This window comes from Providencia sp. wls1914, assembly GCF_009706645.1.
Lineage (GTDB): Bacteria > Pseudomonadota > Gammaproteobacteria > Enterobacterales > Enterobacteriaceae > Providencia > Providencia zhijiangensis.
In genome coordinates this window covers 403,700-865,072 of the sequence record NZ_WLUN01000016.1, presented here as the reverse complement: position 1 = coordinate 865,072, position 461,373 = coordinate 403,700, and the positions used below count along the sequence as shown (strand labels likewise).

The window sequence follows — 461,373 nt, the reverse complement described above, 5'->3', positions numbered from 1 at the left end:
CACCCGCTCCTAACGGTGCTATTTTTCAGAGTGCTCAACCTGCTTACTACGGCTACCAGCCGCTATTTGAAGACAGAAGACCTCGTAACGTTGGCGACATCTTAACGATCAACCTACAAGAAAACGTGAGTGCGAGTAAAAACTCGTCGGCAAATGCAAACCGTAGCGGAAAAACCGGATTCTTGGCAGCGATTCTGCCTGGGTTTATGCAAGGTTGGTTAGGCGGTAGCAACACAGAAATTGATGTGAAAGGAAACAGTGACTTTAACGGCAAAGGTGGCGCAAATGCCAACAATACCTTTAAAGGCACAATTACCGTGACCGTTGACCAGTTATTAGCAAATGGCAATTTGCATGTCGTGGGTGAAAAACGCATTGCGATTAATCAGGGAACGGAATCTATTCGCTTCTCAGGGGTAGTTAACCCGCGCACGATTGGCGCAGATAACAATGTAAGTTCCACGCAAGTGGCTGATGCTCGGATTGAATACGTTGGTGATGGCTATATCAACGAGTCCCAAACAATGGGGTGGTTACAGCGTTTCTTCTTAAATGTATCCCCTTACTAAGTGAATATCCGTCAGCTAATAGCCGAGAAAAATCAATGAAAAACAAATTATTCGTTCTCATTTCATTTGTTTGCCTTTTCGGGAGCCTATTTGTTGCTCCTGCCTACAGCGAACGAATTAAAGATCTCACCACGGTGCAAGGGGTGAGAGATAACCCATTAATTGGTTATGGTTTAGTGGTCGGATTGGATGGAACGGGTGACCAAACCATGCAAACGCCATTTACCACTCAAAGCTTAAATAACATGTTGTCCCAGATGGGTATCACCGTTCCACCGGGCACCAACATGCAGCTGAAAAACGTCGCAGCCGTTATGGTCACGGCGAAGATGCCGCCATTTGGTCGCTCTGGTCAATCGGTGGATGTGGTTGTTTCCTCGATGGGTAACGCAAAAAGTTTACGCGGTGGTACCTTGCTGATGACCCCATTAAAAGGGGTTGATGGGCAAATTTATGCGATGGCGCAAGGTAACGTTTTAGTGGGCGGTGCAGGGGCTAGTGCAGGCGGAAGCAGCGTCAAAGTCAACCAACTTAATGGTGGACGCATTACTGATGGCGCAACGATTGAGCGTGAACTGGCCAGTAGCTTTGGTCAAAGTGGTGCTATCAACCTGCAACTTAATGAAGACAGCTTCGCATTAGCGCAAGACATTTCAGATGCGATTAACCGTCTGGGTGGAATGGGTTCTGCGCGCGCATTAGATTCGCGAACTGTTCAATTACTCGTTCCTGCAAATAATACAGATCAAGTCCGCTTTTTATCACGAGTTCAAGAGCTGAACGTGCGCACACCGATGGCAGAAGCCAAAGTTATCCTAAATTCACGCACCGGCTCAGTAGTGATTAACCGTAGTGTCACCTTAGACAGTTGCGCGGTCGCACACGGTAGCTTAGCCGTGACGGTTGACCGTCAAACCCAAGTTAACCAACCGAATACGCCATTTGCTGGTGGGCAAACGGTGGTCACGCGTAATACCAATATTGGCGTGAAAGAGCAAGGTGGGGCGCTGCAAAAAGTGAATGCAAGCGTTCAACTTAACCAAGTTATCCAGGCGCTCAATACCTTAGGGGCAACGCCAACAGATTTGATGTCTATCTTGCAAGCGATGGAAAGTGCGGGCTGCCTACGTGCGAAACTGGAGATCATCTAATGAGCGATATGCAGTTATTACAAGGGGCTGCGTATGATGTCCAGTCGTTAACCAGTTTAAAAGGTGAGTTAAACAAATCGCCAGAACAAGGGCTGCGTCAAGTGACGCAGCAATTGGAAGCGACATTCGTGGAAATGATGCTCAAAAGCATGCGTTCTGCATTACCGCAGGATGGCATGTTTTCCAGCGACCAAACGCGCATGATGACCAGTATGTATGACCAACAAATTGCCCAAGATCTTGCCCAAAAAGGGCTTGGTTTTGGGGAAATGATGTATCAGCAACTGACCCGTGACCAATCGCCAAGCTCACCTGCACAAGGTGCATTTATGCCACTGAATGAGCAGGATCTGCAATCGTTGCCACCGTTCGCATTAGAGCAAATGGTTCGACGATTTGCTCCTGCCATGGGGGATGCACTGGCATCACCTTTCAAGCAAATCAAATCCTTATCACTCAATAGCAGCAATTTCATCAATCAATTGATTGAGCCTGCTAAAAATGCCAGTGAAAAAAGCGGTATTTCCCATTTCTTAATTTTGGCGCAAGCGGCATTAGAAAGTGGTTGGGGAAAACGAGAGATTCTGACAGCAGAAGGCAAAACCAGCCATAACTTATTTGGTATTAAAGCCGGTAAAAATTGGCAAGGACCGGTCACAAATATTATGACTACGGAAGTGATCAACGGCAAAACCATCAAAATGCGCGATGATTTCCGTGTGTATAGCTCCTATGAAGAGGCGATTTCCGATTATATCAGCCTGTTAACGGAAAATCCTCGCTATAAAGACGTTAAACACGCCGCAACCCCAGAAATTGCTGCACGTCGCCTTCATAAAGCGGGATATGCCACCGACCCAGGATATTCAGACAAATTGATCACGTTAATTAACCAGATTCGTGGTTCGGGCAGTGTGGCGAATACCTCGGCATCACGGGCGATTCAAGCTTATAACATCGACTTAAACGATATCTTTTAAAGCGTCGCAATAAATCAAAGTTTGCGCTAAACATTTGCGCCAATTTTCCGATAAATAAATAAGTGAAAAATTTTGAGTGGCTAGCGCTGAGATTGAGTCAGCCAATCAAAGCGCTCAGTCCCAAGAATAGGAAAAGCTTATGCTGAACAATGTAATGAATAATGCGCTCAGTGGTGTGAACGCTGCGCAAGGCGGGTTAAGTGTTATTTCTAACAACTTAGCGAACGCTGGCGTAGGTTACTATCACCGCCAAAGTGCTGTTTTCGGGGAGAATCCCGGTACGATGACACCTAATGGTTATTTTGGTAACGGCACCTATTTCAGCCATGTTCGCCGTGAGTTTGATGAATTTGTTAATGCGCAATACAGCCAATCCCGCGCGCGTAGCGGTGATTTCGAAGCGTATGTGAAAAACTGCAACAAAGTGGATGACCTACTGACAAACAATGTCGAAGACTTGTCTGGTAGCATCGGCAGCTTCTTTACTGCGCTGGATACAGCGAGCAGTGATGCAAGCGACAAAACGCTACTTGACGTTTTCTTAGGACAATCCAACGCGTTAGTTTCTCAATTCAAAGAAGCTGATAAACAACTGCAAGAGATGGAACGTGATATCAACCGCCAAATTGAAAATAAGGTGAAAGATATCAACGTCTACGCAGAAAAAATTGCGGGATTAAACCAACAAATCGCACGTGTGCGCTCCGTCAGTGGTTCAGAGCCTAATGACCTGCTGGATGTGCGTGACCGCTTAGTGAACGAAGTTAACTCGTTGATTGGCGTTAAAGTTATCGAACAAAACGGCAACTATAACGTGACCTTTGCCAACGGGTTACCGCTGGTTACTGGCGAAAAAGCTAACCGCTTAGAAGCGGTGCCATCCTCAAAAGATGATAGCCGTTTTAGCATTGGTTTTGTGGGGGCAAATGACCAAGTTCGTGAAATCCCTGACGAAGCGTTCAAAGGCGGCGAATTGAGCGGTATTTTACGTTCACGCCAAGAAGTGCTCGACCCTGCTTATCAAAAAATCAATAAATTAGCGTTAGTTTTCGCGACTAAATTTAATGAAATCCACCAAAAAGGCTTTGATTCTAATGGCGAAACTGGCAAAGACTTTTTCGCGATTGGTAAAGGCACTGTGGTCAGTAACACCTTCAATACTGGTAAAACTGACTTTGATTTGAGTTACAGCGATGTTTCTCAAGTTACGGGCAAAAACTATGAAATGCGTTTTGATGGTGGCAAATGGAATGTGACCCGTTTACCGGATGGCGTTGACGTTAAAGTAGATACTAGCACTTCAGGCTCACTGAAATTTGAAGGTATTGAACTCAAAATCACGACCAATACTCCTGCACAAGGGGATACTTTCGTCGTTAAACCGATGAATGGTGTGGTTAACGGGATGTCAACGCTGGTAACCGAGTCTTCGCAGTTTGCAAAAGCAGGCAGCAAAGACGGTGGCCCGGGTGACAACGAAAACATCAAAGAGTTAGTTAAGCTGCAAGATCAAAAACTGATTGATGGTGGCTCGACGTTCTCTGATTTCTACGCAACATTAGTCAATGATGTGGGAAGCCGTACTAAGCAAGCGCAAATTGATTCTGAAACCCAGAACAAAATGACCGAAAGTTTCTATCGCCAAGAGCAAGAAATTTCAGGGGTTAACATGAATGAAGAGAGCATTCAGATGCAAAAAATCCAGCAATTCTTTAATGCTAATGCTCAGGTATTAAAGACGGTTGATGATTTATTCAATGCATTAATGCGTGCGTTCTAATTGATGACGTTTTGAGTGATCAAAAACACTGGGTTTTAATCAGAATTTAATAAGGATTTAAGCGATGCGTTTAAGTACGAATATGATTTTCCACCAACGCTTACAGGACATGAATGGCGCTCAATCTCGTTGGATGGAGGCTGGTAGTCAATTAGCTTCAGGGCAGCGTGTAAACAAGCCTTCAGATGACCCGCAGGCGTCATCTCAAGCGGTGCGTATTAACCAGTCTGAAAACCGCAACCAACAATATGTGACCAGCCGCGGTTTTGCGAAAACCGGTATGACGTTGCAAATGAGCATCCTGACGCAAATGACGGATGTCACGACGCAAATCGATACCACCATCATTCAGGCCTCTAACCAAGGCGCTTTGAGTGATAAAGACCGCAATTCACTCGCTGAGCAACTGACTGGCCTGAAAGAGCAATTAGTTGCGCTGGGCAACACTACCGACGGTAATGGTCGCTATATTTTTGCGGGCTTTAAATCTGATAAGCCACCATTTGAAATTGATGCTGCCGGCGAAGTGCTGTACCACGGTGGCGATAAGCCAATCACTCAGAACGTCGCGAGTGAACGTGAAATGACTACCTATTTCACGGGTGCCCAAGTGTTTGAAACCGATGGTGCGGGTATGGTCAATGTATTTAAAGCATTGAACGAAGGCATCAAAGCGCTGGGCATTCCACAAGAAAATGCACCGCAAGCAGATTTGGACAGAGCGCAAGCGGGTATGGATACAGCTAACCGTGGCATCAAAGCGGCATTAGATCAAATCTCCAATATCGAAGCGAAACAAGGTTTACAGCTGCAAGAGATTGATAAACTTGATTTCTTAGCGGATACCCGTTCTATCCAGAATGCGGCGCGTAAGAGTGAGTTGTTAGAGACGAACTGGACAGCGACGACAACGGATTATTATAAAGAGAAGGCGATGTTCCAAGCTTCTCAAGATATTTTCAAAGATCTCAACAGCATGTCATTATTTGGCGGCCGTTAATTGATTTTTACCGCACCCTGTAGCAGTGGCATGTGTATCGGGTGCGGGTTTTCTTCTTAGTATTTTTCATACGTCTTTCCAATTTCCCTTTCTGATTTTTCTTGCACGATTTTTTTCATTCCAACCCCACATTTCGTTTTTCTCTTTTAAGGTCACTGGGTTTGACTTTTTAATAAATTAATTATTAAACAATAGATTAATAGAGTAGATGGCTTGGCCATTATTCATCGTAATACTTGAGGGACAGAACAAAACTTATGCAGAGTTGTATAGTGAATGAACAAAAGAACCAGAATATCGCAGTACTTATGAAATAGAAGAGCGAAGTAATATGTCGTTTGAGATGGTTAGATCAAACCCACAAATTAAACATTAACGACAGCTGCTCAAACGCTTGATGGATAAGGCGTTCTGTATAGCGCGGTAGGATAGAAATAATCAATCCCAACATGCTGATACCGATAGTTAATGTGAGAGGGAAACCCACCACAAACACGGATAACTGCGGCGTCATTCGGTTTAGAATACCCAGGGACAAGTTGAGAATTAAAAACAGCGTAATAAACGGTAGGGCGAGCATTAACCCATTGATAAAAATGGTATTAGCAAATTGTAAAAACACCCAAAAACCATCGCGGTGCAGGGGCGCGGTTTGAATAGGGATCAGCTCAAACGAGTTCGTCAGAATATAAATCAGCCACAAATGCCCATCGAACGACAAAAACAGCAGCAACGTGATTAAATTTAAAATTCGTCCAAGGATTGGCATATTAGGGCCGCCAGTCGGGTCAAAGAACGTCGCGAACGATAACCCCATCTGCAAACCAATCACTTCCCCCGCATGACGTACCGCGGCAAACGCCATCTGCATGGTCAATCCCATGGCAGCGCCAATCACAATTTGTTGCACACAGACCCATAATCCCATAGCTGAGAATAGAGGGATAGTTGCGATAGGTAATTGTGGGGAAATGACTAAAACAGTAAAAAAGGCGAGTGCGATACGTACCTTACTGATAGCCTGTTTTTCATTAAAAAACGGAGCGGTACCAAACAGGGCTAATAGGCGAACAAAAGGATAAAAACCTTGGCTTAACCATAGCGTGAGCGTTTCACTGGTAATGGTTAACATGATCAGCCAATGATAAACGGTAAGTTACTAAACAATGTGCGGATATAGTCCGTAAGCAGGTTCAGCATCCATGGCCCCGCGATGATTAATACTGAAATCACCGATAAAATCTTAGGAATAAACGACAACGTCATTTCGTTCACTTGGGTAGCCGCTTGCAGTAGGCTGATAATTAAACCCGCGGCCAGTGCAGCTAACAGCAAAGGCGCCGCCAGCATCAATGCGATTTTCATCGCTTCCGTTCCCATTGCCATTACAGATTCAGGTGTCATGTGTGCTCCTAATTAAAAAAGCTTTGGGAAAGGGAACCAAGTAGCAACTGCCAGCCATCGACTAACACAAATAGCATTAGCTTAAACGGTAATGAAACTGTCGCTGGTGGCACCATCATCATCCCCAGCGCCATCAATACGCTGACAACGACTAAGTCGATAATCAAAAATGGGATAAAGATAGTAAAACCAATCTGGAATGCCGTTTTTAGCTCACTGGTAATAAATGCCGGAATTAAAATACGCATCGGCACATCTTTGGCTTCTTGGATATCACCCACTTTGGCGATGCGGGCAAAGAGCGCTAAATCAGATTCACGGGTTTGCCCTAGCATAAAGGTACGCAGTGGCGCAGTGCCTTTTTCTAATGCAGTTTCTAGGCTAATTTTATCTTCGCTAAAAGGCTGATACGCCTCCCGATAAACCTGATCGGCAACCGGGGACATCACAAAGAATGTTAAAAATAAAGCTAAACCCAGTAACACTTGGTTTGGTGGCGCAGACGGCGTACCAAGGGCGTTACGGAGTAACCCTAATACGATGATAATACGGGTAAAACTGGTCATCATCAGCAACATTGCGGGGATAAAACCCAGCAAGGTTAAAAACAGTAACGTTTGAACGGGCAACGACCAAGATTGACCACCATCGGCTAATGTATGGCTGATCACGGCAGGCAATGCCGCAGAGGCAGATTGTGGCAGAACAAGTAACAGAGCGCTGATAATGGCAGCAGGTTTTAAAGGTGACATGGGCGCTTCCAGTTACTGTTTTTCAGGTGCCACAGCGTTAGCAGCATCCTGTTTTTTCTTGAAAATCGACTGAAACGTTAACGGTTCAGAGGCAAAGTTCACTACATCGTTTTCTAGTGGTGCAGGGTACTGGTGAAGCAAATTCACGGATTGTGATGTGACGCCCAGCACTAAATATTCGTTATTCACTTCCACCACGACAACACGCTCTTTGCCACCGAGAGTACAACGACCTTTCACATTAATCAGTTGCTGTTTCACAAGTGGATTACGTCCAAACCCAAATGTCTTAAACAGCCACGCACCCAGTAAGATCAGTAAAATGATCCCACCAAGTGCCCCTGAAATCTGCGCTAAGCTATCATTTTGGTTGATAGCTTGTGCGGAGTTACCTTCGCTGTTGACGGTGCTGGTCAAAAAAGGCTTTTGAGTGTGCGCCGAATCAACCTGTGAAGGTGGTGTCTGCAAGGACACCTCGGTTTGCAAAGATACCGCTGTTTCGTCAGGCATTTCTAGCGGCTCAAGCGACGCATACGTTCTGATGGCGTGATGATGTCAGTGATACGAATACCATAATTGTCAGACACCACGACCACTTCACCTTGGGCAATTAAATAACCGTTGATCAAAATATCCAGCGGTTCGCCTGCTAAACCATCTAAAGAAACCACAGAGCCTTGAGACAGGCTCAGTAATTTTTTAATTGTCATTTTGGTGCGACCCAGTTCCACCGATAGGCGAACAGGAATATCCATGATCATATCGACATCAGATAACTGATTTAATGGATTTTGTCCGTCGAAATTATCGAAATTTTGCATACCTGCGGAGGCGGATTCCGCTTGTTTTTGCTGTTCCAGCGCCTCAGCCCACAGATCCTCTTCATTGTGGTTGGTTGATGCATCAAGAGAATTCTTCGCCTCACTCATTGGTACTTTCCTCATCTAGAGTGTTTAAAACAGGATTAATCAAATGTTCCACACGCAGCGCATACTGGCCGTTTTGGGTACCGTATTGACTGGTTAATACTGGCACGCCATCAACATTGACGATAAGACGGTCAGGTTTCTCGATAGGGAGCACATCCCCTTTTTGCAGTTGCAGTAAGCGAGAAATACGCAGCGGGATCTCAACCAAATTGGCAATCAGTTCAAGTTCTGAACGTTTTACTTGCGTGACTAAGTTAGTTACCCACGCTTCATTTTCTTGATGCCCTTGCTCCATTGGTGGGTTAATTAACCGCTCACGCAATGGCTCAATCATGGCAATAGGGATACAGATACTGAATTCACCAACGGTATTACCAATTTCCACTAAGAACGGGGTGGTAACCACGATATCGTTCGGGGAAGTGGTGATGTTGGTGAATTTAACTTGGATTTCAGAACGCACATACTCGACTTCAACGTCCGCAATCGGCTTCCACGCATCACGATAAGCGCCTAAAGCCAGCTTCAGCATACGGTTGATAATGCGTTGTTCTGTATTGGTAAACTCTTTACCTTCCGAACGAACAGGGAATCGACCATCTCCCCCAAACAGGTTATCCACGGCGATGTACACTAACGCAGGTTCGAAAGTGAACAGTGCGGTACCACGAAGCGGTGGCATGTGGATCAAGTTCAGGTTGGTTGGAACTGGCAAGTTACGCGCAAATTCATGATAAGGTTCGATTTTAATGGCGCCAACCGTGATATCTGGGCTACGGCGCAACATGTTAAACAACCCCATACGGAACTGACGGGCAAAACGCTCATTAATAATTTCCAAGGACTGCATACGTTCACGAAATACCCGACGTTGGGTATTCGGGTCATAAGGGCGAACGTTGTCTTTGCCTTGGAGATCCGTTGATGGCTGGTTGCTTGATGGCGCATCATCATTGAGTAGCGCATCAATTTCAGCCTGAGATAAAATATTATCGCTCATGGGTCTTACCGCAGAATAAAAGTAGTAAATAACACGTCTGAAATATCCTGATCGGTATCGCCTGGGATCAGGGTAGGGGTAAGTGTCCCCTTAATATCTTTCATTAATTGCAACTTACCCTCGTTAGTACCCATGTTTTTAGATTGCTGTTCTGACAGCAATAACAGTAGGCGACTACGCACTTCTGGTAGGTATTCATGAAGTTGCTTACGCGACTTTTCATTCGCTAGACGTAAGGTGATGTGGATATAGAGCACGCGATCTGCCGCATTGTTTACCCCTGGCAGGTTAACGGTAAACGGTTCTAACTCCATAAAAATCGGTTGAGGCATATTTGGGCGTTTTTCTTCCCCATTCACAGTCTCCTGCGCCTCTTGTTTTGTCGTCCACCAGCTGTAACCACCGAAACCTGCACCGGCTAAGGCAATGAGGGCAAATAGCAAAATTAACCCTTTGTTCGAACGTTTAGATTGATTGCGTGAAGACGACATGTTGCAAAATTCCTGTTGTAAATGCCAAACCCATACGGAGTTTTATACTTTATGATCTCTAGCATTATCCCTAGATTGGGAAGAGTTAAAGGAGTGAAAAACGAAACAAAAAGGCGGTAACTCGACGCTTTAGACCTGAAATTACCGCCATTAGATTATTTCTTAGGCAAAGGTATTAATTCCACCTTGATGTGTTGGCAATTTAACCCCACTCACGCTGGCATGAGATTCACTGATACCAACCGCGCCCATTGATGAATGGGTCGGCTGAATTTGCCCATCATGTTGGCGAGATTGCTGATCAGCGTTTGATTGACCGCTAAAGTTATCTTGCCCCACTGAGCCTTGGGCCAAATGAATACCACTTTCCTGCAGCGCACTGCGCAGGACTGGCATCATGCTTTCCATCGCAGCACGAACATGGCTATGTGGAGAAACGAAGTGCATCACGGCTTGATTATCTTCGATACGCAAATGCACATTGAGAGAACCTAACTCTTCAGGATGTAAGCGAATTTGCGCTTGAGAAACCCCTTGGCGAGAGAAAAACAGCATTTGCTGGCTAAGTTGTTGCTGCCAAGCTTCAGTACCAAACGGCGTAGCAAAGTTCATGGTTGGCGTTGGCATCGCAGGTGTTGCTGTTGGCATTGGTGTGGCCGATGGTGTTGCCATAATGCCTGCAACATGGGTTACCGTCGGTGTTGCGGTATTGCTAAATGCGCCACTTTCAGCTTGAACACTAAAAGCCCCTTTAGCGCTGTTTTGCAGATTCTGGGTATTTTCAGCCGTCGCACTGGTGATTTGTGACAATGATTCTGTGCCCGGCGCTTTTTTACCGAGGGACATCGCATCTTGATTCAGATCTTTCGTTGGGATTGCGCGTGGATTGTCCAATGCAAATAACGCCTGATCGCGACGTTCACCGACTTCTTTTTTGCCCATTAAAGCGAGCGTCGGTTCTTCTGCTTCCCCGGCGAGCTGTAATTGTGCGCCAGCCAAGGTTTTATCATCAAATGGCGTTACGTTACGTGCCACATCCGTCAGTTGTTGCAGCGTTTGTGTGAACGGAGTTGCAGAGGGTTTCTCTGTGCTGGTTTGCGGGTTAGCAGCCGCTTGAATACGTTCATCCATGGCTTGTTTTAATTGGCTGATTAAGGCTTGTTCATCGCCTTGTTTACCTGTTAATAGCTCCGCTTGCAGTGGTGATTGTGCATTAATATCACGACGGAAATTCAGCTGCGCTAAGGTATTTTCAGCTTGTTGTTTTTGAGCTAACTGATTTTGAATGGATTCTTTTTCAGCTAACTGATTTTCTGTGGTTGCGATTTTGTCCGTTGCTAATGGTGCGTCAGTGGATTTTTCTGAATTGGCTGTGGCTGCATCAGATTGTTTTTGCTCACTGATCTGTTGGTTCAAAGGTGTTTCGTTAGCACTGCCATTGAGCGCAGGGGCGCTATCGCCGTTTTTTTCTGGTGATTGCTGGTTTTCAAGCATGGCCTGAAAAGGGACGGCAGGCGCTTGGTTTTCATCAATTTGCTTGTCTCGCGGCTGTTCCTTCGCGGTGTTAGCGGCAGGGGTGACCGGCAACAGGTTTGCATTGACGTCCATTTATTGGGTTCTCCGTAAAGTCGCGCGTTGAGCAAATTCATCCATCTGCTTTTGCTCTAAGCGATTTTGACGTTGGTTTTGAGTGTGTTCTGCACGCTGGATCAGGGTATCGAACGCATTGACGCGTTGCTGTTTTTCTTGCCAATGACGATTGGCGTCACTGACGCGCTGTTCCCAGAGCGTTAATTGCTGTTGTTGCTGCTCGATAGTCAGTTCCAAAGTCACAAGAAATTGCTGATAGTTCTGCCATTTGTCCGAGTCCATGCCCGTGTGCAATGTTTGGTTTAATTTCTGCCGATATTCTGACTGATAGTTTTCCAACATGTGCAACTGCTCCGCCATTTGCGTGTGCGTTTGGCGAACTTGAGCAAGGACTTTAGCCGCTTCCTCTGAGGCATCTTCTGCTAAGCTCAGTAAGGTCGCTAATGCATGACTATTGGACATCGCATTCCTCGTTATTCATTGGGAACAACATGAGCCAGTTGTTCACAAGCGGTTTGATAATCACAACGTTCATCAATATCTTGCTGTAAAAACTTCGACATTCTTGGGTAATACTGAATTGCGGTATCGAGCATTGGGTCGCTGCCCATGGCATAAGCGCCGACGTTAATCAGGTCACGGTTACGTTGATAGCTGGAGGTGAGCTGTTTAAAGCGCTGGATCTTACGATAATGTTCTTTGGCGATAAGCTCCGTCATGGCACGGCTAATGGAGGCTTCAATATCAATGGCAGGGTAGTGCCCAGATTCTGCCAATGAACGTGACAGAACAATGTGTCCATCTAAAATCGCGCGTGCGGAGTCTGCAATTGGGTCTTGTTGGTCATCCCCTTCAGTCAACACGGTATAAAAGGCGGTAATCGAGCCGCCGTTTTTCCCATTACCCGCACGCTCAACGAGGGCTGGTAATTTCGCAAAAACGGACGGTGGATAGCCTTTGGTTGCTGGGGGTTCACCAACGGCAAGCGCAATTTCACGCTGTGCCATACTGTAGCGTGTGAGTGAATCCATGATCAGCAATACGCTTTTGCCTTGGTCACGGAAATATTCCGCAATACGGGTAGCGTAAGATGCACCTTGCATCCGTAGTAACGGCGAAACATCTGCAGGCGCGGCGACGACAACGGCTCGGCGTAACCCTTCGGCACCTAAGATATTTTCAATAAAGTCTTTAACTTCGCGCCCACGCTCACCTATCAGCCCGACGACAATAATGTCTGCTTGAGTGAAACGCGCCATCATGCCGAGTAAGACGCTTTTACCGACGCCGGAACCTGCAAACAGTCCCATACGTTGGCCGCGACCGACAGTTAGCAGCGAGTTAATCGCTCGCACGCCCACATCTAAAATATCGTGGATTGGCGTACGCTCCAGCGGGTTGATGGACGGCGTGATCAACGGCGCACGTTGTTTGGTTTCAAGTGGTCCTTTGCCATCCAGAGGAGTCCCTTGGGCATCTAATACGCGCCCAAGTAGTTCATTACCAAGTGGCAGCAGGCGACTCGTTTGTCCGTCTTCTCCAGACGTTTGCGCATACACGCGCGCACCCGGCGAAATACCTTCGAGGTCGGAGAGCGGCATCAACAACATGCGAGGTCCGTTAAAGCCAACCACTTCGCAGACAACTTCGTCAGTGCCACCATTAATAATGCGTTCGATATAGCAGGTGGCGCCTAAAGGCATTTTAATGCCTTCGGCTTCCATCACGAGACCTGTAATTTTGGTCAAACGTCCATAGCGGCGTACCATCGGAATGCCTTTCATGCGTGACTCTAAGTCATCGAGAGACGCTATCCAACGGCCGAGTCTCGCAGTCATGACAAGCTCTCCGGTGCATATAGACGGCATAATTCTTGCCAGCGAGTGGCGACCGTCATATCAATTTCACCATCTTCAGCGACCACGCGACAGCCACCCATATGCAGGCTTGGGTCGGCGACTAAGCGCCAGCCATTCAAGTCTAACAATGAGCCTAAGTGTTGTTCGATAAGCGCCACATGATTCGGGTTCACATGCAGTTCAGGCTGGCTCGCAAATATTGGTTTTTGTTGCATTAAATGGCTAATTTCTTCTAATAGCGCGGTACCATCACACACGGTAGATTGCCCCAATACTTGCTTCGCGGCGGTTAGCGCGATTTGCAGCAATTTGGTAGTAACTACCGTGTCAAAGGTATCCAGCGAATAGTGAAATTCTGATAACAGTTTTTGCCACGTTTCAATCACCGGTTGCTGAAGGGCGAGGGCTTGCTCGCTCCCTTGCTGCTCACCAGAACGTAAACCTTCCGTAAAACCGGCCTGATAACCCTCTTTTTGACCTTTTTCAAAGCCTTGTTGGAAGCCCGTTTTCTGGGCATCCTCTTTGATGTTATCCAGCAGGTTGATCTGCTCGAGCACTTCTTTTGGCTCTAAGCAGGGGACTTTCGGCGTGTTCGGTTCAGGAACATCATTCAACGGCGGGATAGCCGATGAATTCAAATCCCATTGATTAAGTTCCCGTAACTGCCAAGGTTGCCATTGCTGATTATTTTTGGATGTATTAGACATACACGTCGTCTCCACCACCAATCGCGATTTCGCCTTTCTCCATTAAGCGGCGAACAATCATTAGAATAGCCTTCTGCTCGGTTTCCACTTGTGACATACGAACTGGCGCTCGAGATTCCAGATCGTCGCGAACAATCTCGGCTGCACGCGCTGCCATATTGTTGAGGAAATGGTCGCGCAGAGCTTGGTTGCTGCCTTTGAGGGCAATAACCAGCGAGTCGGTAGAAACGTCTTGCAGAATGCGCTGAATGCTGCGGTTGTCCACTTCGATAAGGTTTTCGAACAGGAACATTTCGTCGATAATGCGCTGAGCCAGCTCACCATCGTAATCACGCATGGCATCGATAACGCTTTCTTCTTGCTGATTTTTCATCAGGTTGATAATTTCTGCCGCGGTTCTTATGCCACCCATTTTGCTGCGCTTGAGGTTCTGACCGTCTAGCAGGTTATTTAGAACTTCGGTCAGTTCAGCTAATGCGGCTGGCTGAACGCCACCAAATGTTGCAATACGCAGCATAATGTCGTTACGTTGGCGCTCTTCGAACAGCTCTAAAACATCGGCCGCTAAGTTGCGTTTTAAGTGAACCAAAATTGTAGCGATGATCTGTGGATGTTCGTCGCGAATAATATCGGCAACCGTTTGTGGTTCCATATAGTTGAGGCTTTCGATACCAGAGGTAGTCTCTTGCTTCTCGAAAATATCTTCCAAAAGGCTGGCTGCACGTTCTTCCCCAAGCGCTTTGACCAATACCGAACGCAGGTAGTCGTTGGTGTTGATATTGAGGGCGGCAAACTGAATTGCCGACTCTTCAAACTCGGTGAGCACTTCCGCCAGTTCGTTGTTGGAGATTTGGCGCATGTTGGACACCGCCATACTCAACTGCTGAACTTCTTTGGGATTCAGGTGCTTAAACACTTCCGCTGCCTGATCTTCGCCGAGTGTCATCAACATTACGGCGCTTTTTTCTGTTCCAGTTAAATTCATTGGGATTTTCCTAACCACTGACGGATAACCATTGCCACGACTTGTGGGTCTTTCTCTGCCATTTCACGAATACGCTGGCTTTGAATTTCAGCGCTAACACGTTGACGAGTAAGACGGCGACGGGTTTTCTCGTCCATATCTTCACTAATTTCTTCTTCCACCACGAACGGCGCTTTGACTTGAGATGCATTAGCAATGGACATTTCAGCATCGATTTGCGCTTGTTGGGTTTTACGATATTTCACCCACTGAGGTTTGATACCGAAGCGCCACATAAACCAAGCAATCAACGCGATCAGCAAGATTTTGCCGTAATCTAACGCTTGGCCAATCACTTGCGGGTTATTCAACAACGAAGGCTCTTCAACCACTGGCGTATCGTCAGTAAATAAGGAGTTCGTAATGTTGATGGAGTCGCCACGCTGCGGGGAATAGCCCATCGCTTCACGGGTTAATGCATCAATTTGTTGCAACATTTCTGGCGGGAGCGGCTTCATTTCTGGGCCTTTCTCACCTTCTTGGGATTGGTAATTGACGATCACCGCAACAGACAGTCGATCAACGACACCAATTTGGCGCTGTGTGTGACTGATTTTGCGATCCACTTCGTAGTTTGTGGTTTCATCACGCTGGGTATTGAGGGTGCCATTACGGTTATTCCCGGCAGTTTTCCCATCGGTGCTTTCTTTATTAGCATCAATCGGTGCGCTCGGTGCGCTTACTGGTTGGTTCGATAATGCGCCCGGTACGCCACTTGGGCCACCGTTACTGTTTTGCAGACTTTCGCTGTTCTGGCGAGAACGAACCGCAGCCGCATCAGGGGTTTGGTTTGGCTTGTACTCTTCAGAAGTCTGCTCAACTTTTGAAAAATCCATCTGCGCAGTGACTTGCGCGTGAATATTGGCACGACCGACTAATGGCGACAGAATATCTTCAATGCGCTCTTTAAGATGGGCTTCCATCTCTTTGGTCATTTTGATTTGTGCGCTATTGGCAGATTGCTGGCTATTATCGTTGTTGGTGAGTAGGCGACCCGTTTGGTCGACAATGATCACGTTGGCGGCGGTTAAGCCTGTCACGCTGCTGGAAACCATGTGAACGATAGCGCTAATTTGCCCTTCATCCAACATTCTGCCCGGCAATAAACCGACAGTGACCGAGGCGGTCGGCAGTTTTTGTTCACGGACGAATAAGGTTGGTTTAGGGATAGCTAAATGGACTCGAGCGCTTTGAACTGGGCTGAGAGATTCGATGGTACGAGACAATTCCCCTTCAAGGGCGCGCTGGTAGTTGATTTGCTCGCTAAATTGGCTGATACCAAATTGTTCTTTATCAAGCAGTTCAAAACCGGTATTTCCGCCTTTCGGTAGACCTGATTGCGCCAGTTTCAAACGTAATTCATGGACTTTATCAGCAGGCACAAGAATAGCGCTGCCGTTATCCGCGATTTGATAAGGGACGTTCATCTGGGTCAATTGACCGACAATATCGCCACCATCTTTTGCGCTAAGGTTACTCAGCAGCACGCGATAGTCAGGGCTACGGAACCAGAGGAGCAGGGCGACAATAATAGATATCGCAGCAGCACCGGCAATAATTAACGGTATTTTCGGGTCGGCTTTGATGCTTTCGATCAGTGAGGCAAAACCTTTTTTGGCCTCCCCCGTATCTTTAGATGCGGTACTCATAAATATTCCCTGCTATGCAAACTAAACGGATGAATATACGTTTGGTGAAACAATCTTATTTCCCTCTTCGTAACCTCATTTTTTTACGCTGCTATTATTTATTGTCTTGATGCAATCTAATGACGGAATCAGCCTATAATTTTGGTGTTATTTATCGGCTTCAAGTAAAAAACGGTGTGGTAGGGTAGGCAAACTAAAATTCGTGACGGCAATTTTTTGCTCAATTTACCGTTCAACCGAGATTAACTGAAGAGAACAGAATGACGATTCAAGCGATTGAAGGGGTGGTTTCCCAACTAAATGTGATGGCGACTCAAGCGGCACATAACACCAAACCCGTTGTAGAGCCGGTGGGTTTTGCCGATCACTTAGTGGCATCCGTGAACAAAATCAATGAAACTCGCGTGCAATCTGCACAAAAAGTGCAGGATTTCACCCTCGGTAAGCCTGATGTTTCATTAAATGATGTGATGGTCGATATGCAAAAAGCCAGCTTGAGCCTACAAATGGGCATTCAGGTGCGTAATAAGCTGGTGGCAGCGTACCAAGAGATTATGTCAATGCCGGTGTGATTATCATTCTTTAATATTTATGTATTGATAAAAAACGCAGGCAATGTCTGCGTTTTTTATTTGTTTTTAAATTGCGAAGTAGGCATCAATAAATAAGTTAATCTATTATTATTCCCCTTTACCATTTTAAATCTAATAATTTCTTACTCATGTAGGGTGAATGGGTAATACACTAAATTAGTGTTTATTTTATGAACTCAATAATAGTGGGTATATTATGAATAATAATATTGATGAAAGTTATAGCCGAGATAATGTTATTAACAAAAGAGATTATGAAAGTGTTATTAAAAAAGGTACGTTCTTTATATTAAATAGTAGTGGTGAAACCATTAATTCTATTATCGTAAGTTATTATTCTGGGTTGAAAGAAAATAAAACGACACAACGAATTAGCAAGCTAGAGCATTTAGAAATGGCAGAGTCTGGATGTGAATTTACGTACACTGTAATGGCGTGGAGTCATACGGACTATTGGGATGTTGATTTTAAAATATCAACAGGAAAAATCATATCTTATAGAAAACAAGCCTGTAATATCCGGCATTGGGATAATGGTATTGTGATTATTAATATAGTTAAGAATTTTAAATTGCTTATAAAATTTTCGAATTCAGGTGGTTGTCATAGTTAATTTTTCAATAAAGATTGGAGAGAAATGGATAACGTAATAGAAAAAGCGATTTCAACTAACCATACTGGTTATTTTTATGTGATGAACTGCTCTTTACAGGAGCTACAATCTGTTAGTGTCACACATTCTACAGATTATCCTCATAGCATGCTTCATATTACTGCTGATTACAGTAACCTAAAAAATATGAACACAACTAAATTGGGATATTCATTTCCATATGAAACAGGCTTTTTATCCCACTTTGATTACTGGACTGTTGAGATAGAAACAGCATCTGGATACAAATATAAAACTAATGATTATTTTCTTTGTAACCTGAGTTACGACGATGATGGTTTTGTGTATATGGCTATTCTTCCTGATTTATCAGTTCATACTATTTTTTCTTATTCAACAGGATGTGTGAATCATTTGATAAATAATTTTTCTAAATAAGGTTTATGCAATGAATAAAAAAATAATTTTACTAAGTTGTATGTTGTTCTCAAGTTTTTCCATGGCGGAAAAAATTAATATTAATAGGGCATTTTCAGATAATTGTAATACCTACATCAATAAAGAAAAAAGAATTTCGACTATCACATTAGGTGAACAAGATGTATTTAACAAAAGAGCATTTTTCACAATAACTCTACGTGATGGTGATTCGGACACAAAAGAAATATCTATATTGGAATCGGTTGGGAACGAGTATGGTAGAGCAATGTTCCAGCTGATGAACACTGCATATTTATCAAATTCAAATATTAAAATAACGCGTTGTGAACTCAATAAAATTGCAGGTGCTTCAATAGCCTATAAATAAAAAGTCAGTTTTTTTGATAGCTAGAGGGTAATCAATACCCTCATTTTTATAATTCTCTTAGATCTTCCTGATATAAAAATATATTTATTTTATACATCAGGAAGTGCTATCCAGTTTTTTGACTAACCAGAGACCACTTTGTTTCATTGCGTAGCCAAATAAAACGCCGACAATAAGCGACGGGATAGTCAGTTGCCAATTACCTTGCGCTGCAAAGGTTGCACAGGCACCGATAAAGGTTCCAGGAATATAGGCCAACCACGATTTTTGGGCTTGAAAGCACATGATAAAAGCGATAATCGTGGTCACAAAGTAGCCTGCAAAATTAGGTAGGTCATGGGTGAGTTTATCGCTATGAATAATGACTAATCCCCAAACAACACCACTTAAAGCCGTCAGTGCAGTGACAAGCAATCCCTTTATCCCTTCTTTGGGATAAGCAAAATAAGCCGTGCAGCCTAAAAAGCCCGCCCAACTGATCAAGCCAAAGAGATCAGCAACCCATGCCCATAACCCAGAAAGAATTGCAGTCGTTAATGATAGAGAAAAAAGTAGTTTCACAATGCGTACTTCATGAATAAGTTAAGATAACAAATTTGAGAAAGCTGAGCATTGTATAGAGGGATTTTAATTGTTGCAATTAAATGATGGATAATTATTGTGGAGAAAAGACATAATGTATAAGTTAAAAGTGTTATGGATGATTTGAAATCAATTTTAGAAAATTGAATGGATATATTGATAATTAATCGTTAAATAAAAATTAGCATCAATTTACATTGATGCTAATAAATATGGCAAGAAGAATAAAGATAATTATTGGATGGAAATTACCAACCGTAAGCAATACCTGCACCAATAACTGCGCTATCAGAATTATTCCAAGAAATAGAGCTACGGACGTTTAAATTTTGTTTGATTTGATATTGAGCGCCCGCGGCAATGGCTTTACCATTCTTAAAGTTACCTGCGCCTAAACCCATACTAAAACGGTTGCCGGTAATATAGGGAATATTGCTCATTGCAGCAACAGAGGCAATACCTGCATTGGCATCACGAGCAGTTTGGTTGATTTTACTTTCCATTCTTTCAAATCTAGAATCAATTTGCTTAAAGTGTTGAGTATGTAATTTGTCTTGTTTATCGAGTTTATCAAAACGATCAATATTCAGCATTTGCTGATTACGTAAAATTAAATCAGCATGAGCTTTGCTATTTACTTCTGCCTCTTCAATATTCTGAAGGGTTGCTGTATTGCTCTCTTGGATTTCTTTATCAAGTTTCTTTATTTCTGCATTAAGTCGTTTGGTTTCTTCAAGGTTTTTTTCACTGACATCATTAATTAGAGAGTTAATAACCACTTCACTATTAAATAATTCTTTGTCAGTATATTTTTTGCTTTTTATTTCATTGTTTTTAATATTCCCCTCAAGTACAGAGACGGAATTTTCTAATTCCTTAATAGAATCAAGTGTTTTCATTTGATTTTCAAGGTTTATTTTTTCATTGATGCTACTAGTATTATTTAAATCAGAAATTGATATGTTTAACATATTAATGTCATCAGTGTTATTTCTAACTCTTTCATCGAGAGAATTTGAGTTGCTTTGTAAGAATATGGGTGGATTATTATCCGGCGATATTGGTGGATAGTATAATTGGCCAATTGGCGAGCCAGTGTGAGAGTAGGGAGGAGATGGAGGGGTAGAGCCGGGTAATGTTGAGGTTGGTGAACGACTTGGTGTTTGTGGTGCTGACTGTTGCATCATTGGCGATAAGCTTTCTGCAGCAAAGGTACTGATGTCAATGATAGGGGCCATTTCCTCAACGATATTGGCATATTTTTTTATTTTAGCTTTTTGAATATCGATGATATTTCGATTATCTTCATGCCGGTGTTCTGGATAATCATAAGGTGCATTAATCGCATCTTGATAACCAGTTAAAGCAAGGGATTGAGAAGATAAGGACGTGAGGATCACCATACTTAAAGTACTTAATAGTAATTTGTTTTTCATAACGAAATTTCCATATAACGAATAAAAATCATAAAGGAATAATTGAGGTAAATTCTTCTTAAGAAAAAACGTTGAAATAATAATTTGTATTTTTTAAAAAATAAAATCTGTTTTTATTTTTAATTAACTCGGAAAAATCGTGTTGGATTAGGATTAATACAATGGAATTGATGGCGGGAATAAAGTGTAATTGTGGAGAGTTTTAAATTAATTTAAAGATTAATTCTTACCATACTAATAATTTAGAGAAAGGGGAATATTAAATACATTCCCCAATCATGGTATAAACTATTTTTTCACTTTATGGACGATATCAAAATATTTGGTTTTATCATCCTGTGATGGGTAGATGCGGTAAGTATACTCTTCCGGTGTCACAGTCACGTTTTCAACCACACGAGTAAACAGCACTTCACCTTTGTCATCTTTGGCCGTTAATGAACGGGTTTTACCATCTTCGCTGAATGACCAATCACCTTGCATTTTAGGCGCCCCCTCAAGGGTTAGCATCTTAAACGTGCCATCAGGGAAATACTCTGCAAGCCCAAAGAAGTTCGCCACTTGTTTATCTGTTGCAGGCACCTCTTTTTTATCTTGATCGACAGCTTGAGTAGTTACCCAGACTTTATCAATCATAATTTCTTCATAGGCATTGGCTTTTTTCGCGCTAACGGCTTGCTTTGCAACAGGTGCCGTTGAGTTAGCTTGAGCCGTAAAAGCAGCAGTGGTGGACATCACAATCAAGGCGGCAATAATCGGTTTTAATTTCATAAGAACTCCATTTATTAAGATTAGAAATGTGAGTAACAAAATCGAACAGGTCTTCATCATTAATTAAACAGCGAACAAAGCAAAGGTAAGAATTATGATTAAGTATTAAAAACGTAAGCTTACGTTGGGTTATGTATTTAAAGAAAAGGGGGTATCAGCAAACAAAACTCGGCTTATCCCATGTAATTTTTCTGTTAAAAACAGTATTAAATAGAAAGTCGAAATAAAATTATAGCTAAGCTATCTAATCAGTGTTAATTCAGATTTATATTTTGGTCAGTTCATCATGAAAAATTTACAAATACTATTTTTTGCGGATTCTCCGATTTCGATAAAATGTGTTGGGTTTTGCCTGTAGACAGGGGTTATACGGAGAATTTTCTGGTGATTTCAGATGTATTTTGTCTTAGATCATGTTATTTTTCTGTGAAATTTTCATCTCCAAGCCACTTTGCCATTTTTTGCATCTTTTGTGGGTAAAAAAAGGACGATACTTTAATACATAAATTTGTATGAAAGAGCATGGGCTTGAGTAAAAGTAATTGAATCAACAGGATTTTAGCTATGGCAGTAAGAGAAATTATTGAAATTCCAGATGAAAGATTGCGTATTCAGTGCAGTCCCGTTACGGATTTCGCAGCAGTACAAACATTGGTCGATGACTTAATTGAAACCATGTACAGCACTGATAATGGTATCGGGCTGGCGGCAACGCAAATCGCCGAAACCAAAGCCATTATGGTGATTGATATTTCAGAAGAACGTAATGAGCCAATGGTATTTATCAACCCTGAAATTATTGAGAGCGAAGGGGAGACAAGCTATCAAGAGGGGTGTTTATCCGTACCGGATGTTTACGCGGATGTACCACGCTTTTTGCGTGTGAAGGTGAAGGCGTTTGACCGTGACGGCAAGGAGTTTGTTGTCGACAGTGACGAGTTTTTAGCGATTGTCATGCAACATGAAATTGACCATTTAAACGGTAAAGTGTTCATCGACCACTTATCCACGTTAAAGCGCAATATGTTGTTGAAAAAGCTTAAAAAGCAGCAAAGATTAAAACAGCAGTAAGTTCCCGTCTATTTTACGGCTTCCCGAGACCCAACAAGTGTGATTCGGGGAGCTGCTATTGTGTTCTTGGTGCCAATTGAGTTGTCCTATTAAGTTAAGCGTCAGGTGAACTGCCTGACACTTTACCGTTTACTCGAGAGGTTTAATAACCCTTGGAGCATCGGGTTGATCAAATTGGCCGTAGCTATTATTCAATACCTTTTGTTGGTCGAGCTGTTTGATTTCTTTACTTAAAAAATTCAAATGATTTTGTAAGTGTTCTTTTGTCACTCGTTCGTTTTCAATGATCTGGTGTAGTAACTGCACAAAGTCGTCAGTAATAGGTTGTTCCTGCTCATATTCTTGAGTCAGAGCCGTTAAATTCTCAACGGCAAGGACATATTCAGTTTCTCGGGAGATTAATGACTCCCATTCCCCTGATTGTGCGAGCGAAACTAAGTTTTCACTTAATATTAAGACATTACGATATATTTCAAGTAAATAGAGAGGATTTTTATTGTCCACCTGGTTATCTTTCATCCACATTTGCACCGATTTGTTGCCATGCAGAGGCGATATCGGAGAGTAATTGGTAAACTTCTTGGACATAAGTCACGTTGTTTTCTATGTTGGCGCGGAGCAATTGCCGCGTCATGTATTCATACAAACTCGCTAAATTTTCAGCAAGTTCGCCACCAGCCTCGTAATTTAGCGATTGTTTTAATCCCGTGTCAATGATGTCGATTGCTTTTGAGATTTCTTTACCCTTTTCAGCAATGTTTCCCTGCTCCATAAAAATCTCTCCCCGTTTAAGGGCACTTAAGGCCCCTTTAAACAGGATTTGGATCAGTTGATACGGGGTCGCATTGGCGATTTCACTCTCCAAACTGACCTGCTGATAGGCTTGATTAGCTTTACGTTGATACATACGGTTAACCTAAAAGTCTGCCTAATGAACTGCTTGTGCTGTTCAGTGAACTCATCATCTTATCGAGGTTTTGGAACTGACGACGATAGATATCCATGGTGTTTTCAATTTGTTTATTGGTTTGTTCGATACGTTTATCGATGCTTTTCTTTTTCTTCTCTACGCCATCAGTGGCGTTATGCAGCGTGCCTTCTTTGCTATCTAAGGTATCCTTTAAGAAATTAAAGTTTTCGGTCGCAAATCCAGTTTTTTCACCATCGCCGGCAAAGAAAACTTTTACGCTTGATGGGTTATCTTTTAGGGCAGCATCGAGTTTTTTATTGTCGATTTCTAACGTACCGTCCAGTTTTTGTTTAATCCCCATTTTATTCAGCAGGTTTAATTCGCCGCTATCTTGTGGACTACGCACTTGGGTACGTAAGGTGCTTTGAATTGCACGCAAAGTGGAATCACCAATTAATGGACCATTAGTTTTATCCGGTGCAGTACCTTTTTCAGTAGGGGTATATTTAGTGAGCTCTTTGGCTAAGGTTTGGAATTCATTATAGGCATCCACCCACGCTTTAATTTTGCCTTTAGCCGGTTCAATATCTTCAGAGATAATTAAATGTTCTGATTTACCATCTTCACTCTCTTTCTTTAAAGACAGGGTTAAACCAGGAAATAGGTCTTTCGCTTCATTAGTTTGTGACTCAAGGTCAAAACCATCGATAGTTAATAGTGCATTTTGCGGTGGAACTTTTTGCTCCATACCACTTGTCGCTTTGTCTTTAATGATGACGTTGCCTGTTGAATCAATTTCCGATTCAACATTTAAAATTTTAGCCAGTTCATCATCACCACTAACATTAATGCTCATGCGGTTGTCTGTACCCGCTTTTTTTGATGTTACAACGAGGTGGTATTGATTATTTTTATCTTTAATAACAGAGGCAGAAACACCTTTATCGGTTTTATTAATGGCGTCCGCAATCTCGATTAATGAAGTGTGTTCATTATCGAGTTTGATAACAATCTTATCTTTATCTTCTTTTTGTGAAGGTTGGGTAATGGTAATAGTGCGTTCTTTATTACCGTTACCTAATAATTTTTTATTGTCAGGTATGTCTTTGGTGGCAATAGTTTGCGCTTTTGCCAGCTGGTTGACTTTAACATCATGCACACCTGCTACTGCTTTACCATCGGTTTTTACATCAAAGGCTTTATATTCACCACTCACTTTAGTGGTGCTGATATCTTCGTATTTCTTAAGATCTTCCGCCGCTTTTTTTAGTTTTTCTAATGAAGATTGCATCTTACCAAATGCACTGATTTGCGCATCATAGCTGGCTTTTTGCTGCGTTAATGGGTCGAGACGACGTCTTTCCATTGCCTCTAATTGATCCATTTGCACATTTAAGTCTAAGTTAGCCCCGATACCAAGTGTGGATATGCCTGCCATAAATCTCTCCTGAATATAAACCCTGAAAATAAATTCGTATTTAGTCCTTTATCGGCGAATTGGGGAAAAATATTAGACTATTCTGAGAAATAATAATGGAAGGAGTTAAACCGTAAAAAGCAGGTAATTAGGCTTATTGAATAAAAATGATAAGGACATTAACCATAATTGAAGGGTTTAATAAAAAATTTAGTGTGAAAAAAGCTGATTCCAGTGCGCTTTTGACAATATGCGTGAAAAATTTTTATAAAAATGGCTAAAGGGGTTTTGGGTGCCGCCGATAATGTTATTGCTGACAACATTTACCGAGTTAAGCCAGCGTGCTTAATCGACTATTAAGATAAAAAGGACATACATTATGGCACAGGTTATTAATACCAACATTCTGTCTCTGACTACTCAGAACAACTTAAACCGTTCTCAAGGCGTACTGGGTACTGCGATTGAGCGTTTATCTTCTGGTTCACGTATCAACAGCGCAAAAGATGACGCTGCAGGTCAAGCAATCGCTAACCGTTTCACTGCAAACGTTAAGGGTTTAACTCAAGCAGCACGTAACGCAAACGACGGTATCTCTATCGCACAAACCGCTGAAGGCGCAGTTAACGAAATCAACGATAACTTACAACGTATCCGTGAACTGACTGTTCAAGCGAAAAACGGTTCTAACTCTGATTCAGACATCAAATCTATCCAAGACGAAGTTAAGCAACGTATGGATGAAATCAACCGTATTTCTGAACAAACTCAATTCAACGGTGTTAAAGTTTTAAGCCAAAACACTAAAATGACTGTTCAAGTCGGTGCTAATGATGGCGAGAAAATCGATATCGATTTACAAAAAATTGACCGTAACACTTTAGGTTTAGAAAAATTCGACCTGAGTGTGAGTGAATTTGGTAAATCTGCTAGCTCAGTAAAGGTTACTGCTGGCGCGGTGACAACTAACCAAAAACTGGATACTTCAGCTTTAGATAAAGATGTTAAAGATGGTAAATATGCATCTTATGAAGTGTTACAAGCAGTTGGTGCTGATGGTAAAGTTGATGACACTAAATTGGTAATTAAAACCACTGATAAAGATGGTACTGTTAAACACTTAAATGCAACAGTTGAGTCAGAGAAAGATGCTACTACTCCTGCTGATGCAAAGATTGATGGTACTGCAACAATTACATTAGCAGCGGGTGCTACCGCAGCAACAGGCCGTACTCTGGATGAAGCAAACAAAAACCCATTAGCTGCATTAGATAGCGCATTATCTAAAGTTGATGGTCTGCGTTCTTCACTGGGTGCTATCCAAAACCGTCTGCAATCTACTATCAACAACCTGAACAACTCTGTTAACAACCTGAGCGCAGCACGTAGCCGTATCCAAGATGCTGACTTCGCTACAGAAGTTTCTAACATGAGCCGTGGTCAGATTCTGCAACAAGCAGGTACTGCTGTGTTAGCGCAAGCTAACCAGGTTCCACAAGGTGTTCTGAGCCTGTTACGTTAATTCGTGATCGGTTTCTGAGATTAAAGGCCAGCAATGCTGGCCTTTTTCATGCCCGTCATTCTTCGCATTACAGCGTTGTTGGCTGCACTAAATTACCCTAGTCACATACTTCAGTATGCTCCTAGGGATAATCCAGCTTGCCGCCTAGCTGCAACACGAATTATTTAGGGCGCGCTTTGGCATTGTTAAGGTCAAAAAAAAGGTCAAAAACAAGGTCAAAGGCAAGGGCAAGGGCAAAAGAAAAAGCAAAAAATAGACTCAAAAAATATTGGGCTCCATCAAATTTATTTAGGATAAAAAGAATAACGGCTGATTTAGTGCCTTACTCTGCGGATTGAAATTACGCGTAACACAGATAATGGCTACCTTTAGTTAAAACTTGAAGGGTGATTCAGGTTGTGAGTGATTTATATACTGCCGAAGGTGTCATTAATAAAAATAGCCTATGGGAGCGTTATTACCCTCTAATACGCCATGAAGCCCTGAAACTGCAAGTCCGACTTCCTGCCAGCGTTGATATCGATGACCTAATCCAAGCGGGTGGCATCGGGTTACTCCACGCATTAGAACGTTTCGATGCCTCATTAGGTGCCTCTTTTGCCACTTACGCTGTGCAGCGGATCCGCGGATCCATGCTCGATGAACTGCGTAGCCGTGACTGGGTTCCTCGTAGCGTGCGTCGCCAAGCGCGAGAAATGACCAAAGCCATTGGTGAACTTGAGCAAAGCCTTGGGCGCAGTGCGACAGAGCCTGAAATTGCCAAAGCGCTGGATATCGATTTGGCGGAATATCGCCAAGCGCTGCTTGATACCAACAATAGCCAACTGTTCTCCTACGATGAATGGCACGAAGTGCATGGTGAAAGCTGCGAACCTTCGATGGATGAAGACGATGGCGGCAACCCACTGAGTTTACTGATGGAATCCAGCCTGAAAGACCAAATCGTGGCGGCAATAGAACAATTGCCAGAGCGTGAAAAAATGGTACTGACGCTGTATTACCAAGAAGAGCTGAATTTGAAGGAGATAGGTGCGGTGTTGGAGGTGGGGGAGTCAAGAGTTAGCCAGCTTCACAGTCAAGCCATTAAGCGTCTTCGTTCTAAGTTGAGATCGTAGCTCGTCATACTTCGAACCACAGCGTTGTTGGCTGCTCTCAGCTACCCGAATCACATACTCATGTATGCTCATCGGGATATCTTCGCTTGCCGCCTAGCTGTGAATTCGAATTATTTAGAGCTATGTTTGGATAAGGTCAAGGGTAAGGGCAAAATCAAAGGCAAGGGAAAAACCAGAATATTTTAGGATTTCATTTTGTCTAGAAAGCTTTTGGCGGAGATATGCCACGTGTTGGGGCAGGGATTGAAGCCGAGTTTGGGGTAGGTGTTTTGGGAGTAGGGGGTGGAGCGAAAAATTAAATGACACTCGGGGGGAAGCTCCTCGGCGGTTAGGCGCAGTAAATGCTTACCGACACCTTGATGAAGATACTGAGTATCTACCGCAATTTCAGAGATATAGCAGCAAAAACTAAAATCCGTGATCGCGCGAGCGAAACCCACCACCTGCTCATCCACCCAAGCACTGATCAACAAATCTGCATTATTTAACATCGAATCCAGCAACGCGACATCGTCAGTGGGCACAAACGTATCCAGTGGGGATTGCTTCAATAAATTCAAAAAATCATCCACCGAAATCGAATGGTTCACTTTATACGTGATGTGGCTATTCACTGGCTCCATGTCATTCCCTCATAAATAAAAACGCTAATATAGTTTTAGTTCGAAATCATGAAAATTGCCTGTTTTTGTTTGTATTTTTGCGTGATGACATTGCGCTATTTGATGGAGAGTAATGAAAGCAATAGATAAAAATGCAGAAATAATCACTATGGATGTTAGTAAGTATTCAATCAATTGATTTTATATCTAATTATTTATAACTGATTAATAAACAATAAATTTTAAAAATCAAAAATATATTTTCTACACCGATAGGTTGTAAGTGCATATAATGCCAAATTATGCATTTACAGTAGGTATCCATATGTTCAAAAAGGTTATTGTTGTCTTTTTTCTTGTTTTCTGTGCTCCTTTTGGCTTTGCCACCGACTTGTCATTTAAAGAAAAATCACCCGTTGATCGCTTATATCATGAAAACTACCAAGGAATGGACTCACTGCGGGAAGAGCAGAAGTTCAAATTTGACCCGAAATTAAAAATTGCTCAGCAAGATCGTAGCTATCAATCGCTACTCGAACAGCGAGATGAAGATGAAAAATCCTTGCTCAATCACATCCGCCCTTGTGATATCAACCCAACGGCGGCAGGCTGCCCGGGGCATTTATCGTGGATGAATAACCCGCGCGAGCTTCAATCCATGCTAGAGCAAAAATATCAGAATGAATAATTAGCATTTCTCGTATTGCAAACAAAAGGCGCTTATTGGGCGCCTTTTGCATTGTTTAAATAATCAGCTCCCTATCAATTTCCTTCGGGAAAGGTCAATGTCGCCCCCGGTGCTTCGCGGCTTAAATGAATAAAATTCAAATGTTTCTCATACTGGTCGAGGATATCGCTGATCACCTGTTCTTTGGTGTAATCCATTAAATCGTTAGCTTGGGTGCCTTCCCATAAATAGGTTTCAAGGCGGTAATAGTGGGATTTCCCTGAACGAGCGCGGTAGGTAAAGCTTGGCACCGTATAGCGACGCGGCCAGATTTGGTAGATAAAGCTTTGCTCTTCTTCTAAATCGACCACTAACTCTAAATGATTAAGTCGCTCTTCTTCGGCAAGAGAATGGATCGCAAATTCCACTTTAGCGCCACGCAACTCTAGCTCTTTCGCGACATCTTGCATTGCAGGAATACAGACTAAATCTAACATCCGTTGGGTATAGGTGGTGCCCGGGAAATTCATCACGCGTCCCAGACGCTGTTTCCACTTAATGGGCTCATTACCATACAGCGGCGCAGGGGCGTTGGTATTAATGGCACTGACGCGGCGATAATCTTCAAACCGCAATGACTTATACAGCCCCGCCATAATAAAGAAGATCACAAAACTAAACGGCAGCCCCATAATCACGGTGGTATTTTGCAGGGCGGGCACACCATCGGTCATTAACATCCCAAGGGTGAGTAAACCAATGGCTACTGACCAGAAAATTCGCAGCCAATTAGGGGAATCGTGATTAATGTCGCTCAGTTTTGAGGTGAAATTCCCCAGCACGAGTGAGCCTGAATCCGCAGACGTCACGTAAAACAGTAACCCTGTAATGGTGGCAACGGAGGCGGTTAATCCAAACCCGGGATATAACTCGAGTAGGGAATAAAATCCTTTTTCGGGAGCCTCTAATACCGTTTCGGCCAACGCTTTATTGCCATGAATAATTTCATATAGAGCGCTATTACCAAAGATAGAGAGCCAAAGTAGCGTGAAGACAAACGGGATGATCAGCGTGCCAATCACAAACTGGCGAATGGTGCGACCACGGGAAATTCGTGCCAAAAACAGCCCAACAAAAGGCGACCATGCTACCCACCATGCCCAGAAAAACAGCGTCCAGCTATTCATCCAGTCAGTCGGTCTATCAAACGCAAAACTGTTCAGGGTCATGCCCATAAAACGGTTCACATAATCTCCGACGTTGAGTACCAGCGCGTTGAGCAGAAATTCAGTATCCCCTACAAATAAGATAAACAGGATTAGCCCCAATGCCAGCAGCACGTTGAGTTCCGAGAGAATGCGGATCCCTTTATTGACTCCCGATGTGGCGGAAATCACCGCCATGACAACCGAAAGGAAAATCAGCCCACCTTGCACCGTTAGCCCTTGGGGAAGGTCAAACAGCACTTTTAGCCCGTAATTGAGCTGTACCACGCCAATACCGAGGGTAGTGGCGATGCCGAAAATCGTCCCAAGCACGGCGGCAATATCGACGGTATGACCAATCGGTCCGTTAATTCGATTACCAAAAATCGGATATAGGGCAGAACGGATGGTTAATGGCAAATTATAGCGATAACTAAAGTACCCGAGCGCGATGCCCATCAAGGCGTACATTGACCAGCCCGTGAGTCCATAGTGAAACAGTGTCCACACCATCGACTGACGAGCCGCTTCAAGGGTTTCGCCTTCACCCGTTGGCGGTAACATATATTGAGTGACGGGTTCAGCCACCGAGAAAAACATCAAATCAATGCCAATCCCCGCGGCAAACAGCATTGCCGACCAGCTGAGTAAACTAAATTCCGGTTTGGATTGTTCTGGTCCCAGTTTGATATTCCCAAAGCGCGAGGTCGCGATAAAAATCACAAAAACGATATATAACGTGGCGGCGAGTAAGTAATACCAGCCGAAGGTTTTTGACACCCAACCCAGTGTTGCAACAATCCATTGATTTGCGGTGTCAGTCATCAGAATGGTGAAAAAAGAAAACGCCAGTATTAAGGCGGCGGAGGTAAAAAAAACAACGTGATTAAGTTGGTCTTTCTGCCCATTTTTTGGACTTTTTGAATTTGTCATTGGCAGTTCCACAGTTTTATCTGGATGAAAATTTAAAATGAAATTATTTACTAACGCATTGAATTATTAGTAAATATTTAAAATTTCACGGGTATCTCCTCGAGTAATTTGTGAATGAATTGTTGTAAACCATAGTTAATATTGATTGAACATTCAATTAAAAAATCGTTTAATGAATGGGTTCAATGGTCTTATTAGGTCTTCATGCCATGCCGAAAATAGGCGTTCAATCGATACGTAAACAGCAGTTAATTCAGGCCACTTTAGCTGTCATCAACGAAGTGGGAATGCAAGAAGCCAGCTTTGTGCTGATCGCCCGTAAAGCGGGGGTATCTACTGGGATTATTAGCCACTATTTCCGTGATAAAAGCGGTTTATTGGAAGCCACCATGCGCCATATCCAGTATCAATTAGGGTTTGGTATTGCGATGCGACTCAGATTATTGAGTGGTGAAAATCCTAAAGCGCGAATTCAGGCGATTGTGGAAGGGAACTTTGACTCCACCCAAATCAGTGAAGCCGCGATGAAAACGTGGCTGGCATTTTGGGCGAGCAGTATGCATCAACCAAATCTGAACCGCTTACAGCGGGTGAATGACCGCCGCTTATATTCAAACCTCAGCTATGAATTTGGGCGAGTGCTAAATAAACCTGCTGCACGCCGTGCTGCTAAAGGTTTGGCTGCCTTGATTGATGGATTATGGCTACGTAGTGCGCTGAGCAATGAGTCTTTTCCTGTGACGGAAGCGCTCAGCATCACTAACGAGTATATCGATATGCAATTGGCACGTGCAGGAGACCATTCGACCTAACTATTTTTCAAAGGAGACGTTATGCAACATCCACCGATTCATAAGCTTTACATTCATGGCGGATATGTCGACAGTTCACAACCTGAATGCGGGCAGTTTGAAGCAATCAACCCAGCCAATGGCGACGTGATTGCACATTTGCAATCAGCTAGCATCGACGATATTCACTGGGCGGTGGAAAGTGCAAAACAGGGGCAAAAAATTTGGGCGGCAATGACCGCGATGGAGCGCTCACGTATTTTGCGCCGTGCCGTGGATATTTTACGTGAACGTAATGATGAACTCGCCTATTTAGAAACCCTCGATACGGGGAAGCCACTTTCTGAAACGCGCTTTGTGGATATTGTGACGGGCGCGGATGTTCTTGAATACTATGCGGGCTTGATCCCCGCTCTAGAAGGGCAGCAAATTCCGCTACGTGAAACCTCGTTTGTCTATACTCGCCGTGAACCCTTGGGGGTTGTTGCGGGGATTGGCGCATGGAACTACCCCATTCAAATTGCGTTATGGAAATCCGCACCAGCACTGGCGGCGGGTAACGCCATGGTATTTAAACCCAGCGAAGTCACCTCATTAACCGCATTAAAGCTGGCGGAAATCTACACGGAAGCGGGTTTACCTGCGGGGGTGTTTAACGTGGTAACAGGAATGGGTGGTGAAGTGGGGCAATGGCTAACAGAGCATCCTGATATTGCCAAAATCTCATTTACCGGCGGCGTCCCGACAGGGAAAAAAGTGATGTCCAATGCCTCTAGCTCAAGCCTTAAAGAGGTCACTATGGAGCTTGGCGGAAAGTCACCGCTGATTATCTTTGATGATGCTGATTTAGAGAAAGCCGCTGATATCGCCATGATGGCGAACTTTTATAGCTCTGGGCAAGTGTGCACCAACGGGACGCGAGTATTTATCCCAGAAAACCTGAAAGCCGATTTTGAAGCCAAAATCGCGGAGCGCGTTGCGCGCATTCGTATTGGCTCACCAATCGATGAAAATACCAATTTTGGGCCTTTGGTCAGCTTCAAGCATCTGGACAATGTGCTGCGCTATATCGAGATTGGCAAGGCGCAAGGGGCGACAGTGTTATGTGGCGGTGAGCGTCTGATGACTGAATCGCTGGCAACCGGTGCTTATGTGGCACCGACGGTGTTTACTGATTGCACAGATGAAATGCAAATCACCCAAGAAGAGATTTTTGGCCCTGTGATGAGCATTTTAAGCTATCGCACAGAAGATGAGGTGATTGAGCGAGCAAATCACTCGATTTATGGTTTAGCCGCTGGGATTGTCACGCAAGATCTCGCTCGTGCTCATCGCGTTATTCACCAATTGGAAGCGGGAATTTGCTGGATCAACACATGGGGAGAATCCCCTGCGCAAATGCCAGTGGGGGGTTATAAGCATTCCGGTGTCGGTCGTGAAAATGGCCTAATGACACTGCAAAATTACACTCAAATCAAATCCATTCAAGTTGAACTCGGAGAGTTTTCATCCATTTTTTAATCACTTAATTTGACTGAAACAGAGGAGATAACAATGGTCTATGACTACATTATTATCGGTGCTGGTTCAGCCGGTAACGTTCTTGCTACCCGCCTGACAGAAGATACTGATGTTACTGTGCTGCTCCTTGAAGCAGGAGGACCGGATCACCGGTTCGACTTTCGCACACAAATGCCAGCGGCATTAGCTTACCCACTTCAGGGACGCCGTTATAACTGGGCGTATGAAACAGAGCCTGAGCCTCATATGAACAACCGCCGCATGGAATGTGGGCGCGGTAAAGGGCTTGGCGGCTCTTCATTGATTAACGGCATGTGTTATATCCGTGGAAATGCCATGGATTTTGATGGCTGGGCGCAAGCGCCAGGGCTAGAAGATTGGGCATATGCCAACTGTTTACCGTATTTCCGTAAAGCAGAAACCCGCGATATTGGTGGAAATGATTACCACGGCGACCAAGGTCCCGTGAGTGTGACGACGCCAAAACCCAAAAATAATGTACTATTCCACGCGATGGTTGAAGCGGGTGTTCAAGCGGGTTATCCGAGAACGGATGATTTAAACGGTTACCAGCAAGAGGGGTTTGGTCCGATGGATCGCACCGTGACGCCAAAAGGGCGTCGTGCGAGTACCGCCAGAGGGTATCTAGACCAAGCTCGCGCCCGTAAAAACTTGACGATAGTTACCCATGCCACTACGGATACCATTGAGTTTGAAGGGAAAAAAGCGGTTTCTGTGAAGTATTATTTAGGAAAGCATCAGCAAGTGCAGGTGGCGAAGGCGCGCAAAGAAGTCTTATTATGCGCTGGGGCTATCGCCTCCCCGCAAATATTGCAGCGCTCCGGTGTCGGCCCTAAAGCGGTATTAGCGCAGTTTGAGATCCCTCCCGTTCATTATCTGGAAGGTGTGGGTGAAAATTTGCAAGACCATCTGGAAATGTACTTGCAATATGAATGTAAGCAACCCGTTTCCCTGTATCCCGCATTGAAATGGTTTAATCAGCCGATGATTGGTGCGCAGTGGTTATTTAAAGGTACCGGTATTGGTGCCAGTAATCAGTTTGAAGCGGGTGGGTTTATTCGAAGCAGTGAAAAATTTGCATGGCCAAATATTCAATTTCACTTTTTGCCAGTGGCGATTAACTACAATGGCAGCAATGCGGTGAATCAGCACGGTTTTCAGGCTCATGTGGGATCCATGCGTTCGCCAAGTCGCGGTCGAGTGCAGATAAAATCTCGTGACCCGCATCAACACCCTAGCATCTTGTTCAATTACATGTCTTGTGAGCAGGATTGGGAAGAATTTCGTGCAGCGATCCGCATCACAAGGGAAATTATGGCTCAGCCAGCGTTAGACCCGTATCGAGGCGAAGAGATCAGCCCCGGTAAGCACATTGTGACCGATGAACAACTTGATCAGTTTGTACGAGAACGCGCAGAAACGGCGTTTCATCCTTGTGGAACGTGTAAAATGGGCTCGGATGAAATGGCAGTCGTCGATGGAGAGGGGCGAGTTCATGGGATTGATAACCTGCGAGTGATTGATGCATCCATTATGCCGCTGATTATTACAGGCAATTTAAATGCCACAACCATTATGATTGCGGAAAAAATAGCGGACAAAATTCGCGGTCGAGAACCATTAGCACCCAGCCAGGCTCCCTATTTTAAAGCGGGTAGTCAGGCAGCTAGAGCAGGCTAAAACGTGGTTTATGGGTGACGTATTTTATGGGTGAGGGGACGTCCTCACCCTTTGTGTTATTTATCCACAATTAAGTTAGGGAAATGAGCCATGACGCTTGGAGTGAATAGGGCAAGGTAAGTATTCGAAATAAGATATAAAACAGATTTATACTTTTTATTTAATAAAGGGTAGAGTATTGAATTGAAAGGTTCATATTTGGATGTGTAATCTGAAATTTAACGCTATTGGTGTCAATCTGACAAAAAAATCCTCCAAACGAAGGAGGAAAATAAATATTAAGCGAGACTACTTATATAACACTAATTTTGTATTTACCAAAGCTGACCAGCTAATAAAAATGATCATAATTTGCTATATGAAAAAGGAATGTAAACCGAAAATAATATGGCAAGTATGAATATTAACGGACAGAATTAACCAGCCACTGTAAATAATTATCTTCAACTTGGTTCGGGTCTAACCGAATTAATTCAGGAATTTCATAGGGATGAATTTCCTTGATAGCATCAAATAACGCTTGTTGATTACCAATCGTACTTTTTATCAGTAATAGAATTTCATTATCTTCCGTCACATTTCCTTTCCACAAATAGACTGATTTCATTTCTGGTAATAATGAAACACAGGCAGCAAGGTGGTTATTCAACAGGTATTGTGCAATTTTTATCGCGCTTTCTTGGCTATTAGTTGTGCTTAAAACGATACAAGGTTGTTGTTGGCTCTTATAATGATTATCGTCAAATGTCATTTCAATCTCCTTTATTTAAAGGGCTTATTTAAATGAGTAGTCTGATTCATTCTAGCTTAGCTGCCCATGAGATAACAATATATTTACTCTAATAGCTTAAGGCTTGAGCTAAATAATTTCATTAATCAATTAGCCTGTTTGATTTTTATTCGCTCTAATAAACTAAAGTAAATCTATTTACAAGGTGCTTTATTGCTATTCTTGATTAATTATGAGTAATTCGATTCAGCATTAAGTTTTAGATAGGTAAATATCAATAATTATTGAATTTTTGTATATTAATTGAGTTTTGGGAAATATTTTAATATTTAATCGCTTTAATCCGATGGAAGAGTTAGTGACGTTTTTACGTATAAATGTTACTCGTTTTTATTTTGCAGCCACTTTTAACTCACTTTAAGGGAGTGTGACTGTTTGTGAATTTTAATTACATTTTGTTACATAATGGCTTGAAATTCATATGAAACTCAGTAACCAAATGATAACGATCAATATTTTCAGATGATTATTTGCTAACATCAACTGAGAATAAAAAAATATATATTGCACTTTCTCTGTCATTCCATCTCAAAAACTGTATGGATACCCTTATGAATAAACTGACTCCGTTAAAACCGATACCCACTTTAATCGCCGTCGCGATAACGTTAATTATCTGGTTTGCTATTCCTGTTCCTGAAGGTGTTAATCCGAATGCATGGCATTTATTAGCCCTGTTTGTCGGAACTATCGCCGCGATTATCGGTAAAGCATTACCAATTGGTGGTGTTTCTATTGTTGCTATTTCATTGGTGGCCGCGACAGGCGTCACTAATCCAGAATCGACGAAAGGCGCGATTGCAGATGCATTAAGTGGTTTTTCCAATGACCTGATTTGGCTGATTGGTATTTCCATCATGGTCTCCATGAGCTTGAATAAAACGGGGCTGGGAGCGCGTATTGGTTATTACGTTATTTCTCTGTTTGGTAAAAAAACCATTGGGATTGCATACTCATTGGCTATTGCAGAAACCATTCTTGCACCGGTGACACCAAGTAACACCGCGCGAGGCGGGGGGATTATTCACCCGATTATGCGTTCGATTTCAGACAGTTTTGGATCTAAGGCGGAAGACGGCACTGCAGGGAAAATAGGGCGCTACCTCTCTTTAGTGAACTACAATATCAACCCAATTACCTCTGCGATGTTTATTACGGCAACAGCACCGAACCCATTGATTGTGAGCTTAATTGTCAGTGAAGCGGGTAAAGGCAATGAGCTAACTTGGGGAATGTGGGCGATTGCGGCATTCGTACCGGCGATTGTCTCTTTGATTTTAATGCCACTGGTTATTTACTTCATGTATAAGCCAGAAATTACTTCTACACCGGATGCGCCTAATTTCGCCAAAGAGCGTTTACAACAATTAGGCCCGATTTCACTGCCAGAAATGATCACTTTAGGGGTTTTCATCCTGTTATTAATGATGTGGGCAGGGGTTCCTGAAATGCTGTTTGGCCCATCATTTAGCGTGAATGCGACGACGGCAGCCTTTATTGGTCTGAGCGTATTATTGGGCACTGGGGTGATTAACTGGGATGATGTCCTGAAAAATAAAGGGGCATGGGATACCGTTGTTTGGTTTGCCGCACTGGTAATGATGGCAAGCTTCTTAGGTAAATTAGGTCTGATTAAGTGGATGTCTGTCACAGTGGGAAGCTCCATTGATAGCATGGGAATTAGTTGGGTTTGGGGTACCTTAATTTTGGTGCTTATCTATGTTTACTCCCACTATTTCTTCGCCAGTACAACCGCACATATTACCGCAATGTTTGGTGCGTTCTTTGCGGCGGGTCTCGCATTAGGTGCACCGCCAATGCTGTTAGGTTTAACCTTAGCATTCTCCTCATCCTTAATGATGTCATTAACTCACTACGGCACGGGTACAGCACCGATTATCTTCGGTTCGGGCTATGCCACACTGGGCGAATGGTGGAAAGCAGGCTTTGTGATGAGTGTGGTTAACTTAATTATTTGGATCAGTTTAGGGAGTATTTGGTGGAAATTCCTGGGTTACTGGTAATGCCATTGAAGATTAACTAAAAATACTTATTCATCAAAAGCCGGAATTATCTTCCGGCTTTTTTATCCTCTATAGACTGTGAGTGAAATTATATTTTACTGGGCGAAAAATCATAAAATTTAAACCTTAAATTAGTGAATTCATTGAAATAAATAGGGCAATTAAATATTCAATGGAAACAAGCTTTTTTAATTTAAAGCAGCTATGATTAATACTAAGGCATGTTGTAGGGTTTTAATGTAATCCGATATAAACAAAGATAAATAGGTTAAAAATGAAAAAGACAGTATTAGTATTGGGTATGGCGGGTATGATGGCATTGTTGTCAGCGTGTTCAGACGAGAAAAAAGAGATTGCAGAGTATCGTTCTGAGTTCGTAAACAACTGTGTAAAAGCAGCAGGCGAATCTGATGCAGAAACCGCACAAGCTATTAGCGCAATCTGTGGCTGCGCTTACGATAAAACTGTTGAAAAATATGGTTTAAAAGAATTTAAACGTTTAGACAGCGAACTGCAAAAATCACCTGCTGCTGCGCCTGAATTCCAACAAACTATGATTTCATTTGTTCAAGAGTGTGCGACTAACGCGCGTTAATTGAATAGCTTTAGTCATTGTTAAATAAAGCCACGGTGATGAAAAATCCCGTGGCTTTGCTGTTTTTAGGACTGGTTTTTAAATCAACGCTTATTTAAAGCTACTTTATTTAAATAACTGCTTAAATTGATGCGGAGCACAGCGTAAATATTGTGGTGCTACATTAATTTGTTCATTGAGAACACTGGCGGCACGCCATGGCCAGCGCGGTTCGTATAAAATACCGCGACCAATCGCAATAAAGTCAGCTTGCCCAGTCGCAATAATCGCTTCTGCTTGATGAGGCTCGGTGATCAGTCCTACAGCAATCACTGGCATATCGGTATGTTCGTGAATCGCTTGTGCCAGTGGCACTTGGTAATTTGGACTAACAGGGATCTGCTGCTTGTCTGACAATCCACCGGAAGAAACGTGGATATAATCGCACCCTAATTCTTCTAGCACTTCAGTGAGTTCAATAGATTGTGTCAAATCCCAGCCCCCAGCGACCCAATCTGTCGCTGAAATACGGATACCGATAGCAATATTTGGACTGACTGTCGCACGCACTTTACGAAATACATCCACTAAAAATCGAGTACGGTTAGCAAAACTGCCACCATATTCATCTTGTCGCTGATTGGCGATAGGAGATAGGAATTCATGCAGTAAATAGCCATGAGCTGCATGAATTTCAATTAAATCAAAACCCGCTTGTTCAGCGCGTTTTGCGGAATCTACAAACTGTTGGGTGATTTCGTGGATCTCATTCACAGTGAGAGCCTTCGGTGGATAGCTGTCACCAAAAGGCAGGGCGGATGGCGCTACCGTTTGCCAACCATGCTGATCTTCTGGTGCTAAGTTTTGTCCACCTTCCCACGGTAGTGCGCAGGATGCTTTTCTGCCTGCATGGGCAATTTGAATTCCTAATTTTGCATTGGCAAAACTCTTGATGTTCGTTAATAGGGTTTTAAACGCCTGCGTTTGAGCATCATTCCATAAACCTAAATCTTGGTAAGTAATTCGCCCATCGGGGTTTACAGCACTCGCTTCGACAATCACAAGGGAAGCGCCGGATAAGGCAAGGTTCATATAATGAGCCTGATGCCAAGGACTGATGAGACCTTCATGTGCGGAGTATTGGCACATAGGTGGCACAATAATGCGGTTAGTTAGCTGAACTTGACCTAAGTTAGCCGGTGAAAATAGGTAACTCATTCCTTTTTCCTTATAACGAAACTTAAGATAATTCTGACAGTATACAAAAAAAGGAAGACCATTCTTGTGATAAAGCGGCAAATTTAGGTATTCAAAAAAAATTTTCGTTATAAGCAAGCTGAAAAAGCAATAACGCGAAGATAATTTTGAGGAAAAGAATAAAAAGTATAAATCTCTGCTTGCTATTTTTTATTATGAATAAAAATGCGAGGGATAGAATATAGATATATAGCAATGTGCCATTTCAAATCATGATAAATACTCGCTTAGTGTATCTCTCTTTGTTAACTCCATGATAAATCTAGAGAGATAAACTTAATTCGGTTTTATGGTTTTTATGGTGCTAATAGGTTTTCACTCTGAGTTTCTATTCTATTCAATGATTTTATTTACCTTGAAATCAATATTGCCGCCGCAAAAAAATAATTTTCATCTTGCAACCTATATAGGGGCTTTATATAAGCAATGATTAACCCTGATTAATATTAGTTTTATGTAAAAAGAGCCATGGAGATGAAAATAAAATTACAACTGTAAAAGTGTAGCTGCTTTATTTTCAACAACGTGTATTAGCCTGTGAAAATATAATTCTAAAAAGGAAGGTCAATGTGTTAACAATTATTGGTATTTTAATCATCGTGACAATCGTCACTTTACTGATGATGGGTAAAGCTAGCCCAATTATTGCAATGTCTTGTATTCCTTTTATTGGTGCACTGCTAGCGGGATATTCTATTGGTGAAATCTCGGTCTTCTTCGAAAGCGGCATTAATAAAGTAGCAAAAGTGGCAGCAATGTTTTTGTTTGCCATTTTGTTCTTCAGCATGATGAAGGACTTACATATTTTTGACCCACTGATCCGCATGATGGTCAAAATGACCCGTGGTAATGTGATTATCGTCTGTATTATGACCACGTTGATAGCGGGGGTGGTGCACTTAGATGGCTCCGGCGCTGCAACGTTTTTAATCATTATTCCGGCATTATTACCGCTATATCGACAATTAGGTATGAGCCCATACCTTATGTTGCTGCTGATGTGCGCAAGTATGGGGATCATGAATATGGTGCCGTGGGGCGGGCCACTAGGTCGTGCGTCAGCGGTAACAGGCATTGATGCCTCTACACTATGGCAAGGCTTAATTCCCGTACAATTGATTGGTATGGGTGGCGCTGTGGTATTTGCCATCATTATGGGAATGCGTGAAAAGCGCCGTATTGCTTCGGCTGCATTAAATGGCACCACACCGTATCAAATGGATTCACTGTTAGGTGAAAGTGAGCAAATCGCAGATGTGGTTGACATTGCTCATAAACCTAAAAAGCCATTAATTAATGGTGGATTGATTGTCGGGGCGATTATCTGTTTAGCATTTGGGCTACTTTCAGCACCATATGTGTTTATGATTGCACTTTCTTTAGCGCTATTAATTAACTATCCAAATCCAAGAGAGCAGATGAAGGTACTTTCCCTGCATGCCCCACAGGCGTTAGGTATGGTGGCAATTATTCTCGCCGCTGGGGCATTTTTAGGTATTTTATCTGATGGTGGAATGTTGAAATCCATTGCGATGGATCTGACATCAATTCTGCCAACGGAATGGGTATCAAAAATTCATATTTTTGTGGGTATCCTCGGCGTACCTATGGATATTTTCACCAGCACTGACGCTTACTATTTTGCATTGTTGCCGATTATTCAGCAGATTGCCGCGACGGCAGGGGTTGATCCTTCTGCGGTGGTGTACGCCATGGCGATTGGGAATAATGCCGGTACGTTTGTGAGCCCGTTCTCACCAGCAGCATGGTTGGCGATGGGGCTGGCGGGGATTGATATGGGGCGTCATTTGCGGTATTCGTTCGGGTGGATTTGGTTATTTAGCTTTTTCACGCTAGCCGTCGGGGCGGTTCTTGGATTGTATTAATCGCTCGTCGTCTTTTGCACCCTAACGTTGTTGGCTTCAAAAGAAAACCCTAGTCACATACTTATGTATTCTCCTAGGGATTTTCTTTTTTGCCGCCTAGTTACGGCGCAAAATCCATAGAGCCAATGTTTGGAAGTTGAACTGCTCGTCGTCTTTTGCACCCTAACGTTGTTGGCTTCAAAAGAAAACCCTAGTCACATACTTGTGTATGCTCCTAGGGTTTTTCTTTTTTGCCGCCTAGTTACGGCACAAAATCCATAGAGCCAATGTTTGGGGAAACTAAGGAAAAACCTAAAATCTGGAATCTGGAATCTGGAAAGATAGAAGATAGGGAAAATAAACAGAAAACGGTGGGAGAAAATAGTTGCTAAGTGGAACATTAATTATCGGACAGTGACTATATTGATGATGAGGGAATTATGTGAAGATACCTTTATTATCTGAAACCTATAAGGCTCGACATGCGCAGACCACTTTCTTCCTATCATCCTATTTTGTATTGGCTGCGCGTGAATCAAAAACGTCTACTTAGGCGCTGGCACTGGGCATTTTCAGGGCGCAAATATACCCGCAATTTAGCGGAGCAACCGCTAGAATACCGTTACCATAAACACACATCACGGCTGATCCGCAAGCTGGGTCAATCAGACCTTCGGTTGCAACATAACAAAGTGATAAACCTCGGAATTGCGATTGAAACGATGAACGGCGTTACCATTGCTCCGGGGGAATACTTCTCGTTTTGCCGTCTTGTGGGCAAACCCACAGCCAAACGTGGATTTGTGGAGGGTATGGAACTTTCTTACGGAGAAGCTCGAAGCGGGATTGGCGGAGGAATTTGCCAGCTCAGTAATTTAATCCACTGGATGATACTGCATTCTCCATTGCAAGTCGTGGAACGAGCCAATCACAGTTTTGACCCATTTCCTGATGAAGGGCGCGTTTTGCCATTTGGATCAGGTGCCGCTATTTTCTATAACTATATCGACCTTGTGCTGTATAACCCAACCCAAGCAACATTTCAGTTAGTGTTTAACATTGGCGAACACCAAATTGAAGGGGAGCTATTGTGCTCTGAGCCCCGCGAAAATAAATATCATATTTACCAACAGAACCATAAGTTTGTTCGAGAAGGCGGCGTGATTTATCGCCATAATGAAATTTGGCAGCAAATCACCACCAAAGGGCAAGAGCCGCTCACACTTAGCGACCGCTGTTTATACCGCAATAAAGTGGTTGTGAAATACCCATTGGATGAATCTCAATTGAGTGACGTGGGTTAATGCGTAATTGTGATAACCGTGTAAATTATTTTAAAAAGAGTGTTATTACTTTAAATAGAAAATAGATGCCAGTATTATTAAATACTCAAGTGTTATATTTATACGTTGATATCATGCGAAATAATATTCTGCATTAAGTGTGCTTTAATTAAGACGGTAAATATTCATTAGATGAAAAACCAAGTTAAATGATGTAATTATAAATCCATAGTGTTTTAATGGACTTGTTTTTATTCGGAAATAGTGATTATCATTCATTATGATAGTGACTATTGGTGTTGTTTCCAGTATTAAATTCCAAGATTGGTTTTATCTGCTGCTTTTTCTTTTTTGAGTAGTGATTTTAGTTATAAAATCTACAGTTATTTATATTTCTATTGATGGATTTTCTTTGCTGATTTAGTTTGTCTTATCTTAATTATCTATGTCGATTTAAATATGACCAATATTCGTAAAATTATTTTACTAACCTTTCTTTTTTTTATTAATAATGAGGAAGGGAGTGCGATATTACCTCTACCAATAAATACGGATAGCAATCAATTTGAGCAGAGGCAGCGGCTTGAATTTGAAGGAATACAGCGAGATTCTATTTTAAATGGAAATGAACTGCAGTTTCATGATAATAAACTTAGTGATGATTTAAATGCTAAATGTATTGATATAAAGGAAATTGAATTAATTAATGATTCAGTTATTTTCCCAAAAGAAATATTGGAGATAACGAACCATTATAAGGAACAATGTTTATCAATAGTTGCAATTAAAAATATCACGAAGGAAATTACTAACTACTACATAAAGCAAGGCTATATTACTTCTCAAGCATTTATTTCGGAGCAAGATTTATCAAATTATATATTACGGATACAGGTGATTGAAGGACGAATTGAATCTATCACTATCGAAGATTCTCCGTCCCGACTCGTCGCCATGACATTTCCGAACCTAACTGGCAGTATCTTGAATTTGCGGGATATTGAACAGGGGCTTGAGCAGCTTAATCGCTCGACTTCAGCGCGTTATACGATTGATATTCAGCCGGGTACTAAATCAGGTTATTCTCGCGTGGTTATTCAGAAACAGGCTAGTACTCTACCGTTAAATAGTCAGTTGAGTCTTGATAATTCAGGGAATAAATCGACAGGAAAACAATTGCTGACGGGAAATTTAACGGCAGATTCCCTTTTGGGATTGGGTGAGCAATGGTCATTCAATGCCAGTACCGATACTGACTTCAGCCGTTCTCATCACAGCCGTTACACTGTTGCTGCAATCAATGTCCCTTATGGTTACTGGTCTTACCGTTACCAATTTTACCGGAATAATACGCTACAGCCATTTCAGGCATCGGGCCAGCAATACAGTTATGAAGGCAAAAACACCAATCAACAGCTTGATATCAGTCGCTTAATTTATCGCGATGGAAAACAGCGTCTTACATTACAAGGTAGTTTGAGGCATAAAAATGCAAAGACACAGTTAGCAGAACAAACACTCGTAATAAGTAGCCCCACATTAACATCAATTATGTTCAGTCCACAGTATACAACTATGCTCGGACAAGGTTATTTCACACTTAACCCTGCAGCTGAATGGGGGATATCGGCTTTCGGTGCATCACAAGACTTTCTTACAAAAGATTCACCGCGTAGCCATTACCGAAAGTTCAGCTTAAGCAGTAGCTATCAATATTATTTTTCCAATGGACTAACCTATTTAACTTCATTTTATGGGCAGTATTCTCCCGATAATTTATACGGTGTTGAGCGAGTAAGTATAGGCGGGCAGTACTCTGTGCGTGGTTATCATGAACAGTCGCTAAGTGGTAATCGTGGAGGATATTGGCGCAATGAAATGAGTAAAGACATCATTGATACCTCTTTAGGGCAGTTGCGTGTCGTTGGAGCCTTAGATTACGGCTTTATTGCTTCAGATAAATACCATGTTGAGAATGGCACCCTAGCGGGTGGTGCCGTTGGTATCTCACTGATCAGTAATAACCGATTTTATTCTCAACTTCTATTCAGCAAACCTTTGCATTATCCATCACAGCTTAAACCAGACAATTGGTCGACCTATTGGTCGGTTTCGTTATCTTTGTAGTGCTATGTTTTTCAAGGATCTTCTATGTTAAATGAACAACTGCCTTCACGCCCTAAGCGGATATTGAGTTACACCATTGTTTTCTTAACCGCCGTTTATCCTTTGCACCCCGCATGGGGAGCGGCCATGACAACTGCGGATAAAAATACCCAAATTAGTCAGCAAAATAACGTTCCGATTATTAATATTGCCACTCCGAATGGGGCGGGGATATCGCACAATAAATTCCAAGACTTCAATGTGGATAAGCAAGGAGCGGTACTGAATAATGCTACTGCCAATGTGAATTCTCAAATTGCAGGGCAAGTTAAAGCCAATGCTAATTTAAATGGAAAATCAGCCAATCTGATTATCAACGAAGTCACTGGCAGTAGCCGCTCCGAATTACAAGGTAAGTTAGAAGTGGCAGGGAAAAGTGCGAGTGTCTTAATTGCCAACCCAAATGGGATTACCTGCAATGGTTGTAGCTTCGTGAATACCCCTGCGATTACCTTGACCACAGGGAAACCCATTTTTGATAGCAAGGGTGCCTTGTCAGCAGTTGAAGTGAAAAAAGGTAGCGTGGTTATCGGAGCAAATGGTCTAAATGCTGAAGCGCAAACCTATGCCGATATTATCAGCCGAGCCACCGAACTGAACGGACAAATCAAAGCTAAGAACCTGACTCTGATGCAAGGCTCCAATCGCGTTGACTTTCAAAAAGGCACGGTGACACCAATTGCGGGTGAAGGGGCAAAACCAAGCATCTCAGTCGATACTAAAGCGTTAGGTGGAATGTATGCCAACCAAGTTAAATTGGTCAGTACCGAGGCAGGGGTGGGAATTAACCTCAGCAATGTACAAGCCAATCAAAACGACCTCACATTGACCGTCGATGGCAAAATTACCCTTGTAGGCAATATTCAAGGGAAAAAAGATATTAATATCAGCACTAAAAATCTGCAAATTGACGCCAATGCTAATGTAAATGCTGCAAAAGACATCACATTGGCGACTAACACCCTCACCAATAATGGGCAAGTTACCGCAGGCAAGGATATGCGTGTCTTCGCCGAATCGGTCAGTAATGCGGGTAATGGTGCACTTATTCAGGCTGAAGACAATCTGTGGATACAAAAAAATGCCAAAGGGGATTTGAGTACACTGATTGAGAATAAATCAGGGACGATAAAGACCAATGGGGGGGATTTAGTTGTTAGGACAAAGAAACTGGCAAATACAGCAAATACATCTCCAGTGAAAATTTCCAATATCAATGCAACAACTAACGATAGTGAAGATTTTGTCTCGTCTCACTTTGGAAAAAGACAAGGTGTGGTGTCGATTATTTCACTCTATGCTCGATTAGATAGCTTCCCTTATAAAAAATGGTTTGGGAAAGTCGATTTAATCAACAGTGACAGCATTAATGTTGAGCGAAAACAATATCTAAACCAAGGGGATATTGGTGCTATAACATCAGGGAAGGATATCTATATAAATGCAAATGAGCTAGTGAATGATTTTGGAAAGATTTCCGCAAAAAACAATGCAATATTTACAGGGCAAAATGCGGCTATTTCTTCATTCAACCCAGGGGAATTAAATCTTTGGTATAAGTACGATACTTCTTATAAGGATTTAGGGAAGTTTGCAGATGAAAGTGAGGATAAAGGAACTTATGATATTTTTTATGTTAGTGAACCATTAGATTTTAAACTAATTGAAAAGTTTTATTCTTGGACGCCAAGCACTTTGGCTTTTCAGTCTATAACGGCTGGAAATAATATTGTTCTTGATTTTAAAAATGTAATTAATCTTGAAGGGAAACTTCCTGATACAGGAGGGAAAATATCTAAAATAATTCAAAAGGGAGATCCTTCATTTGCTCTTGTGGCAAAAAATATTATTTTAAACTCAAATGACATAAATATCTCTACCAATTTAAAATCTGAAAATGATCTTTCAATTATAGTGGGGCAAAATCTCAATGTTAATAATGCTCAATTGACATCAGGGCAGTCCCAAAGCCTGATTGCAAACAATGACCTTATTCTCAAACAAGTTAATTTAAGCGCGAAAGACAGCACATTAATTGCTAAGAATGGTAATTTTCAATATGGCTTAAATCCCATTGCTATCTTTAAGGATAATACATTATCGCCATCATCGATTAATACATCCGATTCGTTACATATCCAAGCTGGTAAAAGCGTCTCTTTTGATAATGCACAATTAGCAAAAACAAATAAATTCACCCTCAGTGCCAATGAAAATATCCTTATTCGTCGTGATGAATCCCAATTAATGAAACTCGCAGCTTCAGAGCCTGTCGCAAATATCAATTTGCTACTCACAAAAACAGGAAGCTGGGCTAGTTCGGGGGAGATAAACCTCACTGCAGGTAAAAATATTGAAGCGCGTGGTATTGCCTTCAATAGTGGAAAATCACTGGCTTTCAATGCAGGCCAAGATATTCTGTTAGGCTCGAAAGCCATTAAAGATGTCGACAATGTATTTAAAACTAATCGCTATCCAGAATTGCGCTCTCAGCTATTAGCGAATGGGAATATCACGCTAAACGCCGCCCGTGATATCGACCTGCAATCGGCAAATCTTCAATCGAAAGATAAAATTACCGTACTCTCAGGTCGTGATATTAAATTAACGGCTACCGCTTATTCAGGTATTCCCAACCCCAATGAAGATAACCAAGATGTACGATATGTGACTTCAGTACTTTCCGGTGACAATCGTGTCACACTGGCTTCAAATGGGGGATTAACGGCGCAAGGCAGTACAATCAAATCTCTCGGCGATATTACAATTTCCAGTGGCGGTAATGTTCGGTTAGAGTCCGCCAAAACGCATTACAGAAAACAGTCCGGTAAAAAACTAGAAGATATTTATCGTCAAATTGGTACGGAGATTAATAGTGGTAAAACACTGACGATATTATCGGAAGGTAGCATTCTTTTCCAAGCCTCTCGTCTAGGAGCCAAAGGAGCAATAGATATTGCTGCTAAAGGTGGGTATCTCTACGCGCAAGCCATGGAAGAAACCAGCCACTACGAAGAAACCAGCAAAAAGTGCAATAAATGGACACTTTGCATTACCAAAAATGAGGTCAAAAAAACTCGAAGCGAAACGAAAAATAAAGTCACTGAATTTACCGCAGATGGTGATATTAGCCTATATGCCAAGGATGATGTCACACTAGAAGCAACCAAAATTAACGCAGGTAAAAATGCAAAAATTACCAGCGAGAAAGGTAAAGTTAATTTTAAAGCAGTCAAAGATTCTACGTTTGAACAAGTGATTTCTAACTCGAAAGGGTTTTATATCACGCAGCGGAATAAAGGCTATAAAGAAGACGCATGGGTGCTACCGGCCCTTCATATTGGAGGCAAACTGACAGTGGATGCAGCGAAAGGCATTACTGCAGATATTAAAACCCAAAATAACCAAAGTTTACAAAATGCCTTAAATGCACTCGGGCAGACTGAAGGCACTAAGTGGCTAGCAGGCTTAAAAGATCGAAAAGATGTGCAATGGGGATTAGTTAAGGATGCGTATGACAGCTGGGATTATAAAAGCCAAAGTCTAAATCCCGTTGCTTCGGCATTAATTATGATCACCGTTGCTGCCATGACATCAGGTACAGCAACACAATTTGCTGCGTGGGCAGCTTCTGGAACAAGTGGAACGACCGCGGCAGTCATCTCTGGCGCCGCCTACTCAGGTATGACTGCACTCTCTGCTCAAGCGGCGGTCGCACTGGCTGAAAATCAAGGTAATTTATCCAAAACGCTCAATGCGTTGGGGAAAAGTGATACCGTCAAATCCATTATTGCTCAAATGGTAATTTCAGGGGCACTTAATGGCCTTGATGTCAAAATGGAATGGAATAAAGGTAATCCGGCAGATGCCAAATTACCGTTACTGGCTAACGGAGACTGGAATAAGGTTGCTCAGCGTGTCGCAGCACAGTCAGTTATTAGCTCAACGGTAAATACCACTATTCAAGGTGGTAGTTTCACTGATAACTTCAAGAATGCTTTACTCAGTAATATCGGAAACCAAATCAATGCAGAAGGTGCAAAGCTGATTGGGGATAATGGTGAGATCTTAGGGCATACAGGAAAGCTTTTAGGTCATTCTGTTGTGTCGGGTATTAGTGCTGAGATTGCAGGTGGAAATGCCAAAGGTGCAATTGTAGGTGCATTAGCGGCAGAATTGGCTGCAATAACATTAAATAGCAAATTGTTTGAGCCAACGTATATTAATGAGCAAGAAAGGCAACTCGCATTAATACAAGAGGCGATTAATGGTAATAACACGAAGACTCAATTTACTAAGGTATTAGGTGGTTTTGCAGGGGCATTAATTACTCATAAACCAGAAGGTGCTTTTTCTGCGGCTAATTCAGCTGAACTGGTTTATACCTATAATTACACAGACCATCAGTTAATGGACATTGCATTTGAGAATGCGCAGGATGTCATAGCTGCAGATAAAGGCGATAAAGCTGCTGCACAAAGAGTTAGAGCGAGGCAAGAGGCAGCGATCGTTGTTGGTTTTGTCGCTGCCGGAGGGTATGCAGCAGTAATTGGTGGCGAAGTTATTTTAGCGGCTACTCCAGAAATATTAGCGACAGCAAGATTAGCTCTGCAAGGATGCAAGGCAGGTTTGACTCTTTGTATGAACAAGCTTGCTATTAGCTCTGCTGAAATTATAGCGCCAGAGGCCGCTATTTCAGGGGGAGCCGCTTTAGGGGCTGGCTATAAATTACTAGCTAGCTCAGAGGAGGCTGCCAAAGCACTCGCAAATACCACAATGAACAGCTCAAAGCATATGCTAATAGCTGGAAAACAAGATGCGAGTAAACTAAAGTCTTTCCTAGAAGCTGAGAAACTACGCGTTGAGGCTAATAAAAAAGTTATTGAGGAAATTAATAAATTTTCGTCAAAAAATAAAGCACAAAATATCGCTACTATGGTTGCTGCTTATGATGAGAAAACAGGTAAAATCGTCGTAGGAAAAAGCGTCGGTGAAGAAATTAAACTAGAGATGTTAGATAAAAGAACCGTAGATTTTTTGAAGTTAAAATTAGGCAAAGATATTGAAATTGGTTCAAAAACAAAGCTATGTGATAATTTTGTTGGTGGGTGCGGGGAAGTTTTAGCTGCCGATCAATTAATTCGTGACGGTGTTAATCCATTAGATATTAAAATATCGCAAGCATACAGGCCTAGAAATGTTTATGGTAATGATATTTCTGAATTATCATCAGAAGCATTTATAGCAACTTGTCCTAATTGCGTAGAAGTATTCAAAAAGAACTAGAGGGGAATTAGCATGGATTTAGATTTAAATTGGAAACCAGGTTCAGCAAGAAATCATACTTGGGTTGCTATGGATAAAAATGGTCGTCTAGGTTTAATGTATAATAATGGATATGGATGGCTACCTACTAGTTTATTAAAAAAACCAAATATAAAAGAAAAACTATCTGATTTATGTGAATATATAGATGGTGATTCAAATAAGCATGCAAATAATATTGATAAACAAGGCGGTTATTCCATTGATTTATATTCAAGCTGGGTTTATAAAGACTATGAAAATAAGCGAAAAATAGTTGAAGAATTTGATAAACAGCTAGACCGGAATTTCAAATATAGCACTGCTCTTATTGGGTGCAAAATGGGTATGTTTCTTTTTGAAGGATTGGAGGGATATAGCAAAGGAGAAGATTACCCCATTGGTTATGATGGTGAAACAAAAATGGGAGACTATTATCGTTTTATTGTCCCAACAGTTTTTGCAACAATAGAGGATATTCCCCTTCCATTGAGACAATATATTGCTGTTTCAAATACGATTGATTTCACAAAAGATAGACTGCTGGATAACGATAGAATCAGTGAGTATTTTCCTCGAATGTATCAGAGTTAAGCTAAGCTGGCGGACATTTAGCCTCGTTATGTAGATGGCTGTCAGCACAAGGTTTAATATCCAATACGTTATCGTCAGCCTCCAAACCAGTTGGATTCTACTCTGATTAGTGTAGAATCCCCTCAACTAAGTTATTTCTTGCTGTTTTTCTGATAAAACACCCAAAATGAGGCCGTCTCGCGGACTAGATATGTAATACCGACACTTGATTTCTCAATTATCGCAGAGGCAAATCTTGCACAAGATTTGTTGTGTTTTGTTATTTCTGTAGAGAAAGCATAATGAATATGCAATCAAGGAAGTATGGTAGAACGTATCACTATCCGTTCTCACCTGGCACCACCAGCGACGATCGTATTAATAGCGATTGGTGGGCGCACATCCAAAATATTGAACAACTAGTTCATACTGAAAAACTCGATGGTGAAAATAATTGCCTGAATCGTCACGGTGTATTTGCTCGTTCCCATGGCGCTCCGACTCAGTCGGCATGGTCGCAGCAAATCCGTCAACGTTGGCAATTAATTAAAGACGATCTGGGTGATATCGAATTGTTTGGCGAAAATCTGTATGCCGTACACTCCATCGAATATCAACATATCGAAGATTATTTTTACGTGTTCGCCGTACGTCAAGGGAATTATTGGCTCAGTTGGGATGAAGTGAAGTTTTACGCCTCACTGTTTGATTTTCCGACCGTACCAGAGCTTCATTTGGCTATTGACAAAACCCTCACAGCCCAGCAATACAGCAGCGGATTAATCGCCGCGGCAGGGGAAGATAGCCAATTTATTGCACGAGATACCCACACCGGAAAACCGTGCAGCATGGAAGGCATTGTAACGCGCAATCGCCAAGGTTTTGCCGTGGATGATTTTATGCAGCACGTTTTTAAATATGTGCGCAAAAACCATGTCAAAACCGATATCCACTGGAAGCGAAATTGGCAGCGTGCGAAATTAGCGTTTGAGATGCAAGGAGGTGACCAATGAGTTGGCAACTGACAAAACAGCGTGAATGGTCGCAACTTGCTGATCAGTTTGAATTTGTGCGTGATATGCACGGCGTTCCCCAAGATGCGCTGCACCATGCGGAAGGGGATGTGGCCATTCATACCCAAATGGTATTAGCGGCGCTGGAGGCGTTACCGGAATATCAGCAATTGCCCGAAGCGCAGCAGCAGATTGTCTGGACAGCGGCGCTCTTGCATGATGTGGAAAAACGCAGCACCACTCGAGAAGAAGAGGGGCGTATTCGCTCACCGGGGCATGCAAAAAAAGGCGAGTTATCCGCTCGCAACATTCTGTTTCGTGAAGTGGAAACGCCATTTGCTATCCGCGAACAAATTGCCGCATTAGTGCGCTTTCACGGCTTACCGTTATGGTTGATGGATAAGCCTGACCCAGAGAGAGCCTTATACGCCGCCTCATTACGGGTCGAAATGTCCTTGTTGTGTATGTTAGCGAAAGCAGATGCTATCGGGCGTGAATGCGAAGACAAAGCGGACTTATTAGCGCGCATCGAGTTATTTGAACTGTTTTGCCGCGAACATGATTGCTGGGATCAGCCGAAAGCTTTCGCCTCATTGGCGGGGCGTTTTCACTATTTCCACACTCAACGCGGCACACCGGATTATCAACCGTTTGATGAAGACGGTAGCGAAGTGATTATGCTGTGTGGCTTGCCGGGAATGGGGAAAGACCATTTTATTCAACGGCATTATCCGCAAACGCCGATGGTATGTTTGGATGAAATTCGCCGAATGCATAAAATCAGCCCAGCGGATAAAAATGCCCAAGGTTGGGTCGCGCAGCAAGCGAAAGAGCAGGCGAAAGTCTATTTGCGTAGTAAACAAGATTTCATCTGGAATGCGACATCGCTAAGTGCCTCACTGCGTGAAAGCATGATCAGCCTATTTGCCCGCTACCAAGCCAAGGTGCATTTGATTTATCTGGAAGTGCCATATAAGCAGTGGCAGCAGCAAAATCGCCAGCGCAAATATGCGGTACCGGAAAATGTGATGGAAAGAATGGCGGGGAAACTGGAAATTCCAACCCCTGATGAAGCTCATCAAGTTTCCTATTTTATTAATGGTGAATTTTTGAGTGAGCAGGTGAAGTAAGTTTTATCATCCTGCCTCTGTCAAAGAGGCAGGGCAATCAGTTCGCCATCAAGGCACAAAAACCTTTCCTTCAAATAATTTTCTAGCAGTACGAATAATCGAAGCTTGAATCCCTTCCGGTTTATCCGTCGGGTTACTTAGTGCTACCTCAAATTTACCACTGAGATGTTCAATGGCAATCTTCCGCATATCCACATCTCCTTGCAGATAACGTTCTATAACGGTACCTGAAACCACGCAGCCGGTGGCAATGGCAATTGCGCCCGTTACCGCTAATGCACCATGGCATTTATGGGGCATAAAGTAGCGCACATTAATGGTGCCGCCGTGAATGGAGGGGGAGACCAAAATCGGTTTGGGGATCACTTTTTTGCTCACATCCCCTAACCCCATCATGGCACCAGCTTGTAGACGAATGTGCTCCAGTTTTTGCATAAACTCGCTATCGCCTTCAAGTTGCTCCGCCGTTTCATACCCCGTTTTATTCAGTTGGGGGGCATCGATAAGCACCACAGGCGTCGCCATATCGAGGCAAGAAACTTCAACACCATCAATGATATCGACCACATTTCCGGTAGGGAACAATTTCCCTGTTTTGGTTCCACTGGCATTAAGAAAAGTTAAACCAACAGGCGCGGCATGACCGGGAACACCCGCAATCGTTGCATTACCGTTATATTCCACTTGCCCATTAGGGGTTTGAATGGTGGCGTTGATAAAGGTATTGGTATTGACGTTACGCACCCTGACGGTGGTCATATCTCCGGTGATAGGTACTAACCCTTTTTCTAACGAGAATGACCCGACCGCACACAGAATATTGCCACAGTTAGGGGCTGTATCGACGATGCGCTCAGTAATAGCGACTTGTGCAAAAAGGTAATCAACATCCGCTTCTGGGTGTGTCGATGGGCTAATAATGGCCACTTTACTGGTTTGCGGGCTACCGCCACCAATACCATCGATTTGTAAAGGATGACCGGAGCCCATAATCGCTAAGATCAGTTCATCACGTTGTTGAATGTCGGTCGGGAGATCATTCGCGAGGAGAAAGACACCTTTTGATGTGCCTCCGCGCATTAATGTACAAGGAATTTGTTTCATCACGCGTCCTTTTTGAACGCCTTACCGTAAGAAAAATGGAGTGCGTTATATTGCACTCCATCTTTTTATGGGGTAAGGGCGATTAGATTAAACCCATATTGATAAGAATTTCCCACCAACCTAAACCAATAGTCATGTGAACTAATAAGCTGAGGAACGCGATAATCCCACCAATGATCCACCAAGAACGAATATCGTTATAGCCTGCACCGAAGACGATTGGGGCTGCCGCGCCTCCGTAATGGGTTAAGCTGCCGCCGTAAGCGTTAGAGAACAGTAGGCCCAGCGCTAACAGCATCGGCGGTGCACCTGCGACCATACCAACGGTGGCGAAAACAGGAACCATCGCCGCCACATAGGCACCACCAGAAGCGAACAGGTAGCGAATAGCGACACTGATAAACATGATGACAAAGAACGCTAACATCGCTTGGTCACCGAAGGAGAGGTGTTCGCTCATCACATCCGCTAACCATTTGAAGAAGCCTGCTTTGGTGAGCACACCGGACATACCGATAATACCACCGTACCAAATCAGAGTGTTCCAGCCACCTTTGTTCTTCAGCACATCATCCCAAGTGACGACACCGAGGATCAGTGTTAATGCCATGACTGCAATGGCGACACTTGAAGCACTGACACCGATTTTATCTGCAAATATCCAGCCGGATAACGCCAGTACAAAGATAATGCTGAGCAGTTTTTCACGCACGGTCATCGGGCCTAAATCCGCTAACCCTTTTGCAGCGATCTCTTTGTTATTCACCTTTTTCAATTCAGGTGGATACAGTTTGTAGATAATTAGCGGAGTCAGGATCAACATGATTAAGCCCGGCACGGCAGCGGCTAATGCCCAACCACCCCAACTTAAATGGATACCCATAATGTCGGTCATCATCGCTAATGCTAGCGCGTTTGGTGCCATTGCCGTTAAGAACATATAGCTGGTGGTTTTGGTCACCATATACACGTTTACCAGCAAATAGTGACCCGCTTTACGGGGGCTTTTTTCAGGATCAGATCCTAATGCAACCGCCACACTGTTGATGATAGGGAAGACAATCCCACCAGCACGCGCGGTATTAGACGGCGTTGCAGGGGCGATAATCAAGTCAAGGATAGCGGTAACATAACCCAGCCCAAGAGTGGTGCCACCTAATTTTCCAATAAGAATATAGGAGAGGCGCTTACCCAAACCGGTTATGACGAACGCGGCACTCAAGGTGAACGCGGCGAAAACTAACCACGTTGTACCGGATGAGTAACCACTTAGAACTTCGCCAACTTTGACGTCTTTAGTACCTGTTACACCGATGATCACCGCACTGGCAGCAATCGTGGCTAACAAGATCACAGGCTCGGAATAAGGTTTTAATACCAGTCCCACAATGGCGGCAAGGTACAAACCAAATAACAGCCATGCAATACTCGGTAGCCCTGCAGGCGTCGGTATTAAGGCTATGATTATTGGAATGGCTATTAAAACTAATAGCTTCCATATTTTATCTTTTTGCATAGGCTAATCCTTCAAGAATATAAACTTTAAATTTCTTAAATCACATAAAACGAATATCTAAAATGTGTGGAAACCTATTTCTGGATATAGCGGTATCTTGAATAGTGTTATTTTTTTAATAAAACTATTGGTTAACGCTTATTAACAGAAATGTTATTAATGATTGAAAAGCAAAATCAGTTTTTATTTAAAAATTATTTTCTCTGGTTTTAATTAATCAATTTTGTGATGTTTGTTCCTTTGTTAATGAATATTTAAATTGCTTTTATTTATGAAGCTAAATAAGCATTCGCAGGTAATCGCGCAAAAAACCACGTTAGAATTAATAAATCTGCGCTGCCTCCGGGGCTTAAATTCTTTTCAATACACTGCAAGTCAAATTGTTGGACTTTGCTTAAATCCTGTTCGTCTTGAATTCCTTGTTGCAACAAGCTGGTTGCTTGCTGTTTTACCCACTGAAGCCCTGCCATGCCACCGCGATTGGCGATGTTGGTATCGTCATTGAGGCTCATCAGCAAAATTAGCGTATCGAGTAAGGCGATATCGGCTTGTTTACCCTCTGCCAGCTGCTTCAAGTAGTGGGGCAGTGCATGGGCAATCGCCAATTGATAACCTTGTTCTGCTTCCCCTCTGGCGCCGGTGAATCCATACTCTTGGAATAAACGTTGTCCTGCTGTTGGGTGTTCTGCGGGCTGTTGCAGCTCAGCGGTTAATCCTTGGCACATGCCAGAAACGACTTGGCTAATTGCGCTGGGCGTAACTCGTTGCTGTAACCCGAATAAACGCCCCACCGCAGTGAGCACTAAACCTAATGAAAAAATTGAGCCTTTGTGAGTGTTTACGCCTTGGGTAGCGCGAAACATCGCTTTTTCACAATCGATACCGATACCGCGAATTTGGCGAAGTAGCTGGTTAATCGGTAATTGATAATGTTCATAACCTGCATGCAAAAACAGCGGAAAGAATTTTGCAATCGCATTGGCACTTAAATGAAAATCGGTCAGTGCCATATCTTTATGGGCGCCAGTGTTGCATTTATCCACTAAACCCGGTTTAGGGGTTAAATTCACTTCCGCAAGCATCGCTTGCCAAGCCAATTGGCTGTAGTGATTCACCACGTCATCATTTAACGTACGTTCTTGGCTAATTTTTTGCTGGAGCATAGGCTAACTCCTCGATACGGCGCAAAATCTCTTCAAGGGAATGGCTGCGTTGGCGCGCGCACACCTTGGCTTCATTGTCACAAATCAAGCAGCGTCTAGTTGGTAAATTGAATTGGCTGCGAGAATATAAAACGCCATTTGCATCAAAAACATCAAAGTCCCAAAGTCGGCCGACGGGGGATAATTCTTCCGCTTCCATTAAGGCTTTTTTGACCTCAAGGGCATCGGCATTGACGGCGACTAAGCATTCCGGCCCAGTAACTAAAGGGAATGATTGTTGTGATAAAAGTACCCACTGCCTGCATGAAGCAACTTGCTTAAGCGCATTTAAGCCTTGATTAAAAATGTCTCTGACCAGTTGATTGTCTTTAACCGGTCCCGGAAAAACGACAGTAAATGAAATCAAGGTTACCTGATGGAGACCAATCCACTCTTGCTGACGAGCCTGACGGGCATCACGGCTCGCCAGCAAGTCAGGTAAGGAAATGTCAAATTGCTCTTGGGTATCAGGCAGTGGGTAAAACATGTTCTACTCCTTCACTTGATGGACAACATCAATTACAGAACCGTCACGATAACGCACCACCGCCACCACTTTATCGGTAAATTCGATAGGATTTGGGGTACCTGTTAATAATTGGGCGCGTTCACGTAACCATTGAATAGAAACGGTTTTGATGCCTTGGCTTTCCAGCTGTTGCTTCAGCTCAGGGCGTGCTGGGTTAACAGCAATACCATGGTCAGTCACCAAAATATCGACGCTAGAACCCGGTGTAACGCAAGTCAGTACATCGTCCACCAACGTTGGGATACGACCGCGTACTAACGGCGCGACGATGATAGACAGTTTTGCCGCCACCGCCGTGTCACTATGCCCACCGGATGCGCCACGAATAACCCCATCGGAGCCGGTTAACACGTTGACATTAAAGCGAGTATCAATCTCTAAGGCACTGAGCACCACCACATCGAGCATATCCACCGAGGCGCCTTTAGAATCAAAGCAAGCATATTGGTTGGCACTGATTTCAATGTGATTTGGATTACGTGCGAGCGATTCTGCCGCTGCACGGTCAAAGCTTTGCACATCGAGTAACTTCTTAATTAAGCCTTTTTCATGAAGGTCTACGATGGTGGAGGTGATCCCACCTAACGCGAAGCCTGCATGAATATGATGACGGCGCATTTTATCCTCGAGGAAGCGAGTGACTGCCAGTGACGCCCCGCCAGTACCGGTTTGCAGTGAAAATCCTTCTTTGAAGAAGCCTGATTTTTCAATCACATCAGCGGCGGTACGTGCGATCAATAACTCACGCGGGTTGGAGGTCATGCGAGTGGCATCGGCACCAATTTTGTCGGCATCCCCCACACGTTTGACTTTGACAATGTAGTCCACTTCATCTTGCTTAATGCTCGATGGGTTATGTGGGTAAGGCAGAAATTCTTCGGTCAACATGACCACTTTTTTGGCATTTTCCGCGTCGATTTTGGCATAACCGAGTGAACCGCAGCTCGCGTTACCCGTGTATCCGTTCGCATTGCCGTATTCGTCGCAAGACGGAACGCCGATAAAGGCCACGTCGATTTTTAATTCGCCGCTATGAACAAGGTTGGCACGTCCACCATGGGAGTGAACTTGTACGGGTTCCGCTAATTCGCCGCGAGAAATCGCTTCGGCTAATGGACCACGTAAGCCAGAGGTGTAAATCTTAGTGACGACGCCATGGCGAATATGTTCAACCAGTGGCGAGTGGCAAGCGCTGAGTGAACTGGATGCCAAGGTGAGGTTGCGAAAGCCCATTTCGGCAATCACTTGCATCACCATATTGATGGTTAAGTCACCGCCACGGAAAGCGTGGTGGAAAGAGATGGTCATGCCATCTTTTAATCCTGAACGGCGGATAGCCACTTGCAGGTCATCACACAGTTTGCGGTTGCGTGGTTTTTGTACTTGCTGCTGAACTTTACCGATATCTTTGAATTCACGCAGTAATGCATCGTCTTTAGGTGCTAAGTAGGCTGATACGCGAGCCTGACGCAATGTATTGGTTGTCATAATATTCTGCCTCACTCTTCCCGAATGCCTGATAATGCCGCGCGTGATAACACTAAGCGGGCTCTTTCAATTACAGGGCTGTCTACCATTTTACCGTTGAGGGAAACGACGCCTTTGCCTTCTCGCTCTGCGGCATCAGCGGCATCTACCACACGCTGGGCATGGTCGACTTCTTTTTGGGTTGGGGCATACAAGTTATGCAGTAACTCAATTTGTCGTGGGTTAATTAATGATTTGCCATCAAAACCAAGCTGCTTAATGAGTGCGGCTTCTTTGAGGAAGCCTTCTTCATTGTTGGCGTCAGAGTAGACGGTATCAAAGGCTTGAATACCGGCAGAACGCGCAGCTTGTAAAATGGCGCACCGAGCATAGAGGAGTTCAATGCCTTCTGGAGACCGCTCGGTGCGCAAATTGCGGACATAGTCCTCGGCACCTAATGCGATGCCTATTAATCTTGGAGATGCGTGAGCAATATTTACGACTTGGGTGATCCCCATCGGGGATTCGATAGCCGCAAGTAACCCGGTGCTACCTTCTTCGCGCCCACAGCTTTTTTCAATGCGTAGAATTTCGTTTTCAATATCAATAATATCTTGTGCGGTATCGGTTTTCGGTAAGCGCACAATGTCGGCACCACCGCGAACGACGGCTTCAAGGTCAGCAACCCCATAAGCAGAATCGAGGGCGTTAACGCGCACGATGGTTTCAATATCTTGATATAACGGGTGTTGCAGTGTGTGATACACCAAACGACGCGCCGTGTCTTTTTCTCGAATGGTGACAGAGTCTTCGAGGTCAAACATCAGGGCATCAGCTTTATAAATAAAGGAGTTACTGAGCATCGCGGCGTTGGAGCCTGGGACGAACAGCATACTTCTGCGAGTGCGGCTTTTTCTTTCCGGTGTCATTATTTATCCTCCCATGGCAGAGCATCGAGATCACAGGCGCGAGCCAGTAAGGCTTCGAGGCGAGCGCGTAGAACGCACTCCAATGCACCTTTGTCATCCACCACAATTTCAGCGCCTTGAATATCGTATTTTTCAATCATTTCAAGCACGATGGCATTGATGGCATCACCAAATTGTTTTTCAACACTGCTGGTGATCTGCAATGAGACCTCGAGAGTGTCTTCAAGAGGCTCGATTCGTACCATGACATCACTGGATTCGAGTGTGCCGGCAACCGCTGCGTGTAGTATCTTCATATTTCACCTATAACTAATTCAAGCTTGTAGTGCGGGAGTAGGCGACGGAGTCTGCGCTGCTAGCATCTCTTGTAAATAGTGATACGTAGCAGGGGGCACAATCGGCTTGATCGCCGCAAGATCTTTTTTAGCGAGCAGTTTTCGAACTTGCGAGGCGGAAACCGCCGTGCCGTCGATCACTGTCCGCGGGAATTCGACCAGTTCAATGGGTGGGAATGGCATTTCATCGGTTTCCAGCCAGTAGCGCATGTCTTGGTTATATTGGTTAGTGACTTGGCAAAATGGCTCTGAGCCGACGAAACGATGGGTAATTCCCAGCGCCGGAGCAATATATTGGCGAAAAATCTTAATATCGATTTCTGTATAACAGTTGTTGGCTACAGTAATGTCTTTAATAAAATAACAAGGGAATGTAGCCCGTGAAATAATGTATTCCGAACCTTTATGAATAGTGAGGTTATTAATTCCTTTTGTGCCTTCTTCAATTAATTTCAGGCGAACTTTATACGGAAAACGGGAGGTATCTTCTTTGACGACAAATAAATGTAGCCAATCACAGTTTTTTGAAGCTTGCTCAATTAAGTAACGATGCCCTAATGTGAATGGGTTGGCATTCATCACGATAGCACCAATTTTTTTCCCCGCTTTATATTGAGCTTTTAAACTTTTAATATAGCGATTTAAATAGCAGCAGCTATTTTCCATTAAAACCATCACATTGGGTACAGTGGCGATAGTATGAAATCCGCACTGATGAAATAGCTCTTCATTTTGGTATTTGGTATAGATAAATAGGTGCGTGGTATTATTTTCATAAGCGAGGTTCACCAATTCAGTCGCTAATTTTAAGGCTAAACCTTCACCACGAACTTCATCGCTAATAGCAACGCATTTAATGACATTCTTCGCGAGACCACCACAGGCAATTAACTTTTCGTTACGTGTGATCGTAATAAAGACGTCAACGCTGGCATCAATGTCTAAATCATTCTCTTTTAAAAACTGAGTGATATCATTGAGTTTTCTGTTCTCATGACGTTTTACTTGGTTAAACGTTATGTTGTCGAACATAATGGTATCCTGCATCTCATTTAGAGATGTATTAAAAATGTTGCTAATGTTAAAGTTAATTAAATAAATATTTTTGGCTTGCCGTTAATTACCTAAGTTCTCAATTTTTATTTAATTATCCTTTTCAATATTCATATTAAATACACTGCATATAATATATTTGACCTATTTCATATTTCTAAAATGAGTTTGTATTTGTTTAATGGTTTTAATGTTTTTAATTACGAGTTATGAACTTTACTCAGTGGTTTTAATGTGTTTAATTAATATTATGTGCATTACTAAGCGGACTAAGTTATCTTTTATCTTCATTATTGGTATTTTTGCGTGTAACAATAATTTTACTTTTTAGCGAGTTATAGAGAGACGAGATGAAAACAGAGTTTTCACAGATCCCATTTAAAAAAGGGAATATTTTTTCATTCTCTGGAAGAGTCTTTCTTCTATTGTTACTGGCATCAGTGCTATTGACGTTTGGATTAGGCAAATATTTTACGGATACCACAGAAAACCGCATGATGGCGAACATTCGCGTACTTGCCATGAGCCAAGCCAAAATGATCGCTTCATTGGATGGCATCGTCAGTACTGTAAAAGATAAAGATATTCCTAAGCTAAAAATTATTGCCGATAAGCTCAATCAAGATTCCAGTTATGACTATGTCGTTATTGGCGATGAACATTCTGTTCGTTTATATCATCCGAATAGCGAAAAGATTGGCTACCCAATGCAATGGAATAAACCGGGGGCGCTAGAAAATGGTGAAAGCTATTTTATTAAAGGCGAAGGCTCCATGGGGAATGCAGTACGTGCAAAAACACCTATCTTTGATGAGAACGGCAAAGTTATTGGCGTTGTTTCCATCGGTTATCTCACCACTAAAATAGATACCTCATTAGCTGAGGTATTTGTGCAAACGTCAGCAACATTTTTAGGGGTGTTGGTGATTTTGCTATTTCTCTCTTGGGCATTCGCCCGATTAATTCAACGGCAAATGCTCGGCATGGAACCCGAAGAAATAACCCAATTAGTGTTGGTGCAAAAGGGGATTTTTGATGCGGTGTTTGAAGGCATTATTGCCGTTGACCGTTATGGGAAAATTATCAATATCAACCATAATGCCAGAAAAATGTTAGCGCTGAGTGAGTCGGCAAAACAGTTAATCGGTAAACCGATTTCTGATTATGTTTCTCCCGCAGGCTTTTTCACGAAAGAAATCGCGAAAAACCATCATGACATAGTTTGCGAATTCAATGGGTTGAATGTGATAGCTAGCCGAGTTGCTATTATGGATGGTGAGTTGCTGGCGGGCGCGGTGATCAGCTTCCGTAGCCAAAATGATATTGAATCCTTAAATGCTCAGCTTTCTCAAGTTCGCCAATATGTGGATAATTTGCGTACATTGCGCCACGAACATTTAAATTGGATCTCCACGTTAAGTGGTTTGCTGCAAATGAAAGAGTATGACCAAGCCTTAGCGTTAATTAAGGGGGAGTCGGAATCTCGGCAACAATTAATAGATTCCCTGCGCGAACAATTTGCAGATAAACAAGTGGCTGGGTTGTTATTTGGTAAATATCACCGTGCGCGAGAACTGGGGTTGCAGCTTATTTTTGTGCCGGGTTGCCAACTCCGTGAATTACCTAATTCATTAAATAGCACGGAACTCTGTGCTGTATTAGGAAATTTATTAGATAATGCCTTCGAGGCCAGCTTAAAAAACGCAGCGGGTAATAAACAGGTAGAATTGTATATCTCAGATGAAAATGATGAGATTGTGATTGAAGTTGCTGATCAAGGATGTGGTTTTCCTCTTGAGCTGCAAGATAAATGGTTTGAACGCGGAACAACAACAAAAACGGATGCTGTCGATGGGCATGGGATAGGACTATTTTTGGTGGCTTCCTATGTTAATCGATGTAATGGGGCGGTGATCATTGAAGATAATCAACCGTATGGTACTGTATTCTCTATTTTTATACCGAAAGTGAAGACGCAAAATGGCTAAGATAAAAATCCTCATTGTCGAAGATGAACTGCTCCTTGCGGAGATGCACGCGGAGTACATTAAAGCTTATCCTGCTTGTGACAAAGTCTGGCTTGCGGGCAATCTTGCAGAAGCAAGAAAAATGATTGAGTACATGAAGCCTGACTTGATTTTGTTGGATAACTATTTACCTGACGGGAAAGGGATTGATTTAGTTCATGAACTGCTTCAGGAACGCAATAGTGCAGATATTGTGTTCACCACCGCCGCCAGTGATATGGAGACAGTCTCTGAGGCGATTCGCCTCGGTGTGTTTGATTATTTGGTTAAGCCGATAGCCTATGAGCGTTTAGGGCAAACGTTAGATCGCTATATTCAGCGTAAAGCGGTTTTGCAGGGCGCCAATAAAACCAATCAAAGCCAGATTGATGACATGTTTAATACCTATGCCCGCGGTGAGAGTAAAGAAGAGTTACCGACGGGGATTGATGCGATTACGCTTGATAAAGTGCTCGCGTTATTTGCGGTACCCGATGCGGAATATACGGCAGAGACAATTGCAGAAACCATAAAATTAAGTCGCACCACCGCCCGCCGTTATTTAGAGTATTGTTTAGCCCAACGTAAAATTGAAGCGGAAATTGAGTACGGTAAAGTCGGGCGCCCACAAAGGATATATCGGGGTAGTCATTAGTTGCTGTAGGTAGACGATTGAAGTCTGCGTGAAGATGTTTGCGCCAATTTCCCCAAAAGGTTGTTATGAACGTACTGATCCTTGGCGCTCGAGCGCCGGCCTGTCTTGAATGGGCGCGAGCGTTTAATGAGGCAGGATGGACTGTCAGCGTCGGTGATTCGCTCAGTCAGCCGCTGAGCCGCTTTAGTTGCTCTGTGCAAAATTATGTCCGCTTACCTGAACCTCGACAGGATCCGACTGCTTGGATTGAAGCCCTTGCGACAGCGATTGAAAATCAACATATCGACCTGCTGCTACCCACTTGCGAAGAAGTGTTTTACTTGTCTTATGGCCTTGAACGGTTGCAGCCGTTGTGTCGGGTGTTAACCAGTGAATTTTCATTGTTGCATCGTCTGCATCATAAAGGGAATTTTGCAGCCATGACGAATGGCTGGCCTGTTGCTGCCCCTGAAACCCATCTACTGACCGATAGCCAAGCATTACTTGCATTTATGGATGATGCTGCAAGCTGGGTATTCAAACCCGCATATTCGCGATTTGCCTCACAAACCATGATCCGCCCGTCAGCCCAAAAGCTAAACAACGTGCACCCCACTCAGACCGAGCCTTGGGTAGCACAGCGATTTATCGAGGGGCAGGAGTTTTGCAGTTTTAGTGTCTTGGTTGATGGTGATCTACGTGCTCACAGCTGTTATCAGCCACGTTATCGAGTCGGTCGGGGATCAGGGATCTATTTCCAACCCAGTACACCGGAACCCGTACGCCAATTTCTTGAACATTTTGGGCGCGAGACGGGGTATAACGGGCAAGTAGGGTTCGATTTTATTCAAGACAAAAACGGTCAGTTCCATGTATTAGAGTGCAACCCGAGGGCGACCAGCGGTGTGCATCTGTTTGATAATCAGCGACAGTTATTAGTAAATAGCTTGAGTCATCCATCAGAACAGATTCTTGAACCGACATTAGAACCTCGAATGATCGCACTGGCGATGTTGTTATTTGCCGCACCACGACGCGCCTTGAGCCCGACGTTCTGGCGTGATTATGCTGCCGCCCGCGATGTTATCGTGCAAAAAGGTGACTGGTGGCCGTTGATCGCACAAGTCGGAAGCCTAACGGAAATCGTTGCTCGGGCGGTATCTCGACGTTGCGGGTTGTTAACGGCGTCCACGGCAGATATCGAATGGAACGGCCAGCCGCTAGACGAGCGTGCCCCATGAAATTATTGTGCGAAGATCAAATTGTTAGTGAGAGCTCCAGCCCGAATGACAGCTTGGCTCGGCGTTATGTGCGCGCTTGTGCCAGTGAGTCTTTGATAGGCAATGTGAGCACGAAAATGGCGTTGCTCGATACGGGAACGCAGCAATTTCCGGTCAGTATCACGGACGGCAACGAACCCGACGACAACTGCTATGTGGTGTCTCCTCAAACAGCCTACAGTGGTTACGCCCGTGAAGAAATCAAGCGCCTCGGTCGGCCCTATCTGACTTGGCCGTTGAAGTTACTGACTCAAGCCGTTGAGTGTCTACTGAATGCGGGAAAGATCAACAAATTGGTGCAGGTAAACAACTGGCTGCTATCGACCAATCTTTATCCTAATGATTGGGATGTCACTGAATTGCCAGCTATCACGACATTGCTGAAGCAAAACTTTCCTGAGCATGGAATTGGTTTTCGTTCGCTCAATGATTTCAGTAACCGAGAGTTGCGCCAATGCTTGCAAAGTCACGGATACCTGAGTATTCCTAGCCGGCAAGTCTATTTGTTTGATGGTCGAGCAGGGGAGCAAGCGCCGTTTCTCAAACACCACAATACTCGGCTGGATGCCACTTTATTACGGCGAAGCCCGTACACTGTCGTATCCGGTAGCGAATTAAATGATGAGGATTTCAAAAGAATAGAGCATCTTTATAACCTGCTTTATTTGGATAAATATTGCATGCTGAACCCCCATTATAGTGCGCAATGGTTGCAGCAGGGACAGCGTGAGAGTTGGCTAGAAATCCGCGCTTTGCGCACGGTGGATGGACGTATTGATGGCGCGTTAGGCTGGTTCACGTCTTCTACTATGATCAGTGCACCTATAGTTGGTTACGATACCGCATTGCCTCAACGGACTGGACTGTATCGGCAATTAACTCGCCTATGCTTGCAAGAAGCGGCTGAGCGTCGTCAGGTGCTGAATTTTAGCTCTGGCGCGGCTGAATTCAAACGCTTACGAGGCGGTAAACCGCAGATCGAATACAGCTTGGTCTACATCGCCCATTTATCTTGGGGACGACGCCTTGTCTGGAAGGTGCTGAGTTTTCTGTTACATGGTATTGGTGTGCCGATGATGAGGAAGCTAAAACTGTGAAGCCGTTTGAACATCAATGGTGGCCTGTGGCTATTAGTGACAAATTGCGAAACCAACCCGTGGCGTGCCAGTTGCATGATATTCCGCTGGTGCTGTTTCGCGACAGTGACGGGCAAGCTGCTGCGCTGCCAGACCGTTGTCCGCACCGTTTTGCGCCATTGAGCGCGGGAAAAGTGTGTGATGGGCAGATTGAATGTCCTTATCATGGCTGGCGGTTTTCCGCCGACGGGCGATGTACCCGAGTGCCCGGTACCGACCTTGCGGCGGGAAGTAAGCCGCTGCTCGATAGTTTTCCTTGTTGCGAAGCTCATGGGCTAGTTTGGGTTAACCTAAGCACAGAGCGCCCGTTGTTCCCCCCAGTTGCACCTTCTGAGAGCTCACAGATAGTCGATACATTTTGGATCACGGATGACGTGCAGTGCTCGCTGCAAGATGCGGCAGAGAATTTTCTTGATGGTTTTCACACCCATTTTGTTCACTCTGGCTGGATCCGTCATGACCGGCAACGGCAACAAATTAGCGCCCGAGTTCACTCACTGGCAGATGGCGTCGAAGCCGTGTATAGCGAAGAGGGCAAACAGTCAGGATTTATTTCACGATTGTTTGAGCGTGAGCGTGGAATCAGTATGGGGCGCTTTCGTCTGCCGTGTTTGGCGGAAATTGAGTACCGCGACCGCCGTGACGAGCTCAATCTGCTGGTTAGCGCTTGGCTAGTCCCTTGTGGAAATGAGCAGTTACGCCTGTTTGCACGGATTGCCACTCGACGCGGCAAGCTTCCGGCAGTCATCAAACGTTATGTATTAAGCAAGTTATTTCGCGTGATCCTCCGTCAAGACCGTCAAATATTGGAGAAAGTCAGTGCCAATAAATTGCGTTTTCAAGGAACCTTACCGACACCGTTGGATGGTGAGCAAGATTTACTAGGTCCTAGTATTCGCCAATTACTTGCAGATGGTGAGCCGCTGATGTTTGAGGAGAGGGAGTTCTGTTTTCGGCTTTGAGTGCGGGAGGGACATATTACGTGTTAAATGCATTGATGGTTTGTTTATGAGCAAGCTTCCAGTTAAATCATAATTGGTATGAGATGGTTTAAAATAGGTGATTAGTTGACTTTTTATTATGCCTTTATGCATAAAAAAATTACCAATTAACTAATTTATCCTTATATTGCAATTATTAGTTTATCGAATTATGTTGGGGGCAGGGAAATGTTATTAGAAGAAACAAAAGCTAGCTTATTAGCTGCAAATAAAACGACGGAAAGCCTGCTCGCTCAAATTCATGATTTGTACATCCAAGAAGAGTGTTCTGAAGATAGCGTTTTGATAAGAGCGCTATCTGAGCTACATAATTCAGGGAAGATAGATTTTGTCAAAATAGTAAAAGGAGTTGATAAAAATTCCTGTAAAAAGAATTTTTTTGGGATTTTGGATACTTTTGAACATGTACTGCCTTTACTAAATTCAAAAGTTGAAGATGTCTTACATTGTCTGGTTCATCTTGCGCAACAAACAGGAAGGGGAAGGGGCTGTGAAACCTTTCAGCAATTCTGTAGTGTGGAATCGCAACGTTCCAAAGATAGTGTTGAATTTATCCTGATGCAAAATGAACTTAACACATATGCCTCTTTTCTTTCCAGTTCAATCCTTGCATATGAATCAAAGTGTATGGATGAGGCTATTCAGATAACAAAAAGCTTGATTTCTAGCTGCAACCCGACGATCAGAAATCAAGGCTATTTTATTTTAGGGAGACTTAATGTCGGTGAAATTCAGGCATGTGACATCTTAGAGCAACTTTTTAGTAATGCCAGGACAGAGAACGACGTTGGTTGCCATACCTCGATACTGAAAGGAATGCTTCATTTTGGAAAAAGGTTTCCATCTTACTGGTCGCAAATAGAAGAGTTTCTAACTCCTTTTATTAGGGACTTGTCTCCGGATGTTCTCAGTGTACTATCGCATATTTTGGCATTTCAAAGTGATGATCTTCCAGAGAATATTTTACGTATTCTGGTAAATGAGTTAGTCAATATCTCCCCTGAAAATAAATCTACTATAGATGATATTGATCATTTACTAGTCAAGTTAATTAAAAGGGATTTATGTTTTCTTGCTATCGAATTATTGGAATCGATTTTAGCTGTAGGTGTGAAATTCAAATTATTAGACTACTTCTCTAATGAGCTGTTATCTAAGCATCAATATCAAGAATTACGTAGTTATATAATTACGAAGTGGTTCTTATCCGGAGAATCATCACTTTGCCAAGGGATCTCAGACCTACTTCATGATGTAACGGGTAAGGACATAGAATTACAGGCAGATATGGCATTGCTAGGTGATGATAAGAAACAAGTATTTGTTAGTCACAAGGCGATCGGTTGGTTATTTACTAGGCCAGTCGCGGCAGCAAGTTTCATATTGTCCATTTGCGAAAAAGCTTCAGTAACCACATTTAACAGCCTTGAACAAATTTTGTATGACCCTTTGCTGCTAAGTTATCCTGGAGAGCTTGGACAATTCCTCCAGTCATGCGTTGATAAAGATGTTCAAAGACAACTATGTGAGCACTTGCTTGAAAAGCTTCATGCCTATCACATTGATATTGAAAAAGTTTCGGAATTGAATGAGTTAATTGCTCCCAGCGAAAATATAAGAGCCTATTGGAAAAGCGTGGATAAAGACATGCAGAAAGCCCACGAGAAAGCATCAGAATCTTCTATCTTTCAGATAATTGCGACAAAACAGATATTATTGTATGGCAACAGCTCAATTTATTATGTACATCATGTAGATGGAACGTCCGTACGGCAGGAAACGCAAATGCACTCTTTTTCTCATTCGACTGAAATACCAAGATTGAACGTGTTAGATCCTGAGTCGCTAGACTACGATTTACGCATTTACCGCTATGAGAGAATGAAAAATGAAGCTAATTCTTAAACAATATTTAGCTTCATTAAAAGAACGAGCAGAATTAGATGCTGTGCTGCCAGACTTGTTGAGTAGCATGGGGCTAAATGTGTTTATTTTACCGACGCGTGGAGTTAAAGAGTATGGTGTTGATATAGCTGCTGTAGGACGAGTCAATGATAAGGAAGACAAAGTTTATTTATTTTCAGTGAAGTCTGGAAACCTTACTCGAGAAACTTGGAATGGAAATACAGATCAAGCTCTTAGACCTTCGTTAGATGAAATTCAAGATTCATTTATTTCTAGCCGCCTACCACCAGAACATAGAGATAAAAAAATCGTTATCTGTCTATGTTTTGGTGGCGATGTTAGCTCTGGAATTAGGCAGGATGTATCTGGCTACGAGCAAAAGAATACGCGAGGCAATATTTCTTTTGAAGAATGGAATGGCGATAAACTTTCAGAGTTTATTCAACAGTACCTGTTGAAAGAAGAGTTGCTGCCAAGTTCGAGTCAGTCCTTGTTAAGAAAATCGTTAGCTCTACTTGAAGAACCCGAGAGCTCAAGCAAACACTTTTATCTATTGATCGATAGAGTTCTGTCAAATGCCACAGATGCAGATTCTATTGCATCGTCTATAACTCGAATAAATATTTGCTTGTGGATCCTATTTTCATGGTGTCGTGATGGCAAGAATTTAGAGGCAGCGTATCTTTCATCAGAGCGCGCATTGCTATTAGCTTGGGATAAGGTTAAAGAAAATTACACTGGCAAAAACAAACTATCAAAATCATTTGACAATATTTTAGATACTTATCAACAAATTACGGATTTTTATGTAGATGGATGTTTAATTCCATATGTTGAATTCAAGTATGCGCTTTCTCATGCGGTTCGTTCCCCTTGTTCTATTGATGTAAACATTAAACTCTTTGATGTACTAGGGCGTTTATCAGTCAAAGGTCATTGGATTTTAGATTCACTGTCAAAGAATTATATTGAAAATTCACCAATAAATGGAGATAGCGAAGAACAGGAAAAATTGAGCCTGCGTCTGAGAGAAGTAACAAAGTCAATTAACCTCTTGGTTATTAATAATCCAATATTGCTCTCACCATACAAAGACTCGCAAGCAATTGATATTGCCCTGACTCTAACGTTGCTTTCAAATAATTCAGAACTGGATGAGTTTGTGGAAAGCTGGCTATCAGAAATGGTCGACAGGTGTATATTTTGTTTTAAGAGCAATGGTATGTATCCAACTTTACATGAGTCTTACGAAAGTTTGCTTGAACATAAGAAGAAAAATGGGACCGACAATAGTTATAAGAATAAAGCTACGGAAGCAAGTATTTTATACCCGCTGCTAGTAGTATTTTGCTCTTTGTATAAACTAGATTCAGTGAGCCAACAGCTAGAAAAATTTGCTGCAGATAAACTAACGCATTGTACGTTGCAGTATTGGTACCCAAATCAAGATAGCGAACAAAATATGTACTCCAATTCAGATATGCATGGCTCCGCATCAACTCATTTTCCAATGAATGGAAATTTAGCTATAGAACATATAGCTCAAGAGTGTGGTAATAGTGACTCATTTAAAAGAATGTCAGCCGTTACTAAAGGGATGTCCCCATTGGTACTGACAGCCTGTCGTTGCTACCGATATCCGGTGCCTTTCCATTATCTAGATGACTGGTTTCCATACCCCATGTCCAATCAATAAGGAACTCGTGTCAATTTCAACTGGCTCTACTTTGAGGATTTTAAGATGCTCCCCTTTTATCAACTAACAGCAACAAGCCTTGGCGGCCAGCGCATTTCTATGGCGGACTACGCAGGTAAGGTGGTTCTCGCCGTGAATACAGCTAGCCATTGTGGTTTTACACCGCAATATGAAGGTCTTGAAGCACTCTACAAAAAATATGTCGCCGAAGGGTTAGTGGTGCTTGGTTTCCCCTGTAATCAATTTGGAAAACAGGAACCCGGTGGTGTCGAGGCAATCGGGCAAACTTGCTACATTAATTACGGTGTAAGCTTTCCGATGTTCGAGAAAATAGACGTCAATGGAACCTCGGCTCACCCCGTGTTCCGCTATCTAAAAAGCGAGTTACCGGGGCTGCTAGGCGGTCGAGTTATGTGGAATTTCACTAAATTTTTGATCGGACGGGATGGTAAGCCAATTAAGCGCTTTGCTCCGTTCACAACCCCTGAAAAAATGGAAGCGGCAATTGTTACGGCACTGGGAATTTAAGCGCTCGGTACTTTGAGTTATTTTATGCAGATAATCTTAGGGCTATTTCCCTTTCCCTGCATTCTGTAAATCATTTTCCATAATCATCACTTTCTTCTGGGCGCGTTCGTCGCCTTGCTTCGCGGCGAGTCGATACCAATATAAGGCTTTCGCATCATCTTGCGGTACGCCCATTCCATACTGATAACACGCTCCGCTGGCATACTGAGCATCACGGCTGCGCTGGTTGGCGGCCTTGATAAACCACTGGCAGGCTTTCGCTTGGTCGGCGGTGATGCCATCACCTCGTGCGTAAATTAATGCTAAATTAAACTGAGCGGAAACTTCCCCTTGCTGAGCTGCGAGGGTTAGCCATTTAATGGCGGAAGCGGTATCACGTTTGGTGCCTTGCCCTGCTAAGTAGAGCATACCTAAGCTATTTTGTGCGGGAGAGAAGCCTAACTCCGCAGAGCGCGTAAAATACTGAAACGCAGCGGGGTAATTGATTTTGTCATACATCCCCGTTGCGGCTTGATAACCTAATAAATAGAGCGCTTGTGGCTGATTTTTTTCAGCTAGAGCGAGGTAGATTTGATTGGCTTTTTGAGGGTCTTTATCTCCGACGACACCTGTTTCATACCAATAAGCTAAAGTTAGCTGCGCTGCGGGTAACTGCTGTGCTGCGGCTTTTTCTAGCCAACTTAATGCTTGTTGTGGATTTTTTTCCAACAAGTTTGGAATGCCTTCTAGAGTATATTCCGCCATATTCATTTGGCCGATAGGGTCGCCTGCGTTGGCTGCTGCTTCCATCCAATGCAACATCTCTTTGGGGTTTTTACCGACGCCAGCGCCTTGCTGGTACATCAATGCGAGGTTGATTTGTGCTTTGGTAAAATGTTGGCTGGCGGAAAGCTTATACCAGTACACCGCTTTATCGAGCTGGCCGTGAGATTGATAAAACATAGCTAAATTGAACTGTGCTTCCGCTTGCCCGCTATCCGCTAATTGAATTAACGTTTTTTCATCCGCGATTGAAGAGGGGGAAACAGGAGCCGCCGTTTTTGCATGACTCAAATTAATGAATAATGTGCAAAGGATGATGAAGGGGAGAGTAAACTGTTTCACTGAGCTTCCTTGGGATGAATTTTAACCATTTATTCCTAATGGGTAGGTTAACGGGTTGCAGCCAGCGACGCAATTGCCATTCTTGCTATTCTTAAAATTATTTTTACACATTAAATGATGATAAATCATGATGTTATAAAAAAGATTAAAAATAATGAAAAAAAAGATGAACCTTTTGAGGCTATCAAGGGTCTTAATTACATATATATCACTGTTTGCTTGTGTAAACATTCATATATTTACCCTCAACATTCATTTCTTTACATGAAGTAATGCAATAATGCATCTATATCGTGTAGTTTGAATTAGTAGTACGATCCTTAATAGAATGCATTATGCCCAGTTTTAGTCGCTGGGCTTTTTTTTGCATAAAATACGACTCTTTCTACAAATACCGCTTTATTTTTATCTCACACCGCTACTTTGTTCGATAAATAAACACATAGTAGTGACATCAATAAATAATCACCTATCTAAATTCATTTTCTATTCAGTTTTTATTACCACCAAGACGAAATATCCGCAGGGTGCTGCGCGGTATGTTTGTGGTGTGTATAGGGTGTTACTCTGCGAGTAAAATGATTAAAGATAGAACAATATGCTTAACATATAGTGAACAAGTGATTATTTAATGGGCGATAATAATTTCATGATTTTGTAAAAAATTGAAGTTAATCACGATAACGATCCATAGATATAGTAATTAACACTAGCTAATTCTTTAGTTTTGGTGCATAAATAGCATATATTGCTTAATTGATTATTCTGTTTGGATTGGCATATATTCGCCATAATGCTGAATAAATAATCAAATATGCTTTAACTCATTGAATTTTATGTTCGCGATTCATAAACAATATTTACACACAGTTTTGTTTGTTTTGAGGTCAGGGATTGATACTCCTCCTACCAAAAGTGAATCTTCTAAAGCTTGAATTCTTGAGACCATAACAATGCGAGGGTGCAGACAGCGCTCCGTGGTTTTTTTGCATACGTACAGGTTGTATTAGAGGTAACTTGTGTCCACAACAAATAACAAAGAGGAAGTCAGTCTTAACGCGTTTAAGCAACCTCGTTCATTCTATCTCATCTTTTCTATCGAACTCTGGGAACGTTTTGGTTACTACGGTCTTCAGGGGATCCTCCCAATCTATCTCAGCCAAGTGCTTGGCATGTCGGAAGCGGAATCTATTACGTTATTCGCGGCATTCTCTGCACTGGTTTATGGCTTCGTTGCCATCGGTGGTTGGTTAGGGGATAAAGTTTTAGGGACTAAGCGCGCGATTGTTCTTGGAACGGTGGTACTGATTGTCGGTTATGCCTTCGTTGCCTACTCTGGGCATGATGTGTCGATGGTTTACCTCGGCCTGGCTACCATCGCGGTAGGTAACGGTCTGTTTAAAGCGAACCCATCATCATTATTATCCACCTGTTATGACAAAAATGACCCACGTTTGGACGGTGCATTCACCATGTACTATATGTCCGTTAACATTGGTTCATTCTTCTCAATGCTGGCAACGCCATGGTTAGCGAAACATTACGGCTGGGATGTCGCATTCTCCCTCAGTGTAGTGGGTCTGATCATCACTTTAATTAACTTCTATATGTGCAAAAAATGGGTCGCAGATCATGGTTCAAAACCTGACTTTGCGCCGGTTGTTATCTACAAATTACTGATGACTATCGTCGGTGTGGTTGCACTGATTGCGATTTCAAACTGGTTACTGCACAACTTAGGCATTGCGCGTGCGGCACTGGCGGTGATCTCTCTGGGTATTTTAGTTATCTTTATCAAAGAGATGATGGCGCTCAAAGGTATTGCTCGTCGCCGTATGGCGGTCGCGTTGATCTTGATGCTTGAAGCGATTGTTTTCTTCGTACTGTATAGCCAAATGCCAACCTCACTAAACTTCTTCGCACTGCATAACGTGGAGCATGAAGTTTTCGGTTTTGCGATTGAGCCTGCTCAGTATCAAGCTTTAAACCCATTATGGATCATGATTGGTAGCCCAATTTTGGCAGCAATCTATAACAAAATGGGTGATAACTTACCGATGCCACATAAATTCGCTATCGGGATGTTACTGTGTTCTGCGGCGTTCTTAGTGCTGCCATTAGGAGCAAAATTCGCGAACGAAGCGGGTATTGTTTCTGTTCAATGGTTAGTTATCTGCTACGGTTTCCAAAGTATCGGTGAGCTGATGATTTCAGGTCTGGGTCTGGCGATGGTGGCACAGTTAGTTCCACAACGTCTGATGGGCTTTATCATGGGCGCATGGTTCTTAACTAACTCTGCTGCGGCATTTATCGCGGGTTATGTTGCTTCTATGGCGGCTGCACCTCAAGGCGAAATCACCAGTAAAGTTGAATCACTGGCTGTATACAGCGATGTATTTATGAAGATTGGTCTGGTAACGGGTGCGATTGCTATTGTGATGGTATTCACCGCGCCGTTATTAAACCGTATGACGCAAGAACAGCATTAATTTGTTCTGTCAGTGATAAAATTGAAAAGGGCGATAGAGATATCGCCCTTTTTTAATGCATGATTATTCAAAGCCTATGTTATTTAAAATACCGATTGCTAATTAATTTCATCGAACGGTTATTGCCGTTGACTAAAATGGTGCTTGCGCTGCGGCTATGCAGATCATTCGAGATACCATTCATCAGGACCGTTGGCGTGATAGCCGTCGCCGAGAAAATCACATCGGACGTATTCACCATCATATCCAATGTTAAAATTTCTCCAATTTCGATGCCCATTTGTTGGCAACGAATGGCTTCTTGTGCGGCTAACAGTTTATTTTGTTCGGTATCTTCTTTGGCTTTATTACGTGGAACAAGACGTGCTTGCATGTCGCCACCTAATGCACGGGCAATGGCTGCACTAATGATGCCTTCTGGTGCACCACCGATACCATACATCATATCAATAGGGTGCTCTGGTAAGATTGTTAGCAGTGATGCAAGAACATCGCCGTCAGGAATGGTGATGACGTTGGCGCCAAAGTTACGGATGGTTTTAATAATGTGCTGGTGGCGAGGTTTATCGAGAATGGCAATGTTAAGCATGGAAATTGGCTTATCCAATGCCGCAGAGAGAAACTCGAGGTTTTTTTCTAATGGATTTTTTAGGTGAACGGCATCCTTTGCTGCTGCACCGACGACCATTTTTTCCATATACATATCGGGGGCTTGCAGCAATGTTCCTGTTGGTGCGGCCGCTAAAACGGCAATGGCATTGTGCTCATTACATGCCACCATCCGGGTGCCATCAATGGGGTCGACCGCGATATCTAAATGATGTTCGCTAGATTGCTTGCCGACTTGCTCACCAATATACAGCATTGGCGCTTCGTCAATTTCCCCTTCGCCAATTACGATTTTTCCATGAAAATCAATTTCATTGAGTCGATTTCGCATGGCTTCAACCGCAGCGTTATCCGCCGCATTTTTATCTTGTTTCCCTACCCATTCAAACGCGGCAATGGCGGCAACTTCCGTCACTGATGCGATAGCAGACGCGAGTTCATCGCTAATTTTCATTTTGGTGTGATCCCTAGGACTAAAAAATTATCGCGCCTATGATACGTTTTTTGTGATCAACTTGGTAATTTTTTGGCGAATAAAACGGCGTTTTATTGAGGCTAAAGCGGAAAGTTAAGGAATGGAAAGGGCGGAGCGAACTCCGCCATTTGACATATCAAAGACGCATTACAGCATTTCGACGATGGTGATCCCGCCAATAATTGAAATCAATGCCGCAATGGTACTGAGTAATACGGTTCCCGCAGAGGTTTCAGTATAGGCTTTATTACTGATAGCTAACGCAGGTACAGCCGTTGCCGTCGGTAATACACCGATAATAAATGCCGCTTTTAATAAATCACTTTGTAACCCTAATGCGAGGCCAGTTCCAAGAATAAGCGCCGCCTGTACAAAGTTTTTCACAAAAACGTTAAAGATAATTTCTTTATTGATTGTGAGTTTAATACCGGAAAGTAATAAACCGAGGAAGAAGAGGGCCACACCACCTGCCGTTTTCCCGAGTTCATTGACTGAGTTTTGTAGGATTTCAGGTAATTTTACGCCACAAATTGCCAGAATTGCCCCTAAAACAGGCAGGAAAACTAATGGCTGAATGACGGCTTTACCAACAGACTTCAGAATACCATTGCCATTTGCTGATCCGCTGATCATTAATAAGGTAAATGGAATGATGATGACGGTATAAATTAAGTTACCGAGAACCATGGCAATTAAACCGGATGAACCGACAGTTGCCAGTAAAACGGGTGGCCCACAGTACGCCATATCTGGGAATGAAACAGACAATGCTTGCATCGCAGCATCGGTTTTATTGTGACGGAAAAATACTTTACCGACCACAAAACCAATGACATAGGATGCAATTAACCCGACTGCTAGTGCTATCAAGTAATCCACATTCAGTAAAACTGAAGGAGGGGCTTGAACGGCAGCAAGGAATAATGCAAATGGTAAGGCGATTTTGACAACAAAGTCGGCAAACGCTTGCGAATATTCCCGTTTCACGAAGCCATATTTACCCGATAACCACCCTACGGCAAGACCGAGTACGATGGGACTTAGGGCTTCAAGTATTATGTGTAATAACATAGGTATTCCTTTGCGTTATTTAGGACAATACATATTTTTTAAATATATCGATAAAAGACAGTCGTTATTTGTTAAATAACTTATTGGTGAATTTGTCTATAAATTAATAACATAATCACACGAAAATACACCTATTATCTGCATATTTCCCCTAATAAATAAAAAGTATCAAAAATGGATTATTGAAATTAATAAGTTATTAATAAAGTAATAGAGGATTGAGTGGTGAGAAAAATAATTATTTGAAAATGTGTTTTTCTGGTCTGAAAAATATTAAAAATGTACTATCATTTTATGATAGTTAAATAATAAGATGATAGAATAGATTAATTCGTGAATACTCTTAAAAAGAGTTATTTTGTAACAGTTTGTTACCCACTGTTGGCAATTTAGTTATTCGTCTCTAAACTAGGACGATTATTGAATAATGTCGATTGATACTGTGTATTCTAAGATCCTGTTAACTAATCTTGGGTTACTGGCATTGGATTAAAGAAGGAAACCTATTTGTGGATACATGGATACTCCTAGGGCTCATTTTAATTGCGTTTGTGATAGTTGCCCCTGTGCTAGCTATCATTGCGATTAATCGCACTGGTCGAATGCAATACCAAATTAACCAGTTAAACCAAAAGGTTGCCTCGTTAGAAGCCGAAATAGCTCGTGATAACGGCCTTCAGCCTGTTCACACTATTGATATGGCTGAAGAAAATCCAGTATCCCATCAGGGTGATATCCAACATAATAAGTATCAAGTGGATGCACTTGAAATTGCAATCCAAGATCCTCAACACCAAACACCTCAAATTATGCCGCAGCCAGTGGCAGTGTCCAGTGACAAACAAGTTAATGCAGTTAACCCGATAGCAGTTAATCCAAATCGTTTTGATAAACCAAAGCCAAGTCAGCCTGCATCATCTCAGAATAAAGCAGAAGATAAATCCATTTTTGCACATTTCTTCACGTGGTTAGTGACAGGTAATCCGCTGGCGAAGATAGGAATTTTATTATTATTTTTAGGCGTTGCCTATTTACTGAATTACAGCGTACAAAATGAGATTATTTCGCCTGAGCTAAGGCTTGTCTTCAGCGCTGCAGGTTGTTTAGTTTTACTAGGTACAGGTTGGTGGTTACGGACGAAGAAAGCGTTATTTGGCCTGATATTACAAGGCGGCGCTATTGGCTGCTTATACATTACCGTTTTTGCCGCTTTCAAGTTATACACCATGATCCCCTATGAATTTGCATTTGCGGCGATGCTAATAATCTGTTGTGCAAGTATTGGGTTGGCATTATTACAGCGTACGATTAGCTTAGCAATTTTAGCGTCGTTAGGGGGTTATTTAGCGCCAATATTACTGTCCACTGGGGGCGGTAGCCATATTGTTTTATTCTCCTATTACTTAATGTTGTCGATAGGGATTTTAGTTATCAGCTTCTGGCAAGCATGGCGCCCGTTAAATTTAGTCGGCATGTTTATGACTTATGGCGTGGCAATACTATGGGGAATGGACAATTATCATTATGATTATTATCTATCATGCCAGCTATTTATTATTGCTAATTTGATTGTATTCAATGCATTAACTCAGTTATTCGCTTTACGCTTCGAACATAATAAACAGCTCGTTGTTGATAATACGCTATTATTTTTCCCTCCATTAATGAGTATCGCCTTGCAATTTGCTATTTCGGATGGCATCGGATTATTGCCAGCATTTATTTCTCTGCTTATCGGTTTACTGTATCTCATTGCCAGTTTACAGCTTCATAAACGCTTTAATGCTGCGGGCAAGAATATGGCTCTAGGTAATATCATTATTGGGGCTAGCTTCGTAACCTTGGCAGTACCGCTTGCCTTGTCATTTGGATGGACGACGATTGTTTGGTCATTACAAGGTTTCGCTATGCTGTGGTTTGCCCTCAATCAAGGGCATAAAAAATTAGCGTTGCTGTCATCATTGCTTATTGCTGTTAGCGCTTTAATGATATTAAGTGACTATCCATATTATTATTGGAGCGATAATGTTATTTACATGCTACCGAGCCTGATAGCCGCTTGTTTCTGTGCTGGCGGGTTATTTCATGTGCGCCAGAAAGACGCGACCTATTTTACCGCGCTCAGTTATGCATTTTTGCTCCTTGGGTTATTAGTTTGGTTCGCCTGGGTGCCCGAGTTTACTGACATGCTGTCATGGAACAGTGAAACGGAAAGCTTAATTATTTTGGCTGTGGTGCTGATCTCAGCATGGTGCTGGCGTCTTGGTGGTCAAAAAATCAATTGGATACCATTAGTTTTATGCCAGTTCTCATTATGGGTAGTGGCTTACTATTACTTAACATTAGATTTTATTTATGCAGAAAATCCGATGGGGCGTGGTGAAGGCTCACTGATTTGGCCTGTTATCTTGGGCAGTTCAGTTCTGTATGTGATGCACGCTTATCGTACCCAAAACTTGTATATTCGACGTGGAATGCACGTTGCCAACCTATGGTTAATTATTGGGTTTGGTGCGACGCAAGTTAACTGGTTTGTGGCTAACCTTCCGTGGGGAATGCACGAACTGGGTTACTTTATCTACATTATGTCGATAACCTTAGTGGTATTAATTCTCTACTGGTTGCAACATAACAAATTTGTACCAATGCGCCGTAAAGGCTTGTTGTATTGGTATAGTCTATTACCACTTATGGCAGTGCTGGTGGTGCTTTCATATTGGTCAAACTTTGAAGATGGCAAACTCACGTTTTGGAGTTACGTCCCATTAGTTAACCCGCTAGATGAAGCGGGACTATTTAGCATTGCAGCGTTGTTATTGATGCGCAAAGGTTTTATCGAGAAACTAAGAAAAATAACGTCTATTGAAATTGGGGTAGTGAAAGGTTTAATGGTGGTGATCATTGGATTAGCTATCTTCTGGTATAACGGCATCATTCTTCGTGCGACAGCTGATTTCGCGAATATTCCTTGGAATGAGAATATCTTATTTGATTCGCGTCTCGTTCAAACGGTGCTTTCCATTAGCTGGGCGATAGCCGCGCTATTCTGCATGGTGATTGCAGCCGTGAAGAAAAGTCGAGCATGGTGGTTTGGTGGTGCAGCGATTTTTGCTTGCGTGATCGCAAAACTATTTCTTATTGATGTGTATGGGCAGGATGGCATTTCCCGTGCGGTCTCCTTTATTGCCGTGGCGGTGTTGATCTTGGTTGTGGGTTATTTTTCCCCATTACCACCAAAGCATAAAACGGACATTGAGGTACAGGATAAATAGTGATGAACTGCATGAAAATAGCCGTGAAAAACCTAACAACATTAGGTGCATGGGGCGCTCTCTTTTCCTCAATATGCTTATTATCATTTGGAAGCTATGCTAGCGATTCTAAAGCTAATGACCTTAGCGCTAATGATTCTAAGCAAGCAAGCCCTTACGATTTTTATCAAGGAGAAGAGCTTACCACTCCGGATAGAAGCAGTCCGTTCTACTGGTTAGAGTTACCCGCAGCTGCCTATATGGGATCTGCGTATCCAGATACTCTGCAAGATATTCGTATTTTCAATGGAACAGGGAATGAAATTCCAACGGCGTTATTTTTCGATACCAATAAATCTGTTGCGACGACCAATGTTAAATTTAATTTTCAACGCTTAGTCACTCGTGCAGATAATGTGAACCCTAACGATGATGCTCAATTTGATAGCCAATATATACTGGTGGAAGCTGAGCCAGGTAAAACAACCCGTATTGAATTGCCGAATTTACAACGAAAAGATAAAACCAATTATCAAGCCTATTTACTGACGCGTGATCAACTCAAAGACAACGGTGTTTTATCGACTTTAGATTTAGGTTGGGCTCAGAATAATCAGGACTGGCAAGCCAAAGTTTTTGTTTATTACAGTACTGATAAGAAAAACTGGGTAAATATTGCGTCGAATCAACCTGTCATGAGCCTGAAATTAGACTCAGGCGTTGTGGCGAGTAATACCATTGAATTATTAAGAGGGGAAAGTACTGGCCCCGTCGCGCCATACTTGATGTTAGTAACAGTTAGTGCACCAGAGAGTGATACTCCACTTCTTCAATCTGTGACAGGATTGCTGTATGTGATGAACTCTTTCCATCGTCAGGAATCTTTCCTCTTTGAAGTGACGAACGATGGTATCACTCGAGAGCAAGTGATTTATCGCTTGCCAACGCCGCAACCATTGAATGAAATCAGCATTAAGCTACAACAATCTAATCGCGTGGTACCGCTGAAAATAGAATATATTGCCAATAGTGATGAGGAGTGGAAATTGTTGGCGAATGTGATGGTTTTCAACCAAATCAATGATGGTGATAAAGCGAGCAATCCTAATTTAATGATCCACGATAAGCAAATTAAAGGGCTTAGAATAACGGCATTAAAAGGCAGTTGGGATGAGTTGCCACCTACGATTTATGGGTTGCGTGATGCCGTGAATTTGATTGTGAATATACAAGGAGCTTCGCCTTATTTGCTTGTGTGGGGAAATAAACAAGCCACCTTAGATAATGTTAATTACACTCAACTTATTGGTAAAAATGAAAGTGTTGAAAACGTGATGGAGGATTTCCCAGAAATCACAACGACAGGTAAAGTATTGGAATTAGGTGGTGTGGAGAAAAGAACCCAAGATAAGCCCGTGGAAGAAGGCTTACATTGGATGACTATCGCATTATGGGTGTTGCTTGTTGTCGGTATTTTCGCGCTGCTTTATTTCTGCTGGTATCTTTTCAAAGAGGTTGGGTCATCAAATAAATCCAACTCAGACGATCTTTAATTAAAAAAGGAACCTTAGGTTCCTTTTTTTGAATCCATCTGCATCAATAGAGGACTGGATCATGCCTAAAGGACAGTGTTTATGTGGGTCAGTAAAACTGACTATCAATCAGCCTATCGATACCGTTCATGTTTGCCATTGTGGCATGTGCCTAAAATGGAATGGCGGCCCAGGAATGACCATTGGCTATGAAGGTGAGCCTGAAATTGAAGGTAGCGAGTTCATTACCCGTTTTGCTTCATCAGAATGGGCTGAAAGGGCTTTCTGTAAGCAGTGTGGTACTCACCTATTTTATCACCTGCATTCGCCGTCAACGTATTACATTTCAGCCCCGCTATTTGAAGAAAGCAAAAATGCTAAAATGGGAACGCAGATTTATATTGATTGTAAGCCGAGTTATTATAATTTTGCTGAAAAGACGCCAATGCTAACTGAGCAAGATATATTGAATCTGTTCGCCAACAAATCCTAAACGCCAATCTTATAGCAGGTATTATTGCCTGCTATTTATCTTAAGGTAATCTAAACATTCATTTGTAATGTCAGCGTCAAAAATTTCAATTATAATTAAGCCATTCTATTTTGTTTTTTACATAATGTTGAAAGGTTATGCTTAATCTAAGGTAAATAGAAAAGGATAAATTATCTATTTTAAACGTAGGGAGAGTAACCTGAGGAATGATTAATGAATAATATGAAAGGAATGCGCCACGCTAGTAATATCGCTTGGGTATTACAATGGGTCCTTAACGTAGGTCTAATTGTGCTTGCTGCGGTGTTAGTTTTCTTTCTAGCAAAAGAAACATTTACGATGGCATCGTTAATGTTTGGAGGTAACCAAGAGGCTAAAGCGTATGAGCTTTTAGAAGGAATTGTCATTTACTTTCTGTACTTTGAGTTTATTGCTTTGATTATAAAGTACTTTATGTCAGGTTATCATTTCCCATTACGCTATTTTATCTACATTGGTATTACGGCAATTATCCGTCTGATTATTGTTGACCACAGTGATCCGATGACTACACTACTGCATGCTGGCGCTATTTTAGTGTTAGTAGTTGCACTTTATATTGCTAATACTGAAAAACTAAAACGTGAATAATAATCTTTAGATTAATTTATCAATCACGCTAAAGTGAATAATAATCATTTCCTTTAGCGTGAGCTTAAATAAATAAAAAAATGACTTAAACAATATAAAGCGAGATTAAGCATAAGCTAAAATAAAATTTCAGACAGTTGGATTTAGAATAAAACTAATAATATAAGCATTATTAACTAGAAAGATTACCTGCTTTTTATTCTATTAAAATAAAGTAAGAAAGTGTTTTACTTTTCTAAATGGGTTATTTACTGTGATAAAGTTTCTATTCTAATAACATAAGTAACTTGCAACTATGACAACTAAAACACTCCCCCAGAAAAAGGGTTTTTTAAATCGTGTTGAGCGCATCGGTAACGTTATGCCAGATGTGACAATGCTATTTGTTTACGCCCTAGTAATATGTTGGTTTTTATCCTATCTACTCTCATTTGTAGATTTCAGTTATCACCATCCTATTTCTAAAGAAAAAATTTCCGTTATTAATATGTTTCAGTATGAAGAAATCATATTATTTGTGACATCAGCGGTTAAAAATTTTATTAATTTCCCTCCTCTCGGAATAACAATTGTTGCCACCTTAGGGATTGGGATTGCAGAAAGTAGCGGCTTTATTAATACTGCGCTGAAAAAAATGCTTTCTTTTATTTCACCTAAAATGTTGACCCCAACCGTTGTGTTCGTCGGGATCGTCTCTCACGTTGCTTCTGACTCAGCCTACGTTATTTTGATGCCAGTCGCGGCAATGATGTTCTATGCCAGTGGTCGCCACCCTTTAGCGGGTATTGCAGCGGCATTTGCCGGTTTGGCGGGTGGATTCACAGCAAGTTATACGCCATCGATTATTGACCCAATCATGCAGAGCTTTACGCAAGATGCCGCGCAAATGTTAGCGCCAGGCTACAGTGTAAACGTGCTGTGTAACTATTTCTTTAGCTTGGGCGGAACCTTCGGCGTTATTTTTACTTGTTGGTTTATCACCGAAAAAATCGTTGAGCCGTGGTTAAATAAAAACGCACCAATCACCAAATCTGATGTTGATACAGATGCTGAGCAAGATTTAGGTAAAATCACACCGCAAGAGCATCGCGCATTCCGTGTTGCTGGGTTAATGGTGATTGCATTAGGCGTGGGGTTATTTGCGCTGTTATGGCCTGAAAATTCACCACTACGTGGTCCAGACGGCAGCTTAACCAGCCCGAAAGCTCCGATCATGCAGATTGTTGTGCCATTATTGTTCATCTTTTTTGCACTACCGGGCATTGTGTACGGTTATATGACCAAATCTTTCACCTCGACCAAAGATGTGGTTAAGGCGATGGAAAATATTACCAAATCACTGATCCCATTTATTGTGTTTGCTTTCTTTGCGGCGCAATTCCTGTATTCGTTCCAACACTCTAACTTAGGGACATTATTAGCCTTATCGGGTGCGGAATTACTGCGAACTTTAGATATGCCATCGGGAATGACGGTATTTGGAGTGATTTTATTAACTGCCGTGTTAAATATCATGATCACGTCAGCGACTTCAAAATGGGCGATTATGGCGCCAGTTTTAGTACCAATGTTAATGGCAGTCGGAATTTCGCCAGAATTAACCCAAGCGGCATTCCGTGTAAGTGACTCCGCGATGAACGTAAGTACACCAATGTTCCCGTTCTATCCGCTGATTTTAATGTATTGCCAAAAATATTATAAAAATGCAGGTATCGGAACCTTATGTTCCATGATGATCCCATTCACCATCGGTTTATTAATTACCTTAACAGCAACACTGTATCTGTTCTGGGCATTCGATATTCCAATCGGTTTTGACAGCGGTTATACATGGCAGCCTGCGCAATAAGTAAAAGGTATGAGAAATGAAAGAATTAGGTAAGAAGTTAGAAGAACGTTTTTATCGCTATGTGGCAATTGAAAGCCAGAGTGATGCAGCGAGCTCTGTTGTACCAAGCACAGAAGGTCAGCGCGAACTGGCAAATCTTCTGGCAAAAGAGTTAGAAAGCTACGGCTTGAAAGATGTGTATGTTGATGAACATGCCATTTTATATGGAATGCGTCCAGGTAATAAACCGAATGCCCCTAAAATCGGGTTTGTGGCTCACTTAGATACTGTCGATGTAGGTTTATCTCCGGTGATCAAGCCGCAAACATTAAAGTATGAAGGTGCTGATTTATGCCTGAATGCGCAGGAAGATATTTGGTTTAAAACCGCTGAACACCCAGAAGCTACAGCGTATGTGGGTGATGAAATTATTTTCAGTGACGGAACCAGTGTTCTGGGTGCGGATGATAAAGCGGCCATTACGGTTGTCATGGAGCTGATGGATAAGCTGCAAAATGCAGACTTTGACTGTGGCGATATCTATGTGGCGTTTGTGCCAGATGAAGAAATTGGCCTTCGTGGCTCTAAAATCATGGATCTTTCTCGCTTCAAAGTGGATTTTGCTTACACCATCGATTGCTGTGCGCTCGGTGAAGTGGTTTTTGAAACCTTTAATGCGGCTTCTATTGAAGTGGAAATTAAGGGGATCACTGCTCACCCAATGTCAGCGAAAAACGTATTGTTAAACCCAATTCGTGTGGCACATGATTTTATTGGTTGTTTCGATCGTTTTGATACGCCGGAACACACTGAACACCGTGAAGGCTATTTCTATATTACAGATCTAGCCGCAAACCCGAACGAAGCGAAAATCAAAATGGCGATCCGTGATTTTGACCGCCCAAGTTTTGAAGCCCGTAAGCGTTTCATTGCTGAAAGTATTGAACTGATTCGCACTCGTCATCCACGCGCGAAGATTGAGTTCAAAATTGATGATGTGTATAGCAATATCAGCGATTCAATCGGTGAAGATCGTACTGCGGTAGATATTATTCTCGAAGCGTTAAAAATTCATAATATCGAGCCAAATATCATTCCAATGCGTGGAGGCACTGACGGCTCAGCGCTGTCTGCTCGGGGAATTGTGACACCAAACTATTTTACGGGTGCGCATAACTTCCATTCTCGTTTTGAGTTTTTACCAATAACTTCATTCGAGAAGAGTTATTTAGTGTCTGAAACGATTTGCCGCCTTGTCGGGCAAAAGTAGTTTATATTTGATTTAGCTTTAGCTCGTTTAAAGTAAGAGCATTAAAACAGATAGCTGCTAATTATTTAGCAGCTATTTTTTTGAGATTGACTTATTCAAGTTTTAAATGTTATTTAATGAACTATCATTGGAATAATAGTTTTAAATCTTGATTTAAAAAGAAGATATGACTTATTGATTTTTTCATTTATTATCCTCTCATTATGGCTGCAAGTAATAGGAGAGGTATTTGATTAATATAATAATTATTGATGATAGTAATATTTCGATTCGAGGTATTGAAGCGATACTCACTCGAAATACTCGCTATAAAGTTGTCGCAACGTTTCCTTCTTTAGACCCCGTGATCACGTGGAACCGACAAAATAAAGCAAATGTTATTTTGATTAATCGGGAACATTGCCATTTTGATTCATTAAAAACTTTCATGACAATCCGTCGTACTCAACCTGATGTTGGGCTCATTATCTTCAATATTCGTCATAATGATATGTTTGTTGTGAAAGCATTGGATATTGGCATTTTTGGCATATTGAGCGCCAGTATTGCAGAAGAAGAGCTTATTGAGGCTCTGCAAATAGTGAATGCGCGTCAACGAATTATCTCTCCTGACATTGCTCAACAGCTGGCTTTACAAAGATTAAATCAACGTGAACAGTTAGATATATATGAATTGCTTTCCGCAAGAGAGCTTGAAATTATGCTCATGATCACAAGAGGGCTTCCGGTTAAGCATATTGCGGAGTCATTATCTTTAAGCCCAAAAACGGTAAATACCTATCGATATCGAATGTTTGGTAAACTTAATATCTGTAGTGATGTAGAATTAACACATATAGCAATCGGTTATGGTTTAATCACCGCAAAACAGGGTTCATCAGGGTGGAACAACAGTTTGATCCAAAAGTTTTCTTAAAAACAGTCACAAACCAACCCGGCGTTTATCGTATGTATGACGCTGGGGGAACCGTGATTTATGTCGGGAAAGCGAAAGATCTGAAAAAAAGGTTATCGAGCTATTTCCGTGAGAATGTCGGTAGCCGCAAAACAGAGCAACTCGTCAAGCATATCGCCTCTATTGATGTGACGGTAACCCATACCGAAACTGAGGCGCTACTGCTAGAACATAATTATATAAAGTTGTATCAGCCTCGTTATAACGTCTTGCTACGAGATGATAAATCTTATCCCTATATTTTTCTGAGTAGCGAAACACACCCCAGAATTTCTAGTCACCGTGGCGCGAAACACGGGAAAGGGGAGTATTTCGGTCCGTTCCCAAGTTCTTATGCGGTGCGTGAAACGTTGGCAGTGATGCAAAAACTGTTTCCCATCCGCCAGTGCGAAGATAGCGTTTACAGAAACCGTTCAAGACCTTGTTTACAGTACCAAATTGGTCGCTGTTTAGGACCGTGCGTGAAAGGCCTAGTGACGGATGAAGAGTATGACCAGCAAGTCAACTATGTGCGTCTGTTCTTAACGGGTAAGGATAAGCAAGTTTTGACTGGGTTGGTCGAACGCATGGAAAAAGCGAGCCAAGAGCTGCGCTTTGAAGATGCCGCGCGTTTTCGTGACCAAATTCAAGCCGTGCGTGCGGTCACAGAAGAGCAATATGTGTCAGGCGGTGATGATGACCTCGACGTTATCGGAGTCGCATTCGATTCTGGTTTGGCTTGTGTTCATGTTCTATTTATTCGCCAAGGAAAGGTTCTGGGCAGTCGAAGCTATTACCCAAAAATTCCAGCGGGGACTTTATTAGAAGAAGTGGTTCAAACCTTCTTAGGGCAGTTCTATTTACAAGGTAGTGAAAACCGCACATTGCCAGGGGAAATATTAATTGATTTCCCATTGACGGAAAAAGAGTTGCTGGCGGAATCGTTGTCTGGGATTGCGGGCCGTAAAATTAATATTCAAAGCCAGCCACGAGGCACCCGTGCCCGCTATTTAAAACTAGCTCGAACCAACGCTTCTATTGCGCTATCTACCAAATTGGCGCAGCAGTCGACGATCCAACAACGCATGGCTGCGCTGTCAAAAGTCGTGAATATAGATAATATTTCGCGCATGGAGTGTTTCGATATTTCCCACACGATGGGCGAGCAAACCGTGGCCTCCTGTGTGGTGTTTGATAAAACAGGTCCTGTGAAGTCAGAGTATCGCCGATACAATATTACGGGGATCACGCCTGGGGATGACTATGCTGCAATGCACCAAGTGCTAACTCGTCGTTATGGTAAACATCTGGATGAGAGCAAAGTTCCCGATATTATCTTTATTGATGGTGGTAAAGGGCAGCTGGGTCAAGCGCGGGATGTATTTAATTCCCTTGAGGTGGATTGGGATAAAAACCATCCTTTATTAATTGGGGTTGCTAAAGGTAGTGACCGTAAAGCAGGGTTGGAAACGCTGTTTTTAAAACCCGAAGGTGAAGGTTTTGCGCTTCCCCCTGATTCGCCGGCATTGCATGTCATCCAGCATATTCGTGATGAGTCACATAACCATGCGATTACGGGGCATCGCCAGCGCCGTGCGAAAGTGAAAAATACCAGTGCGCTTGAATCTATCGAAGGGGTGGGGCCAAAACGCCGCCAAATGTTATTGAAGTATATGGGGGGGTTACAACCTTTGCGTAATGCGAGCATAGAAGAGATCGCAAAAGTGCCCTCGATCTCATACGCGCTGGCAGAAAAGATTTATAATGCATTGAAACAGTAGGTATCTTAGGGCAACATACTAAGGTATCCGTCTTGGACAAAGAGTTAGTGAGCGCGATGAAATTAAATATACCAACGTGGTTGACCTTATTCCGTGTCATCCTGATACCGTTTTTCGTATTAGCATTTTATCTTCCTGTCAGTTGGGGACCTTTCGCTTGTGCGCTGATCTTCGTGATTGCCGCTGTAACGGATTGGTTCGACGGATTTTTAGCGCGTCTATGGAAGCAAACGACCAAGTTTGGTGCTTTCCTCGATCCTGTTGCCGACAAGGTTATGGTTGCAACCGCTTTAGTCTTAGTGACTGAAAGTTACGATGTTTGGTATGTCACTTTACCTGCAGCAACCATGATTGCTCGTGAAATCATTATCTCTTCACTCAGAGAGTGGATGGCAGAAATTGGTAAACGTAGCAGTGTGGCTGTTTCTTGGATCGGTAAATTCAAAACTACCGCGCAAATGATGTCGCTGGTGGGCTTATTATGGCGTCCAAATCCGCTGATCGAACATCTGTCTATTGCTCTTTTATATGTGGCTGCAATTCTGACTTTCTGGTCAATGTTCCAATATTTAAAGGCTGCGTGGGGCGATTTGAGCGAAGCGTGATCGAAATGATTGAAAAAACAGCGAACGATCCAATTATTTCAATAATTGTATTGACTCGATAGGTGAAATCAGTAGAATGCAACGCATCGAACGGCAACGTGGTTTACGAAAATAAATAAGTAAATCAGCCAGTTTGAGAGCAGAAACTGAAAAGTGAAGCTTAAGCGGGAATAGCTCAGTTGGTAGAGCACGACCTTGCCAAGGTCGGGGTCGCGAGTTCGAGTCTCGTTTCCCGCTCCAAATCTTGAAAAAGACTAGGGTGTAAGGCGCGTTAGCAAAGCGGTTATGCACCGGATTGCAAATCCGTGTAGCTCGGTTCGACTCCGGGACGCGCCTCCAAATTCTAGCCCAGGTGGTGAAATCGGTAGACACAAGGGATTTAAAATCCCTCGGCTGTAAGGCTGTGCGGGTTCAAGTCCCGCCCTGGGCACCATATTCAGTAAATGGACCAATAGGTCCATTTTACTTTAAAGATTTAAACTAGTTAGTTAGTAAAGTTAACAACTAGATATGCAGTAAAGCAGTATTAAAAATTTGGCCCAGGTGGTGAAATCGGTAGACACAAGGGATTTAAAATCCCTCGGCTGTAAGGCTGTGCGGGTTCAAGTCCCGCCCTGGGCACCATATAAAACTTCACTGAGTTTAATCAGGAAGTTAGAAAAAGAAGAAGCCACCCAATGGGTGGCTTTTTTGCGTTTGAATATAAAAATAATTATCGTTTTTCAATGGGTTCTGCGAATCCTGTTTTTTGTCATTTTTCTCCCATTTTTATCAAGATCCCGAAAGACTAAGTAAAAATAAGTAAGTCAGACCCATCCCACCTTGAACTGTGCCAATATCAGCGTTTTAGAAAAAGGAGAGGGTGATGTCTAATATGAAAACTGAAATTGTGGTTGTCCGCTTAACGAAGCATGAGCGTGCGATGTTAGATGCGATAAAAACCACACCATTACTTGCTGATTGGTTGAAAGCGCTCGCTTTTTCTCAAGTAGAACAGCACGAAAAGAGTCAAAATCCTAAATAAACTGGTCTGTTCACTATGTTTCTTGCCTATACATCTTAAGTATAAGGTGAATATCAGGTATATTAGTGTTCGATTGTAAGCTACCAAGAAAAATTACTATGATTATCAAACCTAAAATTCGTGGTTTTATCTGCACTACAGCTCACCCAGCAGGCTGCGAAGCCCATGTTCGTGAGCAAATTGCCTATGTGAAATCTCGTGGTGAACTGAAAAATGGACCGAAAAAGGTTCTGGTAATTGGTGCATCCACTGGTTATGGTCTGGCTTCTCGCATCAATGCGGCTTTTGGCAGCGGTGCAGCGACCATCGGTGTTTTCTTTGAAAAGCCGGGCAGTGAGAGCAAAACAGGTTCCGCAGGCTGGTACAACGCAGCTGGTTTTGACAAGGCAGCAAAAGAAGCGGGTCTGTATGCGAAAAGCATCAACGGTGATGCATTCTCTAATGAATGCCGTCAAACCGTAATCGACTTGATTAAACAAGATTTAGGTCAAATCGATTTAGTGGTTTATTCACTGGCTTCCCCAGTGCGTAAAATGCCTGAAACGGGTGAAGTTGTACGTTCAGCATTAAAACCAATTGGCGAACCGTACAAATCTGTTGCGCTGGATACTAATAAAGACGTGCTGATCGAAGCCGTTGTTGAACCGGCCAACGAGCAAGAAATCGAAGACACCGTGAAAGTGATGGGCGGTCAAGATTGGGAATTGTGGATGAACGCATTAGCGGATGCGGGCGTTCTGGCTGACAATGCACAATCTGTTGCTTATTCCTATATTGGTACTGATTTAACTTGGCCAATCTACTGGCACGGTACATTAGGCAAAGCGAAAGAGGATTTAGATCGCGCAGCCCATGCTATCAACGAAAAAATGGCACAGAAAGGCGGTTCTGCACACGTTGCTGTACTGAAATCTGTGGTCACTCAAGCGTCTTCAGCAATTCCTGTCATGCCTCTTTACATCTCAATCGTGTTCAAAATCATGAAAGAGCAAGGCATTCATGAAGGTTGCATCGAGCAAATTCAACGTCTGTTCGCAACGAAATTATTCAGCGGTGAAACACCAGAAACTGACGAGAAAAACCGTCTGCGTCTGGATGACTGGGAACTGCGTGATGATGTGCAAGAAACTTGTCGTCAAATCTGGAAACAGCTTAACGACGACAACATCAATGCACTGACTGACTATCAAGGCTACAAAGCAGAATTCTTACGTTTATTCGGCTTTGGCTTAGATGGCGTTGATTACGAAGCAGACTTAAGCGGCGAAGTTAATTTTGAAGTGAAAGAATTAGTTTAATAGATAACTATCTATTTCGCTGAAAACCCCGAGCGCTGGTAAAACGGTTCTCGGGGTTTTATTTTTTGAGCTCTAGGATAATAATGATCAATTAGGCTTTTCATGGTGAGCCTCAAAAAGGGAGCGCAGGGATGTTGATTGTAGAAATGTTAAGTACCGGTGATGAAGTGCTGCATGGCCAAATTGTTGATACCAATGCGGCTTGGCTAGCGGATTGTTTATTCCAGCAAGGAATACCGCTGCATAGCCGTACAACAGTTGGTGACTCTCTTGATAGCTTAGTGGAAACATTTATCGAACGTAGCCATCATGCAGATGTGGTTATTGTTAATGGTGGGTTAGGCCCAACGAGTGATGATCTCAGTGCCTTAGCGGCTGCAACCGCTGCAGGCGTACCACTTGTTGAGCATCCTGAGTGGATTGCGGTAATGGAAAGCTATTTTACTGCTCGAAGACGTGAAATGCCGGCTACCAATCGTAAGCAGGCCATGTTACCCGCCAATGCTGAACTTATTGATAATCCTGTGGGAACAGCTTGTGGTTTTGCGCTGTATCTTAATGATTGCTGGTTCTTTTTTACACCGGGTGTCCCTTCTGAATTTAAAGTCATGGTTAATGAACAGATCATTCCTCGTTTACGTCAAAAGCTTACGTTGCCAGAGCCACCAATTTGTTTGCGTCTAACCAGTTTTGGTCGCAGTGAAAGTAGTCTTGCAAGGCAGTTTGACCCACTTGAATTACCAAAAGAGTGCGTGTTGGGTTACCGCTCTTCAATGCCAATCATTGAATTAAAATTGACAGGGCCTGCAAATCAACGCGATGCGATGGAGCAAGTTTGGCGAGTCGTGAAAGCGGGTGTCGGTGATAATAAAGTATTCGAAGGAACCGAAGGTATTGGTGCGTTAGTGCAGGAAGCGCTTGAACAACAACAGCTTTCGGTTGTGACTCATGAACAGTTCAGCGCGGGTTTACTCTATTGGACATTGAATGCAGCAAAAGTACCTGTCACTCAAGGGAATATTGAAAAATCGGCAGCGCATTCAGATTTGGCCACATTAGTCCAAACTGCAAAAAATAGTCGGTCGCTAAATCAGTGTGAGATTGGTTTAGTGGTTGGTGATTATCATGAAGGCGTGTTATCTCTAGCGCTATCAACACCAACTGGCAGTTATGCTCAGAGCGTAAATTATTTACCTCGTAATCACTCAGAACTCGAAAAACAGCAGGTTAGCGTGATGTTAATGTTGGATATGCTATCCCGCTGGCTAGAGGGGCGGCCAATCATTGGGGACTATGAGTGGTTAGAGCAAATTCAAGTGATGGAAGTTAGCTAAAGTAATTAGCGTGCCGTTAGGATTATTTGCAAAGCCACCCTCAATGAAAATGGGGGTGGTTAGTATCTGTTATTCAGTGGGTGAGATAGTTTCAATCATAAAATTAAGCCCAGAAATTCCTTTTTCACAGGCTTTATCTTGAAAAATGGAAGGGGCCTTTTCAATTTTACGTTTTAATGCGGCAATTTGATTGGCATAAATATCTGCGCCTACAATGTCTGGGTTATCTTTTAAATATTCGATAAACACGTCCACATTCTGATAAAAATAGTCACAAGGTTTATCTGTGACATCAATCTTAGACAGTTCTTTTAAAGAGTCAGGTAAAATATTATCTTTGGCCAACTCAATATATTCACCGTCTTTCACTTGTTGAATTGCGTTATCCACCTTCGCTTTTAAATTAAATAGCATCACGGCGACAGAGATCAGTGCAATGAGTAAAACAGCATTGACGGCTAAACTAATACTCAGTAAATATTTTTTCATTGGTTTCCTCAAATTAGTCTCAATAACTGATTCATAACGCAAGAAATTTAAATTTTCTACTTAATAATCTAGCAGCAATGATTCTAGCTGTAACTAAGACAATCCTTGAAGCTTAACAAATCATCACTTATTTATTTTATGCCGTTTTGTGCCTTTCAATAATGGAGCGCTTTAATGGGATGAATTGATACGCTATGATCATACCAATTTATATGCATAGCTAATTTATGTTAAGTCAGATTTTTAGCACGTTATTTAACGAAATGCTGAATACGTGAACGGCAGTTAAAAGGAAACTCAATGGACAATATCACGATTAAAAATGTTGAAGAGATAGAATTAATGCGAGAATCTGGTCGATTACTTGCCAGCGTTTTTAAAATGTTGGATGAGTTTATCGTTCCCGGAATATCCACGATGGAAATTAACGACAAAGTCGAAAGCTATATTGTGAATGAACTTCAAGCACGTCCTGCCAGTAAAGGCCAATATGGTTATCAATATGTTCTAAATACATCAATTAATGAAGTTGTTTGCCATGGTGTACCAAAAATCGATGAAATTTTAAAGCCAAAAGACATTATCAACGTGGATATTACCCTTGAGAAAAATGGCTTTATTGCTGATTCAAGTAAAATGTATGTGATGCCAGAGGCTTCCCCACTAGCCCGAAAATTAGTGAAAGACACCTATAATGCCATGTGGGAAGGGATCAAGCAGGTAAAACCAGGAGCGACGTTAGGTGACATTGGTTCTGCTATCCAACATCATGCGGAATCAAACGGTTATAGCGTCGTTCGCGAATATTGCGGGCACGGCATTGGTCGGAAAATGCATGAAGATCCGCAAGTATTACATTATGGAACCCGTGGACGCGGTGTAGTTCTAAAGGAAGGGATGACATTCACCATTGAGCCGATGATCAACCAAGGTGGCATGAAAATAAAAACCAAAAAGGATGGTTGGACGGTCGTGACGCGAGATAAAAAGCTTTCTGCGCAGTCGGAACACACCATTTTGGTCACTAAAGATGGTTATGAAGTACTGACCCTGCGTGACGAAGAACGCTAATCCGACTTAGCTATAATTCGATTTAGTTCTAATGCTGTCTACTTTTGATACTGAAATCGCCATATTCACCATAGATTGAATATGGCGATATTTTTTATTAAGTTAAATTTTATACTTAAATTCTGAAACTATTCATTTATTGATGTCATTTCAACTTTAGTTATCGTTATTGGATAACAGCCCTGAAGCTTATTACCAAAATACCCAACAAAAAGGTAATTTCCATAGATATTCAGGATTTGATCGTGTTATATATCGGCAAATAAACTTTTCTGGTGCCACGCATGTTTAACCTCTCTGAGTTAATTAACGATACGCCCATTGATTCTATTCTGTTATTTATTGTCACCTTCGTTTTATTAATTATTTCTGCTTATATTGGAAAATATATTTTTAAACGCCGCAGTGCTCATGAAGAACTAGCGGATGATGAGGCGAAAATTATTTTAGGCGCAATTTTGTCGCTATTGGGTTTGTTGATTGGCTTTGTATTATCGATTTCTATCAATGGCTATAACAACCGCCAACAAACAGAAGAAAACGAAGCGATTGCGATTGGAAATGCCTATCAGCGAGCCCAATTACTCAGCGGTGATGAGCGGGCGGAAGCCTCATTGCTTATTCAACAATATCTTGAAGCGCGTATCGAATTTTTTAAATCGGGAGTCAGTGATGAAAATAGCCAATGGCGGATGACATCGCTGACTAAACAAGGGCAACTTTGGGAAATTGGTGTGAAGCAGGCTCAAGAATCGCCGAACCCTGTGGTCTCTTCGGTTTTATCGGCATTTGGTGATTTATATGTTTCTCAACAAAAAACCATGGCGAGCTGGCGACACCAAATACCGAATGCTGCTTGGTTCTTACTGATATTTTTCGCTGTCTGCTCGAATGTCCTGATAGGCTATAACATTCGAGGAACAAAAGGTAAAAACTGGCTCATTGTGATTTTGCCATCTTTGACGACATTGGCACTGTTTATGATTGCAGAAATTGATATCCCGGGAGAAGGGGGGATCCACGTTACGCCGGACGATTTACTTTTATTGCAGGACTTCTTATTTAAAGATGGTGCTTGGCTGGGAAAGTAAGTTAGGCAGTGCAGGAATGAAGGAAAACCCTCTGAGTATAAACTCAGAGGGTTGAAGAATTATCGAACGATAATACCTAATAAAATTCCGATAGCGCCGAAGTCGGCATCACTAAAGGTCGTATTTGCAATACCGATGTCACCGAGGACAGGCAGTAAGAATACAGGTAAGAAGGTAATCAACAGACCTTGAGCAAAGGCACCAAGAATCGCACCACGGCGTCCACCTGTTGCGTTACCGAAGACCCCAGCCGCCGCACCCACGAAGAAGTGTGGTACAACACCCGGAATAATTACCGTCATGTTCAGCGCATACAAAACAAACATGCCTAATACACCCGCTGCAAAGCTGCTTAAGAAGCCAACTAATACCGCATTCGGCGCGTAAGGGAAGACCACTGGGCAGTCTAAAGCAGGTTTTGCATTTGGCACCAGTTTGTCAGAGATCCCTTTAAATGCAGGAACGATTTCGGCGATAACCATACGCACACCTTGCAGAATGATGTAAACACCCGCTGCGAAAGTAATGGATTGCATCAACGAGAACATAAACCAGTTTTTACCGCCGCTCACTTCACGAACAAAATCACTGCCTGCAAACAAACAAGTAATGATAAAGATAATGAACATAGTGAACGAAATAGCCACTGGTGTATCACGCAGGAACAGTAAGCTTTTTGGCACATTCATATCTTCAGTAGAATGTTCTTTATTACCAAATTTGCTACCGATAAAGCCCGCTAACACATAAGAAATCGTGGAGAAGTGACCAATTGCCACATCATCAGAACCAGTGACTTTTTTCATGTACGGGTGTGCGATCGCAGGGAAGAACACCATACAGAAACCCACAATCAATGAACCAACAGCAACGAGCATGGTTCCTTCCATACCTGCGGTCGCTAAGATAACCGCAATCATCATAGACATGAATAAAGTATGGTGACCTGTCAGGAAGATAAATTTCCATGGGGTCAGGCGAGCAATCAATATATTGATTAACATCGCAAAGAACATGATCATGGCCATTTCACGACCGAAGCTTTTTTGTGCAATAGACACAATCGCTTCGTTGTTCGGCACGACACCATTGATACCAAATGCGTGTTGGAAAATTGCGGAGAAATCACCTAAAGAACTGACAACTAACCCTGCACCGGCACCTAAAATCACAAAACCCATGATAGTTTTGATGGTGCCTTTAATGCATTCAGTGATAGGTTTCTTTTGGGCAATCAGACCGATAAGTGCAATCAGACCAACGAGCACCGCCGGTTCAGAAAGCACATCTTGCATCAGAAAACGAAAGAATTCCATGAAGCCTCCGGTTACATCGCGCCGAGTTTCTGTAAAGCCACGCTCAGACGTTCTTTCATCGCGACTTTATCAATCATATTTTCTAGAGCAACAATTTCGCCACCAACTTGTTGAGCAACTAATTGTTCTGCGATATCGGTGGTGCCGACAAAAATATCACTCACAGTGCCTTTTGCAGAGCCTAAGTCAACGTGGTCAACATCAGCCGCAACTTGCAGATCTTTTAAAATTGTCTTGATGCTCATTTCCATCATCAGACTTGTACCTAAACCATTTCCACAAACAACAGTGATTTTCATAATATTTACCTATGACTCAATTATTCATATTTAGCGATGATGTTAAGGATGTCATCTACGTTTTCTGATTGCATGATGCTATCAATATCTTCTTGGTTATCAAAAAGTTCAGCTAGTTTTGCAATCGCGCCGATGTGGCTGTTGCTGTCTGTTGCTGCAAGAACAATCAATAACTTAATTGGATCGTTACCCTCTGAACCAAACTCAACCCCTTGTTTAATGACTGTTAAACCGAGAGATAACTGGTTAACACCGTCTTCAGGGCGGGCATGTGGCATTGCAATGCCCGGGCCTAATACATAGTAAGGGCCGATTTTTTCGTGGGATTGAATGATGGCATCAATATAACGAGGTTCGATGAATTTATTATTAATTAAGGGATTACAGGCAATTTTTATTGCATCACGCCAGTCATTGGCGCTGTCAACCACCTGAACCACATTCGGGGTTAGTAACGTAGTTAGCATTGGCTTGGCTCCTGGTAAAAAAGAAATTCTATTAGATGTTTTAGTAATGGAATGAATAGTAGTGATCTATGGTAGCGCTATCTAGCTGAATTATTCATTTTCGTGATAGCGCTATCATTTTGGCTAAATATCGTTAATAAAATCATTTTTAGTGCATTTGGCAGTTAATTAACAAATCGGAGCTGTGATAAGTTATCGTCGTTGAATAATAAGTTTAGACGAAACAAAGTAATTTCATGCAGAAAACCCGAAAAAGAAAGAATACAGGCAGAGTCACATTACAAGACGTCGCGAAATATGCGGGAGTCGGTTCAATGACGGTATCACGCGCCTTGCGGACACCGGAGTTAGTCTCGGATAAATTGAGGGAGAAAATCAATGAAGCTGTTGAGGAGCTCGGTTACATTCCCAATTCCGCTGCGGGCATTTTAGCATCAGGTCAAAGCCGAACCATTGCAGTGTTGATCCCATCATTACGAGACAATGCAAGCTCAGTTTTTCTGCAAGCTTTACAAGAAGTCTTGAACAAAAATAATTATCAAGTTGTGATTGGTAGTCACGATTATCAGCATAAAAAAGAGTCTGAGGTGTTACTCACGCTGTTGCAAAGTAGCCCCGCCGCATTGGTGATTTTTGGTGCAATGAATTCTGAAAGTGCTTTGGGAACTCTGAATAATTTGCCAATCCCCGTCATTAATGTGACGGGGGATCCCGCTCATCGCTTTACACTGAATATAAAAAATAATTTAGGGGAAGCCGTCAGTTTCCTAACGCATTATTTACTGCAAAAAGGCCATCAGCGTATTGGTTATATTGGTGCTCAGATGGACAGCAAAATGCAGGGGCAGCAACTGAGTGGCTGGAATAATACTCTGTTAAAGCATAACTTAAGTGCTGAGCAAAGCATTACGACGCCTTATGTGGCAACCATGGACTTTGGTCGGCAGGCGATTAGCGAAATGTTGACCCGTCAACCAGAATTAGAGGCCGTGATTTGTAGCCATGAAATGATAGCCTTAGGGGTCATGTTTGAGTGTCAGCGGCGGCTAATCAAAATTCCAAAGATGCTGGCGGTGGTGTGCGTTGAAGGGTCGGAAAATTGCGATCATATTCATCCATCGCTAACATCTGTGCGCATTGATTACAGTAAAATGGCGCGGGATACCGCGAAAAAACTCTTAAAATGGTTAGGGGATACTGAAGAAAGCTTTGCCGATATTCAGGATGAAATTGTCTTCCCTTATAAATTTGAGGCAAGGCAAAGTGGTTAGAAATCACCATATTTGTTGCACTACATTGTGTATCGGGTCACAGAATCACGTAAAGGTTAAAAGTTATTTTTAATCTCGAAATAAGAATGCCGTAGAGGTCACTGTTTATTTATCTTTCTGTGCTAATTTCCTCATTATATCTATCGTGCATGTTCGGATTTTATGCAGAGATAGATGTTTTGTTTAACTTGAATATCGTTATTACACAGGGGATAAGTACATTATGAAATCAATAAAAACACTCATATCTGCCGCAATTTTAGTTTCGTGTGGCGCGACGGCTGCAACAACTGGTTCTGAAGTTTTAATGGTGCAAAATGGCGGAACGCCGAACAAGGTGTATTCTGCAAATAAACCCACGATCAAAGTTGCTACTTATAATATTGGTAAAAATGAGCTGGCGGCAGATGTCGCTAATTTAGATGAATTGAGTAAAGCGATCGCTAAGATTGATGCGGATATTATTGTCTTAACTGAAATTGATAATAAAACTGCGCGCAGTAAGAAAGTGAACCAATTAGAGGAAATTGCCAAAGCGAACAAAATGGATTTTGCATTTGGTAAGGCACTTGATTTTGATGGTGGTGAATATGGTGTAGGAATTTTATCAAAATATAAAATTGAGAAATCCCAAGTCGTGAATTTGCCATCTGGCGGAGCAGAGCAACGGGTGGTGTTATTATCACAAATTACAAAGCCTGGCTTTGATTCCCCCATTATTATCATGGGAACTCACTTAGACTGGCAGAAAGATCCTACCATCCGCATTGGCCAAGTTCGTCATATTCTCGATGCGACGATTGGTGATACCGAAACCGGTTTTGATAATATTGCTGCCTCTATAAAAATTCTCGCTGGGGATTTCAACTCAACCGCCAAAGAGCAACCTATTCAGGAAATCAGCTATTTTTGGGATCCAGTTGAGAAAAAAGGGGTTAATTATCGCACATGGCCTGCGGTTAACCCTGCCATTGATATCGACCATATCTTTACCTATAAAGGCCAAGTATGGGATGTGAAAACCATGACAATTCCAACAGACAGTAAAGACTTTCAATGGTCAAAAGTCAGTGACCATTTGCCTGTGATTGCAGAACTTGAGTTACAAGAACAGTAAGTTATTGGGATAGTGGACAGGCCTCTATTTGAGGTCTGTTTTTACTTGAATCACTTACTTTTGCAGTAATTTTTGACGTTGAATATAGCGGACTTGCGCTATTCCTAAGTACTCTTCTATAGCGGCGTAAATACGTGAGCTTAATGCGTGAAAATCCGCTTCACTTTCTAAGGCAGCTTTAGTTAATGCAATGAATTCATGCATAAATTCTTTAATTGTTGAGAATTTATTGGCGACGTTTTCATAGTAAAATTGGTAAACATAGGACTCTTGAGAATGGCTGAGTTCGGTATTATTTTTGATGTTGTTGGTTGCCAGCAACAGTAGTTGTGTATTTGTCATGATGGGTCCTATTTTTGTTTTTTTGAATAGTACACAAGTTACTATAAATCTTTTATCAAAATTAGTCGGATAATTTTAGTTTTTGGTTTTTAAATTAACCCTAAAATTGTATTTTCTATTATATCATTATGTTAGCAATTTATTTCTTGGAAAGAATATTGAAGGGTGAAAGTCATAATTTAACCCCTGTAATTATTAATGAAATTCTATCATATTAAAAAATATGAAAATAAATATCTCATCAGATGATCTCTCTGGTAAATCTTAGCTTTCCCTTGTTTTCTGCGTGTAGGGAGCATGTTTTCGATGTTCTATATCATGTGTTAGTACGTCTATTTCATATGTATCTAATAACTATTTATATTCTTCTTTATTTTAATTATAATAATTATTATTAATTCTAAAATTCAATGTTAATTAATTATTTGTTCATTTTTTTAATGTTGTTTAATTTTTTATTAAAGATAATAAAAAGGGATAAATAAAACTTATCCCTTTGGTTGACTATTTAAATTCGCCAATTAACCTTTTAGTTCTCTCGCACATTGTTGTAAATGCTGGAAAGAAGTAAATCGAGTTTGATGATGTAATTTAAATTGCTCATTAGGTTGATACGTTAAATCAATATTTGCAAATTGAGCCATTGCTTGTGCAACATTTTCACAGACACCTCCCGCTACAGCTCCCAAAATAGCAGAGCCCAATAATACAGGTTCATCCGCTTGAGTTGAAATCACCGGAACACTACAGGTATCAGCTAGGAGTTGACGGATCAGCGGGTGCTGACCGGCGCCACCACTGATAGCGATATTTTGGATAACAGCACCTGATTGTGCCTGAGCATCAATGATTTGTCGTAATCCATAGCCAATACTGCAAACACCGGCGGTATAGAATGCAAGTAAGTTATCAAAGCTGTTATCCATCGTTAAGCCTGCAATGATGGCTTTCGCGTGGGGATCGGCGAAAGGAGCTCTATTGCCTAAAAACTCAGGAACAATATGAATACCTTTAGCTAATTCAACTGCTTGAGATGGGGTACCTGATTTTTCTAATACTTTATCCGCCAGCATAACGGGTAATGATTTGCCTTGCTCTTTTGCCATCACTTTGGCTTGTGCAGCCATCGGATGTAAAGAAAGTAGTTGGTCAATTGCCGCACCAGCAGCACTTTGCCCACCTTCGTTGAGCCACATACCCGGTACCATTGCTGAATAATAGGGGCCCCAAACACCAGGGATAAACACGGGTTCTTGGGTGGTGGTCATCGTGCAGGAAGACGTACCGAAAACATACGCCATATTTGCAGTTGCATCACCATTCACCCCAACTGTGCCAATTCCACCAGCATGAGCATCAATCATTCCTGCGGCAACGGGTGTCCCAACTAACAATCCCATTTGTTCAGCAGCTTGGGCGGTTAAGCCGCTTCCATTTGGTGTACCTGGTTCGACAATTTCCTGACCAATGCGAGCAAAGTTTTCATCCGCTAATTCAGCGAGACCAATTTGGCGAAAATAGTCAGCATCCCAGCGTTTTTCATGGGCCAAATAAGTCCATTTACAGGTTACTGTGCATGTAGAACGCGCTAAAGAACCCGTTGATTTCCACGTTAGGAAATCTGCTAAATCAAAAAATTGCCACGCATTATCATAAGCTTGGCGGCGATTCTCCTTTAGCCAAAGAATTTTTGGGGTTTCCATTTCAGGGGAAATCTTGCCGCCAACATAATTCAATACCGGGTGTTTTAGGCTATTGATGCGCTCAGCTTGTTCTGTGGCTCGGTGATCCATCCAAACAATAATATTGCGTTCAGGATCTTCACTTGGACTGACGGAAATAGGTTGCTGGTTTTTATCTAAAACAACCAGAGAGCAGGTCGCATCAAAACCAATTCCTGCGACACGTTTCGCATCAATTTTGGCATCTGCCATTGCATGTTTCACACAATAACAAACGGCATTCCAGATTTCGTTACTTGATTGCTCTGCGAAATTGGCACCATCACGATAGAGCGTAATATCGTGTTTAACAGACGCAAGCATGTTGCCACTCAGATCAAAAATACCTGCACGCGCGCTGCCTGTACCGACATCAATACCAATGACGACGTCGTCATTTTTACTTTGCGTAGGGCTGTTCATATGTCCTCCCACAATCTTTATGGTTATCGGTAAAAATTAAAGGTCAACGCTGTTTGGTAGGATCACAAGATCACGGATGGTGATATTTCTTGGACGAGTTAACATAAATAGAACCGCTTCAGCGACTTCGATAGGTTGCATTAAGCTGCCATTGGCTAATGCTTCGTCCATTTTTTCTTTTGGCCAGTCATCCAGTAATGCAGTGACAACAGGGCCTGGTAATACAGCACCAACGCGAACACCGTATTGAGACACTTGGCGGCGAGTTGAATGGACAAACGCTTGAACTGCAAATTTAGATGCGGTGTAGATAGGTTCCCAAATCACGGGCACCATCCCTGCGATTGAACTAGTAAACAGGACATCCCCTGATTTTTGCTCAATAAAGTGTGGGAGAACGGCGCGCACGCTGCGAAATGCGGCATTGATGTTGAGGTTTAATACTTTATCCCAGACATCTGGGTCACCTTCTGCGACTGGGCCACCGATATACGCGCCTGCGTTAGCGTGGAAAATATCTAAGCGACCCGCTTTGGCTAAAATGGCATCTAACATGCCATCCACTTGTTCTGGCTTCATTAAATCAACAACCAGAGGAATTGCATTGTCGCCTAGTTCGGCAACTAACTGATTTAATCGGTCTTCGGCACGGTCAATTAAAACAACTTTCGCGCCAGCTTTGAGTAGGGTACGTGCGCACTCAAGTCCAATACCAGAAGCCGCACCTGTGATGGCGGCAACTTTGTTTTCTAATGAGATAGCCATGATGTTCACTCCGGATAAGTTAGTTAATCAATAGAGAAGTCAAACTGAGTATTAGAAATTAATGTAATTTTAATAAGTTACGAGGGGATTTGGCGGAATGTATTCAGTGAGTGAGAATGCAGGCAAATCGCCATATCAACTCGATTCTAGGTTAATTTCGATGTCGCTCAATCGATGGAGCAGTATTGCGACTTTTACGCTTTGGTGTCAAGCTAGGAAAAAATGGAGGCATAAATTTGTGAGCAAGATCAGACAAAACAAGAAAACCACGATCTATGACCTTGCAGAATTGGCAGGGGTTTCAGCCAGTGCCGTTAGCGCTGTATTGAATGGAAATTGGCAAAAAAGACGTATTAGTACCCAATTAGCTGAAAAAATTATGCGAATAGCGCAGGAGCAAAACTATTCGGTGAATAAGCAAGCGAGTCTATTACGCAGTAATAAATCCAAAATTATTGGGATGTTGGTTCCTAAATACGATAACCGTTATTTTGGGTCGATTGTGGAGCATTTCGAGGAGATGGCGCGTGAACGTGGGCTATTTCCTATCGTTACCTGTACACGCCGTGATCCTCAATTAGAGTTAGAAGCCGCAAAGGCAATGCTCTCATATCAAGTGGATTGGTTGATATCAACGGGGGCAACCGATCCTGATAAAATTACACAAATCTGCCACGCATCAGGTGTACCGACACTCAATTTAGACTTACCCGGCACCTTGGCACCTTCGGTGATTTCCGATAATTATCATGGTGCAAAGCAGTTAACGCTCAATATTTTGCGCAAAAGGCAGCAACGAGCCGCATCGTCAGAATCACTGGTGTTTGTGGGAGGGCGAGAAGAGGAGCATAACACTCGAGAGCGAATTCGAGGATTTATCGATGCTCATAATTCCTTGAATATAGAGGTTCCTCAACATCATATTTTGACTTGTGGTTATGCGCCAGAAAAAGCCGAACGGGCACTCTCGACATATTCTTCGCAGCATTCATTTTTACAAAAAGAAAATCCGCAAGACCCTCAATATATTGAACTTTGTGGGCTATTCGTCAACTCGACTATCTCATTAGAAGGAGTGATGAGGTGGTTAATGAAAGAGGGGCACACAGGCGCGCATCAGCCGCCGATGGGGTGTTTTGACTGGGATCCGTTTGTCGCATTACTTGGGAATGATATTGAGATGGTTAAACAGGATGTTCCCGCTATGCTTGAACAAATTTTTACCTTGATAGAATCGGGAGAAAGCCAGCCTCAGCTTATTGAGGTGATGCCTGTCATGGTAGGTAAAACAGAATAAATAAAATCAGGCTTAAAGTAGAAATATTAAGCCTGATTATTGGTCTATTGACTATTTTTACTTAAGGTTTTTATTTAAAGAATCTAAACGCAATTGATGGCGTTGATTATAAAACTTCACGTAGGTTAAATACCCAGCCAAAATTGTGGATAAACTTGCTGTCGCTAACAGCATAAATGTCACCATAATTTGGTATTTAACTGCCTGTAAAGGATCGACTCCCGCAAAAATGAGCCCTGACATCATGCCAGGTAAACTCACGATCCCAACCGTCTTAGCAGAATCCACCGTAGGGATTAATGATGCGCGAATACTTTCGCGAATAATGGATGCTGACGCAATTTTAGGCGTGGCGCCCAAGCTAAGCATTTCTTGAATTTGCTGTTGTTGGCTATTAAAGCGCTGCCCTAAGTTATTGAAGCAAAGCCCTACGGCAATCATGGCATTCCCTGCAATCATCCCTGTAATTGGGATCACTTGCATTGGGGTAAATGCGATGGCTTCAGTGAGAATTAATACCAGCAAGGTTAAAAACGTACCTGAAGTAATCGCAATTAATGCGGTTGGAAATAGCTTATCGAGGTATTTACTGCGTTTTTTGGCATTCCACGCGGCGTTAAAACAGATAAATAGCACCAATAAAACTGTGAGTGCTTTATGGTCGACGTGAAAAATATATTTGAGGATATAGCCGGCAATTAATAGTTGAACAATGGCGCGACATGTACTCCAGATAATATCTTTTTCAAGAGAGAGCTTTTCTTTATGGCTAATAAAAATAGCCACTAAGACTAACATGATAGAAAATGCGAGCGACTCATTGGAAATAGTAGGTTGATGCACGATTAATTCCTATTTTTCGCTATGGTGTACGGGAAGGGTAATAATATCGTCAGCATGGCCAATTTCATCCTGGTCATGAGTCACCCAGAGGACGGCAATATTATTCTTGACCGCTAATTGATGAATAAGCTCATTCACTTTGATTTTATTCTGTTCATCTAAGGCGCTGGTGATTTCATCCAGTAATAAGATTTTCGGAAGAAATTGCAAATTACGGATCAATGAGACCCGCTGCTTTTCACCGCCTGAAAGCTCATTAATGCCTTTTTCTAGTATGGTATCCGGCAGTGAAAAATAGCTTAAATCATCAAGGATTTTTTGTTTATCAAATGGCTGATTGCGTATTTGATAAGGAAAAAAGAGATTGTCATACACGGTATTGCCAAAAAGTGCAGGCGTTTGAGTGCAATAGGAGACTTCTTGGCGGTATTTCTCTGGCGCAATTGCGTTGATGTTTTCGCCGGCAAAGAGAATTTCACCACAACTTGGTGGGATGAGTGAAGAGACAATTTTTAATAATGTACTTTTTCCGCAACCAGAAGGGCCCGTGACCAATTTAAATTCGCCGGGGTATAGGTCAATCTGCACATTATCTAAAATTATCTTCTGTCCAACCTGAAAACCGATATTCTTAAGTTGTAATAAGGGCTGTTTTGTTTCCATATTTGACCTAATCCATCTAATTCTATTATCGATATTACGGATATTATGCGCCAATTTAGGGTAAATAGACACCGCGTTATCTGGAATAGGCTTGGCAAATTAGATTTGCATGAAGAAAATAGTTGCCTTATTATTTTAATCAACGTCTCGTTAGGAGATGGCATTCCTCCTAGTTTAACCGTCCTTGATGTGGACTGATGATGCCTACGTAAACCTTTTCATTTGAATGGGCACGTAGGTTATGTGCCCGAATTTAGGGCATAAATGTCTGCAGGAGCTTTTCCTTGCATTTATTCCCATCTAACTTGTAAGGAAAGTGGCAATGTACGCATCCCTCATTTCTATTGCTTTAGGTTCCGTTTTAGGTGGCTGGTTAAGATGGTTGATTGGCTTAAAGCTGAATAACCTGCACCCTCACATTCCATTTGGTACTGTTTTCGTCAATTTAGTTGGCGGTTTTATCATTGGTTTTGCTGTCTCTTACTTTGCGAGCGCGAATATTAATCCCGCCTATAAACTGTTTATTGTCACGGGCTTTTGTGGCGCATTCACCACGTTTTCAACATTTTCTCTGGAAGTGTTGGTGATGTTGCAAGAAGGAAAGTTGGTGGTGGCATTTAGCACAATCGCAATTCATGTTCTCGGCGCTTTATTATTTACCTTACTCGGTATGTTGTGCCATAACATGCTCTCTCAAGGATAATGGACTTTAATTAAGTATCTATTTCCCATCTATTATTTTCGTACAATTAATCGCCTATTTGCGGATGTGAATAGGCGATTTTTGTTTCTATTTTGAGCAAAAAAAGAGGATCGCGAAATAAAGCAGAATATATTACTAACTATGATAATGAGCCTTTTTTATCATGATATAACTGCATCAAAATTGTGAAAGCATAAAAATATATATCAGGGCAATAGATTATAAATTTATCGTTTCCCCTACACTGAAAAAGTATGAATTATCATCAAATATAACGCATAAAACATATCCTATTAAAAACGGTTCTAAATACGAAACTATCGTTCTGTATTTTCATTCTCTCCCCTCATATATGACTTTTTAATCTACGACTTTTTACTAGTGTATTATCAGCCTTACACTGTAACTTAATCTATACATCCATTTATTCAATGTTATGATGAAATTGTTGATTAAATGTAATGGCTTGGATGGATGTGTGCTATTTGGCTTTATTTCGTTCTTTATTTTGAATGAATAAATCTGATATATCAAAATTAATGGATTAAATAACTAAAACAGAAATAAATAAAAATAATAAATGCGGGGAAAAACTTATGTCACAAATGTTAGCTCTGTTATTAATTGTCGGGATACTGTACATCGGGGATGCCATTGCAGTACGAACAAAAGCGTGGATCCCATCGGTGTTTGTTTGCGCGGTATTATTCCTTTTAGGTTATTGGACATTCTTTCCTAAAGATATTGTGAGCATTGCGGGAATACCAAAAGTTGTCGCCGTGATGCTGATGTATTTACTCATTACAAATATGGGTACATTGCTCTCATTGAAAGAACTTTTACACCAATGGAAGACTATCTTAATTTCGTTATCCGGTATTTTGGGGATCATAGTCTTTATTTACGGGGTAGGTTTAGCGCTATTTGATTTAAATACAGTATTAGTGGCAATCCCGCCATTAGTCGGTGGCATTGTCTCTTCATTAATTATGTCAAAAGGTGCCGCGGAAGCTGGGCTGGTGGATCTCTCGGTATTTGCCATCTTAATTTATGTAATGCAAGGTTTTGCCGGTTATCCGCTAACGGCCATTATGTTGAAGCGTGAAGGTCGCCGCGTGCTTGAGCAATATCGCAGTGGTACATGGAAAGAGTCATTGGCTGTTGACGGTGCGGATGATGTGGAAGTCAAAACACTGGCATCTGAAAGTGCGATGCCTCGCATGTTCAAGCGAATTCCGAGTCACTATAACACCAGTTATTTCCAATTTTTACGCTTAGTGGTGGTGGGGTATCTCGCTTATTTAGTTTCTACCGTTGCCGCGCCTTATGTCAGTATCAGCCCCTTTGTTTTGTGCTTATTATTTGGTGTTATTGCCTCGTCAATGGGCTTTTTAGAAAGGCAGCCATTGCAAAAAGCGAACGGTTTTGGCTTTGCTATCATGGCATTAATGCTATTTATCTTTGATACGTTAAATCATGCGACACCAGATATGTTGTTGAGATTGGTCTACCCAATGGTGGTGTTGATCGTGGCAGCGGTCATCGGCATGTTTATCGCGTCTTGGATTGTTGGAAAAATTCTAGGTGTATCAAAGGAGATGGCTTTCGCGGTCTCATTGACGGCACTGTATGGTTTCCCTGCGGATTATATCATTACCAATGAAGCCATTAATGCACTGACCAAAGATGAAAAAGAGCGTCAGATTTTAACTAGCCATATGTTAGGGCCAATGCTAGTTGGTGGTTTTATCTCTGTCACGATGGTTTCCGTGGTATTAGCGGGGATTATGGTCGCCTACATTGTGCCTGTTGCGGCATAACGATAAATAGAATATTAGAATTTAACACGCTGAAAAATAATAGTTTAATAAAGCGAAAAGAATAGAAAAAGGACAGGACAATGGTTAATAACAGCATCACAGCATCCATTAAAAAACACACAGAAGCGATGATTACTTTTCGTCGCGACCTTCACTCACATCCAGAATTGCCTTTTGAAGAAGTGAGAACCACGAAGCGTATTGCTGAAGAATTGGCAAAAATTGGTATTGAGTATCGCCTCACTGAACCTACCGGAATTATTGCGGACATTAAAGGCGGTAAACCCGGAAAGACGGTTGCCTTACGTGCGGATATCGATGCATTGCCCGTTCAGGAATTGAATGATTCCCTTGAGTACAAATCGACAAATCAAGGGAAGATGCACGCGTGTGGGCATGATGCGCATACAGCGATGTTATTAACCGCAGCCAAAGCGTTATATGAAGTGCGCGATGAGTTAAAAGGAAATATTCGCCTGATTTTTCAACCGGCTGAAGAAATAGCGCAGGGCGCTAAAGCGATGGTAAAACAAGGCGCAGTGGATAATGTCGACAACGTGTTTGGTATGCACATCTGGTCTACGACGCCTTCAGGAAAAGTATCGTGTAATGTCGGCGGGACATTTGCTTCTGCAGACTTGTTGGTTGTGAAGTTTAAAGGGCGTGGTGGGCATGGTTCGATGCCGGAAGCGACCGTTGATGCCGCAATCGTTGCCTCGTCATTTGTGATGAATTTGCAAGCGGTGGTTTCCCGTGAAACTTCCTCGCTAGACTCAGCCGTTGTGACTATTGGCAAAATGGAAGTAGGCACCCGATTCAATGTGATTGCAGAGAATGCGGTGCTAGATGGAACGGTACGTTGTTTTGATATTGAAACTCGTACTCGTATTGAAGCGGCGATCCGCCGTTATGCCGAACATACTGCCGCGATGTACGGCGCCACCGCTGAACTGGATTATATTTACGGTACGCTGCCCGTGATTAACGAAGAGCGCAGTGCATTACTGGCACAGTCGGTGATCAGTGAAGCGTTTGGTGAAAATGCATTAATGGCAGAAAGACCAACACCAGGCGGGGAAGATTTCAGCTTCTATATGGAAAACATCCCGGGTTGTTTTGCATTATTGGGTTCCGGTAACCCAGAAAAAGATACCCAATGGGCACATCACCACGGCTGTTTTAATATTGATGAAGATGTGATGGCATCAGGTGCAGAACTGTATGCGCAATATGCGTGGTCTTATTTGCAGCAAGATAAGTTTTAATAAAAGAATGAGATTTAATGCAGTAAATAATCTGTTCGGGTTTCACGACATCATAATCGATTATTAAATTAAGCCTGAGCAATAAATAGATTGCTCAGGCTTTTCTTTTGTATTTTAAATCGAGATATGAACCGCCAAATCCCATTTAATTAAACGTTAATTGGGAATTTTATTACGAATTATGGTGAACAAAAATAGCGTCTCTAAGACGTTGTTGCAGCTCGAAGCGTTGTTCTTGGGTAAGCTTATCATCATGAGAAAGCTGCATTAGCATTTCATTCATATTATGAACGGAGTTTTCATCCAGCAATAAGGCGACTTTGTTTGTTATTTCTTGATAGTAATTCACAGCAAATCCTCCAGCTTATTGGGCTAATTAATTCTGTTTATCAATCACCATGACTGCCATGGTGTTGGGTTCAAGCGCGCGCATAATGTGGGGTTCATCACCTCGGTAGTGAATATAGTCACCGACATTGAGCTCAACAGGGTTGTCGAGAGGCCCAACTAATGCTCTGCCAGACATCAAAATAATATGCTCAGTGACATCATGCATATGGGGCTCTGAAACGCGGTCACGACCGGGTTGAGCGACAACCGTATAAATATCTCGCTGAGAATTAGGGGGCGCAGAAGAGAGCAAATAGGCCAAATAGTTGGCGTGCTCTGCACTTACTGGGGTGCCTTCGCCATGGCGGATCACCGTCACTGCTGCGCGTTTTTCTTCAATTAAACGGGAAAAAGGGATATCCAGAGCAACACATAATGCCCATAGGGTTTCAATGCTGGGATTGCCGCTACCGGCTTCCAATTGGGATAGTGTGGATTTAGCTATTCCCGCTTTACGCGCAAGTTCAGAGAGAGAAAGCCCACTTTTTTGCCTTTCACAAGCCAATGATTTTGAGATTAATTCGATAGGGGGCGTGAATAAGGTCAACTTTAACATCCTATTTGATTGCACTTAGCCTAAAGTAACGACATAATGAACGAATGTTTTTTATATCGAACGGTCGTTCTATGCAGACATCTTCATTTCAGTTTTCTATTCTCCATAATAGCACAGTGAAAAATATTGCACTGGTGTGTATTGCAGACTTAATTGTGGGGATCTCCTACGGTGCATTAGCTCATTCACAAGGTTTTGATTGGTGGGTGCCGTTAATGCTATCCATTTTTGTATTAGCGGGTGCATCTGAGTTTCTATTTATTGGCGTGGTATTTTCAGGGGGAAGCCCGCTGTCTGCGGCCTTAGCTGGGCTATTAGTCAACTCGCGCCATATTCCATTTAGTTTTGCCGTCAGTGAATTAACGGGAAAAGGGATAAAGTCGCTGCTGGGATATCACATTATGAATGATGAAAGTGTGGTTTTTGGCTTGGCGCAAGATAGTGAACGCGAGAAAACCGCCGCATTTTGGTTATGCGGATTAGGGATTTTAATCTGCTGGCCTGTCGGTGTGGTCATCGGAGAAATTCTGGGAAGCTTTATTCAAGATACCCATGCGCTAGGGATGGATGCCATGTTTCCCGCCATTATCTTAGCGCTGAGTTTACCCGCTTTGAAAGATAAGCACTTAAGACTCGCGGCGATAGTCGGGGCTGTAGTTGCTGTGGTAACAACACCGGTATTACCGGCGGGGATCCCCGTTTTACTGGCCTTGTTGAGTTTAGTTATCTATATAAGGAAATCATGATGATGGAACATCCTTGGTTAATCGTCAGTGGGATTTTCATTTTAGCGGTTGGGACGTACTTAATGCGGGCATCCGGCGCATTGCTAAAAGGGCGGGTCAATTTAACAGAACAAAATAAAGCCCTATTTTCAGCTGCCGCCATTGTGATTTTATTTTCAGTCGCGATGACCTCAACGCTCTTTTCAGGTAATGAATTATCGGATTTACCGAAAATAATTGGGGTGGTGGTGGCAGGTATCCTGACTTGGTACCGTAAGCCATTTATTGTGATTGTTTTGTCGGCGGCGATAGTCACAGCGCTATTGCGCTGGTTATTTTAGTTAAAAAAAAGCCCCTATGGCATTAGGGGCTAAAATTAGGGATATACCTAAACGTTATTGTGTCTATTAAGATACTGATTTTTAATTAACAATGCCAAAAGGTTGATATTATCAGTGTAACAGGCACAGCCTATGGTTTAGGTTGATTCATTCATTCATTCATTCATTCATTCATTATTTAGCTGCGGGTGCCGTAGCAGGAACCGGCATTGGCATCGGTTGTGCTGGTTTGAATTCAGGTACTTCCACGACAGACATCTTCACCATGTAGCGTTTGCCATCTTCAATTTTAGGCGTATCGTTCGCCAGTTTTTTCAAGGTTTCATTCGGTTTGGTGGTTTGTTCAGTCACGCTATACACCATATTATGATGATTTCCACCGTGATGGCGTGGTGATTTGTTCATATCAACATTAGCGGCTGCGGCAGCAAAGCCGACAGACAGTAAAACGGCAGCAAGTAAACCTTGGTTTAATTTGTTCATCTTTTATCTCCTCATTAACGTGATGAGAGGATAATTCATCAATTAGATTTCCCTCGCAATGGCTTTTACCTGCTTTGACTGAAGCTCCATATTTCCTGCACGTTTTATCCTTTCTTTACACATTTTATTGAAAATAATGAGATTATTTTACGTAGGAAAGGGCGTGAGAGGGTAAAGAAGATAACCCAGAAAAATCTCTGGGTCATTGACGGTTAGCACGCGATTTGCGGTTGCTGTGGCTCGAGAGGAGGTAAACCATAGGCTGCGCGAGCACGGTCACAGGCTTCATTGTGGATGCCGTTATGCCACGATTGTTCGAATTCTCGGCATGGCGTAGGGCGCTGTTCATAAATAGAGCAAGAGACACATTCCCCGACGGTGCCACCAAGTGCAGTACAGCGGGTATTCGGCTTTTGATTTGTCCCTTGCATGCAGCTCATAAAGGGGGTGATTTGCTCGGTTAAATGTTGAGGAACTGAACCACCGCCAGCTTCTGCTTCTGCCCAGTAAAATGAGACGCGAAAGTAAGCACAGCAAGCACCACAGCTGACACAGGGGTTATCTGAAGGATCAGTTTTTAGTATATGAATAATATTGGTCATATAAAAAATCTAACAATGAAGTTGATAGTTCCCGTAGGAAACGGGAGACGCAACACAGGCAGGAGGCCTAAGAAAATGTTGCTCAGCCGCTATTATGTTACGCAGCTTTACGTATTGGCAATATTTTTTAGAGTAAAAGACCTATATTTCCAATCAAGTCAAAATAAAGTAAAAATTTCAATCTGTTGCAGTTTGATGACATATCGAGAATGGAAAATAGCAGACACAAAAAAACCTGCCGTTTGACGGGCAGGTTTCAATGAGTGTTAGGAGATTCGGATGATTAAACGTGTTTTAAATCACCGTCGTCATCTTGGTTGAAGATTGACTTGTCCGTTTCGCCCATTAACTGGCTAGTGACGGTACCCGCTGTCATGGAACCACTCACGTTCAGAGCGGTACGACCCATATCAATCAGAGGCTCGACTGAAATTAACAGCGCAACTAACGTGACTGGTAATCCCATTGCTGGCAGTACAATCAGTGCGGCGAAGGTTGCACCGCCACCTACACCAGCAACACCGGCAGAGCTGATGGTCACGATACCGACTAAGGTTGCAATCCACAGAGGGTCAAATGGGTTGATCCCCATAGTTGGTGCGACCATCACGGCTAACATCGCAGGGTAGATACCCGCACAACCGTTTTGACCGATAGTTGCACCGAAAGAAGCCGAGAAGCTTGCAATGGATTCTGGTACACCAAAGCGGCGAGTTTGCGTTTCAATATTCAGTGGAATACTGGCTGCGCTCGAACGGCTGGTGAATGCAAATGTCAGTACTGGACCTGCTTTCTTAAAGAACTTGATTGGGTTTAAGCCTGTTGTTGCCACTAAGATACCGTGAACCACAAACATAATAGCTAATGCAACATAGGACGCGACGACGAAAGTTCCTAAGTTAATGATATCGGCTAAGTTAGAGCTTGCGACCACTTTGATCATCAGCGCCATTACACCGTAAGGGGTTAAACGCATGACTAAGCGAACGAGTTTCATTGCCCATGCTTGCATAACATCGATAGCCGCTAATGCTTTTTCACCGCGCTCTTTATCATCTTTAAACAGTTGCAGCGCAGCTACTCCTAAGAAGGCAGCAAAAATAACTACACTAATGATAGATGTTGGGCTTGCACCCGTTAAATCCGCAAACGGGTTTTTCGGGATAAAGGACAGGATTAACTGAGGAACCGTTAAATCTGAGACTTTACCAATATAATTTGTTTCAATGGCCGCTAGACGTGCAGTTTCAGATTGACCTTGAACCAGACCTTCAGCGGTTAAGCCGAACAGGTTTGCGATCAAAATACCCACTAAAGCCGCAATGGCTGTGGTAAACAGCAATGTGCCAATGGTTAAAAAGCTAATTTTCCCTAAAGAAGATGCCTTATGAAGTCGAGCGACCGCACTCAGAATAGAGGCGAACACCAGAGGCATAATCACCATTTGTAACAGTTGAACGTAACCATTACCGACGATATTAAACCAAAGAATGGAGTCTTTTACCGTTTGGTGACCGGAACCATACACGAGGTGAAGTCCGACACCATAAGCAACACCGAATACGAGACCCAGTAAAACTTTTTTGGACAGGCTCCAACCATTCGATCCGAGTTTTGCTAACAGTATTAATAGTGCTACGAAAACCAGCACATTGATAATCAGAGGAATATTCATTCCGCACTCCAAATTGTAATTATTTTACATAATGATTCTTGTTGTTAATCCTTAATAGGTATAAGGATTTCATTTCTTCTAACAACTGGTTATATGATATCAGTTGCAGTTAGTCATTACTTATAATCAAAAGTTATAATTTAGGTTGATTCATGCTTACAGTATATTACAAAAGTGAGCTTTTTGTCGGTAAGTGTATATTTATCTGATTATTAAAATAATTTAGTGCGCTTTCAATTTGCTGGAACCAATCAGCGGGATGGCCTGCTGGAATTAAGACCGCACAGACGGTCAAAAGCACGGCAATAAAGCGTTCCCCGCGTTTACTGGACTTACCGCGTAAGATGGGAAAACAAAAACGTGTTGGTAGAGGCCATAAAAAAGGTACTCCAGATGGGGTCAGCATATCCGCCACTAAATGACTCATATAACCTAATAAGAACGCTTGGATAAGGTCGCTAGGTAAGTCCCAATAGTGAGGTAGCCATTGGTAGCTGCTGATCAGTAAAATGAGCCAAGCAATCAGGCTGTGAGTGAACCCGCGATGTCCGCACAGTTTTGATATTGGTAATGAAATAATGCGAAAAAGCCGCCCGAGGATAGATGAAGGGTGGTCAATATCCGGCAATAAGGCACCCAGCAACACCCCTGGCACCATATGCAGCCAATCACCCTGAGCGAACTCTGGGGTAATTTGCAATTTATGAGCCATTACAAGTGAGGCGACGGAAAAAAGCAGATGCCCTTCAGCAGTCATGGTGGATAAAATACCATCTGTTTATCTATACAGTAGGCGGGCAGTATAAAGGGTTTGCAGGAAATATGGTAGTAGGGGAGAGTTAAAAAAACTCTTATTTATTAGTTAATAACCGTAGGTTTTTATACTTTTTTTAAATTTCCCCTACGTGAAAAACGTAAGGGAAATCGTGTTTTGTTAACGTCTTTAAGATTAACGTAAATTTTCTGGGCGTAAATCGTTCAATGAGGCGATTTTAACATCAGCCAGACCCCAACGAGGATCATTGAAATGCTTGCTATCAGGTACAACGATAGAGCGCATTCTTGCCGCTTTTGCAGAAATCATCCCATTAAAGGAGTCTTCTAAAGAAGCACAATGGATAGGCTTGGTGGATAACTCGGCCGCGGCTTTTAAATACACTTCGGGATGAGGCTTACTTAATGGTAAGTCTGCTGCTGAAACGACGGCAGAAAAATAATGGCGGATATCAAATAAGTTCAGCACTTTTTCCAGCATATAATCTGGAGACGCAGAGGCTAAAGCGATGTTCAGATCCATTGAGCGGCACAGTTCAAGTGCATGCTGTACACCTGGCAGTAATGGGCGTTTTTCTTCCACTAAACCAATAACGCGGTCAATGATACGCTGTTTTGTTGCTTCTAAACTACAACCTTGCCAAGGAGATGCGTTGTACCAAAGTTCAACAACGTGATCGATACGTAAACCGAGGGTGTCAGGAAGAGTGTGCTTAATGGATAAATCGACGCCTAACTCTGCAAAAACTTCATCTTCCCCTTGTTCCCAAAAAGGTTCCGAGTCAATCAGCAAACCATCCATGTCAAAGATGACAGATTGGATAGGTAATTTATGATACATAGCAAACTCCATTCATTTAGATACCCGCTTAAAAATAGGGTATGGGGATTGTCGCTGTACTTTAATCACAGTCATTTTGGTTTCTGAAACGATTCTAACAAGCTATGACTTGGGGTTATAGAGATATCTGTGCTATCACATGATTTTATTGAAAATTTGAGATTAGTTATTGATGTAGATTCGATTCACTCTTTGAATAATCCGAAACTCGGTTTTTAACTATCATTTTTTTATAGAAATTTGGAGCCAGCAAATATTATCAGCTATGATTAGCGTAGAAAAAAACTTTAAGGAATAGTTGTAATGAATTACCACAAGGCAAATTCTCTTGCGATTGGCAAACGTATTTTGGGCTGGATCGTATTTTTTGTGGCGTTAATTTCTACATTGACATCGTTAATTAAATTAGCGGCTCTGAAAGGAATTCAAGGCGAAGGAATTAACGCAGTTGCCAATGATTTTGTTAAATTAATGGCGGAGATGACTCGACAAAGCACGCCGTTTCTCAATGTATTCTGGAATAATTCACCAGTCCCTGAAGTGAGTCATGGTTTTTCAGGTAGCTGTATCGGATTTTTTGTTATTTTTATTTTTATCTTTGTAGGGCTTGCTTTAAGCGCATCAGGCTTACGCATGTATCGACAAATTAAATTCATTCGCGAAAGCATTGAAGATCACGTCATTCTTGAAAATGCAAAAGGCAGTGAAGTGACTAAAGAAGAGTTAGAATCCAAAGTCACTATTCCTCGACATACTATTTTCAAACAGTTCTTTTTGATGTATTTTTGGCCGATTGTTTTAGGGATCGCCATTTATTTTGCATTGAAACTTCTGAATTGGTAGTTTTTTATCATGTAGGTAGCTTTTCATAATGTAGGCCGCTTTTCATTATGTTGGCTTTTCATTATGTTGATAGTGCCCATCATGTTGGTATTTTCCCATCATGAAAAATGCACAGCATCGGTGTTTATTCCGCTGCTGTGCATCTCTTATTTTCGTCTAATTGATTCGCTGCTATTCGTCGTCTAATAAATTATCAATAATGCTGCGAGCATGCAGATAGCTTTGCTCATTACCAAACATGTTGGCTTGATTGAGTAAAAAATAGAGTTGATAGAGTGGTTGTCTGTCTAAAAAGCCCGTTGGTAATGGCCAAACACTTTGGTAGCCATCAATAATTTGAATCGGAATTTCTTTATATAATGGCAGCATCGCGATATCACATTCCCGATCACCCCAATAACAGGCCGGGTCATAGAGTACGCCATCCATTTGGTTGGTGACCGCGCAGTTTGCAGGCCACAGATCCCCATGTAATAAAGAAGGTTGAGGTTGATGGCCGGATAAACGGTGCTTAACAATATCCACCAGTCTTTGAATATCACCAAAAACCATGCCTTTTTCAGATGCAATTTGTAATTGAAGACCGATACGTTTTTCTGCAAAGAATGCATTCCAACGTTTTTCCCATCCATTAGGTTGAACAATGGTACTGAGCATAGTATCAAAATCGAACCCATAACTTGGCTGTTCTTCCCATTGATGTAATCGCGCCAATTGTTGACCAAAGTGCCATGCATTGGTGCTATCAAAATGTTTTAACGGGAAGTATTCGAGGAGAAGAAAGCTATGGTGCTTGTTGCTACCCAAGCCGTAGACTTTGGGAACGGTGATAGTTTGGCTTTTCGCTAGCATTTCAAGCTGCTCTGCCTCCTGTTTAAAAAGAGGGAGAAACTCGCGGCGATTTTGTTTTACGAACACTGTATGCTCGCCATAATCGATTCTTAAGGTATGATGAATATCCCCACCAGAAAGAATCACTTTATTTCGCAGCTCTGCCTCACCAAAGTGTTCAATTAATAAACGATTCATCGCTTGCCACATGATCCACCTCGCTGTGATTTGGTCTTCACTCATACCATACTATAGCGTCAATTTAGGAATTAACAGTGATCATTGTTTAATAATTACGCCTTATTCCGAAATGATTGATGGCTGATTTTGTTCAAGAATTGGGGGATTGCTTTTGATGATAACAAATGGATATCGCTTTTTCTTTTATAGAGAGAAAGCTTCAAAATAGAAGAGTGTCAAATAGAAGAAAGAAAAAGCTGAATAGGCTTTTAGCGTATTCAGCTTTATATCATTAGGCCGTATGCAAATCTTGGCGCGTGGTGTGGGATTTGCGGCGTGCGAGAATTAATTTGCTATAGAGTAGGGCGATAACAAAGTAGCCCGCTTGGATCACCACAATGGTTGGGCCTGTTGTTGCATTGATATGGAAGCTGACAATCGTACCCAGCACGCTGGATGTGACTGAGGCGATAATCGCGACCACCAACATCCAACCAAAGCTCCGGCATAGGACAAAGGCGATGATCCCCGGAGAAATCAACATAGCAATCACCAGAATGATCCCAACGGCCTGTAGTGATGCCACGATGGTTAACGCTAATAGCGAAAGTAATCCGTAATGCAGCCATTTAACCGGCAAGCCGATAACACGCGCTTGGTTTGGGTCAAAGCAATACAGCATAAAGTCTTTACGTTTGAGTAAGATAATCGCAATGGTTATCCCTGCAAACAGTAAAATTTGTTTAAATTCTTCGTCGGTGATCCCCAAAATATCCCCGAATAAAATATGAGTAAGATGCTGTTCAGTATCGATTTTCGCGAACATAACCAAACCGACAGCAAACATACCCGAGAAGACAATCCCCATGACAGTGTCTTCTTTTATTCGACTGTTCTCTTTTAAATAGCCAGTAGCAACTGCGCAAAATAGCCCTGAAACAAAGGCGCCAATCGCCAGTGGAATGCCAATTAGTGACGCGATAATAATTCCGGGTAATACCGCATGGGAGATGGCATCTCCCATTAATGACCAACCTTTCAAGACTAAAAAGCAGGATAAAATAGCGCAGACGGTTCCTGTAACAATCGCCGTGATCAGGGCTTTTTGCATAAATGGAAATGCAAACGGAGCCATCAGTAAATCCATAAAATCACTCATGGGGCGCTCCTTGTTGCTTACTTTGATGCAGATCAGCGACTTCGCTACGGGCTTTGCGACGAGAAGCAAAGAGCCCATGTTTTGGTGCAAAGAAGAACGCCAGTAAGAAAATCACCGTTTGGAACGTAACAATTAGCCCGCCCGTTGCGCCATTTAAAAAGTAGCTGAGGTAGGCACCAATTGCGCTGGTGGCCGTTCCGATAGAGACGGAAATGATCAGCAAAGTTTTAAATTTATCTGTCAGTAAATAGGCCGTTGCACCCGGAGTGACCACCATAGCAATAACTAGAATAGCCCCGACAGTTTGCAGTGCGGCAACGGTACATGCGCTTAATAAAGTGAAGAAAATAATTTTCAGGCGTAGTGGATTTAAACCGATGGAACGAGCATGGCTTTCATCAAAAAAGACTGCCAGTAAATCTTTCCATAGGCACATCAGGACAACAAATGAAACGGCGATAATAATCTCGACTTGAAGAACATCAGCATCGGCGATCCCTAAAATATTACCGAAGATAATACTTTGCACGTTCACTGAGGTTGGGTTCAACGAAACAATTAATAGCCCCGCCGCAAAAAAGGTGGAAAAGATAAAGCCGATAACGGCATCTTCCCGTAAGCGGGTGAGATGTTTAACAAATGTCATGGCGAGGGCGGCGAGAATACCGGTAAAAAAAGCCCCTGCGGCGTAAGGTAATCCAAGCGCATAAGCGCCCGCCACACCGGGTACAACAGAGTGGGAGAGGGCATCTCCCATCAGCGACCAACCTTTGAGCATTAAGTAAGCTGATAAGAAAGCACACACCGCTCCGACGATGGCACTCACCCAAATAGCTTTAACCATAAAGTTGTACTCAAAGGGTTGCAGTAACAACTCAATCATTCAGATTCCTTAGGCTGATTCTTTCTAACCGGTGCATCGTGATCGTGACCATAGAAGACGGCGGCACGTTCGTCATCAGTAATCACCGTGACAGAGCGTGGGTCATCATCGTCGTGAAGCTCTTGACCAGACAGGTTAATATGACGCAGTACGCCACCAAATGCTTTTTGTAGATTACGCTGGGTAAAGGTGGTTTCGGTTGGACCACTCGCCAGCACAGTGCGGTTTATTAAAATCACATGGTCACAAAATTCAGGCACGCTTCCCAAGTTATGGGTTGATACTAGAATTAAATGCCCTTCATCGCGCAGACTGCGGAGTAGGTCAATAATGGCATTTTCTGTTTTTACATCGACCCCAGTAAAGGGTTCGTCGAGTAACAGAACTTTACCTTGCTGGGCGAGGGCTCGAGCCAAAAACACCCGTTTTTTCTGACCGCCGGAAAGTTCACCAATTTGGCGATGTTCTAATCCGGCTAAATCTACACGTTCTAAAGCCATTTTTACGGCGTCTTTATCTTCCTTTTTAGGAATACGAAAGAAACCCATTTTGCCGTAACGCCCCATCATCACCACATCAGAAACTAGCACTGGAAAATTCCAATCCACTTCTTCTGTTTGTGGTACGTAGGCAATAACATTCTCTTTTAATGCGGCTTTAATCGGCTGGTCATTGAGAGTCACACTACCGGACGATGGCGTCACTAACCCCATAATGGTTTTAAACAGTGTAGATTTACCACTCCCATTCACGCCCACAAGGGCGCAAATGGAACCACCGTGAATATTGAAACTTGCATCATAAATCGCGGTATGACCATTGTTGTAGGTGACTGTTGCGTCATCAACAACCAGAGTCGGATGTTCGAATTGATTTGTATGGCTCATTTACTGTGAAAATCCTTTTGCGATGGTATCGACGGTTGTGTTCAACAGGTCTATATAAGTTGGTACAGGGCCTTCAGCGGTTGATAGTGAATCGACGTATAATACTCCGCCGTATTTTGCGCCAGTCTCTTTACTGACCTGCAGAGCCGGTTTGTCTGAAATAGTACTTTCGCTGAAAACAACGGGAATGTTGTGTTCACGAACCGTATCAATCACTTTTTTAACTTGCATTGGTGAGCCTTGCTCTTCAGCATTGATAGGCCACAAATAGACCTCTTTAAAACCATAATCTTTAGTGAGGTAGCTAAATGCGCCTTCACTGGTCACTAACCAACGCTTATCTTCAGGAATACGATTCAAACGTTCACGTAAAGGTGCATCAAGTGCCGCAATTTCTTGGGAATATTTTTTCGCGTTTGCATTATAGGTGTCTGCATTTTCTGGATCATATTTCACCAGTGCCTTACGGATATTTTCGATATAAATTTGTGCGTTAGCAGGGGACATCCAAGCGTGAGGATTCGGATTATCTTTATATTCCCCTTCACGGATTGGCATCGGCTCAATACCTTCAGTGACGACAACCGCAGGCACATCTTTAAGGTTTTCAAAGAAACGCTGGAACCAAACTTCCAGATTCATTCCGTTCCATAAGATAAGGTTAGCATCGTAGGCTTTCATAATATCTTTTGGTGTCGGTTGATAACCGTGAATTTCTGCACCCGGTTTAGTGATGGATTCGACAATTGCGGCATCACCGGCTACATTTTGAGCAATGTCTTGTATTATAGTAAATGTGGTGACCACTTTAAATTTTTTAGCTAAAGCGGGTTGGCTGACAAATAAAACGGCAGCTAATGCAATAAATGTAGTACGTAATAGCGTTGATAATCGGAATAAACAGTTTGTCATAAAATAGATCCTAACGTTGGGTCACGAGTTCTATTAACTAAATTAATCTCATTAAATGGTTAATCTAAATAAGTGCGTTGTTGGGTTTGAATATAGCTTCTCATTTATATTGACCTATTTGACTCTACAATGAGTATGGTCTTTCTGGCTGATAGTATTTATATCCCAATTGATAATGATTATCAATATCAATTATGAAAAATCCCGTTAAATGGTAAAAGGGTTATTTTTGTAATCGATGAGTTGCTGGTTATCATTATTATTTAACACGACTAAAACACGTCCAGAAGTAAAAGTTAAGTAAAAAATGTATTATTTTTCTAAAGATTAGCTATTCTTTCGGTGTTTTAATTTGCAGAGGATACAACAGTGAAAAAAATGGTCGGCAGTGCGCTTGTACTTTTGCTATTGGCAGGTTGTTCAAGTGATCCCAATAAAACCGCGAACAGAACAAGAATGCTAGATAATCGCAATCAAATGCCAAATACGGCAGCTAATACTAGCTATCCGCGAACCCCTTATGATGAGTTTATTCGTGAATCCGCGAATCGCTATAGTGTGGATGAAACACTGATCAGAGCCATTATTGAAGTAGAATCTAACTTCCGACCTGAAGTGGTGAGTAAATCTAATGCTATTGGTTTAATGCAAATTAAAGCATCAACAGCAGGGCGTGATGCATATCGTTATCAAGGACGTTCTGGTGAGCCAAGTTCTAACGATTTAAAAGATCCACGTAAAAATATTGATATCGGCACAACCTATATTCGTATTCTCAAAGAGCAACATTTGGCGGGTATTAGCCACCCGCAAACGATGTATTATGCGACCGTTGTGGCTTACGTGAATGGGGCCGGGGCATTATTAAGAACATTTGATAATGATAAAACTAAAGCTATCGCGATGATAAATAATTTATCGCCAGAAGAATTCTATCAACATGTTCAGTCTAAACACCCCGCACCGCAGGCTCCACGCTATTTGTGGAAAGTTAAGAATGCGTATAATGCATTAGCGGTGAATTACTGATATTCCGTCATTAAGTGTGGGAGTTGCGCGATAATTTCAACGATGCCGTTGATGACGAATTGCACTCCCATACAAATTAATAAAAAACCCATTATCCGCCCAATGGCATCAATCCCACTGTTCCCTAGCCATTTCATAATTGACGTTGCGCCCCGTAATCCTATCCAAACAAACACACTGGCTATTAGAAAAACAATAATGGGTGCGACAGTGATAACCCATGGCGCAAAACCAATATCCCCTTGCAAAGACGCGGTGGAACTAATAATGATTGCGATGGTACCTGGACCTGCGGTACTTGGCATCGCGAGGGGGACGAAGGCAATATTTTGGTTGCCTTGACGTTTTTTGGGAACACTTAAATCATCAGTGGAGGCATTACTGTTGTCTTCACTATTTTCTGAATTAGGAAATAGCATCCCAAAACCAATAAAGACCACGATAAGTCCCCCTGCAATACGTAGTCCAGGAATAGAAATTCCGAAGGTGTTCATGACTAATTGGCCCGCATAAAAAGCGACGAGCATGATACAAAAGACATAAATTGCAGCCAGCAGTGATTGGTGGTCACGTTGTTCTTTGGTCATGTTGGCGGAAATACTGAGCATCACGGCAATGGCGGTCAGTGGGTTAGCCAGTGGAAGGAGTAAAACTAAGCCAAGGCCAACGGCTTGAAAAAGTTGTAAAATATCTTGCATGTCGAAAATTACCCTCCAAATTAATCTAGAATGGCTTCTCGTTGGAACTATAACAAACATTGTTACTAATTTGTGGAATCAGAAGGGTATTCTCCCATCAAATATAGGATAAAGAGACTTTTTTTACGTGAAATTGCGTAATGTTTTCACTTAATGAATGACAAAGTTGTTCACATTAACTGTGGATAACATCCCGATTCATGTGTGAATAAGTGTATTTATTTGTTGAATAACAAAGAGGTATGCAGCTGGATTAAAAACATTCAATATTTTGAGCAAAAAAAAACCTTTTTATGTGAGATAAAAAGGTCAAGGGCATTATTGCTAGAGGGGGTTTATGTTCATTTGTTAGTGAGTATATACAGTGCTATCTGTTTTACTGACAGGTTATGTAAATTCGTTAAAAGATTATTGTCAGGCGATAATCTTATTTCTTGGTAATATAATTGGAATATTCTTTACAAACTCTTTTTTATTTTAAAAACTGCTTTACGGTTTATTGTGTATTCTAAATTCCATGTTAAATAGAATTTTAGGATAGCCAATGAGAAAGTTACTGTCGCCATTAGTTACTTCATCAATGCTGCTTGTTTTGGCTATTGCTGCCGTACTGATCCTATTTCCACAAACGTGGAAACAATCTATTTTTCCTTCGCTCTCTCAATTATTACCCGCTTCAGTCAATTCCTTTATGGAACAAAACGGATTGACGAATAATGCGTGCGATAGTTTAGAAAATAATTTAAGAAGCTTTACAGATTATCTGCAAGCAAATGCAGATGTTGTCGAAGTGAAGGGAATGAATGGGTTAGAAGAGCAACTTGCTAATATCCAAGCCAGATTAAATAATTTACCCAGCGATGTGCGTAATTCTGTATGTGAACAAGAGTATGCCAATCTTGAAGGCCTAAAAAGTGTTTTTTCTTTAGGATATCGTTCATAAAATAACAGAGTACTCCTTCACTCTGTGTTATTAAATATTATTGACATCGGTGCCAATTCTTATCGTTTTATCCATGATATGCTTGCCAGATGAATATCAATTTAGGATCTGTGATGAGCATTTTTAAACTTCCATTTGTGAATTGGTTAGCGCTCAATGGATTTGCTGCTTATTATCTGCATATCAAAGAGGGTTTTTTCTGGAGTTTTTCTGGTTGGATGGGAATTATCGGCATCCTGATTGCCTTAGAGGCTTTCGGCTGGATTGGCGCAAGTTTATATTATTTTTTTCAGCAAAAAACCTCACCAAATCCTATTAGCCCTGCGTCTTCTCTTATTACTAGAGGCCCTTATCGGTTATCTCGTAATCCGTTATATCTAGCTTTTACCTCGATGAGTTTAAGTTTCGCTTTATTTTCGCATTCACCTTATTTCTTGGTTTCAGGTTTGGTTTTCTGGTTAATTACTGATTTGTATACTATTCCCCAAGAAGAAAAATTCTTATCTGAGCGCTTTAAAGAGGAGTGGGCTAATTATATTCAGCAAACTCGGCGTTGGTTATGATTTACCTTGGTCTAATTCGTTAATTATTCATTTCTAATAAGTGATTTTACCTATTTAATTGTGAATTATTGTCATTATCATCTGATAATTTAGCTTTTGATGCGAATTTTGATATTTTTCAAGGCAGTTTCCTTTCGGTAAATGTAAACTGGTATAACCCAAAGGCTTGTGAGGTTATTGCCGTGAACAAAAAAGTGTTATTAGGTGCTATCGTTTCTTCAGTATTACTGTATTCGGCATCGGCTGCAGCATGCCCTTACTGCAATGGAAACTATGACCACCGCTATCAAAACAATTATCACCAGAACAATTATCGACAAAACGATTATCGCCAAAGTAATGAAATCGCTAAGCTAGCGAAAGAGTTTGATGATAAGCGTTTTGAACTGAATAAGCTGTACGATGCTGGCGCCAAAGATGATGACGCGAAAGTAAAAGCGTTGGTGAAAGAGCTTGATGATTTATCACTGCAACTTCGAAACGAAGAAGACAAACAATATAACCGCCCATATCGTGATGGTCGATGGGGGGGACGCGGTAATCATCGCGGTTGTTGGTAACGTTTTGTTGTAATAAGGCTATTCAAAGTCATGTTGAGTAGCCTTATTGTCGTTTTTTGCAGGATGATGGAATGGTATTTTTCTCCCCTTAACGATTTATTGTAAAAAGTGTGGTGAGAGATGAAAAAAGGCATAATTACCACGTTATTGGCGTTATCAACCTTTGTGTTGCTGGCTCCGAGAGCCTCTGCACAGCTTGTTTATACCGCAGATGAAATGAGTGCAATCATCGATAAGCAAGGTATCCCGTATCATGAGGATTGGCATGCTATTTATGCTGATCATATTAATTTTGAACTCTGTTCAGCCACCACAGATTTAGTCTATCTTATTAGCGCATTAGAGCATCCGACAACCCTGAATCTTTCATTATCGCGTTCAAAATCACGTATTGCTTGGTTACCTGAATATGCGGTGAGAGCGGATTGTAATGGCTATGGTAATAATGTTCTTATTATGTCGGCGGACTACACGTTAATGAGCCCGGAGCAACAGTAATTTTAGCGCTAGAATAATCAACAACTGGCTATCGCCATAAAATATGTCTGTGTTATGATTACGAGTTGAGTTGCTAGCGATGTGCATAATTGCGTTATCAATTATATCTGCCTCGGCTTATATAATGTGTACATAGTTGTGTGCCTATCTCGCATAGTGAAGTGAGAAATCGTCAGTAACGTATTGATTTATAAACTTTGGAATAATCAAGCAAGTGATCTTTCGTGTAAGACATTAGTCTGATTCGCATCAATTCAAACCCGTTCAACAACATCTTCCCAAACCCTTTACCTATTGAGCTTTTTCATTTTGCATGTTCAAATCCGTTCATTGATATTCAATCACGTTCAATGAAAAGTGTGTACATACCTGTGTACATAGTTTGGTGAAAGTATGCTCACAGATGCAAAGCTAAGAAAATTACATAATGTAAAGCGAGATAGCCTTAAGGAATTCCCTGACGGGCAAGGATTGTCTGCAAGGGTCACTACCAACGGAATGATTGTTTTTCAGTACAGATATAGATTTAATCGCAAACCAAGAAGAATGACACTTGGTGAATATGGTGTAATTACACTAAAAGAAGCAAGGGATTTAGCTCAAGAGGCGAGGAAGGAGTTATCTCAAGGTAATGACCCAATTATAACTAGAAGCATGACTATCGATGGTGAATTTTCAAAGTTAACAATTTCTGAGTGCATAAAGGAATGGATTGATAGCCCGCAAGCTCAGAAGTTAGTTAAGCTTGATTCATGGAAGAGGGCTCTTGATAGGCATGTAATACCAAGCGTAGGGAAGATGATCGCTGAAGACATGACGGTGGCACATTGGCGGCCTATGTTTAAGCTAATGCGAGACAATGGCGCAGCTACAATGGCTACAATGATGCTATCTAAACTTAAGCAAATTCTTTCATACTGCATAAGAATTGGTAAGCTAAATCACAATTCATTGTCAGAACTAAGATCGGAGGATGTCGGCGAGAAGGTTAAACAAGTTAAGAGGTATTTGAGTGACAAAGAAATAGCGTTGTTTTGGCAGTCAGTAGATAAAACTAAAATGTCTGCACAGAACAAAATATTTATTAAGCTAGCTTTACTGACTGGCTGTCGTGGTGTTGAACTACGAATGGCCAAAAAATCAGACTTTGATTTAGATAATCAAGTCTGGCATGTTCCCGCTGAAATATCAAAAACTCGCGAGGCTTTCAATCGAGGGCTTTCAAACAAATCAGTTTCATTGTTAAAAGAAGCTTTTGAAATTTATCCATCATTCGAGCAGGCATTTCCACCTGCCTCTATACAAGAAGATAGGCCAATGTCTGCTAGTGTTTTATTGCAAATGGCAAAGCAGGTTGGTGTAAAAATGGGAGCCGATGACTGGACAACTCATGACTTAAGAAGAACAGCAAAAACTAAGATGGGTGAGCTTGGCATCCAGCCACACGTATCCGAAAAAATCCTTGGACATAAGCTCGCGGGTATTCTTGCTGTGTATGATAGATACGAATATATAAAGGAACAGATAGAGGCTGCGAATATGCTTGCAGATCACATTGAGCAACTATCAAAGTAACCTTTGTTTTTAAAAAAATTCATAACTTCTCTATATCTGTATAAAGTACCACCGCCTTTAATTGGTTGGTGGTTTTTATCAGGGTCAGGGAATGGAGTGCCTTCTTTTTCCCATTCTTTACGTTTGTAATAGAATGTTGTTCTAGATATTCCACCGAGCATCTCTTGTATTTCAACTCGACAAATCAAGATTCTATTAGTGCTATCCATCATTATTAATCTCCTTATCTATCGTTCGCACGTAGTAATTCAGCCACATATTCGCCGGGCATTTTGCTAAGTGTTCTTTTGTTAGGGTGAGGGTGAAAGTCGGTAGGTAATCTTTGAGTATTGCTGTGCTTTGTTTATCGCTGAGTTTTTTGAGTTGCTTTAATTTGTCACGGCATTCACGGGCTATCTTTCTGCGGCCGTTCTCTAATATCTGCTCATTCATATCCTCTGCCTTTTATTTCTCATTGTTACCATATAAGACTTTTGACAGTTTTGAATTTCGACAGGGTAGATATTCTTTCCTATCTTTATTTTGTGATTAACGATTATTCCTGTTCGATTGTGATTCTTTTTGTGGAATTCTAGCGCGGCATTAATTGCGATTCTTTCTGTTGGAGTGACTTCGCCGCGAATGATGAGTTTCATTATCCGCTCCGTTTAATATGCTATTTAATTAAGTTCGATAACCTTTAACTGAGATGTTCCCATTTTTCTTTCTGACTATCCATGCCTGCATGTCTTTATATGCATATGCACAATCTATATTTTTAGATGGTATGAAACCAATTAGGCATGTATTGCAGAAATCAATTAACTCACTGTCATCTTTATTTTTAACCGTTGTTGTTATTCTCATTCTCCGCATCCTTCATTAATAAAAATAATTCCATAGCAGCGCGTAGTGGGTTTTTGTTATTAGCTTCCAATCCCCATGCAATCTCTTTTTCCACAATATCTTGGAAATTACTCGCAGCACACCAATATTCACAACCTAAAGTTTCCATTGGGAATATTGCTATTCTATTCTCAATAATAATCGTCATTGCATTGGATGTGTTGTTGCATGGGTCGAACGCATAGCATTTATGATATTTATCTGCAACGAAGATATAGTTTTCACTATACTCAACATCAATAATGAATCCGGATTGAATTAGTTCCTCTGCTACAATCTTATTAATCTCGAAGTCAGATAGTTCGGTGTATTTATTCATTGTTTCCACAGTTGAATTCCTTATTTGTTCCAGCGCCAAGATATGAAACAGAAGTAATACTTGTGTTATCTCTCCCAATGTCCCGAATGGGATATTCTAAGCACTTACTATCGAATAAAAATTTACTTGTAGTATATGTTCTATAGTGTTGTTGCATTACTCCATCTTGATTAGAATAAAAGCTAACTAACCAATGATGCATTATTTTATCTTCCACGAATCACCTCCTCACAGACTATCTCAACATTCCGCACCATCATTATCTGCCACGCACGGCTCTCGCATTCTTGCTGTGTGTATATTTGCTCAGATACAGGCACAGCAGAACCCTGTATTAGCATGAGTAATACATATCCGATTATTTGCATAGTTACTTGTCTAGGCGGTAGAGTGGAATAGTTTCTTTATCAAACTTCTCTTCATAAATATGTGTAAAACCATATTCCTTAATATTATCACATCCTTCTAATCTCATATAACCAACAGGCTCTAAGCTATTAATTAAACTCTCGCATGATGCTTGCCAAGATTTAAGGCATTGACGCTTTACGGATTGAAGCAAAGTATTTTCTGGTTGAGACTCAATTAACGGATACTCTTTTTTAAACCACTCTTCAAATTGCTGCCTTGATTTATCCATCACTCCACCTTATTCAATATATCAAATCCTGACTTTGTTAATGTCCAGCCAATGACTGTCTGTCTAATTAAACCTTTTTTCTCAAAAGACTTAAGTGTTCTACCATCAATCCCAGCGCCAAACTTATCTCTCACAATGTCTAGCGTTTTAATTTGTTTCTCTGTTAATTTCATATTCATTCCTCTTCATTGCATCCCTGCGATATAACGTTTAATTTCATTTCCTATCCATTCGCCAACCTGGACACTAACGCCGTTTCCTATTTGGCGATATGCATCTGTCTGGCTCACTGGGAATTGAAACCAATCAGGGACACCTTGCAGTCGTGCATATTCGCGTACAGTGTATGGACGAACTCCCATCGGAAAGTTTTTATCAGCTACCAAGCGAGTGCTTTTATCTTTAGCATAGTGAGCAACGCAGGTTGGGGCGATATCACCATTATTTGGGTCGCTGATTATTGGCAAGTCACGATATACGCCATTCATCCTTGAGTAGACTGATTTAGGTATATTGATATCAGGCTCATTCTCCAGGATATCAGCTAGCTTCATTGGCTTATGATTTTCTGGTGGGCGCGGTGTGAAATTCCTTTTCGTACCGATAATTATTAATCGACTGCGCTTTTGTGGTAACCATGTTTCAGACTTAATCGGACAGAAAACATTAACGTAATAGTCAGGCATTTTCTGCATTGCTTCCATGACTACTGGAAAGGCTTTCATGCCAGGTACATTTTCAACCACATAAAACTCAGGCCGAGCAATTGCCAAGTGACGTAATGCATGTAAAAACAATTCATCACCTGTGCGAACTCCATGTATATCACCGATGGTGCTGTACTTGGTGCATGGATAAGTAAATATCATACCGTCGCATGATCCTTGTTCTAAAACTAACTCCTGGGTAATGTCGCATTCTTTAATATGATTACCTAGATTATGACGGTAAGTTTTGCAAGCGGAAGTGTCAATTTCAAATGCCTGGCCTATATTTATTCCAGCTTTGATAAGGCCAATATCCATAAGGCCAGCACCGCTGAAATAAGAATTAACGGTTATCATATCTATCTCCTGTTTGCATCCTTGCAAATATATCCTTTGGTTAAATCACATTGGGAAGGGTCAGAATGGGATTTCTTGATCATCCCAATCCATCGGTGGCTCATTCTTCGGTGCTTGTTGCTGTTGAGGTTGTCGCGCTGGTTGCTGGCTTCCTGCCTGATTACCACCGTTACCACCAAGCATTTGCATAGAGCCGCCGATATTTACCACCACTTCCGTTGTGTATCGGTCTTGACCGCTTTGGTCTTGCCATTTACGCGTTTGCAATGAACCTTCGATATAGACTTGTGAGCCTTTTTTCAGATATTCACCTGCAACTTCAGCTAACTTGCCGAAGATGCACACTCTATGCCACTCGGTTTTTTCGCGCATTTCTCCTGATTGCTTATCACGCCACGAGTCCGATGTGGCTAGTGTGAGATTTGCCACTGCGCCACCATTTGGCATGTAGCGAATTTCAGGTTCATTACCTAAGTGACCAATGAGAATTACCTTATTTACTCCACGACTAGCCATTTATGCTGCCTCTTGCTTAGTTAGTTCTTCTTTTCTTAGCTCATATAGCTTCTGAGCTTCCGCTTGTTCTGGCGTATCCCTGAGCGCTTTATATGCCTCACCAAACGCATTTTTAAGCACATCCATGTCTTGCGTTTCCATTGCAATATCAGTGAAGTGTGATAAATCCACCTCGGCTTTCGTGCGCCCATCATTAAGCCAATCCATTAGCTTTTTGCCCGTTAATTCATTTAACTGGGTGACTTCGGCGTTGCTGAACAATCCTGTTCTATCCTTGCTTGCCATTGCTGTGTGAGTTTCGTGATTGAGGTCGAGAACGGTTGTAAATTCATACTCAACACCGTCCCGTTGCTCTGACTTCATACCTAGCTTGTCTACGCCTTTCTTGCCGTTACCTTTATCAACTTGAGCGGTTTCCGTTTTACTTCTCATTGTTGCGATGATGTGCAGGTCAGACCGTAGAATTGCATCGAGAAATGCGTTGTGACGAGGTGTGATTTCGCTCCATGCTGACCACGTATTACCGCGATACTTCGCCTTTGCTAGACCATCCAGTAATTCAAGACACCCACCTGATCCGCTCCATTCATGAGTAATACTGTCGATTATTAAATTGTCGTAGCCAGCTTCCTGCGCAGCTCCGATGGCTTCAATAAAACGCTCAGGTGTGAATGGTGGGTCTAATTCCAACACGTCGAAATTAAATCGGTCAGAGTAGAGTGAGGCGCTTCCTTTCTCGGTATCTATCACTGCTGTTTTTCCGCCAAGTCCTTTGGCCATTTCCAGTGCTCCGTATGTTTTTCCTGACCCGCTAGGGCCTGTTAGTGCAAGTCGTAGCTTTGCTTTTTTCCGCAATGCTTTTGCAAATTTCATAACTACCTCCTACAAAAAACCGCCAAACTAGGCGGTCAATTGAAATGTCATGCGTTTATGAATATCTCGAACCCGATCAACATCACCCTTACAGTACTCGGCGACTACTGAAATCTTGCCATCCTTGACAAAATCCCAAACCTTACTACCGTCGATATCCTCGCCAGTTTCAGAACCCTTGGCATTCAAGCCAAGTACGGAGCAGAGTTTATCTAGTGACACACGCCCATTATGTCCAGCCCACACAGTCATTGTGTCAAACAGTGATTTATCCCAAGGTCTAGCGCCGAATGGAATTACTTTTGGAGGCTTAACACCAATAACTACAGCACGTTGGAATAAGAATTTAAGGTCAAACTCTGAGATGTTATGCCCAATAAATACAGGAGGCATGTTTTTCGACGGGTCATAATTAGCATCAATCAACTCAAATAAATCAGTGATGATTTTCTTTTCGTTAGCTAAGTAATCCTCCGCGTAGAAAGTTTTAGTTTCTCCATCATTAATTGCTACACCAATCACGCAGACATGACCTAAGCCACCATCAAAGCTTGTTTTTTTCCAATTTTCTTCACCGACAATTTCGCGGTTAGCAGCCAACCATTCATCAATGGATTCTTGTTTTTTATAATTACCCGGAGCTGTGACTTCATCTAAAAACTTTTGCTTAACAGCAGGGTCTTGGGATGGGATTGTTTCGATATCAATGTAAATATTCATAATGCTTTTCTCTTTAAGTTAGTTTAAAAGTCACCTTTAAAGTGGGCGTCTGGTATTTTTTCTGGCGTCAATCCTAGGCTTTCCAGCCAGTAGTAATGCTCCACTTCCTCGCGCTCCCTGCGTCGTCTTTCGGCATCCTGCCTTTGCTTGAGGTCATAATCTGAAATTCTCATGCTGGGTCCTTACGTGAATGCGTACGCTCCACGAGCATCAACCTGACGTAAAATGCGGTTTGTCTTTTCGCATTGCTGTTTAAATTTCCAATCAGCAAACAATAATTCGACTTGTTGCTCAGTCATTTCAGACTCGCGAAGTAGGGTGAATATCTGTTGCTTTGCGTGTTTCTGCTTTGCGTTCATGTTGTACTCCGTATGCTGTTTTTAATGTTTCGTTTGCTTCGCTCCATCCGTTCTCATCCTTGAGATAACGTGCAATTCCAGCTTGTGATTGAGCTAAACAAAGTTTGTATTTATCAATATTCATGCTTACCTCTGGATGTGCGAAACCTGCGCTAATCTTTCGATAGCGATTGTTATTTAGGTTCTGGTGTTGGTACGGTGGGTGTTAGTAATTCATTGTCATGTGGGGGATTTGGTTACTAGCAACTAGCTTAATAAATTCAGTTGCTAATTTTTCATCAAATCCGTTACTGATTAAGGCTTTCAATGCTTCTTGGTTAAATACTCGGCGATGTTCTTTATCTTCTTGACGCTTCGCATCTTCTTGACGCTTACGTTCTTCTTCTGCTAATCGCGCTTGTTCTGCTTCTTGTGCTTTCTTACGCTCAGCTTCGATAGCTAATTGCTTCTCACGTTCAGCTCGTTCCTGAGCTTCTTTAGCATCACGTTCTGCCTTTTCCTTGGCTTCTTTCGCTGCTTGCTCGGCACGTTGAATAGCCTCCTGCTTTTCCCGCTCTGCGCATTCAGCGGCTTCTTTTGCTTCCCGCTCTCGCTGTGCTGCTGCTTCGATTTCTTGCTGTGCTTTTTGTTCGGCTGCTAATCTTGCCTGTTCCGCAGCTTGTCGCTTCATTTCTTCTTCACGAGCGATGCGCTGGCGTTCTTCTTCGGCTTTGCGTAAATCAAATAATTCATTCATCTGCAAAGCTTCTTCGTGGTCAATCTCGATTTGCTTTTTAAGCACCTCAGCTTCTTCTCGAGCCTTTTCTTGTTCTTCCCACTCTGTTAGTGGCTTGCGAATCCCATCACTCAGTGAGTCAAGTTCATCGCGGAACAATTTACGTGCTGCATCTACTTTCTTTGGTAACTCTTTCAGGTCATCAACAACCAACTTGCCAGCCTTATCAATCGCTGTTTTTGTTTGAGTAACTTTGTATGCCAGTGACGCGAATGCCTTACGGTTTTTAGCTACAGACAAATCACCGTCGAGTTCTTTTTGCTCTTCTTCAGCCAGCGTTTTAATGTGAGCTAGCATCTGATTTACTTTTTCTGGCGCCGTGAATAAATCCAGCGCCGTTGCTTGTTCAATTACGACTAATTCATTTGCCATTTCCTATGTTCCTTATGTGCGTATTCCTCACTATTAATAGCGATATGAATGATTAAGTGGTGGGTTACTGCTGACCGAGGGCTTTTGCGATTGCTAAATCTGCTTTATCGTGATGTGCAACTAGCTTGCGAATCTCAATCAAAGCCTCTAATAACTCTGGTGCTGCTGCGATTAGATGGGCGTTGGCTCTAGCCTGCTCAGCGCCTGTATGTCTTTGCAGCGTATGTGCAATTACTTTGTCACCCTTTTTTACTAAGCAACTAGGTAAATCAATCCTTGTTTTTGTAACCACTTCCCACGGCATAGGAGTTCCTTTAAATTCCATATCACCCCCTAGCCTTTAACATTGCATCTGCCATGCGGTAGTAGAAATTAGCTCTATTTACTAGATGCTCAATGGATGTGTTATTTTCGTAATACCCCATATCTGACGCATCCTGTGTAGCAATGTCACCTTGCATGCATTTAGCTGCAAAATAATCACGCAATGTCATACCAGCATGAGTCCCATGCAATTCCGTTGCTGGAATTGGAAAAGCCGCTCCACCTGTTTTATCTGTCATACTCCCTCCGTTATTAACTAATTCAACTGTTTCCATTTTGGAAATAGCCACTCTATCTCCTATCTATTAATCAACTCACCACGGCCCACCTTGATGGACTGTAATTAGTTAACTGTGCCTGCTTTTTACGTTAACGATTTTAATCTTGCTATCAATGTGTTGTAACTTGCTGCAAACCTTTCGCAAGATTCTTTAAGGTCATAATGATTAATTGCGTCAAGAATTGCGCCAGCTTCGGCATGAGTTAACTGTCTGTCTCTGAAGTTATATGCGGCCGCTGAAATTACCCTCCCGCCTAAAGCATCCATTCCTATATCTGGTTGAGGTTCTTTGCCGCTTTTGTATTCAACAACATATGTTATTTTTCCCATCTACAAACCACCCCTAATTAATTGTTAATAATTGTTTTATTCTTGTTGGTGAGTGTTTTTGTGCTTCAAGAACGGCATCACAGAACTCTATTTGGTGATAATAGAATTTAAGCATTAACTCACCCATCATTGATTCATTTGTAGATACCTCTTTTGCATCAATATCTCTCTCAGTAAGAAAGAGAATGAATTCTTTTAGATGTTGTTCTATGTTCAGGCTCATATTCATCACCTTGCCGTAACACTTCCATCACTCATAATCGGATTGCGTAGCCGTGGTTGCTTGCGTGTGTCAGGTGCTGATTTTAGTTCCAGTACCAAGTTTGCTATCGGGCAGTCCGTACCGTTATATGCCGTGTGTGGCTTATTTCTCCGCTCAGCAATCCATGCCTTACGTCGTCTTTCCTGTCGTTTCTTAGAGTTCATATTTCCTCCGTAATGATTGCCTGAACTGTCTTAACCTCATCAGGCGGCTGAGGTTCATCGCATTTACCACAACGCAATAAATTGTGTATAATTCAATCACCACAACGTAATTAAAGGATTGAATTATGAGTAAAGTTAGCTTTAAATGCCCCGGCTGCGGACAAAATCTGGCTATAGAAACCAGCGTCAAGGTCGAGAAAATAGATGATTTGGTTGGTCGCTCCTGCCGAAACTGCTCCAGAACCATTACAAAAGATGACATTATCAGTCAGGCTAGGAAATTGGTTCAGGAATCTTTCCGTAAAGCCATGAGGAAGTAAGCTAGCAACCTCATGTAATTTTTCATCTAACTTGCTGGTATCAAAAACTATCGAAACCAGCATTTTATCTTTGTTCATAAATCCTCCTGTTTACTCACCATAGCCCACTCATTGAATGGGCTATAATTATCACCCCGCAATTCGCACTGACTTGTCGTGGGTGTATAATCCGTTCCAGTTCTTTTTCATCGGTAATTCCCCTGCTATATACATGCTGTAAATTTTAGCTGCTCCCTTTTTAAGCAAAATAGGTTGATATTTCACTTTCTCTTCTTTGCCTAATTGGGTTATTTTTACCGGCTTTTCTGTCAGGTAATTATCTCTGGCGTATGCAGCTACCCTCCAGTCATACTCAGTTAAGGATTTCCCACTGTTAAACAGCCATTTCTTTTCATTGGCAAGGTGAGAGTTTATCTTCTGACAATTAACGCCGTTTAGTGATTTGGCAAACTGGAAGGGCGTCATGCCGTCAACAAACAGATTTTTCAGGCTGTCATTTTCGATTTGCAGTGCCTGCGATTTTTTCTTTTCCAGCAGGAAGTGTTCGAGCACAGCTATCTGGTCATTCGGGTTAAATCCGAGAGCTTTTTCCTGCTCTAATTCCTGCCAGCGGTCAACCAGTGCGGCAGTGAACATTGGCGATAACTGAGCGACAATTACATAACTGTCTCGTTTATAGATATGGTATTCGTTGTAGGTCTGCCCGTTCTGTTCGTGGGTGTACGGCGTTGGCGTATACCACTTAATAGCACCTGATTCCATCAGTCGTTCAATGCTTCTCATCACATCTGAGTGTCGGGACTGAACGAGAACTGCAATTTCTCTGCTGCTCATTGTTGCTTCATTGCTTGCGTTAATCGGTAGCATGATCATCTCCTTGTCGGTATTCAGCCTTGCCCACTCTTAGAATGGGCAAGAATAAATATCTGCGCTTGCATACCTAGCACCTGCCAGTGCTGCCTATTCCTATCTGTAATCACTCTCGTGCAGTAGTAACATTCTCACTAACCAGATCGTGCCTAGTGATACGTCGCATTTTTGCGTAAGGGTCTAAACAGGGTAGGTATGCTGTTCCGACTTTCCAAATTGTTAAAGAACATTAGGCTGTATTTCATGTTGCTTGCCTTTGATGTTTGTAATATACAAGATATCTTGTATTGCTGTAAACAGGTAAATTTGTATTTTCTTGTATTTTTGGCGAATTTATTTGTATGATTTTGATTTTATTGTTTATTTATTTGTTTTTTGTTGGGTGAATTTTTGACGACTATCACATTTAGCGATGATTAGACAATAAAAAACCCTCAAATTAAGAGGGTTTAGTAGCTATTGATTGGCGGTACTATGCTTTTTTTCTGAAATTATCATCATTCTTTACATGTTCAAATGAGTCTAAAATAATTCCTGATATTCTTAATACATCAACAGGGTCATTTATTATGATCCTGTTATTGGTGATTTCTAGTCCAGCTCTAGATACTTCATTTGAAATGATGTCAGTAATTTCAATTGGGACTGTTATATAAGGATTTGACTTATCAAAGTATCGAACGATCCATCTATTAGTTTTTCCTTGATACAGTATGCCAAAATAAGACTCAGTGTCTTTATACTGAATGTCATCACATCCCGTAATTAACTTTATCTTCTCAAATAAAGTCAGTTCATTTTTTGTTGTGATGATATTTGGATTGTCAGGGTCTACTATATTTTGGTGTTCTTTTACCTCATTTCCAACAATCGCAGTTTCATCATTTTCTAATGAATCATCAATGACTGGACTCTTTCCTGACAGTCCTGATACAACCATTGCGCTAACAGAACGCTCAACCGCTTGTTTAACCAGTGGGGTAATTGAATCTATAAATCTTTGGTTTAATTGTCTTTCTACATTGGATCTGCTTGCCACATACCTAACGAATTCACTATCTACCTCTCTTAAACTTGCGCTTATTGTTTTTGTAAATGCTGAGAGATAAACGCTTTCTTCAGCTAAAGTTCTGAGAGCCTCAGGTTTAAACTTGTCATGTCTAAACCGGAATAGTTGAGACGCATCTGAATCACTAATTTCATCCATTTTAATTCTTAAAAATGGCGTAGGATCCATGACGTTTTTTTGCTTTAAATCAGTAAAGAATCGCCACTCAAGCCCATTAGTAATTGCTGATATTGTAACTTCAGGAGTTGAGTTGAAATAACGTGACAACTGAGGGCAGTGGTTGTCTAGCTTCTCAAAATAGCCCTTGGCTTCTATGAACATAACAGGAACATCTTGACAAAATAAAGCATAGTCGACACGTTCGTTGGCTTTAACTCCAGGGAAGTCAGCGCCATACTCAGCTTTGACTTTCTGTGGGTCATACGGGCTGAATCCTAATATATCTAGGAATGGAAGTATAAGAGCTTGCTTTGTGGTCTCTTCAGTTGAGCAATGTAATCCTACTTGTTTTACATGTTCAACATGATTTTTAAGTCTCGATTTGAAATTTTCCATCAAATACCTCAGTAGTCTAAGACAGAATACCAGAACATTTTTCCTATGATTTCAACGTCTGACTCATCAGAGTCTTCGTCTTCATACTCATCACGGTTATAACTTCTGATAATCAATTTTCCGTTTGGTCTGCGATAAAGAATCTTGAGTCTTTTCAGCCCCTCTTGATCAATTGCATAAACTTTTCCATCAACAATTTTCTTATTAGATGTATCGATAGCAACTGCAGCACCGTCAGGGATCACCGGCTCCATGCTGTCACCAGACGCTGGGAAACATGCAATAGTTGACCCATCAGAAGGCGCACCTATTTTCCTGAGAGTGGACTTTGAAAATCTCAATTTAAAACCATTGTAATCAACATCAACACATCGCCCGTCACCACATGCGAACTCTATGTCCTTATAAAATGGGACTTCAACCTCATCATCACCAATAGGAGTTTTACTATCCCAAGAATCAATAGTTCCCCATTTTGATTTGTCCGGAATATTTGAATTTTCTTCTTTTCCAGATACTAACCAATCAACAGAGCAATTTAGGGCTGCAGCCAACTCAGGAAGAAAACGTGGTCTTTTTGTTTTACCTCCCTCTAACTGCTCGATTGATTGCTGAGTAGTCCCAGCTTTTTCAGCTAGTTCAGACTGAGTTAATCCAATTTGGATTCTTTTGCTTTTTACTCGTGATGAAATTGACATAAAAACCTCGCAATTACTTAGCCTCAATCATTACAAGAAAACCTGTAATTGACAAACAAAGTAATTTGTTTTTAAATACAAGAAAGTTTGTCAAGGAGGCACAAATGGAAACCTTATCAGAAAGGGTTAAGACAAGACGAATTGAGTTAAATCTCACTCAGTCAAAGCTTGCTGTGATGGTTGGCTTGAAACAACAGTCCATACAGCAAATTGAGTCTGGACTCATTAAAAGACCAAAGTTCATTGTTGAGATAGCTAACGCATTGAAATGCGACCCTTTATGGCTAATCAACGGATAAAATCAAGATAAATACCGCTCTTTAATAATCAATCCGCACATGCATCGTGTGCAAACTTAACTCACAGGATCGTGAGCAACGGACTAACTACGTCAAAAGGAATTTAACAAATGGACACAACAAAAAATATCAAAATCACATGTAAGCCAGAAACACTCGAAACCTATTTCTTTCAAATGATGTTTAAAGATGGAAATGACGGGTTCGCTAAAGCAATGGGTATTCACCCGAGTTCAGCTAGTAGAGAGAAGAGTCGCATATTCAGCTTAGCTTGTAAGGCTATAGCTCGTTATGGCTTACCTACTGAAGCTGTATCAATGCCTGAGAAGTCTAGAAGCGTAGTGATTGAAGGTGACTATGTAGAACAGATTATCAAAGTGCTCGAGTACAACGGGAAGCTAAAAAGAAAAACCTCAAAGGCGGCAACCGATGAGGCTCAGATGGAGCTTATTTAAACAACAACTAATGAGGTAATTATGGCAAAAAAACGCCGTTTTATCAACCAAAACCAAGAAGAAAGAGTACATCCTGATAGCCCTGATGGGCTATTGGTCGCAGCTGCAAAAAATAGGGATTTCGGCAAACGATTTGTCGAAGAGTTTAGAAAGCAACAAGGAGGTCAGCATGTCAGCGGAAATAAAATATCTTGATGATTTTAGACCTGAGCTAAAGGTCGTGGAGAGCAAAGTGGCTGACCTTGATAACGGCTACACCAGAATAGCCAATGAGCTGCTTGAGGCTGTCATGCTTGCCAATTTAACCCAACATCAATTGTTAGTTTTCTTTGCTATTGCCAGAAAGACTTACGGCTATAACAAAAAATCTGATTGGGTTGGTAATGAGCAACTTTCAAAGTTAACTGGAATGTTGCCGCACAAGTGTTCAGCAGCTAAGAGTGAGTTAGTTTCCAGAGGGATTTTATTGGCGGAAAAACGGCATGTTTCAATTAATAAAAACATCCATGAATGGAAAGAAAAACAAGTTTACCCGAAAAAGGTAAATTTACCCGAATCAGGTAAAAGCGATTACCCGAATCAGGTAAACACAAAAGACAATACTACAAAAGAAAAGAAAGAAAATAATACACCCCTAACCCCTCAAGAGGGGGATTGTGAAAAGTTAATTTCAACTAATCGAAAAAATAACATTCCCTACATCGAAATTATGAATGCGTTCAACGAAGCAGCAGGCGATAGATTGCCAAATGCTGAATCACTGAATGACAAACGAAAACGAGCTATCTCAAAATTCCTGAAAGAACTCAAAGAGCCTACTGTCGAAGCGGCTAAAAACTATTTTGAATATTTCATGAATTCAGCCAAGGAGTTTTATTTTGGCGAAAACGATTCTGGTTGGAGAGCGAATTTCGATTACCTGTTAAGACCAGCGACAGTATTAAAAACTAGGGAAGGTTCATTATGAGTTACCAAGTACCACACAGCATAGAGACCGAACAGAGCGTTATCGGATCCCTACTGATTGACCCAAACAGCGACAATGCTCAGCGTGTATTCTCCGTGTTGAAACCAGATGATTTCTACGGCACCCACCACAAGATTATCTTTGAGCAAATGCGGTCAATGGCTAGCAAGCATCAACCGATTGATATCTTAACCGTGTCTGACAGCTTGAAAGCAACTGGCAGCGAAGGAACTACAGGCGGGTTGGGTTATCTGGCTGAAATTGCAAAGAACACACCAAGCGCTGCAAACGTGATCCACTACTCGAAGAAAATCAAAGAGTATGCGAGTGAGCGTTACGCCATTGAGAAAATCAACGAAGCCACGCGATTACTGATTGAGCCAAGCACTCTAAGCTTTGGTGAAAAAATGGAGTTCGTTCAAAAGCTAGTAACTGACGCAAGCGAAAACGGCGTTACTGGTCGAAAATCTGGCTTGAAGAACATGGCTGAGCTATTGCCTGAGTGGTTCGAGGGCGTAGAAAACATGTTTAATAATCCCGATCAGTTTATAGGACTCAAAACAGGCATTAAGCCACTTGATGACATGCTGGCACCTAAATTTGTTGTACGTGGATCCCTATTCGTTATCGGTGCGCGTCCAAAGATGGGCAAGACAACCGTTCTAACTGAAATGGCGAAGAACGTTTCTGATGATGGTCTGCCAGTGGCTTTGTTCAGCATGGAAATGTCCAATCAGCAATTGGTTGAAAGAATGGTAAGCCAGAAGTCAGGCTTAAACTCTGACATGTTCTACGGCGGCACAGAGGATGATTTCGAATGGGCACTACTTGGCAAGGCTATCAGTGACCTGAGCGAAAAGCCTAACATTTGGGTCGATGATACAGCAGGAATGACACTGGAACACATTCAGTCAGAATGCCGGAAGCTGAAACGCAAGGTTGGCAAAATCGGGTTTATAGGCGTGGATTATTTAACACTGATGAAAGCTGGCAAAGCAGACCGCAACGATATCGCCTACGGTGAAATCACCAAAGGTCTCAAGCAACTGGCTAAAGAGCTTGATACCACAGTGGTATTGCTCACACAGTTAAACCGTAAGCTGGAAGATAGAGCCAACAAACGACCTATGCCAAGCGATAGCCGTGATACTGGTCAAATCGAGCAGGATTGCGATTACTGGATGGCAATACACAAAGAGTCAGTTTACAACGACAAAGCCGACAAGACGCTTACAGAGCTAATTGTGAGACTTAACCGCCATGGTAAAGCTGGAACCGCATTTGTAGACCAGAAAGGACTTTGTTTATTCGACACCGACCAAACTCACGCAATGGCTCGCGCTGATATGGCAACCGCCAACCGTAACACCCCAAATCATAAGGACTTCTAGATGAAATCATTTTACATGATATGCACCCGCGATACGGTGGGGAGCAACGCATCATTTCATTGCAAGGACGGAAAAGGTTATGCCACTGATATCGACAAAGCTCACATATACACGCTAGAGGAAGCGCAGAAGGCGTGGGAGCACGGAAGAAGTATTGACCAGCCTGTATGCACTGAAAGTGTTCTATCACTTGCTGAATATCACGTTGATTACCAGTACATACCAAACGAAACCGTAATTGAAAGTAAATGCAATTACTACGTTGGATATGTGAAAGGTGATTGGGACGGTAATGATGTTTACTGGCTGAATGACCGCGGATTTCCATCAACAAACTTTTCAATAGCTAAGCGATTTACTACTCCTGATTTAACGATGGATAACATTGTCTGGCTACCGTTCGATATTGCTAATGCACAGAAAAGACGAACATTCCAATTAGCTAACTTCAATGCTCGTTCAATGGTGCAAAGCAAAGGCTTACGCGTTCCTGAATGGCTAAAGAAACAACGTAGACGCAAAGGAAGTAGCGGAAAAACACGGTGGAACTGTCCATGCTGCGGGAAAATCAGCTGGCAACACAACCCGTATGATTATGACGGCTGCTTAGATAGATATTGCAGTGAATACAGACCTATTTACGATTGGGATGAATAATGAAAACCAAGCAAACTAAGATGAAGCTAACCCGCTATGAGCTTGAAGATGATTACCAGCTAAAGCGGTTTAAAGTTTCTCATGACAATGGACATACAACCGTAGAGCAATATTTAACGGTCAGAGTCGATGAGTTCGGGAGAATTGATATTGATACCAGCACCGACGGATTCCCAACTTTCGAAAATGAGCTAGACGCAATGCTGAAATACGCAGACTGACTAGAACGCATGGGAATAGCAATACGCAGAGAAGCTAAGCGGGCAATTAAGCGAGGTGTTGAGTGATGAAAGTAATTATCTGGCTTATTACTTGGCGATGGGTATTTAAGCAATCTGTGATGGAGTCAGGAATGACAACACAAGGCGCAATCAGCATGAAAACATCAATGGTACGAAATAATCTATTTGGTTGCAGAAATAACCCATTCATTCGCCGTGATATGCAACGAATGATTGATGCGGCAGCAAGAAAAAATCGGGGTGAGTGATGAAAGGAACAACGTTAACAGAGCTAATTAAATCATACACGGAGCAAGGTCTTTCGACGGCATGGCGGTTTATGAGGAATGACCCAAGTTATTACGAGAGTTTCAATAGTGGGTTATTGGAAATAACTAGATATCGAAGAAAGCACTACCCAAGAGGTAAGGCGTTTTTGAAATTGTCTCAAATTGAATACAACGCTAAGCACGGGATAAGTCAACGGGAGGCATCTAATGCAGGGAACTAATTGGGTTAAACATAGCAGTAATCAACCAGAGAATGGCGAGTTTATTTTGTTCGTAAGTGAAGGCGTCATGTATGTAGGTGAGTATGAAGCGGGTGACTTAGACGAGAGTCCGGTTGTTTATATAAGTGATGCAGATGGAAACACTTCAGTATTTTACGACGATTTCGAATTCTGGATGCCACTCTCACCAATGCCAGAGGGTGAATGATGAACTGGATTAAACGAAGTGATGAAACGCCACAGAAAGACGGCAAATATTTTACATTCGGCTCCCATGGTCGGACTACTGCATGGTGGAAAGGTGATATCGAAAAGTTTCAAAATGCTGAATCTGGCGAAAATGAAGGAATGCAAGACATGGATGGCGAGGTTTACATGGTCACGCATTGGATGAATTTGCCAGAAAAGCCAGAGCCACCACAGGAGAGCTAACAGTGAGTGATAAGCCATGAGCATTTCAGCAATCACAACGCTTAGATGTTTTTTCACTGGTCATAAATTTGAGAAGCAAGAAAACTGTTGGAATGACGGCTCATTTTTCTTTTGCCCTCAATGCGGCATGACCTTATGGAGACACAACATTAAGTACAGGAGGGATAATGCAGAAGCAAACATTCCTACTCAGGAATACACAGATACTAAAAAACCTTAAAGCCGTACTAGATAATTTACCCCTCAACGAAGAATTCCCTCTAGAAGTAAAAATCTCAGAATCCAGCCGAACACTACCGCAAAACGATATGTTTCATGCGCTATGTGGTGATGTATCAAAGCAAATGACACTCAACAATGAGCCACTGAAGTTATGGCAGTGGAAGAATGTATTTGTGTCTGGTCACTGGATGGTCACGACAGGGGCGAAAGAGTCACCACTAATCCGAGGTATTGAAGGCGAGCTATTAAACATACGCGAGAGTACGTCTCAGATGGGAAAGAAGCGCATGAGTAGCTTAATTGAATACTCGACAGCTTGGGCGGTAGAAAGTGGCGTGAAGCTGCGTACAACTCGTTATGAATATAACTACTACGGTCACAGAGAATAACTCAAGGAGCAGCAAGAGAGATGAATAAACACAAAATTTCACTGATGGGGTTTGCTCTATCAATGGTTTCAATGGCAGCACAAACGGCATCATGGGCTATTAACCATAGTCGAAGTTGGTACAGCTACCCAATATCAACTAATCGCATCACAGGTCACGCAAAGATAAACCGAGCAGCCAAGAAGCGGAGGGCGAGAAAGTGACTAGATGGAGGAAACTAAAACTCAACTGGAAAAGTTATCTAATAGCTTATTCCGTAACTACTCTATGGATTTTGTTTGTAATCCCGTTCTATGGGGTGATTATTTTACTGGCACAAATCTTTTCATGGATAGGTGATTTTTTCTGGAGCCTAGATTCTAGGTATAGGTCAGTGCTTAAAATAGTCGATAAATGGCTGATAAAAACAACCAAATTAAGGGGTTGTGATGATTAGAACCCGACACGTAATTCTATTCTTTTCTATTGTTACTTTAGCGATGGGGTTTATGTATGGCTAAGGCTAAAAAGCCGAAGCTGAAAACCTGTAAAGAATGCGATAAAAAATTCACCCCCTACCTATCCACTCAAAAAGTCTGTTCTACATCCTGCGCAATAAAATTCGCTTCAAAAGAAATTAAACGGACCGAAGAAAAGGACCGTAAAAAACGCTTATCTGAGGAAAGGAAAATGTTGAGGGTCCGCAAGGAAAAGCTAAAGACAAAATCAGACTGGAACAAAGAGGCCCAAGCTGCAGTAAACAAATACATATTCTGGCGTGATTATGGCCAGCCATGTATTGCTTGTGGTAGGCCCTTAAATTACGGGGTAAGAGGTGGGTCCGTAGATGCAAGTCATTACAGGTCAAGAGGTACGGCAAGTCATTTAAGGTTTAATCTTTTCAACATTCACGCTGGCTGCGTTCACTGCAATAGGGACCTGTCAGGCAATCTAATTCCATATCGCATAAATCTCATCAATAAAATCGGCGAAGAGCGAGTAACACGCTTAGAGCACGATAACTCGGTCCGTAAATTTGATATCGAATATCTAAAGCGAATGAAAGCAATATTCAATCGTAGGGCTCGTTGGTATGAGAAAAGACGGAAAAGACTCATGGAGGCAGCTTAATGTTCACTGACATAGAGGCAGCAATTGAAGAGTGCAGGTTTCGCGCTGAAACTGAGGCATGTAAAAACATGACTAAGAGATACTTGTCAGTTATCCAATTAAAAAATGGATTTATGAAGATTGCAGAAACTGGACAAGCAAGGCGCCTAGGTAGTCGGATCATGTATTCAGTTGGATGCGACAGACATCACACAGTATTGCCGGAGGTAAGATGAGAGGGCGTAATTCTGATATTTATCTTCAACTGGCAAAGTCGCCAAGGAAGTCATATTTAGGCAAGGCTAGACGATTAACCCCGCCACAAGAAAGATGGACAAGGGCGATCATATCTATATGGGCTGACGAAATGAAAGGCGGTGATTATCTTGGATATGGAGGCGGCGGTGATGGCATCTGGCGTTTCATTACTGGTTGGTCTGGTGAAAACATCGAACGCTTCACCAAGGTATTCGACCAGTTAAGCAAAGAAGGCTACACAGGACAGGAACTTGAAGAAAAAGCCAGAGCAGTATTATTTCCTAAACAATCTCTCAGCGACATGTTTCAGCGCGCCAACGATGTAGATGAAGCTGATTTTGTAGAGAAAGCAATATTGAAGGCGTTCGACAAGTCCAATCCTATTTATGTTGTCGCCACTGATTACTATCTTGGCAGAAATACTCTGCAAACTCTCGCAAATTATATGCAGGAACAAATAGCACCTTGGCTGACTATCAAACAATGTATTGACCGTGTACGTTGGTGCATTAGTTTATTTAATGCGAAGTTGTATATGGTGATGCAAGATGAAATAGCGAGAGAGCGCTCACAGCATGGAGTCGAAATGAAAAATATTTCAGAAATTACTTGAAATTAAGTTATGAGTCTGTATATTTAGTGTATGCTCGGTCGTGAAAAGCAAAGAGCAGGTAACAAGGTAAAAGAGGCGGCTCTTGTTATCGATCCCGCCTAGTTGGTCACTTCGTCTATTTGGACTGGAACTCCAACCGCATCGGCTGAGAGGTCGAAGAAAATAGAGCCTCTACTTCGGTAGGGGCTTTTCGCATTTAAGGGTTAGTCGTATAAAGGTTATTACGGAAGGCTGTTAACCTTCTTATCGTGGTTCGATTCCACGCTATCCCGCCAATTTCAATAAGTCGCCTAGTGCGGCTTTTTTATTTGCACCAGTAGCTCAACGGCAGAGCAGGCAACTCATAATTGCTTGGTTATGGGTTCGAATCCCATCTCGGTGCACCAAATACGCCGCCACAGAATTCTAATCACACACACTTAATTGACGCATAGAGATTGTGCGCGGCTATCTATTAACTAAATTCCTCCAACGTAGGGGGTGAGTATGAAATGTATGAATAACACTCCTGAATGGCTTGACCATCTACTCAATTGGCTTTCTTCAGTAAAAGAGCAAGCGGCTGCTGCTGGTCTGGCTGGAACTGTTGCAATACTGCGTGGCATGTATAACGGCGGCGGCGGCTGGAAAAAGACCCTGCTAGATGGTGCGCTGTGTGCATTCTTTGGATGGTTTGCTAAAGACTTGCTGGCAGCTATGGGAATGAATCCTGAGTTTGCTTACTTCACTAGCGTGTTGATTGGCTACTGGGGCGTAGAAACGCTGAGTAAAATGATTAAGGGTAAGGCAGGAGTGAATAATGAATAATTTCAAATTCAGCCAGAGAAGCGAAAGCAATCTCAAGGGTGTTAACCCTGATTTATTGAAAGTTATTCGCCGTACACTGGAAATAACACCTGTCGATTTCATTGTCATTGAAGGTCTGCGAACTCAAGAGCGACAAAAGCAGCTGGTTGCAGAAAAGAAATCACAAACAATGCACAGTCGTCACTTAACAGGTCATGCAGTAGATATTATCCCTGTGAATACTAAATGGCAGATTGATGAGTTTAAACCGCTATTGAAAGCAGTTAAGCAAGCTGCTGATGAGCTAGGCGTTAAATTGCGCTTCGGTATCAATTGGAAGAATGACCCATCACTACCAATTGAAACTAAGTTCATTGATGCGCCCCATGTTGAGATTCCAGCGTGAAATGGATAATTAGCCCAATCACTGGCTGGCTTGTTGCATTTCTATTTTTCTCCCTCTGGATTCTATCTGCATTGGCTCATGAGAAAGAACTGAGCGATCAGAAAGACCAAAAGATTATAGAGAGTAACCGCATTGTTTTTAATGTGTATAGGACGCTTTCTATATTTGACCGAATTTCACAAGCCAACATCAAATCCAAGCAATTAGAGGACTCAGAACATGTCAAAGTTAAGACTGTTATCAAAACAGTGCTCAAAGACAATGAGTGCGCTAATACTGCTGTGCCCGATAATGTTGTTAGTAAGTTGCGGGAATACAAAAGAGGCATTGATTCCCGTTCAGTCTCCACCGATACCAGCTCACTTAACCGCTGACTGCCCTCAGCCTGATATTCCTGAGAATGTTGATTGGGGTGATATGCCACAACTGTTAGTTGATGCCATGAACTCAATAGCAAAGTGCAACTTGGACAAGAAAGCAATACGGGAAATTGAACAACAACGGCAGGTGAGCAATGGATAAATGCATTTTCATCAAACGTCTTTATCTGAGCATTGGAATAGATAAAGAGCTTTGGTATACGACTAGGAAGAATGATTCTAGGTTGTATGCATTATTTCACCTTGCGTACTGTCCTGATTTTAGCCCGACAGTTGGATTAAGGTTATCAGTTCTCAACCTAACAATTCCCTTTGTGATATTCCGCATTGGCTGGATCACTAAACGAAAACAACGAGCCTCGCAATAGCGGGGCTTTTTAATGGCTTCTTCGCAATTAAGTGAGGTGGTCTATATCTTGCTGACGGGTAAGCCGTAAGTGACCAAAGTAACGTAGTGATACGTGATGATGGTTGCGAATAACTTACATAGATAAGGAAAATGAAATGAGTGAAGTATTAACGTCTGACGTAATTCGAACTGAATTGTTCGCATTAACAGGCTATGACACTACAGCAGCAAAGAAAGCGATTGACTTCGTTAATGACGAGCCGCGTAAGTATGATTTATTCAAACGCTTATGGGCTAAGAATGGAGGTCAAACAGTGGTCGTTCAAGCTGATATCACTATCACTAAAGTGACTGAGGCAGAGGCATTACTATTTGCAGCGCCAAAAGCAACTAAGTAATTAATCACAAAGCCCGCTTTCGAGTTGGCTTTTTAATTAACTATGAGGATAAGAGAATGGCACTCACTGATAAGCAGGAAATGTTCTGTCGTGAGTACCTCGTTGACTTGAACGCTACACAGGCGGCTATTCGTGCGGGGTACAGCGAGAAAACTGCAAACCGCACTGCATCTGAAAACCTGTCAAAACCTGACATTGAAAAACGAATTCAGGAATTGATGAATGACCGTAGTGAGCGATTAGAGATAACGGCTGACTATGTTCTCAATCGCCTTGTCGAAATAGACCAAATGGATGTGTTGGATATTCTTCACGATGACGGAGGTATTAAGCCTATTCATGAATGGCCTAAAGTTTGGCGCACATCGTTAAGCGGCATGGACTTGGCTGAAATGTTCGAGTCTAAAGATGGTGAGCGTGATTTAGTCGGCATCATGAAGAAAATTAAATGGCCTGACAAAGTGAAAAACCTTGAGCTACTAGGCAAGCACAAAAACGTTAGTGCCTTCGTGGATAAAGTCGACCTAACCGCTGACGTGAAAGTCGAGAATCGCTCTATCAAGGAAATATTCGATGGCTAACCCTTACTTTAAACCATTTGCAGCAAGCGCCCCTTACAAGGTGGCTTACGGTGGTCGAGGTAGTGGTAAATCTTATTTCTTTGCAGAGCTAGCGATTGAAGTATCACGGAGAATCAAAACAGTCATTCTTTGCACTCGTGAGTTTCAGGGGTCTATTAGTGATTCAGTGCATAAGCTGCTTTGTGAAACCATCGACCGACTAGGTTATGAGAAAGAGTTCGAGATACAAAAGAACACGATCATTCACCTTGGTACAGGTGCTTCATTCGTATTCGCTGGAATCAAAAATAACGTCACCAAGATTAAATCAATTCAGGGTGTCGGTATTTGCTGGATTGAAGAGGCTGAGGCGGTAGTTAAAGATTCATGGGAAGTATTGTTGCCTTCTATCCGTGGCGATAAAAACGCCGAGATATGGGTAAGCTTCAACCCGAAGAACATTCTTGATGATACTTACCAACGATTCGTTGTTAAGCCGCCAGAGGGGGCAATAGTCCTTAAAGCTAATTACGATGTAAATCCCCACTTTTACGACACTCCGCTTCCTAAGCAAATGGAAGAGTGCAAAGAGCGCGACCCTGAACTATACCGCCATATCTGGCTAGGCGAACCAGTAGCGGATTCCGCGCTGGCAATTATCAAACCTGCGTGGATTGAGGCGGCTGTCGATGCACATATCAAGCTAGGATTTGAGCCAAGAGGTAAGCGAATTGTCGGTTTCGACGTTGCTGATGACGGTGAAGATGCTAACGCGATAGTGCTGCGTCATGGCTCAGTTGCTTTATCTGTCGAAGAGTGGAGAGGTCAAGACGTCATATTTAGCGCTGACAAGGTCTATGCAGACGCGGTTAATAATAATGTAGATACAGTTATCTATGACTCAATCGGCGTAGGTGCTGGCGTTAAGGCTCAATTTAACCGTAAAGATAATCGCATTGTTACAGTCGGGTTTAATGCAGGCGCTTCCGTCGAAAAGCCAGAAAGCAACTATAAGCCAGGTAAAACAAATAAAGATATGTTCTCCAACCTGAAGGCGCAGCAATGGCAATTAGTCGCTGACCGCTTCTACAACACTTGGCGGGCTATCGAGCATGGCGATAAATTCACTGATGACCAGTTAATCAGCATATCCAGTGATATGAAAGATATCGAATACCTCAAAGCCGAGTTATCACGCCCTCAAGTCGATTATGACAATAACGGACGCGTAAAGGTTGAGAGCAAAAAGGATATGAAGAAACGCGGCATCCCAAGCCCAAACAAAGCCGATGCGTTCATTATGGCGTTCTCTAACGCTAAACAACCATTCCATATTCCAGACGAGATACTCCGATGAGCAAGAGTAAAAAAACACAACAGCCTGTCGGAAATCAACCGTTCAGGATCAGTGAGGTTGATTTAGAAAAAGCCTCAATTAAGCAAGAAAATAATAGCGTTGATAAATTTAAGAGGTACGAGCCATTACCGGGCGTTATTCCTGAGGCTAAACAAGAAGCCGCATTTGCTATGGACGCTACTCCATACGACATGCTTAACACTATGTCTATTGGCGATGAGTATTCAGGGTTTCGTGGATATCCTCAGTTAGCTGCAATGTCTCAGCAAGTCGAATATTCTAACATGCACAGTGTATTCGCAGATGAGATGACGCGTAACTGGATTGAGGTGAAAAGCCGAAAGGAGGGCGACCCTGATATCGAACTGATGGAGCAGGCGCTAATTAAATATGATGTAAAGCGCTTGATTCATGAAGCAGTTAGACAGGACTCTCAATATGGTGTGGCGCATATCTACATCGATACTGGCGCAATGACAGATGATGAGCTAGAAAAACCGCTATTTCTAGACCCACGCAAAATACCTAAAGGCTCTCTGAAGGGGCTTAGAGTTGTTGACCCGACTTGGATTTATCCTGCGATGTATAACACTCAGTGGCCTCTAGCGGAAAACTTTTATAAGCCTAGCGCATGGTTCGTGATGGGTAAAACGGTTCACGAGTCACGATTTAATGACATTGTTAGTCGTCCGGTTCCAGATATTCTCAAGCCGTCCTATAACTTCGGTGGGCTGTCGCTAACTCAGTTAATGGAGGACTACGTTGTTGATTGGCGTGATGCTAAGAAAAACGTAATTAAAATTCTTCGCACATTGAGAATGAGGGCGCTTAAAACTGATATGGACGCTCGGTTGCAAGTGCCGGGGGAGTTTGACAAGCGGATTAAGATGTTCACGAAGTATCAGGATAATTTCGGGCTATGGGCGATAGATACTGGTGAGGATTTGCTTCATATGCAAACTTCACTAAGTGAGCTGTCCAACTTGCTATCTAACTATCAAGACCAGCTTTGTATTCCATCGCGCATCACCAACTTAAAACTCCTAGGAAACGCTCCGGCAGGTTTAAATGCTTCGGGTGAGTCAGAGTTATCCACATGGCACGAAACCGTGTCAGGGTATCAGGACGGAAACCTAAGGCGACCTTTAGAGAATATCTTCAAGATTATCCAGCTCTCAGAGTTCGGAGAAATTAAAGAGGGTATTTACTTTGAGTTCAAACCTCTAGATGAGATTAGCGAAAAAGAACGCGCTGAAATCACGAAGATACGAGTTGATGCTGTGGCGGTTGCTGCTGATAGTCAACTTGTTAGCTCTGAAGAAGCTAGGGATGCTCTCAAAGGCATAGAGGGCGCAGGTTTCGAAAACTTGGATGGTGATTATGAGCCGAAAAACAACGAGACTGAAACCTATTAATTACAACGCCGGCAATATCAAGTGGTATCAGAAGCAGTTACTCGCCGAAATTAGAAAAATGAACGATGAGGTTAGGCGTGAAATAGTTAACGCTATTCGTGATAACCCTCTTGCTCAAGATGCTAGTTTGGCGATGGATGCAAATCCGGTTGAGATGATACGAAAATTACTTGATTTGCTCAGCGGTAAATGGGTCAGAGACTTTATTAGCAAGGCAAAATCCTGGTCTGATGAAATGCTTGATAAAACGCAAGGCGCGGTTGATAGAGGCTTATTGGCTACTGCTCGGCGTGAATCCATGACTATCAACATGCAATGGACTAACGCCATGTTAGAGAAGCGTGAGGCGATCATTGCCGAGAATGTTTCTCTTATCCGGTCTATCCCTGAGAAATACTTTACCGAAGTAGAAGGGATGGTATATCGCGCTGTTGCCCGCGGCGGTGATAGAAAAATGCTTGCTGATGAAATCGAGCGTAATTTTGGTAAGCGTCATGGTATTACACGGCGCAGGGCTGAATTTATCGCTCGTGACCAAACTCGTAAGGCAACAAGCGCATTATCGGCTGCAAGACAACAAGCTGCCGGTATCGTTGAAGGTGAGTGGGTGCATAGTGGGGGAGGTAATAAACCCCGCCATAGTCACGTTAAAGCCGGCCGAGAAAGAAAGCGATTTAAGCTATCTGAAGGCTGCTTGATTGATGGTGAATATATTATGCCAGGTCAATTGCCTAATTGCGGTTGCGTGTGGCGCCCCGTGTTGCCGTTCTAATAACAGATCACTTAGGTGGTCTTTTTTTTATGTCCAAATAAAGGTAAACCATGAAAGATGTGAAATTTGCCTTTGATAAAGCGAGCGTTAGGACTTACGACGAAGACGGGATGATGCATGTAGCATTAACTCCAATCAGCAAGGCTAACGTTTGTATCTACTACGGCAAGGAAATACCTGACTCTGAGGCGTTAGGTTTAGACCCCAATAAAGCCTATCGTCTGCTACGCGACCCCGAAGAACTCAAGAAAGCTGTCAACACATTTAACAATAAACCGGTGCTTAATAAGCACATTGGCGTAACAGTGATTGACCCGCCAAAAGAGTCAATTGTGGGCTCTACTGGTGAACGGTCGGAGTTCGACGGTACTTATCTGAAAAATTCCCTAGTGCTATGGGATATCGACTCAATCCTCGGCGTAGAAACTGAGAAGCAAAAAGAAATTTCCTCATCTTATCGTTACAAACTGGATATGACTCCGGGTGAGTATGAGGGAGAAACATACGATGGCGTAATGCGTGACATCGTTTGTAACCATGTGGCAATCGTGCCTAGTGGTCGGGCTGGCTCCGACGTATTTGTATATGACTCAAAACCTATAGGAATCAAACTGATGTCAAAACTCGATAAACTTTGGGCGTATCTGTTGCCAAAACTGGCAAGTGATGCGAACCCTGATGAAGTAAAAGAAGAAGTTGGTAAGGTCATCAAAGATGACGCTACTCAAGCAGAAAAAGATAACGAGTCCGAAGCTGAGCGCTTAAAGCGTGAAGAAAAAGAGCTCAAAGAGCGTGAGGCGCGGGAAAACAAAGACCGCGAGAAAGACCGCAAAGCAGACGACAGCGACGAGGAAGATGATAAATCTAAAAAAACCGCTGACGATGAAGATGACGACAAAAAAGCCAAAGATAACAAAATGGCTATGGATGCAGCTATTAGCGCTGTAGAGCGTAAGTTTATGGCACTGCGTCAGGCTGAGCGTGATGTTCGCCCTGTTGTTGGCGAATTAGCTTGCGATAGTGCAGAAGATGTTTATCGAACAGCACTAAAGCAAATGGGCTGTGAAGATTACGCATCAATTCCAGCTGCTGGTCTGCGTTCAGTTTTCAACGCTTACTCCAAAGTGCCAACAATGGCGCAGGATTCCGCTCCGATCGCACCATCTTCTCGTAAAAATGTTCTCAGCTTCTTTGATGGAGATAAATAATTATGGCGTTTCAATCAAGTGTACGTCTTTACTCTGGCGTAGGTCAGGAGGGTCAGCCAGCATCTAACAGCCCAATCATTGCTGCGGCAGGTGGTGCAGGCGCTTTCTTCGCTGGTGATAATGGTCTGAATATGTGTCGTTTCGCATGGCGTGACGCGACAGACCCTAAAAAATTAAATAACACAGGCACAGGTAAGCCAGTTGGTTTTGTGTATAACAACGCGAATGCAACGATTGATTACCTGAAAAGCAGTAGCTTATTGATCCCTAAAGGTCGCGAAGCATCTCCGATTGTTGGCGGTGATTTTTGGGCTAAGTCTGCAACGGCTGCTGTTGTTGGTCAGAAAGTGTTTGCAGTATTAGCAGACGGCACAATCAAAACTGGGGACGCTGGCGCAACTGTTGATGGTGCAATCGAAACCGAGTGGTATGTAGCGAGTGCTGCCGCTGTTGGTGATTTATTCGTAATTTCTACATGGAGCAAAGCATAATGCCACAATTAACACAGGCTGATTTTTCAGCATTTAAGAAAGAAGCAGAATCACGCGGCTTCTATATGCCTCCTTCTGTTACTCGATTCGCTATGGATGCCGACGTACAACCATCTATGCCAGCGAATGGTGGTATTCCTGCCATTGTCTCAACTTTCATCGACCCTGAGATTGTTCGTACTATCTTTGCTAAGCAAAAAGCAACTGACATTTTAGGCGAGAAGAAAAAAGGCTCATGGGCGCAAGATACCATGATGATACAACGCGTTGAGCAATCTGGCGATGTGGTTGCATACGATGACTACAGCGAACAGGGTGCTAACCAAGTTACAAACGCATGGGAAAATCGTCAGGTGTACCGCTATCAAACAATGGTCACTTATGGCGAGTTGGAGCAAGAGCGTTACGGCTTGGCTATGCTGTCTTATGTTGCAGAGAAACAGCGCGCTGCCGCTTGGACAATGAACCAAGCGCAGAACAAGTTTTATTTTTACGGCGTAGAAGGTTTGCTGAACTATGGCATCCTTAATGACCCAGCGCTACCAGCTCCTATCACTCCTGCCACTGTTGGCGGTGCGATTCAGTGGAAAGATAAGCAAGTTATCGATATCTATAACGATATTCTGGCTTTATATGCTGATTTAATCGCACGTACAAACGGCGCAGTTGGTGACGGCGTTGATATGGCTTCTCCTCTCGTGTTAGCAATGAGCCCTAACACTTCCGTTTGGTTCAAAAAAGCGAATGAGATTTTCGGTAACTCTGTAGAGAAAATGGTAAAAGATACGTTTACTAATATTCGTATCGAAGTTGCTCCGCAGTACGACACCGATGCTGGCGAGTTGATCCAAATGTTCGTTGAAACAGCGCAAGGTCAAGAGGCTGGTTACTGTGCATATAGCGAGAAGTTACGCGCTCATCCAGTTATCCCCATGAGTTCAAGTTGGAAACAAAAACACTCTGGTACAACTTATGGCGCTGTTGTTACTCAGCCGCTCTTATTCGCGCAAATGTTAGGGGTATAAAATGGCTAAGGTTTCAACGTATGTTATCGGATGCAAATTACCAAACGGGCTTAATTTACAGCACGAAGGCAAATCAATCGCATTAGCTGGCGCAAACTCATCTATGCTACTGAATGGCTTTGGTATTACTCGTGATGTCCCTGCTGATGCCTGGGAGGCGTTTGAAAAGGCGTTCAAAGACCAGAAGCTTATCCGTAATGGCATTGTGTTTGCTGTAACGGATTATAAATCTGCGGAAGATGCTTCGAAAGAACGCGCTAAGCAAAAAACAGGCTTAGAGCAAGCAAGCACCAAATCTGCCGGAGTGGAGCCACTAACCGAGGATTAATCATGGCAATTGTGGAACTGAATAAATCTACGTTCCGCACCATGTTCCCTGAGTTTTCTAATATAACAGACGATTTATTACCTTACCTTTTCGACCAGGCCACCGATTACCTCGATAACACCGAAAGTTCACTTGTTGCCAAAAGTGATAAGCGAGAGCGTTTGCTCTATTTGCTTATGGCTCATTTGGCGTACATGCGATACGGCGATAAAGATGGTAAAGGTGGTTCTGGAATGGTTGGGCGAGTGTCGTCTGCTAGTGAGGGTAGCGTGTCTGTATCCTCTGAACTTGGTGCTATTGAGTTTAGAAATGCATGGTACACGCTAAGCCCTTACGGAATGGACTACTGGCAAGCCACAAAAGTTTATCGAATGGCTAACTATTATCCGGGGAGCATTTATGGCTAGCGGTCTGGAGAGGTATCTAGCTGATTTAGAAAAAAGGCTGAATGCTACTGAGGTTAAGGTGGGGTTCTTCCCTGATGCCACTTACTCAGATGGAACCCCAGTAGCTACCGTTGCTTATGCAAATGAGTACGGCGCAACCATTAATCAGCAAGCGAGGACGGGTACAATCTATCGAAGCATGAAAAAAGATGGTTCTTTTGCTAGAAGCGGTAGGTTTGTTAAAGCTAAAAGCTCAAACTTTGCAACAAGTCACGATATACCCGCTCATACAGTGAATATCCCACCTAGACCATTTTTTCGCAACGCCATTGATAAACACAAAGAAGAATGGGTTCATGCTATATCGAAAGGTGTTGCAAACGGAGAGGATGCTAAATCGGTGCTTGATAGGGTTGGCGGCTTGGTTCAAGGTGATGTCCAAACGTCGATATCAGAATTGACTGAGCCTGCACTTTCCGCGGCAACATTAGCAGCAAGGCGCTCGCGTGGAAATGGAAACACCAGCCCACTGACTGACACAAGAACCATGATTACTTCGGTAAATTACGAGGTGACCGATGATTAAAGTCAGGTCTATCGCCAACGCGGCTGTACAGGTGGTTAATAAAAACTTGCCTGCGACCTTATTAGCCAATGAAGGTTTCGACATTGACGAAGCTGGATATCAAACGCCTAAGTATTCCGAGCATGAAATCTCCATGCAATTACAAAGCCTGAGCACTCAAGACCTTGAGCATTTAGGTGTTATCAATCAGCAAGGAGAGTTTATCTACGGATATGCGAGAGGGCAGATTGAGGCTATTCGTCGAGCGAAACAAAAAGGTGCAGATAAGATTAGCTTTGTTGCTTATGGCGAATCAGAAGCGTCTGAGTGGCTAGTAACCAAGGTCATAGAATCGTACCCATCATGGGTTAAGGTGCTTTTATGGCGGCAACAATAAGTGTTACTGAGCGCGATATATTCGCTGAGCTTAGGCGTTATCTCATCGAGTTATTCTCGTGTCCTGTGGTAGTTGGGTATCAGAATAATGAAGCTATCCCTATCGACGGTATTGTCATGCACATGTTGTTTGAGCGCAATCTTGATTACACCTCTGATTACTGGAATCCAGCGATAGAAGAGATGGCGTCTCAGTCATCGGTCGAGGCAGCATTTCAACTGGATTTTTATGGAGCTGAGGCAAACTCGCGTTCTCGCGTTGTAGCGAATCTCTGGCGAAGTAACTATACAACCTCGCGAATGACTAAATGTCAGCCACTTTATTGTGGTGAGCCCAGAAAGAATATCCTCGTTAACGAATCAAATCAGTACGAAAACAGGATGATGCTTGAAGTTAAACTTCAATATAACCCTGAAACAACCTATCACGTCGATGGTGTCGACGAAATATCAATTACCACCACAAATATCTAAGGTAAAAATATGAAATCTATTCCGGCAAGCGATATCGTCCAGATATTGCCCGGTGTCGTTGGCACTGGCGGCAATCCACTGGCTCTTAACGCATTGTTTATCACCAAAAAGCAACCAGCATCCATGCTAGGCGTGAAAGCTTTCGGCTCTGCTGATTTGGTGGGTGAAGTGTTCGGCAAAGACTCTAAAGAGTATGAGGCTGCGCAGGTGTATTTTGCAGGCTTTGATAACTGCACAGTGTTGCCTGACACGCTATTTATCGCATCAATGGTTACGACAGCGCAAGCGGCTAAGTTAGTCGGCGCTAAGCTTCCAACTCGAACCGCTAGCGAATTTGCAGCATTACCACAAGGTCTGATTTTAACAATCGATGGTCAGGTTACATCTGTGAACTTCGAAACTGAGGTTAACAGTTATTCATCTTTAGCGGCAGCAGTCACTACGGCTTTAGGTGCTGCGGCAACGTGTACCTATGACACAGGCGCTAAAGTGTTTGTCATCGAAGGCGCAACAAAAGGCGCGGTTGGTTCTATCTCATTTGCTGAAGGTGATTTAGCAACGTTCATGGGATTAACTGAAGCATCTGGGGCACAGGCTAACAACGGCATCAACGCTGACACTATCGAAGAACTGCTGCCTCGCATCACCAAAGAAACGACAAACTTTGTTTCTATCGCGGCGATTGATTTTACCGCAGAAGAAAAGCTAGCAATTTCTCGCTGGGTCGCTCTGCAAAAAGACCGCTATATGCACGTTCTGTATCAAACAGAAAACGGCGAAGGTGAGCTAGAAACTATCAGCTCAGCAATTAAAGAGTCCGATATCGGCGGCACGTGCTTATTTTACGGTAGCCACAAACACGCAGCCTTTGTCTGTGGATTTGCAGCAAGCCTGAACTTTGATGAGCTGAACGGTCGCACAAACTTGGCATTCCGTGGTCAGGAAGGGTTAACGCCTTCAGTAACAGATAAAGCACTGGCAGATGAATTAATCGCGATGGGCTTTAACTTCTACGGTGCATACGGCACAGCCAATGACCGCTTCATCTTTGTTTATCCTGGTTCCGTATCAGGTAAGTTTAAGTGGGTTGATAGTTATGTGAATCAGGTGTTCTTCAATAACCAGCTCCAGTTAGCGTTAATGACGATGCTGAAAAGCTTTAAATCTGTACCGTACAACGAAACAGGTAAGGCAATTCATCGTTCTGCTGTGGCGGATCCGGTATTCCAGATGATTAATTTCGGCGGCATACAAACTGGCGTTGAGCTATCAGAACAGCAAAAGAAACAAATCAACATCGAAGCTGGATTTGATGCGGCATCTCAAATCAATACGGCAGGTTGGTGCATGAAGATTGAAGACACTCCGGCGCAAACACGCGGTCTTCGTAAATCAATGCCTCTGAAACTGTGGTACGCCGATGGCGGCAGTGTTCAGCAAGTTAATCTCCCATCAATCAACGTCCAGTAAGAGGTAAAACATTATGCCAATGGGACATAACCCAAGAACATTAACATCGGCAAACGCCGTTTTGATGATCCGCTGTAAGGGCGTTTATGACGAGTTCGTGAAGTTGCAAGGTTTTCAAGCTGATAACGCGTGGAACTTTGGTGACGCAAACATCGGTGAGACTCGCATGGGTGTCGATGGTAAACAGTCCATCGGCTACACGCCGCATGAAACGCAATGGACGCTTTACTTGGAAGCAAACAGTGTATCTACACAAATCATGGAAAACATTCGCAAGGACTTTAACGCGAACATGGAGGCCAGATTTGTGGATATCGTTGTCGAAATTCCATCAATCGGCAAACGCTACAGCGCAACTGGCGGCTTAACGTCAATGACTGGCGGCGCAAGCGGTAAAAAAATGCTCGACGGAACAAGCTACAACTTCAACATGGTCTTCGAAGGTGCTGAGGAAATCTAATGACGCTGAAATCAAAAACTATCACGATTGAAAAAGGTCGTGATGCTGGAATGATGTATCAAGTTACCGAAATGCCAATTGCCAAGGCGGATAACTGGGCGATGCGAGCACTGTTCGCTATTGCCAATGGCGGCGTGGACTTGGAAGGTGTCAATCCAAACATGGGAATGCTAGGCATGGCTAACGTCGCAATCAAGGCGCTGGCAGGTATTGACCCAAGAGTCGGCATCCCTCTGCTTGATGAGCTTTTGGATTGTGTGCAAACCATCCCATCGGGTGGAACCGCTAGACCTCTACTGCTGGAATCCGATGTGAAAGACCTCTCGACCATGTTCGTTCTTCGCAAGGAGGCGTTAGCTATTCACTTGGATTTTTTAGTGAACGGCGGTGGCTCCAGCTCGAACGATTAAAAGCAGGGTTACCGCTTCGTGATGGCGTTTTAGCTGAAACAAATAACGTGTCTACCGTTGCGTACCAAGTGATAACCGCGAAGTACGCAACGCTTCACGAACTCCACACGATTTACAGTCTGGAAGATGTTTTAAACCTCCTAGAAATACATCAGGTTGAATCGTACAACAAGCAACTAATGAGTGAGATAAACGATGGCAACGCTAATTGATACGCTTCTTGTTTCGCTGAAACTCGATAGCGGAGGTTTTGCTAACGATGCGAAAAAGGCGACAACTGAAAACGATAAGTTAGCGGACTCTATCGACGCTCTGAATGAAACGCTCGGCGGCGTAAATGAGACCCTAAAAGGTACGAGAGAGCAGCAAAAGAAAGCCAAGGAGCAAAGTGATAGCTTCACAAAGTCGATTAACAATGCGACTAAGGCACTGGCTGGACTCTTCACGACCATATTCATGTCCACGGGATTAACTAAGCTTATCGAAGATACGGCTCGGTCAAATGACCAGCTTAATTTTCTAAGTAAAAATCTCGGCATGAATGCCACGCAAGTTAAGCGTTGGCAAGGTGCCGCCGAGCTGTCGGGTGGAAGTGCTGAGGGCATGGCTTCCAGTATGGCTAACCTGAACAAGTCTCTTTGGGATTTGGTAACGGTAGGTGATACCTCAATTTTACCGTACTTTAACGCGCTGAATGTGGGCGTAGTTAAAAGCAACGGTGAGCTGAGAAATCTTGATGATATCTTGCTGGATGTCGCCGATAGCCTGTCTCAAATGTCCAGACCTCAAGCCTATAACTTCGCTAAGAATATGGGCTTTGATGAAGGCACGATAAATATGTTGTTGCAAGGTCGCCAAGAAATGGAGCGGCAACTTGCACTGCAAAAAGATATCGTTGTTTCGTCTGAGCAAGAGTTAGAAATCAGCCGGCAGTTACAGCAACAAAATGCGCTGGTCGGTATGCAATGGGATGGGCTGAAAACGTTACTTGGTAACTACCTCATCCCCTATGCATTAAAACTATCTGCTACGGTGACAGGTTTCCTTGGTTATCTGAACAAGAACAGAGATACCGCCATGTTCGTCTTCAAGGCGCTTAGTATGGTAATAGGTGTCACACTAATTCCTGTTGTACTAAAAGCGGCTAAGGCGTTCGTAGGGCTATTTGGTGCTATTGGTTTACTACCTGCTCTTCTGTTGTTGCTCGGCGCTGGATTATGGCTACTTTATGACGACTTCAAGAAGTGGAAAGAAGGCGGGGAATCATTACTCGGTGAGTATTGGGAAAAGTGGGATAGCACGATTACGCCGATACTTGAAAAGCTTGATGAGTTTAAAGACTGGTTCAAGGAGACCACAGTAGGCAAGTGGTTCACTGACCAAGAAGGAAATCTCGAAACTTGGAAAGTGGCACTGGGTGGATTTGCTTTGTGGTTCGGCGGAAAGTGGGCTATTAAAATCCTCGCTACTCTTGGCAGGGTTGGGCTTGGCTTTACTCGCTTATTCGGTTTGCCGGGCTTGCTCGTTGCGGGTGCGGTTACTGCCTTTGGCTTGCTGATTAAAGAGATTAGCGACGGATTCGATAAGCTTGATGAGCTACTCGATACTGTCGGCGAGAAAACTGGAAATATCGCTAAGGCTGCTATTGTCCTGAATGATCCGAATGCGAGCAAAGAGGATAAAGCTAAGGCAGTGGCGAAAGCTAGCGAGGATATAATCCCCGGTGCAGGATTCTTGAGTCTTGGAACTGATGGTATATCTAATCTATGGATGAATACATTAAATGCTGCCAAAAAGTCGTTTAGTGGAAAATCATCTTCTGGCGATTCATTCACTGCTACTGGTGTCGAAGTTCCTCATCAGCAAAAGCGCATCTATAAAACCGAAAATGGCGACATTATTCGCGAGGGTGGCTCTAGGTCTTGGAGGAACAACAACCCAGGAAACATAATTTGGGGCTATTACGCTAGGTCTAAAGGGGCTATAGGGCATGATACAAATGCGGCTGGTCACGTTATGGCTATATTTCCAACTAAAGAGGCGGGAAACGCAGCTAAAGATCAGCTTCTTTTTGAAGGAGCTAATTACAGAGATAAAAAGCTATCTGAGGCTATAAAAAGGTACGCTCCAAAATATGGCAAGAACGGAAAGCAAATAAATAACACAGAACAGTACATAAAAAATGTATTATCCGCTGTTAACGGTCAAGATAAGAAAATGAAGGATCATAGCTTATCAGAGCGAAAAGCCATCCTTGCCATGATTGAAGCAACTGAGGACTGGAAGCCCGGAGTTGAGTATTCAGTAAATCAGCTAAATGCAATAAATAACGCTAAGAGCATTTCGTCTTCTTTAAATAAACCAATAGTTTCAGGATTTGATAGCTCAAAATCTAGTGATTTCCTGAATCAAACTAACAAGGTTAGATCGCAGCCTCAAACAGTAAATAACAAAATGGATATCAGTGTTGGTGATATCAATGTTAATACTACTGCTAGCACGGTATCGGGTGTTAGCTCTGACGCAGTGGAGTCAATAGCTGCTAGGGTGTATCAGATAGTTCCTTCTCTTAGTTAAGAATTGCTGTAGTTTGCGTTAAGGCAGTGGCACAATAGGTTTAGATAACACACTAAGGGGTGAATAATGTTTAGACGTATTTGTGCCATTCTTTTCTTGATATCGTTCAACGGTATTGCCGATGAAGAAAAGGGTTTGCAAGGTATTTACTATGAAGAACCAGTTGAAATATACGGGACTATTGATCGTGAGGTAGCTGGATTTCCGTCTATAAGGCCAGTGAATATTATTTCAGCAACTTCAAACAGTGGTAATGTAGATGGGTTAGAGCCGCCAGAGTTTGGAATTGGCATTATGCAACTTGTTATTTCAAAAAGTGATATGTGGGACAAGTTTGAAAAAGCAAAAGGGAAAAAGGGATTTGTAGTATGCAAGGCTTACCACGCTGACAATGCCAACCACATGACGCCTGTGTTATGTGAAGTTAGTGATATAAGAGTAAAATAATAATATCAGGGCGTCTGTAATGATTAAATTAGCAAAATATCTATTTATTGCTTCTGTAGCTGCTTTTTTGTTTTCCTCTGATTTTGAATCAGACAGGAAGTTTGATTTAACAATCAAGTTCACGATTATATATTGGCTTGCTGTAGGCGTGATCTCTTTGGTTTACAAGTTAGTTAAGGGTTATCTTAGAAAGAAAAAATCAAGAGAAACAGGCTTAAAAATAGTTCAAGATCAGAAAATAGATACTGAGATGTTTCTTGATGAGCTAAAAAAGTATATTCCAATTTTAGCCAGAAAAAGAAAGTCCATGGTTATTGAAGATGACTACGGATATAAGTCTTATGACAAGTGGGATGCAGAAAAAAGAAGCTTCTTTAAAAAATTCAACTATCATCCAAGGGTCACTGATTGCTACAAAGGGCTTCCTGATGACATTTATTTGATGCATCTTGACCATGCAGTCAAGGAGTATATAAAGGAAAATGATGTCTCCATAACATGGAGTCCAACCATGAGCCCGCTAGAGTATGAAATGTTTTGCGCGGACATTCTGAAAGAAAATGGATGGGAAGCAAGAACGACTTCAGCTAGTGGTGATCAGGGTGTTGATGTCATAGCAAATAAAGACAGATGCTGCGTTGCCATTCAGTGCAAGTTGTACTCTTCAACAGTAGGGAATAAAGCCGTTCAGGAAGTGGTCGCAGGAATGCCATATTGGGGTGCTAACGTTGGAGTTGTTGTTACCAATGCTCAATACACTAGATCAGCTAGGGAACTTGCAAAGATTCATGATATTTATCTATTGCATCATGATGAATTGCAGGACTTAGATTCCATACTGGATATGTAAACCAACAAGCCCCTAGGGGCTTTTTTATTGAAAATAAATTTTATTTAACTCAATCAATATAACGTACAAAAGTAATTATTGCACGTTGCATCGTACATGTGATAGGTTTGCTCGTAATTTCACAACACGAGAGATCATCATGAAAAATGAAGACGAAAAAGAAGTAACAGGGAAAGCCAAAGGTGGTAAGGCTAGAGCAGCTAAAATGACTCCAGAGGAAAGAAAGGAGTCAGGAAGAAAAGCAGCAGCGGCTAAAAAAGAGAAAGCTCTTTTACCGACAGTTCTAAATGAAGGGATGCTAATAGTAGGAGATACAGAATTAGATGTTGCTGTTTTAGAAAATGGCAATAGGGTTGTTTCAGTTACTTCTATATTTTCTGCATTAGGAAGAACTCAGCGAGGATATAAGAAAGATTCGAATAATCAAAGGGTTATAGGTCAGATCCAAATGCCAGCTTTTATGGATGCAATGAACCTAAAACCCTTTATTACTCAAGACCTTATGGATCAGATCCCTAGGGTAAAATACAAAACAAAATCAGGTGTCGTGAAAGAGGGGCATAATGTTCTTATGTTGCCGCTTGTTGGTGACCTTTACTTGAGGGCAAGGGAAGCGGGAGCAATAAAGTCAAAAGAACAAATGGCTGTTGCTCATAAAGCTGAAATTCTAGTTAGATCTTTAGCCAAAGTTGGTGTAATTGCTTTAGTTGATGAGGCTACAGGTTACCAAAGAGAGCGAGAGCGAGATGCGCTAGCAAAGATTCTTGAATCATTTGTGGCAACAGAATTAAAACCTTGGGTAAGTACGTTCCCAGCTGATTATTATGAAGGTCTATTTAAGATATATGGACTTGAGTATCCTCCCGCTAGCGGCAATAAATCATGGAGACCAGGGTTTATTGGTACAGTTACAAACAATGTAGTATATAGCAGGCTAGCTCCTGATTTATTGCCTGAATTAAAAAAAGCGGCATCCAAATCAGAAAGAAAAACCAAGCTTCATCAATGGTTAACTAATGATATAGGGCACCCTAAATTAAGAGAGCATTTAGCATCTATAGTTACGCTTTTAAAAATATCCAAAACACCAGAGCAGTTTTATGACTTAGTAGACCAAGTCCACCCAAAACTTATAATTGAGCAAGAATAAACCACTAACCCACTCCGGTGGGTTTTTTATTGCCTGAACTCTGCGGTCATCATTTAGTGGAGTGCAAAATGGTTGAACCTCTTAAGGAGGGGTAGCTATCAACCCAAACTCAATAAGAGTTATAGTTAACTGAATTATTTGCAAAACTCTAAATGAGTTGCTCAAACTTTAAACTACAAAATTTTTGTAGTTAATACACGTCACGTAAAACATTCACACCACGCCTCTTAACTGAGGTTTTTCACGTTGGAGAAAAATCATGTTCGGAATGCCAGATATACCAAACTGGAAGAATATTCCTGACGCTGCCATTAACGCCGGAATAAGCTTAGGTGGCGGTGCGTTAATCAATACTCTATTCGGTAACTACTGGGGAATATTCAACGAGTTCGGCGTTCCATTACTGTTAGCTGACAACGTGATATCTCTTCAGTACCAGAATCAGAGCCGCGTAGTGAACGCTCCGATTGAGAAGGGTTATTTCACGAGCTACAACAAAGTAGCCGACCCATACAAAGCTACCGTTCAATTAAGCAAAAGCAGCGGTGGTACATTGGAACGCGGGGCGTTTTTAGCGCAATTGGAAATACTCGCCAAGAGCACGCTCAAGTTTTACATCATCACGCCGGAGTATGTTTATAAGGGTGCAAATATCGTCGGGTTTGATTTTGCTCGGGAGGCTCGAGATGGCGCAACGCTGATTAAGGTGAACGTACATCTGGAGGAAATTCGCGAAGTAATCGTTAAGTACGACGAAGAAGAAGTAACTAATCCTGATGATGCGCGAATCAAGGACACTGGAGACAAAACGCAGCAAGTAGCCTCCTTATTTTCTGGTGAAACACTTGATGAGTTGATGAAGATACTTGATGACCCTACAAAGTCCAAGTTATTAAAAGGGAAAGAAATATCAGCACTTCTTTATAAAGCTATTTCAAACCTTGGCGGAGACCTAACTCAGATACAGCAACAAGCTGAGATGATAGTAGAGCAAGGAGTTAGCCTACAATGATGACAATAATTCCAACCTCTCCAATTCCCAATCAAATTCTAACCTTCACGTTTGATACTGATGAATACGAGATAGAGCTAAATTCTCGTAGGAATAACCTGTACGCGACAGTGAAGAAGAATAACGAATACGTGGTTTGCAATCGGATATGTCGAAACATGACGTACATCTGTCAGTGGTTAATATTTGCGGACCAACAAGGTAACACAGACCCGATTTACACTGGATTGGGCACTCGATATAAGTTGGTGTGGGCTGATGGCATTTAATCGAAAGAGGATCCGACTAACGCTGAAACTGAATGGTAAAGATGAAGTGTTCACTTCTGATAACCAAAATAAGCTATCCGCCGTCGGTTTGCGTATTAGCGCTGATGTGACGTTTGGCTATGGATCTCCGGCTCCGTATGCACGAATAAGAGTTTATGGGTTACCACAAGAGACGATGAATAAACTCATCACTGCAAAGTGGCAGAACGTAAAGGCGCTTAGAACATTAATCACCATCGAAGCCGCTGAGGGTGACGGTGATTTTGCTCAAGTTTTTAGCGGCGGGATATTCATGGCGTTACCGGAATACTCAGAAGCCCCTAACGTATCGATTGTTATCGAGGCAATGTCGGCTGTTTTTGAAAGCAAATTAGCGACAGCGGCAGAGAGTTACGAAGGTGTTCACTCAGTCTCTGAAATCATTGAAGGGATATGCCAGCGCATTGGCTTTTCGTTTGAGTCAAACGGTGTTAATGCGGTTGTAGATAACGCTTACCTGACCGGTTCCGACTTAGACAAAATCAGATGGCTATGTGCTAACACTGACCTAGACCTCTACCTTGGCAATAATAGCGTGGCAATAACTCCGAAGGGAGCAGCAAGAAAGATTAAGATTGCCGTCATATCGCCTGATACAGGACTCATCGGCTATCCAATTATCACAAATATCGGTGCAACATTCCGGTGTCTGTACGACCCGTCTATCCAGTTTGGTGCGCTAGTTCGCGTGAAAGGAAGTGAGATTGAAATGTGTAACGGGGATTGGCGAGTCTATGGAATGCGGGCCCAATTAGAGACTGAAATGGATTCTGGTCGCTGGTTCATGGAAATCGTCGGCTCAAACCTGAAGGACAAAAACGTACATGTCGCAAAATGAAACGGTATTACCGTATGACCCTGAAGACTTGGCGGGCGGTGCCAGAACGCAAGAGTTCATCATTAACAGCCTGATTGGAAAAATTGGCACTGTAACAGTTTGCCGGGTTGTGAAGGTTAAAGGTGGCGGGGTGAATCCGGTTGGGTTTATTGATGTTAAACCAATGGTGCTCCAAGTAGATGGCGGCGGGAATATCTTCGATAGTGCCACTGTCTATAACGTCCCATATTTTCGCTATCAGGGCGGCGGCAACGCTGTAATCCTTGACCCCAAGGTTGGTGATATTGGGATTTGCTTAGTATCTTCACGAGACATCTCACAAATAAAGCGCACTAAGAAGGACGCGCCGCCATTGACCAAGCGGCAATATGATATCGCCGATAGCTTGTACATCGGAGGTATACTCAATGGAGCTCCATCCCAGTACATCCATTTTCTTGAGAGTGGAATAAATGTTGTGGCCACGGGCGAAATTAACATGAGAGGCACCAAGATAATCCTTGATGCCCCCGTAGAAACCACTTCGACAATTAAATCGAAGGGTGATATCACCGACAACACTGGCAGCGGAAATACTCAAACCATGTCGAGTATGCGTGTCACTTATAACGGCCACACTCACAAAGCTAACGCTGAGTACGCCAATACAGACAAGCCAAATCAGCAGGTATAGCCAATGAAAACACTGTTTCTATTGCCTGATACGTGGGACTTAACCCTAGACGTATCGGGAAATATTGCTATGGCTTCCGAACAGTATGCTATCGCTCAGTCAGTGGCAAATAAATGCAAGGTGTTCATGCATGATATGTATTACTCACAAAATGAAGGTATCCCTTACTTAGAGAAAATACTTGGCAAAAATAGGTATTCATTATCTCTGTATCGCCAGCATCTAGAAGATGCGGCAATGTCAGTTGATGGCGTGGTGTCGGCTAAAGCTGAGCTAAGCACCGCGAATGATAGGGTAGTCAGAGGTAGGTTGATTTTCACTGACAAGCAAGGCAGAGAAGGAGCGATAGAATTATGATCCCCAAGCTAGAAATAACGCCAAACGGCATTATCACACCTACGACGCAGGAGGTGATAAGCGGACTGTGGTCGATGATGAGAAATACCTTTGGCGAGGGTCTAAACGAAGACATGGACACGCCGCAGGGCCAACTAGTTACAACGCTTGCGGCTATTATTACTGACGAAAGAAATCAGTTGGTTGAGTTATTTAATCAGTTCGACCCGAGATATGCCGATGGCCAAATGCAAAATGCCATTGGCTATATCTACTTTTTGCAGAGAAAGAAAGCCACAAAATCAGTAGCCGAGTTAACTTTTAACGGTCTATCTGGCGCGTCGGTTCCAGCAGGATTTAAAGTCCAAGATGACAATGGCAACACATGGTCAACATCGAGGGATGTTTTCATTATGAGTAATAGCTTAGCTGTCGTCGAGGCAACTTGTGATATTGAGGGCATGATTTACGCTCAGCCAAATACAATTAATCGTATTGTTCGAAATGTTGGTGGTATTGATAGCGTAACAAATACCAAGGCTGCGATAGCGGGTCGAAACACTGAAACTAGACAAGAGTTTGAGCTTAGAAGGTCGCTATCTGTTTCTCAAAATGCTAAGAACACAAACGACGCTACATACGGAGCTGTTTCCAATATCAACGATGTCATTGACTGTTATGTGGTTGATAACCCTAGTGATACGACCATTACTGTAGGTAAAACCAACTATTCACTGATTAGAAACTCAATCGCGGTATCAGTTGTGGGTGGTGATGATAATGAGATTGCCAAACAGATTTTAACTAAAGCTGGTACCGGGTGCGCATTTGTTGGTAATACCACAGTGACTTATGAAGACACAACTAACTTTCCGTATATGCCTCCGACCTACGACGTTAAATTCATTCGACCAACGCATATCCCCATTGAGTTTAATGTGAAATTTGAGAATAAAGATTTGCTTACATTGCAGGATAAAGAAGCAATTAAAAACGCAATCATTAATGAATTCAACACGGGGATTGGTAAGGGGCGAATAGCTAATCGGCTGATCGCGAGTGATTATGTCTGCTCAGTTGCTCAGTCAACCAGAAACCGATTGATATCTATTCAAATAGGGCGGAAAGGTGGTGCTTTGGGGAATTATATTGATTTTGGGATAGATGAGTTTCCTGTCTTATCTCCAGATGACATAAGGATGACGTGATGGATAGCATTAACCCAACCTTAATGAGTCAGTATGCAAACTCCCCAATTATCACTTCCATTCTTAAATCAGCAAACGAATCAATAGATCCATCTAATAATATAGATGACTTTTATTCCCTTGTTTTTAATGTGCATACAGCGCAGGGGTTCGGGCTGGATGTTTGGGGGAGAATAGTTGGAATCGATAGGGGTATTTCTATTCCCGATCCAGACCAAGACTACTTCGGTTTTGATGGGACGGAGAAGTATCTGCCATTTAACCAAGCACCCTTTTACAGCGGAGATAGTAGCGAAAGTGCTTATATGATGTCTGATGAATCTTTTAGAGAAGTCATTATCATGAAAGCCTATGCAAATATCATCTATGCCACCGCGCCAAATATCAACGCATTTCTAAAGGATTCATTCACTAGAGGAAGAGCGTATTACCTAATCACAGGACACATGAAGGCGAGGTATGTGTTCGAATATCGTCTATCCGAGCTTGAAAAGAATTTAATCTTTAACCACAACATCTTACCAAAACCTTGCGGCGTTGAAGTGAGTATCACAGAGCTGCCAGTGAGTGAATATTTCGGTTTTTATAAAACTGGATTCCAACCTTTCAATCAAGCGCCTTTCATAAAATAGGTACGAAATGAAAAATCCAAAACTAATAGTAAAGCCTTTCGCTAAGAACGGGCAGAAAAACGTCATCCCTGAAAACTATGAAACTAGCATGGATTCAAACCAAGCAACATGGGATCAGGGTTTCAGTCAAATCACAATGCTCCCTGTTGCGGCAGGTGGTTTGCCGCCAAAAGGGCAGGACTTTAACGGAATTCTCAACCAGATTTCAGAGAACATTGTTTATCAATCTCAAGGTGGGCGTTTTAAGTTTTCCCCTGAATACGCCGAGTCTATTGGTGGCTATCCGAAGGGGGCAATACTTCAGTCTGATGACGAGAAAAAAGAATATCAGAGCTTAATCGATAACAACAAAGTTAACTTCAATACAACATCCAATATCTCAGCATCGTGGGAGTTGGTTGGCGCTAAGTACGCGATTAAAACTGAAGTTGATTTAGCTTTATTAAAGAAATTCGACAAAGCGAATATCTCAGGCGTAAAGGGCAACGATAACGACAAAGTGCCTAGTCTGAATTTGTTTACCACTGAGGTCGGCAAGCTGCAGCCGAAAGGGGATTACGCAATAGCTGGTTATAGCTATTCCAAGTCAGAGTCAGATAGTAAGTATGCGACTAATGACGCGTTAAGAAATACAACATCTCAAACCATCTTCGATAGAGCAATCGTAATACCTCTAAATGCTGATTTAAATGATTACTTGATCCCTGGTCTTTATTTTCAACCCAATGGCAACATTGGAGAGAATAGTAAAAACTATCCTAGCAACTCGCCCGGTTCGCTTGAGATCATCAAAACAGGTAATAGTAGTGTTAAGCAAGTTTACACAGATTGGTATGATAAAAAGACGTATACAAGACGATACAACGGAGGGAATAAAACATGGGCTGATAGATGGGATGAAGATTACACAAAATTAAATCCTCCAACGGCAGCCGAATTAAACGTCTATAGCATTCAACAGGCCGACAGTAAATTTCAGCCAAAAGGTAATTATCAACCCGCTGGTAATTATCAGCCTAAAGGTGAGTATGTTGATAAAAATTCAACGCAAGAGCAAATTATACAAGGGTTTTTAACGGCGACTCGGCGATTATCTGTCGAGGCACCTGATAAGGCTAGGGCGGTATTGTATGCAGTGACAGATGGTAATGTTGGTATTACTGCTCAAGACTCAACTGGGAGATTTTTGGGGGATATCAAACATCCCGGCAACGGTAAAAATGGCACATTTGCAATTGTAGAGCAACTTATCGGTGAGGGGCAAAAATGGGTTAATGTCACATCAGAGCGTCAGTCAAGGGTCACATATACAAATGATACGTCAAGACCGATTCTTGTTTGTGTGACGGCATACGGAGAAGCTAAAAATGTTGATTTTTTAGTTAATGATACTGTCGTTGCATTAATTGGATATAACTCGCAGGCAACAATAGCGCGTCCGTTGTCAGTGATAGTTCCTGTAGGCGCTAAATACAGAATTTCTGACACGATTGGTTATACGTACACATGGAGTGAATTACGATGATGTATTTTAAAGATAAAGAACAGCATGTGTATGCTTATACAAAAAGCAACATAGAGCAGGCATCACGCCTAACTGAATTAGAAGTGCTACTTGCTGAAAAAGAGCCCACTTATACTCGTGCATATAATGCATTGCAAGCTGGATTGTTAGAACTTAACGAAGCGATGTCACGGTATGATTCAGCCATAGCTAGTGAAGGGCCTGATGAGGATACATCTGAGCTTGAGAATAATGTGAATGAAAAAGCAGAAAATTATAATGCGGCTTTAGCTATATTCAGCAAAATAGAATCTGAATATATACCGATTAAATCAGAGTATGACGAGATACCACTTGTATTTTTTGATATTCGTGAAAACATTCAGTCAATGAAGAAAATGACGGATAAAGAAGTTGAATCGTATCTAAATCCGCCAAAATCTAAAGAGCAACACACTGCTGAAGCTGAGCGGCAAAAACAATCATTTGCTGATGATGCAGAAAAAAATATCATTATTTTAGAGCGAAAAGTTAAGCTAAATATGGCAACAGAAGCAGATAAAAATAGTCTGACTGCATGGGAAATTTACAGTATCCAAGTTGCTGATATCAATACTTCACTAGCGCCAGATATCAACTGGCCTCAGAAACCTTAACTATCTTTGTTGTACTCATACCCCTGCGGAAATCGCTTGCTCAATTCTCTGTAATAAACTAAACGCTCACGAAAATACTCGCGCAAGTGCTCGGGTTGCTGTCGCTCGACTTCAACATCGATAACTGGCTTGCCGAGTCTTTCGCGATAAGCGACACCGGAGGCGGCTAAATCGACATTTACTTTGTCTTTATCTTCTTTCGATAGTTCTGCGAGATTGTGCATGATGGTTTCTTGTTGGGGAATGAATTCTTGGAGTATAGCACGGAGGGAAAATCACTGTGACGAGCTGTGCCGAAATTGTGACGTGATGATGAGAGTGGGTTAATCACCCATTCTCTATCGCTAATAATCTAGTCTGTGTTATTATTTCGCTTGAGTTACTTTTAATGTACATAGTAGTTTTGAAGTTTGTGTACATACCTGTGTACATACCTTGCATTGTGAAGCAAGAAGTTAAACGTAACGTATTGATTTATAAACTTTGGAATAATCAAGCAAGTGATCTTTCGTGTGGGTCACCACTGCTGATAAGGATTTTTTAATGCCTGTTATTACTCTTCCTGATGGAAGTCAGCGTCAATTCGACCATGCAGTTTCTGTCATGGATGTGGCTCGCGATATCGGTGCCGGCCTAGCAAAAGCATGTATCGCTGGTCGTGTTAATGGTGAGCTGGTGGATGCTTGTGAACTGATCGAGCATGACGCAAACCTGTCAATTATCACGAGTAAAGATGATGAAGGTCTAGAAATCATTCGTCACTCTTGTGCTCACTTATTAGGTCATGCAATTAAACAATTGTGGCCAAATACCAAAATGGCAATCGGTCCGGTTATCGACAACGGTTTCTATTATGATATTGACCTTGACTATACGTTGACCCAGGAAGATTTGGACAAGCTAGAAAAGCGTATGCTTGAGCTTGCCAAAACAGATTATGACGTGGTTAAAAAACGTGTTTCTTGGGCTGAAGCTCGTGAAACATTTGTAAATCGTGGCGAAGATTATAAAGTTGAAATCTTGGATCAAAATATTAGCCAAGATGATCGCCCAGGTTTATATCACCACCAAGAATATATTGATATGTGTCGCGGTCCACACGTACCAAATATGCGTTTCTGTCACCACTTTAAATTACAAAAAGTAGCAGGAGCATACTGGCGCGGTAACAGCGACAATAAAATGCTGCAACGTATTTACGGTACAGCATGGGCAGATAAAAAGCAGCTTGCTGCGTATCTGCTGCGCTTAGAAGAAGCGGCGAAGCGTGACCACCGTAAAATTGGTAAGCAATTAGATTTATATCATATGCAGGAAGAAGCGCCGGGTATGGCGTTCTGGCATAACGATGGTTGGACAATTTTCCGTGAACTGGAAACTTTTGTACGTACCAAACTGAAATCCTACAATTACCAAGAAGTTAAAGGCCCATTTATGATGGACCGCGTATTGTGGGAAAGAACAGGTCACTGGGAAAACTACAAAGATGCAATGTTCACAACCTCATCTGAGAACCGTGAATATTGTGTTAAACCAATGAACTGCCCAGGTCATGTTCAGATCTTTAACCAAGGGTTAAAATCTTACCGTGATTTACCATTGCGTATGGCAGAATTTGGTAGCTGTCACCGTAATGAGCCTTCAGGTGCACTGCATGGTTTGATGCGCGTACGTGGTTTTACCCAAGACGACGCCCATATCTTCTGTACTGAAGATCAAATTCTGGGCGAAGTGACTAGCTGTATTGAGATGATTTATGACGTTTACAGCACTTTCGGTTTTGAAAAAATCGTTGTAAAACTGTCTACTCGTCCTGAAAAACGTATCGGTACAGACGATATGTGGGATACGGCAGAAGCAGACTTAGCCAATGCGCTGAAGTCGAAAGGTATTGAGTTTGAATACCAGCCGGGCGAAGGTGCATTCTACGGTCCGAAAATTGAATTTACACTGTATGACTGCCTTGACCGTGCATGGCAATGCGGTACTGTACAATTAGACTTCTTCTTACCGGGTCGTCTAAATGCTTCTTATGTTGGCGAAAATAATGAGCGTATTACGCCCGTTATGATCCACCGTGCGGTTCTGGGTTCACTAGAGCGCTTTATCGGTATCTTAACGGAAGAATATGCAGGTTTCTTCCCAACATGGTTAGCACCACAACAAGTTGTTGTGATGAACATTACAGATAGTCAAGCAGACTATGTTCAAGAATTAGTTAGCAAGCTGCAAAGTGTTGGCATTCGTGCGAAAGCGGACTTACGTAACGAGAAAATCGGCTTTAAGATCCGCGAACACACCCTGCGTCGTGTTCCTTACATGTTGGTTTGTGGTGAGAAAGAAGTTGAATCAGGTAAAGTGTCTGTTCGTACCCGTCGTGGTAAAGATTTAGGCAGCCTTGATGTTAACGAATTCATGACTAAACTACTGGAAGAAATTCGCAGTCGTCAGCTCAATCAGATGGAGGAATAAGGTATTAAAGGCGGAAAAAAACTCCCAACAGCACGCCCGAATCGTATTAACGAAGAGATCCGTGCAACTGAAATCCGTGTTACTGGCATTGACGGTGAACAACTTGGTGTAATGAGTGTGCGTGACGCACTTGCCAAAGCGGAAGAAGCTGGTGTTGATTTAGTTGAAATCAGCCCAAACGCAGAGCCACCAGTTTGTCGTATCATGGATTACGGCAAGTATCTTTATGAGAAGAGTAAATCTCAGAAAGAGCAGAAAAAGAAACAAAAAGTTGTTCAAGTGAAGGAAATTAAATTCCGTCCGGGAACAGATGAAGGAGACTACCAAGTTAAATTACGTAGCCTCATTCGTTTCTTAGAAGATGGTGATAAAGCGAAAATCACACTGCGTTTCCGTGGTCGTGAAATGGCTCATCAACAAATCGGTATGGAGATGCTTAACCGCATCAAAGCTGATTTAGAAGAGCTAGCCGTCGTTGAATCATTCCCTTCACGTATTGAAGGTCGCCAAATGATCATGGTGATGGGACCTAAGAAAAAATAATAGGTCATGATTAAGAACGCGAGTGGGGGATTGCACCTCACTCGCGTTTTTTTATTGTTAGACTTGGCTATTTACATGATCCTCTGCGAATAATTTGAATATCTGCTTGAGTAATCTCACAATAAGCAGTAAAATCCGCGGTCGAATCGCTTTGTAAAACTCGCTTTGTTTGAGTTAGAGCCAAAAAAGAATATCGCGTTTGGGTAATAAATTGTTTAAAAAGACATTACCGAGGCGCTTGCTTTAGAGAATGTAGCAAATCTCTTTATCCAGTTGGAGGAATGAAGTATTAAAGGCGGAAAAAGAATCCCATCAACACGACCAAATCGTATTAATGATGAAATTCGTGTTCCTGAAGTCCGTTTAACCGGTTTAGACGGCGAACAGTTAGGCATCATGAGCGCACGTGAAGCGCTTGAAAAAGCTGAAGAAGCAGGTGTTGACCTCGTAGAAATCAGCCCAAATGCTGAACCGCCAGTTTGTCGTATTATGGATTACGGCAAATTCCTTTATGAGAAGAGCAAGTCTCAAAAAGAACAGAAAAAGAAACAAAAAGTTGTTCAGGTGAAGGAAATTAAATTCCGCCCTGGTACAGATGAAGGTGATTATCAGGTCAAACTACGCAACCTGATTCGCTTTCTAGAAGATGGTGATAAAGCGAAAGTAACACTGCGTTTTCGTGGTCGTGAAATGGCTCACCAGCAAATCGGTATGGAAATGCTTAACCGCATCAAATCTGATTTGGAAGAGTTAGCATCTGTTGAATCATTCCCTTCGAAGATTGAAGGGCGTCAAATGATTATGGTGCTAGCACCTAAGAAGAAATAATTAGGCAACCAAGTAATAGTTTCACAGTAATGTGAGTATTATTCGCCTAATTAATTCGTAGTTAATCACAATGCGAAGTTGGAAATAAAAGAAATGCCAAAGATTAAAACTGTACGTGGCGCAGCAAAGCGCTTTAAAAAAACTGCAGGCGGTGGCTTTAAGCGTAAGCATGCAAACCTTCGTCACATTCTGACTAAAAAGTCTACTAAGCGTAAACGCCATTTACGTCCGAAAGGAATGGTATCTAAGGGCGATCTGGGTCTGGTTGTTGCTTGCCTGCCTTACGCATAAGTAAACATTTAGTTAATTAAGAATAAAGACGATAGGAGATAGCTATGGCTCGCGCAAAACGTGGTGTAATCGCACGTGCACGTCACAAAAAAATCATGAAACAGGCGAAAGGTTACTATGGTGCACGTTCACGTGTTTACCGCGTAGCATTTCAAGCGGTAATCAAAGCTGGTCAATATGCTTACCGTGACCGCCGTCAACGTAAACGTCAGTTCCGTCAACTGTGGATCGCGCGTATCAACGCTGCGGCTCGTCAGAACGGTCTGTCTTACAGCCGTTTCATCAATGGCTTGAAAAAAGCTTCAATTGAAATCGACCGTAAGATCTTAGCAGACATCGCAGTTTTCGATAAAGCAGCATTCACTGCTTTAGTTGAAAAAGCAAAAGGCGCTTTAGCTTAATGTTTGCTTGAAAAGAGGAAGGAAACTTCCTCTTTTCATTTATAATGTTTGTATTAAAAATCAGCTTGTGTTAATACTTTCAGTCAATATTAGTCACTTTAAACCTGTGTTTTTGAGACTCTTTTAATGAACAACGTTATTTTTCGTTTCTTTTTTTACTTTAGCACCTGAATCTCGGGGGCTTTTGCGTATAGCGAGTAGAATAGAAACGAAAAGTTACGCTAAAGCCTCCGTCAGGAGGCTTTTTTGTTTTTGGTTTGATAGAAAATACAGTAAAATCAGTCAGGTATTCACATCTTATTAATATGATTTGTGAAATTTGATAAATTTAGTGAATAACTAGCAAAAGACCGAGTGGTCATAAAGGGGAAACAATGCCACATCTCGCTGAATTGGTTGCACAGGCAAAAGCAGCCATTGAACAGGCCCAAGATGTTGCGACGTTAGAGTCAGTGCGTGTTGAATTTTTAGGCAAAAGCGGCCACTTCACACTCCAGATGAAAACGTTGCGTGATCTGCCTGCGGATGAACGCCCAGCAGCAGGGGCTGTGATTAATGAAGCTAAAGTCCAAGTTCAAGATGCACTGAACGCCCGTAAAGATGCAATGCAAGCCGATATTCTGAATGCACGTTTAGCATCAGAAAAAATCGATGTTTCATTACCGGGCCGCCGTATGGAAAATGGTGGATTACACCCAGTAACTCGCACCATTCAGCGAATTGAAGAATTTTTTGGTGAATTAGGTTTTTCTGTTGAGACAGGGCCTGAAATCGAAGATGACTACCATAACTTTGACGCTCTGAACATTCCTGCTCATCACCCAGCGCGTGCTGATCACGATACTTTTTGGTTTGATGCGAAACGTTTATTACGTACCCAAACATCCGGTGTGCAGATTCGTACGATGAATGGTCAGCAGCCACCTATCCGCATCATTGCGCCAGGCCGTGTTTATCGTAATGACTACGACCAGACTCATACCCCAATGTTCCACCAAACTGAAGGTCTGATTGTTGATAAAGACATTAGCTTTACCAACTTAAAAGGTACACTTCATGACTTCCTGAACAACTTCTTTGAAGAAGAAGTTCAAGTTCGTTTCCGTCCTTCCTATTTCCCGTTCACTGAGCCTTCTGCTGAAGTTGATGTTATGGGTAAAAACGGTAAGTGGCTGGAAGTATTAGGTTGCGGTATGGTTCACCCTAATGTATTACGCAATGTCGGTATTGACCCTGAGGTCTACTCTGGATTTGCATTCGGTATGGGAATGGAGCGCTTAACCATGTTGCGTTATGGCGTATCTGACCTTCGTGCATTCTTCGAAAACGATCTTCGTTTCCTCAAACAGTTTAAATAAGGCGGGTCTATCTCATGAAATTCAGTGAACTATGGTTACGCGAATGGGTGAACCCGGCGGTAAGCAGTGAAGAATTATCAGACCAGATCACAATGGCGGGTCTGGAAGTTGATGGTGTTGAAACCGTTGCGGGTCAATTCCACGGCGTTGTTGTGGGTGAAGTTGTTGAATGTGGACAACACCCTAACGCAGATAAACTGCGTGTCACGAAAGTGAATGTCGGCGGCGATCGCTTATTAGATATCGTATGTGGTGCACCAAACTGTCGCCAAGGCTTACGTGTTGCCGTGGCAACCGTTGGAGCTGTATTACCGGGTGATTTCAAAATTAAAGCGGCGAAATTACGTGGCGAGCCATCAGAAGGCATGCTGTGCTCATACTCTGAGTTAGGTATTTCTGATGACCACAGCGGCATTATTGAATTACCACAAGACGCGGTTATTGGTACTGACATCCGTGAATATCTAAAATTAGATGATCACGCGATTGAAATCAGCATTACACCAAACCGTGCAGATTGCTTAAGTATCTTAGGTGTGGCGCGTGATGTAGCGGTTATCAACAAATTAGATTTAGTTGAACCTGCAATTAGCCCAGTAGCTAGCACAATTAAAGACACGTTCCCAATTCGTGTTGAAGCACCTGCTGCCTGCCCACGCTTCTTAGGTCGTGTGATCAAAAATATCGATGTTAGCGCACCAACGCCAATGTGGATGAAAGAGAAACTGCGTCGTGGCGGTGTTCGCTCGATTGATGCCGTTGTCGACATCACAAACTATGTTCTGTTGGAATTAGGTCAACCACAACACGCTTATGATTTAGATCGTTTAAATGCCGCTATCGTTGTGCGTATGGCGAAAGATGAAGAGAAGTTAGTTCTGCTAGACGGTACAGAAGCTACTCTGAAATCTGACACGCTAATTATTGCTGATGAAACTCAAGCTTTGGGTATCGCGGGCATCTTTGGTGGTGAGCACTCCGGTGTTAACACTGAAACCAAAAATATTTTATTAGAATGCGCATTCTTCGAACCACTGGCTATCACTGGCCGTGCTCGTAATTACGGTCTGCACACTGATGCTTCACACCGTTTTGAACGAGGTGTTGACTCACAGCTACAATTTAAATCGATGGAGCGTGCAACTGCGTTGATCGTGGAAATTTGTGGCGGTGAAGTTGGTGAAATCATTGACGTTTCTAGCGAAGCACATTTACCGAAACCAGCAAATATTAAGCTGACGCGTAAAAAATTAGACCGTTTAATCGGTCATGTGATCGCAGACGAAACGGTGACCGATATTCTGACGCGTTTAGGTTGCCAAGTACAAGTTTCCGCGGATTGCTGGGATGTTGTGGCGCCAAGCTGGCGTTTCGATATGCAAATCGAAGAAGATTTAGTTGAAGAAGTCGCTCGCGTATACGGATATAACAATATCCCAGACGTACCGCTGCGTGCTGATTTGATTATGACTGACCATAAAGAAGCTAATTTACCGCTGAAACGTATTAAAGCGATGTTAGTTGACCGTGGTTATCAAGAAGCGATTACTTATAGCTTCGTAGACCCTAAAATTCAAAGCCTATTACATCCGCAGGAAGAAGTACTTTCCTTGCCAAATCCAATTTCAGCGGACATGTCCGCAATGCGTTTGTCTCTGTTGACTGGTTTATTAGGCACTGTGGTCTATAATCAAAATCGTCAACAAAACAGAATTCGTTTATTTGAGACAGGTCTACGCTTTACGCCTGATAATCAAGCAGAATATGGTATTCGTCAGGAAAACATGCTGGCGGGTGTGATCACGGGCAACAAATTCGATGAACATTGGTCATTAGATAAACAAGTTGTTGACTTCTTTGATTTAAAAGGTGATCTTGAAGCTGTTTTTGAATTGACTGGAAAACTAAATCAAATTACATTTAAATCTGAAGCACATCCAGCACTACATCCTGGGCAAAGTGCTGGGATTTATCTGGAAAATGAACATATTGGCTTTATCGGTGTTGTTCACCCAGAACTAGAACGTAAACTCGATTTAAATGGTCGTACAGTCGTGTTTGAAGTTCGTACTGATGCAATCGCACAGCGTGTTATTCCAGAAGCGAAAGCGATTTCGCGTTATCCGTCGAACCGTCGTGACATTGCTGTGGTTGTGCCAGAAACTGTAGCAGCTGCCGAAGTTTTAGCAGAATGTAAAAAAGTTGGCATAAATCATATAGTTGGCATAAACTTATTTGATGTGTATTGTGGTGAGGGGATAGCAGAGGGTTATAAGAGTCTCGCTATCAGTCTCGTCTTCCAAGATACCCAGCGTACCATGGAAGAAGAAGAGATTACCGCGACCGTTGATCTGTGTGTTGCTGCGTTAAAACAGCGATTCCAAGCCTCCTTGAGGGACTAAACTTATGGCGCTTACTAAAGCTGAAATGTCAGAAAATTTGTTTGAAAAACTAGGTGTTAGCAAACGTGATGCGAAAGACCTTGTTGAAACTTTCTTTGAAGAGGTTCGCCTTTCCTTAGAAAACGGTGAGCAAGTTAAATTATCTGGATTCGGTAACTTTGATTTACGTGATAAAAATCAACGTCCCGGTCGTAACCCTAAAACTGGGGAAGATATTCCAATCACTGCTCGTCGTGTTGTTACTTTCCGTCCAGGCCAAAAATTAAAAAGCCGCGTGGAAAAAGCAACGCCAAAAGAGTAATCCTATTCTCTGAATAGCAGAGTAATAAAAAAGACCGCCTAGGCGGTCTTTATTTTTAAGTAAAACATTTTTAAGTAAAAGACATCTTTTAAATACGGTGAAATAGACTTTTCTCTTGATGGATTAACGCGGCAATATAATTTTCAGCGAGTTTAGTTACTTCAGCTTCTTTTCGAAGCTCAGCAAGAGATTCCTGACTATTATGTTGCGGTGTACTGCTTGTATTGATCAAGTGCGGTGCGAAAATCATAGCTAAATTTCTGATGGACATTTTATGGGATGCCTCATCATTGGAAATGAGAGCGCAAAAGCGAGTAACAAGTTGCAATGTTAATGGCGGTGGTGCTAGGCGACTCAATGCACTGTGGATCCTTTTGTCGCAGTTTTTTAAAATCGAAGGGGCTTTATTTTTTAATTGTTCACTATTTTTAATTTGTTGGGTCACATCTTCTTTGTTTTTAACTGCATCAGCACAAGCTTGTAAATCATCAAATGAAATATCTGATTTGAAGTCGATGTTGTTAGTTTTTCTGAGTAATTCCCCAGCTATTTTTTTAAACGCGCTGGTTAATGTTTGTAAAGAACAGTTCACGGCGAGTGTAAGATGGCCATTCGGGTCATTTATCATATTAACGAGTTCACTGACAGCATTTTTGCTACCTTCAGTACGAAGTATACCTTCACTTGTTGCATACTCATTATGTTTAAGAATCTTACAACCAAGCAGGTTAATGGCGTGATTTTTCTCTCTATCTATGTCAGAAAGACGGTCATAATTATTAATGAGTAGCTCATTGCTTTGCTGCAATTTATCGGTTTCGTTTTTTCGTGTTTTTTCTGCACGCTGGGCTTTATGTTGAGCGACTGCGTTTAATGCAGCAGCTCGTGCCGCATCGACTCGAGGATTCCCGGTTAAACCCGCTTTGGGAATGATGCCATCTTGAGGTGATAAGTTTTTTGCGGAAGTTTCATCTGCAAAGGAAACCGCGCGAGATGATGCCCCCTTGTTCGGAAGGCTAATCATAACAAAGGCTTCATCTGAAACAGTTTTTTTCTTGCTTACTTGTTTGCTTTGGCAACTAAAAAGTAAAGAAAAAAAGCTAGTAAATGATTGAGTTACTTTTCTTAGCGATGTTTTAAAATGGCTGTTAGCCTTATTTTCAGTTTGGCCAGTTTCTTTTACGTCGAATGTAGAGAGCGATGATTTGGGGGAATTATTAACTGTGCTTAGTGCCATATGCAAACCCTCATTGTGGTTAAAAGTGGAATTAAAATTGGCAGCAGTTTAAATTTTTTCTTATGCTCTCTCTTATATAAAACGCGCTTATTTTTTAATGAAAGATAATTATTGTAAATGTAATGACTATTTCCTTGAAAAACTTACAAAAAAAACAACATCAATCCGATATGGGGTTGATTATTTTGTTGTTACTGAGTCTTTGTATCATTGCAATGCTATCGCTCAGTGCAGGGGAAATTTGGTATTGGCCGAACCAATGGATGGATGATTCTGCACAATTATTTGTCTGGCAAATTCGCTTACCTCGACTTCTTGCAGTTATCACCATTGGTGCATCATTGGCAGTAACGGGCGCCATTATGCAAGCATTATTTGAGAACCCATTGGCGGAACCGGGATTGCTAGGGATCAGTAATGGTGCTGGAGTTGCGGTTGTTTTTACTGTATTGCTCTCCTCAGGAGTTACCTACTATTGGTTAGTTAGCATAAGTGCCATTATTGGCGCTTTAGTCCTCACGGGCGTTTTACTCTATTTTGCTCGTCATCAACATTTGAATAATGCCAGCTTATTATTAGTTGGTGTTGCGCTTGGTGTGATCAGCGGTGCGTGCATGACATGGATGGTCTACATGAGCAGTAATCTAGATTTACGCCAATTACTGTATTGGATGATGGGCAGCTTCAGTGGTGTTGATTGGCGTCAAATAGGATTAGTCATTGCTTGCCTCCCATTTTTATTTTGGGCCATAACTCAGGGAAGAATTTTAAATTATTTATTGCTGGGTGATATTCAAGCTTATCAATTGGGTATTTCTACGCATCGTTGGCGATTAATATTAATTATCATTACTGGAATATTAATTGGACTCAGCGTGGCAATTGCGGGGGCAATTAGTTTTATAGGATTAGTGATCCCCCATATATTAAGGCTAAGTGGGATCACTGATAACCGTTTTTTATTACCAGCCTGTGCAATTGCTGGGGCGCTAAGCTTATTAATTGCAGATTTGTTATCCCGATTATTGATAGATAATGCTGAAATTCCGATAGGCGTGATTACCGCGACCTTGGGCGCCCCTATTTTTATTTATCTTCTCGTCAAAAATCATACGTGGCGACAATAATATGAATAAAACAGTGATGATTGAAACGCAAAATCTGACTGTGGGAAGCCGGTTACGAGGTATTAACCAGCCCATTTTTGCAGGGGAGCAGATACATCTATTGGGTGCGAATGGAGCAGGAAAAAGCACATTACTTTCAGTGTTGAGTGGTTGCATATCTTACACAGGAGCGATTTTTTTTAATCGTGTGAATCTGAAAGATTATGCTGTTCAAGATCTTGCAAGGTTTCGCTCTTATCTCACACAGCAAACGGGTATTTTACCAAGTTTAAAAGTGTTTCAATACTTATCCTTGTTTATTGAGCAGCATGTCGTTCCGCCCGCAATTTTTAGCGAATTATGCGAAGATTTTCAACTTTCACCATTGCTATCTAAACCTATTAGCCAATTATCAGGTGGGGAATGGCAGCGAATTCGGATAGTCGCTGTATTTTTGCAGGTATGGGATCGGGACTGTTTGAGCGGAAAAATAATCTTATTTGATGAACCAATAAACAATTTAGATATTATTCAGCAAGGAATGCTAGATAAATGGGTGAAATGTTTTTGTCATTGCGCAGGAACAGTTATAATGAGTGGACATAATCTTAGTCATTCTTATAAAAATGCAAGTCGAATTTGGATGATGAAGAAAGGCGCGATTATCTATGAAGGTGAGCCTGACAATGTCATGACAGAAAGTCATTTGTCAGATGTATTTATGGCTGATATAAAACTCAATCAGAGCTCATCGAATAAAGTATGGCAAATTAACGATCATACTAATTAGCTAATCGTGTTCTTATTGCCCGTATCACGGCAATTATTGCAGTAATGATGACTGGTGTTGAGGTTCGGTTAAAGTAATTTTAACTAGAATATCCTATTCATAATGAAACTAGGCTACAGACAATATGAGCAATTTCCTTCCGTTTTCAAAACCAGCAATCGGGGATGAAGAGGTTAAGGCAGTAGAAAACGTTCTGCGTTCAGGCTGGATAACTACAGGCCCACAGAATCATCAATTAGAAGAAGATTTTTGCAAACGTTATGGTTGCAAGCATGCGATTGCCCTTGCATCGGCAACTGCAGGTATGCATGTTGTTTTGATGGCGCTGGGTATCGGTCCTGGTGATGAGGTTATCACTCCGTCACAAACATGGGTTTCAACTATCAATATGATTGAGCTGCTAGGTGCAACGCCAGTTATGATTGATGTTGATCGTGATACCCTCATGATTCAGCCAGAAGCAGTAGAAAAAGCCTTAACGAGCAAAACGAAGGCAATTATCCCTGTTCATTATGCGGGTGCGCCTTGTGATTTAGATGCCCTGCGTGCCATCGCGAAAAAAGCAGGTGTTTACCTCATTGAAGATGCGGCTCATGCAGTCGGAACACGTTATAAAAATGAGTGGATTGGTGAGAAGGGCACTGCCATTTTTTCATTCCATGCAATCAAAAACGTAACCTGTGCTGAAGGTGGTCTAGTCGCCACTGACGATGATGCACTTGCTCAGCGTGTTCGTGCATTAAAATTTCATGGTTTAGGTGTAGATGCGTTTGATCGCCAAATGCAAGGCCGTAAACCGCAAGCCGAAGTGGTTGAGCCAGGTTTCAAATATAACCTATCTGATATTCATGCGGCGATTGCAGTAGTACAATTATCCCGCGTTGAGTATTTAAACCAGCGTCGAGCTGAACTGACGGCACGCTACCGTGAGTTACTAAAAGACTCTCCATTACAAATGTTATCTGTGCCAGAATACCCACATTTACACGCTAACCACTTATTTATGGTACGTGTTGATGAATCTGTGTGTGGCATTGACCGCGATGCATTTATGGAGAAGCTAAAAGAGCATAATATTGGTACGGGATTACATTTCCGTGCGGCTCATACACAAAAATATTACCGCGAAAAATACCCAGAGCTGTCATTGCCAGAATCAACATGGAATAGTGCAACGCTTTGCTCATTGCCTCTGTTCCCAGACATGACTGACGCGGATGTTGAACGGGTAGTAAGTGCGATTAATACAGTCCTTTTGGAGTCAAAATAGTGTCATTAGCTGATGAATTTGATGAGATTAAAAAAGTCTCAGTGGTAATCCCTGTTTATAACGAAGAGCAAAGTTTGCCTCAACTGTTAGAACGTACGATTAAGTCCTGTAAACAACTGACTCAAGCTTATGAGTTAATTCTAGTTGACGATGGAAGTAGCGACCGTTCTGCAAAAATGTTGGTTGAAGCGGCTGAAAATCCAGATAACCATGTGATTGCGATCATTTTAAACCGCAACTATGGTCAACACTCTGCGATCATGGCGGGTTTCAATCAAGCGGATGGCGACTTAGTTATCACTCTTGATGCGGACTTACAAAACCCACCGGAAGAGATCCCTCGTTTAGTACAAACAGCGGCTCAAGGCTATGATGTTGTTGGTACTCGTCGTGCTAATCGTCAAGATTCATGGTTCCGCAAAACGGCGTCAAAAATGATCAATGCAATGATCACCAAGGCGACCGGTCGTTCAATGGGTGACTATGGTTGTATGCTGCGCGCTTATCGCCGTCACATCATTGAAGCGATGCTTCAATGCCATGAACGCAGCACATTTATTCCTATTTTAGCGAATACCTTTGCGCGTAGAACCATCGAAATTGATGTAGCGCATGCTGAGCGCGAGTTTGGTGATTCAAAATACAGCTTTATGAAGCTGATTAATTTAATGTATGACTTATTAACTTGTTTAACGACTGCGCCTCTGCGTTTGTTAAGCGTGGTTGGTAGCATTATCGCTGCTGGCGGCTTTGTGCTGGCAGTGTTGTTAATTGTTTTACGTTTACTGTTCGGTGCGAGCTGGGCAGCTGACGGCGTATTTACACTGTTTGCGATACTCTTTATGTTTATCGGCGCACAGTTTGTTGCTATGGGATTATTGGGCGAATACATCGGTAGGATCTATAATGATGTGCGCGCGAGACCTCGTTATTTTATTCAAAAAGTCGTCGGTGCAGACCTTAAAACCGACAAAAATCAGGAAGAAAACTAATGAAAGCTATTGTTTTTGCCTATCATGATATTGGCTGTGTAGGGATAAAAGCGCTTGAGAAAGCGGGTTTTGATATTCAGGCAGTATTTACACACACTGATGATCCAAATGAAAACCACTTTTACTCTTCTGTAGCTCGTGTCAGTGCAGATATGGAACTTCCTGTTTTCGCTCCAGAAAACGTTAACCACCCACTGTGGATTGAACGTATTCGTGAGATGAAACCCGATGTGATTTTCTCTTTCTACTATCGCGATATGTTAAGCGAAGAACTGTTAGCATTAGCACCGAAAGGCGCTTTCAACCTGCACGGTTCTTTACTGCCTAAATACCGTGGTCGTGCACCAATCAACTGGGCACTGTTAAATGGTGAAAGTGAAACTGGCGTAACGCTGCACAAAATGGTTGCTAAAGCTGATGCTGGCGATATCGTAGCGCAAGAAAAAGTGGCTATCACGGATACTGATACTGCCCTGACTCTGCATGCGAAAGTCCGTGAAGCAGCAGAAGTTCTGTTAGATAAAACTCTGCCATTAATCGAAGCGGGCAGCTACAAAACTGTTGCTCAAGATGAGAGCCAAGCAAGCTACTTCGGTCGTCGTTGTGCTGATGATGGTCAAATCGACTGGAGCCGCAGCGCGAAAGAAATTAGCTGCCTGATCCGCGCAGTGACTGAACCATACCCAGGCGCGTTCACCTATTTAGGTGCACGTAAAATGATCGTATGGCGTGCTCGTGTATTAGATGATAACCAAGGTAAAGCTGCGGGTACCGTATTATCTAGCGACCCACTGCGTATCGCATGTGGTCAAGGCGCACTGGAAATCGTTAGCGGTCAAAGCGAAACTGGTCTGTACATGCAAGGCAACCGTCTGGCTAACGAAATGGGCATCGTGACTGACGTTCGCGTTGGTGCTAAACCAACTGCGCAAGTTAAGCGTCGTAAACGTGTTCTGATCTTAGGTGTGAACGGCTTTATCGGTAACCACTTAACTGAGCGCCTGTTGCAAGATGACAACTACGATATCTATGGTATGGATATTGGTTCATCTGCAATTGAACGTTTCATTGGTAACCCTCGTTTCCACTTTATCGAAGGTGACGTAAGCATCCACACTGAGTGGATTGAATACCACATCAAAAAATGTGACGTTATTCTGCCACTGGTTGCTATCGCGACACCAATCGAATATACCCGTAACCCACTGCGTGTATTCGAATTAGACTTCGAAGAAAACCTGAAAGTTGTTCGTTACTGCGTGAAATACAACAAACGCATCATTTTCCCATCAACTTCTGAAGTTTATGGTATGTGTGATGATAAAGAGTTTGATGAAGACGAATCTCGTCTGATCGTTGGTCCAATCAACAAACAACGTTGGATTTACTCTGTATCTAAACAGTTACTTGACCGAGTTATCTGGGCATACGGCGCGAAAGAAGGTCTGAAATTCACCTTATTCCGTCCATTTAACTGGATGGGACCACGTTTAGACAGCCTGAACTCTGCGCGTATTGGTAGCTCACGTGCAATCACTCAGCTGATCCTGAACTTAGTTGAAGGTTCACCAATCAAGTTAGTCGATGGTGGTGCGCAAAAACGCTGCTTCACAGATATCAAAGATGGTATCGAAGCACTGTTCCGCATCATTGAAAACAAAGACGGCAAATGTGATGGTCAAATCATCAACATCGGTAACCCAACTAACGAAGCAAGTATTCGTCAGTTAGCGGAAATGCTGTTAGAAAGCTTCGAAAAACACCCGGCTCGTAGCAAATTCCCTCCATTTGCTGGCTTCCGTGAAATCGAAAGCGCTAGCTACTATGGTCAAGGTTACCAAGACGTTGAGCATCGTAAACCAAGTGTTGAAAACGCACGTCGTTTACTTGACTGGGTTCCGACGATCGACATGAAAGATACCATTGAAGAAACATTAGACTTCTTCTTACAGGGTGCTGTAGAAGAGCTGGAAAGCAAAAAATAATGAAAAAAGTTGGCTTGAGAATCGATGTGGACACCTATCAAGGTACATTGAAAGGGGTTCCTCAATTACTTAAAGTGCTCAAAGAGCATGATATTCAGGCCAGCTTTTTCTTCAGTGTAGGACCCGATAATATGGGGCGCCATTTATGGCGCCTTTTGCGTCCTAAATTTCTGTGGAAAATGCTACGGTCGAATGCGGCATCTTTGTATGGTTTAGATATTTTACTGGCAGGTACTGCGTGGCCGGGTAAAAAAATCGCCAAAGATTTAGGCTATCTGATGAAACAAACCTTGGAAGCAGGGCACGAAGTCGGCTTACATGCGTGGGATCATCAAGGATGGCAAGCCAAAGTGGCTAAATGGAGCGAGGCTCAACTCACTGAACAAGTGAAATTGGGTGTCGACGCACTGCACAACGCGACAGGTCAACGAGTCACTTGTTCAGCGGTAGCAGGGTGGCGTGGTGACGAGCGTGTACTTGAAGTTAAACAAGGGTTTAATTTTGACTACAACAGCGACTGCCGTGGAAAATTCCCATTTAGACCTATTCTACGTGATGGTTCGTTGGGAACAGTGCAAATTCCTGTGACGTTACCGACCTACGATGAAGTCGTTGGTACAGTGGTAGCGGACGAAGAATTTAATGATTTTATTCTTCAAGCAATCAAAGATGACCAAGGTGTTCCTGTTTACACTATCCATACGGAAGTGGAAGGAATGTCAAAGTCACAACAATTTTCACAATTATTGGAACGAATTAAGCAAGAAGAAATCCAATTCTGTACATTGAGTGAATTGTTGCCTGAAGACATCAATACGCTTCCAAAAGGAAGAGTGGTTCGCGCCCCATTCCCGGGACGAGAAGGTTGGCTGGGCTGCCAAGAAGAGGAATAAAATACCCATGTTGAATAACCGAGCGAGCAAAGTAGGAGCCTCTCTGCTGGCTCTTTTTTTTGTCTTGACCTATTTGTTGCCGTTAAACAGCCGTTTACTTTGGCAGCCGGATGAAACCCGTTATGCGGAAATCAGTCGCGAAATGCTACAACGCGGCGACTGGATTGTGCCGTACATGCTGGATATTCGTTACTTTGAAAAACCAGTGGCGGGGTATTGGATCAACAATATTAGCCAAATGATTTTTGGTGACACAAACTTTGCAGTTCGTTTCGGTTCTGTCTTCTGTATTTTATTGAGCACTCTGCTGGTTTACCGCATGGCAAAAATGATGTGGCGTAATAGCCATGTTGCTTATGTGGCAAGCTTCATCTACATTTCGATGTTCTTGGTGTTTGCAGTAGGAACATACAGCGTTCTCGACCCGATGCTATCGTTATGGATAGCCGCCAGTATGTTCTGTTGCTTATGGGCAATGAAAGCTCGAGAGGTTAAAACCAAACTCGCCGCGTGGGGAGCTCTTGGCTTGGCTTGCGGTATGGCATTCATGACCAAAGGCTTTTTAGCCTTAGCCATTCCCGTCATCGTGATGCTACCTATCACCTTGTATCAAAAACGTTTTCTTGAAATGCTCAAATATGGACCATTAGCGATTATCACTGCGGTGATCATCAGCTTGCCATGGGCATTAGCAATAGCCAAACAAGAACCGGATTACTGGAATTACTTCTTCTGGGTTGAGCATGTGAAACGCTTTACGGCGGATGATGCTCAGCACGTCGCGCCATTCTGGTACTACATTCCGATTATTTTGCTTGGGGCTATTCCGTGGATGGGCTTAGTACCTGGCTCTTTAATTAAAGGATGGAAAGAGCGTAAATCTAGCCCGGATATGTTCTTTTTATTATGTTGGTTTGTGGTGCCGGTGATTTTCTTCAGTGTTTCACGCGGAAAATTACCGACTTACATGCTGCCGTTTATGGCGCCATTGGCGCTATTAATGGCGAAATATGGTGTGGATTGTGTACGCAATGGCACCATGAAGGCATTGAAAGCTAACGGAATTATTAACATTGTTATCGGGATTGCCGCCGTGATCGCGGTGATTATTGTCAGCAGTGTGATCAAAAAGCCCCTATATGAGCATGATGAATGGTCAAAAATGGTACTGGGTGTTGTCGCATTTTCGATTTGGGCGATCATCGGTTATCTCTGCACGGTACTGAATGCAAAATACTGGTTATGGGCGGCGTCTTGCTCATTGGCAGTCAGTTTATGTATTGGTAGCGCATTGCCAAATAACACGATTGACTCGAAGTTACCGCAGAATTTTATTCATCAAAATCATGATCTTTTGATGAACAGCCAGTATTTGATGGCAAGTAACGTTGGAGTGGCTGCGGGACTGGCATGGGAAACCAAAAATTCCAATATTTATCTCTATAATAGCAGCGGTGAATTAACCTATGGCTTGGAATACCCAGACAGTGCGCATCGTTTGGTTAAACCGGATGAATTTGCGGCATGGCTAGCGAAAGCTCGCCAAGAAGGGCAGGTCACCGTGGTGTTCTTGTTAGGTAAAAAAGAAGGTTTGCCAGACATTCCTAAGCCGGATGAAGTCATTAAGAATTCCCGTATGGCAATAGTGGTTTACCATAAACAATGATAGCGCAATTACTTCTATTACTCCTTGTCAGTGTGTTGACTTGCATTGGGCAAATTGCCCAAAAGCAAGCGGTCGTCACTTGGCAAGGAGACAAACATAATAAAGCCGCATCTGCCATTCGTTGGTTGGTGCTGGCGGTATTAATGCTGGGATTGGGAATGCTGTTTTGGCTAAAGTTATTGGAAACAATGCCACTCAGTATTGCCTACCCGATGCTCAGTATTAATTTCGTCTTGGTCACATTGATAGGGCAATTTGTCTACCATGAGCAAACTGGACTAAACCACTGGCTTGGGGTTGCCTCAATCATGATAGGGATACTACTGATGAGTATAAGTGTATGAATAAAGGATACTTATGGGTACTCGGTAGCGCGCTATTAGTCACCGTCGCACAACTTAGTCTGAAAGCGGGAGTTGTGGAACTTCCATCGTTCTCTCTAGGTTGGCACTGGTTGCAGCTAGAATGGCTAGCAGATAATGCGGCAAGTTTAGGGATTATCTTTGTCGGGTTAGTCTGTTATGCGTTATCAATGTTGTGCTGGTTATTCGCGTTAAAATACATTGCGCTCAATAAAGCCTACCCGCTTATCAGTCTCAGCTATGTGTTTGTTTATATACTGGCAGTGGTGCTTCCATGGTTCAATGAGCCTGCCACTGGATTAAAAGCCGCGGGGATAGCGTTTATTCTGTTAGGCGTATGGCTGATCAGTCGACCTTCCAAGCCTTTAACCAAAAAAGCTAAATAGCATCAGATAATTAGCCTTAGGTGTTTATTTTCTGCGCGTTGTACATTATAGTCTCGCGTATTAGGATATCACTTAAGGTGATTGTTTTTTAGTTATCTATACCCACGGGTTATCTATAAGGTACGCTATGATAGTGAATCTCAAATACCTACCATTGCTGTGTTGCCTCGTGTTGATTGGCTGCTCTTCATCCGTAAAACGGACATCAGCACCGCCAATGAAAACCCAATTGTCTGATCCAATCATGACTATCGCTCAACTCAAAGACCAGCTAAGCCAATGGTATGGTACGCCGTATCATTATGGTGGCATGAGCCAAAACGGCGTGGATTGCTCGGGCTTTGTCTATCGAACATTTAGTGACCGCTTTGCGATTGAAGTCCCCCGTACGACGGTTGACCAAACGCGTTTAGGTACGCGGATTGATAAATCGGATTTAATGCCGGGTGACTTGGTATTCTTCAAAACGGGATCAGGGGAAAACGGCCTGCATGTTGGGATTTACGATACGGACAACACATTTATCCATGCATCCACCAGTAAAGGCGTAATACGCTCATCGATGGATAATAGCTATTGGCGAAAAGTGTTTTGGCAGGCTCGGCGTATCTAATTTCGTTTCATTCCTCATTAATTCTTCAGTGATTATGCTATCTTAGGAGCAAGTTTTGCTTTTAGGATAGCCGAATGTCTACATTACGTTTATTTATCTCTGAATCCTTCGACCCTTGGTTTAATTTAGCGGTAGAAGAGACTATTTTTCGCCAAATGTCCGCCAACCAACGCGTGATGTTCCTATGGCGTAATGCCGATACCGTGGTCATCGGTCGTGCTCAAAATCCATGGAAAGAGTGTAACACCCGTAAAATGGAACAAGATAATGTTCGGTTAGCGCGTCGTAGCAGTGGTGGCGGGGCTGTATTTCAAGATTTAGGGAACACCTGTTTTACTTTTATGGCAGGAAAACCCGAATATGATAAAACCATCTCAACACAAATTATTGTGGATGGGCTGGCACAAGTCGGGATCCACGCAGAAATATCTGGGCGCAATGATTTAGTTCTTGAAACCGAAAATGGCCCGAGAAAAATTTCAGGCTCAGCCTACCGTGAAACTAAAGATCGTGGCTTCCACCATGGCACTTTATTGATTAATACCGATTTAAGTCGTCTAGCAAACTACCTCAATCCCGATCCTAAGAAACTGCAAGCCAAAGGGATTACGTCAGTACGTTCTCGCGTTGCCAACTTAAATGAGCTAGTACCTGATATTTCCCATGAAAAAGTGTGTGAAGGGATCATAAATAGCTTCTTTAGCTACTACGGTGAAACAGTGGAACCAGAATATATTTCACCGGAAAAACTCCCTGATTTACCTAATTTCGCAGAGACATTCGCGAAGCAAAGTAGCTGGGAATGGAACTTTGGGCAAGCGCCAGCTTTTAGTCATATGGCAGATACTCGATTCCCATGGGGCGGTATTGAATTCCACTTTGATATTGAAAAAGGCGTGATAACGCGCTGCCAATTTTTCACCGACAGTCTCGAACCATCGCCATTGGAGTGGTTAAGTCAGCAACTCGTGGGGCAAGTCTATCAAACGGAAACTGTGCGTCAGTTGATGGCAAAAATGACCGTATTGTGGCCAGAATTGACTGAACAATTTGCAGATTTAGAAGGTTGGTTGGTGAACGAACTGAGATAAAAAAAGAGCCGATTATTTATCGGCTCAAAAAATAGATTTCGTTGGAATGGGTGTTTGAGGGTGTAACGAAAATCTAATGCGCGCTTAATGATGGCAATTGCAAGTCATAAAGGTTTTGCATTCTGGTAACTCACCTGCTTGACGGAATTTAGCAGGGGTAGTATCAAAGTGTTTTTTGAAAATACGGGTAAATGTCGCTTGTGAGCTAAAGCCATATTGCAACGCGATATCGAGAATAGGTAAGTTGCCTTCACGTAATGATTTAGCCGCTTCTAATAGGCGACGTTTACGAACATATTCACCCAGTGTGCAGCCCTTAAGCTCTTTAAATACACGCTGTAAATGCCATTTCGAATACCCGCTTTTATCCGCGATAGTATCAATTTTGATGCCTTCATTACGTTGTAATTGGCTTTCAAGCCATCTAATGATTTCATTGACTACACTTTCTGACATATCTACCTCCTACTCTAGTAGGCTATTGTTCATTAATAACTAATAATAACTCATGAAATTATGGTCTATTCTTCCTTTTTTTCCGATATATCGATAGGCTAATCGTGCGGTTTTTGAATGAGAATAACTATTGTTACGATAGTTTTCATTAAAATGCGAAAAACTAAACATACATTAATGAATGTTAATTGCTAATAAAATACAATTAGTTATGTTTATTTTTGTGAGTGAGTATAGCTTTATTTAAGCTGCCAATAGACTTGTTCAAATTTATTGTTGGTGCTGTTCTATTTTATTAACCAAGTAAATTATTGAAATTTTATTTGACGCAATAATGAACAAAATACTTCAAGACAATATAACAATTAACAGGAAATTCCGAAGTGAATTGTTTTCTTAACGATAGTGCGTGTATTGAAAGGTTCATTTACCCATGGAATTTAAGATTGGGATAAATGAACCTGATTTCAATATGTAGTTACTTATTAATTACCATTGATAACTGACATTCCAATAAAAATTACGACCTTCCTGAGGCACGTCCATAGAAGAGACATAGTTTCTATCAAACGCATTCTTGAGGGTTAGGGTAGTATTGAGCCCTTTGACAAATTGGTCGGCTTTGTAGTTTACGTAAAAATCATGAACGCCATAACCAGCCCGCTGGAAAATCTCACGGCGGTAGCGGTCTAGATCGTTAGAATTTTTTCTATCAGGCAGTTTATAGGTACTATCTCCCGTAATTTTTGTTCTTGCGGCAAATTCGCCAGTCCAGCCCACATTAATTCCGGTGTTCGCTATAGGTGCATTGAATTTAATCATCATCGATTCAGGTCGAATAGAAGAAAGAGCGTGATTTTCTAAATCTTCTTTTCCAGAGGTTAAATTATGGTTGAGGCTCAAATCAAACCACTGAGACTGATAGTGAATAAAGCTATCGAAACCAGCAATGGTGGCCGATGGCACATTGGCATAGAAAATTTCTTCAGGGAACCAGACATAATATAAATCGCGGTTCACTTTCCTTTTATATTGGCTATGCATCGCAATGTAGTTATGAGCTTTAGTATGGAAATAGGTTGTTCCAAAGCTGAGCGTATCACCCGTTAACACAAAATCGTCGAAGCTGAGTTTTAGGCCTGCTTCTGTAGTTTTATTGGTTTCTGGTTTTAAATCAGGGGACGTTCTAAAGACTGAAGTGCCGGCCCATTTGGTGGAAAAGTGAAGTGAGTTATTGTACAACTCCGCCATTCTTGGCGCGCGATAGCCTTCGGCATACGAGGAATGAAGACTTAGCCAATGCGTTGGTGTCGCGCTAATGGCAAAACGTGAAGACCAATTGGTATGTTTGCTTTTGGCAAAACCATCGCGATTGACACTATATTGTGTAAAACGCGTTCCAGCTGAAAGCGTCACAGGCACATGGGCAAACGTGAGTTCATTGTTTAGCCAACCGGAGGTATTTGATAACTCTGTGGGTGGATAGCTAATTGCATATTGATTCGGTTTTTGTTTTTGTTGATAGTGTTCAATACCGCTTTGAATATTGCTGTATGCCCAGCTCGATACAGGTAAAGTAAAGTGGTTTGAAAATTTAGAACCATAGGTATATTGATTACGACTTTCGGCACCATACTCCGTTGGTTTTTTAGCGGCTTTAACTAAATCTAATTGGCTTAGGCTGAGATCAGTATAATAAATATCCCATTCACCTTCCCATTGAAGCTTGTTTGTCGGTTTAAAAGCCTGATTAATGAGGATATCACGCTGATGAGCATTACGTTGAGTTGGGGTATTTGGGAACATCTGTTTCTTTGTATCTACGGAAGCCGGTTGTTTAAGGCTTAGCCCATCATTGCGATACTCTCTCAGCTGTAATCCAAGGTGATAAGCAGGGTTTGCCATCCAGGTGGTTTTAAACATCCAATTATGGATCTTTTCTTGGTTATCAAAAGGGGCTGAATCAATTGATGCCATTAAATATTTTTTGCGTTGGCTATAGCTGAGTAGGGCATCAACAGAATCACTGCGCCCAAGTAATGTTCCCCCCGCATAATAACCATGATCATTACGGTTGATACCACTAAATAAGCGCCCTCCGATATTTTGTCCGGGTGCTAACACTTCTGAAGCGCTGAGGGTTTTAAGGGAAATAACGCCAGCAAGCGCGCCGCTGCCGTGTTGTACAGAAGATGCGCCTTTATGTACATAGGCTTTACTGATCAGTGAGGGATCAATCAGTGTGGCATCAAATAAGCCAGAATTAAAATCCTGAACCACATTATCCACCATAATTTTGACACCACGGGAGTCGTAGCCTCGCATCTGCACTGACTGTCCATAGGTACTGCCAGCACCCGTCACAAAAATACCAGCCTGACCTTTTAATAGGTCGAGCGCAGATGTGGCGGTTTGTTGTTCTGGTGCGGTTGCGTCAATCACCTCAAATTGCTCAGCAACGGCAAACTTTTCGTGGCTCAATGGAGTGGTGGTGACGTGAATGATATCGTCGGCGGCAAAACTTGCAGTACTGAACCCAGTCATAGCAAGGGCGACGGTTAATGTTGATAAAGAAAATACTTTGCTGTGTGAAGCACCTGAAGTTGATGCTGATCTCAATGTAAGCGCCATTAGGAAATCCTTTCCTGAGTAATATGATTCTAGCAGCCAAGATAATAAAAAAATTATCTATGGGTAGCATATAGTTAAAAACGAGAATCATTATCGTTAATAAAATGACGGCATCAAGTGTTTTTCGGTTAATAATATTAAAATAATTGAGATTATAAGGTGATTATATTGTTGAATGAATGTATTGGTAGTGACTTATTTGGGCGAGGAATGGAGATAAGCGCTTTAGATTATAATACAATTTAAAGCGCTTATTTTGGCTATGGACCGCGAGACTTATTTGAAGCGGAAGTTAACCGCGTCAGCCAGAATTTCAATCAACTGTTCGGTGTCTTCCCAACCTAAACATGGATCGGTAATCGATTGACCATAAACTAGAGGTTGGCCTGCACAGATTTTTTGATTACCTTCTTTTAAGAAGCTTTCTGCCATCACACCACTAATTGCTGTGGAACCTTGCTTAATTTGTTGAGCGATATCTTGTGCCACATCTAATTGGCGACGATGAATTTTCTGGCAGTTACCGTGGCTGAAGTCCACCACTAAATGCTCAGCTAAACCAAATTCATTTAATTTTTCACATGCTTGTGAAATGTACTGCGCTTCATAGTTAGGCTTCTTGCCACCACGCATAATGATATGCCCATGAGGGTTACCACTGGTTTGGTAGATAGTCATCTGCCCGCTCTTATCTGGCGATAAAAACATATGTTGCGCTTTGGCTGCACGAATAGCATCAATAGCGATATTGATATTGCCATCTGTACCGTTTTTAAAACCAACAGGACAGGAGAGCGCCGAAGCCATTTCTCGGTGGATCTGACTTTCAGTAGTACGAGCGCCAATCGCTCCCCAGCTAATTAAGTCCGCAATATATTGCCCCGTCACCATGTCGAGGAATTCGGTGGCGGTTGCTAACCCTAATTGATTAACTTCAATCAAAAGTTTGCGCGCTAAGCGGATACCGGTGTTTACTTGACATGAATTATCAAGATGCGGATCAGAAATTAAGCCTTTCCAGCCCACAACGGTACGCGGTTTTTCAAAATAGGTGCGCATGACAATTTCTAAGCGATCTTGATATTTTTGACGTAACGTATTTAGCTTATTAGCGTATTCAATTGCGGCATCAATATCATGAATAGAGCAAGGACCTACAATTACCAGCAAGCGCAGGTCTTCACCGGATAGGATCTTTTCAATTCTTTTACGTGACGCTGTCACGTTATCGGCAATTGCTTGGGATATCGGAAATTCCTCAGCGAGCACTTGTGGTGTAATTAAACTGTCCACTCGCTGAGTTCGTAACTCATCTGTTTTATGCATTTTGTTTCTCAAAACTTTTACTCGGCTGAGCCATTTCGTACAGCCGTATTAGTGACTAAGGTCACAATAAACGAAACTGGCTCAAATTCAAACCACCAACTTGGGTTGAATGAATAATTTTTTATATTTTATTTTGTTAAAAAATACGACGTTGTAATCCCATCGTATCAATCACTTTCGCTGAAATTTCTTCAACAGAGTAGTTGGTAGTATTTAAGTAATTGATTTTATTCTGTCTAAATAGAGCTTCTACTTCAGCAATTTCAATACGACACTGACGAAGTGAGGCGTAACGGCTGTTTTCACGTCGCTCTTCACGAATTGCCGCGAGTCGTTCAGGACTGATGGTTAAACCAAAAAGTTTATGGGTATAGGGGCGTAATGCGGCAGGTAGCTGTAAATTGTCCATATCATCGGCAGTGAACGGGTAGTTGGCGGCTTGTATGCCAAATTGCATCGCTAAATATAAGCTTGTTGGAGTTTTACCGCAGCGAGAGACGCCAATTAAGATCACTTGCGCTTGTTCAAGGTTACGCAATGAGATGCCATCATCGTGAGCGAGGGTATATTCAATTGCTGCAATACGGGCATCATATTGATTCATATTTTGCATGGATAACCCGTGGGTACGATTAAGTTTTGGCTCTGGCTCTAACCCGACTTCTCTCTGTATTGGGGCGACCAAACTTTGCACGATATCCTGACAAAAACCCGCACTTTGAGTAATGATTTCTTTCACTTCAGGGGAAATTATTGAATAAAACACCAGTGGTCGAAGGTCTGTTTCAGCATAGATAGTGTCGATTTTTTGTTTAATTTCAAGCGCTCGTGCTTGCGTAGTAACGAACGGTAAGGTGTAAGAAATAAAGGATAATGGAAATTGGGATAAGACGGCGTGCCCTAACGTTTCAGCTGTGATTGCAGTACCATCAGAGATGAAAAAAACGGTGCGTTGGACTTGACTGGCATTTTTACTCATAGAATTTAATTCGCTCATAACTGGCTTCTTTTTATCGTATTTTTTCTGAGTTTTGGAAAATATTGTAAGTGAATAAACATTTAAAAATCATTTATGGGGGGAAGTATAGACAAATTTTGAACAATTTTTAGAACAAAAAAATTTTATTAATTGATGGAACGATTCACCAGTCCATCTTCCCATAACGTCTGTGCTAGTCTATTCGCGAGGCGAATTTTCGCCAACGAGATTTTTTACGATTTGTTGTCTGTCACTAAATTGCTATAAAAGGATCGCTTTCAATGTCCACAAATGGCCTTACTCCGTGTAATGTACTTTGGTATAACCAATTAGGGATGAATGATGTTGACCGTGTTGGAGGCAAAAACGCTTCCCTCGGTGAAATGATCACCAACTTGTCCGATCTTGGTGTATCCGTACCAAACGGTTTTGCGACAACCGCACAGGCGTTTAATGATTTTCTGGAGCAGAGCGGTGTAAACCAGCGTATTTACAACCTGCTAGATGAAACGGATATTGATGATGTGAATCAACTGGCGACAGCCGGTGCTCAGATCCGCCAATGGGTGATTGATACCCCATTGACGCCAGCATTAGAGCAGGATATTCGCGAAGCTTTCCTTCAATTATCTGAAGGTGAAGCAGAAGCGTCATTCGCTGTTCGCTCATCAGCAACCGCTGAAGATATGCCTGATGCCTCATTTGCTGGGCAGCAAGAGACATTCCTCAACGTTCAAGGGATTGATGCGGTTTTGGTTGCCATTAAACATGTATTTGCGTCGCTGTTTAATGACCGTGCTATTTCTTACCGTGTACACCAAGGCTACGATCATCGTGGCGTCGCGTTATCTGCGGGTGTGCAAAGAATGGTGCGTTCTGACCTCGCTTCTTCCGGTGTTATGTTTACTATCGATACTGAATCTGGTTTCGACCAAGTTGTCTTTATTACTTCCGCTTATGGTCTTGGTGAGATGGTTGTACAGGGCGCGGTAAACCCAGATGAATTCTATGTCCATAAACCAACCCTACAAAATAATAAGCCTGCGATTGTACGTCGTACATTAGGTTCTAAAAAATTGCAGATGGTCTATGCCGACAGTAAAGAGCACGGTAAACAAGTGAAGATTGAAGATGTGCCAGAAGCGCTACGCAATCGTTTCTCTTTAGCTGATCACGAAGTGGAAGAGCTGGCTCGTCAAGCTTTACAGATCGAAAAACACTACGGTCGTCCAATGGATATCGAATGGGCAAAAGATGGCCATAATGGTCGTTTGTATATTGTTCAAGCGCGTCCGGAAACCGTTCGTTCTAACCAACAGGTTATGGAACGCTATCAACTGAAAGACCAAGGGCAGGTCTTAGTTGAAGGTCGTGCAATCGGTCATCGTATTGGCGCAGGTTCGGTTAAAGTCATCCATAACTTAAGTGAGATGGATAGAATTCAGCCGGGTGACGTATTAGTGACGGACATGACGGATCCTGACTGGGAACCTATCATGAAAAAAGCCGCTGCTATCGTGACAAACCGTGGCGGTCGTACTTGCCATGCGGCGATTATCGCGCGTGAACTTGGGATCCCTGCCGTTGTTGGCTGTGGTGATGCAACTGAGCGTTTGAAAGAAGACCAAGAGGTCACGATTTCTTGTGCTGAAGGGGATACTGGCTTCGTTTATGATGGCAAATTAGATTTTGAAATTCACAGCTCTGAAGTGGATAACATGCCTGACTTGAACGTCAAAATCATGATGAACGTGGGTAACCCAGACCGTGCATTTGATTTTGCTTGCTTACCAAACGAAGGTGTCGGCTTAGCGAGACTCGAATTTATCATCAACCGTATGATCGGTGTTCACCCAAGAGCGCTGTTAGAGTTCGATGCTCAGACGCCAGAATTACAAGCAGAAATCCGCAATATGATGGTCGGCTATGACGACCCTGTTGAATTCTACGTTAGCAAGCTGACTGAAGGGATTTCAACACTCGCCGCTGCATTCTGGCCAAAACGCGTGATCGTACGTTTATCTGACTTTAAGTCCAATGAATATGCCAACTTAGTCGGTGGGGATATTTATGAGCCTGAAGAAGAGAACCCAATGTTGGGCTTCCGTGGGGCTGGGCGTTATGTGTCGGATAGCTTCCGTGCATGTTTTGCACTGGAATGTGAAGCTGTTAAACGCGTTCGCAACAAGATGGGTCTGACTAACGTTGAAGTGATGATCCCGTTTGTTCGCACAGTAGCACAAGCCGAGTCGGTGGTTGCTGAGCTGGCAAAACACGACCTGAAACGTGGTGAGAATGGCTTAAAAGTGATTATGATGTGTGAAATCCCATCTAACGCACTGCTAGCTGACCAGTTCCTTGAACACTTTGATGGCTTCTCCATTGGTTCTAACGACATGACTCAGTTAACCCTCGGTCTTGATAGAGACTCGGGTGTTGTATCTGAATTGTTTGATGAGCGTAATGATGCGGTTAAGGCAATGTTATCAATGGCAATCAAGGCTGCGAAGCGTCAGAACAAGTATGTCGGTATTTGTGGTCAAGGTCCATCAGACCACCAAGACTTTGCACAATGGCTGGTAGATGAAGGCATTGATAGCCTATCGTTGAACCCAGATACTGTGGTGCAAACTTGGCTAACAATCGCTGAAAATCAATAATTTAATTATTAATTTTTAGATTGTTCATTATAAGAAGGTCGGTAAATAATTATTATTTACCGACCTTTGTTTATATATAGAGGCAACCTATTACAGCAATAGAATTAAACCTAATATAAGTTTAATTTACGTAAATATTCATAATATATTATTCAGATTTTCAGCAAAATAAAACTATAGTCTCATAAATAGATTCATTATTAATGTTAAATAAAAAGTTATTAAATAATTAAAACCATTAAATCCATTACTCCAATTATGCGTAATTACGTATAAGGAGAGTAATTAGAATATTATATTGCCACTGTAATAGTGAGAGTTGGGGATGGGGGATGTAGGGATAAAAAAAAAGCCTATCATGGGCTGACAGGCAAAGACTACACACAGCAATTTGGTTAAGTAAGTTACGTTAGAAATTAAATAACATAACTTATTAATTCGTTATCGAAGAGATATTAACAGGGATATATTAAACTGTTTAAATAAGTTAATCACTCGGAACACTCTTAATAAGATATTACTTATTGTTCCCAAATGATTATTCATTCGATGGGGGGAATATTAACATAATTAAAGATAAAAACTAACAGTAGTGTGTTAAATATTGTTTCTAAATATTAATGAGAATAGATAGTCGAGAAAATATGTTCAAAATGAAACATATTTTCTCGAATTAAATGAAATTTATTTCTTCATTAAGAATTCTTCTTCAAGGAATTTTTCGGTGGCCTCTAAATTCTCACTTGGTGGAGCCACTTCATTCATCCACGCTTTGAGCAGGCTATAAGAGACAGCCAGCACCACAGGACCAATGAATAAGCCAATCATACCGAATGATAAGATACCGCCGATAACACCCACTAAAATAAGTACCATGGGAAGATCTGCACCCATTTTAATCAGCCAAGGGCGTAATACGCCATCCATTGTGGCAACCACTGCCGCCCAGACACCGAGAATGATTGCCCAGGTGGTATCCCCAGTCCAAAATAGCCATAGAACGGAAGGAACCATGACTAATAGTGGGCCAAGTTGTGCGACGCAGCAGATAAAAATCAAGACCGTCAAAATGGCTGCGTAACTAATACCCGATAGAGCTAAACCGACGCCACCTACAATGGCTTGAATTAACGCGGTAACAACCACGCCAAGTGCGACTGCACGAATAGATTGTGCTGCAAGTACCACTGCTGCGTCGCCACGGATGCCCGCAAGACGTACGGCAAAGTGACGAACACCGATTGTCACAAGCTCACCTTTATAATAGAGCAGCCCACTAAACAGCAGCATTAATACGAGGTGGAATAAGAAGCGGCTGGCACTAACGGCCTGCGTTGCAAACCATCCTGCGGCTTGACCGAAATAAGGTTGAACTTTAGCCAATAACGCGTTACCACCACTTGCCACTAAACTGTGCCAAGCGTAATACAGTTTTTCTCCGACCATGGGCACTTGATTCAGCCACTCTAAATCCGGCAAGGTGATACTGGCCGGTGACTTAGCCAATTCGATAAGCGGCGCACTGTTTTGAATAATGCTGCCAATCAAAATACTGGTTGGAATAACAAAAAGAAGGAAGATCAGTAGAACCATGGTCAGTGAAGCAAGCCAGCGCTTATTCCAAAGACGTGCTTGTAGTCGTAAGAGAATTGGCCAAGTAGCAATCACCATCATCCCCGCCCATACGAATCCTAAAATAAATGGGCTTAAGACCCAAAAACAGGTCGCTATCATAAAGATAATGGAGAGCAGTCCCAGGACGAGTTTGGGTAAATCCAAACGTTTTTGCGATTTTTCCATTAATGATCAATCCTTAACAAATGAAAATTCTGTGGGGTTAGGGCTTTTACAGGTGAAAATAACGTAATTATTTTTCATGCTTAAAAGAAACGATATTGTGATATGGTTTTACTGACAATGTCACCGGCAGATGCGCTATCTTTACAGGCTGCGAGGGAACACTTCAATAAACCTTGTGCCTATTGTGCTACTTAAACTAAAGATAGTACATAACGACAAATGCGATTACTCAACAACAAGAGTCATGATTAATAATGATCCCGCGTATATCTGAAGCACCACATCTTAGTCAGCTAGCTATCCAATTTCTGCACGAGCTACAACAGCAAGGTTTTACTGGTGATACTGGCACCAGTTACGCTGAGCGCTTATCCATGGCTACTGACAACAGCATTTATCAGCTATTACCACAAGCCGTCATCTTCCCTCGTTCCAGCGCTGATGTACAAATTATTACCCGCGTTGCTGGGCAAGATAAATACCGCGAATTAAGTTTCACGCCGCGTGGCGGGGGAACGGGCACCAATGGACAATCGCTCACCGAAGGGATTGTGGTGGACATGTCCCGCTATATGAATCGAATTTTAGAAATCAACCCAGAACAGGGATGGGTAAAAGTTGAAGCTGGCGTGATTAAAGACCAACTCAACCAATTTCTAAAACCGTATGGCTACTTTTTCTCTCCGGAGCTATCCACAAGTAACCGAGCAACATTGGGCGGAATGATCAACACTGATGCCTCTGGACAGGGGTCTTTAGTGTATGGCAAAACGTCAGACCATGTTTTAGGTGTCAAAGCGATGGTTTTAGGGGGCGCTTGCCTCGATACTCGCGCTATGCCTATCGAACTCGCCCAAACGATTGCGTTAGAGGATTCAGTCGAAGGGCGTATCTATAAAACCGTTCTTGAACGCTGCTTAGAACAGCGTTCGTTAATCGAAGAAAAATTTCCAAAACTAAACCGATTTTTAACGGGCTATGACTTACGCCATGTTTTTAATGATGACCTTACTCAGTTTGATTTAACGCGAATTTTAACGGGGTCTGAAGGCTCGCTGGCGTTTATAACGGAAGCCACTCTGGATATCACGCCGCTACCGAAAGTGCGCCGTTTGGTGAACGTCAAATATGATTCGTTTGAATCCGCGTTGCGTAACGCACCATTTATGGTGCAGGCGCAAGCGCTCTCTGTAGAAACCGTCGACTCGAAGGTTCTGAATCTCGCGAAAGAAGATATTGTTTGGCACTCTGTAAAATCGCTGATCACTGATGTACCGAATAAAGAGATGCTTGGGCTGAACATTGTTGAGTTTAGTGGCGATGATGAAGACGAAATCAATCGTTTGACTGATAGCTTATGCCAGCGCCTTGATGAATTGATGGCGAGCCAGCAAGCGGGCGTGATTGGCTACCAAGTTTGTCATGATCTTGCTGATATTACCCGTATCTATAATATGCGCAAAAAAGCGGTGGGGTTATTGGGCAACAGCAAAGGTGCCGCGAAACCCATCCCATTTGTTGAGGATACCTGCGTACCACCAGAGCATCTTGCGGATTATATTGCGGAATTCAGAGCGCTATTGGATAGCCATAAACTGAATTACGGAATGTTTGGTCACGTAGATGCGGGTGTTTTACACGTTCGCCCAGCACTAGATATGTGCGACCCTCAGCAAGAAATGTTAATGAAGCAAATTTCGGATGAAATTGTTGCTTTGACGGCAAAATATGGCGGTTTATTGTGGGGGGAACACGGTAAAGGCTTCAGAGCGCAATATAGCCCAGAATTCTTTGGTGAAGTGCTTTACGGTGAGCTGCGCAATATTAAGGCGGCATTTGACCCTGATAACCGTTTGAACCCTGGAAAAATTTGCCCTCCAGCGGGTGTAGATGCCCCAATGAAACAGGTGGATGCAGCTAAACGTGGCACATACGATCGTCAAATCCCAATTCAAATACGCCAAGAGTTCCGCGGTGCGATGGATTGTAACGGCAACGGGCTCTGTTTCAACTTTGATGTGAAAAGCCAAATGTGCCCATCGATGAAAATTAGCCGTCAGCGTGTACATTCGCCGAAAGGTCGTGCAACGTTAGTTCGTGAATGGCTACGTTTATTGGCGGAGCAGGGCGTCACACCAGAGCAAATTGAAAAAGGCGTGAAAAGCGAATCTCCATCGTTACGTGGATTGATTGAAAAAACGCGTAACTCATGGCGGGCGAAACAGGGGGATTATGATTTTTCCCATGAAGTGAAAGAGTCAATGTCTGGATGTTTAGCTTGTAAAGCGTGCTCGACTCAATGCCCAATTAAAATTGATGTGCCGTCTTTCCGAGCAAAATTTCTTGCTCTGTACCATAGCCGTTACTTGCGACCAGTTCGTGACCATATTGTGGCGAATGTGGAAGCCAGCGCTCCGTTGATGTCAAAAGCGCCGGGCGTTTTTAACTTCTTCTTGCGTCAAACAGTGATTCAGAAACTTAGCGAGCACACCATTGGTATGGTGGATTTACCGTTATTTTCTCAACCGACGCTGAAACAGGAGTTATCAGGGCATTCGGCGACCTCCCTGACATTGGAGCAGCTTGAAGGCATGTCTGCCAGCCAGCGTGAAAACCATGTGCTTGTGGTGCAAGACCCATTCACTAGCTATTACGATGCCAAAGTGGTGGTAGACTTTGTTCGCCTGATTGAAAAATTGGGCTATAAACCTGTGTTACTCCCATTCTCACCGAATGGTAAAGCGCAGCATATCAAAGGTTTCTTAAGCCGTTTTGCGAAAACCGCACGTAAAACATCGGACTTTTTAAATCGCGTTGCTAAACTGCAATTACCGATGGTGGGTGTCGACCCTGCATTGGTACTGTGTTATCGCGATGAATACCATGAAATTTTAGGTGAGCAACAATGTCAATTTACGGTAATGCTGGCTCATGAATGGTTAATTTCATTACCGGAACAAACCAAGAATGACGGAACGGATGAGCAGCCTTGGTATCTCTTTGGCCACTGTACCGAATCAACGGCATTACCTAATAGCGCCAACCAATGGGCGACACTGTTTTCCCGTTACGGGCGTAAACTCACAAACGTGAGTGTTGGATGCTGTGGAATGGCAGGAACGTATGGTCATGAAGTCGCTAACCTTGAAAATTCAAAAGGTATTTACAACCTGTCGTGGAAACCTGCGATAGAAAAACTGCCCCTAGAACGTTGCTTAAGTTCGGGATATTCCTGTCGTAGCCAAGTAAAACGAATGGAAAAAACGGCAATCAAACACCCAATTCAAGCCTTACTGGAGATTGTTTCATGATTTGGAAGCGTCAATTTAACTTGCAACAAATGGCGGCGATGGCTGAAAGCTGTATGTTAGGCCATATAGGGATTGAAATTACAGGTTTTGGTGATGACTACCTTGAAGGTACCATGCCAGTCGACCATCGCACCAAACAGCCTTTTGGTTTGCTACACGGTGGTGCCTCGGTTGTATTAGCTGAATCCTTAGGCTCAATCGCAGGCTACCTATGCAGTGAAGGTGATCAACGTGTAGTTGGTGTGGAAATTAACGCAAACCATATTCGTGCTGCGCGAGAAGGTGTGGTGAGAGGCGTATGCAAACCGATTCATCTGGGGCGCCGTCAGCAAGTGTGGAATATCGAAATTTTTAACGAGAAAAACCAACTGTGTTGCACCTCCCGTTTAACAACTGCCGTATTGTTTGAATAATCAGCAGTTTGTTTCTTCTGATACCCTCAGTTTATTTGAGGGTATCAATCCTATATTTATCTTTCATATCAATTCTTTATAACTTATCTAATTTATTCATTCTCATTCAATGAATGTGGTACTAAACCGAATATCACTTTATTAATTTGTGTTATTTTTATGTACTCAATAATACATAAAAAATATTATCATGAATGAGATTTATTTCTTAATTATTAATTGGTTAGATATTTCCATAAACTAAAATCCTGTCAGTAAACCGTTCTCATCGCTATAACCTCTTAAAACAAATGGTTGAAGTCATATGGGTAATCATTACCATGTCATATAGAGAAGAAATCGCTGATAACAGGCTGAAAAACCATAAGAAAAGTGAGGTCAAAATGACTGATGGTGTAGAAACATTTTCATTGGATGAAAATTCATGGCAGGGCGTCAGCCTAACCCCAAGTGCCGCTAAACAGATCAATAAGTTAGTTCTTCAAACACCGAATAGCAAAGGTCTATCCCTCGGCGTGAAACAGTCGGGATGTGCAGGTTTTGGATACGTCTTCGAGATGATTGAAAACCCAACCGATGACCACTTAGTGTTTGAACTCGATGGTGCACACTTGTATGTGCCTAAAAAAGCAATGCCATTCATTGATGGCACGGTAGTGGATTATGTCCAAGAAGGGCTTAACCATATTTTTAAATTTAATAACCCGAAAGCTCAACATGCCTGTGGGTGTGGTGAAAGCTTCGGCGTTTAACTTGTGAAGCTAGATTATGTCTCAGAGCAATGTAGAAGTTGGCGAAGATGTTCAAAGCTGGCTTGATGAAAAACGTTATAAAGAAGGCTTTTTTACCCAAGTTGCCACCGATGAAATGGCGAAAGGGCTAAATGAAGATGTGGTTCGTGCTATTTCTGCGAAGCGTAATGAACCTGAGTGGATGCTGCAATTTCGTCTTGATGCCTTTAATCACTGGAAAGGCATGGAAGAGCCACACTGGCTGAAAGCCCATTATCCAAATTTGGATTACCAAGATTACAGCTATTATTCCGCGCCATCGTGCGGGTCGTGTGATGATGCCTGTGGCTCACAGCCAGGCGCGACGCAATCAACAGGCGCTGCGGAAGAAGCGAATTACCTGACGAGTGAAGTCGAAGATGCCTTCAATCAGCTTGGCGTGCCTGTCCGTGAAGGCAGCAAAGTGGCGGTAGATGCAATTTTTGACTCCGTTTCTGTATCGACAACCTACCGTGGCGACTTAGCCAAACACGGGATTATTTTCTGTTCGTTCAGCGAAGCGATTCAAGAGTACCCTGAACTGGTGCAAAAATATTTAGGTAGCGTCGTTTCTAGCCACGATAACTTTTTTGCTGCACTGAATGCAGCCGTGGCATCGGACGGAACCTTTGTTTACATCCCGAAAGGGGTGCGTTGCCCGATGGAGTTATCGACCTATTTCCGTATTAATGCGGCAAAAACAGGGCAATTTGAACGCACAATCTTAATTGCGGATGAAGGCAGTTATGTGAGCTACATCGAAGGGTGTTCAGCACCGGTGAGAGATAGCTATCAATTGCACGCTGCGGTTGTGGAAGTGATTATCCATAAAGATGCCGAAGTGAAGTACTCGACAGTTCAAAACTGGTTCTCGGGTGGTGATAGCGAAACCGGGGGAATTCTCAATTTCGTGACTAAGCGCGCCCTGTGCGAAGGGGAAAATTCCAAAATGTCATGGACACAATCCGAAACGGGTTCTGCCATTACGTGGAAATACCCAAGCGTGATTTTAAAAGGGGACAATTCGGTTGGGGAGTTTTTCTCTGTCGCACTGACCAATGGTAACCAACAAGCGGATACGGGCACTAAAATGATCCACATCGGCAAAAATACCCGCTCAACGATTATCTCGAAAGGGATTTCGGCAGGTAAAAGCCAAAATAGTTATCGTGGGCTCGTCAAAATACTCCCGAGCGCCCATAACGCCCGTAACTTCACCCAATGCGATTCCATGCTGATTGGTACCCAATGTGGCGCTCATACCTTCCCGTATGTGGAAGTGAAGAACAATACCGCGCAATTGGAACATGAAGCGACAACGTCGCGCATTGGCGAAGACCAGCTGTTTTATTGCTTACAACGTGGGATCAGCGAAGATGATGCTATCTCAATGATTGTTAACGGCTTCTGTAAAGATGTTTTCTCAGAGTTGCCATTAGAGTTTGCCGTTGAGGCACAAAAATTATTGGCTATCAGCTTAGAACACAGTGTGGGCTGATCCTAATCGAGTTTAGTTGCGCTTGAGCGCTAAAGGCATGTTGATATGTTAAGTATTAAAGATTTACATGTAAGTGTAGAAGGTAATGAAATCTTAAAAGGGCTGTCTCTGGAAATTAAACCGGGGGAAGTTCATGCCATTATGGGACCAAACGGTTCGGGTAAAAGTACCTTGTCCGCCACCCTCGCAGGTCGTGAAGATTACCAAATTGATAGTGGTGAAGTGACGTTCAATGGCAAGGACTTACTTGAGTTAGATCCTGAAGAACGTGCGGGTGAAGGGATTTTTCTTGCATTCCAATATCCGGTTGAAATTCCTGGTGTGAGTAACCAATTTTTCCTGCAAACGTCAGTGAATGCGGTGCGTGAATATCGTCAGCAAGAGGCGTTAGACCGTTTTGATTTCCAAGACTTTATCGAAGATAAAATCAAATTGTTGGATATGCCACAAGACCTGCTCACCCGTTCAGTTAACGTGGGTTTCTCCGGTGGCGAGAAAAAACGTAATGACATTTTACAGATGGCGGCGTTAGAACCTAAGTTATGTATTTTAGATGAAACCGATTCTGGTTTAGATATTGATGCGCTAAAAATCGTCTCTAATGGTGTGAATTCACTGCGTACTCCTGAGCGCTCATTCATTATCGTGACTCACTATCAGCGCATTTTGGACTATGTAAAACCTGATTTTGTTCACGTCCTGTATCAAGGGAAAATCATCAAATCCGGTGATTTCAGTTTAGCGAAAAAACTGGAGGAGCAAGGCTATGGCTGGCTTATTGACCAACAGTGAAAGAGCAGAAAAACGCGCTGCGGTTGATGCTTTAAATCAGCAGGCAATGCGCCGTTTTGAAACGCTATATGAGCAAGGATTAGGTGGAAAATCTCAGCACGCTCAAACCCATTGGAGTCTCGCTAAACACGTTGGGCTGCCCGCATTTCGTCATGAAGATTGGCACTATACTCCGTTAAATAGCGTGTTAAATACCCAATACCGTTTTAGCTCGCAAGAACAGCAGGCTCCGCTAAGTGATGCGCTCGCATTAGCTATCGATGCTTATCGTGTTGTGCTGGTGGACGGACGCTACAATGCGGAACTCAGTTCTGTCGATACGGGGGAATTTCAAGTTTCTCTTCTCGATAGCCAAGACTGGCTACCTGATGCGGTGAACAGCGAGATTTTCTTACATTTAACGGAATGCCTAGCCGCTCAACCGCTTATTATCCAGTTAGCTGCCAATAAAGTTGCGACTAAGCCACTCTATTTACTGAATATCTCCAGTGGCAGCCATGATCTAGACTCGGTGAACATGAGCCAATATCGCTACCATTTGACACTGGGAAATAATAGCCAGTCTCAAGTGATTGAACACTTTGTCAGTCTAGATGATAAAGCACATCTGACTGGTGGGCGATTAACGGTCGAAGTGGGTGATAATGCGCAATTTACCCACTTCAAGTTAATGACAGAAAACTCACAGGCTCAGCATTTCGCTCATAATGACATTGTGGTGGGGCGTGATAGCCAAGTGAAAAGTAGCAGCTTTTTATTAGGTGCAGGGCTAACCCGTCATCATACAAGTAGCCGTCTTGACGGTGAAAATACGGAATTTGAGTTAAACAGCCTGTTGTTGCCGCAAGGTAATGAAATAGCCGATACACGCAGCTATCTTGAGCACAATGCGGGTTATTGTAATAGCCGACAGTTGCATAAAGTGATCGCCATGGATAGTAGCAAAGCGGTATTCAATGGCATGATCAAAGTTGACCCTAAGGCGCTGAAAACAGACGGTCAAATGACTAACAATACCTTATTGCAGGGTGAAAAAGCGGAAATCGACACGAAGCCTCAACTGGAGATCTATGCTGATGACGTGAAATGTGGTCATGGGGCAACGGTTGGGCGTATCGATGATGAGCAACTTTTTTATCTACGCTCTAGAGGGATTGATAGCCAAGCGGCTAAGCAGATGATCATCAATGCATTTGCTGCTGAGTTAACAGAATCAATTACTATCGATGGGTTAAAACAGGCTGTGATGGCGAGTATTCATCAACGTTTAGCGGAGGTGTAAACCGATGCCATATGACGTTGAATCGGTCAGGCAGGACTTTCCTGCCTTAGCGCAATCAGTAAATAACCATCCATTGGTCTATTTAGATAGCGCGGCGAGTGCTCAAAAACCTCAGCAAGTTGTGGATGCGGAAAGCCAATTTACGTTGCATCAATATGCGGCAGTGCATCGTGGTGTTCATACGCTTAGCGCGAATGCCACAACGCTGGTGGAAAATATTCGCCAAAAAGCAGCGGATTTTTTGCACGCGGCTTCCCCTGAAGAGATAGTGTTTGTTAAAGGGACAACGGAAGGGATCAACCTTGTTGCTAATAGCTTTGGGCGCCAGTTTATCCAGCAAGGCGATAATATTATTATCACTGAAATGGAGCACCATGCGAACATCGTTCCTTGGTTTATGTTGGCGCAAGAGCGTGGTTTTGAAGTACGGATCCTGCCTATTCTTGAGGATGGTACCCTTGATGTCTCTCAGCTCGCACAACTCATAGATGCGCGCACAAAGCTATTCAGTTTTACGCATATTTCTAATGTGCTTGGTACCGTTAACCCGGTGAAAAAATTGATTTCACAAGCGCGTGAAATTGCAGGCCAGCATGGAAATACACTGACTATCCTCGTGGATGGTGCGCAAGGGGCGATGCATCAGCAGGTTGATGTGCAAGCGCTGGATTGCGATTTTTATGTCTGTTCAGGTCATAAGCTATATGGACCAACAGGTATTGGGATCCTTTATGGCAAGAAGGCATTGCTTGAGAAGATGCCACCTTGGGAAGGTGGTGGGGCGATGATCCGCCAAGTCAGCCTGAAAAAAGGGGTCACATTTGCTGATGTTCCATGGCGATTTGAAGCGGGTACCCCGAATATCAGTGGAATGATTGGTTTAGGTGCAGCTTTAGACTATCTCAATGGGTTGGGATTAAGTAAAACTTTTGCGTATGAAAAGCAATTGATGCAATATGCGACGGATTTGCTTAAGCAAGTGCCTTCCCTTCATTTATATGGTAATGACCAACGTGAAGGTGTGATAGCCTTTAATTTAGGTGAACATCATGCCTATGATGTTGGCGCATTTCTGGATAGATATGGGATTGCCATTCGTACTGGGCACCACTGTGCGATGCCATTAATGGAACATTATCAAGTTCCAGCGATGTGCCGGGCATCTATTGGTGTTTATACAACTAAGCAAGATATCGATGCTTTGTATAATGCGTTATTGCGTATTAAACAATTACTCGGCTAAACACCGACGATATATCAAAGTAACTGTATTGCAGCACATAAAGATTGTAGCGAATAGATAGAAGGAAATATTATGTCGGCGTTACCCGATGAAGCGAAGCTATTACGCAATTTTGCACGTTGCCAAGATTGGGAAGAGCGCTATTTGTATATGATTGAACTGGGCGGGCGTTTACCGGCGTTATCTGAAGCTCAACAGGTGGATGATAACTTGATAGCGGGTTGCCAAAGCCAAGTGTGGATTGATATGCAAAAACAACCGGATGGCCATGTTGTTCTTGCTGGAGATAGTGATGCCGCTATTGTTAAAGGGTTAGTGGCGATTGTGATTATTCTCTTTCAAGGGAAAACACCTGAGCAGATCCTTGCGGTGGATGTAAAACATTTTTTCCAGCAATTGGCGCTTGAACAGCATCTTACACCTTCTCGAACTCAAGGTTTAAATGGCATGATCAAGTCGATTTTGGCGAGAGCTCACCAACTTCTTTAAGTGTTCTGTGGGAAATCTTCGGAATTTCCCACACTTTTCTTTTCTTCCTATTATTCTTATCCTAGAAAATATACCTAAGTAACTTACTGTATTTTATTGTTAAACTAACAATAACGAGACAACGTTAGCTCATATTCAAATTATTAACGTACTAAAATATTTATTAGGTATTAAAGATATTCGAGATAGTTGCTATTATGAGCGATATTGTTTGAATTTTGTAATGAATCTTATTTTCCTTGGAGTAGGTATGAAAAGAGTTTTGACGGCGGTAAGTCTGTTTGTCATGAGTGCGGTGCTGGCACCTGCGCAGGCTAAAGATTATCCATTACCCAATAACAACACACGCCTGATCGGGGAAAATATCACCTATGTGGTGCCTAACGATGGGCGCCCACTGGAAGCTATCGCAAGCGACTATCAGATTGGTTTGTTGGCGATGTTAGAGGCGAATCCAGGGACAGACCCTTATTTGCCTGAAGTGGGTAAACCATTGATTATTCCTGCTCAAATGTTATTACCATCGACACCGCGTACTGGTATCGTGATTAACTTGGCGGAAATGCGTCTTTATTATTACCCTGAAAACAGCCATAAAGTGGCTGTATATCCGATTGGAATTGGTCAGCTAGGACGAGACACACCTGAAATGGTGACATCAATTAGCCAATTAATTAAAGACCCAACATGGACACCAACCACCAATATCCGTAAACATTATGCACAGCAGGGTATTACACTTCCTGCGGTGGTACCTGCAGGGCCAGAAAACCCGATGGGGCTGTATGCGTTACGCCTGTCTTATGGTCGTGGAGAATATTTAATCCACGGCACTAACGCCAATTTTGGTATTGGAATGCGTGTTAGTTCTGGTTGTATTCGTTTGCGCCCAGATGATATTAAAGCACTGTTTACAAACGTACCAAAAGGAACTCGCGTTCAAGTTATCGATCAGCCAGTTAAATATGCAAAAGAGCCAGATGGTAGCTATTACATTGAAGTGCATCAGCCATTGTCACGTAAAGACAGTGATGATCCACAGACAATGCCAATCAAGCTCACTGAAGATTTCCAAGCGTTTTTAGCGAGTAATCCGGGAATTGATAAAGCGAAAGTTCAAGCAGAGTTGTCTAGACGTTCAGGATTGCCAGTGAGGGTGAATGTTGGGGATGATTCAGAACCGATGAAACGCGATTATCAGCAGTTAAAACCCATTGCGCCATTCACGATTACTCAACCACAACCTGTATTTGAAGGGGAAGTGAAATCTTCTATTCCAGCGAAATATCAGTCATTTAAAAGCTAATGACTGCCCGCCTTAAATGAATTTCGAAGTAAAAAATAAGGGCCTATAAAATAGGCCCTCAACAATAATTCAGCGATTAAGCTTTTCTAGATAACATCAAGCCGGACTTATTTTTTGTAAGTACGTACTTGGTTGTCCAGACGTTGGTTTGCACGAGCTGCTTCTTCTTGTGCAGTTTGTACATCAGAACGCAGAGACTGAACGTCGTTGCTCAGTTGGTCAACTTTACCGTTCAGAGTTTGCACGTCTGAAGAGAGCTTTTGCACTTCAGTGCTGTTAGAACAACCCGCCAGTAATGCTGAAGCTAATACGATAGAGCCCAGTACAATTTTAGTACGAATCATTATTTTACCCTCTAGATTGATTTATCTTGAAAATATAAAAGCAAGTAACCAAAAAATAGACTTAAGAGCGTTATCTTAAAGCTACCTCTATCCCTTTAAAACAACCTAATGTAAATTAGGGTATGGTACTTACTAAGTCTTATGCTAGTACGTAATTCAAAGTTTTGCTAGAAATACTTTATATTTAACAGGGTGAAAACGAATAAAAATTTCAATTAAGGGTTATTTAGTTTGAAATTTGAGCGAATGGTTATCGTTTTATGATTTATTTTGTAAATGTTTTGTAACCAAAATCTGGGTGAATTATATCTTCGCGGATCATAACGTAACTTATTGAAATTATGTTTCGCACGGATTGCTAAATTTCAGTTATTGCAGATAATAAAAAACCCTACTGCCGTGAAGCAATAGGGCTAATATCACGCTAGGTTATGCAGGACAACTGTTATGCAAGGCAACTACAGAACATGTACTGATGAGGTATTTGTTGTACCACTTTGTACTAATGCTCCGGATACCATCACGACTGCATCACCTTCTACCGCCAATCCGCTTTCTAACGCTGCACGCTTACCTTCACGATAGAAATCATCGGTTGATTCGAAAGGACCCACGATCATCGGAATAACGCCTTTTACTAACAGTAACTGACGAGCAGTTTCTTCGTTAGTTGTCAGAGCCAGAATCGGTGCAGTAGGGAAGTATTTACGGACTGATTTTGCAGATTTACCACCATAAGTTGCGACAACGATTAATGGCACATCCAGTTTTTCAGACATTTCAACGGCACCACGGCAGACAGCTTCAGTCACACGTAAGCGCTGGGTTGGTTTTTGATTTTCAATACGCGTTGGCATAACGCGGTCAGTACGTTCACAGATAGTTGCCATGATAGTCACAGCTTCAACTGGATATTTACCTTTCGCACTTTCCCCAGACAGCATAACAGCATCTGTACCGTCTAAGATGGCGTTTGCAACGTCACCAGCTTCTGCGCGGGTAGGGCGTGGGTTTTTGATCATTGAATCTAGCATTTGAGTCGCAGTAATAACGACCTTGCGAGCTTTAACACATTTTTCAATCATCATTTTTTGGGCGAAGATAACTTCTTCTACTGGGATCTCAACCCCTAAGTCACCACGAGCAACCATGATACCGTCAGAGGCTTCAAGGATTTCGTCGAAGTTATTTAAACCTTCTTGGTTTTCGATTTTAGAGATGATTTGAATGTTTTCGCCACCATGTTTTTTCAGGTGAGCGCGAATTTCTTCAACGTCTGAACGTTTACGGATAAATGAAGCGGCTACAAAGTCGACACCTTGTTGGCAACCGAAAACGAGGTCTTCTTTATCTTTTTCTGCTAGTGCAGGTAAGCCGATAGAAACGCCCGGTAAGTTAACACCTTTTTTCTCACCAAGATCGCCATTGTTTAATACTTGGCAAATCACTTCAGTTGCAGTGATGTTGGTTACAGTCATGCCGATTAAACCATCATCCACTAAAACGGTGTCACCTACTTTCAGGTCTTTGGTTAAGCCAGGGTAAGTGACTGCAACGCGTTCTTGGTTACCGATAACGGAAGTATCTGTTGTGAAAGTGAAAGTTTGACCTGCAACGAGAGAAACATCATTGCCGCCTTCCAGTTTCATGGTACGGATTTCTGGACCTTTAGTGTCCAGCAGAATAGCTGCTTGTTTACCGGTTTTTGCACAGACAGAGCGGAGGTTGTTGATACGTTGACCGTGTTCTTCATAGTCACCGTGGGAGAAGTTAAGGCGCATGACGTTCATGCCTGCATCCAATAACTGAGTTAATTTCTCTTCTGATTCGGTTTTTGGGCCGATGGTACAAACAATTTTGGTTTTTTTCATGGCAGTCTATCTAATGGTTATAAAGGAAATCGGTATTGCCGCCGATGCTTAATGCGCAAGATAGTCTATGTTGCGCAACTCATTTATAAGAATAGGCGACAGTCTGGTATTCAAAATCTGGTTATTTAAAAAACGTCACTTTTTGACTCTTATTATAGTGTAGATGACATTTTTCATTAAAGCTAACATGCTGATTTGTCTTTGTTGAAACCTTTCAGCTCGAGGGATCATTATAAACAACATCAAACTGTGAGACAAATCAAATTTTGCTAAATTTGATGCAGAAGTAATTAAGATCAAACAACAGCGAGATTTTCAGTTGAAAGTAGGTTGCGCAACAAAATAAGGGAAAACAAAATCACAATCAAGATAAATATGATATTTGAAAAGAGTACTTTTATTAGGGTTACTAAGGGGCTCAGGATAAAAAATAATTCGGGAATAAGAAACGAGTCAGAATAAATAGAATGGTGCGTCCGAGTAGACTCGAACTACCGACCCCCACCATGTCAAGGTGGTGCTCTAACCAACTGAGCTACGGACGCACTGAGATGAAGCTTGGTTTGTCACTGATGACAAATTTAAATGGTGCGTCCGAGTAGACTCGAACTACCGACCCCCACCATGTCAAGGTGGTGCTCTAACCAACTGAGCTACGGACGCACTGAGGTGAAACTTTGTTTGTCGCTAATTTGTCTGTCACTAATGATGAATTTAAATGGTGCGTCCGAGTAGACTCGAACTACCGACCCCCACCATGTCAAGGTGGTGCTCTAACCAACTGAGCTACGGACGCATATCAATCATTACTGCTTTAACGACGGGGACGAATATTAACGTTCTGCTGTCAATCTGGCAAGGGGAAAATGTAATTTTGCGAGAGTTTGCTCGTATTTAAAACTATTCGCAGAAAAACATTCGCCACCTTGCCATAAAATGCTGAAAATTACGCCAATTATCGCGTTGAGCGTAATAAAACGACGCTGTCAGGTTGGCGATGGATCCACAAAATTCGTGTTGCCATACCAATAGCCGCAGCGGTGAGTCCGATAATAAATCCTAACCAGAAACCTTTTGGTCCCATGGGCTCGGTAATGAAGTCGGTCAACGCCAAGATATAGCCAGACGGTAAACCTAAAATCCAATACGCCGTAAAGGTAATAAAGAAGATTGAGCGAGTATCTTTATACCCACGTAACACACCGGCACCAATAACTTGAATAGAATCTGAAAGCTGATAAAGCGCGGCATATAGCATCAAGCTAGATGCCAAAACAACCACTTCAGGATTCTTGTTATACATCATCGCGATAGGCTCACGGAATGTGCTGGTAAAGATGGCCGTTAAGCAAGCTAGACTTAATCCTACCGCTAAACCAGTATAAGAAGAGACTTTTGCGGCTTCAGTAGACTGACGTCCCAAGTTATAGCCAACTCGAATGGTGACAGCGATACCCATTGATAACGGGAACATAAACATCACCGAACTAAAGTTAAGCGCTACTTGGTGACCTGCGACCGCAACAACCCCTAAAGGCGCGACCAATAGGGCAACAACCGCAAACAGGGTGACTTCAAAAAACAGTGCTAACCCAATCGGTGTTCCGAGCACAATAATGCGTTTCAGGATATCTGGATTTGGCGCGCCTAATGGTTGCACAGGACGGATATCTCTCTGATTTGGTGCGTGCTTAACATACCATCTCATCATCAGACACATTGCCCAATACACCGTTGCTGTCGCCACGCCGCAACCAACACCACCTAAGGCTGGTGCACCAAAGTGACCATAAATGAAGATATAGTTCACGGGAATATTGACCATCAAGCCAAGAAAACCAATGACCATGCCGGGTTTCGTTTTTGACAACCCTTCACATTGGCTACGGTACACTTGATAAAATAGGTAACCTGGGGCTCCCCACATAATCGCGTGTAGGAAACGAACCGATTTATCGGCTAACTCTTGGTCAATATGGGGCATGTTGCTGATGATCAGTTTACTGTTATACAACAGCAACATGATACTAACGCCTAAAATAAAGGCTAACCACAAGCCTTGTTGAACTTGATCGCCAATCAGGTTTCTGCGACCTGAACCGTTCATTTGAGCGATAATTGGCGTGAGCGCCATGAGAATACCTTGCCCTAATAAAATAGCAGGCAACCAAATAGAAAAACCAACAGCCACAGCTGACATTTCGATTTCGCTAACACTTCCCGCCATGATGGTGTCCACAAACCCCATTGCAGTTTGGGAAAATTGGGCGAAGAAGATAGGGATACCGAGAGCCAACAAGCTACGCGCTTCTGTAATATATTTCTGCACGCATACACCTTCACAATAAGTTTCGAATTAAAAAAAGAAAAAAGCGGAATGAAATTCTATGATTTACTAAAAAATCAGATAGTTAATGCTAACCCCTTATTCTATCTCTTTTATGTAATCAATCCAACATAGTTATAGATAAGAATAATAAAACAGCAGATTAGTATAGAAACCGTTTAAATGTTTTGTGATGGCAGCATAAATATAACCACTCAAATAAGATAGATCTCTGAAAATTCTTAGGTAAACTGAGTTTATTAATTCACTGCACGAGAGTCATTATGTTTACAGGCATTGTTCAAGGAACCGCTCCAATTATCTCAATCACGGAAAGAGCTAATTTCCGTACTCATGTCATGAAATTCACGCCGGAATTATTAGTGGGTTTAGAAACAGGTGCATCCGTTGCGCATAACGGTTGCTGTTTAACCGTGACTAAAATTGAAGGGGAGAACGTTAGCTTTGATTTAATCAAAGAGACATTGCGCCTCACTAATTTAGGTGAGTTAAAAGAAGGGGACGTGGTTAATATTGAGCGTGCTGCTAAATATGGTGATGAAATTGGCGGACATGTGGTTTCGGGTCATATCGTGACCACCGCAGAAATTAGCAAGATTTTCACCTCTGAAGATAATCATCAAGTTTGGCTCTCTATTTATGATAAAACCTTGATGAAATATATCTTACATAAGGGATTTGTGGCGATTGACGGAATTAGCTTAACGGTTGGTGATGTTATCAACAACCGTTTTTGTGTGCATCTGATTCCAGAAACATTGGCGAGAACAACATTGGGTAGCAAGCGACTGGGTCATAAAGTCAACATTGAGATTGACCCACAGACTCAAGCTATTGTTGATACTGTTGAGCGTGTTTTGCATCAGAAAGAACAAGAAATGTTATTGAAGCAGAAACAAGAGAGTGAAGACTCAGTAGACAGCGAAAAATCATCAATCTAGTTTTGAGAAGGTTATAGCTCTGTGCAGAGCTATAACCTGTTGAATCGGTAGGTAATAAATTCACCAGAATATTCTATTACTTCTCACTAAAATTAACCGAAAAAATGGCATTGTCACGTTCAATCGCGTCAACAAGTTGTTTGAAATGAGCGCTTTTTTGATACATTTCTAATGCTTGTGCATTTTCCCACTCTTCAAACACAATGTAGCCATTTTCTTTTGCCATCAGATCATACTGCAAACATCCTTTTTCCATCCGGCTGCGTTTGGCAATTTCGCGAACGATTTTTTTCGTTAAATACCCATCCTTTTTTTCGGTAGTGATTTGGGCATATACAACAATACTCATACCATTCTCCTTATGTACTCAGAACTATCTTAATGGAGACTTTGTTTTTGTATTGTAAAAAAGCGAATAATTTGACTTTAAAAATGCCGACGGTGTCATGGTAAAGTAACGCTTAAAATCGCGATAAAAGTGGGATTGGTCATAATAACCCGTTTCAAACCATCGATAAGTATCTTGTTCTTTCACCATGGTTTTCATCACTTGCTCTAAGCGACAATTGATCTGGTACCGTTTTGGTGTGATCCCAAATTCTTTTAAAAACTCTTTTTGAACTAAGCGCGCACTGTAGCCAATGTCATCGGCAATTTCGGTAATTTTTTTATTTGGATTGCGATAAAGAGAGTCCAGAACGTGATCGATAAAATGTGCCTTTTTCGCTGCCTTAGTGACATAAAAGCACTCATGCAACTCTTTGAATGAAGAGTTAGCCAATGATTTAAACCAATTATTGCTCCATATTTGGCTAAGCGGAGTAGGGATATCCGTATAATTTAACGTGCGTTGGGGAAGTAAAAAACGTAAGGCATCGTGGCGAATACGTAGAACCATCACGCTGGCATTATTCGGGATAGCCGTAAATATATTGACTCTGGGGATGATTAGCTGAAATGGATTGACGGATGTATGCTCGTGAGTCGACATACTGATATTTTCAGTCGAAACCCATATTTCAGCTCCTGTGCCTGGGAAGATCTTAATAGCATCAGTAAATTTCTTGATAATCAAAACTGAACTAACAAATTCTTTTAATTCATCAGGAGGATAATACTGTTTCAGCATGGCTCTTCAAAACGTCATAATTGAATATGCTAATAATAGCGTGTTATAGATAAAAAATTAACTCTATAAAATACGTATTAACTAAAATAAAAAAGTCAGCCACGTTATCAATAATGGTAACGTGGCTGATTATTATGAAGCTAAAAAATAACGTTAACTAACGATTAGTCATGTTGATACTCAGTGTGCTTAATCGCATTATTTGATTTGCTGGCACAACGCTGCATGAAATAGCCTATAATCATTGGGATCACCGTAAATGCCATCACGCCAGTCGTGGCGAGTAACGGGTCAAAGGTGAGCGCAGAGACTAATAAGCTGGCTAAGAAACATAACCCTAATTGTAAGGCATTTTGTAATGCAGCGGCCTTACCACTGGCGGATGGGAATGTGTTAAGGGCTTTGGCTACGGCAATTGGGTATGATGCGCCATTCATGGCGGCCATAAAGCAGAATGGTACTAAAATCATAGTTAATGTTGGCTGAGTATAAATCGCCATCACAAATAATATAATCATGCTAACGGCATAACCGGCTAGCAGGATTGGGAACAACGTTTCAGCACGCACTTTAGCTAATACGAAGCGGCAGCCGTATCCTCCGACAATAAATGCCAGTGTTTGAGGGATATAACTTAGGCCGATATCCGCAGGGTTAAAACCCATATTGCGTAGAATAAACGGCGAACCCGTTAGCCATGCAAAAAAGCCAGCGCTACATGCTGCGTATACAAGCACGTTACCACTGAAAACAGGGGAGCTTAACAAGGTAGCAAAGGAAATTTTGGTTTGTGTCTGGTTTTCTTCTGCGATGACTTTCGGCGCCACTTTTTTTAGCATCAAAGTCGGTAGCAGGAGTAAAACGCCTACCATCATCAGCACGATGAAGATAAATTCCCAGTTTTTGTGCTCAAGCACCCAAGCACCTAAAAGAGGTGCTAATGCTGGAGAAAGTGCCACTAAAGGCATGATAGAGGCAAATACTTTTTGGGTATCAGCTTCGTTATAGCGGTCGATAACGAGGGCTTGCCATAAAACTGCAGCAGAACAAACACCAACGGCCTGTAAGAATCGAAGGATTAATAACTGAGTGGCATCGGTGACCCAAATCATAGCCAAGCAGCTAACAATAAATAGGGAAAGCCCTACAATGAGAATAGGTTTGCGTCCTAATTTATCTGAAAGGGGGCCCCATAGTAGCTGGGCAAAAGCAAAGCCAGCTAGAAAGATACTTAATGAGGCGCTGATAGCACCTTCAGTCGTATTTAAGGTTGTTTGCATTGAACCAAAGGCAGGCAGATACATATCGATGGCTAAAAACCCCAGCATGCTTAGGCCGGCAAGGTAAATCAAAAATCCAGAGGAGTTTTTTGTCGCAGTATTTGTCATAGTTTTGCTTAATCTGTATTTAAAATAATGTTAATAGTTATCTTATTGTATAGGCTATTTTTTTACGTTGTGAAACGGTAATATTTGGACTCTGCTATCAAATAATTTGAAAGGAAAGAAAATGTGGTCAGCTCATGCACTTGAAGTCATAGACGCAGTTGCTCGAACGGGAAGCTTTAGTGGTGCTGCGGATGAGCTGCATCGAGTCCCTTCAGCGATCAGTTACACAGTAAAGCAAGTCGAAGAATGGTTGGCGGTTCCTCTATTCGAGCGCCGTCACCGTGATGTGGTATTGACGGAAGCAGGGGTTATCTTTATTAAAGAAAGTCGAAGTGTTATCAAAAAAATGATTGATACTCGACATCAATGCCAACAAGTCGCCAATGGGTGGCGTGGGCAGTTCAGTATTGCCGTTGATTGCATCGTAAAACCGCAGCGTACGGAACAGCTGATTTTGGATTTTTATCGTCATTTTCCTGATATCGAACTGTATATCCACCCTGAAGTGTTTAATGGGGTTTGGGATGCATTAGCGGATGGGCGTGTGGATGTGGCGATTGGAGCGACCCGTGCTTCACCCATTGGAGAGCGCTATAGTTTCCGCGACATGGGCTTTATGTCATGGCGTTGTGTTGCAAGCCCCACTCACCCATTAGCGAAAATTCAGGGCAAACTGACGGATGACCAAATGCGTGAATATCCAAGTTTGTGCTTAGAAGATACCTCAAGAAGCTTACCGAAAAGAGATACTTGGGCGCTGGACAACCAACGACGCTTAGTTGTGCCTTACTGGGAAAGTGGTTTAGCGTGTTTGGCAAATGGTCTGTGTGTGGGGATGGTTCCAGAGCACCGTGCAGCACCTTTGTGTGCAGAAGGGAAGCTAGTTGAGCTGGAATTAGCGCAGCCGTTTCCTGAAAGCCCTTGCTGCTTAACATGGGTTGAGAATGATACATCTCCAGCGCTGAGATGGCTTCTTGACTATCTTGGTGATAGCGAAACGCTCAACGCGGAGTGGTTTGCGAGCTAATGTGCTGAGATAGACTTAGCGGCGATAATCAATAAATGGACCATCAGCCACGGAACGGCGCTCAACTAAACGCGGGTGAACTTCAATCGTTTGCGCATCTTCGCGTTTATTCACAATACGATCGAGCAACATCGCAAACGCCATTTGACCTAAACGCTCTTTTGGCTGGTGGATTGTGGTTAATGCAGGCGTGAAATAGCGCGCATTACGCACGTTATCATAGCCAATAATGGAAATATCTTGTGGGACGCGTAATCCCATCTCGTCAGCCGCACAGATTGCCCCCATCGCCATGATGTCTCCTCCACAGAAGACAGCCGTTGGGCGGTGCTTGTTACTGAGGATCTGCATCATCGCTTTATAGCCTGATTCTGGCTCGAAATCCCCTTGAACAATCCATTCATCTTTTAATGTGACTTTGGCTTCTTCCATGGCTTTTTGGAAGCCAGTTAAACGCCCAATGCCTGTATTTCTTTCAAGGGAGCCAGGGATCACGCCAATTTCACGATGACCACGGTCAATAAGATAACGACCTGCTAAATAACCACCGTGGAAAGAGTTATCAATAATACTGTCAGTGAAATCTCCGCGAGAGGTACCCCAGTCCATGACGACCATTGGAATATTTCGGTAATCTTCCAACATACCAATCAAGGTGTCAGGGTATTCTGAACACATCACAAGTAGCCCATCGACACGTTTTTGTGCCAACATTTGCAAGTACGCTTTTTGCTTACCTAAGTTATTGTGAGAGTTACATAAAATTAGAGTATAGCCTTTCTCATAGCAACTATTCTCGACAGACTCGATCACTTCTGCGAAATAGGGGGCTTCACTTGATGTTGCCAACAGGCCAATTGATTTGGTGTGGTTGACTTTTAAACTACGTGCAACCGCACTCGGAGAATAATTGAGCTCTTTGATGGCGGCCCAAACGGCTGTTTTTGTATCATCAGCGACAAAACGCGTCTTGTTGATAACATGGGAGACGGTTGTGGTAGAGACGCCCGCACGTTTCGCCACATCTTTAATTGTTGCCATGAGAAGAAAAAACTCCTAACCAAAACTTGGTCTCTAAAATAATTCTAGTTAAATAATTACCTGCATATTGATGCATAGTACCTTTGCTGGCAATAATTTAGCGATTTGTTGTCGATTTTGTCTGATCTAGCGCAAAAACGAAAGAAATAATTGATGTTATAACATGTGATATAGACACTGGTTTTACGTTTTTGTGCATGTATACTTAAATAACCTTTTTATTTTATGGTTATTTGATAATTCAATTTCTTTATATGAGAGGGTCTCATGGATACAGATTTTAAATATGGATTGCTAGCTGCGTTTGGCTCTTTAGCTGTAATTATTTTGTTTGCTGTGCACATTTTCTGATTTCATTTCCATCCTATCTAATAAGGATGAGAAATAATTAAGGGCGAGTATTATACTCGCCCTTAGTCATTTTAGATCTGAACTAAAATTAAGCCAGATTTTCTTCAACAAATTTCCAGTTAACCAGCGCCCAGAAGTTTTCTAAGTATTTTGGACGTGCGTTACGGTAGTCGATGTAGTAAGCGTGTTCCCAGATATCAACAGTCAAAACTGGCTTGTCGTCACCAGAAATTGGAGTTGCCGCGTTAGACGTGTTAACGATAGCCAGGCTGCCATCTGCTTTCTTCACTAACCAAGTCCAACCTGCACCGAAGTTTTTAACTGCGGCATCAGTGAATTGCTCTTTAAACTGAGCAAATGAACCGAATGCTTTGTTGATAGCTTCTGCAACTTTACCTGTTGGTTCGCCGCCTGCGTTTGGAGCCAAGCAGTGCCAGTAGAAAGTGTGGTTCCAAACTTGAGCCGCGTTATTGAATACGCCAGCTTCAGAAGTTTTGATGATCTCTTCTAAAGACAGACCTTCAAATTTGGTGCCTTTAATCAGGTTGTTCAGGTTAACAACATAGGTGTTGTGGTGCTTACCGTAGTGGTATTCTAGGGTTTCAGCAGAGATATGAGGTTCTAAAGCATCTTTAGCATAAGGTAGAGCTGGTAATTCAAAAGACATTGCGTACTCCTTGATTGCTTTTATTCAGTGTTTAGGGTGTTTGCTCGTAAAATGAGCGAAATTAAATGTACTGCTATTAATTAATCTACTTCTAGTATAGTGACGTCGAGCTGTAGTTAGCTATTGCGAGCATCGTAAGTTATGTATTTATCATAACAGAATACAGGTTACAGTAAGAAAAAACCTGTTCCATGATGCTATTTATGCCTTAATTGTTAGTAAGTTGCATAATTATTATTCCACTGCATGTCATTATTTTCATTGAAGAGCAGGGAAATACATCAAGTGTTATTAATTTGCTAATATATTAACAAATAACTCCCATGATTACACGGCAAAAACACCCAGAGTGAATTTTTTATAATAAAAAGAAAACGTTGCTATTTGCTTTTCACCTTTTGAGTACAGCAAATAGGAGTGCTATAGTATTCACCTTATAAAACTGGCATATTGTATGAAACAATCACGGAACAATTTGCGATGTTTTGACTATGCCGGCGATTACACCGGTCAATGTGTTCTGTCTAATGAGTTGCCTTGCAAATGATTCAAAGTGGCTCAGTGACTGCAAAATCAGCACCCACGTTTTAGGATATAAAATGACAACTATCGAAAAAATTGAGCGCCAAGTTAAAGAAAATCCAATTTTATTATACATGAAAGGCTCTCCAAAACTGCCTAGCTGCGGTTTTTCTGCTCAAGCTGTTCAAGCTCTGTCTTCTTGCGGTGAGCGTTTTGCCTACGTTGATATTTTACAAAACCCAGACATTCGTGCAGAGCTGCCAAAATATGCTAATTGGCCAACCTTCCCACAGTTATGGGTGGATGGTGAGTTAGTTGGCGGTTGTGACATTATCGTCGAAATGTTCCAACGCGGTGAATTACAAGCTCTGATTAAAGAAACTGCGGATAAATACCGTCCAGCGGATGAAACCATCACTGAGTAATCAAATGGTTGAATAAGCTTTCCTGCTTATATTGATAAAAACCGTATTAGCGTAAAACTAATACGGTTTTTTGTTTTTAGGGAAGCGAGATTATTGAGGTTCGCTAGGCAGTGGCCATCCGCCTAGTTTTTTCCATTTATTGACTAATTCGCAAAATAATAGCGCAGTACGGTTAGTATCATATAGGGCTCCGTGGGCTTGTTTGCCATCAAATGGAATACCTGCGGTGACACACGCTTTCGCAAGAATGGTTTGTCCAAAGACTAATCCGCTCAGTGCTGCAGTATCAAAGGTTGCGAATGGATGGAAAGGGTTGCGTTTTAACCCTGAACGCTCTGCCGCATTCATAACAAAGCTGTGATCAAAATTTGCGTTATGAGCTACCATGATCGCGCGATTGCAATCGGTATTTTTCATGCCTTTTCGAATTGTTTTAAAAATGGCATGTAATGCTTCATATTCGCTCACTGCACCACGTAGAGGGTTAGTGGGGTCAATACCTGTGAATTCCAGTGCGGAGGGCTCCAAATTCGCTCCCTCAAAAGGTTCTACATGAAAATGTAACGTTTCATCAATGGCCAGCCAGCCATCTTTGTCCATTTTGAGTGTAATGGCAGCTATCTCTAATAGACCATCAGTTTTGGGGTTGAACCCACCAGTTTCGACATCAATAACGACAGGGTAGTAACCCCGGAAGCGGTTAACCAGTGAGTTAGGGTTATTTTTTTCAGACATTAGGCTTTCAATTTACAGTTTCTGGTTGGCTTTCATTATGCCAAAGGGAATATATTTTTGCAGGTAGATACTGAAGAAATTTTAGGTGATGGTTATCATCACCTAAAATATAAAATGTATGCGAGGGATTAATTGCCTAATCCTTTGCTTGCACTTTTGTTTTCGATAAGCTCGATTTTATAGCCATCTGGATCTTCAACAAATGCGATAACGGTTGTGCCGCCTTTGACTGGGCCTGCTTCACGAGTGACATTTCCACCTACTTGACGAATGTCCTCACAGGTTTTAGCGACATCATCAACACCTAATGCAATATGACCATAAGCATTGCCTAAATCATATTCTGTTACGCCCCAGTTATAAGTTAACTCGATAACAGCACCTTCACTTTCATCACTGTAACCGACGAACGCTAAAGAATATTTGTATTCTGTATTTTCGCTCGTGCGCAGTAAGCGCATACCTAATACTTTGGTATAAAAATCAATGGAGCGTTGCATGTCAGTAACACGGAGCATGGTATGTAGTAAGCGCATAATAGTAGTTTCCCTATAAATTCTTCAGGCAATAATGCTTAAAGTCGAATCGATTTATCTATCAATATAACGTGGCAATATGACTAAATACAGCGATTGAGGTTTATTTTTTAGTCATATCATGGTTATACTCAATTTGAGGGAGTATATCATAATTTTATGTTTATATTACGGGTGGTTAACGATGGCAGAACAACTTGAGTTTTTTGACATACCAAGCCCTTGCCGTGGAATATGTCAAACCAACGAGCAGGGATATTGCCGAGGTTGCTATCGAACCCGTGATGAACGTTTTGGTTGGTTACAGTTAACTAACTCTGAAAAACGTCATGTCATCCGTTTATGTCGCCAGCGATTTTTAAGAGCAAATAATAAGAAAGTGGTTCAAGAAGACATGAATGACCCTCAACAGTCTCTGTTTTGATTGATAATAAAACTATTCCATGCAAAATGATTCAATAACAAATCAATTCACTTAAATTAATTTCAATGGTTACATTTCAATAAAATTTTATTTATTCAAAATGATGATGAAATTCATATAAATCAACTGTAAATGACATAATTTTAAGAATAACTATATTGCTTTGTTTTTAAAGAGTTTATTTGCTGTTGCATTTTTTATTGTTAGTTGTAATTACTATAAGGGTTAAAATAGATAGATTCGAAAGAAGAGTAAGGCTATTCTTATTAATAAGATAATTGATAGGTTGTCTTATTAAGTGATTATATTATTTTTATATGAAAAAGCATGGAGGAAAACAAGATATATATCACTCAATGATTTATTGATGCTCACTATATATAGGTATTTATTAGGTATTGGATCAATAAAAGGTTGTAAAGATAAAAGGGAATTAATATATAATTTAAAAAATAATATGTATTCGGTATATTTTTTAGACATTATAATTATATAAAGGAGGGTAAATTGGAATCTCAAATTGGAACTGAATTATCTCGTGTAGTCCGTATGTGGCGAGCATTGATTGACTATCGCCTCAAGCCACTTAAACTCACGCAAACACATTGGGTAACACTGCATAATATTAGCCAGTTACCGCCCGAGCAATCACAGATTCAATTGGCAAAAGCAATCGGCATTGAACAACCTTCTCTGGTCAGAACATTAGATCAATTAGAAGAAAAAAGACTCATTTCACGTCATACATGTGCAAATGACCGACGCGCTAAGAGAATCAAACTCACAGAGGAGTCGGAGCCTTTTATCAAAACGGTTGATCAAGTGATTAATAATACTCGGACAGAGATTTTAAGTAATATTAGTCATGACGAGCTAAGCCAGTTATCTTTATTGCTATTAAAACTGGAGAAAAACATTCTACGTTTACAGAACGATTCATAGACTACTAATTATTTTTTCTCATTTAATTTTATTACTATGAATATAATTAACCTAAATATATATTAAACTAATAACTATAGCCACCATGCACGTAATATGTGTTTCTATATAGATGCATGATTTTTTACGTGAGGCGGCTTTGTGTTCTATCACTATGGGTTAATTATTAGAAACATACGGTATTAAGAGGGATTAGAGAGTGAAAATATGAATAAAAAATTTGCTTCAAGAAAAATAGAGAATACATACGGTGTAAATTACATTTTACTTGAATAGATATCAATCAAAATTATTCAATAAAGTTCTGCTATGGAACCCATAAACGAAAAGATAGCGAAGTGCTCAGGGCGATAAAAATATTATTACTAATAAGCTAAAAAAATAAAACACTAATCATGATTTAAATAAAAAATGCGTTCATCGATTAATTAGTCGGTGAACGCATTTTATTTTGAATTTATGTCAAATTAGCGAGGTGATACAGTCACTGTATTTCCGCTGTTTGCGATCATAACACGCTGACCTACACGGAAAGCGGCAGGATCTTGTTTCTGAACAACAACAATGTTTTTACCACTGTCTAAACGGATTTCAAGCTGCACACCTTGGCTTTTGTTTAGAGCCCCTTGTGCTTGTTGACCAGCTAAACCACCTGCGATTGCCCCAGCCGCTGTTGCTAGCGTTTTACCAGTACCACCACCGACGGTATTACCTAACAGGCCACCGATAACTGCACCGCCAATTGCACCAATCACGTTACCATCTTCACCCGCTTGAATGGTCACTGGGCGTGCGTTGAGTACCGTACCATAAGTCACAGTTTGGACTTGTTTAGCATCTTGAGCTGAAATAGTATCACCAGAAAGCGTACTTGTATTGACACAGCCAGATAACGCAACAACCGCAGCAACACCTACAAAAACTTTCTTAAGCATAATAACTCCTATGAGACTTGCTGTTCGTGGCAGTAACGTAGCATCGAAGATTTGTTCTTACCATAAGCACAACAACATCAAAAATTTGTTTTTAGATAACAGAGCCTAGACTACTAATTTTGAATTAAATAATGCATCAACACTAGGTAAAATATCTCAAATTCCACCCAAAATCCCAATTCAAAGCACCCTTTGCTAAAGAATTATCTATTTTTTGACTATTTTAGAACATCAATTTATAGCAAAGGCTAAATAGGGGATTTTTACCTGTAATAAGAACTACTCACCTTAAGGTGTAGCAGATAATTACAGAATAAACCATTATAAATCAAATAAAATAATCAAGAGATAAAAAAACGATTTATTGCTGCTATTTTGCTCACTATTTTCATCTCTTCTATCAATTATTTATTATTCCTGCGAAGCGCTACGAGAAATTGAATCGATCAGTTGACAAATTTTTCTCTAAAAGCACAATCTTTCCTAGTTTATCTCATTGAGTGAATAGACACGTTAAAGGGAATAATGATGATTAAATCGGGTCGCTATATTGGTGTTATGTCAGGAACCAGCCTAGATGGTGTTGATGTCGTATTAGCTGCAATTAATGATAAGTTTGTTGCGGAGCAAGCTAGCTTGAGCGCCTCATTTCCGATTGAACTAAAAAAGCGCATTCTCAATATTTGCCAAGGGCAAGAAACAACACTTTCTGAATTGGGAAAAATAGACAGAGAACTTGGCACAATATATGCCGATGCCATTAATCAGCTTCTTCATCAAACGGGTCTATCTCCTGAAGATATCATTGCGATTGGTTGTCACGGGCAAACGGTTTGGCATGAACCTGATAGTGAAACACCGTTTACTATGCAAATTGGTGATAACAACCGTATCGCGGCATTAACGGGAATAACGACAGTAGGTGATTTTCGCCGTAGAGACATGGCTTATGGTGGGCAAGGTGCTCCGTTAGTTCCTGCATTTCATTTAGCCGTATTAGGGCATCCGACTGAAAAACGTATTGTGCTAAACATTGGCGGGATTGCTAATGTTACCGCATTGCTACCAAATGCATATGTAAAAGGCTATGACACAGGACCAGGCAACATGTTAATGGACACTTGGGTCTGGCGTAATAAGCAACAAGCGTATGATAAAGATGGTGAATGGGCAAAAACAGGAAAGGTGAATCAGGCATTATTAAATGCGATGCTTAATGATAGCTATTTTAAACGTTCATCTCCTAAAAGTACTGGGCGTGAATATTTTAATATGCAATGGCTAGAACAGCATTTGGCGTATTTTCAATTGCTATTTCCTGAAGATGTGCAAGCAACATTGTGTGAATTGACCGCCGTATCTATCGTAGATCAAGTTAAGTTATGTGGTGGCTGCGAGCGTTTAATTGTTTGTGGCGGCGGCGCTCAAAATAAATTCTTAATGTTGCGATTAGCGACATTACTGCCGGGGATTGAAGTCGCGCCAAGTGATAAATATGGGCTGAGTGGTGATGATATGGAAGCACTGGCATTTGCTTGGCTTGCCGCTCGTACAGTTTCAGGCTTATCAGGTAGTCTTGCATCAGTAACGGGTGCAAGCAGAGATAGTATATTAGGTGCGATATACCCCGCAAATATTGATATAAAATAACCGCTTGAAAGGACAGTAAAATGAACGAACTTGAAGAGATCGATCTTGCTGCGGTACGACGTGAATATACAAAAGGTGGATTGAGACGCAAAGATTTAACGCCAGATCCTATTCCACTATTTGAGCGCTGGTTAAAACAAGCTTGTGAAGCGCGATTAACAGACCCGACAGCTATGTGTGTGGCAACAGTCGATGAAACGGGGCAGCCTTATCAACGGATCGTATTATTAAAGCACTTCGATGAAAACGGACTAGTCTTTTATACCAATCTGGGAAGCCGTAAAGCGCAGCATTTAGAGCATAATAATAAAATCAGTTTGCATTTTCCATGGTATCAATTGGAGCGCCAAGTTCATTTTACGGGTGTTGCTGAGCGTTTAAGCCCGATTGAAGTACTGAAATATTTCCATAGTCGCCCAAAAGATAGCCAAATCGCGGCTTGGGCGTCCGCTCAATCTTCACGGATTTCGGCACGTGGAATCTTAGAAGGGAAATTTTTAGAACTTAAGCAGAAATTTCAAAATGGCGAGGTTCCATTACCGAGTTTTTGGGGGGGGTATCGCGTTGTTTTTAATAGTGTCGAATTTTGGCAAGGTGGCGCTCACCGCCTGCATGACCGCTTTCTATACCAAAGAGAAGGGGATGGCTGGGTAATTGACCGATTAGCCCCGTAATAAATGGTTTTTTAGCTGGCACTTAATTGATATGCGCTTTATGCTATAGCCTCGTTTAAGAAAATTGACAAACCATACTGGCGAGCCTTTGAGCGACGTCTCATTCTGTCAATTTTCTACATTAAAATAGATAGACAAAATTCAACTGATGGAGTCATTGATGTCTAGCAATAACCTGATTAAACAATTGCAAGAGCGGGGCCTCGTTGCCCAGGTAACGGATGAGGATGCGTTAGCAGAGAGACTGGCGCAGGGCCCTATCTCTCTCTATTGTGGCTTCGACCCTACCGCCGATAGCTTGCACTTGGGACATCTGGTTCCTTTGCTGTGTTTAAAACGATTCCAACTAGCCGGGCACAAGCCTGTGGCGTTGGTCGGTGGCGCAACGGGCCTTATTGGTGACCCGAGCTTCAAAGCTACTGAACGTAAATTAAACACCACAGAAACCGTTCAAGAGTGGGTAGAAAAAATCCGTAACCAAGTTTCACCATTCCTTAGTTTTGATTGTGGTGAAAACAGCGCACGCCTAGCTAATAACTATGATTGGTTTGGCAAAATGGACGTGCTGACATTCTTACGTGATATTGGTAAACACTTCTCTGTTAACCAAATGATCAACCGTGAGTCTGTTAAACAGCGTTTAAACCGTGATGATGTTGGTATCTCTTTCACTGAATTCGCCTATAACCTATTACAAGGTTACGATTTTGCGAACATGAATAAAGAGATGGGTGTTGAGTTACAAATTGGTGGCTCAGACCAATGGGGTAACATTACTTCAGGTATCGATTTAACTCGTCGTCTGCATCAAAACCAAGTGTTTGGTTTAACTGTTCCACTGATCACCAAAACAGACGGTACCAAGTTTGGTAAAACCGAAGGTGGTGCAGTGTGGTTAGATCCGAAGAAAACCAGCCAATACAAATTCTACCAATTCTGGATTAACACCGCGGATGCTGATGTTTATCGCTTCCTGAAATTCTTTACTTTCATGGAATTAAGCGAAATTGATGCATTAGAAGAAGAAGACAAAAACAGTGGCAAAGCTCCTCGTGCACAGTACGTATTAGCTGAAGAAGTGACTAAATTAGTTCACGGCGAAGCGGGTCTAGCGGCTGCAAAACGCATTACTGAAAGCTTATTCTCTGGCGCAGTATCTGATTTAACTGAAGCTGACTTTGAACAGCTAGCTCAAGACGGTATGCCATGCATCACCCTAGAAGATGGTGCAGATCTCCAGCAAGCATTAGTTGATTCAGAGCTGGTACCTTCTCGTGGGCAAGCAAGAACGGCAATCAGCTCAAATGCAGTCTCTGTCAATGGTCAGAAACAAACTGAACCAATGTATGTATTCACTGATGCTGACCGTTTATTTGGTCGTTATACACTTATCCGCCGCGGTAAGAAAAATGACTGCTTAGTTAACTGGAAATAGCTCTGACGAACCTTTGTAAATATATAGCCCGGAAATTTCCGGGCTATTCATATTGGCAAATGGCTACTCACTGATTTCTCTTCATTCGACATAACAATTCTCTGGGTTTTCAATGAAAAGCGTATTATCAATTCAATCCCATGTTGTTTTCGGCCATGCAGGAAACAGTGCTGCTGCATTCCCTATGTGCCGTATGGGCGTAGATGTGTGGCCACTTAATACAGTGCAATTCTCCAACCATACTCAGTATCCACAATGGACGGGCTCAGTATTTCCTGCTCAGCATTTGACAGATATTGTCGAAGGATTAGCAAAAATCCATAAACTGGCAATATGTGATGCCGTGTTAAGTGGCTATATTGGTTCTGCTGAGCAAGGCAATGATATTCTAGCGATTGTTCAAAAGGTTAAAGCGGCGAATCCGCAGGCACTCTATTTTTGTGACCCTGTGATGGGGCATCCAGAGAAGGGATGCATTGTTGCACCAGGTGTTGCTGAGTTTCTTTGTCAACAAGCGCTAGCGGCGAGTGATGTGATTGCTCCTAACTTGTTAGAGTTAGAAACGTTAGCGAATGAGAAAATAGCAACGGTAGAGCAAGCTGTTCAAGCTGCACGTCGACTATGTCAGCAAGGCCCTAAAACTGTATTAGTTAAGCATTTAAGCCGTGCAGGCTATCGTGCAGACCGCTTTGAAATGATTTTAGTCACTGCGGAACATAGCTGGCATGTTAGCCGCCCATTAGTAGATTTCGGTGAAAAACAGCCTGTGGGAGTTGGTGACTTAACGAGTGGTTTAATGTTGGTCAATATCTTAAAAGGTGAGCCACTAAATAAAGGCTTAGAGCATGTTGCTGCGGCAGTCTATGAAGTCATGCTGAAAACCAAAGAAATGGGTGAGTACGAACTTCAGTTAGTTGCAGCTCAAGATTTGATGGTTAACCCTCAACATAAATTCTGCGCCACTCAGCTAGATTGATTGAGCATAGTAGTAACTTATTAAATATATTAATAAAAAACAGCGCCGAATAGCGCTGTTTTTGTAAATGCATTTCATACAATAGATTACTTTTTCAGTAACCCTTCCGCTTCTAATGCCTCTTGTACTTTTGGGCGCTTCGCAATCTTCTCACAATATTCATTCAGATTGCTTAATGCGCTGATATCAACGCCAACTAAACGAGTCCAGTTGGTGACGGTAAACAGATACGCATCAGCAACACAGAAGTCACTTTTAGCGACAAAATAAGGCTGATTTTTCAGAATATCATTCACATACTGGAATTTTTTCAGTAAATTTGCGCGAACAACATCTTTATATTCTTCAGGGGTATTTGGCGCAAATAATGGGCCAAAATTCTTATGCAGCTCAGTAGAAATGAAGTTTAGCGCTTCTAACTGATGGTAGCGCTTCATTGAACCTGGCAGGGCAATTAAGTTTCTATTTGGGTTTTGATCTGCAATATATTGGACAATCACAGCACCTTCAGTTAATTGCTCATCATCATCTAAAACGAGAGTAGGAACTTGACCTTTAGGGTTAATTTCTAAGAAGTTTTCACCCGTTTCTGTGATTTTCTCTTTTAAGTTAACACGAACAATACTGAAATCTAATCCTGCTTCACGCAGAATAATATGAGGAGAAAGTGAGCAGGCACCGGGAGCGTAATACAATTTCATCATAAAACTCCTAAGTCATAGAATGGTCATCATTATTGTTCTTTCAAGTATACACTAGATTTAAAAAGAGAATTGCCAAAGGATGCGGGGCGGCTCCCAATATCTAAAATCACTCTAATGTATGGCAAGATTACGGGAGACGAGTATTTCTCAGGGGAATTATCTATTTAATTGATATTCCATTAAAATTAAGAATGTTACGGGATAGGTATCTGAGAGGGTTTTGTTATAATTTTGCCTCACATTGAGCTATTCTCTCAATCCTTAGCCACATTTTATGAGCTGTCAAAATGGCATCCATTTTTCACAATCTTAATTACTTAACCAAGCTAGATGCCATCTTAATGGCTCATAAACCGAATAGTAGTAAAGGATTAAAACGCTTTATTCTTGAATTTTGGTTTTTTGGTTTAATTAATGCTCGTTCTTGTCTGTTTGCTGGTTTCTTCTTTTTGGCTTTATTCCTAGTGCCAGCGAAAGGGATTCTAGGTATTCCTCGTTATGATGTTTTACTGATTTTCGCAGTCTCTTTTCAAGCGTTCTTGGTATGGTCAAAATTAGAAACATGGGATGAGCTAAAAGCCATTTGTGTATTCCATTTAGTGGGTTTTATGATGGAATTATTTAAAACCTCAGCGACAATTGGTTCATGGCAATATCCTGATGAGGCGTACACCAAACTTTGGGGAGTTCCTCTGTTCACAGGGTTTATGTATGCGGCAGTTGGTAGCTATATCATTCAATCTTGGCGTTTTTTTAATGTCAGGATTGAACATTATCCACCTTATTGGATGGCGACATTAGTGGCTTTAGCCATTTATATTAACTTTTTTAGCCATCACTATATTGATGATTATCGTTGGTACTTAACGGCGTTTATATTTGGTTTGTATGCCCGCAGCGTGGTGTTTTATACCCCGTTAGATAAAGAACGTAAAATGCCGCTATTGCTTGCATTTATGCTGATAGGCTTCTTCATTTGGCTGGCGGAAAATTTCGGAACGTTCTTTGGTGTTTGGCAATATCCAAATCAAATCGGAGCATGGTCTATGGTACATGCAGGGAAGTGGGGGGCATGGTCGTTACTGGTGATCGTGACTTTCACGATTGTGGTACACCTCAAACACATAAAAAGTTGTGTATCCATAGCGCACTAGCAACAAACAGTTTGTTAAAGACGGAGGTTATTTCCCCCGTCTTTTGGTCATTACAAATCTTGTCGCCACGCATCAATGGATAATGGCTCTCCAAAGTGACTTTCAATCAGACGACGCGTCACGTCATGAAGTGGAGCCGCTAAAACCTCCGCTGTATTTCCTCGTTCAACGACTTCGCCTTTATCCATTACGAGCATTTTGTCACTAATATGCTTCATCATGCCTAAATGTTGGGTGACGTAAATATAAGCGATATCTTGCTTAGCTTGCAAATCGAGCATTAAGTTGATTATCTGTGAGCGCATCGACATATCCAGTGAGGCAAGTGCTTCATCAGCCACGATAATTTCTGGTTGCAGAATTAACGCACGGGCGAGGGCGATCCGTTGTTTTTGACCTGATGCTAGCATGTGTGGGTAATATTCTGCGTGATCGGCCAGTAATCCTACTTGGCGTAATGTCTGGATAATGCGTCTTTCCCGCTCAATACCGGTAAGGTTAGTATTCAGTTTTAAGGGTAATTCAAGGGTTTGCCCAATACGCTGGCGCGGATTTAAGGAAGTACTTGGATCCTGAAATATCATGCGAATACGTTGGCTTCGGTAGCTATAATCGCCAAAACTTAGCCGTTGGCCACGGATTAAAATCTCTCCACCAGAAGGCTCCGTCACCCCTGACAACATGCGAGCCAAGGTGGATTTTCCTGAACCGTTAGCGCCGATGATGGCTAAAGTCTGGCCTGCTTGTAGGTTGAAACTCAACGGCTTGACGGCTTGTAATTCATGGCGACGAAATAACCCTTCACGAAAACGGAACGTTTTTGTCAGGTTACGTACCTCAAGTAACGTTTCCATTAGGGTTGTTCCTCGGTATTCAGTGGATAATGACAAGCAACTAGGTGCCCTTTAATGCTGCGCAGTGGTGGTGCATCGATACAGGTTCGTTGCGCGTAAGGGCAACGAGGACCCAAACGACAGCCAATTGGTAAGTGTTCCAATGAAGGAATAGCCCCTGGGAGTGTATTTAAACGACCTTTATGGGGGATCGGGCTTTCAAAATCAGGAATAGAGCGAATTAATGCCTGCGTATAAGGGTGGCGAGGTCGCTGCAAAATATCATTCGGTGTGGCACTTTCTACAGTCTGACCGCAATATAGGACATTAATTCGGTCAACCAATTTAGACATCATTTCCATGTCGTGGCTGATCAGCAAAATTCCCATATTATTGTTTTGGTTTAATTTATCTAATAAACGGAAAATTTGAGCCTGCGTGGTGGATTCCATCGCGTTGGTAGGCTCATCCGCAATTAACAAGCGAGGCTGATTAGCAATCGCAATGGCGATCATTACTTTTTGGCATTCACCATCCGTCAGTTCGTACGGATAACTGTGCATGATATCTTTGTGATCTTTGATACCCACACGATGCAATAATTCAATTGCTCGGCGTTTTCGCCAATTAAAGCGCTGCCACCAGCGCCCTTTGTATGTCCAGCCGGGGATTGATTGGATCAGCTGTTTCCCAATATCGGCCGCAGGGTCAAGACAGGATTGTGGCTCTTGGAAAATCATCGAAATATTATGGCCAATCAGACGACGACGCTTGCGTGGACTTAGCTTTAAGAGGTCAATATCTTGGAAGCGAAAACGGTCCGCAGTGACGCGGATATTATCTTTGGTGATCCCACAAATGGCTTTCGCAATTAGGCTTTTACCGGAACCCGATTCACCCACTAAGCCACGAACTTCACCTTCAGATAAGGTCATGGAAACACGGTCAACGGCTTTGACGGGGCCGTTAGCCGTCATAAATTCAATGGTTAAATTACGAATATCAAGTAATGGCATTATTCCACCCCCGAATTAATCGCTCGGTGCAGTCCATCACCCAGTAAGTTCACAAATAAGACACTCGACATAATCGCAACACCGGGCAGAATGACTGTCCACGGTGCCACATAAATCAATTCTAACGTATCGCCTAGCATAGCGCCCCATTCAGATGATGGGAGTTGCGCTCCTAAATCTAAAAAGCCTAATGCCGCAATATCCAAAATTGCAATGGAGAGGGCACGGGTTAATTCAGTGACCAAAATAGGGGTAATGTTTGGCAGTACGGTGTACCACAAAATAAAGATGTTTGAAGCGCCATCTAAACGTGCCGCCACAATATACTCTTTGTCTAGCTCATCGTGCACGGCAACGTAGATGGTACGCACCATACGAGGGATCAGCGCGAGGCAAATCGCAAGCATCGCATTGGTTAAACTGGCACCCATAAATGCCACTACGATAATCGCCAGTAATAGAGAAGGGATCGAGAGTAAGGTATCCAGAACGTGGTTAAACACAGCGGATTTTAGTCCGCGGGTCATGCCCGCAAGACAACCTAACACTAAGCCGATTATCGTCGCAATCGCAGTGACCAACAAGGCTGAGCCGAACGTGGATTTAGTACCAATCAAGAGACGGCTTAAAATATCGCGTCCTAAATCATCCGTACCAAAGAAGAATGCCACTTCACCATAGTGTGACCATGATGGCGGTGTAATTTGGTAACCCAAAAATTGTTGGTCGATGGCATAAGGTGCTAAATAAGGGCCAGCAAAACAGAGGACGATTAAAAAAATCACCCCAAAAAAGCCGGTCATTGCCAGTATGTCGGAGGAGAAAATATTCCACACCACCCGTGTCGGGGATGGCATTTTCTGTTCACGATAAAAATTATCTGAGGACATACCAATCCTTATGTTTTAACGGGTCCATCATTGCGCCTAAAATATCGGATAACACGTTCACGGTGATCACCAATGCGCCAATTAACATCACACCTGCAGAAATCGCCGAGTAGTCTCCTTGGCGGATTGCAGTGACCAACCAGCGACCTAATCCCGGCCAGTTAAACACTAATTCTGTCACCATGGTTAATGTTAGCATCGTGGAGAATTGTAGCCCTAATTTCGGGATAATCGGCGGTATGGCGTTATGAAAAATATGGCGGCGAATAATTTTAAAGCGAGAAAGCCCGCGAGTGGCGGCAGCTTTAACATAGTTACTGCTAGCCACTTCATCTGTACTAATGCGGACTAAGCGAATCACTTCGGTGGTTGGCGCTAATGCGAGTGTGAGTACTGGCAGGATCATATGTTCTAACACATTGATGATCATATCTTTACGGTATGGCGAATCCGAAAGCCACGCATCCACAAGGGCAAAGCCTGTCACAGGCTTCAAGTTATAAAGCAAGTCGATTCGCCCGGAAACGGGGAGCCATCCTAAGTGAAGCGAGAAAAATAGGGTTAGTACTAACGCTAACACGAATACAGGCACGGAAAAGCCTAATAGGGCAAACGTGCTGATCGCGATATCAACGGGTTTGTTTCGCCAGAATGAGGCAATCATCCCTAACGGGATCCCAACAAATAACGCGAATAAGAAGGCGAGAATGCACAGTTCCATGGTGGCAGGGAATGTGTCTTTAAGTTGCTCGGTGATAGGCTCCCCGTTAATGCTAGAGACGCCGAAATCGAAATGCAGTAAGCCATCAAAGTAGAAGATATACGCATCAATAAGTGATGCGCCGCTAAGAGGCGCATTGGGCGTGAAATAGCTTAAGCTGAAACTGACCAGCGACAAAAAGAAGACCGTCACCAGCAATAGCAGAAATCGTCTCAGTGAGTAGATGATCATGGTTGCGACTCCTGCTGCCGAGGTGGTGCTTTTTTCGGCTCTTGCATCTCGCGATAAACGCCAGCAAATGAGGTATTGCCGAACGCGCTGATCACCAATCCTTTCATATCAAAACGATAAGCTTGTAAACGCAGCGAGTAAGCTAATGGCAATATGGGCAGTTCTTCCGCGAGAATTTGTTGTGCTTGATGATAGTAATCAATACGGTCTGCCAGCTCTTGCGTTAGTAAGGCTTTATGCAAAACGTCATCAAATTTAGAGTCACACCAATGGCTTAAGTTGGTTTGTGAGCCAATGGCGGCACAACTGAGCAGTGGGCGGAAGAAACTATCTGGGTCATTACTGTCTGTTGTCCAGCCCGCTAGTGTCATATCGTGGGAGCGATCCATTAATTGATTTTCTTGGAAGCGACCTTCCACTGAGCGGATACTCATGACGATACCCACTTGAGCGAGGTCAGCTTGGATTAATTCCGCCATTTTCAATGGGCTAGGGTTATAAGATTGGGAAGCGACAGGAACCCATAACTCTAATTTCAGGTTTTCTAATCCCATTTCCTGCAGCATTTTTTTGGCAAGTTCAGGGTTGTAATCAGTTATTTTGGTTTGATTATCAAATGCCCAAGATGCACGGGGGAGAATCGATGACGCCGTCTCTGCGGTACCATAATAAATGGACTGCATGAGTCGCTCATTATTAATGGCATAAGAAATCGCTTGGCGAACCTTGAGTTGGTCGAGAGGCGGCTTACTGGTATTAAACGCAAGATATGCGATATTCATTCCCGAACGCATTGAAATACGTAGGCGAGGGTCATCACGTAGCACTTTTAACTGACTTGCGGCTGGGTACGCGAGGACATCGCACTCACCAGTGAGTAGCTTAGAAATACGTCCGGTACCCCCCGCGCCCATATCTACCACCACTTCTTCCATGCGTGGTTCACCTTTCCAGTAATCTTTATTACGCAATAAACGGACAAACTGCCCAGCTTGGTAATCATCAAAGTAGAATGGACCAGTACCTACAGGGCGCCAATCAATCATCTCCTGGCGATTGCTAGCAGAAAGCTCATCTGCATATTCCGCAGATAAAACGGGCGCGTAGTGAGTCGCCAAATGCCATAAGAATGAAGCATCCGGGGATTTTAATCGAAATTCTACGGTGTAGTTATTCAGTTTTTTAATACTTTCGACGCTGCTCGCAAATTGCAAGCTATCAAAATAGGGGTAGCGCCCGCCATTAATGAAATGGTAAGGATTGCTGGTTTCAAACATGCGAGAAAAACTGAATACCACATCATCCGCATTCATATTGCGTGTTGGTGTAAACCAAGGTGTGGTTTGGAATTTGACGTCTTTTCTCAGATATAGCCGATAGGTTGCACCATTATCTAAAACTTCCCAGCGGGAAGCCAACTCTGGGATCAGGCGATACGTAAAGGGGTCAACATCCAGTAAGCGGTCATACAGTTGCGCGCCTAGGGGATCAATAATTAACCCGCTACTGGCGAGTTGTGGGTTAAATGTGGTGACAATGCCATTGACGCAGTAAATAAAGCCATTTTGGCGAATATCGGCCGGGACATCATTGGCAATGGTGTCTTTGTAGCTTATGTCTGTTTGCTCTGCCAATGCAGAAAGAGAAACAGTAAATAAAAACCAAAGAGTTAAAAGGCGCATAGAGCTAATATCGTTGACCTGAATTGCTTTATTGTAGCGTAAAAATAGGGTAACAGGGTATAAGCAAAATTTGTGGTTATATTTTGTTCATACTGCCGAAGGGGGCGAAGCTTTTGAATTGTGAATGAGAATCAACAAGACTCTATCTGATTGTAATGGTTACTATTATTTTTAATTCGATCTTAATGAGAAATAATCGCATTAAAATGCTTTACAAATGATACTAATAACTATTATCATTAACTCAGTCTCTTGAGTGCTTAGCTTTAGCAGACAAGGCATGACATTGCTCACATTGCTTCCAGTGTTTTATTGCTTTCAGTGTTTTAGTTATATAGCCAGCTCGGGTGCTGGCTTTTTTTTGCGTAAAAATCAGCTTTCCAAGCTAATTTGATGTTTCTTTATCAATCCTCGAAATTGATCATAGCTCAGCGATAAGCATTGGGCCGCTTTGCGTTGATTAAAATTAGCTTGGCGTAGCGCCTCTTCCACATACTGTTTTTCTGACTCCAATTGCCATTGGCGTAAGTCAAAAGGAAAAACGGGTGCCAATTTGGGGCTTTCTGATGGCGCCGCTGGCATCTCATGAAGCTCTGCTAGCTTCTCACCAAAGGGATCTAAAATAATCGTATCCACCGGTAAGTCACTTTCACCATGTCGATAAACTGATCGCTCGACGACATTTTTCAATTCACGAATATTACCCGGCCAAGAATAGCGCATCAGTGTTTGCTGGGCGTTGTCAGAAAACCCAGTGAAATAAGCACGTTTTAGCTCACGTACCATGCCAATGGCAAAGTGCTCAGCCAATAACAGGATGTCAGGAACACGTTCACGTAATGGCGGCATACGGAGTACTTCAAAGGCAATCCTGTCGAGTAGGTCAGCGCGAAACAGCCCTTGGCGAGCCAATTCAGGAAGATTGGCGTTAGTGGCACAGACCAAGCGAACATCCACTTTTAATGACTGGCTTCCTCCCACACGCTCTAATTCACCATACTCAATGACACGCAAAAGTTTTTCTTGCACGGACATCGGTGCGGTTGCCAGTTCATCAAGGAATAACGTACCTTTATCAGCACGTTCAAAGCGGCCTTGATGACGTTTCTGCGCTCCCGTAAACGATCCTGCTTCATGTCCAAATAATTCAGAATCCAGCAAGTTCTCATTGAGTCCGCTGCAATTTAAGGAGATAAAAGGCTCTTGCCAGCGGGGAGATAGATAGTGAAGGCGATCCGCGATTAATTCTTTACCGGTTCCTCGTTCGCCAATAACAAGGACAGGTTTATTTAGCTTGGCAAGCTCGGAAGCACGTTCTAGGACATCGAGGAAATTACTCGATACACCGAGAATAGTATTATTAGTCTCTTTCATGGTTATTTTTACCAGATTTTGGTTAATTTTACCTGTGATTAACTATAGTACAAATAACCGTCTATAGACATTAAAATAATATTTTTGTTATTTATTAGTTAGTTATGTAATTTTGAAAAAGTTGGCACGCCAATTGCTATCTTATGGTTGTAAAAGATTTTGATTGAAATAATTATCGGTTTAATAATTTCAATTTTATATTCATGGAGCATCACGTATTGGTTGGACGCCAACATCGGGTTGAGGCTCTACAGAAAGATAACATCCATCAAGAGGATATAAATTATGGGTATTTTTTCACGTTTTGCCGACATCATTAATGCCAACATTGCTTCACTGCTTGATAAAGCTGAAGATCCGCAGAAAATGATCCGCCTGATGATTCAGGAAATGGAAGACATGTTAGTGGAAATCCGTTCCACCTCAGCACGTACCTTAGCTGAGAAAAAAAGTTTAGAGCGCCGCGTCGAAATGGGCGAAAAACAGATTACCGAATGGCAAGAAAAAGCGGAACTGGCATTAATCAAAGATAAAGAAGATTTAGCTCGCGCAGCATTGATTGAAAAACAAAAAGTCAGTGCCATGGTCGATACGCTAAAGCATGAACTGATTATTGTTGATGAAACACTGACTCGCTTAAAAGGCGAAATCACGGAATTAGAAAATAAACTGCAAGAAACGCGTGCAAAACAGCAATCAATGACCGTACGTTTAGAAGCTGCACAATCAAGCCGTAATGTTCGTCGCCAGTTAGATAGTGGTAAACTGGATGAAGCAATGGCGCGTTTTGAACAGTTCGAACGTCGCATTGACCATATGGAAGGCGAAGCGCAAAGCTACGGTATTGGTAAACAACGCTCTTTAGAACAGCAATTTGCTGAGTTAAAAGCAGATGACGAAATTAGTGCACAGTTAGCCGCGCTTAAAGCTAAAATTAATAAAGACGAATAATATTCAACACGCAAGGCGCAGTGATTTCATTGCGCCAGTGCGCTAGGCTAAATAACCATAAATAAGGAAATGTGATGGGCTACGTTTTACTGTCTCTCGTATTAATCATCTTTGTCATTTTTGTTCTGCCGATTTGGTTGTGGCTCCATTATGGTAAGAAGAACAATGGGCAGGGAAGTCAGCTTACTGAAAATGAAGTACAACGTTTGATGCAATTGGCAGAGCAGTCATCGCGTATGCAGCAACGTATCAAAACACTGGAAGATATTTTAGATGCCGAGCACCCAAATTGGAGGCAAAAATAATGACTAATTTTCGCAACCGCAAGTTATATCGCTTAACGGATAAACGTGTTTTTGGTGGTGTTTGTTCCGGTCTCGCTGAATATTTAGAGTTACCGGTTGCTTTGGTCAGAGCATTGGCTGTACTTGCCCTGTTTATGAGTTTTGGATTGACCTTGATTGTCTATGTGGTGATGTGTTTCTTTGTGGAAGCTGCGCCAAGCGGTTACCGAAGCGAGCAGGATATCGGACCAGAAGTGACGACACTATTAAACCAAATTGATGCTCAGCTACAAGCTGGGGAAATGAAACTGCGCCAAATGGAGCGCTATGTCACCTCGGACACTTATACCGTTAACAGCAAGTTTCGTCATCTATAACAACTGATTTGCACCATCACATAAATGGGAATAGAGTTTAATGACTGTATTCCCTTTATATTTTTATTGGGAGAGCGAGAACTAGGAGCATTATGAAACGGCTACAAAATGAATTAACTGACTTAATGAACCGTAGCGTTGACCGCCATGTAAGGCTTGCTGTCACGGGATTAAGCCGCAGTGGCAAAACCGCATTCATCACTTCTCTCGTTAACCAACTTCTTAACACCACCACGGGGGCGCGTCTTCCGCTATTTTCGGCGGCAAGAGATAAACGAATTTTAGGGGTAAAACGTATTCCACAGCGCGATATGTCAATCCCACGCTTTGCTTATGACGAGGGAATTGCATCGCTTTATGGCGATCCGCCGCAATGGCCGACGCCTACCCGTGGAGTGAGCGAAATTCGCTTGAAAATTCATTACCGTTCAAATGATTCGTTTGTTCGCCATTTTGTCGATAACTCCTCCCTGTACTTAGAAATTGTCGATTACCCGGGGGAGTGGCTACTGGATTTACCGATGCTAGATCTGAACTATTTAACCTGGTCTAGCCAAATGAAAGTGCTACTTAAAGGTAAGCGTGGGGAGCTCGCTAATGAATGGCTACAGCTTTGCCAAAAATGTGACCCATTAGCCCCCGTTGATGAAAATCTATTGGCTGAAATTTCCAATGCTTACACCGCATATCTGCATGAATGTAAGCAACAAGGACAGCACTTTATTCAACCTGGTAGATTTGTTTTACCCGGAGAGTTAGCGGGAGCGCCTGCATTACAATTCTTTCCATGGCCAACCATCGAAAAATATGGTGAAAAACAGTTAACGCAAGCAGATAAAAACACCAATATCGGCGCATTACAGCGTCGCTATCAATACTATTGTGACCATGTGGTGAAAGGGTTTTATAAGGATCATTTCCAGCGTTTTGATCGACAAATTGTGCTGGTGGACTGTTTACAGCCTTTAAATAGCGGCGCAGATGCCTTCAACGATATGCGAATGGCGCTCACTCAGTTAATGCGAAGCTTTCATTATGGAAAACGCACATTGCTCAGACGCATGTTTTCACCATGCATTGATAAGCTACTCTTTGCCGCCAGTAAATCGGATCATGTAACGCCAGACCAACATGCAAATTTGGTCTCGTTATTGCAGCAATTAGTCCAAGATGCTTGGCAAAATGCGGCATTTGAAGGGATCAGCATGGACTGTGTGGGGCTGGCTTCTATTCAAGCAACCGAAAGCGGCATTGTGGACTACAAGGGGGAAAAATTACCGGCTTTAAAAGGTGAACGACTCAGCGATGGGCAACCCTTAACGTTCTATCCCGGTGATGTCCCAAAACGCTTGCCTAATGAACAGTTTTGGCAGCAGCAAGGCTTTCAATTTGAAAATTTTCGCCCTCGGCCAACGCCGTTAGATCAACCGTTGCCACATATTCGCATGGACAGTGCTCTGGAATTTTTGTTAGGAGATAAACTGAAATGAGTGAACCTCTAAAACAGCGTGTGGACTTTGCCGATAAGGCCGACAAGCCGGCCATGGAGCCATTAAAACAAGCGCAAACTTTTGATGAAAAAGCGTTTGAAAAATTTGTACCGGTCGATATACAAGAAGAACAAGATAGCCAAGATGGCGAAGTTGAAAGTCTCATCAATGAAGCCTTAAAACCTAAACGCAGTTTCTGGCGTAAGTTAGTTGGTGCTGCCGCAGGCATTTTTGGAGTGAGCGTTGTCGCGCAATTAGGTCTTTGGATCCATCAATCATGGATAACTCAAGACTGGACAGCGTTAGGCACCGCAGCGGCGGGGGGCTTAATTATAGTCGCTGGTGTGGGTTCAGTTATTGGCGAATGGCGTCGCTTGTATCGGCTCAGAGAACGTGCAGAGGAGCGTGATTTTGCACGTGAATTACTTCATAGCCACGGCATGGGGCAGGGTAAAGCATTCTGTGAAAAGCTCGCCAAACAGTCTGCATTACCGATGCAACACCCTGCAATTCAAAGCTGGCAAGCCACGGTTCACGATTCACATAATGACCGCGAGGTTATTGAACTTTATAGCAAATTAGTGCAACCGATTTTGGATGAGCAAGCACGTAAAGAGATCAGCCGTTCGTCGGCAGAGTCGGCCTTGATGATAGCGGTTAGTCCATTGGCAATTGTCGATATGGCATTTATTGCGTGGCGAAACATTCGTTTAATCAACCGTATTGCCGCCATTTATGGTATCGAATTGGGCTACTATAGTCGGATCCGCTTATTCCGTATGGTGCTGATTAATATTGCATTTGCAGGGGCTTCTGAGCTTATTCGCGAGGTCGGAATGGATTGGCTATCGCAGGATATTACCGCACGGTTATCGACACGTGCTGCGCAAGGAATTGGTGCAGGTCTTCTGACCGCTCGATTAGGTATTAAGGCGATGGAGTTATGCCGTCCATTACCTTGGATCGAAGACAAACCGAAATTAGGTGATTTTCGCCGTCAATTAATTGGCCAACTGAAAAATGCCATTCCCTCAAAAAAAGAGAATCCATAAGCTGTAAATTTTGCTGGCAGGATGAGTTGACAGTTTTAATTATCCTGCCAGTTATGCCTAAAAGGGCAATTCCCTGTCGAATTAATCCACAATCCTCGAGTTAAAGAAAGAAATGCTGCTGATATTTATTAGAAACTAGACGAGTGTCAACAATATGTGACACGGCTCTGTATTACTGGCCTGTTTAACGCTAAAATATTAGCAATTATGTTCTCTACAAAAGGTTTCATCATGCGCCTCGAAGTGACCTGCCAAGACCGAATCGGTTTAACGCGTGAATTACTTGATCTTTTAGTCCTACAAAACATTGACTTAAAAGGCATTGAAATTTCAGCTCAACGTCGAATTTACCTGAATTTTGCACCGGTAGATTTTCAGGTTTTCAGTACGTTAATGGCAGAGATCCGCCGTATAAACGGGGTAATTGATGTTCGCCGCATCTACTTTATGCCTTCCGAACGTGAGCATAAAGCGGTGTGGGCTTTACTGAATTCGTTCCCTGAGCCAGTTTTATCTATTGATAATAAACTGAATATTGAGCTGGTTAACCCAATGAGTTTGCAACTTTTTGGGGTTGATGAAACGAAAATCAAACAAAAATCCTTCTCCCAGTTAATCCCTAACCATGGTTTACATCGTTGGTTTGAACGTGAGTCTCCAGAACCATACACTGAACGAATTTCGGTCAAAGGCAGTGACTATTTAATGCAGGTTACGCCAATTATTCTCGCCGATGAAGATGGAAAATCTCACTGCACAGGGGCGGTGATCTTACTCAAATCCGTGGCAATTCTTGAAAATCAACGTAAGCAAGTAGCTGAAGTTGATATTGAAAATCGTGGATTTAGCCAGATTGTGGCGGTCAGTCCTGCGATGATCCAAGTCGTTGAACGTGCTAAACGTGTTGCTATGCTGGATGAGCCGTTATTGCTTGTCGGGGAAACCGGAACGGGTAAAGATATTCTGGCAAAAGCCTGCCATTTACACAGTGCTCGTGGCAATGCGCCATTTTTAGGATTGAACTGCGCTTCTATGCCTGATGATGTCGTTGAAAGTGAATTATTTGGTTATGCAGCAGGGGCTTATCCAAATGCGGTTGAAGGGAAAAAAGGCTTTTTTGAGCAAGCGAATGGCGGCACTGTCTTGCTGGATGAAATTGCTGAAATGTCCCCTCAAATGCAAATTAAACTATTACGTTTTCTGAACGATGGAACTTTCAGACGTGTTGGCGAAGAACATGAAGTCAAAGTCAATGTACGCGTGATTTGTGCGACACAGAAAAATTTACCTGAGCTAGTGGAACAGAAAAAATTCCGTGAAGATCTCTATTACCGCTTGAATGTCATAACGCTCACGATCCCTCCATTAAGAGAGCGTAGCGAAGATATTAAACCGCTCACGAAAGTTTTTGTGTCTAATTTTGCCAAAGAATTGAACATTGATGAGCCAAAAATTTCACCAGCATTAATTGAATCACTCAGCTCTTATTATTGGCCGGGTAATGTTAGACAATTACGCAATGCGTTATATCAGGGACTATCTCAATTTAATGGCAATATTTTGGATGTTGATGATATCCAACTTCCTGATGCAGTTAACGCGCCTGCGATTGCTTTAGATACATTAAATGGGTCACTGGATGAAATAACCAAACGCTATGAAGCCTCGGTGTTGGCGAGATTATATCGTGATTATCCGAGTACGCGTAAATTGGCTAAACGTTTAGATATTTCTCATACCGCTATTGCGAACAAATTGCGAGAATACGGGCTCAGTACCAAGAAAGAGCAAGATTAACATGATAAAAAAGCTGTTTAAATTGTGTCTACTTAGCGTATTAATGAGTGTGAGTATTAGCGCTGTTGCACAAGAAAAACCAAATAATAAGTTGATTGATAAACTCTGTAAAAATGCAGAGCAATCCATGGAAGACGTGTATGAAAATGGCGCGCTGACTCAGTGTCATTTTCCTAATAGTTCGCTACTAAGCGCTTATCAAGAATATCGTAATCTGCTTGGTGATGATAAAAAGTTTTTAGAGGCTAAGTTAGAACCTAACAAAAACAAAGAAGTGATTTGCTCGGATGATAACTGTCAGTCGATTATTTATCGATGGAGCGGCGACAAAAAATTAGAAATTGAGCAAAGTTTTCCGGGGGGAGAAACTTACCTCCAATTTATTCAAGATAATAAAAAGACTTCGCTCGAAATAAGATATTTCCCTGACTAACGCCCATTCAGTCACTATCAATAAAACAAGCCACATAAATAAGCTCACTTATTCCAAATCAGTTAAAAGAATGGAGTGAGCTTACTCGATTAAACTAAATTTACATATTTTTCATCGTAAAACGACGTCCTGATCATTGCGGGTTGGTTGTTTTTTCTGCTATAAAAATGGTGAGCAAAGCTTTAATTTTTAAATTAACGATAAAAAAATGCTTAAGTCGTGCATTGATTATTAATATTAGCAACGCGGGTTTTATACCTTTAAGGAGTTGCAATGGAACAATTTACGATTAATTTTATTGTCAATTTCAAGCTACGTGAATATATGTCTAAATGTCACTATCAAGGTGATATGTTTGAATCCGCGAATACCGCCGCAGAACTTTATTTAATGAATAAGGCAGCGGCCAATTATTTAGCGAAAAAAAATCGTTTTACGTGGGATGTGTTAGTCAAAAATGGTGTTAAACCACGGGATTTGATTATCGATATTCTTACGTCTTGTTGCCCTGTGACCCAAGAGCAGGCTCAACGGGTATTAAGTACGTTGTCGCACTCGTTAGTGAGTATGATGAAGGAAAATATAATTTTTACGAATGTGGTCAACGCGAAAAATCACAAACCACTATTTTGGGCTTATGTTGATTAAAAACATGATTGATAACCCCTCAACCCCTATCAAATGAAGCCACAATCACCGAAAGCATCGGCGATTGTGGTTCATCATAATTTAAGATTATTTCAGGCTATTTAGCGCATTATCATAATCAGGTTCTTCAGTAATTTCAGGCACTAATTGGCTGTAAATCACTTTGTCGTTCTCATCTAATACAACGACAGAACGAGCCGTTAAACCTTTTAATGGACCAGTGGTCATTTCAACGCCGTAATCTTGGGCAAAATCACTACGGAATGAAGATAATGTCACCACATTGTCTAAGCCTTCTGCACCACAAAAACGTGCTTGAGCAAAAGGTAAGTCAGCAGAGATACATAACACAACAGTGTTGTCTAAACCGTTGGCTAATTGATTGAATTTACGCACAGAAGCGGCGCAAACACCGGTATCTACACTTGGGAAAATATTCAGAACTTTGCGCTTACCTTGGTAAGTTTCTAAGGTTGCTTCACTTAAATCTTTAGCGACTAAAGTGAAAGGTTTAGCTTGTGAGCCCGCCTGTAAAAAAGTACCTGCAAGTGAAATGCTATTGCCTTTGAGTTTTACTGTCTGTGACATTCGTTTTTCTCCCGTTTTATAGATTGAGTTACAGAAGATGAAAATATCAAATAATTTTTAAAATCAAATTATTACGTAATTTCACATTCCTAACTTTCTGTTTTTAAATCCTATTATTGACCGAATTGCATTGTTGCCTTCTCGGTGTGCTAAGTAAGAAGGTTGCGCTGCATTATACAAGTAATAAGCCCTATTAAGAGTTTATGTTTTTTATTATGTATCATCCTAAAATACCATATTCAACGCGATAAAAAGAGCGCTTTGTGCCGTGTTTTACTTGTTATATGATGAAGTGAAAGCTAATTTTAAACTGACAATCAAGTCAATGAGTTATTCGCCTATCACGGCTAAGACCTTGGCATGTCAAATATCAATTTAGCAGTTTGTAATGGGTTAATTCATCAAAGCTTAGCGAATAACGCTGAGCGATCCTCTTTTTGATTAATAGATAGAAATAATAATATGCATAAACGTTCATTGACCTCTTTAGCTGTATTCATTTCATCACTTTTCCTTTCTACACCGGTTATCAGTGCTACGGTTCCTGCTGGTACTGTTTTAGCTGAAAATCAAGAAGTTGTACGCCATCTGAAAGATGAGCCAGCATCGTTAGACCCAATTAAATCTGTTGGACTGACTGAAGCTCAAGTGATGCGTGATTTGTTTGAAGGCTTAGTTAATCAAGATAATCATGGGAAGCCGATACCGGGTGTTGCACTAAATTGGCACACCGATGACAACCGCACTTGGATTTTTCAGTTACGCCCTGAAGCGTCATGGTCAAATGGCGAGCCTGTTACCGCTGATGATTTCGTTTACAGCTGGCGTCGTTTAGTCACGCCAACCAATACATCGCCATTTGCTTGGTTTGCAGCATTAGCAGGAATTAATAATGCGCAGGATATTATTGATGGTAAGTTGCCGCCAGAACAGTTAGGGGTGGAAGCTGTCGATAAACACACATTGAAAATTGTGTTAAATAAGCCAGTTCCTTATTTTCCGTCATTAACCGCAAATTTTAGCTTATTTCCGGTTCATCGCGGAACTATTGAACAATATGGAGCAGATTGGATTAAAGTCGGTAATTTGGTTGGAAACGGGGCATTTGAGCTGAATGACCGCGTTGTTAACGAGAAAATCGTATTAACACCAAATCCGCACTATTGGGATCATAAAAATACAGTGATCACTAAAGTGACTTTTGTTCCCATCAACCAAGAATCTCATGCGACTAACCGCTATTTAGCGGGGGATTTAGATATCACGGAATCCTTTCCAAAGCAGCGCTATCAAAAATTATTACAAGATATTCCTAACGAAGTTTTTACTCCGGATCAACTCGGTACCTATTACTACGCATTTAATACCCAGCGCGCGCCGACCAATGATGTCAGGGTTCGTCAGGCATTAACAATGGCAATTGACCGCCAATTGATTGCTAGCAAAGTCTTAGGGACAGGGGAAAAACCCGCGAATTATTTTACACCCGATGTGACAGCAGGTTTTAAGCCACAAAAAGGGCTGTATCAGACTCATAAACAAAAAGAGTTAGACCAACAAGCTAAAGCATTATTGAAACAAGCAGGGTACAGTGAAGCGCATCCTTTGGAATTGACGTTGCTGTATAACAGCTCAGAAAACCATCAAAAAATTGCCATTGCGATTGCTTCTATGTGGAAGAAAAAACTCGGAGTACAAGTTAAATTAGTTAACCAAGAGTGGAAAACCTATATTGATAGCCGTAACACCGGAAATTTTGATGTGATCCGTGCTTCTTGGATTGGTGATTTTAATGAGCCATCGACATTCTTATCACTGCTAACTTCTCAACATAGTGGCAATATTCCTAAGTTTAATAGTCCGCAATATGACGCATTAATGACTTCAGCCAGTATTGAAACGAATGATGCGCAGCGTAATGTGTATTACAACCAAGCAGAAGCCATTATTGCAAAAGAAGCGCCAATTGCGCCAATTTATCAATATACGAATGCGCGCTTGATTAAACCGTGGTTAAAAGGTTATCCGATTGAAAATCCAGAGGATGTGGCATATAGCCATAGCTTCTATATGATTAAGCATTAGAATGATATTTAGCCAGTGCAGATGTGCTGGTTAAATTTTGGGAGCCCCAAAATAAAAAAAACTCCTTCCACTGGAGAGTCGGAAGGAGGACCAAAAAGGAATAAACACTACAGAGCTAATAATAGGAAAAAACTTTGCTGTTTTATTGCTAATTTGTGTCAATCAAATGGGATCTCTCTAGCAAAAATTGAGAAATTTCATTGGGCTATAAATTTTGCATAACATCTTATTTTACTGTTTTTATTTTCCTTTGCTTAACACCTACTTAAACTTTGTATTTTGATTTTGTTATTGAAATCATTGCAATATTCCCTTTAATCAACTAAAAATACCTTACTTTTCAATTTAAGGAGATATTGCATGGCGTCGACCTATGGATCGCAATTTCAACACTCTAACCCCGTTCATGCCTTTCAGTTAGATGGAGACGGTGGTGTTCTTCCAATCGATTTAAATGCCACTGCAACACAGCAATCTCCATTTTGGCTGCATTACGATTATAAAAATAAAGAGACGTCTAGCTGGATCCAACAGACTGATTTGTTTAATGACCAAGTGAAATCGTCACTGACGGGTAAAATGAATCGTATGCGGATGGTGCGTATTGGTGATGGCGTTCTACTGACATTACAAACTCTGAATAACACGGCAGGACAACGCCCTGAACAATTGGTGGCCTTTCGTATTTTTATGAATAGCCGTTTGATTGTTTCATGTCGTCACCGACGTGTTCACTCATTGGATTCTGTTATTGATGATCTTAAAGAAGGCGTCGGTGCTCAGAGTACCGGTGAATGGCTTGCCGATGTCACCGATGCGATGACCGATGAAATTAGTGATTTCACCGATTCTCTTCACGAGCGTCTTATTGAAATGGAAGACTTGATATTACATGGTGAAATTCCTGAGCGTGGGGAATTAGCGTTATTGCGTAAACAGATTATTGTCGTACGCCGTTATATGGCGCCGCAGCGGGATATGTTCTCTCGATTAACCGCTGAAAAATTATTATGGTTAGATGATAACGACAGACGTCGTTTACAAGAAATTTCAGACAGATTAGGGCGCTGTATTGAAGATTTAGATGGTTTTATTGCTCGTACTGCCATTATGTCTGATGAAATTACGAATATGATGACGGAAATGATGAATCGCCGAATTTATACCATGTCATTAATGGCGATGATATTTTTACCAACCACATTTTTAACCGGTTTATTTGGTGTGAACTTAGGGGGGATCCCCGGTAATGAATTTAAGTTTGCTTTTAGTGCGTTCTGTTTATTACTCGCCTGCTTAATCGCTACAGTATTTTGGTGGTTAAAAAGAAGTCGATGGCTATAAGAAAGGTGAATTGTTCTGAATAATGGGCGCTAGTTTGAGATAAATCAATAAAGGGTATAGGGTTTTAAGGCAATATTACTCCCGCAGGTGAATGCAACGTTGAGCGATGAACGTTGTGCTCCATAATTGTAGTTTTTCTCATATTGAGTTCTTATACAGAATAATTGACCACTGTAATGCCGATGTATTTTACATCGGCTTTTTTTTTGCATAAAATCTGACGCCACCCCTGAATTTCTCCAGAGATAGCGGATCAATTTTTATTATCTTACTTAACTTCAATCACATCTAAGCGCTCAGCACTGTAGTCTGGCTGATCATCTTCATCAATCATTGGCTGAGCAGGCAATTCTTCGCGGTCAAAAGCCATATCACCACCATTGATCACTGCATCACCATGTGAAATATTTTTGAAATCAAATAGTTCAGTATCACATAAGTGAGATGATACAACGTTTTGAGTTGCTCTAAACATGGTTTCAATACGTCCAGGGTAACGTTTATCCCAATCGCGCAGCATCTCTTTAATGACTTGGCGCTGTAAATTAGGCTGGGATCCACACAAGTTACAAGGAATGATAGGGAATCCTTTAGCTTCAGCAAAACGCTCAATATCTTTTTCGCGGCAATAGGCCAGAGGGCGAATAACAATGTGCTTGCCATCGTCACTCATCAATTTTGGTGGCATGCCTTTTAATTTACCGCCGTAGAACATGTTTAAAAACAGGGTCTGCAAAATATCGTCGCGGTGATGGCCGAGTGCAATCTTGGTCGCGCCTAACTCTGTCGCGGTGCGATATAAGATACCGCGACGTAAACGAGAGCACAGGGAACAAGTGGTTTTCCCTTCAGGAATTTTTTCTTTTACGATGCCATAGGTGTTTTCTTCGACAATTTTATACTCAACACCGAGTTCGTCTAAGTAAGCTGGCAAAATGTGTTCAGGGAAGCCCGGTTGTTTTTGGTCTAAGTTAACAGCGACCAAAGAGAATGAAATTGGGGCACTTTTTTGCAGGCTTTGCAAAATAGACAGCAGGGTATAGCTATCTTTTCCCCCAGACAGGCAGACCATGATACGGTCGCCTTCTTCGATCATATTAAAATCGGCGATGGCTTGCCCAACATCACGACGAATTCTTTTTTGGAGTTTGTTTAAGTTGTATTGTTCTTTCTGTGTATTCATTCTGTACTATTCTGTGTTGTCGCTGAGTATTTAACTTTATAAAAAATAAAAGAAATTTTGTTTTTTCTGTTATCGCTTTGCAGGCTAAAGTCGCTAGAGACAAAAGCTACGATGCATAAAGGCATTTACGAAACAGATAAAAAACAGAAGCTCATTTATGGAGGTGAAGTTTTCAGGGGCACATGATAGCAGATGGATGAGGATTTTTGATACAGGTTAGTGAAAAAGGTTCTATTCCATGGTCATACTCTTATAGATTTGAAGGTAAGTTAAGTAGGATAATATCCTGATTTATCGCTAAAATAGGCGCGAGACAAGCTTAGAGTGATTTTGGTTTAAGGGCATGACCCAAATACCAAAAGCGGTAAGTGTTCTGTCAGTGCTATACAAGGTGTGAATCTAACTTAATCTGCGTTATTCTTTTTTTCATATCCATATAAATTAATCCTACCAGACAAATACTCACCTAAATACACTTCACTGATTTTACTGAAACCTTGTTTCGAGATATTGTTTTCTAACCACTCAATGTCTTTGTTGATGATTTCGAGTAAGTCATAGTTAGCTAAGCCGTCAACTATAATTGGATAACGTATATTTTCATCGCCACTTTGGATAATGGTCAATTGCCCATTTTGTTCGAGAACAACGCGTTTTAGTTGCTCTATTTCGTATATGCCATTTGATCTTAGTTTGAACATCAAATCATTAGCGGAAACACCATTTTTTAGACATTCTTTAACGTTAACGCTGCCATTATGTACCAAGGTTATAGGCTTGCCGTCAATAATTCGTTTAATGAACGGATTATTTTCTTTTAAAAATTTAAGGGCAAAAACAAGCAAAGTCCAGATGATTAACACGAGTATAAATTGCAGTACTGTTATTGATTCATTGTAAATGACGCCACCGATAATACCGCCTAGAACATAGTTTTGGACTTGATCCATTGCGGATGAGGGGGCTAAATTCCCTTTGCCCATAAGGTTTATTTGAACAATCAGACATAGAATCCCCAATCCAAGTTTTATAATAATAGGTGTATAAATAATCATTTCATGCCTTATTTTTTTATGATTTTAATTTCGGGATTTGTTAACCAAACTTTTTCTAAGCTGTAAGTTTGTTGATCTAAGCTTAAATGAAGGCGGTAATACCGGTCATCAATTTTAATGATGATGCCATCGGATAATTGTACAGAGTTAGAAAATATAGAATTTATATCTACACCTTTTTCTTTTGATAATAACCTTACGAAATTAACCATTTGGGATGATTTTGAGTGTATATTTTGACTATCGGTATAATCTTGATACTGAATACCTGAAATGAAAAGTAAAAATAGGAAGGCGATAATCGTTAAATCCCGATATTTAGTTTGTAGGCGATGTCGCATATACAGGATGAAAAAAATGATTAAAGCAAATAAAGTTCCAAAAATGACAATGTATTTTAAATAATCATTTATATTAGACTGCGCTTGCAAATAATCTATCCCATAAAAATTCATATAAAAATCATTCCTGATTGTTCACGATATTCATTGTTATTATAGTGACTTATTAGCATTTTAGCTCTGATATTAAACTCTAATTTTGAGTTGTCAGTCATTACCCAAGATCTGTCATTGATTTTTATGCTGAAGTTAAAAGTTGTCGATGAATTCAGTGGTTATCAAAGAAAGCATTTCGAAAACCTGCATGTGGGATTAATTCAAGATAAGCTTTTAGGTAACAAGAATATTAATGGGAATTTTATTCAAATATCGTAATGGAAATAATAATGACGCTTCCCTTCAACAAATAAGTCATTTGAAGAGAAGCGATGAATGATTACTGAGCTGCTTTTTTCAGTTTTTCAACTTGTTCGGCGGTGACGGGTTTACCTTGTCCCCCCCATTCGGCACGTGCCCATGATATTAAATCTGCCATTTCTTGTGGCGTTAAATCATCGGCAAAGCTTGGCATAGCATACATACGCTGCCCATTAGGGAAAGTGGTGGTTGGAATACCCGTTAACACTACACTTATAAAGGTTTCGGGGCTGTTCATTGCTAAGATGGCGTTACCTTTTAACGCTGGAATACCATTAGGTACACCTTCTCCGGTGATCCCGTGGCAGCCTGCGCAGGTAGACATATACATTAAGCGACCCGTTTCCATGATTTGACTGACATCACCCACTTCTGGTGAGTTTGCCTCGGGCAATGGAGCAGGCGAAGCTTCGGCTCCAAGTATTTTTCCTTGTTTATCCGTCATTAAATAAATTGCCATGTCATTAACATCGCTTTTATTCATCTGGCTAGTAGAAAAATGAGTCACTGTGCTCATATCTGCAAATGCTGAGCCTTGCGGGGCATTCCCTGTAAGTAGGAATTGGCGCAAAGAGGCGGTATCGTATCCATGTTTGGAAAGCGCTTCGGCTGTAATATCAGGGATTGCTAAACCGGCTTCTTCACCCCCTTGAAGTGACCGTGAAAACTCGACACCCATCATTAAATTACGTGGTGAGTGACAAGCGCCACAGTGTGCTAGACCTTCAACAATATAAGCACCTCGGTTCCACTCGGCAGAGCGTTGTGGGTCATGAGGTGCATTTTGTTTAGGGAAATTGAGCAAAGTCCAGAAGTTCATAAATGGGCGAACGGGTAGGACAAATACACCTGTATTTTCTTTGTTTGGTACATTGATTGGCGGAAGTGACATCACATAAGCATATAGGGCATCAATATCATCTGATGTCGTCATATGGGTAAATACAAACGGCATGGCAGGGTAGAGATTGCCTCTTTCTTTACCAATTCCGTCTTTCAAAGCACGATGGAAATCAGCACGGGTATAGTTACCGATACCAAATTGCTTATCAGGCGTGATATTTGTGGAATAAATGGTACCAAAAGGGGTTCCGATAGCACGCCCACCCGCAGCCAATGGCCCTTCAGGTAATGAGTGGCAACCAAAGCAATCTCCAGCCGTTGCCAATTCTTGCCCTCTTGGCAGCAATTTGGCGACTTCTTCTGAAGTCAGCGGTTTATCTAAATCAGGGCCGATACTGGAAGTACGAAAAGCACCAAATAGGATCGCAAGCATTAATATGATGAATAATAAGATAATAATATAAATGCTTTTACGTAGAGAGCTGGATTTAGCCATGAGGTTTCTCCCTAATCGATCACGCAGCCAGGAGTGTCGAGAGCGACTTTCCTCACAGCTTCATAATAGCGAACATAGCCTGTACAACGGCAAATATGCTCATTGAGGGCTTCTTCAATCGCATGTTCGAGTTGGTCTCGCTTCACTGGTTTTTTTTTCAGTTTATCAAGAAATACCGTCGCACCCGTGACGAAACCGGGGGCACAATAGCCACACTGGAACGAAAAGTTTTCGATAAAAGCTTGTTGAATTGGTGTTAATTCAACAAGTTTGCCTTGTTCATCCAGTTTGGCTTGCCCTTCGATGGTAACAATATTTTTATTGTTGAAATAATGGGCACCAAAGATACAGGTACGGCTTTCAACCGTTGAGCCATCGGGTTGAATTTCCATAATGGTGCAAGCATGGCAGATCCCTTGCCCGCAACCAAAGTGAGTGCCTGTGAGGTCAAGGTATTCATGTAAAAACTCAATCATTGGCATCCCTACAGGGACGTCAATAGGACCAGTTTTTTGGCCATTAATGGTCAGTGTTAGTGGCTTGCGCTCAATAATCGGAACGGCATTGTTGATTTTCATGAGAGTGCCTTTTTAATTTTATCTACCGTGATAGGGAATTCATAGAAACGCTTACCCGTCGCATGGGTTAATGCGTTACTCGTCGCAGGTAAGATAGGGATCATTCCCAGTTCTGCCATGCCTTTTGGTGGCGAAGTTTCTGATAGGGGAGGTAAGTAATCAATGGTTTGTTGCCAAACAGCAACATCTTTTGCGCGTGGCAGAACATAGCGATTAAAGTTCCAGGTTCCATTACCTGGCCCATCTTCATAGAGTGGTAATTCTTCCATCAATGCGTGGCCAATACCCATCGCGGTGCCCCCCTGAATTTGGCCTGAAACCAATTCAGGGACAATCATCATACCGGGGTCCATAATCATATGGTGGCGCATGATATCGATCTCACCCGTCATCGTATTGACGTTGAGCTCGACGAGGCAGGAAGCTGGTGTGACTGTAGTTGGGTCAGCTTTTGCGCGTTGTGTTGGTGGGTAATAGGCAATTTTACGTTTAATAAAATGGTAACCGCCAGTTGTCATCTGCTTTTTCAGTTCTTGTGGAGCACCTTCGCCATAACGAACGGATATTGCATCGAGAGGGAGATTTTTCAAGCCCACAGTTGGGATATCGAACTCTGCGCGAGCCCACTGCCAGCTTGAATAGCCGTGAACAGCGACTCCGGTGATAAGCCCCATTTCATGGGCTCTTTTGGCTAAAATGTCAAAAGGAATGGGCTTCATTCCACCACCGCCAATACCGTCTGGTCCGACACGAATGTCTGCAAATTCAACATTTAAGCCATTGAAAGCTCCTCCGCCAGGGCCTTCACTCCAAATGCTTTTGGCCGCAGGCCATAGGGTATTTTCTAATAAAAAATGACCTGCTTGGCGTGTACCAAATCCAATGTAATAAACGCCGCTCGATGAACTCATGTCAGGGATCAGCGCAGGTGTCCAATAGGGATCAGTTTTTGACAGTTCATCTTGTTTTTTCTGATCTGCCCAACTGGTTTTGAGTGGCAGTTCTGCAAATTCAGTTACCCCAAACTCAACCACATCAGGGGCTTTGCTGAGTGCTTGCCACACCATGACTTGCTGTGCGGTTGTGCCTCCGGTACCAATTTCTTGCATGCAATGGCGCATTGTCAGCTTGCCATTCGCATCAAATTCAAGAGAAAGAATCGTTGGAACACCGCTAGAGCCATAAACTTGCTGCACTTGCGCAAAGCCAACGCCGTATAATTTACCGGGATTTTTTGCTTCATAATCGACTTTATTTTTCTCACGATCGACCCAAATCGGGTGTTTTTCCGCAAGATTTAACATTTCGACATTGCGAGGGTCACCCGCGATTACACCACCTTGTGTATTCGGATAACCTTCTAATATGGCATTACGGCGGCGCAGTTCAATTGGGTCAATATTGAGGTTGTGAGCGATTTCATCGACCATCAATTCAGTGACTGCCATCGACTGTAAGGAACCAAAGCCACGCATTGAGCCCGCTTCGACAGCCGGGGTGGCCATGGCGAGAGCGGTGAGGTCAGATTTAGGGAAATAATAAATAGATTGGGCGCCACGTACCGCAACGTGTGATACGGCAACCGAGAGGTTTTCACGGCCTCCACCATTACAGTTATAAGTACCTTTTAATACATCAAATTTGCCCGTTTTTTTATCACCGATAATGGTGACATCCATCTCAATAGAGTGGCGCTTCATTCCCATTTGGAATTGTTCATAGCGGTCATTTGCCATGCGAACAGGCAAACCATCAGCATAGAAACTGGCGACCATCGAGTAGAAAGGAAAAACCGAATAGTCTTTTGAGCCATAACCGACGGTAGAACCGGTTAATAAAATAATATTTTCGACAGGAAAATGTTTGTTGTGCTTCGATAACTCCGCAGCGGCGTTGACAACTCCTGCAGGAGACTGTGTCGCGGTTAAGATATGCAGTGTTTTGGTTTGTACGTCATACCAAGTATTACAGTTATCAGGCTCCATTGCGCAGGGGTCAATGGATTGTGAAAAACCATGGCGCTCAATCACAAACTTGTCAGGATTCTGGCGAGCTGCTGCGATTTCTTGCTCAATTTGCCGTGCGTAATCCATCGCCTTTTCTTGTTTATCAGGGCTTTTTTCTGCTTGATGAAGGGCTTGAATAAAACCACCACCACGATCTTTACGGATCACTGGTGGAATAGAAATGGCGTGTTTGGGGTCATAAGGAGGCCAAATAGGAGTATTGCCATCGAAGCCACCTTTAATACCTGAATCTTGATAAGGGGAAAAGATAGAAGGTGAAAGTGGGGTGTCACCTCCGATACGTACGTATCGTGCTGCACCATAGTTAGCAGGTGGTTTTGGCCCAGTCACCGTTCCATATTTTACGGTGTTTGTCGCAAAACGTAGCATCCGCTGCGCTGCGCTGTATTTATCGAAATCATGATAAATCAAGATGGCAACAGGGTGGCCAATAATCGGCGGGGTATCCCCTAGCGGCACTAAAATATTGGTGCCATAGAAGCCTTTTCCCATACTGGTGTCTTGAGGGATATTTAAGCCATCACGGATAAGGTCTTCTTGTAAAATAACTTTATCAGGCTGTAAATTTGGACCTAACATTGAAATATCAATGCCTTCAAAGGTTTTATCTGCCTCTGTTGCTTTTAACATAAAGGCATAGCTTTGTTTTTTAGGCCAGCCGGGGATATCTTTAGCGCGGTAATCACGAGCAAAATTTTTACGTCCGGTGACCTTTTCAACGCCATCCCAACGAAAGCGTGCTTTACCATTTTGACCTATCCAATCGGTTGATGGAGAGTCAGAATCAAGCTCCATTGCTATCGCAAAAGGGAGTTTACCCACCATCACTGCAATACCTGCAATAGTGCCTAGTTTGATGAAGTTACGTCTAGAAATATGACCCGACATAGTGTGCTCCCCGATGATATTTTTAGGGTTTTTATTATGAGGAATGGAAGTAAATAATATTTTTTAGCCACGCATTATAAGATTGTTTTATTGCGATTTAATTTGCTCGTAATTTGATGGCTAATATCAGATAGCTCAATAAGTTACATAAATAGTATGGGTATCTATAGTGATATATCAAGAACGAGTAAAGAGATTTAGACAAGAAAGTGAATAATACTGCTGGGGTCATCTTAATCTGACAGTATTGAATAAAATAACTGAGTTTTATTAGAATGTAATTTATTTAAATGATAGCAATTATTATTAATGAATAATTAAATCAATATGCATTGTATTATATAAAGCAGATAATTATGCTGAGATCGTGACAAGAGTGACTACAACATCAGAAGCTTAAGAGTCTCACTTCAGTCGGGCTTTTGGGGATTTGTATACATGATGCGCTTAAGTAAGTCGAAGGCTATTCTGAACAACTGATTTTAATTGTCAAAATGAATGGTATTTTTATTGATTAATGAGATTAATTATCATATTGTTTTCGGCTTAACTTATGAAGGAAAAGGCATGAAAAAGATAATTGATTCATTTTTTGTTGTAGCTTCATTTGTAATTGTTGCACTGTCATTTGTCTTTGCAGGTGGAATGCCTTTTGACCCAACAGAAGATGATAGTATCAAATAATTAATGGATAGAGTTTTGTCCAAGAGGTCGTCTAGTACGACCTTTTTTATTAAATTGTATTTTATGTATGGATTGATGGGATTTAAAATTATTATTTATCATTGAGTTATCTATATATTCTGGCATTGAATATATTGTTAAATCCATATTGATTATTAAAATAATCGTAGTATCTATGAAAAAAACCTTGCTATACGTAAGGATGTATGAGTAAATGCACTCATCGGTTTGGAAGTACAGACCTATTTATGAAAGCAAGTTTTGAAAAGTTCCCCCGTCTAGCGTTATCCCATAGATACCCATTCGTAGTGAATTCCTTCTAATTAGTTCCATAAGTATCAAGAAAAATCAAACCTATATGCCATGTGGCAACAATTAAAAATTCAAAGGAATTCAATATGTCTAATACAATGACTGGTTTAGTAAAATGGTTTAACGAATCTAAAGGCTTTGGCTTTATTTCTCCTGAAGATGGAAGCAAAGATGTGTTTGTTCACTTTTCTGCAATCCAAAGTGATAGCTTCAAAACCCTTAATGAAGGGCAAAAAGTCAGCTTCTCAGTAGAAAATGGCGCAAAAGGTCCAGCTGCTGTAAATGTAGTGGCACTTTAAGATCGATATCTTTATGAGATGTCCTTGAGATAAAGGCACTCTATCATTTTGAAGCAACCTAAAGTAACCATTCCGGTGTTAAATGTACTTTTGCAAAAGTACTATGAAAACTTAGACGTGTTAGTTACTTGATTGGTTATTATTAAAAACCTCGCTATGGCGGGGTTTTTTTATGCTTGCTTATATTTAATGTAAAGAATTGTAAGTGCTAGATTGAAATTTTCACTAGCGACACTATATAAGTTATGCACCAAGATAAAGAGTTAATCCATACGGGCAAATGGCTAATGGTGCTTATGTAATAGGTAGTTAGTTTTATATTGAAGGAGAAATTATGTCTAACATTAGATCTTTTTCATTATTTCCAGCATTATCTGATAACCTGCTTTCTAGCAGATTTGACCAAATGGATCGTTTATTCAGCCAATTAACTGGTAATCGACCATTAACCTCAGAACATCCATATAATTTAAAACAAATAAATGAATCAAATTATCAATTAACGGTCAGTGTTCCTGGTTATAAAGAGGATGACTTAAGCGTATCCTTAAAAGGTGGGAAACTCTATGTACAAGGTGAGCAATCAACTGAATTAGTTAATGATTCAGAGAAATGGATCCATAAAGGGATAACACAAAATAAATTTTCTCTTGAATTTAATCTCGGTAAGAATGTAAAAATTGAAAGCGCAGAGTTATCAAGCGGTTTGTTAACATTAAATATTGAATATGAAATTCCAGAAGAAGAGAAACCTCAGATCATAGCTATTGAAAATAAAGATACAAAATAATTTTTCTGTATTTTCTAACCCGTCAGCAATGGCGGGTTTTTTTTCGCCTAATATTTGTTAGTGCAGGGAACATCAAAGCCAGCTGTAAAAAATCGTAATTGTTGCTGCCACCAGCTTGGATGGTGCAATCACTGCCCGACCTACGGACTCCGTTATCCGAAATTATTGGCTACTCAGACAACGAATCGCGAAGTTCAAGCAAATGATACTTGGTTTGCAAGATAACACTAGAACGGAGCGCTTACGTTAATACCAATCAGTGAACGCTCTTGCGAAAAAAATTAAATTTATGAAAGCCAGAGTGCTTAACAAGTAGATAGAGAACTTTAAAAAGAGTGTCACTGTATCTGGTTGTTTTTTATCTTGAGCAATAATGAATAGGATGCAGGCAAGGGCAGGGATAAATATGAGTAAGAGAGTAATGGGGTTAGTATACATATATATTTATTAATACAGCTCTCTTATGTAATGAAAATTTTATCCAATAGTAAAGTATATTTTTAACAGGAAAGCAATATGGGAAACTGAGCAACAACGATTTGACAATAAAGTGGTCAACAAATCCAACTACTTAAGCTATTAATATGTTAACAATTAATATAAAAATCTCACCAATGCACAGATATCACCCCATAGCGGGTTGGGTAATTTAACTTAAATTGGATAACCATGACTACAATCACAATAGTGGTAGCGAACTTTACAAATGCTATTAACACAAATCAATTTGTGGTTGGTGAGCATTTGCTGGAAGATGATTGCGTCTTATTGCGTTGGCAATGAGAAATGAAAGGGCTTTGAAACAAGCCCTTTTTGGGGGAATTATTTTTTTGTATAAATAATTTTTTGTGTTTCATTAGAACAGTTACCTACAACAGTACCTTGTTGTGAGGCTGCTTCTTCATTTGAAACAACGGTAATGGTAAAGCTCTCTTCAGGCACGCCATTGTTAATAATTTTTTGCGTAATTTCTTCAACAACGCTTTCACATGACGCACTCGCAATGGCTGGAATAAATAATGTTATTAATGTAGCAATAATTATTCTTCTTTTCATATGTAATATTCCTTATAAGCTGGAGTCAGTTAATAGAAATTCTTCTAAAAAAGCTTAATAAGTATACTTAAATGAAATATTTAAAGCTATCCATTGATAGTCGTAAAACACTAGAAGATATCTTCATCTCTAACCCGCTAGTGTTTTATTAATCTGTTAAATGTAGGCTTTTACTGGGCTACTCTCTGTATTGCCTTACCTCCAGCCTCTATGTCTTCGCCAACACCTTTAGTGGTATTACAGGCAGTTAATGTGAAAACAACAGCTAATGAGCAAATGAGGAAACTGATTTTTTTCAACATATTTTCTTCCTTTTAGGTGTGAAGTTATAAGTTACAAAAGATCATTTTAATTATAGCAGAACAACTTGATTGATATTTTCATTTGAATAGAGCTGTAATATTAGCTTCTATCATTGATATTGAATCATAAGGTCAGTGATATCTGAAAAATGAAAATGAGTTGCTATATTTTTAGTATTAATACTTTAAGTGCTAGCACTTATTTCGCTATCAATCAATATTAGCAATGAAGGGTACATTCTATGATATTAGAAGAGATATTTATCCGTATGCTTAATATTTCTCAATGCTTATTAATCGGTCTTCTTTTAATATTATCATCCATCACTTTACCACTCTGGTTGGGGTTTTCTGTGAAAGGAAGAGATAGTGGATATCAGATGAAGAGTGAAATGTTCTCACCAGCATACACGACAAATTTTGATGAATTGCCAGTGGCGAGAGCTTGAAAAGATCATGCTTTAGGTCATGGCGTTTAACCAGACGAGGTTTTTTTACTCATCATCTAAATGGAATTTGTGTAACATTCGATGCGCAATAGGCGCAAATATCAATCCTAGAGTGGTCATAAAAACCAGACTGGTGAATACACCATAAAAAGCGAAAAAAATCTTTCCTGAAATGTTTTGCGGAACAATGTATGGACCAATTCCGTTAGCGATAAAGGCACTGTTGAATGTAGCATCATGCCAACTTATGCTTGAATCAAAAGCTATATGCCCGACAATGCCAATGAATAAAGTGGTAACGATAAGTGCAAAAGCGTAGCCAAAATGTAATAGCATTCGTTTTAAAAAAGAGCGGAAAGAAATTAATGGCATATTTTTAGATTCAAACATAATTTTTCCTAAAAAATAATTTAATGAAGTAATTACATAATAAACTGATGTAAGATTACCTAAAATTTTTATTTTGACAATAGTGTCATAAGTTAGGCGAAATTCGGGCATTTTTTCGTTTGTTGCAATTTATATTCTCGCCAAGTTAGCATAATTGAAACTTATTAGTAGGATGGTGAGATGAAAAAAAATGAACTTATGGAGTATATCCAGAGTAATTATGGTGCAGTTGCTGAGTACCCATGGGCTAAATTTCCTAGTTACATCATTTATAGGCATAAAAATAACGCAAAGTGGTTTGCTGCCATTCTGACGATTTCATCAAAGAAATTATATGAAAGCGAGCGTGATGAGATGGTAAATATTGTAAACCTCAAATCTCCTCCTGAATTAGTGGGTTCGTTGAGGTTAAAGGAAGGGGTATATCCAGCATATCATATGAATAAAGAGCACTGGATTACTATAAAGTTGGACAGTGGATTTCCAGAAGATGAGCTTAAAGCGTTGATTGATGAGAGTTACAAATTGACTGCAAAGTAATTAATCTAGCCCGTCCTTGGGCTTCTACCTTAATGCCATTCGATTGGCATCTGTGGGCTAATTTTGCAAGTAACCTCTTTAATTTTAATTACTTATAGTTGAAGTCATTAGGGTGATTATCGAGGCTACCCGTAAGAGCCGCAAATAAAACTGTTTTCCCATCGATTGATAAGTCATCGGTGATATTAAACCAGAGTAAATCCTCAGTATTGTTCTTTTCATCATTTGAAGAGAATACACCTGCCATCACATTCTTTTCTTTAGAGTACATAATCGCAATTCGCTCTGCAGGGCAATTGTGAGGTTTGCACGCTGTTGCTACTTGGTATTCATTACCGTTTAAAGTCACAGTATTTGATGGGGATTCAGTGCCACCAGTTAAGATCCATGACGGGAGGTCGTTGTTTTTTACAACTTGTTGGAGTGCTGCTTTAGTATTTGCATCACTAGCTAACTTACTGATAGTTAAATCGTTGCCAGCATGAGCATTGGCTGCGATGAAAAGAGCTGCGATGAGTGTCAATTTTCTAAGCATGTTAATAATCCTTTGTGTGTTTAAAGGTTATCTGGTTAGTGAAAAAGGTTCTATCTCGTGTTCGTGTTCTTATCGGTTTGAAGGGAGGTATAGCTTCACCGGCGATTGTGCAACACTAAATCGATAGATGAGTTTTATTGAAACTGGTTATATATATTTCATTGCAATGTAACTTGGAGTGTATATGAACAGAGCATCATTATCTAAAAGTTCTCCTGATGCGTATAACAAGCTGATTGAGATTAGCAATCATATTGATCAGCAAGCAGTATCATTAGGAATGGAAGAAGGGTTTATTCATCTACTTAAATTGAGAATATCTCAGATTAATGGGTGTGCTTTTTGTGTGAGGCTTCATACGCAAGATGCTCAAAAATGCCATGTTAATATTGATAAAATCGCATTGGTCGCAGTATGGGAAGAGGCGGATTATTTTTCTGAAAAAGAAAAGGCCGCATTCTTATTGGCTGAATCAGTCAATATGGTTCATTCCGGTCATATTCCTAGTGATATTTATAAAAAAGCTGCGGAATACTGGAACGATGAACAACTAGCATTAATTGAATGGATATCTATCATCATTGGTTCTTTTAATCGCATCGCTATCGCAAGCCGCTATAAAGTGAAGCCGTAAGTCTCTAGTCGAATCACAGGTTAATATTAGTGATACTTGTCCTATATTTACAATAAGTAAAGTGACTTCATTTTCAATCTACGTGACACTGGATCGTGCGTATTAATCAGCTAATGGAGTAATGACTTATGTTCCCAGAGTATCGTGATTTAATCTCGCAGCTTCGTCAGTCAGATCCGGATTTTAGAGCCTTATTTAATCGGCATAATCAACTCGATCATGAAATAGCCAGACTGGAGCATCCAGACAGAAGTGGGTATGGCACTGATGTTATAGAGTTAAAAAAAGAAAAACTGCGCCTTAAAGAAGAGATTCATCAAATATTGAAAAACCCACCAGAACTAAGCTAACTCGATAGATTACTACAATTCACAGCCTCGCCAAGTGTGGGGCTTTTTATTGATTTTATTGGAAGCAATTTGCACTTAATCCTATAGGCGAGACTACCTAGCTAAGATAGTGTGTCTAAAAAGGAGAATAAACATGCCTGCATTTAACCCAGTAGAAATGATCGCTGAAACGATGTTAAACACAATTAGTATGATTGCAACACCTGTGGAATACCTACTTTATAGTGGAAAAATAGCGGAAATATTTATGATGAGTGTATTTTATATTCAACACTAAGAAGTAAACTCATCAAAAAACGATACTTAGCATAAAGTGAAAGCTAGGAGCTTTATGCTAAGAGGATGACATAAATATTATTGTTCTGGTTTTAAATAAGCGTCGAGCAGTATTCGAAGCTCAACATCTAATACTGAGCTCAGTGCAATAAGATGCCCAACATATATCGAGGAGGAACCATCTTCATATCGGGAATATGCGCGCTCTGAAACTGAAATGGCTTCAGCTATCTCGGTGACCGTTATTTGACGAGCGAGACGCTGTTCTTTGATGAATTGTCCTAAAGAGAGGTTGTTAAGTTTTCTTTCGTTCATCGGTACAGCCCTAAAATTAGTGGTGGACAATAAATAACATAGATATGTTAAACGTTAATAGGGAAGTATCTGTATTTTGGTAATGATAGGATAATTTTATGATAATTATCCTAATGTATGGAAACTCACTATTACTGGTTTTTTAGTGCGTATTTAACCGCACTCTGCGCATGAATTGCTGTGGTATCAAAAACGGGAACGGAAGTATCATCGTCATTTACCAGCAACGTGATTTCAGTACATCCAAGAATAATACCTTCAGCGCCTTGTTCAACGAGTGATTTCATGATGCGTCGATACTCGGTTCGTGAAGTCTCAGAGATAACCCCTAAACACAACTCATTATAGATAATATCGTGAACGATTTTTCTGTCTGCCTCATTTGGTGTGACCACCCTTAAGTTAAATTTATCAATCAGACGATCTTTATAAAAAGCTTGCTCCATGGTAAATGCAGTACCTAACAACCCAATAGTTGTAATGCCTGATTGTATTATTTGTTCACCTGTTGTATCTGCAATGTGAAGGAGAGGAAGGTTGGATTTTTCTTCGATTTGTGGGGCGACTTTGTGCATGGTATTTGTACACAAAACCAAAAAATCAGCGCCGGCCGCTTGTAATCTCATTCCTGCTTTTGCTAAATGGTCGGCAGCAAGATCCCATTGACCGTGAGATTGAAAATATTCAACTTCAGCAAAATCAACGCTGTATAAAACAATCTTAGCGGAATGTAACCCTCCAAGTTTCTGCTTAATACCTTCATTTATTTGCTGATAATAGAGTTGGGTTGATTCCCAGCTCATTCCCCCGATAAGTCCAATCGTCTTCATTGATAAGTACCTCATATGTGCTGTTTTCTTACTATACTGAGCGTATTTATGGGGAGTCAATCCGGTAATATCAGTTTTTATCGATAATATAAATAAAGCCGAGATTATTTTTAACTGATATCTATCTTATCAGTTTTAATATTGGAATTATCTTTCTGTAATTAATCACATATTAGAGATTTATTTTATTATTACTCTTAGAGAAATTGATTAGTAACGCCCTGAGACTGTTCAGTAAATCTTCATTAAATAATATTTTATTGCTGCTATACTACTAAAGTTACTTATTTTATTTTTTAGATAATGCGGGAATAAAATAAACCTAGTGACCTACACTGACTATTTTTTTGATGTTCAGTTTATGAATTTAAATTTTTTAGTTAAGGAGTTTATGATGGTAAGTAATAACCAAGCTCGTCGCTTATTAGGGATGCCGTTCAAGTTAAGTCGTTCTAAGCGTAATATTCAAGTTTCTGTGATTGCAAAGGAAAATGCTACGGCTTTACCTGAAGAGCTAAAAGATAAGCCGTTCGTTGCGGTACAGAAAAATAAAGCTACAGAAAAGAAAACCTATCACTCTATCAGCGTATTTTATCCGGAATATATCTAAGTTAATTTCAGGGTAAGATGTGACCCTCTAGATTGGCTAGAGGGTTTAAGTAATGCAATAATAAATCCCTTTCATATATCCATATCTTTTTTTGAATTATCTGATGGTGTTTTAGCATTGGAATGGTTCATGATCATTCAGCGATTTTTTGTGATCGCCACTCAGTTTCTATCTATTAAAGAAAATAAAATAGTGTGATAGTCATATTCTCTCGATAAAATCGAGATCGAGGATAATGATAAATACAACTAAAATGGATATGTGTAGATGAAATTATGCCAATGGATGCTATTTTTTTGTTTTCTATTTATAAATGGTTGTTCAACACAATTTAAAACTGACGATGAGTCAAATAAGCTGAAATTTAGTATTCAGCATGCAAACACGATCCCGATTAAGGATTCAGTTGAAACATTGACGGTGGCAGATATGTTGCCTGGAGATATCCTTTTATCTTCAGCTACGGGGATGAACTCGTGGGGGATCCGCTTATTTAGCGTGAGCGGGGTGAGTCACGCTTCTATTTATTTAGGGTTTGGTCAGGTGGCAGAATCGGTTGGGAGTGGGGTCAGAATTATTCCTCTCGACCAAGCAATCACAGATTCTAATAATATGGTTGTATTACGGCATAACTTATTGACGTCATTTCATGCAGAAAAACTGCGTGAGTTTTCTACTGCTAATGATGGAGGCAAATACAACATGAAAGGGATTATCATGATTGCGCCATGGATGCTGACAAAGCGCGTTTGTGAATTACCGCTGATTGGCCAGACTATCCGTAATTTTTGTCTTAAAACATTAGCTACAGTGCAATTAGGGGATGATATTGAACAAGCCAACGGTTTCTTTTGTTCGCAGTTTGTCCTAGATGCGTATAAATATGCCGGTGTGCCGCTATTTGAGGGGAACTCATCATGGATTACACCTGCCGATATTTTGCATATGCGTTCAGGGGACGTACCTACCTTTATGCCAACAGAGCGTTTAACTTATGTCGGACATTTAAAAAACTGGAGCTTTGGAGGCGCTATCCTCAATAAATGACGGATATTACAGGTTAAGTTTTGATGAAATATTGCTTGCCAATAGAATAAAAAAAAGGCCAACTCAAATGAGTTGGCCAGCTAAACTGGAAGCAATGTGAGCAATGTCGTTGTGAAAAGACCGAGTAATTTACTCAACTATTCACGAGATAAAAGATAACTATTCTCATTTAAGAAATCAACCCCTTTTTTCATATAACTATTAAAATTTTTTATCTCATCGAAAATCCAAAAAGTGCTTAAAAAACAAATTGATTAATGGTTTCATTGGTTCATTTTGCTACAATCTCATTTAATTCTGGCGAAAAATATTTAATATTTTTCGCTTTTTCTCCGAGTGCTGAAGTGAATTTAGATGCTGATAAAGAAATAATGTTGTGAATTTGTAGCCGGAGATCTCATTTATCTTTTGAGATAAGAGACATTTACGTACAGTTGATTATAATTTTATTGTTAATGTTTATTCGATAATTTATCAGGAGGGCTTATGTACAAAACGATTTTGGTCCCTATCGATCTCACTGAAGAAGAGTTGACCAGTAAAGCGGTTCGTCATGCGGTAAATTTAGCGAAACAATCTGGCGCAAAAATTCATCTGATCCACGTATTGCCTATCTCTTCGGCGATTATTAATGCGTATGCGTTGGGTTATATGGAAATTAAAGACCGAGCGACAGTGAAAGCAGAAGAAGACATGAAAATGTTGATGGATTCGATTGATCTTCCTCATGATGATGTCAGTTACACTATCACGTTTGGTTCACCTCGTGATGAAGTGATTAACACCGCAAAGGATATTAATGCTGATATTATTGTGATTGGTTCTCGCCGTCCAAATATTACGACCCACTTGTTAGGTTCTACAGCGGCAGGAATTGTTCGCTACGCAGAAACATCCGTACTGGTTGTTCGTTAATTTATTCTTTTTTAAAACCTATGCAATGAAGTTTCCATAATGTTGCATAGGTTTTTTTATGTCGTTTACAAGATCATTGTTGAATTGGCATATCGGTATGGATTGAGTAGGATTTTTATGGAGAAATTCACTAAAGAATTAATGCGCATGGAACATTTTGTTTTGCGAGTTCTGCGTTTTTATTTTTTAGCGTTATTAGTGTTTTTTATTGGCTTACTGCCTGGGATTATTGGTTTTTATTTTATTGAAGGGCATTCGATAATGGAATCTATGCTAAACGCATTATCAATGCTGAGTGGCCAAGCGATTGAGCCTGCACCAATCACCCAAACAGGCCGTTTCTTTATTGCTATTTATGGTTTATTTTTACAAAGTGTATTCATTATTAGTATTGGCTTAATCGTCACGCCATTTATTCATCGAATATTACATAAATGGCATCTAGAAGAGGATTAGATTGAATAAGTTGCCAAATGTTGTGATTATTTTACTGAATTGATTGTCAGATTAGTAAACCAGTTCACGACATTTTCATTTTATTCAGACTATACTTTTCTTGGCAAAACAATAACCATTAAACCGCTATCTCATCTATTCAAAAAACGAATAAATTGAATGAGAGATACATCCTTGAGAGGGGCTTATATGAATAAAACTATTTTGGTTCCCGTTGATATTTCTGAAGATGCATTGACCGATAAAGCGTTAAAGCAAGCCATTCATTTAGCAAAAATGGATAACGCTAACATTCATCTATTTCACTCAGTGCCGGATGTTTCAAGATTTTCGATGAGTTATAGCTATCATTATGATTTGCTCGCCTCATTTACGAAAAAGGCCATTGAACGCTCGGAAGAACAGCTGGTTGAACTGGTTAATCACATTGTGAAAGATATGGATTTCCCCGCGGATAGGATCTCTTATAAAGTGGAGTTCGGTTCGCCAAGAGAAAAAGTATTAGACGAAGCTGAGAAAGTTCATGCCGACCTTATTGTGGTTGGCTCACGTAACCCAAGTATCTCAACCCACTTATTGGGTTCGAATGCTTCAGGGATCGTCTCTTATGCAAAAATATCCGTTTTAGTCGTAAGATAGTTTTATTATTTAATACACAGACTGGATTCATAAAAAAGACCTGAGCTATCAGGTCTTTTTCTTTGGAGCAATTAGGGTTTATTGACAGTTTCTTTTGCCTGCTCAATAGCTGTTAATGCCTGGCCGCATGCTTGCTCTTGCGTATCTTCAGGATAACTTGCGAGGGTTTTCCTCGCGTCTTCTAATTGCGACTTCATTAATGCGATTTGTTCACTCGCATTAGGCTCATTTTTATATTGTTCTTCCGCTTGTTGAACTAGCGCATTCATTTCTTTGAAATATTTGTCACAAACTTGTCCTGCATTTGCATTCAATGCAGTCAGCGAAACAAATAGGCCCAATGCAATTGGCAGAATATTCTTCATTATATTTTCACTTTCAAAAGTCATATTTCGGCAAGCATAGCATCCCATTTTTTAAAAAGACATCGGCCAATGATGAATATTTCAATGAGTTTTAATTTTTATCAAATTAATCATACCAATATTAAAGGAAGTGGCTATAGCATAAATTGCAAACTATAAATGAGAATCATTCTTGACTGCCTGTAATGATAAAGTGTACATTTCAGTACACTTTATTGAGTTAACAACCCAACGTAAGGAATGATAATGAATAACAGTATTATGATTAATACTCAGAACTGGCCTGTCTGCGCGATGAATACGTTTCCAACGTCAATGGTGGAAACTCAGTCATGGTTATCGGAACTTGAGCAATTATTAGCGAAAAAGACCCCGTTTGTTTTAATTTATCCACCTATGGAACAGAAAGGGAAACCAACAGCAGAAGATATGGAATGTATGAAATTCGTGCGTCGTTGGTTGAAAGATGGAAGAGAGGCGATGGCAGAATATTGTCGAGCGATGGTGATCACGTTACAGCCAGATGGGGGGGATAAAGATGAAATGGAGCGCACTGCACCTGTTATTTCATCTCTGTATGGGCCTGAAGTTTTTTTAGTGGAAAGCTCTCAAGTTGCGCAACAGCGAGCCACTGAAATTTTAAATGGGCTATGATTTACTAGCACTAATTTTACGAATATAGCTAGCGATGATATCCACGGAAAGCCCGATTTGTTGATGGATAAATTCATCGCTAGGTTTAAAGTTTTCGACACAGAAGGTTTTGATAAAAACATCCGCTTTTAGCATCTCTAGATAACGGGATGAAATACTTAACAGTGTGGCTTTATCGACTTTGACAGTCGGAATTTGTGCAAGCTTTTCGGCAAGGCGCTGATAGCTTTGCACGGGGCCTTGTTCGAAAAAGAGTTGGCTAATATCAGGGAAGCGGTTGTATTCACCCAATATTAGGCGATATAGCCCGATAGATTGGGGTTTAATCACATTGATTAAAAAACGCGAACCATAAAACGATAATACCGCTTCTATGTTGTTTAAAGGCGGCTCTTTATGGTCTGGTTCGGTAAAAATATCGTCTATCATATGTGCCACGACTGCGGCAAATAAGCCTTCTTTATCTCCAAAGTTTTTATATAACGTCGACCGGGAACCGCCCGCGCGTTCGATGATCATATCTAATGTCGTGCCTTCAAAACCGTATTGCAGAAAAATATCCGCCGCAGCCATAATAAGTGCTTGATGGCGGCGCTGTCCTTTTGGTGTTTTGGCTGAACTTGTCTGGTTCATGAAATCAATTTCCTAACAAAATGGCGACACGGGACTAAATTATCTGAAAGAGGTCATAATTCAGTTTGTTATTTTCCTCTATGATGTATATGAATATTATCATGTTTAAATCAATATCTGAATTTTTGTCAAATCCTTGGGGGAGAGAATGAAGGATTGCATAGCGGATGAAAAAACGCAGGGAGAAGAAATGCTTGTTGATACACAGAGAGAAATTACAAAGCTGTGTATTGAATGCGGTTTGCTGCTATTACAGCATGGGGCTGAGAGTATGTTGGTTGAGCAGTTAACAACACGTTTAGGCATCGCTTTGGGCGCTAGTCAGGTAGATAGTGCAATTTCATCTAACTCACTTGTATTAACCACAATCATCGATGGGCGTTGTTTAACATCGACTCGGCGGATTATTGACCGTGGTATTAATATGCATGTGGTGACTGAAGTTCAGCATGCAGTGATCCTCGTTGAACACCATTTACTTGACCGTAAACAACTACAAAAAAAATTAGCGGGCATCAAACCACTACGTTATCCCCGCTGGTTAATGGTGGTGATGGTGGCGCTTTCTTGTGCTTGCTTCAGTTCCCTTAACGGAGGTGGTTGGGAAAGTGCGTTGATCACCTTTATGGCGAGTGGCTGTGCGATGTATATCCGGCAAGTGTTAACATCTCGCCAGATTAACCCATTGATTAACTTCTGCATTACAGCATTTGTCGCGACATCCGTTTCGGGTTTATTACTCAAAGTGCCCTATTTAAATGTGACTGAAACCATTGCGATGGCGGCAAGCGTGCTGCTGTTAGTTCCCGGATTTCCATTAATTAATGCGGTGGCGGATATGTTCAAAGGCCACGTGAATACAGGAATTGCTCGTTGGATGATGGCCAGCTTATTAACGCTGGCAACTTGTATCGGCGTTGTATTGGCGATGATCATTTGGAATCTGAGGGAGTGGGCCTAATGTTTTTCATTGAGCTAATTGAGAAAATGGTCTTAGCGGCTGTCCCTGCTGTTGGTTTTGCAATGGTGTTTAATGTGCCAGTGAGGGCATTGAAATATTGCGGGTTATTAGGCGCGATTGGTTATGGTTCACGAATGATTTTAATGTCGCTGGGGTTGCAAATTGAATGGGCGAGTTTTCTTGCCGCGATTTTAATTGGCATGATAGGGATTCAGTGGTCGCGTTGGTGGTTGGCTCATCCGAAAGTTTTTACCGTTGCAGCGGTTATTCCTATGTTTCCGGGGATCAGCGCCTATATCGCAATGATTTCTGTGGTGAAAATTTCTCAATATGGCTATACCCCAGAGTTAATGGAAACGCTGGTTACTTACTTTTTAAGGGCATCTTTTATTGTCGGTGCGCTCTCTATCGGCATTTCGTTACCTGGATTGTGGTTATATCGAAAAAAGCCAAGTGTTTGATACTCAAAAATGTTTTACTGTTAGAGCCCTTTAAGCAATAAATCACGCAATAGTAAAAGCGTTAGTTGATAGCGATTAACGCTTTTTGTTAGCCAAGCTTGTTATCTATTCTTTGTATATTATTGCACAAATTCCGATATTGCTTTTGATGTAATAAAATTGAGTACCAATTGATATCAAAAAGACTTATATTTCATCCAACTAGCGAGTATACATAGTGCATTCGGCAATTTTTGCATGAATAACTTACGTGTTGTATTTAATAAATTGCTTTTTTTCCTATCAATGGTGTTATTTTGAAACAGATTTTTTATTTTTCGCGCATGATCATTGCGTTAGTATGTTTTTCCTCGTTATTTATCTCTTCCGTTTATGCTGCACCGAACAATTTCACTGAAGCGAAAACGTCCAGTAAAAGCCTTGTTTATGGTGATCAAAATCATCAGGGACAAGGAACGCTATATTGTGGCTGTGAGTGGGAATGGACAGGTAAAAGTGGTGGGCAAGTTGATTTAGCTTCATGCGGCTACCAAGTGCGTAAGCAACAGAGCCGTGCTGAGCGTATTGAATGGGAACATATTGTTCCTGCTTGGGTGTTTGGTCATCAAAGACAGTGCTGGCAGAATGGCGGTCGTAAAAATTGCGTCTCAACTGACCCTGTGTTTTCTCGAATGGAGGCAGATATGCATAACCTCGCGCCTTCAATTGGGGAGGTGAATGGTGACCGCAGTAATTGGAGCTATGGCCAGTTACCGGTTAATGCGCCTTATTCTTACGGTGCATGTCGTAGCCGCATTGATTTTAAACAGAAAATCTTTGAGCCACGCGACGAGGTGAAAGGGCAGGTTGCTCGGGTCTATTTCTATATGCATGACCGCTATAATTTATCCATGTCACGCCAACAGCAGCAGTTATTTATGGCGTGGGATAAACAGCATCCGGTGAATGAATGGGAACAAAAACGTGATCAGCGCATTGCTAAAGTGATGGGGCACCATAACCCATTTGTGACGGGCGAAAGAGCGTGGAGTTTAGGGCACAAGAATAGCGGTGATGGCTTAAATATGAGTGATAAGCCCAGCGAAAGAGTCCCTCAGCCTGTAACTCAATCTTCCCCAAACAAGGACGGTGAGATGCAGGTAAAAGGTAACCGTAATTCAAAGAAATATCATTTATCCCACTGTTCAGGGTTTAAAACCTTATCGGATAAAAATGCGGAATTCTTTGCGAATGAAGCAGATGCTCAGGCAAAAGGTTATCAATTAGCGGGTAACTGTAAGCCTCGTTAATAGCATTGGACTGTAATAACTCAGTAAATTTAGCGAGTTATTACAGTTTTCTATATGCAATTTTTCACAGATTATCTGATAGATACGTGTATTTACACATTTTTTGTTAATTTAAAGTTGTCATTCAAAAAAAACTCGCGCTATATTTATTGTATGGAAACGTTGTAGGTTGATGATATTCGGGCCAATGCAATATTTTGTCGTGAGTTCGAGTATTTTTTATATTGTCATAATATTGTCACGCAGATTCTTTAGTTTACGAGTATCGCCTTTATAGGAGAAACTAATGAGAACTAGGTGTTTGTTAATCAATATGCGAAACCGGTTACCACTCCATCATGAAACTGACATGATGAGATTGCTAACCGGTTTTTTTATACCTGAATTATCAACCTAGGCAACACAAGAGCTTGAAGGGAGCTCCTCTCTGTTTTGAATAGTTCGTCATCTGAAATTGACATCATCGATACCTGGAAGGGTTAATACTATGAGTAGACAGAAAGCTGCAACAAAAGCACGTCGTGAAATGAAACGTACATCACGCAAAGACCGTTCAGGGAGGTATGATATGAACAACGTTACCTCCTTCGCTGAGTTTACAGGCATTGAGCCGATAGGCATGGCGAAAGAACGTCGCGATGAAACTCCAATAGCACCACGTAATGAAGCCCAGAAGCTCTACATTAATTCCATCAAGCACAAGCAGTTGATTTTCGCTAACGGTGAGGCAGGGTGCGGGAAAACCTATATCAGTACTGCATTGGCTGCGGATGCCTTGATTAACAAGGAAATTAGCAAAATCATTGTCACGAGACCCGTGTTGCAAGCGGAGGAAGATCTTGGTTTCTTACCGGGAGATATGTCTGAAAAGTTTGCGCCTTATTTCCGACCTGTTTATGACGTATTAATGAAGCGATTAGGCGCTTCGTTCCTACAGTATTGTTTACGCCCTGAGATTGCTAAAGTTGAAATAGCGCCATTTGCTTATATGCGTGGTCGCACATTCGAAAATGCGATTGTGATCCTCGATGAAGCACAGAACGTCACAGTCACTCAAATGAAAATGTTTTTAACTCGTTTGGGTGAGAACGTAACGGTAATTGTAAACGGTGACGTGACCCAATGTGATTTACCAAGCGGTGTTCAGTCAGGTTTAGGAGATGCGTTACAGCGCTTTAGTAGCGATGAAATGGTCTCGATGGTCAATTTCACGATTGATGATTGTGTGAGATCTCAGCTATGTCACAAGGCCCTGCTGGCTTACAATGACTAACAACTAGTTTAACTAGCTACACAGGCTAATTAATGCATGAAACTGCCCCATATAGGGGCAGTTTTTTATTAGTCGTCAGGGTTGTCCATGACGGCGTGACGTTCATGATGATAACCTTCTTCATCATAGCCATATCGCCAGTAAGGAATTGCGTAGATATCATCGCGACCAAAACCTTTCTCACGTCTAATAAAACGGCGTAATTCACGGATAATTTGATCTTCACCGGCAATCCAAAAGCCCACATCGGATTCTGGAATATCCCACGATTTGAATGTATTAATCAGATTGGTAGTTTGGCTAATGTCTCCGCAGATCCAATCAATTTCGATGCCTGCGGGCTTGGCTAACTCGCGAATATCCGCTTGGTGGTAAAGGCGTAGAACGACGCGTCCCGTCGCGGTAGCAGGCATTTTTTCCAGTAACGCCGCAATCGCAGGCAAAGAGCTTGAATCACCCGCCATAAAGTAATGTGCGCGGATAGGCAATAGTGGATCTGGGCCACCAGGGTTGGTGATCCCCAGCCAATAACCCGGTTTTGCATCACGAGCAAACAGATAAGCAGGACCTGTTACCCCTTCGTGCATGGCAAATTCAATATCGATTTCATTGAGTTCAGGGCGAATAGCGCGAACGGTGTAAGTGCGCACAAAAGGGCGCGGCTTATCTTCTGGCCAGCTACGTCCTTTTTCTGTGAGGAAAGGAAGCGCGGGTTGGCTTTGATGGTCAGGGGCAATAAAAATTTTGAGATGACCACCTTCACACTCCGTTGGGTAATTGGCTAACTTTTCACCCGTAAATGTGATGCTGCGAATAGAAGGGCTGATATCGACAATGGATTTAACTTGAATAAGCTGTGGGGGCGCTGGGCGGTAGATATTTTTTTCAACAGTCTGTTCACTAGCCACTAACCGTCTCCTTTCTTAATGATAATATTATTATATGTTAATTATTATCATTATCATATCATGAATGTTTATAGGAAAACTATTCAAAAGATGCAGGATTATTGAGCGTCTAATTATAAACATGCCGCAGCATTAAAATGCTGCGGCAAAGGGCTTACTTCACTTTCATGCCAGCGGCGGTCATCAACAATCTAAATAAGGAAGAGAATGCGAATAGTGCCAATACACTTCCTAACCAAATTGCTGCCATCCAACCGAGTTTCTTCCACCAAGGTGAGCGGAGAGTTGTATCAGTGATAGCCTTGGTCTGGGGTAATTTTTCCTCTGAAGACATAGTAACTCCAATAGGTATAAACCAAAATAACAGGGATGATGAATAGGGCGCCAACTAGCATAAAGCCTAAGCTTTCTGAAGGACCTGCCGCATCGCGGAAGGTAATTGCTGGCGGAATTAAACTTGGCCAAACGCTGATGCCTAATCCTGTAAACCCTAAGAAAATCAGCATGAGTGCAGCGAGAAATGGCACGCTATCGTGACGTTGACGTTTGGCGCTTTTTAAAATGATCCACACACAGCCGAGCACTAATAAAGGAACTGGTAAGAAGAAAAACAGGTTTGGTAAGCTAAACCAACGCGTATAAACCGCCTCATTTAACATTGGCGTCCATAAACTGATCACGCCAATCACTGCTAACATGACCAGTGTTAATGGAGTTAGCACGCGATACATGGTTTTACGCAGGTGTCCTTCCGTTTTCATGATCAACCAGCCACATGCCAGTAAGGCGTAAGCGATGACTAATCCAAATCCACAGAACAGAGGGAAAGGTGCGAACCAGTCAAAATAGCCACCCATATACACACGGTTTTCAACATGGAAGCCTTGAATAAACGCGCCAATCACAATCCCTTGGGAGAATGTGGTAAGAATCGATCCCCAAATAAAGGCGTGATCCCAGCGGCGGCGATGAGATTCATCGGCGCGGAAGCGGAACTCAAAGGCGACCCCACGAAAAATCAGTGCTAGCAACATAAAGGTAAGGGGGATGGATAGCGCATCTAAAACAATGGCATAGGCTAATGGGAATGCCCCAAATAGCGCCGCACCACCAAGCACTAACCAGGTTTCGTTACCATCCCAAACCGGTGCCACACTGTTCATCATTAAATCTCGGTCTTGGCTCTCTTTTAAGGCTGGGTACAAAATACCAATACCTAAGTCAAAACCGTCCATCACGATATACATCAACATACTGAAGACGATGATGACAAACCAAATTAGTGGTAAATCAATGCCCATGAGTTGCCTCCTCGGAGATACCTTTACGAATTAATTTCATCATGTACATGTAGCCGATGCCAAATACGCCGCCGTACACCACAAAGAAGGCTAGCAAGCTCACGCTCATGTGCATTTCACCATGGGCGCTCACGGCATCTGCTGTACGCTGTAAACCGTAGACAACCCAAGGCTGGCGACCAATTTCGGTGGTAAACCAACCGGCTAAGATGGCGATTAAACCTGATGGCGCCATGACGAACATAAAACGCAGGAACAATTTGGAGTCATACAGTTTTTTACGTGAACGTAGCCATAGCCCCCAAACACCGGCGGCAATCATCAACATGCCTAAGCCCACCATCACGCGGAATGACCAGAACACCATAAACACATTTGGCCTATCTTCCGGTGGGAACTCTTTCAGTGCAGGAACCTGTTTGGTGGTGCTGTGTGTCAAAATCAGGCTCGCCATGTAAGGAATTTCAATGGCATATTCGGTTTTTTCTTTTTCCATATTTGGAATGCCGAAGAGGATCAGCGGGGTGGCTTCGCCGGGTTTATTTTCCCAGTGACCTTCCATTGCCGCGACTTTAACTGGCTGATATTTTAGAGTGTTTAACCCATGAGCATCGCCGATGAAAGCTTGGACTGGCGCTAAAATTAGGATCAACCACAAGGACATGGAGAACATTTTCTTCATGGCAGAGGATTTATTGCCTTTGAGTAAATGCCACGCGCCGGATGCACCAATGAAAAACGCCGCTGCCAAGAATGCCGCAGTGGTCATGTGGAGTAAGCGGTATGGGAATGAGGGGTTAAAGATCACCGCTAACCAATCGACAGGGACAATTCGCCCATCGATAATTTCAAAACCTTGAGGTGTTTGCATAAAGCTATTGGATGCAAGGATCCAGAAGGTTGAAATGATGGTGCCGAGTGCAACCATACACGTCGCAAAGTAGTGAAGCTTTTCGCCCACGCGGTTCATACCAAATAGCATGACACCGAGGAAGCCAGCCTCTAAGAAAAAGGCGGTGAGCACTTCATAGGTTAAGAGTGGGCCGGTGATGCCACCTGCAAAATCCGAGAAGAAACTCCAGTTAGTCCCAAATTGGTATGCCATCACCAATCCAGAAACGACCCCCATACCGAAATTGACGGCAAACACTTTTGACCAAAAATGGAACAATTTTATATAGTCAGTATCGCGGGTTTTGAGCCATAAACCTTCGAGAACGGCCAAAAAACTGGCAAGCCCGATGGTGATGGCAGGGAAGATAATATGGAACGATACCGTAAACGCGAATTGAATACGGGCAAGCTCCAGCGCAGTTAGTCCAAACATATTGACCCCTGAATGGAATTGATTTCGACACGCCACATTTCCAGCTATTGCGAAGCAATTGTGGGCTGTTCCTTAGCAATAAATAATTGATTTCACTGGATTGTTAACACTCATAAATCCAACTAAAAATGTTTTGTGGTTATAGTTAAAAAAAGTCAGGTGAATGTGTGGATAAGTAGAACATGAGACGATAAACTATAATAGTAACAATTTTTAGCAAATCACCTATAACAGTGAGGCGGGAATGACGAGATACGAACAGCTAGCGGCACAAATTCGTCAACAGATTGAAGATAATATTTGGCAAGTAGGTGACAGGCTACCTTCACTGAGAGAGAGCGTTAAACAATCGGGTTTAAGCTTAATGACAGTGGTGCAAGCTTATCAATTACTGGAAAGTCAGGGGTGGGTCGCTGCGCGCCCGCAATCTGGCTATTATGTTGCAAATCGCAATAATGCATTTGCCGCCGCAAAAGGGGGGAAAGGGCTCCATTTAAATGAAAATGTGGAGATCAACGCCTCGATTTTCGGTGTTCTACAAGCTTGCAAAGACCCAGATATTATCCCATTTGGCTCTGCTTTCCCAGAACCCGCTTTACTGGATGATCCAAAATTAGCCAAGTCTCTCGCGTCGGTGGCGCGCCGTTTATCGAAAACCAATACCACCACCAACTTACCACCGGGAAATGAACAGCTGCGCCGCAATATTGCCCAGCGTTATGCAACTCAAGGGATCCACGTCGCCCCTGATGAAATCGTGATTACGGCTGGGGCGATGGAGTCATTGGTGTTGAGCTTACAAGCGGTTACTCAACCGGGTGATTGGGTAGTGATTGAATCCCCTGCATTTTATGGTTCTTTGCAGGCAATAGAGCGCTTAAAACTTAAAGCGATTGCCATCAAAACTGACCCATTATTTGGGATTGACCTAGATGCATTAGAGGACATTGCGGATAAATACCCGATCAAAGCTTGCTGGCTGATGACACACTACCAAAACCCGTTAGGCGGCACGATGCCTCCTGCCAATAAAAAGCGGTTAGTGAATATTTTAAACAGTCACAAAATTGTGTTGATCGAAGATGATGTGTATGGCGAGCTTTACTTTGGTAATCAGCAACCTATTCCGGCAAAATCACTCGATTCACAAGGAAACTTTTTCCACTGTTCATCATTTTCGAAATGTTTAGCGCCGGGGTACCGTGTTGGGTGGGTGGCTGCAGGTCATCATGCGAGCAAAATTCAGCATCTACAAATGATGAGCACCGTTTCTGCCAGCGTACCAACCCAATTGGCGATCGCGGAATACTTATCTCAAGGGGGATATGATAACCATCTGCGCAAACTGCGCCAAACCATGGAGCAGCGGCAACATATCATGCTGAGCGCAATCGCGAAATACATGCCGTCCACGGTTAAAGTGAATACCCCAAAAGGGGGCTATTTTTTATGGCTAGAATTTGAACCGCCATTTAACGCCATCCAACTGTATCAATTGGCGTTGAAGGAAGGCATTAGCATCGCGCCAGGGAGTATGTTCTCTACCAGCGATCAATTCAATCATGCATTTCGACTAAATGCGTCATTTGCATGGAATGACCGGCTTGAACAGGCGATGCAAGTTCTAGGTCGTTTATGCCATCGATTAACGGGGCTTAAATAGGGAAAATAGGGTGAGGGCGAAAGTCGCGTTCACCCTTGAAAGTTGATTAGCTGCTTGCAAGTCCGATGGCAGCAAAGGTTAACATTCCGCCAGCAACACCTTCTGTAATGCGGCGTTTTTTATCGCTATATTGTTGGCGATTATGCATCGATGCGAATATCATGCCGATGGCACCATAAATAATGATGCATGATGTGATGAAAGTCGCTGATAAGATTAAAGATTGTATTGCAACGCTTTCGGAAACATGGATAAAATTAGGCAAAATTGCGAAATAAACTAGTAACCCCTTAGGGTTAAGGAAGCTAGTGAGAAACGCTTTGCCAATCACAGCTTGCGTGGAAACGACGTTAATCTGGAACTTTCTCGATTTCATGGCCGATAACAGCATACGAACAGCTAAGTAAGCGACGTAGGCGACTCCCACCCATTTGATGGTTTGGAAGATAATCGGTGAAGTTGCAACAATAGCTGCGAGGCCAAGTGCCGCTAAAATGGCATGGGTCACATAGCCGAGGATAATACCTAAATTGGCTTTCCATGCAGCAGCGATACCGCCTGATAGCCCTTGCGATGAGATAAATAAAATATCGGGACCTGGTGTACAAATCAAAGGAATGACCGTTGCACTAAACAGCAATAACGTTTGTAGATCCATCCAAACACCTCTATTTATTATTATTTTCTTATGAAGAGAAAAAAGTTTGGTTATTATAGCTATTTCCCGTTGAAATTTGGTTGTTTTGTTGCTTGTCATGGATGTTTATTTGACATTTAATATCAAAAAATAAAAGCAAAAGAGGTTCGCATGCCAAAGAATACTGGCTCGCATTATGCAGAAAAACATGAGCTGGAACACAGTAGCTCATCCGCAATCAAATTAGATGCGATTGATAAACATATTTTGCAGGTGCTGCAACGTGATGGAAAAATTCAAAACGTTGAACTAGCAAAAGAAGTCGGCTTATCCCCGTCACCTTGCTTAAGGCGCGTTAAGTTGCTGGAAGATGCTGGCGTAATTAAACGTTATGTTGCGGTGTTGGATGGTGCAAAGATTGGCGCAGGTTTGTCCCTGTTCGCACGCATTTGGTTTAAAACTCAAGATGCGCAAACCATTAATCAATTTGTTGCCGATATTCAGCAAATGCCAGAAGTTGTAGAGTGCCATTTAATGGCGGGTGAGTGTGATGCGCTGATCCGTATTGTGACGGAAGATATGGCTTCCTATCGCCGTTTTCATGCCGATTATTTGACGCAAATAAGCAGTGTGCAGAGCATCAAAACGGAAGTGCCGATGGAGACGGTCAAAGTGACGTATGCACTTCCTTTATAAGTTTTATAAGCTTATGAAATCCACTTATTTACCCTTCTAGACTGCTCAATAATCATAATGGATATTATTGAGCAGCTTGCCAATTTGTATTGACTACTTATTCATGAGCGGATATAGCGCCAGAGATATTATTCTGGACGCTCAGGAATTTCAGCAAGGTGCTCATAAATATTGTCAACAACGGTATTTGGCACACAGACAATCTTTGTCAGTTTCTTATCTTTGTTATAAACCTCAACCCCTGATTCTATTTTAGAGCCTGAATGAGTTGTAAAAATGGTATAGGTATAAGTGCCGTTTTTAAAATCGATTTCTTGGGAAGCTGCATAACCAGTATCTGTATCCGCATAGCGGGTTTGGAAAAAGCCCTGCGTAAGTTGTTTAGGACTACGGGTAATTTCAATATCAGGCTGTTGATTTAATTTTCCAAACTGGTACTGATACTGACCATTAATCAACGTCACTTTGACCTGACGGTCATTTTTGTTAACGCATTGAAATACAGTCACTGTGTGTGAATCAGCCAGTGCTGGGGCAGACATGAGTACAGGTAATGCTAGAGCAAGTAGTGTACGGCGAAGTTTCATGGGATCCCTACCAATAAAAGAGTTATCAATATTTATGTTATCGGCATCGTATTCAGATGCTCAAGAGAGAGTTTAGCATTTAAAATAAATCCGATAGAATAAAATGAATTTAGGAAATGAATGAGTTTTGGGGATGCATGAATATATCGGAATTTTCTGATAACTATCAGAAATATAAAGAGATCAGAGAACAAGTTTATTATGGGGTGTGTAATAAGCATAAATCTATAAAAAAATTAGCTGCTGATGTCAGAAAAATGAAGGTACAGCTCAGTTATTTACAGCCTTATAATGCAAATTTACTGGATATTTTAGGTGTTAGTGAAAATGGGCATAGTGCAATTATTGGGAAGATTTTGCAGTTTAAACATGATGGTGTTAATGAGTTTATTCCGTCATTTATTTACCGTCTCCTACAGCAGCCGTTATATTTTAATGATAAGAAAATTAAAATTACAGTAGAAAAACACCGTATCGATATCATGATAAGAGATGATAAAAAGGTATTGATTATTGAAAATAAAATACACGGTGCCTGTGACCAACATGAGCAACTGAGGCGTTATATTGATATTGCAAAGCATTATAGGTATAAAGACGAAAATATTTATCTTATCTATATTCAGGGAAGCAAGTCAGACTATTATCCTAAAGAAAGCCTTTCCCATTATTATGAATCTTTTAAAGACCGTCTACGAGTTGCATCATTTCATACTGATATACTTTCGTGGATAGAAAACGATGTTGCACCTAATGTTCAGGAAAAGGATGAACAGTTATATTACTTTATCAACCAATATATTGACCATTTAAAAGGCATTTATTCCATAAGAATAAAGGATGAAAGTATCAATATGAAATTAAATGATTATATTTTTGAATCTATGCAGTTGGATATCAATAACAAAGAACAGAATATCATTAAGTTACAAGAGGATGTTAATGTTATCTCGGATCTACAAAATAGATTGAATCGCTTGCTTCAAGAACAAAAAGAATCAATTTTTGATGACTGGTTTGATAGTTTGAAAAATAATTATCCCGAACTAGATGTTAGGAAAAATGTGGGGGATCAGTTAACAAAAGTTGGGGTTATCTTTAATTTTAAAGGTAATGAAATATCTGCATTGATTGAGAAAAATAATAGTTCTATTTATTTTGGATTAGGGAAACATTTCACAGAAGATGACGAGCTAAATGCTGAAATGAAAAAGATAAGTACAATTATTTTAGATGGTGGATTTAAATCATCAGAATGGTGGTATGGATTAAAGTATACTAGTTATGAAAATGCATTTTCAGATCTTTGTCATATTATTGATGAGACACTAAATGTTATTAAAAAAATTAATGTTCTAATTTTTATATAGAACCAAGAAATACTCACGTGTCGAGTATTTCTTGGTTGAAATTTCAGTTTCATTATTTTTTGATTGTAACAACATGTTTGTTTTCGATATTTATTGATTTAGATTAATAAAAAATACAGTTAGTTCGTTACAGTAATGGAAATTTAATTGAATGGAAACGACTGTAAATTTTTATATTCAAAAAATTTTTAAAGAAACGGAAGATAATATTATTCATAAAGTAGGCTGCTTAGTGATGCCAACTATTCAAAGAGAATATCTTGGGAATTTTATGTACGTAAATCATGCTATCAAAAATGCGAAAAAGCAGGGGTATGGGGCTACTCAAGCTTGTTGCTTATGTAGCCCTACAATTACGTTAATTTAAACGCCAATTGAGCGTTTCTATTCCACATCTCTCAGCTTGATATGGCCTGTTCTCGGGTTAACCAAAGCTACGTTTTCCAGTGCGCGGATTTGCCATGCATCATTTTGCTTGGTTAGAACCGCCATAATGACCGTGTCAACTTTATGCGGACCAATAGGGTGCGCGTCTCCAGCCGATAATCGACTCCAAAAATGAACAATTACACTCTCTTCGCTTAAGGAAATAATATCGATAAGCTCATTCTTTATGGTTTAGTCACGATAGATAGTTTTGTGAAGGGGGATATGCATTTCGATAATTTCATTGATACCTTTTACATAATGTCCAAATCGATTTACAAACGTGGCATTAGCATGAAACAGCTCACCAAAGGCGTCCATATCATGGTGATTCCATGCAAATTCAAAGGATAAGGGGATATCTTCGGGATTTCTTACAAAATGATTCACAGGAAAATACTATTTTGGTTAGTTTGGTGTGTTATCAATACTAGACGAAATGCACGAATGTGGCAGGTAAGTGGAAAATTCTCTAAGACTTTTGGCAAGGATTAGATTATTACTATGACGTTTGTTAAATTAAGGGGAGTCATTTTAAAGTACACGAATGCTAATCGAATAATGATAAAATAGGGTAGAATATGTGTAATGGAACTCTCGCTATGCAGGTAAAAAATCGGCCTTTACCGAATTGGCAAACATTAAAATTAATATTGAGTTCTTTAATTGTCTTTAATTTTTATTTAAATTTTAATCCAGCTGTGAAATCCGATTATTCAATTTTGATTGAAATATTTGATTGGGTATTAATCCCGATGTTTGTCTTTATCGCTGCATATTTAAGTAAAGGGATTTTATGGCAAGGTTGGCGAGCCCATTTAATCCCACCTTTAATTATCTATTTCACATTTCAAACGATAGATGCGATCCCGCTTTATTTTACAAATCGATTAACTATCGAAGAATATTTACTGTTTCCTCAAAATGGTGTTTGGTTTTTCTTAGCGGTACCGATATGGCAAGCCGTTTTTTTATTACTACCTTCATTTATAAAGAATAATATTGGGGGAGTGTTCATCACCTTGCTATTATCCATCATTATTGCGTTTTTTTCTAAGATATACTTGTCGGATGTTACTGGTTTTTTAGCGATTTCCCAGTATTTTCCATTCTTTGTTATGGCTTACTTTTGTGATGATAAAAAAATAGCGTGGCTCAGACAAAATGTATTTTTTATCGTATCCGCAGTAATCGCCTTGGTTGCGATTTATATTTATACCTCTGTAGATGTTGAATCTGAGTTAATAAAGGTTCTAGGTGGAAACCAACTTGCTTATCATTTCTTTGAACATGTTTTTGTATTTCTAATGGGCGTGTTAATTTCTATTGCGGTGATTTGTATTGCATTATCGACTGAGCGATTTGTGAAAATAGCCAATAACGCATTAGGGGTATATTTAATTCATCCGATCATCTGTTTCTTACTATTGACTGGGTTAAATTCATTCTATATCGAAGCGGGTTTACCGCTTTTAATTTTGCTCACTCTCTTTACCATTATGTTAGCGTTAATTCTTGCCAAAAATTCGACCATTCATTGGTTTTTAAACCCTGAATTAAAGCCGAAAAAATCATAGAGGATAGTAAGATTAGGGATGGAAGGGGTCTATAAAATAAGGCTTACCGAATAATCTCGGTAAGCCTTTATTTAAGAGCAAAATGGCTTATTTACGCAGGGCCTTAACTTGCTCAGGGGTAACATCACCAGCTTGTCCGCCCCATTGAACGCGCAGGAAGTTGACCAAATCTGCGATTTGTTGGTCATTAAGCTTGTCGGCGAAACCTGGCATGCTTTGCATGTTTTGGTTATTTGGGAACTCTTGCTCCGGCAAACCATCTAATACGGCATTAATGAGATTGGTGCTGTCCACATCACGCAGGGTCGAATTACCTTTCATCGCCACTGCCACATTAGGTTTACCGCTGCCATCATAGGAGTGGCAACCTGAGCAACTTTCCAGATAAACCTGTTTACCTGCTGCGTTACCATCACCCATCTTGAGCGGTAATGTAGCTGGTGGATTATCACCCATTAAGTAGGTCGCAATGGCCTTATTATCTTCCGGGGTTAAATGTTGCGTGCTGAGGTAAATAACCGGATGCATATCGCTGTAGGCTGAACCTTGCGGCGCTAATCCTGTCATGAAGAACTGCTGGAGATCCTCTTTTGTCCAGCCACGAGCAGCGAGGGCGTCAGGGGTAATGTCAGGAGCAGTGAAACGGCCTAATGCGCCGCCTTTCATATACTTATCTAGCTCCATTTCTCCGAGTGCGCCTCTTGGGGTGTGGCATTCAGAACAGTGTTCAAGCACATTGACTAAATACTTTCCTCGTTCCCATTCTGGAGAACTGCCTTGGGAGCTATTCGGCAATGGTTTATCATTGAAAAATAATAGGTTCCAGTCAATCATCGCCATGCGTTGGTTTAATGGGAAAGGCAGTGAGTTTTCTGGTGGTGCGACATCAACCGCTGGGCGACTCATTAAATAGCTGTAGATAGCGTCAGAATCACTGCGAGTTATCCCTTTATAGGAGGTATATGGCATCGCAGGGTAGAGGTTTTTGCTTGGTGGCGAAACACCCTCAGTTAATGCTTTATGGAACTCTTCTTTTGTCCAACGGCCAATCCCATAGTCAGCAGAAGGCGTTAAGTTACTGCTATAAATAGTGCCAAAAGGCGTATCGAGAGGAAAACCGCCCGCTAAAGGCGCGCCGTTTGCGCTGGTGTGACATGCTGCACAGTCACCGGCAAGCGTTAAGTAACGACCACGCTCAATTTCCTCGGCACTCGCGGTGACTTTTTGTACAGGGCCGTCGGGTTTACGACTCTCATACCAATACAGAATCGCCCAGACGACGATAGCTATCGCTATCAACCATAAAATAATACGTTTGATCATTTTATCGTCTCCTTGATTAGTCCCGGAGTACTCATCACCACATCACGCACTGCTTCATAATAACGAACATAACCTGTACAGCGGCAAATGTGATTATTTAAAGCCGTTTTGATGGCTTCTTCTAGCTCTTCTTCGGCAATCGGGTTGCGTTGCAATTCCTCAACGAAAATCGTTGCCGCATTGACAAAGCCTGGGGTGCAGTAACCACATTGGAAACTAAAATGGTCGATAAACGCTTCTTGTACAGGGGATAATTTAACGTCACCATTTTCTTCTTTGGTGGCTGCCCCTTCGATGGTACGAATGCTTTTGTTATTGAAAAAGTGTGCGCCTGTAATGCAGGTACGAACTTCTTCGCTGGTGCCTGATGGGTTATCCAAAATCACCACACAAGCGTGGCAAATACCTTGACCGCAGCCAAGTCGTGACCCTGTGAGGTCAACATACTCATGAAGAAAATCAATCATCATGAGACCTTCAGGTACATCCATCGGCCCATATTGTTGACCGTTAATGTTGATGGTGAGTGGTAGAAAATTTAGGCTCATGATAATACCTCTAGAATATCGTTAGGGCGAACAGGCAGACTCAAGAAATGGTGCCCTGTAGCATCAGCAATCGCATTGACGATGGAAGAAACGATAGGGATCATAACAACTTCAGCGACCCCTTTTGGTGGGTCGGTATCGGATAACCCCGGCAGGATTTCGCTAGTTTGTTTCCAAACCGCAACATCATTTGCGAGGGGTAAGTGGTAACGGTTAAAGTTCCACGTTCCATTTCCGGGTCCATCTTCATAGAGAGGTAAATATTCATGGAGCGCGTGACCAATCCCCATCGCTAATCCACCTTGAATTTGCCCTGAAACCAGTTGAGGAACAATTAAGTTTCCGCATTCAACCACGGTATGGTGGTCGAGTAATTCGACATGACCCGTGGCTTTATCAATGGCAAGTTCAGATAAGGTAGCAACGGCGCTGTAATAGGTAACGCCAGCATTGTTTCTTTGAGTATCAGGGTAATACGCTTTTTCGCGATGCCACACTTGATAATCTTTGTCTGCAAATCGTAGGGAAAGACCATCAACAGGAAGGCGGCGGGTTTCATCATTAATTTTGAAATCAGCTTCAGCCCATTCCCAGCGGTTAAAGACATGGCAAACTGCGCCAGTTAAACCGCCCATCTCAAATGTACGGTCGATTAAGCGTTGTAGGCTCAGCACTTCTAGTCCATCAGCGGTGAGACCATTGGCGACCCAACGGGCATCTTCACGACGAACCACGAGCGGAGCTGCTTGCCCACCACCAATGCCTTCTTGCCAAATTGACATTGCCGCTGGCCACAAACCATATTCAAAGACTAATCGAGCTGCTTCTTCCGTACTGTGGGTGAAATAATAAGCGGAGTTACTGGCACTGGCTGGAGAGCAGTAATTTGGTGTCCAGAGCGGGTTAGTGGCGAGGCGCTCTTGTTCATCTTGCGCCATAGCAAATGGGTTTCCTGTCGAAATCATCGGCAGAACTGACCAATCTACAACTGAAAAATGAGCTTCTTCCGCAGGCTTACCTAACCACTTGGCACAAACTACGGCTTGGGATGTGGACATCCCCGTACCAATCTCTGCACCACTATGATAAATGGCTATTTTTCCTTCAGACGTGAGTTCAACGCGCGCAAAGGAGGATTCAGCACCTGTACCGAAGTCTTTTTGAACGCAAGAAATGCCGGTACCAAATAGTTTGCCTGCATTTTTAGCTTCAAAGTCGGCTTTACGTTTCGCTCTTTCTTTCCACATTGGATGCTCAGCGCAACGGCTTAGCACTTCATCTGCGCGAATTGCACCACCGGGGATCGCCCCTTGGGTATTCTTCATTCCTGACTTGATGATGTTATTCAGGCGAAACTCAATAGGGTCGGCCTTGAGTAATTTTGCGGCTTCTTCCATGATCATGTCAGTGGCAGCCATAGCCTGTAACGTACCATAACCACGGGCAGATCCCGCATCAACCGCACGAGAAGCGATACCCACAGCGGATAAGTCACTGCGAGGAATATAGTAGATGGCTTGGGCGCCGGTGGCCGCAACCATTACAACGGAAGGTGTAAAGTTACATCGACCACCGCCATCCCCAATAAATGAGGCGGAAAGTGCTTCAATTTTATGGGTTTTCTTATTGACTGCGAGGGTGTAGTCCATGTCAAACGCATGGCGTTTGATGGTGGATTGGAACTGTTCATAACGGTCGTTGGCTAAACGGATCGGAACGCCATCACCATACAGAGTTGCCATCGCACCATAATAAGGGAATGGGGTGTGATCTTTCGAGCCATAACCCACCGTAAAGCATGGATGTAAGAATATTTGCTTTATCGGGAATTTGGATTTTGCGAGCATTTCAGGCAGTGATGCGGCCACTTCTTGCGGGGATTGGGTTGGGATCACTAAATGAAAAGATTGTGTTTTTGCATCATACCAGCCATTGGCGTTATCGGGTTCGAGCGCTGAGGTATCAATAGATTGCGAGAAGTATTTACGCTTGATAACCAGCCAATCTTCTGGCGGATTTTCTAACTGTTTTGCGAGTTCATCCGCATAATACATGCCTTCTTGATCAAGCTTTCCACCTTCACGACCTTCAGGCCAGATTGGGAGATGCTTTTTCATTCCAATCGGGGAGATAGGCATATCTTTCATGCTGGAGTATGTATCAGGTGAGAATGGTGTTTCTCCGCCGATACGAACCCCACGATAAGTTCCCCAAGGATCTCGCAGTAATGGTCCCGTATAAGCACCATATTGGATGACATCATCGTGGAATTTGAGTGTCTCTTTAGCGAAGTTAAATTTGGCAAAATCATGATAAATCAGTAACGCGACGGCTTGCCCTAAGTAAGCAGGGGTTTTTCCTGTCGGTAATAGTAAATCTTCACCATAGAACTCCGGGAAGGCGACGCCATCTTTTTCTAAATCACTGGCGGTAACAATACGGTCAGGCATTAAGCCATCATTAAGTCGTTCGAGATTAAAACCTTCGTAGATTTTATCGGCTTGGGTGACACGTAGAAGAAAGGCGTGCCCTTGTTGTTTGGGCCAGTGAGGGATATCGCGGGCTCGAATATCTCTTGCAAAGACTTTTTCACCTTGCACTTTGGCATAGCCATCAATTCGGAATTTGATTTTTTTATCGACAGGGTTCCAGTCGGGAGCCTGAAGAATTTTTTCCTCGAATAGCACATCAAAAGCTCGGCTATACAAAGGGGCGATATAACAAGAGATCCCCGCAACAACAGCACATTTGATAAAGTGTCTGCGGGATAGTCCGACATGGTTATTGCTCATAATATACCCTTACACTTATTTTCATTGCTTCAATTATTATTTTTTATTTCATTGCTAGTTTCGTAATATAAATATTTATATATCCAATAATTTTCTATCGAAATATGAGTAGAATTGGATGGATAATAAAAATGATGACGATTAGCATAATCTGCATATTATTATTTATAATATAAACAATAAAATTAATTATGTATAATGTAAACCATGAATATAGGTATATTAATATTGGCAGCAGGAAAAAGTGAGCGTTTTCAACGTGCTGGTGGTGAAGGAAGTAAATTAAATTATCGAATTGACCAACAAACTGTGTTCGAAAAAACGCTTGTAAATTCAATGAATAGTGAACTGCCTATTCATGTGGTCACTCGCGCTGATAATGTGGGTGTCATTAACAATTGTTTACATTTTAATATTCCATTTTCCGTATTAAATAGCCATGGGCTAGGGGAATCGATTGCGTTAGGCGTAAAAAATACCTCTAATTGGAGTGGCTGGTTAATTCAGTTGGGGGATATGCCATATATTTCTCACGAAATATTTATTCGAGTTGCGAACGAATTAAAAAATTATTCATTAGTACGACCTGTATATAAAAACATACCGGGGCATCCTGTCGGAATATCAGAAAAATATCGACAAAACTTGCTTAATTTATCGGGCGATGATGGCGCAAAATCAATATTACATCATCAATTGGTTTACGAAATGCAGATAAATGATGAGAATGTGATTAAAGATATTGATTATCTTCCGAATAAAAACTAAGAATAAAAATCAATAGGGACTGAATATGCTACGTGAAGATGTTTCCGTGATTTCTCAAGCAATTAAGTGGGCAACGGATGAGCCAGTCTGGTTATGCACTGTGCTGAATACGTATGGTTCATCGCCGCGAAGCCCCGGCTCTTTATTGGTCGCTAAAGGAGATGGGATGTATGTAGGTTCTCTGTCTGGCGGCTGTATTGAAGAGGATTTTTTGCAACGAATTCAGCAAGGTCATTATTTAAAAGATAGCCAAGTTGTTCGCTATGGTCAGGGCGGGGTGGAAGCCAAAGTTAATTTACCTTGTGAAGGGAGTTTAGATGTTCTTATCGAATATTTACCCTGTAACCCGCATTCTCATCAATACCTCTCACAGATTCAAACAGCACTGCTCGGTTATACCGCCATCATCAAAAAACTGACACTCCCCCTGCGAAGTGAAATCACGACGGTGCCAAATTCACAGCATCCCACTCACATTGAGCGCAATGGTGATGAGATCCAGTTTTATATCATGGCGCCACCCAAGCTGATAATTGCGGGTATCTCTAATGTCGGCGTTTACTGCGCTAATTTTGCAGTCACATTAGGTTTTGAAGTGATTCTTTGCGAGCATCGCGATGACGAATTGTTGCGTTTTGCAGGGCAAATTGCAGAACAAGTTGAGATTAAAAAAATATTCCCCGCCCGCTTTTTAGAAGAGAATCCAAGCGCATCCAATACCGCCATTGTATCTTTGACTCACGACCCTCGTATTGATGATTTAACATTAATGGAAGCAGTAAACACATCTGCATTTTATATTGGCGCAATGGGATCAACCCGAACCAGTGCCAAGCGGCGAGAGCGTTTATTAAACTCAGGGGGATTAACGCTTGAAATGCTAGACCAGATCCATGCGCCTATCGGTATTCCAATTGGCAGTAAAACGCCACCAGAGATTGCGTTAGCGATTATGGCCGACATAGTGGCGCATAAGAATGGGCGGGGTTAGTATTGTTATGGGCGAGTATTGCCCATTTCGAGTCGGGAAAATAAATAGTGGGAAAGGTATGGCTATTTTAAAACATGGAAGGATTCATAATGCGTTCTAAGCTCATTCACCAATGGAAGTACAAAAGGAGAGCTAGGCTGTCTTTCTTTGGGGCAGAGATCCTTTGGTCGGTAGTTTTAGGCATCATTCAGGCATTAGTCTATCAATGGTATTTGAGTGCTCATCCAGAGGATGCAAGTTTAGTTTTTCAAAGTAATTTTTATCATCAATTCTCTTTTAGTCTGTTTGGTTTGATGGAAGCGGTATTTGCTATTATCCAAATCTACATATTTACACTTCTTCTGACGCAACGAGTTAGGGATATTGGCATTAAATATCCATTTATGATTTCGCTTGTTTTTACATCAGCATCATTATTTTTAGCACCATTAAGTATGTTTAATTCATCGACTCTTTCAGTAGTATTGATGTTTATTCTGCTGATTGGGGCGTTGATTGCTTTATTTACACCATCAGCGCAGGAAAAAGTATCAGTAAAAAGGTGATGAATTGAACAATATAGTGGTTATTTGAAGTGAAGAATTGTGAGCTTAAATTAAAAAAGCAGCTTAAAACCAAATCAGTTTTATGCTGCTTTTCTCTTTAATAACGACTTTTTAATAAGAAGATATAGGCTTACACGTTAAACAAGAAGTTCAATACATCGCCATCTTTAACGATGTAATCTTTACCTTCTGCACGCATTTTACCCGCTTCTTTCGCGCCTTGTTCACCACGGAATTTGATGAAATCTTCGAATGCGATAGTTTGTGCGCGGATAAAGCCTTTTTCGAAGTCAGTGTGGATTTTACCGGCTGCTTGCGGAGCAGTTGCGCCAACAGGGATAGTCCATGCACGCACTTCTTTAACGCCAGCGGTGAAGTAAGTTTGCAGGTTTAATAACTCGTAACCTGCGCGGATCACACGGTTCAGACCTGGCTCTTCAATACCTAAATCAGCCATAAACTCATCGCGCTCTTCATCGTCAAGCTCGGCGATGTCAGATTCGATAGCCGCGCACACAGGCACAACAACAGAACCTTCGGCTTTAGCAATTTCGTAGACTTTGTCTAAATATGGGTTATTTTCAAAACCATCTTCATTGACGTTAGCAATGTACATGGTTGGCTTCAGGGTTAAGAAGCTTAAATAACGGATTGCGGCTTTATCTTCAGCGGTTAAATCTAGTGAACGCAGCATGCCAGCTTGTTCTAAGTGTGGCAGGCATTTTTCCAGCGCTTCTAATTCCGCTTTTGCGTCTTTATCGCCGCCTTTTGCGCGTTTTTGTACGCGGTGAATAGCGCGTTCACAAGTATCTAAGTCAGACAGTGCTAATTCAGTGTTGATCACTTCGATATCAGCAGCTGGGTCAACTTGGCCAGCAACGTGGATGATATTGTCATTTTCAAAACAACGAACAACGTGACCAATCGCTTCTGTTTCACGGATGTTAGTCAGGAATTGGTTACCAAGACCTTCACCTTTCGATGCGCCTTTTACCAGACCCGCGATATCAACGAATTCCATCGTGGTTGGCAGGATGCGCTGAGGCTTCACAATTTCAGCTAATTGATCAAGACGTGGGTCTGGCATTGGCACAACACCCGTGTTTGGTTCAATTGTACAGAAAGGGAAGTTGGCTGCTTCGATGCCGGCTTTGGTCAATGCATTAAACAGAGTGGATTTACCCACGTTAGGCAGACCAACGATACCGCATTTAAAACCCATATGTTTCTCACCTTAATAGCGGGGGCAGGCGAGTGCTGCCCCTAATGTTTAGAAAATTGGCGCTGATTATACACAAAAACTCGTGTTTGATGAAATCAACTCTTAGGCTGTGGCTTTAAAACCATGTAAGCGATTGATAGCTTTGTCCATTCCGTCGGATAACAGGATGTCCGTGCAGCGCACAGATTCATCAATCGCATCATCAATAAGCTTCTGTTCAGACAGCGGTGGCTTGCCTAACACGAAACCAACAACTTTGTTTTTATCGCCTGGGTGCCCAATACCAATGCGTAAGCGGTAAAAGTTCGGGTTATTGGCAAATTTACTTTGAATATCTTTTAAGCCGTTATGTCCGCCGTTACTGCCACCGAGTTTCATTTTGGCTACACCTGGTGGTAAATCGAGCTCATCATGGGCGACTAAAATTTCATCCGGATTAATGCGATAGAAATTGGCTACTGCTGCGACGGATTTACCGCTCAAGTTCATAAAGGTGGTCGGAACCAGCAAGCGAATATCATTGCCATTAAGATTGATGCGAGCCGTATAGCCAAAGAATTTAGGCTCTTCTTTTAACGATTGGTTATGGCGTTGTGCCAGTAAATCAACATACCACGCACCAGCGTTATGGCGGGTTTGCGCATATTCAGCGCCCGGATTGGCTAATCCAACAATTAATTTTATTTTACTCACGGGGACTTTTTCACTGTCAATGTATAGAAATTGGCGACTAGTTTACCTTGTGTCGGGGTGGATGTACAAAATTGTCATTGATAAGATTGCGCTAGTGATAATTAGTTTATGAATTATTCGTCAATACTATCATCAGTTGTTAAATTGATAAAAAGCACTTTTTGAGTAGATATCCTTAAACTCTTCTATACATGTGAAGCTTATCGCAAATAATTTTACTTAAAGAGCTATACTCTTTACATAAATATAAAGTTTTATCGAACTTTTCTTCAATGCTTGCGTATCAGTTTACTGATATTGGAGGTAGATATGAAACGGAAAATGGTTACTCTCATTGGTAATGGCTTGATGGGTTTGGGTATGGTGATGATGGGAGGAAGCATCGGTTTAAACCTGTTTTCTCATATTGTTGATTTAGGGTTGTCCGATGACATCATCAATGGCTCACTGTTTGGGATCTTTATCGGTGCGTTGGTTTGGTTAGTGGGCGCAAGAATGGGCGGTAAAGAGAAAGTGGAAGACCGTTACTGTTTGGTGAAACGTCAATTTCATTCCCGTAACGATAACCACCGCTACCCATAACGGGTTAGGCTGAAGTTCATTTGAAGTTTATCAATAGAGATGAACAGAAGTGTATTATTGAAAATAGATAAAATCTAAATAAGAGTGAAATTCGATATCAATGATTTCACTCTTATTTTTTGTCTAAAACCATGTAAAGCGAAGCGGCTCAAAAAATAAAGCCCCTACGGTTGATGAACAACAGTAGGGGCGCTACTTATAAATTTTTGTATCGTGACCACAATGAATGTGGTGCGATAAAGCACATTTCCCGTCTCAATAATTTCATGAAAAACGACTGAAACTAGGATGTTAAAACGGGGTCATTAAGACCCCGCTTTAGAATTAGTGCTCGAACATCGCAGAAATTGACTCTTCATTGCTGATACGGCGAATAGCTTCGGCCAGCATGCCTGAAAGGGTCAGGGTGCGAACTTTGTTCAGCGCCTTGATTTCAGGAGAAAGAGGAATTGTGTCACAAACAATGACTTCATCAATCACAGAGTTTTTGATGTTGTCTACAGCATTACCTGAGAAGATAGGGTGAGTTGCATAAGCGAATACACGCTTAGCACCGCGTTCTTTCAGCGCTTCAGCTGCTTTACACAGTGTGCCACCAGTATCAATCATATCGTCAACTAAGATACAGTCACGACCAGAAACGTCACCGATGATGTGCATGACTTGAGAAACGTTTGCGCGTGGGCGACGTTTGTCAATGATTGCCATATCAGTATCGTTCAGTAATTTCGCGATTGCTCTAGCACGAACGACGCCGCCGATGTCTGGAGAAACAACGATTGGGTTTTCTAAATCTTTCTGCAACATATCTTCCAGAAGGATTGGGCTACCAAATACGTTATCTACAGGAACATCAAAGAAGCCCTGGATCTGCTCTGCGTGTAAGTCAACAGTAAGAACACGGTCAACACCCACACTTGACAGAAAATCGGCAACAACTTTAGCGGTGATTGGTACACGGGCAGAACGTACGCGACGATCCTGTCTTGCATAACCGAAGTAAGGAATAACAGCGGTAATACGACCAGCAGATGCACGGCGCAGGGCATCGACCATAACAACGAGTTCCATCAGGTTGTCATTGGTTGGTGCGCAAGTTGACTGGATGATAAAAATATCACCACCGCGAACATTTTCATTAATTTGAACACTGACTTCGCCGTCGCTAAAACGACCAACAGCCGCGTCTCCAAGATTAGTGTAAAGGCGGTTAGCAACACGTTGTGCTAGTTCCGGTGTAGCGTTACCAGCAAAAAGCTTCATATCGGGCACGAGAAAAACCTCAGGCTTGCGTCCAGAGAGATATTGTTGACCAACAGCAATGATGGATAAGTCATTACTATCGGTGCAATACACGGGTTATCCCAGCGCGGAATTTGTGCACAGGAGAAACATTCGCTCCTTGAGCGACGAATCCTTGCACCCACGATGGGGATTTATTTAACACCTTCAGGGCATCCGCTTGGGTTTCAAATTCAGAAAACACACAAGCGCCTGTTCCTGTTAGGCGAGACGGAGCATATTCTAACAGCCAAGAAACGAGCTGTTCAACCTCACGAAAACGTTTTCTTGCGATCGGTTCACAGTCATTTGCATACGGAGCCAGTAATAATGCGGCTAAAGAGCGTTTTGGAGAATTTCTATTTAATTCTGGATCTGTGAAGATCATCGGGGTTGAGATTTCAATTCCGGGGTGTGCGACTAAATACCAACGCTCTTTTGGTTCTGCGGGTGTTAAAATTTCGCCAATGCCTTCGGCAAAGGCAGCATGACCGTGAACAAAAACGGGGACATCGGCACCGAGGTGTTTACCTAATTCGGCTAAGACCTCATCAGAAACGTGAGTTCCCCAATGCTCGTTAAGCGCAATCAGCGTTGTCGCCGCATTTGATGATCCGCCGCCAATTCCACCGCCCATCGGCAGCACTTTGTTGATGCGAATATCCGCACCTAACGCCCCTTGATGATTGAAGGTTTCGCGACAATAGGTTTGCAAGCTTTTGGCGGCACGAATAATTAAGTTTTTTTCAACATCTACACCCGGCATCGGGGTGAGCAAATTAATCTGATCATCCGAACGCGTGGTAAAGGTGATTTCATCACCATAATCTAAAAATTGAAACAGAGTCTGTAGCTCATGATAACCATCAGCTCGCTGCCCAGTAATGTACAAAAAAAGGTTCAATTTTGCCGGTGATGGCCACGTTAACGTCATTTTTTCAGTGTCCAACTATCCATTTTTAACTTGATGACTTTATCCCCTTGCTTCAGCTCCATGTGGTTCGGCAGCATTGGCGAGGTTTTGGTATCGTAAGAGAGATAATCCAATTTCCATGTTTCGCCATTGATTTTAAACGTCACGGATTTGAGCAGGTGGTTGCTATCGAGAGTGTATTCAGTGGCGCGTCCCGGTGAGCCGACCAACCAAGCGGTGAGATCGTCAATAGGAATATCCATGCCTGTTAACTGATAAATTAACTCACTCGGCACATCACTCATGTGAGTTTGCCCATCTTTAGTCGTTAATTTGGTTAAATCAGGCTCTACACTGAGTTCCAGTTCACGCGTGCCTAATGGGTTAGTCAGTAATAAACGGTATTTTTCTGGGGTATATTGCTGCCAGAAAAACTTCGCGTAAGTTTTGGTTTCTGTTCCGGTACCTTGACCGCCAATGTACACAAAGGAGCCACGAGTTTGATAGTCACGCAGTTCAACCACTTGCGATTGATGGGCTGTCCACTGCGCATCCGTTGAGGATGAAGTGCCTTTCGTGGTGTCTTGAGAGGTAGTCACACAGGCAGTCAGCAGCAAGCAGGAAAGGGGCATTAATCGCCAAAAATTTCTGGCTGGGCGCATAAACGACAGAGCTGAAGAAAGTTGCATATCGGTTCTCAAAAGGTAATTTTCAGGAATATTGCGCTAATCTGTAGTGGTTATCAATGAAAACCTACTCAAAAGTAGGGAATTTGCTTTCTGTGCCAAATAGCGGCATCCTTGATGCATCTTATTGATATTGATATCAGACAGTCCGATAATCAACGTAAATTTTGGTGTGCATCATCTTTCTGATTGTTGATGATAGGCTACCCGTAGAAACAGACGCGTTAATCATCTACAATATACGAATATAAATCGCAGTAATGAGCTAAATACTAGCATCATTCTGACAAATAAATTAGCAATGTGAGCAATGTGAGTAAGTCGTAAGCACAATGACCCTATTAGCCTTAGGCATTAATCATAAAACAGCACCAGTGGCTTTGCGTGAGCAAGTCGCTTTTGGTCCTGAAAAAATCGACCACGCACTTGAGGAGTTACTGAAACAACCTCAAGTGAGTGGCGGCGTTGTGCTGTCTACCTGTAACAGAACTGAACTGTATCTCAGCCTTGAGTCTCAAGAAAAAGCGCAGGAACAGTTAACTAAATGGTTATGTGATTTTCACGGGATCACCGCCAAAGATCTGCAACCTAGTCTCTATTGGCACCAAGATGCGCGCGCAGTCAGCCATCTTATGCGCGTAGCAAGTGGGTTAGATTCGCTGGTTCTTGGTGAGCCTCAAATTCTCGGTCAAGTGAAAAAGGCGTTTGCGCTTTCACAAGATAATCATTCTCTATCTAGCGAATTAGAGCGCTTATTCCAAAAATCGTTTTCTGTGGCTAAACGTGTGCGAACCGAAACTGATATCGGTGCGAATGCGGTCTCTGTCGCTTTTGCGGCTTGTACACTGGCGAGACAGATTTTCGAATCACTCAAACATTTGAATATCTTGTTAGTCGGGGCAGGGGAAACCATCGAATTAGTCGCACGTCATTTGCGTGAGCATGGCGTACAAAAAATGATGATAGCTAACCGAACGCTAGAACGTGCTGAACTTCTCGCCAAAGAAGTGAACGCGCAAGTTATCTCATTAGCCGATATTGATAACCGTTTAGCTGAAGCGGATATTGTGATTAGTTCAACGGCTAGCCCGCTGCCAATTATTGGTAAAGGGATGGTCGAACGTGCGATGAAAGCACGCCGTAGTAAACCTATGTTATTGATTGATATCGCAGTTCCTCGTGATATCGAGCAGGATGTAGAAAAACTCAGAGATGTTTATCTCTACACTGTTGATGATCTGGAATCCATCATTGCCCAAAACTTGGCGCAACGTAAAGCTGCCGCGGTTGAAGCGGAATTTATTGTTGAGCAAGAAAGCGGTCATTTTATGGATTGGTTGCGCTCACAAGCCGGAGTCTCTACAATTCGCGAATACAGAGAGCAGGCGGAAGCAATTCGGGCAAGCATGACCGAAAAAGCACTTGCAGCCATTGCCCAAGGTGCCAACCCTGAGCAAGTGATTATGCAGCTATCACAACAGTTAACCAACCGCCTGATCCACGCTCCGACTAAATCTTTGCAGCAAGCTGCGGGAAATGGGGATGTTGAGCGTCTAAATCTACTTAGGGACAGCCTAGGGCTGGACCATCAATAACCACTTTTTAATCATAGGTCTGATATAACGAATGAAGCCTTCTATTGTCGCAAAACTAGAAGCATTACAAGAACGCTACGAAGAAATTGAAGCGCACCTTGCTGATGCGGGTGTGATTGCTGATCAAGACCGTTTTCGTGCTTTATCAAAAGAATATGCTCAATTAACGGATGTCGCGAAGTGTTTTACTGCGTGGCGCACCGTTCAGGATGATATCGAAACAGCCCAAATGCTGTTAGATGATCCTGAAATGAAAGAGATGGCTCAAGAAGAGCTAAAAGAAGCTAAAGAGCGCAATGAAGAGCTAGAGCAACAATTGCAATTGTTGTTACTTCCAAAAGATCCTGATGATGAATATAACTGCTTTGTGGAAATCCGCGCGGGCGCGGGTGGCGATGAAGCGGCAATTTTTGCGGGTGATTTATTCCGTATGTACAGCCGTTATGCGGAAAGCAACCGCTGGCGCGTTGAACTGATGAGCACCAGCGATGGTGAGCACGGCGGATACAAAGAAGTTATCGCAAAAATTTCGGGTGATAGCGTGTATGGCCGCTTGAAGTTTGAATCCGGCGGTCACCGCGTACAGCGTGTTCCTGAAACGGAATCACAAGGTCGTATTCATACCTCTGCTTGTACTATCGCTATTTTGCCTGAACTGCCAGAAGCGGAATTACCGGAAATTAGTCCAGCGGATTTACGTATCGATACGTTCCGTTCATCGGGTGCGGGTGGTCAGCACGTTAACACCACCGACTCTGCAATTCGTATTACCCATTTACCAACGGGTATTGTGGTTGAGTGCCAGGATGAACGTTCACAACACAAAAACAAAGCGAAAGCGATGTCTGTGTTGGGTGCGCGTATTCGCCAAGCTGAAATGGATAAACGCCATGCAGCAGAAGCTTCAGAACGCCGTAACTTATTAGGTTCCGGTGACCGTTCTGACCGCATTCGTACATATAATTTCCCACAAGGCCGAGTCACTGATCACCGTATTAACCTAACGCTGTACCGTTTGGATGAAGTGATGGAAGGAAAACTGGATACATTAATTCAGCCTATCATCAACGAATACCAAGCTGATCAGCTTTCTGCTTTATCTGAGCAGGACTAATGCGTTATAGCGAATGGTTACTGCAGGCAGTCGTCAGACTGTCTGCCAGTGATAGCGCTAAACGAGATGCGCAGATCCTGTTGCAACACACAACAGGGCGCAGCCGTACCTACATCCTCGCTTTTGATGAAACCGAACTCACTTCCTATGAACAACAGCAATTAGAGGCGCTATTAGCTCGCCGTGAACAAGGAGAGCCGATTGCCTACATTGTGGGTGAACGAGAATTCTGGTCACTACCGCTGTATGTTTCCCCCGCAACCTTGATCCCACGTCCAGATACCGAATGCCTTGTCGAGCAAGCGTTAGCGCGCCTTCCTCAAGACGCCTGTCGTATTTTGGATCTTGGCACAGGAACGGGGGCTATTGGGTTAGCCTTGGCGTCAGAGTTACCTAATAGTCGTGTAACGGGCGTGGATTTTAATCCCGATGCGGTGGCGTTAGCGCAACGAAATCAACAACGTTTAGCCATTTCAAATATTCAGTTCTCACAAAGTGATTGGTTTACTTCACTCCCCAATGAACTATTTGATATGATTGTGAGTAATCCACCTTATATTGATGAGAGTGATATTCACTTGAGCCAAGGTGATGTGCGTTTTGAGCCATCAACCGCGCTGATTGCTGATGAGCATGGTTTTTCAGATTTAGCACACATTATTGCCACATCAAAACAATACCTAAAACAACAAGGGTGGCTGCTGCTTGAGCATGGTTGGCAGCAAGGTTTAACAGTGCGAGAGCTGTTTAATGAAAATGGGTACACCAATGTCGAGACCTGTCTGGATTATGGTGGTAAAGAGCGAATTTCCCTTGGCCAATGGAATGGTTAAGCGGGCAATTGCAGTGGAATTGTAATGAAAACAATAGCAAATATTGAGTTTAATCAGTTACCGTTAAGCGAAGGCATTATGATGGTTTCACAAATCATTCGTGCCGATTTCCCCTTTATGCAGGTACAAACGCAATTAGATGATTTAGTCGCTAAAGCGCGTGAAGCAATTGATTTGACTGCTGATAATCAGTCAAAGATAGAGCAGCTGATTGCACTGTTTTATGGTGAGTGGAAATTTGGTGCGGCGCACGGTGTTTATGCGCTATCTGATATGCTGTGGTTAGATAAAGTTTTAGTTTCTAAGCAAGGTACTCCGGTCTCTCTTGGCTCAATTTTCTTATTTATTGCTGAGCAGCTTGATTTAGAGGTTGAAGCTGCAATTTTCCCGACTCAATTACTCTTTGTCTCGACAAAACGCGATGGTTCCCAGTGGTTTATTAACCCTGTTAGCGGTGAAACCTTGTCACAGCACACATTAACGATGTGGCTAAAAGGCACGGTTGATCCATACTCCGAATTTATTTTTGATGAATTGGATGTGGCTGAACATAGTATTATTGTTCGCAAAATTTTCGACACATTAAAAGCGGCGCTGATGGAAGAGAAAAAAATGGAGATGGCATTAAAAGTCTGTGAGACATTGCTGATCCTCGATCCTGAAGACCCTTATGAAATTCGTGACCGAGGGCTTATCCTCGCGCACTTAGATTGTAACCATGTGGCGCTGAGCGACCTTAACTATTTTGTTGAGCACTGCCCAGAAGACCCCGTGTCGGAAATGATTAAGATCCAAATTTATTCGCTGGATAACCTTCCAGTTGTACTGCATTGATTAACGTATAGACAGTTTTTGTCTTCCTATAAAGGGTAAGAGTATGCAACAGAAAGTAGTCAGTATCGGTGATATTAAGGTCGCAAACGATCTGCCATTTGTTCTGTTTGGTGGCATGAACGTACTTGAATCTCGCGATATGGCGATGAAAGTGTGTGAGCATTATGTCACTGTGACACAAAAATTAGGCATTCCGTATGTATTTAAAGCCTCTTTTGATAAAGCTAACCGATCATCTATTCACTCTTATCGTGGACCGGGTCTGGAAGAAGGTCTGAAAATCTTCCAAGAAATCAAACAGACTTTTGGCGTGAAAATCATTACCGATGTTCATACTCCAGAGCAAGCTCAGCCAGCTGCTGAAGTGGTTGATGTTATCCAATTACCTGCATTCTTGGCACGTCAAACTGACTTAGTTGCAGCGATGGCGAAAACCGATGCGGTAATTAACATCAAGAAACCTCAGTTCATCAGCCCGGGACAAATCGGCAACATCGTTGAGAAATTCATCGAAGGTGGCAACGATAACATTATCCTGTGTGACCGTGGTGCAAACTTTGGTTATGACAACTTAGTAGTTGATATGCTTGGTTTTAATGTCATGATGCAAGCTTCTAACGGTTGCCCTGTGATTTTTGACGTAACGCACTCACTGCAATGCCGTGACCCATTTGGCGCAGCATCAGGCGGTCGTCGTGGTCAAGTTGCTGAACTGGCAAGAGCAGGGATGGCGGTTGGCTTAGCAGGTCTATTCCTTGAAGCTCACCCAGATCCAGATAACGCGCGTTGTGATGGTCCTTCTGCATTACCATTAAACAAATTAGAGCCATTCTTACAGCAAGTTAAAGCCATTGACGAAGTTGTGAAAAGCTTTCCTGCGTTGGACACCAACAGCTAATCATCGTTTCAAATGCAATTAAATGATGTTGTTTCCATGTTCGGCGCTGATCTCCAGCGCCGATATGGTGAAAAAATCCATAAAGTCACCTTACATGGTGGCTTTAGCTGCCCAAACCGTGATGGTACGTTGGGGCGAGGTGGCTGCACATTTTGTAATGTGTCATCCTTCAGTGATGAGAAACAGTCCGAACAACCCATCACCCTTCAAATCCAGCAACAAGTCTCTCGAATTTCCCGCGCCAATCGCTATTTAGCGTATTTTCAAGCTTATACCAGTACTTACGACGAAGTACATCGTTTAAAACAGTTGTATGAAGAAGCGCTAGAACAGGCGGATATGGTTGGCTTATGCGTAGGAACTCGCCCTGACTGTGTGCCTGAAGCGGTGTTATCGTTACTGTCGGATTATCGCCAACAAGGCTATGAAATTTGGTTAGAACTTGGCTTACAAACTGCTCACGACAAAACATTGCACCGTATTAATCGCGGGCATGATTTTGCTGCTTATCAAGCGACCACCCAAAAAGCCCGAGCACTGGGGCTCAAGGTTTGTACTCATTTAATTTGCGGTCTGCCAAATGAAAATGCTGTCATGAATATGCAGACGTTAGAGGCGGTTTTGGCGTGTGGCACAGATGGCATAAAACTGCATCCGTTGCATATCGTTGAGGGTAGTATTATGGCAAAAAGCTGGCGAGCAGGTCGCTTAGAAACCCTATCTCTAGATGAATATACCGCAACCGCAGGGGAGATGATCCGCCATACGCCAACGGATATTCTGTACCATCGTATCAGTGCCAGTGCGAGAAAACCGACATTATTAGCGCCACAATGGTGTGAAAATCGTTGGGTAGGTATGAACAGTTTGTACCAATATTTGCTTGCTAATGGTGGGCAAGGCTCTGCGTTATAGCGTCTCAAGAACCGTTTTAAAAGCATCGTTTATCATCCGTATTAACGTTTATAAATAATAATAAGGCACCTATGTACCCAATCCTCTCTGCTATTAAAAATACCAGCCGCCAATTTTGCTTAGGCGCGGTGGGCTTAATGTTCTCACTACATGCAATGGCGCAATACGATATTACGCCTGAAGATAAGAAAATATTTGAACAGACCAAAACGGCGGCTCAAAACAATGACGCTAAAGCGCAATATGAATTAGCTGGAATGTATTTGGCGGGAATTGGTGTATTACAAAACCAAAATAATGCCAAGTTATGGGCAGAGAAATCAGCACAAGCAGGTAATGCAGATGCGTATTCATTATTGGCGGATATTACGTTAATTAGTGGAGACAGAACGTTTACTGAGGAATTTGTCAAAGCCCGTGAATATGCCACTAAAGCCGTTGCTGGTGGGAGTATTCGAGGGAAAATAAGCTTAGCTGAAACGTTGATTACTCCTGAGTCAGGTGACGTTGATTACCCGCGCGCCATTACGCTACTTGAGGAGGTCAGTGCGTTAAATGACAAAGATTATTTTAATGCGCCTTTATGGTTAGGCATCATTTATTATGATGGTAATGGGGTGCCGCAAGATGAGAAAAAAGCCTTGGAATGGTTTGCAAAAGCTGATGCATTAACCTTCGCTGGTTTTGCAGAAGGTATGGCTTCATTTCAATTTAATGATGGTAACAATGGTGCCGTCAGAGATGATGAGCAGAAAGCGACAAAACTCCGTGCGATGGCTTGTGAATTAGGTAAAACCGAAGGTAACGAAATGTACTGCTACTGATTTTTAGCATACAGAATTGAATAGAAAATGCCGCTCTTGTTCAGCAAGTGCGGCATTTTTATTGTCAGCGTTAAGCTAATAATACGGTAGCGCTGTTATGACTTAAGATGCTTTTTATTTTCCTGAATCTGATGAACTTCTTCTAATGCACTTTTCAGTGAATTTTGGAAGCTGAGCACGCCATCAATCGGACGAACATTGGCACGCGCTAATGTTTTCAGTGGTTGGAATGGAATATCACACACAATAATGTGGGTGTCTTTACGAACGATATCAATAAATTTATGGAAGGCTTCCAGCCCCCCTGCATCAAATACCGGTACGGCATCCCACTGCATCACAATTGTTTCATAACCGTGACTTTTTACCCGCAGCTCATCAAAAATACGCTCTGCGGCGGCAAAGAACAGGGGGCCATTCACTCGCACAACCAGTAGGCTTTTATCTTCTTGAGTCTCTGGTAGTTGGGTTACTCGTGTCATATTGGCAATTCGGCGCATAAACAGCAGTGATGCGATAACAATCCCGACAGTGATAGCAATAACCATGTCGAATAGGACAGTCAGTGACATACACAGCAGTAAAACAATAATGTCATCTTTTGGTGCACGGCGGATCAACGTAAACACTTTGCCAGCGGCACTCATATTCCAAGCCACAATCAGCAGGAGTGAGGACATAGCAGCGAGCGGTAAATAGGAGAGCAATGGCGCTAAAATAAGCAGGGTCAGCAACACTAAAATAGAATGCACAATGGCAGAAATAGGGGATGTTGCACCTGCACGGACGTTTGCAGCCGAACGGGCAATCGCCGCGGTTGCGGTGATCCCACCAAAGAATGGAGCGGCAATATTCCCTAGCCCTTGGCCAATAAGCTCACTATTGGAATGATGCTTTTTTCCCGTCATGTTGTCGAGCACGACGGCACACAATAGGGATTCGATTGCACCAAGAACAGCCATCGACAAAGCGGCAGGCATTAATGCGGTGATCATCGACCAACTGATGGGCGCACTACCCGGTAACTCCCAAGGCAACATAAACTGCGGCAGAATAGGTGGAATACCGTTACCTTGAGTTCCATCCGGTAGTAAATAGCTAAATTTAGAACCGATAGTTTCCACCTGAATATCAAACAGGGTTAGTACCCACATAATTAGGGTACCGACAATAATTGCAGGCAAATGTCCCGGTAGGCGAACTTTGAGTTTAGGCCAGAAAATCAGCACCAATAAAGTTGCAAGCCCAATCAAGGTGTCACTGTATTGCAAGGTTGGAAATGCCTTAGTCAATGCAATTACTTTATCGACATAGTTTTCAGGGACATGCTCCATATGCAGACCAAAAAAATCTTTGATTTGCATGGTCGCTATCGTAATCGCAATCCCCGATGTGAAACCAAGCGTGACGGACACAGGAATATATTCGATAAACTTACCGAAGCGAGCAAAACCCATTGCCAGCAAGATAATCCCTGACATTAATGTCGCGACTAATAAGCCACTAAGCCCGTATTGTTGAGATACGGGGTATAAGATAACCACAAAGGCGGCAGTTGGCCCAGAAACGCTGTAACGGGAACCACCCGAAATTGCAATGACAATCCCCGCAATGGCTGCGGTGTAAAGACCATATTGAGGTGGAACACCACTGGCTATAGCGAGTGCCATAGCCAGTGGAATTGCAATAATCCCAACGGTAATACCCGCAATTAAATCCTTCATAAAGCGGGCTGCGGTGTATTTCTCTTTCCAACAGGAATCAATCAATGCGCTAAAAGGGCGCAATCTATTAATATTTTTTGTACTCATTAAAACCCTACCAAAATAACAGGGTGAAAAATAAACGAAATGAAGATATGAGGATACGCCTAACTGAATCAAAAAAATGTGTTATTTATCAATGAAACTACAATTATCATAACGTTTTCAGTATCAAAAGTAAAAAAGCGTTATTTACTCCGTTAAATATCATTAAACGTATTTAAAATAATTATTAACTATCGATTTGCTATTTTAAACAGCGATTTAAAAGGTGTGATAATTAATTAATAGTAAATTTACCGCTTATTTAAATATCACCCAAAACGAACTAAAAAATAAGCGAAAATAATAACCATCCCCACAAGAGAACCACGCAATAACTGGCACGCTGAAATAATTTACGAGTGCCTTCCCAGCGACTTTCCATACTTCGGTTTTCCCTATTTTGATTCCCTGAGGATTGAGGAAATAGGAACCCGAGTGCGTTATCAAAGGATTGAGTATCTCCCTGTCGATAAATCAGCGCAAAGAAATGGTGGTCTAGCCATAGGCGGAAAATAAAGTATTGGCTAGCCAAAAACAGCCCGACACTCACTGCGAGGCTAAAGTGTGATATCGAATCATGAAGCAGTAAAGCGAATTGCCCCAATAACGCGAGGATGGCACCTACGGCAAAATAGCGCCAACTGGCAGTGAATACTACAATCACATCTCCTTGGTTTTTATCCATCAGTGAACTCATTGGTGTGTTCTCCGTACATGAAATTGCTGATACCAGTGATGTAACTGCTCAACAGTCGCTGAATTTAAAATCACCTGAGGGCGAACTTGTTCCACATGGGCGATTGCCTCATCGATATTTCTCGCCATATTTTGATGCACCATCCAAGCTACCACTACCGTCGCACTACGAGAATAACCTAACTTGCAATGAACATACACCGAACCACTTTGGGCGAGTCTGTCCATAGTTGTAACAGCTTTCTCTATATCCTCGGGGCTTAGAGGTAACAAATCAATTTGCGGCTGACTACAATAATTTTTACCTTGGCTGTAATTATTGCGAGGCCACTCGCAAGTCATATCGAGAACAGCTTGAGTTTGCAGTGGATATAACGGGCGTCCTCCCAAAACAATTTTTTCGTTCACAATACTGGGTTGCTGGCAGCGCTTGGCGTAGTAATGATAGGTACCCCAAGCGATCAGGCGATAAGGAAGTAAAACTAATGTGGCAGAAGGAGAAACCTGTCCAGAGGCTGTTTTCTGGAATACAGAAGCACCAGCACCTAAATAGCCTAGTGTGACGAAAGTTAAGGCGATTGCAGGCCATAGGAGCCACCATGCTGCACCTTGCACGAGAAAGGCGAGAACATAGCAGGCGATAGCGCCAAGGCCATAGTTTTTCGCTATTTTCAGGCTACGAGGGCTACCGGTATAGCGCCATTGCCAGCGAGTGTTAATGGGTAACAAGTAACTGATAATGACACCAACGGCGAAGCCGGTGATCACATCGATAAAGTGATGCTGCCATGTGGTAAGAACGGAGATCAAAATAAGGATTGACCAACTGTGTAGCACCCAGCGCCATTGGGTTGGAGTATGAGCCCTGAAACGTAGCCACAATAACCACAGTAAAATAATATGCAGAGAGGGGGCTTGGTTATAGGGTAAGTCAAACAGCTCTAGGCTATCGAACATCCAGCCGAATGCCCCATTGGTTTCAGGGCGCGGAAAGCTGAATTTAAGTGGAAAAAGTAAAAAACCAGCACAGGCGATCAGCGAGGCGGCAACTAAGCGCAAACCATGGATGTACTGTTCACGGCGGGTGACACAGATAAACAAGGAAAGTCCATAGAACAGGTCGATGCTCCAATAGGGAATGATGGTCCACGGCAAAAATGGAATGCGTGTTTCCCATCCGTATACATAAGAAGGCACATTGGGCAGTGTCGCGGTGTAATTATTGACTTGCCCATAGGTTAAAAAGAAAAAAGGGGCTAAGAATAGCAACCAAACTAACCCATAGAGCCAAATCTGGCGTCGTGATGTCGGGCGCGTATCTTGGGCTAAATGGAGCATGGGTTCGGTTCCTATCCTTAATTAATCGCATCTTGATGTACTGATAAAGGTACATCAATAAGTCATCTGCAAGCCAAGTGAGTTATTCGCAGGCCAAATGAGTGCTGAGCAGATAAAAATACAGGTTATTGGTGATGATACCAATAACCTGTTAGTTAAAAAGAAAAGTAATTAACGGCGCCTTGCAAGGGAAACGCTAAAAATGCCCCAGTTATCGATGGACTGCGTGATTTTTTCGAAGCCAGCTTCTTCGACTAAAGCATCCATTTCGCCTTGGCTACGGCAGCGCATTACCCACGCTTGTCCACCTTGGTGACTTGGCAGTACTCGGGCAATCATTTCAACCTGTGGGTGCCATGGTTGGCAGGTGTAGACGAGTAAACCACCGGATGGAATGGCACGAGAAAGCCCATCAAGGGAAGCGCGGATCAGCTCATTGCTTGGGAAAAGCTCATATAGACCGCTGACGATTCCCAACGTTGGCGCTGGAGAAACTGCCGCGAGGTCGTCGGCATCAAATGCGTTACCTTCTTCAAAGCGAACTTTGTCTTCTAAGTAACGTTCTTTGATATGTAAACGGCCTTGTTCAACGTTAATTGGGCTGTAGTCACGCAGTAGAACGGAATCGACTTTTCCGTAGTCATTAATGGCATCAAAAATGTAGCGACCTTGGCCCGCGGCAATATCCATAATACGAACAGGCTTTCCACTATTAGTCAGTTCACGAATGGCTTGGCGAATAATGTTTTCAATGTTGACTTTGCGCTGGCGGATCCCTTGCCAGCCAATACTGTTGAGGTACTGCCTATCGATAATGCGACCAAACAGACCGGAACCTTGCGCCTCGTTGCGATAGACATAGTCGAGAGTTGAGCCGGAATCAAAGCCTTTGTCGTAGCCAATACGCACGCCTTCAGATGCTTTACCCAACGTGCTCATGGACTTGCTCATGATCTTATAAGCAAGGTTTTTCGGGCAGTATTGTGGCAGCGGTACACTCAATGAGCGGAATGCATCGGCACTGGTGCTCCAGGTATCTTCGAATTGATAATCATGTTGATACAGTGGAAGTGCAAATAATTTATCAACAAACTGGCGAATCATCTCGATAGGAATATGGCGCTCTTTTTCACCTAATGTGTCGTGATAAAAACCGGGAAGAATGTGCTTCTCTTTAATTGGGGTATTTAGGCGGTCATAAAACTGATGCTGTGGTTTATGGTGAACCACATGGTCACTACCAGAAATAAACAACTGGGTTGGCAAAGTGATGGCAGCGGCATCCGCGACCACCCGGTCTGCAGTTGTATACAGCTCCAGAAGAATGTTTACGGCAATTGGGCGCGTGATCAGCGGGTCATTGTTAAACGAGTGAATACGCTGCTCATCGTGGGTTAAAAACTTGGCTTTTACATAAGAGTTCACGTAGAACAATCCGCGAATTTTTTGCATTAACCCTAAGCCTGTACGGGCAAATGGGACGTACAGTTTGACCTTAAATGCCGGGGAGGCTAGCACCATACCACGGATTTTAGGCGCATAGTCATGCACCCATGTAGAGACCAAGACTGCCCCAACACTTTGACCAATAACAATAATATTTTCGAGTGGGATCTGATATTGCTCTGATACGTAATGGACAAATTCATCCACATCACGGATGGACGTGCCTAGAGATGGGCTGTAGCCACGGGGGCCTTCATTTCGGCCGTGTCCACGAGCATCCCATGCAAACATAGCAAAATCAGGGAGATTCAATTCATCCACTAAATGCGCAACACGACCAGAGTGCTCATGACCACGGTGAAACAAAATAATGGCTTTATCGGTGATTTGTTCAGTTGGCCAATAACGATAAAACAAATTGGTATGATCACTGGTGGTAAATTGAGATTCGACAACGGGACGTTGAGTCGAATAGTCAGTTTGAGCGTTCATAATTCTTCCTTAATTATTTTCCGGTACTGCACTTAATTCAGTCAGTGCGCGGCGAATACGATTATAGCAGGTATAGAACAACAGCAAGGCAAGGATGACAAACAGGATATTGATCCAACTTGTGGTCATCAGTTGCGGAAAAATACAGACAAACAACCCGAGCGCGCCAAAAACAAAAGCACGATCACTTTTGCCTACGGGGCCATCATAACGACGAGATGCGCCAATCGCTTGAGCAATGACGCCGATAAATTCAGTCAAAACGCTGAGGAATAGGAGCAGTAAAATCCACCAAAATGCGTGCGGGAAAATCAGCACGAAAGGTAGGTATAAGGCAACATCAGAAATGACGTCGCCTAACTCATTTAGCATTGCGCCAAGGTGACTTTTTTGGTTATGTTCACGTGCCAGCATGCCATCAATAGCATTGAGCGCCATACGAATAAAGAGGACAAACGGCAGCAGGATAAACAAATAAGGGCTAGGGAAAATGGCTAATAGAGCGCCAACGATAATGGACAACCCTAATGCTGCGAGGGTGACTTGGTTGGCTGTAATTCCCGCCTCAAAGAGCTGACGAACGATAGGGCGTAACAGATTCTGAAACTTCGGCTTCAGATCATAAATGGTCATTCACTCATCCTTAAAATATACCGCATAGCGTGCAGTTTAGTGCTATATCAATACGCGATTGTGTTTTAGCTGCAATAAGAGCTGTCCTAAGTTCATGATTGCAACAATTTATCGTTACAACTATTTATCATGATAGCAATTCATCGTGAAAGCGATTCATCGTGACAACAAAAAGAGGCTCAACGGTTTCTTTCTAAAAGAACAACTGAGAATTTAGAGGGAATGGATGGAAAAAAGTTCGCGTGTTTCAAAAAAGAAAAGACGCACATTTTTTAAAGAAAATGCGCGTTTTATGAGGGTTAAATAGAATAAGCCATATCCCATTTATTAACGGCTTTATTATCTATGTTTTTATTATCATTGTGTTTGTTATTATCAATAGTAGAACGCATACGTTTAAATTGGCTTGGGGTCATATTTGTGAGTTCTTTAAATTTACGGCAGAATGCGCTGTGATCGGCATAGGCACATTTAATTGAAATATCCGTAATCGAATAGTCCTCTTCTAATAACTCAATTGCGTGTTCAAGGCGTTTCTTCTGAATATATTGCTGGGGAGTAATATGAAAGACCGTTTTAAATTGACGATTGAGTTGTGATAATGACAACCCTGAAATTTCAGCCAATGTCGTTATTTTAATAGCGGTATCAAAATGCTGGCTAATATAGTGTTCAACGCGTCCCAATTGACCATTTAATTTGGGACTCACTGACTTCTCATCCTGCAAATCCACCGAAATTCCCGCAACACCGATAACCTGATTGTTAGTATCAAAAATCGGTACCTTGGTTGTTAAACACCAGCCTAATAATCCCGCCTTATAGAGATGTAATTCCAGTTTATTGATAACACTGATTTTTTTCTGCATCACCAAATAATCTTGGGAACTATAACTCTGACCTAAATCTGCATGGAAAATATCTTCTGCAGTTTTTCCTATTACGCCATTCGGTTGGTCGACTTTACACCGTTTAGCCAAATTTTCATTGGCAAGTAAGTATTTGGCATTACGGTCTTTGACGAAGAAAGTCACATTAGGAAGCGTATTAATCAGTGGCATCACCAATCCAAGATGATTTAACAAATTATTAATATTATCTACGGGGAAAAGCATGTTTTCCTGACTAATCAACAACAGTTTATTTAAATCAATCATATTGCGCTCCAATGCATTCAACTAATTTTAATAGTTATCTGAAATGTTTTTAAATTGTGCAGAAATACGCATGGGTTGATTCGAAAGATATCAAGAGTTGTTTACATAAATCAAGCATTCTATTAACAAATGATATTAATAAGGATGAACTGATGCAGAGTAAATATAAGAAAATTGAAGTCATTGACTCTCATACCGCAGGGGAACCGACACGTTTAGTGATTGAAGGTTTTCCTGATTTGGGGAATTCAGACATGGCGTCGCGCCTGCAAAAATTACGCACAGAATATGACCATTGGCGCTGCACGACGATTTTAGAACCACGTGGAAATGACATTTTAGTGGGCGCATTACTTTGCAAGCCAGTGAATCCAAAAGCGGTTGCCGGAGTGATTTTCTTTAATAACGAAGGCTACTTAGGCATGTGTGGTCACGGCACCATTGGTTTAGTTGCATCATTGTATTACTTAGGTCGCATTGGCTACGGGGAGCATTTAATTGAAACCCCTGTCGGGGATGTGACTGCTAAATTACATGAAGATGGTAGCGTGAGTATTCAAAACGTCTACGCATACCGTTATCGCAAAGCCGTTCAAGTCAACGTGCCGGAGGTTGGGCTAGTGACTGGGGATATTGCATGGGGCGGAAACTGGTTTTTCCTCGTCGAAAATTCACCACTCGCTATCCAGTATGGGAATGCGAAGGCGCTGACTGAAATCTGTTTGAAAATCAAACAAGCTCTCGTTGACCAAGGTATTTTTGGTAAAGATAACCAAGAAATTGACCACATTGAGCTGTTTGGTCATTGCAAAGATGCGGATAGTCAAAGTTTTGTGTTATGTCCAGGCGGTGCCTATGACCGTTCTCCTTGTGGCACAGGCACAAGTGCCAAGCTGGCGTGTCTTGCGGCAGACAACAAACTCGCGGAAGGCAAAATTTGGCGTCAGGCAAGTGTCATCGGTAGTCAATTTCAAGCGAGCTATCAGATTGCAGATGCTAACGGCATCATCCCGACTATTCGCGGAAATGCCTATATCAGCGGCGAAAATACCTTGTTGATCGATGAAAACGACCCGTTCCGCTTTGGGATCACGGTGGAGTGAGGTAAGCCAATGGATAACAAATATTCTGTGATTGTGGTGGGTGGTGGCATTGTTGGGCTCAGTATTGCGTTATCTGTCCAGAATCAAGGCACGGACGTTTTATTGGTCGACAAAAACCAAATTGGCTCAGGCGCTTCGTTCGGGAATGCGGGGCATATCGCCACGGAGCAGGTGTTTCCTGTGGCGGACCCATCTGTTTTGAAATCAATTCCTAGCATGTTGCTCGACCCGTTAGGCGCACTACGTATTGATTGGCGCTATATATTGCCGCTGACACCATGGTTACTGAAATTGTTGGGTAATATGCGCCACAAGCCGTTTATGCATATTCATCACGTTCTCTCCATGCTCAATGGGGCGTCATTAGACGCTTGGCAGGCATTTTCGAAGCAGTGGCAGTTAGAGGATTTAGTCAAAATCCAAGGTTCGCTGCTGGTGGCTGAGAAACCACCGACCCTCGAAAAATTGCGTCGCCACGGAGAGTATTTAAATAGCATGGGGGTGCATAACCAGCTGTTGGATCAATCCCAACTGTTGGCACAGCAACCTGAACTTGCCAATAACCAGATTGGTGGATTGTTCTATCCTGAGACAGGACATGTGGTGGATCTCGCCTTGATGCATGAGCGTTTAACCCAAGCATTCGTACAGTTAGGGGGAAAAGTCCTGACTGAGTGTGAAGTCACGGCGATTGATTCGTCATCAGCGAGTCAAGCTCGCTTGACCACCTCACAAGGCGCATTTATCGCCGATAAAGTGGTGATTGCAGGTGGCGCATTTTCGAAATCGTTAGTGAAGATGGTGAGCCGCATTAATGTGCCGTTAGAAACGGAGCGCGGTTATCACTTGATGCTACCAAATGAAAAAGGGCGTTTATCCATCCCTGTTTCCAGTATGGATCGCCGTTTTATTATGACGCCAATGAACGGTGGGTTACGTCTTGCGGGTACGGTGGAATATGCAGGGCTAAAACGTCCACCGAATATGCAGCGCGCTCGTCACTTTTTACCGTTAGCTAACCCAATGCTAAAAACACCATTGGATAGCCAGAATACCAGTGAGTGGATGGGGTTCCGTCCCACTATTTCCGATTCCTTACCGGTCATAGACCAAAAAGGCCCGTATGTTTTTGCTTTTGGGCATCAGCATTTAGGGCTAACACAAGCGGCAATTACCGCAGATATCGTCAACAACATGATCCACGGGCAACCGACACCGCTCGATTGCTCGCCTTTTTCGATTAAGCGCTTTCTTTAATTCAGGAGAATTATAATGAATTTCCATGGCATCCTTGTTCCGTTAGTCACTCCGTTTCATGATGATCTTTCATTGAATATCACGGCGTTAGCAGAGTTAACCGAAAAACTGATTGCCAGTGGTGTGACAGGGTTAGTTGTCTGCGGCACCACGGGTGAATATTACGCGTTAAATGAAGATGAACGCAAAACTGTATTAACCACAGTCAGTAAAATCGCCAAAGGGCGTGTGACGCTGATCGCAGGGATTAATGACTTATCTACCGAGGGCGCAATTAAACGCGCAGCACAAGCGAAAGAACTGGGCTACGAAGGGCTGATGCTGTCGCCACCTCCGTACAGCTTACCTGACCAAAATGGGGTTTATGCCCACTATGAAAAAGTGGCGAAATCCACCTCGCTACCAATCATTATGTACAACTTCCCAGCCCGTATCGGTATCGAAATTGAACTGGATACCGTGGTGAAATTAGCTGAAATCGACAATATCGTCGCTATCAAAGAGAGCAGTGGGAGCTTTAGCCGTGCTCTGCATTTGCTACAAACGCCATTTAAAAACTTCGAAGTCATTTGCGGTTGTGATGACCAACCTGTGGACTTTTTCTTCTGGGGCTCGAAAAGTTGGATTGCGGGTGCGGGCAACGTTTTCCCTGCGGAGCAAGTGGCGATTTTTAATGCCGCACAAAAAGGAGATTGGGCGAAGGCTAAGCAGATCATGCAAGAGATTTATCCTGCTATTTATTCAATGGAGTCAGGTAATTATAACCAAAAAGCCAAAGCGGGTTGCTTAAAAGGCACCTTTAACGTGGGGCCAGTTCGTTTGCCTCTGTCAAATATTAGCCAGCAAGAACGTCATGAGTTTCTTGCGTTGATCAAGCCGTAGGGAGGTTGACTATGTTGATCACCAAAGAGCAAATATTTGAACGAGCGAAACAGAGCCAACTGTGGGCGGGTAATTTAATTGCTGACTACCAAAGTGGTAGCGCCAAACTCAAAAATTATACGCCTATCGATAATAGTACGATTGGTTATATTGCCGATGGCAGCGCGCAAGATGTCCATGCAGCCGTGAATATTGCTCGTGAAACCTTTGAAGAAGGGTGCTGGAGTGGATTATCCCCTCAAGAGCGTAAGCAAGTGATGCTGCGCTGGGCACAACTCATTGAAAAACACAGTGAAGAGCTGGCAGCATTAGATTGCGTGGATGCGGGAAAACCGATTACAGAATGTTTGAATACTGACTTGCCCGCCACCGTCGAAACTTTTTATTGGTATGCGGAAGCCATCGACAAACTGTTCGGCAAAATTGCCCCAACGGGTCGCCAAGAAATGGGACTGATTGTTCATGAGCCGATTGGCGTTGTGGGGGCAGTTTTACCGTGGAATTTCCCTGCTCAAATGTTTGCATGGAAAGTGGCACCGGCCTTGGCTGTCGGAAACTCGGTGATTGTGAAGCCTGCAGAGTTAACTTCCTTAAGTGCCTACCGCATGGTGGAACTGGCTTATGAAGCTGGCGTCCCTAAAGGTGCGTTAAGTTTAGTGTGTGGACTGGGTGAGAAAGTCGGGGAAGCCTTAGGGCGTCATCCTGATGTGGACGTAGTGTCGTTTACCGGTTCAACGGAAGTGGGGCGTTTATTCTTGAAATACTCCGCTGAAAGTAACCTAAAAGAGATTGTTTTGGAATGTGGTGGAAAAAGCCCGCAAGTGGTGTTTGAGGATGCGGACTTAGATGCGGCTATTCCACATATTATGGCGGCTGCGTTCTGGAATATGAGCGAAAACTGTAGCTGCGGTTCCCGTTTAATTGTGCATGAAAATGTCAAAAAGTCGTTGCTTGAAAAGTTAACGGCTGCAGCATCAACATGGCAAGTGGGCGATCCTCGCGATGCGGGTGTCTCTATTGGTCCAATGATTGAACAGGCGCATTTTGAGAAAGTGAAATCGTTTTTAGATACCACCGTCAAAGAGGGTGGAAAATTGGTGACAGGAGGAAAAATACGCAGTGATCTCGGCTCAGGATGGTATATCGAACCGACTATCTTTGATGCCGTTACGCCAGAAATGTCTCTCTTTCGACATGAAGTTTTTGGTCCCATTTTAGCCGTCACATCGTTTAAAACCGATGACGAGGCGGTCAATTTAGCCAATGACACTCACTACGGATTGGCTGCATCGTTTTATAGCCAAAATGTCCATCGAGTGATGAATATTGCACGTCGTATCAATGCGGGGACGGTGTCTGTCAACGGATTTAGCGAAGGTAATATCACCACGCCATTTGGTGGTTTCCGTCAGTCAGGTTTTGGTGGAAAAGACAACGGCTTAGAAGCCTTTGAGCAATACACCCAAACGAAAGTTATCTGGTTTATCAATCAGTAAAATGACATTGACCTGAACCTTGCGGGGTTCAGGTTTCGACCCTTGCAAATACACAAATACAATTACAATCGTCGAGGAGTACATATGGAAGCCATCGTTAATACCATCGTTGGTTACATCTGGGGTAATGCTCTCGTATTCTTATCTCTGGGTGTCGGTCTCTATTTCACATTAGCAACACGCGGTGTTCAGTTCCGTTACATCGTCAAAATGGTCTGTTTATTAAAAGAAAATAAAGCATCAAAAGACGGGATCTCCTCATTCCAAGCCTTCTGTTTAGCATTATCGGGGCGTGTTGGGGTCGGTAACATCGCAGGTGTCGCAACCGCGATTGCAGCAGGTGGCCCCGGTGCAATTTTCTGGATGGTGGTTATGGGCTTACTCGGAGGCGCGAGTGCCTTTATTGAATCCACACTGGCGCAAATTTATAAGCAGCGCTCAGATGACCAATATCGTGGTGGTTCGCCGTACTATATTGAAAAAGGATTGAAATTAAAGCCTTTTGCTATCTTTGTTGCGGCTGTGATCTGTTTATCTTACGGTGTGTTGGTGCCGGGTATTCAAGCCAATACTATCGCGGATTCATTCCAAACGGCATTTAATATTCCACCAATGGCAACAGGCGCATTAGTGACGGTATTAATGGCGTGGCTGATTTTTGGTGGCGTGAAACGTATTGCTAGTGCGGCTGATAAAATCGTTCCTATCATGGCATTAGCCTATATCGTGATGATGGTGATTATTCTGGGCAGTCACTGGGATAGCGTACCGGGTATGTTTAGCTTAATTTTCCGCAGTGCGATGGGAATGGATGCGGTATTCGGTGGGATCGTAGGAACTGCGGTGTCTTGGGGCGTGCGCCGTGCTGTGTTCTCAAACGTAGCAGGGGCAGGTGAAGCGACGTTCAGTTCTGCAGCCGCAGAAGTGAGCCATCCGGTCAAACAGGGGCTCATCCAAGCATTTTCTATTTATATCGACACGGTGGTGGTGTGTACGGCCTCCGGATTGATGATCTTAGTTACCAATATGTACAACGTATTCCCTGATGGCTCAGCGACCGCGCTTGTGGAATATGTACCGGGTGTGGCGGCAGGAACAGCATGGACACAAATGGCCGTTTCTACGGTATTTACATCGGCGGGTGCGGGGTTTGTTTCTATCGCAGTATTCTTGTTCGCCTTCACAACGCTCATGGCTTACTACTATATTGCAGAAACCACCATTGTTTACCTTGACCGTAAGCTGAAATACCCTGTGCTTAAGCTGATTTTGAAATTTGTCTTCTTGGTGATTGTGTTTATGGGAAGCGTGCAATCAGTCAGTATTATGTGGGGGCTGGGTGATATCGGCTTCGGCAGCATGAGCTACTTGAACTTGATTGCGATTGTTTTCTTGTCGAAACCTGCATTGAGAGCATTACGTGACTTTGAAAGACAAACCAAATTAGGCGTTGATCCGGTGTTTGATCCAAAAGCAGCAGGTGTAGAAAACGCAGAGTTATGGGAAGAAATCAGTCGTGAATATCATTCACAAGGTGTTGGGATTGATAAGATCGATGGTTCTGGGAAGATAAACGAGAAATTACTTAAGGAAGAATAACTTAGATTAGAAATGGCGGTGAGGGAGGGATTCGAACCCTCGATACGTTGCCGTATACACACTTTCCAGGCGTGCTCCTTCAGCCTCTCGGACACCTCACCGTTTTTCTAAATTGTGGTTGTAGAATTGTTATAAATAACTTGTCCTTCAACGGGGCGCTACTATAGGGAAAAGAGCGCCTTCCGTCAACTCCCAATTAAATAAAAATCTACTTTTTTCTATCGTTTAGCTAAATAAAAACCAATTTGGTTACTCTCTAATCTTAAACGATTATTGTTGATGAGAAATTAACAGAAAATTGTTTATTTAAACTTCAAGAGATTAATCTAAATTTCGTTAACTCCTTAACAAAATCCTTATGTTATGGTGACAAATGCGTAGTGTTGACTTGAAAATAAACACTATTACGCACACTCTGGTGGAAACCTATAAGGAGTTGCCATGAATATTTTATTTTACCATCCATTTTTTGATGCCAATCAGTGGATTGATGGCATGCGTGCTCGATTGCCTCAAGCCAATATTCGCCAATGGAAGCCGGGAGATACCCAACAGGCAGATTATGCCATGGTATGGCTTCCTCCTTATGAGTGCCTTGCGGGTCGCCAAGATCTAAAAGGGATTTTTGCGTTAGGCGCGGGGGTGGATGCCATTCTAAAGCAAGAGCATGATAATCCGGGAACATTACCCGCGGGTGTTCCGCTCATGCGCTTAGAAGACACGGGTATGGCCATCCAAATGGAAGAGTATGCCGCCGCAAAAGTGCTGTATTACTTCCGTCGCATGGATGAATACCGTCAATTGCAATCCCAACGTCAATGGAAACAACTGCCAGCTTACACCCATGACCAGTTTGTGGTCGGTGTGATGGGCGCAGGGGCGTTAGGTCAAGCAGTGGCAAAACGCTTAGCCAGTTTTGGCCTTAAAGTCAGAACATGGAGCCGCTCTGAAAAGCAAATTCCAAATGTGAAAAGTTACTATGGGCAAGAGCAGTTAGCGGATTTCTTGTCAGGAACCCGCGTGATTGTGAACTTGCTACCAAGCACGCCAGAAACGGTCGGTATTCTTAATCATCAATTATTCAGCCAGCTAGAACCAAATGCTTACATCATCAACCTTGCTAGAGGTGCTCACTTAATCGAGCAAGACTTGTTGGAAGCGTTAGAAAAAGGGCAAGTTGCAGGGGCCTCTCTCGATGTTTTTGCCACTGAGCCACTGCCACACATGCACCCATTCTGGACACATCCACGTATCGCCATTACGCCACACGTTGCGGCGTTTACGTTGCCGAATGAAGCGATGGATATGATTGCGAGTAATATTCAGCGGATTGAAAGGGGTGAGCAGCCAGAGGGGATAGTCAATTTAGCCCAAGGCTACTAAATCCTCTTCATACTTCACGCTGTGGCGTTGTTGTCTGCTCTCGGTCACTCGGGTCACATACTTTTGTATGCTCCCCGAGATAACCTCGTTTGACGCCTAGCCACAGCGCGAATTATTTTGAGGATGCTTCAGTTATCAGATGTCTGATTTTTTAAGAAATAGTCACTATTCATCATTGATGTCTTATCTCGATTTCTCAAAGCGTGGGTTTTCTGTTTTTTCAGGTATACTGCATCGCATCATGATCACGAAAAAGTGATTGCAGGAAAATCGTCAACAGGAAGAAACCCATGAATGAATTCTCAATCGTCTGCCGCATTTTAGGTACCTTATTTCAACGCTCTCCGGACGATGCGCTTGTGAAGCCACTTATCGATATGATTGCGCAAGATAAGCTCAAAGCCTCATGGCCGTTAGAGCAAGATGAGCTGTGGGCAAGAATGGCGAAGGCCGTGGATCACAAGGCTATCACGGCGGATTATCAAGCAATGTTTGGTAGTGAACCCACGGTTCCACCTTTTGCTCATCGCTATGATGAAGAAATCACTGAAGCGGAAATTCGCGAATTCCTTGTGACCCGTGGAATGACCTTAACCGATGCCCCAGCGGATGCATTTGGTGCGTTACTGTTAGCCGCATCATGGCTAGAAGACCAAGCCGCTGAAGACGAAACCGCCGCGCAGGAAGAGCTATTCGACAGCCATATTCTGAGCTGGTATGGCGCATTTCTGGGAAAAGTTGAGGCCCATGCGACAACGCCGTTTTACCGTACATTAGCGCAAATTACCCGTGATGCCGTGATTGCATTGCGCGATGAGTTAGAATCTGACTCAGAGAGTGATGATGAGTAAGTGACGCTGTCACTTAAGAACTAGTGATTGGGGGAAGACGGGCGCTGAACCGTCTTTTCTCGTCATAGGTTAAAAGGATGGACACGATGACCTCGACAAAACTTCACAGCTTGATATTACTCTTTATTTCACCGTTAGCACTGGCACAAGTGGATAATGATTTGCCTAGCTACAGTAAACGCATGGTCAATTACAGCACTGAATTTCAATTTGATCCGCTTTACGGAAAAGTAAAAGAATTAACGCAAATCATGAACGATGAAAAAGGGCTTAACAAAAGAGTGACTGTGTCCTTTAATCTCCACGGCTGTCTCAATAATTTAAGTTATTACAATCGAGACAGTGGAATAGCGTTTGTGATTGTCAGAAAATTTAAGCAGCTTTATTTCTTGACTGAGAAGAAAAAGTTCAAAGGTTATAGCATTGATAAGATGTGTAATTTACAAACCGGAGATCTGCAAGATTGGAAATATTATTACCGTGATGGCCTTGTTAATAAGATCATTCAAGGGAAGAAAGAGATAGCGACGTTTGTTTATGGTGAACATTTTTTACCGATAGAAACGACGTATTTCAATGAAAACGAAGTCATTAATACAAAAAACGAATACTTTTTCACTAATGGCTTAGTCACTAAAATTCTGTTTCATACGACGAAAAATCAGCAACCGTTTGTCGAAACTACTCAAAAATGCACGCATTATGATTCCCATAAAAACCCAACTGTATGTACCAGTGTGGTGACATACAGTGATGGACGGGTAGAAAAATTCGATTTTGAATACAAAACGAGTTATTACGAGTGACTTTTTAGTATTAAAGATAAATGGCATTCCAATAAAAAAGCAACCTATCACAAAGGTTGCTTTTTTCATTTTTAGATTATCAATTTATCAATCAAAAATATTTATGGTCAATTAATCAACCATTGGAATAACTAATTTACCCGGTTTGATTTCTAAACCTTTAGCGAGTTTTTTCGCGGTCGCTTCTGCGGCGCTGTTATCCGGGTTGAGCACATAGACAGGCTGAGTCGCGAAGAAGGTCTCAAGGGAGCTATTTAAATACGGGATCACCACGGAAATGGCGGTCTCCATATTTTCGGGTGTAATTTTATATTGGGTAATTTTCAGCTCTTTCAAATAGATAGAGCCTGTTTGTGCATCAAAAACAGGGCGCGCGGTTAAGGTCAGTGCAATATCGGCTGCCGCAGCACCAAGCAGTGAATTCATTGTGACAGTGGCTTCGCCTTTTAATGCAATAATGCCCGGTTCGCTACGACCAATTTCTGATTGCAAGTTATGCAAGGTGATATCCGCATCTGCAAACCCAGTAATACCGATATTATTTTCGTACTTAACCTTGGTCGCAAGGTAACTGTTAATTTGTGATTCACTGATAGTAAATTCGGTTAATTTGTCGCAACCCGTGAGAATAAATAGCAATCCAAAGATAGATGCCAAGAAAATGTTTTTCATAATCACTCCTTTATACAGTAATAACCCAAGTGTAACGTATTACTGCCCGCTCAACATGACTGTTTCAATTTTTTTACGGTTAAATTGGCGATGAAGCGCCCACAAGGTGATAAAACCAATAGTGCCGAGCAAGAACCAAGGAAGCTGAGGTATATTCCATTGATGCCCAATATCGTACATCCAACCGCCACCGGTATAGCCAACTGCACCGCCTAGCGCAAGACCGAGTCGACTAAAGCCCATATAGCTACCACGGGCACGAGGGTCGGCAAGGGAAGCGCTCAGGGTTTCACGAGCAGGATCCGCGGTGATAGTGCCTAAATAGAAAATGCCAATCAACACAAACAGTATATTGACCGATGCAGTCATACCAATAGGGAACATGCTCAGGCTCATTAAAAATAGCCCGGCCATCAAACGTTGTTCTAAGCGGAAATGTTTTTCGCTCCAACGGGCAATTGGATAAAGCAGTGTCAGGGAAATTGCCGCTTCAATGGCGTACATCCATTTCACCGCCGTTGGAGTTCCTGCCAATTCGTTAACGGCGATGGGAAACATCAGCATCACTTGTACTGACAGCATAAAGTAGCCAGAAAGCGTAATCACATAGGTTACAAAGCGGGTGTCTTTCAAAACGCGGCGCATCCCATCTCGAATAGGGGCTTTGATGGTGGAAATGCGATAAGCAGGAAGTAACCAAGCATTAAGTAGAGCCGCAATCACAAACACTGCCGCGCCTGCCCAGCAAACATAGTGGAAGTCATACTGTAAAAGCCAGCTACCAATTAATGCCCCAATCACCGCTCCGGCGCTATCCTGCATAAATAATAATGAGTAAAAACGCCCACGCTCATAAGGGCGGGTCAATTTAATCACTAATGCAGTACGAGGAGGGTCAAACAAGGTGCCGCCAAGGGCAGACAATATACAAGAAAGCCATAATACCCAAGGGTCATAAGCCAAAGCCATCAACACAAAACCCGCGGCACGCAACAGCATCCCAATAATAATTAACGGTTTTGCACCAAATCGGTCGGCAATCGCACCCCCAAAAATCCCAAATCCTTGCTGCACAAACTGGCGAAGCCCAAGGGCAAACCCAACCACCACAGCTGCCCAGCCAAGCTGCTCAACAAAGCGAATTGAAATTAAAGGGAAAACCACGAAAAAGCCAAGAACAACCAGCATATTATCGAGTAAAAGGAAATATTTGCCGAGGCTTCTTGCCCGTGATACCTGTGCCATGAAACACCATAAAAAAGTAGTAACGGAAGGAATGATTCTTATTAATAGTATCAGGAGTTTGGAGGGAATGATGGGGTGTTGACCATGATATTTTTTTATCGATAAATCCGTCATATTTCCCATTATAGGGGTGTTGGCTGCGCTCGCTCGCCCTCGTCACATACTGATGTATGCTCCAAGGAACTCGTTCACTTGCCGCCTTACTACAACTCGAACTATTTAGAAAATTTTTTTCGTCATATATCAAGTTGTAGCAGCGTTAGCTGCTCTCGCTCGCCCTCGTCACATACTGGTGTATGCTCAAGGAACTCATTTGCTTGCCGCCTGCCTCTAATATGAACTATTTAGGATTTAAGGTGGGGGCTGCGCTCGCTAGAGGGTCACAATATTATCAATATGATAATGATACTCATTATGATCTTGATAATTATTATCACTACTGTATATTTCAAGGCTTGTTAATATTTGCAAGGGAAATGAATACGTAACCATCCAATAAATAAGGTTTTTCGAACGAGTTACATCTATGGCATTGCACTTAAATTTACTTTAAATGCATAAATTGAAAAGTATAAAAATATATCCTCATATTTTTTATACGCTATTTCGTCACGTCTATTTAATCATCATTAATTAATGAAGGCATTACTTAAATGATATTTCAAAATAAAAACATAATTAGTTTAATTATTATATGTTCTACAAACACAGCCTTAGCAAATCAAACCAATACCTCGACTCAAAAAGATAAACTTCTCGTCACAGCCAGCAAAATAAAGTCAAATAGCAAGCAAATAGACGCCAATGATATTTCTACCGTAAGAGGAACAACCAATTCAGATATATTTGCTAATAAAACTTCATTACAAGTTAATAATGCACGAAATGAAGCGGGTGCATTAGATATTGGTATTCGGGGGTTGCAAGGGAATGGACGAGTGCCAATTATCATTGATGGCAGTTTGCAATCAACCAATACATGGCGTGGTTACCAAGGAAGTACAGATAGAACTTATGTGGATATGGATTTAATCGATACAATTGAAATCGAAAAAGGGGCTTCTATGAGTAAATTCTCAGGAGGAGCCATCGGAGGTACGGTTAAATTAAAAACATTATCAGCAAACAGCATTATTCCTCAAGGTGACCAATTTGGTTTCTTATTTAAGGGGAATATTTACAATAATAACCGACGCCCAACTATCGCTTCAGATGAAAAAGGAGAATCTGGGTATCGTGTTTCAAATGGCGTTAAAAATTCACATTTTAATAATGGTTCTATCACGACAGGGGTTGCATATCGAAATGATAAATTTGATATATTACTGGCACATAGTGATAGAAAACAAGGGAACTTCTTCGCTGGTAAAAATGGTTATCATAAATACGAAAATACAGATGCTCCTATTAAGCCAGGGCAAGAAGTGGTTAATACTAGTTATGAAAGCCAGTCAACATTATTAAAAACCAATATTTATCTTAACCCATACTCAAGTATTGAATTAAATTACCGCCATCATGAACAAAAAGCGGGTGAGGTTTTGGCGGCGTATTGGTATCAATACGATGGGAAAATGCCACAGTGGTCTTTAGGTACCGCAGATATTGATACTGCCTCTTTAAATTATTCTTATAAACCCGATTCATTATGGGTAGATATGAACTTAGGCCTATGGTGGACAAAAGGGAAATTTAAACAACGTAATGGCACAACGGATGATGTTACCGCTCACTATGGTAATCAATATCAGCACCGTTACACCGATGAGCGAGTGGGCTTTAATTTAGAAAATACGTCTGAGTTTGCAGATTATCCTATCGATATCACTTACGGTGTGGAATATATGCAACAAAAATCAAAGCCATTGACTAAAACCTATCAACCGATTTGGACTCCAGAAGGAACAATACCCGGTGAGGAATTAGACCCTGTAACGCGTAATGCTAAAGGAACGAATAAATCCGTCTTTACCAATATGGCATATCAAGGGGAATGGGTGAGTACTTTAGTCGGGTGGCGTATTCACGCTTTCGATGTTGATGACCATGTTTTAGGTAAAAGTATTATCTACGGTCCGAAAAATGATTTAATGGGTGAACTGCGTTTTCATGTAACTGACGAATTTGATATTTATACAAAATATTCTGATAGCTATAGAGAACCGAGTTTATTCGAGAGCACTGTATCAGGACAAACCTATTCGTATTCTCCGGATGTTCCATTAAAACCAGAGCATGCTAAATCATTTGAAGTTGGGATGAATGTAGAAAAAGAAAATCTTATATTTGATGAAGATAATACTGAATTACGTGTGGCTTATTTTAATAATGATATTAAAGGGTATCTTTCTCAAGGTGTAAACCCAACGGGAGTTTATTCTCCATATGTGGTGATGAAAAACTATGACAGCTTTAAACTCTCAGGTTATGAAATTGAACTGAAATACGATTCTAATTACGCATTTGGTTCATTCGATGCGACTTTTTATAACAATTCTGAGTTATGTTCAAGAGATGAAATGGAGTTAGGTCGTCTCCCAACCGCATGTAATTCTGTTGGGTTTGCTTGGGGGTTATCACCTTCACGGATCCCACCGAAAAAGGTTGTGACCGGAATTGTTGGTGTGAAAATGTTTGATCAAAAACTACAAACAGGTTTACGAGTTCGTTATAACTCTGGCAAAGATTACCCTCATGAGTGGCTAGCGGGAACCGCTGCTGCCCCAGTAACTAAGCTGTACTCAACCACTACATTTGATTTGTTAGGCCAATATCATGTTTCGAAAAATATTCATGTGAATTTCAATATTGATAACCTAACTAATCGCTATGCATTTGACCCAGGAACTGTGATTTATATGCCTATCCCTGGAAGAACGTTTAGGCTTGGTTTGGAAGCAAAATTTTAGTTAATATCGTGATTGTTACCTTAGGCTTATATTAGCCTAAGGTAACATAGAATTCTTTGAGTGGATTTAATGAATTGATTTTTATGGTTTTTTTATGACACCTATGGCGTGCTACAAAGGCTTGACACCAGCTCCAACACCTATTTACGCATGTTGTTCATCATAAATTTAGAAATAAGCTCGGTCATTTCCTTGTGTGCATCACTTCTATTTCTCTTGTTTCCATCCTTACAAATAATTCCTTCGCCAGCATACTCTGCATCCAATAAGGCAACTGCACCAGGTTTACATAATTGCATAAAGCTAAAATGCATAGTGTCAGGGAGCTCAATATAAGATGACGTATTTTTGGGGATATATTTATGTAAGTAACCTGACTCTAATTTAGCGGGCATATCACCAATATCGATACCAGCTGCAATAATCAATGTGGGAGTTTGAATTTTCGCCAAGCTTTCTTGAGAAAATCCTCTTAATAAACCGGCATCTAAGGATATAACGGTGGTGATTCTAGGGTCTGCCATGTTGTTATTTAATGCAGGATTATTCAGGTCTAAAGTTGATGATAATTTGCAAGCGGCTAGGATGGCGTGTTCAATACAATCTTCTTGAAATAGCTGGGTATCAAACCTTCCACCCGCTAAAGCAACGACTGTCCAACCACCTAAAGAATGCCCGATAGCAATAATATTGTTGTTATCGATGCGCTTCTTAAATAAAGGGTCTAACGTTAAGTAATCGATAACTCGGCTGAGATCTCTGGGACGTTCCCACAGTTGTTTGGCTTGCTGGCTGTCTAGATTAAATGTTGTTGTACCCGGATGGTTAGGGGCGGCAACAATATATCCTTTATTAACAAGCTCGCTCGCTAGCCAACTTAAGTTATTCCAACTTCCCGCATAGCCATGAGAAAGAATAACTAATGGAGATTTAATATCAGAGGGTGATCCATCATTTATAACATCTATTCCGTAAAAAGCAGCATTATCACTGACTTTTATTGAGTTGTTATTGGGCGGAGTGGGGTACCAGATAGCAACATTTAGCGGTCTTTCGCTGTCTTTATCGATAGTGATATTTTTGAATCCAACGGACGATGAAATCTGTGCAATGACGGAATGAGAGAATAAGGTCAAGATTAAAGCGAAATATAATCGGGACATCGGAGGTTCCTGAAGTATTATTAGTTTATGTATTTCTAATGCTCTAGCTTAAGGTCAAAAGCACGAAATAGGAGTATCTAGGGTTTATCTGTAAACATCAATCGTGTGTTTTTTACGGACACATGAAATAAAACAAAACCAACCGCTCAAAAAATGACTTAATTATAGAGAGAATTGAATTAGTTAAGTGATAAATTTAAGTTATAATTCAAGCATCGAAAGTAAGACTGGTAACACTACTAATTAAGGGCTAACGATGTTTGGTTATCGTTCAAATGAACCCAAAGTGCGTCTAATGACTGACAGAATGATTATCCGTTTAGCCTATGAGCGAGATAATTACCGACTTGCAGACTATTACAGCTTAAATAAAGAATTCCTGACGCCATGGGAACCCACCCGTGATAGCTCCCATTTTAATCCTTCAGGCTGGAACAACCGCCTGCATGCCATGAGCGAAATGCATCGCCAAGGCAGTGCGTTTCATTTCCTTTTATTGGATAAAGATGAAAACGAAGTGATTGGCGTCGCGAATTTTAGCAATATTTTACGCGGCTCATTCCACGCGTGCTATCTGGGCTACTCGCTGGGTGAAAAATGGCAGGGGCAAGGGCTGATGTACGAAGCTTTAACCCAAATTGTTCGTTACATGCAAAAACACCAAGGCATGCATCGCATCATGGCAAACTATATGCCCCATAATATGCGCAGCGGAAGTTTGCTCACTCGCCTTGGTTTTGAACGTGAAGGTTATGCGAAGCAGTATCTCGAAATAAATGGAGAATGGCGCGACCACGTCTTAACGGCCTTAACCGACAATGAATGGAAGTCGACCAAAGCCTAAACATTTACTCTTCAATCGTAGTCAGTCTTGCCATCCGCTGTTAAACTGCTGCGATTGTCTTCTTTTAGTCTAGCAATCATGAATTTATTAAAATCTTTAGCGGCAGTCAGCTCGATGACGATGATGTCACGGGTTTTAGGTTTCATTCGTGACGCCATTATTGCCCGTGTATTCGGTGCAGGAGCGGCTTCCGATGCCTTCTTTGTTGCCTTCAAACTCCCTAATTTATTACGTCGAATTTTTGCGGAAGGGGCGTTTTCTCAAGCGTTTGTTCCCATTCTTGCCGAATATAAAAACCAGCAAGGCGAAGAAGCCACGCGCACGTTTGTGGCCTATATTTCGGGAATGCTAACGTTAGCATTAGCGATTGTGACGGTTGTCGGCATGTTTGCTGCGCCGTGGGTCATTTATGTGACGGCGCCGGGTTTTACCACGGATGCAGATAAGTTTGCGCTAACAACAGATTTATTGCGTGTGACGTTCCCCTATATTTTCTTGATCTCATTGGCATCATTAGCGGGTGCGATCCTTAATACGTGGAACCGCTTTTCGGTACCGGCGTTTGCACCGACGCTATTAAACGTCAGTATGATTTTCTTTGCAGCATTTGCTGCGCCGTATTTTGACCCGCCGATTATGTCTCTGGCTTGGGCGGTTCTTGTTGGTGGTGTGCTGCAATTGGGTTACCAATTACCGCATTTAAAGAAAATCGGTATGTTGGTGTTACCGCGTTTATCGTTCCACGATAGTGGCGTTTGGCGAGTGATGAAGATGATGGGCCCGGCAATTATCGGGGTTTCCGTCGCGCAAATTTCATTAATTATTAACACGATTTTCGCCTCGTTCCTGCAATCAGGTTCGGTATCTTGGATGTATTATGCAGACCGATTAATGGAGTTACCTTCAGGAGTGCTTGGCGTCGCGCTGGGTACCATCCTGCTACCATCACTCTCTAAAAGTTTTACTAGCGGAAATCACCAAGAATATCGCCATTTAATGGATTGGGGATTACGTTTATGTTTGTTACTGGCACTGCCATGTGCGGTAGGGCTAGCGATACTGTCTGAAGCTTTAACGGTTTCACTTTTCCAATATGACAAATTTACCGCTCACGACTCCTTGATGACTCAGTATGCATTAATGGCCTATTGTGTGGGGTTAACGGGAATGATCTTAGTGAAAATCTTGGCACCAGGCTTCTATTCTCGCCAAGATATTCGTACTCCGGTCAGAATTGCGATAGTCACTTTGATCCTGACTCAGTTAATGAACTTAGCCTTTATTGGACCTCTACAACATGCGGGCTTAGCGCTGTCTATTGGGCTGGCGGCGTGTTTTAACGCGGGTGTTCTGTATTGGCAATTACGCAAGCAAGATATTTTCCAACCGCTAGCGGGCTGGCGTGGTTTCCTCGTTAAATTGTTTGTTGCCTTGGCGGTGATGGTCGTGGTGCTATTTGGTGTGCTGCACTTTATGCCACCGTGGCAAGACGGCAATATGCTGATGCGTATGTTACGTTTGATGGGTGTAGTGATTGTGGGAGCTGGTAGCTACTTTGTGGCGCTGTATGTGTTAGGCTTCCGCCCGCGTGACTTTATGAAGCGCAGTATTGCTTAGAGAACGGCATTGCTTAGTTAGCATCGATTAAAAAACTAATTCTTTAATAAGGCTCCATATTTTATATATGGGGCCTTATTTTTTGAGCTTCCATTTGTCTGAAAAGCATTCATTAAACTAACTAAGAGTTGGTGATTTAGCTTTAAATCATATACTACATTGAATTGTTTCTTAAACAGGGAATGAAGCGATGAAGATAAAGAAAAGACTAGGAATGGTGTTTATTATTATTAGCTTTTTATCCGCTTGTGGTAGTCATGACCCCATAAAACGGAATGTATTTAGCGATAAAGTTGTTGAATCTACAGGAGCATTTAAAGCCACTGAACAAGTTAAAGTGGAAGATAATATTATTGGTTTCTCTATCGATCCGAAGAAAAAAGAGATTTTAGTGATCGCAGAGAAATACTACTTTATCACTAAAATTAATGCACGATTAGAGTACATCATCAATACCCCCGAGGTTCGGAATAATATCTATTTACTCTATAGAGAAGATGGTGGATGGGGTAGTTGGGCTTATGAGCTAGTCAATAGTGATGGTAAGCCGAATAATCCTCCTATCTTAAAAGATCTGACACTAATCATGTGCTTCAGAGACGACACGCCCAAAAATATTTTAGAAGAACAAAGCGCGATATTGAAAAAGCAGAAAACAAACTTTCTGATTTATGGCACAAAACCGTGTTTCTATGCAGTCATTGGTAATGGCGATAACCGAGTGTATGACATTACGCCAGCCGTGAAATCTGTGAAGATGACCTCACTAAAGCAACCATTTCCTTATATTTTAAATATCACAATGGCGAAAGATCCGAAAAAGCTTGAATCTCAAAACAGAAAAGCGGTTTTGCTCTCACCCTTTGCCACCGTTGCTGATGCCACATTTACCTTCGGGCAATACCTAGCATTGCCATTCACCATCTGGTTTATGTGATTGTAAAATAGGAAAATTTAATGGATTTAAGTCGCAGTCTATTGATATTGGTGATGGCGTCACTAACAGGATGCTCGGCGTGGGAAAATTATCTTCAAGAGCAAGAGCAGCAAAAACGTATGCAAATTGCCACGCAAGAACGCACGACCTGTAATACTGGCTGGGAAGCGCTCGCCAGCCAATCAGCAACGATAGGTTATGCAAACCAAGAGGCAATGGATTACTACCAGACGTTATGCACCAAACATGACTATCGCTTTGATTTAGCCCAATGGAAGAAGGGCTATAGACAAGGTGAAGCCATTTATTGCTCAAACCTTCAGGCTTATCGATTAGGAAAATCGCAATATCAATATGTCGTTGAAAAATGCGCGAATAAGTCTGCCAAGCAAAAGAACCAGCTAGCATCAGCATATCAATTGGGATGGAATTGGGCGCAATCCGCATCGCAGTTGGACATCTATCCTCAGCAAATTCAGCGTTATGACGAGTGGATTAATACGTTGGAAAAGGCGAGTGATAAAGGTAACTCCCACTCAAGTCAACGTGAATTACGTGAACTCAAACGAGAACGCGCTGAAATAGTGCGTGAGCAAAAAGCAAAAGAGAATGAACGAATTCAGCTAGATAACCAGAATTTATCTATCCTCATGCGGATGAATCCGTGAGTGTACATCATGAATAAACTGATTATAGGTCTTCTCACTAGTACCATTTTACTGACTGGATGCGGCAGTATTGGCACTCGCCAATCTAGTTTCGAATCTGCTCAACGCGCGGCATCCCCAGAGGGAATTGCCAAACAAATGGAAGCGGATCGCTTGGAGCAAGAACGGCGAGAGGAAAGTGCAAAAGTGGCTCAAGCTGCATTAAAATCCCGCTGCTTAGGGTATCAAGCTAATTGGCAATCTGCGGGCTATGAGCAAGGGAAAGCGGGTAGTACAGCAGACAGTTACTATTATCAGCTTGACCAATGCAAACAGTTTAATTTGAAGTTTAACCAAAAGCAGTGGGATGCGGGTTTTCGTGCGGGCATGTTGAAACATTATTGTACCTATAACACGGCATTTTACTCTGCGGTAACGGGTGGGTATGTCACACTGCGTGAACGCTGTGATCCGTTAATGTCTGTAAATAGGCAGCAAAATATGGAGATTATGTACCAAAAAGGGCTGATCTTTAATGATGCAAAGAAAGCATTATTTGACGCGGAATATGCACTTTCAAACCTAAATAGGGAAATTGATAGAAACGACTATTACGGAAAAACACCGCGAGAAGTTCGCCGCGAATGGCGTGAGGCAACGGATAATGTGATGGATAGTCAGCGTGAAGTGATGGAACTGGAACGTGAAGCACAGAGGCTATTTATTACGTTAGGGCAGTAGAATTTTTTTTGACAAACTCCCCCCTCAATCGAGGGGGAGTAGACAATTACGGATGATAAGCGCGCTCGCCATGAGTGGTAAGGTCCAACCCATCGCACTCTTCTTCTGGGGAAACCCGCAGACCAACTAGCTTATCCGCCAGTTTAAAGGCGATAAATGCCACAACACCCGACCATACAATGGTGACCACAATACTTTCAAGCTGAACAAAGACTTGGTGGGGTAAAGTGACGTTGTCACGATAACCGAGACCCCCAAACAGCGTCGAGGTAAATACGCCTGTGAGTATGCAGCCAACAATACCGCAGGTACCATGGATACCAAAAACATCGCACACATCATCGGCTTTTAACCAACGCTTTAAGACGACAACACCCCAAAGCCCAATAATTCCCCCGACAATACCAATAACAAGCGCACCAATAGGACTAACAGTACCTGCTGCTGGCGTGATAGCGACTAATCCAGAGATACAACCGGAGCAGCTTCCGAGCATCGAAGGTTTTCCTCGCAATAACCATTCCGTGAATGTCCATGAAAGGATAGCACCAGCTGTTGCAATCACCGTGTTAATAAACGCCAATGCGGCAACATTATTGGCACTGCCTGCGGAACCTGCGTTAAAGCCAAACCACCCAATGTACAGGACTGCGGTACCCATAAAGACCATTGGTAAGTTATGGGGCTTGAGCACCACTTGGCTGTAATCACTGCGTTTACCCAGCAAATAGGCACCGACCAGTGCAGCGACAGCGGCATTAATGTGCACCACGGTGCCGCCTGCAAAATCGAGAGCGCCATCATCGGCCAGCCATCCGCCTTCAGCCCATACCATATGTGCGATAGGCACATAGGAGAAAGTAAACCAAATCACGGTAAAAATCAGGAGTGCAGAGAAACGCACGCGCTCCCCTAGTGCTCCGACAATTAATGCGAGGGTAATAACCGCAAATGAGCCTTGGAAGGCAACATGGATATACCGATTAATGGAACCTGATAAATCGTCGATGGACATCGCGCTTAGAAACGTTAAAGAGCCATCCCCAAAGATTTTATTTCCTGCAGTGAAGGCGAGGCTGTAACCAAAGACAAACCAAAGAATAATCACCACACTAAAAATCAGCATGACTTGGGTGATCAGCGATAACACGTTTTTACTGCGTAATAATCCGCCATAAAACAGAGCAATGCCGGGGATGGTCATAAAAAATACCAACGCCGTGCAGATCAACATAAAAGCATTATCCGCTTTATCAACGGCATTCACTTCCGACGCATAGGCGGGAAGTGCGAAATAACTTAAGGCGAAGAGTGCGGCAGGTAACCATAATCGTCTCATCCTTTATCTCCCTTAGAGTGCGTCATCGCCGGATTCGCTGGTACGAATGCGAACGGCTTGTAGAAGTTCAAAAACAAACAGCTTTCCATCGCCCACTTTCCCCGTATCTGCGGTACGAATAATCGCATCGAGAGCGGGTTCCAGTAGGTCATCACTGATAGCGATTTCCATTTTGGTTTTGGGTAGAAAACTCACTTCATATTCGGCACCACGGTAAAGTTCCGCGTGACCTTTCTGTCTGCCATAACCTTTGACTTCACAGATGGTCATCCCTTGTATTCCTAATTCAGTGAGTGCTTCACGAACATCTTCTAATTTGAACGGTTTAATAATTGCGATGATGTACTTCATAAATCCCCCTGTCTTTTTGAAAAGGCAAAAGAGATAAAGCAAGCATCATGCCAAATGTTAAATTTTTGTTTTTAGGGTGTAATGGATTGAAATGAGGGAAATAATGAGAGGTTGCTCACCAAATAAGTGCAAACTGACTATCGGTTACAAAAAGTTGCTCAAAAATAGTGCAGGCAAGAAGATGAAAAATAGAGAATGGAAGCTGGATAGTAAAAAGCCCACCGAAGTGGGCTTTAAACAAAAGAATAAAACTACATTCTTTCGACGGTTTCGATACCTAACGTATCCAGACCCGCTTTTAACGTTTTTTGCGTTAATAAGGCCAGTTTTAAACGGCTTTGACGCTGTGCATCGGTGTCTGCGGATAAAATAGGGCAATGTTCGTAGAAACTAGAGAACAGACCCGCTAAGTCATACAGATACGCACACATAACGTGTGGCGTCCCTTCACGCGCAACCGTTAAGATAGTCTCTTCAAATTGCATTAAACGCGTTGCCAATGCCATTTCGTGTGGTGCTTCTAATACGATTGGCAGCGTTAAATCCGCTTCGGTAATGTCTGCTTTTTTGAAGATAGAGGCAACGCGGGTATAGGCATATTGCATATATGGCGCGGTGTTACCTTCAAAAGCTAACATATTGTCCCAATCGAAAATGTAGTCAGTGGTACGGTTTTTAGACAGATCTGCATATTTAACCGCGCCGATACCCACGACATTTGCAAGATTCAGCAATTCCTCTTCTGCCATATCCGGGTTTTTCTCACGGATCAGCGTTTGAGCACGTTCAACGGCTTCATCTAACAGGTCGGACAGGCGAACAGTACCGCCTGAACGGGTTTTGAATGGCTTACCATCTTTTCCTAACATCATGCCGAACATATGGTGCTCAAGCGCCATGGATTCTGGGATATAACCCGCTTTACGGACAATAGTCCAAGCTTGCATTAAATGTTGATGCTGGCGGGAGTCGATGTAATACAAGGAGCGATCCGCATGCAAGGTTTCATAACGGTATTTTGCACAGGCGATGTCGGTGGTGGTGTACAGGAAACCGCCATCTTTCTTCTGGACGATAACGCCCATCGGTTCGCCTTCTTTGTTCTTGAATTCATCAAGGAAAACGACGGTAGCGCCTTCACTTTCTACGGCTAAACCTTTGGCTTTTAGGTCAGCAACGATGCCTGGCAGCATGCTGTTATACAGGCTTTCACCCATCACATCGTCTTCCGTCAACGTGACGTTTAAACGGCGATAGGTTTCTTGGTTTTGTTGCATGGTGATATCAACCAGTTTACGCCACATTTTGCGGCAGTATTCATCACCAGATTGTAATTTCACAACGTAACCACGAGCACGAACGGCAAAGTCTTCATCTTCGTCGTAATGTTTTTTCGCTTCGCGGTAGAATTCTTCGAGATCTGAAAGTGCCATGTCGCTAGCATCTTCATTTTGCACTTTTTCTAAATAAGCAATTAGCATCCCGAATTGTGTGCCCCAGTCGCCCACGTGGTTAGCGCGGATCACTTTGTGACCGATAAATTCTTGGGTACGTGCCGCAGCATCACCAATAATGGTGGAGCGTAAATGACCAACGTGCATCTGTTTCGCAACGTTAGGCGCCGAGTAGTCAATCACGATGGTTTCGGCTTTAACAGGTGCTAGGCCTAAACGGTCGCTGGTCAGCGCGTTTTCCGCGTGAGTCGCAATCCATGTTGGGTCGATAAAAATGTTGATGAAACCGGGACCGGCGATTTCAATTTTTGATGCGATACCTTCGAGATCTAATTGGCTAACAATTTGCTCGGCCAGTTGTCGGGGAGGCAGGCCCATTTTTTTCGCAGCTCCCATCACGCCGTTAGCCTGATAGTCACCAAATTGCGCTTTAGCTGATTGACGAACAAGGGCGTCACAGCCTTCTGGAGCTCCCGCTGCTAGCATTGCAGCACTGATTTTATCTGAAAGAATAGCCTGAATATTCACCGGATTACCTTAAATAACGAACATAGTTACCGCATTGTGCCATTTCATGGGCGTAACTAAAAGGTGGAAGAGAAAAAACGGCAGGTTTTATACCATATTTTGGGGGAGTCGTGCTACAGTCTGGCGCTTGTTTCACTTTTTATTATCTTTGTTTTCTATTTATAGAGTCATGTTAATGCTAGATTTCGATAAAATTCCTCAGTTAAATGATCTATGGTGCGACCTACCTGACTTTGATCAAAAGGTTGCGGCGATGGCGCACTCTCTCAATCTTTCCTTGACCGATTATGTGATTGACCATATTTCCGTGCGTTGCCACCATCAGGAAACTGCTGAGCGTTGGCATGACGGCCTATTACAATGCGCTGAATTACTTTCTGATAACCTGATTAACGGTCGCCCAATTCGTCTTTATGATCTGAAAAAGCCCATTCAAATCGCTGGGCAGGATGTCTATATTATTGAGCTCCCTTTTCCTAAAGATAAAACTTATCCTCAAGAGAGCTGGGAACATATTGAAATGGTCATTGAGGTCGCGCCCGAATTATTGGAAGAGACAGCGCGTCGTTTATTACCGGATACGTTACCGGAAGGATACTCCTATAAAGTGAGTCAACCTAAAGGTCAGCAAGAAAGACTGCCAAATCCGACTTTGGCCGTGACAAACGGCTTAATTACTCTCAAATATCACCCGTTTTCCCTTAGAAACATCGTTGAAAGCGAAAAATAAGTGATGCAATTAACGTTATTGATCATTATTTAGAGCCAACTCTAAATGGTGTGATATCACGCAGATAACATTTAACAAAAAGTGGCATAGTTAGTTGAATGCCTAATAAAAAGCACGTTTTGACCCTCAATTTTCAGCTCATATTCTACTGAGCTTATGACCATTTTGGAGATCTTCATGGCGAAACTGGAAATTTGCTGTTTTGGTATAGAGTGCGCCGAAGTCGCGCAAGAATATGGTGCAAATCGCATTGAGCTCTGTTCGGGGGCAGCAGATGGGGGGCTAACACCAAGCTACGGCTATTTAAAACTGGCGAGAGAGAAACTTCATATTCCTGTTCATCCCATTATTCGTCCTCGTGGTGGTGATTTTTGCTATAACGTGAGTGAATTTGATGTGATCCGTGAGGATTTACAGATGATCAAGGAGATGGGGTTTCCTGGCGCAGTGGTGGGGATCTTAGATACAGAAGGGCGTATTGATATCGAACGGATGCAGACCTTAATGGAAATTGCGAATGGAATGGAGATTACTTTCCATCGTGCTTTTGATATGTGTATCAATCCGTTACTGGCATTAGAGCAACTTAAAAACCTTGGGGTGGCACGTATTTTAACATCCGGTCAGCAACAAAGTGCTGAATTAGGTTTACCACTACTGAAAGAGTTGCACGAAAAAAGCCGTGAAATGAATGGTCCAATCATTATGGCTGGCGCAGGGGTTCGGTTGGCGAATATGACCAAGTTTATGGAAATTGGTCTAACGGAAGTGCACAGCTCCGCAGGGAAAACCGTTCCTTCTAGTATGAATTACCGCAAAGCGGGTGTAACCATGGCTTCAAACAGTGAAACCGATGAGTTCACACACTACTGTGTGGATGGGCCAACGGTGGAAGCGATGATGGACTTTATTTCTATAACGGAAAAAGTGCCTGCATAAATCATAAATTCGGAATAGGACTGACTGAATTTACGATAGGGAGAGTTAAGATAGGGAGGTTAAATACCTCCCTGAGGTTGATAACAAAGAGGGATAAAAGCGTGGTTTTTCCCTCTTTGTGTTATCAGGCGAAAATCAATGAATTGATTTTCCTTGTTAATTTTACAACCCCAAAAGAGCCATTTCCAAACCTGATGGGTTTGTCAATGGTCTAAGGGAGGTTAAATACCTCCCTTTGTTTTTAGATTTTTGAACTGAGTAAAAACTAAAAACCGCTGAATGAATTTTAAGGAAAAAATCATGCTGAAAAAAATTGTCTTAACTTCATCACTTTTGCTCATCACAACTTCCTCGTTTGCTTTTTCATTAGCTGAAAAAGAGAAGCACCAAAAGTATGAAACGGAAGTTTCCTCTCAAATCTCTGCATTAAATAAAACCTGTGGGTCAGACATTAAAGCGAACTTTGACTGGGCAACCTTTTCAAAAGAGCAACTCGAAACCATTGGTATCGATGGTTATAGCAAAGAGATGCTCAAGGGAATAGCCAATGTCTGTGAACACTCTGAACTCGCAAAACAGTCAGTCAGTGCGAAAATCAAAAACATTACCTATTCCTATACCAAGCCTAGGGCGATTGAATTAAAAGATGGCACGCTATCATTAGGTATGGACTTTGATTCGGCTAATGACGCAAAAGCGGTTGAAGAGTATTTAATGAATAATTTGTAGTCGTTATTTTTGTGGCACAAAAATAAAAACCCCCGTGAGTTGTCGATAAACTTTTGGGGGTTTTGTTATGTGCGGCCGGTGAGAATTGTCGCCTGACAAGATTACGGTTTTTTCGCCACTAAAATCGCACGTAGAGGGGCAGGATACCCTTCGATGGTTTTGGTTTGATCATTAGGGTCTAAAAATTCTGCTAATGAATCCGTTGGCATCCACTCTGTACGGCGCTGTTCGTCTAACGAAGTCACGGCTTGGTCAACAATGCGTACGTCGACAAAACCACATTTCTCTAACCACACTTTGAGCATTTTGGCGGAAGGAATAAAGTAAACGTTGCGCATTTGTGCATAGCGGTCACCGGGGATCAGGCATTGGAATTCATCACCTTCAATCACCAAACTTTCCAACACTAACTCACCTTCACTGACGAGTTGGTCTTTTAACTGCCATAAATGGTCGAGTGGGGAGCGACGATGATACAGAACGCCCATAGAGAATACGGTATCAAAGGCTTTTAATGCTGGCAGTTGTTCGATACCGAGCGGCAGTAAATGTGCGCGTTGGTCATCACCTAACAGTTTTCTAACGGCTTCAAATTGGCATAAAAACAGTTCGGTAGGATCGATACCGACGACAAACTCCGCTTCTTCGCCCAGCATACGCCACATGTGGTAGCCACTTCCGCAGCCTACATCTAATACATGGCGGCCTTTTAATGGGGAAATATGTGGCAGAACGCGATCCCATTTCCAATCTGAACGCCATTCGGTATCGATATTGACGCCATATAGGGAAAATGGACCTTTACGCCATGGTTTCAACTGCCCTAAGATATTGTTTAAACGGCGAGTTTCGCCTTCGGTTAATTCTGGGTCGCGCGTCGCAGTAACGCTATTTTTAATATCTAACTGGGTCGGCGTCATCACTGGCAGGTTATCTAACATTTTCTCCCATGAAGAGAACCCACCGTGTAGACCTTCTTTTTTCCATGCCGCCAGTTGAGCGGGCAGGGTTTCTAACCAATGGCTAAGAGGGCCAACGGCAATTTGTTGATAAAAACGACCGAAATCGATCATTACTGCCCCTCTTTTAATGCTAATAATGAACCGAAGTTAAAACACTGGAACCAGACTTCACAATGTGTGAATCCGACGCGTTTTAAGCGAGCTTTATGCGCTTCAACAGAGTCGGTGAGCATGACATTTTCGAGCATGCTGCGTTTTTGGCTGATTTCGAGTTCGCTATACCCGTTGGCGCGTTTGAAATCATGGTGCATGTTAAATAACAACTCACCAATTTGCTTATCTTCAAAATTAAATTTCTCAGATAACACTAAAATGCCACCGGGTAGTAACCCTTGGTAAATTTTAGTGAGCAATTTTTCGCGGTCATCGGGATTTAAAAACTGCAATGTGAAGTTAAGGATAACCATGGACGCGTTTTCAATATGAATATCGCGAATATCTCCTTCGATAACCTCGACAGGCGTTTGTGCTTTATACGCATCAATATGACGGCGGCAGCGTTCGACCATAGCGGGTGAATTATCGACAGAAATGATTTTACAGTTTTCTACTGAAATATTTCGACGAACAGACAGGGTGGCGGCACCAAGGGAACAACCCAGATCATAGACTTGACTATTTGGTGTCACAAAACGACCCGCTAGCATCCCAATCATGGTGATGATATTGGAGTAACCCGGTACGGAACGTTGGATCATATCGGGGAAAACTTCAGCCACTTTTTCATCAAACTTCCAGTCACCTAAATTGGCGATCGGTGCGGAGAAAAGGCTGTCTTTATGGTTTGGATCCTGACTTGACATAGACTTGTATTAATTAGCAGAACAAAAGTAGTGGCGGATTGTAGCAGAAAGGCATATGACCTGAAAACAACATAACCTGAAAAACAATCCGCACAGAAGCTAAGGAAATTAAAAGGAGAACGACACCATTTGTACCCAAGGCAGGTAATAGGCATTGGCGATGACCATCAAGGCGAGAGCCAGATAAGTCCCCATCATTCCCATTCGGCGTTGTGAATAGTCATGGTTTTTTAAACCGTAAGAGTGGAGCATGCGGCTTGCAATCAGCAGAATGCCACAAACATGGATCATCCAAACTTTGGCGCCATTCATTTCCATTAACAGTAATAAAATTAATGAAATTGGAATGTACTCGATGGCATTGCCATGCACACGGATAGCGGTTTGCAATTCAGAAAACCCACCATCGCCAACAGACACACGGTACTGATTTCTTAGCTTTACGACATTGAGTGATAGTCTCAGTATCAGTAAGGCTCCTAGTACAGCGTATAAAGAACTGACCATTTTTTACTCTACCTCTGTGGAGATAAATTAAATTTTCTAAATTTTAAAACCTAATCAGTAAATCTACAAATAGAAATATATCGCTATTGATAATTCATTTTTGAATTACTTAATGAGATTATCCGCTTTGAGTTGTGCCAAGACAGCAATCGCAGTGATAGAGCAGCGGTCTGCATCATTGGAATCTAGCCACGCTAATTCAGCAATTTCAGCCGCGGGTTGAGGAATGCCGTCATAATCGGCTTGGTAACAACGGATACAAACCTGAGAGCCATCTTGTTTGCCATCAGCCAATCCGGTGAATTCTCCGTAGAAACGGATGGATTCAGGGTGCAAGGTTAATGTGAGCTCCTCATCGATTTCGCGAGCAAGCGCCTGTTGGTCAGTTTCACCTTGCTCACGTTTCCCGCCAGGAATATAAAATAGGGTTTTATTATGGGAACGAACCATGGCAACTTTGCCATTCTGAATGGTAATTAAACCTAATTTATCAATGATTTTAGTGCTCATTTTTAGCCTTAACGCGTTGTCGTTTGTCGTGACTCACAGAAAAGAGCAGGTGATTTTACACCTGCGCCGACATTATTTTTTCTCGATAACTTTGACTAACTCATAACGGATGCTTGGGGCATCAGCGGGTGGGTTAGGCACATCAAACTGTTGCACCTCTAGCACGTAGTTATAGCCCGGTTCATAGCTGAATCCTTGAATGGATGAGTAAAAATATTGCCAATCATCAGTTGGCTTTTCTTTAACTTTCATGCATTTCATCGGTGCAACGCCGACACAGTCAGCCAGAGAGGAGTCGATATAAAAGATTTTATTGTTGCTGTTGGTGGGCTTCATCGTATTGGTATTATTTCCGTTTTGGCATCCTGCAAGCAGAACAAGAAGGGATGATGCGAGTAGAATTTTTTTCATAAAGGTTCCTCTAGTTTCAGGCAAAAGTGTCTGAATATGAGTAATTATAGCAAAATGAAACGGGTAATTATTCCCAAAAAAATTATGATCTAACAAACAATCAGATTTTAATCATCAATTAGATGAGCAACTTTTCTTAGATTAGTTACGATCGTTTTGATAGATAAGAACCATTTTTATTGATTGGAGATGGTTTTTTTGTATCAATTTCGCAGTTAAGCTGTATAGCAAACTGTTTGTCTAACAGAATTTCCTATATAATGTCTGCCTTTTTTGACATTCTGAATTTTCAGCTAAATGCCAAATTCCCGCAGCAAGCAAAAGCACAACAAGCTGAGTAAAAGGATAGAGTATGCGTACTAATTATTGTGGGCAATTAAATATCGCTCATGAAGGCCAGAAGGTCACTCTTTGTGGATGGGTAAACCGCCGTCGTGACTTAGGTGGTTTGATTTTTATCGATATGCGTGATCGTGAAGGTATCGTTCAAGTTTTCTTCGATCCAGAGCGTAAAGACATATTTGAGAAAGCGTCAGAACTGCGTAACGAGTTCTGCATCCAAATCACAGGTACAGTACGTGCGCGTCCAGATAGCCAGAAAAACAAAGATATGGCAACGGGTGAAATTGAAATCTTTGCTGAAGGTCTGGAAGTCTTTAACAAATCTGAACCTCTGCCGTTAGACAGCAATCAAACCAACACGGAAGAGCGTCGTTTAAAATACCGCTATTTAGATTTACGCCGTCCGGAGATGTCAGACCGTCTGCGTACTCGCGCGAAAATCACCAGCTTTGTTCGTAACTTTATGGACAAAGAAGGCTTTATGGACGTTGAAACGCCAATGCTAACTAAAGCGACGCCAGAAGGGGCGCGTGACTACTTAGTACCAAGCCGTGTTCATAAAGGCAAATTCTACGCATTGCCACAATCCCCTCAGCTATTCAAACAGCTGCTGATGATGTCTGGTTTTGACCGTTATTATCAAATCGTAAAATGCTTCCGTGACGAAGATTTACGTGCTGACCGTCAACCAGAATTTACCCAAATCGATGTGGAAACCTCGTTCATGAGCGCGGAACAAGTTCGCGAAGTGATGGAGCGTATGATCCGCAACCTGTGGCTTGACGTGAAAGGTGTTGATTTAGGTGATTTCCCAATCATGACCTTCGCAGAAGCGATGCGCCGTTACGGTTCAGATAAACCAGACCTGCGTAACCCAATGGAACTGGTTGATGTTGCTGATATCGTTAAAGATGTTGAATTTGCAGTATTTGCGGGCCCAGCAAATGATCCTAAAGGTCGTGTTGCAGCCCTGAAAGTGCCAGGCGGCGCAGCAATGACCCGTAAACAAATTGACGAATACGGCAATTTTGTGGGCATCTATGGTGCGAAAGGCTTAGCGTGGATGAAAATCAACGAACGCGCGAAAGGCTTAGAAGGCATTCAAAGCCCAGTTGCGAAATTCCTAAGCTTAGAAATTATCGAACAAATTATTGAACGTACTGGCGCAGCCGATGGCGATATTATCCTGTTTGGTGCGGGTGCGAAAAATGTGGTGACTGACTCCATGGGCGCATTACGCCTGAAAGTGGGTCGTGACTTCGAATTGACCAACTTAAATAGCTGGCAGCCACTGTGGGTTATCGACTTCCCAATGTTTGAAGAAAATGGTGAAGGCGGCTTAACCGCAATGCACCACCCATTCACTTCACCAAAAGATTTCACGCCGGAAGATCTGGCGAAGAACCCTGAAGATGCCGTTGCGAATGCCTACGATATGGTTATCAATGGTTACGAAGTGGGTGGCGGTTCTGTCCGTATTCACCGTAGTGAAATGCAACAAACCGTATTCGGTATTTTAGGTATCAATGAAGAAGAACAGCGTGAGAAGTTCGGCTTCCTGTTAGATGCACTGAAATATGGTACGCCACCACATGCAGGTTTGGCATTTGGTTTAGACCGCTTAGTGATGCTGTTAACTGGAACTGATAACATCCGTGATGTTATTGCCTTCCCGAAAACGACTGCAGCGGCATGTTTAATGACCAATGCGCCAAGCTATGCAAACCCAGATTCGCTGACTGAGTTAGCGATTGCAGTTGTGGCGAAAGAAGAAGAGTAATGAAAAGTTATAAGCGCCCAGAATCGGTATTAGTCATTATGGTGGCTGAAAACACGGGGCGGGTGCTTATGATGCGGCGTAAAGATGATCCAGACTTCTGGCAATCAGTGACCGGAAGTTTGGAACTTCATGAAAACAGTGCTGCGGATGCAGCGCTTCGCGAAATCAAAGAAGAGACGGGGTTTAACCCGCAACCAAGTCAGTTACATGATTTGTCGAAAAGTATCATCTTTGAAATTTTCTCGCATTTCAGACATCGTTACGCACCGGATGTAACCCACTGTAAAGAACATTGGTTTAAATTGGTGCTGAGTGATGAACAAACGCCATTACTGACTGAACACACTGAGTTTTGTTGGCTTGAACCGCAAAAGGCGGCTGAACTGACAAAATCGTGGAGCAACAGCCAGGCTATTTTAGAATTTGCTGTTTAATTATTTTATTGACGTTTTTGGAGATATTTCATGGCAGGTCATAGTAAATGGGCCAACACCAAACACCGTAAAGCGGCGCAAGACGCAAAACGCGGTAAGATTTTCACTAAAATTATTCGTGAGCTGGTCACTGCAGCGCGTTTAGGCGGCGGCGATGTCGCAACTAACCCACGTTTGCGTGCTGCTGTGGATAAAGCATTATCAAACAACATGACCCGCGACACATTAAACCGTGCGATTGCGCGTGGTGTGGGTAATGATGAAAACGATAATATGGAAACCATCATTTATGAAGGTTACGGTCCTGGCGGCACAGCGGTTATGGTTGAATGTTTAAGTGACAACCGTAACCGTACCGTATCCGAAGTTCGCCACGCGTTTACTAAAACGGGCGGTAACTTAGGGACTGATGGTTCTGTATCTTACCTGTTCACCAAACGTGGCGTGATCACTTACGCACCGGGTGTGGACGAAGATGCACTGATGGAAGCAGCACTGGAAGCTGGTGCTGACGACGTTGAAACTTACGATGATGGTGCAATAGATGTTTACACCACCTTTGAAACGTTTGGTGCTGTTAAAGACGCATTAGATGCTGCTGGTTTCACTAGCGAAGCCGCTGAAGTTTCTATGATCCCATCGATTACGGCAGAACTTGATGTTGAAACAGCACCAAAATTAATGCGCCTGATCGACATGTTAGAAGATTCAGACGACGTACAGGAAGTTTATCATAACGGTGATATCTCTGATGAGGTTGCTGAGCAACTGTAATTAAGACGATATCTGCGTAGAGAAAGCGGGCTGTGTCCAGCCTGTTTTCTCTAACGCCTCTCCCATCTTCACCTTTTCTTTTATTTGCTATATTTATGATGGCAGGAATGCTATTTACACTGAAATTGCGGTGGAAACCGTGATATTCCCTTGTTGCCATTGTGGCTGTCATTAGATGGGGATAAGATGATATGAAAATTAATAAAGGGCAACTATAGGTTTTATATGGCGATTATTCTGGGTATTGACCCTGGTTCACGGATCACAGGATACGGTGTTATTCGCCAACAAGGTAGGCAATTACTCTATCTCGGAAGTGGGTGTATTCGCACTCAAGTTGATGATTTACCAAGCCGTCTGCAGCGTATTTATGCGGGAGTCTCGGAAATTATCACCCAGTACCAACCTGATGTTTTATCCATTGAACAAGTCTTTATGGCGAAGAATGCGGACTCAGCACTAAAGTTGGGGCAGGCACGTGGTGTGGCGATTGTCGCGGCAGCAAACCAAAATATTCCCGTTTTTGAATATGCGGCTCGCCAAGTCAAACAAACCGTTGTGGGAACGGGCGCGGCAGAAAAAAGCCAAGTTCAACATATGGTGAAATCTATCCTAAAATTATCGGCTAGCCCCCAAGCGGATGCCGCAGATGCGCTGGCAATTGCTATCACGCATTGTCATTTTAATCAAAACCTACTGAAAGTGGGGGATCCGCGTTTAGTGTTAACCCGCGGAAGATTAAGATGAGGGCTGGATATGCATCCAGCATTTTTTGTGGTATAAACAGCAGAGTCAAAATTTAAGACGCTAATCAAATTAAAGGGGTTCAGTGTGATAGGTCGTTTACGTGGCATCGTGTTAGAAAAGCAACCACCCATTGTGTTACTTGAGCTACAAGGTGTTGGCTATGAAGTTCATATGCCAATGACCTGTTTCTATGAATTACCTGAAATTGGCCAAGAAGCCATAGTTTTTACCCACTTTGTAGTGCGAGAAGACGCGCAATTGCTGTATGGCTTCAATGACAAGCAAGAACGTGCACTATTTAAAGAGCTGATTAAAGTTAATGGTGTCGGCCCTAAACTGGCACTCGCGATTTTATCGGGTATGTCCGCTCAGCAATTTGTGTCTGCCATTGAGCAAGAAGCGATTTCCTCTCTGGTGAAACTACCGGGTATTGGCAAGAAAACTGCTGAGCGTTTAGTGGTCGAAATGAAAGACCGCTTCAAAGGCTTGAATGGGGATCTTTTCAACTCAGTGAGCGATATTGATTTACCAAGCGTGAAGAGCCAAGGGCCAAGCCAAGCAGATATTGAAGCCGAAGCAGCTGCTGCCTTGATTGCGCTGGGATATAAACCGCAAGAAGCTAGCCGTATGGTGAGTAAAGTCGCGAAACCTGATAGCGATTCTGAAACCCTGATCCGTGATGCCTTACGCGCAGCACTTTAATTGAGAGATTAATACGATGATTGAAGCTGATCGCCTAATTACTGCTGAAGTGTTGCATTCTGAAGAAGAAGCCATTGATCGCGCGATCCGCCCTAAATTACTGGATGAGTATATTGGGCAGCCGCAAGTTAAGCATCAAATGGAAATATTTATTCAGGCAGCCAAAATGCGGGGTGATGCGCTTGATCATCTATTAATTTTTGGGCCTCCAGGGTTAGGAAAAACCACCTTAGCGGGTATTGTCGCCAATGAGCTTGGCGTTAATTTGCGGACAACGTCAGGGCCTGTATTAGAAAAAGCAGGGGATTTGGCAGCCATGCTGACTAACCTTGAACCTCACGATGTCCTGTTTATTGATGAAATTCATCGCCTTTCGCCAGTAGTTGAAGAAATTTTGTATCCTGCCATGGAAGATTACCAATTGGATATTATGATTGGTGAAGGCCCTGCGGCACGTTCCATTAAAATCGATTTACCGCCATTCACGTTAATTGGCGCTACTACGCGGGCTGGTTCCTTAACTTCTCCGCTGCGTGACCGCTTTGGGATCGTACAGCGCTTAGAATTTTACCAAGTTGATGATTTGCAACATATCGTGAAGCGTAGTGCTCAGTATATGGGACTGGATATCACCGAAGAAGGGGCATTGCAGGTCGCGATGCGCTCTCGAGGTACGCCTCGGATCACTAACCGCTTATTACGTCGTGTGCGTGACTTTGCTCAAGTAAAAGGCAATGGCAGTATTGATGAGTTGATTGCGAGCCAAGCGCTGGATATGTTGAATGTGGATGCGGCAGGCTTTGACTATCTTGACCGTAAACTGCTGGTGGCCATCATCGATAAGTTTATGGGGGGGCCGGTGGGTGTTGATAACCTTGCCGCTGCGATTGGCGAGGAGCGCGAGACCATCGAAGATGTGCTTGAACCTTATCTTATTCAGCAAGGGTTTATCCAGCGAACGCCAAGAGGGCGTATGGCAACGGCCCACGCTTATTCTCATTTTGGATTAACGCCGAAAGAAGTCTAGCTTTTAAACGCTTGATTGATATATATATATGCGTATTATTTAAATAATATCATACGTATTTCAAATGAAATGAACCCAGCAATTTAGCCACAATTACTGGGTTTTTTTGTATCTATATTTCACTAAATTGCGAAATTATCATTATTTATTCAGCGAAATGGTATTGAGAATATATATAGTAAATTTTAAAAACACAGACAATGATAATGATTTTTATTACTATGTGGTGTTTTTTCGTATATTAGGATAGGTCACATGAATAAATCTTCTTACACATTTGCGCTCACAGTACTCTTATTTGCGACGGTTGTTTCTGGTTGCACAAAAAATACCAAAGCTATTACCAATAAGGAAACCATTGAAAGTTGTTCTCGATATCTACCTGAGGGATCAACATAATGGGTGAGTATCGAGGGTGAAATTGACTTAAACAAGAAATTTCATGGGGACTTAAACGTGAATGTTCCAAAAGATAAGTTAAATGATCCAAAATATTCAGATGAAGGATTTAAACTAAAAGTTAATCAATTTATGGATTGTGTCGGTGGATTTATAAACGATAGTGTCGGGGATGTAGAAACCCCCGCGAATAATGATAAAGAGAATGCTAAATAATACGTATTATTGAATTTTATTGGAACCCGCATAAAGCGGGCTTTCTATTTGTTTTTTTACCTAGATACGGTTTTATTCAGGCATTTTTTATACAACTAGTTTTTCGTTTTTACGCACAAACTTAGAATAAATAAAATGGCAGAGGTTAGTACAACTGATGGGCCTGCAGGAGTATCGTAAAATGCTGATAGGGTTAATCCGCCAGTAACGGAAACCATGCCAATACCAATGGCTGTGAGCGCCATTTGTTCTGGTGTTTTGGCAAAACGTCGGGCAGTAGCAGCGGGAATGATCAGCAAAGAAGTAATGATCAGCGCACCAACAAATTTCATTGCTATCCCGATAGTTAACGCTGTGACCATCATCAACAATAAGCGAGAGCGTTGGAGATTAATTCCATCCACAAAAGCTAGCTCTGAGCTAACTGTCATCGATAAAAGCGCCCGCCATCGATAAAAAAGCAACCCACAAACGACAACCACGCCAATTAAAATCGTTATAATATCTTCGTATGTTACTGATAACAAATCGCCAAATAAGTAAGCCATTAGGTCAACGCGGACATTTGCCATTAGGCTGACAACAACCAGCCCTAAAGAGAGAGAGCTGTGAGCCATAATGCCGAGTAACGTATCCACGGCGAGTTGAGGACGTTTTTCCAGCCACACGAGGATCAGGGCCAATAATAAAGTCACTGCGATCACGGCGTAAAAGGGATTAATGTTTAGTAGCAAACCGAAGGCAACACCTAGCAAAGATGCGTGGGCGAGGGTATCCCCAAAATAGGACATACGTCGCCAAACCACAAAGGAACCTAAAGGGCCTGCAGCAATCGCGAGTAACATACCTGCAATCCACCCAGGTAGCAGTAACTCAATCATGGTGGCAATCCTTGCTATGTTGGTGGGATGAGATCACATTACCTTCTAAGTCATGTTGGTGATTGTGTTGATGACGGTAAACACCTAGTTGCTGTGCGCCTCGATAGCCAAACATAGCGACAAATTCTGGGTGGTTAGAGACAACATCAGGGGTACCAGAGCAACAAATATGCCCGTTGATACATAAAACTTGGTCCGTTTTTGCCATCACTAAATGCAGGTCGTGAGAGACCATGAGAACCGCGCAACCGAGTTCAGTTCTCAATTGATTGATTAAGTCATACAACGCAACTTGACCATTAATATCGACGCCTTGAGCGGGTTCATCGAGAACCAACAAATCAGGTTTATTGAGTAATGCACGCGCAAGCAAAACGCGCTGGGTTTCACCACCCGAGAGTTTTTGCATTGGCTGATCAATAAGATGCGTGGCTTTAACCCGTTCGAGAGCGGGTAATAAATGCTCCGTGCGGACACCTTGCTTTAACATCATAAACCGCTTCACGGTTAGAGGTAGGGTGGTATCTAAATGCAGTTTTTGTGGAACATAGCCAATAGAGAGTGACGAGGCTCTGCTGATAGTGCCTGATGTGGGCGCTAATAGCCCCAATACCACGCGAACAATCGTGGATTTACCAGCACCATTAGGCCCCAATAACGTCACGATATCACCTTTGTTAAGTGCAAAAGTGACATCCTTTAATACGGGTTTATCGCCAAATGAGACTGAGATTTTATTTAAAGATAGTAGTGGTTGCATATGAAAACATCTTGCAGAAATCAAGTTGTGTTATATTATAACATTTCAATTTTAAGATCACGGAAAATGTTCATGATACACAAATCGAAACTTATTACCCGTAAATTCATCTGCAAAGCTACGTTAGCCTCAGTTTTAACCGCATCAATGTTACCAATGGCCAACGCTGATGTCGTTACATCGATTCGACCTTTAGCCTTCATTGCTGCGGGGATCGCTGATGGTGTCACTGATACACAAGTTTTACTTCCAGATGGTGCTTCGCCACATGATTATGCACTGAAACCATCGGATTTAAAAAAGATAAAACAGGCTGATTTATTTGTTTGGGTTGGACCTGAATTAGAAATGTTTTTAGAGAAGCCAATCAACGTGTTAGACCAGAATAAACGTCTGGCATTGGCTGAGCAGAAAAATATTCATAACTTATTAATGGCCGAAAACCACGAGGAGGAAGATAGCCATCAACATGCCGATGAACCTAATCATGATGCGGATCACGAACATCATCACCATGGTGAGTATAATATGCACATCTGGTTGTCCCCAGATATTGCAAATTTGGCAGCCGATGATATTTACGCGCGTTTAGTAGAGCTTTATCCTGATCAGAAAGATAAGCTGGACGTAAACCTTCGTAAATTCAAAGAAAACATGGCGCAAAACAATAAGAAAATTGCTAGTATTTTAAAGTCGGCTCAAAATAAAGGGTATTTTGTTTTTCACGATGCTTATGGCTACTTTGAAAAACACTATCAGCTCGCTCCATTAGGGCATTTTACGATAAACCCTGAGATTCAGCCCGGTGCCCAAAAATTGCATCAAATACGAACACAACTGGTTGAGCATAAAGCGCAATGCGTTTTTGCTGAGCCACAATTCAGACCTGCGGTTATTGAAAGCGTAGCGAAAAATACGGGAGTCAAGATGGGTACTCTCGACCCACTCGGTAGTGGGCTGGCAATTGGACCAGATAGCTACATGAAGTTTCTGACTCAATTATCAGAACAATACGCAAGCTGCCTGAATTAAGCATAGAGGAATAGTTTAAAGTGCAGCAAATGGCAAGTGGTATTGTGCAGGCATTTAACGGCTTGTCCAAGACCCATAAAATTGTGTTGAGCACGCTCACCGTCGCTACCATGGCCGTCGCGATTTGGCGGCCTGTACATATCCCTACCACGTATGAAAGTGACAGTTCTCCTGATACCGTCATTCCTTTTTCTCAATCTGCAATTGAGGCAGAAGGTGATGATTTAATTCAAGATAGTAGCGAACAGTTACCCGATGAAGGCGTTGCAGACAGCGACACCGATGCATCAGATGCGGATGGTACACCGCTCGCACATGAATATGTTGTCTCAAGTGGCGATAATTTATCGTCTATTTTGACCCAGTTTGGTATTGAAGCTGGTGATGTTGCGACACTTTCAAACCAACATAAATCATTACGTAATTTAAAAATCGGTCAAACCCTTAGCTGGACATTGAATACGGACGGCGAATTAGAGTCCTTAACATGGGATGTTTCTCGCCGTGAAACGCGTATCTTCAAACGTGTTGGGGCAACCAACAAATTTGAAGAAGTGAAAGAGATCCGTAAAGGCGATTGGACAAACAGCGTGATGACCGGTTCTATCGACGGAACGTTTGCTCAAAGCACAAAGAAAGCGGGCTTGACTCGTACAGAAGGCCGTGAAGTTACCAAAGCATTACAGTGGCAGGTGGACTTTAACAAGCTGAAAAAAGGCGATAAGTTTACCGTTTTAATGGGCCGCGAGATGCTCAATGGGACTCATGAACAGAGTCAACTAGTTGGTGTGCGTTTACAGTCTGGTGGTAAAAATTACTACGCTTTCCGTGCTGAAGATGGTCGTTATTATGACAGTGAAGGTAATGGTTTAGAACGCGGTTTCTTGCGTTTTCCAACGGTTAAGCAGTTCAGAGTTTCATCGCACTTCAATCCACGTCGTGTTAACCCGGTAACGGGGCGAGTTGCACCACATAAAGGGGTCGACTTCTCAATGCCAGTGGGTACGCCGGTATTAGCGGTTGGTGATGGCGAAGTGATTGTGGCGAAATACAGCGGTGCAGCAGGAAACTTTATTGCTATTCGCCATGGTCGCCAATACACCACGCGTTATATGCATTTACGTCAATTGCTGGTGAAACCAGGGCAAAAAGTGAAGCGTGGTGATCGCATTGCATTATCAGGTAATACTGGACGTTCTACAGGGCCTCATCTTCATTTCGAAATGTGGGTTAACCAGCAAGCCGTCAACCCATTGACTGCGAAATTACCAAGCTCAGGTGGTTTAACAGGTAAAGAACGTAAAGAGTACTTAGAGCTGGTTAAAGAGACTAAACCTCAGCTTAAATTGAAATAACCATTTCAGTTTTATCATCCAATAACTGGCAGATACTTGTGTCTGCCAGTTTTTTTTGTAATGCTCTTACACATTCATTTTTGGTTATCAAAATAGCCGTGATTTCTTGGGTATAACATGAATAAAGAACAAGATACCGACAGCAAAAAGGGCTATGTGCCAACGTTTCATAAATCCTATTTATTACCTAAATATTGGGGCGTTTGGCTAGGTGCAGGCCTCTTTGTTGCGCTTGCTTATATCCCTGTAAAAGTGCGTGATCCTATGCTGGCAAAAATAGGCAAATGGGTTGGACGATTAGCGAAAAGCGCCCGTCGTCGGGCAAAAATTAACTTACTCTATTGCTTTCCTAATATGGAAGAGCAACAAAGAGAAGAGTTGGTTGACCGGATGTTTGAAACCGCACCACAGTCTTTTGTCATGTTAGCTGAACTGTGTGTGCGTGGCGCAGAGCGCACATTAGCGCGTACGCAGTGGCATAACAAACAGATTATTGAGCAACTGCAGGAACAGCAAAGCAATGTGATTTTTATGGTTCCTCACGGCTGGGCCGTAGATGCTCCTGCCATGCTACTAGCGGCGATGGGACAGAATATGGCTGCTATGTTCCATCACCAGAAAAACCCTGTTGCAGATTATTTATGGAACAAAGCACGTTACCATTTTGGTGGACGACTTCATTCTCGTGAAGCAGGAATTAAACCTTTTATTGCATCGGTCAGGCAAGGTTACTGGGGTTTTTATCTACCAGACCAAGATCATGGGGAAGAGCACAGTGAGTTTGTTGATTTCTTTGGTACATACAAAGCGACCTTACCCGCGATTGGCCGATTGATGAAAGTGTGTAAAGCGAAAATTGTTCCTTTATTTCCGGTGTACGATCACGTTAATCATCAATTACATATTTATGTTCGTGAACCAATGGATGATATTGATGGGCAAGATGATAACTATATTGCACGTCGAATGAATGAAGAGTTAGAGTTTTTGGTTGAGCCTAATCCAGAGCAATATACGTGGATTCTTAAGCTCTTGAAAACACGCAAGGAAGGTGAGATAGAACCTTACCAGCGAAAGGATTTATATCGCTAGATTTCTTTTCAGAATCATAAAAAGCCACGGTAATAATTATCCGTGGCTTTTGTTTTTTAGGGGATTATATGTTTATTAATATATATAATTGTGGAATAAATTTAATTTTAAAGGTGACTTTAAAATAATGCTAAAAACCCAAAAAGGATGAGTGATATTCTAAATGCATTGTTATATTCTTCCCGAGATAAAAGCGAGTGAAGATGACGGGCTGGAAAAATTATGGATAAAACGAAAACAACATTAGATCAGTGGATAACTTTACAAGCTGTAGTCGATTATGGCGGGTTTGCACAAGCAGCCGAAGTATTGCATAAAACACAATCTTCGATTAGTTATACCATTAGTAAATTAGAACAAATATTAGATATTGAAATCTTTGTAGTAGAAAAACGACGAGCCGTATTAACAGAACAGGGTGAAGCGTTATTAACATTATCACGAGAAGTAACCAATAAAGCGATTGCATTAGAAATAGCCGCAAAATTAATAAATAAAAAAATAAACAATAAAATAAAAATTTTCATAGATGCATTATATAGCAGCGATGACCTATTAAATAAAATTGGGAGCCTAATAAAAAGTAGAAAAGATTATGATGTCGAATTAACTAAAACACTACTTAATCGGGAGGATATATTGTCATCCAAAGAATTTGATTTATTGATATCTCATCATTATGTTGGCTCATTAAATCCTATCTTTTTAGGAGAGGTTGATGCAGTTCTTGTTACAGAGCCAAATCATTATTTACAGCGATGCACGAAAGATAAAATTAGGCATAAACTGGAAAAAACACCACACATTGTTTTGTCCTCTACATTTCAAGATAAGATACAGAGTCACCAAATTGTTAAGGTTGCAAATACTGAAACAGCAATTAAATTAGCTAGAAATTCAGTTGGCTACTCTTGGTTCCCTAGAAATATCATTCATGAATTGATAGAGAAAAATATCCTAAAAGAAGTTGAGAATGATATAGGTAATTCAAAATATCAATTCTATATGTATAAAAACAAGAGTCCAATAATCAATGAAATAATAATAAATTACCTATTTAATGATTTCCGAACTAATTAATTTTGATTTTAAATTTATTCTGTAAAGCATATAAGTATTTTTGATTTAAATTTAAAAAATTCAATATAACCATTCATTAACTTAATTGGATGGTGGTGCTATATTTCTGGCGAACAGAAAATATAGATTACATTTCGTCTTTAAAAGATAAATTTAAAAACATACATTCTATTTATAGGAAATATTATGCATATTCTAAATAAATCCCTAACTTTATTGGGACTGACTTTGGCTATCACGATGTCACCAGCAGTATTTGCTTCTGGCGTGATTAATTTTACGGGAGAAATAACGGAGCAAGCTTGTACCGTAGACAGTCAATCACGTAACTTAAATGTTGATCTTGGTAGAGTCTCCACCAAAAGTTTATCTTCCGCTGGAGAAATGGCTGGATTAACGAATTTCACAATTAAACTCGTGGATTGCCCTGAAGATACCAAAGTTACCGTTAATTTTGGTGGAAACCGAGATTCGGTTGACCAAGATATTCTGGCGTTACATCATGGTGCTGGAACAGCAAAAAACGTGGGTATCGCCCTGTATGAAAAAAATGCAACTTCTCAGATCAAATTATATGAAGATAGCAAAGAGGTTGCTTTAGCTGGAAAATCAGCAGAATTGGAGTATGTTGCAGCGTTTAAAGCAACGGGGGCCGCAACGGCGGGGCAAGCGAATAGTAGTGCAGTTTATAGTATTCAATATCAATAATATGATGGGTGACGTTTGTCACCCATATTTATTTTATGTTGGCATTCATATGAAAATAATTTATTCAGTTGTGCTATTTTTTTTCTGTTTTGTTTCTTTAGCATCAGCATCTGGGATCAGTGTAGGTGGAACTCGTTTTGTTTACATGGATAATAAACGAGAAATTTCAATTCCAATTTTTAATAGTAATGAAAAAAAACCTTTTTTGATTCAAAGTTGGGTAACAGGATTTAATGAGGATATTAAAGCGCCATTTATTGCAACACCTGCTTTATTTCGTGTTGAGCCAAACAGTTATGGAGCGGCAAGAATTGCGTATTTAGGTCAGCCTCTTTCATCTAATCAAGAGAAAATATTTTTATTAAATATAAAATCAATCCCTCCTAAGGATGAGAATATTGAAAATGAGCTTCAAATTATTATTAACTCCCAATTTAAACTTTTCCTGCGCTCAAACGATATTGAGCCATTGAATTTTGAAAATATAATTTTAACAAAAGAGAATGATGGAGTGAAAATCAATAATAAAACACCATATCATTTATCAATTAAAAGTATTTTAATTAATGGCGAGAGTATAAAAGGAACGAAAATGGTCTACCCATGGGTAGATAATTATATCTTAAAAAGAAGAATGGATAAGGGGCATGTAGTTACTGTCGAATTTATCAATGACTATGGTGCTATTGTGGAAAAGAAAATAACCAAGAGCTAGTGTATGGAAACACACCATTTAATCAAAAACTGGTTGTACAGTAAGAAAATCATTTTTATTAAGATTACATTTCTTTCATCAATTGGGTTTCCGTCAATCCTCTGCGCAAGTGAAATATTTGACATCAATGCAGTTAATACAGGGATTGGAAATCAGTTATCTGACCCTTCATTATTAAATTACCTATCTAAAATGGAAGGGCAACTTCCTGGTCGTTATCAGGTCAATATTTATGTTAATGGAAGTAAAGTTGCGGATGAGTTAATTGAGTTTATTTATGATGATGAAGAAAAAAAACTAAAACCCAAGATAAATAAAGATCAGTTAATAAGATGGGGTGTTAAACCTTCAATGTTATTACAAGAAAACAAAATTTCCTCAGCCGATGAAATTTTAGATATTAAACACTCAATTGATGGTAGTGACATTCACCATGATTTTTTTTCAAGCCGATTGGATATTAGTATTCCTCAAATTGCAATGGAAATGACGAGCCGAGGCTATATTGATGCTGCCGAATGGGACGATGGGATCAACGGGATGTTTATTAACTATTCAGCGCGGTTTAACCGAGCTTGGGGAAGCTCGAACAATCAACAAAATATTTATGTAGGTTTACGAAATGGAATCAATTGGGGAGCTTGGCGGCTGCGTAATCACAGTTATTACAATGACACGAATGAAAAGATTATTTTGCATAGTTTGCAAACCTTCTTAGAGCGGGATATTCGTGATTTTAAAAGTCATTTAATTATTGGAGAAACAGCGTCTGATAACGGGATCATGGATGTTTTTCAATATCGTGGTATCAAGCTAATGTCGGAAGAAAGCATGTTACCGCAAAGTCTCCGTGGATTTGCTCCTGTCGTTAATGGTGTTGCAAATACTAATGCGGTGGTCACTGTTCATCAAAATGGTCAAATTATTTATCAAACGTCGGTACCTGCTGGGGAATTTATATTGAATGACCTTTATCCAACGTCGTTCAGTGGCGATTTACAGGTTATGGTCGCCGAAGCAAATGGTTCAATAAGAACATTTACCCAACCTTTTTCTAATGCTCCCATCATGCAAAGGGAAGGTTCATTAAAATACAGCATTGAACTTGGAAAATATCGAGAAGATAAAGTGACGCAAAAACCTTATTTTATTCAATTCTCTGGGATCTATGGTCTGCCAATCAATTTAGCAAATTATGGCAATGTGTCGTTATTAGGTGGTGCGCTTATCTCAGAAAATGAACAAGTTTATGTTTTAGGAACTGGAGTGAGTTTAGGTTATTTCGGGGGGATTTCACTGGATATGAAATACTCACAATCACACTGGCAGCAATATTCAAAGGTAACTGAGCAAACCTACCGTTTTCAATATACTAAAGTTATTCAAAATACAGGGACGGGACTAAATTTATCCGCTCAATACGCGTTAGAGCCCGATGAAAGTCATGCTTATTTTCAAACCATAAGCATCGAACGATTATCAAAGAAACAACGTTTACAGATTGCGTTGAGTCAAGCTTTAGGAACATGGGGCTCTTTAAACATTAATGGATATCAGCAAAAATATTGGGGACAGTCAGGGGCCGATAATAACCTTACGGTCAGTTTTGGCTCTCAGTATAAATCTATTAATTACAGTTTTTCCTATTCTCATTCTGAACAAAATAATCCCCATAGGGTGGATAAGTTGTTCTCCTTTAATTGCAGTATGCCATTTCGTTGGAAAGAAAATGCGTATTGGGCTGTTTATAGCTACAACACGAGCCGCAATGCCGGCGGAATAAGTACAGTTAGCTTGAATGGCTCAGCCTTCAATGCCAATCAATTACAATACGACATTACTCAACAATATCATCATAAAAATCGACAATTCAGCCATGGTATCCGTGGTAATTACTTAGCCTCTTACGGTGAATTTGGGGTGGGTTGGGATTATGCTCCTGAATATCAATCTGCCCATGCGGCGGCGACAGGGTCACTGTTATTTCATCAAGATGGAGTGACTGCTTCACGGGCGTTTTCTGATGCTATTGGACTGGTTAAGGCTCAAGATATTGGTCATTTGAAAGTGAATAATGTGCCTTCACTGCATACCAATGGGCAAGGGTATGCGGTGATCCCAATGTTAACGCGCTATGAGCGCAATAAAGTGAGTGTGGATACCGCTACGTTAAAGGGTAATGATGATGTGGAATTGAATTCAGCGACAGTTGTTCCCACAAGCGGTGCAATTGTTTTGGTGGATCTCAAAGCGAAGCGTGGTGGGCGAGTGGTATTAAAATTGAAGAAAAATAACCAGTTACTCATGTTTGGTACCCAAGTTAATCTTCTCGCACAGCAGCATGTCGTCTCATCGGGCATTGTCGCGAATGACGGAGAAGTTTATTTGAGTGGGGTTCCTGCGCAGAGCGTTGTTCAAGTTAAGTGGGGAGAAGCGCGTACGCAACAGTGCAAGTTGCCTCTTCAGATTGATTTGAACAATCCAAATATCCAATTTATCGAAGGGACTTGCCAATAAGGGGGCTTATGAAACAGTTTGCTATCTCCAGCGCTATCTACGCCATTATGTTGCTGTTCTCACCAAGAATTCTCGCAGACTACCGAGCTGAATTTTCATCTTACACGGTACCGATATCTCAAGCGTTGTATGTTCCTAAAAATGCGCCTGTTAACTCACACATTGCGACGATAGAACTGGGAACCTATACGCCATGGGTATGGTGGAATGAATCGGGGACAACGCGAGTGGGAATTAATTTACCCGGGATCTTTGATGATCATTATCAGATAGCAGGGGTTGGCGCTATTAAGGAAATTGGCCTATCAGGTATCGGCTTTGCACTACACGGTTCAGTTAATAGCCCCTGTTCAGCGCGGGGGTATGTGAATGGTAAAAATAATCGCGATGGAAATCCGGCGAATCGCTTGCTGTGTCCAAGCAGCGAATCAAGGGGTAATTACAGTGTTACCTTGAAAGCCGCATTCTATAAAATCCGCCCTCAAGTGAATTCTCAATTATTACAATCGACTAGCGCTGCGATGCTTATTGTGTTTAATGATAAGTTTATTACTCAGGATGCATTTGGAAATGTTGAGCCAAAAATTTGGTTGTCACCGATTAATGTGATTGCTAATGGATGTGAAGTTAAAAATCGGGTAGTCAATGTCGCCTTTGGTCAGGTGGAAAAGTCAGGCGCCAATGGGGTGGGTATGACAGTTGCGAATAGCCGTAAACGATTCAAAATTGAGCTTGAATGTGATGAATCCTCGCCAATAAAGATCCGTTTTATGGGAATGGCTGATGCTAGTGGATTAGGTGGAACGATTGCACTCAATAATCCGAATCATCAGAAAACTGCAAAAGGCTTTGGCATTCAAATTAAACACAAAGGAAAACCCATTAAACTGAATCAAATGGTGCAAGTTTCCCGCTTAAATCAAGCGCAACACTACGTTATTCCGTTAGAAGCGGCCTATATTCAAACCGCAGAGAAAACACACGGAGGAAAGGCAGATGGAACGCTGCAATTTAATCTGCAATATCATTGAGATGACAAAATAAAAGGGAGCCTAAGCTCCCTCTAAAAATTGAACGACTAAACTATTATTCAACTACCAAGCTATCATTCAACCACTAAAATACGGCAGGTATTGGTGCTGCCGATGGTGCCCATTTGGTCACCTTGAGTCACGATAACCGTATCTCCGACCATCAAGTAGCCATTGTCACGTAAACGTGCGATGGCTTCACTTGCTGCTGCAATACCATCAGTATGCGTGCTGCAAAATACAGGGGTGACACCACGATACAGAGAACATTGGTTCAATGTTTTTTCATGGCGAGACATCGCGAAAATTGGCAAGCCAGAGCTAATACGCGACATAATACGTGCGGTACGACCTGATTCAGTCATCGCAATGATCGCTTTAACACCTTTTAGGTGGTTGGCGGCATACATGGTTGACATCGCAATCGCATCTTCGGAACTTTCAAATTCAGCGTCTAAACGGTGTTTTGAAATATTCAGGCCCGGCATTTTTTCCGCACCAAAACAGACTTGCGCCATGGCAGCGACAGTTTCCGCTGGGTATTGTCCTGCTGCGGTTTCTGCGGATAGCATCACTGCATCGGTTCCGTCTAAGACAGCGTTTGCCACGTCCATCACTTCTGCACGGGTTGGCATTGGGTTGGTGATCATGGATTCCATCATTTGAGTTGCCGTGATCACCACACGGTTCAATTGACGGGAACGACGAATTAATTTCTTTTGTACCGCAACCAGTTCAGGATCACCAATTTCAACCCCTAAATCACCACGGGCAACCATCACCACATCAGAGGCAAGGATCACTTCGTCCATGATATCGTCAGTTGCGACTGCTTCAGCACGTTCAACTTTGGCGACGATTTGGCATTCGCAGCCTGCATCACGCGCTAAACGGCGAGCATAATCTAGATCTTCACCTGAACGCGGGAAAGAGACAGCCAAGAAATCCACATTGATTTTAGCGGCGGTAATAATGTCGGCTTTGTCTTTTTCTGTCAGCGCTTCTGCGGACAATCCACCACCGAGTTTATTAATGCCTTTATTGTTGGAAAGTTGTCCACCGACAGTCACTTCGGTGAAGACTTGCAAACCTTGAACTTCACGAACCTTTAACTGCACGCGACCATCATCCAGTAGGAGAATATCGCCAGGTACCACGTCAGCAGGCAGACCTTTATAGTCGATACCCACTTTATGCTGGTCGCCTTCACCTTTACCTAATGAGGCATCCAGTGTGAATTTATCACCAACATTGAGGAAAACTTTACCGTCTTTAAAAGTAGAAACACGAATTTTCGGACCTTGTAGATCCCCAAGAATAGCGACGTGACGCCCTAATCGAGCCGCAATCTCACGCACTTTATTTGCGCGAGCCATGTGGTCTTCAGGAGTTCCGTGAGAGAAGTTCAGGCGAACAACGTTAGCCCCAGCATTGATAATTTTTTCTAGATTATTATCACGATCGGTTGCTGGACCAAGGGTTGTAACAATTTTAGTTCTTCTAAGCCGTCTAGACATGTATTACTCCGTGACCTGTAATGGTACAAATATAAGTGAAACCATTTCACTCCATTTCGAAACCTATTTACTGCAAATAGGGGTGCTGACACGAGCACAGCTATTATATACAGCAAATTTCTTAAAGCCATCGGGAGAATAAAAACTCTTTGGCCCGGTAGAATTAAGAAACCGCTTTTAACATTGTCATTTCCATCTTTCAGACATTATCAAACCGCGAATCGCGTAACGCTTCTTTGACCCGTTTCAAGTTATCTCTAAATTTTTCGCCTCTACGCAAAGTAAATCCAGTGGTTAATACATCAATGACGGCAAGCTGTGCCATTCTAGAGACCATTGGCATGTACATATCGGTATCTTCAGGGACATCAATAATAATCGATAAGTTGGCTTCTTTGGCGAGAGGAGAACCTTCAGAGGTAATTGCGATGACCGTCGCATCATTCTGGCGAGCGAGTTGCGCCATATCGACTAAGGCTTTTGTGCGTCCTGTGTGAGAAATCAACACAATCACATCCCCCTCACTACTATTGATGCAGCTCATGCGCTGCATGACAATATCATCAAAGTATATGACTGGAATATTAAAACGGAAAAATTTATTCATCGCATCGTGGGCAACTGCCGCAGAAGCCCCAAAACCAAAAAAGCTGATTTTTCGCGCTTGAGTAAGTAAATCAACGGCACGATTAATGGCATGAGTATCGAGGGTGTGTTTGACATTGTCTAACCCGGCCATTGCGGATTCAAAAATCTTGTGAGTATAGGTATTGACGGTGTCTGTCTCTTCAATATGGCGATTAACGTATGGCGTGCCATTGGCGAGATTTTGCGCTAATTTTAATTTAAAGTCAGGAAACCCTTTGGTTTCCATTTTGCGGCAAAATCGGTTTACGGTAGGCTCGCTGACATCCGCCAATTGGGCCAATGCGGCGATACTTAAATGAATAGCACTTTGGGGCATGCCTAAAATGACTTCCGCCACTTTTTTTTCTGATTTACTCAAAAAATCGAGGCTAGTTTTCATTTGTTCTAAAATATTCATATAGCAAAAGTGCCTATTTCAGCAAAAGGAGAAATATTTCTGCCATCAGCGTATGGTGGCATTAACATCCGGATATGACTGAAAATATACTACGTGTTGATAGTAAGCTATCTATACACTGAGCGTAACTAATGGCTTTTTTTACGAAAATATGACCCGTATCTAATTTTCAACTTAGTAAACTCACCACATAAACCGTGATTTTCTAACAAAGCTGGAAGCATTCAGTGATAAAAAATTTTATTGATGTCTGGGTATGCTGTATTTTTCAGCATAAAAACTGTGACCAGTGTCATCAATATTTACTGAGCAGGAGCAAACGGGTACATTAGCAGGCAACCGATTGTATTTTTATTAAAAACGACATTCAGAACCTATCTCATTAGAGTGAAATACCCCCTTGTTTTCTCTGGGCTCTAATCAGATAGTTTCTAAATTCCGCAGATTGAGGAGAACCAACATGGCGGTACATAATGCTGCTCAAGCTTGTGACCTGATTATTTTCGGCACTAAAGGTGACCTAGCGCGTCGCAAGTTACTTCCATCACTGTATCAACTGGAAAAAGCAGGTTATATCCATCCAGATACTCGTATTATCGGCGTTGGTCGTGCCCAATGGGAACGGAACGATTATGTAGAATTTGTGCAAAAAGCCCTAAATGACTTTTTGAAAGAAGAGCTAGATCCTGCGCTGTGGGAGCGTTTAAGCGCCCGCTTAGATTTCTGCAATTTAGATGTCAGTGAAACCAATAACTTCGTTCGTTTAGCGGATATGCTTAAACAAGACGAACAACCTGCCATCCATTACTTCGCGATGCCACCAAGCACATTTGGTGAAATGTGTCAGGGGCTGGGTCACGCAGGGTTGAACAAGCAACCTAACCGCGTAGTGATGGAAAAACCATTAGGTACAGACTTAGCCTCATCCCAGCAGATCAACAACGAAGTGGCTAAATACTTCGATGAAAGCCAAGTTTACCGAATTGACCATTATCTGGGTAAAGAAACGGTTTTAAACTTACTGGCGCTGCGTTTTGCGAACTCCCTGTTTATCAATAACTGGGATAATCGTACGATTGACCATGTGCAGATCACTGTTGCGGAAGAAGTCGGTATTGAAGGTCGTTGGGGTTACTTTGACCAAGCTGGTCAGATGCGCGATATGGTGCAAAACCATTTGCTGCAAATCTTAACGATGATCGCTATGTCACCGCCGGCAGACTTAACCACTGACCGTATTCGTGATGAAAAAGTGAAAGTGCTACGTTCTTTACGTCGTATTGACCACACAAACGTGCGTGAGAAAGCGGTACGCGGTCAATATACTGCGGGCTTTGTTCAAGGTAAAAAAGTACCAGGCTACTTAGAAGAAGAAGGCGCGAATAAGCAGAGTCAGACCGAGTCTTTTGTAGCTTTACGTGTGGATATTGATGACTGGCGCTGGGCAGGGGTTCCATTCTACCTGCGCACTGGTAAGCGTTTACCTGCAAAATGTTCAGAAGTTGTGGTCTATTTTAAAAAGCCAGCACTGAATATTTTCTCTGAAAGCTACCAAGATTTACCACAAAACAAATTGACCATTCGTCTACAGCCAGATGAAGGGATCGATATTGAAATTATGAACAAGGCGCCAGGCTTGGATCATAAACACCGTTTACAGACCACTAAACTGGACTTGAGCTTCTCTGAAACCTTCAACCAAACGCATCTTGCGGATGCTTACGAGCGTTTATTATTAGAAGCCATGCGCGGTATTCAGGCATTATTCGTGCGCCGTGATGAAGTTGAAGAGGCTTGGAAGTGGGTCGATTCCATTATGGAGGCGTGGGCAATGGATAACGACGCGCCTAAGCCGTATCAAGCGGGAACTTGGGGGCCAATTGCTTCAGTAGCAATGATTGCTCGTGATGGTCGCTCGTGGAATGAGTTTGAGTAATATTTTATCTTTATAAAATAGAATAATGAAATGGCGGGGAAGCATAATCCCCGCCATTTTTTTAGCTAATATTGTCTTCTTTATCTTTTTTTATTCTTTCCGCGATAGAAATTTCCGCAAGCCATTGAATTTCACGTTGGCTAAATGACAAAGTTTTATTTTTTTCTGTTAATTCAAATGAAAGCGATGAATTTTTTATTTTAAGCATAGGGTAGCTATTTATTTCTTTTATGATTTTTGGATCGGTGAGTTTAATGGTTGAATGAAATACAACAGGGACATGTTTTGCAGGTTTTGATCTTGAAAAGAAAGCGCTGATTGGCATTGTAAATCCTTTAGTGATGCATTTATTGAATGCGGAGTCTGCCATGACTCATGACGCTTCTCTTTAATAATGTGATGGTTACCATGATGTAGACTCAAGGTAACCATTCAATTTGAGTTATCTTAAAGCACTAGCTCACTTCGACCTGTCGCAGCCATATGAATGATGCCTTGCTCGATACGTAAACACGCCATTTTAGCCGCATCAGGAACCGATAAGCCGGCCAATAATTGAGCGGTAAGCTCAGCGCCGAATAGGTCGCCAGTGCCTTTAGGCGTTACAGGGTAACGTTTGTGGCGAATAACGGCGACATCCTGTTTCGTTACACAGACCACTTCAATACTTTCATCATCAGGCTGGAAAGCGCTCGTAATGATGACCCACTGCGTGTGACCTTTGAGCAACGAGCGAGCTGCACGGGTGGCATCGTCTAGATTGTTGATCTCTTGTCCGCTGAGTGTGGAAAGCTCAAATTTGTTCGGGATAATTCCCGTCGCGAGTGGGATGACTTCATGACGATAAACATCGGCAATTGCTGGAGGAATATAAAAGCCACTATCTTCATCCCCCATGACTGGATCGACAATGACAGGCATTTTAGGGTGTTTCTCGCGCACAGAGGCAAGCCAATTTGCCAGGTCGTGAGCTTTATCTGGGGAACCTAAATAACCCGTTAAAATGGCTTTAACGCTGTTTAAGCTGCCGCGTTCAACGAAGCCTTGTAAATAACCGCGAAACCATTCACCGGGTAATTCTCCACCATAACAAGTGGCATAGTGGGGGGTGTTGCTTAGAATAACAGTGGGAACCGCAGCAACGCGTAATCCTTGTTTGGTCAATGCAGGCACAGCGATGCTATTACCTACACTGCCATAGACAACTTGTGATTGAATGGAGACGACATCATAAGGAAGTGGGGTGGCATCGGCGGCGTTTTGAAAGCTATTTGACGTTAGCGTAAAGGTATCCATGACTCTCTCTTATTGGTGTTCATTATTGCTATTTTCTAACGGATAACACGATAAGAAGCGTGTTGGCGTTAATTGTCAATGGTAACCGAAAAAATTCATATTGAATGGGATGGTTACAGCATAAAAAAGGGTGATAAAAATTTTTTTTGCTTAGATCCTCTAAAAATAAATGCGAGAAAAATAACGGAATTATTCGCAAAATAGACGCTGCCACTGTATTGCTTAGCATATTAATGAATATTTATGCATAAACATGAGGAATTCAAAAAGTGTTTGCATTCATTGACTTAATAATTTTGGCATGATAGAAATAGCTTGAAACTAACAATTATATGAGGGTTCGGAGTAACTTGGATGGATGTCCATCCGATGAAATGAATGAGATATCATGCTTAGCGTGACTAGCATAAAGATCAGTAAGTCCCAAAGAAGATCAACACATAAGCTTTTCCTTTCCGCTATTCTTTCCAGTGAGCATCACTGGTGTGGCGCATTATAGCGTCCTTCTAGATTATTCAATCTGCTGAATAAAATCAGCATTCTTTTGTTTTTATTTGAATTTTAAACAGCTTAAAGCTTAACCATTAAGCTCATTGCCTTTCTATCTTGTTCAAAAAACAGGCTATGGCGAAGCTGTATCTAGAGGGATACTATAATGATTTATTGGATATTTTTAGCATTAGCTATCGTGACTGAGGTCATTGGTACGTTATCAATGAAACATGCCAGCGTAAGCGGTGATTTCACGGGTATGGCCGTGATGTATGTGATGATTGCGACTTCCTATATTTTACTGGCGGTTGCGGTAAAAAAAGTGGCACTGGGTGTTGCTTACGCCATGTGGGAAGGTGTTGGTGTTCTGTTAATTACGACGTTCAGCGTATTGTGGTTTGGAGAATCGCTGTCACCAATGAAAGTCGGTGGACTAGTTTTTCTGATCACGGGTATTGCATTGATCAAATCAGGCACCAAAAAAGCGACTGTTAGACAGTCAGCTCAGAAGGTAAAACAAGCTGCCAAGAATGCGGTTGATTCCGCCAAAGCCCGAGCTTTAGTGACAAAGACCGCTAAATCGGAGGTGTAATATGGCCAGTCAATTTGAATGGTGGCATGCGGCATTTTTGATCCTCGCAGTGGTACTGGAAATTCTTGCCAACGTATTTTTAAAAATGTCGGATGGTTTTAGACGTTATTGGTTAGGAATTTTGTCTCTTGTTGCTGTATTAGGGGCATTTAGTGCACTGGCGCAGGCAGTGAAGGGAATCGAACTGTCAGTCGCTTATGCCTTATGGGGAGCGTTCGGTTTAATCGCCACAGTCGCTGCCGGCTGGATCTTGTTTAATCAACGCCTAAACTATAAAGGCTGGGGTGGGTTAGTATTCCTGCTTATTGGTATGGTGCTGATTAAAATGTCGTAACAGATAATTTGCTCAATAAAAGCATATTGTCAACGAAGTCATTAGGTTTTATTTAATTATATTCAACCTAATGACTTCACTTAATTTTCCTCTCTTGAATTTAATGTACTTAGTAAGCGTACATTTATAGAATATTACACTTCAAACAAGCGTATAACGTTCCATTATCAATTCATTATTATATTTTGATTTTTTTGGCTATATTAGTTTCGTGCCGAAAATAAAATAATTCATATATTTTACAGAATATTCTTAAAAATATATTTTATTTGAATTTAATTTATTTAATAATAAATGGAAAGCAAATTTCCATAGAAAATTATTTTATTTCAATATGATGCGCATTGATTTTCAGGGTTTAACTTCATTGGGTAAATCATTGCTTTATTTGGCTTTCAATTCTTGATTTTACTAATGTATTTAATCTTTCTTAAGTGATATTCTTTTCTCGCTTTAAAAAGGAATGGTTTCTATTGAATTTCATATTGAGAATTGATGATTAATTTAAATTCTCATAATAACAAAATTATGCGAAAAATATTATGAAGCTAAATAAATTAAGTCTGGCAGTGACTATTGGAATTTCCTTATTAACGTCTCAAGGATATTCTGCGAATAATAAGCTTGAAATTGAGAAAAAGGTTGATATCAATATTGGCCCTGGTATTGATTCTGAAGATCTTTCGATTTCAGGCGATGGAAAGGTTATTGCGGGAAATGAAAGTTCGGATAATCGTGATTCGGGTGTGTTTCGTTGGTCACAAGACAAAGGGATCATGCATTTAGGCACGCTGAAAGCAGATAACAGCGGTCGTGCGTCAACAAATGGCGTTTCAAAGGATGGCTCTACGATTATTGGTTATTCAAGTACAGATGATGGGCGCGGAAGTGCATTTATCTGGACTGAACGTGGCGGAATGGAAGGTTTAGGCAGTTTACGTACGGATGGCATTAACGGTTCGTATGCCCAAGCAGTTTCTGATGATGGGAAGGTAGTTACAGGGCAAGCGTCAGTGGACGATAACCGCTCTGTTGCGTTTATTTGGACTCGAGAGTCAGGCATGGTTGGGTTGGGAACATTAAAAAGCGATAACACAGGAACTTCCGATCCTAATGGATTATCCGCTGATGGCTCAACGGTGGTGGGGGATTCAAGCACCCACTCAGGAAATACGCATGCTTTCAGATGGCGCAAAGAAACGGGCATGACTGACTTGGGAATATTAACATCGGATAATTCGGGAATTTCATCGGCAAATGGCGTGTCTGCCAATGGTTCAGTTGTCGTAGGTTCTTCTGACACAGATGGAGGGGATAGCAATGCTTTTCGTTGGACTGAAAAAACTGGAATGGTGGGTTTAGGCACGTTACGCGCCGATAATTCAGGGCGTTCAGGGGCTGACTATGTATCCAGAGATGGCACCGTCGTTGTCGGTGGGTCTGACTCTGATTATGACAGTGATTCCACAATGGCATTCCGCTGGACTGAAAAAGACGGCATGAAAGGCTTAGGAACATTAAAGTCGGACAACTCAGGCTATTCAGAAGCGTATGATCTCTCAAGTGATGGTTCAGTGATTGTGGGGGAATCGAACACGGATTCTAATCAATATATGCAGGCATTCCGCTGGACTGAAGCAACGGGTATGGTGAATTTGGGAACACTGCAATCTGATAACCTTGGTAACGCAACGGCGTATTCGGTATCGGATGATGGTTTGGTCGTGGCTGGAACCTCAATCACAGACAGTGGTGAGAGCCATGCTGTTTTGTGGAAAATTAAGGAAGCCTCAACGAAGCCAGTTGATCCAATAAAACCGGTCGACCCAACGAAACCAGTAGACCCAACAAAACCCGTAGACCCAACCAAACCGATGATTGTGACAGTAGATGCCACCAATAGCAGCCGCGCGATGTCTCGTACAGCAAGTCGTGGGTTTGAAGTGCTAGATCTCTACCAAAATAGCTTAGAGGCACTCAGTTCAAGCCGCTGCCAGTTAGGGCAGGATGATTATTGCGTCGGGCTATTTACTCAATATGATACTGTATCAAGCAACCATCGTGTTGCTACTGGCTTGAATGGAACACTGCGTTTACCAGCAGAAAACTGGACTGTTGGTGTGGCGATGAACTTCGCCAATAACACAACACTCACTAGCAATTATGATACTCGTGGTAGCAATCATCCTGCGGTGGGCGGTTATATTCGCTATCAAGAAAACCGTAATAATGAAGGTTTCTATGCAGATTTGTCGGCATCATACCTGAGCCAAGGCTTAGTGATCACCCGTGATACCTTACAAAATACGGAAGGTGGGCAAGGCAACGCGACTATCAAAGGCTATCAAGCTCGTGTAGGTGCTGGTTACGGTATTTCCGTTGCTCCTCAAACTCAATTGCTACCAGAAGTAGCATTGACCTATAAAGATATTAATCGCAGTGGGTATACTGAAGCGAAAAATGCGGAATTTGCTGCGCAATATGGACGTATGGTCAACAAACGTATAGATATCGACCTTGGTATTCGAGTGGGTCACAATATCAATGATGTAGTCACGTTAGATGGAAAAGTGGGTAGCGCATTCAAGCTAAATAGTGATCGTGATGCATTTACAGGCTATGTACCGTACATTGGCGCTTATGCTTATGACAAAGGCTCAGAGAAAAGTGTGACTCCATATGTGGCTGCGGGTATCAATGTGAATGTCACGAAAAACTCTACATTACGCGCCGATGCTGGGTGGCAAAAAACGGATTATAACCATGATGGCGTTCAAGCAGGGCTAAGCTATTCGTACCATTGGTGATAATAGACAAAAAATAAATAGGTACAAAATAAATAAGTAAGTAAAAAAGAGGGCATTTAGCCCTCTTTTTTCAAGTATCAATCAAGACTAATCAATCGCCGCAACGATTTTGATCTCAACTTTATATTCAGGCTTCATCAGTGCGGCTTGAACAGTGCAACGAACAGGCGCGCTACCCGCAACAACCCATGCATCCCACGCTTGGTTCATGCCAGCAAAATCTGCTTTATCTGCAAGGAAGATAGTCGCATCTAAAATTTTGCTTTTATCGGAACCCACACGGCCTAACATGACATCAATAGCGGCTAAGGTATCTGCGGTTTGAATAATAATATCGCCATCCAGTTTTTCTGGGACGCTAGTGTAATAGACCACGTTGTTGTGGATAACAGCTTCAGACCAACGGGTATCTGGGTCAATGCGTTCAATAGTCATAATTGTTCCTTATTATCAATGCTGAACAAGGATATCAGTTTGCTACTATGATGAAAATCAGTTCATTGATGAAACGATAATTAGCTCAGCAGCCATCTTGAACTCATGGTAAAGTGTGCCCATCAACGGTAAGCAATATAGGTTCGTAGTGTCTAACGACTTTTCAGCAGATGGCTTTCTAGCAAAAACAATTCCCGGTTTCCAACCTCGAGCTGCGCAGGTCACCATGTCTGACGCGGTTACTCAATCTATTGAGCAGCAGCATGTGCTGGTGGCTGAAGCGGGTACAGGAACAGGGAAAACCTACGCTTATCTCGTCCCTGCATTACGAAGTGGCAAAAAAGTGATTGTTTCTACGGGGTCGAAAGCCCTACAAGACCAACTTTATCACCGCGACCTCCCTACGATTATCGATGCGATGAGCTACACAGGTAAAACGGCGCTATTAAAAGGACGCTCAAATTATCTGTGTCTTGAACGGTTAGACCAGCAATCCCTCGGTGGAGGTAGCCTAGAACCGGAGATCCTCGCTGCGGTTGTGAGATTACGCAGTTGGTCCATCGAATCAGAACTGGGGGATACCAGTACCTGCCATGATATTGCTGAAGATAGCCCCGTTTGGCCTTTAGTTACTAGCACCAACGATAATTGTTTAGGCAGCGATTGCCCCCGCTACCAAGAATGCTTTGTACTCAAAGCGCGTCGTAAAGCTCTTGATGCTGATGTAGTGGTCGTTAACCACCATCTTTTTATGGCAGACAGAGTGGTGAAGGATACAGGTTTTGGGGAGTTGATCCCCCAAGCAGATGTGATGATCTTCGATGAAGCCCATCAAATCCCTGATATTGCAAGCCAATATTTTGGTCAGCAACTCAGTAGCCGGCAATTGTTAGATTTAGCTCGCGATATGATCATGACGTATCGTACAGAGCTAAAAGATCAAGCCCAATTGCAAAAAAGTGCGGATCGACTGACGCAAAGCACACTGGATTTTCGCCTTAATTTAGGGGAAAACAGCTTCCGAGGTAATTTACGAGAATTACTGAAATTGTCAGAAGTTCAGCGGGCGTTAACGCTACTCGATGATGCGCTTGAGCTCTGTTATGAAGTTATCAAAACGTCATTAGGACGCTCCCAAAGTTTGGATTCTATTTTCGAGCGCGTGACGATTTACCGCAACCGTCTTAACCGCTTAAAGGATGTCACCATTCCGGGTTATAGTTACTGGTTTGAGAGCTACGGACGCCACTTTTTATTAGCCTTAACACCACTCACTGTCGCTGATAAATTCAGTGAAATGATTGCGAGTACGCCGGCTAGTTGGGTGTTCACCTCGGCGACGCTTTCCGTGAACGAAAAACTCAGTCACTTTACGGATAGATTAGGGCTCAGTTCCGCGAAAACGTTGCTGCTCGCAAGCCCGTTTGATTATGAAAGCCAAACGTTGCTTTGCGTGCCTCGCTTTTTACCGGAGCCTAATCAACGGGGTAGTGCTCAAAAGCTTGCCAATATGTTGCGCCCGTTAATTGAAAAAAACCGAGGCCGCTGTTTCTTTTTATGCACCTCTCATTTGATGATGAGGGAGCTAGCCGAAGAGTTTAAAGCGTCACTGACATTGCCTGTTCTTATGCAAGGGGAAAGCAGCAAAAATAAATTACTGGCACAGTTTATTGCGGCAGGAAACGCTGTTTTGGTTGCTACGAGCAGTTTCTGGGAAGGGGTCGATGTCCGAGGCGATGAATTGACCTGCGTGATCATCGATAAACTCCCGTTTACTGCACCGGATGACCCGCTATTACGTGCTAGGATTGAAGATTGTGAACTCCGAGGCGGAGACCCATTTGCCGACGTTCAATTACCCGATGCCGTCATCACATTAAAGCAAGGGGTTGGGCGGTTGATCCGCGACACAAAAGATTACGGTGTTATTGTGATTTGTGACAATCGGCTCGTGACACGCCCTTACGGAGAGGTATTTTTGCGAAGCTTGCCCCCTTCGCCACGTACGCGAGATTTGAATAAAGCGATTGAATTTTTGGCAAAAAAGCGCGCGGAAGCGATTGAGAAACACTAATTTTATGCAATCCTGTGGGCGGTTTATGCTAAGATACCGCCCATCTTTCAGGTTGCCGTCATAAGGCGACAACAAAAAACCTAATATTTGCCGGAGTTTAGGCATGTCGAGTCGTATTCTAGCTGTTGATACAGCCACTGAAGCTTGTTCTGTCGCATTACTGTGCGACGGTGAAATTATTTCGCGTTTTGCCATCTCTCCTCGCGAACATACTCAAAAAGTATTGCCGATGGTAGAAGAAGTACTGGCGCAAGCAGGCATTAAATTAAATCAATTAGATGCACTAGCATTTGGGCGTGGCCCGGGTAGCTTTACTGGGGTTCGAATTGGTGTGGGCATTGCTCAAGGACTAGCGCTGGGTGCCGATTTACCCATGATCGGTGTTTCCTCGTTGATGGCGCTGGCACAAGGGGTATACCGCACAACAAATAGTTCCCGTGTGCTGGTGGCGATTGATGCGCGAATGTCTGAAATCTATTGTGCGCAATATCAACGCGATGAACGCGGTTTTTGGTTAGGTGAAGAAACGGAAGCTGTGATGCTACCCGCTGATTTCAAATTAAAATTTACGGAATTAGAAGGGCAATGGAGTCATGCAGGAACGGGCTGGGCGGCTTATCCTGAATTATTAGAAGGCTCATTGTTGACCGACAGCCTAATCACATTACCTGCAGCGCAAGATATGCTGCCAATTGCAGAGCAGCTGTGGCAGGCAGGAAAAGTGACTGCGGTCGAGAATGTCGAACCGACTTACTTGCGTAATGAAGTGACTTGGAAAAAATTACCCGGTCGCGAATAACGGGTCGTGAATAAATAGAAGCAGCATGATTTTTGTCGAATGAAAAAAATAGCTATCAGGGTAAAACCGATAGCTATTTTTTTAATCTAAGATATAGAATCGCTGTTTAATTGAGCTATTATTGAATAAATAAGCGTTAATAAAAATTGGATTGCACATATAATGTGATAAGGAATACCAGCAGTTTTAATACGAACTATCTCATTCTATAATGACGGCTAATTGGAGGTGGTAAATGAAAATTCAATTTAGCTACCGCTCAGCAATGAAAACGCTATTACTTGCGGGCATATTAGCGCTAGCAGGTTGTGTATCAATCCCTCAGTCTATTAAGGGGTCGGTACCTAATCCTGCAGATAATCTTAAGTCGGTACAAAATGCACCGGAGATGTATATCGGTCAAGAAGCGCGTTTCGGTGGTAAAGTGCTGTCTGTCTTTAATGAGCCAAAAAGAACGCGGATTGAGCTAGCCGTCATGACATTAAATAAATATGACGCTGCACCTGAATTAAACTCTCCGTCGCTTGGTCGTATTTACGCGTATATCAATGGGTTTGTTGAGCCAAACGATTTTAAAAACCGCTATGTCACTGTTGTGGGTAACATAACTGGAGAACAAGCGGGGAAAATCGGAGAGGTACCTTATCAGTATGTGACAATGAATGTCACTGGCTTCCAGCGTTGGAGTATTGCACAAAGTGTGATGATGCCACCGCCGGCAGGTCCATGGGGTTACGGGTATTATGGTTCCCCATATTACTATAATCATCCTTGGGGATGGGGCTATGGATACCCTGTGGGGCCCGCCCAAGTGCAGACGTATTTAACGGAAGATTAAGCAATAGTATTATTCTGCTAAAAATCCTAGTTAAGCTAGGATTTTTTTTATAAAAAAACTGAGCGGGAGTGGGCTATTAACTGCTTAATTCTCCAAAAATTCCTGACAACGGTGTATAATTACGGGTTATAAGCAGACTAAAGTTCTGGTGAATTAATCATAAGTTGAATAGGGCGGCATTGACCGCCTTATTTTTATCTCGAAGGAATGAAATTTATTTAGTGATATAGCTCTCAACCTTAACATTGTCTAATTTTCAAACTGGTACAATGAGTTAATAATTTGTTAAAGGGTTGTGTAAAATAATAACTCACTAAATTCAGGAGTGACATTTTGGAAAAAATCTGGCTAAAAAACTATCCTGCTGATGTACCTGAAGAAATAAGTCCTGATGACTTCGCGTCATTAGCAGAGTTACTTGAAAATGCCGTTTCTCAATATGCGGATCAGCCGGCGTTCATTAATATGGGCGCCGTAATGACCTACCGTAAACTTGAAGAGAGAAGCCGCGCATTTGCCGCATACCTACAAAATGGATTGGGTCTTAAAAAGGGTGACCGAGTTGCTTTAATGATGCCAAACTTGCTGCAGTATCCTATTGCGCTGTTTGGGATTTTACGTGCAGGTATGGTAGCGGTTAATGTTAACCCGCTGTATACCCCACGAGAGTTAGAGCATCAGCTAAATGATAGCGGGACGACAGCGATCGTTATCGTTTCTAACTTTGCGCATACGTTAGAGAAAATCGTTTTTAATACCAAAGTTAAACACGTTATTTTAACCCGCTTAGGGGATCAGCTACCGCGTCCGAAAGCCACAATTGTGGATTTTGTGGTGAAATATGTAAAACGGTTAGTTCCAAAATACAACTTGCCGGATGCTATTTCATTTCGTCGCGCCATGCATCAAGGTTATCGAATGCAATATATCAAGCCGAATATTATTGGCGAAGATTTAGCATTCTTACAATATACCGGTGGCACGACAGGGGTAGCTAAAGGTGCAATGTTAACGCATCGCAATATGTTAGCGAATATAGCCCAAGCCAAAGCCGCTTATGGTCCTGTGTTACATTTTGGTCATGAGTATGTGGTAACGGCACTGCCGCTTTATCACGTCTTTGCGCTTACCGTAAACTGCTTATTGTTTATCAGTGTGGGGGGCGTGAATTTACTTATCACCAACCCGCGAGATGTGCCAGATACGGTGAAACAATTATCCCGTTATCCATTTACATCGATCACGGGTGTTAACACGCTCTTTAATGCATGGCTGCAAAACCCGGAGTTTCAGAAGCTTGATTTTTCCCGTTTAAGACTGTCTGTTGGAGGCGGAATGCCTGTCCATAAAGCGGTTGCTCAGAAGTGGCAAGCGCTGACTGGGCGGCATTTACTCGAAGGTTATGGCTTAACAGAATGTTCCCCATTAGTTTCTGGTAACCCATATAATTTAACGGCTTATAGTGGTAGTATCGGGATACCTGTTCCATCAACAGATGTGAAGTTTTTAGATGATGATGGGCATGAAGTTCCTCATGGTACTCCTGGGGAAATGTGGGTAAAAGGCCCGCAGGTGATGAAAGGGTATTGGAATCGGCCTGATGCGACCAGTGAAGCTATCGTTGATGGTTGGTTAGCCACTGGTGATATCGCCGAAATAGATGACGAAGGCTATATTCGTATTGTTGACCGCAAAAAAGATATGATTATTGTCTCTGGATTTAATGTCTACCCGAATGAAATTGAAGATGTTATTTCCATGCATCCTGATGTTATCGAATGTGCTGCAATTGGGGTGCCAAGTGAAAGTACTGGGGAAGCGGTGAAGGTTTTTGTGGTCACCAAAAATTCAGCTCTGACCGCTGCAGATCTAAAAACATTTTGCCGTCGTTCACTAACGGCTTATAAAGTCCCGAAAATTTTTGAGTTTCGTGATGAGCTGCCGAAATCTAACGTAGGAAAAATTCTACGAAAAGAATTACGAGCCGAAGAGCAGCAATCACGAGAAAAATCACCGTCATAGCGAGTAAGCGATGAATAGCTAATTAGGCGATGAATTAACAAAAGCAATGTGTGTAACGCCGGTTTTTACCGGCGTTACTGTGTCAATCAGATACACTTAACCAAATTATAATAAAGAGAAACTTGTTTTGAATTACCGTTTAGTCACAACAGATAGCGAATTAGCCCAAGTCTGCCAAGAGGCCAGTGATGCGCCGTGGTTAGCATTAGATACTGAGTTTGTTCGGACACGAACCTATTACCCGCAACTGGGTTTATTGCAGTTGTATGATGGAAAACAGGTTTCACTGATTGATCCGCTATTAATGACGGATTTTAGCCCATTTAAGGCGCTGTTAACCAATCCAAACCAATTGAAGTTTTTACATGCAGGCAGCGAAGATTTAGAAGTGTTTATGCATGATTTTGGTTGTGTGCCAGAGCCGATGATAGATACTCAAATCGTCGCGGCATTTTTGGGTTATCCCATTTCTTGCGGCTTCGCTACGTTGGTGGCAGAGCATTTGGGTGTCGAGCTAGATAAAAGCGAATCTCGAACAGACTGGCTCGCGCGTCCCTTAAGTTTGAAGCAGTGTGATTATGCGACGGCAGATGTGCTTTATTTACTGCCGCTGGCCAAAATTTTGATGGAAAAAGTGACGGAAGCGGGTTATTTAGCCGATGCCCAAGATGAATGCCAGCGAGTGGTTGCTCGTCGTCAAAAAACAGTCAAACCTGAAAAAGCCTACTTAAATATCACCAATGCGTGGCAATTACGTGATGAACAACTTGCTTGCTTACAGCTGCTGGCAGCATGGCGTTTGGATCAAGCAAAAGCACGGGATATGGCGATCAATTTCGTTATTAAAGAAGAAAACCTGTGGAAAGTCGCCCGTTATTTACCGAGCTCTTTAGGTGAACTGGATGCTCTCGGTTTATCGGGACAAGAAATTCGCTGCCATGGTCGTCGCTTATTGAGTATTGTCGAAGAAGCGAAAAAATTGGATGCCAGCCAGTATCCGGCACCAGTTGCTAATATTACTGAGCAGAGCCAATACAAAAGCATTTTTAAAGAGATCAAAGGGGTGGTGAAAGAGATCGCCGAGAATGAAAAATTCAACCCAGAGTTATTAGCATCTCGTCGACAAATTAACCAGTTATTAGCGGTGCATTGGGGGCTAAAAGAGAAATCATGTCAGCCTGAACTGCTTGCTGGTTGGCGAGGTCGGTTACTAGAAGCGCCATTAACCCAATTACTTAGCCAAGCGTAATCATAATAAAGGCACAAAATAGCGATAATTTTGTGCCTTTATGCCATTTTCAAAGTACTTTTTTTCTTGGGCATTTTGTTACTCATATCAATAAGCTTTATTCTCATCCCGCCAATATTAAATATTTATTCTTCTTTAAATAATGAAGATTATTATTTAGCACTAATCTAAAAATAACACCGCGCTTTGATATTAATGGCGCTATTTAATGTATTTCAATTCTGTAATTACTCTTAAAAAATAGTAAATATAAATAAAAATCGAACTTAAAATAACCCATTACAGCGATGATTAACATTTATAGGGGGAGGGTTGTTTTATAGTTAATTGAAAAATAAAAAGAAAAAATATCATTCTAATACAATGATTTTTAATTGAATTATAAATTCGCTATTTGTAAATAAAACTCATTCTCATAAAATCATTTCCAGTTTGTGGGTCCGCAAATACGTCCAAGAGTACAGAGCAAAAAGCATCATCTCCTTTTAATTTCTTATTAAATGTATAAGGAAATAACTTATGAATAAAAGTACTAAAGTTACATTAATTGCTATGTTGGTGGGTGTTTCTACTTATGCGAGTGCGGTAACGGAATCTGCACAGAGTCAAACGTATGAAACAGAAAGATCGGATGTAACGGTAGGAGAAACCCAAGCTTCTCATGGGCCTCATGGGGGTACTGTAGGTTCTCCGGGTATTGGCCATCGTTATAAAGGTGAAGGAAAAAGAATATCATTCTCGAGTTTAGCGAGAATTGTGATGTTCCCTAAAGAAGGCAATGTTTATGTTGTTCCTGCAACGCCAAACGGTAATATCGATATGGGGAAATTTCAGTTTTCTAAAATCGCCGATGCTGAAGTTTATTATGGGGATTGGTCACAAACTGGAACAGAAGACGATGCTAAGCACACTGCATTCTTCTCTGGCCAAGATGCGACAACAGCTGTGCCAACCGAAGGTAAAGTTACTTACACCATAGCGGGAATTAACCAATATGATGGTGAGAAGAAGCTTCCAGGTAGTTTTGAGGCGAACTTTGGTGATAAGGACTATGTTGGTTCATTACAAGGAACTGCACACCAGTATGATTTTAAAGGGCAAATAATGGATGGCGGATCGTTTTCTGGAGATGCCATTGTTAAAAATCTCGAAAATACTCAGCAGAATACAGGTTTGAGTTATGGGCGCTTCTTTGGTGAGAATGCGGAACATGTTGGTGGTGTGTTGGTATTTAATGATAATCACAAACATGATACCGCCTTTGGTGGTAGCCAAATCGAAGAGTAATTTCTTTATTTAACACTCTTTGTTTAGCAATATCGTTGTTATCAGGTAGGCAAAAGTTATTTTGCCTACCTGTGTTTTTATGGAAGAAGAAAAAGGAAGACGGGTGAAAAAAATAATCAGCAAGATTGAGGTATTAATTCTATTATTGTTTTCTGTAAATTCATTTTCTGAGCAAAATTATGGACAACAACAATATGGGCAACAACAATATGAACAAATAATCGGGTTTTTAACTGAAATAAATAACACGAGAAATAACTCGTTAAATATAATTCCACTTGAAACAAACAAAAATGTCGACGACCTTGGTTTTATTCTTTATGATTTAGTCAATCGGCAGCAATTCCAAAAAATCGATGAAATATTGCCTGATTATATGAATGATATAAATCACGATAAAGGTATGGTGGATTATATTTCAGCAGAGAGAGCTTATTTTAATGGCGATTACCCATTAGCACTAAAATTTTATTTAAAAATAGTTAATGGAAACCCTAACTCAGTGTTTGCTGAAATGAAATTAGCACATGTATATATAAAAAATAGCTATCATCATGAAGCATTAACATTATACAAGAAAATAAAAAACAAATATCGAGTAGGTTTACCTGAAGAACGAATAAAACAGATAGACAATGAAATTACAGCATTAGAAAATCGAGCTAATTGGCAGGGGAATTTTAATGCGGATGTAAAGTATGACACAAACTATACCGAGGCTCACGGTAACAAGGAGCAGCAATGTAATTCGATGTGGTGCATGCAAGGTAGCGAAATCAAATCCGGTTTGGTGTACGGTTTTTCAGGAAATGCTAATAAAATCCTTTGGCAATATCGAGGGCATTCGCTATTAGCTGGCATAGGTGGCCATGTGTTGGAATATCCACATCGCTCAGTAAAAAGGCGTTTTTCAAGTTACTCATCAGTAAGTTATCAGTATCTTTATGGAAATAAAAAGGTCACGTTTTCACCAATTGTAGATATTAATTGGCGGGGGCATTTATTTGATTATTATAGTGTAGGGGCGAGCATTACTGGGGCATATTCCCCCAGCAATAAGCTTTATCTGCTATCCAATCTAACGTATAAAAATCAAATTTTCTTTGGTAAGCGAATATCACGCTCAGGTTATGATATTAATTATAGTATGACGGCAATTTACTCGGTTAATCCGCAATGGAGTCTATTTTCAAATATATATGGCGGTAAAAATATTGAAAAATATAAAAGTGATAGCTATCAAGTATCAGGTTTAACAGTGGGATCAGTTAATGTTTTTGGCTCGAATAAGTTAGTCAATAAACTGACAAGTAGCAATTATGATTTTTTTGATTTCGACAGTGCACTTAATACAAAACGTAGCGATGAATCGTGGGAGTTAAATAGCCAAATAACTCTATTAGGTCATACATTTCTATCATTAACACCAACACTCTATATTAATTACAAATTCAATGATAGCAGCGCAAAAATAAGCTATTCCTATAATAAAAGCGAAGTGGGTTTAAATTTAAGTAAAACGTTTTAGTTCGTATTGAGATTTAATATGAAAGTAACAGCAGTGGTGGCAATGAAAATTGCCACAGGGTTAACTATGGGTGTCATTTCACTTTCGTCTTATGCCAACTCAAGGGAACAGGTGGGCAATATACAGGTAAAAGACCAGACTGATACGATTAAAATGCGGGATCAAAAAGGTGCGGATGATCAATATGATAAAGATGAATCAAATATCTATATCAGTAAAGAAGCGGCCGAACGCTATAAAGGCACTAACCCCGCTGATATTTTGAACCACGGTGTCGGTGTTTATAGTGGGGATGCACGTAATAGTGGGGCGTTAGACCCAAATGTGCGAGGCATTCAAGGTCAAGGGCGAGTACCTGTTACTGTGGACGGTACGGAGCAAGCCATCACCGTGTGGCGTGGCTACAACGGGGCCAATAACCGAAACTATGTAGACCCCAATATGATCAGCAGTATTACTGTAATAAAAAGCCCGATGTTAGATCGTGATATTCGTACCTCTATTGGCGGTGGAGTGGCAGTAAAAACCCTCAGCATAGATGATATTGTCCCATCAGATGAACGTTTTGCTGTCGACCTTAAATTGGAAACACGCACTAATTCGACAAAACCACGAATGAAGCAATTGCACCTTGGGAGTGATTATCGAGATGACCCGGAACTGATGGAGAGTGCAGCCAAGTATAATGATAGTCTGTCGTTAGTGAAGTTCAGAGACCCTAAGACAGTAGTAGAGCCAGACCAACCAGGAAGTTCTAATTTCTTTAATTTAAAAGACAGTGCGATGCGAGTGGCTCTGGGGTTACGGCAAGATAAATTTAACTTGCTATTTGCTTATAGTCATCGAAACCAAGGTAACTACTTTGCAGGGCGTCATGGTGCAAACTATTTCCGCAAGCCTATTGTCACTCGAGACAAGAGATATTCTAGTAAAACATTAGACCCTAATGTCCCCTTTGTTGCCAATGTCTACTTACCGACCAAAGAAGTAGGGAATACCTCCAGTAATATCGAAACTTTCCTTCAAAAAATGAATTTGCAGCTCTCTGAATCACAGAGTGTCTCCCTCGGCTATGTACATACTAAAAGCCATTATGGGGAGATTATGCCCTCGCAAATTCGTTTTCATGACTTGGCAGGGGAAATTCCCCAATGGCCGTTGGCAAATCTTAGCTTAGGCTCTTTCTATGTTAACTATGGATTTAAACCCAGTGAACAACCGTTTATTGATTTTCAGTTAAGTTATTGGCTAACAAAAATGGATTTAAACTCCAATACGGCGGGTGACTTGCCTAGGCAAGCGATGGAGTATGACTGGTATGTAAATGGTAATCGTAGAAATCCACATGTTAATGGGAAATTAGTGGATGGAATAAAACTGAGTCAACTCAATGATAGACAAGGGATTTCCTTATCTAATAAGACCCAATTACTGCCTAGCTTTGATGTGACTTTTATTGGTAACTTTACGAATGAGAAAATTCACAGTCATGATGATATTTATGACCCTAATGCGGAAATACCTAAATACAGTACATTTCGAGCGATACCTCGTGAAGGAAAGCGCCAAGAGTACAGTGGAGCAATTAGATTGGATTGGCGACCAACGGATTGGCTAAATGTCAATGCAGGTATTCAGTATCAAAATTATTGGTCGCGAGATTTATTAAGAGAACGCCGATTAAAAGTAAAAGATGAGCGCTTTGCTGTGCATCAAATTGAGACAGCCATGAACTTTGAATACTCTCGACCGTTAACGGAAGAGGAAGCGCGTAAAGTGAGAGAATATGTGGATAGTCAAGGGCGTACTTTTGATGGTTACAATAAGATAGGTCTCTGGCCGGACAGTAGCATTGGTACATCTAAAATTGAATGGTTTGTCGCAGAAGCGTTATCACTCCCTAAGTATTCCCTAAAAAAAGCCGAACACTATTATACAATCCAAGAAGAGCATGAAGGATTTCGTATTACCGGATTCGACTATATCAAATGGCGAGTGGATGAAGATGGCAAACTCACTACGGAGAATAACCCATTCTATAATGGGGAAATTGACCTATCAGAAGAAGTGATTGACCCGATTAGCCAGAAAAAAGTGAAAGCAATCATAGCCTATCGCGCTCCAAATAAAGAATGGGACTATATTTCAGTCAGTGAGAATGAAAAGTATAAAAACCCAGGTAAACGTATTAATTCCGCGTGGAGCCCATCATTGGGAGGTTCAATTTACCTTTCAGAAAATGATCGCGTTTTTGCTCGCTATGCCGAAACCGTTAGAATGCCAAGTATTTTTGAAGATACCATCGGTTTTTCTGGCGGAGGTAAAGTCACTATAGTGCATCGCCCCTTTAAGCCAGAACGCAGCCATACTTTTGAAATCGGTTATGTACGTAATTTGCAAAGTTGGTTAAAAGCAGAAAATGCCGCCGATTTTAGAATCAACTATTACCATAATATTATCGATAATGCGTTTGACCGTGATGGTAATTTGGTTTTTGCGCAAATGGATCAGCACAGAACCGCCGGATTAGAAGTGTTAGCTCGCTATGATAATGGGCGTTTCTTTGGCGATTTAGGGGTAGATTTCCGGCTGAAAAATGAAGTTTGTGACGATGCTTCGATGGCTCGTTTAGACCCGTTGAACAAGTACAAAGGGTCAATATGTACTGAAGGCGGTTTCCCGCATGGTTACCTCCGAACTCAGTTACAACCTAAATACAGCATCCATACTAATCTCGGTATGCGCTTCTTTAATGAAAGTTTGGAAGTTGGCGGGCGTGTACGATATCACGCCAAGACAGAAAATAAAGATGAAGCACAGATGGCGAGCAAGTTTGGTCCTTCCTATTCACCTTTAAACAATAATCCGATGAGTTGGAATGCAGTATTTGTTACTGATGCCTATGTCACTTATCAAGTGAATAAGAACCTGTTAGTGGAGTTGTTAGCCTCTAACGTATTAAACGAATATTACATTGACCCATTGACGCGTAGCATGATGCCTGCGCCGGGAAGATCTCTTCGTTTAAGTGTGACCAGTCACTTCTAAGGCTCAGCCCCAGCAAGTATGCATTGCTGGGGCTGATTAGGAATATCGCCATGAATTATTTTCGAATTTATTATGGATTACCGCTTTCTGGCTTATTACACGGCACAATTATTTATTTCTGTTTTTTTGCGTTCAATTCATTGTCATTCAAAATGACAGCACCGTTAATTTCGCCCGTGGTGACCGTCGCGTTAACTCAGTTTTTAGTTGAGCAACAAGTGAGTATCCCCCAAGAAAGCCAATCGGTAACTGGCGGTGAACTCAATGCCATTGAAGAGTTTGAGTACGCGAATATCAAGGTTAGCAAACAGCGCAGCCAGCAAGATAATGCCTCAAATATCGTCGCTGAAAAAACACCCAAAGAAGTGAAATCTGAAAAGCGTAATCCTGTAAAAAATAAGGCTAAGCCAGAAGAAAAAGCCAAGAAAGAAAGCCTTCGGGATGATTTACAAACCCAAAGAGCAAAAGAAGGCGAAAACACAGCAAATTCTTTAGCTGCAGGGCAGCAAGGTGACCTCGCTCATTTTTCTGATGGTGAAAATAGCATCAATGCTAAGCAACGCTATTTAGACCAGATCAAACGGGAAATTGATAGCCATAAACAGTACCCGCGACGAGCACGCAAAATGCGTATGCAAGGGGATATTCAGGTTCAGTTTGATGTCACAGAGAACGGTGAGTTGGTCAATGCAAAAGTGGTAGATTCAGAAATGAGTCAATTTTTCGAACAAGCGATATTGGATGCAATTAGGCGTAGCAAGCCACTCGGCAAGCCACCTGAAAACATGAATAGAAAAATGACATTAGAAATTAACTTCAGATTAGACTAGTACTGAAATCAACAATAAAATCAAGCCGCTATGGCGTTATTTAATATAGCGATATAGCGGCATTGTACAATATTACTGTTCTGCGGGTTTTGCTTCTTTGACGTCTTTACCTTCTTCCGCTTCAGGAAGGGTGACGTTTAATTCGAGAACAGAAATATCATCATCTTTTTGTTCAAATTGTACGGATAACATTTCTGGGTCAACTTGAACATACTTGCAAATAACTTGCAAAATATCTCGCTTCATATCAGCAAGATAAGCTGGCTCACTATCACCGCGGCGACGTTCAGCAACGATGATCTGCAGTCGCTCTTTTGCGATATTTGCTGTCGTCTTTTTTCTCGACAGAAAGAAATCCAATAAAGCCATTATTTATCCCCCAAATAGACGCTTTAAGAAGCCTTTTTTCTCTTCTTCAATGAAACGCATAGGGCGATCTTCACCTAAAATACGTTCTACACAGTCGCTATATGCTTGTCCTGCTTCAGAGTCAGAGTCCAGAATGACAGGTTCACCTTGGTTAGATGAACGTAAAACAGACTGATCTTCTGGGATCACACCCACTAATGGAATGCACAGAATTTCCAAAACGTCTTCCATACTCAGCATATCACCACGAGTCACTCGACCTGGGTTATAGCGAGTTAACAATAAACGCTCTTTAATTGGGTCTTGACCTTTTTCTGCGCGGCGTGATTTAGAGGATAAAATCCCTAAAATACGGTCTGAGTCACGAACAGAAGAGACTTCTGGGTTAGTTGTGATAATGGCTTCATCAGCAAAATAAAGCGCCATTAATGCACCACTTTCAATACCGGCAGGAGAGTCACAGATAATAAAGTCAAACGCCATTTCGTTGCTGAGTTCATCCAGAATTTTCTCAACACCTTCACGAGTCAGAGCGTCTTTATCACGAGTTTGTGATGCAGGAAGAATATAAAGGTTTTCAGTGCGTTTATCTTTGATTAACGCCTGATTAAGAGTTGCATCACCTTGGATAACGTTAACGAAGTCATAGACTACTCGACGTTCACACCCCATGATTAGGTCAAGGTTACGCAGACCGATATCGAAATCGATAACTACGGTTTTCTTCCCTTTTTGAGCTAGGCCGGTAGCTATGGCCGCGCTTGAAGTGGTTTTACCAACGCCACCTTTACCTGAAGTAACAACAATTATGCGTGCCATGAATAATTCCTTGTAAATAAGGTCTAATTTAAGTATTCAATATTAAGTTTGTTATCAACTAAACAAAGTTTAGCTGCTTTGGCGAGAAATTCAGTAGGTATCTGATCACTCAACCAATACTCGCCTGCAATGGACACTAGCTCTGCTTGCAAATGAGTACAATAAATCTGGCTTTCCATATCACCAGAGGCACCAGCAAGGGCACGACCTCTCATAACGCCATAGATATGAATATTACCATCTGCTAATAATTCTGCACCTGCACTAACATTACTTGTGACGATGAGATCACTATTTGGCGCATAAATACGCTGACCTGAACGAACAGGAGTATTGATAATACGGGTTTTGCGATAAGCAGATTCGGTAGGAGCAGGTTGCGGGGCAATATCAGATTTCGCAAAAGAGACGTCATCCGTTGAAGGTTCTGGCGCTTTTTTGCTTTTACCTTCAATAAGCACTGGCAAGCCCGCTTCATTGATCTTTTGTCTTAACAGTGGATCAGTACAACCACTGACGCCCACAATTCGAAGACCAGCAGAAACAATCGCTTTGTGAATACTGTACATATCCGCGTGGTGAGTTAATTCTGCAACATTAATAACAACAGGGGCATTTTTAAGAAAATCAGGAGCCTGATTGACCTTGTCTTGCAGCGCTTTTTTGATGAGTTTAGGCTCTTCACTGTGTAAGTGAATGACTGAAAGAGTAAAACTGCTGCCTTTAAGTTCTATTGGCGATTGTGGCATCTATCTAGACTCAGCAAATTAAAATTTCCGAAACAATCCTCGGGTGAAGATACTCAGTAAAACAATAGCATGTTATAGTTACTGCATACTTCAAGCAAGCTTACGAACCAAGAAAAAGAGTTAAATATAATGATTTGTGCAATTTATAGAAGCCCGAACCGTGATCAAACTTATTTATATGTCGAGAAGAAAGATGACTTTTCACGCGTTCCAGAAGAACTCCTCAAGCAATTTGGCAAACCACAGTTTTCAATGTTAATTTCATTGGATAAACGTGAAAAGCTGGCAAATGCGGACATTGAGCGAGTTCGAGCTGACCTTCAAGACGTTGGTTACTACTTGCAATTCCCACCTCCGGTTGAAAATTTACTTTCTGAATATCGCGAATTAAACGACTAAGATAATTTAGGATGATCCTTAAAAAGCCATTATCGTCAGGAGGATAAAAATGAAGCCAACGTTATTATATACATTAGTCGCTGGTGTGCTTTTAGCAAGTTGTAGTGCTCCACAGACTCAAAAAGCTGCAACTCAAGCAAACGAAACTCGAATTCTGACAATGGCACAAGAAGCTGCGATTGAGAAAGAAGTTATCGCGCTAGATAAAGCTTTTCCAATTGAGCAACGTGAACCTTCACAATTCCCCGCTTATGTGGATTTGCTGAAACAACATGCTGCGGCTCAAGGTATCAAACAATCTACGATTGATCGTGGCTTTGCTAACATTTATTTCCTTGAACGTGTCGTAAAAGCGGATAAAGGGCAACCTGAAAAACGCGCAACAGTGACGTTAGCCAGCTATTTAAAAAATGTCTTACCACAATCTCGTATTAATGCGGGTGTTGAAAAGTACTATGAAAACCAAGCGGTATTAAACGCAATTAGCCAAAAATATGGCGTGCCGCCCCAATACATTGTCTCTTTATGGGGACTCGAAAGTGGTTTTGGTCGTTCACAAGGTAAAGAAGATGTGATTTCAGCGCTTGCCACACTCTCTTTTGAAGGGCGTCGTGAAGCACTGTTTAGTAAGCAATTATTAGCAGCATTGGAAATCATGGATAAAGGCTATATCCCAGAAGATCAGCAACTGAAAGGTTCATGGGCTGGAGCGATGGGGCAGAGCCAATTTATGCCAACTTCTTATTTATCCTATGCCGCAGATGGTGATGGTGACGGTAAAATGGATATTTGGAATAACAAAGCCGATGTCTTTGCTTCAGTTGCCAATTATTTATCCACCGAAGGGTGGCAAGCTGCATTACCATGGGGCTATCAAGTTTCACTACCTGCTGATTTTAACCGTAGTTTAGAAGGGGTTAAAACGGAACAAGGGAAAACCGTTCAGGAGTGGGAAAAATTAGGGGTTAAATTACCTGCATTTTCCCAACTTTCGCCAGATGTGAAAACATGGGTGGTTATTCCTGATGACCCTGAAGGTCGAACATTCTTAGTGACCCAAAACTTCCGCACGATTATGCATTGGAATCGTTCATATTATTTCGCATTAAGTGTTTGTATGATGGCGGATGGCATCGCTGCAAAAATACAATAACGATAATAGGAGTTACCGACATGTATCAACATCGCGACTGGCAAGGTGCTTTATTAGATTTCCCTGCCAATAAAGTAGTTTGTGTGGGCAGTAACTATGCCAAACATATTAAAGAAATGGGTTCAGCACTACCTGAGGAGCCTGTCTTATTTATTAAGCCGGAAACTGCCCTGTGTGATGTGAACCAACCAATTGTTATTCCTAAAGAATTGGGCTCAGTTCACCACGAAGTTGAGATGGCGATTTTGATCGGTATGCCTCTTAAAAATGCGGATGAAGATAGGGTTGCTCGTGCAATCGCCGGTTATGCGGTAGCACTTGATTTGACCCTAAGAGACTTACAGGCAAAGTTTAAGAAAGCAGGGCAGCCATGGGAAAAAAGCAAAGCTTTTGATGGTTCATGCCCGATTTCTGGATTTATTCCCGTCAGTGGTACCAGTGACCTGCAAAATATGTCACTGAGTTTAGAAATCAACGGCGAGGTTCGTCAGTCTGGCTCGACCCGTGATATGATCACGCCAGTTTTACCGCTAATTAGCTATATGTCCCGTTTCTTTACCCTACGTCCTGGGGACGTTATTTTAACCGGAACACCGGAAGGTGTGGGGCCATTGGCTTCTGGGGATATGTTAAAGCTAACGATTAATGATAATTCACTGACCACTAGAGTCATTTAAGTATAGGATTTTGCAGTATTATGTCTCAGTTTTTCTGGCAGGTTAAAACCTTAGATGAAATGACCGATGAAGAGTGGGAGTCTCTCTGTGATGGATGTGGGCAATGCTGCTTGCATAAATTAATGGATGAAGACACCGATGAGATCTATTTCACTAATGTGGCTTGCAACCAGTTAAATATTAAAACCTGTCAGTGCAGACATTATGCAGATCGTTTCAAATATGAAGCGGATTGCATAAAACTGACTCGGGATAATCTGGAAACATTTGCTTGGTTACCAAGTACCTGCGCATACCGCTTGTTAATGGAAGGAAAACCGCTTCCTGCTTGGCATCCATTGAAAACCGGTTCAAAAGCTGCAATGCATAATGAAGGTATCTCAGTTCGCCATATCGCAGTACGAGAAATTGATGTGGTAGAGTGGGAAGACCATATTATGAACCGACCAAACGACAGATAATGCATCACTAATCGACTCTTCTAAAAACCCGCTTCATTGATACTGAGCGGGTTTTTTTATCTCACGCCCTCAGCTAGATCCAACGCCATTAATTCGATGAAAAACGACAAATTGAATGAAAAACAACCAATCTTAATAGCCTGTCAAGATCTTTTGTTAAGAAGAAGATATTTGCACTTTGTGGATCCTATTGAAATTGATTACTGATAAATGAGAACAAATTTGATTTATATTTAGCAATATTTGAATGTTAAATATTCTTTAATAAAAAGTAGAGTGATATTTAAATAATATTCAGTCAGCCTAATTCACACGCATGGTGATTTTAAGTGCTATTTCATAGCATATTGAAATAATATACTTTTCCTGTCCTATTTCGCTCAAATATCTTATTGTCATTGAAGAACTAATTTAATGAGTCAATGTTATCGAAATAGAACTATGATTAACGTTATTGTCACGTTAGTTCACTGAAAAGATGAGTAGAATAGATAGTGTTAAAATCGATTAGCACTTAGCTTTAAATGCTTTTTTGTTCAAAATGAAGACATAAGGTAAATCAAAAACTCACAAAATGCGTTTTTAGGAATATTCCTAATATGCATTTTTTAGGCAATTTTTATAAATTTGGTCGAATTGTTATTTTTGAAAAATAACCTTATATATCACTGAATTACGTAAATATGTCAAATTTTGACGCAGATCAAGTTTTTGGCTAAAAAGTACCACTTATTTAGTATTGTTAGATCAGAAATGATTATTTCCGCTTACATAGCCTCATACCTTGATACTCTTAATAAGATTAAATTGTCAAAGCCTTATTATATGATAGGAGCATTATCTTGCGGTATTTATGATTTTTTATCATAAATATTTTCCCTGCCTCTTTACCGCATTTTTTCTATTCCCTCTATGATAGTGTTAGTCACTAAGAAATTGTTGTTATATAACTTTTTACTTCAACCTAAGGCGCAATAAAGTTATAGATAATTCTTTTACTCTTATTGAGAGTTAATTGGATATTGGAATAATAATTCGATATTTAATTTTATTTATTGGCAAATGTTTCAATATGAACATTGAGTAATTCAATAAGAATAATTTATCAATTACGTATTTTTAACACGTATGGAGTGAATTCATTTTGTAATCAAAAGAATAGAAAAAGTGTCTAAATGTAAATAAAAATACAAAATTTAACTTATATCGCAAATTTAAAATGTTCACAAAAATCTCATATATCTTATAAAAACAAAATTAAATGTTATATGTTTAAATTTATTCTTTGCAACTATCTTATTTGACCTCTAAATATGACTTATTAAGTGTAATTAATATATTGAATATTTCGATTAATAGATCGTTTGCAATAGATTGAGCCTATCAAAATGTTAATAAGCTAAGGTAAAAACGATTTAATGACACATAAGTTTTTATGTATTCTTTGCTTCGAATTAGTGGTCATACAACTTGTTGGTCAAAAAACAGATATCACTGAGCTATTGCTTATGTGCGCATTACGGTGATCCGTTGAAGCTCTAAATATGCTGATTTCTGGCTGTATTTTAATACGGTCGGGCTCTGTTTTTGCTGTTACCCAAGAATGAATAAAAGACCTCTTAATAATTTGTATAAGCAATAAATAAAAAACTCATCTTAGGAATTGAAAATGAAAAAAGTTTTACTGACTGCTATCGCAGCAACAGTTCTTGGTTTCACAACAGCAAATGCAGCAACTTCAGTTGGCGGTGGCCAAGTTAACTTTAACGGTAAAGTTATGGATGTTTCTTGTAACGTTTCCGTTGATGGTCAAGGCAGCGATGCAACTGTGTATTTAGCACCTGTTTCTTTACAAGAAGTTAAAAACGGCGGCGCTAACACTATTTTAAAACCAAAAACTTTTGCTATTGAAATCAGTGATTGTGCACAAAGCGGCAAACCTGTTACTGATACTGCAGCTTTAGGTGTGCGTTGGACTGGTGGTAACTTAGCCGCTAATACTAACGGTAGCTTAGCTAACACTGTTGTTAACGGCGCTAAAAACATCCAATTAGCACTGTCTACTGACGGCGAAAAAACCACTAAAATTTTCCCAGGTCAAGCAAGCCAACCAAAAGCAATTGGTGAGAAAAACGGTAGCAATACCCGTTTCACTTACTATGTTGGTTACTCTACAGCAACTCCTGACACTGTAAGCGCGGGTGAAATCCAAAGCTACGCGACTTACGAAATTACTTATAACTAATTTTTCAGTCAGTTTTTATCGGCATTTTCGATAAAAGCATGAGTTAGTAAGCGGTGGGTTAACTGCCGCTTTTTGCTTTGAGGCCCACATGAAAGCCATTCTATTTAGTCTTTGCTTACTGTCGAGTGTGACAGCATTTGCAAATAACATCATCGTTAACGGTACTCGTTTTGTTTATCCTAGCGATGAAAAAGAAATCACTATCCAATTAAATAATACGGCTGACCGTCCTGCTATGGCCCAAACATGGCTTGATACAGGTGATGCATCTGAAACACCTGATACCATTAAAACGCCATTTCAACTCACGCCGCCGATTTCCCGAATTGAAGCAAAAGGTGGGCAAACCATCCGCATTAAGCTAATGGATAAATCCGCCTTACCGCAAGACAGAGAATCCTTATGGTGGCTGAATCTGTTAGATATTCCACCAATGGTCAAAAATAAAGCAGAAGAAAATCAAAATGTGCTGCAATTGGCTATTCGTTCTCGTTTTAAATTTTTCTATCGCCCATCAGGCCTAGGTAGTCGCGAGCTTGCTCCTGAACAACTCGTTGTTAAAGCAGATGGCAGCAAACTTAATATCGGCAACCCGTCGCCATACTTTATTACTATTACAAAAATTTCTACTGATGGTTCTAACGGATTGAATAATGAAACAATTTTTTTAGAGCCTAAAAGCCAGTCGACGGTGACGCTCAAGCGTGCACTGACGTCAGGAACTAAGATTATTATTAACAATATCAATGATTACGGCTCAGATGTAGCGGTAAAAACTACCGTTAAATAGGATTTAGAATGAAGCAGAGAGAGTTAAAAAATAAATATACAAACTTACTCTCAGTGACAGGTTTAGTCACAGTCTGTGCTTTACCGTCGTTTTATGCTTGGAGTGAAGAAGATACCACGTATGAATTTAACAGCGGTTTCATTATAGGTAGTCAAGAAAACGTTGATTTTGACAGATTTAATACGACAGGGATCGGCCCAGGAAAATATTCCGTTGATGTGTATACCAATGGGAGTTGGAAAGGGCGATACGACCTTGATTTCGTCGCAAAAGAAAATGGACAGTTAGGAACCTGCTATACCCCAGCTCTGTTATCTGACTTGGGTATTAATGTCGAAAAATTTGCACCGACGGCGAAACCCGATAGTAAAGAGTGTCTTTTTTTAACTCAGTGGAATAGTGACCCTGATGTTAGCGACACATTTCATTCATCAACGTTACGAGTTGATATTTCTGTTCCTCAAATTTATGAGCAGAAATCATCTCGTGGCTATGTCTCTGAACAATTCTGGGAGACAGGGATCCCTGCATTGAATTTGGGCTATATGAGTAACTATTATGATAGTCACTCAAACGGCAACAATAATGCGAGTGCTTATCTCGGATTAAATGCAGGATTAAGCTATGACGGTTGGTTATTAAAGCATATTGGAAATTTAAATTGGCAACGTAAAGAGGGTGCTAATTGGCACAGTAACCAAACCTATTTACAACGTCCTATTGTTGGCTTGAAGTCTAAGGCAACCGCTGGTCAGTTTTATACTGACGGGGATATGTTTGACAGTATCAGTTTATTAGGGGCTAAAATTGCCACTGACGATACGATGTATCCTGATAGCATGAGTTCTTTTGTACCTGAAATTCGTGGTGTTGCACAAAGCAATGCCCTTGTTACCGTCAAACAGAATGATGTCGTTATTTATCAAACCTCGGTTTCACCAGGGCCATTTAACCTCAATGATGTGTACCCATCTGGTTATGGTAATGACCTTGTCGTGACTATTAAAGAGGCCGATGGAAGTGAGTCTTCTTTTAGTGTGCCTTACACGTCGATGGCGCAGTTACTACGTCCCGGTTATACCCGTTATCAACTGTCAGGCGGTAAATCAGATGCTAAAGGTATCAGTAACCAACCGTTTATTATGCAAGGTACTTTGCAGCATGGTTTAAATAACACTTTCACACTGTATGGTGGTGTCACGGCATTTGATGACTATCAGGCTTATTTGCTAGGTGCGGGTGTGAATACGGTTATTGGTGCGGTTGCTGTCGATGTTACCCAATCAAGAACGGTATTCAATCAAAAAACGGATATGGGGCAAAGTTACCGTTTTACTTTCAACAAGTTATTTTCTGATACTGACACAAACCTTGTGCTAGCGGCATACCGTTATTCAACAGAAGATTATTACAGTCTTTCTAATGCGATTTACACGATTGATGCGGATAAGAAAGGAATAGATAGCTCATTAGGGCGTGAGAAAAACGGTTTTAGCTACACAATTAACCAAAATTTACCGTACGACTTAGGAAGTTTCTATTTTACTGGACGTATTTCAAGTTATTGGAACCGTAGCGGTATCGAAAAACAGTATCAATTAAATTACAACAACCAATTTGAACGCTTTTCGTATGGCATCTCATTTATGCGAGTCTATTCAGATAATACGCAAAGAACGCAAGATGACCGTGTGAGCTTAAATGTGAACTTCCCTCTCTATTTCGGGGATCGCAATTACGCTGCCATTACCTCAAACACCATCTTTAATAATGATAAATTTGGTTCTTCACAAGTGGGCGTTAATGGATCATTTGATACAGAAAATAATTGGACTTATGGTTTAAATACGTCGTTTGAAGAACACGGTAATAGTAACTTTGCACTGAACACGGGATACCAAACTTCAGTTGTGAATACGAATGCTAACTACAGCCAAGGTAATGGTTATCGCCAATATGGTGCTTCAGCTAATGGATCAATGGTGGTGCATGCTGGTGGAGTCACGTTCTCGCCAAATACCTCTTCAACGATTGCATTAATAGAAGCGAAAGGCGCGGAAGGGGCTTCTGTCATGGGTTCACAGAATACCAAAATTGATAGCCATGGGTATGCGTTAGCGCCTTATGTTCGTCCTTATCGTATTAATAATGTCGACATTGACCCGAAAGGTAGCCCAGAAGACATCGTATTTAATAGCACCACTGCGCAAGTTGTACCGTATGAAGGTAGCGTCGTAAAAGTTGTTTTTGATACGAAAGTTGAGAAAAACGCGGTGTATAGCGTGGTTAGACCAAACAATAAAGCGCTGCCATTTGGTGCCAATGTTTTGGATCCTCAAGGGAATTACATTGGTGTTGTAGGGCAAGGTGGTACCGTTTTTATCAGTAATAATGAATCTAAACTTGCGACAGTGAAATGGGAAGGCGGCGAGTGCTCGTTCCCATTAACGGCGGAAAACAGTCAGGAGAGTCTATGTCAATGATCAAAAAATGGCGCTGGCTAATTGGTGCTGGTGTTCTCCTTACTACTCAGTATGCATTAGCTTTTGGGTATGCAGATGTTTGTTATCGCAAGAATGTAAGACCAATAGATCTCAATATGACTTTAGGCAATGTTGTTGTTGATCCAAACCTTCCTGTTGGAGGGGTTATTATGAGAAAACAATGGCCTATGCGTACTAATGGCTATCAATCGTATTTAACATGCTATGGAACGAATGCGCTTCAAGCTGAAGTGGTGATGGGCGGCTTGCGTCATTTAGGTGATGGCGTTTATCAATCCAGTATCCCAGGGATAGGAATGAAGTTTGAACGTGGTGGAAACCAAGTCAATATTCTCTATCCCGGTACTCATACGATTTACGGCGGGCGAAATGGTGTAAGCGTATACCTTGAAAACTCAACGTTCACATTAACGTTGATAAAAACTGCACGAAAAACAGGTTCTGGCACAATTGCTAATGGGCAGTACACCGAATATGGTTACAAACATAATACGGATCCGCTAATTCGGACGTATCTACAAGGAAATGCAATCACCATTGTATCGCCATCTTGCTTAATCAATGGTGGACGAGAACAGAATGTGACACTCGCGCCGATAAAACGCAATCAATTGACCGCTTATCAAGCACCTGTGGGAGAAATTGATTTTGATATTACCATGGAGTGTAACGGTGGTATTACCTCTTCAGGCTTAACTACATTTAATATTGATTTTCGTGGAAATGCTTCGGCTAGTGATGTTAATGGTGTATTAAGAAATGAAGAAGCTGGAACTAATGGTGCAAAGGGTGTTGGTATTCAAGTGATAGAAAGAAGTAGTAAAGCACCATTAAGTTTTACTCATAGTTATAAAGTAGGTACCGTAGTGAATAATCAAGATGATTTGTTAATTTTTCCTTTAACAGCTCGATACTTTCCTTATGAAAGAGCGATTTCGGCAGGTGATGTTCGGTCGCATTTGGTTTTCAATGTAACCTACGATTAAAAATTACATTAATTTCCTATAATGAATCGCATATTTTTAATGAAAGATATGCGATTTTTTATTTTTAAATTAATACTGGTCAGTGGTGTGAGGTCGGATGTTTTATTATATATATAATATGCAATTTTAATTTTTAGAGAGAAATAAAAAATACCCAGGAAGCTAATTTTAATCGATAAAGATTAATTACTACATTAGCCTTAGCTGGGTATTTTTAGATAATCAAAAAAAGATTATTATGCGTGATGTTTAGATGGAATAATTACACTTTCTGCTGCGTATTGTAATTCTCTATTCGGAATATCGAATGAATGGTCATCGTTATTATTAATTTCACTTTTATAACCGTTAAAGAACCATTCGATGGGGCACATTAAAATCTCAGAAATATCAAGCAGATGGTCGATTGGGATCTTGTTAATACCATTTTCATACCGCGATATTTGCTGCTGACTTAAATGTAACTTATTTGCTAGATTTGCGCCTGACAAGCCTAGCTCTTTTCTCCGGTTTTTTATTCTAAGACCAATGACACTATGAATGTCCATATGACATACTCAACTTATTATTAAGGTTATTATCAGTCGTTTTCACTATATATTATATTAAATTACAAGCTGGTTTAAAAGCTAATAATTAAATTTAACGTCAAATTAAAGTGTTTAACTTTCAATGATAGTCTTTCATTTAATGATAGTCATATTAAAAAGTTTGACGCTTGTTGCTGTAATGCCATTTTGAATATTCTGAATTAAAATTACAATAAGAATATCCCGCTAGAATTATGCGGTTAAACCTGTCTGTTTAATAAAATCGACATTTTCTTATTTGTAAGTCAATTGTTTAATATATTGATTAGTTTAGTTAAATTATTCCATTTTGGAACTTTTTGGTTGGTTAGGAGATATTCTGTATTTCCCACCTCCTTAATAATTATTTATTTTGAATATAAATGGAAATATAAATTAATGAATTTAAAATACAATATTGTGATTTATTGGTGAATTAAAATTTAATTTGTATTTTTTTTATTTTATTTTTATTGTCAAATATAACTAAATTCATTATATGAAATAATAAAAAAGAAATTTCTTTAACGCTACACTAAGTATAAATATCAAGTATACTTGAGTTAACTTAATTCGCTTTATCACTGAGTGTGCGAGGGTAACATGAAACTGTATATCTATGATCATTGTCCATTTTGTGTTCGTGCCAGAATGATTTTTGGCTTAAAAAAAGTTGCGGTAGAAGAAGTTATTTTGTTGGATAACGATATCGAAACCCCAACACGTATGATAGGGCGCAAAATGGTACCTATTCTAGAGAAAGAAGATGGTAGCTATTTACCTGAGAGTTTAGATATTGTGCGTTATGTTGACCAATTAAGTGAACCCCGTTTAGCAGCAGGAGAAATTAGCCCTGAAATTGATAGCTGGTATAAAGCAGTTTCTTCGACGGTATCTAAATTAGTGACACCACGTTTTACTGAATCTGAATTTCCTGAGATAGCGACAGAGGCGGCTAAAACCGCATATATCCAGCGTGTTAGCAAGTTTCATGGGGATGATTTATCCGTACTGCGTAAAGAAACGCACACGCTGTTGATTGAGTTAGAGCCGCATATGGATCTATTAGATGTATGGCTAGAAAAGCGTAGCAAAGCACTTGTGGATATTAACGACTTTATTATCTTCCCTGTGTTGCGTAGCTTAAGTATCGTGAAAGAAATAGGTTTTAGTACCACAATTCATGACTATATGGATCGCACATCAAAAGCGACGGGAATTAATTTGTTATTCAGCCAAGCTAAGTAGCCTTTAACGGATAGCAATAGAATAAGATAAAAAAACCGCCAGATTAAAAATGGCGGTTTTTTATTTTGTAATAAGGGCAGAATTACTGCATATAATCACTCAAGGCATAAACAAGTTTATAATGCCCTTGTGTCAACGTTAAATGATCTTTGGTTAATGTTACTGTTGCTCCATTTTTCAGCATACGGTTAATTAAGCTATCCCATCGTGAAAGATCCTCATCTACGCACTCTAATTCTGTTTTACTTAATGTTTTAACTTTTAATGTTGCATTATTAATTGTGCCCATTCCGTTAAAGTCATTACACATAGAAGCGGAGACAAACAATTTTTCACCGAATGAAATGGACGGTGCGGTCTGTTTTTTAGTAATGCGCTGACCATCCACTTCAGTTAAGACAAAATTATGATGCATCAACTGCTGCTCAAGGGATTGCTGACTGCTACCCGCCTTGACTTGATGGGTTTGGCAAGCGGCAAGTAACAAACCAAAGAGAGTGAGCGGGATCAATCTTTTCATGATGCAAGATCCTGCTATGGCTTCACAACGTTCGGGCAGTTCTCGCCACGACTGATTTGCTGAATATTACTCAGTGTTGTTAAGCTGATACTTGTTAAGGCTTCTTCAGTTAAAAACGCCTGATGACCAGTAAATAAGACGTTATGGCAAGAAGACAATCGGCGGAAGATATCATCTTGAATCACATCATTAGATTTATCTTCAAAGAATAAATCTCTTTCATTCTCATACACATCCATGCCTAATGCGCCAATTTTTTGGGATTTAAGTGCATTAATAGCAGCCGCAGAATCGACTAAAGCTCCACGGCTGGTATTGATGATCATCACGCCCGATTTCATGCGATTAAATGCATTTTCATCCAGTAAATGGTGGTTCTCCGGTGTTAAAGGGCAGTGCAGAGAAATAACATCGGATTCCCGATATAATGTGTCTAAATCGACATACTCGGCACCCAGATCAAGGACGGCTTGGTTAGGGTATGGGTCATGAGCCAGTAAGCGCATCCCAAAACCTTTTAAAATTCGTAGTGTGGCTTGGCCAATTTTGCCCGTACCAATAATACCAGCAGTACGGTTATGCATATTAAAGCCAGTTAAACCTTCAAGAGAAAAGTTAGCATCCCGAGTGCGTTGATACGCGCGATGAATACGGCGATTCAAACATAGCATCATACCAACCGCATGTTCTGCAACAGCTTCAGGAGAATAAGCGGGAACGCGAACGACTTGGATGCCCAACTCATTGGCGGCATCTAAATCAACATTATTAAAGCCGGCGCAGCGTAACGCGAGAATATGCACATCGAGAGCAGCGAGCTCTTCCAGCACAGCACGGTTCGCTTCATCATTAACAAAAATGCAGACTGCATCAGCACCGACGGCGTTTTTAGCCGTCTGAACAGTTAATGGAAAATCAAAGTATTCAATATTAAAATTAAACTCTGATTGTTGGTTGACCTGTTCCATATGTTTGCGATCATACTGTTTGGTGCTATAGGAAACAATTTTCATCAGAGGAACTCCATAATTTATAGGAACCAATAAATGACAAAGTGTAGGTAAAATAAACAAACCTACAAAAATATGCGTTCAGAATAAGACAATTAGTGATGTAAATCACCTCTAAATTAAGAAAATATCTTACTGTTTACGTTTGATTTTCGTTTGCTCACTATCTTTAACAAAGACGGCCATTTTTAGTGTTAAAATAATGCAACTGTTAAGTTTTATTTTTCTTCTTTTACAGAATAGATTGGTTTTAAAGAATAAAGAAAGTTAAGGAGCAGCGTGAAAATTTGCATTATTGGTATATCGGGAGCAGGAAAAACAACGCTCGCTCAAAAGTTATCGGAAGAATTTAGTCTCCCCGCATATGGTTATGATGAAATTTATTGGGATAAAACCCAAACGGAGTACGTTAAAAATACGCCGGAAACTATGAAGTCGCTGATTTCGGAGATCAAATCTAAAGAAAGCTGGATAATGGAAGGCTCTTATGACAAGCGTTTAGCGCCTTTTTTTGCCGATAGCTCATTAATTATTAGGCTCAACATTCCTTATCGAGTTTGCGCGTATCGGATCATTAAACGCTTTTTAATATCGCAATTAAAGGGTGTGCGACCAAAAGAAACCTTCATGAATATGATAGAGCTACTGCGTTTCGCAAAGCAATTTGATCAGCGATTGGATGATTTTTTTGCAGCTAATCCGATGTTTGCCGAAAAAGTGAAGGTTGTGCATGATGCACAATCATGTTTTCATGAAATTACCAACCATGCAACATCGCATAATCATTAAGAACTGACTGAAAATAATGAAGTAACAGAATGAACGGATAGGGTTAAGTTGTTCATTTCTGCTTTAAAAGATTAGAATATATTTATCTAAATAGAGAAAGTTATTATGGATATGACCTACATTGCAATGCAAGTTGTCGGACTGCTCGTTCCGATGCATCCTTTCGCTTTATTTTCGTCCATCTCATCAATGGTATTTATTGTTGCCTCATGAAGATGGTACTTAGAGAATATTCATGAAACGGGCAATAAAAATACTGTTTTTCTTATTAGGGGTGAGTGTTGTGCTCCTAATCATATTATGGACAACATTAACCCGTTGGGCGCCCGTTGTTGCTAAACATTTTTTACCCACACCAGTGACACTGTCACTTTCTGAACCACAACTTGTTAATCATCAAATTAGATTCCCGAGTGTGGGATTAAGTGCAAATAATTGTTCTCTTGCAACAGTAACGGATGCCCGAATCTCTTTTTTCCCGATTAGGGCCAAAGTTGATGGGCTTGATGTTAATGCGGAATGTTTGGATGGAATCAAAACGAGTGAGGAGTCACCAAGTTCTCCTATAAACATCACCGAGATACTGGATGCTATCCCTCAATTTTCACTCGTCATTGATAAGATCACACTGCATTCTTGGGAGCAGTATCAAGGTAGTTTATGGTTACGCAGTACCGCTGATTCTCCACTTATGTTGGATTATCAAGGGAAAAATGTACGGGTTTCTTCTTTTGTTAATTCGCAAAATCAACTGATTGTGCAGCAATTTTCGGCAACATTACCTCAGAGCACATTAGCGTTAGAAGAGTTGCAAGCTCTGGATCAAAATAAGCCACAAGAAGAGCCTCAACATATTGAATTAACAGCGCAATTGGCTTTACCTCTGACGACGGCTCAACTGCCCGAAACGGGAGATATCGAAGCCCAATTTAAGCTTATTGAGTTAAATAAACGCTTAAATACAAAACTGCATTGGCAGCGCGATCAAGGCTTACTGACCGTTACAGATCTTGAGCAGCAACAAGAATTATTCCATCTTCCATGGCAGGTTTCATCATCACAAGTGACCGTAACGGATGGGCAATGGCGCTGGAATGATGGACAAATTCCACTTCATGGTGGAATTGCATTTCAAATTGATAACTGGAATCAAACCCTGAGTGAGTTTGTGGTTTCAGGACGTTTGAACATGTTGACTGATGCGAAAAAAGGAAAAGCTAACTTAGTCCTTACGCTTGAGCCTAGTCGTATCAATCTCCTCGATGCGGATATTGATTTTAGACTCAACGGTCAAGTGAAATACGATGACATGGTACTGGATATCAATTTGCCAGCGAAAATTGCAGGCCAGTTGGTTTCACCCACCGTCGCATTTATGCCTGGTTCGTTATTGAGAGCCTATGGGCGGGTTTCACCGACGATTCTGTTACGAGAAATACGCTTACCTTTGGCGGGTACCCGGTTAAATGCCGAAGGAATTTCGGGGCGCTTACAAGCAATTTTAAAGGTAAAAGAACAATATTGGGGTGACTTTGATATTCATCTCGATGGCAGTGCGAATAAGTTTAATATTGATAAAGGTAAATGGTTCTGGAATTACTGGGGTAATGCTCAGCTGCCTGCGTTAGCGGCTCGTTGGGATGTTAAAGGCAACGGCAGTTGGCAAGATACACAATTAACGCTCAATAGCTTAAATACGGGATTTGACCAAATTAAATATGGTTTACTCTCCATGTCTGCTCCACGTCTTAAATTGACATCCCCGTTGGTTTGGCAGCGTGATCACGCAAAAGCGGATTTTTATGGCGCATTACAATTAACCAGTAATCGAATGTTATTTGGTGTAGATAGCTATTTGCCTAAAATTACGGCAAATGCGGAACTTAAGGGTACATCCCCAGCCAGTTTTCAGTTGAAAGGGGATTTAAGTACCCGACAAGTAGGGCCTATTGTTATATTTGGACGCTGGGACGGTGAACGTCTGCGTGGTGAAGCACGTTGGCCGGAGCAGTCAGTTAAAGCATTTCAGACATTAATTCCGAAAGACCTAGGTATTGAATTACGTGAAGGTAAACTATTTTCTCAAGCTGCTTTTTCCATGACTCCAGAAAATGGTTTTATTGCTGGTGGACATTGGCGAGTGCAAAATACGAGCTTATGGATGAAGGATGGTGAGCTTAATGGTTTGGATTTTGTCTTACCGTGGAAATTACATAATAGTACGTGGACATTAGGTGAGAAATCACCCGTTGAATTACGCATTAAGCACGTCTCGAATTTGTTTGAATTCACCGATATCAAAGCGGATTTATCAGGAACGTATCCGCCAACGAAGACTCATCCGATCCAGCTTAGCAATGTTGGTTTTAAAATGTTAGGCGGGGAAATCAATCTCGATTTACTGCGCTGGCCACAAAATAAACCGGCAACAATTAGTGTTCATCAAGTGGAGCTTAGCGAGCTATTCACAAAACTAAAAGTTTCACAATTTGCTGTTTCTGGTCGAGTAAATGGTGAGTTGCCATTTTACCTTAATAATCCTGATTGGATTATTAAAGGGGGATGGATGGAAAATAACGGGCCTTTGACATTACGCTTAGATACCAATTTTGTGGAGTCTATTGCCAAAGATAATATTTCAGCAGGATCGGCGATTGGATGGCTACAATATCTTGAAATTCAACGCAGTCGTACCGATGTGAATGTCACAAACTTGGGATTACTCACCATGTCGACTATTCTTGAAGGGTATAACACTAAAGAAGCCAAGAAGCGTGAAGTTCACTTAAATTATCACCATGAAGAGAATATTTTTCAGTTATGGCGCAGTTTACGTTTTGGTACTGGCTTAGAAGAATGGCTCGAAAAGAATATATAAAAGGGAAAAGGACTAACGTGAAAACATTAAAATTGATCATGATGATGGCAATGGCGTCGCTATTAACGGCATGTTTACGCGTAGAAGTCGCTACGCCAGATAAGCCAATTAACATCAATATGAATGTTAAGATTGAACATGAAATCCAAATTAAAGCTGACCGACAAGTCGAAGAATTATTAAAGGAAAACAGCGATCTATTCGGTGAGGTACCTGCAAAATGATGAACTGGTTTAAAGTCGTCACGTTATGTTCCACATTAAGCATATTTTCTGCATTTGCTCTGACGGTGGAAGAAGGTAAAACTCACGGTATGGTGGGAGAAACCTTATCGGGATATTTGGCGGTAATTGACCAAAGTAGTGCAGATGCAAAGCAATTGGTTGAACATATCAATGCCGAAAGAAAAAATCGATATACAGAAATTGCAGATAAAAATGGGCTTAAAACCAATGATGTCGCAAGAATGGCTGGGCAGAAATTAGTTGAACGGGCGCCGACGGGAGAATATGTACGCGGTATTAATGGGCAATGGATGCAGAAAAAATAAAATGCGCACGAAAACTAATATAGTGCGCACTATTTAACGAGGCCTACTGCTAAGCAATCAGTAAATCAATATGGTTTTTCGCATGTGATTGCGCTTTCTCTGCGGATTTAGCGCTTAATGCGGTACCTTCCGCGAAAACAAATTCAATATCTGTAATACCGATAAAATTCAAAAACAGGGTAATGTAAGGCACCATCGTATCAGTTGGGGTGTCTTTATAAATACCACCACGGCTTGTGAGGACATAAGCCCGTTTATTGTTTAATAAGCCGACAGAACCTTGCTCGGTATATTTAAAGGTATGCCCAGAACGGGCGATAAAATCAAAGTAATGTTTCAACTGAGATGGCACGGAAAAGTTGTACATTGGCGCGGTGATCACCAGAACATCACTTTGTTTAATTTCATCAATGAGTTGATTTGATAGGTCTAAATGTGCTTGTTGCTGCGCGGTTTTAGTGTCAGTAGGTGCAAAAGCTGCTAAAATTTCGCCATCAATCGCAGGGATTGGCTGGTTAACTAAATCTCGAACTGTAAATTCATCATCGGGATTTTTTTCTTGCCACTGTTGTACAAAATAATCAGCCATTTTATTGCTGTGTGAATAATCTGCCAAAATGCTTGATTTCAATAGTAATACTTTACTCATTATTTTCCTCAGAACTCGTCTATCTTTCATTGAGTATAATGATACTCAGTGCATAACATATTGATAGGGATAAATTTAGAAGGCATGGTTCAAAAAAATTGATGGTATTTGTATGAGATAACTAAAACCATAAAACAAACCTAAATATTGTCTTTAGCCAAGGTATGAAGATGAAGATACCATGGCGCTATAATGAATTGAAAAATAAGGATTTAAGAATGGACTCCATTCTGTCAGCATTACATGCTGAAATTGAACAAACATCACTGCGTGATCAATGGCAACTGAAGAAGCGCCTTCACGGTATTGCAAAAATACAAGATCAAAAATCTCGTATGGCAGTTATCGAAGTTATCAAAGGGGATATTGAAAAGGCAAAACAGAAGGTTGAGAAAAAACGCCTGAATATGCCGAAAATTGTTTACCCTGAAAATTTACCGGTTAGCCAAAGAAAACAAGCTATTTTTGATGCGATTAATCAGCATCAAGTGGTGATCATCGCGGGTGAAACGGGATCAGGTAAAACCACGCAAATCCCTAAAATTTGCTTAGAACTTGGCCGTGGCGTGAAGGGTTTTATTGGTCATACTCAGCCAAGGAGATTAGCGGCTCGCTCAGTAGCTTCACGCCTTGCACAAGAATTAGAGTGCGAATTAGGAACCAATGTCGGTTATAAAGTTCGCTTTAGTGACCAAGTGAGTGATACCACCCAAGTTAAATTAATGACGGATGGTATTTTGCTAGCGGAATTGCAGAATGATAAATTGCTGCTGCAATACGACACTATCATTATCGATGAAGCCCATGAACGCAGTTTAAATATTGATTTTATTTTAGGGTATTTGCGCCAATTATTGCCTAAGCGCCCTGATTTAAAAGTCATTATTACATCAGCGACGATTGATCCAGAACGATTCTCTCGCCACTTTGGTCATGCACCGATTGTAGAGGTTTCAGGACGGACATACCCAGTTGAAGTACGTTATCGCCCAATTATGGGGGATGATAATGACAGCGAACGCGACCAAATTGACGGTATTATCGATGCCGTTAATGAGTTAGGACGTGAAAGTGCTGGCGATATTCTGATTTTCATGAGTGGTGAGCGTGAAATTCGTGATACCGCTGATGCCTTATCCAAGTTACAACTGCGTCATACGGAAGTCTTACCGCTGTTTGCTCGATTATCTAACAGTGAGCAAAACCGAATTTTCCATCCTCATGGTGGCCGTCGGATTATCCTTGCTACTAACGTCGCAGAAACCTCTCTGACGGTTCCGGGGATCAAGTATGTGATTGATACGGGTTATGCGCGTATCAGCCGTTATAGTTATCGCACCAAGGTACAACGTCTGCCTGTTGAAGCGATTTCGCAAGCCTCTGCTAATCAGCGTAAAGGGCGCTGTGGTCGTGTTTCGGACGGTATCTGTATCCGCTTGTATTCTGAAGAAGATTTCTTATCTCGACCGGAGTTTACCGATCCTGAAATCCTGAGAACCAACTTAGCGTCGGTCATTTTACAGATGACCTCAATCGGACTTGGGGATATCGCGGCATTTCCATTCGTTGAAGCACCGGATAAGCGCAATATTCAAGATGGTGTCAAATTACTGGAAGAGCTTGGTGGGATCCAACCTCATAAAGATGCAGATAAAGGTTATCGATTAACCGATATCGGACGCCAGTTAGCACAATTACCCGTTGACCCACGTTTAGCGCGAATGGTGATTGAAGCCAGAAAGTATGGAGCGGTACGCGAAACAATGGTGATCGTTTCGGCATTATCGATTCAAGATCCCCGTGAAAGACCGCTGGATAAGCAGCAAGCTTCTGATGAAAAACATCGACGTTTCCATGATAAGCAATCGGATTTTCTGGCATTTTTAAATCTGTGGGACTATTTAAAACAACAGCAAGAGGAATTATCTAACGCACAATTTAGAAAAATGTGTCGTCAGGATTTCCTTAACTATTTGCGAATTCGCGAGTGGCAAGATCTCTACACTCAGTTACGCCAAGTTGTGAAAGAGCAAGGGTTTGCGATCAATAGTGTACCGGCAGATTTTCGCAGTATTCATGTCTCGCTATTGGCAGGATTGCTCTCTCATATCGGTCAGAAAGATGCTGAAAAACATGAGTTTACGGGGGCGAGAAATGCGCGATTTACTATCTTCCCAGGCTCCGGTTTATTCAAAAAACCACCGAAGTGGACGATGGTCGCTGAACTGGTTGAAACATCAAAGTTGTGGGGTCGGATTGCGGCTTCCATTGATCCTGAATGGATTGAACCGCTAGCTGAGCATTTGGTAAAACACCACTATAGTGAGCCCCATTGGTCAAAATCAGAAGGTGCTGTGACAGCATCGGAAAAAGTAACTTTATATGGGTTGCCGATTGTGGCTTCACGCCAAGTGAATTATGGTTCGATTGATCCATTATTATGCCGTGAACTCTTTATTCGTCACGCACTGGTGGAAGGCGACTGGAATACCCGTCATGCGTTCTTCAGAGCTAACCTAAAACTGTTATCAGAAGTGGAAGATTTGGAACACAAATCACGCCGCCGAGATATTTTAGTGGATGACGAAACGCTATTTGCGTTTTATGACCAGCGTATTCCGAATGATGTGATTTCCTCTCGTCATTTTGATAACTGGTGGAAAACTGCATCAAAACAGCAACCGGATTTGCTCAGTTTTGAAAAAAATATGCTGATCAAAGAAGATGCCGGGAATGTGTCGGCGCTTGATTACCCAAATTATTGGTATCAAGGTGATCTCAAATTCCGTTTAAGCTACCAGTTTGAACCCGGCACTGACGCTGATGGCGTCACCGTTCATATCCCATTAGCCATTTTGAATCAGGTACAAAATGTGGGCTTTGACTGGCAAGTACCGGGCCTACGCCACGAATTAATCGTTGCATTAATCAAATCATTGCCTAAACCTATTCGTCGGAACTTTGTGCCTGCGCCAAACTATGCTTCTGCATTTTTGGAGCGAGTTCCAACTCCTGAAGGTAGTGTATTAGATAAGCTAGAACGCGAACTGCGTCGAATGACGGGGGTAACGGTAGAGCGTGAAGCTTGGCAATTAGACCAACTTCCAGTGCATTTAAAAATGACCTATCGAGTGGTGAATGACAAAAATAAAACCATCGCGGAAGGGCAAGATCTGGATGCCTTAAAAGATAGCCTTAAGGAAAAAGTGCAAGAAACACTGTCCGAAGTTGTGGATGATGGAATTGAACAAAGTGGCTTGCATATTTGGAGTTTCGGTGAGTTACCACAACGTTATGAACAAAAACGTGGGGGATATTCAGTTAAAGCTTATCCAGCGTTAGTGGACGAAAAGAACAGTGTGGGGATCCGTGTTTTTGAAACTGAACTCGAGCAACAGCAAGCAATGTGGGGCGGAGTTCGTCGGTTGTTACTCTTGAACATTCCTTCACCAATCAAATATTTGCATGAAAAACTGCCGAATAAATCCAAATTAGGACTCTATTTTAACCCTTATGGCAAAGTGCTTGAATTAATTGATGATTGTATTGCGTGCGGTATTGATCAGCTGATTGCAACTTATGGCGGCGCCGTATGGACTGAAGAGCAGTTTGAATCATTAAAAGAGTACGCGAGAGCGGAATTGAACGATGTGGTTGTGAATATCGCCAAGCAAGTTGAGCAAATCTTAACGTCGGTATTTGCTATCAATAAACGGTTGAAAGGTCGCGTTGATTTTTCGATGGCGCTCGCATTGTCTGATCTCAAAGCTCAAATGTCAGGATTGGTATTTAAAGGGTTTGTGACGGAGCAGGGCTGGAAGCGATTACCGGATATTTTGCGTTACTTAAACGGTATTGAACGTCGGTTAGAAAAGTTAGCCATCGATCCAAATCGTGACCGCGCGCAGATGAGCAAAGTTGAACACGTGCAAACCATGTGGCAGCAGTGGATGAGTAAACTCACTCCATTGCAAAAGCAGTTACCGGAAGTACAGGAAGTTCGCTGGATGATTGAAGAGTTGCGAGTGAGCTTGTTTGCTCAACAGCTTGGAACGCCATATCCGATTTCGGATAAACGTATCATTCAAACCATGGAAAGTTTAACGCAGCAACTGTAGTTTGGGGTTAATGATAGCGTTAGGCTGATGATAATTTATTGGCTAATAAGATAATTAATGCGCGATGTGGTAACTTTATCACTCGCGCATTTTTTTATTGTGAAATAGCCATAGAATTGATTACGGATAAGCTTTATGGCTCAACCCTTTTTTAGTTACAACATGCTAATGGGTTTGCACTATTTCTGCATTAGCAACTGAGTTGTCCTCAATATATTTAGCAAGCTAGCGCTGTTTGGGATTTATCGCTCAATAGCTTGTTCTATTTGCTGCTGAGTTGCTAATTTAAATTGAAAGCCTTCGATACGATCTTGCGCTTTAATTTGAGGTAATTTTTGCTGAAAGTGGCTTGGCGATTGCGGAGGGAATGATTGGGTTACGGCTGTTATTCTTTGAGACATCGAATGTGTCGCTTCTGATGGGGAATGAATAAAAGTAGGGCGATCAGCAAATGTGACTGTACGCAGATTCGTTGGGGCTATGTGCATTTTAGTTTCCTTATTGGTGAATAGTCATTCAAAAACTACATCACAAAAAAGGATGAAAATTGTAAAAAACGTGGGGGTTGAGCAGGGGGAAATAAAGATAATAAAAAATGAGCTAAATTCAATGGGTTAAATTTAGCTCATTAATAAAGAGTGGATTACGCTAACAGGGAATATAAAGCTGGTACTGAGGCTATCGCAATCCCAAATGCTAAAATTTTCTCAATTAACTTCAATGGCGCTTTTGCTGTTTGTTGTGAACGAGCATACAGAAAAATAATGATCCCTGGTGCATAAAGTACCACGGAGAGCATCAAGTTAATCAATCCTGACGCGTACAATAGCCATAATCCATAGACAGCAGCAACAAAACCAACCGCGAGCAGGGCTTTACTATGGCGTTGATAAGCAACTTTAACTAAGAAGGCACCGACCAAAAAGTAAGGAACCAAAATCATCTCTGAAGCGATAGTCAGCAGGGTATTGTAGTTACTGCCACTTAACCAAATCAGCACTAAAGATAATTGAACTGCACCATTGGTGAACCATAACGAAGAAGATGGCGCATCATTCTTATTTAATTTATTGAAAATTTTAGGGAATGATTGGTATTGTGCGGCAATATACGGAACTTCAGCCGCCATAATTGTCCAGCTCAAATAGGCACCACAAACAGAGATAATCAAACCAGCTGCAATAATGATGTCACCACTAGAGCCAATTAAAGAAACCATTAATGTTGCCATCGACGGGTTTTTAATCTCAGCCAGATCGGCTCGAGGCATGATCCCAAGAGATAAAAGCGTGACAAGAATATAGATAATTAATGCAGAGCTTACCGCAAAAATGGTGGCTAGACCGACATCTCGGCGGTTTTTCGCGCGAGCGGAGACGACGACAGCACCTTCAATACCAATAAAGACCCACAAAGTAATCAGCATGGTGTCTTTAACTTGTTCCCAAACGGGAATACCAAGGTCAATACCGCTAAAATCGGCATCAAAAATATCGAGCTTGAAGGCAAAGAACGCGAGTACGATAAATAACCCAAGAGGGACTAATTTCGCCATCGTGGCTAGCTTATTGATCCCCGCCGCCGTTTGCACACCGCGAAGAACTAAATAATGCACAACCCACAGTAAGATAGATTCACCGATCAGAGCTTGCCAAGTATTTCCATCGCCAAACACAATGTTATCCGGCGTGTCAGTAAAGAAGCTGATCGCAGCAAAAACAATGACTAAATAAGAAACGTTGGCGACAACAGCACACAACCAATAGCCCCATGCAGAGCAAAAACCAATAAACTCACCGAATCCTACTTTTGCATAAGTAAATATTCCACCATCCAGATCAGGACGAATTCTGGAAAGGAGTAAAAGAGAGAATGCAAGAAATAAGATCCCGACGCCCGTGATGGACCAGCCGATAATTAATGCTAATGGGCTTGCCACTTCAGCCATATTCTGCGGAAGGCTAAATACACCAGCACCAACCATTGAGCTAAGAACTAGCGCGGTGAGTGCAGTAAGGCTTAATGTATTTTTCAATGTATATCCTGGTTGTTGTGCAATCAAAAGTTAAAATCACGTTAAGATAGCAATGCTATAAATGGATTCACTGTCACAGCTTTTAAATCCAGTTGGATCGCCTGCTAAATTAGAGTGTGGATTCTACGAATGAAATGCGACAGATGCAATGGGAAAATATGCACAGAACAAGATGTTTTATTCACTTTCGTTGTTTATGGCAAATAGGCACACATTTTATAAACTACTCACTCGAGGTTATAAAAAAGTATGGCAGAGCAAACAAAAAAAGCCAGCTTGATATTTAAGCTGGCTTTCATAACAAAATAGAGCTATCTAATTATTTGAACAGGTCTGCACTGATGGTGACGCTGCCACCATTCGACTGCCATTCACGAGTGATATGGTAGTATTTTGCACCTTTAGCTTCTGCACGCTTGGCGATTTGATAACGAACTTCTGGGGTATTGGTGTAATAACCGGAGAAGGTAATAGAATCAAATGGAACCATCATAGCTGCGGCTGTTTTGTTCACTTCTTCAATGACATAGCCACTTGGTAATGTCACGCTAGTACGACCTGGTTGACTTGAGGAAGTTTCGAAGAAACGGCCAACCGCTTCGGTTGGTTCTTCTGAGCTTGCAACGCCTGGGATCAGAACTTTATCAGCAGCTTCACCACCTTGTGCTAACAACGCACGACCCGCTTCTGAATCAGCGGGAACAACTGCTTCTTCTTTTTGAATTTGGCGCTTAGGTGCATCTTTCTTATAGATATATGCGGTTGCTAAAGTGTTACCGCCGTCATTCATGGCTACGTTACGAACCACATAAAATGAGGCTGCATCTTTTTCTTTGGCTTTTTTCGCGATAGCTTCGTATAAGTCAGGTTCAGATGGGTAGAAACCACTTACAGTGACGGCATCAAAAGGTTGGTACACTTTTGCGTCCGCTTTAGACATTTCTTCAACACCACCGAAAACTCGGCGAGCAGATTCTTCACGTTTTGATGCATCTTTGGCGTACACATCAGCAACAACACGCATGTTGCCACTGTCACCTACATCATCAAGGCTTTGAATGTAAAAGGCATAAGCCCCCATCTTATCAGCCCTACGGGAAACTGCATCGGATGCTTCATAGATAGCATTAAAACGCCCAGTGACGGTTATACGCTCATAAGGTTGTAATTCAGTAGCCTGTTTTGGCGTTAATTCAACAGCCGCCTGTGTAGCGGTTATACTAGTTAATGATAGCACCGCGGCTGCGATGACCGTAGTTTTCAGCTTCATACAAAATCCTTCCGCCTTGCGCAATTTATTATAAACATGCTGAATAAATAGTGGTAACACATGGCGGTGATTATTACACGTAACTGCCCATGTTGTCGCACTATTTTATTTTTATAAGATACAAATAATGATTGACTAGTCAAATTTACCAGTTTTTTTAAAGTATCCAGTATTTTATTGACCTAAAACTAAGATTTCCACGGTGAATTCCATTTACTGTCTTAGAATCGTGATCAATTATGGATCAATAAGGCTAATTTCAGTAGGTTATTAGGACATTTTACATCTGTTCAACGACAAAATAGGACTTTTCCTTTTGATAAGGCAGTCATTTTTTTGGCGAATAACCTACAACATAGATTACTTCGAGCTTTAAAAAGGGAATATTATGCGAATTGGTATACCAAGAGAACGACTTGCCAATGAAGCGCGTGTTGCCGCTACACCATCAACAGTTACCCAATTGTTAAAATTGGGTTTTTCGGTGTGTGTCGAGCAAAATGCGGGACATTTAGCAAGTTTTGATGATGCAGCTTATGAGCAAGCTGGTGCAGAAATTGTCTCTCGTGAGAGTGCATTTTCTGCGGATATTGTATTTAAAGTGAATGCACCATTGTCGGACGAAATTCCTTTATTAAAAGAAGGGGCGACTTTAGTCAGCTTTATTTGGCCGGCGCAGAACCCTGAGTTAATGGAGGCACTGAAAGCCCGTAATATCAACGTAATGGCAATGGATGCAGTGCCGCGTATTTCTCGGGCACAATCACTCGATGCATTAAGTTCAATGGCAAATATCGCCGGTTACCGCGCGATTGTGGAAGCAGCTCATGAATTTGGACGCTTCTTCACCGGTCAAATTACTGCTGCTGGTAAAGTACCGCCAGCAAAAGTGATGATCATCGGTGCGGGTGTGGCGGGTCTGGCTGCGATCGGTGCGGCAGGTAGCTTAGGCGCGATTGTTCGAGCATTTGATACCCGCCCAGAAGTGAAAGAGCAAGTTCAAAGTATGGGTGCCGAGTTCCTCGAATTGGATTTTAAAGAGGAGGCGGGTAGCGGTGATGGTTACGCGAAAGTGATGTCTGAAGCCTTTATTAAGGCAGAAATGGCGCTATTTGCTGCGCAAGCAAAAGACGTGGATATTATTGTAACGACAGCGCTTATTCCGGGTAGACCAGCACCGAAATTGATCACCAAAGAGATGGTCGAATCAATGAAGCCGGGCAGTGTGGTGGTTGACCTTGCCGCACAAACGGGTGGTAACTGCGAGTTGACCCAAGCGGATAAATTAGTTGTCACTGAGAATGGTGTCAAAATCATTGGTTACACCGATTTACCAAGCCGTTTACCAACGCAATCGTCTCAGCTATATGGGACCAATCTTGTTAACTTGATGAAGCTGTTGTGCAAAGAAAAAGATGGCGAAATCACGATTGATTTTGATGATTTAGTCATTCGCGGCGTTACTGTTATCAAGCAAGGTGAAATCACTTGGCCAGCACCGCCAATTCAAGTTTCAGCTCAGCCACAAGCGAAGCCGAAAGCCGTTGAAAAGGTGAAAGCGCCAGAGAAAAAAATGTCACCGGTAACCAAGATGGCACTGATGGCACTGGCTATCATCCTGTTTGGATGGTTCGCCAACTCAGCTCCAGCCGAGTTTTTATCGCACTTTACCGTCTTTGCGCTGGCTTGTGTGGTGGGATACTACGTGGTGTGGAACGTCACCCATGCGCTGCATACCCCGTTGATGTCGGTCACTAACGCCATCTCAGGGATTATTGTTGTTGGTGCATTGCTGCAAATTGGCAGTGGTGGCTGGGTAAGTTTCTTATCCTTTATTGCGATCTTGATCGCAAGCATCAATATTTTCGGTGGGTTCACAGTAACTCAACGCATGTTAAAAATGTTTCGTAAGGGATAAGGGGTAACTTATGTTGTCAAGTGGAGTTGTGACAGCAGCCTACATCGTTGCTGCTATCCTATTTATTTTCAGCCTCGCGGGGCTATCTCGCCATGAAAGTTCTCAACGCGGGAACACATACGGCATTATCGGTATGGGGATTGCCCTGATTGCCACCATTTTGGGGCCTCATAGCGCCAATGTGGGTTGGATGATTGTGGCAATGGTGATCGGTGCCGTGATTGGTATTCGTTTAGCCAAAAAAGTTGAAATGACCGAAATGCCTGAGCTGGTTGCTATTTTGCACAGTTTTGTGGGTTTGGCAGCGGTACTTGTGGGCTTCAACAGCTTTATTGCAAGTGAAGGTCATGCCAGCAGCGTGATGGAAAATATTCATTTAACGGAAGTTTTCTTGGGTATTTTCATCGGTGCGGTCACGTTTACAGGCTCAATTGTGGCTTATGGCAAACTGTCAGGAAAAATGTCATCTAAGCCGATGATGTTACCAAATCGCCATAAATTAAACCTTGCGGCCTTAGTTGTTTCATTTATTTTGCTGGTTATTTTCGTTAAAACTGACAGCGTTGGCCTGCAAGTTTTCGTGATGCTAATCATGACTGCGATTGCATTAGCCTTCGGTTGGCATTTAGTTGCCTCTATCGGCGGTGCAGATATGCCAGTGGTGGTTTCCATGCTGAACTCATATTCAGGATGGGCAGCGGCAGCGGCAGGTTTTATGCTCAGTAATGACTTGCTGATCGTGACTGGGGCCTTAGTCGGTTCATCGGGTGCCATCCTTTCTTATATTATGTGTAAAGCGATGAACCGTTCGTTTATCAGTGTTATTGCAGGCGGGTTTGGTACTGATGGTTCATCAACTGGCTCTGAAGAAGAGATGGGCGAATACCGCGAAACCACAGCGGAAGAAGTCGCTGAAATGTTGAAAAACTCAACTTCAGTGATTATTACTCCGGGCTATGGTCTGGCTGTGGCTCAAGCGCAGTATCCGGTGCACGATATTACGGCAAAACTGCGTGAGCGTGGCATCAATGTTCGCTTCGGTATTCACCCAGTTGCAGGGCGTTTACCGGGGCACATGAACGTACTGTTAGCGGAAGCGAAAGTTCCTTATGACATCGTATTAGAAATGGATGAAATCAATGATGATTTCGCTGAAACAGATACGGTGCTGGTTATCGGTGCGAATGATACCGTTAACCCAGCGGCGCAAGAAGATCCAAACAGCCCAATTGCGGGTATGCCTGTGTTAGAAGTTTGGAAAGCGAATAATGTCGTTGTGTTTAAACGCTCAATGAATACAGGGTATGCAGGGGTACAAAACCCACTGTTCTTTAAAGAAAATACCCAAATGTTATTTGGTGATGCGAAAGCAAGCGTGGATGCAATTTTAAAAGCGCTGTAATTGCTTATCATTGACGGTATAAAATAAAACGCCCTGAATTCAGGGCGTTTTTATATCTGAATATTTTCTTTTTTATTATTAATCGAATTATGAGTAATTGATAATGGCCACTAAGAAGATAATAGTAAAAAGCTCACAAATATATCTATTTATGAGCTTCTAAATTTGATGTTTATCGCCAATTTAATTAATCATCCGCGGCACTAATAGGGCATACAAAGCCGTCAGGTTTAATCGCTAATAAATCGCATTTTAGCTTATCAATAACATGTTCCGCCGTATTTCCTAAGAACGCAGCAGAAAGCCCAGTACGACCTAATATGCCGAGTACCACGACACCCGCGTGTAGTTCTTCACACATGTCAGGAATGATTTTTTCAGGTAGCCCTTCACGAACATGGGTGTATTTCTCATCAATTGCAAACTTCTGCCGCAGGCTTTTCATGGCTATCAGATGCTGACCGCGTAGGGCATTGTTATACAAGCTTGGGTCAAAATCAGGCAGTTCAATGGCAATGTTCATTGGCGCAATGGGGTAAGCGCTGACTAAATGAATTTCCTGCTCTTTAATGATCCTTCGAGCGAGATCTTGGGTTTTCTCAACCAACTTGATGTTTAGGTCATCATGGTAAGACTCTTCATTAGAAAGATTCACCGCAACTACTACAGAACCGTGATCTGGCCAAACTTTGTCTTTCACCATCCAAACAGGACACGGGCATTTTCTTAATAAATGCCAGTCTAATGGGGTAAAAATGATGGATTCTAAGTTGTCAGTTTGGTGCGCCATTTTCAGTAGAAGATCATGTTGACCGCTAATGACTTCCTGAATGATGGCTTCATAAGGCTTGTTGTGCCAAATGACTTTAATTTCTATCTCAATACCCGCTTCTAAATAAAAATGGGCTTGTTGCTTTATCCACGCGGCTTTTTGGCTGATCACCCCTTTGCGCATTGCATTGCGTTCCTCAGGAGAAAGCAGGGTAGTCATGTCATAAGATAGGTCATAGATAGGCAGGAAGGCTTTTATCCGTCCGCCATTACGCTGTACGATATAAACTGCACGCCTTAATGCCGGTTGATCATCCTGATTTGGGTCGATTGCTACTAAAAGATTTTTATAGTTAGCCATGCTGACATCCTCTCAATAAACGGATAGTTCCATCTCTCTAAACTATGTTATTGGGGATAAATACGCAAGAAATGTGATTAAAAAGTAACAACGGATCACAAAGTTTGTGACCCGTTTATAGGAATATTAGCAAGAAACTGGGGATACTTTACCAGCGATATCAGTTAGTTTTGCCATATCGTCGATGGTAATATATTTACCTTTAACGCTGAGCATACCGCTTTTTTGGAAGCGACCTAACAGACGGCTAATTGTCTCAACGGTTAAGCCAAGGTAATTACCAATATCACCACGAGTCATGGTGAGTCTGAATTCTCTTGGAGAAAAACCACGCTCAGCAAAACGATGAGATAGGTTGAGAATAAATGCAGCTAAACGCTCTTCCGCATTTTTCTTAGATAATAAGAGGATCATTTCTTGGTCCCCTTTAATTTCACCGCTCATCAGGCGCATAATTTGTTGGCGCAGGTTAGGCATTTTGCCAGATAAATCGTCCAGCGTTTCAAATGGAATTTCACAAACCATTGAAGTTTCTAGCGCTTGAGCAAAACTTGGGTGCTGTGTATGAATAATGGCATCAAAACCAACGAGGTCGCCCGCTAAGTGGAAACCTGTGATTTGCTCATCGCCTTCTTCAGTAATGGTGTAGCTTTTAATTGTGCCAGAGCGAATAGCGTATAAAGAACGTAATTCATCGCCTGCTTTAAATAAAGCTTGGCCTTTTTGAATAGGTTTTTTACGTTCGATAATATTATCGAGTTGATCCAGTTCGTGTTCATTCAGAGTAAAAGGAATACACAGCTGACTAATACTGCAATCCTGGCAATGAATAGCACAACCACCAGACTGGATGCGACGAACAACTCTTTTTTCTGGGATCATATTAAATGCTCAATCAGGTTAAAATTATTGATATGAGTCAATTTTAGCATAAGATAATTGAACAGGTAAGGGCTATATAAGACAGAAACGAGTTATTAAATAAAAAAGCAAAGAATGCTAAATTTACCAATCTAATAGATTCAGCAGATCATGCTAATTTACAGGATATTAGCAATTGCAAGATTTGACCTATATTAAATACATAAATTTAATATATAAAAAGAGAGATAAAAAACATAGTAAAAACATGTTTTATTTTACATAGTTTATTAGCATTAAATTAACACAAGAATAAACAGAAAAATATCATTTTTTCCTATTAACCTATAAAAAGAGGTCATAATGAGTAACAATTTGATGTCGTTGCCCCCATTAATGACAGCTGTCGACATTATTGATCCAAGCGTTTCGGATGAACTGCAGCTAATAGAGATTCCGCTCCCTAAACTCCTTCCTGGTCATTTAATCGTTAAAGTGGAAGCCGCAGGTGTTAACCGTCCTGATATTTTCCAACGCAAAGGTTCATACCCGCCACCGCCAGATGCATCGCCAATCATGGGACTTGAGGTATCGGGTACGGTTGTGGCTAAAGCCGATGATGTGACGCAATGGACGATAGGTGACCGTATTTGTGCGCTTGTGGCAGGTGGTGGTTACGCCGAGTACTGCTTAGTGCACCAAGATATCGCTTTGCCATTAGGAAATTTATCCTTTGAAGAAGGGGCGGCTATCCCAGAGAACTTTTTTACTGTTTGGGCGAATATGTTCCAGATTGGGCAGCTGAAACAAGGGGATACAGTACTTATTCATGGTGGCACCTCGGGTATTGGTAGTGTTGCTATCCAACTCGCAAAAGCATTTGGTGCCACGGTGATAACGACGGTTGGCTCAGAAGATAAAGCGGTAGCGGCGAAATCACTTGGTGCGGATTGTGTGATTAATTACCGAACAGACGATTTTGTGAAAGTGACTCAGGAGTATACAAATCATCATGGTGTGAATATGGTCGTCGATATTATTGGTGGCGACTATGTGAGCAAAAACTACGTAGTAGCAGCAAAATTTGGGCGGATCATCCAAATTGGCATGATGAAAGGAAACCCAACTCAGCTGAACATGATGCCATTGATGGTAAAACGTTTAACCCATACAGGGTCAACAATGCGCTCTCGAAGTAATGAAGAGAAAGCGCAAATCGCTAAAGAGCTGCATCAGCAAGTATGGGGAATGCTACAGAACGGTAAGATAAAACCAATAATTAACAAAATATATACATTATGTCAGGTGGAAAGCGCACATCACCATATGGAATCAGGGGATTTGATTGGTAAAATTATTTTAGTAAACAGTTAGCTACGGCTTAACTATTTTTTAATGTTTATATAATTAGATAATAATTACGTATGTTATTATTTTTATTTATAACAAATAATTTACATTATCAAGTCTTTTAAGCGTAAATATCTCTTTACAGATGATTAATTTTTGAATTTTTGTGCCTGTCCACAAATCCGAACAAAATTAAGATGAGTTTGTTAATGTTTTAATGAAGATGGATTATATCTATAGACAAGTTGGCTCATTAACGGCTTGTCTACTACTGAATATAGGTTAAGGATATAAGTCTAGTCATATCATTAACAAGTTGTCATTCGACACAGACATCCCCCCGTTATTGCACTTTCCAATGATAATAAGTTGAGTAACTTAATGCAGCTGGTGCCAGCCAGCTGTAGTTTGAAGGTGTAGTGATAATGAATAATTTTAAAAATAAAAACATGAATGTCGATGCATTGTTCCTCGGACCTAAATCTGAAAATGCGGTATTTTTTAGAGAAATGATGGAATACGCAGTGACTGAGCATATGCATTGGCGTTCTGGTTATCATCCCGAAGATCCCGATTTAATTACTACCGTCGATAGATATGCACCGGAATATCGGGATACGTTATATCGCACTGAAGGTATCCTTAATCAGCTTTCCTCGAAATTGAAAACTACGTCAGTGCCTTGGTTTTCACCGCGTTACATGGGGCATATGAACGCGGATACACTGATGATCTCCAATCTCGCGTATGTCATGGCAATGATGTACAACCCAAATAACTGCGCACAAGAATCTTCGCCAACGACGACGGTATTAGAAATCGAAGCGGGGTTAGATTTATGCGGTATGTTTGGGTATGACGTGCAAAAATCTTGGGGGCACATTACCTCTGGTGGCACAGTGGCTAACTATGAAGGGTTATGGGTCGCGAGAAACATTAAAACCTTACCTTTAGCCATGGCATCCCATCCTCAAGCCAAACAACTTTTAACGGATATTTCAGAAACCGCATTACTGAATATGCGAACTAGTGATGTACTGGATCTGATTGATGAGTTGAAAAAGCAAGGATTGTTTGAAGAGATCCGTAATCTGACCTGCCGAGGTACCGGCGTTGAACAAGGTAAACTCGGTAAATTATTAGTGCCGCAATCCAAGCATTATTCGTGGATGAAAGCGATGGATATTTTAGGGTTAGGGCAGCAAAACATTGTTCAACTTCCCGTGGATAAACGTTATCGCACGGATGTGGCGCAAATGCGTGATATCGTTTTCTCTCTCATTGAAAAGGGTGAACCGATCCTAGCCGTGGTTGCCGTTGTCGGAACCACAGAAACAGGTGCTATTGATAACGTCGCTGAAGTCATCAAATTACGGGAAGAATGTGAACAACGCTTTGGCGTTTCATTCTATGTGCATATTGATGCCGCGTATGCGGGCTATGCCTGTGCGATGTTCCGTGATGAAAACAACCAATTCCTTGAATATGATGCGCTTATTGAGCGTTACCATAGCGAAGGTGTTTTCCCGCCAGATATCGTTTGGCCAAAGCCCGATGTTTATCAAAGTTTCCGTGCTTTAAACCAAGCTGATTCCATCACAGTCGATCCGCATAAAGTTGGTTTTATCCCTTATGCGGCAGGGGCGATTTGTATGAGGGACAAACGCATTGTCGATTTGATTTCCTATCATGCGGCCTATGTGTTTGAAGAAGTGAAAGAAAGTAGCCGTAAAACCGATAAGCAACAGAATGTATTACTGGGTTCATCGATTATGGAAGGCTCAAAAGCAGGTGCGACGGCAGCGGCGGTATGGGCTGCTCATCGGTTAGTTCCGCTGAACTTATTGGGGTATGGCAAGGTCATCGCAGCAGGGGTTACAACCGCCAATTGGATGATCGAAAAAATCAATGCCAGCGAGCCGTTTGTGATTGATGGGCGTGAGTTTACATTGGCAGCGATGCCTGCACCGGATTTCCACATGATCAATTTTATGTTCAGGGAGACGGGCAATACCTCATTAGAGAAGCAAAACCAGTTAAATAAACGTTTGTATGAACTCTGCTCTTATGCGGCAGGACGTACTTATGCAAATGACTTTTTAACCTCGTCAACATCACTAACCCATGAAGAATACGGTGATAATCCTCAGAATCTGTGTCTAGAAGCGAATTTCAAGGAAGAGGAATGGCATAAAGTCCATTCAATTTATGTATTAAGGGCCGCAATTATGACCCATTGCCTGCGTGATAAACAGCACTTCGAAAGCTACTGGAATGAATTAAGAAACATCTTTGAAGACAAACTACAACAGCTCATTGATGAAGAAAATAAACGTAATCATTCCATCCAAAAAGTTAGTGTTTAATTAATTTTGTTAGGATCTCAATATGAAAAATCGCACACTTGGTAGTGTTTTTATTGTTGCAGGTACTACGATCGGCGCTGGAATGTTGGCGATGCCAATTGCAGCGGGAAGTAACGGGTTTTCAGTCAGTTTAGTGATGTTGTTTGGGTTGTGGGCGCTAATGTGCTACACCGCATTATTGCTGGTTGAGGTTTACCAACATGAATCTCATGAAACGGGGATAGGTAGTGTTGCTCAGCGCTATTTAGGTTCTGGTGGGAAGTTCATTACTGGTTTCAGTATGATGTTTTTAATGTATGCCTTAACCGCCGCGTATGTGACAGGCGCAGGGCAAATTATTACTTCAAACCTGAAAGGCAGTTTTGCCATTGAAATGGCAGATTGGATGGGGATTGTCATCTTTACCATTATCGGTGGTGGGGTGGTTTGCTTTGGTACCTCGTCTGTCGATTTTATTAACCGCATCTTATTTACTGCCAAGATTGTGTTTTTAGTGATCATTCTTGCGATGATGTTCCCGCATGTTGAACAAGTGAACTTGCTTTCTTCACCAACAGAAAAAATCCTGATCCTCGCGGCTATCCCAGTCTTCTTTACATCATTTGGTTTCCACGGAAGTGTACCAAGTGTCGTGAAATATATGGGCGGTGATGTCAAAAAACTGCGAATTATCTTTATCTTAGGAAGTGCGATTCCGTTAGTTGCCTACATTTTATGGCAAATCGCTACGCTGGGCAGCATTAGCACAAGTACCTTTGTGGGGATTTTAGCTGAAAACTCAGGGTTAAATGGATTGCTTGAAGCCATTAAAGCAGTTGCGCAGTCAGGTAAAACTGAACTCGTCGCTCAAATGTTTATGAGCTTAGCATTAGCCACATCATTCCTTGGTGTTGCGTTAGGCTTGTTTGACTTCTTAGCAGACTTGTTTAAACGCCAAGATAACGCTTCAGGGCGTATTCAAACTGGGTTAATTACCTTTTTACCACCGCTGGTTTTTGCCTTGTTTTATCCGAAAGGCTTCGTGATGGCGTTAGGTTATGCGGCAATCGCGCTGTCTATCTTAGCGTTATTACTGCCAAGCGCGATGGCTCTGAAATCACGAGATGTTAACCCTCGTAAGTATCAAGTACTCGGTGGCAAGCCTGCATTATGGATTGTATTCCTGTGTGGTATTGCGGTTATTGGTATCCAGCTTGGTATTGTTTTCAAAGTTCTGCCTGATATTGGCTAACACTAACGAGTTATTGTTTTGATTTAGAAAGCCAGTTCTCTCGCAGAACTGGCTTTTTTCATTTACGAAGATCACTAAAAACACTTTTTGTACGCTAAGACGCTAATTTTCTCGTTATCATAATGATAATGGTTATCATTAGCACGCAATAATAAAAACAGATATATCTAATTCTGGCATTATTCAGAAAACCGATTATGATATTAGATATATCGGTTTTTAATTTTTGCACATTCACTGAGAGATCAAATGGACAATCCAAAAACCCTCGATACATGCCTATGCGAGGGTAAAAGTGTTCGGCGCATGTTTAATCCAAAACAACTGCGTATTTATATTTTGCATTTACTCGTAGATGGTGCGAATTATGGTTATGAACTGATAAAAAAAATTAGTGAAGGAACGGCAGGATTTTATTGTCCAAGCCCTGGCGTGATTTATCCGACACTAACATTGCTGGAAGAGGTGGGTTTTATTTCAACCAGTAAAGGAACGGGCAAAGGGCGTAAATGCTTTGCCATTACGCCGGAAGGTCGCTGTTTTTTACTATTAAAGGCAGAGATTCTTGCTGAAGTGAAAATGAAGCTAAATTATGCACAAGAACTGAAAGCCGGAAATCAATTTGCCAATGAAATTGAGTTAGCGGTTGATAAATTCAAGTCATTACTCAGACACAAAATTGTTTTACAACAGTTATCGAAACAAGAATCCGCCCAAGTGGTCAACATTATTAACCAAGCTGTGAAACGCATTGAACAAGTGAATGCGGCGCTATTAATTTCAGAAGAGAACGTAGTAGAAGGAAAATAACATGGCAAAAACCCGTCATATTATCCAAGTTAAAGAGCAAATTCATATGAAAGAAACTATGCAGCCAGAACAAGTGATGCAGCCAGAAGAAAATAAGCAAATTGAGCCAAAAGAAGAACCGGCAGATTCTGCACCGAAGAGTAAGGTGAAATTTAAAGAGGTCGTTTGCCCAAGTGTGCCGATGTCATACTTTAAGCGAGCAAAAAAACAGAAATATTAAGTTGAGTTCCACGTAACATAGAGTGGCAAAACAGTTATTCATAAAATGAGAGTAAATAGGGTGATTGGCCTCCATTTCACCGATAAAGATTTGCGTTACTTTATTAATAATTATTTTGTCACGGTATTATTTTGTCATTGAAGTAATGAAGAAGCCCCTAGCGCAAGTTTGCAGCTAGGGGCTTTATTATTTTAGATCTCGAGCATAGTTTGAATTCGTTCTATCTCTTCAATCCACTGCTGCTGAAGTAAAGGCTTCTGATGAGCAACTTTACGTTGTTTATCGGCTGCTAACTTTTCCTCCAATTCTAACAGTTGTTCAAGAAGGTCATCTTCATGAGAATGAGCAATGGCTTCTGGTATATTTTCAGAAATCAAACGGGTCTGATTCTTTTCTAATTCGTCCTCTGATAAGGCAGATTGGCTCTCTATCTTCAGGTAAATTTCCTCAAGACTCAGATACTCTTCCAAGCGATTATTGTGAATATACCAATAACGCTGGCAACTATTCTCAATTAACCATTTATCATGGCTAACCACCAATAGCGCCCCTTCGAATTGGGATATTTGCTCACTTAATGCTTCCTTACCTTCAAGATCAAGGTGGTTTGTTGGTTCATCCAGCAAAATCAACGCGTATTGCGCCAAACTGAGCCCAATAAATAACAAACGTGCGCGTTCGCCACCACTTAACGTTGCCACTTTTTGCTGATGGCGAGAATAGACAAAACCTGCACTGATCAGCGCCATTTTTCGTTGTTCATTGGTGAGAGGGGCAAAATGCCGCAACGCATCGATTAAACTATCGTGATCATTCAATTGTTCTAACTGCTGATCGTAATAACCCACTGAAATCGTTGGATGAAACTTTAACTGAGTTTCATAACGCAAATCCGCGAGGTATTGCTGCCAAATCAAACGCAATAACGTGGATTTTCCGCAACCATTGGCGCCCATAATGGCAATTCGGTCACCGCTTTTCACTTGCGAAAAGGGGACTGAAAACAGAAATTGTCCGTCCGGCGTGGTGACTTGCGTATTATCCAACTCAAGCACTCGATCGGCAGGAATCGCTTTGCCATTCAGCAGCAATTGCCATTGATAGCCTTCAGTGAGGTCGGTTTGATCCTCTTTTAAACGATCTATTTGCTTTTCCATCTGCTTCGCTTTGCGGGCAAGCCCTTCATTATCATAAACCTTACCCCAAATGGCTAACCGTTTGGCACTTGAAGCAATACGGTCAATTTCCTTTTGCTCAGCGTTAAAGCGATGCTCATCGGCGCGGTCGGTTTCTGCTAATGCTTGGCGTGCTTGGCTGCATGGAAGCCGATAAAAATGCAGAGTTTTATCCCGTAAAATCCACGTACTGTTTGTCACCTTATCCAACAAGGATTGGTCATGAGAAACCAACACAAAGCTACCTTTCCAGCTCTGAAGGAAATTCCCTAACCAAATAAGGGTAGGTAAATCCAGATGGTTACTCGGTTCATCTAACAGCAATAAATCAGGCTGGCTGATTAACGCGCGTCCTAACAGTAAACGTGTATGTTGACCACCACTAATGGCATTTGCTGATTGCTCCCACTGATGAGGTGCAAATCCCAATTCCGTTAATAGCACTTCTGCTCGCCAACGTTCGGAAAGATGTTCTTGTGTAGGCAATTTTTGCAGTAGCGCATTTATCAAGGTTAACGGGGCGACTTCTGCCGGAAGATGCTGCTCGATATATGCCGTAACACAATGATTGGCATAGGTAATTTGCCCGCTATTTGGTGATAACTGGGAAGTTAACAGCTTTAATAAGGTACTTTTGCCGCTACCATTGTGACCAATCAGACCAATACGGTCACCTTGCAGTAAAGTGAAGCTGATATCAGACAGTAATGAGGTGGTGGATGTATCGTAGTTTAATGATTTTACAGATAATAATGTGCTCATAGCTTACTCAAATTCTAGGCGTAAAAACGCCGGGTATCGTCGATACGACAACCCAGTAAGCTGAGAAAAGACTCTTTAGCTGCTTTGCTCAGGCAGGGTTATCGCAGTGTAACACTGTGAAAGCCTGAGCTCTGGCGATTACCAAAGAAGTGTGAGTATTCAATAAGATCACACAACAGCATAAGATTAGCCTCCTTTTTTATTTTCAATATTTCGGTTGAACAATGGGCGGATGATAGCAAAGAGGAGGATTTTAGAGCAATAGCAACCATTCACTCTGTTTATCTGTTGTTATGAATCATTGGTTATAAATCATTCTTATAATGGCGTTGCTTTGATGAATAAAACTGCTGAGTGTTAGGCTTTAGCGCCATCGATGGTTAAAATTGAGCCTCAAACAACAAGAGAGATAATAATGGATATACAAATTAGAACGGCAACCCGTGAAGATGCCCCGTTGATTTTAGAGATGATTATTGAGTTAGCTGTCTATGAAAAAGCGCGTCATGAAGTAAAAGCCAGTGTTGCTGATATTGAAAACTCATTGTTCGCACCAGATTCCAAAACCGAAGCGTTACTGTGTTATGTTGACGGTAAACCGGCGGGTTATGCCGTATTTTTTACCAGTTATTCAACATGGTTAGGCAATAATGGGATTTATTTAGAAGATTTGTATGTTTCACCCGAATGTCGTGGCGCGGGTGCAGGGAAAAAGCTCCTCAAGCACATTGCTAAATTGGCTTTTGAACGTCAGTGCCAGCGCTTAGAGTGGAGCGTATTAGATTGGAATCAGCCAGCCATTGATTTTTACCAAAGCATCGGAGCACAACCACAAGACGAATGGGTGCGATATCGTATGGATGCTGAAACAATTGCGAAGTTTGCCAATTAATTTGCTAGCAAAGCGATATTAACTGCTAAAAAACATTAACGCTTAAATAATATTTTCATCACCAAACCAAAGCCAGCAAATAACGTTGCTGGCTTTATTGTTACTTTTTTATATTCCTATCTACACTTGAAACAATCCTTTTTTTCGAGTGGGTGACTTTTTTGTGATATATAGCGACTTAACCTAAGCTAAATTCTGATAAAGTTATAATAAATAATAAGATAGCCTCGTGAAATGGCTGTTATATAGACTTTGTCCGTTATAAAAATAATAAAAAAATAAAATGTAGATGATATTTATTTCAAGAGAAAACAGTTTTGTGATGTGACTAATTAATTTAATTAACGACCAAAAACAACTGTGGTTCACTAATTTATTCAATGAATAGAGAAGGGATGGTATGAAAATAAATAAGCGCAAAGTATCGTTTTATCTTATTTTGGTTCTGGCAATTATGGCGGCCGGATATTATTACTGGAGCCAAAATTCGAGTAGTCTTCCAGAAGGGTTCGCACAAAGTAATGGCAGAATTGAAGCCACCGAGATAGATATTGCGACTAAAACCGCGGGACGAATCGATACCATCCTTGTCAAAGAAGGGGATATTGTCCAACAAGGGCAAGAGCTCGCCCGTATGGATACCCGTGCCTTACAGGAACAACTCCATGAAGTACAAGCTCAGTTACGCCAAGCGATTAGTGCGGTTGCCACGGCAGAATCAGGGTTAGTACAGCGCAAAAGTGAAAAGCTGGCGGCTCAGGCTGTAGTCCGTCAACGTGAAGCGGAGTTAGATGCCGCGCAAAAACGATTAAATCGTTCTCGTGTTTTGGTTAAAACTAAAGCGGTCTCTCAACAGCAAGTGGATGATGATACAGCACAAATGCAAGGCTCGAAGGCTGCGCTTGAAGCTTCGAAGGCCCAAGTTGCTGCATCCACCGCTGCCATTGACTCTGCACAAGCGGGGATTGTCCAAGCGAAAAACCGCGTAGAAGCTGCAACGGCCACAGAAAGACGCATTACGGCTGATTTAGAAGACAGTATTCTAAAAGCACCACGTAATGGCCGTATTCAATATCGAGTTGCAGAGCCCGGTGAAGTTCTAGGTGCGGGTGGTCGCGTGCTGAATATGGTTGATTTAAGTGATGTGTATATGACTTTTTTCTTGCCAACAGAACAAGCTGGTAAGGTTGCTCTTGGAAGTGAAGTTCATATTATTCTCGATGCCGCCCCGAATATTGTGATCCCAGCCAAAACCTCATTCGTTGCCAGTGTTGCACAATTTACGCCTAAAACAGTGGAAACTCAAAATGAGCGTTTGAAACTAATGTTCCGCGTTCGTGCACGTATTTCCCCTGAATTACTGGAAAAACACCTTGAATATGTCAAAACAGGTTTACCTGGAAAAGCGTACGTTCGTTTAGATGCACAAGCTGCATGGCCAATCGATCTTGAGGTGAGATTACCAGAATGACCGATAAATTGATGGATGATGTGATTGTTGATTTACAGCATGTCAGCCAACATTACGGTGATAACTGTGCGTTGGATGACATCACTCTCGCCATTCCTGCTCGAAAAATGGTAGGGCTGATTGGCCCCGATGGCGTGGGCAAATCAAGCTTAATGTCACTGATTGCAGGCGCCCGTGTGATCCAGCAGGGGCAAGTCAACGTACTCAATGGCGATATGCATAACAGCGACCATCGTCGCAATGTCTGCCCTAAAATTGCCTACATGCCTCAAGGGTTAGGGAAAAACCTTTACCATACGCTTTCCGTGTACGAGAACGTGGATTTTTTCGGCAGATTATTTGGGCAATCCAACGAAGAGCGGGCGTATCGCATTCAGGATCTTCTTGAAAGTACGGGACTAGCCCCCTTTAAAGACCGACCAGCAGGGAAGTTATCGGGCGGGATGAAGCAAAAGCTAGGATTATGCTGCGCGCTAATTCACGACCCAGATTTATTGATTCTTGATGAACCGACAACGGGGGTTGATCCCTTATCTCGAGCGCAGTTTTGGGATCTTATTGACCGTATTCGAGAACGCCAAACCAATATGAGTGTGCTGGTGGCCACGGCCTATATGGAAGAAGCGGAGCGTTTTGATTGGTTGGTGGCTATGGATGACGGCAAGGTGATGGCAACTGGGCATGCTTCTGAATTAAAAGCCCAAACGGGTTGTGATGACCTTGAAGCTGCTTTTATCGCGTTGTTACCTGAAGAAAAACGCGCAGGTCACCAAAAAGTGGTGATCCCGCCTCGAGATACACGAGATGATGATGTTATCGCTATCGAAGCTCAGGACTTAACCATGCGTTTCGGTAATTTTGTGGCGGTGGATCATGTGAATTTTAAAATTCCGAAAGGGGAAATTTTCGGCTTTTTAGGTTCCAATGGGTGTGGTAAATCCACCACCATGAAAATGTTAACAGGCTTATTGCAAGCCAGTGAAGGGCAAGCGTGGCTGTTTGGGCAAGAGATTGACCCAAAAGACATTGAAACCCGCAAGCGCGTCGGGTATATGTCCCAAGCGTTCTCCCTGTATAGCGAATTGAGTGTTCAGCAAAACCTTGAGTTACATGCCAAATTATTCCACATTCCCGAAGATAAAATTAACCAGCGCATTGATGAAATGTGCCAGCGTTTTGACTTAGACGATGTTAGAGAAACACTCCCTGATGACCTGCCGCTAGGGATACGCCAACGCCTCTCTTTGGCCGTGGCAGTTATCCACCAGCCGGAAATGCTGATCCTTGATGAACCGACTTCCGGGGTTGACCCCGTCGCCCGGGATATGTTCTGGAACTTAATGGTCGACCTTTCAAGACGTGACGGCGTCACTATTTTTATCTCCACCCACTTTATGAACGAAGCGGAACGCTGCGACCGCATTTCATTGATGCATGCGGGCAAAGTACTGGATTGCGATACGCCAGAAAACTTGATTAAAAAGCGTGGGTTAGACACTTTAGAAGCCACGTTTATTGCCTACTTACAGGATGCGGTTGGCGATAAAGATACAGGCAAAGAGACTGCCCCTGAATTTCATGTGGATGCAAAACTGAAAGAGCAAGCGGCGGAAGCACTCAAAAAACGCTTTAGTTTACGACGCTTATTTAGCTACAGCATTCGTGAAGGGATGGAGTTACGGCGCGACCCCGTGCGTTCCACATTAGCGTTATTAGGAACGGTGATCCTGATGTTTATCATGGGATATGGGATCAGCATGGACGTGGAAAATCTACGTTTTGCTGTACTCGACCGAGATCAAACCGGCTTAAGCCAAGGCTATACGCTGAATTTGGCGGGTTCTCGCTACTTTATTGAACAGCCTCCATTGCAGGATTATGAGCAGCTCGAGTCAGGGATGCGCAGCGGAAAAATCACTGTAGCCATAGAAATTCCGCCTAATTTTGCCCGTGATATTGCCAAAGGAAATAACGTTAAACTGGGCGTATGGATAGACGGTGCAATGCCAAACCGAGCGGAAACGGTGCGAGGGTATGTACAAGCGATGCATTTAGCGTGGTTAAGCACAATGGCGGCTCGCCAACCGGCTGGTGTTGCGGGAATTCCGGCTATTGATATCGAAACACGCTATCGCTATAACCCGGATGTTCGTAGCTTACCGGCGATTGTTCCCGCCGTTATTCCTCTGTTATTGATGATGATCCCTGCAATGCTCAGCGCGCTCAGTGTGGTGCGTGAAAAAGAGTTGGGTTCAATTATTAATCTTTATGTCACCCCGATCACCAAATTAGAATTCCTGCTCGGTAAACAACTCCCTTATATTGTTTTAGGGATGTTCAACTTTGTTTTACTTTGCATTTTATCTGTCTATGTTTTTGGTGTGGAATTTAAAGGTAGTTTCTTGTCATTGAGCTTGGCGGCGTTTTTGTACATCACCATAGCAACCGGAATGGGGCTGCTGATTTCCTGCTTTATGAAAAGCCAAATTGCAGCCATTTTCGGGACCTCAATTATTACCTTGATCCCCGCAACTCAATTTTCCGGCATGATTGACCCCGTTTCTTCCTTGGAAGGGATTGGTCGCTGGGTAGGGCAAATTTACCCAACATCCCATTTTTTGACCATTACACGGGGAACCTTCTCTAAAGGGCTTAATTTCTTTGATTTACAAGCCTCATTTATCCCGCTAGCCATCACGATCCCGATTGTGATTGGCTTGAGTGTTTATTTCCTGAAAAAGCAGGAGGCATAGGGATGTTTCGTAAAATACAGAATATTTTTAACTTGGGCGTGAAAGAGTTACGAAGCTTAGGGCGTGATAAGGCAATGCTGGCGCTGATTGTGTTTGCGTTTACTGTCTCGATTTATTCCTCTGCAACAGTGACGCCGGGCTCGCTGCATAATGCCCCGATAGCCATTGCTGACCAGGATAAATCCCAGCTTTCAAATCGTATTATTAATAGTTTCTATGAACCGTATTTCTTGCCGCCAGCGGATATTGTGCCGAATGAAATAGATGGCTTACTAGACAGAGGCGCTTATACATTTGCAATTGATATTCCCCCTAACTTTCAACGGGATGTACTTGCAGGGCGCCACCCTCAATTGCAAGTTAATATCGATGCAACACGCATGAGTCAGGCTTTTTTGGGTAATAGCTATATCCAAAATATTACCTTAGGAGAAGTGAACGAATTTCTGGCGAAATACCGTAGTCAAGGGCGTTTACCGGTTGATCTTGAAGTTCGTATGCGGTTTAACCCAAACTTAACGCAGTCTTGGTTTGGCTCGGTGATGGCTATCATTAACAACATCACAATGTTATCGATTGTTCTAACTGGTGCAGCGCTGATCCGCGAACGTGAGCATGGTACCGTCGAGCACTTAATGGTGATGCCGCTAACGCCTTTTGAAATCATGATGTCAAAGATTTGGTCGATGGGATTAGTGGTACTGATTGCCTCGGCAGTCTCGCTGTTGCTGGTGGTCAAAACCTTGCTGCAAGTACCGATTGAAGGGTCGATATTGCTGTTCATATGTGGAGTTGCGCTCAGTCTATTTGCCACCACATCGATTGGGATTTTTATGGGGACCATTGCGCGCTCAATGCCACAATTTGGCCTATTGATGATCTTAGTGTTATTACCATTAAACATGCTTTCAGGGGGGATGACTGCCCGGGAAAGTATGCCGCAACTGGTACAAGACATCATGCTAACCATGCCGACAACCCACTTTGTTAGCCTAGCACAAGCGATTTTATATCGTGGTGCGGGATTCGAAATTGTGTGGCCGCAGTTTGTTATTTTAGTGGTCATTGGTAGCGTATTCTTTAGCTTCGCATTAATGCGTTTTCGCAAAACCATTGCCACAATGGCATAGTTTTTATTGCATCAGCTCCCATTAAATTACCTCGAATTATTTCTCACAAAACGCTTGCAGATTTTATTGGCAAGCGTTTTAATGCCACTTTATAAAATGCCATGCCTATCAATTTTTAATTAATGATTAGATTTTGCCTATCAAATCGATAGCAACGACTGATTGGATTAAGTCTCTGCGAAACAGTAACTTAATAGTCAACCAAACAGGAGGACATCAAATGTCATTAATTAATACTCAAATCAAACCTTTTTCTAATCAAGCTTTTAAAGACGGTAAATTTATCGAAGTAACAGAGAAAGATGTTGCGGGTAAATGGAGCGTTTTCTTCTTCTATCCAGCGGACTTCACTTTCGTTTGCCCAACTGAATTAGGCGACATTGCTGACCATTATGCTGAATTCCAAAAAATGGGCGTAGATATTTATTCTGTATCGACTGACACCCACTTTACTCACAAAGCATGGCACGAAAGCTCTGAAACCATCGGTAAAATCAAATACGCGATGATCGGCGACCCAACAGGTGCTCTGACTCGTAACTTCGAAAACATGCGTGAAAACGAAGGTCTGGCTGACCGTGGTACATTCGTTGTTGACCCACAAGGTATCATCCAAGCTATCGAAATCACTGCGGAAGGTATTGGTCGTGACGCGGCTGACTTACTGCGTAAAGTTAAAGCTGCTCAATACGTTGCAAGCCACCCAGGTGAAGTTTGCCCAGCTAAATGGAAAGAAGGTGAAGCAACACTGTCTCCATCTTTAGATTTAGTCGGCAAAATCTAATCGATAACCCTCGATAAGAATATTGCAAAATAAGCCACGTTGCAGGCGCTAAACACAATTAAGTAAAAGCCTGCAACGGGCTATTCGACGGGTATATGTACCCGATTTTATGACCAAGGGGATTACATGCTCGATAATAATTTACAGGCTCAATTAAAAGCCTATCTGGAAAGATTAACTAAACCCGTAGAATTAGTTTCGAATTTAGATGACAGCGCAAAATCAATTGAAATAAAACAACTACTTGAACAAATTGCATCGCTGTCTGACAAGGTGACTGTGCGTGAAGAGCGCGATGCTGCACAAAGAACACCTTCATTTTTAATCACCAACCCAGGGACTAATATTGGCGTGCGTTTTGCAGGCTCACCATTAGGCCATGAATTTACCTCTTTAGTGCTAGCACTTCTGCAAGTGGGTGGTCATCCATCCAAAGAAGCACAAGAATTATTGGATCAAGTGAAAGGGCTGGAAGGCGACTTTAACTTTGAAACTTACTATTCATTATCTTGCCATAACTGCCCTGACGTCGTGCAGGCGCTGAACTTAATGGCGGTATTGAATCCGAACATCAGCCATACGGCGATTGATGGTGCGCTGTTCCAAAACGAAATTGACGAACGCAACATCATGGGTGTTCCCGCTGTTTTCTTAAATGGCGAAGAGTTTGGTCAAGGCCGCATGACATTAAGCGAAATCGTGAGCAAGGTAGATACCAATGCTGATGCGCGTGCGGCAAAAGCGATTAGCGGACGTGATCCATTTGAAGTTCTGATCATCGGTAGTGGTCCTGCGGGTGCATCCGCTGCGGTTTATACTGCGCGTAAAGGTATTCGAACTGGTGTTATCGGTGAGCGTTTTGGCGGGCAGGTCATGGATACCGTTGATATCGAAAACTATATTTCGGTATTGAAAACTGAAGGCGCAATTTTAGCTGGTGCTCTGAAAAATCATGTGGATAGCTACAATGTGGATGTGATTGATGGTCAATCCGTCACTAAGCTTATTCCTGCTGAACAAATTGGCGGATATCACCAAATCGAAACCGCATCAGGCGGTGTGATGAAGGCCCGCAGTATTATTATCGCCACTGGCGCACGCTGGAGAAACATGGGTGTTCCGGGCGAACAAGAGTACCGTACAAAAGGGGGGACATTCTGTCCTCACTGTGATGGTCCACTGTTTAAAGGTAAACGCGTCGCGGTGATTGGTGGCGGTAACTCCGGTATCGAAGCAGCTATCGATTTAGCGGGTATCGTTGAACATGTTACCGTATTGGAATTCGCATCAGAATTGAAAGCGGACTCCGTGTTACAAGCCAAAGCCCGTAGCCTGAGCAATATCGATATTATTTTGAATGCTCAAACCCTTGAAGTTAAAGGCGATGGCAGCAAGATGACTAGCTTAGAGTACAAAGACCGCACCGATGAAAGCGTGCATTCTTTGGAAGTGGCAGGCGCGTTTGTTCAAATCGGTTTATTACCAAATACCAATTGGTTAGGCGATACTGTTGCTCGCAACCGTATGGGCGAAATTGAAGTTGATGCTCGTAACGAAACCAGTGTGAAGGGCGTATTCGCCGCTGGTGACTGTACAACAGTGCCTTATAAACAAATTATCATTTCCGCCGGAGAGGGAGCAAAAGCCGCATTGAGCGCATTTGATTACCTGATCCGCACAAGTACCAGAACCGCTGAATAGCTCATAGTTTAGCGGGTTGTAGCCAAAAGGCACTCGGGGGCGAGTGCCTTTTTTTGTGTGTGCAATCTGTGCAACTATCTCAAGAGAGTTTAAAAGTGTTCAAGTTTGGGTAGGTCAGTGTTTACTGTAATGTTGGGTGACCTAGGATTATCTGCAGAGTAATGAAGCTGCCACCATTAATTATTTGGTTAGATTTGAATTACGGCAAACAAATGCCCAAAAAAGAGGGTAACTACATCGAGGGGGCAGAAGGTAACGTTTTTGTGATGCGATGAACCTTAAAAATGAGCAATTCGCTAAATGCGCCGCCGCGGCCAAGTGGTCAAAATTACAAAGGGATGAGGTAGAATTTAATATCACTTTGGCTTAGGGGCGCGTAGAGCCATACCCTGAAATGTCTGTGACCGTAACCGACTTTAAACCGACTATTGATAGTCACCAGTGGGTGGATTAGCCGTGTTGTCCATCAAATCGATGTTCACGGCGTTATCACAAGTCTGGAGTTAGAGATAAGGATTAAAAATGTTGGTATTGATCAGATTTAATTTTTTCCAGTTTTTGTAGGAGATATAACCTTTATATCTTTATTTGCTATATAAATACAGAAAAAATCATCATTTTTAATAGGTGTATTATTTAATGATCTTAAGTGTATTTCTGAAATGGTAAATTGTTCATTTTTTCTTTTACATAATAAAGAGTAATTTAGGGATTGAAAAGCATTAAAGACATTTTCATTATATTCATCATTTCTTATTGGAATGGGTCTTTTGGGAGAGTGCCATTTATTTACATTGATACTTATTTCTTCTTCGTTAATAAATCGCATGGTACGAAATGATTTATATGCAATATAATCCACAATATTGGTAAATGTAAATAACAAGACTAAATATCCAGAAATAAAAATAAGTTTTACAGATATATTTTCTCTCGAAATTGCATATATAATAATATTGGGTAGTAAAAATAAAATCAAATATAACTTAATAAAATCAATGAAGTATAGATTTTTATATTGATTCGTAATTGCATTCGGGCTAATAAATAGAGTCATTGAAAGAGATACTATGATTAGAATCATTAATGTTAAAAATAACATGAAAATTCTATCCATATTAAAATTAGGAATGATTTGGTTGTAATATTTAAATCTTAAATAAATAAGTGTTATTAAAAATACATATGCTAATAAAGATGGAATGATGGATAACTGTGTTTTTTCAGATGTGGTGTAATATACTATAAAAGAGAATAGTATAGTGGAAACCAATAATAAAAATGTGTCTTTTTTAATTAAATCTTTAATTGTAAGTTTTAAATCGCATGTCAAAATAAATATTGTGAATAATATTGATGCGGAACCTAATGTCAATAATCCGGAAAGCCCATGTTCTACGCTTACTGAAATTAATGAGTATGTTATTATGGGGGCCAATAGGAATGCGGTTAGGAAATTGACTCTATTAATATAATAGATGTTTTTTGTGTTTTTTTTATTAGCTTCAAATTGAAGTAGCCTATAAATTAATGATGGAGAAATGTATATAGCCATGAAAACTAAAAACCAAAAAAAAGAAATAAATAAAAGGTAGGGAAATAAATAAGTTTCGCTTAACAGGAAAGGGAAAAAATTTTCTGCATTTAAAATATTTAAATAAGTAAACAACAGGTAAGGTGAAATAAAAATAAATAAAGATGTGATTGGGATTATAGCAGCTATAAAGCTCCATATAGATTGTTTTTGTCTCATGGTAAATCCTTTTAATTGATTTTTATTATGAATAGATTAACCTAACTTAAGGCGTATTCCAAACCTAAGGTTAAAAATGGCGTTCAATTGCCCAAAATGTGGCGCTGTGACTTATACCAAAACCAGTAAATCCATGAGCAGTGAAACTCGTAGAAGTTACCACCAATGTCAAAACATGTTGTGTGGCTACTCTTTTATAATAATAACCTCGGTAGATATTTATCTAACAAAAACAATCCCACAAGAGTTGCCAGAAGGCTTTGAGATCCCTATGGATGAGTTACCTAGATCGCATCGGGGGGAGAAACAAGTAGAGATGTTTTGATATATGAGTAATAGAATGTATTCATATTACTCATATTTTTAATTTGAGGGAAATATAAATCAGATTATATATTAATATGTTACATATACTTCATAAGTTTGTAATCAACGAACTATTTTAAAATTTGAATAGAATTAACGTCCAAAAGCGCTTTAGTTTTGTGATGGCCGGTATGGCCAAAGAAAATTTCCCCATCAACCTTTACGTATTTTCCAAGTATATCTAAGCGGTTATTATAAATTTGATCACTTAGGCATAATTGAAATGCGCATGATTCACCATTCTCACGTAGCTCGTTAGTTTCCATGCATCTTCCTACTAAGTTTATTGGTTCATTGGTATATAATATCCAATAAAATTGAGGTACATCACCATTATCTATTGATTCATAATTTGGTGGACCAGGAAAGAGCTCTTCTCGAACTTTTCCATAAAGTGTTGTAGTTTGTCCATCCAATATCTCTTTAGGAAGATTTGATTTGTTTTGAAATTTAGTATTCTTAGATCTGAATATTCTACGTCGAGTATTTTGAGATAGAAAAATTCCTATTAATGCTAGGATAACTGAAGTTATAACCCCAATCCCTTGCCAAGTATTACTAGATAAAAAGTCAATCAAAACTTGTACCTCATATTAGGCTACGTGTCATATGGATATGATAGCAAAAAGGTTATGCAGAGTAATTGCAGATGGTTATATTTTAATTTATAAGGAAAAATAATTATGATCAATGATGATACTGAATACGAATTTGCAAGAGGAAGCGACATAGTTAGAGATGGTATGTATCTTGAACTAACTATGGCAAATACTGACCCAGTTCTACAACTTGCTGAAGTCTTTTACTCGGACGTTACCCATCAATTTACACTAACTTGTTATGAACCAAATATTCCTCTTGCAGTTATTGAAACCTTGATTGAACAGGCTAAAAAACTCCTCCCACCCATTGAAAAATAAGCAAAAATAAAGCCTCTTGTCAAAAGAGGCTTTATAAGTGTGGTCAATATGTGGACATCAAACATTGATTAAATCCATTTAAATCAATTGTTTAACTCACTTTTAGAACGCCGCACTTAGCGCATTTGACTACCTAATCCGCACAAGTACCAGAACCGCTGAATAGCTCATAGTTTAGCGGGTTGTAGCCAAAAGGCACTCGGGGGCGAGTGCCTTTTTTTGTGGTTCCAAGAATCAAGATAAGAAAGGTATATTCATTAGTATAAGTATTAATCACTTCACCCACATATCCACAACTCTCGCAACCACTGGCAGTAACTGCGTCAATATCACACTGCCTACAAACCATAAAATGATTTTATTGGCGCTAGCGGCTAAAGCTTCTTTGGTGGAATAGTTAGATTTGATTACGGCGATATTGGTTTTGACTTCATGCAGATCATTTTTCATTTTATCGATCTCTTTTTCTAAACTATTTAACTTTGAATCCATATTGTTTCCCCCATGAGATGCCCTTTGATGATGCTGTTTAAATGAATTATCGCTGTAAGAGACGAATAACATTAAAGGGACTTGTTTTTCTCGGAATTGATTCGCCATTGCGTTTCTCCTCAATCCTTTTATTGAACGCGCTCATCCATTAATTGCGTTTTGAACAAACGAATGGGCATAAAAATCGGTGTATGGGTAGGAGGGTATTTTGATGAGGGAATAGAGTCAAAAAATAGCGTGAAGATAGCGCTGAAGTTGCTCCTAAAAACGTTAGGTTGTTAGATAACGCCCTGTGATGTAGGGCTTTTTATCTATGAGGTAGAATCAATCAATCGGTTGTTAAATACAGGTATTAATTAATATCTTCGTGACTACGGTACACCAAAGAAAGCTCTGGATGATGCCATAAGCTGGCCGGGGTGACGGTCGTGCGCTCCCAAGGAATGGAACCAATAAACCATAGCTTCCAGAACTTTAATTTGGCATTTGGATTTTTTGTTAATAATTCTTGGAAAGTTTCGATTTCACCAATACGAATAGATAGGGCAGATTGGTAAATATCGAATACAAACTTTGAGCAAAACTGGCGCGATGAATCGTATTTAAACCCTGTGTGATAAAACTTATTTAATCGTGGAAAAACTTGTGTCACTAACGCCTGTTTTTGTGCCTCGGTTAAAGGTGTGGATAAGCGACGCACACTGTAACGATGCTCAGATGAGCGAGAAATAAATCGGGATAATGTGGTGGTGGTCGATAACGGAATGCGACTTTCTGCCACTAAATAGTCTTCACCATCATGGCCGATGATCATGCCTACATGGTTACTCCAACACTTTGATGCAGATGCGATTTGGCGAAAAACTTCAGTGCCGATACTGGTGAAAACAATGTCGCCGACTTCTAGTTCATAAGGGTAATTTATTTTTGTCATAGTACACCTCAATAGGGTGAAAAATTGCATTGAGGTCATCTTATAAGCCGTTCAATATCGTCGGCAATCGGAATAGCGGTGAATATCATTTCTGTTTAACTTGGGTATATTTTCAACAATGCATCACGTAGTAATTGAATATTCTGGACGATTTCGAGCTCGGTATGGGCGGCATATCCAAATAGAATGGCATCATTATTTTGACTGCTAATGCAATAACGAGATAGAGGTTGAGCTCCAAAACCAAGGTTACGACACTGCTCTAGGATAATCTCTAAGCTATAACCTTTTTTCATCCAGCAGACGGTATGGATCCCTGAATCATTCATCTGTGCAGTAAAAATATGCGGGAGATATTGATTGATAGATTGGCAAAAAACAGTTTGGCGTTCATAACAAATTTTGCGGATCTTTCGAATATGTCTCGCGTAATGACCTTCTTGAATAAACTGGGCTAAAGCGGCTTGTTCTAAATAACTACAATGGCTGTCACTGTAATATTTCATCATCGTAAAAGCGTCACTCAGACTTTCTGGCACAATTAAAAATCCAAGGCGAAAACCGGGATACATCATTTTAGAAAATGTACCGGCATAAATAACACGTTGATGATTATCTAGCCCTTGTAAGGCTTGAATCGGTTTGGATAAAAAACGAAACTCGCTGTTGTAATCATCCTCAAATATCCAAGCGTTATTTTGTTGCGCCCAATCTAATAATGCGAGGCGGCGGGGTAAGCTTAAGGTTGTTCCAAGTGGAAATTGATGGGATGGCGTGGTGTAAATTAATTTGGCATCACCATGGTGTGCAGCTGCATATTCAATATTCATTCCTTCATTATCGGAAGGGATTGGTGAAATATTGGCGCCAGCAGCGGTTAAAATAGCACGAGCACTGTCATAACCAGGGTCATCGAGCCAAACAGTATCATTTTGTTTTAATAAAACTTTTGCCACCAAATTTATCGCCTGTTGGGTTCCATTGACGATAATAATTTGTTTTTCATGACAATGAACGCCACGGGTTGAACGCACATAATCAGCCAGCAATTTTTTGAGCGGTATATAGCCATCAGGGTGATTATAGTGCGTGATATCATGCTTGGATTTTCGCCAAACTCGCCCTAATAATCGCCCCCATAGGTCATGGGGAAACTGATCAACACAACCAACGCCAATATTAAATATTGAGCGCTTGTTGGTATTTGGGCGAGACTGTTCCCAGAGTGGCTGAAGGTTATTCAATATGGGGTTCAGATAAAGTGCAGGATTTTCTTGTTGGGAAGCCGCTCGTTTGGTGCTAATTGGACGAACTAGCTCATCAGGAATTTGTGCAGAAACATAGGTTCCTGAGCCTTGCTTTGAGTATAAATAACCTTCATCAATTAGACGTTCAAACCCTGCAATTACCGAGTTACGAGAGATTGACATCATCTCAGCTAGCGCCCGAGTCGAAGGTAATTTTAGGCCAGCAGCAATTCGTCCATCCAATATTGCATTACGGATCGTATGGTAAACCCCTTCATTAATTCGACCCTGTTCAATCAATAACAGTGGGAACTGAGCTTGCTGCTTTCTTCTCATAAGTGGATCCTAAATAAATAACAAAAGTGTATCTTATACAGTACCAGATAGCTCTGTACTATAACCCCATTCAGTTATATGTCTACAAATGGAAGGGTTATTATGAATAATGCAGAACTACCGGTATCTATTGAGTTTGTTTCCCCTGAGCACTACCCAGAATGGTTAGTTTATTGGTTGGAGTATCAAAAATTTTATCAAGTGGATTTAAGCGAAGAAATTACATTAAAAGCATGGGCGCGTTTCTTCGATGAAAAAGAACCAATGCACTGTGCTGTCGCGTTGGAAGGGAACAAAGTGGTTGGTTTTGTTAACTATCTTTACCACCGTTCCACTTGGGCAGAAAATGATTTTTGTTATTTAGAAGATCTCTATGTGACCCCTGAAGTTCGTGGCCGCCATGTGGGGAAACAATTAATTGAGTTTGTTCAACAACAAGCGCAGCAGAAACAATGTGGACGTTTATATTGGCATACTCAAGAAACCAATTTACGCGGACAAAAGCTATACAATTGGGTAGCAGAAAAACCGGGCGTTATTGAATATAGAATGCCGCTATAATGGATATTTAATATGAAGTCCCGCTGCTTTTTAACAGCGGGATATTTGTACTGAAAATCTTAATTGGCTAATTGTGTCCGTACTTCCATTAATGCAAAGCCCAATAAGTTTAAGCCTTTCCACGTGAGTGGGTTTTCAATATTCTCCGCATCTTCCGCTAAGCCAATTCCCCATATTTTATCGACAGGGCTCGCTTCCACGAGGACACGCTCATTTGTTGCCAATAAGAACTGCTTTAGCGCATCATTTTGAGAAAATTTGGCTAAATTAGCTTTTACAACAATATCAAATCGGTTTGCATCCCAGATATCTTGCTTAAAACCACGAACTTCTCGTCCATAGGCTTTTGCAGCCCCAGGATTCGGAGCATTGATAATTTTTTGCAGAATTTCACTATCGCCAAATAAACGCGCTTTTTCTGCCATCATAAAATGTTCGGCACTGGCGAAACGGTTATCATCAACGATAAAAGGAGCAGGGTACCATTGGCTAAAACAGCTTTTCGTGACTTGCTGTTGTTTGGATTGATGTCCCCAGAAAAAGACATATTTAAATTTTTTACCTGTTCGGTAGATCTTACAAAGGTTTTTTATATCCATAGGACTAACTTGAAAAAATAATAATGAGATTTAGTGAGAGTAACGATAAATAAATGTGTTGGCTATCGGAATAACCTGCACTCTATTTTTGAATAAAGCTCACACTCTGGAAAGGTATCTACCTACATCGCTTTTTTTAACTAACATCTCATTGATTTTAACGATATAGTCACATTTATCAATTCATAATGGTTTGAAAAACAAGAATTTCTTAATCATGGAAAAGATCTTACTCGTGTTGTGGCCGTTGTTTGCTCTCATCGCAATGGGTTTTGTTTTACGTAGAACAGCACTATTTTCTGCCGATTTTTGGCCTAGCGCAGAAAAACTCAATTACTTTGTTTTATTCCCTGCATTATTAATAAACAGTTTAGCGAGTGCGCCACTCAATAATCCCAAATTACCCTATCTTGCCTGCGCCATTTTTTTCATCCTTGCTGTAAGCTCACTGCTTGTCGTGATAAATAAATATTTATTTAAAATACCTATTCCACGATTTGGGGCACACATTCAAGGGATTATTCGTTTTAATACTTATTTAGGGTTGGCGATTGTTGCTGATCTTTTTGGATCGGAAGGGATTGCGATTTCAGCAGTGATAATGGCGATTTTGGTTCCCAGCTGTAATGTCATTGCGGTACTGTCGTTAAGTGCAGGGAAGAAAGTGACATTAAAGCAATTGATCATGCCTATTGCTAAAAACCCATTAATTATTTCTTGTATCATCGGAATATTATTAAATTTATTACCAATAGGTTTACCATTTGGGTCTGATCAATTTTTAAAATTGTTGGCTGCAGCCAGTTTACCTTTAGGGTTAATTTGTATTGGTGGGGCACTGCAAACAGCAACGCTCAGAAAAGAATTTAAACCTATTATGGTTTCAACATTGTTTCGCTTGCTTGCTATGCCAGTGCTAGCCTCATTTACGGCTTATTTATTTGAATTACCAACATTAGAAAGTGTGCTTTTAGTCATCTTTTTCTCTATACCTACCGCACCAACGTCCTATATTTTAACTAAGCAGCTTAATGGAGATAGCCAATTAATGGCAGGGATTATTACTTTCCAAACTATTCTTGCCGTTATTACATTGCCGCTAGTTTTAACATTAATTACCCAATAAGATTATTTTTATATAAAAAAGCAGCATCATAATAATTACGATGCTGCTTTTTACGATTATGTGCAGTTAGATATGCAATTATTTAACCAGTTTACAATCACGACCTTTGTCGTCAGAAATACGATTATTAATAGCATCATCTTCAGAAATAGTGGCTAAGTTTAAGCCTGCTTTGCTGCTCCATAGTTGGAAGTTTTCACCAACATAGCGAGCGCCGCTCGCGGCTTCTTTGCTTTTCAGTAAAATCAGTTCATCGCTGTAAAGCATCACTGCTGTATCTTGATTAGGAAAAGAAACTTTAATTTTTTGTCCATCACAGTTATAGGTTTGTGTTTTAGCTGCAAATGCAGATGAAGATGCAGCCAAAATTGATAATGCAGCGATAGAAGAAACTAAAAGCGTTTTTTTCATTGGATTTCCTTAATACCTTTTAAGTATTTATACCAGCGGTCATAAACATTGAAACCATAAGCTACAGCGATATTGTATTACTTTTAAATATAATTGCATAAACATTTAATCACTATTTGATTAAATTTAATAATATTCTTAATTTTATTTTCATCCCCTTCATAAGTAACGATATAAATATTTCAAGATGTTTATTTTATATTGCTAACAAAGGGACTAACGCTGGCTTAAGGGCTATTAAATAATCCATAAGCGTTATCTTAAAATTAATTTAATTATATATATTTTCTATATTCAATGAAGTACAAGATTAGCAATAGGTAAAAACAACTAAATAATAAATAGAATAAAATAAGATTTTAACTTATTAAATTTTCAAGGATTAAATGCAATTTCTTGTGAGTATTCGATGAATAACATACACTGAAGGCGTAAAATTTACGTCATTTGATAAGGAGTTAAGCGTGTCTTTGGAACAATGCCGAAAATATGAAAATCTTTCTATAGAAGAGACAATCGAAACACTCTCATTACTCTATTCAAATGCCATTGAAGCCTTGAGAAATGCCATTGCAACCTATGTTGAAAATGGAACGTTACCCGATGCTAACGCCCGAGAAAATGGGTTGTTTGCCTACCCTGAGTTGTGTGTAACTTGGGAAGGAAAGGTTGATCATTGTGAAAAAACGCGAGCTTATGCCCGTTTTGTGAAACGGGGAGATTACAGTATTACTGTGACTCAACCTGACTTGTTTCGAGCTTACCTCGTTGAGCAATTAACCATTTTTCAACAAGACTATGACGTATCTTTTGCAGTTCGTCCGTCTAAAACTGAAATTCCATATCCATTCGTTATCGATGGTTCAGATTTAATTCTTGATAGAAGTATGAGTAGCAGTCTGGCTGCTCATTTTCCTATTACCGATCTCTCTCATATCAGTGATGATATTACGGATGGTTTGTATCATGTGACGGATGATATGCCATTATCCCACTTTGATGCACTCCGTGTTGATTTCTCTTTAGCGCGACTAAAACATTATACGGGAACACCACCAGAGCACGTTCAGCCTTATATTTTGTTTACCAACTATAACCGCTATGTTGATGAGTTTGTGAATTGGGCCTGTGAGCAAATTCGTGATCCAGAAAGCCGCTATATCGCATTATCTTGTGTAGGGCATAACTATTTAACCGCTGAAAATGCCGATCCGCAATTTGCCACATCCGATTTAACGTGGAAAAAATTTCAAATGCCTGCATATCATCTGATTGCACGTGATGGGGCAGGAATTACATTAGTGAATATTGGCGTTGGTCCAGCAAACGCGAAAAACATTTGCGACCATTTAGCGGTATTGCGCCCTCATGCGTGGTTAATGATTGGTCACTGTGGCGGGCTACGAGAAAGCCAAAAAATTGGTGACTATGTTTTAGCACATGCCTATTTACGTGATGACCATATTTTAGATGATGTATTACCACCAGATATTCCTATTCCAAGTATTGCTGAAGTTCAACGGGCGCTATATGACGCAACTAAACAGGTGAGTAATATGCCTGGTGAGCTCGTTAAACAGCGTTTACGTACCGGAACGGTGGTCACAACGGATGATCGTAACTGGGAGTTAAGGTTTTTTGCAACCGCCCGCAGATTCAGCCTCAGCCGAGCCGTTGCGGTGGATATGGAAAGTGCCACAATTGCCGCACAAGGTTACCGTTTCCGTGTCCCTTATGGCACATTACTCTGTGTATCTGATAAACCGATTCACGGAGAAATCAAACTTCCAGGACAAGCAAACAGTTTTTATGAAGGCGCAATATCGGAGCATCTACAAATTGGGATCCGTGCCATTGACCTGCTACGACAAGAAGGTGATAAGCTGCATTCCCGAAAATTAAGAACATTCGATGAGCCGCCATTTAGATAATCTAGAGGAGGGGAATACGTGATCCCTAAACTTGAAACAGATAGATTAATTTTAGCAAAACATGAGGTTAGTGATTTTTCAGCACTTTCGCAGTTATGGGGACAACGCTCAATGGTTCAGCATATTGGTGGTGTTCCTTCAACGGAGCGCGAATCATGGATGCGTATGCTCGCATATGGCGGACTTTGGCCTCTACTCGGGTTTGGTTATTGGGCGGTGAGAGAAAAAGCGACAGGAAATTATGTGGGAGATCTTGGGTTTGCCGATTTTCATCGCATTGTTGAACCCCACGTTAAAGGTATTCCTGAAGCGGGATGGGTGATTGCGCCTGAATATCAAGGTAAAGGTTACGCGACGGAGGCGATGCAAGCTGCATTGTCTTGGCTGATCGCGGAGCAAAAACACCAAGAAAGTATCTGCTTTATAGGGCCTCAAAATATACCGTCACTGCGTGTCGCTGAAAAGTTAGGGTATACGCAAGATAAAGAGGTGTTTATGAACGGCTGCATCTCGGTATTGTTACGTAAAAATCTTATCCAGTCTTAATTATCCCACTTTTGATAACTATTAATCCTATTCTTGTTTATAGAATAGGATTGTTCCTCTCAGTAGACTCTTAAAATTATTTGGTCGATTTTAAGGTCACTATGTCTAGCCACTTTCTTGCATTCGAAAAACCCATTATTGAGCTTCATGAAAAAATCGAAGCATTAAATGCCTTTAAGCAAAAGGGGCATCCATCAGAACTAAAGCTTGATGAGGAGATCCAATTATTAGAAAAGAAATGCCAATCCCTCACGGAGAATATTTTCTCTTCTTTAGGTGCATGGGAAATTGTGCAATTAGCTCGTCATCCAATGCGTCCTTACACACTAGACTATATTTCTCTTATATTTACTGAGTTTCAGGAATTAGCGGGGGATAGAGCATTTGCTGATGACAAAGCGTTAGTGGGGGGATTAGCGCGTTTAGACGGTCGCCCAGTTATGGTAATGGGGCAACAAAAAGGGCGGGATACGAAGGAAAAAGTAAAACGTAATTTTGGAATGCCATCCCCTGAAGGATATCGAAAAGCACTTCGATTAATGAAAATGGCGGAGCGATTTAAACTGCCGGTTATTACATTCATTGATTCTGCAGGGGCTTACCCAGGCGTTGGCGCTGAAGAACGTGGGCAAGCAGAGGCAATTGCGCGCAATATTCAGGAAATGTCTTGCCTAACAACGCCGATTATTTGTGTGATCACCGGAGAAGGTTGTTCTGGAGGCGCTCTAGGAATCGGAGTGGGTGATAGAATTAATATGCTGGAATACAGTACATACGCTGCAATTTCTCCAGAAGGCTGCGCCTCTATTTTATGGAAAGATTCCCAAAAAGCGCAAGTTGCGGCTGAGGTGATGGGAATGACCGCGCCGAGACTAAAAGCGCTAGGAATTATCGACACGATTATTCCTGAGCCGTTAGGTGGAGCACATCGAAATTATACATTAGCTGCACAATATCTTAAGCAGCAACTTATTCACGATTTAAGCCAGCTGAGTACATTAGATCAGGATACATTATTGGATCAGCGCTACCAAAAAATAATGGCAATTGGCTACTGCTAATGTTATTAGTGAGGCATTAATGAACACTAAAATTAGGCTGTATTATGTCTGTAGATCTTAATTTACTGAAAGTATTTGTTGCGGTGGCCACACAGGGAAGTTTTGCTAATGCAGCAAAACAACTTTCGATGCCAACATCAAATGTGAGTCGGCAAATTAAGCAGCTTGAAACTCAACTTAATTGCCGATTGATTGAACGAACTACACGGAAAATGCGCTTAACTGAGCAAGGTACTTTATTATTAAATAAGAGCCAAAAACTGTATTTAGAATTAAATGAAACCTTGCAAAAAATTAGCGCCTCAGAAATATTAAGTGGTACTTTGCGGCTAACGATTCCAAGTGAATCTGGCAGTGTATTATTTGCAGATTTACTGGCTCAATTTGCGCTTGCCCATCCGAGCCTTGCCATTCATTGTGATACGCAACTAGCGCCTTTAGATGTTATTAGTGATGAAGTGGATTTATTGCTAACTTTTCATCGCGGAGCGTTAATGGACAGTAGCTATCACTCGAAATTAGTTAAATCTTGGGAGAGTGTTGTCGTTGCTGCTCCGAAGCTAATTGAAAAAGAGGGGATACCTAGCACCGTGGATGAACTCAGTATGTTGCCCTGTATTACGAGTTTTAGTGCGTTGCAGGGGCAACCATGGGTTTTTAGTACACATCATGGTCAGTTAAAAAAAGTTAGTATAAACAGTCAGTACCGTGTGAATAGCGGGATTCTTGCTAGTGCCGCCGCACTTAATGGATTGGGATTCGCTATTCTTTCAAAAGAGGGATGCCAAAAGGCAATTCAAGCGGGAACGTTGGTGGAAGTCAATTTTGATGATATGTGTCCAGCGCCGATTGAGTTACGCGCTGTTTATGCCTCAAAACGTTCACTTTCGCCAAAAGTTGATACTTTTTTGAGTTACTTGTTGAAAAATATATAGGCTGACATTGATATCAGCCTATAGCCATCATGCTCACAAGCATTATGGTGACCTGAATTATTTATTTCCGCGTAGGCGCAACGTTAAGCCTTTTAATAGGTAACGTAATAATTGGTCGCCACATTCACGATAATTTTTATGTTCTGGGTTACGGAAAATAGCACTTAATTCTGGTTTGGAAACTCGGAAATCAACAGACTGATAGATATCCAGTAAGTCAACGTCTTTCAGTTCAAAGGCAACACGTAATTTCTTGAAAATAATATTGTTATTGATTCTGTCTTCAACTTCGGGTGCTGGGCGACTTTCATCTTTACCACGGCGATGATAAATCAATCCATTCAGAAAATGACCGAGCACAAGGTCACTACATTCAACGTAGTCTGGATCGGTATCTTTCTTTAGCCAAAGGCTCATTTCTTCTTTTGTGACTGAAAAGTCTGCAAGTTTTACGATTTCAACCATCTGAGCATCGCTCAAATCCAACATATAACGAACACTTCGTAAAACGTAATTATTTAGCATGGGGTTAATTATCCAACGGATCGATTAAAAAACAGGCTTATATTAGCCATGAAACGTTATTATAAAGCAAAGGCGGCTACCGATGCTTTATAAATTATTGGTTAACCCATAAAGTAAATAAGTCCATAGAAAAAGACTAAAGTTAATCCGACAGTGACCAGCATATTTTTCAGTAAAAATGCTGCTACAACGCAAAATAGCGCTCCCCAGAGATAAGGATTATCAGGGAAACTGCGTAATTCATGATTTTCTAATAAAATGACAGGGGCACAAATTGCAGTAAGCAAACAAGGCGCAGAATAACTGAGTGCTTGGCGTACAATTAATGGTAATCGTATTGGTAATTGAGGGATCAGAAAAATATAACGCAGAGAGAAAACAACAGCCGTTAAACTGATAATTAAAATCCAGATCATTTTTCTTCCCTTAATAAACGAGAGACACCAACAGAAACAAACATCCCACCAACGCCGGCAATTACAATTGCACTACTGATCGAATACATCGATAGGGCAATCGCAGTAATTAGTGAAAATAAAACACCACAGGCGGTACTTATTTTTTTAGTGAGTGGAACGACAATGGCTAATAGTGTCGCGACAACTGAGAAATCTAAATGTAATTTACTTAAATCACCCACCAAATTTGCCATCACAATGCCGCATAGGCTGGTGACTAACCACACAAGATAGAAACTAAACCCCGCACCAAATAAATAGGCAAAGCTGAGTGCTTGTCGCTTGGCTGCACTAATGGCGAATAGCTCATCAGTTAATAGAAAGCCAATGCTTAAACGTTGTGGTGTCGTGAAATCTTTTACGTGAGGACGCATGGTTAACCCATATAAAAGATGCTGCGATGTAATAAAGAAAACAGAAATCACAATCGTAATATAGCCAGCTCCTGAATTGAGCAAACCTAGAGTGACTAACTGAGCTGCGCCTGCAAAAACCATGGCGGACATTGCGATGCTTTGCCAAAAAGAAAGCCCTGTTTCAATGGCCATGGAACCCGCAAGAATCCCCCACGGAATAACTGCAAGATTTAAGGGTAATGTGTGGACAGCTCCATCCATCATTGCGCGCTGCCATGGCTTTGGTTGTTGAGACGACATCGATGTGCACCTGTATGTTGAAATGTCATTCATTAAATAAAAGTTTAAAGAGAGACAATGTTGATTTAACTACAGGTATTTAGAGTAAAAATCATTATTCGATACGCTGTAGGCATCCATTGTTATATCGTGAAATGTGGAACAAATCACTATCTCTACCTACAAGCTTTAATTAGCATTAATAACTTACTTTTATTTAATTTATGAAGTTTTATATCATTTAAAAAATATTTTTAGCGTGCTGCTGATTAAGTGATTTTGATTGAAATTTAATTTCAATTTTCAATGTATAAATCTATACAAATGGCTAGTTATACAGCAAATAACTAGATTTATATTTCATATATAGATCTGTTAATGGTGATATCTTTTATTAAAAATAAAAGGTGTGTATCATAGTATCCATTAAGCAATAATGTGAATTAATTGTTATAACTTTTATTGAGTTAGCGGGTTTATTATGCTTGAAAATTTAGGTATTACAAACTTATGGACTTATCTTATCGGTGTGATTTTTATTACATTGGTACCAGGCCCTAATTCTCTATTTGTTTTAACGAGTAGTGCAAAATATGGTGTAAAAAATGGTTATAAAGCAGCACTTGGTGTATTTACTGGTGATGCATTGCTCATTTTTTTATCATTTTTAGGTGTTGCGTCTTTAGTCAAAACGTCTCCTATATTCTTTAGCGTGATCAAATATGCAGGTGCTGCCTATCTATTTTACTTAGGTATTAAAACGTTATACTCAGTATTGCATAAAAAAGAATCTGCAGCAGACGTTGATGGGATCATATTAGAAACAAAAGGGACTTATAAGAAAGCTGTCTTTTTAAGTTTGCTAAATCCAAAAATGATCATTTTTTATGTTTCATTCTTCATTCAATTTATTGATCCAGCGTACCCAAGTGCAGGGGTGCCGTTTTTTGTGCTCGGCGTGATATTAGAAGCATGCAGCATGTTTTATCTATCAATGCTGATATTTGGTGCTGTTGCAGTGACCAACATGGTAAAACACAATAAAAAACTATCAAAATTTTCAAATAGCTGTATTGGTGCCGTCTTTTTAATGTTCGGTGCGAAATTAGCATTAACAGCCTAATTTATTGATTTATAAATTTTTATCATAGAATAGCTGGCGAATGTGTCAGCTATTTTTTTGTTTCTAATTTACCTTTTCAGGTTTTTTCCTGTTTGCCTTCAGAGTGATGCCTGTCATCATGGTGCTAATTTAGTCACGACTAAGCAAGCCGCTGTACAAGGAAGTATGAGTACGGCCATATACAAAACCATCGAGTTGATATTCATTGAGGTTGTTATGCACATTCTGGGATTATTAATCTATTTTATTCCTGCGATTTATTTTGCGGTCCATTCAATAAAGAGTAATCAAAATTCTTATTGGTTGTTCATTTTATTTGTTTTCCCAATCTTGGGTTCAGTTGTTTATGCGCTAGTCATTTGGATGCCAGCTATGCGTTATTCCCGTCATGGGTATAAGTTAGAAAGAGCGATTAAAAAACAATTAGCACCCAATAAAAGCATTAATCAAGCTCTAAAAGAGTATGAATTAAATCCGACCACGAATAGCTGTGTAACACTAGCTGATGCATATACCGATAAAGGTGACTATCAAAATGCGATTAAATACTATCAAGAATCACTGCAAGGAATTAATCAGTATTCACCGGATATTATGTTGAAATATGCGGATGCACTGTATGAAGCGGGGGAATACGCGCGTTGTAAAGAGACGTTAGACCTATTGTGTGAAAAAAATCCAACGTTCAATTCGAATACGGGGCATTTTTTATATGCTCGTTCTTTAGTACGCTTAGGGTTGGTTACAGAAGCTGATAATGAGTTTCGTGCCTTATTAAGTCATCGTGATCATATTGAATACAAGGTTGCTTACGCTGAGTTTTTATTTGAACAAAAACGAGTAATTGAAGCGATGCCACTAATTGATGAAGTGATTAAAACCTATTCACTTTTACCCAAGGCAGCACAGAATTATAATAAGCACTGGTATCAAACGGCTGTAAAACTAAAAAACAGTAAGTTAATAGAGTAAGTTGGCCTTAAAAAAAGCATTAACGAAACCCTTTTATTGGCTCTCCAGAGTTCACATGGAGAGCCAAATTATCGCAGTTATTCTTAGTATCGTAATTATTCTTACCAGCGTTTTATATTTCTATCAGATTGAGTGACAGATGTACATTTCGCTAATAGCGGCAATGTTTTCTTTTTCAAATCATCCATCAAGCTATAAATAACGGGAACAAACAGTAAGCTGAGTACCGTTGAGCTCATTAACCCCCCGATAACTGCAACTGCCATTGGCGCCCTAAATCCTGCATCGGCTCCCGTTGTGAGCACGAGGGGGATCATTCCTGCAATCATGGCAAAAGTAGTCATAATAATTGGACGAATTCGCTCCTGACCTGCTTCGATAATAGCTTGTTGTCGATTTAAACCGGCTCGTTCTTTTTCAAGAATAAACTCCACCAGAAGTATCGAGTTTTTGGTGACGATCCCCATCAACATTAAAATACCGATAATGACAGGAAGATCTATCATCGCACCATATAACACTAAGGCGATAATGGCTCCACCGATAGAGAATGGTAGTGCCACCAAAATCGTTATAGGCTGCATAAAATCTTTAAATAAAATAATGAGTATGGCGAATACCAGCAGTACACTGAAAAGCATTGTCGTACTAAAGCGCTCAAACATATCGAGCATGAACTCCATATCACCATACTCTAATGGCTCAATACTTTTTGGTAGTGATTGATATTCAGGAAGTTCGACAGCGTGTTCCAATGCTTCGCCAAGTGATAACCCATCTAAATTACCTTCAATAGACATTTTCCTGGCACGATTTATGCGGTCAATCTGTGATGGTCCATCGCTAAAATTAATGTTAGCAACGGATTTAAGTGGCACAGTTAAATCATTACCACTACGAATATAGAGATTACGCAATGCGCTTACGTCATTTTTTTGATTGTCAGGTAAAACAACCTGTAACGTTAATTGCCTATCCGGTAAATTGAACTTAGCGCTGCGAGAGTTTGATTCTCCCATTGTAGCCACTCTTAATGTATTGGCGATTTCTTCTACATTAACTGCAGTTCTTCCTAAATCTTGCAGGTCAGGGGAGATAATCAGCTCTTTACGTAAAAGTGGTTTAACAACACGCACATTATTAATGCCATTTACGTTGGCAATTGCATCGCGTAGCTTATGCATTTGAATTTCTAGCTCTTTGGGATCAGCTCCTGTAAAGGTTAATGAAAATTCTTTATTTCCTTCGCTATTACTGAAGGTATAGCGTGCATCTGGAGTTTGTTGTAATAGATGCGAAATTGAGTTTTCAAACTGTTTTTGTGACATTTCACGCTCATTTGGGTCTGTTAGTGTTAGAATTATTTGACCTTTATGCTGAGCGATTCCATCGGCGTCATCACTGATCCCCGCAATGGTATAGATTGACTTTATTTCAGCACGTGACTTCAATTGTTCAGCCATATTCCTAACCGCGTTTTGAGTTTCTTCGACAGGGGTTCCCGGCGGTAATTCCACTTCAATCTGGCTAACACTAATATCGCCTTCAGGCATAAAGCCAATAGGCAGATAAGTAATACTGGAGATTGAACCAATCAAAAATATAAATGCGAATGAAAGGGCGAGTTTGCGATGTTTCAATGTCATCACTAACAATTGAGAATATCGATTGATCCAGTTAGGTACAGAATGTTCGGCCGATTTCTTTTTTGCGGGTAATAAGACATAGGCTGCCATTAATGGCGTGACTAATCGGGCGACTAGTAATGAAGATAAAACAGCCGCGGAAACGGTAATACCAAAAGGCACAAAGTATTTACCAACAAAGCCGCCAATAAAACTGACGGGTAAGAATACCGCTACAATAGTGAGTGTGATGGCGACAATGGCAAAACCTATCGCGTCCGAGGCTTTTAAAGCTGCTAAATAAGGGCGCTCACCTCGCTCTATGTATTTTTGAATATTCTCAATTTCGACAATGGCATCATCGACCAAAATACCGATGACTAATGTCAATGCAAGCAGTGTCATACTATTAAGTGAATAGCCAAATATTGCCAATACCAAAAAGGTGGGAAGAATAGATAAAGGTAATGCAATCGCCGCGACTAAGGTAGCTCGCCAACTTTTTAAAAAGAAGAAGACAATGATAACGGTTAAAAACGCACCTTCTAATAAAGTTTGGATCGTTAAATGGTAACTTGATTCTGTATATTTCACGGTTGATGAAACAAGCTGAATAGAAATATCAGGGTGTTTCAGTTTTAATTGTGCAAGCTCATGTTCAACATTATTTGCTACCTCGGTATCACTGGAGCCTTTAGCGCGAAATACGGCAAAGCCAACTACATCTTTACCATTTAATTGCGAAATAGTTTTGGCTGTTTTTTGTCCTTGATAAATTGCAGCAATATCCCCGAGCTTAATCCACTGCTGATTACCAATAGGCAATTGGATATCTTTAATTTCATCAACATCCTTTTTTTCACCTAAAATCCGAATCGTATGTTGTAGGTTATTATATTTAGACGAACCACCCGCGGAATTTTGATGCACGCTTCTGAGTAATTCATTAATGCTCAGAATAGACAATCGTAATGCTGCAAGTTTATCGGCATCTGGCTCGATGCGAATAACGCTATCAGCACCACCAAGGCGACTGACTTTTTGTACTCCGTGGGCCGTAATTAACTGTTTACTGACTGTATCATCAATAAACCAAGATAAATCGGCAAGGGATTGGCTATCTGATGAAACGGCGTAACGTAATATTGCACCGCCTTCGATATCAATACGGTTAATTAATGGTTCATCAATCGTTTGCGGTAAATCACTGCGGATTTGTGCGATTTGTTCACGAATATCATTAGTTGCAATATAGGCATCCACGGTTAAATCAAATTCAACGGTGGTGGTGGAAATGCCTTCTGTGATGGTTGAGGTAATATGGCGGATCCCTGGAATACCAGAGACCGCACGTTCAACGGGTTTCGTGATGGCGTTTTCCATTTCCGTTGGGGATGAGCCATCTTGCGTAATGGTCACTGTGACTATTGGAAAATTAACTACCGGGTTTGCAGTAACAGGCAATTGATTAAAAGAAAATATACCCGCAATCGTGAGCGCTAAGAACATAACGATAGTAGGAATAGGGCGTGTGATTGCCCATGAAGATAGCTGGAGTTTCATTGACTATCCTTGACTGGGGTCACAGTATCATTTTCAGTTAAAAAGGCTTGGGCATTGGTGACAACAACGGTATCAGGCGAAATAGGGGACAAAATCTCGATACGGCCATCATGAATTTTTCCGGTCGTTATTTTTTGCTGCTTCACTTTATTATCAACGACAGTAAAAATAACTCGTTCACCATTATCTAATGTTCGAATGGCACTGTATGGGAGCGTAGTTTGCAGTTTTTCTGAATTGGAAATAATCGCTGTACCTGATTCTCCGGCTTGCAGATTGTCTTTATTTTCAGCAAGAGAGATACGAACTTTTCCTTGTTGTGAAATAGGATCTACTTTTGGCGCTAAGTAACGTAATTTTCCTGCTATTTGCTGATTATTAGGCGTTTTTAATTGAATAGACGTCAGATTTGATAAACGTTTTAATTCTGAAATATGCGCTAAAGCATCAAATTCAATTTCACCATCTTCAATGATTTTAAACAGTAATTGGTTATCTGTTAGCATTCCTCGGATAGCATGGCGCTCACTAATAACGCCAGAAATGGGCGCAACGATCCGTGATTTATCTTGCTGACTTTTTTCTTTAGCAAGCTGTGCTTGCAGTTGGCGAAATTCCGCTTTATTAGCTTCCAATAGCGCATTCGCCGCTACAGACTCAGATTTTGCTTTTTCAAAATCATTAGCAGAAATAACCCCAGTTTTAGCGAGAGGCGCAAGGCGAGAGAGTTCTTTCTGCGCCTGTTCTGCCACGGCTTTTTGCTGCTTAATATAGGCTGTGGCTTTTTCAGTTTCAGCTTGTAACTGACTTACAGATGCATTTTGGAGTGGGGATTCTAATATAGCCAGTAGTTGGTCCTTCTCAACCCATTGACCTTCTTCAACCAGTACATCAATCACCATTTGTTGCTGCAAAGGTGAGCCGATCGCAATCTCATTTTTTGCAACGAATGTGCCCGGTAAGGTCAACGTTTCCACATAGGGTGTTTGTTTAGGCGAAGTCACATTCAATCGCATGGTTTCAGAAAGAGAAACTGGCGATATAAACAGCATGTAGAATAACAAAGAGGTAATACTAAGACGTTTCATAAACCGATAAACCCTAATCGTGATATTGAGGGTAAATTAATGAAATCGCCTCAGCATTACCATAAACCAAAGTTAAACCTTAATTTTCCGTTAAGGTTAGTTATTTCAATACCTAACGTGAAAAACGTTTTGAACCTGCAACACACAAAATGACACCAAGCGTAGACATGATCATGATGCTATTAACTGTTTCATTAAGCAGCCAAGCAGAAAGTACTAAACCAATAAATGGTTGTAATAGCTGCAATTGACTAACGCCCGAAATTCCGCCTTCAGCAAGCCCTCGGTACCAAAAAAAGAAACCAATTAGCATACTAAATAGAGAGACATAACCTAGGCCCATCCATGATTCAAATGGAACAGTAGAAAACGTTGATGGTAAGCGCAAAATACTGAATATCAACATGATGGGTAACGCTAGAACCAACGCCCAGCAAATGACCTGCCAGCTCCCTAATGATTTTGAAAGTACCGCGCCTTCTGCGTAGCCCAATCCACAGACAATCACAGCAATGACCATATATAAGTCACCTTGCCATGAGTGAGTGGCTCCTTGAAGAATTGCGAAGCCGATTACAAATAAACTTCCCATGACTGAAAACAACCAGAACAATTTGCGAGGGCGCTCGCCTGCTCGTAAAACGCCAAATAAAGCGGTAGACAAAGGAAGCAGTCCTAAATATACAATGGAGTGAGATGAGCTAATGTACTGTAATGCCACCGCAGTTAAGAATGGAAAGCCAAGTACCACACCAAATGTCACGATAAAAAGAGGAATCAAATTTTGTCTTGCTGGAATTTTTTGGCGTAGAACTATCAAAACAATCAGAGCCAAAATCCCAGCGATGGTAGCCCGCAGAATGGTCAAATAATCGGGTGAAAATCCACTGATAGCCAGTTTGGTTGCGGGAAGTGAGCCACTAAAAATAGCAACGCCAATAAAGCCACTGATCCAACCACGAGTGGTATGAGAGGGAGTCGTTATGGAAGCACTGTGCGATATTAATGATTTACTTTGATTCATAATTGACCGTTATTATTTGTAATTGAGTTTTGCTAAGCTAATCGACATAATCATGACAATCAAAAAATTGTCATAGGTACAATTTCATGACTCAGAATCGTTATAAGCAGTATGTTGACTTGCTTTCAGCGCAGATCATGAGTGGCGAATTGAAAGCGGGCGCTCGTTTACCAACACATCGCCATTTTGCGGAAAAATCGGGAGTTTCTTTAGTCACAGCTTCGCGAGTATATCGAGAGCTTATTGAGCGGGGCTTGATCATCGGGGAAACTGGGCGTGGTACCTTTGTTCGAGATATCAATCTATTGCCCAAGTTAAGTATTGAGCAAGATGTCGCTAAAAATACATTAGACCTGAATTTCAGTTATCCGATTGCGAAAGAACAAACCAAACTATTACGGGAATCGTTACGGGAAATAGCGGTTGGAGGTGATTTGGAAGGAATTCTTTATTATCAACAGCATACAGGGCGAGAGCATGAAAGGCAGACAGTCGCTAAATACTTAAAACAGCGTGGATTAACTCATGCAACGGCAGATACCGTCGCTTTAGTCAGTGGTGGGCAACATGGTTTAGCAACCATTATTTTAGGTATGTTCAGTCCTGGAGATATTATTGCCGTCGATGCTTTAACTTATCCGGGGTTTAAAGCTCTAGCGAAAATCTACCATTTAGAGCTTATATCCGTGCCTACGGCAGAAAATGGTCCAAACTTACAAGCGTTGGATAAGCTATGCCAACAGAGAAAAATTCGAGCCTACTATGCGATGCCGACACTACATAATCCGCTAGGTTGGGTGATGAGTTTATCGGAACGTAAAAAGCTGGTGGACTTAGCCAGGCAGCACCAATTTTTCTTAATTGAAGACGGGTCTTATGCCTTTTTGCAGCGACCAGCAGTTGTCCCATTAGCAACGCTTGCACCTGAAATTACATTTTATACAACAGGTTTTTCGAAGAATATTGCAACTGGCTTACGTGTCGGTGCGGTACTGGCACCCCAGCAATATATTGAAAATATCGAGCGTATCATCCGAATTACAACATGGAATACACCGGCAATAACCACTGCTATTCTCTGTGATTGGATCGAAAAAGGTGAGGTCGATAGCATTGAAAAAGATAAGCGGCGAGATGCAAAGATCCGGCAAAAAATAGTCCAGAAAATTTTCACGGATATACCCTATATTGCGCATCCAGCCAGCTATTTTGTTTGGCTACCCTTACCGGAAGGTGTGCGCGCAGATGTAGTGGTCAGTGAATTAAAAAAACAAAATATCGCGACTAGCAGTGCGGAGTCTTACAGCACATCAAACGCGGTACCGCAGGCGTTAAGAATAGCAATTAGCACCTTAACCCATGAAGAGTTGGCAGTGGCAATCGAAGCAATTAGGCGCGTTGTATTGTATTTGATTGATTTATAAAGATGATAAGTATGAAGGAATAAAAATAGTGGAACATATCAAACATTTTACTGCGACAGCGATGATCTGTAATGCTCGTGGGGAGTTTCTATTACATGAGCACCCTAAGCTAGGTATTTGGTTACCGCCTGGTGGCCACATTGATCCGAATGAAGAGCCGCAAGATACCGTTGTTCGTGAAGTGTTTGAAGAAACCGGTTTACGGTGCCGAGTGATTGATTGTCGCTATCCGTTACACGCTAAGGTTAACGATTCTGAAGGCACGTTTTCTTTACCGATTCCCTTAGCTATTTTAAAAGAATTTATTGCAGATAAACGCCAAGGTGATCATTGGCATATCGATATGGTTTATCTCTGTGAGCTAATAGACGAAGAAACCCAATGCAATGCGGATTTTCATTGGGTTTCTCTGAATAAAATGAATGACTTAAATCTTCCTAAAGATGTGTATGAACTCGCTATTATGGTTAATGAATACTTTCAAAATGGTTCGGCTCATTCGAAATGAATTCAGTCATGATGAAATATTAAAAAAGAGCAAAGAGATACCTAGCATAATTAATAAGGCACCAATAACTCTATCCATAATAAATTGATATTTAAGAATTTTATTTCTAATCAATGGTGCTGCAAAGAATAGAGCAATTAAACTAAACCAAACCCAATGTGCAAAAGAAATAAATAATCCGTAGCTGAAGT

Annotated in this window: 387 protein-coding genes, 10 tRNA genes, 1 other RNA gene, 73 pseudogenes, 1 riboswitch and 1 other annotated feature (2 of these 473 only partly in view); of the genes and pseudogenes, 283 read left to right on the top strand and 188 right to left on the bottom strand. The window is 41.8% G+C overall.

Annotation, left to right across the window (positions count from 1 at the left end; all coding sequences use genetic code 11):
* From GKR74_RS14880 to flgL, 5 genes are all read left to right on the top strand, one after another.
* Positions 1 to 569 carry the 3' portion of a flagellar basal body L-ring protein FlgH gene (locus GKR74_RS14880; RefSeq protein WP_154604439.1) on the top strand. Its footprint begins 166 nt before the window's first position, so only the last 569 of its 735 coding nucleotides appear in the window; its start codon lies off the left edge, out of view; it ends in the stop codon at positions 567 to 569.
* Positions 570 to 604: 35 nt separating this feature from the next.
* Positions 605 to 1,720, top strand: coding sequence for a flagellar basal body P-ring protein FlgI (locus GKR74_RS14875; protein ID WP_036951445.1), 1,116 nt, complete (start codon positions 605 to 607; stop codon positions 1,718 to 1,720).
* A complete protein-coding gene (gene flgJ / locus GKR74_RS14870) occupies positions 1,720 to 2,700 on the top strand; it encodes a flagellar assembly peptidoglycan hydrolase FlgJ (RefSeq protein WP_154604163.1) in 981 nt (326 codons plus the stop codon). The genes GKR74_RS14875 and flgJ overlap by 1 nt, the downstream gene beginning before the upstream one ends.
* A gap of 139 nt (positions 2,701 to 2,839) precedes the next feature.
* The gene (gene flgK, locus GKR74_RS14865; protein WP_154604162.1) at positions 2,840 to 4,480 is read left to right on the top strand and encodes a flagellar hook-associated protein FlgK; all 1,641 of its coding nucleotides are present in this window, start codon (positions 2,840 to 2,842) and stop codon (positions 4,478 to 4,480) included.
* Between the two features lie 64 nt (positions 4,481 to 4,544).
* Positions 4,545 to 5,480: a flagellar hook-associated protein FlgL gene (flgL, locus tag GKR74_RS14860; RefSeq protein ID WP_154604161.1), complete on the top strand. Its 936-nt coding sequence runs from the start codon at positions 4,545 to 4,547 to the stop codon at positions 5,478 to 5,480.
* 358 nt (positions 5,481 to 5,838) lie between these two features.
* Here flgL and fliR read toward each other — a convergent pair.
* The 13 genes and pseudogenes from fliR to fliF form a co-directional block, all read right to left on the bottom strand.
* Positions 5,839 to 6,612: pseudogene (gene fliR / locus GKR74_RS14855) on the bottom strand (flagellar biosynthetic protein FliR); the annotation flags it as partial.
* Positions 6,606 to 6,884, bottom strand: a pseudogene (gene fliQ, locus GKR74_RS14850) (flagellar biosynthesis protein FliQ). The pseudogenes fliQ and fliR, both read right to left, overlap by 7 nt.
* 8 nt (positions 6,885 to 6,892) lie before the next feature.
* Positions 6,893 to 7,636: a flagellar type III secretion system pore protein FliP gene (gene fliP / locus GKR74_RS14845; RefSeq protein WP_154604159.1), complete on the bottom strand. Its 744-nt coding sequence runs from the start codon at positions 7,634 to 7,636 to the stop codon at positions 6,893 to 6,895.
* Between the two features lie 12 nt (positions 7,637 to 7,648).
* The gene (fliO, locus tag GKR74_RS14840; protein WP_154604158.1) at positions 7,649 to 8,146 is read right to left on the bottom strand and encodes a flagellar biosynthetic protein FliO; all 498 of its coding nucleotides are present in this window, start codon (positions 8,144 to 8,146) and stop codon (positions 7,649 to 7,651) included.
* 2 nt (positions 8,147 to 8,148) lie between these two features.
* Positions 8,149 to 8,565 carry a flagellar motor switch protein FliN gene (fliN, locus tag GKR74_RS14835; protein ID WP_036951399.1) on the bottom strand — a complete coding sequence of 139 codons (417 nt, stop codon included), beginning with the start codon at positions 8,563 to 8,565 and terminating at the stop codon, positions 8,149 to 8,151.
* 7 nt (positions 8,566 to 8,572) lie between these two features.
* Positions 8,573 to 9,565, bottom strand: a pseudogene (fliM, locus tag GKR74_RS14830) (flagellar motor switch protein FliM); the annotation flags it as partial.
* A 5-nt stretch (positions 9,566 to 9,570) separates the two neighbouring features.
* Positions 9,571 to 10,056, bottom strand: coding sequence for a flagellar basal body-associated protein FliL (fliL, locus tag GKR74_RS14825; protein WP_154604156.1), 486 nt, complete (start codon positions 10,054 to 10,056; stop codon positions 9,571 to 9,573).
* A gap of 162 nt (positions 10,057 to 10,218) precedes the next feature.
* A complete protein-coding gene (locus tag GKR74_RS14820; protein ID WP_154604155.1) occupies positions 10,219 to 11,664 on the bottom strand; it encodes a flagellar hook-length control protein FliK in 1,446 nt (481 codons plus the stop codon).
* A complete protein-coding gene (fliJ, locus tag GKR74_RS14815; RefSeq protein WP_154604154.1) occupies positions 11,665 to 12,108 on the bottom strand; it encodes a flagellar export protein FliJ in 444 nt (147 codons plus the stop codon).
* An 11-nt stretch (positions 12,109 to 12,119) separates the two neighbouring features.
* Positions 12,120 to 13,484, bottom strand: coding sequence for a flagellar protein export ATPase FliI (gene fliI, locus GKR74_RS14810; RefSeq protein WP_036951385.1), 1,365 nt, complete (start codon positions 13,482 to 13,484; stop codon positions 12,120 to 12,122).
* Positions 13,457 to 14,212 (bottom strand): annotated as a pseudogene (gene fliH, locus GKR74_RS14805) (flagellar assembly protein FliH). The gene fliI and the pseudogene fliH overlap by 28 nt, the downstream one beginning before the upstream one ends.
* Positions 14,205 to 15,197, bottom strand: a complete 993-nt coding sequence (fliG, locus tag GKR74_RS14800; protein WP_006657530.1) for a flagellar motor switch protein FliG — start codon at positions 15,195 to 15,197, stop codon at positions 14,205 to 14,207. Before fliG ends, fliH begins: the two are co-directional and overlap by 8 nt.
* Positions 15,188 to 16,885, bottom strand: a pseudogene (gene fliF / locus GKR74_RS14795) (flagellar basal-body MS-ring/collar protein FliF). The gene fliG and the pseudogene fliF overlap by 10 nt, the downstream one beginning before the upstream one ends.
* Before the next feature lie 260 nt (positions 16,886 to 17,145).
* Here fliF and fliE point away from each other — a divergent pair.
* The 4 genes and pseudogenes from fliE to GKR74_RS14775 all read left to right on the top strand — a co-directional run.
* Positions 17,146 to 17,454 (top strand): annotated as a pseudogene (gene fliE, locus GKR74_RS14790) (flagellar hook-basal body complex protein FliE); the annotation flags it as partial.
* Between the two features lie 220 nt (positions 17,455 to 17,674).
* On the top strand, positions 17,675 to 18,091 hold the full coding sequence (locus GKR74_RS14785; RefSeq protein WP_154604151.1) for a hypothetical protein: 417 nt from the start codon (positions 17,675 to 17,677) through the stop codon (positions 18,089 to 18,091).
* Positions 18,092 to 18,115: 24 nt separating this feature from the next.
* The gene (locus GKR74_RS14780) at positions 18,116 to 18,529 is read left to right on the top strand and encodes a hypothetical protein (RefSeq protein ID WP_154604150.1); all 414 of its coding nucleotides are present in this window, start codon (positions 18,116 to 18,118) and stop codon (positions 18,527 to 18,529) included.
* A gap of 10 nt (positions 18,530 to 18,539) precedes the next feature.
* Positions 18,540 to 18,899, top strand: coding sequence for a hypothetical protein (locus GKR74_RS14775; RefSeq protein ID WP_154604149.1), 360 nt, complete (start codon positions 18,540 to 18,542; stop codon positions 18,897 to 18,899).
* A gap of 84 nt (positions 18,900 to 18,983) precedes the next feature.
* On the opposite strand, the pseudogene GKR74_RS14770 reads toward GKR74_RS14775, so the two are convergent.
* The 3 genes and pseudogenes from GKR74_RS14770 to GKR74_RS14760 form a co-directional block, all read right to left on the bottom strand.
* Positions 18,984 to 19,460, bottom strand: a pseudogene (locus GKR74_RS14770) (DUF1097 domain-containing protein).
* A 269-nt stretch (positions 19,461 to 19,729) separates the two neighbouring features.
* Positions 19,730 to 20,917: a YadA-like family protein gene (locus tag GKR74_RS18025; protein WP_230089170.1), complete on the bottom strand. Its 1,188-nt coding sequence runs from the start codon at positions 20,915 to 20,917 to the stop codon at positions 19,730 to 19,732.
* A gap of 288 nt (positions 20,918 to 21,205) precedes the next feature.
* The gene (locus tag GKR74_RS14760; protein WP_154604148.1) at positions 21,206 to 21,688 is read right to left on the bottom strand and encodes a DUF4822 domain-containing protein; all 483 of its coding nucleotides are present in this window, start codon (positions 21,686 to 21,688) and stop codon (positions 21,206 to 21,208) included.
* Positions 21,689 to 22,252: 564 nt separating this feature from the next.
* Here GKR74_RS14760 and def point away from each other — a divergent pair.
* Complete coding sequence (def, locus tag GKR74_RS14755) at positions 22,253 to 22,759, top strand: peptide deformylase (RefSeq protein ID WP_154604147.1); 507 nt, start codon at positions 22,253 to 22,255, stop codon at positions 22,757 to 22,759.
* A gap of 129 nt (positions 22,760 to 22,888) precedes the next feature.
* On the opposite strand, the gene fliT is transcribed toward def, so the two are convergent.
* From fliT to fliD, 3 genes are read right to left on the bottom strand one after another with little or no spacing between them, the layout of a single operon-like run.
* Positions 22,889 to 23,278, bottom strand: coding sequence for a flagellar protein FliT (fliT, locus tag GKR74_RS14750; RefSeq protein WP_036951364.1), 390 nt, complete (start codon positions 23,276 to 23,278; stop codon positions 22,889 to 22,891).
* On the bottom strand, positions 23,268 to 23,666 hold the full coding sequence (fliS, locus tag GKR74_RS14745) for a flagellar export chaperone FliS (protein ID WP_006657543.1): 399 nt from the start codon (positions 23,664 to 23,666) through the stop codon (positions 23,268 to 23,270). The genes fliT and fliS overlap by 11 nt, the downstream gene beginning before the upstream one ends.
* A 4-nt stretch (positions 23,667 to 23,670) precedes the next feature.
* Complete coding sequence (gene fliD / locus GKR74_RS14740) at positions 23,671 to 25,107, bottom strand: flagellar filament capping protein FliD (protein ID WP_154604146.1); 1,437 nt, start codon at positions 25,105 to 25,107, stop codon at positions 23,671 to 23,673.
* A 358-nt stretch (positions 25,108 to 25,465) separates the two neighbouring features.
* On the opposite strand from fliD, the gene GKR74_RS14735 reads away from it, so the two are divergent.
* Complete coding sequence (locus GKR74_RS14735; protein WP_154604145.1) at positions 25,466 to 26,608, top strand: FliC/FljB family flagellin; 1,143 nt, start codon at positions 25,466 to 25,468, stop codon at positions 26,606 to 26,608.
* 398 nt (positions 26,609 to 27,006) lie between these two features.
* Positions 27,007 to 27,723: an RNA polymerase sigma factor FliA gene (locus GKR74_RS14730; RefSeq protein ID WP_336431341.1), complete on the top strand. Its 717-nt coding sequence runs from the start codon at positions 27,007 to 27,009 to the stop codon at positions 27,721 to 27,723.
* 182 nt (positions 27,724 to 27,905) lie between these two features.
* Here the strand turns inward: GKR74_RS14730 and GKR74_RS14725 are convergent, their stop codons facing one another.
* Positions 27,906 to 28,346 carry a GNAT family N-acetyltransferase gene (locus GKR74_RS14725; protein WP_154604144.1) on the bottom strand — a complete coding sequence of 147 codons (441 nt, stop codon included), beginning with the start codon at positions 28,344 to 28,346 and terminating at the stop codon, positions 27,906 to 27,908.
* A 304-nt stretch (positions 28,347 to 28,650) separates the two neighbouring features.
* Here GKR74_RS14725 and GKR74_RS14720 point away from each other — a divergent pair, with 304 nt between their 5' ends.
* Positions 28,651 to 29,013 (top strand): hypothetical protein, encoded by a 363-nt coding sequence (locus GKR74_RS14720; protein ID WP_225575016.1) that lies wholly within the window; start codon positions 28,651 to 28,653, stop codon positions 29,011 to 29,013.
* A gap of 71 nt (positions 29,014 to 29,084) precedes the next feature.
* Here GKR74_RS14720 and GKR74_RS14715 read toward each other — a convergent pair.
* Positions 29,085 to 31,130, bottom strand: a pseudogene (locus GKR74_RS14715) (choline transporter).
* Positions 31,131 to 31,339: 209 nt separating this feature from the next.
* Here GKR74_RS14715 and betI point away from each other — a divergent pair.
* From betI to betA, 3 genes are read left to right on the top strand one after another with little or no spacing between them, the layout of a single operon-like run.
* On the top strand, positions 31,340 to 31,942 hold the full coding sequence (gene betI, locus GKR74_RS14710) for a transcriptional regulator BetI (protein WP_154604437.1): 603 nt from the start codon (positions 31,340 to 31,342) through the stop codon (positions 31,940 to 31,942).
* 21 nt (positions 31,943 to 31,963) lie between these two features.
* Entirely contained in the window at positions 31,964 to 33,442 is a 1,479-nt protein-coding gene (gene betB, locus GKR74_RS14705; protein WP_154604141.1) for a betaine-aldehyde dehydrogenase, read from the top strand.
* 33 nt (positions 33,443 to 33,475) lie between these two features.
* Positions 33,476 to 35,143, top strand: a complete 1,668-nt coding sequence (betA, locus tag GKR74_RS14700) for a choline dehydrogenase (RefSeq protein WP_154604140.1) — start codon at positions 33,476 to 33,478, stop codon at positions 35,141 to 35,143.
* A 403-nt stretch (positions 35,144 to 35,546) separates the two neighbouring features.
* Here the strand turns inward: betA and cutA are convergent, their stop codons facing one another.
* A complete protein-coding gene (gene cutA, locus GKR74_RS14695) occupies positions 35,547 to 35,894 on the bottom strand; it encodes a divalent-cation tolerance protein CutA (protein WP_154604139.1) in 348 nt (115 codons plus the stop codon).
* 590 nt (positions 35,895 to 36,484) lie between these two features.
* Here cutA and GKR74_RS14690 point away from each other — a divergent pair.
* Together GKR74_RS14690 and GKR74_RS14685 are read left to right on the top strand one after the other, a co-directional pair.
* The gene (locus GKR74_RS14690; protein WP_154604138.1) at positions 36,485 to 37,957 is read left to right on the top strand and encodes an anion permease; all 1,473 of its coding nucleotides are present in this window, start codon (positions 36,485 to 36,487) and stop codon (positions 37,955 to 37,957) included.
* 274 nt (positions 37,958 to 38,231) lie between these two features.
* Positions 38,232 to 38,552, top strand: coding sequence for a hypothetical protein (locus GKR74_RS14685; protein WP_154604137.1), 321 nt, complete (start codon positions 38,232 to 38,234; stop codon positions 38,550 to 38,552).
* 105 nt (positions 38,553 to 38,657) lie between these two features.
* Here the strand turns inward: GKR74_RS14685 and GKR74_RS14680 are convergent, their stop codons facing one another.
* On the bottom strand, positions 38,658 to 39,749 hold the full coding sequence (locus GKR74_RS14680) for an NADH:flavin oxidoreductase/NADH oxidase (protein WP_154604136.1): 1,092 nt from the start codon (positions 39,747 to 39,749) through the stop codon (positions 38,658 to 38,660).
* A gap of 608 nt (positions 39,750 to 40,357) precedes the next feature.
* Between GKR74_RS14680 and GKR74_RS14675 the strand changes: the two genes are divergently transcribed.
* The 7 genes and pseudogenes from GKR74_RS14675 to GKR74_RS14645 all read left to right on the top strand — a co-directional run bounded on the left by GKR74_RS14675 (position 40,358) and on the right by GKR74_RS14645 (position 53,122).
* Complete coding sequence (locus GKR74_RS14675; protein ID WP_181478423.1) at positions 40,358 to 41,674, top strand: CitMHS family transporter; 1,317 nt, start codon at positions 40,358 to 40,360, stop codon at positions 41,672 to 41,674.
* Between the two features lie 461 nt (positions 41,675 to 42,135).
* A complete protein-coding gene (locus GKR74_RS14670) occupies positions 42,136 to 42,957 on the top strand; it encodes a VanW family protein (protein WP_154604134.1) in 822 nt (273 codons plus the stop codon).
* Positions 42,958 to 43,395: 438 nt separating this feature from the next.
* On the top strand, positions 43,396 to 45,063 hold the full coding sequence (locus GKR74_RS14665) for a ShlB/FhaC/HecB family hemolysin secretion/activation protein (RefSeq protein ID WP_154604133.1): 1,668 nt from the start codon (positions 43,396 to 43,398) through the stop codon (positions 45,061 to 45,063).
* 24 nt (positions 45,064 to 45,087) lie between these two features.
* On the top strand, positions 45,088 to 50,388 hold the full coding sequence (locus GKR74_RS14660) for a DUF637 domain-containing protein (RefSeq protein ID WP_154604132.1): 5,301 nt from the start codon (positions 45,088 to 45,090) through the stop codon (positions 50,386 to 50,388).
* Positions 50,389 to 50,400: 12 nt separating this feature from the next.
* Complete coding sequence (locus GKR74_RS14655) at positions 50,401 to 51,000, top strand: hypothetical protein (protein ID WP_154604131.1); 600 nt, start codon at positions 50,401 to 50,403, stop codon at positions 50,998 to 51,000.
* 281 nt (positions 51,001 to 51,281) lie between these two features.
* Positions 51,282 to 51,971 (top strand): annotated as a pseudogene (locus GKR74_RS14650) (RNA ligase family protein); the annotation flags it as partial.
* 17 nt (positions 51,972 to 51,988) lie between these two features.
* Positions 51,989 to 53,122, top strand: a complete 1,134-nt coding sequence (locus tag GKR74_RS14645; protein WP_154604129.1) for an AAA family ATPase — start codon at positions 51,989 to 51,991, stop codon at positions 53,120 to 53,122.
* Positions 53,123 to 53,125: 3 nt separating this feature from the next.
* Here GKR74_RS14645 and GKR74_RS14640 read toward each other — a convergent pair.
* The 8 genes and pseudogenes from GKR74_RS14640 to citC form a co-directional block, all read right to left on the bottom strand.
* Positions 53,126 to 54,226: pseudogene (locus tag GKR74_RS14640) on the bottom strand (4-oxalomesaconate tautomerase).
* An 82-nt stretch (positions 54,227 to 54,308) separates the two neighbouring features.
* A complete protein-coding gene (locus tag GKR74_RS14635; RefSeq protein WP_036951311.1) occupies positions 54,309 to 55,742 on the bottom strand; it encodes an anion permease in 1,434 nt (477 codons plus the stop codon).
* Between the two features lie 269 nt (positions 55,743 to 56,011).
* Complete coding sequence (gene citG, locus GKR74_RS14630) at positions 56,012 to 56,905, bottom strand: triphosphoribosyl-dephospho-CoA synthase CitG (protein ID WP_154604127.1); 894 nt, start codon at positions 56,903 to 56,905, stop codon at positions 56,012 to 56,014.
* A complete protein-coding gene (gene citX, locus GKR74_RS14625; RefSeq protein WP_154604126.1) occupies positions 56,886 to 57,431 on the bottom strand; it encodes a citrate lyase holo-[acyl-carrier protein] synthase in 546 nt (181 codons plus the stop codon). Before citX ends, citG begins: the two co-directional genes overlap by 20 nt.
* 3 nt (positions 57,432 to 57,434) lie before the next feature.
* The gene (citF, locus tag GKR74_RS14620; protein ID WP_154604125.1) at positions 57,435 to 58,961 is read right to left on the bottom strand and encodes a citrate lyase subunit alpha; all 1,527 of its coding nucleotides are present in this window, start codon (positions 58,959 to 58,961) and stop codon (positions 57,435 to 57,437) included.
* A 14-nt stretch (positions 58,962 to 58,975) separates the two neighbouring features.
* A pseudogene (gene citE / locus GKR74_RS14615) lies at positions 58,976 to 59,869 on the bottom strand (citrate (pro-3S)-lyase subunit beta); the annotation flags it as partial.
* Positions 59,869 to 60,165: a citrate lyase acyl carrier protein gene (gene citD, locus GKR74_RS18250; RefSeq protein WP_036951301.1), complete on the bottom strand. Its 297-nt coding sequence runs from the start codon at positions 60,163 to 60,165 to the stop codon at positions 59,869 to 59,871. The gene citD and the pseudogene citE, both read right to left, overlap by 1 nt.
* 27 nt (positions 60,166 to 60,192) lie before the next feature.
* A pseudogene (gene citC / locus GKR74_RS14605) lies at positions 60,193 to 61,236 on the bottom strand ([citrate (pro-3S)-lyase] ligase); the annotation flags it as partial.
* 371 nt (positions 61,237 to 61,607) lie between these two features.
* Here citC and dpiB point away from each other — a divergent pair.
* From dpiB to GKR74_RS14565, 8 genes and pseudogenes are all read left to right on the top strand, one after another.
* A complete protein-coding gene (gene dpiB, locus GKR74_RS14600; RefSeq protein ID WP_154604122.1) occupies positions 61,608 to 63,245 on the top strand; it encodes a sensor histidine kinase DpiB in 1,638 nt (545 codons plus the stop codon).
* Positions 63,238 to 63,918 (top strand): two-component response regulator DpiA, encoded by a 681-nt coding sequence (dpiA, locus tag GKR74_RS14595; protein WP_154604121.1) that lies wholly within the window; start codon positions 63,238 to 63,240, stop codon positions 63,916 to 63,918. Before dpiB ends, dpiA begins: the two co-directional genes overlap by 8 nt.
* 65 nt (positions 63,919 to 63,983) lie before the next feature.
* Positions 63,984 to 65,237: pseudogene (locus GKR74_RS14590) on the top strand (ATP-grasp domain-containing protein).
* A gap of 5 nt (positions 65,238 to 65,242) precedes the next feature.
* Positions 65,243 to 66,274, top strand: coding sequence for a GNAT family N-acetyltransferase (locus GKR74_RS18115; RefSeq protein WP_336431340.1), 1,032 nt, complete (start codon positions 65,243 to 65,245; stop codon positions 66,272 to 66,274).
* Positions 66,271 to 67,302, top strand: a pseudogene (locus GKR74_RS14580) (Rieske 2Fe-2S domain-containing protein). Before GKR74_RS18115 ends, GKR74_RS14580 begins: the two are co-directional and overlap by 4 nt.
* Before the next feature lie 180 nt (positions 67,303 to 67,482).
* Positions 67,483 to 69,219 carry a hypothetical protein gene (locus GKR74_RS14575; protein WP_154604118.1) on the top strand — a complete coding sequence of 579 codons (1,737 nt, stop codon included), beginning with the start codon at positions 67,483 to 67,485 and terminating at the stop codon, positions 69,217 to 69,219.
* Positions 69,203 to 70,915 carry a hypothetical protein gene (locus GKR74_RS14570; RefSeq protein ID WP_154604117.1) on the top strand — a complete coding sequence of 571 codons (1,713 nt, stop codon included), beginning with the start codon at positions 69,203 to 69,205 and terminating at the stop codon, positions 70,913 to 70,915. Before GKR74_RS14575 ends, GKR74_RS14570 begins: the two co-directional genes overlap by 17 nt.
* A 45-nt stretch (positions 70,916 to 70,960) precedes the next feature.
* On the top strand, positions 70,961 to 71,443 hold the full coding sequence (locus tag GKR74_RS14565; protein WP_154604116.1) for a glutathione peroxidase: 483 nt from the start codon (positions 70,961 to 70,963) through the stop codon (positions 71,441 to 71,443).
* A gap of 42 nt (positions 71,444 to 71,485) precedes the next feature.
* Here the strand turns inward: GKR74_RS14565 and GKR74_RS14560 are convergent, their stop codons facing one another.
* Positions 71,486 to 72,547, bottom strand: a complete 1,062-nt coding sequence (locus GKR74_RS14560; RefSeq protein ID WP_336431339.1) for a tetratricopeptide repeat protein — start codon at positions 72,545 to 72,547, stop codon at positions 71,486 to 71,488.
* A gap of 1,019 nt (positions 72,548 to 73,566) precedes the next feature.
* Between GKR74_RS14560 and dtpA the strand changes: the two genes are divergently transcribed.
* Positions 73,567 to 75,036, top strand: coding sequence for a dipeptide/tripeptide permease DtpA (gene dtpA / locus GKR74_RS14555; protein WP_336431338.1), 1,470 nt, complete (start codon positions 73,567 to 73,569; stop codon positions 75,034 to 75,036).
* 79 nt (positions 75,037 to 75,115) lie between these two features.
* Here the strand turns inward: dtpA and glpX are convergent, their stop codons facing one another.
* Together glpX and GKR74_RS14545 are read right to left on the bottom strand one after the other, a co-directional pair.
* Positions 75,116 to 76,093, bottom strand: a complete 978-nt coding sequence (glpX, locus tag GKR74_RS14550) for a class II fructose-bisphosphatase (RefSeq protein ID WP_181478713.1) — start codon at positions 76,091 to 76,093, stop codon at positions 75,116 to 75,118.
* A 174-nt stretch (positions 76,094 to 76,267) separates the two neighbouring features.
* Positions 76,268 to 77,191, bottom strand: coding sequence for an AEC family transporter (locus GKR74_RS14545; RefSeq protein WP_036951272.1), 924 nt, complete (start codon positions 77,189 to 77,191; stop codon positions 76,268 to 76,270).
* Between the two features lie 509 nt (positions 77,192 to 77,700).
* On the opposite strand from GKR74_RS14545, the gene GKR74_RS14540 reads away from it, so the two are divergent.
* The 16 genes and pseudogenes from GKR74_RS14540 (at position 77,701) to GKR74_RS14465 (ending at position 93,171) form a co-directional block, all read left to right on the top strand.
* Positions 77,701 to 80,463 (top strand): DUF2339 domain-containing protein, encoded by a 2,763-nt coding sequence (locus GKR74_RS14540; RefSeq protein ID WP_336431337.1) that lies wholly within the window; start codon positions 77,701 to 77,703, stop codon positions 80,461 to 80,463.
* A 2-nt stretch (positions 80,464 to 80,465) separates the two neighbouring features.
* A complete protein-coding gene (locus GKR74_RS14535) occupies positions 80,466 to 81,995 on the top strand; it encodes a DUF3999 family protein (RefSeq protein ID WP_230089169.1) in 1,530 nt (509 codons plus the stop codon).
* Positions 81,996 to 82,056: 61 nt separating this feature from the next.
* On the top strand, positions 82,057 to 82,467 hold the full coding sequence (locus tag GKR74_RS14530) for a GFA family protein (protein ID WP_154604114.1): 411 nt from the start codon (positions 82,057 to 82,059) through the stop codon (positions 82,465 to 82,467).
* Positions 82,468 to 82,689: 222 nt separating this feature from the next.
* Positions 82,690 to 83,097, top strand: a complete 408-nt coding sequence (psiE, locus tag GKR74_RS14525; RefSeq protein ID WP_181478715.1) for a phosphate-starvation-inducible protein PsiE — start codon at positions 82,690 to 82,692, stop codon at positions 83,095 to 83,097.
* 295 nt (positions 83,098 to 83,392) lie between these two features.
* Positions 83,393 to 84,946, top strand: a complete 1,554-nt coding sequence (locus GKR74_RS14520) for an AbgT family transporter (protein ID WP_036951266.1) — start codon at positions 83,393 to 83,395, stop codon at positions 84,944 to 84,946.
* Between the two features lie 16 nt (positions 84,947 to 84,962).
* A complete protein-coding gene (gene pepT, locus GKR74_RS14515) occupies positions 84,963 to 86,195 on the top strand; it encodes a peptidase T (protein WP_154604112.1) in 1,233 nt (410 codons plus the stop codon).
* Positions 86,196 to 86,424: 229 nt separating this feature from the next.
* Positions 86,425 to 87,111: a LuxR C-terminal-related transcriptional regulator gene (locus GKR74_RS14510; protein ID WP_154604111.1), complete on the top strand. Its 687-nt coding sequence runs from the start codon at positions 86,425 to 86,427 to the stop codon at positions 87,109 to 87,111.
* Entirely contained in the window at positions 87,078 to 88,910 is a 1,833-nt protein-coding gene (gene uvrC, locus GKR74_RS14505; RefSeq protein WP_286269401.1) for an excinuclease ABC subunit UvrC, read from the top strand. The genes GKR74_RS14510 and uvrC overlap by 34 nt, the downstream gene beginning before the upstream one ends.
* Positions 88,911 to 88,966: 56 nt before the next feature.
* A pseudogene (gene pgsA / locus GKR74_RS14500) lies at positions 88,967 to 89,560 on the top strand (CDP-diacylglycerol--glycerol-3-phosphate 3-phosphatidyltransferase).
* A 119-nt stretch (positions 89,561 to 89,679) separates the two neighbouring features.
* Positions 89,680 to 89,755, top strand: a tRNA-Gly gene (locus GKR74_RS14495).
* A 25-nt stretch (positions 89,756 to 89,780) separates the two neighbouring features.
* A tRNA-Cys gene (locus tag GKR74_RS14490) sits at positions 89,781 to 89,854 on the top strand.
* Positions 89,855 to 89,861: 7 nt separating this feature from the next.
* Positions 89,862 to 89,948: transfer RNA gene (locus tag GKR74_RS14485), tRNA-Leu, on the top strand.
* 104 nt (positions 89,949 to 90,052) lie between these two features.
* Positions 90,053 to 90,139: transfer RNA gene (locus GKR74_RS14480), tRNA-Leu, on the top strand.
* Positions 90,140 to 90,380: 241 nt separating this feature from the next.
* Complete coding sequence (locus tag GKR74_RS14475) at positions 90,381 to 90,539, top strand: MbeCy (RefSeq protein ID WP_154604110.1); 159 nt, start codon at positions 90,381 to 90,383, stop codon at positions 90,537 to 90,539.
* Positions 90,540 to 90,637: 98 nt separating this feature from the next.
* Complete coding sequence (gene fabV / locus GKR74_RS14470) at positions 90,638 to 91,837, top strand: enoyl-ACP reductase FabV (protein ID WP_154604109.1); 1,200 nt, start codon at positions 90,638 to 90,640, stop codon at positions 91,835 to 91,837.
* A gap of 131 nt (positions 91,838 to 91,968) precedes the next feature.
* Complete coding sequence (locus GKR74_RS14465) at positions 91,969 to 93,171, top strand: nicotinamide mononucleotide deamidase-related protein YfaY (protein ID WP_154604108.1); 1,203 nt, start codon at positions 91,969 to 91,971, stop codon at positions 93,169 to 93,171.
* A gap of 69 nt (positions 93,172 to 93,240) precedes the next feature.
* Here the strand turns inward: GKR74_RS14465 and GKR74_RS14460 are convergent, their stop codons facing one another.
* The gene (locus GKR74_RS14460) at positions 93,241 to 93,660 is read right to left on the bottom strand and encodes a hypothetical protein (RefSeq protein ID WP_154604107.1); all 420 of its coding nucleotides are present in this window, start codon (positions 93,658 to 93,660) and stop codon (positions 93,241 to 93,243) included.
* Positions 93,661 to 93,960: 300 nt separating this feature from the next.
* On the opposite strand from GKR74_RS14460, the gene map reads away from it, so the two are divergent.
* Both map and GKR74_RS14450 read left to right on the top strand, forming a co-directional pair.
* Positions 93,961 to 94,731 carry a type I methionyl aminopeptidase gene (gene map / locus GKR74_RS14455; protein WP_154604106.1) on the top strand — a complete coding sequence of 257 codons (771 nt, stop codon included), beginning with the start codon at positions 93,961 to 93,963 and terminating at the stop codon, positions 94,729 to 94,731.
* A 284-nt stretch (positions 94,732 to 95,015) separates the two neighbouring features.
* Positions 95,016 to 95,822: a bestrophin-like domain gene (locus GKR74_RS14450; protein ID WP_154604105.1), complete on the top strand. Its 807-nt coding sequence runs from the start codon at positions 95,016 to 95,018 to the stop codon at positions 95,820 to 95,822.
* A 59-nt stretch (positions 95,823 to 95,881) separates the two neighbouring features.
* Here GKR74_RS14450 and GKR74_RS14445 read toward each other — a convergent pair whose 3' ends face one another.
* Genes GKR74_RS14445 through GKR74_RS14435 form a run of 3 tightly spaced genes read right to left on the bottom strand, consistent with a single transcriptional unit; the run spans position 95,882 to position 97,904 of the window.
* Complete coding sequence (locus tag GKR74_RS14445; protein ID WP_154604104.1) at positions 95,882 to 97,138, bottom strand: PTS ascorbate transporter subunit IIC; 1,257 nt, start codon at positions 97,136 to 97,138, stop codon at positions 95,882 to 95,884.
* A gap of 11 nt (positions 97,139 to 97,149) precedes the next feature.
* Positions 97,150 to 97,437, bottom strand: coding sequence for a PTS sugar transporter subunit IIB (locus GKR74_RS14440; RefSeq protein WP_006659412.1), 288 nt, complete (start codon positions 97,435 to 97,437; stop codon positions 97,150 to 97,152).
* Between the two features lie 20 nt (positions 97,438 to 97,457).
* Complete coding sequence (locus tag GKR74_RS14435) at positions 97,458 to 97,904, bottom strand: PTS sugar transporter subunit IIA (protein WP_036953691.1); 447 nt, start codon at positions 97,902 to 97,904, stop codon at positions 97,458 to 97,460.
* 236 nt (positions 97,905 to 98,140) lie between these two features.
* Between GKR74_RS14435 and GKR74_RS14430 the strand changes: the two genes are divergently transcribed.
* Positions 98,141 to 99,175, top strand: coding sequence for a LacI family DNA-binding transcriptional regulator (locus GKR74_RS14430; protein ID WP_154604103.1), 1,035 nt, complete (start codon positions 98,141 to 98,143; stop codon positions 99,173 to 99,175).
* A gap of 223 nt (positions 99,176 to 99,398) precedes the next feature.
* Complete coding sequence (locus GKR74_RS14425; RefSeq protein WP_154604102.1) at positions 99,399 to 100,292, top strand: endonuclease/exonuclease/phosphatase family protein; 894 nt, start codon at positions 99,399 to 99,401, stop codon at positions 100,290 to 100,292.
* 54 nt (positions 100,293 to 100,346) lie between these two features.
* Here GKR74_RS14425 and GKR74_RS14420 read toward each other — a convergent pair whose 3' ends face one another.
* The 3 genes from GKR74_RS14420 to GKR74_RS14410 form a co-directional block, all read right to left on the bottom strand.
* Positions 100,347 to 100,634, bottom strand: a complete 288-nt coding sequence (locus GKR74_RS14420) for a hypothetical protein (RefSeq protein WP_154604101.1) — start codon at positions 100,632 to 100,634, stop codon at positions 100,347 to 100,349.
* A 521-nt stretch (positions 100,635 to 101,155) separates the two neighbouring features.
* Positions 101,156 to 102,778: an FGGY-family carbohydrate kinase gene (locus GKR74_RS14415; RefSeq protein WP_154604100.1), complete on the bottom strand. Its 1,623-nt coding sequence runs from the start codon at positions 102,776 to 102,778 to the stop codon at positions 101,156 to 101,158.
* A 36-nt stretch (positions 102,779 to 102,814) separates the two neighbouring features.
* On the bottom strand, positions 102,815 to 103,543 hold the full coding sequence (locus GKR74_RS14410) for an SDR family oxidoreductase (RefSeq protein ID WP_154604099.1): 729 nt from the start codon (positions 103,541 to 103,543) through the stop codon (positions 102,815 to 102,817).
* A gap of 238 nt (positions 103,544 to 103,781) precedes the next feature.
* On the opposite strand from GKR74_RS14410, the gene GKR74_RS14405 reads away from it, so the two are divergent.
* Positions 103,782 to 104,840 carry a LacI family DNA-binding transcriptional regulator gene (locus tag GKR74_RS14405; RefSeq protein WP_336431336.1) on the top strand — a complete coding sequence of 353 codons (1,059 nt, stop codon included), beginning with the start codon at positions 103,782 to 103,784 and terminating at the stop codon, positions 104,838 to 104,840.
* 57 nt (positions 104,841 to 104,897) lie between these two features.
* Here the strand turns inward: GKR74_RS14405 and fetB are convergent, their stop codons facing one another.
* Both fetB and fetA read right to left on the bottom strand, forming a co-directional pair.
* On the bottom strand, positions 104,898 to 105,683 hold the full coding sequence (gene fetB, locus GKR74_RS14400; RefSeq protein WP_336431335.1) for an iron efflux ABC transporter permease subunit FetB: 786 nt from the start codon (positions 105,681 to 105,683) through the stop codon (positions 104,898 to 104,900).
* A gap of 9 nt (positions 105,684 to 105,692) precedes the next feature.
* A complete protein-coding gene (fetA, locus tag GKR74_RS14395) occupies positions 105,693 to 106,346 on the bottom strand; it encodes an iron efflux ABC transporter ATP-binding subunit FetA (protein ID WP_154604097.1) in 654 nt (217 codons plus the stop codon).
* Between the two features lie 144 nt (positions 106,347 to 106,490).
* Positions 106,491 to 106,560: riboswitch (Fluoride riboswitch) on the top strand.
* A 108-nt stretch (positions 106,561 to 106,668) separates the two neighbouring features.
* Here fetA and crcB point away from each other — a divergent pair.
* From crcB to GKR74_RS14380, 3 genes are all read left to right on the top strand, one after another.
* A complete protein-coding gene (crcB, locus tag GKR74_RS14390) occupies positions 106,669 to 107,049 on the top strand; it encodes a fluoride efflux transporter CrcB (protein WP_006659423.1) in 381 nt (126 codons plus the stop codon).
* A 596-nt stretch (positions 107,050 to 107,645) separates the two neighbouring features.
* Positions 107,646 to 108,869 carry a hypothetical protein gene (locus tag GKR74_RS14385; RefSeq protein WP_154604096.1) on the top strand — a complete coding sequence of 408 codons (1,224 nt, stop codon included), beginning with the start codon at positions 107,646 to 107,648 and terminating at the stop codon, positions 108,867 to 108,869.
* Positions 108,870 to 108,949: 80 nt separating this feature from the next.
* A complete protein-coding gene (locus tag GKR74_RS14380; protein WP_154604095.1) occupies positions 108,950 to 110,134 on the top strand; it encodes a M20 family metallopeptidase in 1,185 nt (394 codons plus the stop codon).
* A gap of 172 nt (positions 110,135 to 110,306) precedes the next feature.
* Here the strand turns inward: GKR74_RS14380 and GKR74_RS14375 are convergent, their stop codons facing one another.
* Positions 110,307 to 110,483, bottom strand: coding sequence for a DUF2526 family protein (locus tag GKR74_RS14375; protein WP_108479034.1), 177 nt, complete (start codon positions 110,481 to 110,483; stop codon positions 110,307 to 110,309).
* Positions 110,484 to 110,510: 27 nt separating this feature from the next.
* Positions 110,511 to 111,080: a helix-turn-helix domain-containing protein gene (locus GKR74_RS14370; RefSeq protein ID WP_154604094.1), complete on the bottom strand. Its 570-nt coding sequence runs from the start codon at positions 111,078 to 111,080 to the stop codon at positions 110,511 to 110,513.
* A gap of 71 nt (positions 111,081 to 111,151) precedes the next feature.
* Here GKR74_RS14370 and GKR74_RS14365 point away from each other — a divergent pair.
* Together GKR74_RS14365 and GKR74_RS14360 are read left to right on the top strand one after the other, a co-directional pair.
* Positions 111,152 to 111,820 (top strand): annotated as a pseudogene (locus GKR74_RS14365) (AzlC family ABC transporter permease); the annotation flags it as partial.
* Between the two features lie 2 nt (positions 111,821 to 111,822).
* Positions 111,823 to 112,146 carry an AzlD domain-containing protein gene (locus tag GKR74_RS14360; RefSeq protein WP_154604092.1) on the top strand — a complete coding sequence of 108 codons (324 nt, stop codon included), beginning with the start codon at positions 111,823 to 111,825 and terminating at the stop codon, positions 112,144 to 112,146.
* A gap of 174 nt (positions 112,147 to 112,320) precedes the next feature.
* Here the strand turns inward: GKR74_RS14360 and GKR74_RS14355 are convergent, their stop codons facing one another.
* From GKR74_RS14355 to hxpB, 5 genes are all read right to left on the bottom strand, one after another.
* Complete coding sequence (locus GKR74_RS14355; protein WP_154604091.1) at positions 112,321 to 112,629, bottom strand: hypothetical protein; 309 nt, start codon at positions 112,627 to 112,629, stop codon at positions 112,321 to 112,323.
* A 212-nt stretch (positions 112,630 to 112,841) separates the two neighbouring features.
* A complete protein-coding gene (locus tag GKR74_RS14350; RefSeq protein ID WP_036950513.1) occupies positions 112,842 to 113,231 on the bottom strand; it encodes a YkgJ family cysteine cluster protein in 390 nt (129 codons plus the stop codon).
* A gap of 283 nt (positions 113,232 to 113,514) precedes the next feature.
* Positions 113,515 to 114,906, bottom strand: coding sequence for an L-cystine transporter (locus tag GKR74_RS14345; protein ID WP_036950508.1), 1,392 nt, complete (start codon positions 114,904 to 114,906; stop codon positions 113,515 to 113,517).
* 166 nt (positions 114,907 to 115,072) lie between these two features.
* Positions 115,073 to 115,663, bottom strand: a complete 591-nt coding sequence (locus GKR74_RS14340; protein ID WP_154604090.1) for a metal-dependent hydrolase — start codon at positions 115,661 to 115,663, stop codon at positions 115,073 to 115,075.
* Positions 115,664 to 115,855: 192 nt separating this feature from the next.
* Positions 115,856 to 116,521, bottom strand: a complete 666-nt coding sequence (gene hxpB / locus GKR74_RS14335) for a hexitol phosphatase HxpB (protein ID WP_132494803.1) — start codon at positions 116,519 to 116,521, stop codon at positions 115,856 to 115,858.
* A gap of 303 nt (positions 116,522 to 116,824) precedes the next feature.
* Here hxpB and GKR74_RS14330 point away from each other — a divergent pair, with 303 nt between their 5' ends.
* Positions 116,825 to 117,364 carry a YniB family protein gene (locus GKR74_RS14330; RefSeq protein ID WP_154604089.1) on the top strand — a complete coding sequence of 180 codons (540 nt, stop codon included), beginning with the start codon at positions 116,825 to 116,827 and terminating at the stop codon, positions 117,362 to 117,364.
* A gap of 171 nt (positions 117,365 to 117,535) precedes the next feature.
* On the opposite strand, the gene GKR74_RS14325 is transcribed toward GKR74_RS14330, so the two are convergent.
* From GKR74_RS14325 to GKR74_RS14305, 5 genes and pseudogenes are all read right to left on the bottom strand, one after another.
* Complete coding sequence (locus GKR74_RS14325; RefSeq protein ID WP_154604432.1) at positions 117,536 to 118,405, bottom strand: fructosamine kinase family protein; 870 nt, start codon at positions 118,403 to 118,405, stop codon at positions 117,536 to 117,538.
* Positions 118,406 to 118,667: 262 nt separating this feature from the next.
* Positions 118,668 to 119,534 (bottom strand): metal ABC transporter permease, encoded by an 867-nt coding sequence (locus GKR74_RS14320; protein WP_154604088.1) that lies wholly within the window; start codon positions 119,532 to 119,534, stop codon positions 118,668 to 118,670.
* Positions 119,535 to 119,580: 46 nt separating this feature from the next.
* A pseudogene (locus GKR74_RS14315) lies at positions 119,581 to 120,417 on the bottom strand (metal ABC transporter permease); the annotation flags it as partial.
* Positions 120,417 to 121,304: pseudogene (locus GKR74_RS14310) on the bottom strand (manganese/iron ABC transporter ATP-binding protein); the annotation flags it as partial. The pseudogenes GKR74_RS14315 and GKR74_RS14310, both read right to left, overlap by 1 nt.
* Complete coding sequence (locus GKR74_RS14305) at positions 121,305 to 122,216, bottom strand: metal ABC transporter substrate-binding protein (RefSeq protein WP_154604085.1); 912 nt, start codon at positions 122,214 to 122,216, stop codon at positions 121,305 to 121,307. It abuts the pseudogene before it with no gap.
* 369 nt (positions 122,217 to 122,585) lie between these two features.
* Between GKR74_RS14305 and GKR74_RS14300 the strand changes: the two are divergent.
* Positions 122,586 to 123,239, top strand: a pseudogene (locus GKR74_RS14300) (transglycosylase SLT domain-containing protein); the annotation flags it as partial.
* On the opposite strand, the gene GKR74_RS14295 reads toward GKR74_RS14300, so the two are convergent.
* Positions 123,239 to 123,943, bottom strand: a complete 705-nt coding sequence (locus GKR74_RS14295; RefSeq protein WP_154604084.1) for a MarC family NAAT transporter — start codon at positions 123,941 to 123,943, stop codon at positions 123,239 to 123,241. The pseudogene GKR74_RS14300 and the gene GKR74_RS14295 sit on opposite strands and share 1 nt — an antisense overlap.
* A 544-nt stretch (positions 123,944 to 124,487) precedes the next feature.
* Between GKR74_RS14295 and GKR74_RS14290 the strand changes: the two genes are divergently transcribed.
* The 5 genes and pseudogenes from GKR74_RS14290 to GKR74_RS14270 all read left to right on the top strand — a co-directional run bounded on the left by GKR74_RS14290 (position 124,488) and on the right by GKR74_RS14270 (position 128,082).
* The gene (locus GKR74_RS14290; protein ID WP_154604083.1) at positions 124,488 to 124,886 is read left to right on the top strand and encodes a hypothetical protein; all 399 of its coding nucleotides are present in this window, start codon (positions 124,488 to 124,490) and stop codon (positions 124,884 to 124,886) included.
* Between the two features lie 113 nt (positions 124,887 to 124,999).
* A pseudogene (locus tag GKR74_RS14285) lies at positions 125,000 to 125,464 on the top strand (methyltransferase family protein).
* Positions 125,465 to 125,631: 167 nt separating this feature from the next.
* A complete protein-coding gene (locus tag GKR74_RS14280; protein ID WP_181478494.1) occupies positions 125,632 to 126,009 on the top strand; it encodes a hypothetical protein in 378 nt (125 codons plus the stop codon).
* Positions 126,010 to 126,129: 120 nt separating this feature from the next.
* Complete coding sequence (locus GKR74_RS14275) at positions 126,130 to 126,507, top strand: hypothetical protein (protein ID WP_154604082.1); 378 nt, start codon at positions 126,130 to 126,132, stop codon at positions 126,505 to 126,507.
* A 393-nt stretch (positions 126,508 to 126,900) separates the two neighbouring features.
* A complete protein-coding gene (locus tag GKR74_RS14270) occupies positions 126,901 to 128,082 on the top strand; it encodes a tyrosine-type recombinase/integrase (RefSeq protein WP_154604081.1) in 1,182 nt (393 codons plus the stop codon).
* Here the strand turns inward: GKR74_RS14270 and GKR74_RS18245 are convergent.
* From GKR74_RS18245 to GKR74_RS14185, 17 genes and pseudogenes are all read right to left on the bottom strand, one after another.
* Positions 128,058 to 128,294 carry a helix-turn-helix transcriptional regulator gene (locus GKR74_RS18245; protein WP_230089167.1) on the bottom strand — a complete coding sequence of 79 codons (237 nt, stop codon included), beginning with the start codon at positions 128,292 to 128,294 and terminating at the stop codon, positions 128,058 to 128,060. The genes GKR74_RS14270 and GKR74_RS18245 overlap by 25 nt on opposite strands.
* Complete coding sequence (locus GKR74_RS14260) at positions 128,284 to 128,514, bottom strand: hypothetical protein (protein ID WP_154604080.1); 231 nt, start codon at positions 128,512 to 128,514, stop codon at positions 128,284 to 128,286. Before GKR74_RS14260 ends, GKR74_RS18245 begins: the two co-directional genes overlap by 11 nt.
* A pseudogene (locus tag GKR74_RS14255) lies at positions 128,496 to 128,717 on the bottom strand (DUF4060 family protein). Before GKR74_RS14255 ends, GKR74_RS14260 begins: the two are co-directional and overlap by 19 nt.
* A gap of 188 nt (positions 128,718 to 128,905) precedes the next feature.
* Complete coding sequence (locus GKR74_RS14250) at positions 128,906 to 129,286, bottom strand: phage protein NinX family protein (protein WP_154604427.1); 381 nt, start codon at positions 129,284 to 129,286, stop codon at positions 128,906 to 128,908.
* Positions 129,279 to 129,503, bottom strand: coding sequence for a hypothetical protein (locus tag GKR74_RS18240; RefSeq protein WP_154604078.1), 225 nt, complete (start codon positions 129,501 to 129,503; stop codon positions 129,279 to 129,281). The genes GKR74_RS14250 and GKR74_RS18240 overlap by 8 nt, the downstream gene beginning before the upstream one ends.
* 153 nt (positions 129,504 to 129,656) lie before the next feature.
* On the bottom strand, positions 129,657 to 129,926 hold the full coding sequence (locus GKR74_RS14240; protein WP_154604077.1) for a hypothetical protein: 270 nt from the start codon (positions 129,924 to 129,926) through the stop codon (positions 129,657 to 129,659).
* Positions 129,872 to 131,041, bottom strand: a pseudogene (locus GKR74_RS14230) (DNA cytosine methyltransferase). The gene GKR74_RS14240 and the pseudogene GKR74_RS14230 overlap by 55 nt, the downstream one beginning before the upstream one ends.
* A gap of 12 nt (positions 131,042 to 131,053) precedes the next feature.
* Positions 131,054 to 131,506, bottom strand: a pseudogene (gene ssb, locus GKR74_RS14225) (single-stranded DNA-binding protein); the annotation flags it as partial.
* Complete coding sequence (locus GKR74_RS14220) at positions 131,507 to 132,379, bottom strand: ATP-binding protein (protein WP_154604074.1); 873 nt, start codon at positions 132,377 to 132,379, stop codon at positions 131,507 to 131,509.
* Between the two features lie 27 nt (positions 132,380 to 132,406).
* The gene (locus GKR74_RS14215) at positions 132,407 to 133,099 is read right to left on the bottom strand and encodes a hypothetical protein (protein WP_154604073.1); all 693 of its coding nucleotides are present in this window, start codon (positions 133,097 to 133,099) and stop codon (positions 132,407 to 132,409) included.
* 23 nt (positions 133,100 to 133,122) lie between these two features.
* A complete protein-coding gene (locus tag GKR74_RS14210) occupies positions 133,123 to 133,272 on the bottom strand; it encodes a hypothetical protein (protein ID WP_154604072.1) in 150 nt (49 codons plus the stop codon).
* 9 nt (positions 133,273 to 133,281) lie between these two features.
* On the bottom strand, positions 133,282 to 133,458 hold the full coding sequence (locus tag GKR74_RS17910) for a hypothetical protein (protein WP_175442554.1): 177 nt from the start codon (positions 133,456 to 133,458) through the stop codon (positions 133,282 to 133,284).
* A 205-nt stretch (positions 133,459 to 133,663) separates the two neighbouring features.
* Positions 133,664 to 134,605, bottom strand: coding sequence for a cell envelope biogenesis protein TolA (locus tag GKR74_RS14205; RefSeq protein WP_154604071.1), 942 nt, complete (start codon positions 134,603 to 134,605; stop codon positions 133,664 to 133,666).
* Positions 134,606 to 134,669: 64 nt separating this feature from the next.
* Positions 134,670 to 134,930, bottom strand: a complete 261-nt coding sequence (locus GKR74_RS14200; RefSeq protein WP_154604070.1) for a hypothetical protein — start codon at positions 134,928 to 134,930, stop codon at positions 134,670 to 134,672.
* A gap of 1 nt (position 134,931) precedes the next feature.
* Positions 134,932 to 135,219: a hypothetical protein gene (locus GKR74_RS14195; RefSeq protein ID WP_336431334.1), complete on the bottom strand. Its 288-nt coding sequence runs from the start codon at positions 135,217 to 135,219 to the stop codon at positions 134,932 to 134,934.
* Between the two features lie 74 nt (positions 135,220 to 135,293).
* Positions 135,294 to 135,539, bottom strand: coding sequence for a hypothetical protein (locus tag GKR74_RS14190; protein WP_154604069.1), 246 nt, complete (start codon positions 135,537 to 135,539; stop codon positions 135,294 to 135,296).
* A gap of 13 nt (positions 135,540 to 135,552) precedes the next feature.
* A complete protein-coding gene (locus GKR74_RS14185; RefSeq protein WP_154604068.1) occupies positions 135,553 to 135,762 on the bottom strand; it encodes a hypothetical protein in 210 nt (69 codons plus the stop codon).
* Between the two features lie 64 nt (positions 135,763 to 135,826).
* Between GKR74_RS14185 and GKR74_RS18045 the strand changes: the two genes are divergently transcribed.
* Positions 135,827 to 135,958: a hypothetical protein gene (locus GKR74_RS18045; protein ID WP_255453819.1), complete on the top strand. Its 132-nt coding sequence runs from the start codon at positions 135,827 to 135,829 to the stop codon at positions 135,956 to 135,958.
* A gap of 117 nt (positions 135,959 to 136,075) precedes the next feature.
* Here the strand turns inward: GKR74_RS18045 and GKR74_RS14180 are convergent, their stop codons facing one another.
* From GKR74_RS14180 to GKR74_RS14165, 4 genes and pseudogenes are all read right to left on the bottom strand, one after another.
* On the bottom strand, positions 136,076 to 136,363 hold the full coding sequence (locus GKR74_RS14180) for a hypothetical protein (protein WP_154604067.1): 288 nt from the start codon (positions 136,361 to 136,363) through the stop codon (positions 136,076 to 136,078).
* Positions 136,364 to 136,411: 48 nt separating this feature from the next.
* Positions 136,412 to 137,119: pseudogene (locus tag GKR74_RS18320) on the bottom strand (Rha family transcriptional regulator).
* A 508-nt stretch (positions 137,120 to 137,627) separates the two neighbouring features.
* Complete coding sequence (locus tag GKR74_RS14170; protein ID WP_154604066.1) at positions 137,628 to 138,779, bottom strand: type I restriction endonuclease; 1,152 nt, start codon at positions 138,777 to 138,779, stop codon at positions 137,628 to 137,630.
* Positions 138,734 to 139,477, bottom strand: a pseudogene (locus GKR74_RS14165) (XRE family transcriptional regulator). Before GKR74_RS14165 ends, GKR74_RS14170 begins: the two are co-directional and overlap by 46 nt.
* A 104-nt stretch (positions 139,478 to 139,581) precedes the next feature.
* Between GKR74_RS14165 and GKR74_RS14160 the strand changes: the two are divergent.
* The 47 genes and pseudogenes from GKR74_RS14160 to GKR74_RS13930 all read left to right on the top strand — a co-directional run bounded on the left by GKR74_RS14160 (position 139,582) and on the right by GKR74_RS13930 (position 172,808).
* Complete coding sequence (locus GKR74_RS14160) at positions 139,582 to 139,776, top strand: helix-turn-helix domain-containing protein (RefSeq protein ID WP_154604064.1); 195 nt, start codon at positions 139,582 to 139,584, stop codon at positions 139,774 to 139,776.
* A 110-nt stretch (positions 139,777 to 139,886) separates the two neighbouring features.
* A complete protein-coding gene (locus GKR74_RS14155; RefSeq protein WP_154604063.1) occupies positions 139,887 to 140,231 on the top strand; it encodes a hypothetical protein in 345 nt (114 codons plus the stop codon).
* Between the two features lie 85 nt (positions 140,232 to 140,316).
* Positions 140,317 to 141,222 (top strand): annotated as a pseudogene (locus tag GKR74_RS14150) (replication protein).
* On the top strand, positions 141,195 to 142,589 hold the full coding sequence (locus tag GKR74_RS14145; RefSeq protein ID WP_154604061.1) for a replicative DNA helicase: 1,395 nt from the start codon (positions 141,195 to 141,197) through the stop codon (positions 142,587 to 142,589). The pseudogene GKR74_RS14150 and the gene GKR74_RS14145 overlap by 28 nt, the downstream one beginning before the upstream one ends.
* Before the next feature lie 15 nt (positions 142,590 to 142,604).
* Entirely contained in the window at positions 142,605 to 143,246 is a 642-nt protein-coding gene (locus tag GKR74_RS14140) for a hypothetical protein (RefSeq protein ID WP_442959345.1), read from the top strand.
* The gene (locus tag GKR74_RS14135) at positions 143,246 to 143,467 is read left to right on the top strand and encodes a hypothetical protein (protein WP_154604059.1); all 222 of its coding nucleotides are present in this window, start codon (positions 143,246 to 143,248) and stop codon (positions 143,465 to 143,467) included. Before GKR74_RS14140 ends, GKR74_RS14135 begins: the two co-directional genes overlap by 1 nt.
* 65 nt (positions 143,468 to 143,532) lie before the next feature.
* A complete protein-coding gene (locus tag GKR74_RS14130; protein WP_154604058.1) occupies positions 143,533 to 143,736 on the top strand; it encodes a hypothetical protein in 204 nt (67 codons plus the stop codon).
* A 228-nt stretch (positions 143,737 to 143,964) separates the two neighbouring features.
* Positions 143,965 to 144,186, top strand: a complete 222-nt coding sequence (locus GKR74_RS18225; protein ID WP_154604057.1) for a hypothetical protein — start codon at positions 143,965 to 143,967, stop codon at positions 144,184 to 144,186.
* A complete protein-coding gene (locus GKR74_RS14120; protein ID WP_195848774.1) occupies positions 144,186 to 144,410 on the top strand; it encodes a DUF551 domain-containing protein in 225 nt (74 codons plus the stop codon). Before GKR74_RS18225 ends, GKR74_RS14120 begins: the two co-directional genes overlap by 1 nt.
* Before the next feature lie 167 nt (positions 144,411 to 144,577).
* Positions 144,578 to 145,021: a recombination protein NinB gene (locus GKR74_RS14115; protein WP_154604055.1), complete on the top strand. Its 444-nt coding sequence runs from the start codon at positions 144,578 to 144,580 to the stop codon at positions 145,019 to 145,021.
* 20 nt (positions 145,022 to 145,041) lie between these two features.
* Positions 145,042 to 145,224 carry a hypothetical protein gene (locus tag GKR74_RS18220; RefSeq protein ID WP_154604054.1) on the top strand — a complete coding sequence of 61 codons (183 nt, stop codon included), beginning with the start codon at positions 145,042 to 145,044 and terminating at the stop codon, positions 145,222 to 145,224.
* A 289-nt stretch (positions 145,225 to 145,513) separates the two neighbouring features.
* Entirely contained in the window at positions 145,514 to 146,131 is a 618-nt protein-coding gene (locus GKR74_RS14105) for a recombination protein NinG (RefSeq protein WP_154604053.1), read from the top strand.
* 211 nt (positions 146,132 to 146,342) lie between these two features.
* A complete protein-coding gene (locus GKR74_RS14100) occupies positions 146,343 to 146,981 on the top strand; it encodes a hypothetical protein (protein ID WP_154604052.1) in 639 nt (212 codons plus the stop codon).
* Positions 146,982 to 147,181: 200 nt separating this feature from the next.
* A tRNA-Asn gene (locus tag GKR74_RS14095) sits at positions 147,182 to 147,256 on the top strand.
* 35 nt (positions 147,257 to 147,291) lie between these two features.
* Positions 147,292 to 147,367 (top strand) — tRNA-Ile (locus tag GKR74_RS14090).
* Between the two features lie 100 nt (positions 147,368 to 147,467).
* Positions 147,468 to 147,788: a phage holin, lambda family gene (locus tag GKR74_RS14085; protein ID WP_154604051.1), complete on the top strand. Its 321-nt coding sequence runs from the start codon at positions 147,468 to 147,470 to the stop codon at positions 147,786 to 147,788.
* Positions 147,781 to 148,182, top strand: a pseudogene (locus GKR74_RS14080) (M15 family metallopeptidase). The gene GKR74_RS14085 and the pseudogene GKR74_RS14080 overlap by 8 nt, the downstream one beginning before the upstream one ends.
* Before the next feature lie 210 nt (positions 148,183 to 148,392).
* Positions 148,393 to 148,695, top strand: a complete 303-nt coding sequence (gene lysC, locus GKR74_RS14070; protein WP_230089164.1) for an Rz1-like lysis system protein LysC — start codon at positions 148,393 to 148,395, stop codon at positions 148,693 to 148,695.
* Positions 148,696 to 149,057: 362 nt separating this feature from the next.
* Entirely contained in the window at positions 149,058 to 149,300 is a 243-nt protein-coding gene (locus GKR74_RS14065; RefSeq protein ID WP_154604048.1) for a DUF2560 family protein, read from the top strand.
* 56 nt (positions 149,301 to 149,356) lie between these two features.
* The gene (locus tag GKR74_RS14060; RefSeq protein WP_154604047.1) at positions 149,357 to 149,881 is read left to right on the top strand and encodes a terminase small subunit; all 525 of its coding nucleotides are present in this window, start codon (positions 149,357 to 149,359) and stop codon (positions 149,879 to 149,881) included.
* Positions 149,874 to 151,283: pseudogene (locus tag GKR74_RS14055) on the top strand (PBSX family phage terminase large subunit). The gene GKR74_RS14060 and the pseudogene GKR74_RS14055 overlap by 8 nt, the downstream one beginning before the upstream one ends.
* On the top strand, positions 151,214 to 152,632 hold the full coding sequence (locus GKR74_RS14050; RefSeq protein WP_154604045.1) for an anti-CBASS protein Acb1 family protein: 1,419 nt from the start codon (positions 151,214 to 151,216) through the stop codon (positions 152,630 to 152,632). Before GKR74_RS14055 ends, GKR74_RS14050 begins: the two are co-directional and overlap by 70 nt.
* Positions 152,598 to 153,404 carry a phage head morphogenesis protein gene (locus GKR74_RS14045; protein WP_230089163.1) on the top strand — a complete coding sequence of 269 codons (807 nt, stop codon included), beginning with the start codon at positions 152,598 to 152,600 and terminating at the stop codon, positions 153,402 to 153,404. The genes GKR74_RS14050 and GKR74_RS14045 overlap by 35 nt, the downstream gene beginning before the upstream one ends.
* Before the next feature lie 50 nt (positions 153,405 to 153,454).
* The gene (locus GKR74_RS14040) at positions 153,455 to 154,612 is read left to right on the top strand and encodes a DUF2213 domain-containing protein (RefSeq protein WP_154604044.1); all 1,158 of its coding nucleotides are present in this window, start codon (positions 153,455 to 153,457) and stop codon (positions 154,610 to 154,612) included.
* Between the two features lie 2 nt (positions 154,613 to 154,614).
* The gene (locus GKR74_RS14035; RefSeq protein ID WP_154604043.1) at positions 154,615 to 155,103 is read left to right on the top strand and encodes a structural cement protein Gp24; all 489 of its coding nucleotides are present in this window, start codon (positions 154,615 to 154,617) and stop codon (positions 155,101 to 155,103) included.
* Positions 155,103 to 156,128, top strand: a complete 1,026-nt coding sequence (locus tag GKR74_RS14030; protein WP_154604042.1) for a hypothetical protein — start codon at positions 155,103 to 155,105, stop codon at positions 156,126 to 156,128. Before GKR74_RS14035 ends, GKR74_RS14030 begins: the two co-directional genes overlap by 1 nt.
* A 1-nt stretch (position 156,129) precedes the next feature.
* Complete coding sequence (locus GKR74_RS14025) at positions 156,130 to 156,456, top strand: hypothetical protein (protein WP_195848773.1); 327 nt, start codon at positions 156,130 to 156,132, stop codon at positions 156,454 to 156,456.
* Between the two features lie 2 nt (positions 156,457 to 156,458).
* A complete protein-coding gene (locus GKR74_RS14020) occupies positions 156,459 to 156,863 on the top strand; it encodes a DUF4054 domain-containing protein (RefSeq protein WP_154604041.1) in 405 nt (134 codons plus the stop codon).
* A complete protein-coding gene (locus GKR74_RS14015; RefSeq protein ID WP_154604040.1) occupies positions 156,856 to 157,428 on the top strand; it encodes a hypothetical protein in 573 nt (190 codons plus the stop codon). The genes GKR74_RS14020 and GKR74_RS14015 overlap by 8 nt, the downstream gene beginning before the upstream one ends.
* Positions 157,421 to 157,804 (top strand): hypothetical protein, encoded by a 384-nt coding sequence (locus tag GKR74_RS14010; protein WP_154604039.1) that lies wholly within the window; start codon positions 157,421 to 157,423, stop codon positions 157,802 to 157,804. Before GKR74_RS14015 ends, GKR74_RS14010 begins: the two co-directional genes overlap by 8 nt.
* Positions 157,789 to 158,277: a phage neck terminator protein gene (locus GKR74_RS14005; protein ID WP_154604038.1), complete on the top strand. Its 489-nt coding sequence runs from the start codon at positions 157,789 to 157,791 to the stop codon at positions 158,275 to 158,277. The genes GKR74_RS14010 and GKR74_RS14005 overlap by 16 nt, the downstream gene beginning before the upstream one ends.
* A 9-nt stretch (positions 158,278 to 158,286) precedes the next feature.
* Complete coding sequence (locus tag GKR74_RS14000) at positions 158,287 to 159,747, top strand: DUF3383 domain-containing protein (protein WP_154604037.1); 1,461 nt, start codon at positions 158,287 to 158,289, stop codon at positions 159,745 to 159,747.
* A 13-nt stretch (positions 159,748 to 159,760) separates the two neighbouring features.
* Positions 159,761 to 160,207, top strand: coding sequence for a phage tail fiber protein (locus tag GKR74_RS13995; protein WP_051473540.1), 447 nt, complete (start codon positions 159,761 to 159,763; stop codon positions 160,205 to 160,207).
* Positions 160,207 to 160,617 (top strand): hypothetical protein, encoded by a 411-nt coding sequence (locus GKR74_RS13990; RefSeq protein WP_154604036.1) that lies wholly within the window; start codon positions 160,207 to 160,209, stop codon positions 160,615 to 160,617. Before GKR74_RS13995 ends, GKR74_RS13990 begins: the two co-directional genes overlap by 1 nt.
* A gap of 195 nt (positions 160,618 to 160,812) precedes the next feature.
* Positions 160,813 to 163,194 carry a hypothetical protein gene (locus GKR74_RS13985; RefSeq protein ID WP_154604035.1) on the top strand — a complete coding sequence of 794 codons (2,382 nt, stop codon included), beginning with the start codon at positions 160,813 to 160,815 and terminating at the stop codon, positions 163,192 to 163,194.
* Between the two features lie 66 nt (positions 163,195 to 163,260).
* Positions 163,261 to 163,641, top strand: coding sequence for a DUF4431 domain-containing protein (locus GKR74_RS13980; protein ID WP_154604034.1), 381 nt, complete (start codon positions 163,261 to 163,263; stop codon positions 163,639 to 163,641).
* Positions 163,642 to 163,660: 19 nt separating this feature from the next.
* Positions 163,661 to 164,491, top strand: a complete 831-nt coding sequence (locus GKR74_RS13975; RefSeq protein WP_154604033.1) for a restriction endonuclease — start codon at positions 163,661 to 163,663, stop codon at positions 164,489 to 164,491.
* A 139-nt stretch (positions 164,492 to 164,630) separates the two neighbouring features.
* Positions 164,631 to 165,641: a P63C domain-containing protein gene (locus GKR74_RS13970; protein WP_154604032.1), complete on the top strand. Its 1,011-nt coding sequence runs from the start codon at positions 164,631 to 164,633 to the stop codon at positions 165,639 to 165,641.
* 259 nt (positions 165,642 to 165,900) lie between these two features.
* A pseudogene (locus GKR74_RS13965) lies at positions 165,901 to 166,662 on the top strand (phage baseplate protein).
* Positions 166,650 to 166,922, top strand: coding sequence for a phage baseplate plug family protein (locus GKR74_RS18315; protein ID WP_442959349.1), 273 nt, complete (start codon positions 166,650 to 166,652; stop codon positions 166,920 to 166,922). Before GKR74_RS13965 ends, GKR74_RS18315 begins: the two are co-directional and overlap by 13 nt.
* Positions 166,912 to 167,865: pseudogene (locus GKR74_RS13960) on the top strand (baseplate hub protein). Before GKR74_RS18315 ends, GKR74_RS13960 begins: the two are co-directional and overlap by 11 nt.
* Complete coding sequence (locus tag GKR74_RS13955) at positions 167,786 to 168,472, top strand: Gp138 family membrane-puncturing spike protein (protein WP_154604029.1); 687 nt, start codon at positions 167,786 to 167,788, stop codon at positions 168,470 to 168,472. Before GKR74_RS13960 ends, GKR74_RS13955 begins: the two are co-directional and overlap by 80 nt.
* A 3-nt stretch (positions 168,473 to 168,475) precedes the next feature.
* A complete protein-coding gene (locus GKR74_RS13950) occupies positions 168,476 to 168,829 on the top strand; it encodes a hypothetical protein (protein WP_154604028.1) in 354 nt (117 codons plus the stop codon).
* A pseudogene (locus GKR74_RS13945) lies at positions 168,826 to 170,040 on the top strand (baseplate J/gp47 family protein). The gene GKR74_RS13950 and the pseudogene GKR74_RS13945 overlap by 4 nt, the downstream one beginning before the upstream one ends.
* Entirely contained in the window at positions 170,016 to 170,648 is a 633-nt protein-coding gene (locus GKR74_RS13940) for a DUF2612 domain-containing protein (RefSeq protein WP_154604026.1), read from the top strand. The pseudogene GKR74_RS13945 and the gene GKR74_RS13940 overlap by 25 nt, the downstream one beginning before the upstream one ends.
* Positions 170,649 to 170,655: 7 nt before the next feature.
* The gene (locus GKR74_RS13935; protein ID WP_154604025.1) at positions 170,656 to 172,173 is read left to right on the top strand and encodes a pyocin knob domain-containing protein; all 1,518 of its coding nucleotides are present in this window, start codon (positions 170,656 to 170,658) and stop codon (positions 172,171 to 172,173) included.
* Positions 172,170 to 172,808, top strand: a complete 639-nt coding sequence (locus GKR74_RS13930; protein WP_154604024.1) for a tail fiber assembly protein — start codon at positions 172,170 to 172,172, stop codon at positions 172,806 to 172,808. Before GKR74_RS13935 ends, GKR74_RS13930 begins: the two co-directional genes overlap by 4 nt.
* On the opposite strand, the gene GKR74_RS13925 is transcribed toward GKR74_RS13930, so the two are convergent.
* Positions 172,805 to 173,032 (bottom strand): DNA polymerase III subunit theta, encoded by a 228-nt coding sequence (locus tag GKR74_RS13925; RefSeq protein ID WP_154604023.1) that lies wholly within the window; start codon positions 173,030 to 173,032, stop codon positions 172,805 to 172,807. The genes GKR74_RS13930 and GKR74_RS13925 overlap by 4 nt on opposite strands.
* A 319-nt stretch (positions 173,033 to 173,351) precedes the next feature.
* Here GKR74_RS13925 and thrS point away from each other — a divergent pair, with 319 nt between their 5' ends.
* The 8 genes from thrS (at position 173,352) to ihfA (ending at position 181,404) form a co-directional block, all read left to right on the top strand.
* Positions 173,352 to 175,280: a threonine--tRNA ligase gene (thrS, locus tag GKR74_RS13920; RefSeq protein ID WP_154604022.1), complete on the top strand. Its 1,929-nt coding sequence runs from the start codon at positions 173,352 to 173,354 to the stop codon at positions 175,278 to 175,280.
* Between the two features lie 3 nt (positions 175,281 to 175,283).
* Complete coding sequence (infC, locus tag GKR74_RS13915; RefSeq protein ID WP_071992134.1) at positions 175,284 to 175,823, top strand: translation initiation factor IF-3; 540 nt, start codon at positions 175,284 to 175,286, stop codon at positions 175,821 to 175,823.
* Between the two features lie 288 nt (positions 175,824 to 176,111).
* Positions 176,112 to 176,651 (top strand): translation initiation factor IF-3, encoded by a 540-nt coding sequence (gene infC, locus GKR74_RS13910; protein ID WP_071992133.1) that lies wholly within the window; start codon positions 176,112 to 176,114, stop codon positions 176,649 to 176,651.
* Positions 176,652 to 176,744: 93 nt separating this feature from the next.
* Positions 176,745 to 176,942 carry a 50S ribosomal protein L35 gene (gene rpmI, locus GKR74_RS13905; RefSeq protein WP_004263702.1) on the top strand — a complete coding sequence of 66 codons (198 nt, stop codon included), beginning with the start codon at positions 176,745 to 176,747 and terminating at the stop codon, positions 176,940 to 176,942.
* Between the two features lie 44 nt (positions 176,943 to 176,986).
* Positions 176,987 to 177,343: a 50S ribosomal protein L20 gene (gene rplT, locus GKR74_RS13900; protein WP_006659451.1), complete on the top strand. Its 357-nt coding sequence runs from the start codon at positions 176,987 to 176,989 to the stop codon at positions 177,341 to 177,343.
* Positions 177,344 to 177,463: 120 nt separating this feature from the next.
* Positions 177,464 to 177,594: a sequence feature (Phe leader region), on the top strand.
* A gap of 123 nt (positions 177,595 to 177,717) precedes the next feature.
* The gene (gene pheS / locus GKR74_RS13890) at positions 177,718 to 178,701 is read left to right on the top strand and encodes a phenylalanine--tRNA ligase subunit alpha (RefSeq protein WP_036950469.1); all 984 of its coding nucleotides are present in this window, start codon (positions 177,718 to 177,720) and stop codon (positions 178,699 to 178,701) included.
* A 14-nt stretch (positions 178,702 to 178,715) separates the two neighbouring features.
* Positions 178,716 to 181,103, top strand: coding sequence for a phenylalanine--tRNA ligase subunit beta (pheT, locus tag GKR74_RS13885; RefSeq protein WP_154604021.1), 2,388 nt, complete (start codon positions 178,716 to 178,718; stop codon positions 181,101 to 181,103).
* A gap of 4 nt (positions 181,104 to 181,107) precedes the next feature.
* On the top strand, positions 181,108 to 181,404 hold the full coding sequence (ihfA, locus tag GKR74_RS13880) for an integration host factor subunit alpha (protein ID WP_004263721.1): 297 nt from the start codon (positions 181,108 to 181,110) through the stop codon (positions 181,402 to 181,404).
* 88 nt (positions 181,405 to 181,492) lie between these two features.
* Here ihfA and GKR74_RS13875 read toward each other — a convergent pair whose 3' ends face one another.
* Entirely contained in the window at positions 181,493 to 182,641 is a 1,149-nt protein-coding gene (locus GKR74_RS13875; RefSeq protein WP_154604020.1) for a RhoGAP domain-containing protein, read from the bottom strand.
* A 122-nt stretch (positions 182,642 to 182,763) separates the two neighbouring features.
* Between GKR74_RS13875 and btuC the strand changes: the two genes are divergently transcribed.
* From btuC to GKR74_RS13820, 11 genes and pseudogenes are all read left to right on the top strand, one after another.
* The gene (gene btuC / locus GKR74_RS13870) at positions 182,764 to 183,768 is read left to right on the top strand and encodes a vitamin B12 ABC transporter permease BtuC (RefSeq protein WP_154604019.1); all 1,005 of its coding nucleotides are present in this window, start codon (positions 182,764 to 182,766) and stop codon (positions 183,766 to 183,768) included.
* A gap of 1 nt (position 183,769) precedes the next feature.
* Complete coding sequence (locus GKR74_RS13865; protein ID WP_154604018.1) at positions 183,770 to 184,537, top strand: vitamin B12 ABC transporter ATP-binding protein BtuD; 768 nt, start codon at positions 183,770 to 183,772, stop codon at positions 184,535 to 184,537.
* Positions 184,538 to 184,661: 124 nt separating this feature from the next.
* Positions 184,662 to 185,807: a UDP-4-amino-4-deoxy-L-arabinose aminotransferase gene (arnB, locus tag GKR74_RS13860; protein ID WP_154604017.1), complete on the top strand. Its 1,146-nt coding sequence runs from the start codon at positions 184,662 to 184,664 to the stop codon at positions 185,805 to 185,807.
* Positions 185,807 to 186,799 carry an undecaprenyl-phosphate 4-deoxy-4-formamido-L-arabinose transferase gene (gene arnC / locus GKR74_RS13855; protein ID WP_036950457.1) on the top strand — a complete coding sequence of 331 codons (993 nt, stop codon included), beginning with the start codon at positions 185,807 to 185,809 and terminating at the stop codon, positions 186,797 to 186,799. Before arnB ends, arnC begins: the two co-directional genes overlap by 1 nt.
* On the top strand, positions 186,799 to 188,784 hold the full coding sequence (gene arnA, locus GKR74_RS13850; RefSeq protein ID WP_108479020.1) for a bifunctional UDP-4-amino-4-deoxy-L-arabinose formyltransferase/UDP-glucuronic acid oxidase ArnA: 1,986 nt from the start codon (positions 186,799 to 186,801) through the stop codon (positions 188,782 to 188,784). Before arnC ends, arnA begins: the two co-directional genes overlap by 1 nt.
* On the top strand, positions 188,784 to 189,677 hold the full coding sequence (arnD, locus tag GKR74_RS13845) for a 4-deoxy-4-formamido-L-arabinose-phosphoundecaprenol deformylase (protein WP_154604016.1): 894 nt from the start codon (positions 188,784 to 188,786) through the stop codon (positions 189,675 to 189,677). Before arnA ends, arnD begins: the two co-directional genes overlap by 1 nt.
* Positions 189,678 to 189,684: 7 nt before the next feature.
* A pseudogene (arnT, locus tag GKR74_RS13840) lies at positions 189,685 to 191,346 on the top strand (lipid IV(A) 4-amino-4-deoxy-L-arabinosyltransferase).
* Positions 191,340 to 191,726, top strand: a pseudogene (gene arnE / locus GKR74_RS13835) (4-amino-4-deoxy-L-arabinose-phosphoundecaprenol flippase subunit ArnE). Before arnT ends, arnE begins: the two co-directional pseudogenes overlap by 7 nt.
* Positions 191,684 to 192,091 (top strand): 4-amino-4-deoxy-L-arabinose-phosphoundecaprenol flippase subunit ArnF, encoded by a 408-nt coding sequence (gene arnF / locus GKR74_RS13830; protein ID WP_154604013.1) that lies wholly within the window; start codon positions 191,684 to 191,686, stop codon positions 192,089 to 192,091. Before arnE ends, arnF begins: the two are co-directional and overlap by 43 nt.
* A 127-nt stretch (positions 192,092 to 192,218) precedes the next feature.
* The gene (locus GKR74_RS13825) at positions 192,219 to 192,704 is read left to right on the top strand and encodes a C40 family peptidase (RefSeq protein WP_154604012.1); all 486 of its coding nucleotides are present in this window, start codon (positions 192,219 to 192,221) and stop codon (positions 192,702 to 192,704) included.
* 74 nt (positions 192,705 to 192,778) lie between these two features.
* Positions 192,779 to 193,795: a lipoate--protein ligase A gene (locus GKR74_RS13820; protein WP_154604011.1), complete on the top strand. Its 1,017-nt coding sequence runs from the start codon at positions 192,779 to 192,781 to the stop codon at positions 193,793 to 193,795.
* Between the two features lie 84 nt (positions 193,796 to 193,879).
* Here the strand turns inward: GKR74_RS13820 and GKR74_RS13815 are convergent, their stop codons facing one another.
* From GKR74_RS13815 to ppsR, 4 genes are all read right to left on the bottom strand, one after another.
* Complete coding sequence (locus GKR74_RS13815; protein ID WP_006813273.1) at positions 193,880 to 194,251, bottom strand: helix-turn-helix domain-containing protein; 372 nt, start codon at positions 194,249 to 194,251, stop codon at positions 193,880 to 193,882.
* Between the two features lie 489 nt (positions 194,252 to 194,740).
* A complete protein-coding gene (locus GKR74_RS13810; RefSeq protein ID WP_154604010.1) occupies positions 194,741 to 196,882 on the bottom strand; it encodes a TonB-dependent receptor domain-containing protein in 2,142 nt (713 codons plus the stop codon).
* Between the two features lie 276 nt (positions 196,883 to 197,158).
* The gene (locus GKR74_RS13805; RefSeq protein ID WP_154604009.1) at positions 197,159 to 198,208 is read right to left on the bottom strand and encodes a 3-deoxy-7-phosphoheptulonate synthase; all 1,050 of its coding nucleotides are present in this window, start codon (positions 198,206 to 198,208) and stop codon (positions 197,159 to 197,161) included.
* Between the two features lie 136 nt (positions 198,209 to 198,344).
* Complete coding sequence (gene ppsR, locus GKR74_RS13800) at positions 198,345 to 199,187, bottom strand: posphoenolpyruvate synthetase regulatory kinase/phosphorylase PpsR (protein WP_154604422.1); 843 nt, start codon at positions 199,185 to 199,187, stop codon at positions 198,345 to 198,347.
* Positions 199,188 to 199,468: 281 nt separating this feature from the next.
* Between ppsR and ppsA the strand changes: the two genes are divergently transcribed.
* Positions 199,469 to 201,847: a phosphoenolpyruvate synthase gene (gene ppsA / locus GKR74_RS13795; RefSeq protein ID WP_154604008.1), complete on the top strand. Its 2,379-nt coding sequence runs from the start codon at positions 199,469 to 199,471 to the stop codon at positions 201,845 to 201,847.
* Between the two features lie 341 nt (positions 201,848 to 202,188).
* Here the strand turns inward: ppsA and rprA are convergent.
* An RNA gene (gene rprA, locus GKR74_RS13790) (antisense sRNA RprA) lies at positions 202,189 to 202,298 on the bottom strand.
* A gap of 233 nt (positions 202,299 to 202,531) precedes the next feature.
* A complete protein-coding gene (gene ydiK / locus GKR74_RS13785) occupies positions 202,532 to 203,647 on the bottom strand; it encodes an AI-2E family transporter YdiK (protein WP_036950431.1) in 1,116 nt (371 codons plus the stop codon).
* 254 nt (positions 203,648 to 203,901) lie between these two features.
* Between ydiK and ydiJ the strand changes: the two are divergent.
* The 9 genes and pseudogenes from ydiJ to GKR74_RS13740 form a co-directional block, all read left to right on the top strand.
* Positions 203,902 to 206,952 (top strand): annotated as a pseudogene (ydiJ, locus tag GKR74_RS13780) (D-2-hydroxyglutarate dehydrogenase YdiJ); the annotation flags it as partial.
* Between the two features lie 2 nt (positions 206,953 to 206,954).
* Positions 206,955 to 207,371 (top strand): hotdog fold thioesterase, encoded by a 417-nt coding sequence (locus GKR74_RS13775; RefSeq protein WP_036950426.1) that lies wholly within the window; start codon positions 206,955 to 206,957, stop codon positions 207,369 to 207,371.
* Positions 207,372 to 207,754: 383 nt separating this feature from the next.
* Entirely contained in the window at positions 207,755 to 208,123 is a 369-nt protein-coding gene (gene sufA / locus GKR74_RS13770) for a Fe-S cluster assembly scaffold SufA (RefSeq protein WP_154604421.1), read from the top strand.
* 16 nt (positions 208,124 to 208,139) lie between these two features.
* Positions 208,140 to 209,645, top strand: a pseudogene (sufB, locus tag GKR74_RS13765) (Fe-S cluster assembly protein SufB).
* A gap of 39 nt (positions 209,646 to 209,684) precedes the next feature.
* Positions 209,685 to 210,428 (top strand): annotated as a pseudogene (gene sufC / locus GKR74_RS13760) (Fe-S cluster assembly ATPase SufC); the annotation flags it as partial.
* Positions 210,406 to 211,713, top strand: a complete 1,308-nt coding sequence (gene sufD, locus GKR74_RS13755) for a Fe-S cluster assembly protein SufD (RefSeq protein WP_154604005.1) — start codon at positions 210,406 to 210,408, stop codon at positions 211,711 to 211,713. The pseudogene sufC and the gene sufD, both read left to right, overlap by 23 nt.
* Before the next feature lie 4 nt (positions 211,714 to 211,717).
* Entirely contained in the window at positions 211,718 to 212,956 is a 1,239-nt protein-coding gene (sufS, locus tag GKR74_RS13750) for a cysteine desulfurase SufS (RefSeq protein WP_154604004.1), read from the top strand.
* A 72-nt stretch (positions 212,957 to 213,028) separates the two neighbouring features.
* A complete protein-coding gene (gene sufE / locus GKR74_RS13745) occupies positions 213,029 to 213,445 on the top strand; it encodes a cysteine desulfuration protein SufE (RefSeq protein WP_036950416.1) in 417 nt (138 codons plus the stop codon).
* Between the two features lie 250 nt (positions 213,446 to 213,695).
* Positions 213,696 to 214,751 carry a L,D-transpeptidase family protein gene (locus GKR74_RS13740; protein WP_154604003.1) on the top strand — a complete coding sequence of 352 codons (1,056 nt, stop codon included), beginning with the start codon at positions 213,696 to 213,698 and terminating at the stop codon, positions 214,749 to 214,751.
* 107 nt (positions 214,752 to 214,858) lie between these two features.
* Here GKR74_RS13740 and GKR74_RS13735 read toward each other — a convergent pair whose 3' ends face one another.
* The 6 genes from GKR74_RS13735 to GKR74_RS13710 all read right to left on the bottom strand — a co-directional run bounded on the left by GKR74_RS13735 (position 214,859) and on the right by GKR74_RS13710 (position 219,295).
* A complete protein-coding gene (locus GKR74_RS13735) occupies positions 214,859 to 215,095 on the bottom strand; it encodes a major outer membrane lipoprotein (protein WP_004263789.1) in 237 nt (78 codons plus the stop codon).
* Between the two features lie 458 nt (positions 215,096 to 215,553).
* Positions 215,554 to 216,966, bottom strand: coding sequence for a pyruvate kinase PykF (gene pykF / locus GKR74_RS13730; RefSeq protein ID WP_036950412.1), 1,413 nt, complete (start codon positions 216,964 to 216,966; stop codon positions 215,554 to 215,556).
* A 468-nt stretch (positions 216,967 to 217,434) separates the two neighbouring features.
* Positions 217,435 to 217,511: transfer RNA gene (locus GKR74_RS13725), tRNA-Val, on the bottom strand.
* 41 nt (positions 217,512 to 217,552) lie between these two features.
* Positions 217,553 to 217,629 (bottom strand) — tRNA-Val (locus GKR74_RS13720).
* Between the two features lie 56 nt (positions 217,630 to 217,685).
* Positions 217,686 to 217,762: transfer RNA gene (locus GKR74_RS13715), tRNA-Val, on the bottom strand.
* A 159-nt stretch (positions 217,763 to 217,921) separates the two neighbouring features.
* Positions 217,922 to 219,295 (bottom strand): MATE family efflux transporter, encoded by a 1,374-nt coding sequence (locus GKR74_RS13710; protein ID WP_336431333.1) that lies wholly within the window; start codon positions 219,293 to 219,295, stop codon positions 217,922 to 217,924.
* A gap of 281 nt (positions 219,296 to 219,576) precedes the next feature.
* On the opposite strand from GKR74_RS13710, the gene GKR74_RS13705 reads away from it, so the two are divergent.
* Positions 219,577 to 220,254: a riboflavin synthase subunit alpha gene (locus tag GKR74_RS13705; RefSeq protein ID WP_154604002.1), complete on the top strand. Its 678-nt coding sequence runs from the start codon at positions 219,577 to 219,579 to the stop codon at positions 220,252 to 220,254.
* A gap of 76 nt (positions 220,255 to 220,330) precedes the next feature.
* Here GKR74_RS13705 and GKR74_RS13700 read toward each other — a convergent pair whose 3' ends face one another.
* From GKR74_RS13700 to punC, 3 genes are all read right to left on the bottom strand, one after another.
* The gene (locus tag GKR74_RS13700; protein ID WP_154604001.1) at positions 220,331 to 220,603 is read right to left on the bottom strand and encodes a putative quinol monooxygenase; all 273 of its coding nucleotides are present in this window, start codon (positions 220,601 to 220,603) and stop codon (positions 220,331 to 220,333) included.
* Between the two features lie 24 nt (positions 220,604 to 220,627).
* On the bottom strand, positions 220,628 to 221,383 hold the full coding sequence (locus tag GKR74_RS13695) for a helix-turn-helix transcriptional regulator (RefSeq protein WP_154604000.1): 756 nt from the start codon (positions 221,381 to 221,383) through the stop codon (positions 220,628 to 220,630).
* Between the two features lie 164 nt (positions 221,384 to 221,547).
* Positions 221,548 to 222,771 (bottom strand): purine nucleoside transporter PunC, encoded by a 1,224-nt coding sequence (punC, locus tag GKR74_RS13690; protein WP_154603999.1) that lies wholly within the window; start codon positions 222,769 to 222,771, stop codon positions 221,548 to 221,550.
* 121 nt (positions 222,772 to 222,892) lie between these two features.
* Here punC and punR point away from each other — a divergent pair, with 121 nt between their 5' ends.
* Positions 222,893 to 223,798 (top strand): DNA-binding transcriptional activator PunR, encoded by a 906-nt coding sequence (gene punR, locus GKR74_RS13685; RefSeq protein ID WP_154603998.1) that lies wholly within the window; start codon positions 222,893 to 222,895, stop codon positions 223,796 to 223,798.
* A 15-nt stretch (positions 223,799 to 223,813) separates the two neighbouring features.
* Here the strand turns inward: punR and purR are convergent, their stop codons facing one another.
* Positions 223,814 to 224,839: an HTH-type transcriptional repressor PurR gene (gene purR / locus GKR74_RS13680; protein WP_154603997.1), complete on the bottom strand. Its 1,026-nt coding sequence runs from the start codon at positions 224,837 to 224,839 to the stop codon at positions 223,814 to 223,816.
* Positions 224,840 to 225,106: 267 nt separating this feature from the next.
* Between purR and cydH the strand changes: the two are divergent.
* A pseudogene (gene cydH / locus GKR74_RS18310) lies at positions 225,107 to 225,211 on the top strand (cytochrome bd-I oxidase subunit CydH).
* 67 nt (positions 225,212 to 225,278) lie between these two features.
* Here the strand turns inward: cydH and sodB are convergent.
* Positions 225,279 to 225,857, bottom strand: coding sequence for a superoxide dismutase [Fe] (gene sodB / locus GKR74_RS13670; RefSeq protein ID WP_036953529.1), 579 nt, complete (start codon positions 225,855 to 225,857; stop codon positions 225,279 to 225,281).
* 599 nt (positions 225,858 to 226,456) lie between these two features.
* Here sodB and GKR74_RS13665 point away from each other — a divergent pair.
* Positions 226,457 to 226,804 carry a Grx4 family monothiol glutaredoxin gene (locus GKR74_RS13665; RefSeq protein ID WP_036953526.1) on the top strand — a complete coding sequence of 116 codons (348 nt, stop codon included), beginning with the start codon at positions 226,457 to 226,459 and terminating at the stop codon, positions 226,802 to 226,804.
* 90 nt (positions 226,805 to 226,894) lie between these two features.
* Here the strand turns inward: GKR74_RS13665 and rnt are convergent, their stop codons facing one another.
* Together rnt and gloA are read right to left on the bottom strand one after the other, a co-directional pair.
* The gene (rnt, locus tag GKR74_RS13660) at positions 226,895 to 227,539 is read right to left on the bottom strand and encodes a ribonuclease T (protein WP_036953524.1); all 645 of its coding nucleotides are present in this window, start codon (positions 227,537 to 227,539) and stop codon (positions 226,895 to 226,897) included.
* 128 nt (positions 227,540 to 227,667) lie between these two features.
* On the bottom strand, positions 227,668 to 228,075 hold the full coding sequence (gene gloA / locus GKR74_RS13655) for a lactoylglutathione lyase (RefSeq protein WP_154603996.1): 408 nt from the start codon (positions 228,073 to 228,075) through the stop codon (positions 227,668 to 227,670).
* A gap of 184 nt (positions 228,076 to 228,259) precedes the next feature.
* Here gloA and GKR74_RS13650 point away from each other — a divergent pair.
* Together GKR74_RS13650 and slyA are read left to right on the top strand one after the other, a co-directional pair.
* Positions 228,260 to 228,496: pseudogene (locus GKR74_RS13650) on the top strand (DUF1289 domain-containing protein); the annotation flags it as partial.
* Positions 228,497 to 229,006: 510 nt separating this feature from the next.
* Positions 229,007 to 229,441, top strand: a complete 435-nt coding sequence (slyA, locus tag GKR74_RS13645) for a transcriptional regulator SlyA (RefSeq protein ID WP_154603994.1) — start codon at positions 229,007 to 229,009, stop codon at positions 229,439 to 229,441.
* Between the two features lie 467 nt (positions 229,442 to 229,908).
* On the opposite strand, the gene GKR74_RS13640 is transcribed toward slyA, so the two are convergent.
* Complete coding sequence (locus tag GKR74_RS13640; protein ID WP_036953512.1) at positions 229,909 to 230,376, bottom strand: glycine zipper 2TM domain-containing protein; 468 nt, start codon at positions 230,374 to 230,376, stop codon at positions 229,909 to 229,911.
* Positions 230,377 to 230,901: 525 nt separating this feature from the next.
* Between GKR74_RS13640 and anmK the strand changes: the two genes are divergently transcribed.
* The 4 genes and pseudogenes from anmK to pdxY all read left to right on the top strand — a co-directional run bounded on the left by anmK (position 230,902) and on the right by pdxY (position 235,135).
* Positions 230,902 to 232,026: an anhydro-N-acetylmuramic acid kinase gene (gene anmK, locus GKR74_RS13635; protein WP_230089161.1), complete on the top strand. Its 1,125-nt coding sequence runs from the start codon at positions 230,902 to 230,904 to the stop codon at positions 232,024 to 232,026.
* A gap of 20 nt (positions 232,027 to 232,046) precedes the next feature.
* Positions 232,047 to 232,700, top strand: a complete 654-nt coding sequence (gene pdxH, locus GKR74_RS13630) for a pyridoxamine 5'-phosphate oxidase (RefSeq protein ID WP_132494870.1) — start codon at positions 232,047 to 232,049, stop codon at positions 232,698 to 232,700.
* A gap of 160 nt (positions 232,701 to 232,860) precedes the next feature.
* Positions 232,861 to 234,135 (top strand): tyrosine--tRNA ligase, encoded by a 1,275-nt coding sequence (gene tyrS, locus GKR74_RS13625; protein WP_132494872.1) that lies wholly within the window; start codon positions 232,861 to 232,863, stop codon positions 234,133 to 234,135.
* Between the two features lie 112 nt (positions 234,136 to 234,247).
* A pseudogene (gene pdxY, locus GKR74_RS13620) lies at positions 234,248 to 235,135 on the top strand (pyridoxal kinase PdxY).
* Between the two features lie 62 nt (positions 235,136 to 235,197).
* On the opposite strand, the gene gstA reads toward pdxY, so the two are convergent.
* Positions 235,198 to 235,812: a glutathione transferase GstA gene (gstA, locus tag GKR74_RS13615; protein ID WP_154604418.1), complete on the bottom strand. Its 615-nt coding sequence runs from the start codon at positions 235,810 to 235,812 to the stop codon at positions 235,198 to 235,200.
* A 290-nt stretch (positions 235,813 to 236,102) separates the two neighbouring features.
* Between gstA and GKR74_RS13610 the strand changes: the two genes are divergently transcribed.
* Positions 236,103 to 236,969 carry a DUF817 domain-containing protein gene (locus tag GKR74_RS13610; protein WP_154603992.1) on the top strand — a complete coding sequence of 289 codons (867 nt, stop codon included), beginning with the start codon at positions 236,103 to 236,105 and terminating at the stop codon, positions 236,967 to 236,969.
* 50 nt (positions 236,970 to 237,019) lie between these two features.
* On the opposite strand, the gene sapF is transcribed toward GKR74_RS13610, so the two are convergent.
* The 6 genes and pseudogenes from sapF to pspF form a co-directional block, all read right to left on the bottom strand.
* Positions 237,020 to 237,823 carry a putrescine export ABC transporter ATP-binding protein SapF gene (gene sapF, locus GKR74_RS13605; RefSeq protein ID WP_154603991.1) on the bottom strand — a complete coding sequence of 268 codons (804 nt, stop codon included), beginning with the start codon at positions 237,821 to 237,823 and terminating at the stop codon, positions 237,020 to 237,022.
* Positions 237,823 to 238,818 (bottom strand): putrescine export ABC transporter ATP-binding protein SapD, encoded by a 996-nt coding sequence (sapD, locus tag GKR74_RS13600; protein ID WP_036953491.1) that lies wholly within the window; start codon positions 238,816 to 238,818, stop codon positions 237,823 to 237,825. The genes sapF and sapD overlap by 1 nt, the downstream gene beginning before the upstream one ends.
* Positions 238,818 to 239,708 carry a putrescine export ABC transporter permease SapC gene (gene sapC, locus GKR74_RS13595; protein ID WP_154603990.1) on the bottom strand — a complete coding sequence of 297 codons (891 nt, stop codon included), beginning with the start codon at positions 239,706 to 239,708 and terminating at the stop codon, positions 238,818 to 238,820. Before sapC ends, sapD begins: the two co-directional genes overlap by 1 nt.
* Entirely contained in the window at positions 239,695 to 240,660 is a 966-nt protein-coding gene (sapB, locus tag GKR74_RS13590) for a putrescine export ABC transporter permease SapB (protein ID WP_154603989.1), read from the bottom strand. The genes sapC and sapB overlap by 14 nt, the downstream gene beginning before the upstream one ends.
* Positions 240,582 to 242,342: pseudogene (sapA, locus tag GKR74_RS13585) on the bottom strand (ABC transporter substrate-binding protein SapA). Before sapA ends, sapB begins: the two are co-directional and overlap by 79 nt.
* 330 nt (positions 242,343 to 242,672) lie before the next feature.
* A pseudogene (gene pspF / locus GKR74_RS13580) lies at positions 242,673 to 243,716 on the bottom strand (phage shock protein operon transcriptional activator).
* A 285-nt stretch (positions 243,717 to 244,001) separates the two neighbouring features.
* Here pspF and pspA point away from each other — a divergent pair.
* The 8 genes and pseudogenes from pspA to GKR74_RS13540 all read left to right on the top strand — a co-directional run bounded on the left by pspA (position 244,002) and on the right by GKR74_RS13540 (position 250,748).
* Positions 244,002 to 244,667 carry a phage shock protein PspA gene (gene pspA / locus GKR74_RS13575; protein WP_154603986.1) on the top strand — a complete coding sequence of 222 codons (666 nt, stop codon included), beginning with the start codon at positions 244,002 to 244,004 and terminating at the stop codon, positions 244,665 to 244,667.
* Positions 244,668 to 244,741: 74 nt separating this feature from the next.
* Positions 244,742 to 244,972, top strand: coding sequence for an envelope stress response membrane protein PspB (gene pspB / locus GKR74_RS13570; protein ID WP_006660057.1), 231 nt, complete (start codon positions 244,742 to 244,744; stop codon positions 244,970 to 244,972).
* On the top strand, positions 244,972 to 245,328 hold the full coding sequence (pspC, locus tag GKR74_RS13565; protein WP_154603985.1) for an envelope stress response membrane protein PspC: 357 nt from the start codon (positions 244,972 to 244,974) through the stop codon (positions 245,326 to 245,328). The genes pspB and pspC overlap by 1 nt, the downstream gene beginning before the upstream one ends.
* A gap of 92 nt (positions 245,329 to 245,420) precedes the next feature.
* Positions 245,421 to 246,830: pseudogene (locus GKR74_RS13560) on the top strand (YcjX family protein).
* On the top strand, positions 246,815 to 247,870 hold the full coding sequence (locus GKR74_RS13555; protein ID WP_154603983.1) for a YcjF family protein: 1,056 nt from the start codon (positions 246,815 to 246,817) through the stop codon (positions 247,868 to 247,870). Before GKR74_RS13560 ends, GKR74_RS13555 begins: the two are co-directional and overlap by 16 nt.
* A 231-nt stretch (positions 247,871 to 248,101) precedes the next feature.
* Positions 248,102 to 249,667 (top strand): transcriptional regulator TyrR, encoded by a 1,566-nt coding sequence (gene tyrR / locus GKR74_RS13550; protein WP_154603982.1) that lies wholly within the window; start codon positions 248,102 to 248,104, stop codon positions 249,665 to 249,667.
* 1 nt (position 249,668) lies between these two features.
* Positions 249,669 to 250,100, top strand: coding sequence for a hypothetical protein (locus GKR74_RS13545; RefSeq protein WP_154603981.1), 432 nt, complete (start codon positions 249,669 to 249,671; stop codon positions 250,098 to 250,100).
* Between the two features lie 273 nt (positions 250,101 to 250,373).
* Positions 250,374 to 250,748 carry an ATP-binding protein gene (locus GKR74_RS13540; protein ID WP_154603980.1) on the top strand — a complete coding sequence of 125 codons (375 nt, stop codon included), beginning with the start codon at positions 250,374 to 250,376 and terminating at the stop codon, positions 250,746 to 250,748.
* Between the two features lie 87 nt (positions 250,749 to 250,835).
* On the opposite strand, the gene tpx is transcribed toward GKR74_RS13540, so the two are convergent.
* Positions 250,836 to 251,336: a thiol peroxidase gene (gene tpx / locus GKR74_RS13535; protein WP_154603979.1), complete on the bottom strand. Its 501-nt coding sequence runs from the start codon at positions 251,334 to 251,336 to the stop codon at positions 250,836 to 250,838.
* Between the two features lie 462 nt (positions 251,337 to 251,798).
* Here tpx and GKR74_RS13530 point away from each other — a divergent pair, with 462 nt between their 5' ends.
* Positions 251,799 to 253,421 (top strand): peptide ABC transporter substrate-binding protein, encoded by a 1,623-nt coding sequence (locus GKR74_RS13530; protein WP_154603978.1) that lies wholly within the window; start codon positions 251,799 to 251,801, stop codon positions 253,419 to 253,421.
* A gap of 360 nt (positions 253,422 to 253,781) precedes the next feature.
* Complete coding sequence (gene zntB / locus GKR74_RS13525) at positions 253,782 to 254,765, top strand: zinc transporter ZntB (RefSeq protein ID WP_108479002.1); 984 nt, start codon at positions 253,782 to 253,784, stop codon at positions 254,763 to 254,765.
* Between the two features lie 268 nt (positions 254,766 to 255,033).
* Here the strand turns inward: zntB and ttcA are convergent, their stop codons facing one another.
* From ttcA to GKR74_RS13495, 6 genes and pseudogenes are all read right to left on the bottom strand, one after another.
* Complete coding sequence (gene ttcA, locus GKR74_RS13520; protein ID WP_154603977.1) at positions 255,034 to 255,948, bottom strand: tRNA 2-thiocytidine(32) synthetase TtcA; 915 nt, start codon at positions 255,946 to 255,948, stop codon at positions 255,034 to 255,036.
* Positions 255,949 to 256,352: 404 nt separating this feature from the next.
* A complete protein-coding gene (locus GKR74_RS13515) occupies positions 256,353 to 257,003 on the bottom strand; it encodes a DUF421 domain-containing protein (RefSeq protein WP_154603976.1) in 651 nt (216 codons plus the stop codon).
* 8 nt (positions 257,004 to 257,011) lie between these two features.
* Positions 257,012 to 257,458 carry a DUF3290 domain-containing protein gene (locus GKR74_RS13510; RefSeq protein ID WP_154603975.1) on the bottom strand — a complete coding sequence of 149 codons (447 nt, stop codon included), beginning with the start codon at positions 257,456 to 257,458 and terminating at the stop codon, positions 257,012 to 257,014.
* Positions 257,459 to 257,780: 322 nt separating this feature from the next.
* Positions 257,781 to 259,100, bottom strand: a complete 1,320-nt coding sequence (locus GKR74_RS13505; protein ID WP_154603974.1) for a cytochrome c — start codon at positions 259,098 to 259,100, stop codon at positions 257,781 to 257,783.
* 11 nt (positions 259,101 to 259,111) lie between these two features.
* Entirely contained in the window at positions 259,112 to 259,678 is a 567-nt protein-coding gene (locus GKR74_RS13500) for a (2Fe-2S)-binding protein (RefSeq protein ID WP_154603973.1), read from the bottom strand.
* Positions 259,633 to 262,593, bottom strand: a pseudogene (locus GKR74_RS13495) (xanthine dehydrogenase family protein molybdopterin-binding subunit). Before GKR74_RS13495 ends, GKR74_RS13500 begins: the two are co-directional and overlap by 46 nt.
* 1,082 nt (positions 262,594 to 263,675) lie before the next feature.
* Between GKR74_RS13495 and cspE the strand changes: the two are divergent.
* The 3 genes and pseudogenes from cspE (at position 263,676) to GKR74_RS13480 (ending at position 264,998) form a co-directional block, all read left to right on the top strand.
* Positions 263,676 to 263,888: a transcription antiterminator/RNA stability regulator CspE gene (cspE, locus tag GKR74_RS13490; RefSeq protein WP_036954791.1), complete on the top strand. Its 213-nt coding sequence runs from the start codon at positions 263,676 to 263,678 to the stop codon at positions 263,886 to 263,888.
* A 334-nt stretch (positions 263,889 to 264,222) separates the two neighbouring features.
* Positions 264,223 to 264,678, top strand: a complete 456-nt coding sequence (locus GKR74_RS13485; protein ID WP_154603971.1) for an Hsp20 family protein — start codon at positions 264,223 to 264,225, stop codon at positions 264,676 to 264,678.
* A gap of 119 nt (positions 264,679 to 264,797) precedes the next feature.
* A pseudogene (locus GKR74_RS13480) lies at positions 264,798 to 264,998 on the top strand (hypothetical protein).
* Positions 264,999 to 265,500: 502 nt separating this feature from the next.
* Here the strand turns inward: GKR74_RS13480 and GKR74_RS13475 are convergent.
* On the bottom strand, positions 265,501 to 265,734 hold the full coding sequence (locus GKR74_RS13475) for a DUF1161 domain-containing protein (protein WP_036954782.1): 234 nt from the start codon (positions 265,732 to 265,734) through the stop codon (positions 265,501 to 265,503).
* 170 nt (positions 265,735 to 265,904) lie between these two features.
* A complete protein-coding gene (locus GKR74_RS13470; RefSeq protein WP_036954779.1) occupies positions 265,905 to 266,036 on the bottom strand; it encodes an entericidin A/B family lipoprotein in 132 nt (43 codons plus the stop codon).
* A 242-nt stretch (positions 266,037 to 266,278) separates the two neighbouring features.
* Between GKR74_RS13470 and GKR74_RS13465 the strand changes: the two are divergent.
* Positions 266,279 to 266,515, top strand: a pseudogene (locus tag GKR74_RS13465) (DUF4113 domain-containing protein).
* A gap of 15 nt (positions 266,516 to 266,530) precedes the next feature.
* On the opposite strand, the gene GKR74_RS13460 reads toward GKR74_RS13465, so the two are convergent.
* Positions 266,531 to 266,875: a two pore domain potassium channel family protein gene (locus GKR74_RS13460; RefSeq protein WP_154603968.1), complete on the bottom strand. Its 345-nt coding sequence runs from the start codon at positions 266,873 to 266,875 to the stop codon at positions 266,531 to 266,533.
* A 180-nt stretch (positions 266,876 to 267,055) separates the two neighbouring features.
* On the opposite strand from GKR74_RS13460, the gene GKR74_RS13455 reads away from it, so the two are divergent.
* Positions 267,056 to 267,415: an MmcQ/YjbR family DNA-binding protein gene (locus GKR74_RS13455; protein ID WP_154603967.1), complete on the top strand. Its 360-nt coding sequence runs from the start codon at positions 267,056 to 267,058 to the stop codon at positions 267,413 to 267,415.
* Between the two features lie 88 nt (positions 267,416 to 267,503).
* On the opposite strand, the gene ivy is transcribed toward GKR74_RS13455, so the two are convergent.
* Positions 267,504 to 267,950 (bottom strand): Ivy family C-type lysozyme inhibitor, encoded by a 447-nt coding sequence (ivy, locus tag GKR74_RS13450; protein ID WP_154603966.1) that lies wholly within the window; start codon positions 267,948 to 267,950, stop codon positions 267,504 to 267,506.
* 184 nt (positions 267,951 to 268,134) lie between these two features.
* Here ivy and GKR74_RS13445 point away from each other — a divergent pair, with 184 nt between their 5' ends.
* From GKR74_RS13445 to GKR74_RS17900, 3 genes are all read left to right on the top strand, one after another.
* Positions 268,135 to 268,584, top strand: coding sequence for a carboxymuconolactone decarboxylase family protein (locus GKR74_RS13445; protein WP_154603965.1), 450 nt, complete (start codon positions 268,135 to 268,137; stop codon positions 268,582 to 268,584).
* Between the two features lie 128 nt (positions 268,585 to 268,712).
* Positions 268,713 to 268,934 (top strand): YdcH family protein, encoded by a 222-nt coding sequence (locus GKR74_RS13440; protein ID WP_108478997.1) that lies wholly within the window; start codon positions 268,713 to 268,715, stop codon positions 268,932 to 268,934.
* 133 nt (positions 268,935 to 269,067) lie between these two features.
* Positions 269,068 to 269,211: a hypothetical protein gene (locus tag GKR74_RS17900; protein WP_195848772.1), complete on the top strand. Its 144-nt coding sequence runs from the start codon at positions 269,068 to 269,070 to the stop codon at positions 269,209 to 269,211.
* A 77-nt stretch (positions 269,212 to 269,288) separates the two neighbouring features.
* On the opposite strand, the gene GKR74_RS13435 is transcribed toward GKR74_RS17900, so the two are convergent.
* Together GKR74_RS13435 and GKR74_RS13430 are read right to left on the bottom strand one after the other, a co-directional pair.
* Entirely contained in the window at positions 269,289 to 269,525 is a 237-nt protein-coding gene (locus tag GKR74_RS13435; RefSeq protein WP_154603964.1) for a helix-turn-helix domain-containing protein, read from the bottom strand.
* Positions 269,526 to 269,656: 131 nt separating this feature from the next.
* Positions 269,657 to 270,355, bottom strand: coding sequence for an aspartate/glutamate racemase family protein (locus GKR74_RS13430; RefSeq protein WP_154603963.1), 699 nt, complete (start codon positions 270,353 to 270,355; stop codon positions 269,657 to 269,659).
* 391 nt (positions 270,356 to 270,746) lie between these two features.
* Here GKR74_RS13430 and sra point away from each other — a divergent pair, with 391 nt between their 5' ends.
* The 5 genes and pseudogenes from sra to GKR74_RS13405 all read left to right on the top strand — a co-directional run bounded on the left by sra (position 270,747) and on the right by GKR74_RS13405 (position 274,022).
* Positions 270,747 to 270,965, top strand: coding sequence for a stationary-phase-induced ribosome-associated protein (gene sra / locus GKR74_RS13425; RefSeq protein ID WP_230088637.1), 219 nt, complete (start codon positions 270,747 to 270,749; stop codon positions 270,963 to 270,965).
* A 267-nt stretch (positions 270,966 to 271,232) separates the two neighbouring features.
* Positions 271,233 to 272,057: pseudogene (locus GKR74_RS13420) on the top strand (YaeF family permuted papain-like enzyme).
* Positions 272,058 to 272,498: 441 nt separating this feature from the next.
* Positions 272,499 to 272,927 carry a universal stress protein gene (locus tag GKR74_RS13415; RefSeq protein WP_006660028.1) on the top strand — a complete coding sequence of 143 codons (429 nt, stop codon included), beginning with the start codon at positions 272,499 to 272,501 and terminating at the stop codon, positions 272,925 to 272,927.
* A 117-nt stretch (positions 272,928 to 273,044) separates the two neighbouring features.
* Positions 273,045 to 273,383, top strand: coding sequence for a hypothetical protein (locus GKR74_RS13410; RefSeq protein ID WP_036954745.1), 339 nt, complete (start codon positions 273,045 to 273,047; stop codon positions 273,381 to 273,383).
* Positions 273,384 to 273,572: 189 nt separating this feature from the next.
* Positions 273,573 to 274,022 carry a universal stress protein gene (locus GKR74_RS13405; protein ID WP_036954742.1) on the top strand — a complete coding sequence of 150 codons (450 nt, stop codon included), beginning with the start codon at positions 273,573 to 273,575 and terminating at the stop codon, positions 274,020 to 274,022.
* A 71-nt stretch (positions 274,023 to 274,093) separates the two neighbouring features.
* Here the strand turns inward: GKR74_RS13405 and GKR74_RS13400 are convergent, their stop codons facing one another.
* Entirely contained in the window at positions 274,094 to 274,387 is a 294-nt protein-coding gene (locus GKR74_RS13400; RefSeq protein WP_154603961.1) for a DUF5339 domain-containing protein, read from the bottom strand.
* A 246-nt stretch (positions 274,388 to 274,633) separates the two neighbouring features.
* Here GKR74_RS13400 and GKR74_RS18215 point away from each other — a divergent pair, with 246 nt between their 5' ends.
* Positions 274,634 to 275,041: a hypothetical protein gene (locus GKR74_RS18215; RefSeq protein WP_230089160.1), complete on the top strand. Its 408-nt coding sequence runs from the start codon at positions 274,634 to 274,636 to the stop codon at positions 275,039 to 275,041.
* On the opposite strand, the gene GKR74_RS13390 is transcribed toward GKR74_RS18215, so the two are convergent.
* The gene (locus tag GKR74_RS13390) at positions 275,036 to 275,674 is read right to left on the bottom strand and encodes a TetR/AcrR family transcriptional regulator (RefSeq protein WP_154603960.1); all 639 of its coding nucleotides are present in this window, start codon (positions 275,672 to 275,674) and stop codon (positions 275,036 to 275,038) included. The genes GKR74_RS18215 and GKR74_RS13390 overlap by 6 nt on opposite strands.
* Before the next feature lie 148 nt (positions 275,675 to 275,822).
* Between GKR74_RS13390 and GKR74_RS13385 the strand changes: the two genes are divergently transcribed.
* From GKR74_RS13385 to phoH, 4 genes and pseudogenes are all read left to right on the top strand, one after another.
* Positions 275,823 to 276,635, top strand: coding sequence for a threonine/serine ThrE exporter family protein (locus GKR74_RS13385; protein ID WP_154603959.1), 813 nt, complete (start codon positions 275,823 to 275,825; stop codon positions 276,633 to 276,635).
* Positions 276,635 to 277,120, top strand: a pseudogene (locus GKR74_RS13380) (threonine/serine exporter). The gene GKR74_RS13385 and the pseudogene GKR74_RS13380 overlap by 1 nt, the downstream one beginning before the upstream one ends.
* Before the next feature lie 299 nt (positions 277,121 to 277,419).
* Complete coding sequence (locus GKR74_RS13375; RefSeq protein ID WP_154604415.1) at positions 277,420 to 278,385, top strand: endonuclease; 966 nt, start codon at positions 277,420 to 277,422, stop codon at positions 278,383 to 278,385.
* A gap of 487 nt (positions 278,386 to 278,872) precedes the next feature.
* Positions 278,873 to 279,658: a phosphate starvation-inducible protein PhoH gene (gene phoH / locus GKR74_RS13370; RefSeq protein WP_154603958.1), complete on the top strand. Its 786-nt coding sequence runs from the start codon at positions 278,873 to 278,875 to the stop codon at positions 279,656 to 279,658.
* Between the two features lie 68 nt (positions 279,659 to 279,726).
* Here phoH and GKR74_RS13365 read toward each other — a convergent pair whose 3' ends face one another.
* The 4 genes and pseudogenes from GKR74_RS13365 to GKR74_RS13350 form a co-directional block, all read right to left on the bottom strand.
* Entirely contained in the window at positions 279,727 to 280,566 is an 840-nt protein-coding gene (locus GKR74_RS13365) for a siderophore-interacting protein (protein ID WP_336431331.1), read from the bottom strand.
* Positions 280,567 to 280,720: 154 nt separating this feature from the next.
* Positions 280,721 to 280,900, bottom strand: a complete 180-nt coding sequence (locus GKR74_RS13360) for a DUF2474 domain-containing protein (RefSeq protein WP_071992173.1) — start codon at positions 280,898 to 280,900, stop codon at positions 280,721 to 280,723.
* A pseudogene (gene cydB, locus GKR74_RS13355) lies at positions 280,860 to 281,813 on the bottom strand (cytochrome d ubiquinol oxidase subunit II); the annotation flags it as partial. The gene GKR74_RS13360 and the pseudogene cydB, both read right to left, overlap by 41 nt.
* Positions 281,698 to 283,194 (bottom strand): annotated as a pseudogene (locus GKR74_RS13350) (cytochrome ubiquinol oxidase subunit I). The pseudogenes GKR74_RS13350 and cydB, both read right to left, overlap by 116 nt.
* 244 nt (positions 283,195 to 283,438) lie before the next feature.
* Here GKR74_RS13350 and GKR74_RS13345 point away from each other — a divergent pair.
* Complete coding sequence (locus tag GKR74_RS13345; protein ID WP_154603955.1) at positions 283,439 to 284,857, top strand: aminotransferase-like domain-containing protein; 1,419 nt, start codon at positions 283,439 to 283,441, stop codon at positions 284,855 to 284,857.
* 46 nt (positions 284,858 to 284,903) lie between these two features.
* On the opposite strand, the gene GKR74_RS13340 is transcribed toward GKR74_RS13345, so the two are convergent.
* Complete coding sequence (locus GKR74_RS13340) at positions 284,904 to 285,515, bottom strand: LysE family translocator (RefSeq protein WP_154603954.1); 612 nt, start codon at positions 285,513 to 285,515, stop codon at positions 284,904 to 284,906.
* 150 nt (positions 285,516 to 285,665) lie between these two features.
* Between GKR74_RS13340 and GKR74_RS13335 the strand changes: the two genes are divergently transcribed.
* Positions 285,666 to 286,190, top strand: a complete 525-nt coding sequence (locus GKR74_RS13335) for an Lrp/AsnC family transcriptional regulator (protein ID WP_154603953.1) — start codon at positions 285,666 to 285,668, stop codon at positions 286,188 to 286,190.
* Between the two features lie 128 nt (positions 286,191 to 286,318).
* Here GKR74_RS13335 and GKR74_RS13330 read toward each other — a convergent pair whose 3' ends face one another.
* On the bottom strand, positions 286,319 to 286,777 hold the full coding sequence (locus GKR74_RS13330; RefSeq protein ID WP_154603952.1) for a hypothetical protein: 459 nt from the start codon (positions 286,775 to 286,777) through the stop codon (positions 286,319 to 286,321).
* Between the two features lie 116 nt (positions 286,778 to 286,893).
* On the opposite strand from GKR74_RS13330, the gene GKR74_RS13325 reads away from it, so the two are divergent.
* Positions 286,894 to 288,147, top strand: coding sequence for a PD-(D/E)XK nuclease family protein (locus tag GKR74_RS13325; RefSeq protein WP_154603951.1), 1,254 nt, complete (start codon positions 286,894 to 286,896; stop codon positions 288,145 to 288,147).
* A 151-nt stretch (positions 288,148 to 288,298) separates the two neighbouring features.
* Positions 288,299 to 288,514 (top strand): hypothetical protein, encoded by a 216-nt coding sequence (locus tag GKR74_RS13320; RefSeq protein ID WP_154603950.1) that lies wholly within the window; start codon positions 288,299 to 288,301, stop codon positions 288,512 to 288,514.
* Positions 288,515 to 288,765: 251 nt separating this feature from the next.
* Here GKR74_RS13320 and GKR74_RS18305 read toward each other — a convergent pair whose 3' ends face one another.
* Positions 288,766 to 288,963, bottom strand: coding sequence for a nuclear transport factor 2 family protein (locus tag GKR74_RS18305; RefSeq protein WP_442959344.1), 198 nt, complete (start codon positions 288,961 to 288,963; stop codon positions 288,766 to 288,768).
* A 212-nt stretch (positions 288,964 to 289,175) separates the two neighbouring features.
* On the opposite strand from GKR74_RS18305, the gene GKR74_RS13315 reads away from it, so the two are divergent.
* Positions 289,176 to 290,150 carry an acyltransferase family protein gene (locus GKR74_RS13315; protein ID WP_230089159.1) on the top strand — a complete coding sequence of 325 codons (975 nt, stop codon included), beginning with the start codon at positions 289,176 to 289,178 and terminating at the stop codon, positions 290,148 to 290,150.
* Between the two features lie 87 nt (positions 290,151 to 290,237).
* On the opposite strand, the gene GKR74_RS13310 is transcribed toward GKR74_RS13315, so the two are convergent.
* The 3 genes and pseudogenes from GKR74_RS13310 to GKR74_RS13300 form a co-directional block, all read right to left on the bottom strand.
* Positions 290,238 to 291,473 (bottom strand): c-type cytochrome, encoded by a 1,236-nt coding sequence (locus tag GKR74_RS13310; RefSeq protein WP_154603948.1) that lies wholly within the window; start codon positions 291,471 to 291,473, stop codon positions 290,238 to 290,240.
* Positions 291,443 to 292,021 (bottom strand): annotated as a pseudogene (locus tag GKR74_RS13305) ((2Fe-2S)-binding protein). Before GKR74_RS13305 ends, GKR74_RS13310 begins: the two are co-directional and overlap by 31 nt.
* Positions 292,012 to 294,813: pseudogene (locus tag GKR74_RS13300) on the bottom strand (xanthine dehydrogenase family protein molybdopterin-binding subunit). Before GKR74_RS13300 ends, GKR74_RS13305 begins: the two co-directional pseudogenes overlap by 10 nt.
* 207 nt (positions 294,814 to 295,020) lie before the next feature.
* On the opposite strand from GKR74_RS13300, the gene GKR74_RS13295 reads away from it, so the two are divergent.
* The 3 genes from GKR74_RS13295 to GKR74_RS13285 all read left to right on the top strand — a co-directional run bounded on the left by GKR74_RS13295 (position 295,021) and on the right by GKR74_RS13285 (position 297,117).
* Positions 295,021 to 295,581 (top strand): nucleotidyltransferase family protein, encoded by a 561-nt coding sequence (locus tag GKR74_RS13295; protein ID WP_154603946.1) that lies wholly within the window; start codon positions 295,021 to 295,023, stop codon positions 295,579 to 295,581.
* Positions 295,582 to 295,606: 25 nt separating this feature from the next.
* Positions 295,607 to 296,572, top strand: coding sequence for an XdhC family protein (locus GKR74_RS13290; protein WP_154603945.1), 966 nt, complete (start codon positions 295,607 to 295,609; stop codon positions 296,570 to 296,572).
* Positions 296,573 to 296,661: 89 nt separating this feature from the next.
* A complete protein-coding gene (locus GKR74_RS13285; RefSeq protein WP_154603944.1) occupies positions 296,662 to 297,117 on the top strand; it encodes a hypothetical protein in 456 nt (151 codons plus the stop codon).
* Between the two features lie 130 nt (positions 297,118 to 297,247).
* On the opposite strand, the gene ychF is transcribed toward GKR74_RS13285, so the two are convergent.
* Positions 297,248 to 298,339, bottom strand: coding sequence for a redox-regulated ATPase YchF (ychF, locus tag GKR74_RS13280; protein WP_036954672.1), 1,092 nt, complete (start codon positions 298,337 to 298,339; stop codon positions 297,248 to 297,250).
* Positions 298,340 to 298,441: 102 nt separating this feature from the next.
* Entirely contained in the window at positions 298,442 to 299,032 is a 591-nt protein-coding gene (pth, locus tag GKR74_RS13275) for an aminoacyl-tRNA hydrolase (protein ID WP_036954667.1), read from the bottom strand.
* Positions 299,033 to 299,341: 309 nt separating this feature from the next.
* On the opposite strand from pth, the gene GKR74_RS13270 reads away from it, so the two are divergent.
* Positions 299,342 to 299,614 (top strand): DUF2583 family protein, encoded by a 273-nt coding sequence (locus GKR74_RS13270; RefSeq protein ID WP_154603943.1) that lies wholly within the window; start codon positions 299,342 to 299,344, stop codon positions 299,612 to 299,614.
* Between the two features lie 324 nt (positions 299,615 to 299,938).
* On the opposite strand, the gene prs is transcribed toward GKR74_RS13270, so the two are convergent.
* The 3 genes and pseudogenes from prs to lolB all read right to left on the bottom strand — a co-directional run bounded on the left by prs (position 299,939) and on the right by lolB (position 302,470).
* Entirely contained in the window at positions 299,939 to 300,886 is a 948-nt protein-coding gene (prs, locus tag GKR74_RS13265) for a ribose-phosphate diphosphokinase (protein ID WP_006661866.1), read from the bottom strand.
* Between the two features lie 67 nt (positions 300,887 to 300,953).
* Positions 300,954 to 301,829, bottom strand: coding sequence for a 4-(cytidine 5'-diphospho)-2-C-methyl-D-erythritol kinase (ispE, locus tag GKR74_RS13260; RefSeq protein WP_154603942.1), 876 nt, complete (start codon positions 301,827 to 301,829; stop codon positions 300,954 to 300,956).
* Positions 301,820 to 302,470 (bottom strand): annotated as a pseudogene (gene lolB / locus GKR74_RS13255) (lipoprotein insertase outer membrane protein LolB). Before lolB ends, ispE begins: the two are co-directional and overlap by 10 nt.
* A gap of 356 nt (positions 302,471 to 302,826) precedes the next feature.
* On the opposite strand from lolB, the gene hemA reads away from it, so the two are divergent.
* From hemA to GKR74_RS13220, 7 genes and pseudogenes are all read left to right on the top strand, one after another.
* Positions 302,827 to 304,089, top strand: coding sequence for a glutamyl-tRNA reductase (gene hemA, locus GKR74_RS13250; protein ID WP_036954652.1), 1,263 nt, complete (start codon positions 302,827 to 302,829; stop codon positions 304,087 to 304,089).
* A 31-nt stretch (positions 304,090 to 304,120) separates the two neighbouring features.
* The gene (gene prfA, locus GKR74_RS13245; RefSeq protein ID WP_006659989.1) at positions 304,121 to 305,203 is read left to right on the top strand and encodes a peptide chain release factor 1; all 1,083 of its coding nucleotides are present in this window, start codon (positions 304,121 to 304,123) and stop codon (positions 305,201 to 305,203) included.
* Complete coding sequence (gene prmC / locus GKR74_RS13240; RefSeq protein WP_154603940.1) at positions 305,203 to 306,036, top strand: peptide chain release factor N(5)-glutamine methyltransferase; 834 nt, start codon at positions 305,203 to 305,205, stop codon at positions 306,034 to 306,036. The genes prfA and prmC overlap by 1 nt, the downstream gene beginning before the upstream one ends.
* 24 nt (positions 306,037 to 306,060) lie before the next feature.
* Positions 306,061 to 306,909, top strand: a pseudogene (locus GKR74_RS13235) (transglutaminase family protein).
* Positions 306,910 to 306,913: 4 nt separating this feature from the next.
* Positions 306,914 to 307,768 (top strand): 3-deoxy-8-phosphooctulonate synthase, encoded by an 855-nt coding sequence (gene kdsA / locus GKR74_RS13230; RefSeq protein WP_154603938.1) that lies wholly within the window; start codon positions 306,914 to 306,916, stop codon positions 307,766 to 307,768.
* Positions 307,769 to 307,780: 12 nt separating this feature from the next.
* Positions 307,781 to 308,683 carry a TIGR01212 family radical SAM protein gene (locus GKR74_RS13225; protein ID WP_154603937.1) on the top strand — a complete coding sequence of 301 codons (903 nt, stop codon included), beginning with the start codon at positions 307,781 to 307,783 and terminating at the stop codon, positions 308,681 to 308,683.
* A gap of 71 nt (positions 308,684 to 308,754) precedes the next feature.
* Positions 308,755 to 309,531 (top strand): annotated as a pseudogene (locus GKR74_RS13220) (tetratricopeptide repeat protein).
* A 71-nt stretch (positions 309,532 to 309,602) separates the two neighbouring features.
* On the opposite strand, the gene dauA reads toward GKR74_RS13220, so the two are convergent.
* The 6 genes and pseudogenes from dauA to GKR74_RS13190 all read right to left on the bottom strand — a co-directional run bounded on the left by dauA (position 309,603) and on the right by GKR74_RS13190 (position 317,077).
* Complete coding sequence (gene dauA / locus GKR74_RS13215) at positions 309,603 to 311,318, bottom strand: C4-dicarboxylic acid transporter DauA (RefSeq protein WP_154603935.1); 1,716 nt, start codon at positions 311,316 to 311,318, stop codon at positions 309,603 to 309,605.
* Positions 311,319 to 311,598: 280 nt separating this feature from the next.
* The gene (locus tag GKR74_RS13210) at positions 311,599 to 312,012 is read right to left on the bottom strand and encodes a hypothetical protein (RefSeq protein WP_154603934.1); all 414 of its coding nucleotides are present in this window, start codon (positions 312,010 to 312,012) and stop codon (positions 311,599 to 311,601) included.
* 8 nt (positions 312,013 to 312,020) lie between these two features.
* A pseudogene (locus GKR74_RS13205) lies at positions 312,021 to 313,349 on the bottom strand (phosphatase PAP2/dual specificity phosphatase family protein); the annotation flags it as partial.
* A 171-nt stretch (positions 313,350 to 313,520) separates the two neighbouring features.
* Positions 313,521 to 315,287: a bifunctional alpha/beta hydrolase/class I SAM-dependent methyltransferase gene (locus GKR74_RS13200; RefSeq protein ID WP_154603932.1), complete on the bottom strand. Its 1,767-nt coding sequence runs from the start codon at positions 315,285 to 315,287 to the stop codon at positions 313,521 to 313,523.
* 9 nt (positions 315,288 to 315,296) lie between these two features.
* On the bottom strand, positions 315,297 to 315,920 hold the full coding sequence (locus GKR74_RS13195; RefSeq protein WP_154603931.1) for a CDP-alcohol phosphatidyltransferase family protein: 624 nt from the start codon (positions 315,918 to 315,920) through the stop codon (positions 315,297 to 315,299).
* Positions 315,921 to 316,219: 299 nt separating this feature from the next.
* The gene (locus GKR74_RS13190; protein WP_154603930.1) at positions 316,220 to 317,077 is read right to left on the bottom strand and encodes an AraC family transcriptional regulator; all 858 of its coding nucleotides are present in this window, start codon (positions 317,075 to 317,077) and stop codon (positions 316,220 to 316,222) included.
* 152 nt (positions 317,078 to 317,229) lie between these two features.
* On the opposite strand from GKR74_RS13190, the pseudogene GKR74_RS13185 reads away from it, so the two are divergent.
* From GKR74_RS13185 to GKR74_RS13165, 5 genes and pseudogenes are all read left to right on the top strand, one after another.
* Positions 317,230 to 318,174, top strand: a pseudogene (locus GKR74_RS13185) (4-hydroxyproline epimerase); the annotation flags it as partial.
* A 15-nt stretch (positions 318,175 to 318,189) separates the two neighbouring features.
* Positions 318,190 to 319,437 carry an NAD(P)/FAD-dependent oxidoreductase gene (locus GKR74_RS13180; RefSeq protein WP_154603928.1) on the top strand — a complete coding sequence of 416 codons (1,248 nt, stop codon included), beginning with the start codon at positions 318,190 to 318,192 and terminating at the stop codon, positions 319,435 to 319,437.
* Between the two features lie 15 nt (positions 319,438 to 319,452).
* Positions 319,453 to 320,319, top strand: coding sequence for a 4-hydroxy-tetrahydrodipicolinate synthase (gene dapA, locus GKR74_RS13175; RefSeq protein ID WP_132495848.1), 867 nt, complete (start codon positions 319,453 to 319,455; stop codon positions 320,317 to 320,319).
* 11 nt (positions 320,320 to 320,330) lie between these two features.
* Positions 320,331 to 321,815, top strand: coding sequence for an aldehyde dehydrogenase (locus tag GKR74_RS13170; protein WP_154603927.1), 1,485 nt, complete (start codon positions 320,331 to 320,333; stop codon positions 321,813 to 321,815).
* Positions 321,816 to 321,899: 84 nt separating this feature from the next.
* The gene (locus GKR74_RS13165) at positions 321,900 to 323,414 is read left to right on the top strand and encodes an alanine/glycine:cation symporter family protein (RefSeq protein WP_154603926.1); all 1,515 of its coding nucleotides are present in this window, start codon (positions 321,900 to 321,902) and stop codon (positions 323,412 to 323,414) included.
* Between the two features lie 13 nt (positions 323,415 to 323,427).
* On the opposite strand, the gene GKR74_RS13160 is transcribed toward GKR74_RS13165, so the two are convergent.
* A tRNA-Ser gene (locus tag GKR74_RS13160) sits at positions 323,428 to 323,515 on the bottom strand.
* Between the two features lie 340 nt (positions 323,516 to 323,855).
* On the opposite strand from GKR74_RS13160, the gene ghrA reads away from it, so the two are divergent.
* The 3 genes and pseudogenes from ghrA (at position 323,856) to GKR74_RS13145 (ending at position 326,529) form a co-directional block, all read left to right on the top strand.
* A complete protein-coding gene (gene ghrA / locus GKR74_RS13155) occupies positions 323,856 to 324,797 on the top strand; it encodes a glyoxylate/hydroxypyruvate reductase GhrA (RefSeq protein ID WP_154603925.1) in 942 nt (313 codons plus the stop codon).
* A 290-nt stretch (positions 324,798 to 325,087) separates the two neighbouring features.
* The gene (locus GKR74_RS13150; RefSeq protein ID WP_154603924.1) at positions 325,088 to 325,648 is read left to right on the top strand and encodes a TorD/DmsD family molecular chaperone; all 561 of its coding nucleotides are present in this window, start codon (positions 325,088 to 325,090) and stop codon (positions 325,646 to 325,648) included.
* Between the two features lie 77 nt (positions 325,649 to 325,725).
* Positions 325,726 to 326,529: pseudogene (locus tag GKR74_RS13145) on the top strand (YnfC family lipoprotein).
* Between the two features lie 36 nt (positions 326,530 to 326,565).
* Here the strand turns inward: GKR74_RS13145 and GKR74_RS13140 are convergent.
* Positions 326,566 to 327,126 carry a lipoprotein gene (locus tag GKR74_RS13140; protein ID WP_154603922.1) on the bottom strand — a complete coding sequence of 187 codons (561 nt, stop codon included), beginning with the start codon at positions 327,124 to 327,126 and terminating at the stop codon, positions 326,566 to 326,568.
* A 39-nt stretch (positions 327,127 to 327,165) separates the two neighbouring features.
* Positions 327,166 to 328,371, bottom strand: coding sequence for a multidrug efflux MFS transporter MdtH (gene mdtH, locus GKR74_RS13135; RefSeq protein WP_154603921.1), 1,206 nt, complete (start codon positions 328,369 to 328,371; stop codon positions 327,166 to 327,168).
* Positions 328,372 to 329,024: 653 nt separating this feature from the next.
* Here mdtH and GKR74_RS13130 point away from each other — a divergent pair.
* On the top strand, positions 329,025 to 331,280 hold the full coding sequence (locus GKR74_RS13130; RefSeq protein WP_154603920.1) for a TonB-dependent receptor domain-containing protein: 2,256 nt from the start codon (positions 329,025 to 329,027) through the stop codon (positions 331,278 to 331,280).
* Between the two features lie 140 nt (positions 331,281 to 331,420).
* Here the strand turns inward: GKR74_RS13130 and GKR74_RS13125 are convergent, their stop codons facing one another.
* Positions 331,421 to 332,443 carry an alpha/beta hydrolase family protein gene (locus tag GKR74_RS13125; RefSeq protein ID WP_154603919.1) on the bottom strand — a complete coding sequence of 341 codons (1,023 nt, stop codon included), beginning with the start codon at positions 332,441 to 332,443 and terminating at the stop codon, positions 331,421 to 331,423.
* A gap of 256 nt (positions 332,444 to 332,699) precedes the next feature.
* Here GKR74_RS13125 and rimJ point away from each other — a divergent pair, with 256 nt between their 5' ends.
* The 4 genes and pseudogenes from rimJ (at position 332,700) to GKR74_RS18110 (ending at position 337,229) form a co-directional block, all read left to right on the top strand.
* On the top strand, positions 332,700 to 333,287 hold the full coding sequence (rimJ, locus tag GKR74_RS13120; RefSeq protein ID WP_154603918.1) for a ribosomal protein S5-alanine N-acetyltransferase: 588 nt from the start codon (positions 332,700 to 332,702) through the stop codon (positions 333,285 to 333,287).
* A gap of 78 nt (positions 333,288 to 333,365) precedes the next feature.
* The gene (murJ, locus tag GKR74_RS13115) at positions 333,366 to 334,904 is read left to right on the top strand and encodes a murein biosynthesis integral membrane protein MurJ (RefSeq protein WP_154603917.1); all 1,539 of its coding nucleotides are present in this window, start codon (positions 333,366 to 333,368) and stop codon (positions 334,902 to 334,904) included.
* Positions 334,905 to 335,094: 190 nt separating this feature from the next.
* Complete coding sequence (locus GKR74_RS13110) at positions 335,095 to 335,841, top strand: hypothetical protein (protein WP_154603916.1); 747 nt, start codon at positions 335,095 to 335,097, stop codon at positions 335,839 to 335,841.
* 20 nt (positions 335,842 to 335,861) lie between these two features.
* Positions 335,862 to 337,229: pseudogene (locus GKR74_RS18110) on the top strand (DUF2799 domain-containing protein).
* Positions 337,230 to 337,275: 46 nt separating this feature from the next.
* Here the strand turns inward: GKR74_RS18110 and amtB are convergent.
* The 3 genes from amtB to argS all read right to left on the bottom strand — a co-directional run bounded on the left by amtB (position 337,276) and on the right by argS (position 340,901).
* Positions 337,276 to 338,568 carry an ammonium transporter AmtB gene (gene amtB / locus GKR74_RS13095; RefSeq protein ID WP_154603913.1) on the bottom strand — a complete coding sequence of 431 codons (1,293 nt, stop codon included), beginning with the start codon at positions 338,566 to 338,568 and terminating at the stop codon, positions 337,276 to 337,278.
* A 12-nt stretch (positions 338,569 to 338,580) separates the two neighbouring features.
* Complete coding sequence (locus tag GKR74_RS13090) at positions 338,581 to 338,919, bottom strand: P-II family nitrogen regulator (RefSeq protein ID WP_036954549.1); 339 nt, start codon at positions 338,917 to 338,919, stop codon at positions 338,581 to 338,583.
* Positions 338,920 to 339,170: 251 nt separating this feature from the next.
* Positions 339,171 to 340,901, bottom strand: coding sequence for an arginine--tRNA ligase (gene argS / locus GKR74_RS13085; RefSeq protein WP_036954545.1), 1,731 nt, complete (start codon positions 340,899 to 340,901; stop codon positions 339,171 to 339,173).
* Between the two features lie 175 nt (positions 340,902 to 341,076).
* On the opposite strand from argS, the gene GKR74_RS13080 reads away from it, so the two are divergent.
* The 3 genes from GKR74_RS13080 (at position 341,077) to GKR74_RS13070 (ending at position 343,299) form a co-directional block, all read left to right on the top strand.
* Complete coding sequence (locus tag GKR74_RS13080) at positions 341,077 to 341,631, top strand: VOC family protein (protein ID WP_154603912.1); 555 nt, start codon at positions 341,077 to 341,079, stop codon at positions 341,629 to 341,631.
* 177 nt (positions 341,632 to 341,808) lie between these two features.
* Entirely contained in the window at positions 341,809 to 342,570 is a 762-nt protein-coding gene (cutC, locus tag GKR74_RS13075; RefSeq protein WP_154603911.1) for a copper homeostasis protein CutC, read from the top strand.
* A 300-nt stretch (positions 342,571 to 342,870) separates the two neighbouring features.
* Positions 342,871 to 343,299, top strand: coding sequence for a hypothetical protein (locus GKR74_RS13070; RefSeq protein WP_154603910.1), 429 nt, complete (start codon positions 342,871 to 342,873; stop codon positions 343,297 to 343,299).
* Positions 343,300 to 343,400: 101 nt separating this feature from the next.
* On the opposite strand, the gene cmoB is transcribed toward GKR74_RS13070, so the two are convergent.
* The 5 genes from cmoB to GKR74_RS13045 form a co-directional block, all read right to left on the bottom strand.
* A complete protein-coding gene (cmoB, locus tag GKR74_RS13065) occupies positions 343,401 to 344,372 on the bottom strand; it encodes a tRNA 5-methoxyuridine(34)/uridine 5-oxyacetic acid(34) synthase CmoB (RefSeq protein ID WP_154603909.1) in 972 nt (323 codons plus the stop codon).
* Positions 344,372 to 345,124 (bottom strand): carboxy-S-adenosyl-L-methionine synthase CmoA, encoded by a 753-nt coding sequence (gene cmoA, locus GKR74_RS13060; RefSeq protein ID WP_036948300.1) that lies wholly within the window; start codon positions 345,122 to 345,124, stop codon positions 344,372 to 344,374. Before cmoA ends, cmoB begins: the two co-directional genes overlap by 1 nt.
* A 108-nt stretch (positions 345,125 to 345,232) precedes the next feature.
* A complete protein-coding gene (locus GKR74_RS13055; protein WP_154603908.1) occupies positions 345,233 to 345,631 on the bottom strand; it encodes an MAPEG family protein in 399 nt (132 codons plus the stop codon).
* Between the two features lie 105 nt (positions 345,632 to 345,736).
* On the bottom strand, positions 345,737 to 346,141 hold the full coding sequence (locus GKR74_RS13050) for an NUDIX hydrolase (RefSeq protein ID WP_154603907.1): 405 nt from the start codon (positions 346,139 to 346,141) through the stop codon (positions 345,737 to 345,739).
* A gap of 72 nt (positions 346,142 to 346,213) precedes the next feature.
* Complete coding sequence (locus tag GKR74_RS13045) at positions 346,214 to 346,552, bottom strand: DUF4377 domain-containing protein (RefSeq protein ID WP_036948292.1); 339 nt, start codon at positions 346,550 to 346,552, stop codon at positions 346,214 to 346,216.
* Positions 346,553 to 346,904: 352 nt separating this feature from the next.
* Between GKR74_RS13045 and aspS the strand changes: the two genes are divergently transcribed.
* The 7 genes and pseudogenes from aspS (at position 346,905) to GKR74_RS18015 (ending at position 352,973) form a co-directional block, all read left to right on the top strand.
* Positions 346,905 to 348,674: an aspartate--tRNA ligase gene (gene aspS, locus GKR74_RS13040; protein ID WP_154603906.1), complete on the top strand. Its 1,770-nt coding sequence runs from the start codon at positions 346,905 to 346,907 to the stop codon at positions 348,672 to 348,674.
* Positions 348,674 to 349,108 (top strand): dihydroneopterin triphosphate diphosphatase, encoded by a 435-nt coding sequence (nudB, locus tag GKR74_RS13035; protein ID WP_154603905.1) that lies wholly within the window; start codon positions 348,674 to 348,676, stop codon positions 349,106 to 349,108. Before aspS ends, nudB begins: the two co-directional genes overlap by 1 nt.
* Before the next feature lie 30 nt (positions 349,109 to 349,138).
* The gene (locus tag GKR74_RS13030) at positions 349,139 to 349,882 is read left to right on the top strand and encodes a YebC/PmpR family DNA-binding transcriptional regulator (RefSeq protein WP_154603904.1); all 744 of its coding nucleotides are present in this window, start codon (positions 349,139 to 349,141) and stop codon (positions 349,880 to 349,882) included.
* 225 nt (positions 349,883 to 350,107) lie between these two features.
* Positions 350,108 to 350,665 (top strand): annotated as a pseudogene (gene ruvC / locus GKR74_RS13025) (crossover junction endodeoxyribonuclease RuvC).
* Between the two features lie 48 nt (positions 350,666 to 350,713).
* Complete coding sequence (ruvA, locus tag GKR74_RS13020; RefSeq protein WP_006659946.1) at positions 350,714 to 351,331, top strand: Holliday junction branch migration protein RuvA; 618 nt, start codon at positions 350,714 to 350,716, stop codon at positions 351,329 to 351,331.
* A 16-nt stretch (positions 351,332 to 351,347) separates the two neighbouring features.
* Positions 351,348 to 352,358: a Holliday junction branch migration DNA helicase RuvB gene (gene ruvB, locus GKR74_RS13015; RefSeq protein ID WP_036948275.1), complete on the top strand. Its 1,011-nt coding sequence runs from the start codon at positions 351,348 to 351,350 to the stop codon at positions 352,356 to 352,358.
* Between the two features lie 456 nt (positions 352,359 to 352,814).
* Positions 352,815 to 352,973, top strand: coding sequence for a hypothetical protein (locus tag GKR74_RS18015; RefSeq protein ID WP_230089158.1), 159 nt, complete (start codon positions 352,815 to 352,817; stop codon positions 352,971 to 352,973).
* A gap of 95 nt (positions 352,974 to 353,068) precedes the next feature.
* Here the strand turns inward: GKR74_RS18015 and znuB are convergent, their stop codons facing one another.
* Positions 353,069 to 353,854: a zinc ABC transporter permease subunit ZnuB gene (gene znuB, locus GKR74_RS13005; protein ID WP_036948270.1), complete on the bottom strand. Its 786-nt coding sequence runs from the start codon at positions 353,852 to 353,854 to the stop codon at positions 353,069 to 353,071.
* A gap of 7 nt (positions 353,855 to 353,861) precedes the next feature.
* Positions 353,862 to 354,614, bottom strand: a pseudogene (gene znuC, locus GKR74_RS13000) (zinc ABC transporter ATP-binding protein ZnuC); the annotation flags it as partial.
* Between the two features lie 72 nt (positions 354,615 to 354,686).
* Here znuC and znuA point away from each other — a divergent pair.
* The 8 genes and pseudogenes from znuA (at position 354,687) to GKR74_RS18210 (ending at position 364,180) form a co-directional block, all read left to right on the top strand.
* Positions 354,687 to 355,646, top strand: a complete 960-nt coding sequence (gene znuA, locus GKR74_RS12995; RefSeq protein WP_154603902.1) for a zinc ABC transporter substrate-binding protein ZnuA — start codon at positions 354,687 to 354,689, stop codon at positions 355,644 to 355,646.
* A 29-nt stretch (positions 355,647 to 355,675) separates the two neighbouring features.
* Complete coding sequence (gene mepM, locus GKR74_RS12990; protein ID WP_154603901.1) at positions 355,676 to 357,001, top strand: murein DD-endopeptidase MepM; 1,326 nt, start codon at positions 355,676 to 355,678, stop codon at positions 356,999 to 357,001.
* Positions 357,002 to 357,118: 117 nt separating this feature from the next.
* On the top strand, positions 357,119 to 358,093 hold the full coding sequence (gene lpxM, locus GKR74_RS12985) for a lauroyl-Kdo(2)-lipid IV(A) myristoyltransferase (protein WP_154603900.1): 975 nt from the start codon (positions 357,119 to 357,121) through the stop codon (positions 358,091 to 358,093).
* A 222-nt stretch (positions 358,094 to 358,315) separates the two neighbouring features.
* Positions 358,316 to 359,173, top strand: a complete 858-nt coding sequence (locus GKR74_RS12980; RefSeq protein WP_154603899.1) for a LysR family transcriptional regulator — start codon at positions 358,316 to 358,318, stop codon at positions 359,171 to 359,173.
* 186 nt (positions 359,174 to 359,359) lie between these two features.
* Positions 359,360 to 359,881 carry a fimbrial protein gene (locus tag GKR74_RS12975; RefSeq protein WP_154603898.1) on the top strand — a complete coding sequence of 174 codons (522 nt, stop codon included), beginning with the start codon at positions 359,360 to 359,362 and terminating at the stop codon, positions 359,879 to 359,881.
* Positions 359,799 to 360,596, top strand: a complete 798-nt coding sequence (locus GKR74_RS12970) for a fimbrial biogenesis chaperone (RefSeq protein WP_154603897.1) — start codon at positions 359,799 to 359,801, stop codon at positions 360,594 to 360,596. The genes GKR74_RS12975 and GKR74_RS12970 overlap by 83 nt, the downstream gene beginning before the upstream one ends.
* 3 nt (positions 360,597 to 360,599) lie before the next feature.
* Positions 360,600 to 363,113 carry a fimbria/pilus outer membrane usher protein gene (locus tag GKR74_RS12965; protein WP_154603896.1) on the top strand — a complete coding sequence of 838 codons (2,514 nt, stop codon included), beginning with the start codon at positions 360,600 to 360,602 and terminating at the stop codon, positions 363,111 to 363,113.
* 8 nt (positions 363,114 to 363,121) lie between these two features.
* Positions 363,122 to 364,180, top strand: a pseudogene (locus GKR74_RS18210) (fimbrial protein).
* A gap of 35 nt (positions 364,181 to 364,215) precedes the next feature.
* Here the strand turns inward: GKR74_RS18210 and pyk are convergent.
* Together pyk and GKR74_RS12950 are read right to left on the bottom strand one after the other, a co-directional pair.
* Positions 364,216 to 365,661 (bottom strand): annotated as a pseudogene (gene pyk, locus GKR74_RS12955) (pyruvate kinase).
* Positions 365,662 to 365,824: 163 nt separating this feature from the next.
* Positions 365,825 to 366,706 (bottom strand): annotated as a pseudogene (locus tag GKR74_RS12950) (MurR/RpiR family transcriptional regulator).
* A 460-nt stretch (positions 366,707 to 367,166) separates the two neighbouring features.
* Here GKR74_RS12950 and zwf point away from each other — a divergent pair.
* The gene (gene zwf / locus GKR74_RS12945) at positions 367,167 to 368,642 is read left to right on the top strand and encodes a glucose-6-phosphate dehydrogenase (RefSeq protein ID WP_154603893.1); all 1,476 of its coding nucleotides are present in this window, start codon (positions 367,167 to 367,169) and stop codon (positions 368,640 to 368,642) included.
* A 61-nt stretch (positions 368,643 to 368,703) separates the two neighbouring features.
* On the opposite strand, the gene GKR74_RS12940 is transcribed toward zwf, so the two are convergent.
* Positions 368,704 to 368,967 (bottom strand): hypothetical protein, encoded by a 264-nt coding sequence (locus GKR74_RS12940; protein ID WP_154603892.1) that lies wholly within the window; start codon positions 368,965 to 368,967, stop codon positions 368,704 to 368,706.
* A gap of 122 nt (positions 368,968 to 369,089) precedes the next feature.
* Entirely contained in the window at positions 369,090 to 369,938 is an 849-nt protein-coding gene (gene pdxK / locus GKR74_RS12935; protein WP_154603891.1) for a pyridoxine/pyridoxal/pyridoxamine kinase, read from the bottom strand.
* A 655-nt stretch (positions 369,939 to 370,593) separates the two neighbouring features.
* Here pdxK and mdtJ point away from each other — a divergent pair.
* The 3 genes and pseudogenes from mdtJ to GKR74_RS12920 all read left to right on the top strand — a co-directional run bounded on the left by mdtJ (position 370,594) and on the right by GKR74_RS12920 (position 374,166).
* Complete coding sequence (mdtJ, locus tag GKR74_RS12930) at positions 370,594 to 371,022, top strand: multidrug/spermidine efflux SMR transporter subunit MdtJ (RefSeq protein WP_154603890.1); 429 nt, start codon at positions 370,594 to 370,596, stop codon at positions 371,020 to 371,022.
* A 1-nt stretch (position 371,023) separates the two neighbouring features.
* The gene (mdtI, locus tag GKR74_RS12925) at positions 371,024 to 371,356 is read left to right on the top strand and encodes a multidrug/spermidine efflux SMR transporter subunit MdtI (protein WP_154603889.1); all 333 of its coding nucleotides are present in this window, start codon (positions 371,024 to 371,026) and stop codon (positions 371,354 to 371,356) included.
* 542 nt (positions 371,357 to 371,898) lie between these two features.
* A pseudogene (locus GKR74_RS12920) lies at positions 371,899 to 374,166 on the top strand (autotransporter domain-containing protein).
* Between the two features lie 84 nt (positions 374,167 to 374,250).
* Here GKR74_RS12920 and GKR74_RS12915 read toward each other — a convergent pair.
* The gene (locus GKR74_RS12915) at positions 374,251 to 374,598 is read right to left on the bottom strand and encodes a RidA family protein (RefSeq protein WP_036948225.1); all 348 of its coding nucleotides are present in this window, start codon (positions 374,596 to 374,598) and stop codon (positions 374,251 to 374,253) included.
* A 148-nt stretch (positions 374,599 to 374,746) separates the two neighbouring features.
* On the opposite strand from GKR74_RS12915, the gene GKR74_RS12910 reads away from it, so the two are divergent.
* From GKR74_RS12910 to GKR74_RS12870, 9 genes are all read left to right on the top strand, one after another.
* Entirely contained in the window at positions 374,747 to 376,672 is a 1,926-nt protein-coding gene (locus GKR74_RS12910; RefSeq protein WP_336431330.1) for an ATP-dependent DNA helicase, read from the top strand.
* Between the two features lie 103 nt (positions 376,673 to 376,775).
* On the top strand, positions 376,776 to 377,471 hold the full coding sequence (tsaB, locus tag GKR74_RS12905) for a tRNA (adenosine(37)-N6)-threonylcarbamoyltransferase complex dimerization subunit type 1 TsaB (RefSeq protein ID WP_154603887.1): 696 nt from the start codon (positions 376,776 to 376,778) through the stop codon (positions 377,469 to 377,471).
* Positions 377,472 to 377,706: 235 nt separating this feature from the next.
* Entirely contained in the window at positions 377,707 to 378,309 is a 603-nt protein-coding gene (locus GKR74_RS12900; RefSeq protein WP_154603886.1) for a Slp family lipoprotein, read from the top strand.
* Positions 378,310 to 378,642: 333 nt separating this feature from the next.
* Complete coding sequence (gene fadD, locus GKR74_RS12895; RefSeq protein WP_154603885.1) at positions 378,643 to 380,331, top strand: long-chain-fatty-acid--CoA ligase FadD; 1,689 nt, start codon at positions 378,643 to 378,645, stop codon at positions 380,329 to 380,331.
* A 127-nt stretch (positions 380,332 to 380,458) separates the two neighbouring features.
* Complete coding sequence (gene rnd / locus GKR74_RS12890) at positions 380,459 to 381,580, top strand: ribonuclease D (RefSeq protein ID WP_154603884.1); 1,122 nt, start codon at positions 380,459 to 380,461, stop codon at positions 381,578 to 381,580.
* Positions 381,581 to 382,099: 519 nt separating this feature from the next.
* Entirely contained in the window at positions 382,100 to 382,867 is a 768-nt protein-coding gene (locus tag GKR74_RS12885) for a Slam-dependent surface lipoprotein (protein WP_154603883.1), read from the top strand.
* 79 nt (positions 382,868 to 382,946) lie between these two features.
* On the top strand, positions 382,947 to 384,395 hold the full coding sequence (locus GKR74_RS12880; RefSeq protein WP_154603882.1) for a surface lipoprotein assembly modifier: 1,449 nt from the start codon (positions 382,947 to 382,949) through the stop codon (positions 384,393 to 384,395).
* A gap of 18 nt (positions 384,396 to 384,413) precedes the next feature.
* On the top strand, positions 384,414 to 387,443 hold the full coding sequence (locus GKR74_RS12875; RefSeq protein ID WP_154603881.1) for a TonB-dependent receptor domain-containing protein: 3,030 nt from the start codon (positions 384,414 to 384,416) through the stop codon (positions 387,441 to 387,443).
* A 50-nt stretch (positions 387,444 to 387,493) separates the two neighbouring features.
* Positions 387,494 to 388,273, top strand: coding sequence for an energy transducer TonB (locus GKR74_RS12870; protein WP_230089157.1), 780 nt, complete (start codon positions 387,494 to 387,496; stop codon positions 388,271 to 388,273).
* 72 nt (positions 388,274 to 388,345) lie between these two features.
* Here GKR74_RS12870 and minE read toward each other — a convergent pair whose 3' ends face one another.
* The 3 genes from minE to minC are packed head-to-tail and all read right to left on the bottom strand — an operon-like array spanning position 388,346 to position 390,210.
* A complete protein-coding gene (gene minE / locus GKR74_RS12865) occupies positions 388,346 to 388,642 on the bottom strand; it encodes a cell division topological specificity factor MinE (protein ID WP_036948203.1) in 297 nt (98 codons plus the stop codon).
* 3 nt (positions 388,643 to 388,645) lie between these two features.
* On the bottom strand, positions 388,646 to 389,461 hold the full coding sequence (minD, locus tag GKR74_RS12860) for a septum site-determining protein MinD (RefSeq protein ID WP_154603880.1): 816 nt from the start codon (positions 389,459 to 389,461) through the stop codon (positions 388,646 to 388,648).
* A 23-nt stretch (positions 389,462 to 389,484) separates the two neighbouring features.
* Positions 389,485 to 390,210, bottom strand: coding sequence for a septum site-determining protein MinC (gene minC, locus GKR74_RS12855; protein WP_154603879.1), 726 nt, complete (start codon positions 390,208 to 390,210; stop codon positions 389,485 to 389,487).
* Positions 390,211 to 390,339: 129 nt separating this feature from the next.
* On the opposite strand from minC, the gene GKR74_RS12850 reads away from it, so the two are divergent.
* From GKR74_RS12850 to GKR74_RS12815, 8 genes and pseudogenes are all read left to right on the top strand, one after another.
* Entirely contained in the window at positions 390,340 to 390,609 is a 270-nt protein-coding gene (locus tag GKR74_RS12850; protein ID WP_036948197.1) for a YcgL domain-containing protein, read from the top strand.
* Between the two features lie 49 nt (positions 390,610 to 390,658).
* Positions 390,659 to 391,762 (top strand): lytic murein transglycosylase, encoded by a 1,104-nt coding sequence (locus GKR74_RS12845; protein WP_154603878.1) that lies wholly within the window; start codon positions 390,659 to 390,661, stop codon positions 391,760 to 391,762.
* Positions 391,763 to 391,782: 20 nt separating this feature from the next.
* A complete protein-coding gene (locus tag GKR74_RS12840; protein WP_154603877.1) occupies positions 391,783 to 392,439 on the top strand; it encodes a fumarylacetoacetate hydrolase family protein in 657 nt (218 codons plus the stop codon).
* Between the two features lie 17 nt (positions 392,440 to 392,456).
* Positions 392,457 to 392,900 (top strand): YcgN family cysteine cluster protein, encoded by a 444-nt coding sequence (locus GKR74_RS12835; RefSeq protein WP_196231028.1) that lies wholly within the window; start codon positions 392,457 to 392,459, stop codon positions 392,898 to 392,900.
* A 1,669-nt stretch (positions 392,901 to 394,569) separates the two neighbouring features.
* The gene (locus GKR74_RS12830) at positions 394,570 to 395,145 is read left to right on the top strand and encodes a fimbrial protein (RefSeq protein WP_154603876.1); all 576 of its coding nucleotides are present in this window, start codon (positions 394,570 to 394,572) and stop codon (positions 395,143 to 395,145) included.
* 88 nt (positions 395,146 to 395,233) lie between these two features.
* The gene (locus tag GKR74_RS12825) at positions 395,234 to 395,935 is read left to right on the top strand and encodes a fimbrial biogenesis chaperone (RefSeq protein ID WP_132495887.1); all 702 of its coding nucleotides are present in this window, start codon (positions 395,234 to 395,236) and stop codon (positions 395,933 to 395,935) included.
* 8 nt (positions 395,936 to 395,943) lie between these two features.
* Positions 395,944 to 398,439: pseudogene (locus tag GKR74_RS12820) on the top strand (fimbria/pilus outer membrane usher protein).
* Positions 398,409 to 399,425 carry a fimbrial protein gene (locus GKR74_RS12815; protein ID WP_154603874.1) on the top strand — a complete coding sequence of 339 codons (1,017 nt, stop codon included), beginning with the start codon at positions 398,409 to 398,411 and terminating at the stop codon, positions 399,423 to 399,425. The pseudogene GKR74_RS12820 and the gene GKR74_RS12815 overlap by 31 nt, the downstream one beginning before the upstream one ends.
* A 236-nt stretch (positions 399,426 to 399,661) precedes the next feature.
* Here GKR74_RS12815 and GKR74_RS12810 read toward each other — a convergent pair whose 3' ends face one another.
* Positions 399,662 to 399,973, bottom strand: coding sequence for a helix-turn-helix domain-containing protein (locus GKR74_RS12810; protein ID WP_154603873.1), 312 nt, complete (start codon positions 399,971 to 399,973; stop codon positions 399,662 to 399,664).
* A 624-nt stretch (positions 399,974 to 400,597) separates the two neighbouring features.
* On the opposite strand from GKR74_RS12810, the gene grxB reads away from it, so the two are divergent.
* The gene (gene grxB / locus GKR74_RS12805; RefSeq protein ID WP_154603872.1) at positions 400,598 to 401,242 is read left to right on the top strand and encodes a glutaredoxin 2; all 645 of its coding nucleotides are present in this window, start codon (positions 400,598 to 400,600) and stop codon (positions 401,240 to 401,242) included.
* Between the two features lie 82 nt (positions 401,243 to 401,324).
* On the opposite strand, the gene GKR74_RS12800 is transcribed toward grxB, so the two are convergent.
* Positions 401,325 to 401,762 (bottom strand): META domain-containing protein, encoded by a 438-nt coding sequence (locus GKR74_RS12800; protein WP_154603871.1) that lies wholly within the window; start codon positions 401,760 to 401,762, stop codon positions 401,325 to 401,327.
* A 14-nt stretch (positions 401,763 to 401,776) separates the two neighbouring features.
* On the bottom strand, positions 401,777 to 402,775 hold the full coding sequence (locus tag GKR74_RS12795) for a 2-hydroxyacid dehydrogenase (protein ID WP_154603870.1): 999 nt from the start codon (positions 402,773 to 402,775) through the stop codon (positions 401,777 to 401,779).
* Positions 402,776 to 403,051: 276 nt separating this feature from the next.
* On the opposite strand from GKR74_RS12795, the gene GKR74_RS18010 reads away from it, so the two are divergent.
* The 4 genes and pseudogenes from GKR74_RS18010 (at position 403,052) to GKR74_RS12775 (ending at position 406,989) form a co-directional block, all read left to right on the top strand.
* Positions 403,052 to 403,561 carry an AAA family ATPase gene (locus GKR74_RS18010; RefSeq protein WP_230086648.1) on the top strand — a complete coding sequence of 170 codons (510 nt, stop codon included), beginning with the start codon at positions 403,052 to 403,054 and terminating at the stop codon, positions 403,559 to 403,561.
* Positions 403,562 to 403,796: 235 nt separating this feature from the next.
* Complete coding sequence (locus tag GKR74_RS12785; RefSeq protein WP_154603869.1) at positions 403,797 to 406,439, top strand: YdbH family protein; 2,643 nt, start codon at positions 403,797 to 403,799, stop codon at positions 406,437 to 406,439.
* Positions 406,440 to 406,477: 38 nt separating this feature from the next.
* Positions 406,478 to 406,702 (top strand): annotated as a pseudogene (locus tag GKR74_RS12780) (YnbE family lipoprotein).
* Entirely contained in the window at positions 406,660 to 406,989 is a 330-nt protein-coding gene (locus GKR74_RS12775; RefSeq protein ID WP_154603867.1) for a YdbL family protein, read from the top strand. The pseudogene GKR74_RS12780 and the gene GKR74_RS12775 overlap by 43 nt, the downstream one beginning before the upstream one ends.
* A 49-nt stretch (positions 406,990 to 407,038) precedes the next feature.
* Here GKR74_RS12775 and GKR74_RS12770 read toward each other — a convergent pair whose 3' ends face one another.
* Positions 407,039 to 407,638, bottom strand: a complete 600-nt coding sequence (locus tag GKR74_RS12770; RefSeq protein WP_154603866.1) for an FMN-dependent NADH-azoreductase — start codon at positions 407,636 to 407,638, stop codon at positions 407,039 to 407,041.
* A gap of 218 nt (positions 407,639 to 407,856) precedes the next feature.
* Here GKR74_RS12770 and hrpA point away from each other — a divergent pair, with 218 nt between their 5' ends.
* Positions 407,857 to 411,756, top strand: a complete 3,900-nt coding sequence (hrpA, locus tag GKR74_RS12765; protein WP_154604412.1) for an ATP-dependent RNA helicase HrpA — start codon at positions 407,857 to 407,859, stop codon at positions 411,754 to 411,756.
* Positions 411,757 to 411,998: 242 nt separating this feature from the next.
* Here the strand turns inward: hrpA and GKR74_RS12760 are convergent, their stop codons facing one another.
* The 3 genes from GKR74_RS12760 to ydgH all read right to left on the bottom strand — a co-directional run bounded on the left by GKR74_RS12760 (position 411,999) and on the right by ydgH (position 415,061).
* Positions 411,999 to 412,244, bottom strand: coding sequence for a hypothetical protein (locus tag GKR74_RS12760; RefSeq protein WP_154603865.1), 246 nt, complete (start codon positions 412,242 to 412,244; stop codon positions 411,999 to 412,001).
* A 155-nt stretch (positions 412,245 to 412,399) separates the two neighbouring features.
* Complete coding sequence (locus tag GKR74_RS12755; RefSeq protein WP_036948151.1) at positions 412,400 to 413,791, bottom strand: amino acid permease; 1,392 nt, start codon at positions 413,789 to 413,791, stop codon at positions 412,400 to 412,402.
* 319 nt (positions 413,792 to 414,110) lie between these two features.
* A complete protein-coding gene (gene ydgH / locus GKR74_RS12750; RefSeq protein ID WP_154603864.1) occupies positions 414,111 to 415,061 on the bottom strand; it encodes a DUF1471 family protein YdgH in 951 nt (316 codons plus the stop codon).
* Positions 415,062 to 415,449: 388 nt separating this feature from the next.
* On the opposite strand from ydgH, the gene pntA reads away from it, so the two are divergent.
* Entirely contained in the window at positions 415,450 to 416,979 is a 1,530-nt protein-coding gene (gene pntA, locus GKR74_RS12745; RefSeq protein ID WP_154603863.1) for a Re/Si-specific NAD(P)(+) transhydrogenase subunit alpha, read from the top strand.
* A gap of 13 nt (positions 416,980 to 416,992) precedes the next feature.
* Positions 416,993 to 418,381, top strand: coding sequence for a Re/Si-specific NAD(P)(+) transhydrogenase subunit beta (gene pntB / locus GKR74_RS12740; RefSeq protein ID WP_036948336.1), 1,389 nt, complete (start codon positions 416,993 to 416,995; stop codon positions 418,379 to 418,381).
* Positions 418,382 to 418,568: 187 nt separating this feature from the next.
* On the opposite strand, the gene uspE is transcribed toward pntB, so the two are convergent.
* The gene (gene uspE, locus GKR74_RS12735; protein WP_132495897.1) at positions 418,569 to 419,513 is read right to left on the bottom strand and encodes a universal stress protein UspE; all 945 of its coding nucleotides are present in this window, start codon (positions 419,511 to 419,513) and stop codon (positions 418,569 to 418,571) included.
* A gap of 126 nt (positions 419,514 to 419,639) precedes the next feature.
* Entirely contained in the window at positions 419,640 to 420,395 is a 756-nt protein-coding gene (locus GKR74_RS12730) for an FNR family transcription factor (RefSeq protein WP_006659880.1), read from the bottom strand.
* A gap of 342 nt (positions 420,396 to 420,737) precedes the next feature.
* Between GKR74_RS12730 and GKR74_RS12725 the strand changes: the two genes are divergently transcribed.
* The 5 genes from GKR74_RS12725 to GKR74_RS12705 all read left to right on the top strand — a co-directional run bounded on the left by GKR74_RS12725 (position 420,738) and on the right by GKR74_RS12705 (position 426,351).
* Entirely contained in the window at positions 420,738 to 421,748 is a 1,011-nt protein-coding gene (locus GKR74_RS12725) for an NAD(P)H-quinone oxidoreductase (RefSeq protein ID WP_195848770.1), read from the top strand.
* Between the two features lie 401 nt (positions 421,749 to 422,149).
* Entirely contained in the window at positions 422,150 to 424,090 is a 1,941-nt protein-coding gene (locus GKR74_RS12720) for a pyridoxal phosphate-dependent decarboxylase family protein (RefSeq protein ID WP_154603862.1), read from the top strand.
* Between the two features lie 82 nt (positions 424,091 to 424,172).
* The gene (gene tyrP / locus GKR74_RS12715; RefSeq protein ID WP_230086653.1) at positions 424,173 to 425,321 is read left to right on the top strand and encodes a tyrosine transporter TyrP; all 1,149 of its coding nucleotides are present in this window, start codon (positions 424,173 to 424,175) and stop codon (positions 425,319 to 425,321) included.
* A gap of 306 nt (positions 425,322 to 425,627) precedes the next feature.
* Entirely contained in the window at positions 425,628 to 426,131 is a 504-nt protein-coding gene (locus GKR74_RS12710; RefSeq protein ID WP_442959343.1) for a PadR family transcriptional regulator, read from the top strand.
* A 1-nt stretch (position 426,132) separates the two neighbouring features.
* Positions 426,133 to 426,351: a DEAD/DEAH box helicase gene (locus GKR74_RS12705; protein WP_154603859.1), complete on the top strand. Its 219-nt coding sequence runs from the start codon at positions 426,133 to 426,135 to the stop codon at positions 426,349 to 426,351.
* Between the two features lie 191 nt (positions 426,352 to 426,542).
* Here the strand turns inward: GKR74_RS12705 and GKR74_RS12700 are convergent, their stop codons facing one another.
* Complete coding sequence (locus tag GKR74_RS12700) at positions 426,543 to 428,288, bottom strand: ABC-F family ATP-binding cassette domain-containing protein (protein WP_154603858.1); 1,746 nt, start codon at positions 428,286 to 428,288, stop codon at positions 426,543 to 426,545.
* A 415-nt stretch (positions 428,289 to 428,703) separates the two neighbouring features.
* On the opposite strand from GKR74_RS12700, the gene GKR74_RS12695 reads away from it, so the two are divergent.
* The 7 genes and pseudogenes from GKR74_RS12695 to GKR74_RS18005 form a co-directional block, all read left to right on the top strand.
* Positions 428,704 to 429,180: a GNAT family N-acetyltransferase gene (locus GKR74_RS12695; RefSeq protein ID WP_132495902.1), complete on the top strand. Its 477-nt coding sequence runs from the start codon at positions 428,704 to 428,706 to the stop codon at positions 429,178 to 429,180.
* Between the two features lie 400 nt (positions 429,181 to 429,580).
* Positions 429,581 to 430,648 (top strand): annotated as a pseudogene (locus GKR74_RS12690) (HlyD family secretion protein); the annotation flags it as partial.
* Entirely contained in the window at positions 430,648 to 433,404 is a 2,757-nt protein-coding gene (gene rbbA, locus GKR74_RS12685) for a ribosome-associated ATPase/putative transporter RbbA (RefSeq protein ID WP_154603856.1), read from the top strand. The pseudogene GKR74_RS12690 and the gene rbbA, both read left to right, overlap by 1 nt.
* Positions 433,405 to 433,406: 2 nt before the next feature.
* Positions 433,407 to 434,534, top strand: coding sequence for an ABC transporter permease (locus GKR74_RS12680; RefSeq protein WP_154603855.1), 1,128 nt, complete (start codon positions 433,407 to 433,409; stop codon positions 434,532 to 434,534).
* Positions 434,535 to 434,754: 220 nt separating this feature from the next.
* Positions 434,755 to 435,318 carry an alkyl hydroperoxide reductase subunit C gene (gene ahpC, locus GKR74_RS12675; protein ID WP_006659869.1) on the top strand — a complete coding sequence of 188 codons (564 nt, stop codon included), beginning with the start codon at positions 434,755 to 434,757 and terminating at the stop codon, positions 435,316 to 435,318.
* A gap of 126 nt (positions 435,319 to 435,444) precedes the next feature.
* A complete protein-coding gene (gene ahpF / locus GKR74_RS12670; protein WP_154603854.1) occupies positions 435,445 to 437,019 on the top strand; it encodes an alkyl hydroperoxide reductase subunit F in 1,575 nt (524 codons plus the stop codon).
* 185 nt (positions 437,020 to 437,204) lie between these two features.
* Positions 437,205 to 437,564: pseudogene (locus tag GKR74_RS18005) on the top strand (phage late control D family protein); the annotation flags it as partial.
* Here the strand turns inward: GKR74_RS18005 and GKR74_RS12660 are convergent.
* Positions 437,561 to 438,772, bottom strand: a complete 1,212-nt coding sequence (locus GKR74_RS12660; protein ID WP_154603853.1) for a hypothetical protein — start codon at positions 438,770 to 438,772, stop codon at positions 437,561 to 437,563. The pseudogene GKR74_RS18005 and the gene GKR74_RS12660 overlap by 4 nt on opposite strands.
* A gap of 76 nt (positions 438,773 to 438,848) precedes the next feature.
* On the opposite strand from GKR74_RS12660, the pseudogene GKR74_RS12655 reads away from it, so the two are divergent.
* Positions 438,849 to 439,139, top strand: a pseudogene (locus GKR74_RS12655) (ogr/Delta-like zinc finger family protein).
* Between the two features lie 70 nt (positions 439,140 to 439,209).
* Here GKR74_RS12655 and GKR74_RS12650 read toward each other — a convergent pair.
* Positions 439,210 to 439,716 (bottom strand): DUF4431 domain-containing protein, encoded by a 507-nt coding sequence (locus GKR74_RS12650; protein ID WP_154603851.1) that lies wholly within the window; start codon positions 439,714 to 439,716, stop codon positions 439,210 to 439,212.
* A 105-nt stretch (positions 439,717 to 439,821) separates the two neighbouring features.
* On the opposite strand from GKR74_RS12650, the gene GKR74_RS12645 reads away from it, so the two are divergent.
* Positions 439,822 to 440,058, top strand: coding sequence for a hypothetical protein (locus tag GKR74_RS12645; RefSeq protein WP_154603850.1), 237 nt, complete (start codon positions 439,822 to 439,824; stop codon positions 440,056 to 440,058).
* A 273-nt stretch (positions 440,059 to 440,331) separates the two neighbouring features.
* Here the strand turns inward: GKR74_RS12645 and GKR74_RS12640 are convergent, their stop codons facing one another.
* The 3 genes from GKR74_RS12640 to pdxR form a co-directional block, all read right to left on the bottom strand.
* Entirely contained in the window at positions 440,332 to 440,658 is a 327-nt protein-coding gene (locus GKR74_RS12640; RefSeq protein WP_154603849.1) for a hypothetical protein, read from the bottom strand.
* A gap of 244 nt (positions 440,659 to 440,902) precedes the next feature.
* Entirely contained in the window at positions 440,903 to 441,484 is a 582-nt protein-coding gene (locus GKR74_RS12635) for a YebB family permuted papain-like enzyme (RefSeq protein WP_154603848.1), read from the bottom strand.
* A 95-nt stretch (positions 441,485 to 441,579) separates the two neighbouring features.
* Positions 441,580 to 443,067, bottom strand: coding sequence for a MocR-like pyridoxine biosynthesis transcription factor PdxR (gene pdxR, locus GKR74_RS12630; protein WP_154603847.1), 1,488 nt, complete (start codon positions 443,065 to 443,067; stop codon positions 441,580 to 441,582).
* A gap of 102 nt (positions 443,068 to 443,169) precedes the next feature.
* Between pdxR and GKR74_RS12625 the strand changes: the two genes are divergently transcribed.
* Positions 443,170 to 443,628, top strand: a complete 459-nt coding sequence (locus GKR74_RS12625; protein ID WP_154603846.1) for a GNAT family N-acetyltransferase — start codon at positions 443,170 to 443,172, stop codon at positions 443,626 to 443,628.
* Between the two features lie 59 nt (positions 443,629 to 443,687).
* Here the strand turns inward: GKR74_RS12625 and GKR74_RS12620 are convergent, their stop codons facing one another.
* Positions 443,688 to 444,227 carry an NADAR family protein gene (locus tag GKR74_RS12620; protein WP_154603845.1) on the bottom strand — a complete coding sequence of 180 codons (540 nt, stop codon included), beginning with the start codon at positions 444,225 to 444,227 and terminating at the stop codon, positions 443,688 to 443,690.
* 217 nt (positions 444,228 to 444,444) lie between these two features.
* Here GKR74_RS12620 and GKR74_RS12615 point away from each other — a divergent pair, with 217 nt between their 5' ends.
* Positions 444,445 to 445,353, top strand: a complete 909-nt coding sequence (locus GKR74_RS12615; RefSeq protein WP_154603844.1) for an AEC family transporter — start codon at positions 444,445 to 444,447, stop codon at positions 445,351 to 445,353.
* 78 nt (positions 445,354 to 445,431) lie between these two features.
* On the opposite strand, the gene GKR74_RS12610 is transcribed toward GKR74_RS12615, so the two are convergent.
* Positions 445,432 to 445,764, bottom strand: a complete 333-nt coding sequence (locus GKR74_RS12610) for an MliC family protein (protein WP_154603843.1) — start codon at positions 445,762 to 445,764, stop codon at positions 445,432 to 445,434.
* Between the two features lie 503 nt (positions 445,765 to 446,267).
* On the opposite strand from GKR74_RS12610, the gene GKR74_RS12605 reads away from it, so the two are divergent.
* The 4 genes from GKR74_RS12605 to GKR74_RS12590 all read left to right on the top strand — a co-directional run bounded on the left by GKR74_RS12605 (position 446,268) and on the right by GKR74_RS12590 (position 450,237).
* A complete protein-coding gene (locus tag GKR74_RS12605) occupies positions 446,268 to 447,695 on the top strand; it encodes an AMP nucleosidase (RefSeq protein ID WP_442959348.1) in 1,428 nt (475 codons plus the stop codon).
* A gap of 18 nt (positions 447,696 to 447,713) precedes the next feature.
* The gene (locus GKR74_RS12600; protein WP_336431329.1) at positions 447,714 to 448,241 is read left to right on the top strand and encodes a GNAT family N-acetyltransferase; all 528 of its coding nucleotides are present in this window, start codon (positions 447,714 to 447,716) and stop codon (positions 448,239 to 448,241) included.
* A gap of 101 nt (positions 448,242 to 448,342) precedes the next feature.
* Positions 448,343 to 449,302, top strand: a complete 960-nt coding sequence (gene accA / locus GKR74_RS12595) for an acetyl-CoA carboxylase carboxyl transferase subunit alpha (protein WP_154603842.1) — start codon at positions 448,343 to 448,345, stop codon at positions 449,300 to 449,302.
* Positions 449,303 to 449,346: 44 nt separating this feature from the next.
* On the top strand, positions 449,347 to 450,237 hold the full coding sequence (locus GKR74_RS12590; protein WP_154603841.1) for a LysR family transcriptional regulator: 891 nt from the start codon (positions 449,347 to 449,349) through the stop codon (positions 450,235 to 450,237).
* A 57-nt stretch (positions 450,238 to 450,294) separates the two neighbouring features.
* Here the strand turns inward: GKR74_RS12590 and GKR74_RS12585 are convergent, their stop codons facing one another.
* From GKR74_RS12585 to GKR74_RS12575, 3 genes and pseudogenes are all read right to left on the bottom strand, one after another.
* Complete coding sequence (locus GKR74_RS12585) at positions 450,295 to 450,762, bottom strand: DUF1456 family protein (RefSeq protein WP_132495915.1); 468 nt, start codon at positions 450,760 to 450,762, stop codon at positions 450,295 to 450,297.
* A gap of 101 nt (positions 450,763 to 450,863) precedes the next feature.
* Positions 450,864 to 451,178, bottom strand: a complete 315-nt coding sequence (locus GKR74_RS12580) for an AzlD domain-containing protein (RefSeq protein WP_154603840.1) — start codon at positions 451,176 to 451,178, stop codon at positions 450,864 to 450,866.
* Positions 451,163 to 451,876: pseudogene (locus tag GKR74_RS12575) on the bottom strand (AzlC family ABC transporter permease). The gene GKR74_RS12580 and the pseudogene GKR74_RS12575 overlap by 16 nt, the downstream one beginning before the upstream one ends.
* Positions 451,877 to 452,336: 460 nt before the next feature.
* Here GKR74_RS12575 and leuE point away from each other — a divergent pair.
* Together leuE and GKR74_RS18205 are read left to right on the top strand one after the other, a co-directional pair.
* Positions 452,337 to 452,978: a leucine efflux protein LeuE gene (gene leuE / locus GKR74_RS12570; protein WP_154603838.1), complete on the top strand. Its 642-nt coding sequence runs from the start codon at positions 452,337 to 452,339 to the stop codon at positions 452,976 to 452,978.
* 42 nt (positions 452,979 to 453,020) lie between these two features.
* Positions 453,021 to 453,950, top strand: a complete 930-nt coding sequence (locus GKR74_RS18205) for a tetratricopeptide repeat protein (protein WP_154603837.1) — start codon at positions 453,021 to 453,023, stop codon at positions 453,948 to 453,950.
* A 101-nt stretch (positions 453,951 to 454,051) separates the two neighbouring features.
* Here the strand turns inward: GKR74_RS18205 and GKR74_RS12560 are convergent, their stop codons facing one another.
* The 3 genes and pseudogenes from GKR74_RS12560 to GKR74_RS12550 all read right to left on the bottom strand — a co-directional run bounded on the left by GKR74_RS12560 (position 454,052) and on the right by GKR74_RS12550 (position 459,250).
* Entirely contained in the window at positions 454,052 to 457,138 is a 3,087-nt protein-coding gene (locus tag GKR74_RS12560; RefSeq protein WP_154603836.1) for an efflux RND transporter permease subunit, read from the bottom strand.
* Positions 457,075 to 458,154: pseudogene (locus tag GKR74_RS12555) on the bottom strand (efflux RND transporter periplasmic adaptor subunit). Before GKR74_RS12555 ends, GKR74_RS12560 begins: the two are co-directional and overlap by 64 nt.
* 184 nt (positions 458,155 to 458,338) lie before the next feature.
* Complete coding sequence (locus GKR74_RS12550) at positions 458,339 to 459,250, bottom strand: DMT family transporter (RefSeq protein WP_154603835.1); 912 nt, start codon at positions 459,248 to 459,250, stop codon at positions 458,339 to 458,341.
* A gap of 86 nt (positions 459,251 to 459,336) precedes the next feature.
* On the opposite strand from GKR74_RS12550, the gene GKR74_RS12545 reads away from it, so the two are divergent.
* Together GKR74_RS12545 and GKR74_RS12540 are read left to right on the top strand one after the other, a co-directional pair.
* The gene (locus GKR74_RS12545; RefSeq protein WP_154603834.1) at positions 459,337 to 460,674 is read left to right on the top strand and encodes an aminotransferase-like domain-containing protein; all 1,338 of its coding nucleotides are present in this window, start codon (positions 459,337 to 459,339) and stop codon (positions 460,672 to 460,674) included.
* A pseudogene (locus GKR74_RS12540) lies at positions 460,610 to 461,227 on the top strand (NUDIX hydrolase). The gene GKR74_RS12545 and the pseudogene GKR74_RS12540 overlap by 65 nt, the downstream one beginning before the upstream one ends.
* On the opposite strand, the pseudogene GKR74_RS12535 reads toward GKR74_RS12540, so the two are convergent.
* Positions 461,195 to 461,373: pseudogene (locus tag GKR74_RS12535) on the bottom strand (LysE family translocator) (its annotated part continues 439 nt past the right edge of the window); the annotation flags it as partial. The pseudogenes GKR74_RS12540 and GKR74_RS12535 overlap by 33 nt on opposite strands.

Excerpts from the sequence above, each read along its gene's own strand:
- GKR74_RS14875 (WP_036951445.1), top strand. The coding sequence starts at position 605 with ATGAAAAACAAATTATTCGTTCTCATTTCATTTGTTTGCCTTTTCGGG.
- flgJ (WP_154604163.1), top strand. The coding sequence starts at position 1,720 with ATGAGCGATATGCAGTTATTACAAGGGGCTGCGTATGATGTCCAGTCG.
- flgK (WP_154604162.1), top strand. The coding sequence starts at position 2,840 with ATGCTGAACAATGTAATGAATAATGCGCTCAGTGGTGTGAACGCTGCG.
- flgL (WP_154604161.1), top strand. The coding sequence starts at position 4,545 with ATGCGTTTAAGTACGAATATGATTTTCCACCAACGCTTACAGGACATG.
- fliP (WP_154604159.1), bottom strand. The coding sequence starts at position 7,636 with ATGTCACCTTTAAAACCTGCTGCCATTATCAGCGCTCTGTTACTTGTT.
- fliO (WP_154604158.1), bottom strand. The coding sequence starts at position 8,146 with ATGCCTGACGAAACAGCGGTATCTTTGCAAACCGAGGTGTCCTTGCAG.
- fliN (WP_036951399.1), bottom strand. The coding sequence starts at position 8,565 with ATGAGTGAGGCGAAGAATTCTCTTGATGCATCAACCAACCACAATGAA.
- fliL (WP_154604156.1), bottom strand. The coding sequence starts at position 10,056 with ATGTCGTCTTCACGCAATCAATCTAAACGTTCGAACAAAGGGTTAATT.
- GKR74_RS14820 (WP_154604155.1), bottom strand. The coding sequence starts at position 11,664 with ATGGACGTCAATGCAAACCTGTTGCCGGTCACCCCTGCCGCTAACACC.
- fliJ (WP_154604154.1), bottom strand. The coding sequence starts at position 12,108 with ATGTCCAATAGTCATGCATTAGCGACCTTACTGAGCTTAGCAGAAGAT.
- fliI (WP_036951385.1), bottom strand. The coding sequence starts at position 13,484 with ATGACTGCGAGACTCGGCCGTTGGATAGCGTCTCTCGATGACTTAGAG.
- fliG (WP_006657530.1), bottom strand. The coding sequence starts at position 15,197 with ATGAATTTAACTGGAACAGAAAAAAGCGCCGTAATGTTGATGACACTC.
- GKR74_RS14785 (WP_154604151.1), top strand. The coding sequence starts at position 17,675 with ATGAATAATAATATTGATGAAAGTTATAGCCGAGATAATGTTATTAAC.
- GKR74_RS14780 (WP_154604150.1), top strand. The coding sequence starts at position 18,116 with ATGGATAACGTAATAGAAAAAGCGATTTCAACTAACCATACTGGTTAT.
- GKR74_RS14775 (WP_154604149.1), top strand. The coding sequence starts at position 18,540 with ATGAATAAAAAAATAATTTTACTAAGTTGTATGTTGTTCTCAAGTTTT.
- GKR74_RS18025 (WP_230089170.1), bottom strand. The coding sequence starts at position 20,917 with ATGAAAAACAAATTACTATTAAGTACTTTAAGTATGGTGATCCTCACG.
- GKR74_RS14760 (WP_154604148.1), bottom strand. The coding sequence starts at position 21,688 with ATGAAATTAAAACCGATTATTGCCGCCTTGATTGTGATGTCCACCACT.
- def (WP_154604147.1), top strand. The coding sequence starts at position 22,253 with ATGGCAGTAAGAGAAATTATTGAAATTCCAGATGAAAGATTGCGTATT.
- fliT (WP_036951364.1), bottom strand. The coding sequence starts at position 23,278 with ATGAAAGATAACCAGGTGGACAATAAAAATCCTCTCTATTTACTTGAA.
- fliS (WP_006657543.1), bottom strand. The coding sequence starts at position 23,666 with ATGTATCAACGTAAAGCTAATCAAGCCTATCAGCAGGTCAGTTTGGAG.
- fliD (WP_154604146.1), bottom strand. The coding sequence starts at position 25,107 with ATGGCAGGCATATCCACACTTGGTATCGGGGCTAACTTAGACTTAAAT.
- GKR74_RS14735 (WP_154604145.1), top strand. The coding sequence starts at position 25,466 with ATGGCACAGGTTATTAATACCAACATTCTGTCTCTGACTACTCAGAAC.
- GKR74_RS14725 (WP_154604144.1), bottom strand. The coding sequence starts at position 28,346 with ATGGAGCCAGTGAATAGCCACATCACGTATAAAGTGAACCATTCGATT.
- GKR74_RS14720 (WP_225575016.1), top strand. The coding sequence starts at position 28,651 with ATGTTCAAAAAGGTTATTGTTGTCTTTTTTCTTGTTTTCTGTGCTCCT.
- betI (WP_154604437.1), top strand. The coding sequence starts at position 31,340 with ATGCCGAAAATAGGCGTTCAATCGATACGTAAACAGCAGTTAATTCAG.
- betB (WP_154604141.1), top strand. The coding sequence starts at position 31,964 with ATGCAACATCCACCGATTCATAAGCTTTACATTCATGGCGGATATGTC.
- betA (WP_154604140.1), top strand. The coding sequence starts at position 33,476 with ATGGTCTATGACTACATTATTATCGGTGCTGGTTCAGCCGGTAACGTT.
- cutA (WP_154604139.1), bottom strand. The coding sequence starts at position 35,894 with ATGACATTTGACGATAATCATTATAAGAGCCAACAACAACCTTGTATC.
- GKR74_RS14690 (WP_154604138.1), top strand. The coding sequence starts at position 36,485 with ATGAATAAACTGACTCCGTTAAAACCGATACCCACTTTAATCGCCGTC.
- GKR74_RS14685 (WP_154604137.1), top strand. The coding sequence starts at position 38,232 with ATGAAAAAGACAGTATTAGTATTGGGTATGGCGGGTATGATGGCATTG.
- GKR74_RS14680 (WP_154604136.1), bottom strand. The coding sequence starts at position 39,749 with ATGAGTTACCTATTTTCACCGGCTAACTTAGGTCAAGTTCAGCTAACT.
- GKR74_RS14670 (WP_154604134.1), top strand. The coding sequence starts at position 42,136 with ATGCGCAGACCACTTTCTTCCTATCATCCTATTTTGTATTGGCTGCGC.
- GKR74_RS14665 (WP_154604133.1), top strand. The coding sequence starts at position 43,396 with ATGACCAATATTCGTAAAATTATTTTACTAACCTTTCTTTTTTTTATT.
- GKR74_RS14660 (WP_154604132.1), top strand. The coding sequence starts at position 45,088 with ATGTTAAATGAACAACTGCCTTCACGCCCTAAGCGGATATTGAGTTAC.
- GKR74_RS14655 (WP_154604131.1), top strand. The coding sequence starts at position 50,401 with ATGGATTTAGATTTAAATTGGAAACCAGGTTCAGCAAGAAATCATACT.
- GKR74_RS14645 (WP_154604129.1), top strand. The coding sequence starts at position 51,989 with ATGAGTTGGCAACTGACAAAACAGCGTGAATGGTCGCAACTTGCTGAT.
- GKR74_RS14635 (WP_036951311.1), bottom strand. The coding sequence starts at position 55,742 with ATGCAAAAAGATAAAATATGGAAGCTATTAGTTTTAATAGCCATTCCA.
- citG (WP_154604127.1), bottom strand. The coding sequence starts at position 56,905 with ATGCTCCAGCAAAAAATTAGCCAAGAACGTACGTTAAATGATGACGTG.
- citX (WP_154604126.1), bottom strand. The coding sequence starts at position 57,431 with ATGTTTTACCCACTGCCTGATACCCAAGAGCAATTTGACATTTCCTTA.
- citF (WP_154604125.1), bottom strand. The coding sequence starts at position 58,961 with ATGACAACCAATACATTGCGTCAGGCTCGCGTATCAGCCTACTTAGCA.
- citD (WP_036951301.1), bottom strand. The coding sequence starts at position 60,165 with ATGAAGATACTACACGCAGCGGTTGCCGGCACACTCGAATCCAGTGAT.
- dpiB (WP_154604122.1), top strand. The coding sequence starts at position 61,608 with ATGAAAACAGAGTTTTCACAGATCCCATTTAAAAAAGGGAATATTTTT.
- dpiA (WP_154604121.1), top strand. The coding sequence starts at position 63,238 with ATGGCTAAGATAAAAATCCTCATTGTCGAAGATGAACTGCTCCTTGCG.
- GKR74_RS14575 (WP_154604118.1), top strand. The coding sequence starts at position 67,483 with ATGTTATTAGAAGAAACAAAAGCTAGCTTATTAGCTGCAAATAAAACG.
- GKR74_RS14570 (WP_154604117.1), top strand. The coding sequence starts at position 69,203 with ATGAAGCTAATTCTTAAACAATATTTAGCTTCATTAAAAGAACGAGCA.
- GKR74_RS14565 (WP_154604116.1), top strand. The coding sequence starts at position 70,961 with ATGCTCCCCTTTTATCAACTAACAGCAACAAGCCTTGGCGGCCAGCGC.
- GKR74_RS14545 (WP_036951272.1), bottom strand. The coding sequence starts at position 77,191 with ATGTTATTACACATAATACTTGAAGCCCTAAGTCCCATCGTACTCGGT.
- GKR74_RS14535 (WP_230089169.1), top strand. The coding sequence starts at position 80,466 with ATGAACTGCATGAAAATAGCCGTGAAAAACCTAACAACATTAGGTGCA.
- GKR74_RS14530 (WP_154604114.1), top strand. The coding sequence starts at position 82,057 with ATGCCTAAAGGACAGTGTTTATGTGGGTCAGTAAAACTGACTATCAAT.
- psiE (WP_181478715.1), top strand. The coding sequence starts at position 82,690 with ATGAAAGGAATGCGCCACGCTAGTAATATCGCTTGGGTATTACAATGG.
- GKR74_RS14520 (WP_036951266.1), top strand. The coding sequence starts at position 83,393 with ATGACAACTAAAACACTCCCCCAGAAAAAGGGTTTTTTAAATCGTGTT.
- pepT (WP_154604112.1), top strand. The coding sequence starts at position 84,963 with ATGAAAGAATTAGGTAAGAAGTTAGAAGAACGTTTTTATCGCTATGTG.
- GKR74_RS14475 (WP_154604110.1), top strand. The coding sequence starts at position 90,381 with ATGTCTAATATGAAAACTGAAATTGTGGTTGTCCGCTTAACGAAGCAT.
- fabV (WP_154604109.1), top strand. The coding sequence starts at position 90,638 with ATGATTATCAAACCTAAAATTCGTGGTTTTATCTGCACTACAGCTCAC.
- GKR74_RS14465 (WP_154604108.1), top strand. The coding sequence starts at position 91,969 with ATGTTGATTGTAGAAATGTTAAGTACCGGTGATGAAGTGCTGCATGGC.
- GKR74_RS14460 (WP_154604107.1), bottom strand. The coding sequence starts at position 93,660 with ATGAAAAAATATTTACTGAGTATTAGTTTAGCCGTCAATGCTGTTTTA.
- map (WP_154604106.1), top strand. The coding sequence starts at position 93,961 with ATGGACAATATCACGATTAAAAATGTTGAAGAGATAGAATTAATGCGA.
- GKR74_RS14450 (WP_154604105.1), top strand. The coding sequence starts at position 95,016 with ATGTTTAACCTCTCTGAGTTAATTAACGATACGCCCATTGATTCTATT.
- GKR74_RS14445 (WP_154604104.1), bottom strand. The coding sequence starts at position 97,138 with ATGGAATTCTTTCGTTTTCTGATGCAAGATGTGCTTTCTGAACCGGCG.
- GKR74_RS14440 (WP_006659412.1), bottom strand. The coding sequence starts at position 97,437 with ATGAAAATCACTGTTGTTTGTGGAAATGGTTTAGGTACAAGTCTGATG.
- GKR74_RS14435 (WP_036953691.1), bottom strand. The coding sequence starts at position 97,904 with ATGCTAACTACGTTACTAACCCCGAATGTGGTTCAGGTGGTTGACAGC.
- GKR74_RS14430 (WP_154604103.1), top strand. The coding sequence starts at position 98,141 with ATGCAGAAAACCCGAAAAAGAAAGAATACAGGCAGAGTCACATTACAA.
- GKR74_RS14425 (WP_154604102.1), top strand. The coding sequence starts at position 99,399 with ATGAAATCAATAAAAACACTCATATCTGCCGCAATTTTAGTTTCGTGT.
- GKR74_RS14420 (WP_154604101.1), bottom strand. The coding sequence starts at position 100,634 with ATGACAAATACACAACTACTGTTGCTGGCAACCAACAACATCAAAAAT.
- GKR74_RS14415 (WP_154604100.1), bottom strand. The coding sequence starts at position 102,778 with ATGAACAGCCCTACGCAAAGTAAAAATGACGACGTCGTCATTGGTATT.
- GKR74_RS14410 (WP_154604099.1), bottom strand. The coding sequence starts at position 103,543 with ATGGCTATCTCATTAGAAAACAAAGTTGCCGCCATCACAGGTGCGGCT.
- fetA (WP_154604097.1), bottom strand. The coding sequence starts at position 106,346 with ATGGAAACAAAACAGCCCTTATTACAACTTAAGAATATCGGTTTTCAG.
- crcB (WP_006659423.1), top strand. The coding sequence starts at position 106,669 with ATGTACGCATCCCTCATTTCTATTGCTTTAGGTTCCGTTTTAGGTGGC.
- GKR74_RS14385 (WP_154604096.1), top strand. The coding sequence starts at position 107,646 with ATGTCACAAATGTTAGCTCTGTTATTAATTGTCGGGATACTGTACATC.
- GKR74_RS14380 (WP_154604095.1), top strand. The coding sequence starts at position 108,950 with ATGGTTAATAACAGCATCACAGCATCCATTAAAAAACACACAGAAGCG.
- GKR74_RS14370 (WP_154604094.1), bottom strand. The coding sequence starts at position 111,080 with ATGTTAAAGTTGACCTTATTCACGCCCCCTATCGAATTAATCTCAAAA.
- GKR74_RS14360 (WP_154604092.1), top strand. The coding sequence starts at position 111,823 with ATGATGATGGAACATCCTTGGTTAATCGTCAGTGGGATTTTCATTTTA.
- GKR74_RS14355 (WP_154604091.1), bottom strand. The coding sequence starts at position 112,629 with ATGAACAAATTAAACCAAGGTTTACTTGCTGCCGTTTTACTGTCTGTC.
- GKR74_RS14350 (WP_036950513.1), bottom strand. The coding sequence starts at position 113,231 with ATGACCAATATTATTCATATACTAAAAACTGATCCTTCAGATAACCCC.
- GKR74_RS14345 (WP_036950508.1), bottom strand. The coding sequence starts at position 114,906 with ATGAATATTCCTCTGATTATCAATGTGCTGGTTTTCGTAGCACTATTA.
- GKR74_RS14340 (WP_154604090.1), bottom strand. The coding sequence starts at position 115,663 with ATGACTGCTGAAGGGCATCTGCTTTTTTCCGTCGCCTCACTTGTAATG.
- hxpB (WP_132494803.1), bottom strand. The coding sequence starts at position 116,521 with ATGTATCATAAATTACCTATCCAATCTGTCATCTTTGACATGGATGGT.
- GKR74_RS14330 (WP_154604089.1), top strand. The coding sequence starts at position 116,825 with ATGAATTACCACAAGGCAAATTCTCTTGCGATTGGCAAACGTATTTTG.
- GKR74_RS14325 (WP_154604432.1), bottom strand. The coding sequence starts at position 118,405 with ATGTGGCAAGCGATGAATCGTTTATTAATTGAACACTTTGGTGAGGCA.
- GKR74_RS14320 (WP_154604088.1), bottom strand. The coding sequence starts at position 119,534 with ATGAGTGATTTTATGGATTTACTGATGGCTCCGTTTGCATTTCCATTT.
- GKR74_RS14305 (WP_154604085.1), bottom strand. The coding sequence starts at position 122,216 with ATGACAAACTGTTTATTCCGATTATCAACGCTATTACGTACTACATTT.
- GKR74_RS14295 (WP_154604084.1), bottom strand. The coding sequence starts at position 123,943 with ATGCAAGATATTTTACAACTTTTTCAAGCCGTTGGCCTTGGCTTAGTT.
- GKR74_RS14290 (WP_154604083.1), top strand. The coding sequence starts at position 124,488 with ATGAGAAAGTTACTGTCGCCATTAGTTACTTCATCAATGCTGCTTGTT.
- GKR74_RS14275 (WP_154604082.1), top strand. The coding sequence starts at position 126,130 with ATGAAAAAAGGCATAATTACCACGTTATTGGCGTTATCAACCTTTGTG.
- GKR74_RS14270 (WP_154604081.1), top strand. The coding sequence starts at position 126,901 with ATGCTCACAGATGCAAAGCTAAGAAAATTACATAATGTAAAGCGAGAT.
- GKR74_RS18245 (WP_230089167.1), bottom strand. The coding sequence starts at position 128,294 with ATGATGGATAGCACTAATAGAATCTTGATTTGTCGAGTTGAAATACAA.
- GKR74_RS14260 (WP_154604080.1), bottom strand. The coding sequence starts at position 128,514 with ATGAATGAGCAGATATTAGAGAACGGCCGCAGAAAGATAGCCCGTGAA.
- GKR74_RS14250 (WP_154604427.1), bottom strand. The coding sequence starts at position 129,286 with ATGAATAAATACACCGAACTATCTGACTTCGAGATTAATAAGATTGTA.
- GKR74_RS14240 (WP_154604077.1), bottom strand. The coding sequence starts at position 129,926 with ATGGATAAATCAAGGCAGCAATTTGAAGAGTGGTTTAAAAAAGAGTAT.
- GKR74_RS14220 (WP_154604074.1), bottom strand. The coding sequence starts at position 132,379 with ATGAAATTTGCAAAAGCATTGCGGAAAAAAGCAAAGCTACGACTTGCA.
- GKR74_RS14215 (WP_154604073.1), bottom strand. The coding sequence starts at position 133,099 with ATGAATATTTACATTGATATCGAAACAATCCCATCCCAAGACCCTGCT.
- GKR74_RS14210 (WP_154604072.1), bottom strand. The coding sequence starts at position 133,272 with ATGAGAATTTCAGATTATGACCTCAAGCAAAGGCAGGATGCCGAAAGA.
- GKR74_RS17910 (WP_175442554.1), bottom strand. The coding sequence starts at position 133,458 with ATGAACGCAAAGCAGAAACACGCAAAGCAACAGATATTCACCCTACTT.
- GKR74_RS14205 (WP_154604071.1), bottom strand. The coding sequence starts at position 134,605 with ATGGCAAATGAATTAGTCGTAATTGAACAAGCAACGGCGCTGGATTTA.
- GKR74_RS14200 (WP_154604070.1), bottom strand. The coding sequence starts at position 134,930 with ATGGAATTTAAAGGAACTCCTATGCCGTGGGAAGTGGTTACAAAAACA.
- GKR74_RS14190 (WP_154604069.1), bottom strand. The coding sequence starts at position 135,539 with ATGGGAAAAATAACATATGTTGTTGAATACAAAAGCGGCAAAGAACCT.
- GKR74_RS14185 (WP_154604068.1), bottom strand. The coding sequence starts at position 135,762 with ATGAGCCTGAACATAGAACAACATCTAAAAGAATTCATTCTCTTTCTT.
- GKR74_RS14180 (WP_154604067.1), bottom strand. The coding sequence starts at position 136,363 with ATGAACAAAGATAAAATGCTGGTTTCGATAGTTTTTGATACCAGCAAG.
- GKR74_RS14170 (WP_154604066.1), bottom strand. The coding sequence starts at position 138,779 with ATGGAAAATTTCAAATCGAGACTTAAAAATCATGTTGAACATGTAAAA.
- GKR74_RS14160 (WP_154604064.1), top strand. The coding sequence starts at position 139,582 with ATGGAAACCTTATCAGAAAGGGTTAAGACAAGACGAATTGAGTTAAAT.
- GKR74_RS14155 (WP_154604063.1), top strand. The coding sequence starts at position 139,887 with ATGGACACAACAAAAAATATCAAAATCACATGTAAGCCAGAAACACTC.
- GKR74_RS14145 (WP_154604061.1), top strand. The coding sequence starts at position 141,195 with ATGAGTTACCAAGTACCACACAGCATAGAGACCGAACAGAGCGTTATC.
- GKR74_RS14140 (WP_442959345.1), top strand. The coding sequence starts at position 142,605 with ATGATATGCACCCGCGATACGGTGGGGAGCAACGCATCATTTCATTGC.
- GKR74_RS14135 (WP_154604059.1), top strand. The coding sequence starts at position 143,246 with ATGAAAACCAAGCAAACTAAGATGAAGCTAACCCGCTATGAGCTTGAA.
- GKR74_RS14130 (WP_154604058.1), top strand. The coding sequence starts at position 143,533 with ATGAAAGTAATTATCTGGCTTATTACTTGGCGATGGGTATTTAAGCAA.
- GKR74_RS18225 (WP_154604057.1), top strand. The coding sequence starts at position 143,965 with ATGCAGGGAACTAATTGGGTTAAACATAGCAGTAATCAACCAGAGAAT.
- GKR74_RS14120 (WP_195848774.1), top strand. The coding sequence starts at position 144,186 with ATGAACTGGATTAAACGAAGTGATGAAACGCCACAGAAAGACGGCAAA.
- GKR74_RS14115 (WP_154604055.1), top strand. The coding sequence starts at position 144,578 with ATGCAGAAGCAAACATTCCTACTCAGGAATACACAGATACTAAAAAAC.
- GKR74_RS18220 (WP_154604054.1), top strand. The coding sequence starts at position 145,042 with ATGAATAAACACAAAATTTCACTGATGGGGTTTGCTCTATCAATGGTT.
- GKR74_RS14105 (WP_154604053.1), top strand. The coding sequence starts at position 145,514 with ATGGCTAAGGCTAAAAAGCCGAAGCTGAAAACCTGTAAAGAATGCGAT.
- GKR74_RS14100 (WP_154604052.1), top strand. The coding sequence starts at position 146,343 with ATGAGAGGGCGTAATTCTGATATTTATCTTCAACTGGCAAAGTCGCCA.
- GKR74_RS14085 (WP_154604051.1), top strand. The coding sequence starts at position 147,468 with ATGAAATGTATGAATAACACTCCTGAATGGCTTGACCATCTACTCAAT.
- lysC (WP_230089164.1), top strand. The coding sequence starts at position 148,393 with ATGTCAAAGTTAAGACTGTTATCAAAACAGTGCTCAAAGACAATGAGT.
- GKR74_RS14065 (WP_154604048.1), top strand. The coding sequence starts at position 149,058 with ATGAGTGAAGTATTAACGTCTGACGTAATTCGAACTGAATTGTTCGCA.
- GKR74_RS14060 (WP_154604047.1), top strand. The coding sequence starts at position 149,357 with ATGGCACTCACTGATAAGCAGGAAATGTTCTGTCGTGAGTACCTCGTT.
- GKR74_RS14050 (WP_154604045.1), top strand. The coding sequence starts at position 151,214 with ATGAGCAAGAGTAAAAAAACACAACAGCCTGTCGGAAATCAACCGTTC.
- GKR74_RS14045 (WP_230089163.1), top strand. The coding sequence starts at position 152,598 with ATGAGCCGAAAAACAACGAGACTGAAACCTATTAATTACAACGCCGGC.
- GKR74_RS14040 (WP_154604044.1), top strand. The coding sequence starts at position 153,455 with ATGAAAGATGTGAAATTTGCCTTTGATAAAGCGAGCGTTAGGACTTAC.
- GKR74_RS14035 (WP_154604043.1), top strand. The coding sequence starts at position 154,615 with ATGGCGTTTCAATCAAGTGTACGTCTTTACTCTGGCGTAGGTCAGGAG.
- GKR74_RS14030 (WP_154604042.1), top strand. The coding sequence starts at position 155,103 with ATGCCACAATTAACACAGGCTGATTTTTCAGCATTTAAGAAAGAAGCA.
- GKR74_RS14025 (WP_195848773.1), top strand. The coding sequence starts at position 156,130 with ATGGCTAAGGTTTCAACGTATGTTATCGGATGCAAATTACCAAACGGG.
- GKR74_RS14020 (WP_154604041.1), top strand. The coding sequence starts at position 156,459 with ATGGCAATTGTGGAACTGAATAAATCTACGTTCCGCACCATGTTCCCT.
- GKR74_RS14015 (WP_154604040.1), top strand. The coding sequence starts at position 156,856 with ATGGCTAGCGGTCTGGAGAGGTATCTAGCTGATTTAGAAAAAAGGCTG.
- GKR74_RS14010 (WP_154604039.1), top strand. The coding sequence starts at position 157,421 with ATGATTAAAGTCAGGTCTATCGCCAACGCGGCTGTACAGGTGGTTAAT.
- GKR74_RS14005 (WP_154604038.1), top strand. The coding sequence starts at position 157,789 with ATGGCGGCAACAATAAGTGTTACTGAGCGCGATATATTCGCTGAGCTT.
- GKR74_RS14000 (WP_154604037.1), top strand. The coding sequence starts at position 158,287 with ATGAAATCTATTCCGGCAAGCGATATCGTCCAGATATTGCCCGGTGTC.
- GKR74_RS13995 (WP_051473540.1), top strand. The coding sequence starts at position 159,761 with ATGCCAATGGGACATAACCCAAGAACATTAACATCGGCAAACGCCGTT.
- GKR74_RS13990 (WP_154604036.1), top strand. The coding sequence starts at position 160,207 with ATGACGCTGAAATCAAAAACTATCACGATTGAAAAAGGTCGTGATGCT.
- GKR74_RS13985 (WP_154604035.1), top strand. The coding sequence starts at position 160,813 with ATGGCAACGCTAATTGATACGCTTCTTGTTTCGCTGAAACTCGATAGC.
- GKR74_RS13980 (WP_154604034.1), top strand. The coding sequence starts at position 163,261 with ATGTTTAGACGTATTTGTGCCATTCTTTTCTTGATATCGTTCAACGGT.
- GKR74_RS13975 (WP_154604033.1), top strand. The coding sequence starts at position 163,661 with ATGATTAAATTAGCAAAATATCTATTTATTGCTTCTGTAGCTGCTTTT.
- GKR74_RS13970 (WP_154604032.1), top strand. The coding sequence starts at position 164,631 with ATGAAAAATGAAGACGAAAAAGAAGTAACAGGGAAAGCCAAAGGTGGT.
- GKR74_RS18315 (WP_442959349.1), top strand. The coding sequence starts at position 166,650 with ATGATGACAATAATTCCAACCTCTCCAATTCCCAATCAAATTCTAACC.
- GKR74_RS13955 (WP_154604029.1), top strand. The coding sequence starts at position 167,786 with ATGTCGCAAAATGAAACGGTATTACCGTATGACCCTGAAGACTTGGCG.
- GKR74_RS13950 (WP_154604028.1), top strand. The coding sequence starts at position 168,476 with ATGAAAACACTGTTTCTATTGCCTGATACGTGGGACTTAACCCTAGAC.
- GKR74_RS13940 (WP_154604026.1), top strand. The coding sequence starts at position 170,016 with ATGGATAGCATTAACCCAACCTTAATGAGTCAGTATGCAAACTCCCCA.
- GKR74_RS13935 (WP_154604025.1), top strand. The coding sequence starts at position 170,656 with ATGAAAAATCCAAAACTAATAGTAAAGCCTTTCGCTAAGAACGGGCAG.
- GKR74_RS13930 (WP_154604024.1), top strand. The coding sequence starts at position 172,170 with ATGATGTATTTTAAAGATAAAGAACAGCATGTGTATGCTTATACAAAA.
- GKR74_RS13925 (WP_154604023.1), bottom strand. The coding sequence starts at position 173,032 with ATGCACAATCTCGCAGAACTATCGAAAGAAGATAAAGACAAAGTAAAT.
- thrS (WP_154604022.1), top strand. The coding sequence starts at position 173,352 with ATGCCTGTTATTACTCTTCCTGATGGAAGTCAGCGTCAATTCGACCAT.
- rpmI (WP_004263702.1), top strand. The coding sequence starts at position 176,745 with ATGCCAAAGATTAAAACTGTACGTGGCGCAGCAAAGCGCTTTAAAAAA.
- rplT (WP_006659451.1), top strand. The coding sequence starts at position 176,987 with ATGGCTCGCGCAAAACGTGGTGTAATCGCACGTGCACGTCACAAAAAA.
- pheS (WP_036950469.1), top strand. The coding sequence starts at position 177,718 with ATGCCACATCTCGCTGAATTGGTTGCACAGGCAAAAGCAGCCATTGAA.
- pheT (WP_154604021.1), top strand. The coding sequence starts at position 178,716 with ATGAAATTCAGTGAACTATGGTTACGCGAATGGGTGAACCCGGCGGTA.
- ihfA (WP_004263721.1), top strand. The coding sequence starts at position 181,108 with ATGGCGCTTACTAAAGCTGAAATGTCAGAAAATTTGTTTGAAAAACTA.
- GKR74_RS13875 (WP_154604020.1), bottom strand. The coding sequence starts at position 182,641 with ATGGCACTAAGCACAGTTAATAATTCCCCCAAATCATCGCTCTCTACA.
- btuC (WP_154604019.1), top strand. The coding sequence starts at position 182,764 with ATGACTATTTCCTTGAAAAACTTACAAAAAAAACAACATCAATCCGAT.
- GKR74_RS13865 (WP_154604018.1), top strand. The coding sequence starts at position 183,770 with ATGAATAAAACAGTGATGATTGAAACGCAAAATCTGACTGTGGGAAGC.
- arnB (WP_154604017.1), top strand. The coding sequence starts at position 184,662 with ATGAGCAATTTCCTTCCGTTTTCAAAACCAGCAATCGGGGATGAAGAG.
- arnA (WP_108479020.1), top strand. The coding sequence starts at position 186,799 with ATGAAAGCTATTGTTTTTGCCTATCATGATATTGGCTGTGTAGGGATA.
- arnD (WP_154604016.1), top strand. The coding sequence starts at position 188,784 with ATGAAAAAAGTTGGCTTGAGAATCGATGTGGACACCTATCAAGGTACA.
- arnF (WP_154604013.1), top strand. The coding sequence starts at position 191,684 with ATGAATAAAGGATACTTATGGGTACTCGGTAGCGCGCTATTAGTCACC.
- GKR74_RS13825 (WP_154604012.1), top strand. The coding sequence starts at position 192,219 with ATGATAGTGAATCTCAAATACCTACCATTGCTGTGTTGCCTCGTGTTG.
- GKR74_RS13820 (WP_154604011.1), top strand. The coding sequence starts at position 192,779 with ATGTCTACATTACGTTTATTTATCTCTGAATCCTTCGACCCTTGGTTT.
- GKR74_RS13815 (WP_006813273.1), bottom strand. The coding sequence starts at position 194,251 with ATGTCAGAAAGTGTAGTCAATGAAATCATTAGATGGCTTGAAAGCCAA.
- GKR74_RS13810 (WP_154604010.1), bottom strand. The coding sequence starts at position 196,882 with ATGGCGCTTACATTGAGATCAGCATCAACTTCAGGTGCTTCACACAGC.
- GKR74_RS13805 (WP_154604009.1), bottom strand. The coding sequence starts at position 198,208 with ATGCATAAAACAGATGAGTTACGAACTCAGCGAGTGGACAGTTTAATT.
- ppsR (WP_154604422.1), bottom strand. The coding sequence starts at position 199,187 with ATGAGTAAAAATGCCAGTCAAGTCCAACGCACCGTTTTTTTCATCTCT.
- ppsA (WP_154604008.1), top strand. The coding sequence starts at position 199,469 with ATGTCCACAAATGGCCTTACTCCGTGTAATGTACTTTGGTATAACCAA.
- ydiK (WP_036950431.1), bottom strand. The coding sequence starts at position 203,647 with ATGGAAAAATCGCAAAAACGTTTGGATTTACCCAAACTCGTCCTGGGA.
- GKR74_RS13775 (WP_036950426.1), top strand. The coding sequence starts at position 206,955 with ATGATTTGGAAGCGTCAATTTAACTTGCAACAAATGGCGGCGATGGCT.
- sufA (WP_154604421.1), top strand. The coding sequence starts at position 207,755 with ATGACTGATGGTGTAGAAACATTTTCATTGGATGAAAATTCATGGCAG.
- sufD (WP_154604005.1), top strand. The coding sequence starts at position 210,406 with ATGGCTGGCTTATTGACCAACAGTGAAAGAGCAGAAAAACGCGCTGCG.
- sufS (WP_154604004.1), top strand. The coding sequence starts at position 211,718 with ATGCCATATGACGTTGAATCGGTCAGGCAGGACTTTCCTGCCTTAGCG.
- sufE (WP_036950416.1), top strand. The coding sequence starts at position 213,029 with ATGTCGGCGTTACCCGATGAAGCGAAGCTATTACGCAATTTTGCACGT.
- GKR74_RS13740 (WP_154604003.1), top strand. The coding sequence starts at position 213,696 with ATGAAAAGAGTTTTGACGGCGGTAAGTCTGTTTGTCATGAGTGCGGTG.
- GKR74_RS13735 (WP_004263789.1), bottom strand. The coding sequence starts at position 215,095 with ATGATTCGTACTAAAATTGTACTGGGCTCTATCGTATTAGCTTCAGCA.
- pykF (WP_036950412.1), bottom strand. The coding sequence starts at position 216,966 with ATGAAAAAAACCAAAATTGTTTGTACCATCGGCCCAAAAACCGAATCA.
- GKR74_RS13705 (WP_154604002.1), top strand. The coding sequence starts at position 219,577 with ATGTTTACAGGCATTGTTCAAGGAACCGCTCCAATTATCTCAATCACG.
- GKR74_RS13700 (WP_154604001.1), bottom strand. The coding sequence starts at position 220,603 with ATGAGTATTGTTGTATATGCCCAAATCACTACCGAAAAAAAGGATGGG.
- GKR74_RS13695 (WP_154604000.1), bottom strand. The coding sequence starts at position 221,383 with ATGCTGAAACAGTATTATCCTCCTGATGAATTAAAAGAATTTGTTAGT.
- punC (WP_154603999.1), bottom strand. The coding sequence starts at position 222,771 with ATGACAAATACTGCGACAAAAAACTCCTCTGGATTTTTGATTTACCTT.
- punR (WP_154603998.1), top strand. The coding sequence starts at position 222,893 with ATGTGGTCAGCTCATGCACTTGAAGTCATAGACGCAGTTGCTCGAACG.
- purR (WP_154603997.1), bottom strand. The coding sequence starts at position 224,839 with ATGGCAACAATTAAAGATGTGGCGAAACGTGCGGGCGTCTCTACCACA.
- sodB (WP_036953529.1), bottom strand. The coding sequence starts at position 225,857 with ATGTCTTTTGAATTACCAGCTCTACCTTATGCTAAAGATGCTTTAGAA.
- GKR74_RS13665 (WP_036953526.1), top strand. The coding sequence starts at position 226,457 with ATGACAACTATCGAAAAAATTGAGCGCCAAGTTAAAGAAAATCCAATT.
- rnt (WP_036953524.1), bottom strand. The coding sequence starts at position 227,539 with ATGTCTGAAAAAAATAACCCTAACTCACTGGTTAACCGCTTCCGGGGT.
- gloA (WP_154603996.1), bottom strand. The coding sequence starts at position 228,075 with ATGCGCTTACTACATACCATGCTCCGTGTTACTGACATGCAACGCTCC.
- GKR74_RS13640 (WP_036953512.1), bottom strand. The coding sequence starts at position 230,376 with ATGCTTAAGAAAGTTTTTGTAGGTGTTGCTGCGGTTGTTGCGTTATCT.
- anmK (WP_230089161.1), top strand. The coding sequence starts at position 230,902 with ATGATGATTAAATCGGGTCGCTATATTGGTGTTATGTCAGGAACCAGC.
- pdxH (WP_132494870.1), top strand. The coding sequence starts at position 232,047 with ATGAACGAACTTGAAGAGATCGATCTTGCTGCGGTACGACGTGAATAT.
- tyrS (WP_132494872.1), top strand. The coding sequence starts at position 232,861 with ATGTCTAGCAATAACCTGATTAAACAATTGCAAGAGCGGGGCCTCGTT.
- gstA (WP_154604418.1), bottom strand. The coding sequence starts at position 235,812 with ATGAAATTGTATTACGCTCCCGGTGCCTGCTCACTTTCTCCTCATATT.
- GKR74_RS13610 (WP_154603992.1), top strand. The coding sequence starts at position 236,103 with ATGGCATCCATTTTTCACAATCTTAATTACTTAACCAAGCTAGATGCC.
- sapF (WP_154603991.1), bottom strand. The coding sequence starts at position 237,823 with ATGGAAACGTTACTTGAGGTACGTAACCTGACAAAAACGTTCCGTTTT.
- sapD (WP_036953491.1), bottom strand. The coding sequence starts at position 238,818 with ATGCCATTACTTGATATTCGTAATTTAACCATTGAATTTATGACGGCT.
- sapC (WP_154603990.1), bottom strand. The coding sequence starts at position 239,708 with ATGTCCTCAGATAATTTTTATCGTGAACAGAAAATGCCATCCCCGACA.
- sapB (WP_154603989.1), bottom strand. The coding sequence starts at position 240,660 with ATGATCATCTACTCACTGAGACGATTTCTGCTATTGCTGGTGACGGTC.
- pspA (WP_154603986.1), top strand. The coding sequence starts at position 244,002 with ATGGGTATTTTTTCACGTTTTGCCGACATCATTAATGCCAACATTGCT.
- pspB (WP_006660057.1), top strand. The coding sequence starts at position 244,742 with ATGGGCTACGTTTTACTGTCTCTCGTATTAATCATCTTTGTCATTTTT.
- pspC (WP_154603985.1), top strand. The coding sequence starts at position 244,972 with ATGACTAATTTTCGCAACCGCAAGTTATATCGCTTAACGGATAAACGT.
- GKR74_RS13555 (WP_154603983.1), top strand. The coding sequence starts at position 246,815 with ATGAGTGAACCTCTAAAACAGCGTGTGGACTTTGCCGATAAGGCCGAC.
- tyrR (WP_154603982.1), top strand. The coding sequence starts at position 248,102 with ATGCGCCTCGAAGTGACCTGCCAAGACCGAATCGGTTTAACGCGTGAA.
- GKR74_RS13545 (WP_154603981.1), top strand. The coding sequence starts at position 249,669 with ATGATAAAAAAGCTGTTTAAATTGTGTCTACTTAGCGTATTAATGAGT.
- GKR74_RS13540 (WP_154603980.1), top strand. The coding sequence starts at position 250,374 with ATGGAACAATTTACGATTAATTTTATTGTCAATTTCAAGCTACGTGAA.
- tpx (WP_154603979.1), bottom strand. The coding sequence starts at position 251,336 with ATGTCACAGACAGTAAAACTCAAAGGCAATAGCATTTCACTTGCAGGT.
- GKR74_RS13530 (WP_154603978.1), top strand. The coding sequence starts at position 251,799 with ATGCATAAACGTTCATTGACCTCTTTAGCTGTATTCATTTCATCACTT.
- zntB (WP_108479002.1), top strand. The coding sequence starts at position 253,782 with ATGGCGTCGACCTATGGATCGCAATTTCAACACTCTAACCCCGTTCAT.
- ttcA (WP_154603977.1), bottom strand. The coding sequence starts at position 255,948 with ATGAATACACAGAAAGAACAATACAACTTAAACAAACTCCAAAAAAGA.
- GKR74_RS13515 (WP_154603976.1), bottom strand. The coding sequence starts at position 257,003 with ATGATTATTTATACACCTATTATTATAAAACTTGGATTGGGGATTCTA.
- GKR74_RS13510 (WP_154603975.1), bottom strand. The coding sequence starts at position 257,458 with ATGAATTTTTATGGGATAGATTATTTGCAAGCGCAGTCTAATATAAAT.
- GKR74_RS13505 (WP_154603974.1), bottom strand. The coding sequence starts at position 259,100 with ATGGCTAAATCCAGCTCTCTACGTAAAAGCATTTATATTATTATCTTA.
- GKR74_RS13500 (WP_154603973.1), bottom strand. The coding sequence starts at position 259,678 with ATGAAAATCAACAATGCCGTTCCGATTATTGAGCGCAAGCCACTAACA.
- cspE (WP_036954791.1), top strand. The coding sequence starts at position 263,676 with ATGTCTAATACAATGACTGGTTTAGTAAAATGGTTTAACGAATCTAAA.
- GKR74_RS13485 (WP_154603971.1), top strand. The coding sequence starts at position 264,223 with ATGTCTAACATTAGATCTTTTTCATTATTTCCAGCATTATCTGATAAC.
- GKR74_RS13475 (WP_036954782.1), bottom strand. The coding sequence starts at position 265,734 with ATGAAAAGAAGAATAATTATTGCTACATTAATAACATTATTTATTCCA.
- GKR74_RS13470 (WP_036954779.1), bottom strand. The coding sequence starts at position 266,036 with ATGTTGAAAAAAATCAGTTTCCTCATTTGCTCATTAGCTGTTGTTTTC.
- GKR74_RS13460 (WP_154603968.1), bottom strand. The coding sequence starts at position 266,875 with ATGTTTGAATCTAAAAATATGCCATTAATTTCTTTCCGCTCTTTTTTA.
- GKR74_RS13455 (WP_154603967.1), top strand. The coding sequence starts at position 267,056 with ATGAAAAAAAATGAACTTATGGAGTATATCCAGAGTAATTATGGTGCA.
- ivy (WP_154603966.1), bottom strand. The coding sequence starts at position 267,950 with ATGCTTAGAAAATTGACACTCATCGCAGCTCTTTTCATCGCAGCCAAT.
- GKR74_RS13445 (WP_154603965.1), top strand. The coding sequence starts at position 268,135 with ATGAACAGAGCATCATTATCTAAAAGTTCTCCTGATGCGTATAACAAG.
- GKR74_RS13440 (WP_108478997.1), top strand. The coding sequence starts at position 268,713 with ATGTTCCCAGAGTATCGTGATTTAATCTCGCAGCTTCGTCAGTCAGAT.
- GKR74_RS17900 (WP_195848772.1), top strand. The coding sequence starts at position 269,068 with ATGCCTGCATTTAACCCAGTAGAAATGATCGCTGAAACGATGTTAAAC.
- GKR74_RS13435 (WP_154603964.1), bottom strand. The coding sequence starts at position 269,525 with ATGAACGAAAGAAAACTTAACAACCTCTCTTTAGGACAATTCATCAAA.
- GKR74_RS13430 (WP_154603963.1), bottom strand. The coding sequence starts at position 270,355 with ATGAAGACGATTGGACTTATCGGGGGAATGAGCTGGGAATCAACCCAA.
- sra (WP_230088637.1), top strand. The coding sequence starts at position 270,747 with ATGATGGTAAGTAATAACCAAGCTCGTCGCTTATTAGGGATGCCGTTC.
- GKR74_RS13415 (WP_006660028.1), top strand. The coding sequence starts at position 272,499 with ATGTACAAAACGATTTTGGTCCCTATCGATCTCACTGAAGAAGAGTTG.
- GKR74_RS13410 (WP_036954745.1), top strand. The coding sequence starts at position 273,045 with ATGGAGAAATTCACTAAAGAATTAATGCGCATGGAACATTTTGTTTTG.
- GKR74_RS13405 (WP_036954742.1), top strand. The coding sequence starts at position 273,573 with ATGAATAAAACTATTTTGGTTCCCGTTGATATTTCTGAAGATGCATTG.
- GKR74_RS13400 (WP_154603961.1), bottom strand. The coding sequence starts at position 274,387 with ATGAAGAATATTCTGCCAATTGCATTGGGCCTATTTGTTTCGCTGACT.
- GKR74_RS18215 (WP_230089160.1), top strand. The coding sequence starts at position 274,634 with ATGAATAACAGTATTATGATTAATACTCAGAACTGGCCTGTCTGCGCG.
- GKR74_RS13390 (WP_154603960.1), bottom strand. The coding sequence starts at position 275,674 with ATGAACCAGACAAGTTCAGCCAAAACACCAAAAGGACAGCGCCGCCAT.
- GKR74_RS13385 (WP_154603959.1), top strand. The coding sequence starts at position 275,823 with ATGAAGGATTGCATAGCGGATGAAAAAACGCAGGGAGAAGAAATGCTT.
- GKR74_RS13375 (WP_154604415.1), top strand. The coding sequence starts at position 277,420 with ATGATCATTGCGTTAGTATGTTTTTCCTCGTTATTTATCTCTTCCGTT.
- phoH (WP_154603958.1), top strand. The coding sequence starts at position 278,873 with ATGAGTAGACAGAAAGCTGCAACAAAAGCACGTCGTGAAATGAAACGT.
- GKR74_RS13360 (WP_071992173.1), bottom strand. The coding sequence starts at position 280,900 with ATGTCTTCAGAGGAAAAATTACCCCAGACCAAGGCTATCACTGATACA.
- GKR74_RS13345 (WP_154603955.1), top strand. The coding sequence starts at position 283,439 with ATGACGAGATACGAACAGCTAGCGGCACAAATTCGTCAACAGATTGAA.
- GKR74_RS13340 (WP_154603954.1), bottom strand. The coding sequence starts at position 285,515 with ATGGATCTACAAACGTTATTGCTGTTTAGTGCAACGGTCATTCCTTTG.
- GKR74_RS13335 (WP_154603953.1), top strand. The coding sequence starts at position 285,666 with ATGCCAAAGAATACTGGCTCGCATTATGCAGAAAAACATGAGCTGGAA.
- GKR74_RS13330 (WP_154603952.1), bottom strand. The coding sequence starts at position 286,777 with ATGAAACTTCGCCGTACACTACTTGCTCTAGCATTACCTGTACTCATG.
- GKR74_RS13325 (WP_154603951.1), top strand. The coding sequence starts at position 286,894 with ATGAATGAGTTTTGGGGATGCATGAATATATCGGAATTTTCTGATAAC.
- GKR74_RS13320 (WP_154603950.1), top strand. The coding sequence starts at position 288,299 with ATGGAAACGACTGTAAATTTTTATATTCAAAAAATTTTTAAAGAAACG.
- GKR74_RS13315 (WP_230089159.1), top strand. The coding sequence starts at position 289,176 with ATGCAGGTAAAAAATCGGCCTTTACCGAATTGGCAAACATTAAAATTA.
- GKR74_RS13310 (WP_154603948.1), bottom strand. The coding sequence starts at position 291,473 with ATGATCAAACGTATTATTTTATGGTTGATAGCGATAGCTATCGTCGTC.
- GKR74_RS13295 (WP_154603946.1), top strand. The coding sequence starts at position 295,021 with ATGAATATAGGTATATTAATATTGGCAGCAGGAAAAAGTGAGCGTTTT.
- GKR74_RS13290 (WP_154603945.1), top strand. The coding sequence starts at position 295,607 with ATGCTACGTGAAGATGTTTCCGTGATTTCTCAAGCAATTAAGTGGGCA.
- GKR74_RS13285 (WP_154603944.1), top strand. The coding sequence starts at position 296,662 with ATGCGTTCTAAGCTCATTCACCAATGGAAGTACAAAAGGAGAGCTAGG.
- ychF (WP_036954672.1), bottom strand. The coding sequence starts at position 298,339 with ATGGGTTTTAAATGCGGTATCGTTGGTCTGCCTAACGTGGGTAAATCC.
- GKR74_RS13270 (WP_154603943.1), top strand. The coding sequence starts at position 299,342 with ATGAAACGGAAAATGGTTACTCTCATTGGTAATGGCTTGATGGGTTTG.
- ispE (WP_154603942.1), bottom strand. The coding sequence starts at position 301,829 with ATGACGTTAACGTGGCCATCACCGGCAAAATTGAACCTTTTTTTGTAC.
- hemA (WP_036954652.1), top strand. The coding sequence starts at position 302,827 with ATGACCCTATTAGCCTTAGGCATTAATCATAAAACAGCACCAGTGGCT.
- prfA (WP_006659989.1), top strand. The coding sequence starts at position 304,121 with ATGAAGCCTTCTATTGTCGCAAAACTAGAAGCATTACAAGAACGCTAC.
- prmC (WP_154603940.1), top strand. The coding sequence starts at position 305,203 with ATGCGTTATAGCGAATGGTTACTGCAGGCAGTCGTCAGACTGTCTGCC.
- kdsA (WP_154603938.1), top strand. The coding sequence starts at position 306,914 with ATGCAACAGAAAGTAGTCAGTATCGGTGATATTAAGGTCGCAAACGAT.
- GKR74_RS13225 (WP_154603937.1), top strand. The coding sequence starts at position 307,781 with ATGCAATTAAATGATGTTGTTTCCATGTTCGGCGCTGATCTCCAGCGC.
- dauA (WP_154603935.1), bottom strand. The coding sequence starts at position 311,318 with ATGAGTACAAAAAATATTAATAGATTGCGCCCTTTTAGCGCATTGATT.
- GKR74_RS13210 (WP_154603934.1), bottom strand. The coding sequence starts at position 312,012 with ATGAGTTCACTGATGGATAAAAACCAAGGAGATGTGATTGTAGTATTC.
- GKR74_RS13200 (WP_154603932.1), bottom strand. The coding sequence starts at position 315,287 with ATGAACGCTCAAACTGACTATTCGACTCAACGTCCCGTTGTCGAATCT.
- GKR74_RS13195 (WP_154603931.1), bottom strand. The coding sequence starts at position 315,920 with ATGACCATTTATGATCTGAAGCCGAAGTTTCAGAATCTGTTACGCCCT.
- GKR74_RS13190 (WP_154603930.1), bottom strand. The coding sequence starts at position 317,077 with ATGATTGATTTAAATAAACTGTTGTTGATTAGTCAGGAAAACATGCTT.
- GKR74_RS13180 (WP_154603928.1), top strand. The coding sequence starts at position 318,190 with ATGGATAACAAATATTCTGTGATTGTGGTGGGTGGTGGCATTGTTGGG.
- dapA (WP_132495848.1), top strand. The coding sequence starts at position 319,453 with ATGAATTTCCATGGCATCCTTGTTCCGTTAGTCACTCCGTTTCATGAT.
- GKR74_RS13170 (WP_154603927.1), top strand. The coding sequence starts at position 320,331 with ATGTTGATCACCAAAGAGCAAATATTTGAACGAGCGAAACAGAGCCAA.
- GKR74_RS13165 (WP_154603926.1), top strand. The coding sequence starts at position 321,900 with ATGGAAGCCATCGTTAATACCATCGTTGGTTACATCTGGGGTAATGCT.
- ghrA (WP_154603925.1), top strand. The coding sequence starts at position 323,856 with ATGAATATTTTATTTTACCATCCATTTTTTGATGCCAATCAGTGGATT.
- GKR74_RS13150 (WP_154603924.1), top strand. The coding sequence starts at position 325,088 with ATGAATGAATTCTCAATCGTCTGCCGCATTTTAGGTACCTTATTTCAA.
- GKR74_RS13140 (WP_154603922.1), bottom strand. The coding sequence starts at position 327,126 with ATGAAAAACATTTTCTTGGCATCTATCTTTGGATTGCTATTTATTCTC.
- mdtH (WP_154603921.1), bottom strand. The coding sequence starts at position 328,371 with ATGGCACAGGTATCACGGGCAAGAAGCCTCGGCAAATATTTCCTTTTA.
- GKR74_RS13130 (WP_154603920.1), top strand. The coding sequence starts at position 329,025 with ATGATATTTCAAAATAAAAACATAATTAGTTTAATTATTATATGTTCT.
- GKR74_RS13125 (WP_154603919.1), bottom strand. The coding sequence starts at position 332,443 with ATGTCCCGATTATATTTCGCTTTAATCTTGACCTTATTCTCTCATTCC.
- rimJ (WP_154603918.1), top strand. The coding sequence starts at position 332,700 with ATGTTTGGTTATCGTTCAAATGAACCCAAAGTGCGTCTAATGACTGAC.
- murJ (WP_154603917.1), top strand. The coding sequence starts at position 333,366 with ATGAATTTATTAAAATCTTTAGCGGCAGTCAGCTCGATGACGATGATG.
- GKR74_RS13110 (WP_154603916.1), top strand. The coding sequence starts at position 335,095 with ATGAAGATAAAGAAAAGACTAGGAATGGTGTTTATTATTATTAGCTTT.
- amtB (WP_154603913.1), bottom strand. The coding sequence starts at position 338,568 with ATGAGACGATTATGGTTACCTGCCGCACTCTTCGCCTTAAGTTATTTC.
- GKR74_RS13090 (WP_036954549.1), bottom strand. The coding sequence starts at position 338,919 with ATGAAGTACATCATCGCAATTATTAAACCGTTCAAATTAGAAGATGTT.
- GKR74_RS13080 (WP_154603912.1), top strand. The coding sequence starts at position 341,077 with ATGCTAGATTTCGATAAAATTCCTCAGTTAAATGATCTATGGTGCGAC.
- cutC (WP_154603911.1), top strand. The coding sequence starts at position 341,809 with ATGGCGAAACTGGAAATTTGCTGTTTTGGTATAGAGTGCGCCGAAGTC.
- GKR74_RS13070 (WP_154603910.1), top strand. The coding sequence starts at position 342,871 with ATGCTGAAAAAAATTGTCTTAACTTCATCACTTTTGCTCATCACAACT.
- cmoB (WP_154603909.1), bottom strand. The coding sequence starts at position 344,372 with ATGATCGATTTCGGTCGTTTTTATCAACAAATTGCCGTTGGCCCTCTT.
- cmoA (WP_036948300.1), bottom strand. The coding sequence starts at position 345,124 with ATGTCAAGTCAGGATCCAAACCATAAAGACAGCCTTTTCTCCGCACCG.
- GKR74_RS13055 (WP_154603908.1), bottom strand. The coding sequence starts at position 345,631 with ATGGTCAGTTCTTTATACGCTGTACTAGGAGCCTTACTGATACTGAGA.
- GKR74_RS13050 (WP_154603907.1), bottom strand. The coding sequence starts at position 346,141 with ATGAGCACTAAAATCATTGATAAATTAGGTTTAATTACCATTCAGAAT.
- GKR74_RS13045 (WP_036948292.1), bottom strand. The coding sequence starts at position 346,552 with ATGAAAAAAATTCTACTCGCATCATCCCTTCTTGTTCTGCTTGCAGGA.
- aspS (WP_154603906.1), top strand. The coding sequence starts at position 346,905 with ATGCGTACTAATTATTGTGGGCAATTAAATATCGCTCATGAAGGCCAG.
- nudB (WP_154603905.1), top strand. The coding sequence starts at position 348,674 with ATGAAAAGTTATAAGCGCCCAGAATCGGTATTAGTCATTATGGTGGCT.
- GKR74_RS13030 (WP_154603904.1), top strand. The coding sequence starts at position 349,139 with ATGGCAGGTCATAGTAAATGGGCCAACACCAAACACCGTAAAGCGGCG.
- ruvB (WP_036948275.1), top strand. The coding sequence starts at position 351,348 with ATGATTGAAGCTGATCGCCTAATTACTGCTGAAGTGTTGCATTCTGAA.
- znuB (WP_036948270.1), bottom strand. The coding sequence starts at position 353,854 with ATGATTGAGTTACTGCTACCTGGGTGGATTGCAGGTATGTTACTCGCG.
- znuA (WP_154603902.1), top strand. The coding sequence starts at position 354,687 with ATGATACACAAATCGAAACTTATTACCCGTAAATTCATCTGCAAAGCT.
- mepM (WP_154603901.1), top strand. The coding sequence starts at position 355,676 with ATGGCAAGTGGTATTGTGCAGGCATTTAACGGCTTGTCCAAGACCCAT.
- lpxM (WP_154603900.1), top strand. The coding sequence starts at position 357,119 with ATGAATAAAGAACAAGATACCGACAGCAAAAAGGGCTATGTGCCAACG.
- GKR74_RS12980 (WP_154603899.1), top strand. The coding sequence starts at position 358,316 with ATGGATAAAACGAAAACAACATTAGATCAGTGGATAACTTTACAAGCT.
- GKR74_RS12975 (WP_154603898.1), top strand. The coding sequence starts at position 359,360 with ATGCATATTCTAAATAAATCCCTAACTTTATTGGGACTGACTTTGGCT.
- GKR74_RS12970 (WP_154603897.1), top strand. The coding sequence starts at position 359,799 with ATGTTGCAGCGTTTAAAGCAACGGGGGCCGCAACGGCGGGGCAAGCGA.
- GKR74_RS12965 (WP_154603896.1), top strand. The coding sequence starts at position 360,600 with ATGGAAACACACCATTTAATCAAAAACTGGTTGTACAGTAAGAAAATC.
- zwf (WP_154603893.1), top strand. The coding sequence starts at position 367,167 with ATGGCGGTACATAATGCTGCTCAAGCTTGTGACCTGATTATTTTCGGC.
- GKR74_RS12940 (WP_154603892.1), bottom strand. The coding sequence starts at position 368,967 with ATGCCAATCAGCGCTTTCTTTTCAAGATCAAAACCTGCAAAACATGTC.
- pdxK (WP_154603891.1), bottom strand. The coding sequence starts at position 369,938 with ATGGATACCTTTACGCTAACGTCAAATAGCTTTCAAAACGCCGCCGAT.
- mdtJ (WP_154603890.1), top strand. The coding sequence starts at position 370,594 with ATGATTTATTGGATATTTTTAGCATTAGCTATCGTGACTGAGGTCATT.
- mdtI (WP_154603889.1), top strand. The coding sequence starts at position 371,024 with ATGGCCAGTCAATTTGAATGGTGGCATGCGGCATTTTTGATCCTCGCA.
- GKR74_RS12915 (WP_036948225.1), bottom strand. The coding sequence starts at position 374,598 with ATGACTATTGAACGCATTGACCCAGATACCCGTTGGTCTGAAGCTGTT.
- tsaB (WP_154603887.1), top strand. The coding sequence starts at position 376,776 with ATGTCGAGTCGTATTCTAGCTGTTGATACAGCCACTGAAGCTTGTTCT.
- GKR74_RS12900 (WP_154603886.1), top strand. The coding sequence starts at position 377,707 with ATGAAAATTCAATTTAGCTACCGCTCAGCAATGAAAACGCTATTACTT.
- GKR74_RS12885 (WP_154603883.1), top strand. The coding sequence starts at position 382,100 with ATGAATAAAAGTACTAAAGTTACATTAATTGCTATGTTGGTGGGTGTT.
- GKR74_RS12880 (WP_154603882.1), top strand. The coding sequence starts at position 382,947 with ATGGAAGAAGAAAAAGGAAGACGGGTGAAAAAAATAATCAGCAAGATT.
- GKR74_RS12875 (WP_154603881.1), top strand. The coding sequence starts at position 384,414 with ATGAAAGTAACAGCAGTGGTGGCAATGAAAATTGCCACAGGGTTAACT.
- GKR74_RS12870 (WP_230089157.1), top strand. The coding sequence starts at position 387,494 with ATGAATTATTTTCGAATTTATTATGGATTACCGCTTTCTGGCTTATTA.
- minE (WP_036948203.1), bottom strand. The coding sequence starts at position 388,642 with ATGGCTTTATTGGATTTCTTTCTGTCGAGAAAAAAGACGACAGCAAAT.
- minD (WP_154603880.1), bottom strand. The coding sequence starts at position 389,461 with ATGGCACGCATAATTGTTGTTACTTCAGGTAAAGGTGGCGTTGGTAAA.
- minC (WP_154603879.1), bottom strand. The coding sequence starts at position 390,210 with ATGCCACAATCGCCAATAGAACTTAAAGGCAGCAGTTTTACTCTTTCA.
- GKR74_RS12850 (WP_036948197.1), top strand. The coding sequence starts at position 390,340 with ATGATTTGTGCAATTTATAGAAGCCCGAACCGTGATCAAACTTATTTA.
- GKR74_RS12845 (WP_154603878.1), top strand. The coding sequence starts at position 390,659 with ATGAAGCCAACGTTATTATATACATTAGTCGCTGGTGTGCTTTTAGCA.
- GKR74_RS12840 (WP_154603877.1), top strand. The coding sequence starts at position 391,783 with ATGTATCAACATCGCGACTGGCAAGGTGCTTTATTAGATTTCCCTGCC.
- GKR74_RS12830 (WP_154603876.1), top strand. The coding sequence starts at position 394,570 with ATGAAAAAAGTTTTACTGACTGCTATCGCAGCAACAGTTCTTGGTTTC.
- GKR74_RS12825 (WP_132495887.1), top strand. The coding sequence starts at position 395,234 with ATGAAAGCCATTCTATTTAGTCTTTGCTTACTGTCGAGTGTGACAGCA.
- GKR74_RS12815 (WP_154603874.1), top strand. The coding sequence starts at position 398,409 with ATGTCAATGATCAAAAAATGGCGCTGGCTAATTGGTGCTGGTGTTCTC.
- GKR74_RS12810 (WP_154603873.1), bottom strand. The coding sequence starts at position 399,973 with ATGGACATTCATAGTGTCATTGGTCTTAGAATAAAAAACCGGAGAAAA.
- grxB (WP_154603872.1), top strand. The coding sequence starts at position 400,598 with ATGAAACTGTATATCTATGATCATTGTCCATTTTGTGTTCGTGCCAGA.
- GKR74_RS12800 (WP_154603871.1), bottom strand. The coding sequence starts at position 401,762 with ATGAAAAGATTGATCCCGCTCACTCTCTTTGGTTTGTTACTTGCCGCT.
- GKR74_RS12795 (WP_154603870.1), bottom strand. The coding sequence starts at position 402,775 with ATGAAAATTGTTTCCTATAGCACCAAACAGTATGATCGCAAACATATG.
- GKR74_RS12785 (WP_154603869.1), top strand. The coding sequence starts at position 403,797 with ATGAAACGGGCAATAAAAATACTGTTTTTCTTATTAGGGGTGAGTGTT.
- GKR74_RS12775 (WP_154603867.1), top strand. The coding sequence starts at position 406,660 with ATGATGAACTGGTTTAAAGTCGTCACGTTATGTTCCACATTAAGCATA.
- GKR74_RS12770 (WP_154603866.1), bottom strand. The coding sequence starts at position 407,638 with ATGAGTAAAGTATTACTATTGAAATCAAGCATTTTGGCAGATTATTCA.
- hrpA (WP_154604412.1), top strand. The coding sequence starts at position 407,857 with ATGGACTCCATTCTGTCAGCATTACATGCTGAAATTGAACAAACATCA.
- GKR74_RS12760 (WP_154603865.1), bottom strand. The coding sequence starts at position 412,244 with ATGCACATAGCCCCAACGAATCTGCGTACAGTCACATTTGCTGATCGC.
- ydgH (WP_154603864.1), bottom strand. The coding sequence starts at position 415,061 with ATGAAGCTGAAAACTACGGTCATCGCAGCCGCGGTGCTATCATTAACT.
- pntA (WP_154603863.1), top strand. The coding sequence starts at position 415,450 with ATGCGAATTGGTATACCAAGAGAACGACTTGCCAATGAAGCGCGTGTT.
- uspE (WP_132495897.1), bottom strand. The coding sequence starts at position 419,513 with ATGGCTAACTATAAAAATCTTTTAGTAGCAATCGACCCAAATCAGGAT.
- GKR74_RS12730 (WP_006659880.1), bottom strand. The coding sequence starts at position 420,395 with ATGATCCCAGAAAAAAGAGTTGTTCGTCGCATCCAGTCTGGTGGTTGT.
- GKR74_RS12725 (WP_195848770.1), top strand. The coding sequence starts at position 420,738 with ATGAGTAACAATTTGATGTCGTTGCCCCCATTAATGACAGCTGTCGAC.
- GKR74_RS12720 (WP_154603862.1), top strand. The coding sequence starts at position 422,150 with ATGAATAATTTTAAAAATAAAAACATGAATGTCGATGCATTGTTCCTC.
- tyrP (WP_230086653.1), top strand. The coding sequence starts at position 424,173 with ATGTTGGCGATGCCAATTGCAGCGGGAAGTAACGGGTTTTCAGTCAGT.
- GKR74_RS12710 (WP_442959343.1), top strand. The coding sequence starts at position 425,628 with ATGTTTAATCCAAAACAACTGCGTATTTATATTTTGCATTTACTCGTA.
- GKR74_RS12705 (WP_154603859.1), top strand. The coding sequence starts at position 426,133 with ATGGCAAAAACCCGTCATATTATCCAAGTTAAAGAGCAAATTCATATG.
- GKR74_RS12700 (WP_154603858.1), bottom strand. The coding sequence starts at position 428,288 with ATGAGCACATTATTATCTGTAAAATCATTAAACTACGATACATCCACC.
- GKR74_RS12695 (WP_132495902.1), top strand. The coding sequence starts at position 428,704 with ATGGATATACAAATTAGAACGGCAACCCGTGAAGATGCCCCGTTGATT.
- rbbA (WP_154603856.1), top strand. The coding sequence starts at position 430,648 with ATGACCGATAAATTGATGGATGATGTGATTGTTGATTTACAGCATGTC.
- GKR74_RS12680 (WP_154603855.1), top strand. The coding sequence starts at position 433,407 with ATGTTTCGTAAAATACAGAATATTTTTAACTTGGGCGTGAAAGAGTTA.
- ahpC (WP_006659869.1), top strand. The coding sequence starts at position 434,755 with ATGTCATTAATTAATACTCAAATCAAACCTTTTTCTAATCAAGCTTTT.
- ahpF (WP_154603854.1), top strand. The coding sequence starts at position 435,445 with ATGCTCGATAATAATTTACAGGCTCAATTAAAAGCCTATCTGGAAAGA.
- GKR74_RS12660 (WP_154603853.1), bottom strand. The coding sequence starts at position 438,772 with ATGAGACAAAAACAATCTATATGGAGCTTTATAGCTGCTATAATCCCA.
- GKR74_RS12645 (WP_154603850.1), top strand. The coding sequence starts at position 439,822 with ATGATCAATGATGATACTGAATACGAATTTGCAAGAGGAAGCGACATA.
- GKR74_RS12640 (WP_154603849.1), bottom strand. The coding sequence starts at position 440,658 with ATGGCGAATCAATTCCGAGAAAAACAAGTCCCTTTAATGTTATTCGTC.
- GKR74_RS12635 (WP_154603848.1), bottom strand. The coding sequence starts at position 441,484 with ATGACAAAAATAAATTACCCTTATGAACTAGAAGTCGGCGACATTGTT.
- pdxR (WP_154603847.1), bottom strand. The coding sequence starts at position 443,067 with ATGAGAAGAAAGCAGCAAGCTCAGTTCCCACTGTTATTGATTGAACAG.
- GKR74_RS12625 (WP_154603846.1), top strand. The coding sequence starts at position 443,170 with ATGAATAATGCAGAACTACCGGTATCTATTGAGTTTGTTTCCCCTGAG.
- GKR74_RS12620 (WP_154603845.1), bottom strand. The coding sequence starts at position 444,227 with ATGGATATAAAAAACCTTTGTAAGATCTACCGAACAGGTAAAAAATTT.
- GKR74_RS12615 (WP_154603844.1), top strand. The coding sequence starts at position 444,445 with ATGGAAAAGATCTTACTCGTGTTGTGGCCGTTGTTTGCTCTCATCGCA.
- GKR74_RS12610 (WP_154603843.1), bottom strand. The coding sequence starts at position 445,764 with ATGAAAAAAACGCTTTTAGTTTCTTCTATCGCTGCATTATCAATTTTG.
- accA (WP_154603842.1), top strand. The coding sequence starts at position 448,343 with ATGTCTAGCCACTTTCTTGCATTCGAAAAACCCATTATTGAGCTTCAT.
- GKR74_RS12590 (WP_154603841.1), top strand. The coding sequence starts at position 449,347 with ATGTCTGTAGATCTTAATTTACTGAAAGTATTTGTTGCGGTGGCCACA.
- GKR74_RS12585 (WP_132495915.1), bottom strand. The coding sequence starts at position 450,762 with ATGCTAAATAATTACGTTTTACGAAGTGTTCGTTATATGTTGGATTTG.
- GKR74_RS12580 (WP_154603840.1), bottom strand. The coding sequence starts at position 451,178 with ATGATCTGGATTTTAATTATCAGTTTAACGGCTGTTGTTTTCTCTCTG.
- leuE (WP_154603838.1), top strand. The coding sequence starts at position 452,337 with ATGCTTGAAAATTTAGGTATTACAAACTTATGGACTTATCTTATCGGT.
- GKR74_RS12560 (WP_154603836.1), bottom strand. The coding sequence starts at position 457,138 with ATGAAACTCCAGCTATCTTCATGGGCAATCACACGCCCTATTCCTACT.
- GKR74_RS12550 (WP_154603835.1), bottom strand. The coding sequence starts at position 459,250 with ATGAATCAAAGTAAATCATTAATATCGCACAGTGCTTCCATAACGACT.
- GKR74_RS12545 (WP_154603834.1), top strand. The coding sequence starts at position 459,337 with ATGACTCAGAATCGTTATAAGCAGTATGTTGACTTGCTTTCAGCGCAG.